Consider the following 439,662-nt stretch of genomic DNA (forward strand, 5'->3'; position numbering starts at 1 on the left):
TTGAACGCTTCAAGCAAGCCCTTAGCAACATCATCGCAACGTGTAATTCCACCAAAGATGTTAATGAGAACAACCTTTACATGCTTGTCGGCTAATAAGAGCTTCATGGCTTCAACAATCTTCTCGGGGTTAGAGCTACCACCAATATCAAGGAAGTTAGCTGGTTCGCCACCATAGAGTTTAATCATATCCATCGTAGCCATTGCAAGACCAGCACCATTCACCATACAACCGATTGAGCCTCCAAGGTTAACGTAACTGAACCCCTTATCCTTAGCCTCACGCTCTTTCTTTTCCTCTGCTGTAGGCTCGAAGAGTTCAGCTATATCAGGATGGCGGAAGAGAGCATTATCATCAAAGGTCATCTTAGCGTCGATGGCTTTTAGTGTACCTTCCTGTGTCATCACGAGAGGATTTATCTCTGCAAGTGAGGCATCCTTTTCGACGAAGAGTTTATAAAGGTTCTTGAAGATAGGCACCGCTTGTTTCACTTGTGCCATATCATCGAATAACTTGAACGCTGCTTCACGTGCGAGGAAGTCAGACATACCAATAGTTGGATCAATGACAATCTTCTCAATCTTCTCTGGTGTCTCTTTTGCCACTTGCTCGATATCCATACCACCGGCACGACTCAACATCAACATAGGGCACTTCGACTTGCGATCAACAAGAATACTCATGTAGTACTCTGATGCAATGTTAACAGCTTCGCTAACTAGGACGCGATCAACAGTGAACCCTTTAATGTCCATGCCTAAGATTGCTTCTGCATGTTGGCGAATCTCTTCTTCATTACTTCCAAGTTTAACACCACCAGCCTTACCACGACCACCCGTGTGTACTTGTGCCTTTACTACCGCTTTTGCTAAACCTAATTGTTTATACGCAGCAACAGCCTCATCCGGTGTTCGACAAACGATGTTGCGATCTACCGGTAGTCCATAAGATGCAAAGATACTCTTTGCTTGGTATTCATGTACCTTCATAAGATTTGTTTTTAATTATAAACTATAGTTTAGGTGTTCTGTAAATCGATTGAATGTGAATCAATAGTCTTTAGCTATTCTTTCTCCACGTAAGACTGCCAAGGCGTTCTCTGTTAATGCGAGCATCTCATCTTGACCAGGATAAACATGCACTGGAGCAAGATATTCTATTCGACGTTTAAGGCGGTCGATGATGTAATCGCTCTTTGCCATTCCACCCGTGAGAAGGATGGCGTCAACTTTACCATATAGAACAGCCCCTTCTGCGACTATGTTCTTTGCAACATGCCATATCATAGCTGACACGATTAACTCTGCATGTTTATCGCCAGCCTTTATCCAGTTCATTACCTCTCTTAGGTCATTTGTACCAAGATGTGCGATTAAACCAGCCTGCCCACTGACTCTGCCTAATAATTGGCTTTCAGTGTACTTACCACTAAAACAAAGGCGTATTAAGTCGGCTGCTGGGAGGCTACCCGCACGTTCGGGTGAGAAAGGACCTTCACCATCAAGGGCGTTATTAGCATCGATTGCTCGACCATGATTGTGGGCGGCAATTGATATTCCACCACCAAGATGACAGATGATAAGGTTGAGCCTCTCGTATTTAGTACCTATATCTTTGGCGTATCGTCTACCAATGGCTTTCTGATTCAAAGCGTGCCAGATACATGCACGAGGCATTAGAGGAGAACCAGAGATACGGGCTTCTGGTTCTAGTTCGTCAACTACACCAGGATCGGCAATAAAGCTTTTGCAACCAGGGATGTCACGCGCAATCTCGTCTGCAATCATACAGCCTAAGTCACAGGCATGCTGGTGAATAGCTTGTTGCTGGTCAAGTATCATTTCTTCCGTAATGGTGAATACACCACTTGATACGGGCTTAGCTAAGCCGCCTCGTCCGATAACAGCATCAAAGTCAAGAGGGATATTGCGTTTCTTTAATTCTTCAATAACAACTTGCTTTCGGAAATGAAATTGATCTGTAATCTTCTTGAAAGTACTTAGTTCTTCTCTTGAATGGGGAATGTCTGCAACAAAGACAGGTTCATCGTCATTCGCTAAGGAGATTTTGGTTGAGGTTGAGCCTGGGTTAATAGATAGGATCTTGTATGCCATAATGTTTTAATTGGTTATATTGGGAAGGGTAATAACCTTATTTTACTATGAGACTTGCAAGTGCAAGACTATATAACTTGGAAGTAATAGTATCGCCTCTGCTAGGGAGAACTACAGGTGCCATTGTTCCTTGAAGTACACCTGCGACCTCTGCATGACAGAAGAGCGTGATAGTTTTATAGAATAGATTGCCCGACTCTATATTGGGGAAGATAAGTGCGTCAGCCTCTCCGTTGATAGGTGAGTTGATTTGTTTAATCTCCATTGCTTCCTTAGAGCATGAAGTCTTTAAATCTAAGGGTCCATCTATCTCACACTTACCGAAAACTCCTGCTTTCGCATCTTCTTTTAATGTTAGATAATTTGCAGTATGAGGGAAGTGTTTGGTGTCGACCTTCTCGGAGCAATGTATTAGAGAGATTTTAGGGTAAGTGATGTTGAAAGCATGGCAAAAGTCAACAAGATATTGGACTTGAGCTTTACGCTGTTCATCAGTAGGATAAGGAATCACAGCAGCATCAGTAAAGAATATTAGTTTGTTATACTCTGCTAATTTAGCAACAGCAATATGGGTTAAGACAGCCCCTTTAGGTAATATTCCTAGTTGCTTATCTAATATAGCGCGTAGCAGAACATCCGTATTGACAAAACCTTTCATTATTATATCGGCTTGCTTCTCTCGGATAAGTGCCACAGCCTTACGTGATGCCTCTTCAGGAGAGTCTACAATAATAGTTTCAAAGCCTTCCTTTTGTGCAAAGGTATTCCGTGTAGTTTCAGAGCATATCAATATGGGCTTTATAAAACCTTCATGGGCAGCTAATGAGACTGCTTCTTGTGTGTGGCTATCTTCTGACCATACAACAACTGCACGCTTACAAATATGTTTCTCTTTGAGTAGACTTATTAGTTGTTTAAAGTCTTTGATACTTCTTTCTTTTTCTGGCATGTTTTATTGATTTTTAAGTAGTAGTATGATAACGCAACAAAGATACTATTTTGTTTTGATATATAGATTCATTTTAAGGAAAAAACTGATTAAAATTCTTTTATTCCCATTAGTTGCAGTATATTTGCAGCCAAATTAGAGTCTATATGAAACGTCTACTTTTCTTTTTCTTAACGTGTATGGTTGTTGTTATTGGTTTCGCACAGACAACTAATCATACGCATATACCAAAGGATGCTATTTTCTATAATGCACGTTGGCAAGGAGTTGCCACGGCAAGTAAGGCGGCGTATTATCGTGTTCTTATTGTAGATAATAGAGGGGCTAAGATGTTCTATGACTATTACATTACGGGGCAGTTGCGTGCGGAGAAGCATTACATAAGCATCAATCGTCAAGATGATAAACTAACGAAGTTAGAGGGAGTGTGCCGTACATTTTATAAGTCAGGTAAGGTAGAGTCTGTAATGCAATATAAGAATGGTGTAGCTAATGGGCGTGCCCTTTCTTTCTTTCCTAGTGGGAAGGTTGGTATGAAACTGAATTATCGTAATGGTGTTTTAGATGGACCTTGTTATGCTTATAATGAACAAGGTCGGGTAGAGTACACGACTATTTGGCGTGACGGCTCTCGTATATCAGATTCAAAGGGAGGCAAAGATTACTATATAAATAAGGTGACGAATGAAGATGAGTTTTGTGAGCGGTATCGTGTAAGGGAGCGTGTAAACATGGCGCAATCTAGACAGGTAAACACATCAAATGCTGATAACAAGGAGCTTGAAAAGAGTGAAGCCCTTGCAAGTAAAGTTACATCTTCTACAATAAAGAAGGACGAGAGCCAACAAGCGGATAGAGCATCAGTTCCTCAACAGAAAATTTCCAAAGAAATGACAGAAGAAGAGAGATTGATAGCAGAGGTGAAATATCCAGATGCACCAGCAGTTGTTACGGAACCATCGAAAGGTAATTCTCCTAAGAAAGGTAGGGTAAGGACGACAAGTATTCCAGATGAATGTTTGTTTCCATTCCCTTACCTATGTCACATCTTACTAGATGATACTGAACGTTTGAAGGATATGCCATCTTTGGTGGCGTTGAGTAAAGTGTTTGCGTTGAAAGATTCACAAACCATCAATGGGTATAGTACTCAGAAAGAGATTATCTTCCATCACAATATGTATTATGATGAGCAAACAGGTCAAGATAAGGTTGTCGGCAAACAACCACGACAGATAGGCTATTTAGGTACTTATGTTGATCATCAGTTAATGTTAGAACGCATCAACCTATATACTTGGTCTTCAGATGAAATGTTATCATTTGCTCGACAAGCTATTGAGGCTGGTTATCATGTTTTAGGTGAAGGAGATTATCAATCCTTAGATGGTAACTTTATCTTAGAACCTAAGAGTTCGAAGGTAAGTGACGACTGCTCTCGATCTGTTCTTATTACCTTTACGTATCAGCCTAATCTCTATGGAGGCCTTTACCATATTCAAATGGATGTAAGATGATAAAATGAGGTGATTTTATAAAGTAGAGATAAATAAGTTGGGAGATGTGTGGTAGATTGCAATTTTTTATCTATATTTGCATTCTAAAATTAAATGGTAAGTTTTGTGTATCTCTTAGTTCTTTCTTTGTGATACACTTTTTGAAATAACGGCAATATATTGAATATGAAAGTAATTGAGAAACTTTGGAATTGGTATTTATCTGCCAATGCTTTGCCTTATTGGGTTATTTTAGCCATTGATATCCTTATCTGTTATTTCTCGGGTATATTCGTCTTTTGGTTGTATTATCATGGTGCGGTTGCTTTTGGCAATATCGCCTTATTATCAAAGACTATCTTTGTTTACATGATTTTCAACCTGATAGGTTTTAAACTGTTCCATACTTATGCCGGAATCGTTAGATACTCTTCCTTCGTAGATTTACAACGCGTTGGTTTAGCGATGTTGTTGTCTTTGGTAATTGCTGAAGGCATGCATTATGTTATTTATTATTGGGATTTAAATTTTATCCGTCTTGAAGGGCGACAGATTGCAGCTATGTATCTTGTTGCGACAATTGGAATGATATCATTCCGAATAGTCGTAAAGTCTGTATATGATGTTGTCTTCAATACAGGTAATGCCATGCGCACGCTTATCTATGGTGTGAATGGTGGTGGTATTGGACTAGCCAAGAGCATTCGTATTATAAAACCTCAAAAGTTTGCTTTGAAAGGTTTTATTGCTCATGATTTCTCTTTCAAGGGGCGTATATTGATGGGGCAGAAGGTATATATGGTTGATGACGATCTTGCTGAGCACATTAAGAGTTTGAAAATAAAGGCTGTATTGGTTTCGCCATTACAGAACGAACGTTTCCGTGATGACCAGAAGCTACAAGATATCTTGTTAAGTCAAGGTGTTCGAATCTTCATGAGCTCAGGTGAAAAGGAATGGAGTCAAGATGATGATTATTCAAATGTACAACTAAAGGAGATTAGTATTGAAGACCTTCTCCCACGTGAGCAGATTCGTGTAGATATGGATTCTATCGGTGCTCTCCTGCGTGGAAAGAAGATTATGATTACAGGTTCTGCCGGTAGTATTGGTTCTGAGATGGTGCGCCAAATTGCCATTTATAATCCTGCCGAATTGATACTGATTGATCAAGCCGAAACGCCACAACATAATATTCGATTGATGATGCACTTTGAGTGGTCTAACATCAAAGCACATACGATAGTTGCAAGTATTGCTAATGCTGATCGTATGGAAAAGATTTTCCAAACTTATAAGCCTGATTATGTGTTCCATGCCGCCGCTTATAAGCATGTGCCAATGATGGAGAACAACCCATCGGAGAGTATTCAGAACAATGTTTGGGGAACGAAAATCATTGCTGATTTAAGTGTTAAGTATGGCGTTAAGAAGTTTGTTATGATATCTACAGACAAAGCTGTAAATCCAACGAATGTGATGGGTTGCTCTAAACGAATCTGTGAGATATATTGCCAGAGCTTAAACAAAATGATTAACGAACAAGCTAATGGTAAACCTGTGACGCAGTTTGTAACAACTCGTTTTGGTAATGTATTAGGCTCTAATGGATCTGTTATTCCTTTGTTTGAAAAGCAGATTAAGGCAGGTGGACCTGTTACGGTTACTGACCCAAAGATTATTCGTTTCTTTATGCTTATTCCAGAGGCTTGTAAACTTGTGTTGGAAGCTGGTACACATGGTAGTGGCGGTGAGATATTCGTCTTTGATATGGGTAAACCTGTAAAGATAGCAGATTTGGCGAAACGAATGATAAAACTCTCTGGAGCAAAGAACGTTAAGATTAAGTACACTGGTTTGCGTGCAGGCGAGAAACTCTATGAAGAGGTTTTGAGCACAACAGAGAATACTCTTCCTAGCTTCCATGAGAAGATTCGTATAGCAAAAGTACGTGAGTATGACTTCAAAGAGGTTGAGGCTCAGATTAACTCGCTTATTTCTTTGAGCCACACATACGATGATATGGCTATCGTTGAAAAGATGAAAGAGATAGTTCCCGAGTATGTAAGTAATAACAGCAAGTATTCTGTTCTTGACAAGATTTAATCTTCAATAGAGGAAAAGGAGGTTGAAACCATTACTGTGATGAACGATAATAGAAAGGATTTTACAAGTATATTCTTTGATTTCCTTAGGTTTTGCTTAAAAGAAGATACAAAAGAACCTCAGAACCTAAGTGAGATGGATTGGGATGCTTTATATGATTTTGGTCGAAAGCAAGCAATATTGGGTGTCTTATTCCATGGAATAAAACGACTATCTAAATCTGAATATCGTCCTGATAGAAGACAGATTCTAAGGTGGTATGCTGATTGTTCGTTTATAGAAAAAGCAAATATACAAACTTATAAGGATGCTTCAGATCTTACAGAAATGATGCTGAAGAAGTTTGGTGTGCATAGTTGTGTTTTGAAGGGACAGACGAATGCGTTGATGTATCCTGATCCTTATATGCGCACTTCTGGTGATATCGACCTTTGGACGGATGCTAAGACTTTAGATATTATCCGTATTTCTCGACAGTTAGACCCTAAAGGTGAAATAGGTTACCATCATATAGAACTTTCTTATTTTAAGACTCCTGTAGAACTCCACTTCTTTCCTTCTTTCATGGGTAATATGTGGCATGAATATAAGTTGAGGCGGTTCTTTAATCAATGTAAAGAAGCGCAATTTGATAGGTTATCAATACTTCCTAGTGGGTTGGGCGAAATTTATACACTTACTGATGATTTTAATCGTGTGTTCCAGATGTCACATCTTATGCACCATTTCTTCTTTGAAGGTATTGGCTTGCGCCAAATGATAGATTATTATTACTTATTATTACGTGGATTTACAGATGAAGAACGTAAGAAAACAATACGTGTGTTTAAGCAGGTAGGGATGTTTAAGTTTGCAGCTGCTGTAATGTATATAATGAAGGATATACTTGGTTTGCCCGATCAGTATTTATTGATGAAACCGAATGAGAGGGTAGGTAAAATACTGGTCTCTGAGATTATACAAAGTGGAAACTTTGGTTTCCATGATAAACGCTATTCGTTTACAGGTAAGTCTGTTTATAGTCAATATTTCTTAGAGATATATCGTAACTTGCATTTTGCTTTTGATTTCCCTTCAGAAACCATTTGGGGACGCCCTGTTTCACGTTGGTGGCATATGTTGTATAAGGCTTATTTGTGCCACCAATTGCGAAAATACGAAAGGTAAACTCCTTTATTAAGAAAATAGGGTAAAGACATAATAGATATAATGAGTTCATTGATTGATTCATAGTCTATTACATCTTTATTGTATGGTTGTGTGAAAACCTCTTCAAAACATAGTTCTATTGACTGATTCTTTTAAGGCTATCTGATATTGCTAGGTAAGCAAAGTCTTAGGCTCTACATGTCCAATAAGAATGAAATATCTAGCTATTTTGAATATTTTCTCATTTTATATAGCTATCTGGTAGACTTATAAGAGGGGAGCTTATAAGTCCTACTAATATAGTAAGAATACGCTTTGTTAAATCGACGGAAAGTCATATTACATCAGTATTCATAATATTCCAGCTTTTTACAGATTACTTGTAATACTTCTCCAAAATACTTGTAATAGTTTTACAAGCCTTTTGTAATACATCTCCAGATTGTTTGTAATATCCTGTAAGAAGTTTATTCGTTTATGTCTTTGCTGTGTTTTTGATCTGTGGACTCATATTAATTAGGCTTAACAGATTGTTAAGATTAGCGGAGTATGCCTTTTTAATGATATAAGTAATGGCTTTTATGAGTCGATTGATTGGATAGATACAAAAAAGAGGATATTCAATAGAAGACCCTCTTTATACCCTTTTATGTTATGATTAGAAATTCCACCAATGCTTCTTCTTAGGCTGTTCTTGTTCTGTAAACGAGGGATTAGAGAAATTTCGGCTTTCCCATGTTTCATGATTTGTTACCATTTGGTAGATTGTTCCCCAATCAGGTAATCCTCCGAAATTGCGGTCGTCAATAAACATGTCTGCCTTAATCTTTCTAGAGAAATGATTGTTCTTTTCTTTCTCTTCCTCTGGGTAATCTTTGTTGACTGCCCAAAAATCGACACCCCGTGCGTGACACCAGTCAACGGCTTCTTGGAGTAGTTCACCTTCCCGCACACTCCATAAGATGAGCTGGTGTCCATCTTTGATTAACATCTTCAAAGTATCGGTGGCGAAAGGAATTTCGTCACCGATTTTAGGATATCTATGTTCTACGATGGTTCCATCGAAATCAATAGCTATTGTCATTCTTTACTTATCGTTTTACAGAGTGATCGTTTTTGTCACCATACTGGCTGTTACTGTAATTTCCGTATGATCCATAATTCCCATAGTTGCCGTACTTGCCGTAAGAATAGCCACTGCCGTAGCCGTAACGTCCATATTTACCGTACTTGCCATAGCCGTAATAGTAACTGTACTTCTTCTTCGACATGTCGACACCATTGAGAACCATCGCCATGTTAGGTAGTTTCTCTTCCATTGCGAGCGCATTAATCATTCCAAAGGAAGCCTTTGGTGTATAATCCGCACGACACATGTAGATGGTAGCGTTTGCAACACGACCAATCTGTAGTGTATCGGTAACCAAACCAACAGGGGCAGTATCAATCATGATGTAATCATACTTATCTTTAAGAATAGCAATGATTGTTTCAAGCGAACTGCGTGCGATAAGCTCGGCAGGGTTAGGAGGAACAGGACCAGCCATGAGAAGATCCAGGTTCTTGTTTACGCCTGAAGGCAGAATCTGTGCCTCTACATCTTCTGCGTTTGGATTATCTTTTACAAGTAGATTGGTGATACCGTGTTTGTGGTCTTTAATACCAAATTGCTCTGCCAAACGTGGGCGGCGGATGTCAAGACCTACTAAGATAACCTTCTTGCCTAGGAGTCCGAGGCTGACAGAAAGGTTGGAGGCTGTAAAGGTTTTACCTTCTCCAGATGTTGATGAAGTGAAGAGAACAACTTTCTCGCCCTCGTGCAACATGAATTGGAGGTTGGTACGTAGAGCACGGAATATTTCTTCCATTTGGTTATTCTGGTTCTCGTGAACAACGATGCCTGCCTTGCTTTTTGCCGAATTACTTGCAATTGCAATATCAGCGATAATTGGTAACTTGGTAAGGCGTGCAACATCATCGTGACCTTCAATCTTGTAACGGAAGAGTTGAATGAGTAAGATAATTGCTACAGGGATTGCCAAACCGATAGCAAGTGCAATCAACATTATATATGTAGAGTTCGGACTAACCTGTCCGTTCAGTTGTGGGTCATCTATCAGTTTACCTTTGTCGGCTGTTGCTGCAAGAGATATACTATTTTCCTCACGCTTTTGAAGTAACATCAAGTAAAGACCTGATTTTACCTCTTGTTGACGACCGATCTGTGTCAACATACGTTCCTGTTGAGGAGTTTCCTCTACTTGATCGGTGTATTTTGTAACCTGCGCTAAAACTGCATCTCTCTGAATCTGTAAATTCTTGCGTGCAGCAGCAATAGCACGACGAATATTAACATTTAAATCACGAATCTGATCCGTGAGAGGTTCAACAACTGGTGAGCTCTCAGATGCACTACGAAGGAGACGATTACGCTCAAGAACTAACTCATTGTATTTATTAATCAATGAAGTAGAACTTTCATCATCCAATCCTACATTAGATGGAATAACTTGTCTTAGATTACGTGAAGAGCTTTCGACCTCACGAGCAATCGTATTAAAGAGCTCAATTTGAGTCTCCATTTCTGCAAGTTTCTGTTCTGATGTATTCTGGTTGGAAACAGAATTACTAGCATTCATCTTCAGTTCTACCATGCCATTTCTTTGCTTGTAGTTCTGAAGTTCACCTTCGGTCTTACCTAATTCCGCATTGATCTTCTCCAAACGTGAATTAATGAACTTCTCTGTTTGGTGTGCAACTACATTCTTGTCCTCATTTGCCTGACGGTTATAAACGATTGCTAATTGCTTTAAGTAATCAAGTGAACGTTGAGGAACCTCATCTGTTAATTGAAGCTGTACAATGGAGTTGGTTTTAGCATTCTGTGTCACCTTCAATTCATTTACATATTTATCAGATGCCATCTTAGGAGAAAGGATATTCACCTTTAGGACTTGGGCATCACGCAAGGTTCTTCCATTATTTGAACTAATGGTGATAGTTCCTGCACGTGTTGGAATCGTTGCTGGAAGAGTTGTGAACTTTACATTGAGCGCGAAAGGTCCTTCGCTATATTCCTCATCTGTTGGTACAGAGTAAGTACCTGTAACAACGTATGAAGAACCTTTCTTTGTTATATTAAGGTTGATAGGTCTATTCAATTTATCCAAGTGAGCAGCATCAATGTCAACAGTTAAAGGTTGGTCACGATATGCTATAACATCCTTAACCTTTCCTTCTGTCGTATAATTCACATACAGCTTTAAATCACGGATAGCATCTTCTGCAATAGAATGTGATGATAGAATCTCCATTTCATTGTCAATGCCAGTAGAATTAGAGATAGTACCTATGTTTGTTATATTTTGTAACGAAGCTCCCCGTTTGCCACTATTGGCATCATCTTTGATTAATAATTTTGCAGTTGATTGATATAAAGGGGTAGTATATCTTAAATAGATTGCTCCAATTCCACCAAAGATAATTAGTGAAAGTACGAACCAATACCAATTAAGGATCACGGTTCGATAAAGAGCTGCAAAGTCAAAGAAAGAAGCTATTCCTTGCTTCTCTTGTTCCTTGTCTAGTTCTAGTTTTGTTGTTTCTTCCATATTTATTTTGTTTTTTGTTTCTTCTGATGAATGAGACTTGAGCCTTATCTTTGTTCTATCAATTCAAGTAGATATTTACCGTAATTGTTTTTTGCCATAGGTTGAGCTTCTTCTTTTAATTGCTCGGCAGTTATCCATCCTTTCTTATATGCGATCTCTTCAAGGCATGCGACTTTGAGTCCCTGTCTTTTCTCAATGCATTCAATGAAAGTACTTGCTTCGGAAAGACTATCATGTGTTCCCGTATCTAGCCATGCAAAACCACGCTGAAGAGTTTGAACCATTAATGTGTCCTGTTCCAAATATTTTTGATTTACACTCGTAATCTCTAGTTCTCCACGTGCAGATGGATTAATATGTTTGGTAACTTCTACAACACTATTTGGATAGAAATAGAGTCCCACAACAGCATAATTACTCTTCGGATGTTCAGGCTTTTCTTCTATACTAAGACACTTTCCATTCTTATCGAACTCGGCAACGCCATATCTTTCTGGATCATTGACATAATAGCCGAAGACGGTTGCTTTATTCTCTTCTTCTGCTCTGCGAACACTATTATGTAATAGACTGCTGAAGCCAGCACCATAAAAGATATTATCTCCTAAAACCAAACATACAGAGTCTTTTCCAATAAACTTCTCGCCGATAAGGAATGCCTGTGCCAATCCGTCAGGTGAAGGTTGCTCTGCATATTCGAACTTTACACCAAAAGAACTACCATCTCCAAGCAATCGCTTGAACGCAGGTAAATCATGCGGAGTAGAAATAATTAAAATTTCCCTGATTCCTGCTAACATCAATACCGATACAGGATAATAAATCATTGGCTTGTCAAATATTGGTATAAGCTGTTTGCTTATTCCTTTCGTTATTGGATAGAGGCGTGTGCCAGAACCGCCTGCCAGAACTATTCCTTTCATAAATCAGTTCGTTTTATATTTTGCTTATCAATTTAGTTGCTATTATGAGCAGGGAAGAATAATGGAATTGAATAGGTCAGCCCTTATGAGTTTGTCATGCAAATAATTCCTCATTCAACGATGCGTATATAACGAATGCAAAGATAAGAAATTAAATCTAATTTAAATACCTCTAAATGATAAAACATACATTAAGCGTGTGCTTTCTTAGTTTTTTTATTAACTTTGCAACCGAATAGAAGATTTTAATACGTTGTAATAACTTAAAAACAAAATATAAGAACATGGGATTCTTTTCAAAGCTTTTTAGTAAAAGTAGTGATGAAACAGCAAAGTCTGGAGGAATGGAAGATTATATGACTCTCATTAGGGTTTATTTCCAAGCTGTACTTGCCTCTCGCCTTGGTATCAATAATTTGGCAATGCTTCCCGACCTGCGTACATATAAGCAAACATTTCATGTCCCGACCTTACGTAATAAGTTGGGCTTAGGAGAAATGGCTAGTGTAAAGAAAACAATGAAAAGCCTATATAAAGTCGATGATAATTTCTTTGATGAGATAGACGCTAGCATTAAGAAGAATTGTAAGAAGATGCAAGATGTACAGCCTTATCTTTATCAATTCCAAGGTTTCACACAAGATTTAATGATGCTAATTGGTAATTTGATGAAGTTTAAGTTGCGTGTTCCAGGCTTCTTCAAGAAAGCAATTTATACCATGACAGAGAAGACGGTAAATGATATTTATGACAAGAATGACTTCTCTGATGCTGGTGTTATCAAAGCTGTAGTAGCTGTTCGACAATATAATCAGCGACTTCATTTTAGTAGAAAATGGACTACAGATTTCGTTTATCAGATTGTTATGTTGGCAAAGAAAGAGCCTAAACCAGCAGAGCAAACGGCATCAAAATAGTTAAGCGTATATTTGCTTAAATAGAAACTTTAATGTAATTTTGTAGCCCAAACGAATAAGGTAGTCATGGAATCAAATGAGAAAACTCTAAATACGTTTGCAACTCGTGTGCGTCAGATGATTCTTCAGTATGCAGAACTGAAGAAAGAGAATGACGAGCTATATGCACTTGTTGACCAGCGTGAGCAGGAGATTAAACAACTGCAAGAAGAGTTGTCCCAAGCAGAAACTGACTATAATTCGTTGAAGATGGCAAAGATGCTCGAAGTAACTGATGGGGATATGGAAGGTGCACAAAAGCGTGTTGCCAAACTTATCCGAGATGTTAACAAGTGCATTACACTTCTAAGTGAGAAATAATCCAGAATATAATGGCAGACGATAAACTACATATAAGGTTGCATGTTTATGATACAGAACTTTCTGTAAACGTCCCGCGTGACGATGAGGAGTATTATCGTTCTGCAGCCAAACTCATTACTGATACCGTCAATACTTACTCTACTCTTTTCAAAGGTAAAAAGGGAGATAAGGATATTATGTACATGGCAATGCTTGATATTGCTTTGAAATATAAGAAAGAAGGAGTACGTAATGACACAGCTCCATTCAATGATATTCTCGGTAAACTCACTTCAGAAATTGAGGAAGTATTAAAGAAATAGCGAGAATATTAACTATAAAATCAAAAAAGAAAAATAAATGAGTCCGATTGTTACAGTTATAATCGCTGTGCTTTGTTTGTCTGCTGGTTGTGCAGGTGGATTTGCTATTTTCCGTTATATCCTTACAGGGAAGTACAAAGACACGATAAAAGAGGCGGAGAAAGCGGCAGAGGTTATTAAAGAAAAGAAATTGCTTGAGGTTAAAGAGAAATTCCTTAATAAGAAGAGTGAACTCGAAAAGGAAGTCCAACAGCGTACCTTGAAGATTCAACAAGGGGAGAATAGATTGAAGCAGCGTGAGGTTGCGCTCAATCAACGTCAGGAAGATCTCAATCGTCGCAAACAGGATGTTGACCATCAACAGCAGCGTGTTGACAATGAGAAGAAGTTGTTGCAGGTTAAACAGCAGGATCTTGAGAAGATGCAGGAGAGGGAGCGCATTAAGTTAGAAGAGCTTTCTGGACTTAGCTCTGAAGACGCGAAGGAGCGTTTGATTGAGAGCTTGAAGGATCAAGCGAAGTTGGATGCAGCTTCTTATATCAACGAAATAGTTGATGAAGCCAAACTTAATGCGAACCAGCAAGCAAAGAAGATTGTTATTCAGACTATACAGCGAGTTGCAACTGAAACAGCTATAGAGAACTCTGTAAGTGTTTTCCATATTGATAGCGATGAGGTAAAAGGTCGCATCATTGGTCGCGAAGGTCGTAATATCCGTGCTTTGGAGGCTGCAACAGGAGTAGAAATCGTTGTAGATGATACGCCAGAAGCAATCGTTATTTCTGCTTTCGACCCAGTTCGCCGTGAGGTTTGCCGCTTGGCACTTCATCAGCTGGTAGCAGACGGACGTATTCACCCTGCACGCATTGAGGAAGTTGTCGCAAAAGTTAAGAAGCAGCTTGATAATGAAATCATCGAAACAGGTAAGCGTACAGCTATCGACCTTGGTATTCATGGCTTGCATCCAGAGTTGATTCGCATTGTAGGTAAGATGAAATATCGTTCTTCATACGGGCAGAATCTTCTTCAACACGCTCGTGAAACCGCAAACCTCTGTGCAGTTATGGCAAGCGAATTAGGCTTGAACCCAAAGAAAGCAAAGCGTGCAGGTTTGTTGCATGATATTGGCAAAGTGCCAGATGAAGAGACTGATCTGCCGCACGCAATCTACGGTGGCAAGATTGCAGAGAAGTATAAGGAGAAACCAGATATCTGTAATGCTATTGCTGCCCACCATGATGAAGTAGAAATGACAACACTTCTTGCACCGATTGTACAGGTTTGTGATGCTATTTCCGGTGCTCGTCCCGGTGCTCGTCGTGAGATAGTTGAAGCTTACATTAAGCGATTAAACGATTTGGAAGCTATTGCAATGAGCTATCCAGGTGTGACAAAGACATACGCAATACAGGCAGGTCGAGAACTTCGCGTCATCGTTGGTGCTGATAAGATGGACGATGTAGAGAGCGAGAAGCTAAGTTCTGAGATTGCAGAGAAGATTCAGAACGAAATGACTTATCCGGGTCAGGTTAAGATTACGGTAATTCGCGAGACACGTTCTGTAGCCTATGCAAAGTAAGAGGGTAAGCCTATAAAACTAATATAATAAATGCGCTTCAAATAGTGGAGCGCATTTTTGTTTCCCTTTATTCAGAAGAAGAATCATTTAGAATAAATAACTTACTTCTTCCTTTTCCTATATTCCGAATCTTTCCCTCCTTTTCCAATTTCTTAGCAATACGATAAGCATTTACTTGCGATAGATTAAGGTATTGCCGTAGTTCTCTTATTGAGAAAAAGGGCTGATTAGATAGTAAGGTAACGATAGCATTGTCAATATCTTCCCTTTTGGGAATAGAAGATATACTCTCCTGATAAGTTGCATTCTCAAACTTTGTGTCAGATAAAGTATTTATCATCTTCATATCAGGACGGAACTTTACCGTTCGCACCATTGGCTTTCGCAATCGGAAATGCTTTGAACGCGGATCTTGATATAGTTCCCCCTTCACTGAAAGTGTGAAGTAACCGATTCCCGGCAGGTGCACTGCATTCCCCATCTTCAGTTGAATCGCCATTTCTCGTCTTATTGCTATTATGGCAGCATTGATATCAGAAGGGGTAAGTGTTGTTGCGTTTTGTATGTCTTCGCCTATTTGCTCAATGTCAACAACTTGATTTTCGATCGTTACTGCCCTATATTCTGATAATTTCGATAGTTCCTTGCTATTTTTAAGAAGTTTGTATTTTACGCTCATACGTTTTTAATTTTAGATTTTCTATTATATTTTTAGTTTATTTCCTCTGTTTAGTTTAATGAATTTGTACGTACTTTCTTTTTAAAAGCTACGTATGAATTAATATTATCATTATCGTGATAAATAATTATCACTTACTGATAAATAGTTATCTCTATAGTGATAAATAATTATCACAGAGTGATAATATTATTTTCTACGTACAAAGATAATAGAAAGTACCGAGAAATACAAAAGAATAAGCAGAGAAAACGAATGCAATACATATACATTTCGTTTCCTCCACTTATTCCTTAGGCGATTTATGTATGTCTCATTTATTGAAATTAATTCCTCAAAGTAGGGACAGACGCCCTCGTCTGTCCGCCAGAATCCAAGCAATAGAAGTCTCCCCAAGCCTCTTTAGGAGGAGATGTTACCCAACGAGTGTTACAAAAGGATGAAGGGGCGGACAGACGAGGGCGTCTGTCCCTACTTATTACGATGTTTTTTGCTTCTATTAATTATACAGGTTTCATTGAAAATAACCGTAATTTTGAATTAAAGGAAGTGCTCACATTGTTTGAAATAAGTACCTCAAAGTAGGGACAGACGCCCTCGTCTGTCCGCCAAAATACAAGCAATAGAAGCCTCTCCAAGCCTCTTTAGGAGGATATGTTGTCCAACGAGTGTTACAAAAGGATGGAGGGGCGGACAGACGAGGGCGTCTGTCCCTACGTGATGCAACTACATTCAACAGAACTAATAACTCGTTTACTTGTCAATCTGTCAACTCGTTTACTTTTCCACACTTAGGCATAGGAGTGCATGCCCCCAAGGATATAATTTACACCGAAGTAGGTCATGAGGATGCTTAGGAAAGCTACGAGCATGAAGAGATGATACTGCCGAGGTTGGCGTAACGCTTGTAAGCTGGCAGTGTGCAAAGGAATGGCATAAATCATAAGGGTGATGAGTGCCCACGTCTCCTTTGGATCCCAGCCCCAATAGGTTCCCCAGCTGATGTTTGCCCATATTGCTCCGATGAATATTCCGAGTCCGAGCGTTGTTATGGCTGGATAGAGGAATATTTGTGAGAGATTGGTCAGTTGTCGGTTTATCTGAATGATGCTTGCTTTCTTGCTTCGGTATGTGCAGAAGTAGGCAATGGCACTGATGAAGGTGAGGGAGAGTAGGGCGTAGGATATCATGATGATACTCACGTGTATGCTTAGCAACGGACTGTTCAGCACGGGCATGCGAGGCGTAATGCTTGGATCCATCTCCCCGAGATGGCTGACGAGGAGCATAAAGCCGCTCATGAGTAGTCCGAAGGTGGTCATCAGTTGCATTTTATGGGTTGTGAGGATTGAGACAATCATAATGAGCCATGCGAGTAGAAGCATTGTCTCATACCCGTTTGCGATAGGGATTGTCCCGTTGATAATCCATCTTAAAGCTAAGGTGAATGTGAGTATGAGCCATGATAAGCCCATGAGATAAGTAAAGAATCGGTATGTTTTCCTCTTGGTTAGGAAGATAACGGATAGCATACCTAAGGTGAGGTTGACAATGAAGAGAATGGTTGCGAACGGGAATGCATTATAGATGTTCTCTGCTTTTATCTCGGTTGGAGAGGGAATCGTATTGCCGCCGTATGTGTATTGATACTTCTGTAACTTCTGTGCAAGTTCGTTTAGCATCCCCGTGTTCCCTTGGTTAGCTAATTGTCCTGCCAAGGAAAGTATGCTGTGGATATATTGTTGTTGTGCCTTGGGCATTGTTTGGGGCATTCGGTCGGTGGGTGCAAACCAATCTATGTCTCCTTTATTCGATGTATAAGGAAATATCTTGAGCGTTTTGCCTTGCATTAGATCCATTAATAACATCATCTTGTCATCAGTGTCAAGGAGCTGTTTGGCAACGGCATCGTCCTGCTGGTTCTGTGCGTCTTGAAGATATGGACCGAGGATATAACCTTGTTGTCCGAAAAGACTTATGGGTGAGATGTATTCATCTAATCCTAACTTCTCATGCAATTCGCTACCTTTCATCTTGAGTATCGGTTCTCTCATCCATTCCTTACCCCAGAACATGAAGCCAGTTAATACTTGGCAGGGAGTGAAGTCCTTGTAATTCTTTTTACCATATAGTTTCTTTGTGAAGTCAATGGCGTAGGTTTGCATTGGACAGATACGACCATTATAAACAATAAGAACCTTTCCGAACTCATCTGCAGTCTCACGTGTTAATGAAGGTTGTGCACTGAGAGGTGATGTTCCTGCTAGAAGTAGTAAGAGTAACGCAATGGCTTTACCACTATTACTACGAAGTAATCGACGGAAGTTTCCTTTAGGTTCGATGAGCATGGCAATGAGTCCAAGGAAGAGTAGGGCATAACCTATATATGTTATGGGGATTCCGTATGGATCAGAATTGACAGCTAAGTATGAACCTTTCATATCTTCATCGAAACTACTTTGATAAAGGCGTGTGCCATAGCCTGAATATATCTTGTTCATAGATATCTGATATTCTTCTTTCCTTTCACCTTCTATTATAGTAATCACAGAAGCATAATCCATTGCAGCCATATTGCCTGCGTGATAGGTAATATTGAATCTATTTAGAACAACCGAGAATGGTAATTGTGCCTTATTACCATCTTTTGTTATATATGTACTTACGGGCTTTCCTTGTCTTAGATGTATCATTCCTTTATGTGCTGTTAGATGAGTGAGTAAAGCGCCAAGGAGGATGATGACGAATGACAAATGTAATAAGACGATGATAGGGCGGCGGACTTTCCGCTTAATAAAATAAATAATTCCTGTAGCTGTACCTATTGTCCATAATAAGATGAACCACCAAGAACCGAAGATATTATCTGAAACATAATCAAGACTTGTGTATTTCCCTATGACTGTTCCTATCGCCATTATGGCGATAATGAGTATATACACAATCTCAAGTAATCTTTTTGTTCGCATTATAGTAAGATAAAAGAAGACGGAACTCTTCTGCGAATCCCATCTTCTTCTTATGAATGTTTTGTTAATTGCTGTTCATTAGATAGAGCGGATGAACTTAACTACAGCGTCTCTATCCTTCTTTGGTAAGTTATAGAACTTGAAGGCTGCCTTATAAGCCTGACTGTTCTTGCTGTATGCGTGCCACATGATTGCCTCAATCTCATTACGAGCACGAGCATCGTGTAGACGATCTTCTGCACCAGAGTTAATCAATGAAAGACCTCTGCCCCAAAGCGGAGTAGTGCGGCACCATGATCCATGGATATCGTTCTTCATATCCAACTTATGTTGGATGAAGTCAGAGTATGGATAGATCTTCTGATTAGCATACTTAGGCAACTGTTTGTTGCCAAGGATTACTGAAGAACCATGGTTGTCTGCACCCGTAGTCCAAGAAGCCTTGTGACAATGAGCACAGCCTAACTCACCAGTAAAGAGTTCCTTACCACGCTGCACATCCTTGTCATTCAAGTTTCTTGCACGTGGAACGGCAATACCTCTGTGCCAAACCATAAACGCATGATAAGCCTCATCACTCACTTCTGGCTTGAAGTTATAATAAGGGTTGTTGTAAAGGTTCACGTTATCGTTTGGAGAGAGCAGATATGCAACGGCTTTCTTGATTCCCTCACGTGTACCATCGTTGTAATAAGGATGAACATAAGAGTTAGGATCGCTACCATGTTGTTGGATGTAACTAATCACGTTCTCGTTCTCTGACATTGCTTTAGCCCATGGCTCTGTAGAACAAATGTGCTTGATATCTGAACGAAGAACATTCAACTCGTCCCAAAGAGCTACGTCGTTCTCAAGACAACCATCGAGCAAATCGTAGTTGAAACGCTTTACGAACTTATTGCCGAAAGCATCTTCTGCCCAAGCATCAGCTTTCAATTGCTTTGTGGCGTTATCGAAGAACTCTGGGTTTAACTCTACGTGCTGTCCTTCTGCCTTGTATTGCTTCTCCAGATCTTCGTTAGAGATTGCATCAATCAAACCGAGACCTTGGAAGTTACATGATGCTATCAAACGTACTTCATAGTTGCTTGGCTTAGGGTCAGTATTGAATGCAGACTGTGGAATAGAAACAGATGGATAGCGCAGATTGAACTTCTCACCATCAGGGAACTGCATTGGTAGTCCACTTGGCATAGAAGTTACATCGTGCCATGTAATCTGTATCTGATTTGGATCAACTGGAGGCAAGAAAGGTTCAACAGCTTGCAACATTGTGAAGGTTGTGAGCTGATTGATAGGAGTTCCATTGTTACTGCCTGGCGCATCAGGTGTATAAACAGAAACGATGTAACCATTGCCCTTAACTGGATCCATGTTGTCGCGACTGTGTCCGTGAGCATAACCACCAGAGTGGCAGTACTCGCATGAACGACGTGAGGCAACTGGTCCCCAACCTTTGTAAGGCTCGGTACTTAATGTGTATTTTGCACTTGCCATCATATCACCTTGGTTGAAGAGATCAGTCAGACCTTGTTCGTCAATAGCAGGTGTATTATCCTCATAACCACCAGCAGCAGTGTTCTCTGTTGTTCCGAGTTTACCACCTGGATACCACTCATCAGCAGAGAAGTTACCTACAGCTTGACCAATGTATTTGGTTTCTGGCTCTTGAGGTTTCTGTGGTCCGTCTGGCGTAACATTGTCGTCAGAGCAAGCGGCAAATGAACATAATAATGCTCCTGCAAGTAAGAATTTGCTATAGCTGTTGTGTCTCATAATGTTTTTAAATCTATTATTTAATGAGACGTAAGGTTGTATGGAAGAACATACAACCTTGTTGTCTCTTTCTTTTCTTATAAGATATTGCTGATTGGACAGGCTTGTCCAACTAATTGGACACGTTTGTCCAATCAGTTGGACTAATTAGTCCAATTTGATAGTCCTTATAGGAAGATGATACTCGGTAAATAATATATTGGGTGCAACTTCACCTTTCCACCGTTTGATCATCTTTAATACCATACGGAAATGCCCGTCTTTACTTGTCTGTCTGTTGGTTAATCCATGTACCAGCTTCATTGAGAGCCTGATTCAAGGCATCAACTTTATCGATACAGTTCTTAACCTGTGCATGACCTGGATTGTCAATGAAAGCAATACCGCTCTTCTTAGCTGTCTCAAGTGCACTGATAGCCTCGTTGAGAGCGTTATTCAGGTCATTGTACTTAGGATAATTGTTGTTCTTCAAGAAGTTCATGATAGAGTTCTGAGCAGGAGTAGAGATTGTCTCTGTGCCACGAACACCATACAATGTATTCTTGATAGAGTAGATATTGTCCTGATAATCCTGGAATGAACGCTTGCTGTAAGGTGACTCAATATAGTTAGCTGCATCGTCTGCTGTACCAGTACCAGTAGCCTTGCGATAAGCCTGACCGAGTTTCTGAGAAGCAACCTCTTCGCAGATGTTTACGCAACCACCAATGAAGATGTTGTTCAGAGTCTCGTGCCATGTTGTGAAGTAGCCCTTATCTGTTGTTGCGAAGTTTGAATAGTCACGATAAGGAATCAACTTTGGTGATAGACCTTGGTGACGTGTTCCGTTGACTACCCACATTGCGTTAGCAAGCTGGTTCAAATGCGATGTTGGAATACTTGTACCTAACCAGCTATATTCCAAAAGATAAGTCATATTGCGGAGGTCACCGGCTACAGCTGCTGCAAAAGCTGCCTCGTTTACAGTACTTACACTTGTAAGACCCTGCTCTGTTTCTTTCTCTGCATTAAAATCAGCTACTGTGCGATTCTTACCATTGCGGAACAGAACAAACTCCAAGCCGTGGAAGCCTAATACAGAGTCGAATTTACCATTGTTGTCATAAACATACTTGGTTGGATTCTCGCCATTAATACCTGCGATAACATCTGCATTATTTAGAGCCTTTGTCAACTGGTCGTGGTCAAGTGGCCATGAGTCAATATGTGGGTCGATCTCATTGTCTGAAGCAGCACCATAAAGGAATGCCTCACTCTGTTCCCAGTCTTTACGCGCACCTTTGAATGCTTCGCATGCAGCATCAATATCGCTCTGTGTCAATTTACCAGCTTTACGCTTCTTATAAAGGTTCTGACATGCATTGTAGAGAGCATCAGACTTCTGCGCTAAATCTAAGTATGTCGGTTTAACAACAGCCTCAAGGTAATTGGCAACAACCTTACCCATCTCGGTCTTGTTAGCATTTGCGCTACTTTCGCTTGCAGCCTTGTTTAATTCGGTCTGACGTTCTGGAGTAAGAATTGTAGTGTTAATACCTTCATCATCACTACTGCTACATGATGTGAAACCTGTTGCTAATGTCCCTGCAAGGAGGAACATTGCGAGTTTTGTTACTTTCTTCATTACAATCTTTATTTAATGATAGTTTATAATATTTGTTTTCTCCTATAGGAAGAAGCCCTCGTAGGCTATACCGATATTAATAGCAGGTTCATCGTTATATCCTTTCTTTAGGTTGCGGTAGTTGTATTCTGCCTTGATAGCAATCTGTGGGATAGGGTAGTAGTTGATACCTGTTGCAAGGATGGTTCTGTTAGTCCATTGCTTGGTTGTGGCATGAATATAAGAGTCATAATGCTCAATGTGACCGAAAATATAGAGCTTCTGATTATCGGCACGCATCTTATTAATTTGAGAGAAGATGTCGTAACCTACTTCAAACATCATTGCCATAGCATGACTACCGAAGTATTTACCATTCCCTGACTCGTATGGCTTGACATATTGAACGTTTGGATAAGAAAGCTGTGTAATCTCTTTTGCGTTGCTAACGTAACCATAATCGATGTTACCTCTTGCAATCCAGTTGTATTTATTATAGGTGAAGTCTAAGCTACCAAGATAGACGTTACCCTTAATCTTCTTCTTTGCACCCTTCTCGCTATCATGTGGTACGTTGTTGTGCATCGCCTGTCCAGCGTATGCGCTGACACCAATGCGCAGACCAGGGATAGTATAGTTGTCTACACGTGCAAGGAAACCATACTTATTTGCGACCTCAAACTCGAAAGGACTTGACGTACCTTTCTGTATCCAGTTAGCACGGCTGAAGTGATAAGCATCCAATCCAGCAATCATCTGTGCTACATAACTGAAGTCACCTTTACGTCCCCAAAATGAAATACCAGTCTGATGCCAAGTACTTGGTAGAATCGTATTCTCACCCTCTGGACGATATACTGTGAAGAAATTCAATGGTTCATGGTGTGCATTTACTAAACCGAAAGGTACAACGATATGTCCAGCACGAATGTTGAAAGCCTTACCAAATGATTTCTGTAACCAGAACTGTTCTAATTCAACCTCTCCACCTTTCTCTGTTTCATGTTCGAACTCAATCGCTTCATCGGCTTCATATTCAATGGCAGAACCAGAGCCTCCATGCTCGAACTCGATTTCGCTACCCATAGACCAACCTTTACCGAAGTCGTAACCAAGATAGATAACAGCATGTGGAATGTCAAATCGTCCGTGGCTAGGGTCTTTCTTGTAAAGGTTAGGAGTTGTATAACGATTGCCGTTATCACTATAGAAGTTGCGTGAGTAAGCAGCTTCACCATAACCACCAAGACTTAGTTTGTTTCCTTTGGCGTGATTCATTACAGAGTCGGCAGCGTTAACTTGTGCTTGTGCAGTAGTCGTTCCTGCTAAAAGTGCGCCGAAGATAATCCTGAAAGCAAAATTATTCATTGAGTTCTTGTCTATTATATAATTATTATTTGTGTGCAAAGTTACTTCCTTTCGTTAAATAAGACAATACCTATATTTATTGAAATTTCATCTATTTTAGTGTTACTTTAGCCCGTATAATTCTTTTGTTGAATCACTATAAATCGGTATTGTTGTATTTGTTTCAGTCTCATCTATTAAAAAGAATGCATTCATAATCTTATAAGTATATGCTTCTTATAATGTGAAGTAACGCCCTTTTCTTTCATAGAAGAGGCTTTTCTCATTGGAAAGAGAGCATCTCTTGTGTTGTCATGTGTGTATATCTGTATTTGAGTAGATGATTTCATCATAGATACAAGACTTTTTATTGCTTATAAATGTAAGGTAATCTGTTATTATTTTTGTTGTGATGAGTGATAAATAACCATCTGTTTTGTGTTAATTTCTGCTTTAGAAGGATTGCTTTTTACTTGTAAATACTAATAAATGAAGATATTATATCAAATACTTAAAGATTATTATTGTGTTATTGAACTTTTTTTTGTTATTTTGCATACGATATTATTACGGAAAGACAAGATGAAGAATCAAAAGATGTATGAGCCCGATGATAAGATGATAAACCTTATCAGAGACAACTACAGTCTATTGCAGAGTCTAGGTTGTTTTGGCATTAGTTTGGGCTTTGGAGATAAGACTGTAAGAGAAGTTTGCAATGACCAAAATGTTGATACTTATACATTCTTGTCAGTTGTTAATTTTTCTATCAATGGATATAAGGGCTTTGATGATATTGATAGGTTATCTATACCGACGCTTATGCAGTATCTTAAGGCAAGCCACACTTATTATCTTGACTATGAGTTACCTTTCATACGAAAAGAGTTGACGGCTGCATTGGATGAGAATGATAATCTTGCTCGCCTCATACTCCGTCTTTATGATGAGTATGCTCATTCTATTCGTAATCACATGCAATACGAAGAAAAGAATGTGTTTCCTTATGTTGACTCCTTATTAAAAGGTGAGACTAATGACACATACGATGTAGAAACCTATTCAAAACATCATAGCCAGACGGATGTTAAGTTGCGCGAATTGAAGAGTATTATTATTAAGTACCTCCCTTCTGATTCCCATCATAACAATCGTCTCACCGCCACCTTATATGATATATATAATTGTGAGGAATGGCTTAATCAACATGCAAGGGTTGAAGAGGAAATATTCATTCCTGTTATCAGACGTTTAGAGCAGAAGAGTAAACAAAATGATGTTAGTGTAAAGATCTCTAACATGATTACACAGAACCCAGAATCGAATGAAGTTCTTAGTGATCGAGAGAAAGATGTAATCGTTTCCGTTGCACAGGGAATGACAAATAAAGAAATCGCCAATCACCTTTGTATATCAACGAATACGGTAATTACACATCGCCGGAATATTGCACGGAAGTTACAGATCCATTCTCCTGCAGGTTTGACTATATATGCTATTGTCAACAACTTGGTTGATATAAGTAGTGTGAAATTGTAATTGTCCGCAAAGGGAGAGTTTAGAGTTTCTTATAGTTAGTCTTTCCTTAAATTAATTTTCATCTTAGTCTGTGCGTATGGAGAATGTAGAAATAAAGAAGATGAGCCGCCCCAAGATGGCTATTGTTGACCCTAATACACTTGCTGTTCTAGGGTTAAAACAGATATTACAGAATGTAATACCAATTATGACTGTGGAGACTTTCTCTTCATTCCATGCGTTTGAGGAGGCTCAACCAGATACTTTCTATCACTATTTCGTAGCGCAAGTAATTGTGTTAGAAAATAGGCAGTTCTTCTCTCAGCGTATACATAAAACCATTGTCTTGACAATTACAAAGAATCCAAACTCTCAGTTGTCAGGCTTCCATAGCTTTTGTATTAATGTTCCCGAAGAGGAACTTGTAAAAGCTATTCTGAAGATAGAACAATACGGTCACTCGGGCGGAAAGAACTTACCAGAGTTGCCACAGATCTTGAAGAATAAGATATTGAGCAATCGTGAGATAGAAGTTCTATCCTTAATCGTTCAAGGAATGATTAATAAGGAAATTGCCGAAAAGCTCAATATAAGCCTGACAACGGTTATTACTCACCGAAAGAATATCATGGATAAGTTAGGTATGAAGAGTGTCTCCGCATTGACCATCTATGCCGTTATGCATGGTTATGTTGACATTAATAAGATATAAATTTATAAGTACCGATTTATTAAAGACAAGACCTCTCCTCAAGATCTTGTCTTTTTAGTGGTCTTACGGAATCGTGTAATATACCTTATTTTATTATAAGAAAGGTGACAGAAGATGTGCGAACCATCCTCTAAAGCGTTGCCATGGAGTTCGCCATTGTTTCCAAAGTTTCTCTGTTAGCTTGAAACTATCTCTCTTCTGATTCTCGAAGAGAGTATCCAATTCATGTGTTGTACATTTATCAACGATCACTGCATTCTCCTCTCTGTCCCACCTTAGGCTTCGTGAGTTGAGGTTTGCAGACCCAACGGTACAGAATTGTCCGTCTACTGTGATAATCTTTGTATGATGAAAACCTGCCTTGTATAACCATATCGTACATCCGTCTTTTATCAGCTGATGAGCATTATAGAATCCGCAATCTGGCGTTAAGGGTATATCGCTCCTTACACTCAACAATATCTCAACTTTCACACCTCGCTTTACCGCCTTACGCAGAGCTTTCTTCAGAGTTGGACTTAACGTGAAGTAGGGATTGATGATTTTTATACTATCCTTTGCGTCATTGATGGCGTTAACATAGAAGTAACGGATAATATCTTTGCTGACTTGTGGCTCTCGATTGATGATACCCACCATCTTCTTACCAGCACTTTTACAAGTATCTGGTTTTAATCCTTTGATATAGTCGGCGTTCGATATACCGCGATAATATTTCGCTCCATGCACCTGTTTCGTAGAGACAAGATACCACATTCTTAGAAAGATGTTCTGTAAAGTGTTTACCTCATCGCCTTCTATTCTACAGTGCATATCGTGCCATGAGCCAACGACCTTTGTTCCTTTTATATAATAGTCTGCCACGTTCATTCCACCTGTATATGCCATCTTACCATCAATGATAACAATCTTTCGGTGGTCTCGATTGAAGATATCATGTATCCAAGGGAACTCTATAGGCTTAAACTCATATATCTCTATTCCTTTCTTGCGGATAGCCCTCAAAGTACTCTTCTTCATGGGGCGGTTATTGCTGGCATTCCCAAATCCATCAAATATAGCCCTCACTTCAACGCCTTGTTTCACTTTCTTCTCTAAATGGCGTATGAGTTCATCGTTGATTGAATCGTTGCGAAAGTTGAAGTATTCTAAGTGAATGCTCGAACGTGCTTGATCTATTGCTTTGAACAAGTCGTCGAACTTCTCCTGACCAGTACAAAGAAGGGTGACCGAGTTATTATGTGAAAAGCTTATTCCTTTGTGACGCAACTGGTATACAAGCATTGAGTCTGCTCTCTCATCCTTATTACCATTATCCCTATACTCAACGGTCTTAGCCGTTAAATGATAAGGGAAGAGTAGGGCAATGAATGTACAAACGCAAGTAATGATGAGCTTTCTATAAGTTTCTTGTTTCCTTTTTGTCATTTTCTTGTAGGAATACTCCTTTCTTGGTATTAACTCAATAAGAATATAAGGTGTTAAATCATACAACTATAGTGATCGACAACTCCCAGAAGATTCTTTTCTTCATTGCATACCAAGACGGTATGTACTTTATGCCGATGCATAATCTGTTGTATTTCTGTAATCTTAATGTTGGGAAGAACCATCTTAGGCTCTGTTGTCATAATATCATTGACGGTATGGTTAAAGAACTCTGCTTGCCATCTTTCCATAGCCCGTCGGATGTCGCCATCCGTAATAAGACCTACAATCTTCTTTCCAGATAAAGCTATCCCCAAGCCCAGTTTTCCCTTGCTAACATGGATAATTGCTTCACCTAAGTGCATCTCCTTAGGGATAACAGGCAAGTTATCAGATATCATTACATCTTGTGCCGTTGTCAATAATCGTTTACCAAGCTCTCCTCCCGGATGGAACTGAGCGAAGTCCTGCGGTCTAAAGTCTCTTACCCGCATCAAAGCCACTGCAAGTGCATCACCCATAACCAAAGCAGCTGTTGTTGAACTTGTTGGTGCTAGGTTTAGCGGGCACGCTTCTTTCTCAACCCAAACCTTGAGATGGGCTGTGGAGTATTTAGCTAAGAGTGAATGGGGATTCGCACTCATTCCTATGATTGGAATATTCATGTGAAGCACCATCGGTATAAATCGAAGTAACTCATCAGTCTGACCAGAGTTAGACAATGCCAGCACGACATCATCTTCTTTCATTACACCTAAGTCACCATGATATACATCCAATGGGTTAACGAAGAAAGCAGGTGTACCGGTAGAAGAAAGTGTTGCAGCTATCTTCGCTCCAATATTTCCGCTCTTACCAACTCCTGTCACAATGACTTTCCCTGTACAATGATACATCAAGTCGACAGCTTTCTCAAAGTTATCATCAAGTTGATTGATAAGATTGATTGTCGCATCGGCCTCTTCCTTGATACATTGTATAGCGTAGTCCTTTACATGAGTTAATCTTTTTTCTGCTCCAATCATATTAACTTGCTAATTAATTCGTCCAACTTATTTAACTCTAGCATATTGGCTGCATCGGATAACCCTTGGTCTGGCGTTGGATGCACTTCAAAGAAATAACCTGTAGCACCAAAAGCCTTAGCTGCTAATGCCATAGAAGGAACAAACTTTCGATCGCCGATTGTCTTTCCGTCTCCTGCGCTAGGACGTTGTACACTATGCGTGCAATCCATGATAACATTCGGAACAATCTCCTTCATATCTGCAATGTTACGGAAGTCTACAACTAGATTGTTGTAACCAAAGCAGTTACCTCGTTCTGTAAGCCAGATCTCTTTTGCACCGCTTTCTAAGCATTTCTGCACGGGATATTTCATGTCTCGTCCACTTAAGAATTGTGCCTTCTTAATATTCACGATTTTGCCCGTCTTTGCCGCAGCTACTAACAAATCGGTTTGTCTACAAAGGAAGGCAGGAATCTGAATAACGTCAACCACTTCGCCTACAGGTTCTGCTTGATAGCTCTCATGAATATCAGTAAGTAATCTCAAGCCATACTTCTGTTTAATATCATAAAGCATATTAAGTCCTTCCTGCATTCCTGGACCGCGAAAAGAGTTGATACTTGTGCGGTTAGCTTTATCAAAGCTAGCCTTGAAAATAATATTAATATCGTACTTCTCATTAAGCCTAACCAACTCTTCTGCAACAGTACAGAGGAGTTCCGGGCTCTCAATTACGCAGGGACCTGCAATGAAAGTGGGTTTATTGATCATAATTCGATAGGACTACTCCTGTTGTGTTATTTAATTGATATATCCTTATCAAGAGCTGTGCAAAGGTATATATAATAAGGTTAACGCACAAGGTTTTAACCTTTGTTTACGTAAATGTATCAAAACTTATTGATAAAGTTTGGTGTTTTCAATTAAAACACTTTACCTTTGCAGCGGTTTTAAATCATTATGTACCCCACATTCGGGTCATAATTACAGGTAGAAAGATTATTAATTTAGTATTAACAATTAAAACTTTTAAGATGAAAAAGATTTTGATGACACTTGCTGTAGCCTTTGTTGCTATAGCTGCTAACGCCCAGGTTTATGTTGGTGGTGGTGTAGGTATTGGCTCTTCAAAGGAAGGTTCTCATGATGCAGTAACTACTTACAAGGTATTGCCTGAAATCGGTTACAATGTTAACAAAGATGTTGCTATCGGTACTGTAATTGGTTGGGGTAAGGGTGCTCCTACAGAGATTGAGCAGGATAACCTACGTAACTACATCACCGTACAGCCTTACGTTCGTTACACATTTGTACACACTAAGTACGTTAACGCTTTCGTTGATGGTAGTTTGGGTTATACACACTATCATGGCAAGATTAACGCATGGTCAGCAGGTTTGAAGCCAGGTATCGCTGTAAACCTCAACAAGAAGGTTAGCTTCGTTGCTCACGTAGGTTTCGCTGGTTGGCAGTCAATTAAGGTAAAGGGCGCATCTAAGGACAGCCACGCATGGGGTGCAAACCTTGATGGTAATCATATTACTTTCGGTGCTTATTACAACTTCTAAGGAATCGTCCTTAGATAGAAGATAAAGAGAGGGATATATCATTTAAAGTGATATATCCTTCTTCTTTTTGGCATTCATTCTGTGTTTTAAAAGACATAAAGAACAGTAACATTTTTCAATGTTCAAAGGTCGAAACTCAAAGCTCAAAGGTCAATGCTGAAATTATATACGGTTAGCCGAAAATTTTTATTTGATATAAATTTATTTCTAACCGCTTCCCCGTAAATTTCTAACCGTATATAAATTTATGGGGAACAGTATATAAATTTTCTTCTAACACGTTCCCCGTAAATTGCAAACACGTTGGAAATTTACGGGGAACAGCATATAATTTTTCTTCCAACAGCATACGAGTTTCTTTCTAACTTTTAAGTCAGAACTGTTAACATCAACGAAATGTACTTTCGTGGGGCACGGGTGTCGGACTCGTGCCCCACGGATCCGACACCCGTAGTCTACGAGTCCGACACCCGTGCTTGATGAATTTGGCACCATAATAAGAGGCATAAAAAAGAGTTTGCGAACAAAACAAGAATAGTTCGCGAACTCTTTCCGAATTGTTCGCGAACAAAATTTAGATTCTTTGCGAACAATTTTCTGCGTTTCTTATCAGTCGTTAAAATGCGTCTTAATTCCCCTTTGATTCCTCCGAATCAGCTTCCGAAAAATCAGAAGCAGATTCCTCTTCTTCGTCAAAGAAGTAATTAGCCTTTGCTTGTCCGCCACCGCCGGGACTAGGAGTAGATCCAATAGGGATGGATAGACAAATAAAGTTCTCAACATTCATTGATTCTTAATTGTAATCTCACGTTGTGGGAATGGGATCTCTATGCCGTTCTTATTGAGCGTATCATAAATACATTCCATGATAATGCTATCATCAAGCCCTTGTGTGAAAACGTTAACCCATACAAGTACCTTTAGCGTAATGCAGCTATCATCAAAACTCTTTAGTAAGACCATTACCTTCTTTTCCTTGTAAGTAATGTCTAGTGCAGTGATGGCATCAATCAGCATTTTCTTAACTTCATTGATATTACTACCGTATGCTACGCCCACTTCTAGGATGTCAAGTTCATATCCATGATTCTTTGTCATGTTCTTATAGTTCTTCGTAAAGAGCTGTGAGTTTTGGAAGGCAATGATAGATCCATCTAGTGCTTCAAGCATTGTTGAGGTATAGCTGATAGAACTTACACGTCCGCGTATACCATCACATACAATATAATCGCCTATCTTAATTCGTCCTGTCATCAATGATATACCATAGTATATGTTCTCGAGAATATCTTTCATGGCGAAACCGATACCGGTTGATAAGCCGCCTGTAACAACAACTAGCCATGTGTTACTAATCTTGAATATACTTAAAGTTGTCAATAACCATGCGCCCCATACAACTACTTGTAAGACGTTGATAAACATTGTACCTCTAGCAGCAGCTGTTGTTGGGTCACTCTTCTTTAAGAATTGTTTTATCGCGTCCCTAATCGTATGATTGAGATAGTTAAAGATGAACCAAAGGATTGTAACCACAGCGATAGAGTAGATGCTGATCTTGAACTTATCTGAATCAATGAAGTTCGCACGGAATAACTTCCATGTCATGTCACTGAGGTTAAAGACATCAGTTGCCCAATAAATTGAGATGATGAAAGATAATACCACTGCTGATGGTATGAATACATTATATATAAATCTGAAGATCCAAGTCTTTACGATTGATAACTTCTTTTCAGGATGTTTCTCCCTATATTGATCAAGATAATCATGGAAGAACGCTATCGTTAATATACATGCTAATTGCATCATCCACCAAATGAAGACTTGCACGCCCAGCATGGTATAGCCTATTATTGAGCTAATCAGGGAGAAGACAAATACTGTGAGTGAGAAGTAAGCAAGGTATAAGTCGTATTTAGGAATTTGCAAGCGGTGCTTGTAAATCATCCTTGCCTGCCACAAAGCATTGAGCAATAAGAGGGGAGGGTAGATGAGTGTTACTATAGAGCTTGGTAACATCACAATACGGAAGGTGATGACGGTAAAGCCAACAAAGATAAGAGGGTAGTATATGCGATAGGTATTGTGTGTTTGCGCACCACTAACACGCAATAACAATGAGGCAAAGATAACAGTAAGTAACCATGTGTATTCGAGCAAAAGGTTGCATGCCATGTGAACAAAGTTGGATGGCGAAAGAATCTTGATGATGACGAGTATAATACTAAAAGTAATGATTGATGTCACCATAATAATACATGTTCGCTTGGCAAGAAAAGCACTGTTCTTCTGCTCAAATCTATTCGTCTTCATTACTTTAGTAACAAGGAAACGAATGCTTAAATAATTGATGAGTATTGCCACTAAACCATAGATGAGTATCATGGAAAAGAGCGTAATGAGCCACCTTACATCCCATTGAGATTGCACGACTCGTTGTGGCGTGTATTTCTCTGAAAGGTTAGGACTCATTTGAGAGATAAGTGTTGGAGCATTGCGTAGGAATTTAAAGTAATTTACTCCACTATTTGTAAAGATGCTCGTCTGAATCTCCTCATATCTCTTTTGCGCATACGTATCGAGTGATTGAAGTTGTTGTTGGTTGTATTGGTAATATTGTATATATTCTTGATAGGAATCATTACGTTCTTGCAACATTCGACGTATGCTAACGGCAAGCGTTAAACAAACGTTGCGGTCAGTCTTCATCTTATCTGTCATGCCAAAGGTGTACATCGTACTGAGCACGTTAATAAGAGAATCATAGCGAGCGATCTCCTCCTTACTCTCGGTGATAAGGTCATGGAAAGGACGTGACTTACTCTGAAAATCCTTCCATAGTTCGGTAGCCTCTTGGCAGGCGTATGTTAAATCAAAGATGTTATCCGTCTTTTGAGAATAAAGCATGAGCGACACCTGGGCAGAGTGCTCTCCAATCTCTTTTAGCTGATTCATCACTTGCTCACTAATAAACTTAGAGTTGTTTAATTGCTTTGTTTGTTCAAGATGTTGTGCAATTAACTCATGACGGAGAACAGAGAGTGAGTTCTTCAATGAATCTTCCTGTAATACGGCACTTGCTGGGAGTGTAATGATAAACAGCAAGATAGTAATGAAGAATATCTTTTTATACATACTTCTGGGTTGTGATGATAATCAGTTTGTTTAAACAATAATTGATGCAAAGATAAGCAAAGTTTATGATTTTGCGATTGCTGTTTATGTAAAATGATACTAAAGATATGTCATGGGACTTATTTCCGTTACCATAATGCTTATAAATCAATAAAAAGCTGTAAGTTTGCATACAAAAAGATACAATGATATTAATAGCTGATAGTGGTGGCTCGAAGACTGATTGGGCATTAGTGAGCACACCTAATGATGGTTTGAATGTTGTCCTTAAAGTTCGTACACAAGGCTTGAATCCTTTTCATCAATCGGAGGATATAATTTTCAACGTATTGGAAACGGAGCTGAAACCTGCGTTAAAAGAGAGCATAAGAAATGCGGAACTCAGCGAGTCTTTTGATATTATTAGAGAGGTTACTTGTGTCGCCTTTTATGGTGCTGGTTGTACGACTGCTTTATCGTCAAAAGTTGATAAAGCTCTTTCAAAATCTTTCCCCTTTGCTAACGTTGAGGTACAGAGTGACTTATTAGGTGCAGCAAGAGCTACTTGTGGTCATCATGCAGGAATAGTTTGTATCTTAGGAACGGGAGCAAATAGCTGTCTATACAATGGTACAGAGATAGTAGAGAATGTTCCACCTTTAGGTTATATCCTCGGTGACGAAGGAAGTGGAGCTGTTCTAGGTAAGTTGTTCTTGAATGGTATTTTTAAAGGTGGATTATCGAAAGAGATACGTGATTCATACTTGGCATGGTCTGGATTGTCTTATTCTGATATAATTGATAAAGTTTATTGTCAACCTTTAGCCAATCGTTATTTAGCTAGTATCTCTAAGTTTATTCATGCTAATTTGGATAAAGCAGAGTTAGAAGAACTTGTTTTATCCAACTTTGCTAACTTCTTTGAAAATAATATTACGAAATATTCTGACGCATCAAAACATTCGTTATCGGCTGTTGGGGGCGTCGCCGCTGTTTATGAAAGTCAATTAAGAAAGTGCGCTAAATCTTATGGTTATAGCGTCATTAAGGTACTTGCATCTCCTATTGATGGGTTGATAGAATATCATCGTTAATTGCTTTAAAGTTCACTTTGAAGAAAATTCATTCCATCTGATATTAACTCTTAATAGTCAATGATAGTAGAGTGTTGTGCTTTTCTTGGGATGAGGAAGCCCTCTTCTTTCATTGAGGAAAGCCCCTCTTTAACAGCAAGGGAGGCTTTTCTGTTTTACTTATCCAGTATTACGTCTGTTCTTACGTCTGCGATAGTTGGATAATGGAAGTGTTGTTGTCAGAATATAATTTGTAAAGTGGAGTTTGCAATAAGAGTATGTTTTTTACTAGAATTGCTTTGCTTTTCAAATATTTTTGTACCTTTGCACTTGTTTTAAAGCATGTCTTATTAGAGCAAGATTGCACATTTAAATTATAGCTATATAAAGTTTATGTATTTCACACTTTTTGTTACCGTTCTGATAACGGCCGCATTCTTGGTAGTGGCAGCGTATGCCATAGCTAAGTTGATTGGTCCGCGTTCATACAATCCGGCGAAGGGTGAGCCTTATGAGTGTGGTATTCCGACTTATGGAACCTCTTGGTTACCAGTGCATATCGGTTACTATCTCTTTGCGATTCTCTTCTTGATGTTTGACGTGGAAACAGTTTTCTTATACCCATGGGCTGTTGTTGTTAAGACATTTGGACCTTTAGCACTAGCTACCATTGGGTTCTTTATGTTGGTATTAGTATTTGGTCTTGCGTATGCTTGGCGGAAAGGAGCACTTGAATGGAAATAAGAAAGCCCAAAATCAAGTCTCTTCCATACGATGAATGGAAAGACAATGACACGCTTAGCAAGATGGCAAGCGAACTGAACGATGGTGGAACTAACCTCGTTCTTGGTAATTTGGATCAACTTATTAACTGGGGTCGTAGTAATTCTCTGTGGTCATTGACTTTCGCTACCTCTTGTTGTGGTATTGAGTTCATGGCTGTTGGTTGTGCCCGTTACGACTTCTCTCGTTTCGGTTTCGAGGTTACTCGTAACTCTCCTCGTCAGGCTGACTTAATCATGTGTGCTGGTACTATTACAAACAAGATGGCTCCAGCTTTGAAGCGTTTGTATGATGAGATGGCCGAACCTAAGTATGTTATAGCTGTTGGTGGATGCGCTATTTCAGGTGGTCCATTCAAAGATAGCTATCACGTTATGCGTGGTATTGATGAGATCATCCCTGTGGATGTATATATTCCTGGTTGCCCTCCACGTCCAGAGGCAATCATCTATGGAATGATGCAACTTCAGCGTAAGGTTAAGGTTGAGAAATTCTTTGGCGGTGTTAACCATAAGCAGAATGCTGAAGAGCGTAAATTAGGTAAGAGTAATGCCGAGTTGATTTTTGAAGAGAAGTTAGGTATTACTCCAGAAGAGATAAAAGAAAAGCGTGAAACAGCTTGGGAAGAGTCACATAAACCAGCTCCTAAACCAGTTCGCCCTACAGCCAAACCTGTAGCAAAGCCAGTTTCTTCAACTCCTGTAGAGACTGCTCCTAAGAAAGAAACGATTGTCGTTAACCAGCCTGTAACAAAAGAAGATGTTGAGAAGTTGGGTAAGGAAATCGATCAGATTGATGCTGCAAAGAAAGCTTCTGACGAAAGTACAACTAACGTATAATATATAAGGTACGCGAGAATGAAACTAGAAAATAAAGAATTCGGCTTTGATAGCTTTGCTGCAGAGATGGCAAAGTTGAAGAATGAGAAACATTTCGATTACCTTGTAACTGTTGTCGGTGAAGACTTTGGAGCAGAGGAAGGACTTGGATGTATCTATATTCTTGAGAATACAAATACACATGAGCGTTGTTCTGTAAAACAGCTTGCAAAGAAGATTGGCGAAGAGTCTGTTATTCCTTCAGTTATCAAGTTGTGGGCTGATGCCGACCTGTTGGAACGTGAGGTTTATGACTTCTATGGTATTAAGTTCCTCGGTCATCCAGATATGCGTCGTCTTTTCTTACGAAATGACTTTAAGGGTTATCCACTTCGCAAGGACTACGATATGGATCCTGCAAAGAATATGTATTCTACAGAAGATGATGTAGAATTGGATACTACGACAGAGTGGAGTTTGAACAAAAATGGTGAACTCGTTGGTACACAACGTCCATTGTTTACCGATGATAACTTTGTTGTAAATATTGGTCCGCAGCACCCATCTACTCATGGTGTGCTTCGTTTGCAGACAGTGTTGGATGGTGAGACTGTAACCAAGATTTATCCTCACTTGGGTTATATTCATCGTGGTATAGAGAAACTTTGTGAACAGTTTACTTATCCTCAGACATTGGCACTGACTGACCGTATGAACTATTTGTCAGCAATGATGCATCGTCATGCGCTTGTGGGTGTGATTGAAGAGGGTATGGGAATAGAATTGTCTGAACGTATTCTCTATATCCGTACTATCATGGATGAGTTACAGCGTATTGATAATCACCTTCTTTATACAGCTTGTTGTGCACAGGACTTAGGTGCGCTCACCGCATTCCTTTATGGTATGCGTGACCGTGAGCATGTCCTCAATGTTATGGAAGAGACAACAGGTGGTCGTTTGATACAGAACTATTATAGAATAGGTGGTTTGCAGGCTGATATTGATCCAAACTTTGTATCAAATGTAAAGCAACTCTGTAAGTATCTTCGTCCAATGATCCAGGAGTATGTTGATGTCTTTGGTGATAATGTTATTACACATCAACGCTTTGAGGGTGTTGGCGTAATGGATGAGAAGGATTGCATTAGCTATGGTGTGACCGGTCCTGCTGGTCGTGCTAGTGGATGGAAAAATGACGTTCGTAAGAATCATCCTTATGCGATGTATGATAAGGTGGACTTTGATGAGATAACACTGACAAATGGTGATTCTATGGATCGTTACTTCTGTCATATTAAGGAAATCTATCAGAGCCTCAATATTATAGAGCAATTGATTGATAATATTCCTGAGGGTGAGTTCTATATTAAGCAGAAGCCAATTATTAAAGTTCCAGAAGGTCAGTGGTACTTCTCTGTTGAGGGTGCAAGTGGTGAGTTTGGTGCTTATTTGGATTCACGTGGTGATAAAACAGCTTATCGTTTGAAGTTCCGTCCAATGGGCTTGACACTTGTTGGTGCTATGGATAAGATGTTACGTGGTCAGAAGATAGCCGACTTAGTTACTACAGGTGCTGCACTTGACTTCGTAATCCCTGATATTGACCGCTAATAAGGTTATTATAAAAGTAATCAATTAAGAATTAAAATCATACTATGTTCGATTTTAGAATAGTAACAACATGGTTCGATGAGTTGCTCCGCGTCACTTGTGGCTTGAGTAACTTTTGGACCGTTCTGATTGAGTGCGTTGTGGTGGGATTAGCAATACTTCTTGCTTATGCTTTACTTGCAATAGTACTTATCTTTATGGAGCGTAAGGTTTGTGCTTACTTCCAGTGCCGTATTGGTCCTGTCAGAGTAGGATGGTGGGGAACTTTACAGGTTTTTGCAGATGTATTGAAGATGTTAATCAAAGAGATTTTTGCAGTTGATAAGGCTGATAAATTGCTTTATTATCTTGCTCCATTTTTGGTTATTATTGCTTCAGTAGGAACTTTCTCTTTCCTTCCATGGAATAATGGAGCTAATATATTAGACTTTAATGTGGGTATATTCCTAGTAACGGCTATTAGTTCAATTGGTGTTCTTGGAATTTTCCTTGCAGGTTGGGGTAGTAATAATAAGTATTCTGTGCTCTCCGCTATGCGTGGTGCAGTACAGATGATTTCTTATGAGTTGTCTTTAGGACTCTGTTTAATTTCTGCAGTTATTCTCACAGGTAAAATGCAGATTTCAGGTATTGTAGAAGCACAAACAGGTCCTTGGCAATGGCTGATTATACAAGGGCATATCCCTGCAATATTGGCTTTCCTCGTATTTTGTATTGCAGGTAATGCTGAAGCAAATCGTGGTCCTTTTGACTTAGCTGAGGCTGAGAGTGAGTTGACCGCTGGTTACCATACAGAGTATAGTGGTATGGGCTTTGGTTTCTATTACCTTGCAGAATACCTTAACCTATTTGTTGTATCTGGAATTGCTACCACAGTTTTCTTGGGTGGCTGGGCTCCATTGAATATTGGTCTTGAAGGCTTTGATGCCGTTATGAACTATATACCAGGTATTGTATGGTTCCTTGGTAAGACATTCGTTGTAGTATTCTTGTTGATGTGGATTAAGTGGACTTTCCCACGTCTTCGCATTGATCAGATTCTAAAATTAGAGTGGAAGTACCTTATGCCATTGTCACTTGTCACCCTTGTATTGATGACTATTTGTGTAGCATTCGGTTGGACATTCACTATTAATGGTTAAAGAGAATGGAAGAGAAAAAACAATCATATTTTGGTGAGGTTGGCTCTGCGCTCAAGACACTTGCTACAGGTATGAAGGTGACAATGAAGGAATACTTCACACCAAAGTCTACCGAGCAGTATCCAGAGAATCGTAAGACAACCCTTCACGTTGCTAAACGTCATCGTGGTCGTTTAGTCTTTAAACGTGACGAAAATGAAAACTACAAGTGCACAGCTTGTACTATGTGTGAGAAGGCTTGTCCTAATGGTACCATCAAGATTGCTTCAGAGATGGTAACCAATCCTGAGACAGGCAGAAAGAAGAAGCAACTTCTCGATTATCAGTATGACTTAGGCGATTGTATGTTTTGTGAGTTATGTGTGAATGCTTGTAACTTCGATGCAATTGAGTTTACAAATGATTTTGAAAATGCAGTGTTTGATCGTTCTAAGCTAGTTCTTCATCTTGATAAGGAAATATATAAAGGTGGTTCGTTACCAAAGCTTATTGAGGGTGGAGCAGATTGGAAAGTTGGAACATTCAATACTAAAAAGAAATAAGGAGTAAGAGATATGGCAAGATTAATTATGTTTGCGATTCTCGCCGTTGTAATATTGGCTTCAGCTATATTCTGCGTGTCGACGAAACGTATCATGCGAGCAGCAACAGCATTGCTGTTTGTACTCTTTGGTGTTGCAGGTCTCTACTTCCTGCTAGATTATACTTTCCTTGGTGCTGCCCAGATAAGTATTTATGCTGGTGGTATCACTATGATGTATATCTTTGCAATCCAATTGGTGAGCAAACGTACATTGCAAGGACTCTCTGAACGATGGTTAGGTAAGCGTACTTTTCTTGCTGCTGCAATAGCATTAGTTGGCTTTGCAACTGTTGTTGTTGTATTGCTAAAGAATGCTTTAATCAATAGTACTATAGTAAATGGTGATATGTTGTCAAAAGAAGTAACAATGGATACCATTGGTCAGAACTTGATGAGTGCAGATAAATATGGATATGTACTTCCTTTTGAATTTATTTCTGTATTCCTTTTGGCATGTATTATTGGTGGCTTAGTTATTCTGAATAATAAAAAGAAGGAGGGAAGCAAATGATACCTGTCGGATATTTCTTTGTCCTTAGTGGACTATTATTCTTTATCGGAGTATTTGGTTTCGTAACCCGTCGCAACCTTGTTGCAATGCTTATCTCCGTAGAGTTAGTTCTTAATAGCGTTGATATCAACTTCGCTGCATTCAATCGTCTGCTTTTCCCCGATGGATATGAGGGTATGTTCTTTACGCTCTTCTCTATCGGAGTAAGCGCTGCTGAATCAGCCGTTGCACTCGCTATTATTATCAATGTTTACCGTCATTTCCACAGCGATCAGGTGAACAGTATTGAAAATATGAAATTATAAAGAGAAAACAAATATGTTTGATTACGCATTTTTGATACTTCTTCTCCCGTTCCTAAGTGCTGTTGTGCTTGGTCTGTTCGGAATGAAGATGCCACGCAAGGTTGCTGGTATTATTGGCACCTGTGTGTTGGGAACGTTATTTGTGCTCAGTCTCTATACTGCTTATCACTATTTCTTTTATACGGGAGAGTATACAGCAATGGGGGAGACTTTCCATGTCACTGACGGTCGTTTAGCTAATGGTACTTATCCAACTATTACCGTCTTTAATCTAACATGGTTAAAGTTTACAGAGCTATTGACCTTTAATATTGGTTTACGTCTTTCTCCAATCAGTGTGATGATGTTAATCGTTATTACTACTGTCAGCTTTATGGTTCACATCTATTCATTCGGTTATATGGCTGAGCGTGATGAGAACTACAAGTTTGAGGAGTACGAACATGGATTCCAGCGTTTCTATGCCTACTTGTCACTCTTTACGATGTCAATGCTTGGTCTTGTTGTAGCAACCAATATCTTCCAGATGTATCTTTTCTGGGAGTTAGTAGGTGTATGTTCATATCTATTGATAGGATTCTATTATCCAAAGCATACTGCAGTACATGCCAGCAAGAAGGCTTTTATCGTTACACGTTTTGCTGATTTGTTCTTCTTGATAGGTATTCTGTTCTTTAGCTTCTATGTAGGAACATTCAACTATGACCTCCATACAAATCCAGAGCTAGTTGGAAAGTTGACGGCATTAGCTTCAAATTCTGCATTGGCGTGGGTACTTCCAACATCACTATTCTTGATGTTCATTGGTGGTGCTGGTAAGTCAGCAATGTTCCCATTACATATATGGTTACCAGATGCTATGGAGGGTCCAACGCCAGTATCTGCTTTGATTCACGCAGCTACGATGGTTGTTGCCGGTGTATTCCAAGTAGCATCGTTGTTACCTATCTATGTTCAGTTTGGGGCACAAGAGCAACTTCACTGGATTGCTTGGATTGCAGCTTTCACTGCTTTCTATGCAGCAGCAGTAGCTTGTGCTCAGCGTGATATTAAGCGTGGTTTGGCATTCTCAACCATCTCACAGATTGCTTACATGCTTGTCGCACTTGGAGTTTGCTTCTATGATAGTAAAGAAGGATCATTCAATAGTCCAGAGTTCCTCCATCATGGTGGTCTCGGCTATATGGCAGCAATGTTTCACCTCTTCACTCACGCAATGTTCAAGGCTCTTCTCTTCCTTTGCTCTGGTGCTATTATTGTTATCATTGGTAGCAACTTTAAGGAGTATATGGGTGGTTTGCACAAGTACATGCCAATTACAAACATCTGCTTCTTGATTGGTTGTTTAGCTATTGCGGGTATTCCTCCATTTGCAGGTTTCTTCTCTAAGGATGAGATTATCTCAGCATGTAATGCATTGCCAGGTGTAGAAGGTCAGGCTTTGAAGTGGATTATGACTATTGTAGCAGGAATGACAGCATTCTATATGTTCCGTCTCTACTATGTTATCTTCTGGGGCGAGTCTTACTATGAGCAGGACCCAGAGAATCGTCGTCGTCCACAGGAGGTTCCATTCGTAATGTGGGGACCATTGGTATTCCTCGCTGCTATTTCTGTATGTGCTGGTTGGATTCCATTTGGTCACTTCGTAAGTGCCAATGGCTTAAACTATGATATTCATATAGATTGGAGCATAGCAACAACAAGTATCATTGCAGCCGTTATCGGTATAGCCCTTGCTACTTGGATGTACATGGGTAAGAAGCAGCCTGTAGCTGATGCCTTACAGCGTACCTTCCCACGTCTGCACAAGGCAGCCCTTAACAGATTCTATATAGATGATGCATGGCAATTCTTCACACATAAGATAGTATTCCGTTGCTTCTCTATTCCAATCGCATGGTTCGATCGTCATGTTATTGATGGTACATTCAACTTCATGGCTTGGGGTACACAAGAGGCAGGCGAGTCAATCCGTTCTTGGCAGAGTGGCGATGTACGTCAATATGCCGTATGGTTTATTACCGGAACTGTAGCATTAACATTAATCTTACTTTGTTTGATATAATAAAATGAGTTGGATATTAACTGTATTTGTAATAATCCCCGTCCTGATGCTCTGTGGCTTATGGGTAGCTAAGAACGATAATCAGGTACGTGGTGTGATGGTAGCCGGCTCAACGGCACTTTTGATTGGTGCTATCTGGTTAACTGTCTATTTTGTTCAGCAGCGTAATGCTGGTAACCATGATGCAATGCTACTGGCAAACTCCGTGATGTGGTTCAAGCCTATGCATATTGCTTTCTCGGTCGGTGTCGATGGTATCTCTGTTGTGATGATCTTGCTTTCAGCGATTATTGTCTTTACGGGAACCTTTGCTAGCTGGCAACTTGAGCCAATGAAGAAAGAGTATTTCCTTTGGTTTGTACTTTTGGCTTCGGGTGTATTTGGCTTCTTTATCTCAACGGATATGTTTACCATGTTCATGTTCTATGAGGTTGCCCTTATACCTATGTACCTCCTCATCGGTGTATGGGGAACAGGTCCAAAGGAATATTCAGCAATGAAGCTTACTTTGATGTTGATGGGTGGTTCAGCTCTTTTGATATTGGGTATTCTTGGTATCTATTACTTCAGTGGTGCTACCACGATGGACGTAATAGAGTTGGCACGTATGCATGCGATGCCTAGGAATATTCAGAACATCTTCTTCCCATTCGTATTCATTGGCTTTGGTGTTCTTGGAGCTTTATTCCCATTCCATACATGGTCTCCTGATGGTCACGCTTCAGCGCCTACAGCCGTATCAATGCTCCATGCTGGTGTATTGATGAAGCTTGGTGGCTATGGTTGCTTGCGTATTGCTATGTTCTTGATGCCTGATGCTTTGCAGACATGGGCTCCTATCTTCCTAGTTCTGACAACTATCTCGGTTGTTTATGGTGCGCTCTCTGCATGTGTACAGACCGACTTGAAGTATATCAACGCATACTCTTCAGTTTCGCACTGTGGTATGGTACTCTTTGCATTGGTTATGACTACACAGACAGCTATCACAGGTGCAATCCTCCAGATGCTTTCACACGGTTTGATGACAGCCTTGTTCTTTGCATGTATTGGTATGATTTATCACCGTGCTGGAACCCGTGACGTACGTTATCTTGGTGGTTTGATGAAGGTTATTCCATTCCTTGCAGTCTCTTATGTAGTAGCAGGTCTTGCTAACCTTGGTCTTCCTGGTTTCTCTGGATTCGTAGCTGAGATGACTATCTTCGTGGGTTCGTTTGAGAATGCAGGCATGTTCCATCGCGTAGCAACAATCATTGCTTGTACAGCGATTGTAATCACGGCAGTTTATATTCTTCGTGTTGTTGGTAAGATACTATTCCAGACCATACCTAACAAGAAGTTCTATGAGTTGCATGATGCTACATGGGACGAGCGATTTGCTATTGGCTGCTTGATCTTCTGCGTTGCAGGCTTAGGTCTCTGCCCACTCTTCTTCGAGAATATGATTATTGATGCTGTTCATCCTATATTTGACCACATCATAACATATGTACCAACATTAGGTAATCTTTAATAAACTAGCGTAATGAATTATAGTGATTTCTTTAAGATGACTCCGGAGGCAAGTCTCGTTGCCATCCTGATTGTTTTGTTCGTTGCCGACTTTGCAACGGCAAAGACTGAAGAGCGCAAGTGGTTCAATCCGCTGGCTTCGGTGCTCCTTCTGATAAATACTTTTGTTTGTTTGCTCCCTATGGAAGCACAGACAGCATTTGGTGGTATGTATGTTACCTCTTCTGCTGTAAACGTGATGAAGGCTATCCTTTCTATGGGTACATTCATTGTTGTCCTTCAGAGTCGTGTATGGGCTGCGAAGAGTGGTAAGGAAGCTGAGTTCTATATGCTGATAGTTTCAACACTCCTCGGTATGTTTGCCATGATGAGTGCAGGTAACTTCTTGATGTTCTTCCTCGGGCTTGAGATGGCATCAGTGCCTTTGGCATGTGCGGTTGCCTTCGATATATATCGTAATGACTCTGCGGAAGCTGCAGCTAAGTTTATCTTGACAGCTACTTTCTCAAGTGGCGTAATGCTCTATGGTATTAGCTTCCTTTATGGTGAGTTCGGCACGCTTTATTTTGCTGATATAGCAACTAAGATGCATGCGACCCCACTAACTATCATGGGACTCGTATTCTTCTTTAGTGGTCTTGGCTTCAAGATATCTCTCGTTCCATTCCACTTCTGGACTGCCGATACTTATCAAGGTGCTCCAACAACCGTTACTGGTTATTTGAGCGTGATATCAAAGGGCGCAGCCGCCTTTACATTGTTGAGTATCCTGTTCCATGTCTTTGGTGCAATCGTTGAGTATTGGCACGTATTGTTGATGATAGTCGTTGTACTTTCTATCACCATTGCTAACCTCTTCGCCGTGCGTCAGAATGAGTTGAAACGCTTCATGGCGTTCAGTTCTATCTCTCAGGCAGGTTATATCATGTTGACAGCTATCGGCAACGACTGGGCTAGCTCGGTGAGTGCATTGAGCTATTACGTTCTGATTTATGTTGTTGCTAATATGGCAGTCTTCACGATTATCTCTGTTGTAGAGCAGAATAATGGCGGTAAGACCAACATTGACGACTATAATGGCTTCTATCAGACTAACCCACGTCTGAGCTTCTTGATGACTTTAGCAATGTTCTCGCTTGGTGGAATTCCTCCATTCGCAGGTATGTTCTCAAAGTTCTTCGTATTTATGTCTGGCGTTAATGGCGCTGATATTAATACCACGATGGGAGCCTGGTCATACGCTGTTGTCTTCATCGCATTGATTAATACAGTTATCTCGCTCTACTACTATTTGAAGATTGTGAAAGCAATGTATATTGTGCGTACAGACAATCCATTGCCAACCTTCAAGAGCGATTGCAACACAAAGTTCGCTTTGGCTGTTTGTATGGCAGGCATTCTTCTCTTCGGAGTTTGCAGCTTCGTATATGAGTGGATTGCTGCAGCTGCATAAAGTATATAGTTAGAATCTTATTATAAGATGCCCAGGACTTTAATAGTCTTGGGCATTTTTGTTTGAATCCCGATATAAAACAAAGTTTTTATTAAGATTATTTGGCTGACTTAAAACTTTGTATTACCTTTGCCGCCGTGAAAGAATTAGCAATGACATATCAAGTGAGTGAAGTACTGCAAAGAATTATTCGGTTCTTTGCATCTTTTTGTACTTTATCTTTGGTCAATCCAAATAATTTGCTAATACACACTATGCGCACCTAGCGTCTAATAATACATTTTTTCTTCTCGCATACGCGCGCGCGAAGCGTGCCGTAACCCCTGTAAACAAAGGACTTCTAAGAGTTTCCTTTGTTCGCTTTTTTATGCCCTTTTTGAAGACCGCTAAAACGCAAAATATAGCATTTTTTTCGAGTATAAAATCAAACTTACCTAGTGCCACAGAGCATCAAGAGGAGGAGATAATTCATTGTTTTAACAACTCTTCTTATACTTTCGTCCCCCTCTTGAACTCTGTGACACGAAGTAAAGCAAGTGAGAATCATTAATAATAACTATTTTAAAAATCAGGTAAATGGAGAAAACAAATGAAAGGAAAGTCTATTGTGCACCTCAATGCACGTGGCTTGAACTAGCAGAAGACGAATTAATGCGAGGCACATCGTTTGAGAGTACTGGCAGTGGCGGTGGTCACGCTTCAGCTGGCGATAGCGGTGGGTTAAGCGCAAAGTCGAATCCTTTCTTTAAGGAAGAGGATGAGAATGAAGAAACAGGATGGGAATAATAAACAAAGATTTCTTTCCAATTAACAACTAAATTAAAACAGAATGATAATGACAAAAAAAAGTATTTATTTCGGCACACTCTTGTTGGCGGCACTTGCCCTTATCAGTTGCGCCAGCGATGATACAGCCACAGATAAGACAGCAGGTAAGGACACACCAAAGACAGGTACTGTGTTCTCATCAGAGGATGAACCTTCAACTCGTACATCAGCCACTTACACAGGTAGCGGACTTGATTTCTATTGGACAGCAAACGATAAGATTTGGGTAAAAGATGACAACAATACTTATCACCAAAGCTCAGAAGATGATATTGCTTCTCGCATTGCTGCAGTTCCTGGCAGCACAACAACAGACAAGGCAAAGTTCTGGGTAAACGGTACTTATACAGGTCCTACACATAAGGTACGTTACACAGGCAATAGCGGAGCAAGTGACAAGGTGATTATCAAGGCTTCGCAAACCCAAAGCACTCCTAACGATGCTGCCCATATTGCAGAAGATGGCGACTTCGGTGTAGCTGATGCAACAGGTAGCGGAAAATATACCTTTACACTAAATCACAAGGCTGCGTATGTAACCTTTATGCCTTATAATACAAATGGAAAAATAGGAGGAGTGATTCAGAAGATTCGTATTTCAACTTCCAATCCATCTGATCAATTAGCAGGAACGTTCGATTTGGCAGATGATGGTACATTGAGTAATCCAACAAGTACTTCAAATAGCGTAGAATTGAACTTAAGCAACTTCTCTATTCCTCAAGTATCTACTTATGCAAAGAATGCAGCAACAATGGTTGTCAAACCAGGTACTTACAACAACGTAACGATAGAGTATACTCTCCATGATGCAGTAACTAATGTTTCAGGAACAATAAAGAGAACATATTCTTCTGTAACCTTTGATGCAGGTAAGAATACACCGGTAAAGTCTGATATGAGAATTAAGGTTTACCATGGTAATGAGTATTATATGTGGGATGCAGTAGATCCTTATTGGAAGGGTTATGAATGGAATAATCCAAATACAGCATTACGTTTCCAGCCGATAGTTAATGGACAAAAAGATCTAGTACATGGACCACAAAGTACTGACATCGCTTCTGCGCATACTTCACGTGACTATAATGATATATTAGGTTACAACGATCCTACGGGTGTTGCGCCAGCTGTTACAGCTACTCATAGTGCAAAGGATTGTCCAAATTTGAATGAATTGTGTTGGTATGCAGAGAAGGGAAAACCCTACTGGGATAATACTAGTCTTTGGGTAACAATGGATCATTTATATGTTGGAGGAATGTGGTTCTTGAAACAGAGTGCTATTGCTTCAAAAAATGGTAAGAATATCTCAGATTTGAAGCTAGCAGCACCAGATGGAGTTGACAAAACGCGAACAGAAAATCCTATGTTAACATCACCTTACAGCATAAGTACGGGTATCCCAAGTAACCTCAATGATTATTTTTATTATCCAGCTTTAGGTATATATATAATAATGGTACCACCAATCGTGGCGAGTTTTTGGCTTCAGGAACAATAGGTTGCATGTGGAGTTCTACACCACAATCACCACAACCAAGTAGCTATGTGCAGGCATATATTTTAAGGATTAGTTCTAGTGATGTGCAAATTTATGCTACTCTTAGAAGTGCCGGATTAACCTTGTTTAATTCCTCTAATGAAGATGAGTATCGTCTGTTCTAAATATTAAGGCATTTGTATTCATTATACGAAAGCGATTATCTTCATTATATCAAGGCGACGGTCTTCATATAAGGAAGAGGGAGGTCTTGATATAAGGAAGAGAAAACGAAAGAAAGTATAGTTAACGGAGCCTTGCTGAAAGGTGGGGTTCCATATTTATTAACGCTTAAATTTATTGTTATATGATTTCATTCAAGGTAGTTGAGACCACTCACAAGATTGGTCCAAAGAAAGGTCAGAAAGCGTATAATGCTGTGCCAAAAGCCCCGATGAAGTTTTCAGCCGATTGGCTTGTTAACCGTATTGTTCGCGAAACCTCGTTGAGTGAGGGAGATGTGAGAAACGTGATCATCACCCTGCGTAATATTGCTATCGAGGTGATTAGCTTAGGTGGTTCGCTAGACCTTGGCGATTTGTTCTCGTTCCGTGTGGCAATACCTTCAAAGTTGATTGACGATGTAAAAGAAGTCTCCGCCGAATCCTTGAAACGCCCCCGCATCCTTGTTCGCTGGAAGTCAGTCGTCACGGGTGCACTGAAGAAGATGAGGTGGATGTGGATAACCCTGCGAGGAGGAAAAAGAGCCTCACCCCCGACCCCTCTCCGAATGGAGAGGGGAGTAAAGAGAACCCAGGACCAGTGGCAGGATAACTAATTGGACACCAATAATGGTTTATTAAAAAAGAGACAGAGTTCTATGTTTGAGCTCTGTCTCTTATCGTATAGTGTATTAATTTATAATCTTAGAAAGGAAGGTCATCCTCTGGGCTTCCAGTACTCTCCTGTGTTGGAGGGAATGGGGCTTGTTGCGTAGCAGGTTGTGCTGGTTGTGGTGTGACAGGAGCAGCGGTTGCTGGCGCACCAGCCATAACAGCAGCAGCATCTACACGCTGAATGTTCCAAGCACGGATGTTATTAAACCAACGACCATTATATTCGTGAGCATCAATATCAAAACTTACGATAATCTCCTCACCAGTCTTAATTGCAAACTGATCTATTCTGTCGGCTCCAAAGACGTTGAAGACCATCTTCTTTGGGTACTGATCATGTGTTTCTATTACGTATTCTTGTGACTTCCATGGTCCACGAGCAGATGTGCCTTCACGGGCAGGAAGAACTGCAATAATTTTTCCTTGTAACTCCATAGTCTACTTTGTTATATGTTTCTTATTTGTTTAAATGTGCTTGCGAAATTAATAAAATAGTTCTAAAAACGGAAACTTTCATACTTAAATTTTGTTTTTCACATCTGTTTTTTGTATTTTTGTGCGTTGAAGAGAAGAGTCTACGATATATATAGTTTAAGACGCTTCATCTCATGTAAGTTTAAGATTGAATATTAACTAAAATAAGATACCAATGAGGTTTAACCTTTCAAGCACTGCATTGAGCAGCCGATTGTTGACACTCTCACGAGTAATTAATAGCAAGAATTCACTTCCGATTCTTGATTGTTTCCTCTTTGAGGTTCATAATGGACAATTAACCATCACTTCATCTGACAGTGAGAATGTGATGTGTGGGACTTTGAATCTTGATAGTTGTGAAGGTGAAGGTGACTTCGCTGTAAACAGTCAGACTATCCTTGATGCTGTGAAAGAACTTCCAGAGCAGCCACTCGCTCTTGATGTTAATTTCAACGAGATGAAGATTTATATTACTTATCAGAATGGCTCTTATAATTTCCCAATCCTTGGGGCTGATGAATATCCAAGAGTACAGCCTATTTCTGATAATGCTTCTTCTATTACCATTGATGCAGCGAAACTTTCGGATAGTATTAATCGTTCTATCTTTGCAACAGCACAAGACGAACTTCGCCCTGTGATGAATGGTATTTATTTTGATTTAACAAGTGATAGCCTGGCTATTGTAGCAAGTGATGGTCATAAGTTGGTAAGGAATAAAAACTTCTCGATCAAGAGTGAAACACCATCAGCATTTATCCTGCCAAAGAAGCCTGCAACCTTGTTGAAGACTGTCCTTGCTAAGGATGGAGGAGATGTTGTGATTCGTTTCGACGAGCGCTTCGCAGATATATCTTTTGCTGATGGTAATCTGTCCTGTCGATTGATAGAAGGTAAGTATCCTAATTACAATAGCGTAATACCACAAGACAATCCTAATAGAATTACGATTGATCGCAAATCACTTATTGGTGCTCTGCGTCGTGTGTTACCATTTGCAAGTGATTCATCACAGCTTATTCGTTTCCACGTTTCTACAGGCTTGTTAGAGTTGAATGCAGAAGATATTGATTTCTCTACGAGTGCAAAGGAGAGTGTTACTTGTGAATACGATGGTAATGCAATGAGTATAGGCTTCAAAGGCTCAAGTATGCTTGAGATATTAAATAACCTTGAGAGTGATGATGTAGTTATTCAGTTGGCTGATCCTTCACGAGCTGGCGTTATTGTTCCTTGCATACAACCAGAGAATGAGGATGTACTCATGTTGATTATGCCAATGCTGTTAAACGAATAATAGGATATTCTACTAATATACATCTTAATGGGGGATGGCTATATCTCTAATAGATAGCCATCTCCTTTCTAATTGTAGTAGGGCTTATAAGCAAGCGTATGAAATTGAATTTGACGAAACCTTTAATAGTATTTGATCTGGAAACGACGGGGCTTGATTTGGTAGCTGATCGTATAATTCAAATCTCGTATATTAAAGTATATACTGATGGGAAAGAGGAGAGAGAGAATATCTTTATTAATCCTGGTAAACCTATTCCCGCACTTGTAACAGAATTGACAGGTATCTCCGATGAGGATGTCGCAGACGCACCAACATTCAAGCAGAAGGCAAAGGAGTTAGCCGATAAGTTCGCAGGTTGTGACTTTGCAGGATTTAATTCTAATCGATTTGACGTGCCAATGCTCGCAGAGGAGTTCTTGCGAGCTGGGATTGATTTCGACTTCTCTAAGTGTAGGTTGATCGATGCACAGAATATCTATCATAAGATGGAACGCCGTAATCTTGCCGCCGCATATAAGTTCTATTGTGGGAGGAAGATGGAAGAAGACTTCGTAGCACATCGTGCAGATCAAGATACAGAAGCTACTTGGCGCGTATTACAAGGTGAAGTTGCCATGTATGCCCCAGGCAATCAAGAGGAAGAACGTGTCCTCCATAATGATATGGACGAGTTAGCAGAGTTTTCGCGTATGAATGACTTTGTTGATTTTGCTGGGCGTATCGTATGGGAAGATATGAAGGATAAAGATGGTAAGACACTTCTTGATGCCACTGGTAAAGCTCGTAAGCATGAAGTATTCAACTTTGGTAAGTACAAAGGCTGGGATGTAGCAGAAGTATTACACAAAGATCCTGGTTATTACAGTTGGATGTTAGCAAGTGATTTTACTTATAACACAAAACAGGTGTTGACACGTATTCGTTTACGTGAATTCAATAACAGATAATGTAATGTTAGAAGGAAAGAAAATAGTTTTAGGCATAACAGGTTCTATAGCCGCATATAAGAGTTGTCTGCTTATACGTGAGCTAATAAAGAAAGGAGCCGAGGTACAGGTCGTCATTACTCCTGCAGGAAGGGAGTTTATAACGCCTATAACCCTCTCCGCACTTACGCATAAACCCGTCATTAGTGAGTTCTTTTCTCAGAAGGATGGTACTTGGAACTCTCATGTGGATTTAGGATTATGGGCTGATGCAATGGTAATAGCTCCATGTACAGCTGCATCATTAGGCAAGATGACAAATGGTGTTGCTGATAATATGCTTATAACGACTTATCTTTCAATGAAGGCACCAGTATTCATAGCCCCTGCAATGGATTTGGATATGTATAAACATCCTTCAACGCAGAAGAATCTTGATACATTACGTGGCTATGGTAATCATATTATTGAGCCTGCTAATGGCTTTCTTGCGAGTGGATTAGAAGGGAAAGGTAGGATGGAGGAGCCAGAGAATATAGTGAAGTCTTTAGAACTATACTTCTCTGAAGGTCTTACTTCTACGAATAAATATACTGTAAGGAAGGATTTACAAGGTAAGACAATCCTTATTACGGCTGGTCCAACTTATGAGAGACTTGATCCAGTTCGCTTCATAGGCAATTATTCTTCGGGTAAGATGGGATTTGCTTTAGCTGAAGATTGTCTTCAGCGTGGTGCAAAGGTTATCCTTATAGCTGGTCCAGTAAGTTTGACCTGTTCTGCTGCTATAGAGCGAATAGATGTTGAAAGCTGTAATGAAATGTATGAAGCTACGGTTAGGGAGTATCCTAAATGTGATGCAGCTATCTTGTGTGCCGCAGTTGCCGATTTCCGTCCACAGCAAATAGCAAATCATAAGATTAAACGGGAAGGGGATAATTTAACGCTCACATTGATACCGACACAAGATATTGCTGCTACTATTGGTAAGATGAAAAGCGAGAAGCAGCGCCTTGTGGTATTTGCCTTAGAAACAAATGAAGAAGAGCATAATGCACGCAAGAAGTTAGAGAGGAAGAAGGCTGATTTTATTGTGTTGAACTCAACAAGGAATCCTGGTACAACATTTCAATCGGATGATAATCAAATCACAATAATTAGTAAAGATAGAAAGAAGGTTTATGACAAGAAACCAAAGGCAGAAGTGGCTCGTGATATTATTAACGAGCTTGTTAGTTTGCTTTAGCAAGGATATTACTGCACAGGAACTACAAGCGAAAGTAACCATCAATCATAATCAAATTGAGGGCACAGATGCGTCTGTCTTCGAGAATCTTCAACAGACACTGGAACAGTTTATCAATACGAGGCAATGGACTCATTATCAGTTTCAAAAGAATGAGCGTATTGCTTGTAACTTCAATATTACAATAAGCAAATATGATGTAAGCAGTAATATGTTTACTTGTACAGCATTGATACAAGCCAATCGTCCTGTTTATAATTCCGCCTATACTTCTACACTTTATAATAATCAAGATGGTGATTTCAATTTTACCTTTGCTCAATATGAACAGCTAGACTTTAATGAGGAGAATATAGATAACCAACTAACAGCTTTAATTGCTTATTATGCTTATCTCATTATAGGATTAGATCTTGATTCTTTCTCACCGATGGGCGGAGAAGATGTATTACTTCGTTGTATGAATTTAACGAATAATGCACAGAATCTGAGCTTCACTGGTTGGAAGGCCTTTGATAGTTCTCGTAACCGGTTTGCTTTCATCAATGATTATTTAGATGGGGCTATGAAGCCTTTTCGTCAACTACAATATGATTACTATAGGACAGGATTAGACGAAATGGCAAATAATGCTGAACGTGGTAGAACGAATATTACGACTGCATTAGAGAACGAATTGAAGAAAGCACATGAGAACCGTCCGATAAGTCTTCTTCCTCAAATATGGACAGACTATAAGAAGGACGAGTTAGCTAATATATATAAAGGTAAAGGTACACAGAAAGAGAAGGAACAAGTTTATGATATTCTCTTCGGAATTAATGCCAGTCAGAATATAACGTGGGATAAGATAAAGCAATAAGTTTATCTCTTTCAATATCTGAACTTAACAATTATCTAAAGTATTAAATATAACTAGCAAGTATATGCTGAAACATCTATATATAAAGAACTTCACTTTAATAGATCAGTTAGATATAGCCTTTCACTCTGGTTTCTCAGTTATAACAGGTGAGACTGGAGCAGGAAAGAGTATTATCCTTGGTGCTATAGGTTTATTGCTGGGCAATAGGGCAGATAGTAAACAGATTAAGCAGGGTGAGAAGAAATGTACAATAGAAGCACATTTTGACTTATCTCATTATGGTTTTGAATCTTTCTTTGAAGACAATGATATTGATTTTGAGCCAGAAGATACTATTATACGTCGTGAACTAACTGCTAGTGGCAAATCACGTGCTTTTATTAATGATACTCCCGTCTCCTTACAAATGATGCGCATACTTGGGGAGCAGTTAATAGATATCCATTCTCAACACCAGAACTTACTTTTACAAAAGGATGATTTTCAATTGAATGTTGTTGATATTATAGCACAGGATAGTACAGCTCTCTCTGCTTATCATTCTTCTTATCAACATTATAAGGAGTCTCTACAGCGTTTGTCTGACCTAAAAGAGCAGATCGCAAAAGCACAGGAGAATGAAGAATTTATGCGTTTTCAGTTTAATGAACTAGAGAGTGCTGGACTTGTAGAAGGTAGACAGCAGGAACTAGAACAGGAGAGTGAGACTCTCTCTCATTCGGAAGATATTAAGACTGCTTATTATGAAGCCGACCACTTATTAAATGATGACGATAATGGAATCATTTATAAGTTAGGCGAAAGTCTAGATAGTCTTAGTGATATAGAGAATGTCTATTCAAAAGCAAAGGATGTGGTACAACGTCTATCGTCTGTTCATATAGAGTTAAAAGATATTGCAAGTGAAGTTGGTAGTGAGGTTGAGAATATAGAATTTGATCCTTCTCGTCTGGATAGTATCAACCAGCAGCTTGATCAGTTAAACACACTTGAGCAGAAATATCATGTTTCCACAGAAGAGGAGTTGATAGAGATTCGTGATAACATTGCAGAGCAATTACAGAGTATTGATAATAGCGATGAAGAACTTGAATCCTTGACAAAGAAAGTAGATGAAGAACTCAAGCTATGCACGGAGAAGGCAGCTAAGTTAACAGAATTGCGCCTTAAAGCTGGTAAGATTGTAGAGAAAGAGATGAGTCAACGATTGATACCTCTTGGTATTCCAAATGTCCGTTTCAAAGTTGATATAACCTCAAAGCCTTTGTCGTTGGATGGTGCTGATAAAGTGCAATTCCTGTTTTCTGCCAACACAAGTACTGCTATGGAACCTGTTGCACAAGTTGCCTCTGGTGGTGAGATCGCTCGTGTTATGTTATCTTTGAAAGCAATGATTAGTGGAGCTGTAAAACTCCCAACGATTATCTTTGATGAAATTGATACTGGTGTGAGTGGTAAGATTGCTCAAAAGATGGCACTTATTATGCAAGAGATGGGTAATAATAATCGTCAGGTTATCTCGATTACGCATTTACCACAGATCGCCGCATTAGGTAGCTCACATTATAAGGTTGAGAAGGAAGAGACGGCAGAAGGGACGCGCAGTCACATGAGAGAATTAAATCAAGAGAAACGTGTCAGTGAGATAGCACAAATGCTCTCGGGTGCAGATATCTCTGATGCTGCTCTTCAGAATGCCCGTGAATTATTGAATCTTAGTCAGAAGTAAATATATAGTCCTTAATTAAACATACACAATGAAAGAAAGAATGAACATGAAAACGAGGAATTTCATACTATCTCTTATCTTATTGTTGGGAGTTTCTCTCAATGTCTTGGCACAATCTTCAGCTGTGAAGAAAGTGGCTGATGCCGCTTTTACATTAACAACTTTCAAGTCCGATGGAAGTATCTTGGCGACCTCTAATGGCGTTTGCATTAGTACAGATGGTGTTGCAGTGAGTCCCTGGAAACCTTTTATTGGGGCTGATAAAGCTGTAATCATTGATGCTAAAGGACAGAAACATGATGTCACTTGTTTACTTGGTGCTAATGAGATCTATGATATTGTGAAGTTCTCCGTTAGTGGGAAAGTGAATGCAGCTACTCTTACCAATACTGTTTCTACTGGTGAAGACGCTTGGATAGTGCCAATGGCAAAGAGTGGAACTCCAGAAAAGGCTAACGTGTCAAGTGTTGAGAAGTTCATAGATAAGTATAATTATACAATCCTTTCATCTTCTGCAACAGATAAGTTGAATGGTGCCCCTGTTGTAAATACAAAAGGGCAGGTCATTGGACTCTTCAATGCTTCCGGCTCAAATAAGAGTGCAGTAGATGTTAACTATGCAAAGGACTTCACGTTGACGGGACTATCTCAAAATGATGCCACAATGAATCAGAGTAATCTTCGAATCGGTTTACCAAGTAAATTAGAGGATGCTCTTGTTGCATTGATGTTATCTTCTGAAAAGTCGGCAAGTATTCATGAAGCAACCATCAACGATTTCATATCAAGATTCCCACAAGTTGCAGATGGTTATAACGCTCAAGCAAACGTTTTAATTGGAAAATCAAACTTCACGGAGGCTGATAAGGTCTTGCAAACAGCTATTGCGAGGGTAAGTATGAAAGATGAAGCTCTTTACAATTATGCAAGAGTAATCTATTATAATACTGTAAATCCAGCAAATAAAGACAGATTGCAGGGGCTTAATTGGACACTTGATAAGGCTTTGGACGAGGTGAAGAAGGCTTATGCAATCAAACCCCTTAATGCTTATCGTCATCTCCAAGCTCAGATTATCTATGCAAAAGGTGACTATGCAAATGCCTATAATGAGTTTGACGCACTGACGAAGACAGATTTTAATAATCCAGAACTCTATCTTGAAATGGCACAGAGCCGTCAACATCTTGGTGCCTCTGATAAAGAACTCCTTGACTTGCTCAATAAGAGTATAGAACTTTGCGATACGCCTTATGTTGCAACCTCTGCACCATATTTCTATATGCGTGGTCAGCAACTTGAAAAGATGGGAGAATATCGTAAGGCAATGCAAGATTATTACACTTATGAATACTTCAATCAAGGACGCCTTTCAGCCGACTTTTATTATATGCGTGAACAATGTGAGGTAAAGGGACGTTTATGGCAACAAGCCTTACAAGACATTCTGATAGCTTCTCGATTAGATCCTAAAGAAGCATTATATCCCACAGAGGCGGGAAGTCTATTGCTACGACTAAACAAAGTAGATGCAGCTATCAGTGCAGCTCAACAAGCCATACAACTCGATCCATCGCAAGCTGATGCATACTTGATTCTTGGCATAGCCCAATGTGAGAATAAGCAGAAAGAAGAGGGACTCAAGAATATACAGAAAGCAAAAGAATTAGGCAACACACAGGCTGATTCTTTCTTGAAGAAATATCAATAAATATATTTGATAATTTGGCTGTACGAAATTAAATCAGTACCTTTGCACCCACTGATGGTTCCGTAGCTCAGTTGGATTAGAGCAACAGCCTTCTAAGCTGTGGGTCTTGGGTTCGAACCCCAACGGAATCACTTCTTGATAAAGTGTCTAAAACGTTATGTTTTAGGCACTTTTGTTTTGAGATATAGTACACATGGTTGGGTACTATGGGAGTAGATGAAGACTGCTTAAATCTAAGTGCGATAGATGTTTAAGTTAAAGAACGATTGACCTCTAACTTGAAGTGCGAAGGTATTTTAAGTTAGAGTACGGTGTTATACACGTTTGTATAATTGGTTATACACGTTTGTATAATTGGTTATACACGTTTGTATAATTGGTTATACACGTTTGTATAATTAGTTATACACGCCTGTATAATAGACTATACAAGCGAGTATAATGTAGTTCATTAAGTATAAGTCCAAAAGATGTTTAAGTTAAAGAACGATAGATGTCTAAGTTAAAGTACAATTGATGTTTAAGTTAAAGTACAATTGCCAATGAATAGAGCATATATTACCAGGTATAGAAATTTGAAGTTAACCTAAGACGAACTTATCTTAAAATATTATTCTTTTTAGTTCTAAGCGTTTGTTGTATAATTATTTTTTTGTACCTTTACGCCTCGAAAATACATGCAAAACGGCTTAGAAAGGAAATAAAGACTATTATAGACAATTCTAGTCCCAAAGACATAAGCTCGTAAAAGCTGCTATCAAGGAATTAATAACAATAATAATATAAATGGACGAAAATCAGACAATTGATCAGGACAGAATTATGAAGATCAACATCGAGGAGGAGATGAAAAGCTCCTACATCGACTACTCAATGTCGGTGATTGTGGCACGTGCCCTCCCTGATGTTCGTGACGGTTTTAAGCCTGTTCACCGCCGTATTCTCTTCGGTATGCGCGGTATTGGTAACTTTAGCAACCAGCCTTACAAGAAGTGCGCCCGCGTTGTTGGTGAGGTACTTGGTAAGTATCACCCACATGGTGACTCTTCTGTCTATGGTGCGCTTGTTCGTATGGGACAGGAATGGAATATGCGCTACAAGTTGGTTGACGGACAGGGTAACTTTGGTTCTGTCGATGGTGACTCTGCTGCTGCGATGCGTTATACTGAGTGCCGCCTCTCAAAGATGGGTGAGCACGTTATGGACGATATCGAGAAAGATACGGTTGATATGGTCAACAACTTCGACGATACGTTGCGCGAGCCAGCTGTGATGCCTACAAAGATTCCTAACCTGCTTGTAAATGGTGGTAATGGTATCGCTGTGGGTATGGCAACGAATATTCCTACGCATAACCTTGGAGAAGTTATTGATGGTTGCTGTGCTTATATTGACAATCCAGAGATTTCTACCGATGGCTTGATGGAGTTTATCCCTGCTCCAGATTTCCCAACAGGTGCTTATATCTATGGTCTTCAAGGCGTTAAAGATGCCTATGAGACTGGTCGTGGTCGCGTCGTAATGCGTGCCAAGGCTGAGATTGAGAGCGATGAAAGTCATGATAAGATTGTTGTTACAGAGATTCCTTACGGAGTGAATAAGCAGCAGCTTATCGAATATATCGCTGACCTCGTGAAGGAAGGCAAGCTTGAGGGTATCTCTAACGTTAATGACGAAACGGGTCGTCAAGGTATGCGTATTGTTGTTGATGTGAAGCGTGATGCCAATGCAAACGTCATTCTGAATAAGCTTTTCAAGATGACAGCATTGCAGAGTTCTTTCTCTGTAAACTGTATCGCATTGGTAGCGGGTCGTCCACGTCTGTTGAGCCTTCGCGAGTGCATTAAGTACTTTGTTGAACATCGTCACGATGTCACTATCCGCCGTGCTCAGTTTGACCTTAAGAAGGCACAAGAACGCGCACATATCTTAGAAGCACTGATTAAGGCTTGTGATAATATTGATGAGGTGGTACGTATTATTCGTGCCAGCAAGACACCTTCTGAGGCTCAGAAGAACCTTGAGAAGCGTTTTGACTTTGATGAGCTTCAGTCAAAGGCTATCGTTGATATGCGTCTGTCACAGCTTACAGGTCTGCGTCTTGACCAGTTGCATCAGGAGTTTGAGGAACTTATGCAAACCATCAAGGACTTGCAGGAGATTCTTAATAACCCTGAGCGTTGTAAGGAAGTGATGAAGGAAGAGTTGCAGGAGGTTAAGGAGAAGTATGGCGATGACCGTCGTACAGAGATTATCCCTGATGAGCATGAGTTTAATGCTGAGGACTTCTATCCTAATGACCCTGTTGTTATTACTATTAGCCACCTTGGTTATATTAAGCGTACTCCGCTTGCAGACTTTAAGGAGCAGGCTCGTGGTGGAGTAGGTTCTAAGGGTGCCCGCACACGTGAGAAGGACTTCACCGAATATATCTATCCAGCAACAATGCACCAGACAATGCTGTTCTTTACTCGTAAGGGACGCTGCTACTGGATGAAGTGTTATGACATCCCAGAGGGAGACAAGAACTCAAAGGGACGTGCTATTCAGAATATGCTCTCACTTGAGCCAGGCGATTCTGTTAATGCATTCTTGCGTATTCAGGGCTTGGATGATGATGAGTTCCTCGATTCTCACTACGTAGTATTTGCGACAAAGCAGGGTATCGTTAAGAAGACTTCTCTCCGAGCTTATTCACGTCCTCGTACCAATGGTGTGATAGCTATCAATATCAATGAGGGTGATGAGGTGGTAGATGTTCGCTTGACAAATGGTCATAACGAACTTATCATTGCTGACCGCAATGGTCGTGCTTGCCGCTTCGATGAATCAAATATCCGTACAATGGGCCGTGTGTCTACCGGTGTTCGTGGTATGCGTCTGGACGAAGATGGACAGGACGAGGTTGTTGGTATGATTGTTGTTAATGACCCTGTTAAAGAGACGGTTATGGTAGTCTCTGAAGAGGGTTACGGAAAGCGCTCACAGGTTGAGGACTATCGATTGACCAATCGTGGCGGTAAGGGTGTTAAGACGCTGAATATTACGGAGAAGACCGGTAAACTTGTTGCTATCAAGAACGTTACCGATGATAACGACTTGATGATTATCAACAAGAGCGGTATTGTTATTCGTATGTCGGTCGCTGAATGCCGTGTAATGGGTCGTGCAACGCAAGGTGTACGTCTGATAAACCTTGCCAAGAAAAATGATGTTATCGCATCTGTATGCAAGGTGATGAGTTCAGAGATAGAGTCACAGGTTGAGGATGATAGTCGTGAACAATGGGCTAAAACCAGTGAAGAAATCAAGAGTGACATAAACTCATCATCAGAAGTTGGTGAGCCAGATGTACCCCCAGTCGATTTCGATTAATCCATTGGCACATTGTATCATCTAAAAAAGTATATAGACTCTTATATTCCACATTCAGAGGAGTCGTTCTTCATGAAGAATCTAACAAATATCTGTCATGATAAATGATTGTCTCTGAATGGAATAAATAGGAATTAAATGTAAAATAAGATTATAAACCTTTTAAAATTATAACCAATATGAAAAAGTTAATGATCGCAGCAATGATGCTTTTTAGTGTATCAGCTGCATTCGCTGGAGACAGTGAACCATTGAAGGCTATCTTGAAGGCGCAGACTTATTCCGAAGCTGCAGAATTATTGAATTCTAATCTTGCTCAGATTACTGATAATGCTGAGAAAGCCAAAGCCTATGATAAGCTATTTGAGCTTGCAATGAAGAAGGTAAGTGCAGAGCAGGGTGTCCAACTTGAGAATGAAACTAACAAGCAAATGGGCAAAGAAGGAAATAAACCTGTCGATGAAAAGGGCTTATATGAGGCTGTTGGTCAGGCTTTTGATGCCGCTTCTGAGGTAATAAAGTATGACAACATGCCTAACGCAAAGGGTAAAGTTAAGCCAAGATATAGTGACTTAGCTGATAAGCTCTATCCTCTTCGTGGTCAGTTGATCAATGGTGGTATTTACTTCCAGGGAGCTAAGGACGATGCAAATGCTTATAAATACCTTGCTCGCTATGTAGATACAGCGGATGATCCAATCTTTTCAAAGTTCGATAAGTCAAAAGATGAGAACTTAAATGAGATTGCTTATTTCGCTACCTATTATGCTTATCAGAATAAGGATTTCAAGAAGGCAGAGAAGTATGTATCTTATGCTTTGAAGAGCAAAGATCGTGCGAAAGATGCTCAACAATTACAGCTAGCTATCTTAGGTTCACAGCTCAAGACACGTCAGGATTCTTTAAACTATGCTGACAAGCTCGCTGGTATTTATGCTCAAGATCCTGAGAATGATGCAGTATTGACCACATTGACTTCTACTTATAGTGCACTTGGTATGCAAAATAAGGCTGAAGAAATCGTAAATTCAGCATTAGCAAAGAATCCTAATAGTTATGGTGCATTAGTAATGATGGGTCAGTTTGCAAGTCAAAAGAAAGACTATGAGACAGCTGCTAATTACCTTTCTAAGGCTTTGGAACAAGCAAAGGATGACAATGCAAGAATTGCTATCAATGCTTCAATTGGTCAGTGCTGGTTCTATAAGGCTCAAGAGCGTGTAGCTGCTGTTAAGGGAGTTCTTTCTCCAGCTGCTCGTGCTCAGTTTAATGAGGTATATAATAAGGCTATCTCTTATCTTGAGACAGCAAAGAAACTTGACACTCTCAAAGAGCAAAAGTCTTCATGGGCTTATCCTCTTTATGGATGCTACTACTTTGTAAAGGGTGCTCAAGCTCCTGAGACACTAGCAGCAGCTGCTGACGCTGGTGTACAATAATCAGCAGTAATAAATCCTCTCTTATGTGTAAGTTATCTTCTTAGGTAATATACATAAGAGGGGAAAATTTTTTTAACTAAAATGTCATAAATGAGAAGGCTACTAACACTATTTATATGTGCGTTATTCTGCATTCAAATTGTAGAAGCACAAGATATGCATAAGCAAGCGGAGTCTTTTAATCGCCTAGCTAGGAACGCTTTTTCCAAAATAGAGAAACAATCGGATAGGGATTCTATTACCATTTTTAAGACAGTTGTTGATGGGGTAGAATATTCACTGAAATGTGATGAGTTTGATAGAATGCCTAATCGAAAAGGAAAAATCTTACCAGAGTATGAGGAGGAGAATAAGAAACGTTTGTCTATATTGCATCCAATGCTGATTGATGCAGGGAAATATTTTTATAAAAAGCCTTATTTAAAGCAAGAGGGAATTGATGCTCTGAAACTCTATTTAGAAACTAGAAAATCGCCATTAGTAAAGGATAATGTAGACGAATCAGGGGTTGCTGCATATTATTTAGCTTATTTTTATTTGAAATCTCGTAATTTAAAGATGGCTAATGAGTATGCTGATATAGCCATGCAATATGATGAGAGTGCCCAAGCCTCAGCAGAGATAAAAGCTCAGTGTATGCACGATCAAATGGTAAATGCTGAAGACTCTCTTCGTTATTTATCAGTTATACAGAGATTGTATCGTTCAGATCCAACAAATGAAACCTATTTTTCATGGATTATGAAATTTTATCAGAATCCAACTCCAAGATTTAATTTAGAAGATTTTGTAGATGATTGTTTAGAAAATAACACAAATTCTATAGTACCTTGGATTTTAAAGGGAGAGATTGCTATGCGTGCCGAACGTTGGGAAGAGGCTATAGATGCGTATAGGCAAGCGGATGAGATAGATCCTAGTAATATTCCTGTAGCTTATAATATAGGGGTATGCCTGAATAGTTTAGGAATGGTTTTACGTGATTCTGTCTTGGCAAAACGAAAGAAGGGAGATAATGTTTCGGATAATGAGTTTATGACAGTCTTTGCACAGGCTCGCACCTATTTAGAACGTGTAAGGGCAAAGGATCCACGTCGAAACAAAGTTGAATGGGTGGCACCGCTCTACCTAACTTATACAATACTGAATGATAAAATAAAGGCTGATGAGTTAGAGCCTTTAGTAACGAAATATCAGAAGAGTGAAAACTATTAAGGTTCTTATATTATATATTTGTTTTGTTTTACCATCTATGTGTTACGCACAAAAGAAACAATTACAAACAGTGCGTGACCAGATAAAGTCTGGTAAGGAACTCTCAAAAGCTGAGGGAACACTTCGTGGACTATTAGTAGATTCAACGTCAAGAAATAATCATAAGATATGGTTGCTATTATGTGATGTACTAACAAAACAATACGAGCAGGGGAATGAAAAGCTCTATCTAAAACAAAAATATGATACAGCTGCTTTCTTCTCAATAACGAAACGATTGTATGAGACGATGTCTATCTTCGATTCTATTGATGCACAAGCTGATAAACGAGGGTTGGTTCGTCCTAAATACAGGGAGAAACATGCTTCGTTTTTAAATTCTATTCGCCCAAATCTATTTAATGGAGGTAGTTATTTCATCCATAAAAATGATTATAAAACAGCATTTGAGTATTATCGTGATTATTTATTATCTGCTGAGTATCCACTTTTTACCGGATATAACTATTTACAAAGTGATGCCTTGATATCTCATGCTGCTTATTGGTCAATGTTCTGTGGTTATAAATTAGGAGATGCTGATAAGATTATGCGTTTTAAAGACTTGGCAGAACGTGATACTTCTATGCTTAATTTTGTTAAACAATATGAAGCCGAGGCTTATTGGATTCAGAAAGATACGACTATGTATGTAAAGTCGCTGCAAGAAGGGTTTAAGCAATACCCTAATTTTGCTTTTTTCTTTCCTAGGCTTGTGGAATATTATACTAAAAAAGGTGAACATGATTCTACACTTGTTATATCAGAACGAGCCTTAAAAGCTGATTCCACTAGTTTATTATTTATGTTTGCTAAGAGTACAGCTCTTCTTAACCTAGGTAGATATAATGATTGTATAAAGATTTGTAACGATATAATTAAGAGAAATGACGCTTATGTAGATGCCTATTATAACATTGGATTAGCTTACTTTAATCAAGCCATAGAAATGAATAAGGATAGGCAGCAATATAGGAGTAAGCGTGTAAAGATTATTGAGTTATATGGATTATCTCGCCCTTATATGGAGAAATTTAGGCAGTTAGCACCTGATGATAAAGGGAAATGGCTAGCACCATTATATACTATTTATTTGAATCTCAATATGGGCAAGGAATTTGATGAAATTGATAAGATAAGAAAAGAGGTTAAATATGAACAATAATAAAGTTATAGATAAGCTAGGTCTCCAACTGAATGAAATGCAAAAGGCGACGGAAGAGGCGATTCTTCATACAGGTAAAGATGTTGTCGTGATGTCACCTACGGGGTCAGGTAAGACTTATGCTTATCTGCTTCCATTGATTCAACGTCTAAATACAAATTCTGATGAATTACAAGCAGTTGTCTTATTGCCTGGACGTGAATTAGCGCTTCAATCTGCTATGGTTTTAAAAGATATGGGAAGTGGATTAAGAGCTATGGCATTATATGGTGGTAGACCTACGATGGATGAGCATCGAGTGCTTAGAGATGTTAAACCCCAGATAGTATTTGTAACTCCAGGCCGATTGAATGATCATTTAGACAAGAAAAATCTTAATGCAGAAACGATTAAATGGTTAGTAATTGATGAGTTTGATAAATGTCTTGAACTTGGCTTCCAGGGAGAGATGATGAGCATTCTCAATAAATTACCGAATATAGAACGACGAATCCTACTCTCTGCCACAGAGTCAGAGTCTATCCCTTCCTTTGTTTCTATGGGTAGAACCATTTATCTAGACTATAGAACGGATGATGATAATATACCAGATAGGGTACATCTTTATACGGTCACAAGTCCAGAGAAAGATAAACTTGATTCGCTTAAACGACTTTTACTTTCGTTGGGGAATGAAAGTACAATTGTATTCTTAAATTATCGTGAATCTGTAGAGCGGGTAGCTATCTTCCTAAAAGAGAATGGCTTTATCGTGAGTTGGTACCATGGAGGGTTGGAACAAGATGAGCGTGAGGCTGCACTTTATCGTTTCTCAAATGGCTCTGTTTCTATACTTATAAGTACAGACTTAGCTTCTCGAGGATTGGATATACCTGATGTTGATAATATCATTCATTATCATATACCAGAAACAGAAGATAATTATATTCATAGAGTAGGGCGCACAGCTCGTTGGGATAAGGAAGGAAGAACTTTCTTTATTCTCGGATCAGGAGAAACTTTACCTGAATATGTTAGTAAAGAGAATGAAGAGTTTCAACTTCCGACGAATCTTCCTAAACCAGCTTTGCCACGCATGGCTACTATATATATAGGTAAGGGGAAAAAGGATAAGATCTCCAAAATAGATATCGTAGGTTTCCTTTGCAAGAAAATAGGTTTACAATCGTCAGAAATTGGAAAGATAGATATTAAAGATAGGTATTGTTATGTAGCTATTGACCGAACAAAAGTAAAAAAGGTTATTTTAGCTTCTAAAGGACAGAAAATTAAAGGAATCAAAACAATAGTGGAAGAAGTAAGGTGATCGTTTTAACAAAACGTCACCTTATCTTTAATTCTGTTTATTTACAAGTTTACTACAGGCGTGTAGTATTTGAAATATTTTGTCTTAGTTTATTTGGAAGTACCAAAATAAAAACGTATCTTCGCACACATAAAGCCATAAGAAGTTAGAGATTTAATACTGAAGTAAGAATAATAACTATACAACTTAAGTCAAACTTAAACTAAACAGATCAGATGAAGAAGTATAACTTTAATGCGGGTCCTTGTATCCTTCCTAGAGAAGTGATTGAGAATACTGCAAAACAGATTTTGGATTTCAATGGTATTGGACTATCTTTGGCAGAAATAAGCCATAGATCAAAGGACTTCCAACCAGTAATTGATGAAGCCTCAGCTTTAGTTAAGGAGCTTTTAGACGTTCCTGAAGGTTACTCCGTGCTCTTCTTGGGTGGTGGTGCCTCACTTGAGTTCCACATGATTCCAATGAATTTCCTTGTAAAGAAAGCTGGTTATCTGAATACAGGTGTTTGGGCAAAGAAAGCCATCAAAGAAGCTAAGATGTTGGGTGATGTTGTAGAAGTGGCATCTTCTGCTGATGATAATTACACTTATATTCCAAAGGGTTATGAGGTTCCAACAGATCTTGATTATCTTCACATCACTACCAATAATACCATTTATGGTACAGAACTTCACAATGATCCTGATGTTCCAGTACGTTTGATAGGTGATATGTCTTCAGACTTTTTGAGTCGTCCTGTTGATGTAGCAAAGTATGACTGTATCTATGGTGGAGCACAAAAGAACCTTTCAATGGCTGGTGTTACATTCGTTATCGTAAAGGATGACGCCTTAGGTAAGGTTGATCGTCAGATTCCTACAATGCTTGATTATCGTACACATGTAGATAAGGGTTCTATGTTTAATACACCTCCTGTTGTACCAATCTATACAGCATTGGAAAATCTTCGTTGGGTGAAGGCTCAAGGTGGAGTAGAAGCAATGGCTAAGATTGCGAAGGAACGTGCTGATCTTCTTTATGGTGAAATCGATAGAAATAAGCTCTTCCGTGGAACTGTTAAGAATGAGGAAGATCGTTCTTACATGAATATCTGTTTCGTTCTTAATGATGAGTACAACGACCTTCAGCAAGAGTTCTTCGACTTCGCAACGGCTCGTGGAATGGTTGGTATTAAGGGACATCGCAGTGTTGGTGGTTTCCGTGCTAGCTGTTATAACGCTCAAACAATAGAAGGTGTTCAAGCTCTTGTTGATACAATGAAAGAGTTTGAAGCTCAACATTAATAATATTGTTGAATCTATAATTCATACATATCAGACTTGGCTATATATGGTCAAGTCTGAATCCAATCTTTACTAAAATTATACCTAAACATTGAAGCTATGAAGATTTTAATTGCAACAGAAAAGCCATTTGCACCTGCTGCTGTAAAGAATATAACATCAGAGTTAGAGGGTGCTGGACATGAAGTACTCCTATTAGAGAAGTATACAGATAAGGCTCAATTATTAGAAGCCGTAAAGGATGTCGATGCGATGATTGTTCGTTCTGACAAAATTACACCAGACGTATTAGATGCTGCTAATCAATTGAAGATTATAGTCCGAGCTGGTGCTGGTTATGATTCTATTGATACTAAATATGCTAAAGAAAAGAATGTTGTTGTAGAGAATACTCCTGGACAGAATTCTAATGCAGTAGCGGAGCTTGTCTTTGGTATGTTGGTATATGCAATCCGAAACTTCTATAATGGTAAGTCTGGTACAGAGTTAAAGGGTAAGAAACTTGGAATACTTGCATTTGGAAACGTTGGTCGTAATGTCGCACGTATTGCAAAGGGCTTTGATATGGATGTTTATGCTTATGATGCATTCTGCCCAGCCGAGGCAATCGAAGCTGCTGGAGTTCATGCTGTAAAGACACAAAACGATCTGTTCAAGGTTTCTGACGTTTTGTCATTACATATTCCTGCTACACCAGATACTATTAAGAGTATTAATTATGAAATGGTTAATCAACTTCCAAAGAAAGCAATCTTATTGAATACCGCACGTAAAGAGGTGATTAACGAGGAAGAACTCTTAAAGTTGATGGCTGAGCGTGAAGATCTTAAGTTCATCACAGATATCAAACCTGATGCTGACGAAGAGTTCTTGAAATTCACTGGGCGTTACTTCTCTACACCAAAGAAGATGGGTGCACAAACAGCTGAAGCTAACTTAAATGCTGGTGTAGCAGCTGCAAAGCAAATCAATGCTTTCTTTGAGACAGGTGACACTACTTTCCAAGTAAATAAGTAAATCTTAAACAAAACAAAGAATGATAGCCTAGAATAGTAATCATAACTTCTAGGCTGTCATACTTTTATTTACCTAAAAACCTAGAATACAATGGCTATTATTAAACCGTTTAGAGGTGTTCGTCCTCCTAAGATGTTAGTTGAATCAATTGCAAGTCGTCCTTATGATGTACTAGATTCTGAAGAAGCACGCATGGAGGCGGGGGATAATGAGAAGAGTTTATATCACATTATCAAACCAGAGATTAATTTTGAATCCACTATAGATGAGTCTGACCCACGAGCTTATGATAGTGCAGTAGAGCACTTCCAGAAATTTCAAGATAAAGGCTGGTTAGTTCAAGACGATAAGGATTGTTATTATATATATGCACAGACCATGAATGGTAAAACACAGTATGGACTTGTGGTTGGTGCCTATGTTGACGATTATCTAAATGGAAATATTAAGAAACATGAGCTAACACGCCGTGATAAAGAAGAAGATCGAATGAAACATGTTCGTGTTTGCAATGCGAATGTAGAGCCCGTATTCTTTGCTTATCCAGATAACAATGTATTGGATACATTGTTAAGTCGCTATGCACAAACAACTCCAGAGTATGATTTCGTTGCACCTGACGATGGATTCCGTCACCAGTTTTGGGTTGTTAGTGATAAAGCTGACATCGATACGATTACCGAAGAATTTAAGAAGATGCCAAGCCTTTATATCGCAGACGGACATCATCGTTCAGCTGCTGCAGCTCTAGTAGGTGCAGAGAAAGCGAAGAATAACTCAGGACATAAAGGAGATGAAGAGTATAATTATTTCATGGCTGTTTGTTTCCAATCTAGCCAATTAACAATTCTAGACTATAATCGTGTAGTTAAGGACTTAAATGGCATGGAAGTTGTAGAGTTCTTACAAGCATTAGAGAAGAACTTTATTGTAGAACTAAAGGGAGAAGAAGAGTATCGCCCTACCAAATTACATGAGTTCTCCTTATATATTGATCACAATTGGTATAGCTTAGAGGCAAAACCAGGTACATACGATGATACCGACCCTATAGGTGTGCTTGATGTTGACATCTCTAGTCGTTTGATTCTAGACGAACTAATGGGTATCAAGGATCTCCGTTCTGATAAACGTATTGATTTTGTTGGTGGTCTACGTGGACTTAAGGAGCTTAAACGTCGTGTTGATAGTGGAGAAATGCGTTGGGCGCTAGCACTTTATCCTGTCTCTATGCAACAGATTATGGATATAGCTGATAGTGGAAAGATCATGCCACCCAAAGCTACTTGGTTTGAGCCAAAGCTACGTTCTGGTCTTGTGATTCACAAACTAGATTAGGCGATGGTTATTATTATTGAATGGACAACGATAAATATAAAACAATAACAGAAAAAGCAATAGGTGAGGGATTTTACTCTGAAAGTCGGAGTAAGTTCCTCGCTTTTGCCCATCATGTAGACTCAGTTGAACAAGCTTTAGAGATAGTAAAAGAGTATAGAAAGAAGTACTATAATGCGCGCCATTGCTGTTATGCTTACAGGATCGGCTTCATGGGAGAAGAATTCCGAATGAATGATGACGGAGAGCCATCATCTACTGCAGGTAAACCCATTCTAGGACAAATAGATAGCAATGGATTGACAAATACTCTTATTATTGTTGTACGTTATTTTGGTGGAGTCAAACTTGGTACAAGTGGACTAATAGTGGCTTATCGGGAAGCATCATCCGATGCCATTGCTCATTGTGACATCGAAGAAAGATTTATAGAAGAGCAGATTAAGTTTACTTTCTCTTATCCAATGATGAATGCAGTCATGAAGATAGTAAAGGATATGAATCCACGAATCATCAATCAAGTGTTTGATAATACTTGTGAGCTAACCCTCTCCATTCGCAAATCTTATGCAGACGAATTGAAAACCCGTCTGAACAAATTATCTTTTGAGTAACAAGTATTTATTAAAGACGATGAAGTCTCTTTTGAAAGTAATCTTATCTTGTATTGGAATACTATATTCTATCTCATTGAGTGCACAGAATAATGCAAGCGGAAGGATTGTTGATGAGCAAAGTAAGGGAATTGATGCCGCTGTAGTTATGCTAATTTCTTTACCAGATAGTATCCTTATAGAAACGACACTTACTGATGATAATGGAGACTTTCAACTTCCAGAGCAAACAGGACATTTCCTTTTATATATAAGGGCATTAGGTTATAAAGAATTTAAGAAAGATATAACAATCACCGCATCGGAGATTCTTCCAACTATTCAGTTAGAAGCAGATAATGTTGTCTTGAAAGATGTTGTCGTTACAGCTCGCAAGTCACGTCCATTAACTAGCTTATCTAATGGTAAATTACAGATAAATGTGGCACAAACTTATCTTACCGATATCGGAAATGCTTTAGATGTTTTAAAGCACTCACCCGGAATATCGGTAAATAGTAAGGGAGATATATCTTTAGCTACTCTTGGAGGAACCGCCATATACATAAATGGAAAGAAACTTATGTTACAAGGAGAAGAGCTTTCTGCTTATCTGCGCTCTCTGCCCTCATCTAAAATTACTCGCATTGAAAGTTCTACTAATCCTAATGCGAGTTTTGGTACTGATGGAGCAGGAGGAGTTATTAATATTATCTTGAAAAGCAATGAAAGAACTGGTACCTTCCTTACAACTTCACATAGTTTGTCTTACTGGAAAAACATAAGACAAAACTCTGATATTTCTTTCTCCTTCAACAAAAGCAAATGGCAATTAGGTTTGAACTATAGCCATAGCTTAGGACATTATGCAATGAAGTATGGCTTTGAGAAAGTTCAAGATGGTAATAAAAGTATATCAGAAACATCTGATACTGATAAGCGAAACACTTACTCTGTAGGTGTTGATTTCTCTTGGCAACCTAATCAAAAGAATAAATTGTATTTTAATAGTACGATGAATCTGCTTGTTGGACCTGGTCTGACAGAGACAACAACACAGGTATATAATGGTACCTCTACGTTAGATGGAATCCTAAAGGCACGCAATGACTATGTAAAGCAGAAGACAATTCAATACAATAACAGTATAAATTATCTATACCAACCATCAGAGAGTCATCAGTTATCTTTTTCTGTTGATTGGACACACTTTGATGGTAAAGCTCGTTGCCAACAACCCAATGATTATTTTTCATCTAATAACATACTTATTCGTTCTGATTTATTCTATTCTCAACCTGACAAAGATATTGATATTTATGCCTTATTAGCTGACTATAAATATAAACCTAATGCACAGAATGAATGGCTAATAGGTGCTAAGACTTCATTGATAAAGAGTGATAATATCTTTCTTTTTAAAAAGAATGGGCTAATAGACTCACAACGTTCAAACAGATTTAAGTACAACGAAGATAATATTGAGACTTATGCGCAATACACACTCTCTTTGAATAAACTAGAGTTAAGTACTGGTCTACGTATGGAGTATATGTATACCAATAATAAGCTGCACTCTTATGCTAACCAGTTGATAGAAGAAAATAATCGAAAGAAGTTGAATCTATTCCCCAATATGTCTGTTTCTTATGCTTTCAATGATAAGAACAAAGTAGCTCTTTTATACAGCAGGCGACAAGATAAACCTCGGTATGAAGATCTAAATCCTTTTGAATATTTATTAGATGAGTTATCTTATTGGAAAGGCAATCCCTTTCTTAAGCCTCAGATAAGCAATAAGATTATACTGAACTATACATGGAGTAGTTTATCTTTAAGCTTATATTATAATAAGCTAGATGATTACTTTACGTCACTTACTGATGTGTTTGAGCATAATAAGACGATAATGACAACTAAAAATATAGGGACACAACAGCAAATAGGACTAGAAGCGGTCTATTCTAAGCGTCTTACTTCATGGTGGGATATCAACTCCAACATTGGATTTTACTATTTTGATAATAAGTTGAATTACGAGAACTATAAGCAAGAATATAAACGTCCATCATGTTTCTTATCCGCAAACAATAATTTTCATTTACCTTTAGGTATCGACCTAGAGCTTTCAGGACGATACTATTCAAAACGTCAAGGAGGAAGTTATGAAGTGAATAAGTCAACTGGTGGTATTGATTTAGACTTAAATAAATCATGGAATAATAATCGTTTCCGCCTTTCACTATTGATGACTGATCTGTTACATACAGAGCGTTGGGATAGCTATGGAATAAAAAATAGCTTGAATCTCTCATCTTGGGGATATGGAGAAAGTCGGAAGATCATGTTGCGTTTCACTTATAGTGTTGGTAAACAAAAGTTTGAAAAAGAAGAAAAGAATCTTGAAGAATTAAAGCGATTGTAACTCCTTAATCCTCTTAGAAATCTTTACTTTCGTAGTAGGTTATACTGATAGAGTTCTTACTGATTCTCAAAGAACATATCATCCAAACCTAATAAAGAAGAAACCAAATGAAGAGATTTATATTCATATTATTTCTATTTTTAGTGACGGGTACGACTATAACTCAAGCATTCAGTAGCTTTCAAAATGATTTCGTAGAAAATGAAAAGAAAGTCTACACAGTTGTTGAAGAGATGCCAAGCTTTAAAGGTAACGTTAATACTTGGTTAATATCTCACCTTCGTTTTTCCAAACGGACAATTAGAGAAGGAGTATATGGAAGAGTGATGGTAAAGTTTATTGTAAAGTCAGATGGCAGATTGTCTGATTTTAGTATTTACAGAAGCACTAACCATGAGCTTGATACGAAAGTACTTCGTGTAATAAAGAAGATGCCTAAATGGAATCCAGGAAAGCATAACGGGATTCCCGTCTCATGCTATTATATCTTACCCATCGTTTTTTGCCCACAATAATAATCCTATATATTGATAGATATGAAAAGGAGGTAAACAATAAGTAACAGTGTTTACCTCCCGTTTGTTTTAAGATAAAATAGTTTTTTAGGATAAATAACTTAGAGTACAGTCTATAAACCAACTTATTTACTCTTCATTTATACTTTAATTTGGACATCAATTGAATTTATACTTAAACATCAATCATACTTTAAGTTAATGTGCGATGTTCTACACGTTTGTATAATCTATTATACACGTTTGTATAATTGATTATACACGTTTGTATAAAAGGCTATACAAACTTGTATAAAGTCGTTTATCAAGTATAAGGGCGAATGTTGTTTAAGTTAAAGTATGGTTGGCTTCTACCTTAAAGTACGATTGTCGTTTAAGTATAGGTACGATCGTTGTTTAAGTTAGAGTAGGATAATCGGCTAAATATACTGTAAAAGGTCGATTCATTTTTGTTACCCTGATAAGATAAAAGGAGTAATCCTTTGATGATTGGTAATTAATTATTATATTTGCAACAACATTAAAATTATCTCTTAGACCATATATAGGATATAAGCTACAATATACTTAGCATTGGCGGGTAATTGTAGAAGGTCTCTTTAAGACAGTTTTACTATGCAGAATGTTTTTCATGGATTAGGTATAGCCTTAATTACTCCATTTAAAGAAGATGGTAGTATAGATTATGACGCACTTGTGAGTCTAGTTGAATATCAATTAGCTAATGGTGCTGATTTCTTTTGTATTTTAGCGACAACAGGCGAGGCTCCTTGTTTGACTCGTGAAGAAAAGGATGAGTTGACACGTGTTGTAAAGAAGGTGGTTAATGGTCGTGTACCTATCTTGAAGTATTGCGGTGGGAATAATACAGTAGCTGTTGTAGATGAGATAAAGACGACAGACTGGCAGGGTATTGATGGTATTCTAAGTATCTGTCCTTATTACAACAAACCAAGTCAGGAGGGACTTTACCAGCACTTCAAGGCTATTGCGCAAGCTAGTCCTTTACCCATCGTCATGTATAACGTGCCTGGTAGAGTAGGTGTGAATATGACGGCAGAGACAACTGTACGTATTGCGTCAGAGTTCGATAATGTGGTCGCTATTAAAGAAGCATCAGGGAATTTAGAGCAGGTTGATGAGATTATCAAGAATAAGCCTAAGCACTTTGAGGTTATTAGTGGCGATGATGCTTTGACATTCCCAATGATTGCCAGTGGTGCAGTTGGTGTTATCTCGGTTATTGGCAATGCACTTCCTAAGGAGTTCTCTCGTATGATTCGTCTTGAGTTTAATGGAGAGTATGAGCCAGCAAGAAAGATACATCATCAGTTCACAGAGTTATATAAACTTCTCTTTGTAGATGGTAATCCTGCTGGTTGTAAGGCGCTGTTGAATGATATGGGAATGATAGAGAATGTGCTCCGTCTTCCTTTGGTTCCAACGCGCATAGAGACAAAGCAGAAGATGAATGAAATTCTGAAGGGATTGAGAATCTAAGTTGATCGACTTAACAATAAAAAGCAAAAAAGAGATGGAACGATAATGTTCTATCTCTTTTTATGGTTCTATTAGCTGGATGATAGTCTAATGTTTGCAACAATCTGTTTTATTGTTCGTTTGTATAAGCCCTCAACTTTTTCTTGGTAAGTTCGTCAGCTTATGTGTTGAATCTTTTGGGGCTTTATGTTGGCTTATTTGATAGCTTCTAACTCAATAGCCATTTCTTGTTGCAATTCCTTCGCCTTCTGAGCTGCCATCTCTGCGAAGTCTTTGTCCTTGCCAGCGTAAATGATACCACGAGAAGAATTGACAAGCAAACCGCAGTCCTTTGTCATTCCATATTTACATACCTCTTGCAAGCTACCACCTTGTGCACCGACGCCTGGTACTAAGAGGAAGTGGTTAGGAGCTATGCGACGAATGTCCTCAAACATTTTGCCTTGTGTTGCACCAACTACATACATGAGGTTCTCTGTGGTTCCCCATTCTTGCGACTTCTTTAATACCTTCTCAAAGAGTTGTTCGCCTTGTTGATCTTCTGTTAATTGGAAGTCGTGACTACCTTTATTGCTAGTGAGTGCGAGAAGGATAACCCACTTACCATCGTACTCAAGGAAGGGCTTCACACTGTCTTCACCCATGTAAGGGGCAACCGTGACGGAGTCAAGGTTATACTCCTCAAAGAAGGTCTGGGCATACATCTTAGAGGTATTGCCAATGTCACCACGCTTTGCATCGGCAATGATAAAGTGATTAGGGTGATTCTCCTTTAAATACTTGATAGTCTTTTCGAAAGCAACCATACCTTTGAGCCCGTAGCACTCATAGAAAGCAAGGTTGGGCTTATAAGCAACGCAATAAGGTGCTGTTGCATCGATGATTGCTTTGTTGAAAGCAAAGATAGGATCCTCCTCCTTTTTCAAGTGTTCAGGGATTTTATTGATGTCAGTGTCCAGTCCGACACACAAAAAAGTCTTCTTAAAGAAGATCTCGTTGATTAGTTGTTGTCTGTTCATATTAGGTGTTTAATTAATTATCCTAAGGAAAGAAAAGACACCCTCGTTAGTCCCACACGGTTTATCGTGTTTCGGACAAACGAGGGTGTCTGTCCCTACCTTTATCTCTTCTTATCTTGTTAGATTCATTATTTATTCTTGTTCTAATGGCTTAGAAGTAGAAGTGGAGACATGCCATACGCCAAACAATATACCAAGTAGAGATGCAACGACTGTAGATATCATCATCGTTTGGTTTATACTATCTGCAAAATGAACCAAAAGGAGTGTTGAACCGCATAAGATGATTGCAGCAATAATTGCACATATAATTGATGCAAGTTTCTTCTTAGTCCTTGCTACTGGTGTTGTTGCAGTCATTGCCACAACAAGCATAGCATACTTTGCAAATAAGAAGAAGCAATTAACGATGATACTAACAGTACTTGCTTCATCGAAGTTTGATAAGATACGGCGAACAATGAACCCATAAGCAAGCTGGATGATGAGCATAGCAATAAGTCCTGCTGGCAATGTGAGTAGCCATCTAAGTGCAGGGTTCCATGTTTTGACCAATCTTAAATCATAGTTTTCATCAATGTCTAACTTACCTGGCTTTTTTTGTTTTGTCTCCATTCTGTAATGTTTTAAAGTGTTTTATAATTCGTTCTCTTTTAACTTCTCTGCGTTCTCTGCAACAGTCAGTGCATCAATCATCTCTTGAATCTCACCATTCATGAATCCTTGTAAGTCATGAGTTGTAAAACCTATACGATGATCGGTGACACGTCCTTGTGGGAAGTTATAAGTACGTATCTTGGCACTACGATCACCAGTAGAAACGAGAGTCTTACGACGTGACGCAATATCATCAATATACTTTTGGTGTTCGTGATCATATATATAGGTATAAAGGCGACTCAAAGCACGCTCTTTATTCTTTGGCTGGTCGCGGGTCTCAGTACATTCAATAAGGATCTCCTCAACCTCACCAGTATTAGGATTCTTCCATGGGTAACGCAAGCGCACACCAGACTCAACCTTATTGACATTCTGACCACCAGCACCACTCGAACGGAAGGTATCCCATTTGATATCTCCTTCGTTAATATTTACTTCAAACTTATCAGCTTCAGGTAACACAGCTACTGTAGCTGCTGATGTGTGCATACGTCCTTGTGTCTCTGTCGCTGGTATACGTTGTACACGGTGCACGCCTGACTCATACTTCAGTGTTCCGTAAACGTTCTCACCTTCTACAGCGAAATCTATCTCTTTAAAGCCGCCTACAGCACCTTCGGATACAGATGTTATTGATAGCTTCCAACCTTTCTTATCGCAATAACGTTTGTACATATTGAAGAGGTCGCCTGCGAAGAGTGCTGCCTCATCACCACCAGCTCCACCACGAATCTCCATCTGGACATTCTTTGCGTCTTCTGGATCCTTTGGTACAAGTAGAATCTTAATTTCTTCTTCAAGTCTTGGCTGTAGTTCCTCATTCTCTGCGAGTTCCTCACGTGCCATCTCTTTCATCTCTGCATCACTCTCGTTAGCGATGATATCCTTTGCCTCCTTAATGGTTGTAAGGCAAGTGATGTAACGCTTGCGAGCATCCATAATGTCGCCAAGATCCTTATATTCCTTTGTCAGCTTAACGTAGCGTGACTGGTCTGCTATAACACTCGGGTCAGTAATGAGTGTTGATACCTCTTCATAACGGGCTTCTAGTCCGTCAAGTTTCTGTAATATGTTGTTGTTATCGATCATAATCTTTATGGGTGGAGTTATTATACATCTTCCGTAAATTCTTCTTCGGTAGTTGGAATATGCTTATCTATACAATGTTCCTGTATCTCTTTATCCGACTTAGGATATTTATCACAAATATTTTCCAATGCAGCTTTAGAAGCCGTAAAATGTTTCTCGTCTGCCGTTAATGTAGCCTCAACAGACTTAATGAAATCTTTAAAGTTAGGATTAATTTCACAAAGCTTACTAACTGTTTTAAAGTCTATTTGTCGGTCTTTAGCTTCTAACCAGATTTGACTCTCGTATGGATTAGATTTCAATAGAATGAAACCAATGCCAAAGGAATGATTAAGACGTGCGAGTTCTTCTTTAAGATCTCTATTGATCTCAAATGCAACGAGATATCCTTTGTTAGCCCAACTAGAGTTAGAAACGGCTTGAAAGAAACATTTCTTTAGCTCATAATCATTATCAATCCTACGTTTTAATTCGTATGAATACAGTTGTAGAGAGTCTTTCTTGCTTATAGCTTTGAACAATGAATTGCTAATTGTATTTGTTTGTTCAACAAACCTTACTCCAATGATGTCTGGATGTATCCATTTCTGATGTTCATCATCTTTCTTAGACTTCTCATGGAAGATAGTCTTTGCCATAATCCCTTGATGATGTAAAAAGCAGCAAAGGAGTGGATGAAGATCTCGTTCATGAAAGGTTATATTGGATGTACCGATTTGTGCTTGTGTGGCAGTTATATTTTCTATATTCTTAGAATATTCACTAAGATAATAACAGTATATATTCTTCTCATTTTTAAAACGTCCAATACGAGTATCTCCCTTTTTTGCCATTGTAACTAAATTGGCGGACACAGTTGCATCCGGTGTCTTAGCTTTTGTGTTAAACTGAAAGATACCTTTATCTATTATATTTTGATAGACCTCTTTCGCTTGTGCTCCTTGGGGAAAGTCCTTCAAACTTACTAGTATGGCTTCTTTTATTGTCATGATATTAATATTCAAATGTTCCGAACTCACTCTTTATCGTTAGGCTACGTTTCCTTTCTTCTATGTGTCCAATGACTTGTGCATCAATATTAAAGGACTTACTAATAGCAATAACCTGTTCAGCAACTTCCGGGCGAACATAGATCTCCATACGATGCCCCATATTGAACACCTGATACATCTCCTTCCAATCAGTACCGCTACAATCTTTAATAGCACGAAAGAGAGGGGGAACTGGGAACATGTTATCTTTAATAACACGACAATTCTCACCAACAAAGTGTAGAACCTTTGTTTGTGCACCACCAGTACAATGTACCATACCATGTACTTCAGGGCGCAACTCATCAAGTAATCTCTTGATAACAGGAGCGTAGGTGCGAGTAGGAGAGAGTACTAACTCACCTGCATTAACAGGACTCCCTTCAACAGAATCAGTTAGTTTGTATTTACCACTATAAACTAATTCTTCTGGTACTGCATGGTCATAACTCTCAGGATAATTCTCTGCTAGATATTTAGCAAAAACATCATGACGTGCAGATGTTAAACCGTTGCTTCCCATACCGCCATTATAACGTTTCTCATAGGTTGCCTGACCTGTAGATGAAAGACCAACAATGACGTCACCTGGACGAATATTCGCATTGTCGATAACATCCTTACGACGCATACGGCAAGTAACTGTTGAATCAACGATAATTGTACGAACAAGGTCGCCTACATCTGCTGTTTCGCCACCAGTAGGGTAGATACCTATTCCCATCTTACGCATATCAGCAAGTAACTCATCGGTTCCGTTAATGATAGCTGAAATTACCTCGCCTGGTACAAGCATCTTATTACGACCAATCGTTGAACTAACAAGGATATTATCTACTGCACCCACACAAAGCAAGTCATCTGTGTTCATGACGATAGCATCTTGTGCTATACCACGCCATACACTTAAATCACCTGTCTCTTTCCAGTACATATAAGCTAGAGAAGACTTTGTGCCAGCTCCATCAGCATGCATAATGTTACAATACTCAGGATCACCACCAAGGATATCTGGAATAATCTTACAAAAAGCTTGTGGGTAGAGTCCTTTATCAATGTTCTTGATGGCATTATGCACATCTTCTTTGGCAGCACTTACGCCGCGCATCATGTATCTGTTGTCCATATCTAAGGAATTGTCGTGTTGAGATTATCTATAACTTATGGTTGTATAAAGTAATATTATTAATTGCGTTAAGCTAGCGCTGTTCCTTCCCATTCCAAAACTCCCAACTAGCAAATGCTTGCAGTAAGAGCATTTCTAAACCATTCTTTACAACTGCACCTTGTTCACGTCCTTTTGTCATGAATAAGGTTTCGTCTGGATTGTAAAGTAGATCATATAATAAGGTGTGACTATCCATTGCTTCGTAGGGAAGTTTAGGACATGAATCAACATTTGGGTACATACCTAGTGGAGTGCAATTCACAATAACATTGTACTCCCGAATAATGTCAGCTGTTATATCTTCGTAACATAAGATGCCATCACGTTTCGTACGAGAGACAAATTTTGTTTCTAGTCCAAGAGATCTTAGTCCAAATTCTATAGCTTTTGAAGCGCCACCAGTTCCTAGAATTAAGGCTTTCTTATGATGCCGCTCTAATAAAGGTTCTATACTACGTGTGAAGCCAATCACATCACTATTAAAACCTTTCAGTTGTGTCTTCTTCCCTTTGTGGGTGACTCGAATAACATTAACGGCTCCAATGGCTGTTGCTTCAGGACTAAGACTATCGAGATAAGGTATAACTTGTTCCTTATATGGGATAGTCACATTCAATCCACGTAGTTCTGGATTGGAGTCTATAACCTCAATAAAGTCTTCTATAGATGGAATTTCAAAGTTAATGTAACGAGCATTGATGTTCTCATTATCAAACTTCTCATTGAAGTAGCCTATAGAAAAGGAATGTCCCAAAGGATAACCAATAAGTCCGTACTTATCCATGTTTTAAACTTGTTCTATGAGTTTGTATTTTGTGGGAGTAGGTCTATACCCTTGTATTATCTGCTTACTTTTCGGCCAGATACATCGTGCATATTCCGAATGTCAGTCGCTTGAAAGAGCTTTTGGCGAATCCTGCTTTGTGAAATATCTCCATCATCCGTTCGCCTTGTGGGAATGCCTCAACCGTCTTGTTGAGATACTCGTAAGCACTCTTATCTTTGGAGATAAACTTTGCATAATTGAGTAAGATGGTGTTGGAGTATATGCGGAAGAGTTGTTTCATTGGGAAGCTAACAGGCGTTGTCAGTTCTACAATACTCAAATGTCCACCTTTCTTTAATACACGACAAATCTCCGTAAGTCCTTTATCGAGATTTTGAAAGTTACGGATACCAAAGGCTGCAGTAACAGCATCAAATGTGTTATCAGGGAAAGATAAGTTGAGGCAATCCTCCTTTTGGAAAGAGATAACCTTGCTAAGTCCAGCCTTTTTGACCTTCTCACGTCCGATAGCCATCATACCTTCTGATATATCAGCTCCGATAAGATGACTTGGAGAAAGTTCCCTTGCTGCAAGGATAGCAAAGTCTCCAGTACCAGTTGCTATGTCTAACATCAGTTGTGGATGATAAGGCTGTAATTGCTTAATAGCTTTCTTGCGCCACCCTTTGTCAATATCCCATGAGAGTCTATGATTCAGTGTGTCATAAGTAGGGGCAATCTTATCGAACATCTCTTCAACAAGTTTGCCTTTATCTCCTTTACCATTATAGGGTATTATCTTTTCCTGTTCGTACATACTTTAATTAGGAAGTTAAGAAACTTAGAAGGAGTTAAGGGAGTAAAGAAGCCAATACCATTCCTTAACTCCTTCCTTTTCTTAATTAGTTACTTTCTAGAAGCCAGATACTCCTTGACGTTCTTCTCGATACGTGCTGCGATATCACCTTCTTCAGCCGCTTTATCAAACTTCTCACCTGTGATGTGTTCGTAAAGTTCAATATAACGTTCGCTGACGCTCTCTGCATACTCGTCAGTTATTTCTGGCATAGTTTGACCTGGTTCATTCATAAAGTTGTGCTCAATAAGCCATTGGCGTACAAACTCCTTTGAGAGCTGTCTCTGAGGTTCTCCCTTTGCTAGTTTCTCCTCATATCCATCAGCGTAGAAGTAGCGACTAGAATCTGGTGTGTGAATCTCATCTATGAGGTAGCACTGACCGTCACGTTTACCGAACTCATACTTTGTATCAACAAGAATCAAGCCTTGCTTAGCAGCAATCTCCTGACCACGTGCAAAGAGCTTACGTGTCCAATCTTCGATGATTGCGTAATCTTCTGCAGAAACGATACCCTGTTTGATAATCTCTTCCTTTGAGATATTCATATCATGCCCCTCATCAGCTTTCGTAGTTGGGGTTACGATAGGTTCTGGGAAACGCTCATTCTCTCGCATACCATCAGGTAGCTTTACACCACAAATCTCACGGCATCCATCTTTATAAGCACGCCATGCAGAACCTGTAAGAATGGAGCGGATAATCATTTCAACACGAAAGCCTTCACACTTCAGACCAACTGTAACCATAGGGTCAGGTGTTGCTAACTTCCAGTTAGGGCAGATATCAGCTGTCAAGTCAAGGAACTTGCTAGCAATCTGGTTCAAAACCTGTCCTTTGAACGGTATTCCTTTAGGCAGTACGACATCGAATGCAGAGATTCGGTCGGTAGCTACCATGACGATGAGGTCGTCGTTGATGTCATACACATCACGTACTTTGCCGTGATACACACTCTTCTGTCCATCAAAATGGAATTCAGTCTTTGTTAATGCTTTCATTGTCTTTATGTTTATAGAGTCCTATCTCTTGTCCGCCTTATCGTGTGCTTCATAAGCGTTGACGATACGCGTAACTAATTTGTGTCTAACAATGTCCTTCTTGTCAAGGTTGATGACTGATATACCTTCTACCTTGCCCAATATAGAAAGAGCTTCTTTCAATCCGCTCATCTCTGCATGTGGGAGGTCTATTTGAGTCAAGTCACCTGTAATAATCATCTTAGTGTTCCATCCCATGCGAGTAAGGAACATACGGATTTGAGCTGGTGTTGTGTTCTGTGCTTCATCAAGGATAACTACAGCATCGCTCAGTGTACGACCTCGCATAAAGGCCAGAGGCGCAATCTGTATGATGTGTTTGTCCATCATATCCTGTAGCTTTACAGCGGGAATCATATCCTCTAAAGCATCGTATAGTGGCTGTAGATACGGGTCAATCTTATCCTTCATATCTCCTGGTAAGAAGCCTAACTTTTCCCCAGCCTCAACAGCAGGACGTGATAGGATAATCTTCTTTGCCGCCTTTTCCTTCAGTGCTTTAACGGCTAGAGCTATACTTAGATACGTTTTACCAGTACCCGCAGGACCTACAGCAAAGATCATATCATACTTATCAAAAGCATCAATCAGCTGTTGTTGATTCTCCGATCTCCCTTTGATAGGTCTACCCGCTACAGAATAAACAAGGACGTCCTTTATCGCATCAGCTTTGGTCTTGCGCCCCTTCACGATATCAAGGATGTCCTCTTCTGTAATGGTGTTATACTTCTCAATATGCTTGCGCATAGTCTCTATGTCCTCCTCTATCTTTGCCATCTCTTCCTCATCACCCAAGATACGGATAACATTATCTCGTGCAACGATTCTCAACTTCGGAAAGAGGGACTTAATCATCTGTAGATGCCCGTTACCAACTCCATAGAATACCACAGGGTCTATATCCTCTAGGACTATATGCTTTTCTATCAATGCCGTCTGTTTTATATTATGGTTACAAAGTTACTATAATTTAGTGATACCTGCAAATTATTCTTAATTCATAATTAGGATGCGTTATATTCTTATTTGCTTTCCTCTTTTCTTATTACCTTTGTGACAATGAAAAAGAAATTAAGGATAAGTAAAAGGCGTATATTATTAGTGTTCATCGTGATAGCACTCTTCTTTGTTACCATTAAGTTGTTGTTCCCATCAGTAGTTCGAGTTGGGCATAACACGGAGAATGTAAAGAGTGGAAAGATGACAGAAGAAGAGCGACGACGTGCTGATTCAATCAAGATCATCTCACAATCCACCCCTGACAGGATGAAGTTGTCTTCATTCTATAGGTTAAGTGGCGCATTGAAGAAGAATAGGATTGTCGGCGTAAGAGATTATGATGAGAGTTTCCCAGATTCACAATCCTTACAACTCAATGCTGCTTCTCGTTATGGTGTACGCCCAGTTGCCAACCGCTTAGATGCAGAGAAGCGCAAGAACGAGTTAGTATATATAGGTAGCAATCCATATTATGATTTAAAGAAACTGAATAGCAGTGTTCCTTATCTTGTCCCACGTGCCGCCGTGTTACTTCAAGATATTGCACGCACGTTCATGGATAGCCTCCAAGCTAAAGGTGTTCCTATCAACAAGATATTAGTCTCTAGTGTGTTAAGAACAAAAGAGGATGTCAGGAAGCTATGTCAGCATAACCATAATGCTACCAGTAACAGTTGTCACTTGTATGGTACAACTTTCGACATAGCCTATAACCGCTACGCCTCTGTCACGCGCCCTGTAAGGAATGATACACTGAAATGGGTTCTGAGTGAGGTGCTCAATGACTTACGTTCGCAAGGTCGCTGTTATATTAAGCATGAGAAACATCAGGGTTGTTTTCACATCACCGTTAAGTAGGTAATATCTATCCTTTACATACGAGAAGACGCCTTCCTGACATCTAGAAAGGCATCTTCTTGCGTCTTATAAAGGCTCTTGTCAAATAGTATTAGCTATTCGCAAGCCCACTACTTAACAATTACTTTCTTAGTTGTACCATCAGAGTATCTCACGATGTTTAGCCCCTTTTGCATGTGTTCTATCTGGCAGCCTTCTATGGTATAATACTTCTCCGCCTGATTATTCTTGATGGTTGCATTCTCTATACCAGCCGTCACAACAGGGGTAGTCATTGGATCACTGGAATACTTCGTGCCATTATCTTCATATACCATCACGACAGACACCTTCTTGATTTTAGCACCATAGAAATGTAAGATACGCTGATTGTCGTTACTCTTGAAGTCATAGCCCCACTTATCCTTAAAGTTAAACGGGATATTTGTCATATCCTCATCCAAGTATTTGTATTCCTCCTTCTTGAACTTGAATGGCTCTGTGCTATCGTCTAAGTAAACATTATAGTACATCTTAGATGTGTCAAGGTAATTACCATCAGTATCAGCGTTGTTTACATAGAAAGCTAATGTTGTGGTAGTTGTACTGTAATCGTAGCTATCGACTGCTGAACAATATTGTAACTTCGGTGTCGCAGGCTTACCAGCTTTCTGCTCATAAGACTTTAGTGTAAGTGCTTCGTAACTCTCAAGCTCATCATTCGGAATATTAGTTGCACGGCTCTTACCCTGTACAACCCTTAGAATACCATCGGTGGTAAGTATGCCCTTTCCCGCATCCAGCTTAAATTCTATCTTGTCTGCAATGGTGTTTGCATTGCTTAGTGCTGCAGCGAAAGTGTGGTATTCTGCCTTGTCAAACGAGTAGGACTTAAAGTCAGTCTTCACGGTCGTACCTAAGTACTGGTTAGTCATCATCACATACTTGTCGCCTTCCTTTGTAAGCTTCAACCACTTATCAGCTATCTTCTGACTCTTGAAGATCCCCTTTACATACAGCTCATCACCGCTCACAGCCGCCTCTACTATGCGTGGGGAAGTCATCTCCTTGGATGTGAGTGTATATTGTTTTCTAATAGCCGTAGCAGGAGGTGTGATAAGGCTGTTATCGAAGGATTGAATGGTAACAGACCAGTCTCCGTAACGTTCTTCCCACTTGTTATTGTAAGTCATTCCCAGAATCACGCCATCCGACTCGGCACCGAGCATCTTAAGCGTTTTACCATCCCATGAATATTCCATGAAGTTCTTATCCTTTGGAACAACCTCATACTTCTTCTTACCAATAGTCCGCAGGCGATTTAAGTAGAGCGTGCGTTCTGTGCTCCCTGATTCATCGTCATCATCATCGCCATTGTCGTCCTTATGAATAGCTTGCGGGAGCATGGCTTTATATTTCCCCTCGCTCACCTTCTCAAGTTTCAACCACGTATTGCTATCGAGTCCCGAAAGCGGATTATAGATGTAAAGGCAGTTATCGTCACCAACGACAATCTTAGATACTAAGCCTTCGTATCTACCACGTGCGGTACCTGTCCAACTCTTTTGTATCCATGATTCACTCGAGCGATACATGTTATCAATCAGCTTACCTGCTGGCGTCTCAGTTATCTGAGCTGATGTGGTTATACTTAGTGCTAATGCACACATGGAGAATAAAGTTTTCCTCATAATCTTATAATTAATTGTTTTACTTATGTTGGTTATTTTGTGAGTCTTATAGGAGTCGGATAGTAACACATAGGTGTTATTACTCTTTACACATAGGTCTCATTAGAGTATCACGTGTATGATACTGGAATATCATTAGGGTGATACTGGAGTATCATCAGGGTGATACTGGAATATCATCAGGGTGATACTGGAGTATCATCAGGGTGATACTGGAATATCATTAGGATGATACTGGAATATCATTAGGATGATACTGGAATATCATTAGGATGATACTGGAATATCATTAGGATGATACTGGAATATCATCAAGGTGATACTTAACGAACTGCTATGTCTTCTCATGAACTCGCAATAGTTAGAAGTCACATCCGACACCGATCGTACAATAACTACTTCCTGCGTCAGCTGTCTTCAAGAGATAAGCTCCGTTGAGTCGTAGCCCTTTATATTTGATGCCGGCACCTATTGTGAAATGGCTTAAATCATGGTCTCCGTATTCGTATCCTGTACGTACAGACACCAAGTGATTATAGGTGTATTCGAGTCCACAACTAGCCGTGAATGTCTTGTAATCCGCTGGTTGGAAGAAGTATCTACTGGATAAGGCAGCAGCGACTTGATGTTTGTCGGCTACATCCACGGATAATATTCCTCCCACGCCGAAATATGTTGGTAGGGATGTCTTATTCCTGTTTCCAAAGTCTAACTGGGGACCTATGGCTCCTGCTTTGGCGTCTATCATCAGACTAGCTTGCCTGTGTGCAAGGGTCATCTCATGGTTTTGATACGATGCCCCTATAGTGACTGCGCCTCCTGTAGCGTTCTTTGAAAGATGGCTGAAGACGATACTCCCCGTGGTATAAGCAGCGAATCCGTTTCCTATCATATAAGTATAACCCAAGTCGATAGTCCAATCGTAAGGTTGGTAATCCTTGGTAGGCTCACCACTCATGTCATAACCTTTGAACTTCAGTCCACCTGCATATCGAAAGCCTGCGAACGCTGCGTGACGCTTGGCAAATCTATATCCTATGGTCGCTGCATATAGTCCGAAAGTCCCGTTTGCTCCCTCTGCTTTCTCGTATAAGGAAGCCGAGGCATCGGCAGTGAATCTCTTGTCTAACGAGAAGATGGTCGTAGGATTATTATAGAGCAACATCCCCTCTGCGGCAACTGATGTGTTACCCATGGCAGCTGCGCGAGCATCCGTGTTAGCTGTTAGTATTGGTAGGTTCTGCCCCTGTGCATTTGCTTGTGCAACACCGAGGAGTGTGGCACAAGCTGTTAGTATAATATATTTTGTCTTCATGTTTGACTATAATTATCGTTTGATGAACATCTGTGTATGGTTGCCCTTATTCGTGCGTACTGTTAGTTTGTAGGTTCCTGGGTTAAGGCGCGACAGATCTAAGGTAGCAACGTTGTTCTTGTCGGGAACAAGGGTTGTCTTCACTAATCGTTCGCCTACGGTAGTGCTAACAATAAACTCTGCCTGTTTTACCTCGGGATTGAGTAAGGTATAGATGTCTTTTCTCACAGGGATAGGGTAGACTGCATATACGGGAGCTGCCTTACGCTCCACGACACGTATTTGGAATGAGCCTTCCGAGGATGTCAGCCTACCATCTGATGCCGTGAGACGAACACTTGTGATACCCTTTGTCAGTGGGTATAATCGCAGATGATTGTTGTCGATCGTGGCGGTGGCAATGTTCCCATTCGAGATATTAGCCTTGTATGTAAGCTGTTTCTTACCATTGTAGGTGAAGTGATCAGCCAACGGAATAGTTACGGCACCCTCATCCAAACCAATAATATAGTTGCCGAATGGCTTAGCCAACTGGGGTGGGATATACTTGACTATCCTAAAGATGAAATGCTTTTCAGACGTTGCGCCTAAGTCATCAGTGAGGATAAACTTACAAGTGTATTCGCCAGCTTCTAACACAGGAACTATGTGGACGGTGACCGTAGATCCGTTGACAGAATAAGATACGCCTCTCGTCTCGCCCACATCCTTTATGTACCAGTTATGCCCATCAGGGTCGGTAACGTTAAAGCTGAATGACTTACGTTCATCTTCTGCTACATCAATGGTTTCTTCAGGGAATCCGCTAGCCTCTGGAGCATGGTTTAGCTTTGTTGTACATTGTTGGATGATAGGCGCAGAAGTATTCCCCCAACGATCGACAGCTACTATTGCGATATAGTAAGTTCTGTTGTCTCTCAATTCGTTGAATGTGTATTTCAGCGTCTCACCCATGCTGTGTCCCATACCATTCACCTCCTTGTAACTCATGTCGTTGAGGCTTTCTGCGGTCAGTTGGTTAGGACTGATATACAATCTATAGAACGTAGCAGTCTTGTCTTTATCCTTTGCTACACTCCATTCGGCAGTGATATCTAGGAAGTCGGGAGTTAAGGATAAGCTTGGCACTTTCTCGGGTGCTGTCTTAGGATTAGACTCGAATGCAGCTTCTGCATCAATATATCCACGCCCTAACTTACCCTTGTATCCTGGGTTCTGCTCATCTATATTGTAAGGTCTGTATGCGGTTGTTAAGCGCGACTTTAATTCCTCATTGGTGAAACCTTGCTTACCAAAGTAAGAGGCAATGAGAGCCGCAATACCCGATACGTGTGGGCAAGCCATGGAGGTGCCCTGCATATAGGCATAACCAGAGCTAGCCTTACTCTTCGGAACGGTACTTAACACACCAGCCTCATTGCCGAAGCGGTCTTGATCGCCACCAGGAGCAGTAATCGTAACCCACTTAGCATAGTTGCTATAGCTAGCCTTGGTGAAGTCCCAAGCCATTGATGCAACAGATACGGCAGGTGGATAGCAGGCGGGATATGCCGAGAACTCCTTATTCTCGTTGCCGGCAGCAAAGATGACTACGCCACCTTTCATTGGTGAGTCAGCGCGCTGTTGTCCGTTAGCATCGCAGCCCGCATTCTTGATGAAATAGTCTACAGCATCCTTTAGTAACTGCGGCATAGACGTAACACCCGTATTCGACGAATACCCCCAAGAGTTCTGACAGATAACAGCTCCATTGTCCGCAGCATACTTGATAGCGGCTGCAGCATCGCCTTGTTCGTTCTTCTTTCTGAATATCTGGCAACTCATCAGACGTACACCGCTATCTGCCGTTCCGTTGCCACCTGCTATACCTGCAACACCTTTCCCGTTGTTGTTACGTGCGGCAACAGTACCAGCGACGTGGGTGCCGTGCCCCTCATCATCGGGTTCTATCTTACCACCAACAACATCCTTTGCTTCCACGAAGTTGTATCCGTAAATATCATCAATAAAGCCGTTGCCGTCATCGTCAATGTTAGGTTGCCCGTTCTTTTCTTTCTCGTTAATGTAGAGATTATCCATAAGATCTTCGTGGGTGATGTCTATACCGCCATCCACTATGGCAACGATGACATTCTTCTTACCAGTCGTGTATCTCTCCCACACAGGCTTAACATTGCAGTCGGCTCCTTTTCTAGCATGGTTATTGATTGAGCCGTCATTGTAGTAATGCCATTGCTTAGGTAAGAGTGGGTCATTAAAGCTACTGGTTGCTATGGGTTGTAAGCTAGTAGTTGCAGTTGTTGTAGGATAGGGCGTTGCCTTTACCTCTGGGCGAGCCATTGGGAGGACACGCTCTGCACATTCTACACCCTTAGTCTTACTAAATTGCTTTACGACTGCTGCCACATCTTTACCCTCATCAAAATAGATGGTGTACCAGCGATCGAGTCCTGCTGCTATCGTGCGTGCCTCATAAATACCTGCGGGCTTAAAGACACGCTCCATCTTGTAAGCACCGGAAGTCTTCATAGCTGTTGCAATAGCTGATGGTACGCTCTGCATCTCTACATTGCCGCTACGTGTGGTGGGGATGGCTGCACTAACAGGTTCTTCTAGCTTCACATTAATACGCCCCTTTACAGCGAAGAGACCTTTATCAATTATTACGGATCGTGTGCCATTGTTAGATGTGTCCGGCTCTACATTATCTTGGCATGATGTCGCGAACATCAGGCTCAATAGCGCACATGCACCTACGTGTATAATGTTGTTCTTCATTATTGTTCTTTTCTTTGTTATTATCTTTTAAGTAGACGTTCAACCTTAGCTAACCTTTGTTGCTTGCTACCATCAAAGACGTTCTTCTTGTATAGTACGCTAATCTGCATAACTGGTTTCCCATTGTTTACATCAGCAAATTCGCCACCTAAGATGGCTAGTGTAAGGAAGTCGGAACGACGTGCATAGACGTGATGCCTGCCATTATATCCCACAGATTCAAAGCCGTTAGCGGTTAGTAATTTATCGAACTCACGTGTTACGAACCATTCGTTACCATACTGCCAAATACCTAGGTTAGGCTGCCCAATACTAAGGCTATACTGTTCTACACTGCCCTCCATACCTTGTGGAATAGGATCTTCTCCGCCACGTGCATAGAAGTAGTAGGTGCGAGCAACTACCGTTGGATCGTTCGTCTTATACACAATCGCAGCGACATCATTGGTGCTAGTCATCTGTTTCTTAATCTCTTCGCTATGCTTGTTAGCCTCATACGCTGCTACGTCATTTACTTTCTTGTCGGTTTTATGTAATAGCTCTATCGGACCGAGGTCAAGATGTTGGAAAGTCTCGTAATCATGGTTCTGTTCGTGCATTTGATGGAAGAACAAAACAACGCTGTTATTACTCTCTCGCATATCAACATCCATAGTAAAGTGCTCTCTTATATTGACGTAATGGTTGGTATCTTGCTCATCTCGTGTATAGCCATTCGCCCGAAGGAAGTCTTGGAAGGCTTGTGACTTCACAGCATCTACTCCCTCCTTTGTTAACGATCGGGTGTAAATACGGGTAGGAACAAAATACTTGGTATCATGCACGTAGACAACATCCTTAAAGAGAGGGGAAGTAGTCTTGAAGAAGTAACTCTCTTCATAGATTCCGTTTCCTATATCGGGAGAGCCATATTCGGTGAATAGACTTCCTCGGCGCATCTCAAAGTCCATCATCTTATGCAAACTAAAGGGATTCCCTGGGTTACATGCTAGGATGAATGTTGATACACCTGGCTGCTTAACCACAATCTCACTAGTCTTCCCATTTAAGGATGCAATAAGTTTGATAGTCCTTTCAGCTACACCATAGTTAGCCTTAGATATGAATTTCAAGCTATGCTTCTTCTTTATAACTTGTAACCAATCAACCTGTTCTGTTTGTAATAGTTCGTATTGACTGATTTCCTTATTGATATCAGCAGTAGTAGTACCACCTCCTTGCGGAAGTATTATCTCATTATTGGCAAAACCCAATGTAAAGTCAGACGAACTCTGCTTTACTATGACTTTCTCAACAGCCAGACCACCATCAACGAGGATATAACTATTCCTCTCCGCACCTGTAGTATTATTATCTACTCGCACAGATAGGCTGTTTCCGTTCTGTGTGATATGAATCCAAGGCTTAGGAGTTGTCGCAATCCATTCCTTACAATTCGTATTCACCGTAATTGTTTTCTCATCTATCTGACTAGAGAATGATAACTCCTTCTCCGAAACGTTCAGATAAGGTTGCTCGAAGTTATCTTTCTCACTACATCCCGCCATCATCACTAATAGCAGAAACAGGACATAGATGTATTGTTGTTTATATAAGTTCATTATACGCATATTGGGATAGTATATATATAATGTAGAATCACATGACTAAAACTTCAATGCCTCCTTAGCTGCCATGAAGTTCTTTACCATTCTCGCTTGAGCCTTAACAGCCTTACTACCTGCGCCAGATACCGAGGGATCGTAACTATAGAGGAGTGCAAGGGTAGGAGTATTATTGTCAGACACGCAAGTAACCGCAATTACAAGATGATCGCGCTCACGAACAAAGAAATGGTTATTCCCCGAAGAGCGTAAGTAAGAGAACCCTTCATCGCCTAGCTTCTTCTTAATCTCCTTTGTCGCAATCCACTTATTACCATATTTCCATACACCGAGGTTCGTATCCTTAAAGAGTAATGCTCCAATCTGCACGCTTCCCAGTTTAGAAGGTGCATAGCCGTCCTTATCCGTAGTATAGAATATGTGAATACGACCGTATGGTGCCTCTGGATTTGTATTCTTCTTTAAGGTATATTGTAGCTGTGATACCTCCGTATTCTTATCTTCATTCATTGTGCGCTCCTCTTCCTTGCTACCAGCTTTCTGCTCATATTGCTCAATCTGTGCTACCTTCACATCGTCTGATTGTAATAATTCAAGTGGATAGTAGGGAAGTTTATCAAAAGTCTTATATTCACCGATCTGCTTCATAACAGGCGTGAACGTAAGATTAACCCCTTCGTTATTCTCTTTCTCTGATATATATACCTTCAATGATAGAAGTTCTTTCTCATTCATGTACTCCCTATCTGATTCAGAATTACTACGAACGTAACCATGCTCAGTAAGGAATCTGTCAAAAGCTCTATCCTTTATTGCAGCAATCGCCTTGGTTCCGTCACCAACCGTAATGATTTGTGAAGGAGTAACACCATCCGAACTACAATATTGTATCAGTGTAAAGATAGGAGAAGGAGTAATAAAGGTGTACATCTCTTCCAATCCGTATGCGGGAACAGCTGTCTGATACTCGCGAAGATAACTACCGCGTCCCAGTTCATATTCCATAATCTTATGTACATCTTGCGGTGCACCAGGGTTGATAGGTACAATATAACGCTGTACACCTGATTGCGAAACAACAATCTCTCGGGTAACATTGCCACTCTTAGCATATAACTTCACGTCGCGCTTCTGGTAAGTATCATTACGCTCTGCTATCAGCTTTATCTCTTCCTCGGCTTTGACGATCTTCAGCCAACTAACGTCCTCACTCATCGTAACGTCATAAACCGTCGAATTAGTAGTAATATCAACAGTCTTCTCACCACCCGCTTGTGGAAGATATATATTGGTTGGCATAACATCGAGCGTCACATCAGCCGCACTCTGCTTAATCTCTACTTTCCCAGTAGCCCCATTCGCATTGACTAAAACGTAGCTTGTACGTTCAGCCCCCATCTTATTCTCTCCAACCTTTACTTTCAACAGGTTTCCATCTTGTACTAATGATAGCCAATCACCCTCTTGAGGCGATGAAGCTACCCAATTACTCTGGTTAGTTGTCACACTGATGTTCCTTTCACTAGCACCTTTGTCAAACGTCACACTGTTCTCCGAAAGAACCAACGTAGGTAATTCAAACTCATCTTCCTTTGCACAAGAGAATAGGCAAAGAAGGAATCCACTAAGAAATAGGGAGTAAAAAGTCTTTCTTAAATTCATACTCTTCACGGTTTTAATCCGATAATATTTAAATTTAGTTGATATATTTAATATGTAACAATTCTTCATTAGGTAAATGAATGGCATGTAAATTCGTTTGCAAAGGTACTTGCTTCCTATTGATATGACAATACTCATTTATTAGTAATTTGCAGATACTAAGTCAATGAATGCTGTTGAGCATTGATCAACGAAGGTATAGATAGTTGCATAACGATCCTATTTTAAGTTAGAGTACGATATTCTACACGTTTGTATAATCAGTTATACACGTTTGTATAATTAGTTATACACGTTTGTATAATTCGCTATACAAACTTGTATAGCATGATAGGTCTTATAGGAATACGATAGGACACTAACTTAAAGTACGATTGTCATCTAAGTTAAAGTACAATTGATATTTAACTTAGAGATCGATAGTTGCTTAACTTACGTTGTAATTGATAAGAAGTAGTTAGTTGAGGTATAAAATATAATGGTAAAAGCATCATGCTTTTACTTGTCTAGCTGAATTGGATAAAGTTTATTAGGGTGGAGCATTATTCTCTCCAGAATGATGCCACAAAGTAGGGACAGACGAGGGCGTCTGTTCCTACTTTAAGTTTTTAGCATAGGGAGAGAAAGCTCTCTTTACTCATAATACATTGACTTGGCAGGATGTATATGACTGATGAGATAACTTGGGGCAATTAGAACAATAATACAAATTAATAATGTGGCAAGGTTGAGGGCTATTATGAGGGGAATGTTAATCTCTACAGGAACAACACTCACATAATAAGTCTGTGGGTCAAGTGTTATTAAGCCTAACCACTTTTGTAATAAGATGCAACCTAAGCCAATGATGTTTCCTAAGAGTAAGCCTTTGCCAATAATGAACGTTGAGAACCAAAGGAATATATGGCGTATCTGACGATTGCGTGAGCCGAGAGCTTTGAGAATACCAATCATTTGTGTATGCTCAAGAATAATAATCAGTAAGCCAGAAATCATTGTTACACCAGCAACGGCGGTCATAAGTGCTAGGATAATCCAAACGTTCATATCCATCAGGTCTAACCAAGAGAATATTTGGGGATTCATCTCTGTAATATTCTCGGCAGAATAAGTTTCACCATAATGATCCACCGTGTTCTTCACCTTATTTAATATCCGCATTGTGGCGAGATTGAGCTGTGAGAAGTCATTGACTTGCAATTCAGCTCCGCTATATTGATCAGGCTCCCATCCATTGAGCTTGTTGATGGTGTATAGATCCGTGAAGCAAATCTGTGAATCGAATTGCTTCATGTTAGTAGCATAAATCCCTGTAATGGTGAACTTACGGGTTCGAACTCCTTGCTTGTTAATAAAGTAAGCGAAGAGGCGTTGCCCCACTTTAAGATTTAGTTTATCTGCGATGGTCTTTGAGATAACAATCTTTTGGTGGCTTTCAGAATCAGAAAACTTTGGAAGAGTCCCTTCTATCATATTTGAATGAATGAAGGTTGAATCGAATTCAGGACCAACACCTTTTAATAATACACCCAGGAAATCATCGTTTGTCTTTAAGATTCCCTGTGTGTAAGCATAACGCTGTACATGCTTTATACCAGGTGTACTCTTTAGAGCTCTGATTAAAGAATCATTGATTTGGATGGGGTATTGCTCGGAACCTTGTAAGGTAAGGAAGTCAGCTACAGTTATATCACTTCCGAAGCCGATAACCTTATCACGGATAGAGTGTTTAAAGCCGAGAACGACACTTACAGAGATGATCATCACAGCTAAACCTATTGCCACTCCAATGGTGGCAATACGGATAGCAGGCTTAGAAACCTTTCTGGTCTTGTCGCCTCCATTATAAATCTTTCGAGCAATAAAAAGCGGATAGTTCATAAGTTCTGTCCATGGTGTTCATGAACTATAATTTTAGAATTATAAACTTGAGTTTTGATTTTATTCTTCCTTTACGCGTCCTGGGTATGCCTCTAGTGCCTTTTGTAGGATAAACAAAGCACGCTGTAAGTCTTCTCGTTTAAGTACGTATGCAATGCGAACTTGATTACGACCGGCACCAGGGGTTGTATAGAAGCCACTAGCAGGAGCCATCATGACAGTTTCGCCTTCATAGCTGAACTCTTCCAAGCACCAACGACAGAATTTATCAGAATCATCAACAGGCAACTTTGCTACAGTATAGAAAGCTCCCATAGGGATAGGGGAGTAAACACCTGGTATACGATTTAAGCCATCAATAAGACATTTACGTCGTTCGACATACTCATCATATACATCACGATAATATGATTGTGGAGCATCAAGACTTGCCTCTGCTACGATCTGACCAATAAGTGGTGGAGACAAACGTGCTTGGCAGAACTTCATGACGGCTTTGCGTATCTCTTCATTCTTGGTTATCAAAGCTCCGATACGTATTCCGCATTCGCTGTAACGCTTAGAAACAGAATCTATAAGTATCGTGTTATTCTCTATCCCCTGCAAGTGCATTGCCGAGATATAGGGTGAGCCTGTATAGATGTATTCACGATAGACCTCATCAGAGAAGAGATATAAATCATATTTCTTAACGAGGTCACGTATTTGATTCATCTCTCTACGTGTGTACAAGTAACCCGTAGGATTATTAGGGTTACAAATCATAATAGCACGTGTGCGCTCATTAATCAACTTCTCGAATTGTTCAACCTTGGGAAGGGCGAAACCTTCTTCAATAGATGTAGCAATAGTCTTTATCTTTGCACCTGCAGAAATGGCAAATGCCATATAATTAGCGTATGCAGGTTCTGGGATAATAATTTCATCTCCGGGGTTAAGGCAGGACATGAACGAGAATAGGACAGCCTCTGAACCTCCTGATGTGATAATAATATCATCAGGCGTAACATTTATGTTAAACTTCTTATAAAAGTCACATAGTTTCTTTCGGTAAGACAGATTACCTTGTGATGGAGAATATTCTAGAATCTTTCGATCTATATTCTTCAATGCATCCAGTCCACATTGAGGTGTGGGTAAATCTGGTTGTCCTATATTTAAATGATAAACTTTAGTGCCACGCTCTTTTGCCGCAGCAGCAAGTGGAGCCAACTTTCTAATAGGCGACTCTGGCATTTCAAGCCCACGAACTGATATTTCTGGCATAATTGTTTTGTTTATCCTCCTTTACTGATTACAAATAGGAGGAAGGGCATCTACCCATAGTTCTTTTACTATGCGTGCAAAGTTATATATTTTTTTTTATTTAATGGCACATTAAGATGATTAACGCAGATTTTTTACTACTTTTGCGCTACATAAAAACAAGCAGTGTCTCATCCTCTCTTAGATGATGGGGAATGTATAATCTAAATAATTAAAGGTATGAGAAGTAGAACTAGTACATGGTTTGAAACAAGAGTGAGATATGATAAAACCATGGAGGATGGTCAGAATAAGAAAGTGATTGAGCAATATGTCGTTGATGCTTTCAGCTTTTCAGAGGCAGAGGAGTTTATTACCGAAGAGATGTCACATTATGTAAGCGGTGAGTTTGATGTAAAAGCAATTGCACCAGCAGCATACGGCGAGATATTCTTTAGTGATATCGATACGGATGATAAGTGGTTTAAAGCTCGTCTAGCTTTTATTACTATTGATGAGAAGACAGAGAAAGAGAAACGTTCTTCTGTTACTTATCTTGTTCAAGCACATTCTGTCAATGGAGCTGTTAAGCATGTAGACGAAGTGATGGGGGGTACTATGATTGATTATGAAATAGCAGCTATCACAGAAACAAAGATTATGGATGTCTTTGAGCATCGTGCAGATAAAAATAATGAAGCAGAGAATAAGCCAGAGTTCGAACAATAATATAATTAAAAGGTAAAGGCTTATAATTATGTTTGATGTCGCAAAGAATTTACATGAAGTACTCGATACGCTTCCTGATGGAGTGAAATTGGTTGCTATCAGTAAGTTTCATCCTAAAGAGTATATCGAGGTCGCTTATCGTGAAGGGCAGCGTATCTTTGGGGAAAGTCACGAACAAGAGTTGGCTGGCAAGGTCCAGAGTCTTCCCAAAGATATCGAATGGCACTTCATTGGACACTTGCAGACAAATAAGGTAAAGTACATTGCTCCTTATATATCAATGATAGAAGCTGTAGATACTGTCAAGCTTTTGAAGGAGATAAACAAGCAAGCTGCAAAGCATAATAGAGTCATCAATGTTCTCTTAGAGTTGCATATTGCGGAGGAGGATAGTAAATATGGTTTTACTCCTGACGCTTGTCGTGAGTTTTTGAAGAATGGCGAGTGGCGAGGACTAAAGAATGTGCATATATCTGGATTGATGATGATGGCTTCTAATGTTGAAGATCAAGAGCAAATACGTAAAGAGATGACATTTGCTTCCAATTTATTTGATGAGCTAAAGGCATCTTATTTCTCTGATGATCCCGAATTTAAAGAGCGTTCATGGGGCATGAGCCATGATTATCCAATAGCCGTTGAATGCCATTCAACCATGGTGCGTGTCGGTACAGCTATTTTTGGTCCTAGAGTTTATTAATGAGGAATAAGATTACTTTCATGAATGTGTAGTTTACATGATGAAAGTAATCTTATCGTTTTATCTTCTTCTAAATTCAGCACAGACTATAGATGTTGCAATTGCAACATTCAATGACTCTGCGGTGTTACCATCTGAGGAATAGCTTGGGATATATAATTTGCGATTAATCTTTGTACGGAGTAAAGGTGAAATACCTTTGCCTTCATTACCCATCACAATCATACCATGGTGTGATAGTTCTTGTTTATAGATATTCTCACCATCCAGTAGAGTAGCATATATAGGATAATCGGCAGGTAAAGATTCAACCATCTTATTTAAATCCACATAGTGTAACTGCACTCTTGCTATACTCCCCATTGTAGCCTGAACTACTTTCGGATTCCAGCAATCGGCTGTGTCTAATGAACAAAAGATATCTTTAATGCCAAACCAATCAGCCACTCGGATGATTGTTCCTAGATTTCCTGGGTCTTGTACACCATCAAGAGCTAGGACGAGTTGATTCATAGATAGTTCTTTGAATCTATTAGTAGGTAAATGAAAGACACCGAGCATAGATTGTGGATGTTGTAGAAAAGATATCTTCTTAATGTCTTCTATATCCTCAAAAACTTCTTTTGCTATGAAGCCCGCCTGCAACAAGTCCTTAACAACCTTTGGTCCTTCTGCAACAAATAGCCCTACTTTCTCTCGTCCTTTCTTCGTTTCAAGAGAACGGATAAGTTTTATTTTATTCTTAGAAATCACGTTGCAAAAATACAAAAAAAACAGCACGCAGTATCTATTACTCTTAACTTTTTAGTATCTTTGCCGCAATTTCTGACACAACTTTCTTATATGTGTTAGGAATAACGGCGAAGCTAAAGGATAAATTCACAATAGCAATGTTATTTTCTAAATTACACACATATACATCTTCACTCATTGTAGCACTCCTTATTGTATTGACGACAGTGGCTTGTTCATCAGATAAGTTTATTCCAGATGATCAATACCTACTAGATAAGGTAAAGCTACATTCAGACAACAAGGATGTGGATCAATCTCTATTGATGCAATACGTGCATCAGAAGGGCAACTCACGTTGGTTCTCATTATTTAAGGTTCCGCTCGGAACTTATGCGATGTCGGGTAAAGATTCTACGAGATGGATCAATAGAACATTGCGCAAGATGGGAGAGAAGCCTGTTGTATATGACACGTTACAGGCACGATTATCCTGTGAAGATTTAACTACAGCCATGCGAAACATGGGTTATATGAATGCTACAGTAGATATAGATAAGAAGGTAAGAGGCAAGAAACTTACGGTTATCTACAACTTGCACTTTGGGGAACCATACATAATTGATGACTTCAAGTATGATATTCAAGATTCAGTTGTAGCGAAAGTGCTAGCCAATCATCTTAAGTTTGACATAAAGCGTCCTAGACAGTTTACAGTTACCTCTCTTGATGATGAGCGTAAACGTCTTACACATATCCTGAATGATTCAGGCTTCTATCGTTTTCATAAGGACTTTATTTATTATTCGGCTGATTCGATAAGAGGAAAGCAGCATGTCAGTGTCACGTTGCACTTGATGAAGTATGTGGAGAATAGTGATACAACACGAACTTTGCACCCTCGATATATCATTAATAATGTTAACTTCATACCTAGTGATTCTACCGGATTCCATCTCCGCAAGAGCGTATTAGAAGACAATACCGCCATAGAAAAAGGTAAGTACTTCTCGGCTACAGACCTACAAAACACGTATAATAACTTCTCTCGGCTAGGGGCTGTACACTACACAAACATAAACTTCCGTGAGGTTCCACGCTATGATAGTCTGGTCATTGGGCACTCGGTTACAAAGTCGTCCACACACTATTTGGATGCTGATATCATGGTATCTAACAATAAGCCCAATACGATATCCTTTCAGCCAGAAGGTACGAATACAGCGGGCGACCTAGGTGCTGCTGTGGTATTATCCTATCAAAACCGAAACCTCTTCCGTGGCAGCGAGCACTTGAGCTTAGAGTTCCGTTCAGCCTTTGAAGCCATCAAGGGACTGGAGGGATATAAGAACAGCAACTATGAAGAGTATAGTGTGCAAGCACGTCTTCAGTTTCCACGTCTCTTGTCGCCTTTCACATCGAAGGAGTTTAGACGACGTAGTAATGCTACCACAGAGGTAGCTGTTAGTTGGAATCTCCAGAACCGACCGGAGTTCCATCGCCGAGTCTTCAATGGTGCATGGAAGTATCATTGGATGAATATCCCACACCATCTCACGTATGACTTCGATCTCTTAAATCTCAGTTACGTATATATGCCGTGGATAAGCGAGACGTTTAAGCACAACTATCTCGATAATGCTACGACCCGCAATGCAATTCTCAGATACAATTATCAAGATTTGTTTATTGTTCGCACAGGCTTTGGTATCAATTATAGCAGCCGTAGTCACGCTTTCCGAGGTAGGATAGAGCTCGCTGGTAACATCCTGAATGGGCTTGGTGGGCTCTTTAAGTTCAAAGAGAACAGTCTGGGTAAACGTACCTTATTTAACATTGCTTATGCACAGTATGCTAAGTTCGACTTTGACTACACGCAGATATTACGTTTCGATGGGCGTAATACATTAGTTCTACATGGGGGATTGGGTATTGCTTATCCGTATGGTAACAGTACGATACTACCTTTTGAGAAGCGGTATTTCTCCGGAGGAGCTAATTCCGTACGAGGCTGGAGCGTCAGAGAGCTAGGCCCAGGTAAGTTTAGAGGCGTTGATGGTAGGATAGACTTTATTAATCAAACGGGAGATATGAAGTTAGATCTTAATGCTGAATATCGCACGCATCTATTCTGGAAGTTCGATGGCGCAGCATTTATCGATGCTGGTAATATATGGACACTGCGTGATTACGCCAATCAGCCGGGAGGTCAATTCCATTTCTGGGACTTCTACAAGCAGATCGCCGTAGCCTACGGACTGGGATTAAGGTTGAACTTCGACTACTTTGTGTTGCGTCTCGATGGTGGTATGAAGGCTATCAACCCAGCATACACAACTACTGCCGAGCATTATACCCTGTGGCACCCCAATCTTAAACGTGACTTCACTTTCCATTTTGCCGTTGGCCTCCCGTTCTAACAATATGTAGAGTAAACAGGATAATTAATTATTCATAAATACTAGGCTAATGGTCGCCAAAGGTGATAATAGGCTTTGTCTATTAAAATACTTTTGTTACATTTGCCTAAAACTAAGGAAATAATGTTGAGATTTCTATCTTTTGGTAGTGGTAGTAGTGGTAATTGCTATTTGCTTTATACGGATACAGATTGTCTTATGATTGATTGTGGCGTTGGTGTTCGCTCTCTTAAAAAGTCATTTCATAACTACGGGCTACAAATGCAAATGGTACATAACATTCTCATTACACATGACCATGCCGACCACGTAAAGTCTGTTGGATCAATAAGCGGTGACCTGCGATTACCCGTATATACAACAAGTGAGGTTCATGCTGGGATTAGTCGGAACTGGTGTGTTCGACGTAAGATTGACCATGAACTTGCACGCGAATTAGTAAAGAATGAGGAGGTACAGATCGGCGAGTTTTATGTTACTCCGTTCACTGTTCCCCATGACAGCAGTGACTGTGTAGGCTATTCTATTAGGCATGATGATATATGCTTCACGTTAGTAACCGATTGCGGACATATAACCGACGACATAGCTCATTACGTTTCTATCTCTAATTATCTGGTAATTGAAGCCAACCACGAACCGGGGAAACTTGCCTCTGGCCCTTACCCTCCCCACCTGAAGGAACGTATCGGTGGACCGAATGGTCACCTCAGTAATGAAGCATGTGCGAATGCTTTGGTAGATAATGCCTCACCTTGCTTACGTCATGTTTGGCTTTGCCACTTGAGTGATGAGAACAATCATCCCGAATTAGCTAAGAAGACGATAAAGTCTGTGTTGCGCGACAAGGGAATTATAGCAGGAAAAGATTTCATGCTTGACGTGTTGAAGCGTAAGACACCTAGCGAAGTATTCAATTTGATATAATCCATCCCTCTCTCTATCTCCTCATAGGATTAAGAAACATAAGAGCCTCTTCTGTATATCAGACGGGGCTCTTCTCGTATTCTATAGGTACTTCTCTAGCTCGCTTATAGCGTATTGTCAGAAATATGACGTCATTTCTAATCAAATATGGGGGTGTGTCAAAATGGACATATCCTCTTTTTTAAAGAAATGGTCAACCCTTTTTCGTGAAAATGGTCAACCCTTTTCGTGAAAATGGTTAATCCTTTTTGTGGAAAAGGTCAACCCTTTTTGTGAAAAAGGTCAACCCTTTTTGTGAAAAAGGTCAACCCTTTTTGTGAAAAAGGTCAACCTTTTCTGTGGAAAAGGTCAACCCTTTCTGAGAAAACAGTCAACTCTTTCTGAAAAAACAGTCGACTATTTTTAAAAATTAGTCGACTATTTTTGAAAATCAGTCGACTGTTTTGATAAGAACTGTTGACCCTTTTTGTGGATAGAGTAAGTTTTAGAAATAAAAAGAGAGGATGTGTCTATTTTGACACACCCTCATCTGTCTGAGAACTAAGAGACTACAGCCGAGTTGTGACTATGCTAACTCTGATAATTCAAGCCATCTCAGCTCGAGTTCATCTAGCTCATCCTTTAGTAATGGTAGGCGTTTACTCTTCTCTGTCAGCTCATCTACGGATAATTTACCCGAGCATAATTCCTCTTCTAGCTGCTTACGCTCCTCTTCTAACACACTAATTTTCTCCGTAAGCTACTCATATTCCCACTTCTCCTTAAAGGTCATCTTGCGCTTTTCGTTGTGGGAGTTATTGCTCTTAGGCTCATTATTCGTCGGTTTCTTTATAGGCTTTTGCAGATTCTCCTCCTTAGACTTCATCTTTTGGTAATCACGATATTGCGTGTAATTGCCTGGGAAGTCTTGTATTTCGCCCTCGCCTTTGAAGACAAGCAGATGGTCTACGACTTTATCCATGAAATATCTGTCATGCGAAACAACGATAACACAACCCGGGAAGTCTTGTAGATACTCCTCAAGTATTTGCAAGGTTTGTATATCAAGGTCGTTAGTTGGCTCATCCAATACGAGGAAGTTCGGGTTCTTCATAAGTACCGTGCAGAGATACAGCTTGCGTTTCTCGCCTCCCGAGAGCTTGTACACATAGTTATGCTGCTCTTCAGGTGAGAAGAGAAAGTAGTTCAGGAATTGAGAAGCAGTCATGTGCTTTCCGCCGCCCATGTCAATGTAATCGGCTATATCGGTGATGATGTCAATAACCTTCTGATCGTCTCGGAACTTTAGTCCATCCTGTGAGAAGTAACCGAAACGCACGGTCTCTCCTATGTCGAATCGTCCGCTATCTGGAGCAACCTTACCAAGAAGCATCTTGACAAACGTGGACTTTCCTGTGCCATTGTTACCCACGATACCCATCTTCTCAAAGCGGGCAAAGTTATAATAGAAGTCGTTGAGGATAACCTTCTCATCAAACTTCTTAGATACATATTGGCATTCGAAGATCTTACTACCTATATAAACGTTAGAAGACTTTAGTCTTACTTGTCGCTCTTCTATGCGTTGCTTTGCCTTAGCTTCTAACTCATAGAAAGCCTCTTCACGATAACGCGCTTTGTGACCACGTGCTTGTGGCATGCGGCGCATCCACTCCAATTCCGTACGATAGAGATTATTGGCACGTGCTATTTCGGCGCGTGTGTTGTCGATACGCTCCTGGCGTTTCTCTAGATAATAGGAATAATTGCCACGATAGGTGTAGATGGTCTTATTGTCTAGTTCGAGTATCGTGTTACACACGTTGTCAAGGAAATAGCGGTCGTGTGTAACCATGAAAATTGTCTTATTACCACGCGACAGATAGCCCTCAAGCCATTCTATCATCTCTAGGTCTAGGTGGTTGGTTGGCTCATCTAGTATGAGGAAGTCGGGCTCTAATATCAAGACATTAGCTAATGCTACACGCTTCTGCTGACCTCCGCTTAATTGCCCCATTGGCTGGTATAGGTCGGTGAGCTTTAGCATTGTGAGAATCTGCTTAGCCTTTAATATTCTCTCTGGGTTCCCTTCATGATTAAAGCAGGCGTCTAACACGCTTTCCTCTGGGTCGAACTTGGGACTTTGCTCTAAGAATCCTACACGTAAGTCATTACGATAGATAATAGAACCTGCGTCATGACTCTCTTTTCCCGTTAGGATAGAAAGTAGGGTAGACTTCCCCGTGCCATTCTGTGCGACCAACCCGACGTGTTGACCTTCTGCTATTGAGAATGAAATATCTTTGAATAGAACTTGTGCTCCAAAGCTCTTGGTCAGGTTTTGGACATCAAGGTAAGGTATCTGTGCCATGTGTTTGGGGGTTATTCCAGTGTTGCGTTTATCTGGTCTATGTAATCGAGTACCTCATCCCGCCCAGTCTTGTCTTCTGACGAGGTGATAAAGTAAGGAGGTAATACTTCCCATCTGTCTTGCAGCTTTTTCATCCATAGCAATGCGTTAGACTTAGCCTTTGCAGGTGATAGCTTATCAGCTTTAGTGAAGATAATAGAGAAGGGGACGTTGCTCTCTCCCAACCAATCAACAAACTCACGGTCTATCTTCTGCTGCTCATGGCGAATATCAATGAGAACAAACACATTGACGAGTTGTTTGCGCTGTAGAATGTATTGCGCTATCATCTGCTCCAGCTTGTTACGCACCGTCTTAGAGTTCTTTGCATAACCATAGCCAGGGAGGTCAACCAAATACCATTCATTATTAATGATGAAGTGGTTGATGAGTAAAGTCTTACCAGGCTTAGCCGATGTCTTTGCCAAGCCTTTATGGTTGCATAACATATTAATAAGACTTGATTTGCCTACGTTAGACCGCCCTATAAACGCATATTCTGCCTTTGTATCATCAGGACATTTGGCTAGACTCGGCGATGATATAGTGAATTCTGATTTCTTAATTATCATTCTGATTTATATGTGATGAGTGTATCTTTCTTGTTGCAAAGATACTAAAAACTTAAGAGCTAGGACTGGTAGTTGATAGTTTTTTAGTAATTTTGCAGTAAAACTAAGAGCAATGAAGCAAATCAATTGGGGATTTATAGGATGTGGTGAAGTCACGGAGAAGAAGTCTGGTCCAGCGTTTAATGAGGTTATGGGCTCACATGTAGTAGCAGTCTTCAGTCGTAGCGAACTGAAGGCACGTTCTTATGCCGAACGCCATAATATTAGAAAATGGTATACAGATGCGCAGGAGTTGGTTGATGATCCAGACGTGAATGCGGTATATATTGCAACGCCACCTTCTGCCCATGCCACATTTGCTATTATGGCAATGCGTGCTGGTAAGCCCTGTTACATAGAGAAGCCACTAGCTGCGTCTTACGAGGATTGTGTTCGCATCAACCGTATTTCTGAACAGACTAACGTCCCTTGTTTCGTTGCTTATTACCGCCGTTATCTCCCGTACTTCCAAAAGGTAAAGGAGATTATAGATAATGGTACAATCGGGAATATCCTAACCGTGCAAGTACGCTTTGCCGTCCCACCGCGTGATCTGGATTATAAGAGCAATGTGCAACATCCGTGGCGATTACAATCGAATATCTCTGGTGGTGGATACTTTTATGACTTAGCTCCTCACCAGTTAGACTTGCTTCAGAACTTCTTTGGTATTATTGTTAAGGCACATGGTTATACAGCTAACCGAGCTGGACTTTATGATGTTGAAGACACAGTAAATGCTGTTTTCCGTTTCGAGAATGGTCTCACTGGCAGCGGTGCTTGGTGCTTTGTTGCCCATGAGAGTGCGCGTGAGGATCATATTGAGGTTTATAGGACAAAGGGACGTCTGTCGTTCTCCGTCTATACATACACGCCCATCCACCTATGTACAAGTGAGGGCGAAAAGGATATAGAAGTAGCCAATCCGCCTTACGTTCAGTTACCAATCATTAAGTCCGTCATAGAAGATATGCAGGGATATGGTTCCTGCGATTGTACAAGTATCAGTGCGACCCCAACAAACTGGGTGATAGATCGTATTCTTGGTAAGATATAGAAGCCTTACTATATTTACATATTATTCAAATCCGTGTTATCAATGAATCTGCTTATTAATCGTTGTGTTATGTTATCATTCCTCTTGTTCTTCATGGGAATAGGGATAGCGAATGCACATACTTCTACAAGGGCAGTTGGTAACCTGGAACACACACTTGACACGATACGCTGGATGCGAGTAGATTCTAGTGCTTATAGGAATAAGACGGAATACCATAAGAAGAGAAAGACTGGCTATAAGTTCAATGACATAGACACAAGCTATATTGAGCCACAGCGATATAACTTCACAACAATGTTGCAGAATACGAACACTTACGAGGTGTATCGTATAGCGAGCGATAAAGGGCAAAGCATTACCTTTGCACCAGAAGCTAACATCCGTATCGGACCTTATTTCGGGTGGCGTTGGATATTTCTTGGCTATACCGTTGATATAACTCACTTATTGCAGAAAAGCAATGATAAACGCAGGCAGGAATATGATTTGAGTCTGTATAGTTCTATGTTAGGCATTGATATCTATTATCGGAGAACTGGCAACGATTATAAGATACGGCAGCTCTATCTGGGTGAAGGTATCAACACTGATCCCATAAGGGGGACTGGTTACGACGGCTTAACGTCGAGTATTAGAGGCTTTAATCTCTATTATATCTTCAATCATAGACGCTTCTCATATCCCGCAGCATTCAGCCAGAGCACCATACAGCGTCGCTCGGCTGGTAGTCCATTGTTGGGCATCGGATACACAAGGCATACATTGGAAGCCAATTGGAAGGAACTAGCCGACCTAGTAAGCTGTAGATTAGGGAATCATGTTAAAGTGGATAGCACCTTGATGTTCGATAAGATCAAGTACACGGATGTCTCCGTCAGTGGAGGTTATGCTTACAACTGGGTCTTTGCTCACAACTGGCTTCTTGCTAGTTCGTTGTCCGTTGCCTTAGCTTATAAGCAGAGCTCGGGTGATTTGCCCCACGAGCGTTTCTCATTCAGCGACTTCAAGTTCAGTAATATCAATATAGACGGTATTGGAAGATTCGGGTTAGTATGGAACAATAGTAAGTGGTACGCTGGTATGAGCATGATATTCCATGCCTATAACTATCGGCGCAGCAACTTCTCAACAAATAACTTCTTTGGTAGTGTCAATCTCTATGTAGGCTTTAACTTTGGAAAGAGGAAGGCGAAAAAGAAGGAAGGTTATCAAGAACAGAAAGAATAAGTGATGAAACAGAAGTATAGCATAATAGGGCTGTTCCTCATGACATTGACTGCGTGTGGAGCTAAGACAATAGAAAATAAGCATAAACAGCAGGGGGGAGTGGCTGAAAAGATAGAAGATAGTTCAGTAAGTGTCGAACATCATGCGGACAAAGACGCCTTACCTGCTTATATTGATTCTTATTCTAAAGCAGACAGTGCGTTGGTATGTGGTATCTTACGGGATATGGTGGCACAAAGGCATAGTCTATCACATGAGGAGCTTATCCTCACGATAGCCCGCAAGTTTATAGGTGTTCCTTATGTTGCGCATACGTTGGATAAGAATGATGAGGAAAGGCTTGTCGTCAATTTACATGGCTTAGATTGCACCACCTATGTTGAGGCTGTGGCGGCTCTAACGCTATGTGCTGAGCGAGGCAAGCATAAGTTCTCTGATTACGTACATCAACTAGAATTGATTCGTTATCGTGGTGGTAAGATGAGCTACGTGAACCGTCTCCACTATTTCCATTGGTGGTTGGAGGACAATGTGCGCATGGGATTTGTCAAAGAGATCAACACGCCTAACCCACCTTTTACAGCGGTACAAACATTGAAAATAAACTATATGAGCCTTAACGCAAAGGCGTATGATATGCTAAAGAATAACCCGAGGCGTGTGGCTGAACTCAAGAAATTAGAAGATGCTAGTAACGGAACAAAGGTGCGCTATATCCCTACAGCCTTACTGAATAATAACAACGAGTTGCGAGAGGTTATCCATGATGGCGACATCATAGCTATCGTGACTAACAAGCGGGAACTCGATACAACTCATCTCGGCTTTGCCGTTTGGCATGATGATGGACTCCATCTCATGAATGCCTCCAGTCTTAAGAAGAACGGCAATAGAGTGGTGGAGCCTACCGAAACTTTCTATCAGTATATGACATCACGACCATCGAATATCGGTATTCGTGTTGCTAGAATCAAATAAACAGAATACACGGGAACTAATCTCCTCATTTTATCTACATCATGATTATAATTGTTACGATTGCAGTCTACTTCTGCATACTCTTACTAATCAGTCTACTTACAGGGCGCAAAGCCGATAACGAGACTTTCTTTCGTGCTAATGGTAAGTCTCCATGGTATTTGGTGGCGTTTGGTATGATAGGCGCTAGTATCTCGGGCGTAACATTTGTAAGTGTACCAGGCATGACGCTCACGAGTGATATGACCTACATGCAAACCTGTTTGGGCTTTATCGTAGGTTACTTCGTCGTGGCTTATCTGCTATTACCCGTTTATTATCGTCTACGCCTGACAACCATCTATACTTATTTGCAAACGCGCCTCGGCAATAGGAGTTACAAGACGGGCGCAGCCTTCTTCCTCTTGTCAAAGATGGCAAGTGCTGCTGTTCGCTTCTATGTAGTCTGCATGATACTCCAGCAATTCGTTCTCAACAAATACGCCATTCCGTTTCCCATAACCGTTGTGGTGTTGGTTGCATTGATATGGCTCTATACACGGAGGGGCGGAATACGCACCCTTGTATTGACCGATACATTTCAAACACTTTGTATGCTTCTTGCTCTGTTGCTCATAATATATAAGGTGATGGATGTACTCGGATTGAATCTCCCTCAAGCCGTGCAAGCCATTGCAGCAGATAGCCATTCGCGCATCTTCGTATTAGATGATTGGGTATCAACACAGAACTTCTGGAAGCAGTTCCTTAGCGGTATCTTCATCGTCATTGTGATGACTGGACTTGATCAGGACATGATGCAAAAGAATCTTACCTGTAAGACTTTGCGGGAGGCACAAAAGGATATGTGCAGTTATGGCTTTGCATTCGCCCCCGTCAATCTCCTGTTCTTAGCCCTGGGAATCTTATTGATGATGTATTACCAACGGGTGGGGCAATCTCTCCCAGCAGTATCGGACGATTTGATGTTACAAGTCATAGCAGGCGGTCAATTAGGTACTTGGGTAGTTATTTTGTTTACGATTGGTATTGTCGCAGCCTGTTTCTCCAGTGCTGATTCTGCCCTTACAGCCCTAACCACAACCTTCTGTGTTGATATCTGTAACCAGCGTAAGGACGAGCGGTTGCGCAAGTGGTCTCACCTCGGTGTATCCGTTGTGTTCGTGTTGTTTATCCTCATCTTCCGTTATGTCAATTCCACAAGTCTGATAGATGCAGTCTATACAATCGTCTCTTACACTTACGGACCTCTCTTAGGTCTTTTCGCCTTTGGTCTTTCAACGAAACGCGAGGTGAATGATCGCTATGTTCCATTTATCGCTATTGCCAGTCCGCTCGTATGTTTTGCCTTAGACATGATTGTTTCTAACGCTACAGGATATAAGTTTGGCTACGAACTACTGATGTTGAATGGACTCCTAACTTATGTAGGCTTATGGCTGAATAAGGCTCATCTTCTTTCTAAGAAATAGAACTTGCGAGTGTGAACTCATAGTAATATCTTCCGAAGACTTATTATATCTGATTCGTTCTAACAGGTTTGCCCAGTTTTTCTCACCTGTTTGCGAATCGTTTTACACCTGTTCCAGCATTCTTTCTTACCTGTTCCCCATTTCTTTCTAACGTGTTGCGCATCATTTACACACGTATATAAAGTTAGTTTCACCATGGTGACACAATAGTTTCACCGTGGTGAGAATATATTATCACCGTGGTGAGGAAATATTATCACCATGGTGATAATAAAAAAGACACGGAACACAAAGACGCAAGACGTATGAGAAAGGATGGTGGAACACGTGAGAAAGAATGCTGGAACGGGTGAGAAAGAAAGCGGAAACCTATTAGACAAAGCGCGCACACAGGGTTTAAGTCTATAGGTTTAGTATATGATTGCAAGTAAGCGAGTAGGTTATTAGGGGAATATTTAAAAGCGTATGAACAGTATATAGCACTAAACGAATAAAGCCCAGACTTATGTGAGTCTGAGCTTTATGAATATGTGATAGAAAACAGATTACTTATTCTTCTTCAATTTCTCCACGTATGCATCAATAGCGGCAACCGCTGTGATGTTTACTATGTCACGAACGGAACTCTCAAAGTCAGTAAAGTGGATTGGCTTGTTCAATCCCATCTGAATCGGACCAATGACTTCCGCCTCTGGGCTTAACGCCTGCAGGAGTTTGTAACCACTATTAGCCGATGACAAGTCAGGGAACACGAGCGTGTTAACATCCTTACCTTTTAGGCGTGTGAATGGGAATTTCTCATCACGTAGCTCCTTGTTCAAAGCGAAGTTCACTTGCATCTCACCATCGATAGCGAGGTCTGGACACTCGGCTTGCAACTTTGCAACAGCCTCACGCACCTGCTCTGGAGAGCCTCCATTATCTGAACCGAAGTTAGAGAATGAGAGCATTGCAATAGCTGGCTCATCGTTGAAGAACTTAACGGAATGGGCTGCCAAACGTGCCACATCTGTTAAGACATCACTATCTGGATGGCGGTTGATCAAGGTATCTGCGATGTAGAATACACCCTTCTTCGTATTCAGAATATGCATTGTTCCGAAGTGTTTATACTCGGGACGGATTCCGATAACTTCCTTGGCAACCTTAATCGTATTGCTGTATTTGGTGTATAGACCCGTAATAAATGCATCGGCATCACCATTCTCAACCATTGACATACCATAGTAATTGCGCTCATACATCTTATCGTATGCCTCCTCGAAGGTATATCCCTCACGGGCACGCTTCTCGGCTAAATGCTTAGCGTAAGTGGCGCGGTGACCTTGCTCCTTATCGGCACGCATATCAATGATTTCTATGTCACTGATGTCCAATTTCAGACGATTTGCCACACGATTCAAGCGGTCTTGGTTGCCTAAAAGGATAGGAATACAGATACCCTCTTGCTTTGCTTGTACGGCTGCCTTCATCATGGTGGGGTGACCACCTTCGGCAAAGACAATGCGCTGTGGGTGCTGAGCGGCTGTTGCGTGGAGTGAGCGGGTGAGCTTTGTCTCTTGCCCTAACATCTGGCGCAGGTGCTGCTTGTAGGCATCGAAGTCCTTGATTGGCGTGCGCGCTACGCCGCTATCCATAGCAGCCTTAGCTACGGCAGCACTTACTTCCGTAATCAGTCGTGGGTCGACTGGCTTCGGGATGAAATACTTAGGACCAAAGGTGAGGTCGTTTACATGATAAACCTCATTCACAACGTCTGGTACCGTTTGCTTAGCTAGGTCGGCAATAGCATGTACAGCCGCCATCTTCATCTCTTCGTTGATAGCCTTCGCATGTACGTCCAATGCTCCACGGAAGATATAAGGGAAGCCTATCACATTGTTAATTTGGTTGGGATAATCTGATCGACCTGTTGACATGATTACGTCTGGGCGAGCAGCAATAGCGTCATCGTATGAAATCTCTGGTACTGGATTGGCAAGAGCAAATACGATAGGTTTCTCGTTCATAGAACGAATCATATCCTGTGAAAGTATGTTACCCTTTGATAGTCCAACGAATACATCAGCGCCTTTGATAGCTTCTTCCAATGTGTGGACATCACGGCGATCAGTAGCAAACAATGCTTTCTGTGGTGTGAGCTTCTCGCGATCTGAAGTAATAACGCCCTTAGAGTCGAGCATTACAACATTTTCTTTCTTTACACCGAGTGCTACATACATCTTCGTACATGAAATAGCTGCAGCACCAGCACCATTCACTACGAGTTTAATCTTGCTAATATCTTTACCAGCTACCTCTAAGGCGTTCTTCAAACCAGCAGCAGAGATGATTGCTGTACCGTGTTGGTCGTCGTGCATTACAGGGATATCTAGTGTACGCTTCAATCGCTCCTCGATAGCAAAGCACTCTGGTGCCTTAATGTCTTCGAGATTAATACCGCCAAAGGTTGGTGCTATCTTCTCTACAGCTTCGCAGAACTTATCTGGGTCTTGCTCGTTAACCTCTATATCGAATACATCAATACCACCATATATCTTGAATAACAAACCTTTACCTTCCATAACAGGTTTGCCACTCATTGCACCTATATTACCTAAACCAAGAACGGCTGTACCATTACTAATAACAGCAACTAAGTTACCTTTTGCGGTGTATTTATATACGTCATCGGGGTTCTGCTGTATTTCCAAACAAGGATATGCAACACCTGGTGAATAAGCCAAACTCAAGTCTGTTTGGGTGCTATAAGGCTTCGTTGGTTTTACTTCAATCTTTCCTGGACGACCGTTATGATGATATTCCAAAGCGGCCTCTTTTGTTACCTTGACCATAATCTAATCTTATGTATTAAGTCGTGAATTGTTTTATACGTAGGCGCAAAGATAATAAAACTACCTAAAAAGCAGATACCATTCCCAAAGTTTTTTGTAATTTTGCAGAAAATTGAAACTATTAATGCAAAATACAAGTAATGAGACTGTCTATCGACAGCAACTGAAAGGTAGAATCCTTCAAATTGCTACAGCCCTGTTTCATCAGCATGGCATAAAGCAAGTAAAGATGGATGATATTGCCAACGATTTGAGAATATCAAAACGTACACTATATGAGGTTTATGAGAATAAGGAAGACTTACTCTTTGAAGTTTTACAGCAGCATGATAGTGTAGAACGCCAGCAATTATTAGAGTTCGATAAGCCTGGAACGAATGTTATCAACATCATTCTGGAGATTTATAGAGTACGTACGGCAGAGTTCATCACGGTTAATCCTCTTTTCTTTGAAGACCTTCAGAAGTATCCTAACTTGTTAACCTATGTGAGGAAATTACATGATGACAAGGAAGCTGAAATAGTTGCGTTTATCGAAAGAGGTAAGAATGAAGGATTGTTCCTTGAGAATGTAAACTACGGGATTGTTCGTGAACTCACATTTGCTTCCGAGCAGTTTGTTATGAATAACTTCCTCTTCAAAAGATATGATATCACAGAACTAAGTCGCATTATGATTATGTTATTCGTAAGAGGTATCTGTACAGAAAAAGGTATTAAGCTATTGGATCAATACTTCGCTGAGAACGCATAATGCTGGAAGTAAGGATAACTCCTAATTAAAAGATAATTAAGATGAAAACTAACACACATAGAACACTACTATTAACGTGCTTAGTAGTAGTTTTTCTCTTGCTGCTTCATTTCTTACCTACATTCAAGATAGGGGATACCGAGTTAAGAGAGATAGATATTCTGGGTGACTTATCACGACAGAAGAAAGAATTGAAAGATGTAATCCCTGCACCAAAGGCTCCTTCTACAACGCTTGCGTTAGAGAAGGATGGCAAGCTCATCAACTTCAAAGAGCAATGGCCAAAGGGAACAGAGCGTATAGTCGACTATTCTGAAGGTAAGCCAGGTGGTATGGATCACTTCTATGAGCAATTAACAGCACTGAAGGAGAAGAAGAACTTAGGTCGCTCTGTCCGCATAGCTTACTTCGGCGACTCTTTCATAGAAGGTGATATCCTCTTAGCCGATTTACGTGAGGAACTCCAGAAGTATTATGGTGGAGAAGGCGTTGGATGGTTAGATGCTGGTAATGATCTTAACCAGTACAAGCATACAACAACGCAGAAGTTCACAGGACTAACAGAACACTTAGTGAAGAAGCCAGATACTTACGACGTACGTCAAGCAGGTATGGCTGAACGTTATTATCCTCTTTCTGGACGTGCAAACATTACGCTTGCTCCTTTTATGGCACACGAATATCCACGAACAGAGAAATGGACTAGTACACAACTCTATCTACGTGCTAAGAATGGTGCTAGTGTAACTTTCCATATTGATGGAGGTAAGTCTGCCACCGAGCAAGTTGCCCCTTCATCTGATGTCCAAGTGGTGAAACTAAATGGAGCGACTTCTCATGCTTCTATTGATATATCTGGTTCTAATGCAACCCTCTTTGCAACAGCACAAGAAGGGAATAGTGGTATCGTACTGGATAACTTTAGTATGCGTGGTTCAAGCGGACAAACACTTGCTAACCTCCCAGAGGCTATGCTTCGTCAGTTTGCTCAAATTCGTCCATACGACCTTATTGTATTTCAATTCGGTGCTAATGCAATTACCCCTGCATCTAAAGCTAACGAACTTCAAACATACGCTACAAACATGAAGCGGGTTATCCAACTCTTCCATAAGTGCTTCCCAACAACCAGTATCTTGGTTGTTGGTGCGCCAGATCGAGGTTCGAAGTCTTCACCTGATGGCACTATGGAAGGAGTTAAGATGCTTGTTGGTTATCAAGACCAGATGGCGGCCGACTGTAAGGTTGGTTTCTATAGTCTCTATAAAGCAATGGGTGGTCCTGGCACGATGATGAGCCTTGTTGATGAGAAGAATATGGGTTCAAAGGACTATGTACATATTAACTATAAAGGTGGTAAATATGTTGCACCACGCATCTTTAAGTCAATAGTAGCAGGACAGAACAACTATGCAAGGAAGATGAAACTTATAAATAAACAGTAATTCAACGTATTATACTATAATGATTCAAGATATATTATCCTATTTCGCATCACTAGATTTCAGTAAGATTGTTAACATCTTACTCTATAATCCTCACGAGCCATTACTCTTCTCTTCAGGGGCTTTCTTGTTTATCTTCCTCTTCTTTATGCTTGTTTATTTCTGCTTGCGTAAGAAAGTCGATGCACGATTATTATTTGTGACGCTCTTCTCTTACTATTTCTTCTATAAGAGTAGTGGCTTCTATTTCTTCCTACTTCTAATTGTAACAGTCAGCGACTTCTATATTGCACGACGTGTAGCGTGTGGGAAGTATCCACGATTATGGTTAATTTTGAGTCTCCTCATTGATTTAGGTTTACTTGCATACTTCAAGTACACAAACTTCTTTGCTGGTCTTATCGCACAGATGATAGGAGGAAACTTCCAACCATGGGATATCTTCTTACCTGTCGGCATTAGCTTCTATACTTTCAAGACGATCTCTTACGTAGTTGATATTTATAGGAAGAAAGCACAACCCATGGAGTCATTGTTAGACTATGCCTTCTATGTTAGTTTCTTCCCAACGTTGTTAGCTGGACCAATTACACGTGCAACCGACTTTGGTCCACAGATTCGTAAGCCTTTACACATCTCTCCAGAGATGTTTGCGCGTGGTGTATTCTTCATCATTATAGGTCTGTTCAAGAAAGCTGTTATTTCAGATTATATCTCACAGAACTTTGTAGATCGAATCTTTGATAATCCAACCTTATTCTCTGGAGGTGAGGTATTGTTGGGGCTTTATGGCTATACGATTCAAATCTATTGTGACTTTTCGGGCTATTCAGATATGGCGATTGGTATTGCCTTATTGATGGGTTATGAAATACCGATGAACTTTAATGCACCGCTCAAAGCTGATTCTATGACCGACTTCTGGCGTCGTTGGCACATATCTCTCTCTACATGGATTCGCGACTATGTTTATATAGCTTTAGGCGGAAACCGAAGAGGAACATTCTTCATGTACATCAATCAAATGATTGCTATGACAGCTTGTGGTCTTTGGCATGGAGCTTCTCTTAACTTCGTTCTATGGGGAGTTATCCATGGTGCCCTCGTATGTATTCATAAGTTCTGGTCACAAACTATCATGCGTCACGACCGCCACTATCATCCAAGCGGCATTCGTCGTTTCTTCTCGGTACTAATAACATTCCACGTAATAACTTTCACGTGGATTCTCTTCCGTTGTCGTGACTTTGATAGTGCGTGGATAATGATTAAACAGATGGTAACGAAGTTTAACCTTTCCGTCCTTCCTGATGTATTCATAGCTTACAAGTACGTCTTTATACTCATGCTTTTTGCCTTATTTACTCACTTCCTTCCTAACTCTTGGCAGAACCGTAGCATTAAGATACTACAGAAAGGAGGGGTAGTTCTATCCGCTGTAGCTATCACCATCGTGATATTCATCATTATGCAGGTGAAAAGCTCGGATGTACAACCATTTATTTACTTCCAATTCTAATAGTTCTTGCACCTATATATAAGCTAAGTAATGCTTTCAAAAATATACATAATCAGGTAAGAGCAAATAATTAAATTAAAGTACCCAAATATTTCAATTGAAGTATTTGGGTACTTTTAATATAGGGGTATTTGACATTTTACTTTAAGTACATTTGACCTCTAGCTTAAACGACGATTGTACTTTAACTTAACGTGAATTCGACGAATTCAGAACAATGCAAGCTGTGTATCCATAGTTCTTTGTACATTGATGCACGGCTTCTTTGGAAACAGACAATAGGCGGCAATGGCTCCTAATAAGTTGACGATGAAATTGTCAAAGCATCTATGTCTAGAGTGTTCCACCTGCACAATGTTCTTAAGTTCATCATTCACCGTCTCTATAATGGCTCTTTTTCTGAGTAAAAGTCTGTCTGAAACACTCATTAAACATCCTTTCATGTTACTTTTCAATTTGGTAATAAGCTGTATTCCATCAACAAAAAGCCTTTGAAAGAGTTTCTTGCTGATATCCCCTTTGTCACCGAATAGCTTACCATGTATGAAATCTATGAATGCTTTGTATTCCAAAGGCTTACGGTCATCAACATCTCCCGGCGTTATCATAAAGTTGAGAAGCTCTCCTTTCTCATTGCAAATCAAATGCAATTTGAAACCGAAGAACCAACCCATAGAGCATTTTCCTCTTTGGGCTATGCCTTTGAAAACTTTGTGTATATGTATTCTTTGGTTTTTGCAGACACGCAATGGTGTGCTATCAACGAAGCTTATACCCGTGCATTTGCCCAATAGAACCTTCTTGATAAACAAGGTTAAGGGTATGACTACATCCCTTTCCAATTCTACTATACGGTTATAAGAAACAACTTTTGGAAACAGATGGCGAAGCTGCTTGCATACTTTTTCAAGATAGAAATGTTTGAAGCAACGATAACCAGAATCGTGGAAAAGAATCATTATCAGCATAACTTCTGCCTTTGACATTGTAGAATTTCGATGATATTTTCTTTTTCCGGTAGGTTTTAGCGTATATTTTGTTGTCATTGCATCAAAAAACTTGCAGAAGTCATCTACCATACAAAATATTTCTGTAACTTTGTCTTCAGTGATCATAGCGATTTTTGTTTGTAACTGTTTGTATTTTAGCTCCTTAAAGTTACAACAAATTTCTCTGTCCTCTTCCGTAAACTCGCTCTTGTATAATCCCGAATAGGCTTTAGCCGTACCTCGCTGGGGCGTCTCCGTGCGATACATCTCCGCTATTCTGTCGTCAGAGAAACCCATCTTTCGGAGCATCAGACGGATATTCAAAAGCTGGTAGAAACCACTGAAGAAGCGTTTTATCCAATTCCGCTCTTCCTCGTAAATCTGCACGGTTTCTTTCAATTCGGCAATGGCTCTGTCCCTTCCCTTGACCGTGTCCTGCAAGAGAACGACTTCCTTTCGGATTTCGTTTTTCTCCTTTTCCGAAAGATGCTGTTATCGTTCGCCCTCTTGCTCCAAGTCTGCAATATGCTTCTCTGCCTTGTCGAGTTCTGGGTTCCCAAAGAGGGAGTACAGCGTGCCTTTCATTCGGAGCTTGCCTGCCTGCTTCTCCAGCTCCTTTATCTTGGCTGTGAGTTCCGCCTTTTGAGCTTCCTTCTCTTTCGTAGATTTGAGAATTTCCTTGTAATACTCCATCGTGGTGCGGTGCTTGGCTTCCGAGCCGTATACGCCCCGTTCCAATCCAAAACGCTGCACTCGCTTGGCATAGTCCGTTTGATACTGCTCCAGCTTCTTGGGCGTAAGCACATCATCGGCACAAAGCCGTACCTTGTTTTTCTTCGTCTTGTACTTCCGCTTCCCATTCTCAGCTTCCTCTTTGGCTTTCCGTCTTTCGCCCGTGACAATCGGGACGAACCGTGGCGTGAATATGGGGCGTTTCCTCGTCTGCGTGGAGTGTGGCAGCGACCACGTTGTTCGCCCCGAAAGTGGAGCGAAGCCAATCCATAGATTCATCACACCACTCGTACAGGCGTCCTTCCTGCTCTATGCGAGCCATATCCTTTGGTGAGCTTGACAGAATAAAGCGTAAGGATTTGACTTGGTTCTTTGCTACCTTTCGGTAGATACCGGCTGTGGCGATGCGATGTTCTATCGCTTCGCTACGGTTGGTGACATTTGCAGGGAATTGTACCAATTCCCTGTTCAGGTGTGTGCGAGAAGGATCGACATTACTCGGGGTATATGTCCGTGCTATATGAGCGGTATTTCCCGAGTCGTTGCTTCTCGCCTTGTCTATATGTAATACGGAGTAGCCCATTGTTTGAAGATTGATTTAGGGGTATCCAAAGGGGCGAAGTCCCTTGGCTCAGGAGGGTATTTTTAGCGATAACGGAGTGCAGCGTGAAGAAAATACCCTAATGAGCTATGGCATTTCTCGAAATGTCCGCTCCACCCTACTCGTGCTTCTTTCTTGTTGCGTTGCATCCTGTGAATGCCTGCACGCTTTGTTTCTAAGTTTTGCTCTGCAAACTTGCTGTTCAGAGGAACTGCCGTAGCTATCGAAACAAAGCCGTTTATTCGCATACATTTTATTTTCTGCATCTTTGAATACCTGATGATAGAATAATTTTGTTTGCTCTCTTTTGCCTTATCGTCTAACTCCTCGTTTGCGAGATGGTATCACCTGCTTTAGTTCTGTTCTTTGGGCAACGTGGTACTCATTGAGGTCTTTGTATCGGGCATAGTATTGGCTCATATCCTCTACCTTGATGCCTGAAGATTGGATACCCTGAAGAGCTTGCCGTCCTGCTTCATCGTTGTCGAAGAATGCACGGACGGAGAGAATGCCATTCTCGCAGAGATAGGCGATGGCTCGTGGTAGATTGCTGACGGATTTCAGAACTATGGAAGGCGAAATGCTTTCTTTCCCTTTCATTGTGAGATAGGAAAGGAAGTCCATAAAGCCCTTGAAGATGCAGAGAGGGGAGTTGTTCGTTTCTCCCGCAACTACGGATATATCCTTTGGGGCGATTGTGCCCTTGAATGTCTTGTCGTCTCGGAGTTCATACCCTCCTGCACGATTTGGAAAGCCGATGGTGGAGTACTCTCTTCCTCCTACCTCATAGCGAACGTGACGGAGATAGGGACTTGCCACAGCAAGGTCTATCTTGCGTATTTCTCGGAGATAGCTTTGCAGAGACAGGGGTAACTCTTCATAGATAGAAAGAATATGCCTTGTATTATTGGGTCGCTGTTCATCTCTTATCTGTTCTATGTGGGCTTCACGATGAAAGGAAGAGGAAGCGAGGGGGGCGCTTTTCCTTCGGCAAGATGTTCCATAGCCTCGTAGGCACTGTATCCTTGCATCCGCATCACAAGGTCGATGATACTTCCACCTTGACTCGTGCCGTAGTCGTACCACAGGTTTTGCCGAAAGTCCACTTTCAGGCTGGCATTGGGGTCTTCTCTGTAGGGAGCGTGATAAAGGGCGTAGCCGTTATAACGCTTGGCTGGCTCGATGCCGCAGTTGTGCAGGTAGTCGATTATTGGTATCGCTTTGATGTATTGTAGATCGTAATATTCGTTGTTCATTGCTGTTATCGTTGGATTTGGATTATTCATTTGTTCGTTATCTCATTATTCGCTCTGTTTTCTCTTTTTGGAATTTTCCCCTTTTTATCTTACTACTCTTCTACAGTCGGATAAGTGATTGACAGTGAAAGAGAAAAGTGTAACACTTCATTCTGTTGTATCCTTCTATATCTCCTGTCTACACCTTTCTTTATTCATTCTGCCGTAGAAGCGTAGAAAGATTGTAGTAAGCCGTGTCGCAAGATAGATACCTCTTACAATCCTTTCTTTTTCACTGTATTATCCTTAGTTGTAGTAACGTAGTAAGGAGAATGGGAAAGAAAAGAGAAAGAAGTATTGCAAATGAGGTGATAACAACAGGGTACTATGGTGGTTGCTCGGGGTAAATCTTACGGACGGCATAGACATATACGGGATTGCCGTTTATCCTGCGACACTCCCTTGCATAGCCAGCCTTTCGCAAGGCTTCCCCATCCGCTTGGCGGAGAGGGATTGTCGGGTATAGCAGGAGAGGTAACCCACTATCTCCGAATTGGTCATATAGAAGCGTTTCGTTGCCGTCTCCGCTTCCGTGGGAAAGGTGAAATAACAGAGCAACAGTTCCATCTCTGTCGTATAGACTTGGAAGGCTTCGCTGTTTCTATGCAATTCTACAATCTCTTCATCATTGAACCAATAGCGAAACCCCTCATTCAACCGTGTCTTGGCTTCGCTGTAAACGGCATCCATCGGAATGCTCTTAGCTCGGTCTATATCTATTGCCAATACCTCAAAAGGCAGAAAGCGTCTGCTCCCTGTCGGGTCGGTGAGGAAGTCGTTGCCATTGACCGAAGCCACGAAACTTGCCAAGTGGGGTCGTTCCTCGATGTGCTTCTCGTAGGGCATACGGTACTTCATCTGCGGACAGGTAATCAGGTTCTTCTGTTCGTTCTCGTCCCTTTTGTTGAGGGCTTTGAGTTGGTCGTCAATGTTGATGATGAGGTTTTGCCCGATAAGGCTCAGCACGTCCTTCTCCTGTGGATATATCTTTCCTGTATAACGGTAGTCGGATAGAGCAGTCGGACAGAGCAAATCAAGGAACGTGGTTTTGAATTTTCCCTGCTCGCCTGTCAGCACAAGGCAGGTATGATTACGACATTGTTTGTCGTCCATCGCATTGGCGACCACTGGCACTAACCACTTGGTAAGGTATTCTTTCCATTTCTCGGGATGGATTACGCCCACGCAGTCGGCAAGGACGGTGATAGCTTCCGCATTCCCTTTCGTCAGCGGTAAGGCTTGAAAATGGGCTTGTACGGGATTGATGCGTGGGGAGAAATCGCTTTCGATAATGCTGTACAGGTTCTCGGGCAAGGTCTGTACATCGGCTTCCTTATCCAGCGCTCGCTTGAGGGTATTGATGCGGTAGCGGTCTATGGCTGTGTAATCGTCCATTCCTCGTGGGCGGTACTCCGCTCGGTGTAATACGGTGTTGTATCGAAACTCATACCGAGCCGAAAGGAACTCTTCTATTTGGGCGTTTTTGGAGGGGCTGTCCTTCTCTTCTTTTTCATTGTTTGTACTTCTTCTATTTGCTTGGTTTTGAACTTTCAACCGAAACTGGATACTGAAACCAAGTTAGAAAACTGAATGCACAATGCCAAGGTTTGTGAGTCTGTTGCTTCGAGATACACAAAAATGCTCCGAGAATGGGCGGGATAAACAGGAGAAATCGGAATTTAAACGTTCAAATGGCAAGATAGGAGACAAAAATGGCTCTGCAATCAACTTTATCGGATTGCCAACGTCTGCATACTTTTTCCTCAAGAGAGAAGGGGCGGGTGTGTTCATTGGTAAGAGAGCCACTTCTATCTATATCAGAGTCACAAGTACGCACTTAGGAAAAGTGGGAGAAATAGGTACTGCTCTCTTGTACATTTGCCTGCGATTTCCTGCTGTTTCCCTTGATTTCATCAAGGCTTGGGACGAGGATTTCGCTTGCGTACATTTGCATCAAACGAAGTAGAAATAACAATTAAAACGATATTGATATGAGATTTACAGCCATCGACACCTCCGCTTGGGAGGAACTGAAAAAGAGCATCGAAGAGTTAGCTCTTTGTATGAGAGAACATTTCGGTACGCAGCCCGAACTTCCCGACTTATTGCACAACGGGGACGTGTGCCGAATACTGAGCATAAGTAAACGAACGCTCCAACACTATCGGGACACTTCCGTACTGCCCTTTATCCAAATCGGGCATAAGTGCTATTACAAACGTGAGGATATAGAAGCACTCCTCAAAAAGTCCAACCGCCAGTAACCACGACTATGGAACACGAAATCGTAAACAGAGAAACACCCGAGATGAAACAACTCATCTCGGGCATCAAGGAAGTAAGCAGACGCATTCGGGAGATTGCTCAAATGCACCGTCCGTTGTTTGGAGGAGAAATCTACCTCACGGGGCGAGAAGTCTGCGAACGGCTCTTCATCAGCCCCCGCACCTTGCAGGACTATCGGGACAAGAGCATTATCCCCTACGCACAAATCGCAGGGAAAATCCTCTATCGTCTCTCCGACATCAACCGACTGCTCCAAGAAAACTATGTGAAGCGTAATACTCCATAGCTTGTTCTACATTACCGTTACATACGTAAAAGTGGACTATGCCATTAGCAAATAGGGCTCACGGACAACAATCAGCCATAAAGTTTGACGATGGATTCCGAATATTGTAACCTTGTAAAGCACAAAAGAGAATCGAACTCACATAGTCTGTTATCTATGGAAAAAGCTTAACACCATTGAAATGACGATTCCCATAATGGAGGTTTCTTGTCAAGAGTTCCATTATGGGGTATTCCTTTCTAAGCTGAAAACGGCTTATACATATCACTGTCTTTTCCATTTAGATGAGGTCAAGATTGGGAACAAGTAATGTGCCCTTCATTTTTTGTACACGTCCTCTAAAGAGATATCCCTATTTCTCGTTACTGCTGCTCATTTTATAAATACTTATCAAGTATCGCCTGTTTCTCACTCGCTGCATTTTCTATTAAAGTGCGAGCTTGGGTAATCTTTAATTCTATTGCCTCTATCTGCGCAATGATGCGTTTTTGTTCCTCAAAAAGAGGTATCGGAATCTTGTATTTCTTTATATCTTCCTTATTGCCTCGTGGCATTTTAACACCTTTCTTTCCTTCCATTACATAGTCAAAAAACACATCTCTACGAAGCATATAGAAAATATACTTAGGAAGGTATTTACTTGCATCAGCAGACCGAAGAACAAGAACATCTTTTGAGCATCCACCCTCCTTGTCAGCAAACCAAATTTTCTTAAGATATGGACGAATATTTGAAATCAATATATCCTCTGCCTTATACTCGGTGATAGATGATATATTTGCAAATCCTTCAAATGGAAGAACCCCCAACTTATTCTGAATCATATTGTCTGTTGTAATATATGTTTCAGACTTTATGTCACTATATTTAATGGACTTAGTAGCAAATGGAGCAATAGTATTTAACGTACTGTCTGCAAAATGTAATGAGGATAGCAAGTTCTCTATATCAGTTTCACACTCATTAATCCGTAGCATAGCATCCGAAACAGATTTATCAACCTTGCCAATCTCTTCCACAATCTGTTTCTGAATATCAATAGGAGGAACTGGAATTTTGATATTGCCTATTATGTCAAGTGATAATTCTATTTGTCCGCTTTGTCCCAATGCCATATTTTCAATATTGTCGAATCCTATTACTCCGAATACGCATAGAGCGTATTCGGGTAAGATTAATTCTTGGTTAGGTCTAAAAATAGTAATATGGCTATCTACGACAAAATCCCCATCTTCCCCAAAGTATGTAACCCTACCAGCAGTTCCAACGCCTGTTGAATTTATCAGCAAATCACCTCTTAGAAGTTTTCTTTCATCAATAATGAAGTTTTCATCTACATAATACTTTTCGGAAAAGTCAAAATCAAACCAACCCCTCGCCTGCCCAGATTTTATTATTTGAATATTTGATTTACCATATTTGGCAGATTTTCCTCGTTTAAGTAAAACCGATAAGTCTACTAATTTGAGTTGGTTATACTTACTATCCATTAGAACTTTTCTTTTTGATGTCAACGATATGCTCTTGTCAAAATTGTCACGATCAAAGGTGAGCATGTCAATCAAAGATACACGACTGATATGAGACCGCATTCCCTCTGATATCGGTGATGTGTAATCTCCCTTGAAAGCCCGATACACATAAGTACTTGCCTTATCGGGATTATCGTAGTCGTTCGAATCAAAAAGCTTAGTACATTCATCAATGTTCTTCCCTCTTTGGATTGCGTGGATACCCTCGTTGCCTCTACGGTTTGAAAACTCATAACCTAAGAATCGCTTTTCAACATCCTTCTCTCCGCTCTTAACAATAACAACCTTTTGTGGATATGCTAATATAAAGTACAAAAGTTTTTCAGCTTCAATACTTAGTATCGCCTCATATAACTGCGCATCAGTCTTTGCAGAGATTTTCTTTTTATACTCTGCATATATTTCGTGTGCCTTTACTTTATCATTAGGTGATTTCTGCAGTAATGTGACATAATCGGCATAATCAAGTTCCTCCCATACGTGAGCCACATATTTTGAGGCTGGAGTTTCTATGCCGTTTATAGTAACATCATTTAAGGTACGGAAATAAGTATCAACTGCAACCTTTGTATTAGTTGCAAAATAATTATCTCTACGACGAAGGAACAGAACAACCGTATTTGTATTGGTAGCCATAAAGGTATTACTACCCAATTCTGCTATTGCGACAATATCAAAGTATTGTAATATAATCTCACGAGCCTTAGTGTAAACACCTGAATTACTCAATATAGAACTTGGCAGAATAACTCCTGCTACACCACCGTCTTTAAGTAGTTGCTTTGTACGTTCAACAAACAGACACTCTATTTCAGAACTGTTGTCTGTTAATGAATTATATAATTCAAAATCTTGATCCGTATAATAGTCACGAGTAGTCTGGCGGAATGAAGAAACAGAATACGGAGGATTACTCAATACAATGTCAAACTGCGGGTTATCCTTTTGTCCGTCATTTGTTTGCTTACGTAGTTTTCCCTTATACTCCTTATTATTGCAGAAATTTGCAAGTCCATCACTTAAGATAACATTCGCCAAACCATCACCGTGCAAATAGCATCCTACCTTACCAACTTTTACAAGTCGGTAATCCTTTTCGATGCCATATACATAGTCAGTCGCCCAATCAAAATGGCAGTTCTGCCAATTGATAAGGTGCTTTCTTGTCTCTTCAATATATTTGGAAGTATCACAGCCATTTATGATGTCCTGTATTTCGTGCATAAACTCTGTGATAAAGTGACCGCTACCAGCTGCATAGTCAATCATATATGGAAGAATCTCCCCATCCTTGCGAGAAAGCTTCTCTGTCATAATAGAATCCAAAGGAAGACTCTTGATAATAAATTGTGCAATTGGAACAGGCGTAAAGTATTGCCCAGCCTCTTGTTTGAGACCAGTAGTAAGTAACAATTCAAAGAAATCGGATAGATATTGTTGTCGTTTATTATAGCGAATTCTATATCCTTGAATCAACTCCACAACCTCTTTTACAACCTTTGCATTTTCTTCAAAAGAGGCATTGTCATATACTTCCTTAATAGCAAACTCATTATTTTTTTCAAGACGGAGTTTGTTCACCTCCTTCAATAGATACTGTTTAGTTTCTTCACTTAGGTTAGTACAACGCTTAGAAAAATCATCATTATTGAAGTCGCTAACTGTTCTGTCTAAGAACTTTCTCATTCCCTTGCTATAGAGGTCTGTCAAGCGAAGTTGGAAATCAACGTGATTATCTCGTCCTTCAAGCCATTGAAACTTTAGCTCTTCTCCCTCATCTGTGGTCGTTTCATCATAGACCTTGCACAAGAATAGTGTAAATATCTTGTTGAATGCATTACCCTTGTCAGATACTACATTATGACGTAGTATTTCAAGGAAACGATTAAAGATAAAGCTTGAATCCTCTGCCTTTATCTCTTTCAATTGTCCCTTTGTTAATGCTTTGCTTTGGAAGTTATATGGTTGTACCCAAGAATCAAAGATTCCATTATCCTTAGTGAGTTTATTCCATTTTTCATAAATGTCCTTTACATCACCATTGCGATAATCATCTTCAATCTTTATTATTTCATTAGCATATACAAATTTACTCCCTTTCAATTCTGATGCATAAAGCATTACCACATCAGCCTTACCACCAGATAATTGAAAATAAGTAAATAATTGACCTCCATCCTTATGGATTTTGGCCAACTCTTTATTGTACTCCTTGCCATAAGTTTTACACTCAATAAGCATATATGGAGTGCCGTCTTCACGATTAATACAAATATCTAATCGCCCAGAAGTACCATGACCAGAAGGCCATGTCTTTTCAAGAATAATATTCTGAGGTTTATATCCTTTAATTAGTAATCTATCAACACATTCAAGCACTACGAAATTTTCAAGCTGTGAAAAATTTTGTGTAGTTTTACTTTCTGCGATAATACTATTACCATAATTAATACTCTGTTTTTCAAAATCTATTTCTATGGCATAGTCAACATATGTTTTATGATAAATGCCATTTGTTCCGTTTTTTGGAACAAATCCCAAAGTTGTAATATGTTTCTTTATATCCATAGTCCTCATAACCTACTTTATAAGATTAAGAAATAAAAATAGCTCTACTATTGTATATTTTATTTTTTGTTAGGAACTAACAAGTCTCTAACATCCACATCCAAAATATCGGCTATCTGATATAGTATGGGAATTGAAGGCTGATGCTTATTGGTAACATAAAGATTCACCGTATTGAAACTCTTGCCCAACCGAGTTGAGAGTTTCGTTTGGCTCATTCCTTTTCATTTCAAAACTTCTCTTATCTTATTCATATTGCACCTATGAAACCATACTTTATGAGTGCAAATATACACAATATTATTGTGTAGCCTGCACGAATTTAGTTTTATTTTTCTCATTCTCGCATTTTTCTATCATCCTCTTCCATATCCAGTGCAATCTTTTGATCAGTAATTTGGGCGTAGATTTGTGTGCTGGCAATAGACGAATGCCCCATCATCTTGGCGATGCTCTCTATCGGAATGCCTGCCTCCAAAGTCAGCGTGCCGAAACTATGTCGTCCAACGTGGTAGCCCAGCGGAGTACGAATACCACACGCCAAGCCCACCGCTTTGAGATGGGTAAGCAGTTTGCCCTTGCTCAACGTATCGGGAAATATCTTGTAATCCCCCTTGCTATTCTCCTTCGTGTAAAGTGAAAGTATCTGCTCTGCTATCGGATGCTGGGGTATCAAACTCTCTACCTCTGTTTTCTGTATTGACTTACGAATATACTGCTTTCCCTCACTGTTCGTTTCGATTTGCGAAACTCTCAAACTCTGCAAGTCGGCAAAAGCCAATCCCGTAAAGACGGAGAAAAGAAACATTCTTCGGCTTAGTTCTGCCCCTTTGTCTCGCAACGGAAATGCCAAGAGCTTTGCCACATCGCCCTTACTCAGGAAACGAGGTTTGTGCTCCACGGCTTCATACTTCGCCCTCTCAAAGGGATTAAATCGAATTGTCCCCTGACTGACGGCTCGATACATCAACCGACTCAACCAACACAAATGCCTGTTTATAGTTGCAGGGGCATAGCCGTCTTTCTTCAAATGGAAACGGTAATCATCAAAGAAGTCTATCGTAAGAGCTGTTAGGGGAATACCCTCCTCTCCACGACTTCGCACAAAGGTGTTGAGCCGTCTGTCGGAATACCGATTGTTGCTATACGTTCCCTCACTCTTGCTTTCTCGTTGGGCTTTAAGTTCTTCCGCACTAAGGGTAAGAAGGGTTGTTAGAGTTCTCCCGATGCCTTGCAGGTGGTTCTTCAGAAGTTCGGCACTCACTGCTCCATATTTGTAGAGCAAGGTATTGTACCCCTGTTCGATTTCTTCCCGAAAGGTTTGCAGGCGTTGGTTGGTATTCTTGTCCGTTGTCTCCCCTCGCTTCACACTCCAATAGTGCGGAACTACACCTTCCCCTGTGGTTATCACTACGTTCGCCCCGTCAATGGTGATACGGCAAAGGATTGCCGTTGTGCCGTCCGCTTTGGTCTTGTTTTTATTGATGTAAAATAGGATTTTGAATGTATTGCGCATAGCTCTTATAGGGGTAAGGTTAGGTTTTCAGTGAAAGAGAGAAATCGCTCGAACTCATCGAAGAGTTTCTTTGGGGTAACGTGGGCGTATCGCTCGGTCGTTTGGATATTACTATGCCCCAACATTCTGCTCACCGTTTTGATGGGGACACCACGTTCCAAGGTAATCAAGGTCGCGAAAGTGTGGCGACCAACGTGTGCCGAAAGGGGAATGGAGATACCTGCCCGAAGTTGTAGGGCTTTGAGTTGGAGAAGGTAAGCCGAATAGGCAATGGGAGCAAAAAGAGTGTTGCGTTCATCGGATTGATACTGCTCTATCAAACGCACTGCTTCGGATAGGAATTTCACACGACAAAGGGTATTGGTCTTTTGTCTGCGGAACTTCAACCACAATGCCCCCTCATCGTCCGTAAAGAGGTGTTCCCGATTCAGAGCGACCATATCGCAATAGGCAACGCCCGTATAACAGGAGAAGAGAAAGAGATTACGAGCGGTTTCCAACTCCACTTCATAGGGTTCAAAAGTCAAGGCTTGCAATTTATCCAAAGATGCTCTGTCCAACGCACGAGGTTGTTTGTTCTCTCCTCGTTCTATCTCTATGTGAGCGAATAGTTCTCGTTCTGTCAAGCCCTCACGATATGCCAAACGGCAGACTTTCTTCACTGCCAAAGCCATCTTACGATAATGACCTTGCAAATTTCCCAACTTTCCAACAGAGTAGTGTCGCAAGCATTCCAAGAAATCTTCTTCCATTTGTCCGAAAGAAATATCTGTCGTGTGGTACTTCTCCTCAATAAAGGCTTGCAGATGCTTTCGAATAGTAAAGTAACTATTCAGAGCTGTTGCCTGTATCTCGATACCCACCTTTTGCCTCATCTCTTCGATCATTCGATCGTACCGCTCCAAAAAGGTGATTTGACTCTGCATACAGCCTTGGAACAGCTCCTTGATGTCCGCTGCCGTAAACGCCACACCACGGTTGCAAAGGATTTGATACGACGACTGTACTGAGAGAAGCAGACGTTCCAACTTGTCATTCGTTGCCACTGCTTCACGGCTCTTACCATTCAGTCTGCTCTCACGGACATTCCACAACTTGGGGTCGCACGAGAGCTTACAACTGAATTGGGCTATGGTTCGACCGTAGGTTATCCGACCCATTATCGGAGCTTGCCCCGGCTTGTCCAATCCGCTCTTTTCCAGATAGAGCAAAACCTTCATTTTGTTTGTTTGCATACGCTTCTTTTTTATGGGCAAAGTTACCCGATTTTGAAGTGTTTTCAGCTACGCAAAACATTGTGGTACAGAGCATAAGAACCGTAATCGCAGAAAAATGAGTTACCGAATACTCTTCTGTCGATTACCTTCTCCTACCTCTTCGTTACCATTCGATGAATGGACTAACGATTTGGTAACGGAACTTCTGCACAAATCCACATCTTCTGCACTTTATCTCTCTGAGCAAACCACCGAGATATGGCGCAAATCACCCTCATTTCCATTTACTTACCTCTTATCCTCTCTCTAATGCCCTTTCTTCGAATAGTTCCAATTATACAGACGTGTATAACCAATTATACAAACGTGTAGAGAAGAGGTTATTAACTTAAAGTACCTTCGTACTTTAAGTATAAGTACAATCGTACTCTAAGTTAGAGGTCACTTGCACTTTAAGTTATACGTCATTCGTACTTTAAGCATGAGAGCAAGTACGCTATGAATTAGAGAGTTATAGTGTTTAAATTCATGCTTACTTAAACTTATAGAGTATCATTGAACCTGAATCTTTCTTGCAGTTAAATCCATGGTTTATGCTATGTTTCTATCGGCTTTAGCAAGCTGCGCTTGCCTTGATCAGTTGGATAGACCTATGTGCGTATCGTCTACAGCTTATGCCTATTTAATATATATGCTTTGGTTTTAGGGCGTAATTCTTCATTATCTATTTAATTTTCTGTACCTTTGCACTCACAAAGTATTAATAATTAAAGCATAAAATAAGATGAAAGCATTTGTATTCCCTGGACAGGGATCTCAGTTTGTTGGGATGGGTAAGGATCTTTACGAGAACAGCCCATTAGCGAAAGAATTATTCGATAAGGCAGATGAGATTCTTGGTTTCAAGATTACCGATATTATGTTTGCAGGCACTGATGACCAACTAAAGGAAACGAAGGTAACTCAACCAGCAGTATTCCTTCATAGTGTAATCTCTGCCCTTTGCTTAGGTGACGAGTTTAAGCCAGATATGGTAGCGGGTCATTCATTGGGTGAGTTCTCTGCTCTTGTTGCTGCGGGTGCATTAAGTTTCGAGGATGGTTTGAAGTTGGTTGCAGCTCGTGCTAACGCAATGCAGAAGGCATGTGAGCAGAACCCTGGTACTATGGCTGCAATTATAGGCTTGCCAGACGAGAAGGTTGAAGAGATTTGCGCTCAAGTGTCAAAGGAAGGTAAGGTTTGTGTAGCAGCCAACTTTAACTGTCCTGGTCAGTTAGTTATTTCAGGTTCTGTTGACGCTATCAACGAGGCATGCGAGTTGTTAAAGGAAGCAGGTGCTAAGCGCGCATTACCATTGAAGGTTGGTGGTGCTTTCCACTCTCCATTGATGCAGCCAGCTAAAGACGAATTGCAGGCAGCTATTGAGGCAACTAAATTCAATGCTCCAAAGTGCCCTGTTTATCAGAATGTAGATGCATTGCCACATACCGATCCAGCCGAGATTCAGAAGAATTTGATTGCTCAGCTCACCTCAAGTGTACGTTGGACGAAGAGTGCCCAGAACATGATTGCTGATGGTGCTGATGAGTTCATCGAATGTGGACCAGGTAAAGCATTGCAGGGTATGCTTGGACGTATTGACAGAAATGTTAATGCTCACGGCATAGCTTAATACTATAGCTAATAGTCCCTCTTCTTAACCTCTCCTTGCTTTAGGAGTGATACGGAAGAGGGACTTTTGTTTATCCATTGTATGAAAACTAAATTAGTTATCTATCAAGTCTTCACTCGTACTTTCGGTAATAAGAACCTTACGAGAAAGGAGAACGGTACATTAGCAGAGAATGGGGTAGGGAAGATGAATGACTTCGACGAGTCGGTACTTCGTCGCATTCATGACTTCGGTGTCACTCATCTTTGGTATACTGGTGTTATCCGTCATGCAACGTGTACTGATTATTCTTCCTTCGGTATTCCTTGTCAGAACCCACGAGTTGTAAAAGGATGCGCTGGTTCCCCATACGCCATTACTGATTATTATGATATTGACCCTGACATTGCGGTTAATGTTGATGAGCGCATGGCAGAGTTCGAGGCTCTTATTAGTAGAACACATGGTGAAGGACTGAAAATGCTCATCGACTTCGTGCCTAATCATGTTGCACGTCAATATAAGAGTATAGCAAAGCCGCAAGGTGTGAGCGATTTAGGAGAAGGCGATGACTTAGGAAAGCATTTTGATCCACAAAACAACTTCTATTACTGTCCGGGTGAAGCACTCGACCTGTCTGGGGTAGCCGAGAATGAATATGCACACGGAGCGGAGTCTTACCATGAATATCCAGCCAAGTGTACGGGTAACGATCGCTTTGATTCGCATCCACAGCAGAATGATTGGTATGAGACGGTGAAGCTCAATTATGGAGTAGACTATTGTGATGCTGGTGGGCGTAGTTATCATTATCATCCCATTCCTTCTACTTGGAAGAAGATGACTGAAATACTCCTTTTTTGGGCAGCTAAAGGCATTGATGGTTTCCGTTGTGATATGGCGGAGATGGTACCACACGAATTCTGGTCATACGCCACACAACAGGTCAAGGAGCGATATCCTGACGTGATATTCATCGGAGAGGTATATGATCCTAACCAGTATCGTATGTATGTTGAGTCAGGCTTTGATTACTTATATGATAAGGTGGGTATGTATGATTGCATACGTGGTGTCATCTGTGACGAGCGTCCGGCTTCTTCTATCACTCACGAGTGGCAGCAAGTTGACGATATACGCGACCACATGCTTTACTTCCTAGAGAATCATGATGAGCAGCGCATTGCCTCCGACTTCTTTGCTGGTAACCCGTGGAAAGGAGTGCCGGGCATGATTGTTTCCGCATTGCTTCAGCAAAATCCAGTTATGGTTTATGCAGGGCAAGAGTTTGGCGAGCGGGGTATGGATAAAGAGGGCTTCTCGGGACGTGATGGTCGTTCGACTATCTTCGACTATTGGACGAGTGAAGCTATTTATAAAGGCTTCTTCAAGCACGAGGAACTTACAACAGATGAGAAGAGGTTATCATTGGTCTATCAAGGTCTACTTCGTTTCTGCAATCGCGAGAAGGCAGTGCGTGAAGGATTGACATTCGACCTCATGTATGTTAATAATCAAAGCTATCAGTTCAACCCTCGCAAACAATTTGCCTTCTTGCGCAAGGCTGACGATGAAGTGTTACTCGTTGTAGCGAACTTCGATCAGAAACGTGTGCAAATCAATGTTACAATTCCTGCGCATGCTTACGACTTCCTTGGATTACCAGAGCGGGAAGTAGAGATGACCGATTTGCTTTCAGGTTTTACAAAGACGGTAGAACTGAAACGAGATGGACAGGTTGCCTTAGATGTCGAGGCAAATTATGGTAGGATATATAAGTTTAACGTAAAGGAGAAGCCCATGGACTATGTATTGAATACGCATAACAAGGAGGAATTCCCACCGGCTCATACAGCAGAACATTTATTGAATCAAGTCATGGTTCGTATGTTTGGGGCGGAGCGTAGTAATAATGCACATATTGAACGAAAGAAGAGTAAGATGACATTCATCCTTGATCATAAACCTAATCGTAAGGAGGAGAAGGCTATTGTTGATGAGATGAATCGCCTTATAGCAGAGGATTTGCCAGTAACGTTCGAAATGGTTGATAGGAATCATATTCCTGAAGGAGTGAGCTTGGATAAGCTACCAGATGATGCTTCCGAGATGTTACGACTTGTGCGAATAGGCGACTTTGATGTGTGCCCTTGCATTGGTAAGCATGTTCGATCAACGAGTCAGATAGGTCGCTTTGAATTGTTAGGTACTAATTGGGACGAATCAAAACATGCCTTCCGTATTCGGTTTAAGGTTGTTGTATAGAAAGCCCTTACCACTACTATGAGGATGTGGCAGGTTAATCAACCCTCGAAAGTTAAACAAAATAACTTTCGAGGGTTTTCTATGAATGGGAAAAATGGATGTCAGAGGTACGCTGATGCTGTTTGATAGATGTTTAGGCAAATGCTAGTAATACGATATTCAAACGTGTAAGGATGTATTTATGAACCTTCAATTACTTGTTTGTTATACTTATATGCGGGCTCCGTATTAAATTTATACGGATCTTGTTATATTTTTATGCGTATTGTGTATTTACGGAATACGTATGTTTTTGTATTATCTAAGCGTGATAATTAATTATCAGACTTAGATAAAGTATTATCAGACTTAGATAATTAATTATCACGCTTAGATAATATAATTTAATACGTACAAAAAGAACGCAGAACACGTAGAAAAACAAAAGAGAACGAGGGAAAAACAATTACAACACACGCATGCAGAGAGTTAGTTCTCTTATACGAAAAAAAGAGATAAGCCTTTAATAGTACTTACCTCTTATTTGTTTTACTTTTCTTTCTTATCTAATGACTTGTGAGCGACTTATGATTTATCGCTCTGTTCCTTCATATCAATAAACTGCTTGTTTGCATCATAAAACTCATATTGCAAATAAGCTAGCTTCTGTGAAGGAATAATATTTACGCCTAATCCGTATCTCATTTGCCACTTACGTTTTAGCGAGATGAAACCCTTGTTAATGTAAGCAGCTACGTATGGGTGGACGTGTAAGTAGAACTTCTTTACTCCTACCTTATTGACAAGGCGATCAATCTTTCGCTCTAGCTGGTCAGTAAAGAGGATACTTGAGTGAATCTTACCTGTTCCAAAGCAAGTGGGGCAGTTCTCATCTACGTCAACATCCATTACAGGACGAACACGTTGGCGAGTAATCTGCATTAAGCCGAACTTACTTAATGGAAGGATGTTGTGACGGGCTCGATCCTTCTGCATGTTCTTACACATACGCTCGTAAAGCATCTGTCTGTCTTCAGCAAGATTCATGTCTATAAAGTCAACGACGATGATTCCTCCCATATCACGTAATCGAAGTTGACGTGCTAATTCGTCGGCAGCTCCAAGGTTTGTGTCAAGTGCGTTCTGCTCTTGTGCTTTCTCCTTGGTCCTGTTACCACTATTTACATCAACAACGTGCATAGCCTCTGTGTGTTCGATGATGAGGTAACAACCATGCCCGTAGTTGATTGTCTTGCCAAAGCTCGACTTGATTTGCTTTGTAACATCGAAATTGTCAAAGATAGGCACTTTCCCATTGTACTTCTTCACTATGCTTGCCTTTTCAGGGGCTATTAGAGAAACATAGTGGCGTACAGCTGTGCAAATGTCATCATCATTGACATAGATGTTCTCGTAGGTTGGGTTGAAGAGATCACGTAACATAGCAACGGCACGTCCAGTCTCCTCAAATACTAATTGAGGACGCTCTTGTGTCTTTTGTACCTTCGTGATTGCTTCATTCCAACGATTCAGAAGGACTTTCATCTCTGCATCAAGTTCCGCAACACGCTTGCCTTCAGCTACTGTTCTAACAATTACGCCAAAGTTCTTTGGAGTGATACTTTGGATGAGTTGCTTTAGGCGTGCTCGTTCTTCGCCGCTCTTAATTTTAGATGAAACACTGACTTTATGCCCAAAAGGTATAAGCACCAAGTAGCGACCAGCGAATGATATTTCGCCTGTAAGACGCGGACCTTTGGTGGAAATGGGTTCTTTGACAATTTGTACCAATACTTCTTGACCTACTTGCAAGGCATTCTGTATCGTGCCGTCTTTTTGTATGTCAGGGAGATGATTGGCTTTCTGAATGGGATAAAGTTTTTTACGATCGCTCTGAACCTGTTTCAGATATTTGGCGTAGGAGTTGAATTGACTCCCTAAGTCTAGATAATGAAGAAAGGCGTCACGCTCATAACCTACATCTACAAAGCAGGCGTTTAGCCCTGGCATCAGCTTCTTTACTTTTGCCACGTAGATGTTTCCAACCGAAAAGCTAGCTTCTCTTGGTTCACGTTGATATTCAACCAAACGCTTATCCTCGAGTAGTGCTATCGAAATCTCTTTCTGTTGGACATCAATAATTACTTCGCTTGTCATCTATCTTCTCTTGTTATAAACACCATGATAGTATCGAATCGTATAAGTTAGCTATAAATGTTTTATACGTTATGATTTGTGGTGAAAAATAATACACCTAATCGTACTACATGATATTTATAGGTAATAAAAAAGGCGGAACCTGCCGTCGCATTCCATGGTTGGAATTAATTGCGATGACACGCCCCGTCATGTTTGAAAGTCGTAATAAGTGCTTTCAGCCTATGGGGCTTACTTACTCTTATGTCTGTTCTTTCTTAATCTCTTTTTACGCTTGTGCGTAGCCATCTTATGTCCCTTTTTCTTTTTTCCGTTTGGCATAGCTTTGATGTTTTAAATTGTTATAATATTTATGTTTACTTATTCTTCATATCTTCAATGAAAGTCTTTGCAGGCTTGAAGCTTGGGAAATCATGTGCAGGGATTGTGATTGTCGTATTCTTAGAGATGTTACGAGCTGTCTTTTCTGCACGATGCTTAATAATAAAGCTACCGAAACCACGTAAATATACGTTCTCTTTCTTCCCTAATAAGCTATCTTTGATTGCATCCATGAATGATTCAACTACAGCTGAAACGTCTTTCTTGGCAATACCAGTTGATGTTGCAATCTCATTGATAATGTCTGCTTTCGTCATTTCCTTTTTATTCTTTTTATGTTTAATTCTTTAGTCTCTCATTATTTCGGATTGCAAAGATACTCATTTTCAGCTTAATAGAGAAATGTTTTGAGTGTTTTTTTGCAAAAACTCTCTCTGATAGTTCCCTACTCTTAAGTTTTTTGTATCTTTGTAACCTAATTATATAAGGTGTATGAAGATTGCCATTGGAATTGATGTGGGGATTTCAACAACGAAGATTGTTGGAATTAGAGAAGGGAAGGTCGTTAAACCTTTACGTATAAAGGCTACTGACCCTGTGACTTCCTTGTATGGTGCATTTGGTAAATACTTGTATGATAATAAGATTGATTTATCAGATGTAGAGCAAGTGATGTTGACTGGAGTTGGCGCTCATTATGTTAATAAGTCTGTTTATGGACTTCCGACAGCAAAGGCTGATGAGTTTTTAGCTGATGGTTTGGGAGCTCAGTTCGAGTCGAAACTTCAACGGATGATAGTTGTCTCTATGGGTACAGGAACCTCTTTAGTGCTTTGTGATGGCAATGAAATCCGTCATATTGGTGGTATTGGTATTGGAGGCGGTACATTAAGTGGGCTTTCTCGGTTGTTATTACAGACAGATGATGTTAAAGAAGTTGTGTCTTTGGCAATGAAAGGAGACATCTCACGCATCAATCTTCAGATAAAAGATATATCAACGAGTCCACTACCAGGTTTGCCTATGGATGCAACAGCGTCTTTGTTTGCAAATGCACAAGTAAATGCTAGTAGGGAGGATATTGCTCTTGGTTTGATAGGTTTAGTGCTGCAATCAATAGGTTCTGCAACAATCTTAAGTTCCTTAAATAGTGATATTCGTGATTTTGTTCTGATAGGTAATCTTACGTTGTTACCGCAATGCGAATTACTCTTTCCTGTTATGGAGAAGATTTATGATGTTCGATTTATTATTCCCAAGTATTCGGAGTATTGTACGGCTATTGGTGCGGCATTGCAAGGATTAAAGCGTAGATAAGTATTGCTTATTATTATCTGATAATGTTTTGACATTCATCATGCTATTAGTTAAGTCTTAATAGTCGGGGATATACGAAAGCCTTTCTTGCGATAGAGAAGATGCTCTTCTACGTGCAAGAAAGGCATTTCTTTAAGTGCTAAAGAGGCTTATCTCTATCTTCAATATTTATTAATTCCTTTATACCTCCTCACACCATATAGTGTGAACCAACATCACCTATATATTAAAAGATTTATAGTGCATCTTTAAAAAAGATTTATTAATTTGTGATTTTCATTGAAAATATTTATCTTTGCAACTATAGGTTATGAGGATCTGTACATTACTTTAAAACTGATTGGCGTGAGAAATAGATATCTTATTATATTACTATTACTTCTAACTTCTCTTTCAGTCTTTGCGCAGAAGATAGAGATAGGGTCGTGTGTTACCAGTGATGGGGGGAATTACCATGGGCAGATGTTTCGAGGGAAGCCTAATGGTAAAGGTAAGACGGTCTACAAGAATAAGGATGTCTATGAAGGGGAGTATATGAAAGGCTTGCGCCATGGAGAAGGGACTTATATCTTTGCTGATGGTGAGAAGTATGTTGGACAATGGTTCCAGAATCAGCAACATGGAATGGGAACCTTTTATTTTTCGAATGGAAACCGATATGAAGGCTTGTGGTATAAAGATTATCAACAAGGTCAAGGCACCATGTTTTATTACAATGGAGACAAGTATATTGGTAATTGGGAACATGATAAACGCAGTGGAGCTGGTAAGTATATCTTCGCAAACGGGGCCTCATACGATGGTATGTGGGCAAATGATATGAAGAATGGATACGGTTGTTTTAAGTGGACGGATCATTCTTCGTTTATGGGTAACTGGGTTAATAACATGAAAGAAGGTAAGGGCGTTTATATCTATTCGGATGGTGATAAATACGATGGTGAATGGAAGAACGACCTTCAGAATGGTAAGGGTATCTACAAGTTCAAGGATGGCGAGGTTTATGAAGGCGAATATGTAGATGGTCAGCGCACAGGGCAAGGTATTTTCCAATATAAGAATGGAGATCAATACACAGGTCATTTCCTAAATGGAATGAAGTCTGGTTTTGGTACGATGTCCTGGCATAATGGGGATATATATACAGGTTATTGGGAAAAGGATTTGCAAAATGGGCAAGGAAAGTTGACTAAGAAGAATAAGGACGTCTATGAAGGGCAGTTCAAGAATGGTGAAGTTGAAGGGCTTGTTATCATTCACTATGTTGACGGAAGCAAGTTCAAGGGAAACTATCATAATGGTAAACGAAATGGTAGTGCTATTGAAGAAACTGCTAATGGCGTACGCTTTGAAGGCAACTATAAGGACAACCAACGTGACGGAAAGTTCATAGAGCGAGACAAGAATGGTAAGATTACTGCCATCGGATATTATGAGAATGGAAAACGTCACGTCAACTAGCTTAACTTAAAGATATAATAACGAACAAAATACATTTACCATGGTTACAAAGAAGAGTATAACTAAGAGTGCACCTAAAGATGTTGTAAAGAAGAAGAGTAAGAGCGCACCGGCTCATATTGGGCTTGTTAAGAATGACTCATATTTGTCTCCGTATGAAGATATTATACGTGGGCGGCATGAGCATGCGCTTTGGAAAATCAAGCAACTGACGCAAGACGGGAAGATGACCCTTTCTGATTTTGCCAATGGATATAACTATTATGGTCTACATCTTACCGATGAAGGCTGGGTCTTTAGGGAGTGGGCACCTAACGCTACAGATATCTATCTTGTCGGCGATTTCAATGGATGGAACGAGTTACCCTCTTACAAATGTAAGCGTATTGAAGGCACAGGTAACTGGGAGTTGCGTCTTCCTGTTCATGCAATGGAGCATGGACAATACTATAAGATGCGAGTTCATTGGAATGGTGGAGAAGGAGAGCGCATTCCAGCTTGGGCACAGCGTGTTGTACAAGATGAGAATACAAAGATATTCTCGGCACAGGTATGGAATGTTGAAGAACCATACGTTTGGAAGAAGAAGAACTTTAAACCTAGCACCGATCCTCTACTGATTTACGAGTGTCATATTGGAATGTCACAAGATGCAGAGAAGGTTGGTTCATATACAGAATTCCGTGAGAATGTTCTGCCACGTATTATAAAGGATGGTTATAATGCTATTCAGATTATGGCAATCCAAGAACATCCTTATTATGGTAGCTTTGGTTATCATGTTAGTTCTTTCTTTGCGGCTAGTTCGCGCTTTGGTACTCCCGAAGAGCTGAAAGCACTTATTGATGAAGCACATCGCAATGGGATAGCTGTTATTATGGATATAGTCCATTCGCATGCTGTAAAGAATGAGGTGGAAGGACTAGGAAACCTTGCTGGTGATCCTAACCAATACTTCTATCCAGGCGATCGACACGAACATCCAGCTTGGGATTCTCTATGCTTTGATTATGGTAAGGATGATGTACTTCATTTCTTATTGTCTAATTGTAAGTATTGGTTAGACGAGTATCACTTTGACGGCTTCCGCTTTGATGGTGTAACTTCCATGCTTTATTATAGTCATGGTTTGGGCGAAGCTTTCTGTGACTATGGTGATTACTTCAATGGACATCAGGATGATAACGCTATTTGTTATCTGACGCTTGCTAATTGTCTTATTCACGAAGTAAACAAGCATGCTATCACGATTGCAGAAGAAGTATCTGGTATGCCTGGATTAGCTGCAAAGTTTAAGGATGGTGGCTATGGTTTTGATTATCGTATGGCAATGAATATCCCTGACTATTGGATCAAGACCATTAAAGAATTGCCAGACGAGGCTTGGAAGCCATCATCTATCTATTGGGAAATAAAGAATCGACGTGCGGATGAGAAAACTATTTCTTATTGCGAGTCTCACGATCAAGCACTTGTTGGAGATAAAACGATTATCTTCCGTTTGATAGATGCTGATATGTATTGGCATTTCCGTAAGGGAGATGAGAATGAAATGGCTCATCGTGGTATAGCACTGCACAAGATGATTCGCTTGGCAACTATTGCCGCTATGAATGGTGGCTATCTCAACTTCATGGGTAATGAGTTCGGCCATCCAGAATGGATCGATTTCCCACGTGAGGGCAATGGTTGGAGTTATAAGTATGCTCGCAGACAGTGGAATCTCGTGGATAATAAAGAACTTTGTTATCATTATCTTGGTGACTTCGATCGTAAGATGTTAGAGGTAATAAAGAGCGAGAAGAAATTTAATGCAACACCTTTGCAAGAGATATGGCATAACGACGGAGATCAAATATTAGCTTTCAGTAGGGGAGAACTATTGTTTGTATTCAACTTCTCACCAACTCGTTCTTATGCTGATTATGGGTTCTTAGTACCAGAAGGTTCTTATGTTGTAGAGTTAAACTCAGATGCGAAAGAGTTTGGAGGCAATGGCTTTGCTGATGACTCAGTAGAGCATTTCACCAACCCTGACCCTCTTTATACCGATCAACATAAGGGATGGCTCAAGTTATATATTCCTGCTCGCAGTGCAGTAGTATTGAAAAAGAAGTAAGTAGATGATGGAAAGTAGGTTTATACGCATAGTATGTGCTGTTTTGTTTTGTTTATTCTCATTCTGCTATCTCTATTTCTTTCAAGCAGATGTGATGACGATTGTACAGCATTTAGCGTCTGGGGGACAAACGTTCTATAATCCTTTGTTGGGTGCAGTACTGATAACGATTACCTTAAAGTTATTGCAAATAGGTATCAGTTCTTGGACGAAACTCTCTAAGCGTGGCTATGCTTTAACCTACTTTCCCTCTTTCCTTCTTTTGACAATAGTATCGGATATTAAACCAACTGCTACAGGGGTTACTTTGGGCAGTTGGTTGTGGATAGCTCCATTATTGCTTATCCTTTATGCTATTATCGTGATAATGACAAAGCGATTTGAGCCTTATGAACCAGAGTTACGTAGTTTTGGCATATTCTCTCAATTAACATGGATGAGTTTAGCTATCTTCCTTTCGTTCTTCTTGTTCACAGGACTCTTCAGCAATACCGATAAGTATTATCATCAGCGCGCAAAGGTAGAGGCTTTGATAGATAAGAGAAATTATGCAGGTGCATTACAAGTTGTGAAGACTATGCCACATACTGATTCCGTCACTTCGATGTTGACTGTTTATGCGGTTGCACGTAGAGGACACTTAGCAGATAGTCTATTTTACTATCCTTTAGTAGGAGAGGGAAGGGTCTTACGTCCTGGCAGAGTCCATTCATGGCTCCAGCCCGATAGCGTTCTACTAAAGGTAACTCGCACCTCTGCCAATTATCAATTAACAGGCTTCCTCCTCGATCGTAACCTTCAAGAGTTTGTGCGTTACCTACCGCAATATTACCCAGTAGATAGTCTCCGTCCTCGATATTATAAGGAGGCATACGAGCTTTACGTGCTTCGTAAGAAAGGACTCACACCAGATAAACCTTATAAGAAAGGTAGTTATACCGCATATTACTTCTCAAAGTAGAAGTCTTTCCTAGCCTTTCTCTACAACCTCCATTCTATTAGGAGGAGCCACCTTTTACCTAATCACACTCATTTAAAACCTTACGTCTATGAAACGGCTAATACTCTTTTGTTTGATATTATGCTCCACCATCCCCATCATTGCACAGCAAAGCATGACATGGGAGGAATGTTTTGAACAGTTTTATGCAGAGAGTGATATCAATGAGTCAGATAAAGAGGAAATCTTTGCTATATTGTCCGAATTGTCGGAACACCCATTAGACCTCAATACTGCTACACGTGAAGACTTAGAGCGTATCCCTTTCTTGAATGCCCAACAAATAGAAGATATCCAAGCGTATGTATATCAATACCATGGGATGCGAACGTTAGGCGAGCTATCCATGATAGAGTCCTTAGACTTCCAGCGAAGACAATTACTCTCTTACTTTGTTTATCTGTCGCCAGTAAATGATAATAAACCATTCCCCAGTCTGAAAGAAATCCTAAACAAAGGGCGTCACACATTACTCTTTACTTTCAAAGTCCCTTTCTATCAGCGAAAGGGCGATATAAATGGCTATCTCGGCTATCCGTATAGTCACTCCTTCAGATATAACTTTCATTATAGTGATTATTTCCAACTGGGTTTGATAGGGGCACAAGACGCAGGCGAACCCTTCTTATCCAATAAGAATAAGTTAGGCTATGATCACTATAGCTTTTATATCCAACTGCGTAAACTGGGCAGAATAAAGAACTTGGTTCTGGGAAGATACAAACTTAGTTTCGGACAGGGACTAGTCATCAATAATACTTTGAGCTTTGGTAAATATGCCACTTTGTCAACGTTGGGCAGACAGAATAACGGGATTCGAGTATATTCTTCTCGCTCTTCGATAAACTATTTGCAGGGAGTGGCTGCAACCATCGAACTTGCTCACAACTTGGATCTAACCACATTCCTTTCATATCGAACGATTGATGCGACATTAACAAGTAACGGAGATATAAAGACGATTCTAAACACTGGATATCACCGCACAGCGAAGGAGATGGAACGGAAGGACAATGCTTCTCAATTAACAACTGGTGGTAATCTTAACTGGCGATGTGGTGGTTTGGCTCTTGGATTGACCGCACTCTTCACTCACTTTGATAAAGCTCTTAATCCTAACACGAACCTGTATTATCGTCGTTATGCGCCATCGGGCAATGACTTTTGGAATGTTGGTATAAACTATAGCTATATGCGTAAGCGTTGGAGTTTGACAGGTGAGACTGCAACCAGCAATGGAGGGACATTGGCTACAATCAATAACATTTCTGTTCAAGTGAAGTCGAACTTATCATTATTAGCCATGCAACGTTACTATCGTTATGATTATACGGGATTGTTCGCCCGTAGTTTTGCCGAAGGAGGGAAGATTCAGAATGAAAGTGGATTGCTTATAGGGGCTAATTGGGCGGTTGGACATGGAATATCAGTCATGGGCTATACTGATTATTCTTATTTCTCTCATCCCCGTTTTGGATCGCATGCTGCTAGTCGTACTTGGGATAATGTTATAAGTATATACTACACACATAAAGTCTGGTCCTTATGTGCAAGATATAAATTTAAATTGAGAGAGAAAGACGATTTTAATAAGACAGCACTTATCAATGAGATTACCCAGCGCGGTAGATTAGCATTGAATTATAAGGCAAAAACGTGGAATAGCAAGACGCAATTCGATATATCAGCATGTCATTATCTCAACAATAGCGTTGGGTACATGGCGAGCGAAAACTTTACGTGGGCACCCAACTCCTGGCTTCAACTCACAACATTACTCGGATACTTTCATACAGATGATTTCTCCTCACGCATCTATATCTATGAGCGCCGACCACTTTATTCGTTTTCCTTTCCTTCATTCTATGGGATAGGTTTACATTACGCTCTATTTGCACGTGCAGATCTATCTCCTAATCTAATGCTTATCCTCCAATCCTCTACAACCAGTTACTTTGATCGTGATAAGATTTCATCAGGTTTGCAACAGATTAATGGCTCTACAAAGTCCGATTTAGAACTACAAATGCGCTGGAAATTCTAGTCATTTTTACGTGCCTAAAGGTGCCAATTTATATGTAAAATTAGGAGCTTTATAATTCGTTGAAAATCAATCATATATAGGATTTACAAAAAACGTACCTCCATTTTGATAAAAACGGAGGTACATTTTATAGAAAACGGAGGTACGTTTTTAGTAAAACGGAGGTACGTTTTTTCAAGCTTACATATTTAAACTCAAAATTATGTATGAACGGATTTGAAATATTCACTTAAAATCTTTGTAGATTCAGGGGTGATATAATCGATGTTTTTGATAATCTCCCCATGTTCCATCAAGACAACCCTGTCACTGATATCTATTGTGTGTTGAAGATTGTGACTAGAGATGATGACAGAGGCATGATACTTATTTTTGTAATCGACTAACAACTTTTTAAGAAGATTCTGACTACTGGGATCAAGGAAGTTGAAAGGTTCGTCAAGAATTACGGCACTTGCCTTAGGAAGTAAAGCCGCAACAATTCCAACCTTTTGTTTGTTACCCGCCGACAGCTCGCGGATATACTTTGTTTGACCGATAATCTCACTGCTTAAAAACTCCTTATAATCCTCAAGTGCTTCTTCCAATCCTATGGTTTGGAGATTGTTCGCCCTAAGAATAAACGAGAAGAACTCCTCTGCTGTGAGGTAGTCTATCAGGAAAGCCTCGTCTAAGTAAGCTGTTATATACCCTTTCCACGCTGTATCAAGATTCGAGATAAGTTGTGTGGGGTGGGTAGGGCTGTTCTTATCAGAGTCTGATTTGTCTTGTAGCTGCTCAAATTGGAAATCTACTGACCCGATGTCGGCTTTCAGAAGATTAAGTATCAACCGGAAAAGTGTAGTCTTTCCCGCACCATTATTCCCTACTAATCCTATGACCTCATTCGTAGGAAAACAAAATTCGGGGATAGACACTGCGGTCTTATCCCCGAAATTCTTTGTGAGTTTATTAATTGAGATTGCGACCATGGCAATTCTTAAACTTCTTTCCACTGCCACATGGACATGGATCGTTAGGACGTGGAGTCTTTTCTGCGTGATAAGGAGTGCGATTTATCTCTTGAGCTCCTTCGCGTGTATCCTGTTGTGCAGCAGCACGCTGGTTAGGATCATCAAGTTCCACCTTCTCCTCATTATAACGCTGGCTGTGTTGTTCTGGTGCTGCTTCCTGAACTTCATCAGTTTGTTGCATCTCTGGAATCTGACCGCGCATGAGAACACTTGCTGTACGATTGTTCATATCGTCAATCATGTTGTCCCACAACTTCACACTCTCAAGCTTGAAGATGAGCAATGGATCTTTCTGTTCGTAAGAAGCATTCTGTACAGAGTGACGTAAGTCGTCCAACTGACGGAGATTCTCCTTCCAATCGTCATCGATGATATGGAGTAGGATAACCTTTTCGAACTGCTTTACAACCGACTTCGCTTCGCTTTCGTATGCTTCCTTCAAGTCGCAAGGAATATTGTAAACGCGTGTTCCGTCTGTGATTGGAACCATAATGCGCTCATACATTGCACCTTGTTTCTCATATACGTCCTTGATAATAGGCCATGCTACGCTCTGGATGCGATCTGTCTTGCGCTTAAAGGCGTCCATAGCAGCTTGGAAGCAACGTTCTGACAGTTCCTTGTGATCATTACTCATAAACTCCTCTTCTGTGAAAGGACATTCCATCGTTAGAATCTTTAAGAACTCTTCTCTGCATCCCTCATAGTCATTCTTCTCAATAATGCTTACGCAACGGTCCCAAATGATATTGGAAATATCCATACCGATACGCTCACCCATGAGAGCATGACGGCGCTTCTCATAAATAACAGTACGCTGCTTGTTCATGACATCATCATATTCCAACAGACGCTTACGGATACCAAAGTTGTTCTCTTCAACCTTCTTCTGGGCGCGCTCAATACTATTTGAAATCATAGAACTCTCAATACGCTCACCATCTTCGAAGCCTAGCTTGTCCATGACCTTTGCTATACGCTCAGAACCGAAGAGACGCATCAACTTATCTTCAAGAGATACATAGAAAACTGATGAACCTGGATCACCTTGACGACCTGCACGACCACGAAGCTGACGGTCTACACGACGACTTTCGTGACGCTCGGTACCAATAATTGCCAGACCGCCTGCATCTTTTACTTCCTTGGTGAGCTTGATATCGGTACCACGACCAGCCATATTAGTTGCGATGGTTACGGCACCGAGTCCATCTACTGAACGTCCAGCCTCAGCAACAATCTGAGCTTCCTTCAAGTGCTGTTTAGCATTCAATACCTGATGTGGTATCTTGCGCATGGTAAGCATCTTACTTAGTAACTCACTAATCTCGACAGATGTAGTACCAACAAGACAAGGACGACCTTGGTTTCTCATTGCCTCTACCTCATCGATCACAGCAGCATACTTCTCACGTGCTGTCTTATATACGCGATCCTCCATATCCTTACGAAGAATAGGGCGGTTTGTCGGAATTTCGACAACATCTAACTTGTAAATGTCCCAGAACTCACCTGCCTCTGTAGAAGCAGTACCCGTCATACCTGCTAACTTGTGATACATACGGAAGTAGTTCTGTAATGTGATGGTTGCGAAGGTTTGTGTAGCGGCCTCCACCTTTACATGCTCCTTTGCCTCAACAGCCTGATGCAAGCCATCGCTCCAACGACGACCTTCCATGATACGCCCAGTCTGCTCATCAACAATCTTAACCTCACCATTCAGAACGACATACTCATCGTCCTTGTTAAACATTGTGTAAGCCTTCAATAGCTGTTGCAATGTATGTACGCGTTCGCTCTGTACACCATAATGTGCCATTAGAGCATCCTTCTGGTCGATGTATGTTTGCTCATCAATTAACTTGTCATCCTTCTGCTTCTCAAGTACAGATAGCTCTGTTGTGATGTCAGGTAATACGAATAGCTGATTATCATTTACCTTATTAGCTAACCAAGCTGTACCCTTATCAGTAAGGTCACAAGAGTTCATCTTCTCATCTGTTACGAAGTAGAGAGGCTCAATAGCTTTAGGCATTTCACGGTTATTATTAGCCATGTAATACTCTTCGGTCTTCAACATACCAGCCTTGATACCATCTTCTGACAAATACTTGATGAGAGCCTTATTCTTTGGTAGAGCCTTGAAGGAACGATACAAAGCAAGGAATCCTTCTTCTTGTAGCTTTTGTGCAGCAGACTTATCGTTCGTTTTCTGTGCTTCTGCTAACTTGTGGCGTGCTTCTGATAAAAGCTCAGTAGCTTGCTTGCGTTGAACCTCATAAAGACTTTGTACTAATGGCTGATACTCCTCGAACATTTGATCATCACCCTTTGGAACTGGACCACTAATGATAAGAGGGGTACGAGCATCATCAATCAACACAGAGTCGACCTCATCGACGATAGCATAGTTATGTTGGCGTTGTACGAGATCGGCCGGAGATACTGCCATATTGTCACGAAGATAGTCGAAACCGAACTCATTATTGGTTCCGAAAGTAATATCTGCCTGATATGCCTTACGACGTGCAGGAGAGTTAGGTTGGTGCTTATCAATACAATCAACAGAGAGTCCGTTGAACATGTAGAGAGGTCCCATCCATTCTGAGTCACGCTTTGCAAGATAATCATTAACGGTTACGACATGTACGCCATTACCAGTCAAAGCATTTAGGAATACAGGTAGGGTTGCAACAAGAGTTTTACCTTCACCAGTTGCCATCTCTGCAATCTTACCTTGATGCAAAACAACACCACCGAAGATCTGTACATCATAGTGAACCATCTCCCACTTGAGATCGTTACCACCGGCAGTCCAATGGTTGTGGTAAATAGCGTTGTCACCATCTATAGTGATGAAATCCTTAGCAGGGTCAGCTGCGAGTTCTCGGTCGAAGTCTGTAGCTGTTACAATAGTCTCTTCATTCTCTGCGAAACGTCGAGCTGTATCTTTCACAATAGAGAAAGCTACTGGCATAACCTCATTAAGCGCCTTCTCGTAATTGTCAAGAGCCTCTTTATCAAGTTTATCAATTTGATTAAAGATTTCTTCACGCTCATCAATCGGAGTCTCTTCAATCTTAGCACGTAGTTCAGCTATCTTATCGCGCTGCTCTTTACCTGCATCTTGAACATACTTCTGTATCTCTTTTGTCTTGGCACGTAACTCATCGTTACTGAGAGCTTTAATCTCTGGATATGCTTCCTTAACCTTATCTACGAAAGGTTGAATAAGCTTCATATCACGACTTGACTTATCTCCAAAAAGTGCTTTTAATATCTTATTGAAATTCATTTCTTATTTTTTAATTCGTCCGCTTATGTGTTGTTGTTTGTTTATGGACGATGGATGTTATTATTCTGAATCTATTTATTCCATACACGTGTTTAACTTATTGTGTATATGGATGTCGCCTTTGAACTTGTTAGGTTCTATTATATAGAGGTAAAGTTAGGTGCACGAATCTTAATCCCCGTCCTTAACGAAGGGTTAGGGAGGAAAGAGGATAATTGTTGTATATGATGTGTATAATGTATAAATACCGGAGTGTATTTATTAGATAAGTCTACAATAAATGCAATTTGACTTTGTGCAGGCTCTATCTCTTCTTCCTCTTTTATCTGTTTTATTGCATCGAGGATAGAGAGAATATCCTGTTCTATACCTTTAAATGCCTGCTTATGACATAGATCCTCTATTGTAGTATCACCCAATGCAATTCTAAGCGCAGACTGATAGGTCTGTGCTTCTACCCCTGTTGAGGCAAGAATTACAAGTAAAGTGGTGATGTACTTATTCACTTCTAATTATATTTTCTAACTGGTCTATCCAGTCTAATATGTAATACGCAGTATAAAAGCAAGAATAATGCCACAATTAAGACTGCAGTAGGAATGCGTTGGAAGAATGCACCAATGAAGCCTAATATAATGAGCGATCCCCATATCTTCCACCATATATTAGTCTCTTGTCGCCTCGTTTTTTTGATAGTCTTATAAAGAAAGAACAGTGGAAGAGGATTGAAGAAACAAATAATAACATTGAAACTTACACATGGATGCTGTGAGAATAGCATCATAAAATAGATGATTCCGATAAGTCCTGCTGCTAGCATAAGTATTGTATCCCATATCCAATACATTTTATGTTTGCGGTTACTTACTATCATCATTATGGTGCATAAGATTACAAATATACATGCTACAGATAGTGGAGATAAAGGAGTTTCTGTATTAATAATGGTGTTTTGTGGTTCTAATAGTTCATGTGTCTCCATTACTATAGGTGCTCCATTGTATATTGCTTTAGCAAAATCACGTCTTAAATTATCTGGTAGGAATTGCTGTTTGGATTGTGAAACCTTTCTATCTGCGTTTATTCCTAATAATAAGTCTTCTCCAAATTGCGACCATTCATAATTATGATTCCACTCATGTATTAATGAACGGAATGTTGGTTCTTGCCCTTTGGACGTAGGATATATGACTTTTCCATGTAGGTGGTTAACTATCATATTTCGTGCCCTCGTAGTGCAATTGTCATAGAAGAAGTTATAACGATAAACCTGATTTTCTGGTTTTAGGTTCTCTTCTAGAGCTTTCCCAATAAGTTCCTTATCTTTAGGAGATATATTTAGAACTTGTTCTATGACGCCACGCCCTTCATAACTATATTGGGCAAGAAACATATCCATTGGTTCTGCACCAACACGATAGTCTGTTAATCCAAAGATGAAACGAAGTATGAAGAAAGGTTGATTAGATGAGAATAGACCATAATTAATGGCAATGTCTTGCCCCGTCACCTTATTATTATATCTGATTGCAGTGTGTCCGTACTGAGCCCATATCTCTTTTCCAGGTGAACATGTCAAGAGGGAAATCTGACAGCTATCGTTATTATGATTCACAGGCTGTGCTTCTACTGCTATCTGAAAGACCGACAGAAGACACATTGTTATAATATATAGCAATCCCTTTTTCATTATCGACCGCAAAGATAACAAAAAAGCTTGAGAGCACAAAGAAAGCTTATTAAAAAACAAAATCCCTTATCGTTTTTCCGCTATATAGATTTTTTTTAATAACTTTGCGCCATTATATTGTTTAGACATTATAGTCAAACCAGAAAAAGAAATCGGATGAGAAAGATTATAGCAGTAGTGCTATTGGCAGGAGTGGTTGTACAGTCTTCTGCTCAAAGTGGTACCAATTCGCCTTACAGCCAATACGGGTTAGGAGCTTTAGCGTCACAAGCAACAGGATTTAATCGTGGTATGAATGGATTGGCGTATGGCTTCCATGAGCGTAATCAGGTTAATTATATGAATCCCGCATCCTATGCTTCTGTTGACTCTCTTTCTTTTATTTTTGATGCAGGAGTAGGACTTCATTTGACTAATTATGAAGAGAATGGTCATAAGGTCAATGCAAAGAATGCTAATCTAGAATATATAGTTGCTTCTTTCCGTGCTTTCAAGCATTTAGGTGTTAGCTTTGGAGTATTACCTTATTCGAATGTTGGTTACAACTTTAGCAATACAAAGAATATCAATGCCTTTAATAATCCATCATCTCCAAATGCCACTTTTTCTAATATATATAGTGGTAATGGAGGGTTGCACCAAGTGTATTTAGGTGCAGGATGGTCACCATTCAAAGGCTTTGCTTTTGGCGCAAATGCTTCTTATCTTTGGGGCTCATTGAACCGTAATGTCATTAACACTTATAGTGATACTTACGTTAACACATTGTCCAAGGAATATGCTTCACAAGTTAAGAGTTATAAAATTGACTTTGGTGTACAATATACTCAGAAACTTGATAGGAAAAATAAATTGACTTTAGGCTTGACTTATTCTTTAGGTCATAAATTGAATTCTGATTCAAAGTGTTCTGTGGTTTCAAAGAATTCACAAACTGGTGTTTCGGATACGACAAGCTATATTCTTGCAGATGCATTTGAACTTCCTAACGCTTATGGTGTAGGTATGATGTGGAATCATGACAATCGTTTGAAGATAGGAGTTGATTATCAATTGCAGAAGTGGGCTAAGATTAAATATCCACAGTTAGATGTAAATGGTACTACCATGAACTATCGACTTGTAGGTGGACAGTTTAAAGATCTCCACAAATTAACATTAGGTGGTGACTATTGCAAGGGCGAACGTTATCGTGGATTCTTCGATCGTATGCATTATCGAGCAGGTATTAGCTATGCGAGTCCATACCTAAAGATAAATGGAAAAGATGGTCCTCGCGAGTTATCCGCAAGCCTCGGTGTTGGTATTCCAATCGTTAATGCCTATAACAATCGTAGCATCTTGAATATTAGTGCTGAATGGGTAAACCGTAGTGCAATAGGTTTTGTAAAAGAGAACATGTTCCGAATCAATGTTGGTTTAACGTTCAATGAGCGTTGGTTTGCTAAGTTTAAGGTTGAATAATATGTGTTCCAACCTTTCTATATTATTTGTAAGTTCCGCATTCATTATAATGGGCTATGCTATGATCTCTTGTTCTGAAGAACATGAGCACATGGCTTCTGCTATACGTGATCGTGACTCTGTTCCAGTCATGACCACGTATGGTGTTAATACTCTTATATCAGATTCAGGTGTTATCAAATATAGAATTGTAACAGAACAATGGGATGTCAATGAGAATAAGAAACCATCTAGGTGGACCTTTAATAAAGGAATCTTACTTACTCAGTTTAATTTAAAGAAGCATGTTGTAGGTTATATTCAGTGTGATACAGCTGTTTATTATGATCAAGATCGCCGTTGGGAATTACATGGGCATGTGAGAATACTTACAGCCCAAGGACTCTCTTTTTATAGCAATGAACTTTATTGGGATGAACGTAATCATCAGATGTGGTCACATACTTATTCACATCTCAAGACTCCTGATAAAGAACTAGAAGGAAATTGGTTTAGAAGTGATGAACAGATGACAGATTATGAGATTCGCCAAACGAAAGGGTGGGGAATATTCTCAAATGACAAAATATTTTCTGGTTCTAACCTTGGTAATATGCCTATTGATACTGGTCATGTTGACAGTCTGAAGGGTTCTGTGATAAAAAGACGATAGAGGAAATTGGATATAAGTTTAATTATAGAAATTGTAATCACAATGGTTTTATCTGCATTCTTTTCTGGAATGGAGATAGCTTTTGTGTCTAGTAATCGTCTCCTTGTTGAGATGGAGAAAGAGAAGAATGGTTTAGCACAAAAGTGTCTAACTGTTTTTTATAATAATCCTAATGGCTTTGTTTCTACTATGCTTGTAGGAAACAATATAGTGTTAGTTGTTTATGGTATACTTTTCGCACAGCTATTCGATGCAACACTCTTTCATCCGTATGAGCCTGCTACTCGTGTTGTACTTGATACGATATTGTCAACACTAATTGTTTTATTTACTGGGGAATTCCTGCCAAAGACTCTATTTAAAAGTAATCCTAACCGATTACTTACTTTCTTTGCTCCTTTAGCATACATCTTCTTTATCGTATTATGGCCTATTAGTCGTTTTACAACTTTTATTGCTCGTGTTCTTTTGCGTCTTTTTGGAGTAAAGATAGATGAGAAAGAAAATGATGGAACGTTTACAAAAGTTGATCTTGATTACTTAGTACAAAGTTCTATTGATAATGCTGAGAACGAAGATGATATTGAGGATGAGGTGAAGATTTTTCAAAATGCTTTAGATTTTCAAGATACCAAAGTGCGTGATTGTATGGTTCCGCGTACTGAGATAAATGCCATAGAAGAGAATTGTTCGCTTGAAGAACTTCAGCAGATGTTTATTGAAAGTGGTAATTCTAAGATTATAGTCTATGAAGGTGACATCGATCATATTAAAGGTTATATACACTCTTCAGAGATGTTTAGAGCACCAAAGAATTGGCGTGATAATATTCGCCGAATGCCTTTCGTTCCAGAGACAATGGCTGCACAGAAACTTATGCAAGTATTTCTTCAACAGAAGAAGAGTCTAGGTGTCGTTGTTGATGAGTTCGGTGGAACTAGTGGTATAGTATCATTGGAAGATATTGTCGAAGAGATATTTGGAGATATTGAGGATGAGCATGATAACTTGAAGTACGTAGCTAAGCAGACTTCAGACAATGAATATGTCCTTTCTGCTCGTCTCGAGATTGACAAAGTTAATGAGATGTTTGATTTGGAACTACCTGAGAGCGATGATTACATGACGATAGGTGGACTCATCTTACATGTCTATCAAAGTTTCCCTAAACTCAATGAGATTATAACCATTGGGCAATATGAATTTAAGATAATCAAGAGTACCATGACTAAAATTGAACTTGTGAAGCTAAAAGTCGATGTAACTGACTAAGTTTGTGCATGAAAAATTGTGATAATTGCCTTTTTCTTCGTATTTTTGTGGGCAATTTGTTGTACAGAAGAAATAATTAAAATCAAATAATAAATCTAAAAATGGCAGCATTAGGAAAAATTAGAAGCAAAGGAGGTATACTGGTAGCCGCTATCGGTTTGGCCTTATTTGCTTTCTTAGCTGAAGAAGCTTTCCGCTCTTGCAATGGAATAAAGAGCGAAACCCGACAGCAGATTGGTGAGATTCTGGGCGAGAAGATTAGCGTTCAGGATTATCAAAAGTTGATTGATGAATATCAGTCTGCAATTAAGTTCACCATGCAACGTGATAATCTTACCGAGGATGAGCTTAATCAAGTAAAGGATCAGGTTTGGCAGCAATTGGTTAATAATCGTGTATTAGAAGCTGATGCAAAGAAGGTTGGATTGACTGTTACAGAACAGGAACTTTCAAATGTATTGAACGATGGTACTAATCCAATGTTAGCACAGACACCATTTGTAAATCAGCAAACTGGTCGTTTTGATATTAATGCACTCCAACAGTTCCTTGATGGTTATAATAAGGCAAAGGCTTCAAACTCTCCACAGCTTGAGCAGATGCAGACGATTTATGACTACTGGCTCTTTGTTGAGAAGAATCTCCGTACGCAACTCCTTGGTCAGAAGTATCAAGCTTTGTTAGCTAGTTGTGTTCTTTCAAATAAGGCTGAAGCTAAGATGGCATTCAAGGATAATAATGAAGAAAGTGAGATTCAACTTGCATCCTTGGCATATAGTACTATAAAAGATGCTGATGTAAAGGTTACAGATGAAGATCTTAAAGCTAAGTATGAGGAATTGAAACCAGCTTTCCGTCAGAATACAGAAACACGCGACATTAAGTTCGTTGATTACCAGATTAAGGCTAGTGCTTCTGATAGAAATGCGATTGTTAAGGATATGAACGCACTTCAAAAGCAACTTGCTACAGCTACTGACCCTTCAATGGTTATTAGCAAAAGTGGCTCTATGATTCCTTATCTTGGCTTACCTGTAAGTAGCAAGGCTTATCAGCAGTATCCTGACATAGCTTCAAAGATTGATTCTCTTGCTGTTGGAACAACTGGTGTAACTGAGAATAAGCAAGACAATACATTGAATATTATTCGTGTGATGTCAAAGGCTCAACTACCCGACTCTGTTCAGTTCCGTCAGATACAAGTTGCTGCTAATACTCCTGAAGAGGCTCATGCAAAGGCTGATTCTATACAGAAGGCATTAGCTGGTGGTGCTGATTTCGTTGCTATTGCAAAGCGTTATGGTCAGACAGGCGAAAAGGTTTGGTTCACTGGTCAGCAGTATGAGGCTGCTCCTAGTATGAGCGAAGATAACCGTACATACATTGAGGCGCTCCTTAATGGTGAAGTAAATGCAATCCAAAATGTTGCACTTACACAGGGCAATATTATCCTACAAGTTGTTGATAAGAAGGCTATGAAGACAAAGACAACAGCTGCTATTATCAAGAAGCTTATTGATTTCTCTAAGGCAACACGTAGCGATGCTTACAATAAGTTCTCTGAATTTGTTGCTAAGAGTGCAACTGTAGCCGACCTTGAGAAGAATGCTAGTAAGTATGGCTATCATGTACAATCTCTTAACGATGTCTCAACTTCAGAACATTATGTAGCAGGTGTACATGGCACGCGCGATGCACTTAAGTGGCTATTCGATGCTAAGCAAGGCGATGTTTCTCCACTTTATGAATGTGGTGACAATGATCACTTGATGGTTATAGTTCTTTCTGCTATCCATCCAAAAGGTTATCGTTCTTGGGATGACCCACAGGTTAAGGAGATTCTTAAACGTGAAGTAATCAAGGATAAGAAGGCTGAAAAGTTGATGGCTAAACTGAAGGGAGTTAATAGTATTGCAGCTGCTCAAGCTAAGGGTGCTAAGGTTAGCACAGTTAGCCAAATTACCTTCGCAGCTCCTGCTTTCGTACAAGCTACAGGTTCTGCAGAGCCTGCTCTCTCAGGTGCAGTCGCAGCAACTGCAGCAGGCAAGTTCTCTAAGAATCCTGTAAAGGGTAATGCTGGTGTATATGTTTTCCAGGTTGTAAAGAAGGCTCTTCGTGCTGGTTCTAAGTACAACGAGGCTATGGCAATGCAGCAAGCAGCACAACAGAACATGCAGTTCTTGAGTAACTTTATGCAAGACCTTATCCTCAAGGCAAATGTAGTTGATAATCGTTATCTCTTCTTCTAATTAGAATAAGAGTTCAAACTAAATATAGGGCATGTCCTTTATGGGCATGCCCTTTTTAGTTCCTTATAACTTAGTGTAATGGAAAAACACACTTTGCATGTCTACTAATTTTATTAATTGTAATTGATGAAGAGTTCTTTTTAGTGGCTGTTCCACATGTTCCATGATATTACAAGCCTTTTGTAGAACTTCTCCAAAGCACTTGTAATACTTCTCCAGATGTTTTGGAGAAATAGAGTAGAGCATTTGTCTTGCCCCCTCTTAGTTAAAACTAAGTACCTTAATACTCTATTAGTTGTACTTATAGCTATCCATTGTTTGAGCCTGTTGAACGATAAACTCAAGTAGTATATATGTACATGAGAAAGTGGTGAACTCTTAGTAAATGCTCTAAAAAACAATAGCTATTATCTTATACTTGTTATCCCTTTGTATAATAAAATCGGGTAAGAATGTTTGGAGTTCCCCTTACATTCTTACCCGATTGATTTGTTTCTTAGCTTTACTTTATCTTATCTATTTAATAAACTTCCGTCTGTTCTGAATGTAGATGCCATGTGGTAAGGCGTCTCTGTCAGTTCCAACATAACGACCATCAAGCGTGTAGATGCGGTTGTCAATTATCTGTTGTCCTGTAGTAATATCGTTGATACCAGCAGTTAAGTCTTTGAGATACTCAAAAGTGATGTCTCCATTAGCAGAATCTTCTGTAATATGAAAGAGAGGTTTGTTAAGTGTACTGTGATTAAGTACAATCTGACCTATATTCTGAACATTTCTACTTCCAGGATAAGGGTCACCTGCATAGCTCGCCATATATGCTTTTCTTTTTTCTTTCGTCTTAGCACTATAGCTTGAAATAAGTTCTCTATCGGCAGGTACAATGGTCATTCCTGGTGTTCCTAGTACATCGTTTACATGATCATTGCTGTTAACATTGTCTAGTTCATAATTTACACGATAAACAAGCATACCATGACCTGGAAGCTTTGATGCCCAACCCTTATTCTGAATATTGTGTAGTATTAAGTACTCCTTTGCATAAGATGTAGGGATCTTCAAAGCCTCATCAGCTTGTAAAGTTACTTTAGATGGAGTCTCTGTGATTGTAGATAAGGTCTTCCAACCCATTTGCTCCTTCTCCCAAGGAGTATAAGGGGTAGGAGTATAACCATTGTCAGTGTATTCACCACCATCCATTAAATCCCAAATCTCCATAGCTTGATTATCTTTCTGGGCTTCCTTATTGTATGGGTAGAAATCAGGTAAACCCATAGTATGGGAAAACTCATGGCAGAATAAACCTATGCCATTAATACGTTTACTCGGCCCGCTTTTTAAAGGATACCCAGGGAAATAATTTAACTCATTACTAACTCCATAACGCATAATCTTTTTGCCACCAATCTCAAGTGGAATTGGAAGTGTCCATGATTTAGGCCAAATAAGGTCATCTTTATATGTTTCAGGGGCTGCATTTTGACCATAACCAGCGAAGAGTACATAAACTAAATCAACGAATCCATCATCGTTGCTATCATAATTAGCGAAGTTGATGCTACCTTGTGCTGCTACTGCATTACAAGCATCAGTAATGAATTCAGCTATTTTTAGATCATGATTATTTTCTTCTGTACCATCTTTACCATAGTACATACTTGTATTAGGGACGGTTATTGGACCAACAATATCAAACTGAGGGGTGAATTGCCCGTTACTCATGTCCTTAAAATATTGCTTTACACTTCCATGGTTTCTTTTTTCATTATTGGCATAGTCTGGCATGAGACTGCTACTTGAATCGAAATTGAAGTAGTCATTGAAACTCTTCTTTGGGTTGGGGAGAGAAAATGATACATCACTAAATTGTGCTAATATCACTAAGACTTTAGGGCTACCAGTATGTGGAAAATAAGCTGGTGTACGTGTACCAATGGCTCTTGTCTTAGCTTCATGTTGTAGTTGTCTTGAAAGTGTGCTAAAAAACAGGTCATGTCTTGCTAGTTGCTTTTTAATTAGTTCTTTCTCTGCAGCTGTTCTCTTGTCTTCGTTATGAGCTAACTGGTTTGATGCTTTTAGCCTTCCATTTGCATCAATATGAGCTATATAAAAATCTTTACCAACAGTTGTTAGTAGAACTCCGTCTGTAGTGGTTGACCAGCTGGCATGTTCATCTCCATGTTGATACACTGTTAGTTGTGTACCATCCGACTGTGTTATTAAGAAAGGAGCTGGATTAGCTTTGCCAGCCCATGTCGCTAAAGCATTTAAAGCTATACAACATGACAGGATAATCTTTTTATTCATTAGTCTTTATAGTGTTATAATGTTTATTGCATGTTAATGTAATCTATTCCTATTATAGAAGTACTGCCCCTTCTTCACTGTACGCTTGCCATATTCTATAGCATGGTGTGGGCAATGATGATAACAGGCGAAGCAGGTGAGGCATTTCTTGTTGTGCAACCATTCAGGTTCGTAACCTAAGCCACCTTTTATATCGGCAACAGGACAAACGCTAGCACAGATGCCACATTTGACACAACGTTGACTATCCACATGAAAGGGTTTGTCTGTGATGATGAACCGCTCAAAGAAACCACCTATAGGGACTGAGAAGAACCAGGGTAGCGGACCAATCGTGAGTTCTTTCCAACCATAAGGCTGATAATCATCCTCTTTCAGTTTCTGAATGATCTTCTTTCCGAAATCTCTTAAATAGACTTCTGCTGCTTGCTTCTTTTCAAGTTCTTTCTCCTTTGTGTCAACATCCATACCTGGTAAGCCCACATACGACTCAGGCATGATGACAGAACCAACAAAGTCAAGTTCTAACATCCTTCCAATAGGGACTTCATACAGGTGCTGTTGGAATCGTTCCATAGCTTTGGCTATTGTGTCTCCTGCGGTCATTAAGCAGAAACAATGATGCTTTAGTGGTTGATCCTCTTCATCTGTAAGTTTAAGTTTCTGTAGGAATACCCTAACGATGCGTGGCACTCTCCATCCATGTACAGGAAAGACAAAACCAACTTGCTCGCCCTTCTTTAATCGAAACGTACAATCGGTTTTAATAATCTTAGCGATAGAATATAACTCATCCTGGGTTTGTAAAGCTAACGTCTTCGCTGCCCATTGACTATTACCTGTACCAGAGAAATAGAAAATCATGTGGCAAAGGTAGTCATTATTTATAAATCTAACAAGATTAATAATAGCTAACTAGCACATTTACTTTGTTTTTTCATAATAATTGCCTATATTTGTGAGCAATACATGAAGTAGCACACTATGAAGGAGAAAGTAGACTTAAAGATGTATCCCTTTGTTAAGTTGCTTATACCATTTGGGTTCGGAATCTTTATGGGGCAATTTGCGGGCAATTTTATCACACTATATTATTGGTGTGGTTTCCTATTGTTTGCAATCACTTTGACAATGTTATCATGGCGTTGGAAATACATTCAAAGTGCATTGCTTCTGCTTTCTATCTTCCTATTGGGGGCTACCGTCTTCACGGCGAAAGAACGAGTTAATTATGTCAGCTTACCACAAAGGGAGATAACCTTTGAGGCTGTTTTACTAACAGAACCTGTTGTAGTGGGGAAGGTTATCCAGGCAGACTTGTTAGTAGTTAGTCAGTCAAAGCCCATGAAGATAAAAGCAAGAATATTACGTGATAGTTTGACAAATAATTATAAGCATTTACATGTAGGTGATGGTATTATTGCGTCTGCCCGTCTTACCGAGCCAACGAATCTTTTAGGTGGGAGTTTTGATTATGCTAGATGGTTAAGACTGCATGATTATATTGCTGAGACATTCATTTACTATAACCAATGGCAAAAGAAACAAATTCGCCTTGATAAACTCAATTTGTCCCAGCGACTTTCTATTGCTTTCCAACGCTATCAGCATAAGGTGTTAAGCCAATTAAAGAAGAATCTTAAAGGTGATAATTTGGCTATAGTTACGGCAATGACTGTTGGAGATAAAACACTATTAAACAAGAACTTAAAAGAAGATTACTCGATAACTGGCGCAAGTCATGTGTTAGCTTTGTCGGGCTTACATCTAACAATTATCTATGGCATGCTTGTGCTTATAATGAGTTGGTGTAGTAGGTTGTTTCCCTTCTTGCGTAGTAAGTTCACAACGGAGCCTATCATCCTTTTTGGCGTTTGGCTCTTCGTTATGTTAGTGGGTGCTTCTCCCTCCGTTGTGCGTTCTGCACTTATGTTATCTATCTATTCGTTTGTTACCCTCTTAAATAGGGAACGTCTGTCAGTGAATGCCCTGTCATTAACAGCCTTTATCATGCTTGTTATTAATCCTTATAATTTGTTTGACATAGGCTTTCAGTTATCTTTTGCTTCAGTTTGGAGTATCATGCTATTCTATCCACTCATAATAGCAACGTTCCGAAAGGGAAAACTTCTGCACTTTACTATCATGCGGTGGCTATGCTCAATGATTGCATTATCCGTGGCAGCCCAGTTAGGAAGCCTACCTTTAATTGCCTATTACTTTGACAGAGTGTCGCTCGTCTCACTTCCTTGTAGTTTGATAGCAGTGCCCTGTACAACTCTAATCATTTACATGACAGGTTTATTGTTCTTATTCGCTCCATTATCCTCTTTATCTTTGTTTATTAGCAAGTGTCTTTCTGCAACTATCGAATGGCTGAATAACACTCTACATTGGTTTGCCTGTCTGCCAGGTGCTAGTATGGAGCAATTTCATATTTCCTCTCTTCATATTATCCTTTACTATGTGGCATTGTTGACAGCTTGGAGATTATGGAGTTTTTATATTGGCAAGATAGAGTTTAGCTAATTTTTGTGTACCTTTGCACGCAATTATGCAACGATATTTTATAACACTATCCTATGATGGGACAGCCTATCATGGTTGGCAAGTTCAGCCTAATGGTATATCTGTACAAGAAGTACTGGAACGTTCCTTATCAACTCTTTTACGTGAAGAGGTTTGTATAACTGGGGCTGGGCGTACAGATGCGGGTGTACATGGACGGATGATGGTTGCTCACTTTGATACAGATAAGACTATAGATTGCCAGCAACTGGTTTATAAACTCAATCGATTGTTACCCCGTGATGTCTCTGTTAGTCAGATTGTACCTGTGAGTGAAGACTTACATGCACGATTCTCCGCCACATCCCGTACCTATCATTATTATGTACATACAACGAAGCAGCCCTTCTCACGTCAATACTCATGTGAGATTCACTATCCGTTGGATTTTGATAAAATGAATGAGGCAGCCGACTATCTGATAGGAGAAAAAGATTTCAAATGTTTTTGCAAGACAGGTGCGGATGTAAAGACAACCATCTGTAATCTGACAGAAGCACGGTGGATTCCATGTAAGGCGGAACAAGCATTAGTAACTTCAGATAAGATCACTAATTGGTGTTTCGTTATATCGGCTAACCGCTTCTTACGCAACATGGTACGTTCCATAGTTGGTACTTTAGTTGATGTTGGAAGAGAACGATTATCCTTAGAGGAGTTTCAAGCTATTGTAAATAATGGGTCGAGAAGTGATGCGGGTGAGAGCATGCCAGGCAATGCCCTTTTCTTGTGGGATATAAAATATTAAGGTAGGCTTCCATGTGGATTATCTTAGCATTTGTCTCTGCAACTTTGCTCGGATTGTACGATACCTCAAAGAAGTATTCTTTGAAAGGTAATGATGTAATTCCCGTCTTATTTCTTAACACATTATTTTGTTCCCTCATCTTCATCCCACTTATATTGCTCTCACAATATACGAACTTATTAGAAGGGAGCGTTCTGCAAGTTGGAGTAGGAGGATGGGGAATGCATAAGTGGATCATACTGAAGAGTGTAATCGTTTTGTTATCTTGGGTATTTGGTTATTTTGCCATAGCCCATCTCCCCCTAACGATAGTAGGTCCTATTAATGCAACGCGTCCAGTTATGACATTAGTGGGAGCTATGGTTGTATTCGGTGAACGTTTAAATGTATGGCAATGGATAGGTGTAATATTCGCCATTATCTCCTTATTCCTTTTGGCTCGAAGTGGTAAGAAAGAAGGTATAGACTTCAAACATAATACGTGGATACTTTTCTTATTATTAGCGGCTTTAATGGGTACTTGTAGTGGCTTGTTAGACAAATACTTAATGGCAAGTCCAGAGAGTGGTGGAGTGGGGATGGATCGTATGTTGGCACAAAGTTGGTACAATATTTACCAATGCTTGATGATGGCAATAGTGCTCCTTACCTACTTATACAAGCGCAAGGGCAGAACTGATACTCAAGTTAAGTTCTCTTGGAAATGGAGCATCTTACTCATCTCTATCTTTTTGTCGATGGCAGACTTTGCTTATTTCTATGCCCTCTCCTTACCAGGCGCAATGATTTCGATTGTATCTATGGTTCGTCGTGGTTCCGTAATAGTATCGTTCTTGTGTGGAGCATTACTCTTTAGAGAGAAGAACTTGAAGGCAAAAGCACTTGACCTTTGCCTTGTCATTCTCGGTATGATCTTCCTCTGGATCGGTTCTTATTAGTATGCTTTTGACGTTTAAGTTAAAGTGCGATTGCCCTCTAAGTTGAAGTGCAATCATCATCTAAGTTACAATACGATTACCCTCTAACTTGAAGTACAAATGTATTTTAAGTTAATGTACGATGTTCTACAAGTTTGTATAATCGATTATACACGTTTGTATAACTCATTATACACGTTTGTATAATTGGTTATACACGTTTGTATAATGCGATAGCTCTTATAGGAATATGATAGGACACTAACTTAAAGTATGATCGATTTCTAACTTAAACGTCAATTGTACTTTAACTTAAACTTATTTGGGACTTAGAATGTTGGTCTTTTTCAAGATAAATTAATATCGGAAACTAAGGATTATTTCGAACACTTTCGTTCTATTTGTTTTGTGAAGAATAGACAACAAAAAACTTCTGAAATACCAGTTAGTTGGTATCTCAGAAGTCTTAGTTGCCGTCTTTTCGTTGTCTTATTGAATGCCTCTTACATTAAGAGCCTTGGCATACTTTGCTGCATTTATTTGATGCTCTTCGTATGTCTTTGCGAAGTTATGTGTTCCGCTAAAGTCCTCTTTTGCGCACATATAGATATAATCATGATGCACATAATTCAATACGGCATCAATCGCCTCAACTGATGGTATACGGATAGGACCGGGGGGTAAACCGCGATACTTATAGGTGTTGTAAGGGCTATCTACAGTCAACCATTTCTGATAGATACGGTGTGCGGTGAAGTTCTTTGTAGCAAACTTAACGGTCGGATCGGCTTGTAGTGGCATATTGATATGCAATCGGTTGATATACATACCTGCAATCTTAGGCATTTCCGCCACGTTTGAAGTCTCTTCATCAACGATACTAGCTAATGTGATTACTTCGTTCTCTGTTAGTCCTGCGGCTTTTGCTTTCTCTTTACGTTCAAATGTCCAGAACCTCTTACTTTCTTCTGACATTTTATCAAGGAACTTCTCTACAGAAGTGTCCCAATAGAAGTCGTATGTATTGGGAATAAACATTGCAGGAATGGTCTCTGGTGTGAATCCATATTTCTTACATGTTGCTGTAGATTTTAGTTGAGAGAGAAGTTCACTACGTGAGAACATCATCTTACTGCTAATCTCCGTGGCAAGGTCATCTATAGTTCTTACGGACTTTATGGTTAACTTTATTGGTGCCTGTAAGCCGTTGTGGATATGACGGAATGTTTGGAGTGAACCTGCTGATCCGACAGAGAATCGACCAGTACGAATATTATCTTTGTATCCTATGAGTTCTGATAATTGTTTGAAGACCCAAAAACCTTGTGGGGTTGATAATGGTTGAAGTTTGTTATAGACTGAATCTATATTATCATCTTGGTCTATAAGGACGTATTGTTCTTTCCCTGTACGAGACATACTAGCAAAGAAAAGAAAGTAACTAATACCAATCAACACTACGCAGACTGTTGCTAATATTAGCTTTTTCTTCGGATTCTTGTTATTCTTCGATTTGTTTGTCATCTTGTTATGCTTAATTTATCAATGTTGCAAAGTTACATAATTCTCCATTAAAAGTGTTGTAGTACGTGATGTAGAGCAATACTTTTTTTGAAATTTAAGATAAAAGTTAGTCTATTCTATGTATTATTGAGTAATTTTGTCCACCGTAAAAAGAAGGATAATGAAAGATTTCGATACTTATATCTTTGATTTAGATGGCACGTTGTTAAGTAGTTTAGATGACTTAGCAGCTAGTACTAATTATGCTTTACGCTGGGCAGGTATGCCAGAGAGAACAACAGAGGAAGTTCGTATGTTTGTTGGTAATGGGGTTAAACTTCTGATGGAGCGTGCAATCCCTGATGGTCAGCAGAATCCTCGTTTTGAAGAAGTATATGCAAAGTTTCGTGAACATTATCTAAAGCACAATTTAGATAGGACGCGTCCATACGAAGGTGTAATCGGAATGCTTCGAGAGTTGAAACGACGTGGAAAGAAACTAGCTATTGTAAGCAATAAGTTTTATGCTGCAACTCAAGAACTTGCTCGCCATTTCTTTGCTGATACAATAGAAGTCGCAATTGGAGAACGAGAAAATATTCGTAAGAAGCCTGCTCCAGATACTGTATTAGAGGCACTTCGTCAGTTGGGCGCACCAAAGGAAGGTGCCGTTTATGTTGGTGATAGTGATGTAGATGTAATGACGGCTAAGAATAGTGGATTGCCTTGTATTAGTGTTCTTTGGGGATTCCGAGATAAAGAGTTCCTAATAAAGCATGGTGCAACCTTATTTGTAGAGAAGCCACAAGAGATACTGGCTAAGCTATAAAACGATTTTTGTCATGTCGTAAATCATGGATCTTATAGTTATAAGATTTTATTTATCGACATGACAAAAACTAATTTTCTATCTACTTTGTAATAAAGTTCCTTTTAATCATCAAGCAGTGTAGATGAACGAACACGGCTTAGTGTTTCTGGCGTCATCTGTAAATAACTGGCTATGTAAACAAGAGGAGCACGAAGTACTACCTGTGGCTTCAGTTTACACATTCTCTTATATCGGGCTTGAGCTGTCTCAAAGCGCACAAGGTCAGCATGTATCTGTGAAATAATCAGACTTTCCTCAAGTATTTTACGATACAGAATCTGTATGTTCACGTTGTGTAAAGCCACTTGCTCTAGTTTCTGTCTAGGAAGAGCATAAATCTGTGTTGGCTCCAATGCTTCTACTTGTAGCTTTGTAGGTTCCTCTTGAAAAAGACTTTCGATGCACATTATTATACCATGATCTTCTCCAAGGTGCTCTGTTATCTCCTTTCCATTCTTAAAGTAGAACTGACGTACAAGTCCTTTTTCAACATAATAAAAGTGCTTGCAGATCTCGCCTTCACGGAGAATCATCTGCCCTTTGCTAAATTTCATTGGAACCAAGATGCTCTCAAGAACATCTAGTTCCTCATGCGTCATAGTACTATACTTGCGTGCTAATTCACGTGCAATATCTCTAGTATCATTTGCTAATTCTTTCATTTTTTCCTATCCTTTCTTTTTCTTGTCCTTTAGTCTAATTTCAATACAGCAAGGAAGGCTTTTTGTGGAACCTGTACATTCCCAATCTGTTTCATACGTTTCTTACCTTTCTTCTGTTTCTCCAAAAGTTTACGTTTACGACTAATATCACCACCATAACATTTAGCGGTAACGTCCTTTCGAACCTGCTTAACAGTCTCTCTTGCGACAATCTTAGCCCCGATAGCAGCTTGAATTGCAATGTCGAACTGCTGGCGAGGAATCAGATCCTTTAGTTTCTCACACATTCTTCTTCCGAATGTGACAGCGTTGCTCTCGTGTGTTAATGTAGAAAGAGCATCTACAGGCTCTCCATTTAACAAGATATCAAGCTTCGCTAGTTTGGAAGGGCGAAAAGAATCTATGTGATAATCGAAAGAGGCATACCCCTTTGATATGCTCTTTAGCTTGTCATAGAAATCTATTACGATCTCACCTAATGGAATCATAAAGATTAACTCCAAACGATTGCCACTTACATAGTTCTGACTAACTAATTCACCTCGCTTATCAAGACATAGAGTCATGATAGGACCAATATAATCACTTGAAGTGATGATAGAAGCCTTTATAAAAGGTTCTTCGATATGATCTATCATTGTTTGATCAGGTAAACCAGAAGGATTATGAACCTCCTTCTCGTTGCCCTGCTTGTCATAAACCATGTAGCTAACATTCGGAACCGTGGTAATGACGTCCATATTAAATTCACGGTCTAAGCGTTCTTGCACAATCTCCATGTGCAGTAATCCGAGGAATCCACAGCGGAATCCAAATCCTAGAGCCTGTGAGCTTTCTGGTTGGAATGTAAGTGAGGCGTCGTTAAGTTGTAATTTCTCTAGAGAGGCACGAAGATTCTCATAATCGTTTGGATCAATAGGGTAGACGCCTGCGAAAACCATTGGCTTTACTTCTTGGAATCCCTCAATAGCATGCTTGCAAGGAGCATCAATGTGAGTAACGGTGTCACCAACTTTTACCTCTGTTGCATTCTTTATGCCAGATATAATATAACCCACTTCACCTGTAGAAAGTTGTTTGGTGGGTATCATATCCATTTTCAGCACACCAACTTCATCGGCAGTATATTCCATTCCTGTTTGAACGAACTTTACTTTATCACCTTTCTTTATGACACCATTGTCGACCTTGCAAAGGGTAATAATACCACGGAATGAGTTAAAGATAGAGTCGAATATAAGTGCTTGTAGAGGGGCTTTCACATCTCCTTTTGGTGCAGGAATGCGCTTAACAATATCCTCAAGTATCTCTGGGATGCCTTCACCAGTCTTTCCGCTTGCCCGAATAATATCTTCTGGATCACAACCAATCAAGTCGACAATCTCATCTTCGACTTCTTCTGGCATTGCATTAGGCATGTCAATCTTGTTGATGACAGGGATAATCTCTAGATTGTGATCAATGGCCATATAAAGATTTGAGATTGTCTGCGCCTGTACACCCTGAGTCGCATCAACAATAAGCAGAGCACCTTCACAAGCAGCAATACTGCGTGATACTTCGTATGAGAAGTCGACGTGTCCCGGAGTATCAATAAGGTTTAATACATATTTCTCCTTATCGAAAGTATATTCCATTTGAATGGCATGGCTCTTAATCGTGATGCCACGCTCGCGCTCCAACTCCATGTCGTCAAGCATCTGCCCTTCAGTAATCTTTATCGTTTGGGTGTATTCAAGAAGACGATCGGCCAACGTTGATTTACCATGGTCAATGTGGGCAATTATGCAGAAATTTCTTATATGATCCATCAGTTCGTTCTATAATTCGAGATGCAAATATAATCATAAATTCTGAGAATGTGGAATGGTAAAATAGGAAATTAGCTATTTTTTGTTATCTTTGCAAAGAATATTTGATAGAGGATTAAGCTCATTTGGAATCTACTTTATGATATATTCCAATGAAATAATAATAAAAGAATTAATTATGAAGCGTTTATTCTATTTTGCTTTAATGGTGGCATTTTGTTCTTCTTGTCATAGGAGCTTGGAAGATAGAGCTGCCCAAGAATGTAAGGAATTTACTGAGAAGAAGTGTCCAACTCCTGTAGTAGATAATGTACGAATGGATAGTATGGTCTTTGAACCAGCTACCCGGGCTATTCATTATTATAATACGCTTGTTAGTATGGCTGATAATAGATTGGTCATTGATAAGCAGAAAGGTAAATTACGGCAAGTCTTGAAAGAGGCTTTAAGATCTGATGCAGGAACGAAGGCTTATAAGGATGCAGGATTCAACTTCCACTATACTTACCATTCTGAAAAAAAGCCATCAGAAGTATTGTTTGATGTAAATTATAATACAAAGGATTATCAATAAATAGATTCTTTATTACATTCAGGATTACTTATAGTGCAGACATCTTGTGATCCACATTCAAAAGCTCATATTGCCATAGATCTTAAATCGTTCTATACCAGTGTAGAGTGTGTTGAGCGTGGCTTGAATCCTTTGACAACTGATCTTGTCGTTGCAGATGTCAGTAGAACGGAAAAGACAATTTGCTTAGCGGTATCACCTTCTCTTAAATCTTATGGTTTACCAGGGCGTGCACGTTTATTTGAGGTTGTTCAACGATTGCGCGAAGTCTTATAATAAACGAAAGGAAGAATTGTTGGAAGGTAGCTTTACAGGTAAGTCTTCCTATGCAATTGATTTAGAGCAACACAAGGCTTGGGAGGTCGATTATATCACAGCAGTCCCAAGGATGGCGCATAGTATTCAACATAGTGTCAAGATATATAGTATCTATTTGCGATACGTAGCACTAGGGGATATACATGTGTATTCGATAGATGAGGAGTTTATAGACGCTACACTTTACCTTTACAGTTCTAAACTATCAACTCATGATTTTGCAATGAAGATAATTCGTGATGTTCTTCGTGAGACTGGGAAACAGCTACAGCAGGTATAGGAACTAACTTATATCTTTGTAAGGTGGCGATGGATATCGTGGCAAAGCATATACCTGCTGATAAGGATGGAATTAGAATTGCTGAATTAGATGAACATAGTTATCGTAAAAATCTATGGGATCATAAACCACTTACAGACTTTTGGCGTGTAGGTCATGGTATTGTCCAACGATTATATGCTTATAGAATTGATACTATGGGCAAGATAGCTCGTTATTCTATTGAGCATGAAGAATTGTTTTATAAGCTCTTTGCGTTAATGCAGAATTATTGATAGATCATGCTTGGGGATGGGAACCATGTACAATGGAAATGGTGAAAGCTTATCGTCCAGAATGTAATTCTATGAGTAGTGGTCAAGTACTACATGAGGGTTATACATTTCAGAAAGCAAAAGTTGTTGTACAGGAGATGGTTGATGCTTTGTCTTTAGATTTAGTTGAGAAATGTTGTGTTGCAGGACAACTTGTTCTTTATGTCGGATATGATAAAGATAGTTTGATATCAAGGGCGTTAAATGACTATACTGGATCGATTTCTAAAGATTGGTTTGGACGTAAAGTTCCTAAACATACTCATGGTTCCGCTACTTTTTCTCATTTTACTTCTTCTTCACATATAATGACTCAAGCAGTCTTAACCCGAACTCGCGTTTTATATGGAAAAAATTTACCGAACAGCAATAATAAGAATTAAAAAGCACCATACTTTTCCCTCAAAAGAGGTTGTAAGTATGGTGATATAGGAAAGTAACTTTGTTTCTGATACGATTAATATCAGGGATGAGTGTTTAGTGCTGATCTAATCAATATTCGCCAGAACGGCTAGCAGGTGATCCCAAACCATTTGGACGGTTGGGATGAGGAGACATTCGTCTGGGGTGTGGACATAACGTAATGTTGGTCCGAAGCTAATCATGTCAAGCTCTGGGTACTTCTCGGAGAATAAACCGCACTCTAACCCTGCGTGGATACCTAGGACACGTGGCTCTTTCCCGAAGAGTTTCTTATACTGTTCAACGGCGACATTTACTAACTCTGAATTAGGATTCATTTTCCATGCAGGGTAACTGTCGTTTACAACAACTTCGGCTCCAGCTAATTCGAAGCATGCACGAACAGTGTTAGTCATGTTCTCAAGGTTACTCATAACGTTAGAGCGTTGTGAACTAACGATGACGAGCTTGTCTTCTGAAGTCTGAATGCTTGCAACATTGCTTGATGTTTCCACCATATAGGCTAAAGCCTCATCTTGGCAATTTGTCAATGGACCGTTATCAAGAGCTTGAAGAGCAAGGATGACATTGTGAGAAACCTGTTTAGGCATAACCAATGCTGCATCAGCACTTTGAAGTGACCATTTCATCGAGGTATCTGTTACGTGAAATTCATCTTCAACGTTCTTGCTAAAGATGTTCCAATCAGCTTTCACTTCATCCTTATGGGTTGCTGGAACAGCAAAGAGTATTTTACCGTCACGAGGAATTGCATTATGCATCTTACCTGAGTTCCACTGACTCAAACGTAGATCCAATTTGTTTTGTTCCATATAAAGGAAGCGTGCAAGGACTTTGATAGCATTCGCACGTTTCTTATTGATGTCATCACCAGAATGACCGCCGACTAACCCTTTCAAACTAGCTTCCATAAAGAAGTAGTCCTCTGGAGCTTGCTCACGATCAAAACTGAATGTAGCTGTTGTGCTATTACCACCGGCACAGCTAACAAAGATCTGACCTTCGTCTTCAGAGTCTAAGTTGATAAGGTACTTCCCGGTCATAAAGTTAGCTTCTAAACCGAAAGCACCTGTTAAGCCAGTCTCTTCATCGCGAGTAAAGAGGCACTCGATAGGTCCATGTTTAATGTCATCCGAGTCAAGAATAGCTAACTCTAGCGCAACACCAATACCATCATCAGCACCTAAAGTTGTACCTTTTGCATGCAACCATTCACCATCAACATAAGTTTGAATTGCATCTTTATGGAAGTCGAACTCAACGTCAACAAGTTTGTCACAAACCATATCCATGTGACTCTGAAGAACAACAGTAGGCACATGCTCCATACCCTTCGTAGCAGCCTTCGAGATAAGCACATTCCCCGTCTTATCTACCTTAACATTGAGGTTACGTTCTTTTGCAAACTCTTGTAAATACTTAATCATCTGCTCTTCGTGCTTTGAAGGACGTGGTATCTGATTAATTTTCGCAAACTGCTCGAATACTCGAGCGGGTTTTAATTCTATATTCGCCATATTTAATAATATTTAATTTTGTTATCTTGCTGTTTTATATTACCTTTGCGCCGATAAACAATGCAAAGATAAAGAAAATGCTCGGAACATTATTATACTCATTGTTAATAATTGCTATTGCCATGTTGCTCTTAGGAGTGCGTGTGATACTAAAGAAGAATGGGAGTTTCCAGTCACAACATATATCAGACAATGCCTACTTAAAGGAGAAAGGTATTAGATGTGTAATAGACCAAGACAAAGAAGCTCGCGCAAAGAACAAAGCTTATTAAAATAATCATTTAAATATACAATAATGAAGAAAACATTTTGTAGTATTGCAATGCTGGCTGTGACAACATTCGCACTTGTTGCATGTAACAACCAGCCACAGAAGAACGATACAACAGAGAATCAGCCTGAAACAACCGCAAGTACATCAACCTCTGGTAGTCAGAAAATTGCTTATGTGGAGATTGATTCTATCATGAGTCAATATACTTATTGGAAGGATGTAACTAAGATTATAAAGGCTAAAGAAGCTAACATCCAACGCACATTAGCTGGAAAGCAGAAAGCTATTCAAGCTGCTGCTGCTAACTTCCAACAGAATGTCCAGGCTAATAAGTACACCCAGGCTCAGGCTCAACAGATTCAAGCAAGTATTCAGAAGCAAGCACAGGATGCTGATGCTCTTCAACAGCGTTTGGGTGCAGAATATCAGAACGAAGTAGCTAAATATAATAAAGCTCTCTCTGATAGTGTGCACAATTACTTGAAGGAATACAATAAGGATAAGAAGTATGCTATTATCCTTGCAAAGAGCGGTGATAATATCTTATATGCTGACCCTGCTTACAATATTACAAATGAAGTTGTAAAGGGTATGAATCAAGCTTATAAGGGGATGAGTAAGTAATATAAAACAAACGATCTATTCATATTATCTGATTGTTTGTAATATAAAGGAAGTCAGTTGAAGTATTTCAACTGACTTCCTTTATTCAATATCTGATTGATTCATACAAGAGAGTAAGAAAAAAGGATATAAAGAGAAAATCCATAGACTCAAAAGAATCTATGGATTTTCTTTTAATTGTGAGTAAGAGAATTAAGCCTCTGCAGGAGCTTCCTCTGTTGTAGTCTCTTCAGCAGTCTTTGCTGCTTCAGCTTGTGCTGCAACGGCAGCAGCCTTCTTGTCTGCAACCTTCTTAGCAATAGCCTCATTAACTTTCTTCTCAGCCTCAAGGTTCTTAGCAACAGCAGCCTTTTTCTCGTCAGTTACTTTCTTTGCTACAGCATCGAATGCTGCAACTTTAGTCTGCTTCCAAGCGTCGAACTTCTGTTGACAAGTTGCCTCGTCGAATGCGCCTTTCTTAACACCGCCACGAAGATGCTTCATCATGTAAACACCTTCACCTTTAAGGATGTTACGTGCTGTGTCAGTTGGTTGAGCACCTGTCTCAACCCAATACAATGCGCGCTCAAAATTCAAATCTACTGCGGCTGGATTGGTGTTAGGGTTATAAGTACCAATCTTCTCAATAAATTTACCATCACGTGGTGCACGAGCGTCAGCGATTACGATACTATAGAAAGCATAGTTCTTACGACCACTGCGCTGCAATCTGATTTTTGTTGCCATAAAAATAAATAATTTATAAGGTTTGAATTCATTGCTGTCATCTCGTGACAGCGGTGCAAAAGTACTTCTTTTTTTGCTAACTACCAAATAATGTGAGTATTTATAATCTGCAAACGTAAGAAAACATATTAGGAAAATGTTGTTCGATATCGGTTGGCTTCACACCAAAGATACCGAAGATGGTGCTACCGCTTCCTGACATTTGCGCATAGAGTGCTCCTTTATCATAGAGTTTTTGCTTGATTGCTGCTAGTTCTGGATGATTAGTAAAGATAGGAGCTTCAAAATCGTTGATAAGTTCGTCACGCCATGTATCTATAGGCTGCTTGACAATATCACGGCAACACTTTGCAGGGGTCTTAGGAGTTATAGAAGCATAAGCCTCGGCAGTAGAAACAGCAACATCAGGTTTGACAAGAACGAGATAATAGCCATTAAGATTCCCATTTTCAGAATCGGCAGGAGAGAGGATATTACCAATACCTGTTGCATAAGCAATCTCTGAAGTAATAAAGAAAGCACAGTCAGCACCTAGCTTAGCGGCATAACGTTCCATCTCTTTAATACCCATATTCAAACGGAAGCGTTCATCCAACAGTCTAATCATATAAGCAGCATCAGACGAACCACCACCTAAACCGGCTTGCATAGGTATGCGCTTATATAGATGAATGTGTACTCGAGGCAACTGATAATCTTTTGCAAGCAGATTATAAGCCTTAACAACCAGATTCTTCGATTCATCACATTCAACCGCACTTCCTGTAACCTTTAAGTCACAATCCGTATCAGATGGGAACTCTTCATCCATCTTTTTAATCTCAAGAACATCGCAAAGCGGTACAGGATAGAAAATAGTTTCAAGATTGTGATAACCATCTTCGCGTTTGCGCACGATATTCAAACCAAGATTGATTTTACAACAGGGGAAACAAATCATAGCGTTTTATTTTATAAACTGCTTACAAAGATAATAAAACGTTGTTATAATGATGTAGGGAACGGAATATTTTTTGTAATTTTGCCGCCGTATGCCAGAAAGAAAAGTTAGCAAAACAAGCAGAAGGGGACAGCAAGCCCCTATTGATACTTCCTTTGGTCATTTACAGCCACAGGCGATTGATATTGAGAAAGTAGTGTTAGGTGCCCTTATGATTGATAAGGATGCTTTCACGGTTGTATCTGAAATAATAAAGCCCGAAACATTCTATGAGGCTCGTCATCAGAAGATTTATGAGGCAGTCCAGTCGTTAAATCTCCAAGAAAAGCCAGTAGACATTATGACTGTGACCGAAGAGTTGCGTCATAAAGGAACGTTAGAAGAGGTAGGTGGACCCTCATATATTGTTGAATTGAGTTCGCAAGTGGCTTCTTCCGCGCATATAGAATACCATGCCCACATTCTTGCGCAAAAGTTTTTAGCTCGACAGCTCATCCAATTTGCCTCAATGATTGAGACAGACGCATTTGATGAGACAGTCGATGTGGATGATTTGATGCAGAAAGCTGAAGGAGCATTATTTGAGATTTCTCAAAAGAACATGCTTCAAGACTATGTACAAATTGATACGATCGTAGATCAAGCTCACCAACTCTTGCTTCAAGCTGCCAATCGTGAAGGCGGATTGACGGGTGTACCCAGTGGATTCCGCAAGCTGGATGATATTACAGCGGGCTGGCAACCTTCCGATCTTATCATTATTGCCGGTCGTCCTGCCATGGGTAAAACGTCTTTCGCATTGAGTATTGCCAAGAATATTGCAGTTGATTATCGTAAGCCGATAGCCTTCTTCTCGCTTGAAATGAATAATGTCCAGTTGGTTAATCGCTTGATATCCAACGTTTGTTCTATACCGGGTAACAAGATTCTCAATGGTCAGTTAACCCCAGACGAATGGGAACGTTTTGATTCTAATATCCGCAAAATGCAAGGCGCACCTATCTATGTTGATGATACTCCGGGTCTATCCATCTTCGAATTGAGAACAAAGGCACGCCGATTGGTTAGAGAGCATAACATAGAAGTCCTAATGATCGACTATTTGCAGCTGATGAATGCGAATGGCATGCGCTTCAATAGTCGACAAGAAGAGGTATCAACCATTAGCCGCTCACTGAAAAGTCTTGCCAAAGAGTTGAATATTCCAGTCTTAGCCCTATCCCAGTTGAGCCGTGCCGTAGAGCAACGTGAGGGAGTTGAAGGCAAGCGACCGCAGCTAAGTGACTTGCGTGAGTCGGGTGCCATCGAGCAAGATGCCGATATGGTACTATTCGTTCATCGTCCCGAGTATTATCATATATTACAAGACGAGAAGGGAAACGACCTCCATGGTATGGCGCAAATCATCATAGCCAAGCACCGTAAGGGTGCAACGGGCGATGTTCTCCTGAACTTCCGTGGCGAATATACTCGTTTTGCCAATCCAGAAGATGCCAAATTTGCAGTACCTTTGCCTGATGATCCTATAGGCGGAGAGATTGTCGGGAGTAAGATGAATGATGGTCCATTACCTCCGCCACCAGCCGATATGATCAAGCCTCCATTCTAATTGTTTACTGAAAAGAGGTATTCGGTTAGAGAAAACACCTTATAAGTTATATCGGAAAAGAAGGATTGATACTAACGTCCTCGCCCGTCCAGCAATAGATTTAATTTATTTCGGACAGGCGAGGACGTTATTTTGTGCTTTATTTTCCTACGATTCAAACCTGAAATTTATCGAATCTAATAGTAGAATAAATTTGAAATATTCTTTACATTTATTTTTTCTATTATAGGTTAAAATAGAACTCAATAATCGTAAATTTTAGAAGGAATATTCGATTTTTAGAAAACGTATATACGTTTTTGATGAAACGTACCTCCGTTTTTGGTAAAACGTACCTCCGTTTTTAGTGAAATGTACCTCCGTTTTGGCAAAAAAGTAGGTACTTTTTACCTAAATTGAATAGATTTTTTACCTGAAAGCAAGCCTTAGTTTTGTAAATACCTATATATCAGATACTTACAAGAAAGTTCAAAATTGCCTCAAAATTCGCGTATTTGAGGGAGAATAAAGGTTTGCTGGATAAAAACGCAAGGAGAAGTGCTGAAATTAGCAATATTCTATTACAAAACGTTATTGCTCGTTTTGCCTTAAATACTCCTTGGCTCTCTCTAAATCTTGTGGCGTATCAATACTGACCGTCTCAATGTTTGTGATACAAACCTTAATACGATAACCATTTTGTAGCCATCGGAGTTGTTCTAATCTTTCTGCAAGTTCTAAGGATGAGGGGGGCAATTTGCTTATTTCGTGTAATGTTTCAACTCGATAGGCATAGAGCCCAATGTGTTTTAGAAAGGGATAGTGACCTATCCAATCCGCTTGTTCTATGCCGCGGATAAATGGAATTGCCGAGCGAGAGAAGTAGAGCGCATTATTATTTTTGTCAAGAACTATCTTAGGGCTATTGACGTTTCTGAGGTCTTGCATAGACTTTAATGGAATACCGAGGGTTGCGATCTGCGTTTGCTCATCATCGAAACAGGACATTATCATTCTGATTTGCTCCGTTTGAATAAAAGGTTCGTCGCCCTGAATATTGATAACAACATCAAACTTACCTTTAATCTTATCCAATGCTTCGCACGCCCGCTCCGTTCCGCTCTGATGATTCGCTTGCGTCATAACCGCTTTTCCACCAAACGCAGTTACAACATTGTATATACGTTCGTCATCAGTAGCCACATAGACGTCGGTTAGCACCTGTTTCGCCCTTTCGTAAACATGCTGTATCACAGGTTTTCCGCCTAATTGAGCTAACGGCTTTCCGGGAAATCGGGACGAAGAATAGCGCGCGGGGATAATTCCAAGGAACTTCATACGATCAATATACCTTTTATTAACGCTGCGAAAATAGCAATTCTTTTTAAAAAGACAATGCCTTAGAGCGACATTTTCATAGAAATGTATTAATTTTGTTGTCATGAAGAGAATAACATTGATTGGAGCTGGTCGGCTCGCAACGCAATTAGGTAGGGCATTATTCGATGCAGGATTTATAATAAATCAGGTTTTTAGTAGGACAGAAGAGTCGGCTCGTGTACTCGCCGAAAGACTAAATGCGGAGGCTTTGACAAATCTTGATGACTTGCGTAATGATGCAGATGCGTATATTATCTCTGTAAAAGATAGTGCTCTTTGCCAATTGATTCCGCAAGTTTGCGCGGGTAGGGGGGATAAACTCTTTCTTCATACGGCAGGTTCCATGTCGATTGATTGCTTTAAAGGATTCGCTAGTCGCTATGGTGTGTTCTATCCGATGCAAACTTTCTCGAAGACATGGGATGTGAGTTTCGAGGATATTCCAATCTTTATAGAAGGAAGTTCAGAGGAAGTTCAAGAGGATATTCGAACTTTAGCAGCGATAATTACAAAGCGTGTTATTCCACTTGATAGTGAAAATCGGAAATATCTGCATTTGGCCGCGGTCTGGGCATGCAACTTTAGTAATTATTGCTATAGTGTTGCTGCGGATATTCTCGGTGAGCATGGGATTCCTTTTGACGTCATGTTGCCGCTAATTGATGAAACTACAAAGAAAATCCATGCGATGAATCCGAAGGAAGCTCAGACGGGTCCAGCTGTTAGATGGGATCAAAACGTGATTGATCAGCAAATGTTGCTAATGAAATCACACTCTAATTGGCAGGCTATCTATGAGGTTCTTTCTAATAATATTCATGCAAACGATAAAAAAGAATGATAAACTACGATTTAAAGAAGATAAAAGCAGTTGTTTTTGACGTGGATGGTGTGCTTTCTGCTGGTACAATTCTCATGGATGAGAAGGGCGATCCTGTTCGAACCATTAATATAAAGGATGGATATGCCATACAATTAGCAGTGAAACATGGTTTGCAATTAGCAATTATGACAGGTGGTCATAACGAAAATGTGCGTTCGCGTTATGAATATCTTGGGGTGAAAGATGTTTATATCAACTGCTCTATGAAGATTAAAACATGGGAAGAGTTCCTAAAGAAATATGACTTAAAGGAGGAAGAGATTATCTACGTTGGTGATGACATTCCCGATTATGAAGTCATGCAACGTGCTGGATGTCCGTGTTGTCCAAAGGATGCTTGTGCAGAGATTAAGCAAATCGCATGTTATATCAGTGATTGTAAAGGTGGTTATGGTGTGGCTCGTGATATCTTAGAGCAAGTTCTGAAGGCGCAAGGGAACTGGGTTATGAACGCAAAAGCATTTGGTTGGTAATGAAGAAACATATAATACTCGCTAGTAATTCGCCTCGTCGTAGGGAACTACTGGCTGGATTAGATCTTGATTTTGAGGTAAAAGTTCTGCCAAATGTAGCAGAAGATTACCCTCATAATCTCCCTGCTGTAGAGGTTGCAGGATATATTGCACAGGAGAAAGCTGATGTTTATAAAACATTGATTACCGAAGATGACTTGGTTATCACAGCTGATACGGTTGTAGTAGTAGATAATACGGTGTTGGGTAAACCGAAGGATGCGGATGATGCGCGTAAGATGTTACATCTTATCAGCGGTCGTAGACATCAAGTTGTTACGGGTGTATGTCTTCTTACTTCTACAGGTTACCGTTCTTTTTCCGTCACGACAGATGTAACATTCAAGCAACTGAGTGATGACGAAATCAATTATTACATAAAACACTTCAAACCTTTTGATAAGGCGGGGGCTTACGGAATACAGGAATGGATAGGCTATGTTGGGGTAACATCTATCAATGGCAGTTACTTTAATGTCATGGGGTTACCAGTACAGCGTATTTGGGAGGAAGTGCATAAACTATAATCATTCGCAAAGAAGTATGAAGACAATATTACTCTTAGTTGGTAAGACACAAAGTAAGATATTCAGAGAAGGGATTGATGATTATACCAATCGGATAAAGCATTACATGCCTTTCTCTATAACGACTATCCCTGAACTAAAGAATACGAAGAATATTACGGAAGAACAACAGAGGCAGAGAGAGGGAGAACTTATATTAAAGGAGATTCAATCTGCTGATACGGTTGTATTATTGGATGAACATGGTTCTGAATTTACCTCTCTTAAGTATGCTGATTGGCTAACACAAAAGCAAAATACAGCTAGAAGACTTGTTTTTGTTATCGGAGGACCATACGGATTCTCGCAAGATGTATATGCACGGGCTAATGAGAAAATATCGCTTTCACGTATGACTTTCTCTCATCAGATGGTACGACTCATCTTTACAGAACAGCTCTATAGAGCCTGTACTATAATAAAAGGTGAGCCTTACCACCATGAATAAGTACTATTTATCCTTTTGTTCCTTGCAAATAGGACACAAATCTTCTTCTTTATTAATCTTCTTATAATGCTCCTTACGCTTTGGATTCATAGGAAACCATCCTTTCGCAACTCGTTTTTCTTGTGCTAGTAACTCACCAATGCCCCAAAGCAGAGAAGCACCAAGAACACCAAGTACAGCTGAAAGAAATATATTCTGAATAAATAGGGCACCAACACAACAAGCGATTCCAGATATAAGCAATAACCACCAAGGCTTAGTACCAAAATAATATTCAGTCTTTATTACCAAAGGATGGCACAGACCGATAATCAAAAACGTGCTTATAGCTAGAAGTATTCCTCTGAAGTTTAAATCCATTTCTAGTTATCTTTTAAGATTAATACTTATCATCCCAAACTGATTAACTGATATTAGCCGTCAGGATTAACGGGTACAAAAATACAAAAAATAATCAACCCTCAAATGTTTTCTCGGAATAAATGCCTATATTTGCAAATAGTAATTAGTAAATACGTAAGACTTAAATTATGGAAAATAACCAAACACTTATCGCAGAATGCGAGAGTAAAGCCAAGCAGTGGTTGTCTCCTGCTTTTGATGAAGAGACACGTTCAGCCGTTGAGTCAATGATTAAGAATGAGGATAAGACTGATCTTATCGAGAGCTTCTACAAAGACTTAGAATTTGGTACAGGTGGACTTCGAGGCATCATGGGAGCTGGTTCTAACCGAATGAACATCTATACAGTGGGTATGGCAACACAAGGCTTTGCTAACTACTTGAAACTTAATTTCAAGAACAAAGAGCAAATCAGTGTTGTTGTTTGTCACGACTGCCGTAACAATTCCCGTCTTTTTGCTGAAACTGTAGCTAACATCTTCTCTGCAAATGGTATTAAGGTTTATCTATTCGATGACTTGAGACCTACTCCAGAATGTTCGTTTGCTATTCGTTACTTGAAAGCACAAGCTGGTGTAAACATCACAGCGAGCCACAATCCACGCGAGTATAATGGTTACAAGGCGTATTGGGAAGATGGAGCGCAAGTTCTTGCTCCTCACGACAAAGGCATTATCAATGAAGTAAACAAAGTACATATTGAGGATGTTAAGTTCGATGGTAACAAGAATTTAATTCAAATCATCGGCGAAGATATTGATAAACCTTACTTGGATCAGGTAAAGACAATTTGCATTGACCCTGAAGTTATCAAGCATCAGCACGACTTAAAGATTGTGTACACTCCATTACATGGTGCAGGTCGTGTCATGATTCCACGTTCATTAGCTCTTTGGGGCTTTGATAACGTTCATTGTGTGAAAGAGCAGATGATCAAAGATGGTAACTTCCCAACTGTTGATCGCCCTAACCCAGAGTTCGCAGAGGCTTTAACCTTAGGCCTTCGCGATGCTAAAGCATTAGATGCTGACATCCTTATGGCTTCCGACCCCGATGCTGATCGCGTAGGTATGGCTTGCAAGGACTCTAATGGTGAGTGGGTTCTCATTAATGGTAATCAAACTTGCCTTATCTTCTTGTGGTATATCATCACTAATCGTCAGGCAGTAGGCAAGATGAAACCAACCGACTTTATCGTTAAGACTATCGTTACAACAGAGGTAATTCGCAAGATTGCCGAGAAGCAACATGTTGAAATGCGTGATTGTTATACAGGTTTCAAGTGGATTGCACATGAGATAGCATTGTCCGAAGGTAAGCAGCAGTATATTGGTGGTGGTGAAGAGAGCTACGGCTTTATGGCTGAAGACTTTGTTCGCGATAAGGATGCAGTCAGTGCATGCTCACTTTTAGCTGAAATTTGCGCTTATGCAAAGGATCATGGTAAGACACTTTACGATATTCTCATGGACATCTATCTCGAATATGGATATAGTAAAGAATTTACCATCAACGTTGAACGTCCGGGCAAGAGCGGTGCTGATGAGATTCAACAGATGATGAAAGACTTCCGTTCTAATCCTCCTAAGGATCTCGGCGGCAGTATTATTGAGTTAACAAAGGATTATCAGAGTCTTGAACTGACAAAGGCAGATGGTTCTAAGGAGAAACTTGATATGCCTGAGACAAGTAATGTTCTTCAATGGTTCTGTACTGATGGAACAAAAGTAAGCGTTCGTCCTTCCGGAACCGAACCTAAGATTAAGTTCTATCTTGAAGTAAAGGATGTAATGAATACAGCAGCCGATTACAAAGCATGTGAAGAGCGCGCAATGAAGAAGATTGAGGCTATTAAGAAGAGTCTTAGACTATAGTTTCCAATATTAAGGAGCTATGGTTCCTTTATCAGATCAGTAAGAAAAGATAGGGTATATCGAAGTGATTTGATATACCCTATTACTTTATGTGTTATAAGAAAAACTAAGAATATCTTTTACATTTTGTTTTCTTATTATAGGATAAAATAGAACTCAATAATCATAGATTTTAAAAGGAATATCCGATTTTTGGAAAACGTATATACGTTTTTAGTAAAATATACCTCCGTTTTTGGTAAAATGTACCTCCGTTTTTAGTAAAACGTACCTCCGTTTTTGGTGAAATGTACCTCAGTTTTTGCAAAAAAGTAGGTACTTTTTACCTGAATTGAATAGATTTTTTATCTGAAAGTAAGCATTATTTTTGTAAACACCTGTATATCAGATACTTATAATTAATCTCAAATTTGCTTCAAAATTCGCGTATTTGAGGGGAAGAATAAGGGTTTGCTGGATAAAAACGCAAGGAGAAGTGTTAAATCTGACAATATTTCATTACAAAAAATGATTTGAATAAATCTGTCTGTTTCCTTATCTAGTAATATCTTTCCTTTGTAGAATTATGCTAGGAATAAGGGTGGATTTATTCAAATCAAATGTTATAAGGTCGATAAAGGGGCGAATTTCCCTGTATAAATTCTATAGGGGTTATTTCATCTTCTTATGAAGTTTTCGCAGAGCTTTATTGCGAATTTGACGAACTCGTTCACGCTTTAGTCCCATATTCTCTGCTATTTCAGCCATAGTATAATGAGTGCCATTCAGTCCATATATAGCGATGATAATGCGTTTCTCCCTTTCATTCAGTTCATTTAATCCTTTCTGAATCTCGAAGTTTAGGAGTTCTTTGTTCAAATGTTCGTCAGCTTGTGGCGCATCCTCATTCTCTAAAACATGCTGCAGAGTAAAGTTATTACTGCTTCCAACGGGGATGGGCTGGTCAATGGATATAGCATGCGTGCGTTTTCGTTCAAATTTACTCTTCTCATCTTTCGGTAATTTATAGAGAGCTGTCTGTTCTTTTATAGCCTCTTCCATAGCCTTTTTGATGTAAGGTGCCGCATAAGATACGAAGCGAATCCCTTTTGTTCCATCGAATTTCTGGGCGGCGTGCATCATTCCGATGTTGCCTTCACTCACTAAATCGTCTTCTCCTAGTCCCTGATTCTTATAATGATGTGCTAATGATACGACGAATTTGAGATTAGCCTTGGTTAATTTCTCTAGAGCTTTGGCATCACCGAGCTTAATCTTAGCCGCAAGCGCTTGCTCTTCTTCGTTAGATAAGAGTTGCTCTTGTACTATCTCTTCTATATATTTCTCATTTACACTCATGATACGCAATATTTAAAGTTAATGATTTGCATGTGCTTTGGAGATGAAACTTATTTCTTAATTTCGGTCTTCTTACGCTTGATATACCATTTTGCAAGGAAGTAAACGCATGCGAGGAGTACCAAAGCGATGAGAGCAATCTTAATGTATTCTCCATATTCGAGAATCTTTTCATCCAATTGTTCTTCTGGAACGAAAGAATGCATGTAATGACCTAGTATTGCGAGAATGCTATGCCATGCACCAGCACCGATTGTTGTATAAAGCATGAAGCGCCAATAGCTCATCTTTGCCAGTCCCGCTGGGATCGAAATAAGGTGACGGATACCGGGAAGTAATCGTCCCGTAATGGTTGCTACCAATCCATGTTTATCAAAATATTTCTCACTCTTTTCAACCTTTTCTTGATTTAAGAGGCAAATGTGCCCCAATTTGCTGTTAGCAAACTTGTAAATAAGCGGACGACCTAAGTACCATCCAGCAAGATAGTTTATTGTAGCACCGCAATCAGCTCCTAAAGTTGCAAAGAGGATAACGAGCCACATATTGAGATTTCCGCCTGCAGCATGATAAGCGGCAGGAGCAACCACTAACTCTGATGGTACGGGGATGACCGTACTTTCTAAGAGCATCAAGAGAAAGATGGTGCCATAGTTAAGGTGTCCGAGTAGGGTTGTGATAAAACTCATGATTGTGTTCGAATTAATTAATAGAATTGTTATTTCAAATGTTGATACTTGGATAGTCTTTTATCGCCATTCCTTGTGGATAAAGATCGGATAATACATCCTGACATTCCACTGGATTTCGCTCTATCGCCAATTGAAGATATTGTTTATATTCTTCAGTTTTGTTAAGTTCGTAGCAGCAGCGTGCAAGATATGCGAAACCTTCTGTCCAATCTTTCCCAACTTTTGGCAAGAGTAAAGTAAAGAGGTTGTAAGCTATCTTGAAATATCCATTATCAAATATCGATATTCCCACATGGATTAATGTGGAATCCTTATTAGATGATTCGGCTATTGCTTGCTGATAGGAGTCTTGAGCTTCTATAGGATAACCTAATATAAGGTATATATGTCCAATGGTTACATCTATAACGCTGATGTCAGCATTGTGACATGTCTGTTTGTAAAGCTGATAATACTTTAGTGATTCCTCAAAGTTATCCAATGAGAATAATCCATTAGCCTTGTTAAGAAGAGCATCTTCGTCATTAGGATTTATGGCAATGGAATACTCGCTGGATGTAATTGCTCCTTGAATATCATTATTTAAGAATTGGATTTGGGCGAGTTGATTCCAATAAGAGTAGGGGTTCTTATCAATGAGTTTGTTGAGGAGAGTCTCGCCCTCTTTATATTTACCTCGCCCTTTTAGAATGCGAACCTTTATCTCCTTATAGTCATCATTGTCTATATCTCTAGTTCGGTTAAGCCATTTCTCTGCATAATCGATCTCTTCGTAATCGGAGAAAAGAGCAGCCGAATCGATTATAAATTCGTCTTTGCTATCGACATCTATTAACTTTTCATATTGTTCTTGTAGATATTGATCAGCAAGACTCACCTGATGATCCACTATCATTATCTCGGCTTTTAGATACGTATAGTCGGAATCGCTCTTGTCAACAATCGTTTCTGCTATCTCGTTCGCTTGCGAAACATCATTGTGAATGAGCAATGCCATTCTAGATTTAAATACTAATGGCTCTGTTGCAGTAGGATAAAGATGGTTCGCATAATTAACAGCTTCCAACGCTTTGTCCTCTTTTCCAATAGTACAATAATATTCAGCAATATCAGTGAGCTCCTCAGAATCTAGGAACTCACTGATATTGTTATCTTGCAATTCCTCATATTTATGAAGAAGTTGCTTAAATTCTTCGCTATAAAAATGTATATCCAAATTACTTTCTAATGATTATTAAACTTTGACCTTCTTTGCCCAAGTATCTTTTAGGCCAACAGTCTTATTGAATATAAGGTGGTCTGCAGTGGAATCTGGGTCAAGCATAAAGTAACCTGTGCGTTGGAACTGGAGATAATCTCCTGGTTTCTTCTCTGCAAGGAACTTCTCTACATAGCATTCTGTGCGTACTGATAGACTTTGAGGATTTAATAATTCATGGAAGTCTCGCTCGTCAGCTGATGGATTCTCTACGTTGAAGAGACGATCGTACTCACGAACCTCAGCCTTTAAGCAATGGTCAGCACTTACCCAGTGGAGAGTTCCCTTTACTTTACGATCAGAACCAGGCATACCGCTCTTGCTGTTCTCATCATATTCTGCCTGAATCTCAATGATATTACCTTCTGCATCCTTTGTACAACCTGTACATTTAATAATATAAGCGTTCTTTAAACGTACTTCCTTACCAGGAGTCATACGGAAGAACTTCTTAGGAGCATCTTCCATGAAGTCTGCACGCTCAATCCAAAGGTTCTTTGAGAATGTGATAGTATGTTTACCATCAGCCTCATTCTCTGGATTGTTGATAGCCTCCATCTCCTCTGTCTTATCTTCTGGATAGTTGGTAATGACAAGTTTAATAGGATCAAGAACTGCACTAACACGTGTTGCTTTTTTATTTAAATCATCACGTACAGCCGCTTCCAATAAAGCAACGTCATTGAGCGCATCAAACTTAGTATAACCAATAGAGTCGATAAAATTGCGGATTGACTCTGGAGAATAGCCACGACGGCGCATACCGCATAGGGTAGGCATACGTGGATCATCCCAACCATTAACGAGATGTTCGTCAACAAGTGTATGAAGTTTGCGTTTAGACATTACTGTATATGTAAGGTTTAAGCGGTTAAACTCAATCTGCCTTGGACGATTGTCATGTAGATTGTCTGCTGTTCCGTCACACTCTTTGAGGAAGTCAACAAACTTATCATAGAGTGGGCGATGTGGTACAAACTCGAGTGTACAGATAGAGTGGGTGACACCTTCGAAGTAATCACTCTGACCATGAGCAAAATCATACATTGGATAACAATGCCATTTTGTACCAGTTCTGTGATGTGGTATCTGAATGATTCGATAGATGATAGGATCACGGAAGTGCATGTTTGGGTTAGCCATATCTAACTTAGCACGTAACACCATACTTCCTTCTACAGCTTCTGGGGTATTCATCTTTTCAAATAGAGCAAGATTTTCCTTGATTGGACGATCCCGATAAGGAGAAGCTGTACCAGGTGTTGTTGGTGTTCCCTTCTGTTCTGCAATCTGCTCAGCTGTTTGTTCATCTACGTATGCCAAACCTTTCTTAATCATCCAGATAGCAAAGTCCCAAAGTTTCTCAAAGTAGTCACTTGCATAATAGATAGTACCCCACTTGAATCCAAGCCAGCTAATATCATGAAGGATATTCTCTACATATTCATTATTCTCTTTACTTGGGTTGGTATCATCAAAACGAAGATTACAAACACCATTATAATGTTCTGCAACACCAAAATCCATGCAAATTGCTTTTGCATGTCCTATGTGGAGATAGCCGTTTGGCTCTGGTGGGAAACGAGTTTGAATGCGTCCTCCGTTCTTACCTTCTGCGAGATCTTCCTCTACCAGTTGTTCTACAAAGCTTAAACTTCGCTTCTCTTCATTAGTGTTATTCTCTATCGTAGTCATATATTCTTGTTTATTATTTGTTGCAAAGTTACTTATTTTTTCTGGTTTATAGCAATATCTACTGTAAATAAATAAAGTAGAGATAATCATCTTTTTATTTTTTTCGATAGAAATACTTGGTTTGTCGTTATGCTATTTGATTATATATAGAAAATTATTTTTAGTTATGTTAATTGTCTGATATGTAAGAAAAAAAATAATATTTTATAATAAAAAAAGTTGTGGAAATGTTTGTGAGAAATAAAAAAATGCCTTATCTTTGCAACTGTTATCCTGAATACAATCTTTTTACCTTAAAGCAACTAATACCTATTGAGATTGAATGCCTGTCGCTGTGAAGCGTTGGGCATTTTACTTTTGCTAATGTTTTGAAGATGATTATTGGTTTTATTAGATTTAGATAATGATTATTCTATCTAATAACCTTGGATTATTACTAAGGAGTTCTTTTACTAAAGGTGATGTTATAGACGATTTATAGCGGAAAAGTTCTTTATTATATGTATGTTACATGTAATTAAAAAAGAAATCTTTTCTTGTGAGTGGTGTTTTCTCGTATAGATAATGTAACTTTGCAGGAAACTTATTAATTATGAAGAATATTTTAAAGGACTTGAGGCGCAAGGATCACCCACATGTATTGGGTGCCTTGGATATTTTTAAATATATTGGACCTGGATTATTAGTTACTGTTGGGTTTATTGATCCAGGAAATTGGGCAAGTAACTTTGCAGCAGGATCGGAATATGGTTATGCCTTATTGTGGGTTGTAACCTTATCAACTATTATGTTGATAGCGTTACAGCATAATGTTGCCCACTTAGGTATAGTTACGGGCTTATGTTTGAGCGAAGCTGCTGTTAAGTATGCCCCCAAATGGGTTGGGCGTCCTATTATTATTAGTGCGATTCTTGCGAGTATCTCTACTTCGCTTGCCGAAATATTAGGTGGAGCGATAGCTCTGCAGATGCTATTTGGAATGAGCATCCCGACAGGTTCCGTGCTTACTACGGCGGCTGTGCTTATTATGCTCTTTACAAATAGCTACAAGAAGATGGAACGTGCCATTATTGGTTTTGTGTCAATGATTGGACTTTCATTTATTTATGAGCTTTTCTTGGTTGACATTCATTGGCCGTCAGCAATAGAAGGAGCTTTTGTACCCACAGTTCCTCAAGGTTCACTCTTGATAATTATGAGTGTATTGGGAGCTGTTGTCATGCCCCATAATCTCTTTCTCCATTCCGAGATAGTCCAAAGCCGCGAGATTCATTTGAAAGGAGACGAACGTATTCAACACATGTTGAAATATGAATTCATTGATACCCTATTTTCAATGATAGTAGGATGGGCAATCAACTCAGCAATGATACTTTTAGCAGCAACAACTTTCTTCTCTCATGGGCAACATGTTGAAGAACTATCCCAAGCGCAGGCAATGTTACAGCCTCTATTAGGAAATAACGCAGCCAATATCTTTGCCATTGCTTTGCTATTAGCCGGCATATCAAGCACCATTACAAGCGGAATGGCAGCAGGTAGTATCTTTTCCGGTTTATTCGGTGAGTCGTATAATGCGAAAGATACTCACTCTATTGTAGGAATTGTTTTATCCTTGGGTATTGCACTTTTGATAATTTTCTTTATAGGAGACCCTTTTAAAGGCTTGATTATCTCACAAATGTTCCTATCTGTTCAGCTTCCCTTCACCGTCTTTTTGCAGGTAGGACTAACATCTTCAAAGCGAGTAATGGGGAAATATGCAAATAGTAAGCTCAATATGATATTCCTTTATTCATTGGCTGGTATCGTAACAATGCTGAATATTTGGCTTTTGATAGAAAGTCTAATGTAACTTTGATAATTTGTAAGATTCTGTTAGATAAGGAAACAGACCAATTTACTCGAATCATTTTTTGTAATGAAATATTGTCATATTTAACACTTCTCCTTGCGTTTTTATCCAGCAAACCCTTATTCTCCCTCAAATACGCGAATTTTGAAGCAATTTTGAGATTCGTTGTAAGTATTTGATATATAGGTGTTTACAAAAATTATGCTTACTCTCAGATAAAAATCTATTCAATTCAGGTAAAAAGTACCTACTTTTTTGCAAAAACGTATATACATTTTCCAAAAATCGGATATTCCTTTTAAAATCTATGATTATTGAGTTCTATTTTATCCTATAATAAGAAAACAAAATGTAAAAGATATTCTTAGTTTTTCTTATAATACATAAAGCTATAAAATAGATTGTTTGCAAATAATTTGTGGAGGGTTCGCGAACAATTCTCTGTATCTTTTGTTATGGTGTTGCGTTCGTTAGTTACGGATCATACACATGTGGGGCACGGGAGTATAGCCCGTGCCCCACGAAAGTATATTTCTTTGATGTTGATATCTTCTGAATTAAATCCTTTTACATTCTTCAAGAAGCTGTTTCTTCATCTGTCTTTGCAGTAGGAGATTTCGCTTCGAACTTTAGCTTTTCGCTATCTTTTTCTTTAGAAATGTGAATAGTATCACCAGATTTCACTTCATTAGAGAGGATTAGCTCGCTTAATCCGTCCTCAATATAGTTTTGTATAGCACGTTTCAATGGTCGGGCACCGAATTGCACATCGTATCCCTTTGTTGCTACGAAAGTCTTTGCGTCATCGGTTATCTCCATGTTATAGCCGAGTGCTTTAACACGTTTGAATAAACCTTGGAGTTCAATGTCTATAATCTTCAGAATGGCATTGAGATCAAGTTGATCAAATGTGATAATCTCGTCTAATCGATTAAGGAATTCTGGCGCAAATTGCTTACTCAAGCTCTTCTGAATAATACTACGTGCACGTTCCTTATCGCTTTCGCTGTGGGAGAGTCCATTTAAGTTTACTGCTCTAAAGCCTACACCTTGCCCAAATTCCTTTAGTTGTCGGGTACCAGCATTGGAAGTCATGATGATAACTGTATTACGGAAGTCGATTAATCTTCCATTACCATCGGTCAATCTTCCTTCATCGAGTACCTGCAAAAGCATATTAAATACATTGCCATGTGCTTTTTCTATCTCATCCAATAAGACGATAGAGTAGGGATGACGGCGAACTTTCTCGGTAAGTTGACCACCTTCTTCATATCCAACATATCCTGGAGGTGCACCGATAAGTCTAGACGTATTGAAGCTTTCTGTGTATTCGCTCATATCAATACGTATTAGTGCATCGGAAGAACCGAACATTAGCTCTGCCAAACGTTTCGCTAAGTAGGTTTTACCAACACCTGTTGGACCTAAGAACATGAAAGCACCTATTGGATGATTTGGATCTTTCAAGCCGACGCGGTTGCGTTGAATGGCTTTTACCATCTTGTCGATAGCTGTATCTTGTGCAATAACCAGCTTCTTTAGGTCTGTATTCATGTTTTTAAGTCGAATACCTTCGGCTTCTTGCATACGCTGTACAGGTACGCCTGTCATCAAAGAAACTACATCGGCAATAGTATCTTCTGTGATTTCTACCTTGTCTGTATCATCTCCTTTCTGCCATTTCTCCTGTTCATCCTTCAGTTTTTGTTCTAATTCCGTCTGTTTATCACGGAAGCCAGCAGCCAGTTCAAAGTTCTGATTCTTCACTGCGTCTTGCTTTTTTTGCTGTGCTTCCTCTATTTGTCCCTGAATGTCAAGGATAACCTGTGGGACTTTCACATGCTGAAGGTGAGTGCGTGAGCCTGCCTCGTCAATAATATCGATAGCCTTATCAGGGAAGAAACGGTCAGAAATATAGCGATCTGCATACTTTACGCATGCTTTCAAGGCTTCTTCTGTGTACTTTACGTGATGGTGTGCCTCATAACGATCCTTTATATTCTCAAGGATTTGTAAGGTCTCTTCTATAGTTGTTGGCTCGACTTGAACTTTCTGAAAACGACGTTCTAAGGCTCCGTCCTTTTCTATAGAGTTGCGATACTCATCCATTGTTGTCGCACCAATACATTGGATCGTTCCTCTAGCTAAGGCTGGCTTTAATATGTTGGCAGCATCCATTGAACCTGGGGAGGAACCTGCTCCGATTAAGGTATGGATCTCATCAATGAAGACAATAATGTCTGGGGTTTGTTCGATCTCTTTTATCAAAGCGCGTATACGTTCCTCAAATTGTCCTCTATACTTAGTACCAGCAACAACAGCAGTTAAGTCAAGTGTCATCACACGCTTATCAAAGAGGACAGGGGAGGTAAGACGCTTTACAATAAGCTGTGCTAATCCTTCAACGATTGCACTCTTACCAACACCCGGTTCACCAATAAGAATTGGATTATTCTTCTTCCTGCGACCAAGTATCTCACTAACACGCATAATCTCTCGCTCTCGTCCGACAACAGGATCAAGCTTACCATCTAAAGCAGCTTGAGTTAGGTCCGTTCCAAAACTATCTAGAACTGGAGTCTTAGACTTTGTGCGAGGTGCTTGCGTTGTTTTTGCATTACTAGAACTAGAAGAAGATGATATATCTTCATCATCTAATTCATCCTCATCGGCCATCCCAATACCATTCCTTGGATGATTGGCATGCGGTTGTAATAATGCTACAACATTATTATAACTAAGACCTTTCTCTTCTAACAAAGCCTTTGCAGCATTGTTTGAAGAGTCATGAAGTATTGCGAGAAAAAGATGTATAATATCCACCGTCTGCGAATGCTGTAAACGTGCTTCGAGAACAGACAACTTCAATATATTATTTGCCTGTTCGTTCAATAATAAGTCCGAAACAGACTCATCTGTTCCGATACTCTGCTCTTGTATCTTATCTTCTATTTCTCTTTTCAGATAGTCTATATTAACCTCCCAACGGTTGAATAAATCCCAAACAGGTCCTGACTTCTCTCTCAGGATAGCTAACATGATATGTTCTGGAGCAACTGACTTACTTGTCAATCGCTTAGCTTCCTCTCTACTGAATGAAAGAATTTCCGAGACTTTCGGGGAAAATTGATTCATCATATCCTAAACCTTTCTTATTATTAACTCACTTATTTAAGGGTGATAAAGCCCTATTATAGTGATGTGATATAAACAAATGCTATGCCAAAACAAACATTAATCGGATATACCTATGCTTGGTATATCCGATACTATTGATATTTAACGTTTATCTTTGGTCATCGTGTATTCTTGAGAATTTACCTTATGTATAGGCTTCAACTTCTTTTTCTTAAGCCAAGCTGCTTTACGACGTTCGTAATCCTCCTGATGACGCTCTAAGAAATTATCTGCCATTGAACTTGCTATATATAACTGAGATCTTTATGTTATTCGTTCCTGCTGTGTTACCTAACAACTTTGTGCTTGATAACCCCATATCATGGGAAACCTTCGTAATCTTAGTTATTGCATTTTCACCTGTACCTTGTTTAACAGTCTGTACTTCAACAGGGATTAGCATAACTTTACCCCAGTTAGCACTACCATTCTGATGGTGTGCAAACAGGCTCACTATACCAGCCATATTATTAAAGGTATAAGCATTTTGCTTTGAATTATAAGTTGCTAAGAACGATGTTTTATCATCTGGAAGACGATTGTTAGTAAAGAACGATTGCACACTATCTGAAGGAATCATCACAATGTTCTTTGGTATACCAAATTGATAATTACTTGTTGATGTATTGTTCTGACGTAACAAAACAATCTTGGCAGAATTAATAGAATCAGAAGAATGTCCCGACAAAATGTCAGACATAGGTAATGATAATTCTGTGAACAATCCTGCTGGCGTTTTTAGATAGGTGTGCCCAGTCTCTACTGCTAACTGATGTAATCGAGTGTTGTCATTAGAGAAGTTAGTCATCTGTAGCACTTCTTCTGTACCAATAAGGTTGGTAGAAATTTCCCTTATCTTTCCTTTCTCTTTATGCTTGAAATAAATATTGAGTTGGGCTGTCAGAATATGTGCCATAGAACCAGAACCACCATCTATCTTAAAGTAGAAGCCTGGACAAATCTCATGCAAGAATCGATATACATTACGGAAAGCTATTGGATTTTGCTCATACTTACGCATCAAGTAGGTTCCATAATTATTATATGTCTGCCCATTCTTGTCGGTATAAGGCTTATTCAATCTGATAATAATGTTGCGTGTATAGCCTTTTTTGTTACGAATGCTATCAGCCTCTGTATAATCTAATAAGGTGTAAGAACGTCGTACTGCAATTCCATTTGTACGTATATAACCCTGTGCCTCAGGGTCAAAGTCAGAGTAGTAAACCTGTCCTTCTTCTATTGGCTTTTGTAGCTCATACGCAGTGAGCTTCATCTGACTAAGAGAATCACCATAGTAAGAAGAATAGTACAAACGTATATCACATGAGTCAGCGATTATTCCATTAGCATCACGACTCATAATAGAGTCAGCCTTTGGCAATTGATAATCACTCAAAACATGGAATTGTGCCATGAAGTTTCCTGTAACCATTGATCTAGTTTCAGGATCTTCCATTCGCCCTAAGTATCCAGTTGATGTACGCCCAATAACTCTATCTGCCAATACCGTTTTCGATGTTACATTGAAAGTATCAGCTTTTACAGAGAGTTTATCAATGTTGTCTATTAATGAACCTCCAATTGTATTAGTCGTATCGTCACATGATACTATGCCGAAACAGGCTACCAGTAAGCATGCTACAATAAAGTTTCTTTTCATTAAATCAAGCTGTTATAAAAATCTGAATACTTACCCTTTAGTTCCGTATCATTAGCTACATGCTCAAGAAGTTGTTTTTCGTTATTCTTTGCATAATCAGTTAGTGCGTCATTAACGCCCTCACTAGTGCTAATAACTCCATCAGAGTAGTCGATCGCCAACTTACCAAGTTCCATAAAGTCAAAGTTATCCCCATACTTCTTTAGACTTTCAGTCTTTGCTTCGCGGAACTCTAAACACTTCTTGAAGTTAGCCCCAAGACTATCCTGTGGTTGTTCAGAGAAAAGGGATGTTACTACTTTTGAGTTAGCAAATTGAGGCTCATCACGGTAAGCCGTCTTAACATAGAATGGTATAACAGATGCCATCCAACCTTGACAATGAATAATATCTGGTGCCCAACGGAGCTTCTTTACAGTCTCAAGGACTCCTCTTGCAAAGAAGATTGCACGTTCACCATTATCTGGATAATCATTGCCTAATTCATCCTTTGTCATAGCAGAACGCTTCTGAAAATAGTCTTCATTATCTATGAAATAGACTTGAATGCGAGTCTGCGGGATACTTGCCACCTTGATAATCAATGGATGGTCAGTATCGTCTATAACCAAGTTCATTCCCGAGAGGCGTATCACTTCATGTAATTGTCCACGACGCTCATTAACACTTCCCCACTTAGGCATGAAAGTACGAATTTCATAACCAGCTTCTTGCATAAGGTGTGGCATCTCAGAACCATAATGAGACATTTCTGTCTCAGGTACGTATGGTATGATTTCTTGATTAACAAATAATACTTTCTTTCCCATTCTTTATGTTAGAAATTTATATTGCTCGCAAAGGTACGAATAAAAACTGAGATAATGCTTGTTTTCAATTAGAAAGGGTGGAAATATGTTACTTATTCTCATTATTTCATGTTATTTCTCGTCTTTTTAATAATTTTGTTGTTACTTTGCAGCCGTTTAATTATCAATTACTGATGAAAGTATTTAAAAAGATTGTTGATATCCAGAATGAGCTTTTCCTTTTGCGAAAGAATAATAAGACCATAGGATTAGTTCCAACAATGGGGGCTTTACATGAAGGACATGCTTCTCTCGTTAAGCGAAGTGTTGAAGAGAATGATGTAACAGTTGTCTCTGTTTTCTTGAATCCAACGCAATTTAATGATAAGGGAGACTTGGATCGTTATCCACGTACATTAGATGCCGATTGCGTACTTCTTGAACAATGCGGTGCCAACTATGTCTTTGCCCCATCTGTTGATGAAATATATCCACAGCCTGATAATAGGCAGTTCAATTTCCCTCCACAATCAACAGTGATGGAAGGTGCTAAGCGTCCCGGTCACTTTAATGGTGTCTGCCAAATCGTCAGTCGATTGTTCTATATCACACGTCCTAACCGTGCTTACTTTGGTGAGAAAGATTGGCAACAGATTGCTGTTATTAAACGTCTCGTAGAATATCTTGGTTTGCAGAAGGATATAGAAATAGTTGAATGTCCTATCATTCGTGACAAAGACGGATTAGCAAAGAGTTCTCGTAACACATTGCTTACGAATGACGAACGTGCTATCGCTCCCAACATTTATAGAGTCTTGAAGGAAAGTATAGAGTTCTCTCAAAGCCATAGTGTAAAGGAAACTCAAGATAAGGTTATATCTGACATCAATGCTATATCTGGACTGGAAGTAGAGTATTTCTCAATCGTAGATGGTAACACACTTCTTGATGTTACTGACTGGAAGGAATCATCAAATATCGTTGGTTGTATAACTGTCTATTGCGGTAAAACCCCAATTCGATTGATTGACCATATTAAATATAGAGGATAGAAAAGAAATGCAAATAGAAGTATTAAAGAGTAAGATACATTGTGCAACAATCACAGAGGCAAACCTTCATTATATGGGAAGTATAACCATTGATGAAGACCTCATGGATGCAGCTAATATGATAGCTGGCGAGAAAGTGCAGATTGTCAACAATAATAATGGTGAGCGTCTTGAGACTTATATTATAAAGGGTGAGCGTGGAAGCGGTTGCGTTTGTCTCAATGGTGCTGCCGCCCGTAAAGCCGTTGTAGGTGATACTGTAATCATCATCTCTTATGCAATGATGGATTTTGAGGAGGCTAAGAAGTTTAAGCCTTCTGTTGTATTCCCAAAGGAGGGGAACACTCTTTAATAGTAAGCAAAAGACTTAAGATTAAAGTCCAATAATTCTTATTAGTAGGGATTGATACACTACTAATAATGAACTTAATTCTTACCCCATTAACTTATTCGAACACATTAACTTAAACTTATTTCTATGTTTAAGTTAATGTCTCGTTAACATCCTACTTAAAGTACGATTGATCTCTACCTTAGAGTACGAAGGCATTTTAAGTTAGAGTACGATGTTATACACGCTTGTATAATTGATTATACACGTTTGTATAATTGGTTATACACGTCTGTATAATTGGTTATACACGTCTGTATAATTGGTTATACACGTCTGTATAATAGACTATACAAACGTGTATAAAGAAGTTTATTAAGTATAAATCCAAAAGATGTTTAAGTTAAAGTACGATTGAACCCTAACTTAAAGTACAAGACATGTTTAACTTAAAGTACGAGACATGTTTAACTTAAAGTACGATTGGACTTTAACTTAAAGTAGAATCAACCGCTAACTTAAAGTACATTTGTTGTTTAACTTAAAGGTTCACCTCATACAAGAGCGTATAGCTGATGGAGTTATTCTTTATGTGGAATCCGTATTTTTCTATACATTAGATGGGGCTAAACATTAAAGTACCACCTTATTATATAGTAATCCCCGAAAGTGATGTAAATCGACTTTCGGGGCTTACCTTTTTATATACACTAATTACATGTATATAAAGAACAATATTGTCTTACTCAATAACAACCAATGGGTCATCCTCAAGTACAGCTTGACCAACTTTAACAGCAATAGCGGTTACCTTACCATCCTTTTCAGCCTCAATGCTATTTTGCATCTTCATAGCTTCAAGAACAACTACGGTGTCGCCAGCCTTTACTTCCTGTCCGACAGTTACTTCAACAGAAGTGATCGTGCCAGGTAGTGGAGCCTTGATAGCAGCAGATGCGTTGATTGCAGCTGCTGGTGCAGCGTCTTCGTTGGCTTCAGTTGCAGCAGGTTTGCCGAGCTCAACCTTCTTCTTCTCTGGCTCAGTTGGCTTATCCATCTGAACACTGTATTTGTCACCATTTACAGTAACTTCAGCAACATTCTCTGCGCTAATCTCACCAATCTCGACTTTATACTCTTTGCCGTCGATTGTATATTTAAATTCTTTCATTTGACTTTCTATTATGGTTTCTTTGTCATTATCTCGAACTTAGCATCCCACATTGTTTGCTTTGGCTTAATGGTTATAATGCTTGGTTCGATGTCGTGAACATTGTTTCCGGCAAACTCGTAGAGTGCCATCGCTATTACAGCATATACGTTCTTATCCATAGTCTTGCCTCCTGCAATTACATTGGCATACAACCATGCTTCTTAGCTGGGAGATCCTGCTTCTTGTGAGCAAGTTGTGCTAAGCCACGGCAGATGCGGAAACGAGTGTTGCGTGGTTCGATAACATCATCGATATAACCAAATTGAGCTGCTTGATATGGATTAGCAAACTTCTCTGAATATTCCTCTTCTTTCTCTGCGAGGAACTGCTTTACATCACCACCCTGCTCCTTAACTTGCTTAGCCTCTCTACCACAGAGTACTGCAACTGCACCAGAAGCACCCATTACAGCAATCTCTGAGCTTGGCCATGCGAAGTTAAGATCTGAACGAAGCTGCTTGCAACCCATTACGATGTGAGAACCACCATAGCTCTTACGCAATGTGATTGTAATCTTTGGTACTGTAGCTTCGCCGTAAGCGTAGAGCAACTGAGCACCATGAAGAATAACGGCATTGTACTCCTGACCTGTACCTGGGAGGAAGCCCGGTACATCAACAAGTGATACGATTGGAATATTGAATGCGTCACAGAAACGAACGAAACGAGCACCCTTACGGCTAGCGTTCGTATCCAATACACCTGCGTATGCTGAAGGCTGATTAGCAACGATACCAACACTCTGACCATTGAAACGAGCGAAACCAGTAATGATATTCTTAGCAAACTTAGGTTGTACCTCGAAGAACTCTCCGTTATCAGTTACAGCCTGGATTACCTTATACATATCGTATGCTTGGTTTGGATCGTCTGGGATAATCTCATTCAAGAGGTCTTCCTTACGATCAATAGGGTCGGTACACTCTACACGTGGAGCTTCCTCACGATTGTTAGAAGGAATATAAGAAAGCAACTTCTTAATCAAGTCCATTGCCTCTTCTTCTGTCTTAGCCGTGAAACTAGTTACACCACTCTTAGACGCATGAACGCTGGCACCTCCAAGATGTTCTGCATCAATATCCTCACCTGTAACAGTCTTAACAACCTTAGGACCAGTAAGGAACATATAACTTGTTTGTTCCTTCATGATGATGAAGTCGGTTAAAGCTGGAGAGTAAACAGCACCACCTGCACAAGGACCAAGAATGCCAGAGATCTGTGGAATCACACCTGAAGCAAGAATGTTGCGCTCAAATATCTCGCCATAACCTGCCAATGCAGAGATACCCTCTTGGATACGTGCACCACCAGAGTCGTTCATACAGATAACAGGTGCGCCGTTGGTCATAGCCATATCCATTACCTTACAGATCTTCTGCGCCATGGTTTCTGAAAGAGAACCACCATTTACAGTAAAATCTTGAGCATAGAGATAAACGAGGCGACCATCAATTGTTGCTGAACCAGCAACAACACCATCACCTAAATATTGTTTCTTCTCCATACCAAAGTTGTGGCAACGATGGAGTTTGAACATATCATACTCCTCAAAACTACCTTTATCAACCAGCATTTCAATGCGCTCACGTGCAGTGTACTTGCCGCGCTCATGCTGCTTATCAATGGCTTTCTGACCACCGCCTAAGCGAGCCAACTCACGCTTCTCTACGAGAGCCTTGATCTTTTCTGTTTGCTTACTCATAATTTGTTTTTATTTTCTTATAACCGTATTCTTATCTTCAATCTGATTATCCCTTTCAGGAAGGCTCTAAAACACCCTCTGAAAGAATCAGATGCAAAAGTAATAAAAAAGGTGGAGATTAGTATCTCCACCTTTTTAAATATTGTTAAGGTATATCTTTATCCTGCCACCGGTCCACCCTCTTCTTTATTCTCCTTTTCTTTCGGAGAAGGGTCGGGGCTTTCCTGTTTCTTTCCTTTCTTCCTCGCAGGATTATCCACATCCACCTGCAACTCCTTCAATGCCTTGCGCACTGGACTCTTCCATGTCAATGTTAGCCTCGGAGCTTTAAGACTCTTGGCGCATACATCCTTCTCGTTCTCCTCCATCTTCGAGGGCACATTGACACGTAAAGAGAAGATGTCGCCGAGGTCTAAACCTGTACCCATGCGTGCACATTCAAGGATAAGATTACGCAGCGTGATAATCACGTTCCGAGCATCACCCTCAGTCAATGACGTCTCACGAACAATGCGCTCCAACACCATTTCGGGCGAGATCTTCTGCTGACCTTTCGGTACGGCAATATACACCGTCTTACCCTTCATTTTTCCCATTGTCGCCTTACGAGGCGCAACTTTGAATTCAATCATTTTGATTTAGTTTTTAATTAAACATTAGATTAATATATCAACATCATTTTGATGTCTTTTTTCATGTGTTTTATACCCAGCGGTTGGGTCGTCTTGTACCCAGCTGCTGGGTAGCATCGTACCCTGCCCGTTGGGTAGCCCCTTACCCATTCGCTGGGTACGATCGCACTTCTTCGCTGGGTACAACTCTACCCATTCGCTGGGTACAAAACAGTCTACGAACAATCGCACGGACTACTCGAACCCGCCGACCCTGAACCCGCGGTAGCGGTAGTAGTTGTGCACGGTGACGTTACCACTGCCGAAGTGCAGGCTGTACGCGCCGAGGTTGCTGTCCCATGGGTTAGCACTTGACGACCAATAGTAGCCGTAGCGGCCAACGCTGACCAGCTGACCAAAGGGGTAGTAACCCAAGGCGGGCAGGTAGAAGTATTTGTTTGCATCGGCTGCGGAAGGAAGGGTACTAGATACGGACCAGCTGCTGCTATTGCCCTTTGTTCGCCAATCGGTGCCGTCAACAGCGGTGTTGCTGTTGTAATTACCTTCAGCTTGTAATACTGACTTCTTCTTAAACCACATGCCGCCTTTATATAAATGCCCCATGGTAGTCCATAATTCGTCCCCGTCCCAACGAGGATCGCCCTTGCCAGCGTACCACGTCATCTCGTTCCCGTTTGGAAGGTCTTTGCATGAGTGGATGGCGGGGTTGCTTATGCCGTTACCTGGGTAACTTTCGTTGTACCAACGATTGTAAAGGTCACTACTACTCTGGGCGTAGTTTGAGGAACTGTTACCATTAAGCGTTGGCTGACCTGTGTTTCCTAACAAGTGCTTTGTCCATTCGTAACCATACCAGTATTGATTCTGAGCGTCCCACATGTAATAATGGTCGCCATCGTAGTCGCGTACGTTGAGGTTAGCAGTCATATCGTAGTAGGTGTTGGAAGCATAAGCAGTAGCAGGAAGAGTCTTCGTAATAGTACCCTCTACGTTGGTAGCTACGTCTTTTACCCAATAACGTACCCTTAAGGTATGAGTTCCTGGCTTTATTACCATGTAAGCTCCGTTAGTGGTTACGTTAGCTGCGCTGTTAGTCAGTGGGAAGCCGTTTGGATTGCTGCTACTGCCACTTGTAGTCAAGACGATTTGTTTGCTTCCTGCTGAGCCTGTAAGGGCACCCGTGCTTGTGTTGACTGTATAAGTCTCTGCAATATCATTATCAGAGCTTACCTCCACCTTAGTTAAGTAACAGCTTTGCAGAATAGTGTTACTTGTGTAAGGCTGGAAGACAAGGTAAGCTGGCTGATGCTCTAACTGGAAGCTAAAGATACTACCACCGACTGCTCCTGTTGCCGTAGCTGTACCATAGTCGCCAGCTGTGCCGAAATGCTCGGTATTGTCTGGAGCTGTCTGCGTTTGGTTAGCAGAGATAGTTACTTGGCTGCCGTTACTGTTCTTACCCAAGTAATAAACTTTATAACTTGCACTTGCGCCAAACTTGCCAGGAACTCTATAACGGAAGGAAGCTACCTTCTGAGTTGGAGCGTTGCTACTCTTTCGCAATACACCGTCGTCGTCCTTTACGTAGATATAGTCGCCAGCTTCCCAATAGAAGTTTCCACTGTTGTAATCCATTGATGTGCGGGTCTTTGTTTCGTCACCTGCTACAAAGGTAGTGAGGTTCTTGTCGTTATTATCATTGGGGTTGGTGGGGGTCTGTGCAACGTCCTCGTTAGCGCAGGATGCAAATACCATCGCTATGCCGAACACGACTGCCAAAGACTTTAGTCGTGCGGTAAATGAATGTTGTTTCATTGTTTTCTTCATTGTTACTTTGTTCTCTTTGTTAATAACTCTCTGTTAGTCTTCCCATGATGGGTTCTCTTCGTCCTCGTCTTCCGCTTCTTCCTCCCATGACATTGAAGACTTAGCACTTGAAATGGTGCCGCCATGATGTCCTGGTCTGTGTTGACTTGGGAAAGACGTGTCCATCAAATTAGCGGTCTCGCTTACTTGGATTATCATGCAACTAGGTGCAGAATAATCCTTCTTAGTTTGTTCTTTTCTCATAACTTTCTGGATTAAAATAGTTGTTATATCGTTCTTATTTTGCTCTAAACGGGGTTCAAAAAAGGGCATAAAAAAGCGAACAAAGGAAACTCTTAGAAGTCCTTTGTTTACAGGGGTTACGGCACGCTTCGCGCGCGCGTATGCGAGAAGAAAAAATGTGTTATTAGACGCTAGGTGCGAATGTGTGTGTGTGTGTGTGTGTTAGCAAATTATTTGGATTGACCAAAGATAAAGTGCAAAAAGATGCAAAGAACTTGATAATTCTTTGCAGTACTTCGTTCACTTGATATGTCATTGCTAATCGTCTCACGGCGGCAAAGGTAAGAAGAATAAATTAAAGGAGCAAGGAAAAGAAGAAAAAATCGTAACCTTGCCCCTCAAGTCTTAACTAATTTCTGGTCTAAACAGGAAGTACGATATTAAGATTACCGTTGTTTATGGCGGCGTCCTCTCATAAAGTTGGGGTTATAACTCTTAGGGTTCTTTTCTCCATTACTTGTTGTGCTTTTGTGGCGAGTATTAGGCTTATCAACCTTGCCAGCACTGCGCCTTCGCGGTATGTCTGGAGAACTACCAACTGCCTTTGGATCATATACAGCATGAGGATGACGCTTAGGCACATTATCATATAGTTTGCCAATCAGGTCACTGCGCCCTATACGTTGTAATTCTCGTTCTATATCCCGACGTGCCTCTGGCTTGTACCAAAAGAAGAACTGTCGTTGAGCTAGTTTCTCTTTGGGGGTCTTTGCTGAGAAGATAGGCTCTAAAGTATATGGATCATAACCTGTGTACCATGCCTCTGTTGATACAGTCATTGGAGTTGGAGTGAAGTCCTGTATTTGCTCCAAATGGAAGTCTAAGTCCTTTGTCAGTACTGCCAATTCCGCCATATCTTCTTCCTGACATCCAGGATGTGAAGAGATGAAATAAGGAATGATCTGTTGTCGTAAGCCTTCTTCACGATTAATTCTATCAAATATTCTCTTAAAGATATAGAATTGTTGGAAGGAAGGCTTTCGCATTAACTTTAGAACACGATCTGAAGTGTGTTCCGGAGCAACCTTTAGTCGTCCACTGACATGACGTGTAATCAGTTCATGTGTGTATTGTCTTGCTGCTTCATTACTCTTCTCATCTTTACTCTTATGCAATAGTAAATCGTATCGAACACCAGAACCAATGAAACTCTTTTTAATTCCAGAGAGTTCATCAACAGAATGATAAATATCGAGCAGTCTTGAATGATCAGTATTGAGGTTAGGGCAAATCTCTGGGTTTACACAGCTTGGACGTTTACAATGTTCACATGCCTTCTGATTCTTACCAGCCATACCATACATATTAGCTGAAGGCCCACCAAGATCGGAGAGGTAGCCTTTGAAATCAGGCATCTCTATAACTTGTTTTACCTCTTTCAGAATACTTTCCTTTGAACGACAGCTAACAAACTTACCTTGGTGAGCGGAGATTGTACAGAAAGCACAACCACCGAAGCACCCGCGATGAATGTTAACACTATGTTTAATCATTTCATAGGCAGGAATTGTTTTACCACGATACTTGGGATGAGGTTCTCGAGTGTATGGCAAATCGTATGCAGCATCTACCTCGGCAGTTGTCATAGTGGGGTAGGGAGGATTTACAACAGCATAAAGATTGTCTACTGCTTGTAGAATACGTTGAGCATGTTTCTTGTTGGACTCCTCTTCTATATACTTGAAGTTTTCTGCTTGGAACTTTTTATTATGAAGACACGATTCATGTGAATGGAGAACTATATCATTCTCATTAATTCCACCAGGTATTTCTTCTTCTTTACATAGATAGACTGTTTGAGGGACATTCTTAAGATCTTTTATCTTAATCCCTGTTTCTAGTTCCTTTGCAATCTCAACTACTTGCTTTTCCCCCATACCATAGATAATCATGTCAGCATGTGCATCACAAAGAATACACTTGCGCAGGCAATCTTTCCAATAGTCATAATGGGTCAAGCGACGTAAAGAGGCTTCGATACCTCCCAACACTACAGGAACATCAGGATAAAGTTGTTTTAGAATATTAGCATAAACAATACTAGGATACTCTGGACGTAAGTCGTGACGACCATCAGGGGAATAAGCATCTTCCGACCGTAAGCGACGATTGGCAGTGTACTTATTTACCATTGAGTCCATGGCTCCGGGTGCAATACCAAAGTAGAGACGAGGACGACCTAACTTTTTGAAGTCTCGGAAGTCGCCATGCCAGTCAGGTTGTGGAACGATTGCAACTTTATAACCTGCAGCTTCTAATGTACGACCAATAACGGCAACACCGAAAGCAGGATGATCAATATAGGCGTCACCTGAAAATAGGATGATATCCAACTGATCCCATCCTCTTAATTCAACTTCTTTCTTTGTTGTCGGCAAAAAGTCGGTTAATTGAAACCGACTATAACTTTTTGTTTGCTCTTTGGAAGCAGTTACTTTTTGCTCTCTTCTTTGTGGAGTAGAAGTTGTGTCCTTTCTATTCTGCTTAGCAGATTCTTGTTTCTTCTTTTGTGAACTCAAACGATTACTTCTTTAGTTTATTCTTCTATTGTCTCTTCTCCAAGATTCACCTCAACCTGATGTTCTGCTACCCAGGTCTTGTAAAGCTTAATAAGATTGTTAAGTCCAATAGCTTTCATATTTTGATTGTAAATAACATCTAAACATAAATCCAAAAGTTCTTTATCCTTTCCAGGTTCAGACTCTAATAGACCACGAATATTAAACTTTAACTTATCAAGAATGTTTTCATCAACAATACCATTAGAATCTACAAGACCAGAGAGAAGGGCATACTTCTGAATAGTCTTTAGATGTTTATCACTAATTTCGATACTTCGCGTGCCTGTGGCATTTGCTTGAATTTTGTACATAGCTTTAACTTTTAAGATTATTATTTACTCATCAAGTAAGTGATGATTCCTTTCATTATATTATTACGCATAGATGGACTCTTTATACATTCAAGAGGGAAAGATGTCGTAAACACGCTATAATCATTACCTTTATATGCTACAGCTGCACCATGTCCATCAGCATAAGTAAGAGCACAGAAAGCATTATCGGTTGGTAATATATTATCAGGTGTATAGGCACCATAATGCTGCTCATTTATTGTGCGATAGATATCAAATGACGTTCCCATTCCACTGATTATAGAATTGTAATTATTAGCATTAGAACCTTCATAAGAAACTTTAAGATAGCTCTTCAACCAAAGTTGTTCATCTGTGCCTTGCATATCTGAAGCAAGATAGGAACCACTAACAAGGAGCTTACCATGCTTCTGGAGATACGCCGAAAGTTTTTGACGAAGAGATGGTTTAAAACTCTTATAATAAATGAGACTGTGCCCATCATCTTTCTCATTCCCAAGTACTAAATCAACAAGAGTATATTTGGAAAGATCAATATCGCCATTTTCTACGGCTTTACTACTACAACTAACAATATTATAATTACCAGCATGTGATAAAGCTTCCGCGTGTTCACGTGTATAACTGAAGTTATTGCCTGCTATAACTTTACCAACAAGTTCTTCACCACCATAACCAAGAGCATCTACACCTTCTTTTCCCATCATAGAAACATCGAAGTTGCTCTGCCTACCACTCCAACCTGCATTATTAATGTAGCTCAAACCAGGGTCAGCTTCTATATCGAATCCTTGCTCTAAGTTGTTATTGATAACAGTTGGAGAAGAAAGACGATGAAAACCATTGATAATTAAAATGGTCTGTTTAGCACCATTATGTTGGAAAGCAGATAATGTCTCTGTTGGGAAGCTTTCTCCACCACGATTACAAGCAGTAATCTTAAAATTATAGACCATCCCTGGTTCTAATTCAATGTCGTAATAAGAATCACGCACATTCACACCATTATCAAAGCCACTGTTTCCAATAGATGTATAAACATTATATGAAGTAGGTATAGCTGTTGGCTCACTTACATCTGATGTCGCTTTCCACTGTAAACGTATTTTCTTGGCAGAAATATATTCTATTTTAAAGCTATTAGGAGCAAGTGGTTGAACCACGTATCTTGTATGATGCATATCTGCTTCATACTTCAGAATAGTCTTATATATAGAACGTGCAAGTGTAAACTTAAAATTAGGATCTTGTCCCAACTTGATATCAGGGAAGTTTTGATGTGATAAAGTCTCTAATATTGCAGAAGGAATTGCTGGTAATCTTGTTTCACTATAATTACGATCCCATACAGAACGTGTTTGCCAAGAGATATTAAGGCTCTTTTCGATATCTTTCTTTGCATTTGCAACAAGCTGTTGAGCCAATGTCTTAGATACTTGACGAGAAAGACCATCGCCCAATGTACTATTACCTTGTTGTGTAGTACAAATTCCTAATGTTCCAACAAGACTACCATCAGACTTTACCCCCGCATCACTATGTACTGCTAAAGAAAGTTCTATAGGAACCATTTTCCCATCTTTCACATGAGGAAGATAAGAAGATCCACCAGCTAGCCAATTTGTCATTAGTGAACGAGAATTGATGTCATCATTATAATCATTAGAACCATTACTTGTGCTTACAGCATTTCTTGGAGCACCAGCCCATTGAGTATAATATCTAGCACCTTCTAGGAAACGTGGTAATCCACTAACAGAAGTTCCACGAACAATATTGCCCATACCACCACCAAAGCGAACTGCATCAGCAGTGACAATTCCCTTGTGAGCACTATGATTGATGAGTACTACAGAGTTATTGATACTATTTCCTTTATCAAAATCGAAAGTACCAAGATATACCCATGTTCCTCCACCCATTCTTTGATTAACATGGAAATGTGTTTCCTGCCCTTTATGAAATACAATATATTCTGCATCATCGACACTCTTCTTCTGTGTTTGATAGCTTACATATACAGCATAACGCCCAGACTCTGGAATTGTCGGTTGATAAACAACTGAACTTAATTTACTTTTACGCTTACGAGACTTTACTTGGCGAGCAGTACCTGCAATGAAAGGATTCTCGCCATCGCTATAACTACCATAATGCTGTGCAAAGCCTGGTACAGATGTATTCTCCCACTTCTTTTTCAGACTTTCTTCTTTATAGCCATTATACTTACTATCGTTATCAACGATTACTTCATTCTTTTGCCAATCTCTTTCACGAGGAGTAAAGACTATTGCACCAGCATTCTCTAGCATTGGAATGAGGTAGGGGAGTACTATTGTTTGAGTATATAGATCTTCCGTTGTTCCAAACAGAATTGGACGTTGCCACTTCCATGTACCTTTCTTTGAATCGTAATATCTCCCGTGAGATGCCCATATAGAAAGGTGTCTATTTTGCAATCCTTCAGAAATCTCATTTGGACGAGACACGTTCTTTACCCACGGCTTCCCCTGATAATCGGTCTTATCCCATGTTATTTTTCCCGTTTGTGCATGTAAATTTAGAGTAGATACAGCAACAAGTGCAGTACACAACCATTTAATCTTCATTCTTTATCTCTCCAATTGTGAATAGCTCTGGATGTCTACCTTTAAAGTCTTTGAAATATAATTTTATCTCTCTTAGTTCTTTCTCTATATCTCCTGTCGGAGTTATCACTTTAGAGCATACTATCGATTTCTTTTCAAAATCGACACCATAGAGGAAGATTGGCAATTTTGCTTTCATTGCTATATAATAAAAGCCTTTCTTCCATTCAGCATTTAAACTTCTAGTTCCCTCTGGAGTAACACAAAGTTGGAAAGAGTCAGCCTTCATAGCATATTCAGCTAATCGATCTGTCATACTCGTGTGCTTATCACGCCAAACAGGTATCCCTCCAAGTTTACGAAACATCCAACCTAAAGGCCAAACAAACCATTCCTTTTTCATCAAGAAATTGCTATGAAGACCTTCTGCTCGTGCATATAACTGACCTATAATGAAATCCCAATTACTTGTATGAGGTGCAAGACAGATAATAGCTTTATTAGGTAAAGTGAAACGAACATCTTTCTTCCACCCCATACGTTTATATAAAAGCCACTTTGAAAGAGATTGCAACATTACTATGCAAGGTTATTAAGTTGGTCAATAACTTCATTGACTTCCTTACTGAATCTATCTTTGAGGTCTTTAAAATATACCTTAGCAGGCATACCAGGTTCAACATGTGAGACGCGTCTAATATAATTATTGTGCATAGACAAAATAGAAGTGAGGAGAGCCTCTATATTGTCTGACTCACGACTCTCACCATAGAGAGAAGCTGCAATACCCTCTACAAACAAGTCACCACAAATATAATTAATGGTGCGCTTAAGATCTCTTTTGTTGCTCATATTAATCCTAAATAATCTATTATTTAACTTTTAAATGCTCAAAGATAGATAAAATAATTAGAAATACAAATATATCTCCTAATAAAATAGAGTTAAAAGAATAAATTAATACCATTTCTTTTTATTTATCAGATAAAAAAAGTAATTTTGCATCATAGATAAATTATTAATAATTCATACATTTAAATCATTTTATTTACACAATGGAAATTAGCGCATTGCAGAAGGAAAGAGCAGGTTACCAACCAAAGTTACCAAAAGCTCTTCAGGGTGCAGTAAAGGTAAAAGAAGGTGCTCCTACACAGAGTGTTGATAATCAGGAGGACATCAAGAAGTTGTTTCCTAATACATACGGAATGCCTCTCGTAGAGTTCGAACCAGCTGACTCTGCTAATAATGCAAAGATGAATGTTGGTGTCATCTTATCAGGTGGTCAGGCTCCTGGTGGTCACAACGTTATCTCTGGCTTATTTGATGAAGTTAAGAAGTTGAATCCAGACAATCGCCTCTATGGTTTCCTTATGGGACCTGGTGGTCTTGTTGATCACAATTATATTGAGATTACAGCTGAGAACCTTCAGGCTTATCGCAACACTGGCGGTTTCGATATGATTGGTTCAGGAAGAACTAAACTTGAGAAAGAAGATCAGTTTGAGAAGGGACTTGAGATCATTAAGAAACTAGACATCAAGGCTGTTGTTATCATCGGTGGTGACGATTCTAACACAAACGCTTGTGTATTGGCTGAATATTATGCAGCAAAGCAATATGGCGTACAGGTTATCGGTTGCCCAAAGACAATTGACGGCGATTTAAAGAATGATCAGATTGAAACCTCTTTCGGTTTCGATACAGCCACTAAAACTTACTCTGAGCTTATCGGTAACATCGAGCGTGATTGCAACTCTGCTCGTAAATACTGGCACTTTGTTAAGTTGATGGGGCGTTCTGCTTCTCACATTGCACTTGAGTGCGCATTACAGACACAGCCAAATATTTGTCTTATCTCTGAGGAAATCCAGGCAAAGGATCAAACTTTGAATGACATCGTTGAGTACATTGCCGGCGTTGTTGCTTATCGTGCAGCACAAGGCAATAATTTCGGTGTTATTTTAATCCCAGAAGGTCTCATCGAGTTTATCCCAGCTATCGGTCGTCTTATTCAGGAATTGAACGATTTGTTGGCTGCTCACGGTGCTGATTACATGAACCTTGACAAAGATGCGCAGCGTAAGTATATCCTCGAACACCTATCTGCTGAGAACAAAGCTACATTCGAAACTCTTCCAGAAGGCGTTGCTCGTCAGCTTTCTCTCGATCGTGACCCACACGGAAACGTACAAGTTTCTCTCATCGAGACCGAGAAACTTATCTCAGAGATGGTTGCTGCTAAGCTCGATCAATGGAAGAAAGAAGGCAAATATGAAGGTAAATTTGCTGCACAGCACCACTTCTTCGGTTACGAAGGTCGTTGCGCTGCTCCATCTAACTTCGACGCTGACTACTGTTACGCACTAGGTTCTTCAGCTGCTCAACTGATTGCTAATGGCAAAACTGGCTACATGGCTATCGTAAAGAATACAACAGCTGGTACAGACCAATGGAAGGCTGGAGGTGTGCCTATCACGATGATGATGAACATGGAGAAGCGTAATGGTGAAATGAAACCAGTTATCCGCAAAGCTCTTGTAGAACTTGATGGAACTCCATTCAAGACTTTCGCAGCACAGCGTGATAAGTGGGCTAAGGAAACATGCTACGTTTACCCAGGTCCTATCCAGTATTGGGGACCTTCTTCAGTTTGCGATCAAACAACTAAGACTCTTGTCCTAGAGCAAACTAAGTAAGCAAACCCATAATAAGAAAGGTGTGTCAAATAAAAACTAATGAGGTTAAATATTTGGCACACCTACTTTTATAATCTAGCGAAAACTCATTTTACCTTTAGGCATAATGCAATTCTCAAAGCTACCTCAACATTTATTTCATCTTTGGATCATCATTCCACGTTGGGCGAAAGTATTGGGAGCACTATGTTTAGCTTGTATTTATAGTATTTCATTCTATCTCTTATTCGTAGCCCCTACTGGTTTCAGATGGCGCGGTATATATGGCGACCCGAATTATCCAACAGGTTACACAATCCATGGTATTGATGTAAGCCGATATCAAGGTACAATCAATTGGAATCGACTAAGAAATGCGATGATTGAGCGGTCACCAATTCGATTTGTTTTCATTAAGTCTACAGAAGGAGATAGCCACTTAGACGCAAGTTTCAGGGATAATTTCTATAATGCGAAAGAATCGGGATTCATCCGAGGTGTGTACCATTTTTGGAGCAATAACTCATCGCCCAACCGACAGGCTTATTTCTTCCTAGCAATGGTAAAGTTAGAATCAGGCGATCTCCCCCCTGTTTTAGATGTAGAATCAAAACCGAACAATATCAGCACTAAGGAGTTTCAACAAAATATCCTTACATGGTTGCGTATTGTAGAACAGAAATATCATGTAAAACCAATTATCTATACCTATTATAAGTTTAAAGATCAATACCTATCCGATTCTCGCTTCGACAAATATCCTTATTGGATTGCACATTATTACGTAGATCAAATGGGCTATCAAGGAGCATGGAAATTCTGGCAACATACTGATGCGGGCAAGTTGCCGGGCATTAAAGGCTATGTAGACTTAGATATATATAATGGAAGTTTCTATAGTCTGCAACGTATGTTAATACCATAAGCAACCCAAATCGAGTGTATTATTTTACAGGAAAGATATTTACATTTATTTTCTTCAATATAGACTCTTTGCGTAAATATTATTCGTAAAAACGACTTTTAATCTTGCTTTTTTCCAAATCATATATACGTTTTTAGTAAGATGTACCTCCGTTTTCTTCAAAACCTACCTCCGTTTTGATGAAAACCAACCTCCATTTTAGCAAAAATCTACCTCCATTTTACCCAAAACGATAGTACTTTTTGTCCAAAACGATAGTACTTTTCACCTAAAACGATAGTTCTTTTTAATTAAAACCTCCGATCAATTCGACTTGAACTTCCATAGGAATTTATAATTGCCTATAATTCAAATACTTAAAACGAAACTAAAATTTCACTTTCATAAATACGATATTTGAGAAAAATAAGCCCGCATTTCAGAATAACGTAATTATAAGCCACTAAAATGGCAATATTTTATTACAAAATAAAATACGGATGCACTTTGAAAAAGCTAATAGTATTTAATCAGTAAACTATTAAGTACCGATAAAAAACAATTAGAGAATATCAAGAAAAATAATAGACTAACTTGCTGTGATTGATTAAAAATTCCATCAAGTTAGTCTACTTTCTTATATAACGCAATCAATAAGATTGTAATTTAATATTTAAATCTTCTCAAGCAATAGGCAGCACCAGTTATGATTCATAACTCGTTTGCACTCTTCTAAACCTAAGTTTTCCGCTTCCTTTAAAATAATTTCAGCGTCTTGCTCGTAGAATCCACTTAAAATAATCCTAGAATTAGTTGTCATCACACTCACAAAAGCTGATAAATCCTCAAGAATTATATTTCGATTGATATTAGCCAAAACGTAATCGAATACTCCGTTCACATGAGAAAGTACACGCTTATCGCCTTCCAGAACATCTAATTCAACTTCATTTAATTCTGCATTATGTTGCGCATTATTAACGCTCCATTCATCAATATCATAGGCGACAACCTCTTTTGCTCCATATTTTGCAGCCACAATACCTAGGATTCCTGTTCCGCAGCCACAATCTAAAACTCTTTTTCCCGTTAGATTTTGGCTTAAAAGAAGCGAAACAATCATCTGAGTTGTCTCATGTGTTCCCGTTCCAAAGGCTTGTTTTGCATCAATAACAATCTTCGTTGGTATCGAATCAATATCTTGCTGATGATTTGCGTCCTCTAGCTTATTACCACAAACAATAGCACATTGATTGTCAATAATTATCGGATCGAAGCCAGCTTTCTCCCATTCTTCATTCCAGTTCCTATCTTCAACATTACTAGCAGTAAACGTTATTTCGACATCTGGTATCGGAAAGTTCTGAAGTGTGTTTTCCAAACTCTCTGCATGAAAGAGTTCTTCTTGACAATAACCAATCAATTTGCCTTTATCTTCTGAGAAAGATTCAAATCCATTATCGCCAGCAAGTGCTGCAATAATGTCTCTTATATCCTGATTATCAGGCTTTGCAGTAAATTCTACTTGTATATATCTCATAATGGTGTTAAATTTCTATTGCAAATTTATAAAAATTAGGGAAAAACCTACCATGGATTAGGGAAATTCTGTATATTTGCAGAGAAAGTTATTCTATTTTTGCACTATCGAAAGTGTATATTAAGTGCATTGGAGAATAAATTGGTGTTAAACAAGTTACAAATTAAAAAATAAAAGGCATATGAAACGAGTAGTATTACTTTCGGTTTTATTTGGAGCCATGCCATTATTATCAATGGCGCAGGATGACCTTTATTTCACACCTTCAAAGGCGGAACAAGCAAAATATCTAAAGGATAGGGTAGAGGAGGAACGCCCAGTTTACTATAGTGGTATTGGTAAATCAAATGATGAGTATAATCGTCGGGGACAATATAGCTATAAGAAAGTGGGAGTAGACTCTTTGGGTAATGATATTTTTATGTCACGCATCTCAACTTTGCATGGCGATTCAGTTGTCTTGGATACTATTTACGGTGGATTAACACGTAGATATGATAGTAATAATGATGACTTTGCTTATAGTCGTCGCATGAGTCGCTTCGATGGTTATTGGGGCGGATATTATGATCCATGGTTTGCTGGTCGTTCTTCAATATATGTAGGTTGGGGCTTTGGTTCTCCTTTCTATGGTGGCTGGTATGACACTTGGAACGATCCATGGTATTACGGCTATTATGGTGGTTATCCTTATTACAGTTATTATGGCGGATATCCATACTATAGCTATTACGGCGATTATCCTTATTATGGTTATGCTGGTTATGGATGGTATAATCCTTGGAGAGGATATTATGGTTATGGTTGGGGCTATCCATATTATGGCTATAGAGGAGCTTACGTAACTTATCGCAATGGGCATACTGGTACGGCTAACCATTGGGGAACTACTGCAGGAGATTATAACTATAATCGAAATCGCACATATTCAAACTATCCTCGTACCTATTCTGGTCAGAACAGAAATACAACGAATACTCAGCCTAACGATCTGAGAAGTTATCAGGATAGATTTGGAGGTCAACGTCAAAGTGAGTTCCAGAACCAGACTCGCCAGGTTTATTCAATGCCAGAGAATAATTCCTTCGGTGGAGCTAGTAGAGGTTCCTTTGGTGGTGGCTTCGGTGGTTCACAAGGCGGAGGTGCAAGCTTTGGTGGAGCACGTGGCGGTAGTGGTTCTGTATTTGGTGCACACAGATAATTTAAAGTAGTTAGAAGTTAAAGGAAATAATGTTTATCATTATGAAGAATAGATATTTTTTATTTGCGACAGCATTAATGATTGCAATGTCAGCAAATGCTCAGGAAACTTATGAGAATGCAAAGTTAGTAGGGGAGGATCTCAATGGTACAGCTCGCTATGTAGGTATGGGTGGGGCTATGGAAGCATTGGGGGCTGATGTTTCAACAATCGGTACTAACCCTGCTGGTCTTGGATTGTTCAGACATAGCAATCTTAGTGTAAGTGGTGGTCTACTCATGCAATCAAATGGTAAGGAGTTTGCTAATGGTAATAAGACTAATGCTAGCTTTGACCAAATAGGTGGAGTATATTCTACTCGCACTGGAGCAAAGTCTTTCCTTAACTTTGGTTTCAACTATCATAAAGGTAAGAACTTTGATTATATCCTGAATGCAGCAAATTCGTTGAATGGTAGTTCTCAGAATAAGCAATCATTTATTAAAGGTTTGTTAGGCGATGAAGGCAAAGGAGGATTCTTTATTGATAGAGATCCTAAAACAAAAGCGAATGTTGGATATTCTGACCTAAATAAGAAAAGTAATGCTTATACATTTAGTCAGATAGATTATCTCTATTATAACACTTTAATTCCAACTAATAATCCTGTGAAACCTTATAACTATGATGGAGGAAATGATTATACTTTTAATCGTGCTCATAATGGTTATATAGGTAACTACGATTTCAGTGTTAGTGGGGACCTAAATGATAGGGTATATCTCGGTGTTACTTTTGGTATAAAGGATGTACACTATAACGCATATAGCGAATACTCTGAGAATTTAGTTAGTGGTGCGCGTGCTTCGGTAGCAGATAATAGAAGTATAACTGGTAGTGGTTTTGATGTTACAGCAGGTGTAATCGTACGTCCAATTGAGTCTTCACCATTTAGAATTGGTGCGTATGTAAAGACTCCTACATGGTATGATTTGACTACATCTAACACAACTAGTCTTATAGATTATAGAAACTATGGTGCTGCAAATAATAGCAAGTACGTAAACAACTCTTATGACTTTAAGATATGGACTCCTTGGAAGTTTGGTTTCTCATTAGGTCATACTATCGGTAGTTCTCTTGCTTTAGGTGCAACTTATGAATATGAAGATTATAGTCGCATCAATACGAGAATCAATGATGGTGGTTACATTGATTATTGGACTGGTAGTTACTATGATTCATCTATCGCTGATACGCAAATGAACAATCACACACGGGAAGTGCTAAAAGCTGTTAGCACTTTAAAGTTAGGTGTTGAGTATAAGCCAACAACAAACCTCGCATTACGTGCTGGTTATAATTATGTAAGTTCAATGTATGTAAGCGATGGACAGAAAGATCCAGGTCTATCTTCATTAGGTACATCTTATGCTTCAGCAACTGATTATACCAATTGGAAGGCAACTAATCGTTTTACCTTAGGTGTTGGTTATCAGATTGATAAGTTTAATATAGACTTAGCTTATCAATATAGTAGTCAGTCTGGTGATTTCTATCCATTCTCAAATGTAAAGAATATAAATATCAACTCAACTACATATAATAATATAGCAACAGGAACTAAAGTTAAGAACGATAAGAGTCAATTATTATTGACCTTAGGTTACCGCTTTTAACCTGACACATATTCTTAAACAGTAGACAATAGATAGAATAATATTCTTACTTTAAATATTAGGATATTCAAGTTTGGATCAATAATCTTATCAAAAAAGATCAAGAATAATCTTTTAAAAAGTAAGAATATAACTATAAAGAGGATAATCCCGAAAGTTCTTTCATTAGGCTTTCAGGATTTCTATTTTCATATAACAACTATTCTTTTACCTAGAACACCTTTCTCATCAACAATGACAACCTTAAAGCATTAAAGGAGAGTCTTTCTTTAATTTATTTATCATAATTTCGTTTACTATTGATATTATACTTATATTTCAATGGTACTTATAGTCTAAAAAACATTAAAAGGTAAATTGAATGAAATATAATCATTAAATTTGTAGGATAAGAGAAAACAACTTAAAGCAATAAGAGTACCTAATTAAAGGCAATAAGAAAACAACTTAAAGCAATAAGAGTACCTAATTAAAGGCAATAAGAGTAAACAACTAAAAGCAAAAAGAGTTCTCATTATATACTCAAGAATTTAGTTATACAAACATGGAAAAAGCACTAACAATTTATAAGGCATCAGCAGGTTCTGGCAAAACATTCACATTAGCTTCAGAATACATTACACTTGTAGTTAAGAATCCCCAGGACTATAGTCGTATACTAGCTGTTACCTTTACCAATAAAGCTACACAAGAAATGAAGATGCGTATTCTTACACAGCTTTATGGTATTGCCCATTCTCTAAAGGAATCACAGCCTTACTTTGAACAAGTTCAAACAAAGACCAATTTACCAGAGATTACTATTCGTGAAAATGCAGCCGAAGCATTATCATTACTTACGCATCATTATAATTACTTCCGTGTATTAACAATTGATGCTTTTTTTCAAGCGATTTTACGTAATCTTGCACGTGAACTTAATCTTACAGCTAACCTGCGCATTGATCTCAATGATACTCAAGTAGAAGCTCAAGCTGTTGATAATCTTGTGAATGACCTAGAGGAAGGAAAAGATTTACTTATATGGATTAGCGACTATATAGATAGAAACATTGAAGATAATCAAGGATGGAACGTTATTGATCAAATTAAAGACTTTGGTAAGAATATATTTCAAGACTTCTATAAGGAAAATAAGGATGCCCTTGACAAATGCTTTAATAATGAAGGGTTCTTTGATAACTTCATAAAAGATCTTAGAATAAGGCGTAAAACCATTGCTAATAAACTAACTAGCATGGCAAAAGAGTTGATGTCAGTAATTAGTAAAGCTAATCTAGATAATCCAGCTTTATTTAATCGTGGCACAAAAGGTATCTATAACTATATCAATAAATTAACTCAGAATAAACCAACAGGAGATTTAGCCCCGCAGTATGTCCAAACTTGTATTGAAAATGCCGACAAATGGCCTGCTGGTAAATGTCCTAAGGAAATTAAAACAATTATTATAGATCTAGCTTCAAAGTCCTTATGCAATGACCTTAAATTATTGGAAGAGTTTCGTCTGAATAATTGGAAAGAATATCAATCATGTAACCTTACACTAAGACATCTTTCACAATTACGTTTACTTCATTCCATTTCAGAAGCTGTAGACGAACTAAACAAAGACATGAATAGATTTATGCTAAGTAATACACAATCCTTACTTAGTAATTTAATGAAAGATAGTGATACCCCTTTTGTCTTTGAAAAGATTGGAGCTTATTTAAAACATATCATGATAGATGAGTTTCAAGATACTAGTACAATACAATGGAACAACTTTAAGAAACTTCTTATTAACTGTATGTCTCAAGGCGATTCTCATAACCTAATTGTAGGTGATGTCAAACAAAGTATTTATCGTTGGAGGCAAGGAGATTGGAGACTCTTAAACAATATAGAAAAAGAGTTCTCTACAGAACAATTAGCGATTAAACCTTTAAATATCAATTATCGTTCCGAAGAAAATATTATCCTATTCAATAATGCTTTCTTTTCTCTAGCAATCGAGCAATCTATCAAGGAATTACAACAAGATAATATTGGTAATGTTGAACAACTTACAGAGGCATATAAAGAGATTATTCAGCAACCCAAAAAGAGTAATCATAAAGGTTATGTTAGTGTAAAGCTATTCCCCTCTGACAATTACGAAGAAGATGTCTTAAACGAACTAACAAAGAACGTACAACAACTACTTGATTTAGGATATAGACAAAAGAGCATTACAATTCTTGTGCGTACTAAAGGGGTGATTCAAGATATAATTGATACTTTTCAACATCATTTTGGTAGTACTATCAGTATTGTTTCAGACGAAGCATTCCGCTTAGATGCGTCTCTCGCTGTAAATGTAATTATTCTTGCCCTCCGCCTACTAGTACATCCCGATGATAAACTTACAGCAAGTAAGTTGTTAAAGTTGTACCACCAGCAGGTTCTAAAAGATAGTACCAATAGTAATGAGATATTAGTTCATCCAGGGGACAACATATTTGAGAACTTGCCAAGCAGTTATATTGAACAATTCAAGCAATTACCCAATTTATCATTGATAGATTTAGTAGACCAACTCTATGAAATGTTCGGTTTAAAAGAGCTTGAAGGACAAAGTGCGTATGTATGTGCTTTCTATGATACGTTGAATGAATATCTACATGACAATCCTGCAGATATTGACGATTTCATCGAAGAATGGGAAAAGTCTTTGTCACAGAATACTATACAAAGTGATGAAGTTGATGGTATACGTATAATTACCATACACAAAAGTAAGGGCTTGGAATATGATAATGTTCTAATCCCCTTCTGTGATTGGGAATTAGAGAAGACCACTGGTAATACTATTTGGTGTAATGGTAAGGATAAAGAAGAACCGTTCAATCAATTACCTTTAATCCCTATTGACTTCTCTAAGAAAAGTATGATGGGAACTGTCTTTGAGGATGACTATAAAGAGGAGCATTTGCAAAATACAGTTGATAACATGAATCTTTTATATGTTGCTTTCACTCGAGCGAGTAAGAATCTCTTTATCTCAGGCAAAAGAATGAAGGATAAAAAACTGAAAGAACTTGAAAGCGACCCCACTAATAGTAATCGCTCACAAATAATACAACTAATAACAGAGTCGCTTAGCTCTAAGTTGGATGGTGCAACACTTTGCGATAGTAAGGAGTCGGAGCCATTAGAATTTGAGTTTGGCACTTTAAGTAAAGAAGCTAACAATAGTACAAAACCAGTTGATAATCAATTATTAAATAAAAATCCTTTCAGTGAAACTATAGAGTCGAAGCTAATTAAAATAGAGACCTTCCCCCACCCTGCCGATTTCAGACAAAGTAATAAGAGTGAAGACTTTATTAAAGGTGAAGATGTTGACCCTTCTGACGCTAATCGATATATCAAGGTTGGTAACATCCTCCATCAACTATTTTCTACCATTTTAACGGAGGAAGATATAGAGCCACGTTTAAAGGATTTAGAACAGCAAGGTGTTGTTTACAATGATGAAGTAACCTCGACAGAACTTAGGAATAAAATAGCTAATGCTTTAAGAAATGAGAAAGTTAAATCGTGGTTCTCTAATCGATGGGAGTTATTCAATGAATGTACGATAATTGAATATGACAAACAGGAAGGCGTTGTTCGTGAACATAGACCTGACCGTGTTATGACCGATGGAAACGAAATAATTATCGTTGATTTCAAATTTGGTAAACCACGCACAGAATATCATGAGCAAGTAAAACAATATATTGAATTACTTCAACGAATGGGAAATAAGAACATATCTGCTTATTTGTGGTATGTCATGCGTAATGAAGTTGAAGAAGTCAATCTTACTCAATAGTGGTATTATTCAGCATTAAAAGTATCGTAACAAAATCGCATTTACATCATTCAATCCTTCAAAACAAATGAAATCATTTCTCGAACATATAGCAAAAGATTTACTCGATAAATACGGAACTGATTTGGCACATATTGCCATTGTCTTTCCTAACAAACGTGCATCTTTATTTCTCAATCAAGAACTCGCCCGTCTGGCTGGTAAGCCAATATGGAGTCCCGCTTATATTACAATATCAGATTTCTTCCGTCAACATTCGGAACTAACTGTAGCCGATCCTATCAAAAGTGTTTGCGATTTATATAAGAGCTACATAGAGGTAACAGGTCATGTTGAAGAAACTTTAGATCAATTCTATGGATGGGGACAACTACTATTAGCCGACTTCGATGACATCGATAAAAACATGGCTGATACAAAGATGGTCTTTGCAAATATCAGAGACTTGCATGAGTTAGATGATGCCAGTTATCTTACAAATGAGCAGAAGACTGAATTACGCCGTTTCTTCGCTAATTTCGATGATAACCCAGAGGGTATTCGTGAAAAGTTTATCACACTTTGGGCTAGACTAAAGGACATATATGACAACTTTAAGCAAAGACTTCGTTCACAAGGGCTTGCTTATGAAGGTATGCTATATAGAGATGTAGCCGAGCAAAATTCTATTGAAACAAAGTATGAACATTATATTTTCATCGGTTTCAACGTTCTACAGAAAGTTGAACAGCACTTATTCAAGCATTTAAAGAAAGATAATAAAGCTAGTTTCTATTGGGATTATGATCAATATTACATGAACTCAAATAACGAGGCTGGCACATATATCCATCAATGGCTGGATAAATTTCCGAACAGTTTGCCTAATGATAACGATGAGATATACGATAACCTTGGGAATGATAAACAGATAAATTTTATATCAGCTCCTACTGATAACCTGCAAGCACGATACATTACAGAATGGTTAAAAGAGGACAATCGTTATAAGGCTGGCAAGCGAACAGTTATTGTTTTATGTGATGAACACTTATTGCAGACTGTTATCCATTGTATTCCTGACGAAGTAAAGACATTGAATATAACAACTGGTTTTCCTTTAAAGCAAACACCTATTGCTTCCATGGTAATGCAACTCTTAGCATTACAATTAGAAGGTTATTCTCAATCGGAGCAGGGTTATAGGCTACGTTATCTTAGTAGGGTGTTACGACATCCGTATGGTAAATATCTAATTTCAGAAGCAGAGAGATTGATAGAAAAGATAAAGGAGGAAAAAGAGTTTTATGTTAACGTGAATGAAATTTCACAACTAACTTATCATCAAAGTGATAAGCAACATTTACCAGAACTTGTCCATTGGCTATCTGATACTATCCGTAGCATTGGAATGAATGGTGCAGCAGTAAATAAAGATCCTCTTTTCCAGGAGTCAGTGTTTAGAATGTACACCTTACTCACACGCCTATACGACTTAATGTCAAGTGGGGATCTTGAGGCTGATAAGATAATTTTCCGAAGATTATTAAATCAACTCATTACCACAACAAGCATTCCTTTTCATGGGGAACCAGCTCAAGGCGTACAAGTCATGGGCGTTCTAGAAACTCGTAATCTCGACTTTGACCATGTCCTTGTTCTCTCATGCAATGAAGGTAATATGCCTAAGGGAGTTGATGATGCCTCGTTTATTCCTCACTTGATTCGCAAGGCTTATGGACTAACGACCATTGATAACAAGGTGTCTATCTATAGTTATTATTTCCATGGTTTGATTCAAAGAGCAAAAGATGTAACCTTCTTGTATAATAATTCCACACAAGGTAGTCAAACTGGAGAGATGAGTCGCTTTATGTTACAACTAATGGTGGAGTGGAATCATCCAATTCATCGACTTGCATTAAAGGCTGGTCAAGAACCGATGAGGATTGATACAGAGATTGTATATAAGGATGATGCTGTTATGAATAAGTTGGATGGGATAGGTCGTTTCTCCCCTACTGCCATTAACACTTATATTCGTTGTTCTTTAAAGTTCTACTTTAAATATATTGTAGGAATAAGTGAATTAGAAGATGTTGAAGAGGATGACATTGATGGACGTTTATTTGGTAACATCTTCCATTGTGCAGCTCAGTTGATGTATGAAAAGTTACTACCAAGAGACATCATTACAGCTAAGAACATTGATGTTCTATTAAAGACAGGTAAGAGTTCACAACCAATTACATCAGGTAACTCACAATTAACTTTGGAAGACATTGTTGATGAAGCCTTTGCCACGACACTCTTTAATAAAGAAGCGGGAACAAGAACCTATCCCAAGCTAAATGGTTTACAGCTCATAAACCGCGAAGTCATCGTGAAATATTTACGTCAGTTATTACGAATCGACCAACGCTCTGCACCTTTAAGAGTACTTGCACATGAGTTTGATGTGAATAGAAGTATAACTATCAAGGTGGGTGATACAGAAAAGGAGTTAAGAGTTGGCGGGCGTGTTGATCGACTAGATGAGGTCTTTTCAGATAGTGACAAGGCTCAATTACGTGTCGTAGATTATAAAACTGGTGGTAGAGTTGCAGCTCCACTGAAATCTATTGACGAGATATTTGATCCAAAGAATGTAGCATTTAAGAAGAGTGACTATACAATGCAAGCTATGTTTTATAGCTTAATTGAAGCAGAGCATGATGATAAGTTTAATCCTTTGCATCATGCGGTTAGCCCTGCATTACTCTTTATTCAACACGCTGGTGGTGATAATTATTCACCAATATTGTCAATGGAAGGGAAAGAAATAACAGATGTTACGGAATATAAGGAACCTTTCTTTGAACATCTCATTCAACAATTGGAGGATCTCTTTAATCGCAATATTACTTTTAGCCCTACTGATGATCTTAATGCTTGCTCGTATTGTCCATATAAACAAATGTGTGGCAGATAATAGTTTAATCTCTTTTTATATCTTTAGTTCCCGGCAAGTTTAAATCAAAGTACTATTGGCGTTTAAGTTAAAGTATGATTGACGTTTAAGTTAGAAGTCAATCATACTTTAAGTTAGTGTCCTATCATATTCCTATAAGAGCTATCGCATTATACAAACGTGTAGAATAGATTATACAACCGTGTAGAACATCGCACATTAACTTAAAGTATGATTGATGTTTAAGTATAAATTCAATTGATGTCCAAATTAAAGTATAAATGAAGAGTAAATAACGTGAGTTCGACGAATTCAGAACAATGCAAGCTGTGTGTTAATGTTCCTTTGTACATTGATGCATGGCTTCTTTGGAAACAGACAATAGGTGGCAATGGCTCCTAATAAGTTGACGATGAAATTGTCAAAGCATTTATGTCTGGAGTGCTCTACTTGGGCAATGTTCTTAAGTTCATCCCTTTGAAAACTTTGTGAATATGTATTCTTCGGTTTTTGCAGACACGCAATGGTGTGCTATCAACGAAGCTTATACCCGTGCATTTACCCAACAGGACCTTCTTGATAAACAAGGTTAAGGGTATGACTACATCCCTTTCCAATTCTACTATACGGTTATAAGAAACAACTTTTGGAAACAGATGGCGAAGCTGCTTGCATACTTTTTCAAGATAGAAATGTTTGAAGCAACGATAACCAGAATCGTGGAAAAGGATTATTATCAGCATAACTTCTGCCTTTGACATCGTAGAATTTCGATGATATTTTCTTTTTCCGGTAGGTTTTAGCGTGTATTTTGCTGTCATTGCATCAAAAAACTTGCAGAAGTCGTCTGCCTTTTATCTCCTTGTAAATCTAATATTGTTATAACCTACGAGCTTATCGGTTCTTCCACCTTGTGGGCGGAAATAAATAAGAGCTTGATAGCTGTTCTCTGTTTGGTAATGGCTATTATCAATAGTAAAGGGTACTAACTTCCCTTGATTATTTACTGCTATGAATTGATAATTGTAATAACCCAACTTTAAAGATAAGGCGGCTTCATAGCATTTCTTTGTAGGGTTATAGATCATTTCATATTGCGGTAATAAGCGACTGTAAGTCCAATCACCGTTTAAATAGATATGATAAGGAGCAGGTTCTGGCACGTTTAGTTGGAAATGCGTGATGACATAGTCACTTGTTGTATTGCTTTCTATATTATTTGAATTACGGATAAGGAAAGCACCGTCAGCATCTTCTTCATAGATATAATTTAATAATGGTGTTGTGATAAAAGGATAAGCATGGAAATTACTTCCATCCCAAGCTACATGATCTATTCCCATAGAAGCAACATCGGTCGAAAGAAGCTCAAATTTACGATATTCGTTGCCTCCCCAAAAGATATAGTCCTTATCATGTATCCATTGTAAACCATTATTCATTACATATTGTGGTTTGCTATTCCATCTAGCATCTAACCAGTTACGGTTTTGTAATACAACAGTTTTAATTTGTTGTTGTGGATTAGAAACAATATAATTCCCATAATTTACAGCCATTTCAACCTGCTGATTTGCATCATTAATCGTGGCATCCGTTTGAGTTGTCACTCTCAGTTTAACGCCCATTGCGTTTTCGGCAGGCTCAATAAGCATAAAGCATGCTGTAAGCAAAGGCTTTTTGTTGTCATCAAAGACCGTTAATCTGTAATTACCAGAAATCTTTGGTTGACAATCCTTGTTTGGAATTTCTAGATGATAATGTGTGTATAAGGTGTTAGTTAAGGTAGACTCTTTAACATCGTCTATTAAATTATCATTGAGAAAGCCGTCGGCAATATCACTATCAAAGAGATTTTCTGATGTTTTCCAGTCAGCTTCACAATGTTCTATGCTATAAGTCATTCGTCGATAAGTATGCGTAAGATCATCAAAATCAATACTAATCTTTCCGCCGTTTAGATACATTATAGGTAATGTTAGCCAATTCTGATTAGCAACGACCTGCAATGAGCGAATATTATTATCGATAATCTCGTGTCTCTGTGCGGAGATACTTATAGGAAAGAATGATAATAAGAGGCAATAGGATGTAAGGAGCAGCTGTCTCATGCGTCTTCTTCCAAAATATTTTGAAGGAAACTATCTAAATCCTTGTCTAGTCCTTGCATAAGATCACCGCCAATGATTCCTAAATCATCATCAACAAGATACAATTCCGTTATACAGTTCTTATCATCATCTTCCAGGACAAAGCTATAGGGCTTCATAATAGAAAGGTTCTCTATTATATCTTTAACACGATTCAGCTCAGAACGTAGTATTGACGCTATCTCTGGATAAAATTTATCGCTCTTGTTATCGATCCATTCTTCGATAACGCAGCGAGTAATTTCGTTATCGTTATCATCGAATGCCATCAGGTCGCCACTATCTTGAGAAGCGCGTAAATGGAGATCTGTCATAGACATATTGCAATCACAAGCTGTGAATTTCTGTGCGATTTTCTTTAAGAAACGTTCAATTTGTTGCAGAGTCTGTTCGGCTACTTTCATCGTTGATATAATATTTATTTATTATGGAGGCAAATATACGAAAAGTTTTCTGTTTTATAATACCTAGTCGTTTTTTTTACGTTCTTTTTTTGTTGATAATGAAAAAAGCGTTATCTTTGCAACCAGCCTTGGTTAAGGCTAGCCAAGGCTGAAAGTAATCCTAAAAAGCAAATGAAACAAACAATTCTTGTTACAGGTGGTACTGGTTTTATTGGTTCTCATACAAGTGTTGAACTGATAGAAGCTGGTTATGATGTCGTTATAGTAGATGATTTATCTAATTCTAAGATTGAGGTATTAGATGGTATTGAAAAGATAACAGGTGTGCGTCCTGCTTTTGAACAGGTAGACCTTCGTGATCGCGAAGCAACAGAGAATGTATTCCGTAAATATCCTAAGATTGAAGGTATTATTCACTTTGCTGCATCAAAGGCAGTAGGGGAGAGCGTACAGAAACCATTAATGTACTACAGAAATAATATTGTTTCACTGGTTAATTTACTTGAATTGATGCCTGAATATGGCGTTGAAGGAATTATTTTCTCTAGTTCTTGCACTGTTTATGGTCAGCCAAATCCAGAGAATTTACCAGTAACTGAAGATGCTCCACACCAAAAGGCAACCTCTCCTTATGGTAACACTAAGGAGATTAACGAGCAGATAATCCTAGACTATATTCATAGCGGAGCAAACATCAAGAGTATTGTTTTGCGTTATTTTAATCCAATTGGAGCACACCCTTCAGCATTGATTGGTGAATTACCTAACGGCGTTCCTAACAACTTGATTCCATTCGTTACGCAAACAGCGATGGGAATCAGAAAAGAATTAACCATCTTCGGTAACGATTATAATACACCTGATGGCACATGTATCCGCGATTACATCTATGTTGTTGATTTAGCCAAGGCACACGTAGCAGCAATGAAACGTATCTTGGATAAGAAGTCTGATAACATAGAATATTTCAACATCGGTACGGGGCATGGTAATACAACCCGTGAGATTGTTGAAACCTTCGAGAAAGCCACAGGCGTGAAAGTTAATTGGAAGTTTGGTTCACGTCGTGAAGGAGATATAGAGAAGATTTGGGGCGACTGTACCAAGGCCAATACAGTATTAGGTTGGAAGGCCGACACTCCACTATCTGATGTTCTCGCCTCTGCATGGAAATGGCAAGAGAAGCTAAGGGCAGATGGAGTTATGTAATAGAATCAACTAAATAGAATTTTTCATAGACAGTAATGCAGGGAATCCTGCTTTATTTTGTGTTTGTGTTGTTGTTATCCCCCGATGTGAATCGGGGGATAATTTTGTTCAGTCTCCTTTGTGAAACTATGGGGTTAGAAGTCAGCATAGAGATAACGTTCGTTGACAATACGATGATTCCTATTTGTCACAATGTAAGACGTATGAACAAGTAACACCAAGGGAGAAGAAAGAAAAGAAGGGAAAGAAAGAGAAAAAGAAGGCAGAAGGAACCGAGTCTTCAGACCCGGTAGCAGAAGGATAATAAGGGTCTTTCCAGATTCTGCTAAGACAATCAAAAAAGAGTTCGCGAACAATTTTGATTTTGTTCGCGAACTCTTTTTTACGTCTCTTAGAGAATGTGTGTGACAGGGAGGGCAAGTCTTTAACTTTGCGCCCCATACGTGGAGAATAATGGTTAGTATTTTCTTGAAGTAATCGTATTGGTGTCAGATATAAAAGAAGCTCACGACATACATGTCTACCCATACAGTTACGTCTACTCTAATGGAACAGTCCTTACGGAGGAAACGAAGGATATTCTGAGATGGTTTCTTGGGATGTAGATAGAAGCCATTAGAGCGCAAGTCTTTTGCGAAATATAGATAGTACGCTTTATCCCAAAAGATAATTTGCAGTGTCCCAGCTTTATCATCAATAACAGCAATGCTACTATTGTCTACTTTTGAAAAGATACGATAAAGTGGTTGGCGAGATTGATCGAAATCAGTATTTGGCGTTACATGCCATCCCCATAATTGGCGTGGATCACCGGTATTGACTACAAGCTCTGCCCGAATCTGTCGAAGTCCGTATTTACTAAAGGAATAAGGCATTGCATTGTGCTTACTCTTCTGGACTTGGTACTGGAGTAATTCAGTAATTGGGATATGGACTAAAGGATTCCCCTGTGCCAACACGCATAGGGGAATCAAATGTAATACTATCAACAAAAATAGCTTCCTTATCATACTAGTTCTTCCAACTCATTGAGCCAATCCGTTGACATGGCATCCGTAGGCATCCGCCAATCGCCACGTGGGGAGAGGCTTACACTGCCCACCTTTGGACCGTCTGGCAAGCAGGAACGCTTGAATTGCTGTGAGAAGAATCGACGGAAGAAAATGCGTAACCAATGTAAAATTACACCATCGGCATAGACATCATGGAAAGCATTTTGGGCTAACCAGTAGATTTTAGAGGGGCGGAAGCCACAGCGAAGAACATAGTAAAGGAAGAAATCATGCAATTCGTAAGGCCCCACAATATCCTCCGTCTTTTGGGCAATATCTCCCTTTTCATCGGCAGGCTTCAGCTCTGGAGAGATGGGGGTGTCAACAATATCAATCAATGTGTGACGGGTACTCTCGCCTACCCCACTCTCTGCCACATAACGAACGAGGAATTGGGTAAGCGTCTTAGGCACACTCACATTGACAGCATACATACTCATGTGATCACCATTATAAGTGCACCAGCCTAAAGCTAACTCGCTGAGATCGCCTGTTCCCAAGACCAAGCCTCCTAGTTGATTACTGAGGTCCATCAAGATTTGCGTGCGCTCACGAGCTTGCGAATTTTCATAAGTCACATCATGAATACTGGCATCATGTTCAATATCCTTGAAGTGTTGTAATACGGATGAGGCTATGTTGATCTCACGAATCGTAACGCCAAGATCTTTCATGAGCATAATGGCGTTTTGATAGGTGCGATCAGTGGTACCGAAGCCGGGCATCGTTACTCCTATTATGTCTTTGCGATCGAAGCCCAACTTGTCGAAAGTCTTCACAGCAACCAGTAAGGCTAAAGTAGAATCTAGTCCTCCACTGATACCAACTATAATCCTCTTACAGTTCGTGTGAACCAAACGTTTCGCCAAACCGCTAACCTGAATGTTGAGAATCTCGTCACAAGCATCCTTCATGTTTTCCGTGCTAGGAACGAAAGGGTGTTGTTCGAACTGGCGGGTTAAGGAGAACTCACGCTCTGGACATATCTGTAACTGACAATCAACGGTTAATGCTAATTCGCCATAATGCCCACTAATGCCCGATAGGCCTGTGGCGGTTGGACGTTGAGCATTAACAAAGGTGCTATTCGTTCGACGCTCACCTCTTAACCTTTCGACATCAATCTCGGAGATAACTAATTGTGGTTCTATCTGAAAACGCTTTGATTGCTCTAACAATAAGCCATTCTCATAGATAAAGGCATTCCCTCCATAGACAACATCTTGCGTGCTTTCTCCAAATCCACATCCACTATAAACATAGCCACAGATGGTTCGAGCACTCTGTTGAGACAAGAGAGATTTTAAATAACGATGCTTGCCTAGCAGCTCATCACTGGCAGAAAGATTAAAGATAATTTCAGCTCCAGCCAAAGTAAGATGATTACTAGGTGGGGTTGGAGCCCATACATCCTCACATATTTCTATGCCAAACTTCGCCCCTTGAGGAGTGCGGAAAATTTGCATATCTGGTGTCACAAGTATGTGATGACCAGCAAAGTGGATTCGCTTAGGGCGAAGGTCTTGAGAAGACGCAAACCAACGCTTCTCATAAAATTCGCTATAATTGGGAAGGTAAGTCTTAGCCACTATACCTAATAATTTACCTTGCTGAATAACCAAAGCACAATTTAAAAGCAATGAACCTACAGCCACTGGTGCCCCTACAATGGTGATAATATCTAACTTTCGAGTGAAATCAAGTAAAGATAAAATGGCTTGCTCAACATTATCTAAAAGCAATTGCTGATGGAATAGATCCTGGCAAGAATATCCTGTTAAAGACAGTTCTGGAAAGGCTATAATCTCAACGCCTTTCCCATCCGCTATAGCGATTTGCTTTTCAATCTCAGCAAGATTAAATTGAGTATCTGCCACTCTAACAGAAGGAATAGCAGCAGCCACCTTTATAAGACCATATTTCATAAATGCGCTTGTTTGATTATTTTATTGTTACCTGGGTAGCTCCATAACCATATTCTCGGAAGGAAGCATCCTGATAAGAAAAATGCTTATACTTATAATTAAGTTCATGAATAAGTGCATGACGCAAGACTCCTTCACCCTTTCCATGGATAAATATTATTTTCTTTCCTTTCTGACTCTTATATTGTTCTATAATACGACGAAAGGTATCAAGCTGATACTCAAGAATATCACTTGATGACATTCCAATAGTAGTTTCGAGTAATTTATCCGCATGAAGATCTATCACTATCTTATCATCATTAAGCATTTGTTTTGCTAAACGAGGGCTCTTCGACTTGTAAAGATTAGCGAGCTTTTTTGCCTTCTCCTCTATCTTTACATCTTCCAAATGATTTGAAAGACTGGCTAATGAGGCTTTAGATATGGCTTCTTCCTTCACTCTTAAAGCCTCGACCATCTGATTTTCTTTTAACTTATCATTCTCTACCAATGTATAAATTAAAGCGGGCTCATCAAAAAAGAGATTGTCACGGAATGTGTTTAACTTGTAAAACTTTACAGCGTCAATATTAACTTGAATATCACAGGTTGGCTTTAATTCAAACACCTTATCACGCTTATATGCATGGAGCTGAATACAACCATGAAGCATATCGTTAAGGTCGGCTAAAGTGAAGTTTTCTATCAATAACTTCATATTAGGTTCCAACTCTCCAACCGCTTTAAGATTCCATTTATCTTCCGTCTTTATCAAATAAGAAAAATGAACATAATAATTAGAATCATTAATAAGATAAGATTTAAAATTTGAAGTTGATAAAGCCTTCGTGTCTTGCGGAACAAACGCAAGATAGAGGGATAACTCATCTCCACCTACACGTTCTTTCACTGGAGCTTCAAAATTGAGAGAAGGGTCATCATCCAACGTAATATCTGTATCAACATTACGCCAATCGTCATTGCCTTCATCATCAACACTAGAAGTACTTAATCTTTGCTTAATACTCCGATTATCCTTACCATCTTCTATCCCTTGCTGGTGCTGATCAATACGCATCTTTGCACGATCAGTAGCACTATCTTCCACGATAACAATCTCATTTATAGGGGTTGGTATCTGAAATCCATCTTCGTCTTCTACCAGCACTATCTTTCCTTTAATACCAGCAATAAATCCACCACCTGTATCACTAAGAAATCGAACTTTGTCTCCTATTTTCATTGCTTATCTTTCTTTTTTGAATAAATATTAGGTTATGGTATCAGTAATGAAGAATCACCATAACTCAAGAATCGAAAATCATGACTAAGTGCATAATCATAAATCTTACGCCAATCGCCCTTGACAAACGCACTAACCAATAATAATAAAGTTGATTGTGGTTGGTGGAAGTTTGTTATCAATGCCTTTACGATCTTATAAGTATAACCTGGAGCAATAATAATTTGAGTACTGGAATGGAGGGCATTTAAGCCATCTCTATCAAGATAATCCAACAGATTTTGGATTGATTCTTCCACAGAAATAACCTTCCCATTGACTTCTACTAATCCCTCAGAATTATGAGGTGAATCATAAGGTTCCCATTGATTTACATGTAAATCATCCTCTGTCGCATTATTGTTAGATGCGAGTTTTACACCCATATAATATAGACTCTCCAGAGTTCTAACACTAGTAGTGCCAACAGCTATAGCTCGGCATTTATGTTTTAAGAGCTTTCTAAGCGTCTGACGACGTACAATAATAAACTCTGTGTGCATATTATGACCTTCTATTTCATGACTCTTTACTGGCTTGAAAGTTCCTGCCCCCACATGAAGGGTAAGTTCCTCACGATCAACACCATGCTCATCCAAAGCCTTCAGCACCTTATCAGTAAAGTGAAGGCCAGCCGTAGGTGCTGCCACTGAGCCTTTAATCTTTGAATAGACTGTCTGATAAGTTTCCTTGTCACTTTCCTCTGTCGCCCGATTAAGATATGGAGGAATAGGCAATTCGCCTACGACTTCAAGAATTTCAGCAAATGATATGTTTGCATTATCCCACTCAAATTGAATCCAATGATTCGTTCCACCAGCTTGCTCCTGCACCTTACTACGATCCATTGTTGCTGTGAGAGTAAGCTTATGTCCTTTAATTTCAAATTCACGCCTTAATGAGCCTTCCTTCCATTTCTTTAAGTTTCCAACCATACAAAACCAAGAACAATCTTTATTCGTTTGAAACATTAGCTCATAGTCGGATGGTGAGGCGGGCTCCATAAGAAAAACCTCTATCAGTGCTCCTGTATCTTTACGAAAGTGCATTCTTGCTTGAATAACTCTCGTATTATTAAATACTATTAAACTATCTTTTGGTAAATATTTAGGGAGGTTATAAAATATATCCTCCGACACATTACCATGGTTGTAAAAGAGTAGTTTACTATGATCACGCTTTGCTAATGGAAATTTGGCTATACGCTCATCAGTAAGTGGATAATTATAATCGGAAATGCAAATATGTTTGGTATCTTCTGACATAATATGGTTTTTATATTAATAATAAAGCACGAAATACCGTATATATAAATGTTAAGACAAGTACAGTTAAGACAAGATCTATATCTGCAAAGCTATAACCTGTACGGGTGTACCGTGTGGAAATATAATGAAGTTTATCACTGAATCGAATGTAAATGCGAAGATATAAAAAATAAATGAGAATGGCAATTGTAGTCCCCAAAATTGCACCAACAAATATATCTGAAGGATAATGTACGCCCAAATATGGACGAGTTAATGATACGATTATAGCCCACAAGAACATGAAACAAGAAAAAATCTTATCACGCACTAACAAACTAAAGAATACAGCTATCAGAAAGGCATTTGCCGTATGGGAAGAGAAAAAACTATAACCGCTTGCACAATAACCATTTACTGGTTGAACGATTCCCTGTAATTCAGGACTATTTAAGGGGCGTGGACGTGCAATAAGGGGTTTTACAATGCCAAGATTCATACCATCAACTATCAATAATCCTACTCCTACGGCACCGACAATAAGCATTATCTTCCACCAATTTTCATTATTTTTTATAACTAAATAAAGTAAAGCTCCATACAACAGTATCCACGTATAAGCAGATGTCAAAGTCACGACTACGTTGTCTAGAAACAAATTATTGCTTCCATTCAGAGTAAGTAGTACGCACTTATCAAGTGTATGTAAAGCTTCAAAACTCATACAAAATTAATGACTAATAAAACTTATTAAATCGCTTCAATACAAGAGGTCTGTACCCAACCTTGTCGACCATCATTAAGTTGAACACCTGTCCATTTACTCAAACCTTGATCAGTAATCTTTACTTTAGATCCTTCATGAAGAATAAATATCTCTTTAGACTTTTGATCAGGTGTTTCTCTTACTACTGCCGATGGTAACATTATGATACCATGATTACTTGCATCTAACAAACATACTTGTTGGATAGCAAAGAATGTGGTAAGAATAAATAGGACAAAAAATAAAGGGAGTGTTCCTCTTGACAATTTCTGTATAAGTTCTTTCTCTACAAAAATATATACCACTAAAGATACTAAAACCAGAAATAGAGAAATAAGACTCAAATAAGCCCAACTATCTACTCTTAATAGATTTACAAGAGCCTTATACCAAGTAACGAAAAACATTTCTGATTCTGGCGTTAACTTATCAATTGTTTTTGATTGAGCCAATTGAAGATTAAAACGAATGTCATCATCACTAGGAGCCAAACGTTGAGCACGTTCATAAGCTAGTACTGCATGAGGTATATTATCGAGACGATAATAACAATTCCCTAAATTATAGTATAAAGCCGCAGACTCGCCTTGTTCCAATAACTTTTCATATCCCTTTACAGCTTGTGCATAGTTTCCCTTTTGATATAATTTGTCAACATCTGACTTAGTTTGAGAGAAGGCATGGATAGGGAGAGCTAATAAAACTATCATCAAGAAGGAAAGAATATTATTATTCTTAGACTTCTGAACCTTTACTTTTTTAATCGTTTCTTCCATATCTGAAATGACTTCCATTGCTACATCAAATGTCTTTTGCATATTCCCTTTCTCATTTCCAGGTGCATAACGCTCATACTCACATTCATCTATAGCCGTAATGAACTTGTCTATAACCTCCATAGGAACATTAATAGCCGTTAATTGCTCACTAATATTATCACGTGACAATTGTTCGACTGGGAGATTTAATTTATCACTAACATAGCCCCAAAGTGCTTGTAAGATTTCATCATAGAACTCTATATTTCTCCCTTTCATCTTTAATAGATTAGCTGAATGCAAACGAGAAGTAGCTATCCTACTTGCATTTTTTCCTCGCTTGAGAACCATATCAACACGATGAGCGAAACGGTCCTTATATCTATAAGCTAAAATAGATCCACTAACAAGTAGTAACAAAAGAATAATATAATATGGAATAGAACCAAAGAAGAAATGACCTACCTTATCCAATGCACTATCCCCAACCTTCAAAGGTAAAATATCTTCATTAGGTAAATCTACTGATAAAATATCTTTAGAACTACCATCACCTCGCATAACCTTCAATTCCATCGGAGAAGTCTGAAGGGTAACATACTTATGCTGAACCAAGTCATAATAAACAAATTTAACTGGAGGAATGGAAACTACTCCTTCTTGTTGAGGAACAATAACTTGGTCATAAATTATATTCCCTTCAACTCCATTCTCTGTTAATTGTGTCTTGTCGGTAATCTTCACATCATATTTTTCAAACCCCTTAGGTATCTGAATAATAGGTTGTTTTATTAACTTCAGATTTCCTGTTCCACTAACTACAACACGAATAGAAACAGGATCACCTGCTTTTACTTCTTTCTTATTTAATTGCCCTGAAAGGTTAAAATGACCAACACCTCCAGAGAAATCAGAAGGGGGAGTTGGTAATGGTAAAACTTTTATCGACAAGCCAGATGCAAGAATATCTTTCTTTATATTCGTGATACCATCATCAATACCAAAGGCTTCAAATGGATTAAAATTATTACTCTCTTGAACTAAACCATGGAAAGTCAAAGCAGGTACTTTTAAAGTTCCTGTCATCTGTGGATACATGACATACTTACTCCATGTAACACAATTATAAACTCGATTATCTACACGCTCTTTATGGAAAGTCTTTTGTTGTGGCAAATTAACTTCTTGGACGTGGAAACCCGTTAAATCAGGCATTTTACCAATTAACTGACGCAGATTCTTTGTTGTATAAACTTTATAAGTTAAAAGGACTGGTTCTTGTTCGTAAACTGTTGTTTTATTTGCAGAAACCTTAATGAATAAATCTTTAGAACTAATGTGTGAAGAGGAAGAACGTGGGTCATCTTGAACGTCATTGTAACTTCCTTTTGAAGAAGCATAAGCTCCCTTTGCATTACCAGATGCATTCATTCTTACAGGCGTAGATGCAATCTCTTGACCATTAACTACAATCTTCGCTGGTCCTATCCCGAGGTTACCCTTTTTTGTAGCCACAAAGACATACGCAAACGTGACTGTAGAGGAACTACTAGCATGACCATTAATAAACTGATAATTAGACTGAGAGGATGTTGCAGGTCCATATACTTTCTCAAGTCCATTAGACAATCTACCTAACTGAAATCTACGAACATCCTGAGTATATACTGTATATTCAACTTGGAACTCCTCTCCCACTGATACATGCTTAGGAGCTACGACACGAACATATTGTGCCTTCATTCCAAGCGTACATAAAAGTATGAAAAGTAAAAATATATATCGCTTCATATTTCTAATAGTTACCAATTTTTATCAAGTTTTTTATCTGAAGGTTGTTGCATTACCTTTGCCAGCCTCTTTTGGGTTTCCTTTTCCTGCTGCATAGCCGCATTCAATAATTGTTCAGCATTACTCTTGCTCATATCATTATTATTGTTTTGAGGCTTTTGCTGAGAATTATCCTTCTTCTTCTGTTTATTATCTTTGTTCGATTGATTCTTATTTTGTTTGTTTTTATTCTGATTATTTTTAGAGCCACCAGAGTTCTTCTTATTATTCTGTTTCTTCTGCTGACGTTGACATAACTCGAAGTTATAACGTGCATTATTATGAGAAGGGTTATCACGCATAGCCTTCTTATAATAATCAATAGCCTTACTATAGTTTTTCTCTCCTTGATAAATAGTACCAAGATTATTATAGCTACTAGCCTGGCGAATAGGATCTGTTTCTAATTTAGCCGCTTTCTCGTAAATCTTTTTTGCCTCTGCATTCTTATGTTGCGCCTGTAAACATCTAGCTAAATTATAATTGCCAATAGCATTATTAGGTTCCTTTTCGATAGCCTTACGATAAAAGACCTCAGCTTGTGCATAGTTCTTTGAGGAAAAGTTCTTATTCCCTTTTCTAATTAACTGATTACTCGTTTGAGCATTAAGCATAACAAACGATATCATCAAAAGACATACTATAAAATAAAGCCGCTTAAACATATACTTATTTAATACTTTCTCTTTCTTTCTAGAATAAAGACATCAATGATGAGTGATAAGACAGCAAGTAGTGCAAACGCTTGGAATTGCTCATCATAATCACTATATACAACATTATTTATCTCTCCCTTTTGAAGTTTTCCAAGTTCTTTCTCCAGAAGGGCATCAGCAACACTACTATTATCTACGTGTATATATACTCCGTGCCCTGCATCAGCTATTTTCTTACACATTTCTTCATTAAGTTGTGTCTTAACAATATTACCATTGGCATCTCTCAAGTCCTCACCATTAGGCATTGGAATAGTAGTTCCTTGTGTAGAACCTATACCAAGTATAAACACCTTAATACCCTTTTCTTGCGCTTGTTTTGCCATAGCTTCTGCACCTCCCTCATTATCTTCACCATCTGTAATGACGACAATCGCTTTACCTGTTTGAGTATTAGGTGTAAAACTGTGCATAGCTAAGTTAATCGCTTTACCTATGTCTGTTCCTTGTGTTCCGATTAATGAAGGATTTATATTATCCAAGAACATCTTTGCTGAAACATAATCACTCGTTATTGGTAGTTGAACAAAAGCGTCACCCGCAAAGACGATTAAACCTAGTTTGTTCTTCGTAAACTTATTCATGAGCCCCTCAACCATAAGTTTACTCTTATCTAAACGTGAAGGTACAACATCTGTAGCCAACATAGAGTTACTGATATCAAGCGCCATAATAACTTCGATGCCCTCTCTACTTGTATTATTTGCAATCTTATTACCAATCTGTGGACGAGCTACTATCAATATAAGCAATGTCAATATTAGTTCTGCTAAAACAAACTTTACCAACTTCCTTCTTGGACTTGCCATAGGAGATAATTGATGCATTAACTTTAGCGAACCAAATCGTTTAAGTCTACGTTTACTTTGGCGAAGAGAATATAGATAAATCATTGCTAATAGAGGTATCAGCAATAACAACCATAAATATGTAGGATTATCAAATCTAAACATTCTTCATTTATCACATTAAATAAGTTATTCACCTTATTATATATAAGCAAATCACTTATGGTAATCTTCTAAAAACCGTCAGACGTAATAGTAAATCTAAACAGAAGATGAATAATGCAAGCCATGCAAAGGGCATATAAGCCTCATGCAAATGACTATAAGCTTTTACTCTCAATTTCGTCTTCTCTAATTTATCAATATCTTGATAAATCTTGGAAAGTTCAGCTTGGCTTTGAGCTCTATAAAACTCTCCATTTGTTGATACAGCTATATTTTGTAATGTCTTATAGTCTATTGCTCCTAAATCTCCTTCCGACTCCTTGCCCAAACCTATAGTATAGATTCTTATACCATATTTCTTAGCTATAGACGCAGCTGTCATTGGAGAGATAGAACCCACATTATTACTACCATCAGTCAACAGAATTATAACCTTACTCTTTGCTTTCGAGTCTTTTAGCCGACTAACCGAATTAGCAAGTCCCATACCAATAGCTGTTCCATCCTGTATTAATCCTTTCACTACTAAATCTGTGCGTACATTATGAAGAAGATTTAATAAAGCGGCATGGTCGACTGTCATTGGACATTGTGTGAAAGCCTCTCCTGCAAATATTGTCAGACCGATGTTATCATTAGGACGTCCACTAATAAAATCTGAAGCCACTTCTTTTGCTACTTCTATACGATTAGGGAACACATCTTCTGTCAACATACTTGCTGAAATATCCATCGTCAACATGATATCAATTCCTTCGGCATCCTTATTATCCCAGGAGTTATACGTTTGTGGGCGTGCTAACACAATGACCACCAAAGTATAAACTAGACAACGCAGAAACATTGGAAGATGGATCATCCGAATCCTCCAACTCTTTGAGATATGTTGATAAGCGAATGTATCGCTCATCTTTATGGTTGGTTCCTTACCTTTACCACAAAGGAAATACCATAATAAATAAGGTATTAACAAGATAAGTAAAAGAAGGTATCCACTATTGGCAAATTCCATTTCTACTTCAATTTACATTACACTAGAAGTCCTACAATCTCTGACACGAAATATATAAACAGAGCCACAGAACAAACTAATAATAATATGATAGCCAACTTGATAATTTTACGAGTACGCTGCCTCCTTGTCTCCTCAGTCTTGTCAACTGTTGGAACAATGTCATCTTTCTTTGTTGTTTCTATGAAACGTACTACATTATCGAAATAGTAGTTCTTATCATTTTCACCCGTTTGGTATTTTGCGAACTTTACGAGATCTACTGTATTGAAAATTTCTTCTAACTCTTTAATATCTATCTCCTTACATTCATCATGTAGTTTATCCAATATTTCAGAAGAGGTCATCTCTAAGGCATTAAACTTATAACGCTTAGAAATATATCTTCTCAAGACATCAGTTACATGAGTATAATAGGTCTTTTGATCTGAATAAGACTTTATTTGTGAGCGAATCTTCTCCAATTCATTAAGTGCTTGTTCATAAGAAGACAATACTCGCTCTTTCTGACTAACCTTACGTCTACTTAATGACTTATAGAGATAATAAGCAAGCCCTAAAAGTATGAGAATCAACAATCCAATTAGAATGACGGGAAGCCACTCGGCGAAAGTAAGGCTGACCTGCTGAATATCATCAGGTGGCATTGGGTTATTCTTGACCGTATCAACAGGAATTGAACGAACATCAAAGCTAATGGCTTTCGTTAAATTCGTCTTACCATTAATAACAACCTTCTGTGCAGGAATGGTATAACGCTTTGCATTCCATGCCGTCAATACATAGGTACGTTTATTCAACTGATGATTAGAAGAATCTGTAACACTACGATTCACCTTTAACACTTCCAAGTCTTGTGCATGCTCTTTCGGCACAATCTGTTTAGGAAAGGAAACTTTTGTACCACGGGGGACATCTACGACAATACTATAACTAGTTCTTCCACCTATCAATATCTGTGTAGAATCAATACTAGCTTTAACATTTATCTGTGCATAGCTGACACCAACTATAGACAATAACGCTATTATCACCAAAAACCTTTTCATCGTCTTCTCTTTAAAAATAACGTTATCAACATCTTGACATAATCGTCATTAGTAGCTATAGCCACACTATCAACGTGACTTTGCGTTAAAGTATCATGCAACCGCTGTTCACGCTCTTCCCAATAGGTATTGTGAGCCTTTCGAACACGAATATCATGTGTATCAACATACATCTCATGTCCTGTCTCTGCATCAATAACTTTCAGCAAACCGACATCAGGCATTACCTTTGCACGTGGGTCATATACTTGAATGGCAACAACGTCATGTTTTCTATTTGTAATACGTAATTCCTGACTAAAATCCTTCCTTGTATAGAAATCGCTAATAACAAAAGCAGTACAACGACGTTTGACAACCTTATTAAGATATTCCAGTCCAACTCCTATATCAGTCTTCTTACTATTTGGTGTGAATGTCAACATCTCTCTAATTAAATAAAGAATATGTTTCCTACCCTTCTTTGGTGGGATATACTTCTCAACGTGATCAGAAAAGAATATAACACCTATCTTATCATTGTTTTGAATAGCCGAGAATGCTAATGTAGCTGCTATCTCCGTCACACATTCACGTTTAAGTTGTCCAGCGGTACCGAAATCTAAAGAGCCACTCACATCTATCACCAACATTACAGTAAGTTCGCGTTCTTCTTCAAAGACTTTTACGTAAGGACGATGAAAGCGACCCGTAACATTCCAATCAATATCACGAACATCATCGCCATACTGATACTCGCGTACTTCGGAAAATGCCATACCTCTACCCTTAAAGACAGAATGATATTGACCAGCAAATATATTCTGGCTTAAGCCTAGAGCTTTAATTTCTATTTTACGTACTTTCTTTAGTAACTCAGTTGTATCCATATACAATGATGAAAACTATCTTTTCTTACAATACACTTAACAATGAAACGAGAATCATTAAGGTACTTGCACCTTGTTAATAATCTCACTAACTATTGTCTCTGTAGTTAAGTTAGCCGCTTCTGCCTCGTATGATAAACCAATCCTGTGACGAAGAACATCATGTGCGACAGCACGTACATCTTCTGGTACTACATAGCCACGGTGCTTGATAAAGGCGTATGCACGGCTAGCTCTGGCAAGATTGATACTTGCACGTGGACTACCACCAAAGGTTATCATCTCTTTCAAGTCTGCTAATTGATAGCGTTCAGGGTATCTTGTAGCAAAGACGATATCAGTAATATACTGCATAATCTTGTCATCCAAGTAAACATCCTCAACAACCTTTCTTGCTTCAAGGATTTCTTTAGTACCAATAACAGGGCGAATTACAGGAGCATTGCCTTGTAGATTCATTCGAACAACAAGTTTCTCTTCATCTAATGTTGGATAATCAAGAACAACCTTCAACATGAATCGATCCACTTGTGCTTCTGGCAACATATAAGTACCCTCTTGCTCTATTGGATTCTGTGTTGCCATAACAAGGAAAGGATCAGGCAAGGTGAATGTAGACTCACCAATGGTTACTTGATGTTCTTGCATTGCTTCCAATAATGCACTTTGAACCTTTGCAGGCGCACGGTTAATCTCATCTGCAAGTATAAAGTTAGAGAAGATAGGTCCTTTCTTTACGTGGAATGTTTCGTCCTTTTGTGAATAGATTTGTGTACCAATAACATCAGCAGGCAACAAATCTGGAGTAAACTGAATACGACTATAGCGCACATCAATGAGCTGTGATAGCGTCTTGATAGCAAGTGTCTTTGCTAGACCAGGGACACCCTCTAATAGGATATGACCATCACTAAGTAAAGATATCAGTAACGAATCAATTAGATGCTTTTGTCCAACTATTATTTGATTCATTCCTGTCGTAAGGTCTGTAACAAAAGAACTCTGCCGTTCGATTCTCTCATTTAACTCTCTAATATCAATAGATTCCGCCATTATCTCACAATTTATATTGTATTTTATGTATCATTCAACGAGTCACAAAAGTACTACATAAAAGCGGATAGGGCGAAGATTTGTGTCTAAATTATATTAAATAAAAACTTAGTATTGTTTTTTAAAGACTTTTTTAATAGAAATAGGTTAACAGCTATGTTTCCATCCTTAAATGAAAGCAATTATAGAAGTGGTTATATGTAAATTTTAATAAGTAATAAATACATATAAAGACAAATATCCTCGTCTATTCGATAAATCAATGATTCTACAAATAGGCAAGGATGTTTGCCTTTATTTATATTATTGACACACTCCAACTTTAGGCTTATGTCATTAGCACCTTAGGTGCTATAAGAGTTTAAACTTACTTTATTCTGTATAGAGATAACGTTTAATAGACTTCTTCGGAGTTTTCTCAAACTCTTCTTCTTGAACACGAATCTCTGACACCTTACAATAAGCTGGTACGATGGTATTCAACTGTGTGCGGTTTTCTTCCATTATATTCTTGATATCCTCCGCATTGAGTCCAAGACTCTGAGCTTCGTCATAATCCGGATGAACCAAAGCTATGAGTTTCTCGCCCTTCTGAATAACCAAACATTCACTTACTAGTGCCAAGGAGTTCAACTTATCCTCTATCTCTTCAGGATAGATATTCTGTCCGTTACTACCGAGCAGTAAGTTCTTGGAACGTCCCTTTATAAATACATTGCCATCCTCGTCCATTAATCCGAGGTCTCCTGTGTGGAACCAACCTTCCTTATCAATGGTACGTGCAGTATCTTCCTCATTCTTATAATAACCCAACAGAACATTAGGTCCCTTTGTAAGAATCTCACCAGCTACATTAGCAGGATCAGGACTATCTATGCGCACCTCTTGATGAAGTGCAGCCTGCCCGCACGATCCTTTTGCAAAGGTATGCCAATCACGATAGCAAATGATTGGTCCACATTCTGTAGCTCCATAGCCAACAGTATAAGGGAACTCTATCATGCGTAAGAAGTTCTCAATCTCTCCATTAAGTGCAGCTCCACCGATGATGATTTCATACAAATTGCCACCAAATGCTTGATAAACCTGCTCACGTATCTTTGCACGAACCTTCTTGTTTATAACAGGCATGTTCAGTAGCAAACGCATCTTGTTGTTCTGAATCTTAGGGAAGACTTTCTTGCGGATAATCTTTTCAATCACAAGTGGCACTGCTATCATAATAATAGGCTTTACTTCTTGCAATGCTTGAGAGATTATAGCAGGAGAAGGAATACGTGTAAGGTAATAAATGTGGACACCTGAAAGGAACTCATAAATAAACTCAAAGGACATGCCATACATGTGTGCCATTGGGAGTATGCTAATAACATTACTTCCAGGTTTGACGACATCTCCAAGTACATGTTTAGCAAAGTCAGTATTACTCCACAATGAACGATAAGGAAGCATTACTCCTTTCGAGTGACCAGTAGTACCACTTGTGTAGTTAATTAACGCCAATTCATCGGGACTTTGCTCACGATAGTAATGTACATGCTCTGGTCGGAAATACTTGGGGTAACGACGTCCAAACTCTTCATTAAGATGCTCGCGAGCATAGGTTAGTTTCTCTGTACGGCTCACTACCAAGGAGTAATCTGGAATATAAATAATACCTTCCAGCTTCGGCATCTTTGTAGCATCAATCTGGGTTACAACAACGTCGCCAACAAATAAAAGTTTTGCATCCGAATGGTTTACAATATTATGTATTTGTTCGGGCATAAACTCATGCAAGATGGGTACAGCTACTGCACCATAGGTCAACACGGCTAAGAAAGAAGCCGCCCAAGCCGAGGAGTTGCGTCCACATAAAGCTATCTTATCACCTTTCTGTACACCACTCGCTTCAAACATGATATGTAGCTTTTCAATCTTTCTGGCAACATCATGATACTGAAGGGTCTTACCCTTATAATCTGTAAGAGCATCCAAGTCCCAATACTTAATGATACTCTTCTCTACTAGTTCATTAAAACTCGAAATCTGTTCCATTGCACATTACTTCAATATGTGCGCAAAGGTACATACTTCTTCGCACATTACAAAATAAAATGTGCATAAATAAAGGTGAACAATGGTTGATATCACGGTGGAACGGTTATTAATCGTCTATTAGAACGAATATAGATGTAAAGATAATTGCCGAATGCTAAAGAGAGTTTTTCAGCTTATAACAACTAAATTTAAGTCAATTCATACTCTAAATAGAACAACAATCGTACTTTAAATTAAACATGTTCTGTACTTTAACTTAAACATATCTTGTACTTTAACTTAAACATGTCTCGTACTTTAAGTTAAACATGTCTTGTACTTTAAGTTAAACATATATTGCACCTTAACTTAAAGGTCTGATCGGCTCTTAGTTATAGGGCAATCAATGATAAAGTTTAAGTGCAGTAGATGTTATTATTACATTGATATACAGGTATATATACCAATTAGAATATACTTTTACTATAACTTATTGCCCATTAGTTACTTTAAGCATATAGAAACAAAAAACAAAGGAGCTCTAAAGAGTCCTTTGTTCTTGATTGATAGAATAAGTTTCTGGTGATAGATCATTATTAGCGTCTGCCATGATAACTCATACCATGCTTCTCATCATGATGAAAGTTTGTCGTGAAATTTGGTTTATCCATCTCTATCGGATTAGCATTAAGTTCTGGCTCGCCCATCCATTCTACTATCTTGTCTACCCAGTGTGCTGCACCTTGGCGGGTAGGATGAATACCATCTATACGAGCGGCAACTATAGAACTGCTATCAAAGAAACGCTCAGCACCAGTACGCTCACGAATTACATTTACAATGTTTCTATTCTTTATCTTACGCCATGATAATGGTCCAACCCATACGTAAGGGATATTACCAACATGATCTAAGATGGTTTGTATAGCCTCTGAACGTCTAGTAAAGTCATAATAGCCCAAGTCATTTGTTCCAAGACTTATGATTACATAGGTTGGACGGAACTTCTCAAGTTGGTATTGAAGATCCTGTGTATTTGCCCAATTACGCGTGGTACTACCATACCATACTACAGAGTGAAATTCAAAGCCATTCTTTACTGCGTAATCATTAAAACGGGCACCTAACCCATCGACCATAGAATCACCAATTAGTAAAACAACTTGATTGCGAGAATTAGCAACACGCGTTGTTGACTGAACAGAAGAAACGGGCTTTGCTTCTAAAGACATTTCGCTTACGTCTTCTATTGGCTTCTGGCTTATAGACTGATCGGGCATTTCATCAGGTTGAATATCCATCTTGGTTCGCATTGCCTGATCAATGTTTGTGTTGTCTACGATGCCTTTCTGTGCTTTCATAACTTGCACGGAAAGTAAACAAATAAATGCTATTAAATACTTAATACTTTTCACAACAAAATATATTTTAATTAGTGCGTTTATTTGACTTTGAGTAATGCCAAATTTCAACGCTGTTAATAATATTCTGCCAAAGGATATAACATCCTGGTCCTACCGTGGAGAGCGGGTTAAGATAGGTGTTGGCTATCCAAATGGCAAAGGTTGTATTCTTCTGACCTAAAGCTTGTCCAGAATTGACTGCATTATGGAAGAAGGCTCCTATTGATTTCCCTGCCGTAAATTGTAACAAACAGAGTACCAAACTCGAAATAGCTATGAGTAAGAGGAAAGAAACACTTACATTAGCATGGACAATATTCTTAACGGTTGTTCCAGAAACAATCAGTAAGGAGGCACACCAAAGATAATAACTTAGATCATTCACATTAATAATCCATCTATAAAGGGGGCGTAATAAGTGCCAGTGCTTTGTAATATATGCCAATAGCATCGGTACGATTAGCACTAAACTCACTTTATTAAGAATGAGCAAGAAAGCTTCAGTAAAGGTAAAGCCCATGTTCGTTTCTATCAGAGGAAAACAAATTGGAATAAGAATAGCGCAAATGAAATTAGAAATGAAAGTGTAAGTAACCATCTCTGTCAAGTCACCTCCAATTTTCTGTGTAACGACGGCAGCAGCTGAGGCGCAAGGTCCTATAATACAGGTGAGTATAGCTTCTAAAAGAATTAAAACTTTACCCGTAGCGTGGAAATACATGATCCATCCAACTATGACAATTACGCTAACTATTTGGAAGAGTCCTACCCACAAGTGCCACTTCACGGGAAGTAGTTTATGGTAATCAACCTTACAGAAGGTGACATAGAGGACAAGGAACATAAATAAGGGAAGGATAGCATCGAAGACTGGAGCAAGGATGCTCGATGCGTTGTCCAATGCAGGGATAAACGCAAAGAGAAGGTATAATACTGCACCAGTGGCTATCGATACAGGTAAGGTCCAATCCTTTAAAAATTGAATACTTTTCTTCATTTCACTTCCAATCACACGTATGATTCCATTCCAACAATGAAGTCAAACGGCTGCAAAGGTACAAAAAAATTGTCATAAAAGAAAGTGTATCAAATAATTATAACAATCTATTGAAGCAAAGAATCCCTCTAACTTCTCAGTCAGAGGGATTCTAATTAATATATATGAAGCTATAAAAAAGCGATTCTACTGCTATTATCTCTCGTGTAGACGATCAACTGCATCTGCCTTGAACTTCGCAAAATCATTCTGAGTTGCCTTACCGAACGAAGTGTGTTGACTTGCAACTCTTGTAGAGAGTGTGCTAGCCTTAGCAGAAGCCGGTCTCTGACGTGCAAGATCGAGTTTGAGGACGTCAGTGGTATTTGTACTATAACCTGTACCGAAGAAGGTGTCATAACCTTTACCCTGTTCATAACCTAAGTGGAAGCCGTCCTTTCCTTTATTCTTATCCAATACGAATATAGTACCTGACTTGGTATATTTGATATAAATGTTACCATCATTGTTCACATACCATGAGAAGTTAAGCGTTTGTGTTTCACCCTTTGAGTTAGTATCAACTTCAACACCATTACCACTTAAAGAATTTGTAGAAGAGTCATACTGGAAGAACTTCATGTTAGCTTTAAATTGATCGCGCACACGCTGGTGAGTTTGATCATTAGTGTACTCATAAATCATGTCGCCTTCCCATTCACCTGTTAGTGTTTGAGCCACTGCAACTAGTTGGTTATTTGAGGAATTGTACTGGTTATTGTAATTGTTATTCCAGTTATAATTGCCGTTATTATAGCTGTTCCAATAAGCATTACGGCTACTGCCTATAGCATCCATGAAAGCATAGAACTCATTGGTATAGGCTTCTGGATAATTAGCATAGAACCAGTTATAAGCTGTGTAATAGTCGGAACCATTAGGATAATCATAACGATAATTGCGTACTGCACGACTAACTAAATCGTTGTGATAGTAATAACCATCATCATCATAGTCATCACAACTTGTAAAAAGCATAGGACTTGCAACTACTGCAAGGGCTAAGAATAATTTCGCAACTCGTTTCATAAGCTTATCTTTTAATATTATAGTTTCTGTTACTTGTTTGATGCAAAAGTACAGTAATTAGCTAATAATCTTAATGTAAATACACTATTTAGTAATAGGGAAATCCCTATCATCCTTTCTGGACATATATCGATACGTTTTACAGAATTAGGCATAAAAACCTTTAAACAATGCAGGGAGAAACAAATAAAATTAGTACATTTGCAACACATAATAATTTAGTTTCTTATTAAAAGCAGAAGATAAAACAAACAAGAAATGAGAACAGTTTATGAATTCTCTGTCAAGGACAGAAAAGGTAAGGAAGTATCGTTGAAAGAGTATGCCAACGAGGTACTGCTAATTGTTAATACAGCTACCAAATGCGGCTTCACACCAACCTATGACCAACTGGAAGCACTTTATGAGAAATACCATGCAAAGGGCTTTGAGGTTCTTGACTTCCCATGTAACCAATTCGGACAGCAAGCTCCAGGTACTGATGAAAGTATTCATGAGTTCTGCAAACTAAATTATGGGACGGAATTCCCTAGGTTCAAGAAGGTGAAAGTAAATGGTGATGACGCTGATCCACTTTTCAAATTCTTGAAGGAACAAAAGGGCTTCGCTGGTTGGGATGAATCACATGAACTCTACCCTATCCTTGACAAAATGCTTTCAGAAACTGATCCTGATTATAAGGAGAAAGCGGATATTAAATGGAATTTCACTAAGTTCCTTGTTAATAAGAAAGGACAAGTCGTTGCACGCTTTGAACCAACAGAGAAGATTGAGAATATTGCTAAGCAGATAGAAGAACTATTATAAGTCTGTTTAAACAGATAGAAAGAAAAAGAGATATAAGTAAGTAAATGCTTTCTTATATCTCTTTTTTATGATTATCTATAGATGATATTACTCGTAATCATCAACAACAGTATTGATAAAGTCCATCATTGGTTTACCTGTCTTGCAGATGTATTCTAGATCTTTATGCCAACTGTCACCATTAAAGAAGTCATCAGGAACGGATACCCAACAACAATAATCTTTCATACGTAGATAGTGTAAATACTCATAATCTTTAGGGAAGCCTTTAGGAGCAGTCTTTAAAGCTGCTAGTCCAAAGCCTTTCTCACTTACTTTATCATCGCTCCACTCCCCCTGGTTAGGATGTCCAAATAGACTAATAAATTCGTCATTCTCAACATCCTTTCGCCATTCATCTATATTTGCCATAATCTCATTACGACATGATGTTAGGATGTTCGTTGGCAACCAATAACAACCTACTGCAATTAAACAGTTACCAGGCTGGAGATGGATATAATATCCACCACGCAATGCCTTTCTACCATGCCCACAGATGTAAGCCCCTAAGTGACGTTTGTATGGACTCTTATCGGGTGAGAAACGTATATCACGATAGAAACGATAAGTACAATCTTTCGCTGTAAGATGAGCAACTTCATCATCAAAGGCGGATAGTTGGGCTATAATCTGCTCTACACCTTTCTCGAAATCATCCTTTACGGTATCATATTCTGCCTTATGTTCTTGAAACCATTCTCGATTGTTATTTGCGGCAATTCCCTTCAGGAAGTGCATTATCTTCTTTGTGTTCATATTCTTTCACTTCTATTTATAACTTACTATCCTTCATTAGCTTTGGGCATATCGTATCAAACGGGCAATGTTCACAGTCTGCCTTAGCACTCTTACAAACATAACGCCCATGAAGTAATATCCAATGATGTGCATCAGAAACCTCCTCCGTTGGAATATTCTTCATCAGATAATCTTCAACCTTACGAGGAGTATTAGCAGTTGATGGTACTAAGCCCAAACGATGACTAACACGATAAACATGCGTATCTACAGCTAAGGTAGGTTTTCCAAACCAAACTGCTTGTATCACATTGGCAGTTTTACGTCCAACACCTGGTAACTGTGTAAGCGCTTCTGGAGTAGAAGGAACTTCCCCATTAAACTTCTCTACCAACATCCTTGACATCTCTACCAAATGCGTTGCCTTTGAATTAGGATAAGAAACACTCTTAACATATTCAAAGACATCTTCAACACTTGCCTTAGCCATCGTCTTAGCATCTGGATAATGTCGGAATAACTCTGGTGTAATCGCATTAATCCTTTTATCTGTACATTGAGCAGAAAGCAATGTAGCACAAAGCAACTGAAACGCAGAGCCAAAGTTAAGTTCAGTTGTCACATGACCAGTATGCTTTCGAAAGTAACTTAGTACATAATAATATCTTTCTTTTCTTGTCATCGTTTTATAATATAGTACAGCATGACTATACTTCATGCCAGTTCAACTTATTTCCTCTCTTTTATCACAATACTATTTCCTACAACAACAATAGCTTGCTGATTCGTAATGATCTCCAATGGAAGATGACTATTCTTATGAACAACTTTCTGTGCAGCTTCTTCAAAGGGGAAACTATTAAAATGTACAACAGGATAGAACTCAACAATACCAAGACCTTTGAAGTCTGTAAAATCTGGTGTCTGTGTAAGATGGTCATCCATATCCTTAGCATATTCTATGTTAGGAGCAAGAATCATCGCTCCAGCAGATTCCCCAATATATAGTTTCCCTTTCTCCACCTGTTCTATGATATACTTGTCGGCACCCGTTTTCCTCAATTCCTGCAAAAGGAAAAACGTATTGCCACCCGATACATAGATACAGTCACAGTTTGTCAGGACCTCTTCCATTTCATTCTTACTGCATTGAGTAATTTCCAATTCCTTGACGATAAGTCCAAGAGAATCAAGTGCCACCTTGGCATCTTCCACATATTGCGTATACTCTTCATGAATGCTTGCTGTAGGGATAAATGCTACAGTTTTGCCTCTCAACGGAACAGAAACGGACTCGGATAAAATTGAAGCAACATCAGCAAAAGATGAACATAAAAAGATTTTCTTCATTGATATATTATGTTTTAGAACTTCCCTATCATTAGCACTATAAACAGCTTGAACAGGAATAAAAATAAGTATTATAATTAAGAATATTATAAATCTATACCTCATACATTTCACGTTTAATACTGCAAAGTTACTAAAAACTAACAGATAATTTGGCGCTTTCCGAAACTTAATGTAATTTTGCACTAGAAATAAAAAACAAATCAATTATGATAACTCCAATGATAGGACTGGTTGCACTACTTGTTATTGCATTAATAGCTTGGGCAATCGCAGAACTTAAAAACAAAAGTATTACATTCACCCACTCTGAAGAAGAGGCTGAGGGCGAAGAGGAAATGAGAGAGGCCTACGAAGCCAACGGCAATAAGGAACTTAATCTTAAAGATCTGCTTGCTCGCAATAGTACGAAAGGTTACAAGTCAATTTAAAACGACAACCAATTATAAAAAGTGAGGACTACATTTATTTATGTAGTCCTCACTTTTTCATTCATTAATGAAGTAAATAAGGTTAAACAAAAAAAGGTTGTAGAATACAATCTACAACCTTCTTTATTTATATCTTTATAAGAATTAATTCTTAAAGAATTCTTTGACGTCCTCATTAGGAACCATCTGCTCATCAAAAATATAAGCACCCGTCTTTGGGCTCTTAACCATCTTGATTACCTTTGAATATGCGCGACCATCCGAAGAACCTTCATGGAGGGTAGCGACCGCTTTCTTTGCCATAGTTTATTCGTTTTAACTATTAACTTTACTATTCAGTGCGTGCTTACTTAATCTCCTTGTGAAGAGTCATCTTCTTCAAAACAGGATTATACTTCATAAGCTCAAGACGCTCTGGAGTATTCTTACGATTCTTTGTAGTCACGTAACGGCTTGTACCAGCCATACCGCTATTCTTCATCTCGGTACATTCCAAGATAACTTGGACTCTGTTTCCTTTAGCTTTCTTTGCCATGATATTTAGTCTCCTATTACCTTAATGTCCTTCCAGTCAACATAACCCTTTGATACAGCCTGTTTAAGGGCAGCATCAAGACCTACCTTGTTAATAAGACGAAGACCAGCAGCACTAATCTTCAGCTCAATCCAGCAACTTTCTTCTACATAGTAGAACTTCTTGCTGAAGAGGTTAACGTCAAAGCTTCTCTTTGTACGATGCTTTGAGTGAGACACATTACAACCTAGCTGTGCCTTCTTTCCTGTAATTTGACAAATCTTAGACATTTCTATCTTTGTTTTGTGATTCGTTAATTGATACCTATTCCAAACAGGATGCAAAATTACAAAAAGATTTTAAATGAGCAAAACTTTAGCAAAGTTAATTACTGATTTTAATCTTTTTTGCAGTATTATTCGGACTTTATGTCCATATCATTCAGGAAATCAAGCATTAAGCGGATAGCTTTATTGGTTGCTATGGCAAGATTAATATCACGTCCAAAGTCTTCTGTGAGCTTAAAGGTTCTTACCTCATCCTTACTTCCATAAGCAAGCCAGATTGTACCAACTGGAGCTTCTGCCGTGCCACCACCAGGACCAGCATATCCCGTAGAGGCAATTGCGAAATCAACGCCAATAGCCTCAATCGTTCCTAACACCATTTCACGAGCAACTTCTTCTGATACTGCTGTATATTGCTCTAATGTTTCGTGAGAGACATGCAATAACCTCTCTTTAACATCATCAGTATAGGCAACAATGCCACCTTTATAATAGTCAGAAGAACCAGGAATTGCCATGATTGCTTCGCTAATACGACCACCAGTGCAGCTCTCTGCTGTACCAATAGTTAAACCGGACGCATAAAGTATATCGCCGATTTGGCGAGAGATAATCTTACTTTCAAAATCCATAATCTTATTGTATAGGGTATTCTATTTGTTATTACTTAAAGGTTACTTTACTGAATGCTGGTACATCAATCTGAGTAAAATCCTTATCTATGTATTTAAATGTACCAACACTTGCTATCATTGCGGCATTATCTGTTGTATAGCTGAACTTCGGAATATAGATTGTCCATCCATAACGCTCGGCATGATCACGGAAAGCATTACGCAAGCCATTATTCGCCGACACACCACCAGCAACAGCTACATGTTTAATACCCGTTTGTTTAACAGCCAAACGAAGTTTCTTCATTAGGATATCTACAATGGCATGTTCGAGACTTGCTGCAATATCTTCTTTATGATTCTCTATAAAGTTAGGTTCTTCTTCCACCCACTTCCTCATATTATATAAGAAAGAGGTCTTCAAACCAGAGAAAGAGTAATCAAAGCCTGGCACATTTGGTTCTGCAAACTTATATGCTAAGGGGTTACCTTGACGAGCGAGCTTATCTATAATAGGACCACCAGGGTATCCTAATCCCATAACCTTAGAACACTTATCAATAGCTTCACCAGCTGCATCGTCAATAGTCTGCCCCAAAACTTCCATATCGTTGTAAGCATTCACCTTAACAATCTGGGAGTTTCCACCAGAAACCAATAAGCAGATAAAGGGAAAAGGAGGCATGTGGTTGTCATCTTCACTTTCTTTTATGAAGTGCGCCATAACATGTCCTTGCAGATGGTTTACATCGATCAATGGAATCCCCAATGAGCGGGCGAAACCTTTAGCGAAACTAACACCAACTAAGAGGCTTCCCATAAGACCAGGACCACGTGTAAAAGCAACAGCAGATAGCTGTTCTTTCGTTATTCCTGCGCGAGCCAAAGCCTGATCAACCACAGGAACCACATTTTGTTGATGTGCTCTTGAGGCTAATTCTGGTACAACTCCGCCGTATGCCTTATGCACTTCCTGTGAAGCGGTCACATTACTGAGAATGATTCCATTCTTCAATACGGCAGCACTTGTATCGTCACAGCTACTCTCAATGCCTAATATATAAATATCTTCCATTGTTTCGCAAACTTCTTTAATGAGTTAATATCTCCACTCCATGTTCAGTCATAACAAATGTATGCTCCCATTGAGCTGAAGGCTTCTCATCACCTGTGATAACCTCCCAACCGTATGGGTCGTCAGCATCAATAAATACCTTCCATGTACCCATATTTATCATTGGTTCTATGGTAAACACCATACCAGGAACTAGCAACATTCCTGTTCCTTTATGCCCATAATGCAAGACATCTGGTTGCTCGTGGAACTCAATTCCAACGCCATGACCACACAAATCACGTACAACGCCATAACCATTCTTCTCTGCGTGCTTTTGAATTGCATGACCAATATCACCAACAAAAGAATAGGGTTTTGCGGCTTCAGCACCTAGTTCAAGGCATTCTTTAGCTACTCGAACCAAGCGTTCCTTCTCCGGAGTTGTCTTACCGCCTACAATAAACATACGACTTGCATCGGCAAAATATCCATCAACAATCGTCGTCATATCAACGTTGACTATATCACCTTCTTGAAGAACATCCTCCTCCTTTGGAATACCATGGCAAACAACCTCATTTATACTCGTACAAACGCTCTTAGGATAGCCTTCATAATTCAAACAAGCAGGAATGGCGTTATGATCTTTGCAATACTGCATACAAATATCGTCTATCTCCTGCGTATTCATTCCCACATGGATAGCCTCACCTACAGCATCTAAACAACCAGTATTCACTACCCCACTCTTGCGGATACCTTCTATCTGCTCAGGCGTTTTTATCATATTGCGAGTAGGAACCAGCTTGCCTTGTTTCTCAAACGCCATTATCTTTAAATCCATTTCGGTTGGCTCTTGTCCCGGAAGGCAATGCCACCTCTTCTTCTTTAATTGCATATCCGTCTAATTAATTTGGTGCAAAAGTACTATAATTCAAAGATAATACAAAATAAATCAGTTCCTTTTTAGGTATAGAGAAAGCTTTAGACCATGGGATTTATCTGTAGTACCATGATATTGGCAGTATCATCATATTTGCCCATGGAATTGGGTAGACCTGCATTCAGGTAGACACTAATATAATAAGGTGTGTAACTGCTCAGAGTACGCCCTAACAGGTCTAATAATGTTTCCTTGCCCGATCCATCTCGCGTCGGTCTTCCTTCTCCTTTAGTGTCTGCCGTTTGTCATATTCCTTCTTACCTTTTGCCAATGCAATATCAACTTTTGCACGTCCATTCTCATCAATGAATATCAATGTTGGGATAATCGTGAAGCCCGGTGTCTTAGATTCAGCTTCGAGGTTACGTATCTCCTTCTTCGTCAATAAGAGCTTGCGGGGACGTTTGGCTTCATGGTTAGCGTATGAACCATAGAAGTAAGAAGAAATGTTCATCCCTTGTACCCACATCTCACCTTTATTTATATAACAGAACGAATCAACCAGTGAAGCCTTGCCAGCACGGATGGATTTGATCTCCGTACCCGTGAGTACGATACCTGCAGTGAATGTGTCAACAAAGAAGTATTCAAATGATGCCTTCTTGTTTCTTATCTGTACAGGTGATTTCTTTCTTCTATCTTGCTGTTCTCTATTCATTGTTCTATCTTTACAAAATTATCTATATGATCATCAATATAAGCCGCTATCATCTCGCACCAGTACTCCTCATTAACAATAAATTCATCATCGAACTCATCGAACTCTGGCATCTGCTCATACAATGCCATAAAATCATCATCAGAGACTTCCTTCTCTATCTCTTCGTGATACTTATCATAGTACTTCTTTGCATGCTTAATATGCGTATAAAGCTCTCGGAGTCCCCAGTTACGCATAGCAACGGCAAATGGATTCTTAAAGATAAAGGCACCATAACCATTATAGATTAATTGGATATATCCGCCCTCCATTACTTCTTGATGTAGATAACTCCAACCTAACAACGTAATTTGGTCGGCATTTAATTGCGACATAGTCTCTTGTGTCAACTGTCCACCAATAGCCGTATTAATTGCATTAATGAATACCTGAACAAAACTATCCATGCCTTCTTCAACTGCTTTGCGTATATCGCTATCTTTTACTTTGACGTCAATCATTAATCATTTAATTTTTAAACAATGAATAAACTATATGAGCAAGGCAGAAGAAGCATACAGCTTATTTGCCAAGTATTGATTTTTATACTTTGCAAACTTACATAAAATTATTTGATTTCATGCTTGTAGAATAAAAAAGTTGAGATTACAACACAAACCAATTATCTAAAACAACAAGTATCTCGCTCTAATCCCTCCTCTCGAAGGGATTAGAGAACAATTATCTTCTATTTTTTTGCATAATATGCAATAAGTTGTTGCAGTCCTTCTTTCGTACGAGTGTCATACTTAGCGGCATCCATACTTGGGGTATCCAGATATTCAGCCGTCAGTTTTATTCTTGTCTTCTCACTTCGTGTACCTAATAAGGCTTTATCGCCAAGATAGATAGCTCCATTTTTGTCCTTCAACTTCAAATAAAGTTCGTCTTTATCTAATGGATGTTGCAGAATATAATTGCCTTTTCCATCGGTAAAGAGAACCTCGAAGAACTGCGGATGACGTGTTCCGATATTGATAGAACTGCTACCACCAGCATTTCTTAACGCACTGTCTTTTAAGCCCTTTGTACCGATATAGGTCTTACCACCAGCATAGACGGTTACATTGTCAGCAGCCTTGAACCTCTGTTCAGTATTGCCGTTTGCATCATTGTGTGTTAGTGTTACAGAAGAACCCATTGCCGGAGCATCAAGATCGAGAATTCCATTAGTGCCTTTACCCATCTTCTTTTCAATAGATTCATAGATGATGGTGATGTTTCCCTCGTGTGTCGTGCCATCAGCAAGTACCACCTTACCAGGCACATTATAGATGTTCACGGAAGCTTTTTGGGCATCGTTCACTAACTGTTGTTCTTCCTCAACAGCCTGTTGTTCCTCTGCCTTAGCCTTGTTAGCCAGTCGCTGCTTAATGTCCTCCGTCATATCTCCCAATGTATAGCCGTTTGCAAGCAGTTTAGACACCATACGATGTGCCATCTCGTTCTCAGAGAGTTTAAATGCCGTCTTGTATTCTAAGAAAGGAAGTTTCCTATCATCACAGGTTGTTATATTGCTGAAATTCTCGCTGTTAGTCCACGATTCCAGTTTAATCTCGGCAACTTGGTTGCCCACGCGGTCCTTAATATAATAGGTTCTTTTGCCCAATGATGGTTCATTGACAAGAACCTTACCCACCATCACCTTGTTGATGATAATGTCGCCATCGTCATTGATGAAGAAAGGATGCTGTGCTGTAAATTCTTCATCGGCTTTCTCCATCTTTTTAACAACGGTATAGATGCTGTCCCATTTTGCAGAGAAAGGGCATGAACCCTGTGCAAAGAGGTTATCAATGATAGATTTCTTGATGCCGTTCACTGCGAGGAGACTGGGTTTGCTATCTAACAGTTTGTAGGCAAAAAACTTCGTATTGGACAGAACTATCCTATCTTGCGGATCAGGTAATTCAAAGACTGCGCCCTCAGGCGATATAAACTTAAGCCACTCTTCTGGCGCACTAATGCCTTGTTTCGTCTTATTGGTAATGAAAAACGTAAGAACTTGCTTCCCATCAAGTGTAGATAATTCGCACGTTCTTTTCTCTTCTTTTAGAAGCGCTACTGATGTTCCATTAAGTAATACCGCTCCCTTCTTTATTTTCATATCCTGAGCATGTGCGGAAAGCACCATGAAGCTGGCGATGAAGCCTAATACTGTTTTCTTCATATTGTTTATTAAAATTTAATATTAAGATGATTTGCTTGCAAAGATAACCTTTTTTCTTGATTAATTAACAAATACTATCCCTTTTTCTCCTTTTATTTATCTCCAAAAAATGCACTTCCTGAGTGACCTTAACATAATATGACAACAGCAAAACGAGATACAGCAGAAGACAGTAAACGACCTTATGTGTAAATATTTTTCACAACTCAAATTTCTATTGATGCTCATTAGGACTTGGATTAAGGCTTAATTAGCTTTGAAAAGACGCCCTTTTGACGTCAAAGTAACGCCCTTTTGAAGCCCAACAAAGCACCTTTTTTGCAGAGGTTTTCAATATTCTGATTATCAGGAGGTTATAAACACGCAAAAAAGGGACTTTTCTTATGATCTTTAGCTGCGAAGCGTAAGAATTTATGCCAATATTTTTCAAATCGTATATATGGTTAAAAAGTAGATTATTCTTTGAATAAAAGAGTATTTTCGATAGATGAAAAGACCTATTCCTACTAATCTTTTCTGGCATATCTGCTTGGTATGATAAGTATAGAATGGAATAATACAACAAATAGGAAACTTTGGTAAGCTAACTACTTGCAGCATACCAACAAAAAAGCCCGCTCTTAAAATGAGCAGGGCTTTAATACTATAGTTGTAAATTGATTACTCTTCAACTGGACTGAAATCATCTTTACCTACGCCACAAAGTGGACATACCCAATCATCTGGAATATCCTCGAAAGCTGTTCCTGGTGCGATACCGCTATCTGGATCACCTACCTCTGGGTCATAGATATAACCACATGTATTACATTCGTACTTTTTCATAATGCTTTTAATATTAATATTATTCGTTTATAATTTATCAAGCGCAAAGATATAAGTTTTCTTGCAATTATTACAAGAATAGATAGTTAAATTGTGTATCAGTGCGCATTATTTAGATCTGTACTCTGGTCTTAATTCCACACGAGGTATCTTCAATGTATCGCCTGCTTCCATGGAATTACGTCCATTAAGCACTTGGAAATAGCCAATCATATCTGCACCTAAAGTCTTGCGACTAATACTTGCCATCGTTTGTCCTTTCCGCAATACAATGACACGCTCTACCCCAACAATATTATAAGCCCCATAGCGAATACGTGCGTCATTATTCATTTCAGCATACGAATCGTCTCTTTTCTCCACCTTCTTTATTATAGTGGTATCGCTCTTATTATCTTTCTGAATGACTTTTACGGCATTATCAACTTTCTTCTTAGGAGATTCCACTTGCTGTGTGGTAACTTTACCAGTAGGTTTAGAAAGATTGATACCACCAAACTTTATCCATAAGACGACACCTAAGCAAGCGATAACAATAATGGCGATAACAGCGACTAACTTTAAGATGCTATTCTCTTTGTTATCGACATAACTCTCGATATTTGAATCGCTACTTTCTAAATCTTCTTTTGTATTGTCCTTATCTTGCTTTGGCTCTGACTTAGGTTGTTCTATTTCTACCTTTTCTATATTAGGCTTATTATCTACCAACTTCTCTACCTTAGCTTTAGAGGTATCAGGTATTTGTTCTATGACAAGCTCATCCTTACTATCTTCTACCTCCGAGACCTTCTCTTCCTCTTCTATCTCGGGTTGCCCTTTTTCTTCAACAACATTAGGAACATCCTCTGATGAGTTAGATTCAGCATTTGCATTCTCCTCTTCTGTAGGAATCTTTTCCAATTCCTTTGTGTCGACACCATCATTGATAACCACCGTCTCAAATTGAGAGAAAGGCTTATTTACTAATTCCTTCATCGCAGCATCGGGGGTAAAAGAAACCTTATCATGTCCTTCGATCAAGACACGTTCTCCCGTATTTACGTTAACGCTCTCACGTGGTTTAACGCGTTGAACCTTGAAAGTCCCTAAGCCTTTAATCTTAACTTGATTACCTTTCTTAAGCTCATCACTGATAATTGCAAAGAAAGTATCAACAAACGTAGCACCATCTGCAGCAGAAAGCTTATATTGCTTAGCCAATGCACTAGCAATAATTTGTATAACGGTCTTAGCCATTCTCCGTTCCTCCTTTTCTTACTTGACCTTTGATAGTTGCTGCCGGCTTAAAATTTAGAACCAATTTAGGTGGAACTAACATTCGTAAGCCTGTTGAAGGATTCACCATTACACGCTCTAAACGTTTCTTTACCTCGAACGTTCCAAAGCCAGAAACAGGTACAGCATCGCCCGTTTCAAATGACTTTGCCATCTGATCAATAACAGCCTTAACCATTTTCTGACTCTCGTCTTGTGTATGACCTGTTCTTGAGGCTAGCTCTGCTATGAACTCTTTATTATTCATTCAATATATCTTTTTAGAACTCGAAGAAGATAACTTAGATTATAAGTCTTTTATTCAGCAATTTCACCAAACAAATCAAACTCGTCGGAACCTGTGATACGCACATTATAGAAGTTTCCAATACGTAATTGCTTCTTAGATACTGGGATTAATACTTCTGGATCTACCTCGGGAGAGCAATACTCCGTTCGTCCTATATAATACTCCCCTTCTTTACGATCAATGATAACCTTGAATACCTTACCTACCTTCTCAGCTTCTAACTCTTCTGATATTCCTTGTTGGATAGCCATAAGTTCATCCAATCGGCTTTGCTTTACCTCTTCAGGTACATCATCCCTATAATGTGTAGCACTGTAAGTGCCCTCTTCCTCTGAATAAGCAAATGCTCCCATTCTTTCAAAGCGTGCTTCTGTTACAAACTCTTTTAGCTCTTCAAAATCTTCTTCTGTCTCACCAGGGAAACCAACAAGCAAAGTTGTACGCAAATGAATACCTGGCACTCGACAGCGTATCTCACGAATAAGATCTAACGTTTCCTGTTTGGTAACATGACGGTGCATTCTCGTTAACATGTTATCAGAAATATGCTGGAATGCAATATCAAGATACTTACAAACATTATCCTTTTTCGCAATAACATCCAATAAATCAAGTGGAAACTGATTAGGATAGGCATAATGAAGACGGATCCATTTCACACCTTCTATATCTGCCATACGAGATATAAGCTCTGTAATATGGTGCTTTCCATCAAGATCCACTCCATAATAGGTAAGTTCCTGCTCGATAATCTGGAACTCTTTTACTCCTTGTACTACAAGATCCTTTACTTCATTTAATATTTCGTCAATCGGACGAGAATGATGTCTACCAGTAATCAAAGGAATTGCACAATAAGCGCAATGACGATCGCAGCCTTCAGCTATCTTTATATAAGCATAATGCCGTGGAGTTGTTAGATGGCGAGTACCATTGCAAGAGGGAATACTTGCCTTTCCTAAATCTGTCAATAACTGCTTATAATTAAACTTCCCATAGAACTTATCAACCTCTGGCAATTCTACTTCTAACTCATCTTTGTAACGCTGTGAAAGACATCCCATAACGTACAAACGGTTAAGCTGTCCATTCTTTTTGCGATTGATAAATTCGAGAATCGTATTAATACTTTCCTCTTTTGCTGCTTCGATAAATCCACAAGTATTAATGACCGCAATTTCTCCCTGCGGACGTTTTGCATCATGAGTACAATGATAACCATTTTCTTCAAACTGCTTCATGATAATCTCGGAATCGACAAGATTCTTCGAGCAGCCCATGGTTACAATATCTATTTGATTTTTCTTCATTCCGAATATAACAAAGCTTATTTCTATTTGAATAAGCTATCAACAAACTGAGCCTTGTCAAAGATTTGAAGATCTTCCATTCCTTCGCCCAGTCCAATGTATTTTACAGGAACTTTCAATTGATCACTGATTCCGATTACTACTCCTCCCTTAGCCGTTCCGTCCAATTTGGTAATTGCGAGGGATGTTATCTGTGTAACAGCAGCGAATTGTCGAGCCTGTTCAAAGGCATTTTGTCCCGTACTTCCATCAAGAACTAACAAAACTTCATGTGGTGCTTCGGGAACAACCTTCTTCATTACGTCCTTAATCTTCTTCAATTCATTCATTAAGCCTACTTTGTTATGCAATCGCCCTGCTGTATCAATGATAACAACATCGGCACCATTTGCCTTTGCGCTCTGCAAAGTATCAAAAGCGACACTAGCGGGATCGGCTCCCATCTGCTGCTTTATGACAGGAACGCCCACACGATCCCCCCAAATCTGTATTTGTTCTACGGCTGCAGCACGGAACGTATCAGCTGCACCAAGATAGACTTTCTTTCCAGCCTGTTTGAACTGATAAGCAAGTTTACCTATGGTTGTTGTCTTTCCAACCCCATTCACACCAACAACTAATATTACATACGGGTGGGAATCTTCAGGCAAAGTCCATTCAACGGAATCACCATTATTATTTTCAGTCAGTAATTCTGTAATCTCACCTTTCAGAATTTCATTCAGTTCGCTTGTAGAAACATATTTATCTCTGGCTACTCGTTCTTCAATTCGATGGATGATTTTAATCGTTGTGTCCACACCAACATCCGAAGAGACTAGTATCTCTTCCAGATTATCAAGCACCTCATCATCAACTTTCGACTTACCGGCTACGGCACGAGTTAGTTTAGTGAAAACATTTTGCTTTGTCTTCTCTAATCCTTTATCAAGTGTTTCTTTTTTCTTCTTGCTGAATAAACCAAATAATCCCATACGTAATTAGCTAATTTGATGTTGCAAAGATAATAAAAAAATGAGGAACAAGCAAATTAATTCAATGGATGGAAGATTATAACCCATTATGTTACAGGATCGACACAAGGCTGTATGGGCACGACTTTTACTAATATAACGAGTAAAGGGAATAACAGAAACTGACGGAATCATCCGCTCAAAGAGAGAATATATTACAATAAATAAATAGATATCTAACCAGAAGCGAGCGAAAAAGAACAAAGAAAACCGACGAAAGGTGCTACCTAATTTTGTAATAGAATATTGTCATTTTTGACACTTATAATTGCGATATTTTCACCAAGGCTTAGTTCGCCCTCAAATATGCGATTTTTGAGCACGTTTTGATAACACTTATAAATCACTGATAACCAATCATTTACAAAATTAGTACTAACTTTATGAACAAAAAGTACCATCATTTTAGGCAAAAATAGCCTACTTTTCGCATAAAACGTAGCTACTTTTCAAGAAAAAAGTACTATCGTGTTGATGAAAAAGTACTATCGTGTTGGGTAAAAAGTACTATCATTTTCAGAAAATCACTAATTCTTTTCGATTTCCTTGATAGAACTCGTACTAAAACACGCTATAATAAAAAAAAATAATGTAAATACTTTTCTGGATAAATCCAATAGCGCAAAACCCAAAAGATAAGGCGAATTGCCCTATCTGTTCTTATGTTTTACGTACCAATTATGCACAAACATCGTATAGAATATGAGACTTATGGCAAGCGCAATGAGGCAAGTCCATAAAACCAATGTCCTTTCACAAGAAAGCATAGCATAAGATGCCACAAGTCCTAAACCAATTCCTGTCTCCCATGATAAGAGGAAAGTGCTTTGACTAGTTCCGCGTTGGCAATGCCCAGCTAGTTTGATAAAAAATAATAGGAATCTACTACCTATAATTCCTACTCCGAATCCCGTAAGCACAGGAACAATATAAGAAACACTCGACTGGTTTCTTGTAAGCATTAATAGGACTGCTCCGCCCATAAATAACATTCCTGTCACCGCCTCACTACGTAAGTCGGCATTACTGAATGCAAATCGTTCGGCTATCAAGGCAAAAATAAAACCGAGCATGACGAATCCATAAAATCTTGGACTCTGCTCAATAGTCAGTAATAAGCCAACAACGAATGTGATAAGCATCGTATTGATGAACAACCAATGACTTCCCTTCAATAGGAATCTGTCGAAAGAAAATTTGCATAAGTCTTCACTTGGTAGTCTAAAGGGAAAACCAATAAAGCTAACAAGAAGAAAAGATAACAAAATGCAGCCGCATGACAAAAGCAATACCGAACCGAAATTCATGTATTGATAAACCAATAATCCCGACAAAGGTCCTAAGGCTAAAGCAAATCTTCCGAACCATGTAACAGTATAATTCGCTTCTGTTCGGTGTACAGCTTCTACGTCGTCAATTACGAGTGTGCTCAACAAAACTAATTGCGATAATCCGTAAAATGCCCCTTGTATGAATCGCAAGCCAACAAGAATAGTATAATCGATATTAAGATTTTGCTTTGTCGCTAGGTAATATGAGAAGCCAGTAACAGCCAAAAGCAATAACGTGGATATCAAGAACACCATCTTCCTACGATAGCGTTGCACGAGATAAGCGGAGATATTACCAAAAAGATATATTCCGACAAAGAAAACACCCAATACTATTGCCATTTGCGACATAGTGTACCCGTCGTTTTTTAATTGCATTGGAATGATAGGGATTAACATATATGTCGACATTACTAGCAAAAGATTTGAAATTGCTAATGTCCAGAAATGCTTATCCCATAAGCGTACATGAATCGGGGTATTCTGAGTGTCCATAATATCTATCTTTTATATAAATCAAGCTTTGTCGAATCTTGTGAATCGCTTAATAAGATTCTTCAACTGAAGGGAAAGATTTCTCTTTCACACACTTAATATATTCTTGTACGCCTTCTGTCATACACTGATTCACATTGGCAAAATGACGTAAGAACTTAGGTTTAAAGCCTTGCGTCATACCGAGAGCATCAGCATATACAAGCACTTGACCATCCGTCTCATTACCTGCACCAATACCGATAGTAGCAGCTTTCACCATTGATGTTACCTTCGAAGCCAAAGCTGATGGGACTTTCTCAAGCGTAATACCACTAACGCCTGCAGCGTCTAGTGCTAAAGCATCGTCGATTAGCTTCTTAGCTTCAGAATCCTCCTTAGCGCGAAGTCCATAACCACCGAACTTATGGATACTTTGTGGTGTTAATCCCAAATGCCCTATAACAGGGATTCCTGCATCAATAATACCTTTGACGGTATGGACTATCTCTCTTCCGCCTTCCATCTTAACCGCTCCAGCCCCGGTTTCCTTAATTATTCGAATAGCGTTACGTATGCCCTCCTCACGGCTTACTTGGTAAGAGCCAAACGGCATATCACATACAACAAGGCAACGTTGGCAGGCTCGAACAACGGCACGTGCGTGATAGATCATTTGTTCTACTGTAATTGGAGTTGTATCCATGTTCCCAGCTATAACATTAGAAGCCGAATCGCCAACGAGAATACTGTCTATACCAGCAGCATCAATGATTCCTGCTGTTGTGAAATCATAGGCTGTCATTTGTGTAATCTTTTCTCCGGCAGCCTTCATTTCTAATAATGTTTTCGCTGTTACCTTTTTCTTATCGGTTGTTAAATATCCCATGTCCCCTTCTTACCTTATTTTGGATTTGTGGGTGCAAAGGTACTCGTTTTTAGTTATTTGACAAAGTAAAACCTATATAATTGCTAATAACTTCATCTGTGTATTTTTTGATTTCAGCTATTGAATTTGTCGTAGCTAAGCCTATAACACGAGCGCCAGAGGCTAGTCCGGAACGCAAGCCATTGAAGCTATCTTCAAAAACGACACACTCATTAGCCAGAACCTCAAAGCGTGCTGCTGCTTTAAGATAACAATCTGGTGAAGGCTTACTTTCTGCAAAGTCTTCTGCTGTTAAGATAGCGTCAAAATATGATTGGAATTCTGGATGTTTACGATAAACATTCTGCATCTTCTCTAGGTTTGAACTCGTAACGACGGCAGTCTTTATACTTTTGTTCTTCAAGTCTTTAACGAAAGACTCAAAGCCATCAACATAATTAAAAGGCATGTTCTGTTCAAATTCATTCAACTTTTGTGTTATTTCCTCTTGCTTTTTCTCTTCTCCTGCAAAATACTTATCATATATTTGAACCAAGGTTTGACCTTTAATGATATATTCAAAATTGGGAATCTCTGGACAATACTCCTCTTTCATACCACACCAAAACGAGGTATATAATGACTCTGTCTCAAACACTACACCATCTAAATCAAACAAACATGCTTTTATCATTCTTTCTCCTTATTATATATTATAACAATGCAAAGTTACGAAAAGTTTTTGTAACTTTGCTTTCGCTAATTGATAATTAGGATGTGTACAATCGCTGATTATCAGTATTTTTCACAGCATACAATAATAAAGGAAATGATAGATATTATTAAGAAATACTTCCCTAATCTCACAGCAGAACAGGAAGAACAATTTAATGCGCTTAATGCCTTATATCACGAATGGAATGCGAAGATTAACGTTATCTCCCGTAAGGATATTGATAATCTTTATGAACATCATGTTCTTCATTCGCTCGCTATCGCAAAGTTTATAAAGTTTTATGAAGGAACTAATGTCTTAGACTTTGGAACAGGAGGTGGTTTTCCCGGTATTCCTCTTGCGATTCTCTTTCCAGAAGCTAACTTTAAGCTCATTGATGGTACCGGAAAGAAGGTACGGGTAGCACAAGAAGTGGCAACAGCAATTGGACTTACGAATATTCTCCCTGCGCATTTGCGAGGAGAAGAAGAGAAAGGTAAATTCGACTTTATCGTTTCGCGTGCTGTCATGCCACTTCCTGACTTGATGAAGATTGTAAAAAAGAATATTGCATGTGATCAGCATAATGTTCTACCTAATGGAGTGATTGTTCTTAAAGGTGGTAATCTTGATGAAGAGCTGAAGCCTTATAAGAATATAGCTGAGAAGACAGAGATCTCACAATGGTTTGATGAAGAATGGTTTAAGGGGAAATACCTTATCTATGTACCTGGATAAGTAGAATAGTAAGCTTATCCAAACGAATTTATCAAACAAATAACATCAAAAGTAATGCTAAAGATCCAGACATTTGAGGTGAATCCTCTACACGAGAATTGTTATGTTGTCAGTGACGACACTAAGGAATGTGTAATCATTGATTGCGGTGCATTCACAGAAAGTGAACAAGAAGCGATAATCACATATATAAATAAGAATGGCTTAAAGCCTGTTCATAATCTTGGTACGCACGGACACTTAGACCATCATTTCGGTGATGCTGCAATTCTATCTGCGTTTAACTTATTGCCAGAAGTTTCCGATGGTGATGAAGTACTCATGCAGCATTCGAAAGAAGCCGCTTTGCAAATGCTTGGTATGGATTTGAACATCGACTTACCAGCTGGCAAATTAAGGCTCACAGAAAATAACACAATTTCCTTTGGCTCGCACACACTTAGAATTATCCGTACACCAGGTCACTCACGTGGTTCTGTTTCATTCTATTGTGCTGAAGAGAATGTCCTCTTCACTGGTGACACTCTCTTCAAAGGAAGTATCGGAAGGACTGACTTCCCGGGAGGAAGTATGTTCCAGATAATCAGCAGTCTGAGAGAACTCGCACAATTACCCGATACTACGATTGTATATCCTGGACATGGACCGCAAACATCTATTGGCTTTGAACTTGCCCATAATCCATATATGGACAGATAACCCGTATCCCATTAAATGCAAAAGAAAAGCCTTACACCCGAAAAGATACTATTAGGTATAGACCCCGGCACCAATGTTATGGGCTATGGAGTATTGCGTGTCCGTGGAAATAAGGTAGAACTCATTGTGATGGGAGTTATCGATATGCGCAGAGAGAAGGATGTTTATCTTCGATTAGGTAAGATCTTCGATCGTGTCTCTGGTATCATAGAGGAATATCTACCTGACGAATTAGCTATTGAGGCACCTTTCTTTGGCAAGAATGTGCAATCAATGTTAAAGCTCGGACGTGCTCAAGGCGTTGCTATTGCAGCAGCTATCCATCATGATGTCCCAATACAAGAGTATGCCCCTCTAAAAATTAAAATGGCAATCACAGGTAACGGCTCTGCTTCTAAAGAGCAAGTTGCTGGTATGTTACAAAAGCTCCTCCACTTACGTGATAATCAAATGCCCCATTTCATGGATGCTACCGATGCTGTTGCGGCTGCTTATTGCCATTTCTTGCAAATGAGTCGTCCCACAACTGATGCCAAACACTACAGCTCTTGGAAAGATTTTGCGCGTAAGAATATTGATAGAATCAAATAGGATATTAATATAAAGAAGATGGTTGCAATGATATAAGGAAGGCTATTGCCTTTATATAAGGAAGGCAACTGTCTTTATATAAGGAAGACAATAGAGCATATTAATAAAATAAAATGCCAGTTAGAATGAAATACCTTTTCTATTCTAACTGGCATAGTCTTTATAGTTTTTGCTTATTTTTTATTCGTTCATAGAAAGGAGGAATTCTTCATTATTCTTTGTTCGAACCATACGATCATGTATAGAGTTCATGGCCTCTATAGGATTCATATCTGCAATATACTTACGGAGAATCCACATTCTGTCAAGTGTTGTGCGGTCTTGTAAGAGATCATCACGGCGTGTACTAGAAGCAACGAGATTGACAGCTGGGAAGATGCGCTTGTTACTCAGACTACGGTCGAGTTGTAACTCCATATTACCTGTTCCCTTGAATTCCTCAAAGATTACCTCATCCATCTTGGAACCTGTATCTATCAATGCCGTTGCAATAATGGTCAATGACCCACCACCTTCTATATTACGAGCTGCACCAAAGAAACGTTTTGGTTTCTGTAATGCGTTAGCATCCACACCACCCGTAAGTACCTTACCCGATGCTGGTGCAACAGTATTGTAAGCGCGTGCCAATCGTGTGATAGAATCAAGGAAGATTACCACATCATGTCCACATTCAACCATACGTTTCGCTTTCTCTAAAACAATACCAGCAATCTTTACATGACGCTCTGCCGGTTCATCGAAAGTAGATGCAATAACTTCCGCATTGACAGTTCGTGCCATATCAGTAACTTCCTCTGGGCGTTCGTCAATGAGTAGCATCATCAGGTAAGCCTCGGGATGATTGGCTGCAATTGCATTCGCAATATCCTTCATCAAGATAGTCTTACCTGTCTTTGGCTGTGCAACAATCAATGCACGCTGCCCTTTACCTATAGGTGAGAAGAGGTCAACAATACGTGTTGAGAGATTCGTTGTCTTTAGATCATTACAAAGTGTAAACTTCTCTTCAGGGAAGAGTGGTGTAAGATGCTCAAACGGTATGCGATCACGTACTTCGGCTGGTTTCCTTCCATTAATCATATCAATGCTTGTTAATGGGAAGTACTTCTCTCCGGCATGTGGAGGACGAACAAAGCATTCTACAACATCACCCGTCTTTAAACCATATTGCTTGATTTGAGTATTCGAAACATATACATCATCCGGTGATGAGAGATAATTGTAATCGCTTGAACGCAAGAAACCATAACCATCAGGCATTACTTCCAACACTCCATTAGCCTTTATGATGTTCGAGAAGTCATAAGCCTCTCCATTATTGACCGCTGGGTTATCATATACCGCAGGAATCGAAGAGCCTTGCATTGGCATTGTTGGCTGGTCAAACATATCATAGTTAGGCACAGCTCCTTGATCTTCAACAGGAATATCGACTATAGGGATGAAGTCTGTACCATCGCCAGGGTCTCCAGCCCATACACCATCAGGACTTATCTCCGTATTATTGTGTGCATTCACCTTTTCTTGTAGACGAGCCAATAGCTCCCCCTTACTCTCTGCATCTTCCTGTGCAGGACTATCAGAGAAATGGTCTTCTGGAATAAAATCTTCATCCATTGTATTAGTCGTTGTATCCTCAACTAGAGATTTATCTATCTCCTGATCATTAGACTCCTGTGCCTTAGCCTCTTGTTCTTGCTTAGCTTTAAGTGCAGCTTCAGCAGCCGCAATAGCCTCAAGCTCTGCCTTTGACTTTCTTCCGCGATGTTTAGGAATAGATGCAAGTATCTCTTCAGGTGTTCTCTTAGTTTTACTTACGTCTACAGGCGTTTCATCGTCTTTAAAGAGAGAAGTCTGTACATCCCCCGTAGGTTTATTCTTCTGTACATCGAAATTCTCCCCCTCATCACCATGCACGGAATAGACCCTATCTGTATCTTTTCGTGCAATCCTTGTACGTTTACGTTTTGATTCCATGGGATGAGCAGAACTAATCTCTTCTGCCTGTCGATCAAGAATAGCATAAACTAGCTTATCCTTGTCATCGCCTTTTGAATAGACGGCACCAGATTCCTGAGCAATAGTCTCAAGCTCAGAAACATCTTTCTCTAATAGTTCTTCTTTGCTTAACATATATGATATATGTAGGAAATTATATCTTATGAATTGTTATGTTTCATAAAGAGAAACATCTATAATGTGTCTTTTGTGCTTGCAAAGGTATAATAATAATTTGACTCTCACAAGAAAAGCTATCTTTTTTTGCCTTAGTTTTCCTTTTCCTAAGGAGACCATTCATGGTTGTTCTAATATTTATGACAGGTTCACCCAGTTTTTCTCACCTGTTTGCGAATCGTTTTCCACCTGTTCCAGCATTCTTTATCACCTGTTCCCCATTCCTTTCTAACGTGTTGCGCATCATTTATACACGCATATAAAGTTAGTTTCATCGTGATGAGACACTGGTTTCATCACGATGAGACACAAGTTTCATCATGGTGAGACTAATAAAAGATACGGATAAAAAAGACGCAAGACGCATGAGAAAGGAATGGGGAACGGGTGATAAAGAATTCGGAAACCTATTAGACAAAGAGCGCAAACAGGGTTCTAAACACATAGTTTCAAGGTTCTATTATGAGATACCCTCAGTCCTATACCGAGGTGTTTAACCTCAATAAGTTATCACGATTAGATAACCTTAAACTTAGCAAATTTAAGAAGTAGTTGCTTTCTACCAGCATTACGAAAGTCAACTGTGGCTTTGGCATTCTCGCCTGTCCCTTCAAGACTAACTATCTCCCCTACTCCAAAACGCTGATGCTCTATTGTTGCTCCAACGCTTAGAGATGTGGCATTACTATTTCCGGTAGAAGGCATTGTACGACCACCATTTGTCATAGCAGAAGATAACCTTTTAAAATTACTGCCCTCAACAAGTAACCTCTGCCTAGTACGTGCGGACAATGGGTCAACAGTTTCTTCAGGACGTTTGCGCTCTGTTATCTTCGGTTTAGGATCTGCTCTAAATTGACTGGCTACTGGGTTAGAGTTTTGATATCGAGAACCTAACTGATGATACTCTTGTCCCCAAGGTCGACTACCCGTATAGGCTTTATTAGGCTCATATTCACGGAAGTTATCATTCGTGCGAGTTCTCCAATTACTACTAAAGCCCTCGTTAGCATCCTCATCCCAAGGTAATCTGCGACGATTCTCTCCCAATAACCCAGAAGCACTATCCTCCACATGAAGTAACGAAGCATCAATGTCTCTCAAGAAGCGACTAGGAGAATCAATTTGCATCGTACCAAAGCGAAATCTATTCTTTGCATTTGTCAAAATACAATGACGCTCTGCACGTGTAATTGCAACATAAAGAAGGCGACGTTCTTCCTCAAGTCCTCGTTTTGAGTCAGATGACATTGGACTAGGAAATATGTTTTCTTCCAATCCAACAACAAAGACCGTTGGAAACTCTAATCCCTTTGCTGCATGAATTGTCATTAATGTTACTTTCGGCGCATTATCATCCTCTTTGTCTGCATCAGTATAGAGTGCCACCTCCTGTAAGTAATCCGTCAAATAAACATTCTCTTCTCTCCCCTCTTCACGATTAGTATCAACAAAACCTTGCAAAGCAGACATGAACTCTGCTAAGTTCTCTCTACGTGCCAAGTCTTCTGGCTCACTCCCTAACATCAAGTCTGCCTTTATACCGCTTTCTTCTATAATCTTACAACCGAGCGTATAAGCATCTGTTTGTGCAACATCCTTAATAAATTCGCTGATCAATGCTCTAAAGGTAAAGAGTTTGGTCATCGTACCTTTATTCACATTCAGCCCATGAGTAACGGGGTCCATGATGGTTTCCCATAATGAAACTCCATTCATTTGTGCACAATCAATAATCTTCTTTACTGTCGCATCTCCAATACCACGTGTTGGATAATTAATGATACGCCTGAATGCTTCTTCGTCATTAGGATTAGTCACTAATCGGAAATAAGCAATGATGTCTTTAATCTCTTTGCGTTGATAGAAAGAGAGTCCACCTATAATCTTATAAGGAATACCTTGATTACGAAACTCATCCTCAAAGGCGCGGCTCTGTGCATTTGTACGATAAAGGATGGCAAAGTTGCTGTAATCACAATCATCCATGTGCTTAATACGCTTCAGTTCTTTTGCTACTACCATTGCCTCTTCACGATCACTGTAACAAGGTTTGTACAAAACCTTATCTCCTTCATCTTCTTTTGAATAGACATTCTTGGGGATTTGGCGTTCGTTGTGCTTCATCAGCGAATTAGCAGCTTGTACGATAAGTTGAGTTGAACGATAATTACGCTCTAACTTAAAGAGCTTAGCCTCATCAAACTTATTCTTAAAGTCGAGGATATTATCAATATTTGCACCACGAAAGGAATAAATACTCTGATAATCATCTCCAACCACACAGACACGTCTATGTATCTCTGCCAACTGACTAATAATACTCACCTGGGCATAGTTTGTGTCTTGGTACTCATCAACTAAAATGTATTCAAACTGCTTTCCATACTTATTCCTAACTTCTTGATGATCTCGGAAGAGGATATAAGTATAAAGTAGAATATCATCAAAGTCCATTGCATTAGCCTGTCTACACCTCGCTTCATACGCCTTGTAAATCATACTAATAGCTGGCATCTTTGCACTTCTATCTCGTTCTATCGCAGCACGGTCTTCAGCATATTCAGAGGCAGTTATCAGATGATTCTTTGCATTGGATATCACATTATGTACCGTCGCTGGTTTATAAATCTTATCATTGAGATCCAATGCTTTGATAATATTCTTTAGCAATGAACGGGAGTCTGCTTCATCATAAATGGTAAAGTTACCATTGAAACCAATCACCTCCCCTTCTCTTCGAAGGATTCGAGCAAAGATAGAGTGAAACGTACCCATATATAGCTGTCGAGCATCCCTTAAAGATGTGACTTGTGCTATACGTTCTTTCATTTCTCTTGCTGCCTTATTGGTAAAAGTTAGCGCAAGAATATTCCAAGGCTTCAGCCCTTTACTCAGTAGGTAAGCAATCTTATAAGTTAGAACTCTTGTCTTCCCCGACCCAGCACCTGCAATGACTAAAGAAGGACCAGTGCAATATTCTACGGCTTCACGCTGACTAGTATTTAATGTAGCAAGGATTTGTTCCTCTCTCTCTTGATCTGTCATTTATAACTATATGATGTGATATAAATTAACTCTAAGTGAATAAACAATTACAACCTTCACCCTTAAAAGCCTAATGTTCTTCAGGGAAAGCAGGAATGAAAGTCATTTGATGCTCTATCTGCTTAACTCGCTTCAGCATATAAGGTCCAGGATTCTTTGAAGAGAACCGACGAGGATTAGGCAACGTTGCTGCTATCAACGCACAATCACGACGATTTAATTGCATTGCCTCCATACCGAAGTTCTGTTCTGCGCAAGCCTGTACTCCATATATACCATCACCCATCTCAATAGAATTTAAGTAAACTTCCATTATACGTTGTTTACCCCAAAGTGTCTCTATCAAGAAAGTGAAATAAACCTCAAGTCCCTTTCTTAACCACGAACGTCCTTGCCATAAGAACACATTCTTAGCTGTTTGTTGTGAGATTGTTGAGCCACCCCGTAACTTCTTTCCCTTTTTAAGGTGCTCTTCTGCCGCCTGCTCAATAGCTTGATAATCGAAACCATGGTGTATCAAGAAACGCTGATCTTCGCTTGCCATCACTGCAACAGGCATTGACTTTGGCATTTCGTCTAAAGATATCCAATGGTGATAGAGTTTTATAGATTCTCCCTTGCCCATTTGTTCAAAGCAACGTCCAATCATCAGAGGTGTGAAATAAACGGGAATGAATCGATAAGCAACAACCATCAATATGGAGGATATGAAAGCCAATGCAAATACCCAACGTATTATTTTAAAAATCTTCTTAACCATAAACTTGCGTTTTAATGTCTGCAAAGTTACTAAATCTTCTTTGATTGAGAGAATGAAAGAAGAAAAGAAGATTCTTCCCCTTGAGTGCTTTATACTTTTTGAAGAAGGGTTACTAGTATTTATTAAAAAACTCTTAAGCTTTTTCCGAAAAGCTTAGGAGTTTTTCGCAAATAGCTTAGGAGTTTTTCCTAGATTGCTTTGCACATACAAGTTCATCAACGAAAAAGCCGCAAGGTAACTAACAAGAGTAGTTATCTTACGGCTAATATTCTTCTATTGATTCACCTTATTTAATAAGACTAACAGAACGCTTCAAGAACTTGTCTAATGCAGCTCCCTGAAGCATACCATTCTGAAGCAATGCTAAATCAATGAGTTGATGAACAACCTCATTATCTTTTGCGCAAGCCTCGATAACGGTCTTCTTCTTGTCTTGCAATTCAGAGATTGACTTTTGCGTATTCTGTACATCGTCCTTCTCCTCCTGTGTCAATTCTTCAGCCTTCTTCTTGCTCTGAGCCTGTTGTAAAGCTGCAAGTCGTGCCTTCTGTCCCTTCAACTCACTAGCGATAGGCTCTAACTCCTTGGTTGTCCCTTCTGTTACCTCATTCAATACCCTCTTAATAAGTGGATGATCGGCATTCAATACAAAGTTATAAGCATCTGGCATTTGTGCATAGAAGCCCATTCCTTGCTGGAATTGACTCATCTCCTTCATACGACGCATATACTCGTTCTGTGTAATGAGCACCGGTTGGAAACTCTCACCCAGAGCCTGCACCTCTATATTGAACTCTGCCTTTTGTATCTTAGGCATCTGCGAACGGAAAGTCTCTGACAGATTGTCAGTCTCTTCTTCTGACAAATTATTCTTAGGTGCGTCTTCCTTCTGAATAATTCTATCAATAATATCTGAGTCAACACGAACGTAGCGTGTCTTCTCTAGTTTCTGTTCGAGCATTGACAACATTGGTACATCTAGCTGTCCACTTGCGTCAATAATGCTATATCCCTTTTGTTTTGCAGCCTCGATATAGGTGTACTGCTCTTCTTTATTAGTTGTATAAAGATTGACAAGCACTCCTTCTTTGTCTGTCTGATTATCTTTTACGAGAGTCTTGTACTCGTCTAACGTAAAGTATTTGCCTTCTGTATCTTTGATAAGCGCAAAGTCTTTTGCACGATCATAGAAATCAGCTTCTGACAACATACCATAGTTTATAAAGAGCTTCAAGTCGTCCCATTTCTTTTCATATTCCTTACGGTCTTCCTTGAAAATGCTTTGCAATCTGTCTGCTACCTTCTTGGTAATGTAAGATGCAATCTTCTTAACGTTTGAATCGCTCTGTAAGTAACTGCGACTGACGTTCAAAGGAATGTCTGGTGAATCAATCACACCATGTAACAATGTCAAGAACTCTGGTACTATTCCTTCCACCTGATCAGTAACGAAGACTTGATTGCAATAAAGTTGAATCTTGTTACGCTGTAACTCAATGTTATTTTTAATGCGTGGGAAGTAAAGAATACCCGTGAGATTGAATGGATAATCAACGTTTAAGTGAATCCAGAACAATGGTTCATCGTTCATTGGGAAGAGCGTCTGATAGAACTTCTTATAGTCCTCATCCTTTAGGCTTGATGGAGCTTTAACCCACAATGGTTCCACATCGTTAATAATGTTATCCTCATCAGTCTCAACACTCTTACCATCCTTCCACTCTGTTTTCTTACCAAAGGCAACAGGAACAGCCATGAACTTGCAATACTTATTCAGCAACTCCTCAATCTTAGACTTCTGCAAGAACTCTTTGCAATCATCATCGATGTAGAGAACAATATCACTTCCTCTGTCCGCCTTATCTGCGTCCTCAAGTGTATATTCTGGACTGCCATCGCAACTCCACTTTACAGCCTTACTACCCTCACGATAGCTCTTAGTAATGATTTCTACTTTCTTAGCTACCATGAATGAAGAATAGAAACCAAGTCCGAAGTGACCAATGATGGCTTCTGCCTTATCTTGATACTTCTCCAAGAAGTCGTTTACACCAGAGAAGGCTATCTGGTTAATATATTTCTCAATCTCTTCTGCAGTCATACCAATACCACGGTCACTAATGGTTAGTGTTCCTGCTTTCTCGTCCAAGGTGATACGAACGGTCAAATCGCCCAACTCGCCCTTAAAGTCGCCTGTTGCTGCAAGTGTCTTCAACTTCTGCGTTGCATCTACAGCATTAGAGACCATCTCACGTAAGAAGATGTCATGATCTGAGTATAAGAACTTTTTGATAACGGGGAAGATGTTCTCTGTCGTAACCCCAATATTTCCTTTTTGCATAGTTATATTTATTATAATTTTATATTCACACCGACTAAATTACAAATACCATGCCATAACAGGAAATAAAACTGATTGATAGTTCTTCGATATACTAAACGAAGAAGAGGCTTCCCTCGCAGGGAGGAAAGTCTCTTCTGTATCTAAAGGAAGCCTTACCTTATTTATATTCTAACGACTTCCTTCACTCCTTTTATCGTACGTAACTTCTTCATCAGAACGTTCAACTTAGAGTTATCGTCTAGCATAACAATTAGGTTACCAGAGAACAATCCATCATGTGAATCAATATTGATTGAACGCATGACGACTTTCTCATCTTTCGAAATAACATTCGTAATGTTACTTACAATACCAATGTCATCATTACCTATGATTCGTAAGGTGATAGCATATTGTGACGTTCCCTTCCCACTCCATCGAGCTTTCACAACACGATAGCCGAAGCGCTTACGCATTTCCGGAGCGTTGGGGCAATCGCAACGATGAATCTTAATACCGCCATTAACTGTCACGAATCCAAAGACTGAGTCACCATAGATGGGATGGCAACACTTAGCAAGAGAGAAGTCTAACCCTTTGAGGTTTTTATCAATAACTAAAACGTCATCGTTCTTCTTCAGAATGTCTGGCGTTGGGTTCTCATACTCAAAGTTCTTTGCACTTTCTGCCTCACGTGGTTGGTTAAGGTTATGAAGATGGTTATATATCTTCTGATATTCATCAATGACATAGTTAGGATCTAACTTACCATCAGCTATTTGTTGGTAAAATTCTGAACCTTCTTTAAACCCGAGCTTACGAATAAGGTGCCCCATTGAGGCTTCATCCACATCTATCTTCTTGTTCTTGAATCGACGTTCCAGCAACTCCTTTGCATAGAGTTTATCATTAGCTTGTGTTTCTTTCAACGCAAGACGAATCTTGGATTTAGCACGTGATGACTTGCAGACCTTCAACCACTCTTGTCGTGGTTTTTGTGTAGACGAAGTAAGAATCTCTACCATGTCACCACTATGTAGTTCCGTGCGGAAGGACACGTTCTTACCGTTAATCTTACCTCCTACGCACTGGTTACCCACACGTGAATGAATGTGATAAGCGAAGTCGAGCACCGTTGCACCCTTAGGAAACTTCAATAAGTCACCTTTCGGTGTAAAGACATATATCTCTTTGTCATAAAGATCAGATTTAAACTGATCCATGACTTCTAAATTATCTCCTGCTTCAAGGGCTGAACGTATGGAGGCTAGCCAGTCATCCATACCGCCCTCCGTCTTTACACCTTTATAACGCCAGTGAGCTGCTAAACCATGTTCGGCAATCTCATCCATACGCTCGGTACGTATTTGTACTTCAACCCACTTCTTCTCTGGACCTAGCACTGTGATGTGTAAACACTCATAGCCATTTGACTTTGGTACCGAAAGCCAATCTCTTAATCGCTTTGGATTAGGCTGATACATGTCGGTGACTATTGAATAAGCCTGCCAACATTGCATCTTCTCTTTGTCTTCTGGTGAGTCGAGGATAATGCGAATAGCAAAGAGATCATAGATACCCTCAAAGCCACATTTCTGTTTCTTCATCTTTTGCCAGATGGAGTGAATTGACTTTGTACGACCCTTTATATGGAACTTCAATCCTGCTGCTTTCAGATGTTCGCTAACAGGCGTAATGAACCGACTAATGTAAGCATCACGAGCCGTCTTAGTAGCATTAAGTTTATCTTTAATCAGATAGTAAGCATCATGCTCTAAGTACTTTAAGGATAAGTCCTCTAACTCGCTCTTTAGCTGATAGAGTCCTAGCTTATGTGCTAATGGGGCATATAGATAACTTGCCTCTTCTGACACCTTCTGCCTTGCCTCTGTATTCTCAACGTCTCGTATCTGACGCATGAGGTTAACTCGGTCGGCAATCATGATTAGAATTACACGCATATCCTCGGCAAAGGATAGCAACAGATTGCGGAAATTCTCACTCTCTATGATTGGTGTTCTTTGATAAAGAGTCTGTATATGAATTAAACCATGAATGATTCTAGAAACCCCTTCACCAAAAAGTTTATTTACATCTTCTAATGACAGATTATCATCCTGCACACTTTGATAAAGTAGAATGGCAATGACAGAGTCACGTTTAAGTCCAATATCCCTTACGGCAATAATGGCTGTTTGTATAGAGCAAAGTATCGGGTTCAAACCAAATACATTGCGTTGAATCTTATTATTAATAACAGATTCATCAAGATGTTTACGCAACTTTGGAAGGTCACTTTCTGCAAATAATGGCTCAAGAAGTCCCTTCAATTCTTCTAGTAATTGGTCGGATAAGAGTCTCTCTTCTTCCGTGTAAATGAATTTATCCTCCATAAGCATACCCATTATAGTTCGCAGACAAAGGTACAAGAAAAATGACACTTAAAGGAATAAAACTAGTAATTACTTGCTTGTTTACAAATTAATTCGTTATTTTTGCAATTACAAAACAATCTTTTTAAAACTTTATCGAATATGATGAACCCAACTGACCTAAGACAGATTACTAGTAAAGGAATAAGTGAAGAACAAATCAATAGACAGCTTGAAGAGTTTAAATTAGGATTTCCCTATTTAAAATTAGAAGCTGCTGCAACACCAACCAAAGGTATCATTTTGATAAATCGTGAAGAGCAAGAGAAGGTATGTAATATCTGGAAGACTTATCAAAGTGGAAATCATAGAGTTGTGAAGTTTGTACCTGCTTCGGGAGCTGCTAGTCGTATGTTTAAAGATCTGTTTGCTTTCCTTAATGGTGTAAACCAGGAGCCTGCAAATGACTTCGAAAGGGAGTTCTTTGACAATATACATGATTTTGCTTTCTTCAATGAGTTGAATCAGAAGTGTGAGCAGAATGAAAGGAAGAGCGTAGATGAATTGATGAAAGATGAGGACTATAAGCTGATCGTTGACACTTTATTAAATATAAGAGGTTTAAACTATGGGCAACTCCCCAAAGGTCTGCTTTCTTTCCACAAGTATGACGATGGCGTGCGCACACCGATTGAAGAACACTTAGTGGAGGCTGCACTTTATGCTGCTAGTAACAAGCAAGCATACGTACACTTCACTATCTCGCATGAACATCTAGAACTCTTTAAACAAAAGGTAACGGAGAAGATCGCACAATATGAAGCTAAATACGACGTTAAACTGAATGTCTCTTATTCTGAACAGAAACCTAGTACAGACACGATAGCTGTAAACCCAGACAACAGTCCTTTCCGCAACAATGATGGTTCTTTGCTCTTCCGTCCAGGCGGGCATGGCGCATTAATAGAGAACTTAAACGATCTCGAGGCTGATATTGTTTTCATCAAGAACATTGACAATGTAGTTCCTGATCGATTGAAGAAAGAGACTATCGACTGGAAGATGGTAATTGCAGGAAAACTCGTAGAACTACAGAAACAAACATTCGATTACTTACACCTGTTGGATAAGGGCTGTTATACACGTGCTGAGCTAGAGGAAATACTAAGTTTCTTACAGTATGACTTATTCTGCGAGAGTCGTGAAGCAAAGACATTAGACGACGCAGCACTTGCACAATATCTCTATGATAAGTTGAACCGACCAATGCGTGTATGTGGAATGGTTAAGAATGTGGGTGAACCAGGTGGTGGACCTTTCTTAGCTTATAACCATGATGGAACAATTAGTTTGCAGATTCTTGAAAGCTCACAGATTGATAAGAGCAATAAGGATTATGTGAAGATGTTTACTGATGGAACGCACTTCAATCCTGTGGATATTGTTTGCGCCATCAAGAACTATAAGGGCGAGCCCTTTGATTTAACAAAGCATGTTGATAAGTCAACTGGATTTATTAGTTCCAAGTCTAAGAACGGACGCGAACTGAAAGCTTTAGAATTACCTGGTCTCTGGAATGGAGCCATGAGCGACTGGAATACAATCTTCGTTGAAGTTCCACTTATCACTTTCAACCCCGTTAAAACAGTAAACGATTTACTGCGTGAACAGCATCAATAAGAATTTGTTGGGTCATGTACGCTAATCAACCCAATTAAACATTGATCCATCACTTGATTAATCAATCATAGAATAATTAATTAGGCTATAATCAATATGTGATTATGGCCTTTTTCATTTCCTTATTAGAAGGCTTTTATTCTCTAAGTTAAACAACGATTGTACTTATACTTAAAGTACGAAGGTACTTTAAGTTAATAATCTCTTCTATACAAGTTTGTATAATGAATTATACACGTTTGTATAATTGGTTATACACGTTTGTATAATTAGTTATACACGTTTGTATAATTGGTTATACACGTCTGTATAATTAGTTATACACGTCTGTATAATAGACTATACCAACGTGTATAAAGAGATACTTCCAATATAAAGACGATTCACTTCATTATATATAAAGGTAGTGAGCGTAACTATAAGTCCGATGCTTCTTATCTCATATTGCGGGGCGAGCATACAACTTATTTACGAAATTAAACTGCAAAGTATTTTCATGTCTTATTAATATTCAGTATCTTTGCCATGCAATTATAATTAAAAACCAATAATCAATAAATTAAAACCCGAACTATGAGAATTAAAAAGACATTTGCTGCAATACTCATTGCAGGCAGTTTCTTATTACCAACGAATGCTTTAGCACAATTCAATTGGCCTTACAAGATTGTTAACGGAAAGGCTGTCACAGAGATTCCAACCCGTCCTGCTGGTGAGCAAAGTGTTTTGAACCTTGTAACACCAAAGATGAAGGTTGTACGTGTAGCCTTCGTTGGACTTGGTATGCGTGGTCCAGGTGCCGTTGAACGATGGACGCATATCCCTGGAATACAAGTTATGGCGTTGTGTGACTTTGAGAAGGATCGTGCAGAAAGGTGTCAGCAATATTTACGTAAGGCTAGCATGCCTGCTGCGGATATCTATTCGGGCGAAGATGGTTACAAAGAATTGTGTAAGCGCAAAGATATAGACCTTGTTTATATTGCACCTGATTGGAAACATCATTTCCTGGTTGCAAAAGAAGCAATGACACATGGTAAGCACGTTGCAATAGAAGTTCCTGCAGCAATGAATATGTCAGAGATATGGCAACTCATCGAATTATCTGAGAAGAATCGACTACATTGTATGATGCTCGAGAACTGCTGCTATGACTTCTTTGAGTTGAACTCTTTAAACATGGCTCAGAAAGGTATCTTCGGTGAGATTCTTTATGTACAAGGAGCTTATCGCCACGACCTTACTCCGTTCTGGAATGCTTATTGGAAGAAGGATAAAGAGGATAAGTTAGGCTGGAGATTGGATTACAACCAGAAGTTCCGTGGTGATGTATATGCTACTCACGGCTTAGGTCCTATTGCACAAGTGTTAGACATTCACCGTGGCGATCGTATGAAGACGCTTATCGCAATGGATACAAAGTCAGTTAATGGTAAGATGCACGTTGAACAAATGAGCGGTGAGCCTTGTAAGGAGTTCCGCAATGGTGATCAAACCACAACGCTGATTAGCACAGAGAATGGAAAGGTAATCGAGATTATTCATAACGTAATGACTCCACAGCCTTACAATCGTATGTATCAGTTAACCGGAACAAAGGGTTTCGCTAATAAATATCCAGTTGAAGGCTATGCTCTATCATCTCAAGAACTTGCAAAAGCAGGTGTAACCCCTTCAGCAGATGACTTATCTGGGCACAGCTACTTATCAAGCAAGGATAGAGAAGCTTTGGAGAAGGCAAACGAAAGCCCTATCATCACAAAGTATGAGAAACAAGCGAAGGAAGTTGGTGGTCATGGCGGAATGGACTTCATCATGGATTCACGTCTAGTTTATTGCTTACAGAACGGCTTGCCATTGGATATTGATGTGTACGACTTAGCAGAATGGTGCTGTCTAGCCGAGTTAGGTTCTATCTCTATGGATAATGGTAATATCCCTGTGGAAGTACCTGACTTTACACGTGGTGAATGGAATAAGATTAAGGGTTTCCGTCATGCTTACGCATCTCCTGCTGACGAGGCACAGGCTAATGCTGATGCCGTTGCCTTTACCAACCAACTAAAAGAAAAGGGTAAGAAGTATTGGGAGAAGGTTGATAAAGCTGCAAAGAAGAAATAGAGTTTAGACCTTTGATATACTGAAAAGGTGCCACAACTGATCATACAGTTACGACACCTTTTAAGTTATGCTCAACTTAACCTCTTACTTTCTCAAGGCTAAGTTATAATTGTAATATTCTGTCTTACCCGTAATATCTTCTACAACCTCGATAAAGGGAGGGAAGTTGACATCTTCATGGTCAACAATGCCCTTCGTTTCAAGTATCTGAAGATTGCGCATTGGAGATAAATAAGTATCAAGCTCAAAGAATTGACCACGCCATATAAACGTTTTACGAATCTTATGGATTGATTGACGATAAGGGTCGGCTTGACGCATTAATGATTCATAGAGGTTATTATCAATCTGTCGCTCGGTAACTACCTGTGCATTGTTTGCTAAGGTCTTTTTCGTTGTACGAACATTAACAGAAACGCCGTTCAATGTACGACGACGAAGACGCACCTCACTACGTGGGTCGGATGTTAGATAAGTTTGAATGATCTCACTTTCTATAGCATCAGGAATATCACCTGTTAAGCGAACAATATATTTACGTTCTTCTACTATCTGCTGCGGGATCTCAAGTACATTCGATATCTCTTGAATAACACGATTGATCTTTGTATCAAAGTTCTCGTGGTTGTTGATTACACGTAGATGAGGATGCTCTGACCAGGCTTGAATGACTTTCTTATCAAGTTCACGTGCAAGCTCCAATCCTTCGGTACGCTCCGCATTGTTAGCCGTAGTATAGAATTGTTCTGCACCATCAGCAGCACTGACAAGGTGAAGTACCGCATCATATCTAGCACGTAACTTCTCCGAACAGGTTCCAACACCAGCCGTAATCTCATCCCACATTTCTGGTTTCATATAAGCAGAAATATCCATCGTTCCACGATCACAAACGATGATGGTTGGAGTAGTAATTGTTTCGGCTATCCGTGTAAACTTATCCTCCAAAGCAAGCTGCATTTCTAGTGTCGCCTTCTCTCCTTCATAAAAGAATGCGTGATTATCCGTAAGGTAATCCATACCTGCTTGGCTAAAGAGTGTTGGCACTTCTGGAATAATAAACACCTTGTAACCGAGACTGGAGAAATGCTCGATAATCTTGACAAGTGCTGTCGTTTTTCCGGCACAAGGTCCGCCGGTAAGTACTATTCGTTTCATAATAAACTAATAAATCCCTTCCACCCGGAAGTGAAAGGGACTATTATCTAACATTACTGCTTTACAGTGCAAAATGTCATTTGTTGAATTACTCAGCTGCTGGAGCTCCCTCCTCTGCAACAGGTGCCTCTGCAGGCTGCTCTACTGGAGCCTCCTCAACAGCAGGTGCTGGCTGGTTCTCTGCAACTACAGTTACAGGAATCTTAACCTCAACCTCCTTGTGGAAGTGAACAGTAGCTTCAGAAGTACCAACCTTCTTCATATCGTGCATTGTGACAATCTTGCGATCAACCTCAATACCACGCTTTGCAAGCTCTTCAACTACAGTTGCTGCATTAACAGAACCATAAGTTACACCAGTAGCTGATACCTTTGTTTCAATAACAAGTTCTACACCATCCAACTGTGATGCCTTCTTCTCTGCCTCAGCCTTAAGAGCTGCAAGTTTAGAAGCCTGCTGCTTTAAGTTCTCTGCCAACTGCTTCTTAGCTGAAGGAGATGCGATAACACCTTTACCTGTTGGAATGAGATAGTTACGACCGTAGCCGTTCTTTACATTAACGATATCGTTCTTGTATCCAAGACCGATAATATCTTCTTTTAATATAATCTCCATCTATTGACCTCCTTTTTACTTCATCAAATCGGTTACGTATGGAAGTAATGCAATCTGACGAGCACGCTTAACAGCCTGTGCCACACGACGCTGATACTTCAATGAAGTACCTGTGATACGACGAGGAAGGATCTTACCCTGCTCGTTAAGGAACTTCTTCAAGAACTCACCATCTTTGTAATCGATGTACTTAATACCGCTCTTCTTGAAACGGCAATACTTCTTCTTCTTTGTGTCGATAGAAGGAGCTGTCAAATAACGGATCTCTGATTTCTGCTCTGCCATAATTATGCCTCCTTTTTAGCTGCCCATTTAGCACGACGCTTCTCAGCATAAGCTGCAGAATACTTGTCCTGCTTAACGGTAATGTAACGAATAACCTTCTCGTCACGACGGAAGCCGGTTTCGAGAGTGTTAATAACTGATGGTTCTGCATTGAATTCTAACAATGCATAGAAGCCTGATGACTTCTTCTGAATGTTGTAAGCCAACTTCTTCAGACCCCAGATCTCTTCGTTCAAGATCTCAGCACCATTATCAGTGAGCAGTGTCTTGAATTTAGCGACCGCTTCCTTCATCTGTTCGTCAGATAAAACGGGAGTCAAAATGAAAACGGTTTCGTATTGATTCATACTACTTAATTATATAAAATGAATTAAAAATGCACCTTGCATACGCAAATGCAGCGCAAAAGTACTACTTTCCATGCAATTGACCAAATAATTTTAGTACTTTTGCTCATCGTATAGCATAATTACAGGTTCGTTATGAGAAGATATATCAAATATTTAGGTCTTATTGCCATCATCATTGGCATTCTCTTATTTACAATACATGCCATTATTTCCTTTCAAAGGAATACTCTATTATTCTCAGGTTTGATATTGATCATTGGTGGAACTATTGTATTTATAAAAGGTAACAAACTTGATTTACCTTGAATTCAAGCAACCATTAGATAACAAAAAGCAAAGCCCAATAGGATTGCATATTATGAAGATTCCTATTGGACTTTTACTTACTCCTATTAAATAGTTAATGTGTCATCAACTAGCAGTTCTCAATCTTCGTCTGGTACAATAAGCTTGTAGCCTTTACCATGGATATTTATAATCTCTATTTGATTATCTGGCTTCAAATGCTTACGGAGCTTTGTGATATACACATCCATTGAACGAGCATTGAAGTAATTATCATCAATCCAAATGGTCTTTAAGGCATAATCACGTTGGAGTATCTCATTAGAATGAGCACACAACAAAGCTAGTAATTCATTTTCCTTCGTAGTAAGCTTAGTTACTTTCTCTGGATTATTATCTAATGTCAACAATTGCTTCTGTGTATCGAAAGTAAACCGACCAATATTATACATAGTAGATTCTTTCGTCTTCTTTCCCTTTACACGACGAAGAATAGCCTCAATACGGAAAACCAGTTCTTCCATTGAGAAAGGTTTGGTGATATAGTCATCTGCACCAATCTTGAAGCCCTCAAGTATATCTTCTTTCAGTTGTTTTGCTGTAAGGAAGATAATTGGTATTTCTGCATTTGCTTGACGAATCTCTTGTGCTAGTGTGAATCCATCTTTCTTTGGCATCATCACATCAAGTACACAAATATCATACTTATTCTTCAAGAAAGCCTTATAGCCTACTTCACCATCTGGGCAAAGGTCAGCTTGAAAGCCTTTTGCCTGTAAATATTCACTCAATAGTGTTCCGAGGTTCTCGTCATCTTCACACAATAAAATCTTTAACTTATCATCCATAATCTATAACTTTTAATGTTTATACTTCATCTTCTATTTCTTCATCACGAATCACGGGAAGTTTTATAATAAACTTAGTTCCCTTACCAAACTCGCTTAATACTTTAATCTCACCACCATGTAAATCAACCATTCTCTTTACATAGGCTAAACCTAAACCGAATCCTTTTACATCATGCCTATTACCTGTATGTACACGATAGAACTTATCAAAAATCTTCTTTAAGTTTTCTTTCTTTATTCCCATACCTGTATCACGCACAGAAAGATAAAGGTGTTCATTCGTATTCCATGTCTTCAAATAGACATTTAATGGTTCATCTGGCTTTGCATACTTGACAGCATTATCCAAGAGATTAAATATCACATTCTGGAAATGCATCTCATCAACATACACGGTCGAATCAACAGCTTCAATCTCCGTATAGACTTTACCACCTGTATGTTCTACTCGCAGTGCGAAAGAGTGTGCAATAGTTTCAACCATTTCGTTTAAGTCTGTATATTTTTTCTTCAAAACAGCCTTCTTCCTATCGTACATACTCATCTGCAATACTTTCTCAACTAAGAAACGAAGGCGCTTAGCCTCATCGTTGATAACACCACCCAAGTGTTCCACCATCTTCGGAGACTTTTCCAAACTCTTGTCGTTCATCATCTGTGCCGCCAAAGAGATACTTGCAATAGGTGTCTTCAACTCATGTGTCATATTATTGATAAAATCGTTCTTTATCTCACTATAACGTTTCTGACGGAAGATTGTCACAATAGTGAAGATAAAAGTTACCAACAATACAAACGTGAAGATGATTGAAGGTATCATAAAACGAATACTAGAGAAGATGTAATTATTCATCTCAGGGAAGTGTACCTTCACAACTCCCATTCTACTCACTGGGTCATTACGGAATAACACCTGTGAATAAGTATTCTCTTCCCCATCCGATACATAATCTGGACAACGATAGACTTCACGACCATCTTGTGTTGTAACCGTAAAATGATAGGGGATGTTAATACCATTATTCATCATCTCCGCCTTTAAATCTTGATCCAACAATTTAAAGTTAATACGTTGTTTAAGAGGCTTATCTGATGCTGAATAAAGTATATTATAAACAACCTCCTCAAGCATAGCTTTCTGATAGACATAACGATTACGAACAATCTCTTGCATGTTACGTTTTGTAGCAGAAAGCGAATTACTATCATTACGGAGAATCATTGCCTTAGGGGTCAATGATGGCTTCGATTGCAATAACTTCGCTTCAAAAGAAGTATATGCATCGCCTTGACTATCTACTGCTGGAGTTTGATGTGTTGCAACGGAATTATCCTTTGAAGTTGAATGTTGTTCCGCCTGCTTACGCTCTTTCTTATTTACATCATCTTCTAAATAACGAAGGGTCTCATTCAATTCCATATTTCGAGAAGCCTGATAAAGAGCACGATTGACTGACTCGTCAAACTGTTCTTTCTTCATCTCAGCCATTTCTTCAATGTAATTGAGTTGGAGTAGGAGTAAGCCTAGGAATGATAATCCCATGATTACTGCAATAATCCAAATTGTCTTCTTCTTCATTATTACTACTTCTATTCGTATATGCTGCGGCTCCAGAATTATACTCGAATTACAGCTCTACTACGATGTTCACGATTGCAAAGATAATATTTTATTAATCCATTAACACATAAACGTTAATTAATAGAATGCAATTTTAATTAATTAACAATTTTGAGGATATATGATCAATGATTGTCAAGCATATCAAAATTATTGTATAAAGAGGAGGACTAAGAAAATGACAATAAGATTAAATGTTAAGTAAATACTATAAGTAAGTAATAAAGAACGACACTTCCTCTATCCACAGAGAAAGGATTAAGAGACATATTAACGTATAAGCAAGCCAAGATAAAGACATAAGAATACTTCAAATTAAACATCTATCATACTTTAACTTAAATGTCAAAAGGACTTTAAGTTAAACCTCAAAAGAACCTTAAGTTAAAGTAAAACTAAGCAATAATAGGGTACGCAAAAGAGGGCACATTACACTCTCATCATTACAAAATAAGAGTGAACGCACCCTTTGGATTACCCTATTAACCTTAAAATGATTATGCTATTCTTCTTCGTCTTTTACTTCAGCCTCATGCTCTGCAATTAGCTTCTGCTGTAGATCATTAGGAACAAGCTCATAACTAGCAAACTTAGTTGTAAAACTAGCTCTACCACCAGTGAGAGAGCTGAGAGAAATACTATAGTTAGCAAGCTCTTTTAGAGGAATCTTTGCTTGTAACTTCTGATAGCCTGCTTCTGAATCCATACCCATGATCATGGCACGACGTCCTTGTAAATCGCTCATCACATCGCCCATATAGTCACCTGGAACGTAGACTTCCAAGTCATAAATAGGTTCTAGAATCTTTGGACCAGCAGCTTTGAAGGCATCAGAGAAAGCATGGCGAGCTGCCAAAGTGAAAGAAAGTTCATTGGAGTCAACTGGGTGCATCTTACCATCGTAGACAATCACACGAACATCACGTGCATAACTACCAGTTAATGGTCCACGTTCCATACAGTCCATGACACCTTTTAATATAGCAGGCATAAAACGAGCATCAATAGCACCACCGACAACAGAATTGATAAACACGAGCTTTCCACTCCAAGGGAGATCACGCTCTTCACGTCCCTTGATATTCATCTTAAACTCTTGTCCGTTGAACTTATAGGTTGTTGGATCAGGCATTCCCTCTGCGTATGGCTCTACTATCAAATGAACCTCACCGAACTGACCAGCACCACCACTCTGCTTCTTATGACGATACTCTGCCTTTGCTTGCTTAGTTATCGTTTCACGATATGGAATCTTAGGTTCTTTAAAGGTTACCTGTAGCTTCTCATTATTCTCTAAACGCCATTTCAAAGTACGAAGATGGAACTCACCCTGTCCATGAACAATCGTTTGTTTCAACTCCTTACTTTGCTCAATAACCCACGTCGGATCCTCTTGATGCATCTTTAATAATGCTGCCATGAGTTTCTCCGTCTCTTGTGAACTCTTAGCCTCAATAGCTCTAGAGTATTTTGAATTAGGATATTTAATAAAGTCGAAACGCTGATCTGTCCCCTTACCATTGAGAGTGTTACCAGTCTTAACATCCTTCAACTTCACCATACAACCCAAATCACCAGCATTCAGCACATCAACAGGAATACGGTTAGCACCTGCACAAGCATAAAGCTGTCCAACGCGCTCTTTTGAACCGCGATCAGAGTTAGTGAGATCATCACCAGTCTTCACACAACCACTCATCACCTTAAAGTAACTTACTTCACCAATATGTGGTTCCATACCCGTCTTGAAGAAATAGAGTGATTCTGCACCTTTAGAATCAGGAGCGACCTCTTCACCACGTGTGTTATGCAGTTTAGGCATTTCGTCAACAAACGGAACGACGTTACCTAAGAACTCCATCAATCTACGAACACCCATGCTCTTACCAGCACATACACAGAAGACTGGGAATATAGAACGTGTAATGAGTCCTTTACGAATACCCTCACGCAACTCGTCTTCAGTGAGTGTTTCTTCTTCAAAGAACTTTTCCATCAATCCTTCATCATTCTCTGCTGCTGCCTCAACAAGTGCTTTATGAAGTTCCATAGCCTTATCCATCTGATCGGCTGGAATATCCTCAATGATTGGTTCTCCACCTTCTGGCTTCCAACTGTACTTCTTCATCAACAGAACATCAATCAGACTATTAAACCCTGATCCTGTCTCTAATGGATATTGTACTGGAACACATTTCGAGCCATAAATCTCTTGCATACTTGCTATAAGATTATCGAAGTCGCATTTGTCCGAGTCAAGTTGATTTATCAAGAAGATAACAGGCTTCTTTAGTTTCTCTGTATAGCGGAAGTTATTCTGTGTGCCAACCTCTGGTCCATATTGACCATTAATAAGAATGACAGCCTCATCGGTAACATTAAGAGCAGTGATAACACCACCAATAAAGTCATCGCTACCCGGACAATCAATAATGTTTAGCTTCTTGTTGTTCCATTCAACATGGACGACAGTTGGGAACACCGAGTAACCATACTCTTGTTCTACAGGGAAATAGTCACTAACCGTGTTCTTAGCTTCAACCGTACCACGCCGCTTGATAACACCAGCTTCGAATAACATACTTTCGGCAAGAGTTGTCTTGCCACTACCCGCACTGCCAACTAAGGCAATGTTCTTAATTTCGTTTGTCTGATATACCCTCATATCCGATAGATTTAAGCTATTAGTAATAAACTTATAATTTGCTTTTAGGTTATGAGCCTTAGCTCTTATTTTCAGTCGCCTAAGGTAGCCATTTCCTATGAAAGCACCAAAAGTTTTTACTCAAAAGGCGTTATTTTTTAAAACTTATTAGTACATTTGCAATGTTTCCCACAGCATTACATTATATATAACACAACATCAGAATCATGGCAGGCTTATATGTTCACGTTCCCTTCTGCGCAAGTCGCTGTATATATTGTGGCTTTTATTCTACTATTCCAACAAGACAAAAGGATAACGGACTTACAATAGAAGAACAATATGTAAATGCTCTTTGTAATGAGATGCAGCTTCGGGCGAACGAACTATATGAACCTATAAGGAGTATATATTTAGGAGGAGGTACTCCTTCGCAATTGGCATATAAGAGTCTACAACAGATATTTTCTACTATCAAGAAGGTGTTTCACATGACATGGAATAAGAATAATAGTCCTTTAGAAATAACCATGGAGTGTAACCCAGACGATGTAACAGAAACATTTGTACGTAACTTACAAAAGTTACCTATCAATAGAATATCTATGGGTGTTCAGACATTCTCGGATGAACGTCTACGTTTCTTACATAGAAGGCATACGGCAGATGAAGTTGAACTTGCAATAAAAAGATTACGTAAAATTGGAATTCATAATATATCTATTGATCTCATGTTTGGATTCCCAAACGAGACAATGAATGAATGGAAGTCGGACATTGATAGAGCTATCCAACTAGACGTTGAACACCTTTCTGCTTATAGTCTTATGTACGAAGAAGGTACTCCACTCTATCAGCTATTAAAGAATGGGAAGGTAAAAGAAATGGATGATGAACTTTATCGCCAAATGTATGATCTACTCATCAATAGTCTTACACAGGCAGGATATGAGCATTATGAGATTAGCAACTTTGCCAAACTCAAACATCAAAGATCAAACATCAAAGATCAACCTTCAAAGGTCAAAGACCAAAGTCCTTTCCGCTCTTTACACAATAGTTCTTATTGGCATAATGTGCCCTATATTGGACTTGGTGCTGCAGCCCACTCTTATAACAACAGTAAAAGAAGTTGGAATGTAGCAGATATCAAAGCCTATATTTCTGCATTAAAGGACAACAAACGTCCTTATGAAGAAGAATTTATAGATGAGGATACACATTATAATGATATGATAATGACGACTCTCCGCACTCAGGAAGGATTGCAATTATCTACACTTTCAGAGCCTTATCAAGACTATCTCATGCGGCTTACGAGACCTTTAATACAACAGAATTTACTAAAAGAAGATGATGGATGGCTTCATCTTACGCATAATGGAATATATGTTAGTGATACCATCATGAGTGATTTAATGAAGGTTTAATCCTTACATATCCATATCACCAATAGCATTTAACACATAATATTAGAAAGATGACTAACGAAGAATTTGAAACGAAATGGGCGGAGAACCGAAATGATGTTCTCGCTAACAATGAAGAATATCAACGCATTGCCAAAAGCTATAATAGCTGGGGAATGATAGACTATATCATCTTCATAATAGGATTCGTTATTTGTGAGAACTTTACAAAAGGGCTGGTGAACAATATAATCCTCCAATATCTTCTAGCACTTGTAGGCATGGTCATTATATGGCTTGGCTATCGCCTTATCAAAAGCATGCTTACTAGTAAAAAGACATTGGAGGACTTAGAGCGCAAGATTAAACAACAATATCGCGAATCCTTACGCAATTATTAGTCTTGCACTTTCTTTTCCTTTGCTGGAGGTAACAATAGGTTCAGAATAACACCAACGACTGCCGATAGTCCTATACCGCTAATAGAGAAACTACCCCATTGTAGTACGGCTCCTCCAATACCCATTGTCAACGTAATGGATATTATTATGATGTTGCGAGTACGGTTGAAGTCAACCTTATGCTGAATGAGGTTCTGAATACCTACAGAAGCGATGGTACCAAAGAGCAATAACATAATACCTCCTAACACGGCTGCAGGAATACTCTGTAAGAGAGCACTCAACTTACCAATAACCGAGAATACAATAGCTGTTGCAGCAGCAATACGAATTACTTGTGGGTGTGTTACCTTTGTAATACTCATCGCTCCCGTTACCTCACTATAGGTTGTAACTGGAGGTCCACCAAAGAAAGAAGCAGCCAAACAAGCCAAACCATCACCTAACATTGTGCGATGTAATCCTGGAGAGGCAGTGAAGTCCTTACCTGCAACAGCACTCACCACATAAATATCGCCTACATGCTCTATCACTGGTGCTATAGCCACAGGAATCATATAAAGGAATGGTTCCCAAGCGAATTGTAGTAGATGAAAGTCTGACAAGGCAGGAGGCAAAGCCAACCATGGCGCTGCCTCAACATGTGAGAAGTCAACAACTCCCATACAAATAGCAACGAGATAACCACAAATGATACCGCAGATAACAGGTACAAGTTTCATTAAACCATGCCCCAAAGACAATACACTCACAGCTACAGCTAATGAAACAAATGCCAATAACCAATTCGTCTTTGCCATATCAACAGCCGATGTCGATAATGACAAACCAATTAAAATAATTACTGGTCCTATAACGACTGGAGGAAATAACTTATCTAATAGTTTCTTTCCCTGCCACTTGATTAGTGCCGACATAACAAAGTAAACCAATGAAACTCCAGCTATTCCCGCAAGCGTACCGGGCATTCCCCATTGCTTTGAAGCAGCAATGATTGGTGCGATAAAGGCAAATGATGAACCTAAAAAAATAGGAACCTTACCTTTCGTAACCAAATGAAAGATAAAAGTTCCTATACCTGCTGTGAATAACGCTGTTGCTGGATCAAGCCCAACAAGCAAAGGGACGAGAACAGTAGCACCGAAAGCTACAAAGAGAAATTGCACTCCCACTATAGTTTTCCGTACTGGTGATAGTTTTAAATTATCCATGTATTGATTGATTAATATGAATATATACTAATAGTCAGTAGACTAAGAATGGTTTTCAACTGCAAATTTATAAAAAATTGTGCAGTACAGGGCTACAATACTAGAAAAGTTTAAGTATCACTTAAAAACATGCAATTAGAGAGTGACAAAAGAATATATTTTGTACCTTTGAAGCCTTAATCATTAATTTAAAACAACATTGCCTTATGAAAACAAGATTATTCTACCTCCCATTTCTATTGATATTTGCAAGCTGTATCAATACCAATCAGACTGCTAAAACACTCGAAGAAGCTGCTACTGAGGAAGAAGTCCCAGACTACACTCTTTCAACGGAAGAGAGCAAGCTCATATCTTCTTCTAACGCATTCGGACTAAAACTCTTTCAGCAACTATCCAATAAAGAGAACGAGAAGAGCATTGTATTCTCACCGACTGCCGTTATTTATTCCCTAAACATGCTAAACAATGGTGCTGCTGGGAAGACAAAGCAGGCATTATCCCATGTTCTTGGATATTCAAAAAAGCAACTTGAATATGTCAACAAACTTAATAAGAAGATACTTATAGGTCAAAGACGAGAGACCTTCTCCAATATAGGCGCAGGTAATTCAAAGGATAAGAAATCATCTAATGGGTATATGGTCACCGCTAACTTCATAGCTCTCAATGAGGCAACGGAACTATTACCCGAATATCAGAAAGCACTTCAAGATTATTACTTCACGAATATCATTGCCTCAGCTAACCAACAAGAAGAGAAGATAAAGGCTGATACCCTTTGTGCAAAGATAACGAAAGGTGACATCACAACACTACCAATAGATGTCTCAACTCCTTACTCTGCACAGATCATCAACGCTGTAGCTCTACGAATCCCATGGAGTTATGAGTTTATGGAAGAGAGTACAGATCTTCAAACTTTCTATAAGCAAGATGGTAAACAGACCAAGGTTCACATGATGCACACCGTTGATCAAGACAAGAACTTCCGAGGTTATGAAGGAAAGGAATACAAGGTTTTGACCTTAGGCATGCAGAATGGCTTCAATATGTATGTCGTTCTTCCTAACAAAGGCAATAAATTGGGAGACATCATCAACGACTTTAAGGACAGTACTCTCTATAACTTAACGAAACTACATAAGCAATATGACGAGGTGGAGATTGCTCTTCCTAAATTCTCAACATCTATCAAACTACCTTTGAAAGAGCTATACACCAAATCAGGATTAGGCGTTCTTTTCTCTCAACAAACAGCAGATTTCAGTCAGATGAGCCCGTCACCCTTATATATAGATAAGGTGTATCAACAGATCAGACTGGATGTTAATGAGAAAGGAGTAGCCGCAAAAGCTGTTCAATCAACCTCGATGATGACTCTTGGTATGACAACACACCCAACAAGATTCACATTTACAGCGGATCACCCATTCTTCTATTACATTACAGACCAATTCGGTAATGTATGCTTCATGGGTAAATTTATGGGCGAATGATTCCTTCCCAAATGTAAGTCAGTCATTTTACATCCCATATAGGACACCGCTATTATTGATATAACTATTTCTATATTCTATAAAAGCAAACATGGATAAATCAGCATTCAACTTCGATTCCGTCCCATCAATATGGGAACTTTGTTTCAACAAAGATTGCCCACACAAGGATACTTGTATGCGTTATTTCGTTGGACAACATCTACCGGAAGACAAAAACATAGGCTTAGCCGTCTTCCCCAATGCGCTACAAAACGGCAGATGCGAGTTTTATGTAGAGAAGAAAGTGATACGTGCAGCATGGGGATTCCATAATCTATTCCTCAATGTCAAGCATGTAGACGACACGCCGATACGCAGAGAAATACAGCAATATCTCGGAAGTCGCCCTACTTACTATCGTTATATGAACGGACAACTTACGCTCACTCCTGAACAACAAGCGGATATTATCGATATATTCCGCTCGTATGGTTACACCGAAAAGTTAAGTTTTGACAATTACATTGATCGTTACTCTTTCGAATAGAATAGTGTCTCATAGTCGTTTCAAAGCCTGAGACACACTGTTTCAGCCCATGAAACACATAGTCTCAGGCTTTGAAACTCACAGTCTCAGCCCATGAAACACACAGTTTCAGGCTTTGAGACACACAGTCTCATCCCATGAAACTCTACGGGTATCTATATTATCAATCGTTCAGTTATTGTGCAGGCAGGGGCAAATACCTATCGTTTCACTATGACATATATAATAATAGGTGCACCAAGAAGTGGTGTAACAGCATTAAGAGGAATAATCCCTCCATCTCCCGGTAAATAACAAATAAGATTGCACAACAACGCAATCATGGCACCACAAAGAATTGTGCAGGGTAAAAGAATCTGATGGTTCTCCGTATGCAATAATAATCGGGTCATGTGAGGTATAGCCAAACCAAGGAAAGAGACAGGTCCACAGAAGGCTGTTGTTACGGCTGTCAATAAACCGACTGTCACGAGTAATAGGTTACGTATCTGGCGGATATTGATACCAAGACTTTCAGCATATTGAGTGCCTAAGAGCATAATGTTGAGGGGCTTTATTAAGAATATGGAGGCTATGATACCAACCAAACAGAGTAAAGCGAAGAGCAACATGTGATTCATTGATACACCTCCAAAGTTGCCCATACCCCATACCATATAACTCTTTACACCTTCTTCTGAAGCAAAGAAATTCAATAATGCCACAGCTGACGAGGAGACATAGCCCACCATCAGACCAACGATAAGCAATAGTACACTGTTCCTTACCATGGTCGAAAGAAACAGAATAATCATCGTAACGACTATTGCGCCGATGAATGCAGACGTAAGAATAGCAAGGAAACCTGATACGGTAAACATGGTTGTTGACACACTCCCACCTAAGAATAACATCACGATTGCCACTCCTAATCCTGCTCCCGAGCTGATTCCGAATACATCTGGACCAGCCAAAGGATTACGGAATGCCGTTTGAAGCATTAGACCACAGACTGCCAGCGACGCCCCACATAGCATTGCTGTTAAGGCTTGAGGAAGTCGATTCTCCATTATGATATACTTCCAACTCTCCTTACCATCGAACTTATCAAAGAGTATATCGCAGACATCGGCTAATGGGATTCTCACCGAACCCACTATAAGACTCATGGCAAATAGTACGATAATGCCAGCCACTAACAATAGGATGATACAGACGTTCCTCTTCATCATTTAAGTTTCTTGTAATAACGCATCGCACCTAAATGTAAGTCGGGATGGAAGAGTTGGATCAAGTCTGAAAGTAGCCAATCAGGTCGCCAACTGACTTCCTCAAAGTAGGGCGTACTATCCACCTTACAGCCATAAACCTCTCCTGTTTTATAAGGCTTCAACGCTCTATAGCCTTGATACTCCGCCAATAAGGTATTCAGACTGAAGTTCCCATTATAACAGAGAATCCAGAAGTCACTGTCTCCAAACTTATCTAATATCGTCTCAAAGGGCATTGAAAGACTACCGCTATGTTTGTCCTGCGCATAAGCATAAGAACCATTGGCATCCTTATACAACAAGCCCACACTACTCTCTCCACCAGGCAAATACCAAACAGCACCAACTTTCCTATCTGGCAAGACACTTCGCTTCACCTTGCTCTTTTTCGCCTTTGCACTCAAAGCCTTATAGTTCTGCTCTACAACCGCAAACAAGGAGTCTGCTTCATGCTCACGACCATATAACATTCCATAGAACTTCATCCATTCGGCACGCCCTAAGGCTGAACGTTCCATATAGTCGGCACACTCAATAATGGGTACACCAATCTCTTCCAATCGTCCATAACCACCACTATTCTCAAAAGGAGAAAGCAGGATAGCATCAGACTTTAAGTCTATAATATGTTCTACATCAGGCTTCATCGATTCACCACAATTAGCAATCTCTCCCTTCCGTGCTCGCTGTTGAACATCGGGGATAAGCATATACTTCAAATCGGCAACACCCACAATAGCTTTCTGGGCATGCAACATCTCAAGAAGATTCGCATGAGCCGTCGTAAACACAATGCTTCGCTGGATAGGAACATCCACACGTACTCCATCCGAGATATTCTCTGACTCAACATTACGTGGCATGAGATAATATGTTTGTAGGATTGTTCCCTTCTTCCAAGGGTTCAGCAACTTTACAATAACATAACCATCCTTATGCTCCATTGTGATATTCCGAGCATATTTAAACCCTGTCTCCCCTATTTCTTCGTTTGCTTTTTGCTGTCGAAGACTACAAGAAACCAACAATGAGAAACAAAGGACAAGTACTGATAATTGGCGCATAACTTAGAAAATTGATATGCAAAAATACAAAAAAAGAGGTATTATCTTGTTCTTTAAGGATATTTTTTATACTTTAGCGACCACAAATAACTAAACAATCTAAAGTATTAATCTAAACAACCAACACCATGGCTGAAGAAAAGTCTAATGCACTTAGTAGCCACGTCGAAACAAAACATGTTTGGCAACTACTGGCTATTATCGCTGTAACAACTATCGTTTGGAATCTTCCAACAAGTGCTTTCGGTATTGATGGATTAACCATTGTACAACAACGTATCATTGCAATCTTTGTGTTTGCTACCCTGTCGTGGCTGACGGAATGCATCCCTGCGTGGGCAACCTCGCTAAGCATCATGTCTATCATGTGTGTCACCGTATCTAAGAACGCTTTTGGAGTCTTCAAAGGTGAGGGAGTCGGGGATTTACTTGATTCGAAGGAAATCATGGCATCCTTTGCAGATCCAATTATTATGCTCTTCCTTGCGGGATTTATCTTAGCGATTGCTGCTTCGAAGTCGGGACTTGACACGCTCTTGGCACGTAACCTTATCAAGCCTTTCGGAAACAAGAGTGAGAATGTTCTTTTGGGATTCCTGCTTATCACAGGACTTTTCTCAATGTTCATTTCAAACACTGCGACTGCTGCATTGATGCTTACTTTCCTTACTCCTGTCTTTGCAGCCCTACCTGCTAATGGCAAAGGACGTATCGCTTTGACGATGTCTATACCCATTGCTGCCAACCTTGGCGGTATGGGAACACCGATTGGAACACCTCCCAACCTCATCGCACTTAAATATCTCAATGACCCAGCAGGTCTTAACATGAATATCGACTTCATGCACTGGATGGCATTCATGGCACCGCTTGTAATCGTCTTAATGCTGTTATCATGGAGAATTATTCTGTATTTCTTCCCATTCACACAGAAGACTATCCACCTGAAGATTGATGGAGAAGTACACCGTGGATGGCGTATGTGGGTAGTTATCATTACCTTCATTATCACAATTCTCTTATGGGTAATTCCAAAGGACATCACAGGCATTGACACCAACACAGTCTCAATGATTCCAATGGCAATCTTCGCTGTCACGGGCGTTATTACCGCAAAAGATATGCAGGAGATTAACTGGAGCGTCATCTGGATGGTTGCTGGAGGTTTCGCCATTGGATTGGGTATGAACGGATCTGGCTTGGCAGATGCAGCTATAGAGAGTATTCCATTTGGAAATTGGAGCCCTATCGTTATCCTTGCTATCTCTGGCTTGATTTGTTTCTTCCTCTCTAATTTCATTTCAAACACTGCAACAGCAGCCCTATTAGTACCTATCCTCGCTGTTGTATGCCGTGGTATGGGCGATAAGCTCGGTGGTATTGGTGGTACAAGTACAGTCCTCATTGGTATTGCCATTGCAGCATCAACAGCAATGTGTTTACCAATTTCAACACCTCCCAACGCTATTGCTTACTCAACAGGCTTAATCGAACAAAAGGATATGCTAAAGACGGGACTAACCTGTGGTCTGGTTTCTATCATCTTAGGCTATATCCTACTCTATTTCATCGGAGAAATCCACTTTCTTGGTTAAAAGCATAAGCTCTATTTAGAGCGATTAAAACCAATATTTATAAATGTCTCTCTCACGGCATTATCAAACAATCGTTTGGTAGTGCCGTAACTTGTTTTATCTCACAAATAAATAATCTATATCTCGTTATATGCTAAGCCCTCAAAAGTTCTTAAACTTTTAATAAAAAGCTCCTAGCTTTCTCGAAATAGTTCCAGACCTTTCTATTCTGACCTATTCAACATCTCCACATACAAGTATACCTTCTCTTTAAAACTAACAAACGCCCTTTTGGAATCCAGAAGGGCGTTTGTTCGATAGTAAGGAGAACTCTCTTGTCTCTTTTCGTATTAGTTCATAGAAATTAACTGAAATGATAGTTAGAGATTACTTTAAAGCCATTAAGAAAAGAGGCAGCATCCATGCGTTTCTTTCCAGATAACTGAATATCCAAAAGCTCAAGCAAGTTATCTGTCGTATTCACATATAGGCGATTCTTCTCAACAACAATGCTGCCAACTGCGCCTGTGGCTGCACGATTCGTCTTTGAAGTTTTATAGACTTTCATAACCAATGACTTGCTCTCCGAACCATCATTCAAGACTAACGAACTCCATGCACCAGGATAAGGACTAAGTCCACGAATAAAGTCATAAATGGTCTTTGCTGGTTGACTCCAATTTATCACGCAGGTTTCTTTAAATATCTTCGGTGCGCTCTTTAGTTCTATATTCTCTTGCTCTTGGGGTACGCTAATCTCGTCTAAGACATGAGAGAAATCAACATCTAAGTTATCTTCTGACAACTTAGAGGCAATAAGATTGATTGTGTCTATTGCTATTGTTGCACCTAAGTGCATTAAACCATCATAAACATATTCAACATCAGCCGTATCAGGGATGTCGAATGGCTTTTGCATAATAATCCTACCCGTGTCAATGTCTTTATCAAGGAAGAAAGTCGTAACACCCGTTTGCGTCTCTCCATTGATTACTGCCCAATTAATAGGAGCAGCCCCTCGATATTGAGGCAATAGAGCAGCATGAACATTGAAAGTTCCCAAACGAGGCATTGCCCAAACGATTTCTGGTAACATACGGAAGGCAACAACAACTTGTAAGTCCGCATGATAAGAACGAAGTTCCTCGATAAACTCAGAATCCTTCATCTTCACTGGTTGAAGCACTGGTAAGCCTTTTTCTAAAGCATACTGCTTAACAGCAGAAGGTTGCAACTTCTCTTGATGCCGCCCAACAGGTTTATCAGGTTGCGTCACAACAGCTACTACATTATAATCGTTTTCCACTAAGGCTTTTAAGGACTCCACCGCAAACTCGGGGGTCCCCATAAAGATGATACGTATATCTTTACTATTCATTCTTTGAGATTTTACAATTAAGGATGCGGAATAAAATGAGAGTAAGAGCAGGACTTACTCGGCACTAAAGTCTGCAACGAACTGACGATACATACTATACAATCGAATTCGTGAGATATATCCTACCAAATGACCATCTAAACCAACCACTGGTAAATACTGCGCTCCTGTACTATCGAACGTTTGCATCACATCTTCCATAGGGTCATTAACACCTAATGTAGCTGCTGGAGCTGTCATAAGTTGACTCACATGAAATCGATGATAAAGCTCTGTACGGAAAATAATATGGCGAAGTTTGGTAATATCTATCTCGCCCATAAGGCAGCCACTTTCATTGAGAACTGGGATATAATCATTGCGGCTCGAACTAAGGGCATGAACGAGTTGTCCCATTTCCATATCAGGAGCAACAGAGGTAAAATCACGGTCAATAATCTTATCCATTGTCATCAATGTAAGGATAGATTTGTCTGTGTGATGCGTGAGCAATTTACCTTGTTTGGCTAATCGGACAGCATAGATACTATGGTGCTCGAAAATATTAATCGTCAGATAAGAGCAGATGGTTACTATAATTAAAGGTATAAAAAGCTGATACCCACCTGTCAATTCTGCAATCAAGAATATTCCTGTCAAGGGCGCATGCATGACAGCTGCCATAACAGCTGCCATTCCATAGAGCGTAAAGTTCTTCTCTGGAACATAAACACCTAACTGTTGGATATTCCAAAGACGAGCAAAAAAGAATCCGCCGAAACCTCCAATGAATAGTGCTGGAGCAAAAGTTCCACCACATCCACCTGCACCATTTGTAGCACTAGTAGCAAAAACCTTAGTAAGCATAACGAAACCAACATAGAGTACAAGTAAGTTCGTTTGACCAGCAAACATAGAACCACTCATAACTTGCATCCAGTCAGCCTCAGTCTTCCCCTCAATGAATAATCCTAAACTATTATAACCTTCACCATAGAGAGAAGGGAAAAGGAAGATGAGAGAGGATAGTACTAAGCCACCAACAAGTAGCTTTAGATAAGGATACTTAGAAAGTTTGCCGTAACCATTTTCGCACCACGACATAAGGCGCATGAAATAAAGCGAAATAAAGCCACAAGCAATACCAAGGAGTATCGTAGGCGGTACACGTTCAAGACTCCAAAGATAATCCATTTGGAAGTGGTACATCGGAGATCCACCTGTGAAGAAGTAAGAAAAGCATGTTGCTGTTACTGAGGAAATAAGTATTGGTAACAAAGAAGCCATGGTAAGATCTACCATCAATACTTCTAGCGTAAAGACTAACCCTGCAATAGGAGCCTTAAAGATACCAGATACTGCAGCTGTTGCTCCACAGCCCACAAGGAGCATGAGTGTACGATTGTCTAGATGAAAAATGCGTCCTAAGTTACTTCCAATAGCGGAACCCGTCAATACGATAGGAGCCTCAGCTCCAACAGAACCACCAAACCCGATTGTAATGGCAGATGCAACGATAGAAGACCATGTATTATGCGCTTTCAATCGAGATTGCTTCGTGGAAATAGCATACAGAACACGCGTAATACCATGGGAGATATTATCACGAACCATGTATTTGACAAATAAACTCGTAAGCCAAATACCGATAACAGGATAAAGCAGATAGAGCCAATTGATTGTCATCACATGGAAGCCTGAAGTAACAAGTTCCTCTATCTGACCAATAATAATATGGAGTATATAAGCAGCTAAAGAAGCAAGAAAACCAATAGCAAATGCTAGTACTAAAACTAACTCACGATTAGATATATGCTTCTGACGCCAAACATCAAATCGAGAGAGAAAGCCTAATTTAGCCGATACTTCCATCTATACGTTTACTTATTTTCTAATAATTTCCACCTCACCATCAACACTCAACTTTATAATACTAGAAGGTGTATGGGGCTTATGTTCTTGACGACGAGACTGACAAACATAGTCTACACCATCAAGTATCTCTTGAGAAATATCGCAATAGTTCTGAGCAGCAGGCTCACCGCTTATATTAGCGGATGTGCTCACAATAGCCTTTTGGAATCGATAACATAATTCATGCGAGAAGGGTTCCTTTGTGATTCGAATACCAATAGAACCATCTTCTGCTATCAAGTTAGGTGCAAGGTTCACTGCACCATCTAAAATTAATGTTGTTGGTTTCTCTACAGCATCAATTAGTTGCCAAGCAACATCAGGGACATTATGAACATAACGTTGTAGACGATTATCAGAATCAACCAAACAGATTAGTGCTTTAGAATCGTCTCTACGTTTCAATGAATAGACTTTTGCAACAGCTTCTGCATTGGTAGCATCACAACCAATTCCCCATACAGTATCTGTCGGATAAAGTATGATTCCGCCTTGTTTCATCACCTCAATAGCTTTTTTGATATCGTCTTCCTGATTCATTTGTTGCTTTAATTAATTATAGATTAACTTTATTCCGAGTCGCAAAGATATAGTAAAAAAGTGAGAAAACAAAATAAAACAACAAAAAAGGCTAACGCTATTAAGATAGGGACTCAAGAGTATGATATTATCTCAAGAATCGCATCTAATATTAACGTTAACCTTTTCTTTTAGATTGAGAGAACTTAATTTAAAAAGGATTCAACTATAGTTCTATGTAAATATAGATATACGAACTTAGGCTTTACCTTTTATGTAATAAGTCGAATATCTTTAAATTACAACTCCCATCCAATAGCAGATGCACCAAGAACAGCTGCTGCTGCATCATCAAGTGAACTTACTAAGAACTTTGGCTTATCACGGAAGATTTCCAAAGCATTCTCTCTATAAGCACGAATTAATGGTTCCATCAACAAGTCACCCGCTTTTGTTAAACCTCCAAAGAAGATAAATGCTTCAGGAGAAGAGAATGTTGCAAAATCAGCACACGCTTCACCTAACATCTTTCCCGTAAATTCATATACACGCTTTGCAAGTGCATCACCACGACCTGCTGCAATAGAAACATCAAGAGATGTAATATCTTCTATTTTCAACTCACGCAATAAAGAATCTTCATCGCACTCTTTTAGGAATTCACGAGCAGTACGTGCAACGCCAGTTGCAGAGCAATAAGCCTCTAGACAGCCTGTACGACCACAGCCACAGCTACGTCCTTTCTCACCACGAACCATGATCACGTGACCAAGCTCACCGGCGAAACCATCTGAGCCATAAACCATCTGACCATTAATCACAATACCAGAACCTACGCCAGTACCAAGGGTAATCATGATGAAATCCTTCATTCCACGTGCAACTCCATACTGCATTTCACCGATAGCAGCAGCGTTAGCATCATTGGTAAGACCAACAGGAATACCTAACTTCTCTGAAAACATATCACCCAATGGCACAACACCATCATGTCCCCATGACAAATTTGGTGCAAATTCTATCGTACCACGATAGAAATTACCATTAGGAGCACCAATACCCATAGCACGGAACTGTCCTATTCCACCATACTTTGCAATAAGAGGCTTCAATGCTTCAACACCAGCCCCTACAAAGTCATCCACTGTTTTATAGGCCTGCGTCTTAATTGAATTTGTCGCAAGTACCTGACCACGCTGATCTACGACACCGAAGACAGCATTTGTTCCTCCCAAATCCAAGCCAATAACAAATGGCTTTTCTAAACCAGTTACAACTGGTTTCTGTTCTGTTACGTCCATATGACCTACTAAGTTTTTAGTTTAATTATACTTGGAGCAAAGTTATGAAAAAACTAGAATACCACAAAGTTTTGTTAGGTAAATTTGTTTTTCTCACATAATTTTTGCAATTTTGCACCCAAAATAACAAGCATGCAATTTCCTATCCAATTAGATATACTGGATTTTATATTTAAAGGTTTGTTGATTGGTATTATCGCATCAGCACCTATGGGTCCAGTCGGAATATTATGTATTCAGCGTACTTTAAACAAAGGACGTTGGTATGGTTTTATAACAGGTATTGGCGCAGCCGTTAGTGATACTATTTATGCTCTTATAGTTGGTTTAGGTATGAGCTTTATCATGGGTCCTTTACAAAACCCTACTTATAAACTTATACTCCAAATATCAGGAAGTGTCTTACTCTTATTATTTGGACTTTATTGTTTTAAGTCAAATCCAATGAAGAAAGTACACCAAAGCGGAAAGACTAAAGGTAGTATTTTCCACAATGGATTGACTGCATTTCTCGTAACATTCTCAAATCCTCTTATCATCTTCCTATTTATGGCCTGCTTTGCACAATTTGCTTTTGTACAACCTGGACAACCTTTTGAGATGATAATAGGCTTCGCTTGCATCCCAGCAGGAGCCTTACTATGGTGGTATGGACTAACATGGCTTATCGACAGGATTCGAGGAAAGTTCGATGTCAATGGTATTCTTATAATAAATAAGGTGATTGGTTCTATTGTTATTTTATTTTCGATTATCATGCTCTTAGGAACGGTTTTCAATCTTTATCACCTTCCTACGGTCGATGGTCTGATGAAATAAATACAAATAATAGGTATTTTATATGTTTGTTGCAAAAGAATTAAGAAAGAAGAGTGTGGCAGAATATCTGCTTTATATGTGGCAAATTGAAGATATCATTCGAGCTTATGGATGTTCACTCACAAGAATACGTACCGAATATATTGATCAATTTCAATATACAGACGAACAAAAGGAAGAAGAAGAGGATTGGTTTGGTGACCTTGTAAGAATGATGAATCAAGAAGGTTGCCGTGAGGGAGGACACTTACAGATTAATAAGGTCTTGATGCAAGGACTTACAGAACTTCATAAAGAGTTACTCCAATCTTCTAAGTTCCCTTTTTATTCAGCAGAATATTATCGTGTCTTACCTTTCATTGTTGAACTAAGAGGTAAGACTAAACGTACTGCTGATAAAATGGCAAAGACAAATGACAATCGATTAAAGGATGTAGCTTCTCAACTTTCAAAAAGTGAAATAGAGACATGCTTTGACTTGCTCTATGGAGTCATGATGCTTCGCCTACAAAAGAAAGAGATTACACCAGAAACAGAGCGTGCCTTAAAAGAAGTAACAACTTTTATTGGTATGTTATCCGACTATTACATAAAGGACAAGACAGAGGGGTTAGACTTCGGTGAAGAATAAAAACTATAAGGGTATGAATATTTTAGTTACAGGTGCAAATGGACAACTCGGTAATGAGATGCAGATTGTATCTCAAAAGAGTAAAGACAAGTATATCTTCACAGACGTATGTGATGGTTATACTAAGTTAGACATCACTAATTTGGAAGCTATACGCAAAATGGTGAAAGACAACGACATTAAATGTATCATCAATTGCGCAGCTTGGACAAATGTTGACAAAGCCGAAACTGCTGGCGAGATTGTTGAGACGCTCAATGCTATTGCTCCTGAGAATCTTGCGATTGCAATGAAAGAAGTAAATGGTTTACTTGTTCATATCAGCACTGATTATGTCTTTGGAGGCGACCCCTATAATACTCCTTGTAAAGAAGACATGAAAGGTACTCCGACTGGCGTATATGGTTTAACAAAATTACATGGCGAACAAAAGATTCAAGCAACAGGAGTGAAACATATCATCCTACGTACTGCCTGGTTGTATAGTGAATTTGGGCATAACTTTGTTAAGACAATGATTAATCTTACAGCAACAAAGCCACAATTGAAAGTTGTTTTTGACCAATGTGGCACTCCAACTTATGCTGGCGATTTAGCTGATACGATCTACGATATTGTCGAGCAACGTAAATATGAAGGAAACAATGGTATCTACCATTTCTCTAACGAAGGTGTTTGCAGCTGGTATGACTTTACTATTAAGATTGCAGAACTTGTTGACAATCGTAATTGTGACATTCAACCTTGCCATAGTGATGAATTTCCATCACCTGTTACACGCCCAGCCTATTCTGTACTTGACAAGACAAAGATTAAAGAAACCTTTGGCATTAAGATTCCTTATTGGGAAGACTCATTAAAGAAATGTATCAAAGGATTACAAGAACAAGACAAATAACATAAAGAATTTAAATGAACGAAATAGAACGCAGACGAACTTTTGCCATTATCTCACACCCTGATGCTGGTAAAACTACATTGACAGAGAAATTCCTGCTCTTCGGTGGACAGATTCAAGTAGCTGGTGCTGTTAAGAATAATAAGATTCGTAAGACAGCAACATCTGACTGGATGGATATTGAGAAGCAACGTGGTATATCGGTGTCAACCTCTGTGATGGAGTTCGATTACGAGGGGTATAAGGTAAACATTCTAGATACTCCTGGTCACCAAGACTTCGCAGAAGATACTTATCGTACTCTAACAGCTGTGGATTCTGCCATCATCGTTGTCGACTCTGCAAAAGGTGTTGAGGCACAAACACGAAAATTAATGGAAGTTTGCCGTATGCGTAACACGCCTGTTATCATTTTCATTAATAAGATGGATCGTGAAGGTCGTGATCCTTTCGATGTATTGGATGAATTGGAGGAAGAACTTCAAATCAGTGTGCGTCCATTATCATGGCCAATCGGACAAGGTCAACGCTTTAAGGGAGTATATAACATCTACGAGCAACAATTAAACCTTTTCACACCCAACAAGCAACGAGTTACAGAGAAGGTGGAAGTAGATATCAACTCTAAAGAACTTGAAGAGCATGTGGGTGCCGATTTCTCTCAACAACTCCGCAATGATCTCGAATTGGTTAATGGGGTCTATCCAGAATTTGATGTTGATGCCTATCGACGTGCAGAAGTTGCACCAGTATTCTTCGGTTCTGCCTTGAATAACTTCGGTGTACAGGAACTCTTAAATTGTTTTGTAGAGATAGCTCCAAGCCCACGACCAACGAAGGCTGAAGAGCGAATCGTAGAACCCACAGAGCCAAAGTTCACGGGCTTTATCTTTAAGATTACCGCCAATATCGACCCTAACCATCGTAGTTGTATTGCTTTTTGCAAGGTATGCTCTGGTAAATTCCAACGTAACCAGCCTTATTTGCATGTACGCAACGACAAGACGATGCGCTTCTCCTCCCCTACCCAATTCATGGCACAGCGCAAGAGTACCGTAGAAGAGGCTTATCCCGGCGATATAGTTGGTCTTCCAGATAATAGTGGCGTATTCAAGATTGGAGATACATTGACCGAAGGCGAAATCATCCATTTCCGTGGCTTACCAAGTTTCTCGCCAGAGCTCTTCAAGTATATTGAGAATGATGATCCTATGAAATCTAAGCAATTCCTTAAAGGTATTGAGCAATTAATGAATGAAGGAGTAGCGCAATCATTCGTTAATCAATTCAATAATCGCCGTATTGTTGGAACAGTTGGACAATTACAGTTTGAGGTTATCCAATATCGTTTGGAGCACGAGTATAATGCGAAATGTCGTTGGGAGCCAGTTCATCTCTACAAAGCATGTTGGATTGAGGCCGATGATGAGGTCGAATTAGAGAATTTCAAGAAGCGTAAGTATCAATATATGGCAAAAGATAACGAAGGACGCGATGTCTTCCTCGCTGATTCCAGTTATGTTTTGAGTATGGCACAGCAAGATTTTGAGCATATCCGCTTCCACTTTACAAGCGAATTCTAAATAAAAGAACCAAAATGCAACAAAGTGTAGGGACAGACACCCTCTCATTTAAATTCAAAATTCATAATTCAAAATGCAAAATTATGATTAGTTTTGTTTGAAATGGTGCTGTAAAGTAGGGACGATGTCTTCATCGTCCCTACTTTTTGATTATTAATTAATTATCAAAGAATATTACATTTATTTTTTCTGTTATAGGATATTCTAGAGAAAAATACACCCTTTAAATAGGAGAAATAGGGCTATTTGGTAAAAGATATATACGTTTTACTAAAAACGAATATACGTTTTACCAAAAACGGATATACATTTTACTGAAAACGGATATACGTTTTACCAAAAACGGAGGTACATTTTACCTAAAACGGAGGTACGTTTTACCAAAAACGGAGGTACGTTTCATCAAAAACGGAGGTACATTTTTACAAGAAAGGATAGATGTTTTTATAACGATCTATGTATCAGATAGTTATAAAAAACACGGTTTTCTCCTCCAAAATTTGGATATTTCAAACGAAAGGATTATTTTAGAATAACGCAAATATAAGCGTTAAAAATAACAATATTACTTTACATTTATTTCTTCATAGGAACACAACACCATTTAGTGACCTTTAGCATCACGCCGATACCTGGAATCTCCTTCAATAAGTAATACTTCTTATTAGAACGAACTAATCGACCTGTCATCCCCTTCATTGGTCCGAACTTAACCAGAACTTCGTCACCTGCTTTTAGATGTGCCTCTTCGGACGAAACGAACTTGCGCATGGTCACTTCTGGGTTACACATTAATCGGAATTCGTACATCTGATTGTGAGGAATGAGGCTATATTCCTGTGAATCTCTCGATTTACGTATAACACTTATCTTATAGTTTGCCTCTTGAACTATCTTACGAAACTGCTTATCGCCAATTGATTGTTTAACGAAAATAAGGTTATGAACGACTGGGCGCAATATCTCGCGTGGCTTACCATCACGACCTTCTATCGTAACATATTGCTCGGGAATGAAACATTCTAAGCCCTTTTCCTCAAAATAGGTTCTAACTTCTCCTTGACGAACTGTAAAGAGTTTTATTGCATACCATGGCAATCCGTCGTCAACAATAGTATCTATATATTTAGTTGTCTCTTCCATAATTGATTCTGATGTAATAAAAATTACTCAAAGTGATAGCCAGTTGGAAATAATCTTATTACCATCGGGCGTTAAAACACTCTCTGGATGGAATTGTATACCATATATATTATAATTACGATGCCTCAATGCCATGATTTTCCCATCAGTACTTTCGGCTATTATCTCAAGGCAATCGGGAAAATCAACCTTTGAAACAACCCAACTGTGATAGCGTCCCACGACGATTGGATTCTTAATACCTGAAAAAAGTGGGGTATTTACAGACTGAACTATCTCGGTGGATACCCCATGAAACACATCGGATAAGTGTTCTAGTCGTGCTCCGAAGACCTCCGCGATAGCTTGATGTCCTAGGCAAACACCTAGGATTGGCTTGTGACCAGCATAATAACGGATGACATTCAATAATTCGCCTGCTTGGGAAGGTAGACCGGGACCGGGACTAAGAACGATCTTATCAAAGCATTCTAACTCACAGAGTTGGAATGCATCATTATGAAAAATGGTTACTTCTCCGCCCACTTCTTTGATAAGGTGCGATAGATTATAAGTGAATGAATCATAGTTATCAATGATAACACATTTCATCTTCATCGGTTTCATCTATGCTCTCCCCGCTTATCTTTTTATACTTTCTAAGAAAGTCTTGAGCAGATTAATATTTTTCATAGCTGGTTCTTCCTCAAACTTGTGATCTATATTTATGCCATAGAACTGGGGATGAGAAAAATTGTTTATACTCGCTATATCATCTATGCCGATATTGCCTGACAATAGGAAAGGAATGTTCCCGTTATATGCTTCTAATATCGTCCAATCCTTAGAACCATCGTTAGAACTTTGGATATTAAACAGGAAATAATCGGCACTTTCTGCATACGGCTTATATTGATTGATATCTTCGCAAGTGCTAATATTAATCGTTTTCATTATCTTTATGCCAGCATGAATATCTGGATCTAACGTGCGACGAAGGTTATCCATCATAACAGGACTTTCGTCTCCGTCAAGCTGGACTATATCAAGATTGAAATTATAGACACGCGTAACGATGTTTTGGGGCATATCATCTTTAAAGATACCACATAACTTAGGACGATTGCTTTCGGATGTATTAATTTTCAATGTACCATAATCAGGAATAATACCGGCACATGAAGATATCTGACTGACATAACGCTCATCCGAAGAGCAGAAATTAAGTCCTATCCAATCAACGCCTAATTGCGATACATTATGAATATTCACGGCATCACGCATGCCACATACTTTAATTATCATAGTTATAATGTTTTGTGCAAAGATAACCAAAAAAAAGATTGTACTCGTAGTATTGTCTCAAAAACATTGCTTACGTGTGGGATAAAACAAAAATAATATTTCCTTCAGTTATAATAATCTCCTGATCACGAACGTTTAAAAGACATAGTAACTCTCTAATTAATATTATAATTTAAGCCTATGGTGAATATATTTACTCCAGAGGAATTAAAGCCTTCTGAGAAGACTTTAGCTCTCATTCGGCAGATAGCTTATACTTATCGCGCCTTAAAGATAAATGGAAAAATGAAGTCTTACTGCTTGAATTAAAGAAAATGGTATGGAAATAATTGTATCTCCTTCTCTACTCTCCGCAGATTTCCTCCGTTTGGACAAAGAAATCGAAATGATTAATGAAAGCGACGCCGATTGGCTTCACATGGATATTATGGATGGTGTATTTGTTCCTAATATATCTTTTGGATTCCCAATACTAGAGGCAGTTGGAAAAGCTTGTAAGAAACCAATGGATGTACACTTTATGATTGTTCATCCAGAGAATTATATCCAGCAAACGGCAGATACTGGAGCAGCTATTATGAATGTACAATATGAGGCGTGCGTGCATCTTCACCGAACAATCCAAGCTATTCATAATGCAGGAATGAAGGCAGGGGTAACACTGAATCCTTCTACTCCTGTGAATGTTTTAGAGGATATTATCTGTGACGTTGATATTGTTCAGCTCATGAGTGTTAATCCTGGTTTCGGTGGTCAGAGGTTTATTGAGCATACTATTAAAAAAGTTCAGCGACTTCGCCAACTAATAGAAAAGGAAAATAGTAAAGTATTGATAGAAGTTGATGGTGGTGTACAACAAGAGACAGCACCACGACTTGTACAAGCTGGAACAGATATTCTCGTTAGTGGCAGTTATGTTTTCAAGGCTTCTGATCCAAGAGCAGCAATTCATTCATTGAAAACTTTGAAACGATAAAAGTAAAAGGTGTTGAATATTAGATGTCTTCAGAAAATAATAATCATTATCGTTGGACCTCTCCTATTCAACACCTTTTCTTATTAAGCAAACTGTAGGTTTAAATGATGTTCACGCACCATCCGTCTCAAATTAAGAATGGCATAACGCATACGCCCTAGACTGGTGTTTATGCTTACACCAGTAGTTTCAGCTATCTCCTTAAATGACATCTCTTGGTAAAAGCGCATGTAAACAACCTCACGTTGTGGTGCTGGCAATAAATTCATCAAACGCTTTACGTCTGAAAGAGTTTGAGAGTTTATAAACTGACTTTCTATATTACTGATGGTAGTCTCACTACCACCAATATTGGACAAATCATTTTCCTTTGGCGCATCAACAACTTTATCTGCACGTTGGGCACGATACCAGTCCATGATAGCATTATGAGCAATGCGCATAATCCAAGCATAGAACTTTCCAGTTGGAGAATACTTACCCTGCTGTAGCCTAGTGATAACCTTCACAAACGTCTCCTGAAATAAGTCATCAGCAGCGTCATGATCACGTACCACGAAAAGAATATACGAAAAGAGTCTTGATTGATTGCGCTCAAGCAATAAATCAAAAGCCTCGTTACTTCCTTCAATATATGACAATGCCAACTCTTCGTCGGTCATATCACTTAGATTCTTCATTTATAATTCTATTGGTTTATGAAGTATAATTGTTCCGATAGGCTTTCTTTTCCTTAATCTTAATTGAAAATAATCTTTCTTCTATTACTGCAAAACATTAAATAGATCGGGTTAAAATCATCTTCATCTATCTTAGATGTGCAGTTTAAGTTGTGCAAATATAGTAACTTTTATCCTTTGTAGCAAACTTTTCACACAAAAACTCATTCATCTAACCATCGTCCACCCACGACATTCTTCTTCATACCAGGCACTCCAAGGTATCTTTGCTTTGTACCATAGAATGCAACTGTCCGCCCGTAGTTATTAGGATTAGTAGCTAAACCAAACTCATTCTTCATTGCTTTGGTTCTCAATTGAATGGCAATAACTTTCTTTTCCGTATTATCTCCCAACTCATCTGACAACAGGACGGCATTATCGAATGTGAAAGGATCCATCCATTCCGCATTCTTAATACTCTTACTGCAAGCACCAACAATGATTCCCTTAACCCAGACATATCTATCACCTAAGTCTGCATTGCGGAACTCCTCAACAGTGAAGACCTTTTGATCCTCATCAGAGCTGTCATCATCTTCCTCTAATCTTGGTAAACTGTCATTATCATCTGCGGGAGTGATCTTCTGACATCCTGTATAAATAACGCAGGCTAAGAGCATGATTATTAATCTATTCATCTTCATAGAATCAAGTTTATATTAACTTCGCAAAGATAAGAAAAGAATCAGATAATGTCAAGTGAAACAATAAAAAAGAGGTTGGTGCAGGAAGCTACCAACCTCGAACAAGATTTAGCAAAACATCTAAATCTGTGAAAAACACGGTACAAATATAGCGTATATAAAAGAATAAAACAAATATTATCAGTATAAAAAGAAGATTTTAACATTATAAGCGTACACACGAAAGGGCATAAAGAAGAAACAAGCAAAGAATTAGATGGTCTTTTAATTATAGTAATGTACTTAATTGCATATCTCGTTTCAAATAGCTATATTTGCATTGTTATAAATTCTTTTAATCATTAAACAGTTTTATTATGAACAAATCTTTACGCTTAATTCTCACTATTGCATTCGTTGCAATCAGTTCTTTATCTTTTGCACAAAAGAAAGTAGTTATCAGTTCAGCAGAACTGCAAGGTCCAACAAAAGGCAGTAATATTAGCATCAATAAGGATGGAATAACTATTACAATGTCAGAGGGAGCTATGAATTATAAGTATTCATATCGTCTTTATCAGAAAGCTACTATGACCATTACATCAAAAGATTACAATATGACAGAGATAGTAATGGAATGCGATACCTACAAAGAAAAGAAGAATGGAAAGCAATATCTCGCTGACGGTTTTGCTGATAACATGGAGGGCGTCACTATTTCATCTGATAATATTACAGCTACATGGAAAGGTGATGCAAAGACAGCTTCTTTCACTGCTGCTAAAAAGCAAGTACGTATTAAGAAGTTCACAATTACTTTGAAGGAGACTTCTGCTGGTATCACAGATATCAATGCCAATTCTAACGATGACACACAGCCAATGTATAACCTTTCTGGGCAGCGTGTAGACAAGACTTACAAGGGAGTTGTTATCCAGAACGGTAAGAAGTTCATCAATAGATAATACTACTTACCTTTTTATCGGATACCAATATTTTATTTTACAACTACAAAGGAATAAGAAGGGCTGAATACACGAAGCAATCAGCCCTTCTTTTAGTGCATTTCATTTCCCTGTTTTTTGAAAGGTTCACCCAATCTCTCTCACCCGTTTGCGAATCGTTTTCCACCTGTTCCAGCATTCTTTATCACCCGTTCTCCATTCCTTTCTCACGTGTTGCGCATCATTTACACACGCAGATAAAGTTAGTTTCATCATGGTGAGACACAAGTTTCATCACGATGAGACAAGTAAAAGGTACGAATGAGAAAGACGCAAGAGGCGTGAGAAAGGAATGGAGAACGGAGAATAAAGAATGCGGAAGCCTATTAGACAAAGATGCGAACAGGGTTAATTTAAATTGGAATAGATGAAAAATGTAATTGTAATAGGTATAAATGATGCGGAGATAGGGCAAATATTACGCGAAGCATATAAAACTAAAACGGGAACTATATAGAATTAAAACACGGATCATATAAAATAGGAAACCACCCAAGACTACGACATTTGCTCACGTCATAATTAATCTGTACTTTTGCACGAACAAAAGTTGGATATGGAAGAAAAGACTAACACACAAGAAGAGCAAATACTCATCAGAGTAACAGGGCAAGATAGACCGGGACTAACAGCATCTATCATGGAGATACTTGCACAATATGATACACACATCTTAGATATTGGTCAAGCTGATATTCACTCTACCCTATCATTGGGTATCTTAATAAGGATTGACGGGCAAAGTTCTGGACAAGTGATGAAAGACTTGCTTTTCAAAGCTACAGAACTTGGCGTGAACATCGGCTTCGTACCTATCAGTGATGACGAGTACGAAGATTGGGTGAACCAACAAGGTAAGAACAGATATATCCTTACCATCATTGGGCGGTCATTGTCGGCGAAGAACATAGAGGCAACGGCACAAATCATCTCGGCTCATGGCTTTAACATTGATGCTGTACGACGCCTTACAGGACGGCAAAGTATTAAGAAACATTACTTGCACGTCAGAGCCTGCATTGAGTTTTCACTTAGAGGAACCCCTACCGATTATCAACGTTTACAAGCAGAGTTGATGCAAATGAGCCATGAACAAGGTATTGATTGTTCTCTACAGAAGGATGATATGTATCGTCGTATGCGCAGACTCATCTGCTTTGATATGGATTCGACGCTCATTCAGACCGAGTGTATTGATGAACTTGCAAAGCGAGCTGGTGTTGGCGAACAAGTGGCAGAGATCACAGAACGTGCGATGCGTGGTGAGATTGATTTCAAAGAGAGTTTCGCTGAACGTGTAGCACTATTGAAGGGATTAGATGCTGGCGTAATGAAAGATATTGCAGAATCAATGCCTATTACGGAAGGCGTAGATAGATTGATGAATGTGCTGAAACAATGTGGTTATAAGATAGCGATTCTCAGCGGTGGATTTACTTATTTTGGAGAGTTCTTACAGCGCAAATATGGTATTGATTACGTCTATGCCAACGAATTAGAAATAGATGAGCATAATAAGTTAACTGGGCGTTACCTCGGAGATATAGTTGACGGAAAACGCAAGGCAGAACTATTGAAGCTACTGGCTCAAGTTGAGAAAGTCAATCTCGCACAAACAATAGCTGTAGGAGACGGAGCTAATGACTTGCCCATGATTTCTGAAGCAGGATTGGGCATTGCTTACCATGCAAAGCCACGTGTGCAAGCTACTGCCGAACAAAATATAACAACTATCGGGCTCGATGGTGTGCTGTATTTTCTTGGATTCAAGGATAGTTATCTGGGGGAAGCCGGCAGATTCTAACCACAAATCATTGCCTAATTTTAATACAATCTTAAAATGTAGGGACAGACGCCCTCGTCTGTCCACCCTAATAAAAGTGTTGCGGACAGACGAGGACGTCTGTCCCTACTTTATGCTTAGAGTACCTATACTAACTCCGTATAAGCTTGAGTCATTTCATCCATTAAACTGTCGAAGTTATCCGAGTTTAATGAGACTTTACAGAACATCAACTCTAAGTTCTCTTCCTCGAAAGAAATAGGCGAGTCATGCAACAAAGATTCCATGCCCGAGAGCATTAAACGATAGATTGTTGCCTGTCGCAAGTTCTTCGTGGATGATTGTGCACTTGTAATGCCAGTTGCATACGCTTGCATCTGTACACGGACAATAGAGCGAATGGCTAAAGAAACAGGAACGGTATCGTCCGCCTGCAAGGTGGGGCAAGAAGAAAAGAACTCCTCCTTTGTCAACAAATGACCTTCCAATAAAGCATAAACGTTTTTCTGATATTCCGCAGTAACTAAGTCATATAATGCCTTTGCCCCACAAGCATAACGCAAGAGTAACTTTGAAGAAGTAGAAGAGGAGAAATGTCTACGCTTCATATCAGTGGTTACCTGATCTAAGTCATCATAATTCAAACGGATAAGAACGGGGAATAGTACCGATACAAAATGTGAAGACAGGTTATCGAAGTTATTAACTAACAACTGCTTATACTCTCGTGGTTCTAATTTCTTCTTGTCGGGTGATAAAGCATCTATCTGTCCAGAGAAGAAAGAATGAAAGTAGCCCCTGACCATTGCAGTGACTACTCTCGATCGGTTAATATCCGTTATTCTCATATATTCTTTAATTTATCAATGACCTCCAAACACTCCCAGTTGATGAATTAGAAGAACGTGTGCTCGAAAGAGATTGGCTTCCAAATGAAGGTTGAATTCATCCTACGTGCATTACCAAATGATGATCTATTCTCGTTGCTTTGCTGTTGAGGGAAGAATGTTCCTATACTATGAGCCGCATTACTCTACTTCCTCAACGATTGTATTAGGAATTTCTTTAGATCTTAATAATTCATCTAAACTCTTAAAGGTGTAGGCAGCCTTATCTTGAACAACAGTCTTAGAGAAGCGATCGCGCAAGCTCATTAGTTTCTGAACAGCCTCTTGATAGTTATCGGCAGTTATACGATCTGCCATCTGTTGGGCGTTCGCTGGAGTAAAATTAAAATACTGCACAAGGTACTGCTGGAACTGACGACGTTGTGCTTGTATCATGTTCTCTAACTGCGCATTCATCTTATCCTTAGTACGATGGATGATAAAGATTAAACGGTCTGGTTCGCCACCACGTTGCCCATGATCATACTTCTTGTCATACTCAAAGAAGCAATCACAAGAACCTTTCTCGGATAATTCCTTCAACTCTTGCATGGCAGGATCGAGCACTCGACGGCAGAAGTCAGAGAACTTTTTATAATTATTCTCAAGACGTAACATCTTGCGGAAATCTAATGTTGCAATGACGGCACGCCCCTTATCAGCCCATGACTCGATAAACATATAGATGCGCTGTGTGTATCTATTCTTACAAGCAAAGACAATCTGCTTACCAAACTTATGATAACCTAAATCTAAAGAAACCAGACGTTCTGCTACTGTATGATCCAACTTTAAAATTGCATACTTATTATAGGAACGATCTTCGGGAATATATACATCACAAAGGTTAGTTGCCTTCGTGTACTTACGCCCTTCAGTCGTCTTATAAGGAATCTCAACAGGGATGGAAGCTAACATCTTCAATGAATTGCGAAGTTGAGGATAATGGTTAGGGTCAACACCTAATTCTTTGAAAGGCAACTTAATCGGCATTCTTCCATCTTCATCAAGCTCATCTGTCTGAAACAAATCTAACTGAAAGCCTCGTTTGCTCTTTAAGATTCCATGCAAAATATCTTGTAAACTCTCAACAATAGAAACGAGGATGCGGACTTGAATTAGCGAGTAATCATGACGCATCATTGTCACAGCAATTGGCTGTAATAACCATGTCTCTTCTTCAATAGGGATGAGGTCGTTCGATATGGTACGACTCTTTAGTGGCGCCTTTTGGGCTTTCGCTCCACGCTTACGAGTTATCTTCTTGCTGGATGTCTTATCAGTCATATCTGTTTAATTTGCCTTAGCTCTATATCTTTTATTGACTTGAAGTTACAAAGATACTGTTTTTTTTTTGAACAATCAACTAATAATACCGAAAATGATAAGTTATCATTAGTTGATTGATTAAGGCTAAACGCAAATAGCTTTAAAGGTTAAACGATTGCTTTGATGCAGCTTATTTCCACGCATAAGTTAACACATAATCATGTGTAACTTCGCTTACAAACTTTATGTCAATATTACTTCTAAGGTTGGTAACGTGGTCTAAGGCAACGTTTACCTTCATCTCTTGAAGGGCTAAGTGCTCTTCTGAAAACAATTTATAGAGGGTTTCCTTTGCACACCAAGCTATAAGCTGGGAACGTAAATCGGTGAAGGGTTCGTCAGAACGGAGGTAACGAGAGGTGATACGACTCACACGATTGGACACATACTCAATGTCAATCCCTACTTCAAAGTCCGTGGAAAGGATGATAGCAACATAACCAATGGTGTGAGATATACTAATGTGATAACCCTCGATAGTTGGTTTACCATCCTCATTATGATTGATAACAGGAACATAACCCAACATAGCAAAAAGAAGACGTTGCTCGCCTTCTTTCTCTGCCTTTCGTCCTTTGTCTATCGGCAAAAGACCTATAGTGATTTTATCAAAAACGTCACGCGTTATCCTCACAACCTATGATCACCTTGACTTTACTAATACGACGTTCATCTATCTCTAATACTTCAAAGGTATATCGCTTATACTTCAAAATCTCATGCACTGCAGGGAAATCGCCTTTGATCTCCAACAATAAACCAGCAAGTGAATCAGCATCACCTTCTACGTCATCAAACTCATCATCTGGAAGATTGAGTATTTTGGTAAAGTCATTCAATAAGGTTTTACCTTCAAAGATATAACTATTAGCGTCTAATTTTGTGTAGTTATGCTCTTCCTCGTCGTACTCATCATTGATCTCCCCGACTATCTCTTCTAAGATGTCTTCGAGCGTAACTATACCACTGGTTCCGCCAAACTCATCCACAACGATTGCAATATGAACTTTGTTCTCTTGGAACTCACGTAGAAGGTCGTCAATCTTCTTCGTTTCAGGAACAAAGTAAGAAGGGCGTATCAAGCTTTGCCATCTAAAGTTAGCTGGCTTTGATAGATGAGGAAGCAAATCTTTGATGTAAAGTACACCACGGATATTATCTTTATTGTCTTGATAAACAGGGATACGAGAGTAGTTGTTATCAACAATACACTTTAGTACATTATCATAAGAACAGCGAATGTCAAGGTCTATAATATCTTGTCGGGAGGTCATTACTTCTTTAGCAGTTTCATCTCCAAAACGTATAATACCTTGCAACATACTTTGTTCGTCTTTGATATCACTCTTATCTGTCAACTCAAGTGCTTGTTCCAAGTCGTCAATAGATAACTGCCTGTTTTCCTTCTGCAAAACCTTTTCAGCAAAGGCTCCACTCTTTAGGAGAATTGTCTCCACTGGCCAGAACAACTTACGAAAAAAAATTACCCCTTTCACTGCCTTTCGGCAAAATGCAAGTGGATTCTTTCTACTATAAACCTTAGGGATAATTTCGCCAAAGAGTAGCAGTAAGAAGGTTAATAAAATCGTAACGCAAAGAAACTGCAACCATTCTTCGCCGAACGTAAACAAACTATTGAAGATATAGTTACACAACATGATGATGGTCACGTTAACAAGGTTATTCGTTATAAGAATAGTTGCCAGTGTGCGCTCACTATCATCGCGAAGTTTCTGAACCTGCATATCCAATGGGCTTTTATCTGGATCCATAGCCTCTAAATCTGCCGGAGACAAACTAAAAAAAGCTATCTCTGACGCACTAGCAAAGCCAGATAAAAGTATAAGAAATAATGCCAAGAGGATAGAAACAAGTATACTTGGACTTATTGGATTAACGGTGATATAAGAAGATATATCTAATAGAAAACTATCCATTAAAAAGGTAATTTGTTATTATCAGAGATGGAGTTATCAGCGTCTTTATTCTTCTCTTCCAATGCACTCTCCATCTTTCGAGATGCACTTAACCATTCAAGATTATCCACGTAGATTTCTGTAACCTGTCGGCGCACCCCTTTTTTATCATCATAAGAACGATTCCTTATACGTCCTTCAACATATAGTTTGTCACCCTTATGAATGTATTGTTCGGCATACTTTGCCAAACTCTTAAATAGTACTATATTATGCCAATCGGTACGGTCTGGAACTTTCGTTCCACCAGGAAGCTCATATCCTCGCTCTGTTGTAGCTAACGTAAAGGTCGCAACACATTGATCCGCATCATAATAGCGTACTTCTGGTTCACGACCAACATTACCAATTAACATTACTTTGTTCATATAGCACAGATATAAAAGAAAGAGAAATACTTTACTTCCACATACCCAAATACTTAAATCTAAAATTCTTACCTTTAGCAGATGGAAACTGACTTCTATTGTCAACTCTCTCCTTCAAATATTCAACCATACGAGCATAACAATCCCAGCCAGAAACAGCTTTGCATCGAACTACAAAGTGCGTGTCTCTATATTCGTGCTTACCTGTAGATGGAATCAAGACAACACGCTTGAAGTCAAGTTCACCCTCATACCATCCTTCACGCTCCTCATTGAGGTGCATAATTGCTGGGTTATTTTTACGTTGCATACTATCAATGCTAGGACGTAATGCTTTCTTCTGCTTAAAATCCATCATACTAGCGGCCTCAGTCTTTATAACAATAAAGTAGACACGAGGGCGTACCTTGTAACGTTTAGGATAGAATACATCATTTGCTGCATAATTCCTAATATCATCTTCCAAGTCTGGAGTGAGTTGAATATCAGGAATAGAACTCAAAAAATCTAACGCCTCTTCAACATTATGCACTAATACTTCATTATCGAAATACCGTAAATATAAATTCATAAAGATAATGTTATGTATGTTTCTCTTTCTAAAATAAGAGCGGCAAACGAGACTCGAACTCGCGACCCCGACCTTGGCAAGGTCGTGCTCTACCAACTGAGCTATTGCCGCATACAATGTAAGTAATTACTTACTAAAATCTGCATGTGAAGAGGAGGAGACTCGAACTCCCACGAAGCAATTTTCACTACCCCCTCAAAGTAGCGCGTCTACCAATTCCGCCACCTCTCCAATATGCCTATAATATTCAAAGAACTTCCGTGCCCAGAACAGGACTCGAACCTGCACGTCGTGAAACACACGCACCTGAAACGTGCGCGTCTACCAATTCCGCCACCTGGGCATTAGTTTTGAGATAACTAAAAAGCCTTCCAGAATATCAAAGAGCGGCAAACGAGACTCGAACTCGCGACCCCGACCTTGGCAAGGTCGTGCTCTACCAACTGAGCTATTGCCGCAATAAAACATCTACTTACTCTAAAGATTGATGATTGTCGGGGCGACAGGATTCGAACCTGCGACCGCCTGGTCCCAAACCAGGAGCGCTACCGGGCTGCGCTACACCCCGTTGCATATCCAGCAATTATTAGCGTTATTTCTGAATTGCGAGTGCAAAGGTAGTACTTATTTTTGAAACTACCAAATATTTCTATGCTTTTTCTATCAAAAAGTACATTAATTTCTAAAGCAAAGAATTTATGATATACCAAGAATATATGTAATAGTCTGAAAAACAACATCATATATTTATCTATGCCTACATAGGACGAAATACTACAGAAAAATACATTTCCTGATTGTTTGCTTTATTTCAATCCAAATTTACTTTTTAAATGGTATTGCAACAAAGAGTTTAGCAAATAAGAAATTGCAAAATGAAGACAAATACCAATCACAAAATCACAATCACACAATCACAAAATCAACTTTTGGTGTATCGTATTTTTCTTACATAGATAATGTATCATTATATATTATTATTTATTAATAATGTATTCTATTATATGGGAATCTCTTTTACATGTTGAAAATCCTTTTTGTGATTTTGTGATTGTGATTTGTGTGATTGGTAGGACTTTTTCTTTGACCATTGACCTTGGAACTTTTTCCCGTTAGACAAAGGCTAAGGGCTAGACATCAATGATATTGCCATCACTTCGGTGATAGAACTCATTTTTGACACAGAATGCACGGATGGCACAAAAGCCGAGGCACACAGAGTTCCTTGCGGAACATGGGAATCCACAGAAGCAGACACCCCAAGCCCTTCCTTAATTCAAAAATTATGATTACTTTCAATTGCTGGAGTAACTATAGTAATAAACACATTAACTTGCACGCTAATTACCCGTTATTGTGATGTTGCACGCCTCTTGTGTGGGAAAGGACATCCCCTCCCTTCGGAGGGGCTTGGGGGGAGGCTCTCCCTCTGTTATTTTGTCTTATTAGCTCCTAATCACATATTTACTTATATCTCTGTAATACAGATAGTTACAATGGTGTTTGCGGAACTTGTTACTCCAGTATCCCGAAAAACGATTGTTTTCCGAATAAAGTTGCTTACCTTTGCAAACAGAAAGAAAAAGCCCCCCTCTACAGCCACACGACCTACAGCCTCACCCCCAACCCCTCTCCGAATGGAGAGGGGAGTGAATAGCAAGATAAGCCCCAAGAAGTTTAAAAGTTAGTGCTCTTATGCTTAGAGATTAGCGTTCTTAGATTCAAAGATTAGCGTTAGCAAACTCAAAGATTAACCTTAGCAAGGTCAGAAATTAGCGTTAGCAGGGTCAGAGTCAAAGGTAAATGCACTACAAAAGATTCTGATTAATTTGATTAGGGAAACTTGGATTTCAAAAAAGTGAACATAGAAAAGAAAATAAAAAAGAAGATTGCGTAATAACACACAACCTTCTCCTCTATTTCAGTGACGAAAATATCAATTAGAAGAAACTTCTACTTAATGATACCTTCTTCTTTAAAAATCTTCTTCAACGCCTGTACGCCACGCTCAACCTGCTCCTCTGTATGAGTAGCCATCAAAGCAAAACGAACAAGTGTATCTTGAGGTGCACAAGCAGGAGGAATAACAGGGTTGATAAACACACCTGCTTCATACGCCAACTTCGTTACAATAAAAGTCTTCTGTATATCACGAACATAAAGTGGGATGATCGGACTCTCAGTCTCTCCTATCTCAAAACCTTCTTCCTTGAAACGCTTCAAAGCATAGTTTGTAACCTTCCATAAATGTTCTATACGTTCTGGTTCACTTTCCAAGATGTGAAGAGCCTCTAAAGCCGCAGCTGTTGCAGAAGGTGTATTACTTGCAGAGAAGATGTATGTACGACATGTATGACGAAGATAATTGATTGTATCCTTATCTCCTGCAATAAAACCACCTATTGATGCAAGACTCTTTGAGAACGTTCCCATTATCAAATCGACTTCATCCGTTACATGGAAATGATCACAAACGCCCCTACCCTGACGACCAAACACACCTAAGCCATGTGCCTCATCAACCATAATAGAGCAGTTGTACTTATGCTTCAGTTTCACAATCTCTGGTAGATTAGCTAAATCACCTTCCATCGAGAAGACACCATCAACAACGATTAGTTTCACTGCTTCATGTGGAAGTTTCTGGAGGACACGCTCCAGATCCACCATATCATTATGCTTATAATGAAGTTGAGTTGCAAAACTCAAACGACGACCATCAACAATACTAGCATGATCACGATCGTCACAAATAATATAATCACCACGCCCAACAACCATTGCCAGAACGCCAGCATTTACAGAGAAACCTGTAGAGAAAACAAGAGCTTCATCCTTTCCTTCAAAAGCTGCAAGTTCTTTCTCTAATTGAACATGAAGATCCAATGTTCCATTCAAGAAACGACTACCTGCACATCCAGTACCATATTTGTCTAAAGCACGATGTGCCGCATCTATAACACGTTGATCATTTGGTAGACCTGTATAGGCATTAGAACCAAACATCAAGATCCTGTTTCCATCAATATCTGTAACTTCTGTTCCTTGCTTGCTCGTAATCTCGCGGAAATAAGGATAAACTCCTGCTTCCATAAACTTCTGCGGATCACGGTAACTTTTGTACTTGTCTTGTAACTGTCCCATTATATTTAATATGGTGTAGCCAATGACTACATAAAATTATTTTAGGTTGCAAAGATAATAACTTTGAATGACAAAAAGGACATTTTGATTAGAAAAGTGCTTTTTAAAGTATTTTTCATACTACACTACCAAGAAGATATAAGATTAATATGTACCTTTGTCAAACAAACTATATTCTGACCATTGACACAATGAACAAAAAAAGAATCGTTTTCATTCTTAATCCTATATCAGGTACTATCAGTAAGGCAGGTATTCCTGATCTTATTGAAGAAAGGCTTGATAAAAATAAGTTTGATTACAATATAGTTGAGACTCAATATGCTGGGCATGCCACAGAATTAGCAAAACAAGCTGTAGAAGAGGGAATTGACATTGTAGTTGCTATCGGTGGAGATGGAACTGTCAATGAAGTTGGCAGATCCCTAATCAACACACAGACAGCTATGGCAATCCTACCTTGTGGATCAGGAAATGGATTAGCAAGGCATCTAAATCTTCCTATGAACCTCAAGAAATGTGTAGATGTTATCAACGAATGCGATATTAGAGCTTTAGATTACGGCATTATCAATGACCACCCATTTTTCTGTACTTGTGGTATGGGATTCGATGCATTCATCTCTATGCAATTTGCTCAAGCTGGGAAAAGAGGTCCAATTACCTACATGCAAAAGGTTCTTGAAGAAGGACTTAAATATCAACCAGAAACATACGAAATAGAAGATGAGGATGGGGTCAAACGATATAAAGCTTTCCTCGTCTCTGCCGCTAATGCTTCTCAATATGGTAATAATGCATATATTGCACCTCAGGCATCCATGAGTGATGGTTTATTAGATATTATCATTATGGAACCTTTCGACATATTAGAAGCACCACAAGTAGCTATTGAACTCTTCAATAAGACACTGGATAAAAACCTAAAGATAAAGACGTTTAAATCAAAGAGAATACATATACATCGTAAGAAAGAGGGGGTAATTCACTATGATGGAGACCCTGTTTTATCTAGTGCTGACATAGATATCTCTATTGTTTCAAAAGGCATTAACATCGTAACTAAACACAATGCTGATAAGGCTCATCGACAACCTAACATGTTACAAACAGCTTTCTCAGAGATTTTCTATAACATCGATCTCATGAGGCAGGATATCACCAAACAAAGTAGAAAAGTTCAGGCCATCAATAAAACCATATTACGTAAGCTGAATATATAACTATACCAAACCAATAAGAAGAATGGGCTTTACATTCAAAAACTTTCATATCACTCAAGATAAGGCAGCTATGAAAGTTGGTACTGATGGGGTTCTACTTGGTGCTTGGGCACAGGGTGGAATGAGGATATTAGATATTGGTACTGGTACTGGGCTCATTGCGTTAATGATGGCACAACGATTTCCACAAGCTCATATTGATGCTATAGAAGTAGATCCCCAAGCATTAGAAGACGCACATGTAAATATTGAGTCATCCCCATTTCATGATAGAATAAAACTCATTCATTCCTCACTTCAATACTATAAACCTAGTCTATTTCCCCCGAACGTTGATAATGTTTATGACGCTATTATAAGCAACCCACCTTACTTTATCAATTCTTTAAAGAATCCTTTACAAGAAAGGACAGTTGCAAGACATACCGTAACCTTAACACCAAAGGAGTTGTTACAGCATGCCTCACGTCTATTAAAAGATGAAGGAATACTTTCACTCATTATACCATCAGATAATAAAGTTATCATAGAGTCAGAGGCTATACTTTGCGGATTATCAACTACAAAGATTATAAATATAAAGACAAAACCATCAAAGTCTCCTAAACGGTGTATGATAGAATTTAAGAAGATATTATCATCACTTATAAAAGAAGAACATGTAACATTGACACAGGACAATGGGGAACGTTCAGAATGGTATCATCAACTTACCAAAGAATTTTACATCAAGTAAAATAGAGACCAATTACAATAAGGTAGTGTATAGGTTACAAAACATTAAAGCACACTAAACTTTCCATCTTTCGCTTTTATTTTGTAACTTTGCAAGCTAATATAGGTATAACAAAACTTTATGAAACAAAATAGCTCAATACAGATGTTTGCAGATTACGAAGGTGATTTGCCTAACTTAAATGTGAAAGTTAATGGCGAGATTCCCATATTCGTAACCCGCAATCTTGTAATGTTCCCAGGAATTCTCACCCCAATTCTTGTTGGTAGAAAAACGACATTGGCATTGGTAAAATATTTGGAGGAGAATCCAGAAACCATCATTGCTCTTGTTAGTCAAAAGGATAGCAATGTCAATGAACCTAAAGAGGACGACATTTACAAAATCGGTATTTATGCACGCTTCGTTCGTGCTTTTGATATGCCAGGCAATTATGAAGGTGATAATAAGACTATCATATTACAAGGATTTGGCAAGTGTCGGATTAAAGAGATAACCTCCAAATCTCCTTACATGAAAGGCGTTACGGAAGCTATAGGAGAGGAAATGGAGTCTAAAACAGATAAGGAGTTCATTACAGCTGTAGAAGACATGAAGTTAGTAGCAAAAGAGTATATCCATGGAAGCGATGAGATTCCTGATGATACTCAACTTGCACTTGACAACATGGGTAACCCTATCATTGCTGTCAACTACACCTGCTCTACAATGCCTTTCCCCATTGCTGACAAGATTCAGATGTTGGAAGAGAACTCCATAAAGGATCGTCTCTTCAAACTGATGAAGATACTGAACAGAGAAATTCAGTTCCAACATTTACGCCAAGACATTCGATCAAAAACACGTGAGGATCTTGATGAGCAACAGCGTGAATACTTTCTCCATCAACAAATTAAGAATATAAAGGAAGAACTTGGTGATGGTGATTCTGCACCAGATAAGAAGGAATTACTAGAAAAGGCAAAGGATAAGAAATGGTCACAAGATATTGCTAAAATCTTCCAAAAGGAAATTGATAAGCTCGACACACTAAACCCTCAAAGTCCTGATTATAGCATACAAGTAAACTATCTTCAAACGATGGTGGCTTTACCATGGAATGAATATACAACTGATAATCTCGACTTAAAGCGTGCAAAGCGTATATTAGACAAAGACCATTATGGAATGGAGAAAGTCAAGGAGCGCATCCTTGAATATATAGCTGTATTACAATTACGTGGCAGTCTAAAGTCTCCAATCCTCTGTCTTTATGGTCCTCCAGGTGTAGGAAAGACTAGCTTAGGGGTAAGTATTGCCGAAGCTATGAAACGCAAGTATGTTCGTGTATCGTTAGGTGGTTTACATGACGAGTCTGAAATCAGAGGTCATCGCAAGACTTACATAGGTGCTATGCCTGGTCGTATCATCAAGAACATACAAAAGGCAGGCTCTTCCAACCCTGTCTTCATCCTTGATGAGATTGATAAGATAACGCAAAACACCATTAATGGAGATCCCTCTTCTGCGTTATTGGAAGTACTTGACCCTGAACAGAACAGTGCTTTCCATGACAACTACCTTGATATGGATTATGACCTCTCAAAGGTACTTTTCATAGCAACAGCCAATGATCTCAACACAATCCCGAGACCTTTATTAGATCGTATGGAGCTGATCAATGTTTCTGGTTATATCACAGAAGAGAAGATCGAGATTGCTAAACGGCATTTGATTCCAAAGGAACTTAAGAATACAGGTTTAGATCAATTAACAAATAAACCAAAGTTCACAAAGGCAGCCCTTGAGAAGATTATCGAGAGTTACACACGAGAGAGCGGTGTTCGTCAACTTGAGAAGCAGATCAATAAGGTGATGCGTAAATTGGCATTCGAACAGGCTATGAATGCAAAACTACCTTATACAAAGATTACTCCTGATTCGTTGGAAGACTTAATTGGTAAGCCTCCTTTCACACGTGATATTTATCAAGGAAATAAATATGCTGGAGTAGTAACAGGACTTGCTTGGACAAGTGTGGGTGGTGAGATATTGTTTATTGAAACTTCTCTATCAAAGGGAAAGGCTGGAAAGTTAACACTAACTGGTAATCTTGGAGATGTGATGAAAGAATCAGCGGTTATTGCACTCGAATATGTCAAAGCACACATTGATACTTTAGGGGTTGATTATCGTATCTTTGAGCAATGGAATATACACATCCATGTACCAGAAGGAGCAACACCAAAGGATGGTCCTTCCGCTGGTATAACTATTGCTACAAGTATAGCCTCAGCCCTTACACAACGCAAGGTGCGCAAAAACACTGCTATGACAGGTGAGATAACGCTTCGTGGTAAAGTTCTTCCAGTTGGTGGCATTAAAGAGAAAATCCTAGCTGCTAAACGTGCAGGTATTACAGATATCGTAATGTGTTCGGAGAACAAGAAAGATATTGAAGAAATACCTGAGATTTACAGAAAGGGTATTGAGTTCCACTTCGTTGAGAATATCAAACAAGTATGGGATTTCGCTCTTACCGATGAGCTGGTAGAACATCCAGTAGACTTCACTATATCTGAAGACAATAAAGCTACAAAGAAATGACATTTGAACTGCAACACACAGATAACGCAAGCGATGCACGTACAGGATTAATCACGACAGCCCATGGACAGATAAAGACTCCTATCTTCATGCCAGTGGGTACTGTTGGTTCTGTGAAAGGTGTACACTTTGAAGAACTACGAAGACAGGTAAAGGCGCAAATTATCTTAGGTAATACTTATCACCTTTATCTACGTCCAGGTTTAGATGTATTAAAAGCTGCAGGTGGCTTGCATGGCTTTAATGGTTGGGAGCGCCCTATCCTTACTGATTCAGGTGGTTTCCAAGTATTCTCATTAACTGGTATTCGTAAATTATCAGAGGAAGGATGTGAGTTTAGGAGCCATATTGATGGTTCTAAGCATTTCTTCACACCAGAGAATGTTATGGATACCGAACGCATTATAGGTGCAGACATCATGATGGCTCTAGATGAATGTCCTCCCGGTCAAAGCAATTATGAATATGCAAAGAAGAGTTTAGGCATGACCCAACGTTGGTTAACTCGTTGTATCAAACGATTCAATGAAACCGAACCTCTCTATGGTTACGAGCAAAGCCTCTTCCCAATTGTTCAAGGATGTACCTATAAAGATCTACGTCAAGAGGCTGCCAAGTTTGTGACGGATCAAGGAGCTGATGGTAATGCCATTGGTGGACTAGCTGTCGGTGAGCCTACTGATGTTATGTATGAAATGATCGAGGTAGTTAATGAGATTCTACCTAAAGATAAACCACGTTACTTGATGGGTGTAGGTACACCACAAAACATCCTTGAGGCTATCGAGCGTGGTGTTGATATGTTCGATTGCGTTATGCCTACACGTAATGGTCGTAATGCAATGCTCTTTACTTACAATGGAACGATGAATATGCGTAACAAGAAATGGGAGAAAGACTTCTCTCCCGTTGATCCTGACGGATGTGACATTGATCAAATTACAAGTAAAGCCTATCTACACCATCTATTCAAGGCAGGCGAACTATTAGCAATGCAGATTGCTAGTATACACAACTTAGCTTTCTATCTTCGTTTGGTAACAGACGCACGAACACATATTGAGCAAGGCGACTTCGTTCAGTGGAAGGCATCTGTAATTGAGCAATTAGGAAGAAGAATTTAAGGAGACGCACAATGCATAAGGTCAAAGAGATTGTAAGCATAATTAAAGGATTACTAGGTAAGCTTAGTCAAAAGATTAAGCCTTGCCTACCTTATATATATAAGGTGGGAAACTTACTCAAGAAGATCTCCCCAACTAGATATCTTAGCATTCTTGATTGGTACATCATTAAGAAGTTCATTGGAACTTATATCTATGCCATCCTTTTGATTATCTCCATCGCTATTGTATTCGACTTTAATGAGAATCTCTCAAAGTTCACGCAATACCACGCACCATGGCGAGCCATCATCTTTGATTACTATGCCAACTTCATACCTTATTATTCCAACCTCTTCTCACCACTATTTGTATTCATTGCTGTTATATTCTTCACATCTAAGTTAGCTGGAAACTCGGAGATTATAGCAATGTTAGCAGCAGGCGTGTCTATAAAGAGGTTAATGCGTCCGTACATGCTCTCGTGCGTAGTCATTGCAGGCTTAACATTCTATCTCAATAGCTTTGTCATCCCCCATGGCACTGTTATCAGACAAAACTTTGAAACGTTATATCGTAATTCGAAGAAGAATACATCTGCGGAGAACGTCCAACTGTTTGTAGCTAAGAACACCACTGCTTATATCCAGAATTACGACGACCAATACAAACGTGGTTATGGCTTTTCGCTTGTTAAAATCAAAAACAAGAAGATTGTAAGTCACTTAACCGCAATGGAGATTCAATATGATACGATTGCTGACTCAAAGTATCATTGGAAGTTAAGTAACTGGAAAATCAGAACGCTCAAAGGACTAAAGGAACACATTCAGAGTGGAGCAACAAAGGACACAGTTCTACTCATGGAGCCTACTGACCTTGTATATTCAAAAGGACAACAAGAAACGTTCACATCACCAGAGCTTCTTGATTATATTTCTAAGCAGATAAGCCGTGGCTCTGGGAATGTAGTGCAATATGAGGTGGAGTTCCATAAACGTATAGCCATGTCGTTCTCCTCTTTCATATTGACGATTATTGGCTTGGCTCTTTCTTCCCGCAAGCGAAAAGGTGGAATGGGACTCTCATTAGGTATAGGTCTTGCATTGAGCTTCAGCTATATCATGTTGCAAACGGTCTCTGCTACTTTCGCCATCCAAGACAATACACCACCAATACTCGCGGCATGGATACCGAACATTATCTTTGCTATTATAGCATACTTCTGTTATAGACATGCACCAAGTTAATAAGGAGAGTTAGAAGAAAAAGTAAGAACTACCCTCTGTTACAAAGAGGATAAATTGTAAATTATGTATTTTGAAGATTTAGATTTAAACGATAATGTACTCGACGCACTCTATGACATGCGTTTTGATAAATGTACGCCCGTACAAGAGAAGTGCATTCCAGAGATATTAAAAGGTCACGACGTATTAGGCGTTGCACAAACAGGAACTGGTAAGACTGCGGCTTATCTTTTACCTGTATTATCAAAATTAGCCGATGGAGGCTACCCAGAGTCTGCCATAAATTGTGTGATCATGTCACCAACACGCGAACTTGCACAGCAGATTGACCAAGCAATGCAAGGTTTTGCTTATTATCTGAATGGCGTTTCCTGCGTTGCCGTCTATGGTGGCAATGATGGCAATCGCTATGACCAGGAACTTAAGAGCTTATCGCTCGGAGCCGATGTTGTCATAGCTACTCCTGGTCGTTTCATCTCTCACCTTTCATTAGGCAATGTTGATTTGTCAAAGGTTAGCTTCTTCATTCTTGACGAGGCTGACCGCATGCTTGATATGGGTTTCTCTGATGACATTATGACCATTGCCAAGAAGCTCCCTAGAACTTGTCAAACGATTATGTTCTCGGCTACAATGCCTAAGAAGATTGAGGAACTCGCAAAGACTCTGCTAAAGAATCCAGTAGAAATCAAGTTAGCTGTCAGCAAACCTGCTGAAAAGATACATCAGATGGCATACGTGTGTTACGAAACACAGAAGATGGGGATACTCAAGGATGTCTTCAAAGGTGGAAACATGAAGCGTGTCATTATTTTCTCTGGATCGAAACAAAAGGTTAAGCGGATTGCAGGTGCGCTTAGCCGTAAGCATATCAACTGCGGTGAGATGCACTCCGACCTTGATCAAGAGCAGCGTAACGACATAATGTTCAAGTTCAAGAGCGGACAAGTTGACGTTTTAGTGGCAACTGATATTGTCTCACGTGGTATTGATATTGATGACATCACAATGGTTATTAATTATGATGTGCCACACGATGTAGAAGACTATGTACACCGCATTGGTCGTACAGCACGTGCTGATCATGATGGAACTGCTATCACACTTGTGAATGCAGATGACATCTACTTCTTTCAGCAGATTGAGTCATTCTTAGGTAAGGAGATTGAGAAGGTTCAACTACCTGACGGATTGGGCGAAGCACCAGAGTATAAGAACAACGGGAAGCCTAAGAGGGGAGCTAACGCAAAGAGCATTCGCAGGAAGAATAGGGACTATCAAAGTCACAAGGATAAGAAACAGGGCAATAACAAGCAACGTTCAAGACGCCCCGAGCCTCAAAATCAGCAGAACAATAAGAGCGTAGACGCAAAGGACAATAACAAACGTCAGAACAAGAACAAACAAACTGACAAGCAGACGAAACCTAACAATAACAGACGGAACGACAAGGCAGCTACCAACAATAAGGATGCTAGTCAGAAGGCGAACGCTCAACAAAATAGAAAGCCTAACAACAAAAAGAAGAAGAATAACAATCGTCAGCGTAACACGAACGAGAAGGGTGCTAGAAGAAGTACAAAGTACGATATTCGTGAAGAGCTACCAACAAATTCTAAGAGTGACTCTGGATTGAAAGCTTTGATAAAGAAGCCACTCAAGTGGCTCCGTAATCTTGGTAAGAGATAACATCCGAGGCGGAATCATGTGTATGTTTTAAATACTCAAAGGCGGGCAAACAAGGATGTTTGCCCGCCTTTCCTCTCCTCATATAAACGAGACTTCTACCCTATTCGGAGATACCATAGATCTAATCTAAAAAATAAAACATCCGCAACCTTTCATAAAGAATAAGCAGAAAAGAAGAAATACATACGTATTGCGTATTATTTTTCCTGCTTATTCTTTTATTTCTTCCAGTACTCCGTATTATTTTTGCACGTATTAAATTGTATTATCTAAGTTTGATAATTAATTATCTAAGTCTGATAATTATTTATCTAAGCGTGATAATTAATTATCAGACTTAGATAATACAAAAAGATACGTATTCCGTAAATGCGCGATGCGTATCAAAACAATACGCGACTAGTAGGAAAATAATGCAGAAACAGTATAAACGAGTGTAGAAGTATATACGCAAAAGTTGCTGATCAATATAATTTTGCTTATTGAGAGCTGTTATCCTTGTTCCACCTCTCTAAGAATCGGCGTATTGCAGCCTTACTTTTCAACGTGTTTGTATGTGCAGAATAAAGATCACCATAATACACCTCACGATAAAAGGGTCCCCAATGTTCTTCTATTCTCACATTATCAGAATTAGTTGTAAAGAAGCCATATAGTTCTGTGACTCGATACTTATCGTCTTCATAAGTTACATGAGTAGTTTCGCTATCTGACATCAGAAGCCATGAGAAGAAGATTTGTATAACAAATAGAACAGGCACCATTACCCATAACAAACTATGCAAACAACCTATAAGTACATCATGATTCTGCTCCCACCGACACCTAACAAAACGAATAAGAAAAAAAAGTACTAACCAGGGAAACGTAAACTGAGCAAACTTTGTAATAACAGGATAGAATGACCATGGCGATAACCAAACAACAATCAACCATAGAAGTTCGATACACAATAGGTAGCACAACCATTTAATTATCTTCTTTCTATACATACGCCTGTACTCATAATAAACTAAAATAATACACTAATACAAACGTACTTCTCCTTATTATATTATTCTTAAAGCCGTAAAACATCACATTTAGCAGAAGTATATAATAGTAAAATCAAGATAGAGCAAGGTTGCTTATTCTCGTTTAATTTATTACTTTTGCAAGTGAATATAAAACAAAGAGTATGAAACTAACAACAATCGCACTTACCATTATGTTAGGACTCAGTTCTACCGCTATGGCACAAAAAGGAGACATTACAATTAAACTCGTTGAAACATCTGATGTACACGGTTCGTTCTTTCCTTACGACTTTATCACACGTAAGCCAAAGAGCGGTTCCATGGCAAGAGTAAATACTTTCGTTGAAGACTTACGTAAGAAGAATGGTAAAGAAAATGTTTATCTATTGGATAACGGAGATATCTTGCAAGGGCAACCTATCTCTTATTATTACAACTACGTAGCTCCTGAGAAAACGAATATTGCAGCGAGTGTGCTCAACTATATGGGATATGATGCCGCCACTGTAGGTAACCATGATATTGAGACAGGGCATAGTGTCTATGACAAGTGGTTTAAAGAACTGCGCTTCCCTATTCTTGGTGCAAATATCATCAATACTAGAACTAACAAACCTTACATTCTTCCTTACACGGTCATCAAAAAGAAGAACGGGCTGAAAGTATGTGTTATCGGTATGCTGACACCTGCAATACCCAACTGGTTAAAGGAAACAATATGGAGTGGACTTCGTTTCGATGAGATGGTTTCATGTGCTAAACGTACCATGGAGGAGGTGAAAAAGAAAGAGAATCCTGATGTTATAGTTGGTTTGTTCCATTCTGGTTGGAATGGAGGTATCAAGACGCCCCAATATGATGAGGATGCATCTCAAAAGGTGGCACAGGAGGTTCCTGGCTTTGATGTTGTCTTCTTCGGACACGATCACACGCCTCATAATTCAACCGAACGAAACATCATAGGCAAGGAGGTCATCTGCCTTGACCCTGCTAACAATGCGCAACGCGTAGCAATGGCGACATTAACATTGACTCCTAAGAACGTCAAAGGTAAGAAACAATACACATTGACGAAGGCGAAAGGTGAACTCGTGGATGTGAGGGACTTGAAAGCCGATGATGCTTTCATTAAGCATTTCCAACCAGAGATAGATGCTGTAAAACAATGGAGTGAACAAGTGATTGGTAATTTTGAAAATACAATCTACACGAAGGACTGCTTCTTCGGTAATTCTGCTTTCAACGATCTGATTCTCGATTTGGAACTAAAGATTACAAAGGCTGATATTGCCTTTAACGCTCCTCTACAATTTAACTCTGTTATCAAGGCTGGTTCTGTAACAGTGGGCGATATGTTCAATCTTTATAAATACGAAAACCAGCTCTGTGTGATAAAGATGACTGGCGAAGAGATTCGTAAGCACCTTGAGATGAGTTACGACTTATGGGTAAACACGATGAAGAGTCCTGATGATCACCTGTTGTTACTCTCTAACACGCAGAATGATGCACAACGTTTAGGCTTCAAGAACTTCTCATTTAACTTCGATTCAGCCGCTGGTATCGATTATACGGTTGATGTTACTAAGCCTAACGGCGAGAAAGTACATATCTTACGTATGAGCAACGGGCAACCCTTCGATGAGCATAAATGGTACACCGTGGCTGTTAATAGTTATCGTGCAAATGGCGGTGGGGAACTACTCACAAAGGGAGCAGGAATACCACATGATTCACTTCAAAGTAGGATTATCTGGGAGAGTCCGAAAGATCAACGCCATTACCTCATGGAGGAGATTAAAAAGGCTGGTACTATGAATCCGCAAGCACATCATAATTGGAAGTTCATACCAGAAGAGTGGACTGTCCCAGCAGCTGCACGTGACCGTAAGCTCTTGTTTGGAGAATAAGTTAGAAGGAAGCACAAACTTCATAAACATCTGATTATAACTATCATAAAGATGAAATATTACTGGTTTATCTTTTGTAAGATCGACCTTCTGTTAGAGAAGGTCGGTAATAACTATACGATTCCACTTTCAGAAGAACCACCTATCACTTTACGTCCTTGGACCCATGTGATGAATATTGGTCCAACGGAGGATGGTACAGAGGTGAAGGCTTTCATGATTGATAGTCCTGTAACTGATAATCCCAATTACGAGATGTGCGGACTTAGACCTTCCTTTTATCTCCTTTCAACTGAATTGTACTTGAAGGCTGGCAAATGTCATGAATTGCTTTACTGGGATCAGAACACAAAATTCTGCGGTGTGTGTGGAGCACCCATGAAAATGCACACAGACATATCGAAACGTTGCACGAATTGTGCGAAAGAAGTATGGCCACAATTAGCGACAGCTATTATCGTCCTTGTTCATAAAGATGATGAAGTGTTGTTAGTTCATGCACGCAATTTCAAATCCGACTTCTTTGGATTAGTAGCAGGTTTCGTTGAAACAGGAGAAACACTAGAAGAAGCAGTGCACCGTGAAGTAGCTGAGGAAACAGGTATCAAGATAAAGAACCTACGATACTTCGGTTCCCAACCCTGGCCTTATCCTTGTGGGCTAATGGTGGGCTTCAATGCAGATTATGATGGAGGCGATTTACAGTTACAGCAAAGCGAAATATCAAAAGGAGCATGGTTCACAAAAGAGAATCTGCCCAATATTCCAGAACGTTTGTCAATCGCACGCATGATTCTTGATGATTGGATAAATCAAACTTCAATATAAACTAAAGAGTATTTAAACCTTAAAACAATGATGACTTTCTTAGAAAAAGCCCTTGGCTTTAACCCCAAGTCAATGAAGCTCCGTACTGAACTTATTGCTGGAGCTACAACCTTCTTAACGATGAGCTATATCTTGGCCGTCAATCCAGCTATCCTTACATCCACAGGAATGGATAAAGGAGCATTATTCACTGGTACAGCCTTAGCAGCTGCTATTGCCACCTTATTATTGGCTTTCATGGCTAAACTACCATTTGCACAAGCCCCTTCCATGGGTCTTAATGCTTTCTTTGCTTACACGCTTTGCCAAACTATGGGTTATTCTTGGCAACACTCTTTAGCTATTATGCTTATTGAGGGAATTGTCTTCATCCTCATTACTTTCTTTAATGTACGTGAGATGATTCTCGATTCTATACCGAACAATTTACGATACGCCATATCAGCGGGTATCGGTATGTTCATTGCCTTTATAGGACTCAAGAATGCAGAGATTATCGTTGCGAAAGACGCTACCTTTGTTGGTCTCGGTGCCTTCACTCCTAGTTGTATTCTTGGTATAATTGCCATCTTATTGAGTGGCGTGTTAATGGCTAAGAATGTCAAAGGTTCGCTCTTCTGGAGTATTATTATTACAACCGTCATCGGTATTCCTTTAGGAGTAACGGTTATTCCTAGTAGTTGGATGCCTTTCTCTGCACCACAAGATATTAGCCCGATATTCTGTAAGTTCGACTTTAGTGGTCTTTTGAACCTCAAGACAGTATTGGTTGTCTTTTCATTGTTATTGGTAAATATCTTTGATACGATTGGAACTCTTATGGGCTTAGCAGATAAGACGGGTATTGTGGAACCAAATGGTAATATTCCACGCGTAAAAGAAGCGATGATGAGTGACGCCATTGGAACAACCTGCGGTGCAATGTTAGGTAGCTCAACGCTTACAACTTACGTTGAGAGTGCAAGCGGCATTGCCGAAGGCGGTCGTTCTGGTGTAACTGCATTCTTTGTAGGTATTCTGTTCCTTGTATCACTCTTCCTCTCCCCTATCTTCATGCTTATTCCAAGTGCTGCAACAAGTGGAGCCTTGGTTATGGTAGGTGTATTGATGATTGATTCTGTAAAGAAGATTAACTTGAATGATATTACAGAGTCATTCCCAGCCTTCATCACAATGATAACCATGGTGCTCTGCTACTCTATCGCTGATGGTATCTGTCTAGGTATTTTGTCATTTGTGTTTATGAAGGCATGTACAGCGAAATGGAAAGATCTTAACTTGACCCTCTGTATATTGGCTGTTCTCTTTGTCTTGAACTTTATCATCAGTTAAAGATATTCATAACATTGCTTCGCCCTGTAAGTATCGGTTCTCACGGACTACTTACAGGGCGAACTTTATACAAACAATTAGCCCTGAATAGTCCTCACACTAAATTTATACCCAACACAACAACTATAATCCCGTTTTTCAGAACTAATTAGTAAAAAAGGATGAAGAAAGTTTGCAGAGTTCAAATTAAATCATTACTTTTGCAACCGCTTACAAGAAGTAAGGGCGTTTAGCTCAGTTGGTTTAGAGCATCTGCCTTACAAGCAGAGGGTCGGCGGTTCGAATCCGTCAACGCCCACTATCAAAGGGTAGTTTCCAGAGTGGCCAAATGGGGCAGACTGTAAATCTGCTGCTTCTAGCTTCGGTGGTTCGAATCCATCACTACCCACAGAAGACTTGCAATCCAATCGATTGCAAGTCTTTTGTTTTATATACCATTTAACGCATAACTAACTTTCATTATCCTAATTAAAAGAATCCTTCTTCTTCGTTATGAATATTTTTAGTAACTTTGTAAGTGTAGAACATCATAAAACATATATTTTATAATATGAAGATAAAAGAAACACCAGTTCTATTGCTTACCGGTTACCTAGGAAGCGGTAAAACGACATTGGTAAACAGAATCCTTGCCAATGAGAAAGGTATTAAATTTGCAGTTATTGTTAATGATATAGGTGAGGTGAATATCGATGCGAACCTTATCGAAGCAGGCGGTGTAGTAGATCAAAACGACGATTCACTCGTAGCTCTTCAGAATGGTTGTATCTGCTGTACACTGAAAATGGATCTGGTAAAGCAGTTAAACGATATTGTATCACAAAATAAGTTTGACTACATTGTCATTGAAGCTAGCGGTATTTGTGAACCAGCTCCTATTGCGCAAACCATTTGTGCATATCCACAAATGTATCCCGACTTAGCAAAGAACGGAAAGGCTGTACTCGATTCTATCGTAACCGTAGTTGATGCGCGTCGTATGTGTGATGAGTTTTCAGCAGGCAATGACTTGTTAAAGAAAGACCTCAAAGAAGATGACATTGAAAACCTACTGATTCAACAGATTGAATTCTGTAGCATTATCTTACTTAATAAGGTAGATGATGTTAATGCAGAAGAGTTAGGATTGGTAAAAAGTATTATTCGCTCGCTCCAACCAAAGGCAGAGATTATTGAATGTAACTATGGAGATGTTGATCTTAATAAGATCATTAATACAAAAGCATTCAACTTTGATGAAGTAGCAACATCAGCCGCTTGGATTGCTGAGATTGAGGGACATCATGACGAGCATGAGGAAGAAGAAGATCATCATGGTCATCACCACCATCACCACCATCATGGACTAGAAAACGAAGAGAGTGGAGAGGCATTAGAATATAATATTCAGACATTTGTGTACTATGCGCGCAAGCCTTTTGATATTAACTTCTTCGATGATTTCGTAGCACGTAAGTGGCCCGCACAAATCATTCGTTGTAAAGGATTATGCTATTTCAAGAATGAAAAAGATATATGTTACGTTTTCGAACAGGCAGGAAAACAAGTTAGCTTACGTAATGCTGGACAATGGTATGCTACAATGCCCGCATTCGAATTAAGGAGTTTCCTTGAAAAGAACCCTAAAATAAACAAAGATTGGGAAGAACCTTATGGAGATCGTATGCAGAAACTTGTATTTATTGGTCAGGATTTAGACAAAGATGCAATTACAAAAGCACTTGATCAATGCCTAACTGATTTCTAAAACAAGCACACAGATATCTAAAACAAGAGGATATGTCAATCGAGGCATATCCTCTTTTTGTATGCTTTCTCATACTGTTTTAATCGAATAATCTTTTACAAAATAAAATCTAATTCTAGCGTTAAAAATGGAAATAAATTACGAAAAATAAGAAGTAAATAGTGGTTTTGGATAAAACGATAGTACTTTTTCACTGAAATGATAGTACTTTTTGAGTGGAAAGATAGGTGTTTTTTACTGAAAAGATAGCCATTTTCACGAAAAAAGTATCATAAATTCAATTGATAAAACACCATATAATTTTCAAATCACTATATATCAAATAGTTATGAACCTTAACTAATATACTCCATAGTTTTGAGTATTTGAACCAAAGGTACAGTCTCTTCAAAAAAACGCAAAAACATCCCCCTAAAATAACAATATTCTATTACAAAACAACTTATATCAATTACAAGTATTCATCCCAAAAGTTCAATAACAAAACAGGGATGAATGTGCCTGTTTATAATGCACTAAAAAAAGGGAAGATACCATAAAGGCATCTTCCCTTCCCTGATAATATTTCTAAAAATTACATCATTCCACCCATGCCTGGAGCTGCTGGCATTGCAGGAGTTTCCTCTGCCTTGTCAACAATGAGGCATTCGGTTGTCAAGAACATTCCAGCGATTGAAGCTGCATTCTCCAACGCTACACGAGAAACCTTAGCAGGATCGATAACACCTGCAGCACGCAAATCCTCGTAAACATCCTTGCGAGCATTGTAACCATAGTCACCCTTGCCCTGACGAACATTGTCAACTACAACGGCACCTTCGCCACCTGCATTCGCAATGATCTGACGCAAAGGCTCCTCAATAGCACGGCAAACAATGTTAATACCAGTCTGCTCGTCCTGATTCTCGCCCTTGAGATCCTTCAATGCCTCTTGAGCTCGGATGTAAGTGGTACCGCCACCAACAACAACGCCCTCTTCCATTGCGGCACGAGTAGCACAAAGAGCATCGTCAACGCGATCCTTCTTCTCCTTCATCTCTACCTCAGAGTTAGCACCAACATAGAGAACAGCTACGCCACCAGCCATCTTTGCCAGACGTTCCTGCAACTTTTCCTTGTCATAAGAACTTGTTGAAGCAGCAATCTCATTCTTGATTTGTGCCACACGCTCCTTGATTGCGTCCTTATCGCCAGCACCATCAACGATGGTTGTATTGTCCTTTGATACATTAACCTTCTTAGCTGTACCCAACATCTCGAGTGTAGCCTTATCCAATGATAGACCCTTCTCCTCGCTAATAACAACGCCACCAGTCAATGTAGCTATATCTTCTAGCATTGCCTTACGACGATCGCCGAAGCCAGGAGCCTTCACTGCACAAATCTTCAAGCCTGCACGTAGGCGGTTTACAACCAATGTTGTCAATGCTTCAGAATCAACATCCTCTGCAATAACCAACAATGGACGACCACTCTCAGCAGCTGGCTGGAGAATTGGCAAGAAATCCTTCACATTTGAAATCTTCTTGTCATAGAGAAGGATGTATGGATTCTCCATTACACACTCCATCTTATCAGTGTCGGTAACGAAGTAACCTGATAAATAACCACGATCAAATTGCATACCCTCTACTACGCCAATGCTTGTCTCACGGGTCTTACTCTCCTCAATCGTGATAACTCCATCCTTAGAAACCTTACGCATTGCATCAGCCAACAGCTTACCAATCTCAGGATCATTATTAGCACTAACAGTTGCAACCTGCTCAATCTTGTCATAGTTATCGCCGACAACCTCAGCTGATTCCTTGATATGCTCAACAACCTTTGCTACAGCCTTGTCAATACCACGCTTGAGATCCATAGGATTAGCACCAGCTGCAACATTCTTCAAGCCTTCTGTTACGATAGCCTGTGTTAGGATTGTGGCTGTTGTGGTACCATCACCAGCATCATCACCAGTCTTACTAGCTACACTCTTTACTAATTGTGCACCAGCATTCTCGAAGTTGTCTTCAAGTTCTACCTCCTTAGCAACGGTTACACCATCCTTTGTTATCTGTGGAGCACCGAACTTCTTACCGATAACAACATTACGACCTTTAGGACCTAGCGTTACCTTTACTGCATTTGCTAACTGATCAACACCACTCTTCAAGAGTTCACGTGCATCTGTATTGAATTTTATCTCTTTTGCCATTTTACTTTTACTTTGATTTTATATCTTTTTATATCCTTCTCTCCCCTCCTTTCGGAGGGGCAGGGGGAGGCTTTTTATTCTACTACAGCGAGAACATCGCTCTGACGCATCATCAGATACTTCTCACCTTCATTCTCTAATTCCGTACCAGCGTACTTCCCATAGAGAACCTCATCACCAACTTTGAGAATCATCTCCTCATCCTTTTTGCCATTACCAACTGCTACAACCTTACCACGCTGTGGTTTCTCTTTAGCTGTATCAGGGATAATAATACCACCAACTTTCTCCTCTGCCTGTGCAGGAAGAATCAATACTCTGTCTGATAAAGGTTTAATTGTCATAATCACTTTATATTTTTAGATTTCAATCTTTTGTTTATCTACTAAACTAGTAGTTCCGCTTTGCTTTATACGAAAACCATGCCAAAGAAACATACATATAAACATCCAAAACAATATCTGACATCCTGTCAGCATACACATACGACATTAAGGATTTATAAAAGAACCCTCATCAATTTCTATTGAGCCATAACATAAATGTAGTATCTTTGCAACAAAAACAAATTTATACAAATATGACAGAAAGCATAAGCCCAACAGTGAAAATGATTATTGACAAACTCCAAGCGTTATCAAATGCTGAAAAGAGAGAAGTATTCCCACGCTTCTTCAAAGCAGGGAAAGGGGAATACGGTGAGGGCGATCTCTTTTTAGGCGTCACAGTTCCCAACATCCGCACTGTTGCCAAACAACACAAAGATATATCCTTGGACGTAATACGAGAACTAATGCTGTCAAAATGGCATGAGGTAAGACTCTGCGCACTGCTAGTCATGGTAGAGAAAAGTAAGAAAAAGGACGAAACACTTCGCAAACAGCTCTTTGACCTCTACCTCGCCATGACCGAAAGAATTAATAATTGGGACTTAGTTGACCTCTCCTGCCGTTTTATCGTTGGCGAATACCTACTTGACAAATCGCACGAACGCCTCTATCAATTAGCACAAAGCCAACTTCTATGGGACAACCGAATCGCCATCGTTTCCACCTATGCCTTTATCCGCAAGGGGCAACTGGAGGACACATACGCACTAAGCGACCTAATGATGCACCATCCACACGACCTCATGCACAAGGCGATTGGCTGGATGCTTCGTGAAGCTGGCAAACGGAATCCCGAGCGACTCTATGCGTATATCATGGAACGTCGCGCGGATATGCCACGCACCATGTTACGTTATGCCATCGAGAAATTTAGTCCGAAAGAACGTGCTATACTTATGAAGCGAGTGTAAGTTCCCATAGACGGAAATGTTTCAAAAACTTTTCTGAATCCTCTATAAGAAATAAGGTTTACTTCTTCCTGAAGCAAACCTTATACAAATTTGTTATATACTGGTTAGGACTTATTCCACCACAAAGTTATGCAAATCAACAAACTTACCACGCTGGCGGCGTTCCTCTATCATACGAGCTAACTTTGCTTTGCGATGTGGGGTTATCCATTTACGTGCAAAGATATTTGGAATAGCAACACCTAAAGCAATACAGAATAGAACTAACGAACCATTGATTGCATTAAACACTGCAAAGGTTACCTCGCCTACTACACCTTGCATCTCCAAGAAACCATACAGGGCACGATACATCAATACACCTGGTACGATTGGGATTACAGCTGGAATCGTAATACATTGATGTGGTGTATGCAATATGTGTACAGCCTTTATATTGATAATAGAAATAAGCGCAGAACCACAAAGCGAACCAACGATTAAACCCATACCTAATCCTATATTACCCGTTGCAGGGCCAAGATTGATAAAGTTACGAGAGCATACACAAATAATACCGCCAATGGCTATCCAAGGCATTAAGCGATAAGGAATATTGTAGATAGTGGCAAACCCCATAGCAGAAATAGCCGCAGCTATAGCATACTCTACGAAACTATGATGTGGTGTCATAGATAAGTCTTTCACAAAGTTGTCTATACTTCCACATTTGATTGCCATTGCAATACCAAATGCCATAGCAACTACTATGAGAAGTGTATTCATTGCTCGCACCAAACCTGTGTTGATATGGTTGTCCAATAAATCATTCACAGCATTGATCAGCGGTACTCCTGGTACGATATACAATGCACAAGCCAAGAGTGGATGCCAAGGAGTGGACGAATAGAGTATTGGACGGAGAAATTCTGGTAAAGCAGATTGTACACCAGGAGTAGATAAATAAGATGATAGCCAAGCGATAAGTGTACTAACAAAAGCTGCTAAAGCGAAGTTCGCATAAAGGTTAGAACCAGAATGATTGAGGAACATTCGTAATCTATTACCCAATATAGCGGCAATAGAAGCATAGAAGAATGCCGTCCAATCACAACCGAACTGAATACAGAACCCACCACAAGCAAAACCTGCTCCGATAGCAATCATCCAATCAGTATAATAATGTCTACCATTGGCTATCTTGTCTAATTCCTCCTGATATTTATCAAGTGTGTAATCCTCCTGGATTGCTCGCCATGAGAGTTTTGAGACTTCCTGAATGGCAAGCATATTAATGACGTGTTTGTCACAACGTTGCATTTTTGAGAAACTATGGGTTTCATCGCTAACATTCACCTGAAGAATGTAATAACCGATGTCCATGTGTAGATTCTCCTTAGGAAGCCCCAAATAAGCCGCCGTACGCTCCATATTGCGCTTTACACGACTTGTATCTGCAGAACTCTCCATTAATATTTGCCCTGTCCTTAGGAGTAGATCCAACTTTCTACGAAGGATCGTTTTGGATGATACCATCTGATTTTCGTCCATAAAAAACAATCTTTTAGCTTTTAAAAACGGCTACAAAGTTACTATTTATAATCCATATAGGGAAATTACCATGCTATAAATCGGACATCAACCTAACTTTTCTTACCCTTGTTTTATCGTACGATAAGACTCTTCTCCCAAAAGGTTGACCTTTTTCCCAGAAAAGGTTGACGTTTTCTGCCAAAAAGGTTAACCTTTTCCACCAAAAAGGTCTACCCTTTTCGACTGAAAGGTTAACCCTCTTCAGAAAGAAGGTAAAGGGTTAGGACTATGAAAGAACTTAAACTAAGAAAATAACACGTTTCTTCTTGACTACAATGTTATTAAGAAATCTTGAATTATTTGGCTGTTACATCTATTATATATATCTTTGCAAATGGTAAACCACAATTAGATACCTTTATGAAACAATTTTTCAAGTACGTATTTGCTTCGTTTGTAGGAACACTCCTTTTCAGTATTATTATGGGGTGTTTTGCTTTTATCACGATTATTGGTATGATAGCCTCAACGCAAACGACAAACGAAATAAAAGATAACTCTGTTCTTGTTTTAAATCTGTCAGGTCAACTCACTGAGAGAAGTGAAGATAATAACATAATCAGTCAGCTGCAAGGAAAGATAGGAACTATCGGATTAGACAATCTCCTATCAGCGATTGATAAGGCAAAGAATAATAAGAACATTAAGGGAATTTACATAGAGGCCGGTGCTTTCACAGCAGACTCCTATGCTTCTTTACAAGCTGTACGTAATGCATTGGTAGACTTCAAAAAGTCTGGCAAATGGATTATCACTTATGCTGATATCTACACACAAGGAACATATTACCTGTCTTCTTCTGCTAACAAAGTATATTTGAATCCACAAGGTCAGATTGATTGGCACGGTTTATCGTCTCAGCCTGTCTTCGTAAAGGATTTATTAAAGAAATTCGGAGTAAAGATGCAAGTGATGAAGGTTGGAACTTATAAGAGTGCGACTGAAATGTTTACGGGCGATAAGATGAGTGATGCCAATCGTGAGCAAACTTCTGCTTACTTGAATAGTATATGGGGGAATATAACAAAGGATGTGAGTGCTACTCGTAATATATCCGTATCTTCTCTTAATGCTTATGCTGATAGTATGATTACATTTGCAGCACCTACAGATTATCTCAAATATAAACTTGTTGATGGTTTGCTTTATACTGACCAAGTAAAGGCTGTTGTAAAGAAACAGCTAGGTCTTGATAAGGACGATGACATTAACCAAGTCTCAATTGACGATATGCAAGGTGTAGAGGATGAGGGAAATGATAATAGTGATAATCAAATAGCCGTTTATTACGCATACGGAGACATTGTTGATGGTGCTGCAGGAGGTCTATTTGCACAAGGTCATACGATTGATGCACAAGTTGTATGTAAGGATTTAGAAAAACTTACTAACGATAAAGATGTAAAGGCTGTAGTCCTTCGTATCAACTCTGGTGGTGGATCTGCTTATGCATCAGAACAGATTTGGCATCAGATAATGGAATTAAAGAAACAAAAGCCTGTCGTTATAAGTATGGGAGGAATGGCTGCATCAGGTGCATACTATATCTCAGCTCCATCCAATTGGATTGTGGCAGAACCAACAACACTTACAGGTTCTATAGGAATCTTCGGAATGTTCCCCGACTTTAGTGGTTTATTAACAGAGAAACTTGGTATTAAGTTTGATGAAGTAAAAACCAATAAGTTCTCAGGCTTCGGTACTCAGTCTCGTCCTTTCTCTGAAGAAGAAATGGCATACTTAAACCAGTATATCAACCGTGGTTATAAGCTCTTCCGCCATCGTGTAGCAGAAGGTCGTAAGAAGACTGATAATCAAATAGAAAAGATTGCGCAAGGTCATGTTTATTCTGGGCAAGATGCAATGAAGATTGGTCTTGTTGACCAACTAGGAGGATTAGATGTAGCCATTACGAAGGCGGCTCAATTAGCTAAGTTATCGAACCATAGCATAGCCTCTTATCCTGTACCAAAGAGTATGTTTGAACAGATAATACAGGAATCAATACCTAACAATTATCTTGATGAACAATTACGTACAAACTTAGGAGATCTTTATGAGCCATTCACACTATTGAAGACGCTCAATCACCAGAGTGCTATTCAAGCTCGTTTACCTTATTATCCTAACATCCACTAATAGTCTATGGAAGGTGACCATATTAAAATAAACAAATGGCTATTGCCTTTCAGTTGGCTGTATGGGCTTATTGTGGGCATACGTAACGAGTTATTTGATTTAAATATACTCAAAACAAGGAGCTTCGATATACCTGTTATATCTGTTGGTAATATTACAGTTGGAGGATCTGGCAAGACGCCTCATGTCGAGTATCTTATCCGACTCCTTCAAGATAAAGTAAAAGTAGCAGTTCTTTCACGTGGATATAAACGTAAAAGCCATGGATACGTGTTAGCCAATGCTGACACACCAATGAGAGAGATTGGGGATGAACCATATCAAATGAAAACAAAGTTCTCTAATATCCATGTAGCTGTAGATAAGAAAAGATGTGAAGGAATTGATAACATAACTTCCGATCCTAAAACCAATGATACAGATGTTATTCTACTGGATGATGCTTTCCAACACCGATATGTAAAACCAGGTATCAACATTCTTTTAGTGGATTATCATCGTCTCATTATCTATGACAAATTACTACCAGCAGGTAGACTCCGTGAGCCATTATCTGGGAAACATCGGGCAGACATCGTTATCATTACAAAATGCCCCAAGAGTCTTAATCCAATAGACTATCGAGTGCTCAGCAAAGCTATGGAGCTCTACCCTTTCCAGCAACTCTATTTCACAACTCTTGATTATTGTGATTTAGAGCCTATATTTAAGGAAGAAGAAAATATACCTTTAACAGAGATCAGAGGTAAGAATATTCTATTGCTCGCTGGTATTGCGACTCCTAAGCATTTGGAATTAGATTTAAATACATATACAGGAAATAATGCTCTAACTATCTTATCTTATCCTGACCATCATTCTTTCACAACGAAGGACATCAATAAAATTAATGAGACCTTTGCACAAATGGAAGAACCCAAATTAATAATAACAACAGAGAAAGATAAAGCAAGACTTATTGATATAGAAGGACTATCCGAGGAAGTAAAAGACAATATATATACACTCCCTATCAAGGTTAGATTCATGCTTGATAAAGAAGAGACATTTAATGAAAAAATAATTTCTTATGTACGAAAAAATTCAAGAAACAGCATCCTGGCTAAGAGAGAGGATGACAACAAATCCAAAAACAGCCATCATTCTGGGCACCGGCCTAGGACAATTAGCTTCAGAGGTAACTGATAGCTATGAATTCTCTTACAAAGAGATACCAAACTTCCCCATATCTACAGTAGAGGGGCATGCTGGTAAACTGATTTTTGGTAAGCTTGGTGACAAGGACATCATGGCTATGGAAGGACGTTTCCATTTCTATGAGGGATACGATATGAAACAAGTAACATTCCCTATTCGTGTTATGTACGAGTTAGGAATCGAGCGTTTATTTGTATCTAATGCTTCAGGCGGTATGAATCCAGAGTTTAAGATTGGTGACTTAATGATTATCACTGATCACATTAACTTCTTCCCAGAGCACCCTTTACGCGGAAAGAACTTCCCAACTGGACCTCGTTTTCCTGATATGCATGAAGCATACGATCACAAGCTCATACAAATGGCTGACGAGATAGCTAAAGAGAAGAACATCCGTATAGTACATGGTGTTTACATGGGTGTACAAGGTCCAACCTTTGAAACACCTGCAGAGTATCGCATGTATCATAAGATGGGAGCTGATGCTGTTGGTATGAGTACTGTTCCTGAGGTTATTGTTGCACGTCACAGCGGTATTAAGGTCTTTGGTATTAGTGTAATTACAGACTTAGGTGGCTTTGATGTTCCCGTTGAAGTTAGTCATGAGGAAGTACAAGAAGCAGCTAACATGGCACAACCACACATGACAGAGATTATGCGCGAGATGATTAAGCGTTCATAATAATAGATACATAAAATTGCCTGGACGTTCTTTATCATATATATAATAAGGTGTAGATAAAGAACGTCCAACATTTATCACTAAGTTTTTTGATAATAAATGGAAATTAAAGATCTCGGTAAGTTCGGTCTTATAGAAAGACTGACAAAGAACATTGTCCCACAAAACGCCTCCACTCAACAGGGCATAGGAGATGATGCTGCCGTACTGAACTACTCCAATAAAGAGGTTCTTGTAACATCAAAGATGTTTATGGAGGGTGTTCAGTTCGACCTTACATATATCGATATGGAGCATTTGGCTTACAAGGTAGCTATGGCAACGATGAGCAATATATTTGCGATGAATGGTCAGCCACGTCAACTCATCGTTTCATTAGGCTTAGGTAAACGATTCAAGGTTGAGGATGTCGAATTGTTCTATGCTGGTTTAAATAAGGCATGTGCTAAATGGAATGTCGATATTATTGGTGGGGATACCAAATCATCTTATACCGGTTTTGCCATCAATCTTACCTGCATTGGAGAAGCCTCCAAAGAAGATATTATCTATCGTTCCGGTGCAAATGAGACAGACCTCATCTGTGTAACAGGCGATCTGGGTTCCGCCTATATGGGCTTACAAATCCTTGAAAGGGAAAAGTCTGTCTACTATCAACAAGTTGAAGAATATAATAATAAGGTAAGGGAGGCACAACGGAACAATGACCAGGCTCGATTGAAAGCCTTACAGAAAGAACGTGCTGCAATTGATGATTTCCAACCCGACTTTGCAGGAAAAGAATACCTCATCGACCGACAGTTGAAACCAGAAGCACGTGGGGATGTCTTGCAACAACTACGTCAAGCAGGAATCCACCCCACTTCAATGATTGATGTTTCTGATGGTTTAGCTAGCGAACTCAAGCATATTTGTCAACAAAGCCACTGTGGGTGTAGGATCTATGAGAAGAATATTCCTATTGACTATCAAACAGCAGTAACCTGTGAAGAGTTCAATATGAATCTCACAACTGCGGCCTTAAATGGAGGAGAGGATTACGAACTACTTTTCACTGTTCCAATCGGCGACCATGAGAAGATTGATAAGTTAGAGAATATCAAACAGATAGGTTATATTACAAAGGAAAGTTTAGGAAACTATATCATCACACGTGATGGTAATGAGTTCGAATTACAGGCGCAAGGCTGGTCAGTAAAGGAAAATTAAGTTATCTGTTAAAGGATTCAAATTGTAAGGAATTCCTTTAGAAAGGTTTGGAGGAATAAAATAAAAGCACTACCTTTGCATCGCAATTCAGAAATAGCAACAATAAGAGCTAAAGTATGAGAAACAAAGACATGATGGTGCCATAGCTCAGTTGGTAGAGCAAAGGACTGAAAATCCTTGTGTCCCCGGTTCGATTCCTGGTGGTACCACTCCTCCTTTCATCAGGGCGGTTCTCGTAAGAGGCCGCTCTTTTTGTTATACGATCCTCCCAAACAGGAGAACATCAAAGATTTACAAAATACTTGAAGACAACACGAGGTTCTTAGAAGAGGATTTCTCTTCTTATTGCTTCTATAAGTTTAGTCAAGTTTGATTGATTCCTATCGTAGCCCTAATGTAAATTTCACTTTATTTGCTGTTATAACTATCACTTATTAAAGCACTCGCATAGACAAATAATTACAAGTACGATAAGAATATAACTTAGTCGTCATTTATACTCTAATTTAATCATCAGTTGAACTTATACTTAAACGTCAATCATACTTATACTTAGACTACAATCATACTTTAAGTTAGAGTACGATGTTATACACGCTTGTATAATTGATTATACACGTTTGTATAATTGGTTATACACGCCTGTATAATTAGTTATACACGTCTGTATAATAGACTATACAAACGTGTATAAAGTTATTCATTAAGTATGACAGTGTTCGTTCATTAAGTATATGACCGATGCTCTTCTACTTGTTCATGGTTCGAGTTCTATACTATTATCTCTATATTCCTCAAACATAAGTTTGTCACATCGCAGTACAATTAAAGGGAAGAGACCGAGATTGTAAGGAATAGCAAAACAAAATTAAATATGTTTCGATACAAAAAATGATAGGTACAGATGAATGTTTTCGTACCTATCATTAAATTTAAGTAAGCCTTTGATTTCTACTTAGATGCTGTCTTTGCTTTCTTTGTAACAGTCTTTTTAGTTGAAGCCTTCTTAGCAGGAGCTTTCTTTGCAAGCTCTGCCCTCAACTCTTCTTCCTGTGCTTCTAGCTTCTCAACCTTAGCTTGAAGATGAGAGATTTCCTTCGTCTTAATCTCAATCTCCTCACCTTGATTGCGTATAGTAGTGAGCAAACCATTCAGTTCCTCATTATCAATCTCGGCTGGATAAAGGCTATTGACACGACTGATGAAGTCGCCAAGAATATTCATATAATTGGTAAAGGCATCAAAAGGACTCGTATATATTCCTCGATTCATACCAACACGCGAAGGTTTGGTTGACATAAATCGGAAGTTATCACTAGCCTGCAGATAGTCCCAGTCCTGATTGATACGTGGGTCGTTGGCAATTCGTACACGATCGGCAATACCATAAAGTTTGTTGAAAGCTTCACGCTGCATTGCATTACCTAACCACGTGCTAACATCACGCTCCTCATCCATCCAACTTAACGTATCTGGTACAGAGAGACTATCCACGCTCTTTAGTTTTATGCAAATCTCTGTCGGGGTAGAGAATGTTATGCCACGTTGTTTCGCACACGCAGGCAATGCCTTGAGGAATTCTAAGATATTACTTGATAATGGTTGTTCTATTCCCAAAGCAGAAAGATTCATAAAGATACCAATAACCTGTTCCTCTTTGGGTAGTGCCGCAATCTCATCCATATAAGTATCAGCAAACAAAGGATAGCCTTCCCAGTCTGAATTGTTGAAGCGAAGGGATATATCATCGCTCAACTTTATGTCACGTAATAACAGTTTAAGGTTAGGATCCAATGCACAATTATATACATAATGTGGACTCTTCCAGCCTAATACGTGCTTTGCGCCTTCGGTCAACATAGCTTTAAAGCCCATTTGCGAAGCAAGTAAACCGATCTCATCACTATAGATAAGGGATGAGTTGCGGAGAACCTTTGGCGTCTGACCGAAATACTCTTTGATCTTCTTTGCCTGACGCTTTACCTCCGCCTTAAAACTATCCTCATTAGCCAGAGAAGCAAGACCATGTGAATAAGGTTCTGCCAAGAACTCTACACAACCCGTATTATTTAGCTCCTGCAACTTCTCAAGAACTTGTGGGGCGTGCATTTCAACTTCCTCTATTCCTACACCCGATAATGAGAAAGCCACTTTAAAAGCTTTTCCATGTTCATGAATCATCTGTAACATTGCCTCCAATGCAGGCATATAACTCTTTTCAGCTATCTCTGTTACCGAACGTTCATTCTCAAAACTATCATAATAATAATGGTCAGTTCCAATATCAAAGAAGCGATAACGCTTTAAGTGAATGACCTGATGTATCTCGAAATATAAACAAATTGTCTTCATTGCTAATTATTTTGGTTTTTAAAAGATTATGGTTTTTAACGTTACATTTATTGCCAACCTAATGTGCGGAGATAGAGCTCACGAATCCATGCACCAACTTTCTCCCACGTAATCTGGTCGACTTCTCGTTTGCCCTCTTCTGATAAATAATCGAAGAGACTCTCGTTATGGCAAATAGAATATATGGCATCTGACAGTGCATTAATATCCCAATAATCTACCTTTATACAATTATCAAGAATCTCCGCGCATCCACTTTGCTTTGATATAATCGTTGGTGTTCCGCACTGCATAGCCTCTAAGGGAGAGATTCCAAAGGGTTCGCTGACTGATGGCATAACGTAAACATCCGAAGCCTTTAAGCACTCATAGACTTGTTTACCACGCATAAAGCCAGGGAAATGAAACCGATCCGCAATACCACGTTCAGCTGCTAGAGTTATCATTTGTTCCATCATATCTCCCGAGCCTGCCATACAGAAACGGACATTGCGCGTGCGATGGAGAACCATATTAGCAGCTTCAACAAAATATTCTGGTCCTTTCTGCATCGTTATTCGACCGAGGAAAGTAACAACCTTCTCCTTACCTTTATGGTCTGGGCGTGGTATGTCTGCAATCTCCTTATCCAATGGATAAACAGCATTGTGTACTGTAAATACCTTTCGGGAATCTTGATGATACTGATGTATAACTGTCTGGCGTGTCAATTCAGATACACACATGATACAATCCGCATTATCCATACCATCTTTCTCTATACCATACACGATAGGATTTACTTTACCACGCGAACGGTCGAAGTCAGTTGCGTGTACGTGAATACACAAGGGCTTACCACTAACACGTTTCGCATGTATACCAGCAGGATAAGTCAACCAATCATGTGCATGAATAATATCGAAATCGTATGTACGTGCAACAACACCTGCTATAATCGAATAATTATTAATCTCCTCGTGCAAATTTGAAGGATAACCACCAGCAAAGTCCATTGCGCCAAGCTCGTTAACATGCATATAATTGAAGTCGGCATAGATATGCTCACGCAACTTGAAATAAAGTTCTGGGGACATTACATTGCCTAAGCGATTCTTCACATAATCATAACTAAGCTCACGATAAGCAATAGGCACGTGATTCATTGCTACAATATCAGCATAATTCCGGTCTTCATCACCGAAAGGATGAGGCAAACAAAGGATTGTCTCAATATCACCTTGTGCATGGAGTCCCTCAGAAATACCGAAGTTCGCAGTTGCAAGACCACCATATACGTGGGGAGGATACTCCCATCCAAACATTAAAACTTTCATACTTGTTCTGCCTTTTAATATTTATACTTCTCTAGCAACTCTAATGTACGCAGGACTTCGGCCACATTCATAGCAAAAGAGATTGCCCCACGACCACTGAATGGAGGATTGCCATCGAATAGCTCTGGTAATGTGCTAAGACAATGATTAAACATTTCATCCTCATAGCCAACCAACTGGCGTTCCACAAAACTTAATCGGGTTTGCTTATAGAGTTTTAAACAAGCCTCCAAATAGAAGCCTTCCAACCAAGGCCAAGCTGTTCCCTGATGATATGCCTGATCACGTTGTGCTTGTGGTCCAGTATACATTGGATTATAACCTCCGCTTTTGGGAGAAAGTGAGCGAAGTCCCTTAGGCGTTAGTAACTCACGTGTACAAACATCCAATACTCCTCGTTTTTGCTTTTGATCAAGTGGCGAATAATCAAGGGCTACGGCGAAAACCATATTAGGGCGAACGCTCCAATCAATCATCTTACCATCAACAAAGTCGTAAAGATAACCATATTCATTTAAGAAGGTATCAATGAAGGAGGCTTTACACTTATCTGCTAATACTTCCAGCTTATCGGCATATTCTTCATTACCTGATTCCCGCTCTATTGTTGCTACAAAGCGTAACGCATTATACCAAAGGGCATTGAACTCAACAATATATCCAGAACGGGGAACAACAGGCTGACCATTATTCATAGAGTTCATCCATGTAATAGCCTCTCCTTTAGCGTCTGCATAGAGCAAACCGTTCTCATCTAGAATAAGATTAGGATGTTTGTCTGTGGCAAGATAGTCTATAATGTCATGCAAGAAAGTTCCATAAAGTTCTTTACAACGGGCTTTACCAGCCTTCTTTGCATATTGTTGTATTGCCCAAACACACCAAAGAGGGACATCTGGTTTATCCATCTCATAGATATCTACACTAACAGGTTTGTCATTCATAAACTCGCGTAAACCTTTCTCTGCAGTCTGCATAACAAGTTCAAAGTAGTCCTGTTCTTCTATACTCAATGTTAATCCTGGCAATGAAATAAATTGATCACGAGCACGGCACTTAAACCAAGGATAACCTGCAAGGATATAGCGTTCATCATTCTTTGTACGATTATGGAATTGATGAGCTGCATTGACAAGACAATGGAAGAAATTGTCTCGCGGACTTCTTGACTCAACTTCTTTATCAAATAAATCTTGTAAAGTTGACGTGTCACATTCTGCTGTTGACGCCGCAAAAACGATACTTTCCCCTTTACTAATGTTCATCTCAAAGTAGCCTGGAACATATAAATCTTCATTAGAATCATAACCCCGTTCCTGCTCTTTTGGATATTCTAAACCACGATACCAATAAGGTTCAAAATGGAACTCATTATGCTTCGAGAATTGCATAAAAAGTATTGGATAACCAGTGTACATGCAAGTACTAATACCATTGTCTACTGGTTGATAAGAACGATTTACAGCCGAATTCTCATGTGTAAACTGTCTAACACTACGAAAAGCAAGAAATGGACGAAATTGTAAAGTAGTTTGAGAATGAGCTTCTAATAATGTATAACGAATTAAGATGCGATCCTCATAGTGCTGGAAAACAACTTCTTTCTTTAATAATACACCGCCCACTCGATAAATAGTGGTAGGCACTATGTCACAGTCGAACTCACGGATATACTTATGTCCTTGTGGACTAAAGCTCCCACCTTGATACTTATGTAATCCTAGGTTAAATGCTGCACCATGCTGAATGACCGTTGGATCAAGCGAACTCAGTAATACATGGTTCTCATCATCCAGCTCTGGAACTGGTACAACAAGTAAGCCATGATACTTACGTGTATTACAGTCAACGATTGTCGAACAAGAATAAGCCCCAGATCGATTGGTGCGTAATAACTCTCTAGGAAGCGAATCTTGCAGGTTACTCATTAGCCCCTTTTCTAATTTTAAGTAGCTCATGTCTTTTAAGGTTTTATGTATATTGTTTGGTTTCTTCTAATTAAATAGTAGTCTTCAACGACTACCCTATACGGAGTCCAAAGATACACTTTTTTTTTGAAATGGCACTAGATAGAGCTTATTATTTTCCACATGAGGGTGTAAAAGTAAGATTCTGCATCGTAAAAAGAATTTCAAGAGTTCCAGACCTAATCCACCTATTATTTATAATAGGTCAGGTATTAAAAAATTGAGAACCTCTTTCTTTACGCTTAATTTGCATACTCCTACAGGCGTACCATTAAGTAATCTTCCATCAACACTAACTGGTGTATGTTCGTCAACTTGCAATTCTAGTTCCTTTGTGCGATAAGCTCGTACACCCTTATGGTTTAGTATTCTACCTCGTAACAAAAGATATAATCCTTCTATTGTCTGTAAGGTTTTAGGTTGAGAAACAACAGAGACATCTAACAAACCATTATACGGAACTGCACTAGGAGTCTGTCCATAACCTAAAGCGTTACCGATGCAAACCGTCATTAATCGGCGTTTAATATCTTCTGTATCGATATGAAGGTGCATTAAGAAATCAACTCTCTGGAAGAGTAAAAGAAGACTAGAAAAGATGAATGACAATGTGCGAGAAACAAAAAGATGGCGTGTACGACGGCGAAGTCCCATGATAGTTGCGACCAAGCCAGCATTCACACAATTCAAAAAATAGCGATGACAACTTTCTTCTTTTCTATTGCGATAGCGTATACAACCAAGGTCTACCTTTCTGACTCTCCGCTTGCTAAGCCATTCAATGGTCTGCTCAAGTTTATATTCATCAAATCCCCAAAAATGAGCAAAATCATTAATTACACCATTCGGGATTACTCCTAATGAAATACTCTCACGAATTGCTGGCTCCAAAGACATTAAGCAATTAACTGCATCATTCAGTGCAGAATCACCGCCAAAGATGATAATTGTTTTATACCCATTATTAATCATCATCATTGTAAGGCGTTCAACACTACGAGGGTGTTCGCTCTGCACCATATCATATTGTATATGGTGAGCCTCTAAACAATGTTCAGCTTGTTCCCACTTCTTTACAGGATTACTTAGCAATCCATTCTTAGGGCAATAGATAATACCCCATCTATTCTCGTCTACCATAAGCTTAATATTTTCTCCACTTTATCTTTCATCGGTTGCATTGCATCAATCCAATGTATTGTAAATCCACGTCGCTCCATACCGCGGAACCATGTCATTTGTCGTTTAGCAAACTGATGAATGGCAATCTCTAACTGTCGGAACATTTCATCATAAGACAATTTTCCTATAAGATATTCCGTTACAAACTTGTATTCGAGACCATAATAAATAAGATCATCAGCTGGTATACCACATTTTAATAAACCATCAACTTCATCAATCATACCAGCCTTTAAACGTTCTTTTAAACGCTTCGTTATCTTTCTCCGTCGTTCTTCACGATCTATATTTACACCTATTATTAATGAATCGATCGATGGGCACAGGCGTTCTTCTGTCGACTTTGTGAGGTTATAGGTTTCTATCTCTATCGCACGAATAGCACGCTGACAGGAATCAACATCAGTCTTATTGTGCATAACAGAATGATTCTTTTCCTTCAAATCAGCTAATAGGTGAGTTAGTTCTTCAAGGCTCTTTTCTTCTAACTTTGCTCGTAGTTCTGGATTCTGAGGTACTGGCGAGAGGCTATAACCTTTTAACACAGCCTCTATATAGAGCCCCGTACCACCACAGAGAATAGGCAATGCTCCTCTACTTCGTATATCCTCATAACAATCAAGGAAATCTTGTTGATAGCGGAAGAGATTATATTTCGTACCAGGCTCACAAATATCTATCAAATGATAAGGTACAACATGACCATCAACCATGTAATCAGCCAAGTCCTTACCCGTACCAATATCCATGCCGCGATACACCTGGCGACTATCAGCACTGATAATTTCAGCGTTGAGGCGAGCTGCTAAATGCGTTGCAAGATCAGTCTTACCCGAAGCCGTAGGACCTAATATTGTTATCATACGCCTTGCTGGACTATCTTTCGAAAACATTAATTCACTTGCTTGTTCATGATTCATGTCACAAAGATAACAAAAAAATCCCTGCCAGCAAGCTGACAGGGACTAATATTTTATCCGTCAATAACTCTCTACGCAAGAGAGAATTGCAGATGACCTTTCGGTTGGTATTACTTCAACTCTGCGAAGTACTTGATTGTACGAACCATCTGAGAAGTATAAGAGTTCTCATTGTCGTACCAAGAAACAACCTGTACCTGATAGCAATCATCGCTGATCTTGCTTACCATAGTCTGAGTTGCATCGAACAAAGAACCGAAACGCATACCGATGATATCAGAAGATACGATCTGATCCTCGTTGTAACCGAAGCTCTCTGTTGCAGCAGCCTTCATTGCAGCGTTGATACCTTCAACAGTTACGTCCTTACCCTTAACAACAGCAACAAGGATAGTTGTTGAACCTGTTGGAGTTGGAACGCGCTGTGCAGAACCAATCAACTTACCATTCAACTCTGGGATAACAAGACCGATAGCCTTAGCTGCACCAGTTGAGTTAGGAACGATGTTGCAAGCACCTGCACGTGAACGACGGAGGTCGCCCTTACGCTGTGGACCATCAAGAATCATCTGATCACCAGTGTAAGCGTGGATTGTTGACATGATACCTGACTGGATTGGAGCGTATGCATTCAAAGCAGCTGCCATTGGAGCCAAACAGTTTGTTGTACAAGAAGCTGCAGAAATAACAGTATCAGCTGCAGTCAAAGTCTTGTGGTTTGTATTGAAAACGATAGTAGGAAGATCGTTACCTGCAGGAGCAGAGATAACTACCTTCTTTGCACCAGCCTTCAAGTGAGCAGAAGCCTTCTCCTTTGATGTATAGAAACCTGTACACTCGAGTACAACGTCTACCTTATTAGCAGCCCATGGGCAGTTTGCAGCGTCCTTCTCAGCAGAAATCTTAATCTCCTTACCGTCAACGATAATTGAGTCCTCGGTAGCCTCTACAGTGTGCTTACCCTCGCCGAACTTGCCAGCGAAACCACCCTGAGCGGTATCATACTTCAACAGATGAGCAAGCATCTTAGGACTTGTCAAGTCGTTGATTGCAACAACCTCATAACCTTCAGCCTCAAACATCTGACGGAATGCGAGACGACCAATACGGCCAAAGCCGTTAATAGCTACATTTACCATTTTTACTTTAATTTATTTATAAAAGTTTATAAAACCAATTGTCTTTTTACCTCCTAATTAAACATTCTTCTATGTTACGATTGCAAAGATACAATATTTTTTTTATTTTTGCAGTCGCTTTGCGTTTAAATATTATAAAAAATGGCTCGTTTCAATTGCACAAGAGAATCAACGATAACGCGATAAACCGTGTTTGTAATATCTATGTAGCAAAGCGCATAGAAAGAATATATAATCAATAAAAGAACAAATTAATAACATTTAGAATCATGGGTAAATTCATTCAAGAGTTTAAAGACTTTGCGGTAAAGGGTAACGCAGTTGACATGGCTGTCGGTGTAATCATTGGTGGCGCATTCGGCAAGATTGTTTCGTCTATCGTTGATGACATTATCATGCCACCTATTGGCTGGTTGATTGGTGGTGCAAAGTTCACAGATCTTAAGTACACCCTCCCTGCTGTTCAAATTCCAGGAGTAGAAAAGGTGGAAGCTGCTACCATTAACTATGGTAACTTCTTACAAACTACATTAGACTTCATCATCATTGCTTTCTGTGTCTTCCTTTTAGTAAAGGGTATCAACAAACTTTCAAAGAAGAAGACTGAAGAACCAGCTGCACCAGCTCCTGCTCCAGAGCCGACAGCAGAAGAAAAACTCCTTTCAGAGATACGTGATTTACTAAAGGACAAGTAATAACTCACAACAAAAAAGAAGTCCGAGGCTATAATAGTCTCGGACTTTTTATCTTTACAGATTTATTTAACTTTATCTTCCATAACAGGAAAGCACTTTCTTATTCCCAAGAGAGCCTTTCCTTCTTTTGAAGTAAGTCTTCGCTAAAACATTAATAATGCTTCCTTTAAATATTGATTATAACTCACTGATAACCAGCTATAATATAATTTCATCATCCAAAAGCAATTATACGTATCTAACATGAGGATTTACTCCCACTCAATGGTCGAAGGTGGTTTTGAGGAGATATCGTAACATACACGATTAACTCCCTTCACCTTGCGAATAATCTCATTAGAGACATCTGCCATAAAGTCGTATGGAAGATGTGCCCAGTCAGCTGTCATTGCGTCCATTGATGTAACAGCACGCAGAGCAACTGGATGCTCATAGGTGCGCTCATCGCCCATCACTCCTACCGAACGGATCGTAGAAAGCAACACCGTTCCAGCCTGCCAAACATGATCATAAAGGCTCGAACCATCTGGCAATGTATAATCGTGCATCTTCTCGATATAGATATCATCCGCATCTTGAAGAATACGGACTTTCTCACGAGTAATATCACCTAAAATACGAACAGCTAGTCCAGGACCAGGGAACGGATGACGCTTAATAAGACGTTCTGGCATTCCCATCTCATGCCCTACACGACGCACTTCATCTTTAAACAACCAACGGAGTGGCTCGCAGAGCTGCAAGTGCATCTCTTTTGGCAATCCGCCAACATTATGGTGACTCTTAATAACCATACCCGTTATGCTCAAGCTCTCAATGCGATCAGGATAGATTGTTCCTTGTGCGAGCCACTTGGCATCAGTAATCTTCTTCGCCTCTGCATTGAATACCTCAACAAAGTTACGACCTATTATCTTGCGTTTCTCCTCTGGGTCACTTACTCCCTCAAGATCTTTAAAGAACTTTTCGGAAGCATCAACACCAATAACATTCAATCCAAGTCCCTTATAAGCATCCATCACCTTTTGGAACTCATTCTTACGCAACATACCATGATCAACGAAGATACAAGTAAGATTCTTGCCAATAGCTTTATTCAATAAGGTAGCACAAACGGATGAATCTACACCACCAGAAAGCCCAAGGATAACACGATCATTACCAACTTGATCTCGAATCTCTTGCACTGCGCTCTCTACGAATGAGGCTGCACTCCACTCCTGTTTACTACCGCAGATATCTACAACAAAGTTCTTCAGAAGCTGTTTACCTTGTAATGAGTGATAAACTTCAGGATGGAACTGAACAGCCCATACAGGTTGTGTCTTTGAAGCAAAGGCTGCATACTTAACATCGCCTGTAGAAGCGATGATCTCATAATCTGAAGGAATAGCCGTAATGGTATCACCATGGCTCATCCATACTTGAGAGCCCTTTTCAAAATCTGCGAAGAGGCGGTTATCAAGATTGATTGTCTCTAGATTCGCACGACCATACTCACGCGTACCTGTCTGTTCTACCTTACCTCCATTAGAATAAGAGATGAATTGTGCGCCATAACAGATACCCAGTACAGGTACCTTTCCGATGAATTGACTAAGATCAACCTTAAAGGCTTCTGCATCATGTACCGAATAAGGCGAACCAGAAAGGATTACACCTATCACGGACGGATCATCTTTTGGGAACTTGTTGTAAGGTAGGATTTCGCAGAAGGTATCCAACTCGCGTACACGTCGACCTATCAACTGTGTTGTCTGCGAACCGAAATCCAAAATGATTATCTTCTGTTGCATATTAGTGATGATATGTTTTAAAAAGTATCATTGCTCCGCTTTGGGGCTTTGATAACCTAAATTTACAATAAAGTCTTCTGCTGCTTGCAGTGTATCGAGCTTACCTACATCAAGAAGTTGCAAGTCGCTCTTCAATTCCCCATAGATATTCAACTTATCACAATTACTAAGATAGAAGTTCATTATGGGGAACTTATCCTCATCAACAGCCTCAACCGCCTGTATAGCAGTGGGAGCTAAGACATGAATACCCGAGAAAGCATCGAGATAATGACCATTCTGATGATAAGAAGTAGTATCATCGGTTGGCTGTACAAAATGTAATTGTCGCACATCCTCATACGGCGATTTCACCTCTCCTGTAGCAACATTCGTCCAACCAACAAGTCGCATATCTGAATTAAAGACAAGATAACGTTGCGTGATACGACGGCTTACCAACAGAAGTGCATCCGTTTTACTATCCATGGCATGCTGATAGAACGCCTTCAAATCAACATTACTAAGAATGTCTACATTATGAATGAGTACAGGCAGGCTATCATCAAAAAGCGAAGCAGCTCGCTTGATACCACCACCGGTATCAAGGAGCTGCTTCGTTTCGTCAGACACTTGAATATCCACCCCATAATCATACATATTCAGATAGTCAATAATCTGATTGGCGAAGTGATGGACATTAACAACCATACGCTTACATCCTGCGTCTATCAATCTATTTATTACATGTTCAAGCAGCGGCGCACCCCCTACCCTTACTAACGCCTTTGGCATTGTGTCAGTAATCGGTTTCAAACGAGTGCCGAGACCGGCTGCAAAAATCATTGATTGCATTAGCTTTCCTTTTATGCCTGCAAAATTACGGCTTTTATTTCAGTTGACAAAGGGAACACAAGCCTAATGTCCTCCCACGTACCTTATTAGTTCTTTCATATCTCTATAATAATATAAGGTGGATCCTCAACTTCTGAAATATGCTAAAATAGCCAACATCACTGGTAATCACTCCCCCTCTCTGGCAGAGAGGAGAAGATTAGACTTTTACTTAGCCGCCAACACCTGCTCAATACCCTGTTCTTTATGCGTTATCCACACCTCAATTCCATATTTCTTATTGAGATGTTCGGCAAGATGTTGCGCACTATAGACGGAACGATGCTGCCCACCTGTACAGCCAAAACTGAACATTAAATCCGTAAAACCACGTTGCATATAACGTTCTACATGATGATCAGCCAACTGATAAACGGGTTTCAAGAACTCAAGTATCTCACCATCATCCTCTAAGAAACGAATAACGGGTTCATCCAAACCTGTGATCTTCTTATAAGGTTCATACCGACCCGGATTATGCGTGCTCCGACAATCGAACACATAACCGCCCCCATTACCAGTTGTATCCTCAGGAATACCTTTCTTAAAGGAGAAACTAAACACGCGAACTACCAATGGTCCTTTCCCATCATATTTAGAGAATGTAGCGGGACCATCCAACGGATTCGCCTTATAGACATCCTTCTCTGCCGTTTTAAATCCATCAGTTCTATTAGCCGCCGACTTCTCAATGTGCGCAAATTGTGGTAATTGCGTGAGTCGTTTCAGCATATCAAGCATATAAGGATAAGGGAAAACCTCTTCGCCTAATGCCAATATGTCACGCAGATTCTGTATTGCTGGAGGAATAGAATCAATAAAATGCTTCTTACGTTCAAAGTAACCACGGAATCCATAAGCTCCAAGCACCTGCAACGTTCGAAACAATACGAAGAGAGAAAGGCGATTGACAAAGTGACGTTTTGAGGGTACTTCGGTATAATTCTTCAAACTTTGATAGTATTCAAACACAAGTTCACGACGCAACTTAAAGGAATACTTCGCACTTGCTTGCCACAAGAATGAAGCTAAATCGTAATAAAATGGACCCTTACGCCCACCTTGGAAGTCTATAAAATAAGGATTACCATCAGTATCTAACATGACATTCCGAGCCTGAAAGTCACGATAAAGGAACGAATCCATCTTCTCAAATGTTAGATCTTTAGCAAACATTCGGAAGTTCGCCTCAAGTTTCAACTCATGAAAATCAAGTTCTGTCGCTTTGAGAAAGCAGTATTTAAAGTAATTCAAATCGAAAAGAACGCTCTCTTGATCAAACTCCGCTTGCGGATAACACTGACAGAAATCTAATCCGCGCGCACCACGAAGCTGTATATTAGGCAACTCCCGAATAGTCCTTCGAAGCAATTCCTGTTCTGCAAGATTATATCGTCCACCCGCTTCACGACCACCTCGTATAGCATCAAAGAGAGAGATTGAACCCAAATCAGACTGGAGATAGCAGGTTTCATCAGTCGCAACTGCCAATACATGTGGCACGGGCAACTGGCGTTTCTCAAAATGTTTCGCCAGATAAACGAAAGCATGGTTCTCGTCACGACTCGTACCAATCACACCGATAACGGTCGTCCCCTCTTCATCCATCAATCGATAGTACTCACGATTACTACCAGCACCAGTAAGTTTCTCAACATTCGCTGGTTCTGCACCTCTCCAAGTCTTGTATAGTTCTAATAATTCTTTCATGCCCTTCAATTCGTTAGCGGAAACTATTCTTCCAGCTTCTTTCTTATCTCCTCCGCCTGCTTCTCCCCTTTCTTTTTATTGTCATATTGCCGCAAGAGACCATCAATTAATAACAAAATAACAAGTATGCCGCTCGTTATCCACAGTGACTTTGTTATATAATACAAGCCTCCGATCACAATGAAGAGCACTATAAATTCTTTCCAATTGACTAACCTTTTCATGCCACAAAGTTAATCAAAAGATTAGAGATAGTACCGGAATATCTGAAGTTTTTAGTCTTTATCACCTCCCTTTTCCCTATCGCCCTCTCGAAAATTCCTATTTATTCACAATCAATCCCATTACATTTTACGTTGAATAAAGGATGAAATAAGAAGGAATAATACCCGTTTTATATCATCATTATATCCCGTTAAACACAAAATATTATTTACATTTATTTTTTTAATTATAGCATAAAATAGAATCAAAAATAGCTTCTTTTAGGAATGTATATAGGTTTTAGGCAAAAGGTATATACCTTTTTGAAAAAAAGTACTATCGTTTTGGATAAAAAGTACTATCATTTTAGGTGAAAAAAACTATCATTTTGAGCGAAAAGTACCATTATTAGGGGCAGAAAGTATATACTTTATCGCACTAAAGTTGCATGATTAATCGCAACTATCTATTAATCAAGATATTACAAATCAGAACAAAATAGCCGTAAAACTCGCGTATTTGGACACGAACCTAAGCTCGGATGAAAATAACGCAAATATAAGTATCGAAATTAGCAATATTCTATTACAAAAGTGAGATGATAATTCTGATGATTCGATAGATAAAAACAAATGCCCTCGCCTATCCTTTTGATAATTTCTTAAGGACGGGCGAGGGTATTTCGCTCTACGAAATTTGTGTATTAGTATAACTGAACTTCATCTCCGATACGGAGTCCACGCTCAGCAATCGCTTTGTTTTTCTTAATAAGACTCTTCAAACGGATACCATACTTCTGTGCAATATCATACATGCTCTCTGACTTTCGCACATAATAAGGGCGATTCTTAAAATTCTTTGGTGCCTTTTTACGCTTCTTCTTTAACCAAATATACTCACCAGGAATGAGTTTATCCTTCTTATTACGCTCATTATATCTAGCTAGCTTATGTGCGCTGATGTCTAACTCCTTACTTAACGACTTAAAGGTATCTCCCTGTCTTACAATGATATAGTAGTTTTCATTATATTTATGTATCGGGTGTGGTCCCGCTATAGGAGTGTAAGCAGGAAGTCCATTATCTGGTGTGAGGACTGGTGGTTCTTCTCCGCTGTGTTTCACCATGAATCGATCGTAATGCTTTGCCTTATCGAACTCATATAGCTTATAAAGTTCAATAATGTTAATGAGCATTTGCGCATAAGAAGGGTTCGTCGCATAGCCAGCACGCTTCAAACCATACGCCCAACTACGATAATCTGTCCGATCTAAATCGAACAAACTACGATAACGAGGGCGCTCGCGAAGGAATTTGCAATGGTCTTCATAGCTTTCCAAAGCATTCTTATAGGCACGGAAACATTCTCCGCGTGCATCATCGTCATGATAAATTGTGCGACCAGTCCAACCGTGACACTTAATTCCAAAGTGGTTATTGCCCTGAATGACAAGGTCGCTACGCCCAGCACTGCTCTCTAACAAGCCTTGGGCAAGTGTGATACTGGCAGGAATACCATACTTCAACATCCCCTCAATAGCCACATCTTTGTATTGATTAATATAGTTTTGATAGACTTGATTCCACTTAATAGGGGCACCTACCATCGTGGATAAAAAGCTAAAAAGGGTGATTAAAAGAAGGATATATCGTTTCATAAGAAGTTCTTTTGGATTATATGAATGCAAAAATACACGAATTTTGATACAATCCAAAATGAATTATCTTAAATTCTCTCAAACATTACAAAACTAATCATTAACTTTGCGTTCTATGAAAGTTATTATTACATTGGGATCAAACCAGAATCAAGAAGAGAATATTAGTAAAGCTCAAAAACGACTAAGGGAAATCTTCGGAAATATCCTATTCTCTGAACCGAAATGGACTGATGCTATCGGAATTGTTTCTGATAAATTCTTAAATTGTATCGGTACTTTTGAGACATTTTATCCCCAAAATGTAATAGAACATTATCTCAAACAAATTGAAACAGAATTTGGAGATTCACACGAGAATCATAAAAAGGGGCTGGTGCTAATAGACCTTGACTTAATTAAATACGGCAATAAAACTATAAGGGAGGTTATTTGGCTATGAGATTTATGGACAAAATCATAATAACTTGTGGCATGCTTTGTATGTCTGTCCTATCCTTATCGGCACAAAAAAGTAAAGATTCAGAGGATTTAGGTAAGGCTTTAGATTATTTCACTTCACAAAAATATCATGAAGCATTGCTCATTTTTCAGAGATTAGATAAGACTTATCAGCTAAATCCTCGGTTTAAAGCATATATTGGATTGTGCTATTTTAGTGAATGGGATTATGAAATGGCTGCAAAATACCTAGATAATGCCATTCCAAAGCTTGACACCTTTGCTCCTCATGAACGTTCGGTGTATTATTATACAGCAGGAGAAAGCCATTTTAATATGAAACAATACGAAAAGGCAATACCATATTATGAGAAGACTGTCACGCTTTGTTATAAAAGAGAGAAACCGGACGCATATTATCGCATAGCGATGTGCCACATGTTCTTACAACAATGGAAATTGGCTTATGACAATTATATGAAAGCGGAAGAAGCATATAATCCTTATAAAGAAGAAGAAATCGTAAAAGTAAGGATTGCTCAAACAAAAAGAATGGCAAAAGCATGCTGGAACAATTATGTACAGAGTTTACCCAAGGATTCCCTGACAAACAATAACAATTAGGTAAAACTTTTGTAATTCTATCTACATTTACCGTCAATATATCGACAACAAACAGAAACGTGATACTTATTAAGAATCAAGTATTTACAATATATAAATGTTTGATTAAACCATAAAAAAATGTACCGAAAAAACACCAAAACAATTATTACTTTTTCTATAATTTCTTCGTCTATTAATTTTTTTTTCGTACTTTTGTTGCGTTCGATATTTAAACGTATCAATAAAGAAATAAGAATCTACTCTAAGCAACCTACAAACAAACTTGCACATAATAGGAATTATAAAGTATTACAATTCAATTATTCACAGGGTTATTTGGGTTTAACTTAGTTAGGACTAATAGATATTGATATAATCTGGTATTTATGATTAAAAACACAACAAGGGCTGGCAACGAAGACTATGATCTACGGTGTCAGCCCTTAAATTACTTTGAAGAGAAGCATCTAGTTATTCTATTGCACTCTTTATAGTTTCTACAATATAGTTTACATCATCATCTGTCACTAATGGACCACTAGGCAAACACATTCCTATCTTGAAAAGACTCTCACTCACCCCAGTTATATAAGCCGGACAGTTTTGATAACAAGGTTGCTTATGCATTGGCTTCCACAAAGGGCGACTCTCTATATTTGCCTTATCAAGATAAATGCGCATAGCTTCAATATTTGCATTCGGCTCACAATCGGTATGTGCTTCTGCAACAGAGTGAATGACACCAGCAGCACCGCCTACAGCACCTTTGACTGTCGATTGATAAGCATTCTCCTGACCCTTCACTTTCACAGAAGGATCAATTGTCATTGTATTCAACCAATAATTAGAATCGAACATAGGAGAAGGATTGGCATGGAAGGCTATACCGTCAATCTTGCTAAAGGCTTCTTCATATAAATGGGCTATATGACGATGGTGGGCTATGTGCTCATCAAGTACTGTCATCTGACCACGACCAATACCAGCACAGACATTGCTCAAACGATAGTTATAACCAATCTTCTCATGCTGATAATAAGGATATCCTTCACGAGCTTGCGTAGCATAGAACATTACTTCTGTGCAAGCTGCCTCATTTGGACAAATAAGAGCACCGCCACCAGAGGTTGTTATCATCTTATTACCATTAAAAGACAACACACCATACTCGCCAAACGTTCCACAAACTTGTCCGTTATAGCGTGAACCTAAACCTTCGGCTGCATCTTCAACGACAGGAATATTATACTTATCAGCAACAGCAAGTATCTCTTTAATTTTAGCAGGCATTCCATAAAGGTAAACAACAATGATTGCCTTTGGTTTTTTACCATTCTTCGAGATTCTATCTTTAATAGCTTCTTCCAATAATAATGGATCCATATTCCATGTTTCCTTCTCTGAATCAACAAAAACAGGAGTTGCACCCAGATAAGTAACAGGATGTGAACTTGCACAGAAAGTAAATGATTGGCAAATGACCTCATCGCCAGCCTTAACACCTAATGCTATCAAAGAAAGATGAACAGCTGCAGTTCCGGAACACAATGCAACAACACGCTTATCTTCTAAGTTTGGTAATGAATCTTTCCATAAGTTATCGGGATTATCCTCATGTGGAAGAATTGATTGTGGATAACCTTCATCTATAAAAGACGATTCTTTCTCTTTAGAATTAACCACAGAGGTAACAAATCTCTTCAGATCATCTTCAAAACCATTGACATTTGGTCCCAATGGCACCACCCAATTTGTATCAAACGCCTCTTGGATGTATTTCATCTCGTTACCACTCATGTGAGCGAGACAAAGTAAAACACGATTTCTTTCCATTTTACTAACTATATTTTTTCACCTGCATAGTCCATCTTCTTACCAAGAACCGTACAGACAATCATTTGAATATCTTTTATAAATGAATAGTGCTTTAGATAATAGAGATTTAACTTAACCTTGTCTGGAAAGATAACCTCATCATTATACTGAGCAGGGTTCTCAACAGAAGCTAAGAGTTCTTCCTCATTTCTATACTTCAAACTGGCTGGTCCTGTTATTCCAGGCTTTAACTTCAAAATATCTCTTTCTTCACCTTGCAATTGATCCGCATAACCAGGAACATCTGGGCGTGGGCCAACAAAGCTCATGTCACCTTTAAGGACATTCCAAAGTTCAGGCAACTCATCTAACTTATAACGCCTGAGTTTCTCACCAAGTGGTGTAATACGGCACTGTTCGGTTGAAGCAATAGAAGTTGCTTCTGAATCCCTACTTGCCACAGAAGCCTCTGCCTTAACAGTCATTGATCTGAACTTATATACAGTAAACAGTTTACCATATTGCCCTACTCGCTTCTGACAAAACAAAATAGAACCAGGCATCTTCACCTTGATTAGAATCGCTACAACCAACAATACAGGACTAAGGAATAGCAATCCAAACAAAGATGCAAGTTTATCAAACAACCATTTAAAAAACATAATTATACAACAATATTTAAGAATGATTTTTCCTTATCTCAAAAAAACAATCTTATTGTTCAACCCTTTTAGGTCTATACTCTACATAGTAATCTCCATTAGATAGAGTTTTTACAATCTGAATATCATTAGCAGTCTGAGCAGATTTCATAGAAGCAATATTATCAGGTGCGATTGTTCCAAACACCCGAAAACCTAACAGAGAAGAAATATCGGTTGCACATAGATTCATCATCTTATTGACTCCACGACGTTGCCAACGATAATCTGTCATATATCCTCGAAAGGATTTACCCCAAAAGAAGCTACGTTGGAAGAAATATCCAACACATATTTTTTGCAGATTAGTTTCTTCTGCAACAACTATATAAGCCAGAAAGCTTTTATCCTTTACCAACTTTTTCAATGACTGTTCGTCAAAACCATGAGGCTTAAAGAAGTGGAATACTGATGCAGGCTGTTCTACAAACATCTTTGCCAACAAAGAAAGATTACCCTTATCAAGAACCTCTATCTTATAGGAAAGCACATTACCCTCTTCTTCTGTTACCTTAGTAAAATGAGAAAGAATATTCTGAATATTCTTCATTTTACCACCATACCTTAGTCCAAAAAGGAAAGAATTGATGATACCTATGATATCCCAAATCCAAGGTAGCTTGTCACGTAAGATATGTGCTATTTTATAAAGCATCGTAAAACTCTTTTAAAGCCTTCCAAATATCCTTCTGTTCATACCTTTCCTGTATCATTGGACGAGCATTACGTCCCATACGCTTAGCCTCTTCTGGATGCTCAATAAACCATTTCATGGTATTGAGCAAAGCCTGCTGCATAACCTCAGACCCCTCTTTGAGAGGAGCTACAATAATTTTGCCATTCAGCCCATCTTTAATGATTTCATTACAACCATTGATATTTGTAACAATACAAGGCAATCCCATAGCACCTGCCTGCATTGGCACATTAGGAAATCCTTCACGATAACTTGGGAAGACAAGTGCATCAGCCTGAGCCAAGAAAGGACGTACATCACTTTGCCAGCCAACAAACTTTACCTTCTCAGAAGTTGTCAAAAACTTTTTATCAGAAGTAGAGACGGTATCCTCCTCCTCAAATGTACCAACCAATATTAACCGACAGTTCAACTGTCTCATACATTCCGTGAGTTCATGCATACCCTTATCTTTTACTATTCTTCCTATGAAGACGAAAGTAAAAGTATCTGACTTCTCAACAGTATCCTCTACAGGCTGAAAGAACTTAGTATCGATGCCATTAATATTTCCATTCCAAATCACTCGTAACGGTTTCTTTGTAATACTATCCTCTTGCAAGACATGTAAAACCCCTTGTCCTTCAGGAATAACATTCGTAGCAAAAAGGCATGAAAGACGCTCCATCGTCTTAAGAATCGTTCTCAAAAAACCATGAGCTCCTTGATAACGCAGACCAGTAACTGTATAAACTCTATGTGGCACACATGCAAACCACGCGGCTATCATTGCCAACAGACTTCCCTTAGGGGTATTAGCATGTACACACCATGGTTTCTCTTTACAGAACAGACGATACAAGAACCACAAACCCTTTATATCTTTTACTAAACTAATAGGACGTTCTAACGGAGCATCCACAACACGGATTCTCTCTCTCTCCTTAACCTCCTTCAGTACACCTGTATCTTTTGCGACACCAACAACCTCAAAATATTGGTTCAAAAACTGCAATTGCCCTTTCAGCAAACTATTTAAGGATATATCTGCAGTTGTAACGCGAATTAACTTCTTCATGCTTTAGAACTCAACACGTTCAAAATTCACATTTCCAATTCTTGCAGCATACTCAGGAAATGCACTCTTCCACATTCCTTCATGCCATAAGCTATAGACATTTTGTGCACCACTGATTAAATAATAATTTCTGCCATCTACCATAAAATATATGGATAGCTTTCACCTGTCATATATAAAGAGAACACTTTCTTCTTCATTATCCTAAACTTCATCAGAGGTTCACAATAACAGCAATCTATAAGCTTAAATAATTTATTCTCCCTTATCATAGATTAACATTCAAATCTCAAATTACCCTTCTAAAATATAACTATAGCATATTCAGGAAACCAAGAAGATATTGAAACAACGGCTCTATAAATCGATAACTTTCTCATCCATATATTATAAGATTTAGCCCCCCAAAATAAGAACTTATACTTCGTTATTTCTGACCCCCATAAAAAAGAATATTTATTATTTTAATTGGTTGTGTTAAACGAACAACATAATAGCAAACAAGGCATAAGGCACTACCAATCAATGGGATAAAAATAAAATCTGTAAAAGCTGGTGAAATGACAACCTCATTAAACTTTACAAGTGCAGTTATTGACCGCTCTATTATAAAAGTTTGTATAATATATATTCCCAAAGTATATCTTCCAATAGTACAAAAATATGAAAGCACCATCTCTGCCCTCTTTTGCTTTTCGAACAACTTATATATAAACTCACAGATGCCTATAATAACTATTGAACCAGAAAATCCTAAAAAAACTTGTACAAGAAACTTGAAAGGACTAAACATAAGTAAATTTATATCAACTTTTTCTGAAGGATTTGTCCAGTTCTGACAAACTGCAACGATGAAAAAAACAAGCGAAATACCAAATAGGGGAACTCTATAAGTTTGAATATAATCTTGATATTTATGGATTAAATAGCCAACACAAAAAAAGAAATAGAGAAAATTAATCATCAATGTTCCACCAAAAGGAATAATTAAAAGTATCACCCACGAAAGTGGAAACATTATCTCTATTGGTATTTTAATATATTTAGCAAGCCTTGCAATAAAATAGCATACAAAGAGAGTTTTTAAAAACCAGACACAACCAATTATCTCCTCACGAAATACTCCTCCAAATAAGATAATAGTTATAATCGTACAGCATACAACAGGAATTAATAACTGTTTTCCCTTTTTCATAATGAGCGTTTTCATAGGAATATCTAAACTGCGACTAGAAAAATAACCACACACCAACATAAACAAAGGCATGTGAAAAGAATAGATAATTGGTCGAACAATGCTATCTAAGTTTGGTGTCATTACATAACAATGCCCAACACATACAAGAAGTATTGCTACGAACTTTACAAAATCTAAATATGCTATTCTATCTTTACCCATTAGAAATTACATCATTATAAACCTTATTATATCCATTGACCGTTTTTGAAATATCAAACTCTAAGGCTCTATTATAACAGCGTTCTGCAATCTCGTTATAATAAGCTTCATCACTTGCCAATCGGTTGATTTCTTCAGCCAATGCTTTTGCATCCTCATGTGGGGAAAGTATACCATATCCCTTAGTAACCTCTTTCAAACCATTTACATCAGATGCAATAAAAGGCTTATGTGCACTCATTCCCTCTACATTGCTAAGGCTCAATCCTTCCCAATGAGAAGACATCACAATAACATCTGCTGCTCTCAGCACATTCGGAATATCAGTACGTAAGCCTAAGAATCTCACCCTTTCACTAACGCCAAGTGAGTCAGCTAACTGCCTAACAATATCTTGCCGTACACCAACACCTGCAAACCAAACCTCAAAATCATTACTGTTTAGTAACGCTAAAGCTTTTACAACAGTATCCTGATCTTTCGCATCTCGGAATCCAGCAACCATTAAAACGGTCTTCCTTCGTCCTTTCAATGCCAACAAGTCATTATTAGGAGTAGCATCACTGATAGCCTTAACATCTACACCATTATTAATCGTTGAGATTTGCTTATATTTTGGAGTAACCTTATCTAACCAAGCACCTCCCATATACTCTCGCAACTTCTCCTCTGCAATCTGACTGATACAAATCACATGATTATACTGCCCATACATCCAGCTTTCAATTGGCGCATACCATTTCCATTCACGTTTACGATTAGAAGTCGTATGTTCTGTAGAAACAAGCTTTTGAGAACAAAATAAGTTAGCAATTGAGACAAATAGCTGTGGTGATGAATTATGAGTATGAACAATATCATAATTCTTCATTATTTTTGCCAGCTTTAATATATAGAGTGGATTATAAACTCCATGCCCTAATGCATATATTTTTGTCTGTGGACTTTCTCTCTTCAGTTTCTGACTTAATGGTGTTTCTGTACCATTAAAGATACATAAATCCACCGTATTCCCCAAAGCTTGTAACCTTGGTATCAAATTAACTACCAACGTTTCAGCCCCACCCATATCCAAAGATGTTATGACTTGTAATATTCTCATTATTCTGTTTCTTTTAATCTACAATGTACAAATCTGTTTAACTCGTATTCTAAATAAGAATAAAACAAGAAACTTAAAAATCATTTGCTGTCACTTTTAACATTTAATCATAAACAAATGATATTTAACAGATTATACTCTCTTTTCGAATGACAAGAATGACAGCAATATTGAAATAGCGATTCTATTTCAAGCCTGCTCACCAACTTTTTCTAATAACCTTTGAATAACAACCTCTGGAGCAATCCACTGATCATAATATTTTCTTGCTCCTTCTTCTAACTGCTTACGGTAATCTTCATCAGAATTAATCTTTACCACAGCATCATATATCTCATCTACTGAATTTACAAAATGTACATGCTTACCATGTTCCAAAGGGGCAGGCATCTCTCGTGTTAAAGGTGTGGAGATAATTGCTTTCCCCATGCAAAGATATTCTGCAAGTTTCCATCCATGACATTCGCATACACTTGGTGTGTTGAAAACAACAACACTCTCTTTTGTCTTTCTAATATAATCATCCATGGAGAGTCGACTTTCATAAATAAAGTCTTTATATTCCTCCTTATATTTTGGATAATCAGGCATTTCTTGTAGCACAGAGTCACTATTTACATAAAATAATCCGCCTTCTATATTAATTCCAGCTTTCTTACAAGCTTTCAAAAACTCGCCGCGATACATATTGGTATCCATTGCTGCAAACTTATTATACCATAATGTAGAGGCATGGAAGATATAATTGTGAAGAACTTCCGTTTCACGCTCATAAGCCTCTATAGGGCGACGACGAATATTCGTATAAAGATAATCACGGAGATAGCCTTTGAAGGAAATACTTGAGTTCTTACGCCCGTTGAGAAATAGTCTTAGACAACGAATAATAGTTGCGAAACGGCTACCGAGTGTTACACCAAACTCTGGTCCAATCGCTATCAACTTATCATACTCCGTAATCTGTTCCGTAGTTGGGTTTACCATTCCATAGAGATTACACCACTCATATCTGTCTTTAAAAATCTTGGCTACATCTTCGGTATCAACAAAAACCTTCTTTTCTTGACCTTTACTTCTAATAATAAAAGCAAATCCACTATTATAATCAGCAGTATTCTCATACTTAATACCTTTGAAGGGACTTACATCATAAACTATCTTCCATCCCTTTAAAAGCCTTTTAACTCCTAACAAGTACCAAGAGGCGTAATTATACTTCAACCGTGGATCTATGATAATCTGTTTCATACCTACCATTTATTATCTTTCAGATGCATCAATAAGCCGATTATCTGGAACACCTTCCAATACCATTTTACTTTAGGTACGTTTAAGGATTTATTCGTAATACAATATTTAAATCGCCAATAGTTGATAGCTGATCGAATCTTCCACTTCAAAGAAATATCATAATCTAACATCTCTGCATAAGTCATTGTAGAAGCAATAGGGCTTTTCATCCTTATTCTTACAATTTTACTTGTAAGTCCACCTTCCAAATAATCTCTGTAATAAATTACTTTATTAAAACAAAACAGCTTATACTTTTTAGCTATCCTATTCCACACCAAAGATTCTGGGCAGAACTTTTCATTAGCAATCTCTGGGAAAGGAAACTCTCTCATAACAGAGGTTTTATAAACCTCTAATAAATCACCAGTAACATTACCATTCTCTGCATAGCGAAACTGCAATGCACTTTCATACATAGGTTCTTTAGGAAAACCTGAACCGATTAATTGCCCATCATGGTGCGCCATCAATCCACATACTCCAGCACAATCCTTATAACCTTTACACTGCTCATAATACTGAGCAATTGTTGCCAAGGAGTCTGATGGTAAAGTATCATCACTATCGAGTATTAAAATTAACTTGCCACTTGCTTCTCGTACACCTCTATTGATTGCTGTATGCTTTCCTCCATTACATTTTTTTATATAACGAATAGAGAAATCTGCATTCTCAGTGTTATGTGCTATCCATGATAATGCATATTGCTCCGTATCATCTTCAGAACCATCATCAACTATTAACCATTCGAAATCTTTAAACGTGAGATTTTTCAAGCTGTCATAAAGAGGTAAAAGTAGTTTTCCTCTATTATATGTTGGAGTTAGAATAGATATAAATGGCATATACGTATTATTTATGATAGTAAAGAGTATATTTTTTCTATTTCATTACTATTATCAATTATATGTTGTTTGAGATAATCTATATACGATTGTCGTAAGTTCGTATTATGTATCAACTCAGTAACCTTGTCAGTTGCATCCTCAACCGTCATTTCACATATACTTGCGTTAACCCTATCCTTGAATTGATCATGAACGGTAGAAAAGTTCGTAACCACAACAGGTTTACAGAGAACTTTGACTTCATCGAGTGCAATAGACTTACCCTCAAACTTTGATAAATGAACATAAAGGTCTGCACGTTTTAAATATGGGTAAGGATTAGCTTTCACTCCTAAGAATTTTACATTATCTTCCAATCCATTTTTCTTTATGAACCCTTGATAATCCCAGTCATTCGTAACACCGCCTATAAACCACCATTCAAAACTAATTCCTGATTCTTTTAGCTCCTTTGCCACCTGTACTGCGAGTTCACTTCCTTTCCCAACACTTACATATCCCAAAGAAGCTATTATAAAATCATGATGTTGCTTCATTGAAGTAGGTTCTATATGTTTATCTGCTAACTTATTAATAAGGGAAGGACTTGTTATATTCTCCATAAGATGAAACTTATCAGTATACTCAGGAAAGACCTCTTTCAATGCAGACACACATTCTTCTGATATAGTATATATTCCATCAACCTTTCCAAAGTACTTTCTGTCAGCTTTCTCATAGTATCTCCATTTACGGTAATCACTATGGAAGAATGTTATTTTCTGTTTCCCTTTTAATTTATCAACCATATAATATAAATCCTGTTGACCATTATAATCAACTATTAGATCAAAGCTTTCTTCAGTAATCTTTGGAGATATGCGAGCAAGAAAAATTCCTGCTAAGGATTTATCAATAAACGATAAAACAAATCTAATTAACGATAAAATTGCTAACAAGGGATGAAAACCAATTCCGTTTCGAAAACTAATTAAATCTTTAACCCCACTAAAGCCAGATGTTAATGCTGTAAGTCTGCTATCAGAGAGATTCCTTACTCCTGTAGGAATTTGATCACTAAAAGTTCCTGATGTGTTCATCATAAAGAGCGATACCTCATACTTCTTCTTATCAATAACATTCAATATGCTTAACATGCTCTTTGAGACCCCCCCCGTATCTAATATTCCAATTATGAATAAAATTTTCTTACGCATAGAATTATCTATTTTGTAAATGTGAATGCAGGTCTATATAATTTATTGATAGTATAATTATCATCGTATTCAAACTTATTATATAGAATACCATTACCTGCAGGAACTCCGTTTGTCAAAAATGTTTTATAAGGAACTTGCATTGGAACCCATGCATTGTTAATACGTACAAACAATGCAAAGAACACTATAATAACAAGACCTCTATTCACAGAAGAGATTCTTCTCTGACATAGTAACTTTGACATCACATAGAAAATACCCAAGAAGAATGACCATGCAAAACGTCCACCTTGTCCGAAACGCATGAAGACAAAAAGAATTGCACATAAAGCATAGCACATATTTAGGAAAGTCAATGTCTTTTTATCCTCATTGATATACCTATAATTTTTAAAGATAATAAAGATAAAGAATATTACCTCTAAAACATACTCAATTCTAAATCCTTGATCTTGATCTGTATAGCCAGCTGTTTTTCCTGTTGTATCTTCAGCACCAGCAAGTAGCATATTAGGAATTGGAGTAAGACCTATTAGAAGACAAGTAATCAATACCCGCATAATACTTTTTTTTGAATACTTTCTCAATGGTATAAAATAGATTATTCCAAATATAAGAACAGCTGTATGGAATGTTGATGCAAGAGCAACATAGAGGAAAAACCTTATAGCATTACGTTTCCAAATATGTTCTATTCCCTGCCAGACAATACCAATAGATATCATTTGCCTCAGATATGTCATCGTAAAGAAAAACATCAGTCCTAAGAATATGATACAGGCAAAGGGATAGTTATCTATATACTTGACAAATGATCTATAAAATAGAGCATAAATCAAGATTGTTGTAAATAGTATAAAAATATACCGATTAGTCGTTATAAAACTCAACAATATCTGCCAAATAAAATATCCAAATTCATTTCCATTTACAAGATAAATCGCATTGGCATAATTTCTATCTCCCCACGTAATATCTGCAATAAAATCAAAAGATTCACTATAAATATATCGATCATAGCCTCCAATCATATCGCCCAATCCTACAAACAAAGCTAAATAGATAAAGTAAATAGCCAAGAGACGTCCATCTTTAGCCAAATTTTTATTTCCTCCTACAAAAAGGAAATATAACAAACCAATTATAAATACTAAAAGATAAATACCCATGAATAAAAACTTTTATGCATTTCTGATATTAAATTCACGCCTCCAAATACGCAGTCGATTCTTTACACGCTTAAAAAAAGGAACAGGCTTGGAAATACCTCTCTGTTGAAAATCTACATCTATACCATATTTCTTAAACAGACAATCCATCTTGTAAATGTTTCTACGATCCCATTTTCCCCCTTCTATACCTGTATAGATATAAGGGATAACCTCATAGCAATCCTCAATTATCCAAGTTGGATCAACTGCTAAGTATATATGCCCTAATATTGATGAACGACGAGAAGCGAACTTTTCAGTATCCCAACCACTTTCATTATCAGCAAGAATCTCTAAAAGTTCTTCTCTTCTCCATAATGCAGCCTGACAACTCATACGATAGGGATGTCCAACAGGAATTTGTTTGAATCCTTTATAGGGTGACTCCTCTGTACCATATCCCTGCCAATTCAATATATGAAGGCATTTTACTTCTGGGTGCTCCTCCATAAATTGTACAAACTCTTCAACCAATTGATTCTGTACTGGAGCCTTTAAGAAGTAATCCTCTTGCATATACAACACAATATCGGTATCAGTCTGCATAATAGCATCTTTCAGACATAAGGACCAAGGCATTCTCTTATCCTTTGGAAAATTACGCTTCTCACAGACCTTTGTTGGTGTTATATCTAAACCAGGGAAAAAATAATCCTTATACTCTGTATTCAAAAATATTTCTCCTTTACAGTCTTTCCAGAACTCTGAAAACAACTTAAAGAAAGGTTCCCAACAATCTGAATACGAATCACATGTATTTACTACTATTGAATATTCCATTTTAATATTTATTTACATTTCACCTCCAACTAAACTTGTGTCAGCTAATTAATGCTTTCTGAATTATTAAGTTTAGTTTATCTATAACAATAGCACACATCCAGCTTATAGTCATAAGTACTATAAAAATAATAATCGGATATTTAAAACTATATATAAAATTTTGAAAGAGATAATAACAGAAATAGGTATGGATAAGCCATATACTTGTTGAACGCTTTCCCAACTCCATAAGGATTTTATCTACCCAAGAGAACCTGTGAAGCAAAGAAAAAAACATAATAAATAAAACTGTATAGAAAGGGTAAAATATTGACTGATACTTATATCTTACCAAGATAATACCAACAAATAATATTATCAAAACAAATATTAAAATATAGTTCTTATTAAATTTAAATGATAATCTCTTCTTGAAATCAGAATAATTCCAACACTTAGACAATAACATACCAAGAATGAAAGGAAACTGCAAGGTAAGGTAAGAGTCAACCCACTTAAACACCTTATAGGACTCTGTCAAACCTGAACTATACCGAGAAGATAGTCTAACTAAGATATAAGTACAAAATGAAAAAAGAAAAACCTTTATTGGATTAAACTTGTCGCAAACTGCAAATATCTTTGTACTTGACAATGTTAATAAAACATAGGGTAATAAAAACCATGTCTCATGATTATAACTATTCTTCCACCCTATATAATTATAAATTATATCTAAAAAGGAGCCTGGATATTTATCTCTACCTAAAACAAAGAAACCTATACTTACAAAGATTATCAATGTTATCCAATAATGAATATAAAGCTTGAGAATCCTTTTTAAATTATTTCTTCTACCGTGGCTAAAAGTATAATAAAGTCCATAACCACTCAATACCATAAAAAAGTCAACAGGATTCATTGCAAAAATCATATAATGAACCAACGGCTCACCTTGAATATATAAAAGTGGATTACTAAGATCGCAAAACTCTATCCTATTAAATAGATGGGCAAATACCATGAAAAGAATTGCCACACCCTTTAATGCAGAAGTATTATCTTTTGAGAAAAAACGTTCGTTCATATTATAATTCAAATAAAGACTTACGTGGAAATTTCTTCTCAAACAGACTTATAACTAACGGTTTTGCCCGCATATAATCTTCATAATCACAAAATGAAGAGTCATTTACACAGAGCGACTTTATATTAGTGTCATTTAATTTACTCTCTAAGAGAGATAAGGAAAATGTTGCTAGCTGCACAACCTGCTTCTGCATGATATTATTCTCTGGATAGAACTTATTTGATGCAAGCTGCCAATAACGGAAGAAATAATTATTCAAACTAACCTCCTCACGAAATTTAGTACAACTTTTAGCCAACATATCCCCTTCTTTGCTCCATGCCTCCTCATATACTGATTTTAAAAATGCTTTTTCATTGTGAGGGGTATAGAAATGCTGAAATTCTGTTCGTCTAAAAAGACGTATCAGATAGGCTTGTAAACGATATTTCCATCCCAAATAGCTTCCATACCACCCTTTAGGATTGGTTTTAGTTACTTCTTTTCTATTAAAATGTGCATTAACAACCTGCGTATCACAAAACTCCATAATATTTATTCCCCAACCATCAATCTCTGGAAAATAACACCGCGGAGTGAACACATGTTCAAACGGAGCATCACATGGTAAACCATTCTTAAAATAATATTCAGGAGCAATAGGCGTATTAATAAACATATCATCGTTGAATACCACAAAATGCTCACTTAACCTCGGAATACGATAAAGATTATTCTCTATAGTATTGGCCTGAAAAGTTGGAAGAAACTCATGAGGAATAAAATCTTTATGATCAACATAAGTCAACTTTGGATTATCCCAATTTAACCATTTAGGCTTTTGATTATCTGCCACAAAATAAATATGATGTACCCATGGGGTAAACTCTTCTATAGCTCTAAACCAATATTTCAGGATATTCCAATCTCTATATCTTGCATCAGCATTCTGGAAAGGAGTACCTTTATAAAGTGCTTTCTTCTTCTGCCATTCAACATCAGAACCATCAACCCAATAAATTACAAAATCAATGTTCATTTATATTTAACCAAATATATATTTTGAATATTTTAATTTACTAATATATTCTGAGCATAATAAACTTAATGGTAATACGATTAAAAATAACCACCAAGGACCAAATACAGGATTATTAATCATAAACTCTCTGATAGGTGTTGTATAATATATCGCAAGCCAAATAAATGTATGATGAAGAATATATACGCCCATAGAATTACGATCCATAAATAAAATCCAACGTGGAGGGTCTTGTTTTAGATGTGCAGATATCTTTTGGAGAAACATATATTTCCCCAAGAAAATTCCTAAAAAGAAAAGATAAAGCCAAGGTATACTTTTATTAATAGCTAAAGGCCACAAATGATTTAAGAAAGCATTTTTTTGTAAAAAAGTTATAAGATATAAAAAGATAATCAAGCACACTGAGCAAAGCCTCCCAAGATTTTTCCAAAGGTTTCTTGTCATTGTTGCTATAAAAAAACAATTAAATAGCATTAATAGAAACCAAAGGTGAGCTATTCCCCCAAATAATTGTTTCCAATAAACAGATGTGGGAAAAGAGACATACGTTATTAGTGCCCAAAATATATAAGGAACTATTAATCGTGAAAATTTCTTCTTAAGGAATTCTGAATTATTTTTGTATTTAAGTAAGTGAAAGAATCCAAATCCATATAAATAACCTGAAATAACCACAAAAATAGACAGACCTAAAGTACTAAATATAAGGGGAGAAAAAGAATAACCATAAGGAGGAGGAGAATCTATAAGAAATGGCCATACTCCTAAATTATAACAATAACAATGAAATATGACTATCATAAGCATTGCTATAACTCTAAAATAGATCACTACAGAATTTTTTTTCATGTTACAAAGGGATCTTATCTATAAATTAATTCTACTCATTTAATTACACAAAGAATAGACTTCTTGAAGTCGTCATCCAAAATCAAATCATCAACTTCACTTCCACCTTCCACCTCGTTTACATACTTTCCTGGTATCTTCATTTTGCCAGTAGCTTTGTAACGATAATATTCATATTCAATATCAAGATGACCTAAGTCCATAGCTTTATAACCTAAAGCTGCTAAATCATAAGCTAAAACCGTTGCTGTAGCTCCCAATGCCATGAATATTATAGAGCCTTTAGGTATTAGTTTCTTAGCTGCGTCTAAAATATCATCATATTTATCCCATGCATTCTCAGCTGGTGCCTCAATACGCTTTACATATAAAGCGTTATCGAATAAATTATTTCCTACACCTACTCTACATTTTTCACCTTCAATTACATAGAGTGGTTTGCCATGCCAAATAGTTTTAAACTTCTCAATATAAGCAGCAACATCAACATCTGTATAAGAAGAATAAGGACGTGAAACATATGTATTAACATAGTGTCCTCCTTGTCCTAAAAGTTTAATAATGCGATTGGCATTTCTTCTTGTCCAAGTATATGCAAAAGTTTGCTCATGTGGTTGCAAGTTAGGTATATGATGATAAAAATCAGTAATACCAATCAACAAGTTATCACTTTGAGAATGTAGTATTTCTTTTAAACGAGTACCTAAACTCTCACTCGGTTTTTGAAAGCCTTCAGAAAGTCCCCATATAATATCAAACTCTCCATTACCAAACCGAGCTAAAGACTTATCAGTCTGTATTAACTTCTCTAATGATACGTATATATCATCTATTTCTGGTTTTTTCCATTGATTAAGCCTATAAGTACCAAAAGGACGGTAATATAAACGCCAATATAAGCTTTTAAAAAGTCTTTTAATCATAAAATAAAATTTTAATTATATAATAGGATATCTATTTTTACATTAGAAAAGATAATATAGCACATTATGTACTACTTTTTAAAGTAAAAAAGCTATTTTAAAATTGTTCTACATTAGCTTGAAAATAGAACGTATTTTATTTAAACATATTTGCTTATAAGACGTACGCAATAAAAAAAAATAAGACATAAAGATTATAGAAAACGTTGATAATAAGCAAACAATTATGAATCTTAACCATCCACTTTGTTTAAACAACAGACTACACACTAATACTAAAGATACACAAAAAATTGCTATAAAAGAACATGGAAGAACACTTCTACGATAAAAAACTGTTATCTTGTAGTTAGGAATATTCTTTTTTAATATATATACGTATAGGTTAGACTTAATCAACTCTATAACAATTAAAACAATAAAAGGCACTAACGGACTATATCCAGCTTTAAGGAAAAAAAAAGTTATAGGTAATGATAATAACATTAAGAAACTATCCTGTAACGCATAGAGTTTATTTTTACCTGTAGCAACAATGCCGTAATATACAGGAGAAAATAAAACAGAAATGATACAAGTAGCCAATTGTAACTGACAAAAAATAACGGTCCAATTAGGCGGGTTTTTAAGCCATAACGTTACTATAAAATCGCCTTCAAGGAAGAAAGGCATTGATAACAAAAGCATTAAGGAAAAAGAGAACTTTGAACTATCTATAATTAGTTCTTGCATTCTTCCATAATCCTTGATAGAATAACACTTTGTCATAACTGGCCTTACTGAAATCATGAAGTTATTTGCAAATCCTCTTATTGCAGCATAAATTGTATTTGAGAATCCACAAGCAGCATTTATAGCGACAGAGAAAAACGTATTAAGCAAGATGTTTAATCCTTGTTGTTTTGCACCAAAACAAAAATTATTAAACAAGTCCCACCCTGAAAATGTAAGTAATGGTTTCATTACTTCTTTATCAACCTTCCATGAGAAAACACACTCTTCAAAATGACGTTTACAATATATCCAATATATAAGCTGTATAGTAGCTCCTGTTAATGCTATTAAAACTGCATAAGCAATCAACTTATCCATAGGAAGTACTAAAACAAAATAACAAATCAACAATTTTAAAATTGTATCAAGAATTCCTATATATGCAAAAACTGAGATTTTCTCATGTGCTATAAGCGTTGCATTATATGGTGTTTGCAAAAAAGTAAAAACTGTTGAAAGAATGGAAAATTGATAGACTATCATTGCTGCATTCTCCCGACCAGGCGGAATCGACAAGACATTAATAACTAACCATATTCCAATAGTTTCTGCTACAAGAACTAATAGAATTGCAGAAATTATACTAACATTTAAAGAAGCCGAAAATGTCTTTTTTAAACGTTCTATATTGCCTAATGGTATTTCGTATGCAAGAAAACGAGAAGTAGCACCAGCCATTGCCACCCCAATAAAAGTAAATATAGAAACAATGCCACCAACAACCTGATATGTTCCAAGGTCATCAACACCCAATACCTGAAGTATTACACGCGAAGTATAAAGAGATACTATAAGATTAAACAGCAATCTTATATACGTAAGCAATGTGTTTTTTGCTATTGTTTTATTTGAAGATATTGTTTCTGACATATAGTAAGAAATACTTAAGTATAAGAAAGGCTTCTTAAACCTGTCATTCAATTATAAAAACACTTTTAAATCTCTCTTTTTATGTAAATATAACTTCCCACGTATCTTTTAAGAATAAAACTTTATACAAGTTATAAAGGCTATATTTATACTTCCCTAAAGCACTCTTTATATACTTTCCTAAGTAAACGGACACATTGTCCGAAACCTTCGGAAAGAGTGTATGGAACTGTCGGACAGAGATAAATGATGATTTATTATGAATGAATTAAAAGACTTTTATAGTTTAACCGAGTCTATTTTTATTCGTGAAAAGATAAAGACGCAAATGTCCTTTCGTATCGGGGTGCTTCGTAACCATATTTTTTGAATATACCTTTAACGTCTTCTGCCATCCGACATGTAAAGAGATAACCAATCTCAGCATTGCCATAACGATAGAAATTACTGCGTTCACGAAAATAGGAATATATCTCATTGCGAAGATCGGGTAAATCTTTACGGCGCACCTCGCCAAAGAAATGGGTGAAGCCTGCATAACAAGTAACTAACCTTTTATCTTGAAATTTCTTACAACAACCATTCACAAGGTTCTCTGGTAAGAGAGCGGAAGGATAAATAGCTCCACCCCATGTATTGGTAGATGGCTGTAGTTTGAAATATAAATGATGCAAGCAGTTCTCTTTAACAGAACAAGATTCCAAAAAGCAGGCTTCATAACTCTTAGGGAAAGTTTCTAAGAACAATGATTCGTTTGTTACCATTGGTTAATCATAATATTAAATATACTTAGATGAATAAAGGAAGGGGAACAAAACAAAGAAGATGTAGATAACCTATTAAGGTTAAAAAGAGGAGATATCATATCCTCCCTACAAACGATGATTCGTTTGCAGGCTGACAACTATCATGATTTCTCCGCATAAGAACGAAAATGCAAAAACATATAGACAGGATACAGTAACAATCGTTAACTCAAACAATTAAAACTGTGCTGGTCAATTCAGTAGATGGATTTCATTCGCAGAATCTCTTTTGTTAATAGTTCTAATTCCTTTTATTTTCACTGCAAAATTATATAAAATCTTCGAAAAGAGAAAAAATACCAATAGAATAATCTTATTTGCAAGTGAAAATTATGGGGAGTACAAATGATATTCCCTGTTTGAGATAGAATAAAGTGCATACAAATCAGCTATTTAGAGAAAAATAACTAACTTTGCATACAAATCAGTTACACTAAGGAATGAAAAGGATTCTATTGATTACAGCCATATTGTTTATGGCATTAACAAACGGGCAGGCACAAGTGCTGAACAAAGATAACACGAAGCAGATTGGGCAGGCAGTTAAGGGGGGCATCAAGGAAGTAAAAGATGCTATCGTACAAGATACTAAGCCTACAGGCGAGCACGAGCAGTGGGATATCTATGCTGTACCTAAGATTGGACTAAATTTATCTAATCTCCCAGGTATTGATGGGAAGGTCAAGATAGGTCTTATTGGTGGAGTCTATATGGAAATGTTCTTAACTAAGAATATTGCCATAGATGTAGAGACGCAATACAGCCATCAAGGTTCATCAGGCGTCCACCGCACCCTTACTACTACCGATGTATCGGGCATAACAACAACACGCGAATATGGTTCATACGACTTTAAGTTAGATTATCTCAACACCAATTATATTGTGCGTTGGTATCCTTGGATAGACCTCCCATGGAGTTTCACAACAGGTTTGCACACTAGCTATATAATCAGTGCTAAAGCGAAACTGGATGATGGCACGAAGCATAACCTAAAAGACCATATATATAAAGGTGATGTAGCGATTTCATTGGGTGTTAGCTACGAATGGAGCCAATGGCAGATTGAAGCACGCTATAATCTCTACTTTAGGAAGCTAGCGCGCGATGCTGAAGCTCAAGAGCTCATGAGGAATGCCCGCAATAATATGTTTGAGGTAACATTGGGCTACAGGATTAAAGTGCTATAATATAATAAGGTGAGAACTGCTATCCTCATACTTCTCTCTACCCTTTCGATCAATATGTCAGCAGAGGAGAATGACTCGCTCTCCATTGCGAAGATGGGGATAGAGTTCCGTTATATCCCTGCACAAACGCTCACTCTAGATAAGGAACCACGCATTTGGACTAAGACGAAAGACACGCATTCTTGGGCCGCACAAATAAACATTACGCCTACCAAGAATGCGTATGCACACGACTATAACTATCCCACTTTCTCATTCGGTCTCCGCTATCATCTCAACCATGGAACAACCATGCACAGGGATGATCCATGGGGCGAAGCACAGCCTGTAAACTATACCAGTAAGCTGGGGAACTTCCTCACCTTATACGGCACCTTCAACCGACCACTCTATCGAAGCAAGCACTGGCAATGGGGCTATTATCTAGGAACAGGTATTGCCTACACAAGCCTTAAATATAATCAGAAGAACGATATAGATAATGAATATATCGGCTCACACCTGAATATTTATTTCAACGCTGGCTTGTACGGACAAGTTAAGATAGCGAAAGAATGGAGTGTAAAGGGCGGATTAGACTTCGCACATCACAGCAATGGAGCTATGGCGCGACCCAACAAAGGCGCAAATTACTTAGGTCCGTTCTTAGGGCTTGTTTACGAGCCTCAACAAGCCACAAACCACATTGCGAAACGTAATACTAATGAAACTAAACCCTTTCAGAAATATTGGTTCACCGAGTTTACCCTCGGGCTAGGTGGAAAGACATTACTTGAGGAATGGCTACAAACTCAGTTCAATACTCCTCAAGGACAGCCTGATTATCGTAAAGAACATTTTACTTATTACGGAGCTTACTCCTTTCACACACATATCCTCTATCGCTACGCTCGTCGTTGGGCGTCGGGGATAGGCGTCGGACTATTCTACGGCGAATATGCGCATCGGATAGCAAGAATGGATAAAGAAAACGGACATACTGACGAGAAACATAGTCCGTGGTCGGCAAGCATCGAGGCTCGTCACGAGGTTTACTATGGGAATGTTTCCGTTCGCGTCACACTCGGTTATTATCTTTACCGACACATGGGATATAGTGCCAATCACGGACTTGAATATCCTTATCACGAGCAAGTGGGTGTCTTCTATAGTTTCCCCAAACTGAAAAGATTAACGCTCGGATTCAGTGTAAATGCTCATGCTACAAAAGCCGATTTTACGGAGTTACAAATCTCAATGCCAGTTAGATTATAGAGAGATAAAAGGTCTCATCCTCTCCTCTATTTCAGAAAGGAAGCACTTAACAGAGTGTTATTTTGCAATATTAAGGGAGAGGCTTATGCATAGATGACACGCAAATACATCTACTTAGAGTCTGAAGAAACACCTTTCTTGGTATGAAATAATGCTCTTCTTAAATACCATGTTTTATTTCTTCGGATGTGTAGTTATCAGAAATTAATATTACCTTTGCAAAGGTAAAGATTAGAATAAGTATTAAGAAATGATATCAATAGACGGACTGACGGTGGAATTCGGCGTGAAGCCATTGTTTAAGGATGTTTCATTCGTCGTCAATGAACGAGATAGGATAGCCTTAGTGGGTAAGAATGGAGCTGGAAAATCAACGATGTTGAAAATCTTGTGTGGTCTTCAGAAACCAACAAGTGGTACTGTCTCAGTACCCAATGATTTGACGATTGGATACCTGCCACAGGTGATGAAACTTTCTGACGATACGACCGTGAAGGAGGAGACGCGTAAGGCTTTCGCTGACAAGACAAAGATGGAGGAGAAGCTCAAGAGGATGGAGCAGGAGATGGCCGAGCGTACTGATTATGAGAGTGATAGCTATTCCGAACTCGTTGAGCGTTTTACGACCGAGCACGAACGTTATATCATGATGGGAGGCGAGAATTATGAGGCCGAGATTGAACGAACTTTGACAGGTTTAGGTTTTACGCGTGATGATTTTGATCGTCCTACACGTGAGTTCTCTGGTGGATGGCGTATGCGTATTGAATTGGCGAAGATTCTTCTCCGTCGTCCAGACGTACTCCTATTGGATGAGCCAACGAACCACCTTGATATTGAGTCCATCCAATGGCTGGAACAATTTCTTGCACAGAGTGCCAAGGCCGTTGTGCTTGTGAGCCATGACCGAGCATTTGTCAATAATGTCACGAATCGTACACTGGAGATAACCTGTGGGCATGTGGAAGACTATCGTGTGAAGTATGACGAGTATCTCGTTCTTCGAAAAGAGCGTCGTGAACAACAGCTTCGTGCGTATGAGAACCAACAGAAGGAGATTGCCGATACAAAGGCGTTTATTGAGCGTTTCCGTTATCAAGCCACCAAAGCCGTACAGGTTCAACAACGCATTCGTCAGTTGGAGAAGATTGTGCCAATAGAAGTGGACGAGGTGGATAATTCAGCTATGCGTCTGAAGTTTCCTCCATGTCTGAGAAGTGGAGATTATCCGATCATTGCTGAAGGCTTAGGGAAGACCTATCCCAATAGATTGCATAGTGATGGACCGGGTCAGACGGTGTTTGAGGGGGTGGACCTGATTATCAAACGAGGCGAGAAAGTGGCGTTCGTCGGTAAGAATGGTGAAGGAAAGTCTACTTTCGTGAAGTGTATCATGGGCGAGATTCCTTTTGATGGTACGCTGAAGATAGGTCATAACGTACAGATAGGTTATTTCGCACAGAATCAGGCACAATTGTTAGATGAGAACCTTACGATCTATGAGACGATTGATAGGGTCGCCACAGGTGATATGCGATTGAAAATCAATGATTTGCTAGGTGCGTTCATGTTCGGTGGAGAGACGTCGGAGAAATACGTCAAGGTACTTTCAGGAGGCGAGCGTTCACGCTTAGCGATGATCAAACTCTTGCTTGAGCCCGTGAATCTTCTTATCCTTGATGAGCCTACCAATCACCTCGATATCGCCTCAAAGGAAGTGTTGAAGGAAGCCATCAAAGCCTTTGATGGTACGGCAATTATCGTGAGTCACGATCGTGAGTTCCTCGATGGATTGGTAAGTAAGGTCTATGAGTTTGGTGGTGGTAAGGTGAGAGAGCATTTAGGTGGAATCTATGATTGGTTGAAAAGTCTCACCCAGCTAAACCCCTCTCCTACAGAGAGAGGGAGTGCAGCCTCCCCCAACCCCTCCGAAAGGAGGGGAGTGCCTATGCGCACACGAGAGGATAAGGGTGCTTTAAAACTTCCTCCACATCTCAACAAAGAACTTGCAAACTTGTCTCTCCCCCTGTCGGGGGAGTCGGAGGGGGCCTTATCCTACGCTGAACGCAAAGAGATACAGAAGAAGATTCGTAAGGCTCAACGTGCCGTGGAGGAATCCGAAAGCAAGATAGCCAAGTTGGAGACACGTAAGAAAGAATTGGATGATCTATTGATGACACCCGAGAATGCCTCGAATATGGAGCTCGTGACGGAATATACCAACCTCCAGCGTGAACTTGATGAGGAAAACGATAGATGGCTCATACTGTCGGAAGAGTTGGAAACTCTGAAACTTTGAAAAAGCCTGAAACTTTGAAACTTTGAACTTTGATGTTTAACATTACCCACATCGGTAATCATAATTATGAATTATGAATTTTGAATTAAACCAAACTTTTTTACTATGCGTATCAAAAAACTTTTACCAATGATGTTCCTTGCATCTCTCCCCTTTATTGCTATGGCACAGGGTCAGGCAGGAATCAAGGCAGAGAATCTCGACAAGTCGGTACGTCCGGCTGACGATTTCTTTACGTTTGCCACAGGTGGATGGCAGAAGCTCAATCCCCTTCCTGGCGCTTTCTCACGTTTTGGCTCGTTCGACCAGTTACAGGAGAACAATAACAAGCGGATTAACACCATCCTTACAGACTTGCTTAAAAAGCAGGGCAAGGAGGGTTCTGTAGAGAAGAAGTTGGGCGACTTCTATAAGCTCGCTATGGACTCGGTTCGTCGTAATAAGGAAGGCGTAAGTCCTGTTAAACCCTTGTTGGACGAGATGGAGAATGCAAAAACCTTGACCGATCTTCGTAATCTTCAGATTAAGTATGCCACTTTTGGATATGGTGTACCTTTTGGATATGGTTTTGATGCCGACCAGAAGAATGCTAAACAGAACATATTAAATCTTGGTCAAGGTGGGTTAACACTTGGTCAGAAGGAATATTATCTGGATAATGATAAAGCCACGAGCGAGATTCGTAATGCTTATCGCCAGTTTATTGTCAATATGTTCCGACTCTTTGGATTCTCTGACACACAGGCTCAGGCACGTCGTGATGCTATTATGCGTTATGAAACAATGTTAGCTTTGATTTCAAAAAGTAATACAGAATTACGTGATGTTGAGGCCAATTATAATAAGATGACGCTTGATGAGTTCAAGGAGAAATATCCTAATCTTCCACTGGAATCATTGGCGAATGCTGAAGGTATACAGAGTAAGGATATTCAAACAATGGTGGTTGGTCAACCCTCATTCTTCGCAGGCGTTGACAAACTGGCATCTACTGGTAATTCAGATGAACTTCGTGCTCGAATGGAATGGGATGCAATCTTGTCGTCAGCTAATTGTTTGAGTGATAATGTACGTGCTGAATATTTCAACTTCTTTAGTAAGACCATGCGTGGAACTAAGGAGGATTATCCTCGTTGGAAACGTGCCACACGACAAGTGGAAGAACAAATGGGCGAGCCACTCGGACGTATTTATTGTGAGCGTTATTTCCCAGCGTCAAGTAAGAAACGTATGGAGGAATTAGTTAAAAACTTGCAGGTGAGCCTTGCCGAGCGTATTAAAGCACAAGATTGGATGAGTGAACCAACCAAGAAAGCTGCTCTTGAAAAACTCTCTACCTTCTATGTGAAGGTGGGTTATCCTAACAAGTGGAAAGATTTGAGTAAACTTACAATAGATCCCTCAAAGTCTTTTTATGATAATGTTCAGGCATGTCGTAAGTTCTGGGCTAACGTAACTATTCAAGAGAAAGCTGGTAAGCCTGTTGATAAGGATGAATGGTTGATGACCCCACAAACGGTGAATGCTTATTATAATCCTACGACAAATGAGATTTGCTTCCCAGCAGGTATTCTTCAGTATCCATTCTTCGATCCTAAGGCCGATGATGCCTTCAATTATGGAGCTATTGGTGTGGTGATTGGACATGAGATGACGCACGGATTTGATGATCAAGGACGCCATTATGATAAGGATGGTAATATGACAGACTGGTGGACAAAAGAAGATGGAAAGAACTTTGAGGCTCGTACAGGTAAGTATGCTGACTTCTTCAGTGCTATCAAGGTTTTGCCTGATCTTAATGCGAACGGTAAGCTCACATTAGGTGAGAATCTTGCTGACCATGGTGGTCTTGAGGTGGCTTTCAATGCTTTCGAGAAGACGCCAGAAGCCAAGAAAGGCAAGGTTATCATGGGCTTTACTCCAGAACAGCGTTTCTTCATCGCTTATGCTGGTGTATGGGCAAACAATATTACAGAGGCCGAGATTCGTAGTCGTGTGAAGAGTGATCCTCACTCTCTTGGCGAGTGGCGTGTGAATGGTGCTCTGCCTCATATTAATGCTTGGTATAAGGCGTTCGGCGTGAAGAAGGGCGATAAGCTCTTCATCCCAGAGAACGAACGTCTGAAACTTTGGTAAACGAAACTTATGATATAAGTTTACGTAATGTTGCTCACATTAAACGTAATAGATTTAGTCCCCTCCAATCAGAGGGGACTTTTTTACTTAATGAAGGCTTTTGTGATATATGAATAAATAAGGACGTTTGCTTCCTATTTTATTCGTGGTTTTATATTATTTAATCTCTCGTGTTTCCCTTATTTGTCTGAAGTATTTGTTCTATCAGTATTTAATCACTATCTTTGTATCTGATTAGTATAGAAGAGATTGATAAATGAGAACGATTGAACTCCTTGCCCCAGCCAAGAACCTCGAATGTGGAATAGCCGCTATTGACCATGGAGCAGATGCCATATATATTGGCGCTTCCCGATTTGGGGCACGCCAATCGGCTGGTAATAGTGTTGAGGATATTGGCAAGTTATGCGAATATGCTCATCGTTATGGTGTCACGGTTCACGTGACCATCAATACGATTATCTATAATGAAGAGTTTGAAGAGACACTTGCCTTAGTACGTGAGTTGGTGAATGTTGGCGTTGATGCCTTTCTTTTACAGGATATGGGGTTGATGAGTAAGGTGAGGGAAATCGTGCCAGATACAGTGGCTCTCCACGCCAGTACACAATGTGACACGCGTACATGGGAGAAAGCCCAATGGTTGAGCGAGCAGGGGTTCGATCGTGTCGTTTTGGCTCGAGAATTATCAGTTGAAGAAATCAGTGAGATACATAAACGTTTGCCTAATCTGGAGTTAGAGGCCTTTGTGCATGGCGCATTGTGCGTGAGTTATAGTGGAATCTGTTATGCCTCACAATATTGTTTTGGGCGTTCAGCCAATCGTGGAGCATGTTCTCAGTTCTGTCGTTTAGCGTTTGACTTGAAGGATTCAGACGGGAAAACCATAGAACACCAGCGTCATCTTCTCTCACTAAAGGATATGAGTCAGATAGATAATCTTGAGGCACTAATGCGTTCTGGGGCTTGTGCTTTTAAGATAGAGGGAAGACTGAAAGATATTAATTACGTAAAGAATGTGGTCTCGGCTTATAGCCAACGCCTTGATGAGATCATCCGTCAATATCCTAGTGAGTTCCATCGTGCCTCTTTAGGGCGTGTGGCTTATTCGTTTACGCCTAACCTAAAGAAAACTTTTAATCGTGGATATACGAGCTATTTCTTAAATGGTAGACAGGCTGATATTTTCTCCCCTGATACGCCAAAAGCCTTAGGCGAGTTTGTAGGTACGGTGAAAGAGATAAGACGTGATAGTTTCAATGTGGCTGGTACGTCAAGTTTCGCTAATGGTGATGGGTTGTGTTTCTTGGGGGGTGGTTTTCGTGTGAATCGAGCCGTGGGTAATCGCCTTTATCCCTATAAGATGCCACATGGCTTAAAGCCTGGTATGGCATTGTATCGTAATCAAGATCAAGCCTTTGATAAGGAATTGAGTGGTACTACGGCTATCCGTAAAATCCCTATTGTAATGACTTTCGGGCTTACGGATAATGGCTTTATATTAAGGGGGAAGCTCGTATCTGGTGATGTGATGGAAGATACATTAAGTGCCGAAACACTTATTAGTTTCGATCATCAACAAGCCCAGAAACCTCAACATGATAATATCGTCCGTCAGTTGACAAAACTCGGAAATACGGCTTATGAATGCTCGGATGTTAGACTTGAAGATGGGGTGGAGCAATGCTTTATTCCTAGTAGTGTACTTGCTGATTTACGTCGTGCATTGATAACAGAATTAGACAAGAAGATACAGGAAAGAAAGCGTATCACCATTCACAGGACTACAAGATTGGATAGCGATAAGGCGCAATCCTATAAGTTTGTGAGAGAGGCTAACCCTAGTCAATATCAGGCATTCCCTTATCTTTATAATATCTCTAACGATGTCGCCCGTAAGTTTTACGAACAACAAGGAATAATGAAACCCGATGAGGCTTTCGAGAATCAACACCCACAAGGCGTACAAGTGAAACGTGGACAAGTGGAGGATGCCTTACTCATGCAATGCCGTCATTGTATTCGTTATTCATTAGGCTATTGTGTGAAACGTGGAGGAAAGAAACCCACATGGCGTGAACCTCTATATTTAGAATTACCCGATAAGCGTAGATTCCGTTTAGAGTTTGATTGCAAGGATTGCCAAATGAATATTCATCCTGACGTAGAGTAAGTGTGTTTCATCTAACCTTTAACCCCAAACATTCTCACAATATGCAAAGATATTATCCGATATTGATCGTCTTTCTGTTTAGTGTGACACTCATGATAACAGGCTGTTATCATAAGAAGACACCCTCTTCCTTCCGATTACCAGATAGTATTCAAGAGGCACAGATTACGCGTAAGCTAGAAGCAGGAGGCGACTCTCTTTCAAAGCAGAAAGATAGTACGCAGGATGATTGGCAAGGCTCTATAAGTGGGGCTGACTCGCTTTCTTTCCGTGTAAAGCACCACTATTCACAAGGCTTTAACTTTGTGGTTAGCTCTGATTCACTTATGCTTATACGCCAACAACCAGAAGAAGCCGTGAGCCATCGTTTGAAGACTGATTCGTTTTCCGTGCATGAGGGAAAGGGTATTGTCGTGGTAGATATTCGTATTCTTCCTGATGATAAAAATGATTCTGTATGGGTACAGATAGCGACTGAAGATTATGCCTTTGGTTGGATTCACGAAGGACGTTTGTTGAAGCAGGTGATACCTGATGATCCTATTTCCCAGTTCATCTCCACCTTCTCCAACATCCACTTACTCATCTTTATGATTATTATTTCTATCATAGGCGTGGGCTATTTGGCACGTAAGATATTAAAGCGTAATGCGCATATTGTTCACTTCAATGACATCAATTCATTCTATCCAACATTGTTAGCAGTAGTAGTGGCATTATCAGCGGCATTCTATGCAAGCATACAACTTTTCACGCCAGAAACGTGGAAGGAGTTCTATTTCCATCCTTCTCTCAATCCCTTCTCTCAACCCCTATTGCTCAATATCTTCTTATGTTTAGTATGGGCAATGTTGATCATCGCCATAGCTACTATAGATGATGTGCGCCGTTTATTGAAGTCGAGCGATACCATACTCTATCTTAGTGGATTAGCCGCCGTATGTGCCGTTAATTATATCATCTTCTCCGTTCTCACCTTATATTATATAGGCTATTTCCTATTTGTCGTTTATATCTATTATGCCTTTTGGACGTATTTACGAAAGAGTAGTGAGACTTATTATTGTGGGAATTGCGGGACGCGCTTACACCGTAAGGGGCGTTGTCCGCATTGTGGTGCGATGAATGAATAGGTTATCCTAATAAATTAGGATTGCGTGGTATGTATATTCTATCTACCTTTGCAGAGTGAAATAATACTTAAACATAAGAAAACGAAAAGATATGTTTAAATGCCAGTTTAGCTTAGCTTTGTTGATGGCAACAGGCTTGTCAGTAGGAGTCCATGCTGATAATATCATAGCAATAGGTGATACCTCTCGGGTTTATGATATTGATGAGGTATTGGTAATCAATCAGCCCAAAGAGATTTATCGACTCCGCCAACAGCCTTTGAGTAGTACGTCTTTCGATGGAAGCCAACTCCAGCAATTAAATGTGCAGGACACCCGCCATCTATCTACCTTTGTTCCGTCATTCATTATGCCAGAATATGGAAGTCGTTACACTTCCTCTATTTATATGCGTGGTATCGGCTCACGGGTGAACTCGCCAGCTGTGGGTATTTATGTTGATGGAATGCCAATATTGAATAAGAGTGCTTTTAACTTCCACACTTATGATATTGATCGTGTCGACGTATTGCATGGTTCTCAAGGAACGCTTTACGGAATGAATACCGAAGGCGGACTCATTCGTATGTACAGTCGTAACCCATTCCAGTATCAGGGCACAGATGTTAAGCTCTCGCTTGGCACAAGGCTATTGCGCAAGGTGGAACTGAGCCATTATCAGAAGCTCGATGACAAGCGTGCCTTCTCTTTATCAGCTTTCTATGGTGGACAGAATGGGCTTTTCCGAAACCAATTTGACGGAAGTCGTGCCGACCTTATCAATGAGTTCGGAGGCAAGGGGCACTTCATGTGGAAAGCATCAGACAGATGGATGTTTGATTGGATAGCCGACTATCAATACACGCACCAGAATGGGTTCCCTTACGGACAACTCGTGACTAAGGAGGAAATTGCATCTGCACCCCTTACCTCGCCCTTATATGCTCTGAAAGCTGGCACACAAATGCCCAATCAGAACAGACAGAGTTATTATCGACGTAACATATTGAATACAGGAATGGGAATCAAGTATGCTGGCAATGGATTTGACGTGAATAGCATGACTTCCTGGCAATTCCTCCATGACAATATGCTAATGGATATTGATTATCTCCCACAAGATTTCCTCCATCTTACCCAGCGTCAGCATGGTAACACACTCACGGAGGAACTATCAGTTAAGAGTAACAGATCAGGCAGATGGCAATGGACTTTCGGTGTCTTTGGGTCATATCAGTGGCTGAAGACAATGGCGCCTATCTACTTCGATAAGGATATGAATACAGCCCTGTCAAAGAAGATAACGGACTATGCTTATAACGGGATGTTGAATGCTATGGCGCGTGGTATGGTTCCGAGCTTCGTGGCACGTGGTATGTCTGAGGAAGCGGCTCTAAAAGCGGCTCGCACACTCGTAGCTGCGAATATTGCACGTGCAGGAGGTGTTTCCATTAATATGACAATGGAACCTGTCCCAGGACTTTTCCGTACACCAACATTTAACTTTGGTGTCTATCATGAGAGTAATATCGACCTCACCAATCGCCTAAGAGCGACACTCGGCTTGCGCTATGACTATTCGCATGTGGCGATAGACTATGCGACTTCAGCTCGTGTCGTATTGCAAGAGCACGTGTTAGGCGTGAATATTAATCCTGTAATCACATCAACGTTGAAGCACCATGAAGGCAATCACTTCAAACAATTACTACCAAAGGTTGGTCTTACTTATCGTTTCGATGACGGGAGTAACCTATATGCCACATGGTCTAAGGGCTATCGTGCTGGCGGATATAATTTCCAAATGTTCTCTGATATATTACAGGCTGAGACATCACAAGCCGCACAAAAGGCACGTGCCAATGTGGATATTCAACATGATGAGGCTTATTATAAGCGAATCGCTAAGACGATAGAATATAAGCCTGAGACTAGCTGGAACTATGAGATAGGTGCTCACCTCAACCTCTTGGGTCATCAAATTCATCTTGACCTAGCTGCTTATTATATGCAAATCCGTAATCAACAACTCTCTGTAATGGCTGGTAATTATGGTTTCGGACGTGTAATGACAAACGCAGGTCGTAGTCATTCGTGCGGCTTAGAGGCGACACTTCGAGGTGGAGCACTTGATAATCGTTTGTCTTATGCCCTTAGTTATGGCTTTACAAGTGCCCAGTTCGACGAGTATTCCGATTCTATCGCTGGTACCAATAAGGTGAATTACAAAGATAAGAAAGTGCCTTTCGTCCCACAACATACATTGGGCGCAAGTGCTGACTATCGTATTGACGTTGACCCAGCCGCCTTGCTAGATCCTTCTAACAACTTCCATTTGCGTAGTGTGACTCTTGGTTTGAACCTTTCTGCACAAGGTAAGACCTACTGGGATGAGCAGAATACTATTAGTCAGAACTTCTATGCCGTCTTGGGCGCACATGCTGATGCCGACTTCGGGCAATTACATATCAATTTATGGGTACGCAATCTAACGGATACGAAGTATAACACGTTTGCTGTACAAAGTGCTGCTACGGGTAATAAACTCACCTTTGCTCAGCGCGGAACGCCATTCCAGTTAGGTGTTGACCTTAGTTATCGGTTCTAAGGAAGGGGGCAAGTTGATGGAGCGAAGGCTTGTCCGATACTAAACAGCTCGTGAATATCAATAAATACGGAGGTACGTTTTAGCAAAAACGTACCTCCGTTTCGGTTAAAACAGAGGTACGTTCTTAGTGAAAGCACTTATCCCAATATGAGAAGCCATGATTTGATAAAGGGAAGGGGATGCCTTGGAGGGGAATATATCTCCTCTGCCTCTTATCGTATCAAGCAGTATCATCAGGGTGATACTGGAATATCATTAGGGTGATACTGGAATATCATTGGGGTGATACTGGAGTATCATTAGGATGATACTAGAGTTCCATTAGGGTAAAACTAGAATAGAACGTATAGGTCACGGAAATACATGCGTGTTAGGGAGTGTTGACACATAGGTGTTATTCGCTTATATCATACGACTACAAAAGACACCCTTTATTTCCTCCTATCATCTATCCCATCAGATACAATGCCTCAATGTAGGGACAGACGCCCTCGTCTGTCCGCCTCACAATTCGGATGTAATACGAAACTCCATTCTTCTATATAGAAAGTTGAACATAAAAGGTAGGACAGACGGAGGCGTCTGTCCTACTTTTCGAACGCACTTCCAATTGGTGAATGCGTTTCTCTGATACTAAGTAACCGATTATCTCAGAAACAAGATAGAATATAATGGCAATTACCCAACCAGCTCCTTTCTAATATTATCGCACTTTACTCCCATTTAAGCGAACGCTGAACGATGTCCCTTTCTCCGTACTGATAAACTCTGGGGCGTATGCACATTGAGCCGTGACAGTGCCCGTGGTATAAGTTCCTGAACGATCAAGATAATACTCCTGTTCTATCACATGCACGCCCTTTGGTAACATTCCGATAAACAAGTTAGTGCGATTATCTTTGACATCCAAATAATAAGAACAATCTCTACCATAACGATACCCACTCGTCTTATCAACAGGTTCCATACAAGCGGCACGCTTATCAATAATTTGTACAAAATCGAGATCACGCGTACTAGTAAGCGTTATGCGCACTTTCACATGACTCCCCACCTGTAAAGCCCCAGCTTGTAAGGGGATGATTTCTCGCTTGACCTGCAATTCGCCCTTCTGGGCTTTTAGATCCTTGACGGATTGAATGGATTGAAAATAAAGGGCTCCAAAGCTGATATGAGTAGGTGAAAAAGATTGAGAATCAGACGTTAATTTTGTTTCATTATATTTATCATTCAACCACAATCGTCCCTCACCTGACAAAGACACATCTCTTATTCCTTTCAATTTATCAGCACTGAAAATATGAGTTTCTGTATCTCTAAATGTATGAGCATCTGTAAGATATTTTCCATTCAAGAAAGCGTAGATTGCATTCGCACTATTTATGGTCGTCAACCAGTATTGTGTTCGCTTCTCCTGCAAGAGCCATTGTTTCATTTGGGCAATCGTAAGACGATCTTCTGGCGTTATCATTTGTAGGGCTTCAAGAGCCGACACGTGGGATGGAATCTTGTAATCAAGCCATGAATACCCAGCACGCTGACTATCATAATAACGCCCTTTGAGTTGGTCATAAACCGTGTATTGCTTCAACGTCTCTACGAGCTGGCGGGCTTCTTTTTGTTCACCATAGTGATAAAGAAGGATGGCTGATTGTGCCAACGAATAGATATCATACGTGGAGGCGTTTTTCTTTAAACTTCGTATAAGTTCTTTACCATGTTTTGTGAGCGTCTCCTTTGCGCCTCGCCCATCTAATGCGCGTAGGTAAAGTTCCTCTAAGTCGGTCTTTCCCTGTGCTAAATAATGAAAACCTTTCTCCATCATCTCATCAATAGCTCGCTGGTGCCCAATCATAGCGTTAAGGCGAATAAGGAGTTCCATGACGGTCTCAGTGACCCACCGATTGCCCGACATTCCCTTAAACCAAGCCCATGAGCCATCTGCTTGTTGGAGTTCACGCAATCGTTCTGTCAAGTCTTTCTCATATTCCGACATCTTTGCTTCGTTTAGGAAATCAACTAAAGCCAACTTCTGTTCGGTTTCTTTTTTTGCCGTCAAAGTCCATGGTGTTTCTTGTAAAGACAGGGATTTTAATTCTTCATTTTTTTCAAGATTTGATGTAAGATGTTTTCTTTCCATACTATCTCTCACCTCAAACAAACTTGGATGAGCCTTTGCCAATTCATGCCCCAGCCTTGTGGTATAATACGCCATAGCCTGACAGATCGCACATCCATCCACAGGATGAGTATAAGCGTGTAAGGCATCAATAATCATTGTCTCGGGGTGTTTCGTATATTCCACCCGCAGGCAAGGATAGATACCCCTATGCTCACCATTTGTCGGGAAAAGCTGATGGGGATGGAATGTCAGTTTTTCATTACCGACAAGTGTAAAAGGAATTGCTTGTGTAATGAGTTCTTTATTATCTAACACAGGGAGATAATGCTGTTCGCCATCACTCACTTTTCCATCTGTCACTATGACTTTGCATACGAGCAAGGAGGGCGTATTATTCATTGCTGGGGTATAAGAAAATTTTACCACCTGCGTACTATCACTCTTCAGTTGGAAGGCTTGTGTCTCTGTATGGATGATTTTCTCATTCTCTGCATCGAGGAGGATAAGTGTGGCCTTTCCATCTATATTTTTATCCGTCACGTTAAATATTTTCGCACTCATACTCGCCTTATCTCCTAATCGAATGAATCGAGGGAGGTTCGTTTGAACCATCAGGTGTTTACGAGCCAATATCGATGAGCGAATCAATCCAAATTTCATGTCTTGGGTATGCGCCAAACCCATGAATTGCCAAGAGGTTACGCTCTCTGGTAAGGTGAAATTGAGCGTAACATTCCCCTCTGTATCACTCAGCAGATTAGGATAGAAGAAGGCTAGTTCCGTAAAATTCTTTCTTATCGGAAGGTTGGTCAAATGTTGTAATTCTTCAGGGGAAAGTGTCAAAGAGGAACTTGTCTTTTCTTCTGGGATATACATAGGAGAAGTAGGGGCACGTGAGCCATAAAGGGAAGAAACATTCTTTACAACGATCACACTTCCTGTCAAAGATTCTTTCTTCACAGAGCCATAACCTGTAACGACTACCTCCTGGAGTTGATCACTGTTTTCTTTCATGGTCATATCCAATCGTGAACCATAGACCTTACGCACAACACTCTGCATGCCAATGTATGAGAACTGGAGCGTCTCGCCATAGTGCACCTTCAATCGGTAATGCCCGTCAATGTCGGTCACTGTTCCTAATCCACTTCTCTCGCATGACATGACATTCGCCCCTATGATGGGTTCTCCATCTTCACCAACAACCTTACCTTCAACGATAAGTTTTGCGCCTCCAGCTAGCCCCATATCTAAGGAAGGATAATCGTAAGTGATTGAGGGTGAGTGAGAATAAATGCTCATGTAATGGTGTAATAGCTTGTCCATCCCTAACCATTCGGCACGAACCTCGGTCAGTCGATCGCCCAATGAAAACTTCCATTGATTCTCGGCAATCCCATCTAAAGCCCTGTCATAGAGTGTCGCCATTAACTGGGCACGCACAGGATGACCATCGGGGGTAGAAACCTTCAACCTCCATGTTTCTTTATCTCCTGGCACGAGTCTATCACGGAAAGTGGTCCATGAGAGATTCAAATTTTTATCATCGAGCCGACGATTAATCGTTTGATAAAAACTAAGGAATTGCCCATCTACATAGTAAGCATAACAAATGGTAATACCATCCCCATATTCTGGACGATAAGTAAATGTGCGATTGACGATGGTATCGCTCAATTCTAACGTTCCATTTTCTAATGTTTTTTCAGAGGTAAAAATGGAATAAAGCACGTGGATATTTCTCTTGCTCGTGCCGAAATAAACTTTTACAGAGGAGTTATCACCTTCTCCAAAATCAGAGCCTGTGGCATAGAACCACCCATTCATCTCTTCACACGGATGCTTATCATTTTCATCGAAGAGAATGAACGAATAACGAGCCGTATCACCCTCACAAGTCGCTATGAGCTCATTCCAACCTTTCTTTACATTTGTAGGCAAAGGTAGGGTGATAACACCGACAGAATGGTTTTCTGGTTTGTCTGAAGTTTTCTCACTGGTCTCACAAGATTGAACCTCACTTTCATAGCCTTTCAACCAATACTTAACTCGACCTTTCTGTAATACTCCACACCTGTTTGTAAGCAAGAAACAGAGTTGGGGCAAGTGATGAAGTTCTACTCGATAATCGCCATCTGATTGAATCGTTAGATGAGCCCGTTTGTCATCGGCATAGACAGTATAATTAAACGTCTGTTGTTCACCAGTACCATCAGTAAGCGTACCATTGATTGAGAAGAAATTACGTGACACACCTGTCCTTACCGAACTATCGAGTTTCATTGGAATCAAGAATTGCCCTCTGTTATCAGTAAAGAGTGTATCTGGCTTTGTATCAGACAGATAGGTTCTATTTATGACCACCCTCGCACGTCTTACAGGTTCGCCCATCAGATTTTGAGCCTTACCTTCTAGCGTGATACTATCGCCTAAAGCATAGCGCATTGTTGGTTTGGAAATCTCAATGGTGAATGTGGGGCGTTTGTATTCTTCCACACGGAAGTAAGCCACATTCCACCCTACTCCTATCGTATAAGCGCCATTGAGCGTTTTATTAGGTAAGGTAAAGGAGGTGTGTGCCGTGCCATAATCATCCGTAAAAATACTGACAGAATCGAGAATTTCTCCTTGTGGATTACGCAAGTATAGTTTTGTAAGTGCATTACTCCAAGCCTTTGTTTTTGTATGATTTATTTGATGACGAATAACCCCCACGTGGACAATCTGACCAGGACGATAGACTCCTCTGTCAAGAAAAATATTCATGCGTGTGGTATCTGCTTTGTCAAGATTATAATCACTCAACTGGTTCACATCAATGGGAGGAAGATGAGCGCCCTCTGGCGTAATAACATATAAGGAGGTGGAATCTTCATAATCATAGAGACGTAATTCGCCCTGATCATTCACAGCTATCGGTTTACCCTTATCCAACTGGATAGAAGCATTGCGAATGGGTTGACTGTCTTTTGCTCGCACGATTGCCAAACGAAGTGTATCACCAGCTTGTGGAAGGCTCATTAATCGAATGTCACTAACGAAAAACATTGTTCGCTCACCTATCGTCTTAGGATAAGTCTTCAATTCAAGAAGATACATACCAGCCTTGAATTTTGGTAATTTAATTTCATCTCGATACTGGCGTAAACGATTGGTATTTGTTAAATTATATGTCTGTGAAAAGCATTTCCTACTATGTATCGTTTCGTGCTCCACCATATCGTCTATATCATTGTCTTCCCAATTAAGATTTTTCTCTTTAATTTTTCGTACAATTACTTTTACATTGTTTACATTCTTATACGCCAACGTAAGACTAATCTCTTCATCAGTTGACCAAAGTGAGCGTTCTTGGGAAAGAGATAGAGAGGAACGTGTCATATCAGACACCATTTGTCGAAGAATATTGACACGAGGATAAGAAGTCCACTGACAAATGGCTCGCTCGGCATTAGCCAGTAAAACACTATCATTCACAAGCGCGTATTCTCGCTGGAGCTGACAAAAAAGGATTGACGCCTCAGCCCCCTCCTTAATGTCATGAAAAGCCTGTGCAAGAGAATCTAACTGATGAAGATAATTTGACTTTAAAAGACTGGCTTTATCCGTTGGTGCATTTTGTTTTAATCTCTCTAGGGCTGTAAAAAAGGTGGCTGGTCGATTACCCACACGCGAATAATAAGAATTGAGCGTGGAGAAATCACCCAAAGTATAGCCTATTATATGCAAGAGATCATAATGAAAATACTTGTCAATCGTGTTCCCCTTTGTTTTCACACGTGTGTGCGCCAAGAGTTCAGGGTGAGCCAAAGCAAGTTGAGCATACGCTTGCCCATCAGGACTATCACTTTGCCCCAATGCACAAAGTAATGTACTATAAATGGAGGAGAGTACGGGCTCATTCTTACGCACAAATGCTTCACGTTTTTTCAATCGTTCAGCATAAGGCAAGAGACTATCTGGAGCCCAATTCATCGTCACCATACGGCGTTCAACGCCAGCATTCAGAAGGATGTCATATCGTTTTTCTTGTTCAGCTTTTAGCATTAGATCGTCATACGCTCGTATTGCATCCTGTGGTTTACTTTGTGCAATACTTTGCGCATTATCCCACATTTGTTCAATCTTCTGTGCTCTTAGACCGAGAGAAAAGAACATCAAAAGGGGAATCAATAAACTTATAATCTTTCTCATCTTATGGTTATTTGAGTAAATAAAATTTCAATGTTGGAATACGAAGAAAGAATGACGTTTTTAGACAGAATGACAAAAGAACATATTGTTTATTGACAGATTATAATTTTAGACAGAATGACAAAAGAACATATTTTATAACAGATTTTGAAACACAAAACTTGAAGCATTGAACTTTAAAGGTCAATGATACAAATGCAAAGGTAATTGATATAATGCTTTAAAAGCAATGTTCCAAGTTCAATGATTAAAAGGTCAAAAAGCTCAATGGTCTATTGCTCGTATTTCAATAGATATGCGATGTTAGCCTTCTCAAACTTATTCAATTCTCGTGGACTAACCTCATTCTTCGTTGGGCGATACCATGATTGAGAAAGGAAATATCTACGAAGACGAGCGTCTTGGAATCGACGACCATGACGCGCATAAATAGAGTTCTTCAATACTCTTATCTGACCACAATCAAGATACGCAATGTCATTATAAGTAACATAACGCAAAGACAAATAATCGTATTGCGTTCCCCACACAACACCTGGTTGATAATTACGATAGGTTGTTGTGCGTCTCGGAATAGATGGTATCTGAGCCATTGCGCTTAATGATAACAAACAGAAGGATACCATGAAGAATACTTTTCTAAATAATTTTGCGTTCATAATTACGTTTATTTTGATGACTGCACAAATATAAATATTTTATTTGAAAATAACAAGTAAACGGGTGAATAAGTAAACGAGTGGACAAGTGAATGGGTTAACAAGTAAATGAGTTAACAAGTGAACGGGTGGACAAGTAAACGCATCAGTGGGCAAATCATAGTAATAACTCGTAAACCCGTCAACTTGTCAACTTATCAACTTATCAACTTGTCAACTCGAATACTTGCTTACTTACATTATTAATCGTATCTTTGCGGATATAAACACCTAACACCTATGTAAAATGAAACAGAACTTAAAGAATGTAATGATTGCCGCAGGGCTTGTTTGTACGACTCTTACAGGGCAAGCACAAACGTCGAAGGGGCATAGTGCACAGATTGTTAGTAATTCACTTATGAAACAGAGTACATTACCTTTCAATGCCCCTGATTTCAGTAAAATCAAGGGGAATGATTATCTTCCAGCCATTCGCATGGCGATTGATGAACAGAGGGAAGAGATAAAAAAAATTACAGATAATAAGCAAAAGCCAACCTTCACTAACACCATATTGGCTTATGAACGAAGTGGAAAGAACCTAGAGCGTATATCAAATATTTTCTATGCGTTGGTATCAGCTGATAAGACACCAGAAATTGAGAAGGCGCAAGGAACCATCGTTCCACTGATGACCGACTTTGAGAATGAGATTAAATTTAATCAGAAGTTCTTTCAACGTGTGAAATATGTTTACGACCATGAGTACACAAAGCTCACGGGAGAAGATAAGAAACTACTGGAAGTGGTTTATAAAAGTTTTACTCATGCGGGGGCTTTACTTCCAAAAGAGAAGATGGCTCGTATGCAGGAGATTAATAAGGAGTTAGCCACACTCCAACAAGAGTTTGGTGATATGTTACCCAAAGCTGGAAACGAAGCCACTGTATGGGTCAACGATATCAAAGAACTATCAGGATTGAGCGAGGCTGATATAGCCCAATGCAAGAAGGATGCAGAGAGTCGTGGAGGAAAAGCGCCTTATTGTATTGTAATTACAAATACCACCCAACAACCAATCCTTGCTAGTCTTGATAATCGTAATCTGCGTGAGCGTGTTTATAATGCGTCTATCCATCGCACGGATGGCACAGGGGCTTACAACACATTCCCTATCATTGTAAAGATTGCTCGCTTGCGTGCAGAGAAGGCTCAACTGATGGGTTATAAGAATTATGCGTCTTATTCGTTGGAGAATACGATGGCGAAAAATACAGACAATGTATATGCTTTTCTTCGTCAGATGATTGAGGCTTATCAACCAAAGTCAGAGGCGCAAACAAAGGCGATTGAAGAGTATATGAATAGACAAGTGAACAAGTTGACAGGTGAACAAGTAGACAAGTTGACAAGTGAGCAAGTAAACAAGTCAACAAGTGGACAAGTTAATGCAAGTAACTCGTCAACTATTAAACCTATCAACTCGTCAATTTCTCTCCAACCTTATGATCGCTTCTATTATTCGGCAAAGATGAAGAAGGACCAGTATAGCTTTTCAGATGATGACGTGAAGCCTTACTTCAACCTTGATTCAGTCCTTGTGAATGGTATCTTCTATGCCGCTCATCGTGTCTATGGTCTTAGCTTCCGTGAACGCAAGGATATCCCTACTTATAACAAGGATATGAAAGTGTTTGACGTGCTTGATGCTGATGGCAAGCAATTAGCTTTATTCTATTGCGATTACTTCCGTCGTCCAACAAAACGAGGTGGTGCATGGATGAGTGCTTTCCTCAAACAAAGTTCAGATAGAAATCAAATACCATTAATATATAATGTATGTAACTTTGCCAAAGCACCTGAGGGTCAACCAACGCTTTTAACGTGGGATGAGACTCAAACAATGTTCCACGAATTTGGACACGCTTTGCATGGTATGCTTTCTAATTGTAAATATAATACATTGAGTGGCACGGCCGTGTCACGTGATTTCGTTGAAATGCCATCACAATTCAATGAGTCGTTCGCCAGCATTCCAGAAGTATTCAATCACTATGCACGCCATTACAAAACCAACGAACCAATGCCTGATGCTTTGCGTGAGAAGATGCTCGGTTCGCTCAATTTCCTTTCAGCTTATTCATTGGGTGAAAATCTTGCAGCTACTTGCTTAGACATGGCGTGGCATTGCCTCTCACCTTCTGATGTTCCAACGGCTCAAGAAGCACCAGAATTTGAAAAGAAGGTATTGTCAGAAATTGGTCTACTGAACAATCAAATCCCACCACGCTATTCCACTTCTTACTTCAACCATATCTGGGGTGGAGGCTATGCGGCTGGTTATTATAGCTATCTATGGAGTGAGGTCTTAGCAGTAAATATTGCTGACTATTTTGCTGAACATGGAGCATTGACACGCAAGGTGGGTGATGACTTCCGACAGAAGATTCTCTCACGTGGAAACACTCGAGATCTAATGACAATCTTCTCCGATTTCACAGGTCTGAAAGCACCTAACACAAAGGCTTTATTGAAGGCAAGGGGGATGTAAAAGTCTCCCTCAACCACCTCCATCAGTAATTCTGTGTCATCGAACTCGATAAGCGTCGCAAATGCGTGGGATTGAGCATGAAGAATATTAAACAAATAGAATATGAATCAGACAAAGAAAATCCTTGCCTACTTAGGTTGTATCGCGTTTACCATCTTGGGCGTATGGCTTCTTACCATAGAAAACCCCACCACAACTTATCCACTATGGACAATAAGAGTTGCTGGCATCCTCTCCATCATCTTCTTTGGTGGCGGCGGTTTGTTTATGGCTTATAAAAAGGTAAAACTTCTCATAAACCATAAGAAAGAAATAGAATTTACCGATAGAGGTATCTCTATCTGCGGAGCTGAGGAAATATTATGGAACGAGATTGCCGACTTCTCCCTAATACGTTTTAAAGGTAACAGGTTGATAACCATCCAGATGAAAGACTCTGAAAAGGTTATCGCAAACGAATCTTCATGGATAAAACGTAAGACTATGGAGTATAACCTCAAGACTATCAACGCCCTCTACTCCTTCCCTGCCTATATGCTGGATGGACAAGCTGAAGAAGCACTTGCATTATGCAAACAGAAGTTAAAAAACATAAATAATATAACAAATAACACTATTTCAAGCCCTCCTCCCTTTGGGAGGAGCTGGAGGTGGGTATCAGCTATGCATGACATTATAAGAAGTTTTATAGGCTTAACATTGGTTCATATAGGTGCTGCACTTCGCTTCATCTATCATCGCTTTATTATCAGAGACAAATATAGTTATCATTCTCTGATAACAGAATCGCCAGTGTTTGATTGCTCCAAAAAATCATACAAAGAACAATTTGAGAAATGGAAACAGAGACAAATTCAACGTAATCAAGCATACGATATAGACCTGAATGAGGAACAACAACAAACACTCGAAATGTTACTCAAAGAAGGTAGAAGTAAGAAAGAGATAATACAAGGTATGATTGAAACTGGCGAATTAAAGCTAATAGATATTGACATTTACCCTCGTAATCCCGAGTACTTCTCCAATCGTGTCCTTGATGGTATCATTGGCTTATGCTTCCTTATCATATTAATCCTCATCATTCACTACATCTAACTCAAAAGAATATGAGCGACAATCTCTTACTTTATATCAGCTCTATTATCTGTGTACTCCTCACGATCTATCAGATATTCAATCGCCAGAAAAGAGCAGGTATCTTATCAGCTATTGTATTATTAGGTTACTCTCTCCCACTCTATTATCTCTTCTTCTTTCGTTCAGAATATGGGGCAGGTCTCACATGGTGGTTTTATCTTCTTGTGCTTAACCTCATATACATGCTGTCAACAGCAATACACCTCATTTTTAAGTATATCAAGGGAAGATATATCTCCTCCCTTTAAAATAATCAATGAAATCTATGGGAATGTTTTTTGTTCTTATTTGCTGGGCAATCGTTCTTATAATCCTATCCCTCATATTAGGACTGATAACGTTACCTTTCTCTTACTTCCTTTGCAAAAGACAAAGGAAGAGGAAGATGGTTCTATCATTCCTCACACCAGGAGTATTTATTGGGATATACGCTGTAAGTAGTTTTGTGTGTATGATTATCATTGCTATCATTCTTGGTTCTGACATTGGTATCGGTGATAGCTGATCTATCCCACTAAAGAATGGTTATGAACTTACCTCCGTTGATACACCCGAGTATGCTAACATCAATAGTAGAAACGATCCGTTGAAAGAAAATCTCATTGATGAGATTACACATATACAAGTGGTTGGAGACTCTGTCATAGGAAAAGAGGCTGATGGAAACTACTTCATTTTCAACCTACAAAATGGTGACAAGGAAGATAACCTAAGCTATCAAAATCTCACAATAAAAATGAAATCAAGACCCATTACACTCGTTAATAATAATACCTACTATTGGGAACAACGCAAAGTACCCTATATAATTGCGGGCATCTTTTGCCTTCTTATAACCATTTTAGCAATAAAAGCTCTTTGGCGAATAGGTCTAATTTACTAAGCTTTTATTTCATATATGTAACTTACCATTATTCCAACCCAAACCCTAAGACACATCAAAGAACTACACAAAATGTATCTATCTAGCCCTCCTCCCTTCGGGAGGAGCTGGAGGTGGGTATCCAAAAAGAGGATTCCTCCGCAGAAGAATCCTCATAATCGTTAGAAGTCACCAACCTCCCTACCCAGTCCCTGCCTTAGCAAAGACTTAGAGGCGGACTCTATTCTTTCCCTCCTTGAAAAAGCCAGACAAATAAATAGGAGTAAGCAATAACTCTCCCACTTCAGTATCTAGCCCTCCTCCCTTCGGGAGGAGCTGGAGGTGGGTCTTACTTTACCTTGTCAACAATAGCCTTGAAAGCTTCCTGATTGTTAACAGCGAGGTCAGCGAGCACCTTACGGTTGATCTCGATACCAGCCTTGTGCAATGCACCCATCAACTGGCTGTAGCTCATATCATAAAGACGAGCAGCAGCATTGATACGCTGAATCCACAATGCGCGGAAGTTACGCTTCTTGTTACGACGGTCACGATAAGCATAAGTCAAACCCTTCTCATAGGTATTCTTTGCTACCGTCCAAACATTTTTACGGGCACCATAGTAACCCTTAGTCTGCTTCAGAATTCTTGTTCTCTTTGCTTTTGAAGCAACATGATTGACTGATCTTGGCATAGTTTTTCTTTCCTTTTAATTTGTTTGACTAATGAATTAACGGAGATTGAGCAAGTCGCGTACCTGCTTCAAGTTTGTACCATCCACGAGCGTCTGGTGAACAAGATTTCTCTTCTGTTTCTTTGTCTTCTTAGTCAGAATGTGACTGTGGTAAGCGTGATGACGTTTAATCTTACCAGTACCGGTGAACGTGAATCTCTTCTTCGCGCCGGAATTTGTCTTCTGTTTTGGCATTTTTTTAAATTTTAAAATTGTTATTTATATTCATCTGTGGCAACGTATATACCAGGACGTTACGCACAGGGTGCCCATTTCGCCCCCCTCTTACCGAGGAGACAGCCCAACGGGCGTTAGTCAATATTCAATTTCTTCAATGCATCAGCACCATTCTTAGCGTTGGCAAACAAGCCGCCATCCGTCTTTGGCTCCTCGCTGACAGCTTCAGCACTTGCCTTCGCACCAGCCTCTGCCTCCTCACGGTCGCGCTTCTGCTGACTCTTCTTGGCAACACCTGCCTTCTTAGGTGCAAGATAGAGGAACATCTTCTTGCCCTCCAGCTTCGGAAGCTGCTCTACCTTTGCAAGCTCCTCAAGATCGTTAGCGAAACGAAGCAACAACACCTCGCCCTGCTCCTTAAACAAAATCGAACGACCACGGAAGAACACGTATGCGCGTACCTTATTACCTGCATTGAGGAACTCCTGCGCATGCTTGAGCTTAAACTTATAGTCATGCTCATCCGTCTGAGGACCAAAACGAATCTCCTTCACCTCCTGCTTCACCTGCTTCTGCTTCATCTCCTTCTGATGCTTCTTCTGCTGGTAGAGGAACTTAGAATAGTCGATGATACGACAAACCGGTGGCTGTGCGTTAGGAGAAATCTCCACAAGGTCAACTCCCTCTCTCTGAGCCAGTTCCAACGCTTTTCGCGTAGGCATAACCTCAGCTCCATTATCACTTACCACACGTACTTCCCGAACGCGAATCTGCTCATTCACGCGGTACTTCATTTTCATTTTGTCATTCTTCATTCAACTATTTTAAAGTGTTTAAATTCGCTAAACGCGTGCAAAGTTACTATTTTCCAACCGATTATCCAAGCGTTTTTACTTATATTTTGAAAAATAGAAGAACAAACAAGAACCAGCCTCACCCCCAACCCCTCTCCCAGTGGAGAGGGGAGTGAACAGCGTGTTATCCCTATATGTCAGATAATGCTTCGCAGTAATAAACACACAGAACAAGCAAAAAAGCAGGGGTATCTCGGCGCTTACTCCACTCGGAGAGGGGCTGGGGGTGAGGCTGGTGAGGCTTCTCTTCTACATACAGCTCGACATACCCAGCGTTGTAGCAATGGCAGTGAGCACAGAGATAATCACATTAAGGATTGTTTTCCACTTTTCGTTTTTCATACTTTTTGATTTTTTGAATTTATTAATTTTTTAACTTTTAACTTTGAATTATGAACTTTGAATTATGAACTTTGAATTATGAACTTTGAATTTTGAACTTTAGGGGTATCCCGCTAATCACTCCCCTCTCCACTCGGAGAGGGGTTGGGGGTGAGGCTGGTTGGGGCTGTGCTGGTTGTGAGGCTTTTTCTACCCTCCAACCACAGGTTCCTCGGAATGACCACCACCCTCTGGCTGCGTTTTCTCCTTCTCCCCCTTCTTACTCTCCTTGATAGACTTATCGTACTTATCGTACTCACGCAGGTGAACAGATTGCTTCAAACGAGCCGTCGTCAACGAACCAGACGCCCTTGCACGCAAGTGAGGTTTGTAAATATGCTTCGCAGGATTGAAGTCCGCCAACTTCTCTGCACCCTGACTGCGGATGCCTGCCGAGAAGATAGCCAAGTCGGGGATTTTCACTGCCACACCCTCCAGTACCAACTCACGGATGCAAGCCACCATATCGGTCAGCACACCAGCAATAGCACCCTTAGAATAAGGCGTGTTATGGGCAGACATATACTCCGCCAACTTCTCCAAATCGTAGGTCTGAGTGACCACCGCACGCGCATACCAATATCCCTTATGCTTACTGGTCTTGCGCTTGTCTTGATAAACTTTGTAATGAATCATAATATTGAGTTTTGGTTTAAAGTTTTGAATTGAACTATTAACAACTACGAATTTCTCTAATTACACGAACGCTTTATCTTTTGAGCTTTAAACTTTATGATTTGAACTATTAACTTTGAACTTTGAGGTTTGAATTTTAGACTTAGAATTATGTTTGACCTTACTAACGCTAATCTTTAACTCTAAGAACACTAATCTCTAAGCATAAGAGCACTAACATCTAAACTTCTTGGGGCTTATCTTTTTATTCACTCCCCTCTCCTTTTGGAGAGGGGTTGGGGGTGAGGTTGTAGGTCGGGTGGCTGTAGAGGGAGATGGGCTTTTCTTTTTCTGTTTGCAAAGGTAAGCAACAAAAAGAGGAAAAGCAAATAAATGTACTGTTAAAATATGCAAAACGCATTATAACCAACTAATATACAATGTGTTACAAAAAGCTAACCAGCTTATATAACAGGAATTAAAAGTTCAAAATTATGATTACTTCGAGTGGTAGAGTGGACGAGCTGTCAGCAAAGATGGTTCTGTGTGTTCTCTTGTACCTTTAGGTAACTCTGTGTAATCTCCTGGCAGTAAACGTCTGTGCACTCTGTGTTTAAGATTTCTGCACCGAAGTACTGGAACCCATTTTTGACACGAATTACAAAATTACAAATTACAAATTACATTAAGGTCCACGCAGGGTGCGGAGAGAGGATGAGTTCTGATAGTTTATTATAATATATAATATAATTATATTATAATAAAAATTTATAGATAATAATTTATAATTATTTTTATTATTATACTATCAATTTATTACTCACTATTCTCTCCTCCCCTTCCCCAACATTCCCCCACGACCTTAATGTGATTTGTAATTTGTAATTTTGTAATCAAGGATGAAACTGAAAATAGTGATTATCTTAATCTCATCATATAGAATCCTCTCAATCATCAGCAGTTAGAATTTACTCTACAACTATGCCCATCAAGGATGCAAAAGAAATATAAAAAAAGACAAGCAAAACTCTTGGAAATACGCAAAAAATTTTATACCTTTGTAAGGTCTTATCATAAAAACGAGACATAAATAGAAGACGAAACTTTAATCACTACCTCTAAGCAACTTTGTTAACCGCATGGGAGCATATAGAGAGGCAGGAGCTCATAAAGGGCTGTCGTTTCTATCAAAAAGAAGGACACGGAGCAAAGGATAATCTTCATACCAATATAAAAGATTATTGATTAATGAAAACTTATAGTTTCAAAAAAATTCTGGACTCAAGAGAAGCACAGCCAACTCTGAATGCTTTCTCAGGTAATTTAGGAATACTGGTTGACAATAGCAACCAGAAGGATGACGTAGACGTTCTCATCAGCCGCCTTAACCACGGCGATGCCAGCTACGTACATGAAAGTTGGCAAAAACTGACAGGAGGCTTCGACCTTGATACGATTGAACGAATTATCAACGGGATAGAGGATGACGCAATGCTTGATGCTATCGTAAGGATAATAAAATCAGAATACTTACGATTGGTAAAGCAAGGCAAGATAGAAGCAATCTCAAGGAAAAAAGATTATGTTAGTGGTCGGGGGATATGCGTATACGATGCATGTTTTGAGGAACTCATCAATGACTTCATAACACATCGGAAAGAAATAAAAGAAGCCTTGCAGAATGAAAAAGAGGAACGCGAAAAAGCTGCATCTTTCTTTAGTATATTCTACAATGAGGAAGACCGAAAAAAATCTGTTGCTCCTTTATCGCCAAACTTTCTGCCATCAGACAAGAAACTTGACGGACAAACGGGGAGGTTATGGGCTGAAAACATCGCAGAGAAGGCTATCAGCGAGGAACGACATGCCACCATCGTACAGCTGAGAGAAGAAGCGGGGAAACTCAAGCAATCTAATGCCCTACTTAAAAAGCAAATAAAAAAACTAAAGAAAAAGGACGCTCAAATGCTGAAGGAGAATAAGAAACACCTGCAGGAAATTGAGAACCTAAAGAAAATCAACAGCACACAAGAGGAGACGATAACGCAGCTGCGGCAAGATATTACTGACGCAATCTACAACTCCACAGATAGAATATGAAATGACAGAAGAGGAAAAGGAAGCCTTTGTAGCCCATTTCGATGACGCTGTCTACGAAGAAGTATTCTATGACGACAATATCAAAAAAATTGATGAGTTGGAGAATAAAAACAAAGAGTTGGAGGCTAAGATACAAAGGATAATAGAGGAGCAGGGGCAAAAATACATTAACATTGATGTCCTTATAAAGGGGTTGGGCAATCTTCCTGACACAAAAGAAAAACTGTCCTTCATAGAGAAGCTTGGCATTTATGTATTAGGAGATACGCCTTGTGTAAAGAGAATCCTCTCCCTTGCAAGAGAAATCAACAGGAACTTAAAGGAAATTCAAGCACGACAAGGACAAACCAATATATCAGCCGCCCAGCTTGTAATAGGCAACGGAACACAGAATATTACTAACGCCAACATGGCAACAAGAGCGGAATAATATATGAACAACGAGCATAAAGAGGCTTTGCAGCAGCTATTGCAGGGGGCTAACGTGAATATTCACCAGCTGGTCGTTGGCGACAGCACACAGACGATTGAGAACCTTATTATGGGCGATTGCACGCAGAACTACTATGGCAGCAGCCACGATGAGCCACGTCTTGCTCCTGACGATGAGGAGATAAAGCAGGCACTGACGGAACTTCTCGAAGCTAAGACTGACGAGGGGGAGAAGCTGATGAAGACGCAAAAACAGTGGTATGCCGTCTTCAGAGTGCTGAGCGAATACTGCAACTATCCCTGCAAAATGACCGACTTTGCAAAGGATATCAACAACAAAATGGGCTTCAAGGGAGCAGAACCTGCCTGCAGTTACGACTCTATCAAGAAAGTACCTAACGATTTGACCAACTTGCGTGCTAAGGTGAGCAAGTGGGAGACTTATAAGAGTAAGACTCCCGCCTACGCACAGCAGTGTATGGTTGCCGAATTCCTACTGAAAAGGCTAAATCTGCAATAGGTTTATTCCCCTTTTAATTCCCTTTTTCCCAATACTATTCCCCTTGTACGTTTTTTCGTGCAAGGGGCTTTTTTATGCGCTATCTTTGCATCAGCTAACGAAAGGAAGCCCCGTAGCAATGTCGCTGCGCACTATCCTCGGTAAGCAAAGAATTTATGGAAGATTTAGAAAACGTAGTTTTCAAGGTGAAGGCTTTACAGCCAGTAGTAAAAGGAATCAGCCAGCGTGATGGACAAGCTTGGCAACGTCGTGACGTGGTGCTGGAGGCAGAAGAGAATGTTGTCTACCCTGACGCATTAGTAGCCACGCTACACGGCAGTATGATTGAGAAGTTTACCCTTCAAGAGGGCGACCGCCTGAAGGTGAGCCTGCATTATGGCGTCCGTCAGTGGCAAGACCGCTGGTTCAACGACATCCGTATCATTAAGTTTGAGAGGGTATAGCCATCGGGAGGAATAAGAAAAGAACTATTCATCTGAGTGAAGTGAGCTGAAGAAAAGTCTCCGGAGAGTAAACGTGGCCACGTTTTTTCAGACGCTTCTTCCTCACTTAACGAAGAAAAAAAATGGAGAAAAAGATTAACAACGAGACTGCTTCTATTAAGAACATTAATGAAGTATTTTATGACAATATCTGTATAGACACACAGACTCTCTTTTATACAGATGGGCGTATCAAGTCCAAGCCCTGTCCTTGGGAAGACTCTGCAGTCGTGGCAGGCAGTGAGAAGAAACTCCAGGCATCGGTCTGTGTGCGCAAAGATGGTGAGACGTTTATCCGTCCTTACCGCAAGGGTACGGGTAGCCGCTATGAGAAACTCTTTGAGATTCCTTACGCTTGTGTCAAACAGACTTCTCATGACCTTATCGTCAATATCCGATTGCCCCGAAAACTCGGCATACGCCGCATCGTCACGATGATGAGCGAGATATTTGTAGCCGTGACAGCATTTGTAGGGGGATGTAAAAACGGCCTCACCCCCGCCCCCTCTCCGAATGGAGAGGGGAGTGATTAGCGAGATTTCCCTACACTTAGGATATCTTTTTTACCATATCTTTTCTCATTACTTATCTAATATATCGGGGTATCTCGGTTTTCACTCCCCTCTCCATTCGGAGAGGGGTTGGGGATGAGGCTGTTCGGGGGAGGTTTTGATGGGGCTCCTATTAAACTTTTATACAAAAAACTATGACACAAAACATTGCACTCAACACTTCACGCAACGGCAATAAGGGAGTAGTCAGAACGATGACTATCGAAGACTACGACAGACTCATTAGAGAGCCGTGGCTGAAGGAACTGATAAACGACATTCGTGCGCTATCAGCTGGCGACAAACAGGCTGACAAACTGAAGGCACAACTGCCGTGGCGATGCCCGCATTACACCGCCTTCAAGGATAATCACCGTAGGCAAGCAAATCTACTGCCTGAAGCGTTCACCTTTCAGACAACTTTCGATGTAGATGACGCATCGGTCGTAGAGAAAGCTATCACTGCAGCACGCGAACTTGATAGTAAGCCCGGACGTTGGAGCGGTAATCTGTTGCACATGGAATATTCTGCACGCAAGAAACTGCATATTGACTTCCGTCTTCCACTCGGTATAACTATAGAGGAGGCGCAAAAAGCTTATGGCGAGGCTATCGGTGTGCCGTATGACAAATCCTGCATCACACCCGAACGCTTTATTTATGTCACATCCATTGACGACGAAATCTATCGCTCGAAAGAATGGTATCAACCCCTCGATGATGACGACCATGAGATGTATGTAGCTGCTTTCCGAGGGCGTGGACTTACGGACGATGGGCGTACGCTTGCCTATCAAATGTCAACGGCAGAAGCTACACACACACCGAAAGAGGAACGCACGCACACGCAGCCTACGACCTGCACCGAAAAGCAGTTGCGCATCTTCGACCTCAGTCGTGAAGCTGCAGGCTTAAAGGATGTAGATATCAACCGCATAGGCTCACGCCACACCTCTCTGCAGGCTATCCTCTCCATTGCAGCCAGCCGACTGATGAGCGAGGAAGAACTCTTGGCAGTGGTGCAGCAGCGCATGCCTGAATATGCTAAAGAGCAGGATTGCCGTCAGCTTATCCACGATTTCTATGCGAAATATCACGACGACTCAAAGATTTTCAACGCAACCGTTCAACGTATCAATGCCCTTGCTGAACAGGAGGCAGGTGAAGGTGTCTCTAATCTTGAAACAGCCGTAACGAGTGGCTTAATGGGCAACCAGACCTTCTCCATACCCACACCGAAGGCAAAGCCCCAATATGTTGCAGACATCGAGAACGCCATCTTACGTCTGCCTGCACTAAAAGCAACCTTGGCAGGCGTTCCAGAAGGGATGAAGATACCCGTTCTCTGTGCTGTCATGCCTCTGGCAGCCGCATACGCCGACAGCGTAACGGTGGAATACTGCGACGGAAAGCGAATGCAGCTGGGACTTATGTCGGTCATCGTCGGTCCGCAAGTATCGGGCAAAAGTGAGTGTAAGGAAGCCCTCGACACATGGCTCGAAAAATGAACGAGGGCGACGAAAAGGCACGAAAGCAGGAAGACGAATGGAAGGAGAAACGCCGTAACCGAAAGGCTAACGAGAAGGCTCCCGAAGACCCAAGAGTGATGATACGCAACGTGCCAGTTACCATCTCGTGTTCTACCCTACTGAAACGTATGAAATATGCACAGGGTCACACGCTCTTCTCCTTTGGTGAGGAACTCGACACGCTACGAAAGACAAACGGTGCAGGCTCGTGGTCGCAGAAGTATGACATCTATCGCCTCGCCTTCGATAACGGACGGTGGGGACAAGATTATAACTCTGATCAGGCAGAGAGCGGAGTTGTTGACGTTGCCTATAATTGGACCATACTCGGCACATACGGTGCGCTGGCAAAATGCTTCCAAGGCGACAACGTGGAGAACGGACTTTCCTCACGCATCATCTTCTCCGAAATGCCCGACAACGCTTTTGCTCCTATGCCCCGCTTCCGAGGAATGATTGACAGGGATTCTGCTGCCATTCGTGAAGCCGTAGAAAAGCTGTGTGCTGCCAACGGATTCCTTGACACCCCCGATTGCGCAAACGAATTGCTAATTGGGTGGAAGAAAAACGTCTTGAGGCATCACGCACCTGGGACATTGTCAAAGACACCTATCGCAAACGTGCTGCCGTCATAGGCTTTCGCTGTGGCGTTGTCTATAGACTGATCGTCGAGAAAGAGTCGAACGCCTGCCTTGACTTTGCAGCAGCTATGGCTGAATATGTCTTACAAGCACAAATGCAAATCTTCGGAAATCCACTGCTTGCACAAATGGGTAAGACAATGGAGGGAAACGAGAGAAGAAGCAGAAACAAGAATATCCTTGAAGAATTGCCACAGACATTCACGCTCGACGACCTTAACCGACTGAAACCTGAGAATACGAACATCGGAACGCTGCGCGTTATGATTCATCGATGGAAGACGGACGGATGGATTGAGAAGGTGAAGGAAGGCGAATGGAAGAAGACTGTGACTGTATAACCCGAAGAAATTACATTATTACAATTACATATTACATTAAGGTCTAACCATATAATCACTACTGCAATGGAAATAATCATCAGACGTACCGCCTTTAAAGAAGGGTACACAATAGGAAACCTCTATATTCTGCCCGAACAGGCTGGAAATGAAAAGAAAAGTATGCCTACACCAGCTAACGATAAAGAAATAGATGTGCCTAAAAAAATAGTTAATGAAGAAAAGGCTATGCCCGAATGGTTCTGCAATACGATGGAGCCAACAGCGAGAAAGCTGACTTCTCAGATGCCGCTGACACTCATCCGCAGGCATAAAATAATTGGGAAAACAGCTATCCCCACGGGGCGTTACCGCATCCTCATCACACGCAGCCGACGGTTCGGACGATGGCTGCCGCTGCTGATGAACGTGAAGGGATTTGAGGGGATAAGAATTCATCCGGGGAATAAGCCAGAAGATACGAAAGGCTGTATCCTCCTCGGTTTCAACCGCCGCAAAGGCTATGTGCTCGACTCTACCCGCTGCGTGCTGACACTCGTTAAGATGATGACGGAGGCAATAGCGAAAGGAGAAAGGGTGTTTGTGACGGTGAAGTAGCCTCACCCCCAACCCCTACAGCCTCACCCCCAACCCCTCTCCGAGTGGAGAGGGGAGTGATTAGTGAGATACCCCCACCAACGACACTGTCATTCTATCGTTTATTTCCGCCATTCTGTCACTTTGTTTTCATAGGCATATCATTTGAGATAATGGGTTACAGAATTAGTAAAAAAAGTAAGAATAATCGGGAGGCTGATTATAAATAATTAGGTGATTGAAAACGCCTGATTAGGAATGATTAGAGGAACGATAAGAAAATAAGAAAGGAGATTTGAAGAATGACATTTGATAAATTTACAATTAAAGCGCAAGAGGCTGTTCAGAGTGCGATAAATATTGCACAGCGAAATGGGCAGCAAACCATTGAGCCAGTGCATATTTTGGCTGGTGTGATGGAAAAGGGAAAGGACGTGATTAATTACGTCTTCCAGAAATTAGGTGTGAACGCACAAGCTGTTCAGAGTGCCATTCAGAATGAGATGAGCCACTTACCGAAAGTGTCTGGTGGTGAACCTTACCTCTCTTCTGAAACCAATCAGGTAATGCAGCGCACGATGGATATTTCGCAGAAGATGGGCGATGAGTTTGTAAGCATTGAACCGATGTTGCTCGCTCTGTTGGCTGTAAATTCCACAGCAAGTCGGATATTGAAAGATGCAGGTTGCACAGAGAAAGAAATGACAGCTGCAATTAATGATCTTAGACAAGGTCAGAAGGTGCAGTCGCAAAGTGGTGATGAGAATTATCAGTCGCTGCAGAAATATGCACGCAACCTTATAGAAGATGCTCGTGCAGGAAAACTCGACCCTGTGATTGGTCGTGATGAGGAGATTCGAAGAGTATTGCAGATTCTATCTCGTCGTACAAAGAATAACCCTATTCTCATTGGTGAGCCAGGTACTGGTAAGACGGCTATTGTTGAGGGCTTAGCAGAGAGAATCGTTCGTGGTGATGTACCAGAAAACTTAAAGGACAAGCAACTCTACTCATTGGATATGGGTGCGATGTTGGCTGGTGCTAAATATAAAGGTGAGTTCGAGGAGCGATTGAAGAGTGTTGTTAAGGAAGTGATGCAGGCTGATGGTAATATCATTCTCTTCATTGATGAGATTCACACACTTGTTGGTGCTGGTGGTGGCGAAGGTGCCATGGATGCTGCAAACATTTTGAAACCAGCTTTGGCACGTGGCGAGTTGAGAGCTATTGGTGCAACGACATTGAATGAATACCAGAAATATTTTGAGAAAGATAAGGCTCTTGAGCGTCGTTTCCAAACAGTTATGGTAGATGAACCAGACGAATTGGACGCTATCTCCATTCTTCGTGGATTGAAGGAACGATACGAGAACCATCACAAGGTACGTATTCAGGACGATGCTTGTATCGCAGCTGTAAAGCTTTCTGAACGGTATATATCAGACCGTTTCTTACCTGATAAGGCTATCGACTTGATGGATGAGGCTGCTGCAAAACTGCGTATGGAGCGTGATTCTGTTCCAGAGGAATTAGATGAGATTACTCGTCGCTTGAAACAACTTGAGATTGAGCGTGAGGCTATCAAGCGCGAGAACGATACAGAAAAGATTGCACAACTCGACAAGGAAATCGCTGAACTCAAAGAGCAGGAACATAGTTTCCGTGCTAAGTGGGAAGGAGAACGTGGGCTGGTGAATAAAATTCAGCAGGACAAGCAAGAGATTGAGCAGCTCAAGTATGAGGCTGATCGTGCCGAGCGTGAGGGTAATTACGAACGTGTTGCAGAGATTCGTTACTCTCGTTTGAAACAACTGGAGGATGATATCAAGAATATTCAACAGCAGTTGCAAGCTACACAAGATGGGCAAGCAATGGTGCGCGAGGAGGTTACAGCGGATGATATTGCCGAGGTGGTAAGTCGCTGGACGGGGATTCCTGTCACACGAATGTTACAGAGTGAGAAAGATAAACTGCTCCACTTGGAGGATGAACTACACAAGCGTGTCATTGGTCAAGATGAGGCTATCACAGCCGTGGCAGATGCTGTTCGTCGTTCACGTGCTGGCTTACAAGACCCGAAAAAGCCAATTGCTTCGTTTATCTTCTTGGGTACAACAGGTACCGGTAAGACGGAGTTGGCAAAGGCGTTGGCAGATTATCTCTTCAATGACGAGTCTATGATGACACGAATTGATATGAGTGAGTATCAAGAGAAGTTCAGTGTAACTCGACTCATCGGTGCGCCTCCAGGATATGTAGGCTATGATGAGGGTGGTCAGTTGACCGAGGCTGTACGTCGCAAACCTTACTCTGTTGTACTCTTTGATGAGATAGAGAAGGCACATCCAGACGTATTCAATATTCTTTTACAGGTATTGGACGATGGTCGATTGACAGATAATAAGGGTCGCACGGTGAACTTCAAGAATACAATCATCATCATGACGTCTAACCTTGGTTCGCAATATATCCAGCAACAGTTTGAACATCTTAACGATACGAATCGTGAGGAAGTAATCGACAAGGCAAAGGTTGCAGTAATGGATATGCTGAAGAAGACTATTCGTCCTGAGTTCCTCAACCGTATCGACGAGACTATCATGTTCTTGCCATTGACAAAAGAGCAGATTGGTGGTGTTGTTCGTCTGCAACTCGAAAGAGTTAAGGAGATGTTGGAACCACAGGGTATCAATCTCGAATGGACCGACCCAGCCATCAACTATCTTTCAGATGTTGGCTACAATCCAGAGTTTGGTGCACGACCTGTTAAACGTGCTATCCAACGTTACGTATTGAACGACCTCAGTAAGTCATTGCTTGCAGGTACTGTCAATCGTGACAAGCCAGTCATCATCGATTGCTTTGGCGAGGGCTTAGTATTTAGAAACTAATATCAGAGGAAGTGTGTCTTATTGATACGCTCCCTTTTTTATAAAAAATAGGCGGGATACCTACGTAAATACGTGGTATACCGCCTAACATATTGAATTTTAGCAAATTACTACATTTCTTCCACCGCTGCTTGTGCCGCTGCGAGTCTTGCAATTGGCACACGGAATGGAGAGCAGCTAACGTAATTGAGTCCTACATGATGGCAGAACTTGACAGAACTTGGCTCACCGCCATGCTCACCGCAGATGCCACACTTGAGGTTCTTGCGTGTCTTACGCCCCTTCTCAACAGCCATCTGGATAAGTTGACCAACACCCTTCTGATCAAGAACCTGGAATGGGTCAACATCAAGAATCTTCTTTTCCAAGTAGCTTGGCAAGAAGCTAGCAATGTCGTCACGGCTATAACCGAAGGTCATCTGAGTCAAGTCGTTTGTTCCAAAGCTGAAGTATTCTGCTTTCTGCGCGATGAGGTCGGCAGTTAGAGCAGCACGAGGAATCTCAATCATCGTACCCACCTTGAATGGAACCTCTACACCTTCTTTCTTGAAGAGCTTATCAGCTGTCTTACGAATGATGTGCTCCTGTATATCAAGCTCATTTACGATACCAACCAATGGAACCATAATCTCTGGCATTGGGTTAAAGCCTTCCTTCTTCAACTGGATAGCAGCACCGAGGATAGCCTTTGTCTGCATGGCTGTAATCTCAGGGAATGTATTGCCCAAACGACAACCACGAAGTCCTAACATTGGATTATGCTCTGACAGAGAACTTACACGGCTCTGGATGAACTGAACGCTTACACCCATCTCTTGAGCCATAATCTCTTGACCCTTTAGATCATGAGGAACGAACTCGTGCAATGGTGGGTCAAGCAAACGAATGTTCACTGGCATACCATCCATACACTTCAAGATACCATAGAAGTCTTGTTTCTGATAAGGCAATAGTTTATCGAGAGCCTTCTCACGATCCTCTGTGCTATCTGCGAGAATCATCTCACGCATAGCCTTTATCTTCTCATTCTCGAAGAACATGTGCTCTGTACGACAAAGACCGATACCAACAGCACCAAAGTTGCTTGCAACCTCTGCATCGTGTGGAGTATCAGCATTGGTGCGTACAACCAATTTACTATACTTCTTACAGAGATCCATTAACTCGGCAAAGTCGCCAGTTACCTCTGCTGGGCGTGTCTTCACTTCACCTGCATAAACCTCACCAGTAGAACCATTTAATGAGATGTAATCACCTTCACGAATGATTGTTCCATCAATCTCAACAGTACGAGCCTTGTAATCAACCATAATTGCACCTGCACCACTGACACAGCACTTACCCATACCACGGGCAACAACTGCTGCGTGTGAAGTCATACCGCCACGAGCTGTTAAGATTCCTTCAGCTGCTGACATACCTGCGAGATCCTCTGGAGATGTCTCAATACGCACCATAATTACTTGGTGACCATCCTCATGCCACTTTGTTGCATCATCAGCAAAGAATACAACCTGACCGCAAGCAGCACCTGGTGAAGCTGGCAAGCCACGTGTCAATACATGTGCTTGAGCGCGTGCTTCCTTATCGAATACTGGGTGGAGAAGTTCATCAAGTTTATTTGGTTCACAACGCAAAAGAGCTGTCTTTTCGTCAATCTCACCTTCGTGAAGCAAGTCCATGGCTATCTTCACCATTGCAGTACCTGTGCGCTTACCATTACGAGTCTGTAGGAACCAGAGTTTACCCTCTTGTACGGTGAACTCCATATCCTGCATATCGTGGTAATGTTTCTCCAACTTATCTTGAAGAGCATACAACTGAGCATATAACTCTGGCATAGCTTCTTCCATTGAAGGGAACTTCTTACGACGAGTTTCTTCATCAACATTCTGTTGCTTTGCCCAACGCAATGAACCTTCCTTTGTAATCTGTTGTGGTGTACGGATACCAGCTACAACATCTTCGCCCTGTGCATTGATAAGATACTCACCATTGAAACAATTTTCACCAGTAGCTGCATCACGAGAGAAGCAAACACCTGTAGCTGATGTTTCACCCATGTTTCCAAAGACCATTGCCATAACCGTAACGGCTGTACCCCATTCTTGTGGAATGCCCTCCATCTTACGATAAAGAATAGCACGCTCATTCATCCAAGAATCAAACACGGCACATACTGCACCCCAAAGCTGCTCCATTGGATCGTCAGGGAAGTTCTGCCCTGTCTGTTCTTTAATAGCATTCTTAAATAAAGTCACCAGTTGCTTCAACTCTTCAACTGTCATTTCGTTATCAAGTTTGATACCACGCTGTGCCTTTACTTGCTGAATAATAGCCTCAAATGGGTCAATGTCTTCCTTATTTACTGGTTTCATGCCTAATACGACATCACCATACATCTGTACGAAGCGACGATAGCTATCGTAAGCGAAACGCTCATTGCCCGTCTTCTTTGCCAATCCCTCTACAACAACATCGTTCAGACCAAGATTAAGGATTGTATCCATCATACCAGGCATTGATGCACGTGCACCAGAACGTACACTGACTAAAAGAGGATTAGAAGGATCGCCGAACTTAGAGTTCATAAGAGCTTCGATATGCTTAACGCTACTCTCAACTTCTGCTTTCAATAAGCCTACTACAGTCTCTTTACCTTTCTCAAAATACTCGTTACATACATCGGTAGTAATGGTGAAACCTGGAGGAACAGGAACACCGATAAGATTCATTTCTGCAAGATTAGCTCCTTTACCACCGAGGAGATTTCTCATGTCAGCCTTACCTTCTGCCTTACCATTACCGAAGGTATAAACTCTTTTTTCGCTCATAATTATAATTGATAATGTATTTTAGTTATTTATCTCTACGTGCAAATATACCAATAATTAGGTAAAGTGACAAACTTTTCTATGAATAATGTAATCTCTACCTTACATTTTCATCTTGTTAGCGGACACACATACCACAATAAAGATAGGCACAACGACGCATACTAGATTTTTTTAGTAACTTTGCAGCCAAATACAAAACAATTTATGAGTAGAAAGAGAAAGCCATTTCCTATATTTGAGAATGTCACAATAGAGGCAGTTGCTGCCGAAGGAAAGTGTGTTGCACACGTTGAAGACAAGGTTGTCTTTGTTCCATTTGTTGTTCCTGGTGACGTTGTCGACTTACAAGTTCGGAAGAAGAAACGTAGTTATTGTGAGGCTACGGTCATTCAATTTATCAGCAAGAGCAATGTGCGCGAAGAACCTATGTGCGAACACTTTGGTATCTGTGGCGGATGTAAATGGCAGAACTTACCTTATAGCGAACAATTAAAGGCAAAGCAGCAGCAGGTTTATGATCAACTGAGCCGCATTGGAAAGGTTGAACTTCCCGAGTTCCGCCCTATCATGGGTTCTGTCCACACAAAGGAATATCGCAATAAACTAGAGTTTGGTTGTGCTAATAAACGTTGGTACACCGCCGAAGAATTAGCTGCATTACCTGAAGGTGTCGGGCTTTCAGGTGGTGCCATTGGATTCCATATAACGGGCAGCTTCGATAAGATTTACCCTATCGAGAAGTGCTGGCTCATGGATAATCTTTGTAATGAGATACGCAATGATATTCGCGACTATGCTTTAGAAACGGGGATGACATTCTATGACATTCGCGCTCAACATGGTTTATTACGCGACCTCATGCTTCGTAACTCTAATACTGGTGAGTGGATGTTGCTCGTACAATTCCATTACGATGAAGAGGGAGATGACGAGCGAGCAAAAGCTCTCATGCAGCATATTGCTGAGAAATTCCCACAAATAACCTCTCTTTTCTATGTCGATAATCAGAAGGGGAACGATACCTTCAACGACTTAAAACTAACGCTTTATAAGGGTAATGACCATATCTTTGAAACGATGGAAGACCTGAAGTTCAAGGTGGGTCCAAAGAGTTTCTATCAAACGAACACCGAACAGGCTTATCATCTCTATTCTGTTGCTAGAGAATTTGCCAATCTTACGGGAGATGAGCTTGTTTACGATCTCTACACAGGGACGGGAACAATAGCCAACTTCATTGCTAAGAAAGCTCGTAAGGTGATTGGTATCGAGTATGTACCCGAAGCGATTGAAGATGCAAAGGTCAATTCCAACGTCAATAACATTGATAATACGCTCTTCTATGCTGGCGATATGAAAGATATTCTCACCGAAGAGTTTATCCAGAAGCATGGTCGCCCTGATGTTATCATCACTGACCCACCACGTGCTGGTATGCACCCTGACGTTGTTAACGTCATCCTCGGAGCAAGTCCTAAACGCATTGTTTACGTCAGTTGTAATCCTGCAACACAAGCACGAGATTTAGCTTTGCTTGATGCAGATTATAAGGTAGCCGCCGTTCAACCCGTTGATATGTTCCCACACACGCCACACGTTGAAAATGTTGTGCTATTAGAAAAGCGATAATTATACTCGAATATAGAAGAGCCTCCTTTCTTTCCGAATGGAGGCTCTTCTCGTATGTTAAGAGGTATCTTATCTTGTTAAATAAAAACAAAACATCAATTAGTTTAAATAAAAAAACTATATTTGCAAAACACATAAACTATTATTATTAACTAAGCTGTTATTCATTATGAAAATCATTAACTATCTGATGGCAACACTTTCCTTAGCAACAATGCTAGCATGTAGCAATCATTCAGAGATTCAAAGTCCTATTCCTACTTTAACCAACTCTACGAATACAGGATGTAAAACAAGCCCCACTTTAGCTAGAGCAAACAATCTATCAGGTGGAGAAGGGAAAGAGTATCTTGCTTTAAAAGCATTAGGTGAAGGAAAGATGACTCTCGAACACCATAATGCAACACTGGCATGCGATGCCCTAATCAAAACCCAAATGAATACTGACGGGAGTAGCACTATAATATTGATAGAACAATCTACAGAAGACACAAATTGTACTTGCAAATACGACATACAATACACGATCTCCAACTTAGTACCCAATAAGTATCACATTATCTTAAAGAAGCAGGAAATCAATCGCAATGGTAATCCCCTATCGGATGCCACCGTCTACAAAGACTTCTACTTTAAATATTCCACAGCATTATCATCCGTTATTAATTTAAAGTAAATAGCATACCAACAACAACTACGAATTAATTTATCAATATAAGAGAGTGTATCGCAGGACTTAACCTGTGCGATACACTCTCTTTCTCTTTGCCTAATCTAACGTCGTGATTAATGAGCTTATCACGTTGTCACAAGCTCGGCATATCCAATAAAGATTCAGTGTATATCTTTCCAGCACAGAATCTCCATTTGCGTTTAATTATCCAGTAGACTTACACAAAGAGTGTCTATGGATTCTGCTAATATAATAAGGAGGAATCTCGCCAAACTAGGAAGCATCATCAACTGATAATACAAGTCCTGTCGCATAGATAGTATATATCCTGTCATACTCTAAGTTAGAGTACGATATTATACACGTTTGTATAATTAGTTATACACGTCTGTATAATTGATTATACACGCTTGTATAAAAGACTATTGATTAGTTATCATTGATAGGATATATACTTATGATGGGGTCTGATAGATAATATAACATCAGATTATACCAATCTTGTTGTACAAAGCTTATCAGCTTTGCAGTATATAGAATAAGGTAGGGAATGATTAGACAATGACATAGAGAGAAAACCAGGATATTATTTTGCACTTACCCGATAAAGCACTATCTTTGCAGCATTAATACTCTAAGTATCATTACATCAGCTCTTATCTCACCTAAAATATACAATTTATGAGAAAAACAATTATCTTAGCAGCATTGATGTTTAGTAGCATCATAAGTTATGCGCAAGGGCAGAAGTGGATAAACAATGTAAAGTTATCTGGCTTCGGAATCGTTCAATATCAATACAATGGTATGCACAACGGTAAGACGAGCAAGTCGAACAGCTTTAATCTTCGATTAGGTCGTGTGTCTTTAGACGGTCGCATATTAGACGATTGGTATTGGAAAGCACAATTACAAGTAAACGGCAATACTTCTACCTTGGGTGCTTCACCTCGTGTAGTTGATCTCTTTGCCGAGTGGCAGAAGTACGATTATTTCCGAGTAAAGTTGGGACAATTCAAGAATCCATTTACATTCGATAACCCTATTCACCCTATCGATCAGGGCTTCATGAGTGTTGCACAAAGTGTATTGAAGTTAGCTAGTTTCTCTGACAGAGCAGGTGCGCACCCTTCAAATGGGCGTGATATTGGTATTCAAGTGCAAGGTGACTTCCTAAAGAATAACGCGGGGCGCAACCTTGTTCACTATCAGGTAGGCGTATTCAATGGTCAAGGTATTAATACTAAGGATGTTGACCAACAGAAGAATATCATCGGTGGTGTATGGGTTATGCCCGTTAATGGTTTACGCTTAGGATGGTTCGGTTGGACGGGCTCATACGCAAGAAAAGGCACATGGACTGATAATGCGGGTATCGCACAAAGCGGTGTACGTAAATTGCAGCAACGTCGTTATGCTTTCTCAGCTGAATATAAAGCGAATGATTGGACATTGCGTTCTGAGTATATCCATTCTACGGGTTATGCCTTTGCTAAGTCTTTAAGTAACACGGATGATGCAGCTGCAAAGGATTGCAGCCTCAGTGCAGATGGTAATAAGGCACAAGGTGTATATGCACTGGTTATCGCTCCTATCATCCCTAACAAGTTGCATGCAAAGGCAAGATATGATATGTATCAGCCTTCGGATGGCGCACAAAAGCAGCGTACTCAATATGATATTGGTCTTGATTATGAATTTACAAAGAACTTAGCTTTGAGTGGCATCTATTCTTATGTACATGATAGATCACAACACGCACTACAGGCTAATCCTAATTATTCTATGTTTGATGTGGAATTAAGTTTCCGCTTCTGATAGACAATAAAATACGGATATGTTCGTACATGTCCGTATTTTATCATACCTTTGCAATCTATCCATAATGACTAAAGTGGATACTATAAGGAATACACATTAAAAAGAGAACCAGAAAAGATGACAACTGAACACCATCACCAACATTCTAATCATAGAGCAGGCTTTCACAATAATGGATCTTCGAAAGCTGCACGCCGTAGACACAAGTTCAACCAGATAATGAAGTTCATAGGAACAATCGCCGCTATTGGGATATTATACCTTGTGTGGTGGATATACAACAATTAGAAACCTTAGATCACATTACCTTTCTTTATGTACGATATGAAGATGATAGTGCGAGCCGTCATTATCAATGCGCATCATCTTATGTTGGAAGCTCTTTTTATTCGAAAGAGATAAGGCTACATGCCCCATTGTGCGACGCAAATTAATCTCAACTAAAGGATGTAACTTAAAACCAACGTCTTCCCTACTCCCATTAGCTACAATCATCATATCAACACCTAATGCTCCATAATAAATGCCTGTTAGCTGTTTCGACAGTAGAGTTTCTAACGCCTGTGCTATATTATTTAGCACTGGTATTGGAATATAGGCAGAGAGGAGTTCTTGTTTAACTTCTTCTTTCTCAAGACTATTGCCTATATATGCCCCATTCATTGTATGGAACACTGATAAGCCTACATAATGAACACCATCTTTATCCGCAATAAACTCCATCCCAAAGTCTTTCACCTTGTTATAATAAGGCTCAACCATAATACTTCCTTGCTGCTTGATAACGTTGTTTGCCCAATTAAGTATTGCAGGTTCGATCATTGTATCAATATAACGAACACCCCTCCCACTACTACTCCATGGAGCTTTTATAACAGCCTTATCAATTTTCTCTAAGAGAGAAGTAAGTTCTGCTACATTCCTTGCACAAAACGATTCACCTATTAATATATCCTCATCTAACAACTCTCGCAATTCACGCAAAACGTGTGAAGCATACTCCCGATTACTAAGTTCTCTAATTGCTGATAGTTTCTCATCCGTGGGTAATACGTTAGCTTTAATCCCTAATTGCTCCAACTGGAACTTGATTGCAGAATCCCAACCCCATGGCATTACTTCTTTCACTTCATCAATAATCTGTTCTATATTATCACTATCTATAAAATGAACTTGCTGACCATAACTCATAAAGCGTCGAGCATGGATTCGGGCAGAATTGACATTCTCTACTAAAATATAATCTCCATCTTTAGCCCATAGAACTGGCAAATAATCCAAATCATGCCTCATTTGCCTACCTGCATGGGGGGCTGTAAAGTACTTATTATCATAAGCTAATGCAATATCGTGTTCTGGATTGAATATATGTAGTGTCATCGTACTTTATTTTTACGTCATGCAAAGTTACATTAAACCAAATGTAATACAAAATAAATGCCTTTAAATAACATTTTTTGCTATATAGAGTTTGCAAATCAAAGAAATAATTGTAACTTTGCATGTACATTATAATAGATACACAACAGGAACAAGATGGACGCATTCTTTCGTACTCACTCATACCTAGTGGAGCATACAAATGCCCCTGTTCGTCGTTGCCTCATGGATGAGATAGATTGGAACGACAAACTAATAGGTATCAAAGGAACAAGAGGCGTGGGAAAGACAACATTCTTGCTACAATATGCAAAGGAGCGTTATAGTTCTACAGACAGGCAATGTCTCTATGTTAATATGAATAACTTCTATTTTCAAAGTAGAGGAATTGCGGACTTCGCTGGAGAGTTTTATCGTAATGGAGGAAAGGTTCTGTTGATTGATCAAGTATTTAAGCAGCCTGATTGGAGTCGTGAACTACGGCGATGTTATGATAATTACCCCAATTTACAGATTGTCTTTACAGGGTCAAGCGTAATGAGACTAAAAGAAGAGAATCCAGAACTAAATAGTATCGTTAAAAGCTATAATCTACGTGGCTTCTCCTTTCGAGAGTTTTTAAATTTACAAACAGGATTACAACTTAAGCCTTACTCATTAGAAGAGATTCTAAATAACCACGAGGAGATTACCAATCAAATCTTATCTAAAGTTAGTCCGACAAAGTATTTTCTTGACTATCTTCATCATGGTTTTTACCCTTTCTTTTTAGAACATCGCAACTTTTCAGAGAACCTGCTGAAGACGATGAATATGATGACTGAGGTTGATATCTTACTCATCAAGCAAATAGAGTTAAAGTATCTGACTAAGATAAAGAAGCTCTTTTACCTCTTGGCACTTGAAGGAACAAAAGCTCCCAACATCAGTAACCTTGCAAAAGAAATAAACACAAGTCGTGCAACTGTGATGAATTACATCAAAAATCTTACTGATGCTAGACTTATTAATTTGGTTTATCCTGTTGGGCAGGAGTTCCCCAAGAAACCATCGAAGGTGATGCTACAGAATCCAAATCTGATGTATGCAATCTATCCTATCCAGGTGGAACAGCAACAACTTATGGAGACTTTCTTTGTTAATACAATGCAAGAAACTTGTGTTATCAATGAAGGAGGCAAGCAAGGAACTTACATTGTCAATCAAAAGCATAAATTTAAAGTGTGTGATGCTGAGAATAACAAGATTCGATTCAGCAATGACACTATCTACGCAAAATATAATACTGAAGTTGGGAAAGGTAACCAAGTACCACTTTGGTTAATGGGATTTCTTTATTAGAAAAAGACCAAAAACATTATAAAACAATTTTCATTTAATAAATTTCAAAATGGCTAAAGAAAAGAAGTTTATCACTTGTGATGGTAACGAGGCCGCTGCTCACGTGAGCTACATGTTCTCAGAGGTAGCTGCTATCTATCCTATCACTCCATCATCTCCTATGGCTGAACACGTTGATGAGTGGTCAGCACGTGGTCGTAAGAACCTTTGGGGTCAGACTGTTAGTGTACAGGAGATGCAGTCAGAGGGTGGCGCAGCTGGTGCCGTACACGGTTCGCTGCAGTCTGGTGCTCTCACGACAACCTTCACCGCATCACAGGGTCTTCTCTTGATGATTCCTAACATGTACAAGATTGCCGGTGAACTTTTGCCATGTGTATTCAATGTTTCAGCACGTACACTCGCAAGTCACGCTCTTTGTATCTTCGGTGACCACCAGGATGTAATGGCTTGCCGTCAGACAGGCTTCGCTATGTTCTGTTCTGGTTCTGTACAGGAAGTAATGGATCTCTCTGCTGTTCCTCACCTTGCTTCATTGAAGACATCAGTACCTTTCATCAATTTCTTCGACGGTTTCCGAACATCACACGAGTATCATAAGATTGAGTGCCTTGATCAGGAGGATATCCGCCCATTGGTTGACGAGGAAGACGTTAAGCGTTTCCGCGACCGTGCAATGACTCCAGAGCGCCCAGTTGTACGTGGTACAGCTGAGAACCCAGAGACTTTCTTCACACATCGTGAGGCATCTAACAGCGCATACGAGAACGTTCCAGAGGTTGTTGAGCACTATCTCAACGAATTGACCAAGATTACTGGTCGTGAGCATCACCTCTTCGATTACTATGGTGCTAAGGATGCAGAGAACATTATCATCTTGATGGGTTCAGCTACAGAGGCAGCTCGTGAGGCTATCGACTACTTGATGTCTCAGGGTAAGAAGGTTGGTATGATTGCTGTACACCTCTATCGTCCATTCTCTGTTAAGCACTTGCTCGCTGCAGTTCCAAAGTCTGTTAAGCGTATTGCAGTACTTGATCGTACAAAGGAACCTGGTGCAGAGGGTGAGCCATTGTACCTCGATGTTAAGAGTGCATTCTATGATGTTGAGAACAAGCCACTGATCGTTGGTGGTCGTTATGGTCTTGGTTCTGCTGATACAACACCGGCTAAGATTATCGCTGTTTACAACAACTTAGAGTTGCCAGAGCCAAAGGATCATTTCACAGTAGGTATCGTTGATGACGTAACCTTCACTTCTCTTCCAGAGGTTGAAGAGATTCCATTGGGTGGTGAAGGCATGTTCGAGGCTAAGTTCTATGGTTTGGGTGCTGACGGTACAGTTGGTGCTAACAAGAACTCAGTAAAGATTATCGGTGACAACACAGATAAGCACTGCCAGGCTTATTTCTCTTACGACTCTAAGAAGTCAGGTGGTTTCACCTGTTCTCACCTCCGTTTCGGTGATAGCCCAATCCGTTCTACCTATCAGGTAAATACTCCTAACTTCGTTGCTTGCCACGTTCAAGCTTACTTGAACATGTATGACGTAACACGTGGTTTACGTAAGAACGGTACATTCTTGCTGAATACTATCTTTGAGGGTGAGGAACTCGTACACTTTATTCCTAATAAGGTAAAGCGTTACTTCGCTAAGAACAATATTACCGTTTACTATATCAACGCAACAAAGATTGCTCAGGAGATTGGACTTGGTAATCGTACAAACACCATCCTACAGTCTGCATTCTTCCGCATCACAGAGGTTATCCCTCTCGACCTTGCTGTAGACCAGATGAAGAAGTTCATCGTTAAGAGTTATAGCAAGAAGGGTCAGGATGTTGTAGACAAGAACTTCGCTGCTGTTGACCGTGGTAACGAGTACAAACAATTGACCGTTGACCCAGCATGGGCTAACCTTCCAGACGATGAAGCTAAGGTTGACGACGCTCCAGCATTCGTTAAGGAACTCGTTCGTCCAATGAATGCACAGGCAGGTGACCTCTTGAAGGTTTCTGACTTCGTTAATCATGGCACCGTAGATGGTACATGGTCAGTTGGTACTGCAGCCTACGACAAGCGCGGTGTAGCTGCTTTCGTTCCTGCATGGGATGCTGAGAATTGTATTCAGTGTAACAAGTGTGCATTCGTTTGTCCTCACGCTTGTATCCGTCCATTCGTTTTGGATGAGGCAGAGAAGGCTGGCTTCAATGAGCCAACACTTGACATCCTTGCTCCAAAGCAGCTCAAAGGTATGCAATTCCGCATCGAGGTATCAGTTCTCGACTGTACAGGTTGTGGCAACTGTGCTGATGTTTGCCCAGGTAAGAAGGGTAACAAGGCATTGTCAATGACACAGTTTGTTGCAGGTGAAGAGGAAGCAACACGTCGTGCAGCTGACTGGAATTATCTTGTTAAGAACGTTAAGAGCAAGCAGAACTTGGTAGACATCAAGTCAAACGCTAAGAACTCTCAGTTCGCTCAACCTTTGTTCGAGTTCTCTGGTGCATGTGCTGGTTGTGGTGAGACACCATACGTTAAGCTCGTTTCACAGCTCTTCGGTGATCGTGAGATGATTGCTAACGCAACAGGTTGTTCTTCTATCTACTCTGCGTCAGTACCTTCTACTCCTTACACAACTAATGAGGAAGGTCATGGTCCTGCATTCAACAACTCATTGTTCGAGGACTTCTGCGAGTTCGGTATGGGTATGGCAATGGGTAACAAGAAGATGCGTGAGCGCATCGTAGTGCTCCTTAATGGTGCTATGGCAGACGATCATGTATCTGCAGAGTTCAAGGAAGCAGCTCAAGAATGGCTTAACAACATGAACGACGCTGATGCTTCTAAGGTTGCAGCAGCTAAGTTGAAGCCATTAATCGAGGCTGGTGCAGCAAAGGGTTGCCCTGTATGTGCAGAGTTGAAGACTCTCGACCACTATCTCGTTAAGCGCAGCCAGTGGATTATTGGTGGTGACGGTGCTTCTTACGATATCGGTTATGGTGGTCTCGACCACGTTATCGCTTCTGGTGAAGACGTTAATATCTTAGTACTCGATACTGAGGTTTACTCAAACACTGGTGGTCAGAGTTCTAAGTCTACCCCACTCGGTGCTATCGCTCAGTTCGCAGCTAAGGGTAAGCGTGTCCGCAAGAAGGATCTCGGTCTGATGGCAACTACATACGGTTATGTTTACGTAGCTCAGGTTGCTATGGGTGCTGACAACGCACAGACCTTAAAGGCTATTCGTGAGGCAGAGGCTTATCCGGGTCCATCCCTCATCATCGCTTATTCTCCATGTATCAACCATGGTTTGAAGATTAAGGGTGGTATGGGTCGCAGCCAGGCTCAGGAGGCTAACGCTGTTGCTTGTGGTTACTGGCATCTCTGGCGTTATAACCCACAGTTGGCAGAAGAAGGCAAGAACCCATTCTCTCTCGACTCTAAGGCTCCAGATTGGGACAAGTTCCAAGAGTTCCTTCACAGTGAGGTTCGCTTCCTCTCTGTCCTCAAAGCTTATCCAAACGAGGGTCAAGAACTCTTCAAGGCTTGTGAGGATATGGCTAAGCTCCGTTACAAGAGCTATGTTCGCAAGACCAAGGAAGACTGGAGCGAGGAGGCATAAAACCTTCTTTGAAAAATGAAGATATAGAGTTAATTACACTATATAACACTTTAAAAGAGGAGTTTCTCTATGATAGAGAAAACTCCTCTTTTTCATTCAACATAACTTGTTGCTTATCACGACCATTCAACCGATTCACAAAGGACTTTTTACAAAGTTCGCGAACTCTTTTTTGCGTTTCTTATTGCACCTTTCTTACTATTCGTTTTCAATAATCTTTCAAGCCTTCATTCTTCAACTAAATACGCATTGCGTGTCCGTGACAATATATACTTTTGTGCCCCACGAAATGTACTATTGTGCCTCACAATATATACTTTCGTCAAAGCGTATTAACTCGAACTCGGGATAAGAGAAGTCTGTAAAAAGTTGGTAACCTCGTTGTATTTTTGTATCTTTACAGCTGGAAATCAAATATTTGGCTTATATAATGTTGTACAAACTAAAACGGAAGAACTATATAATACTAAGGTAATAGTTTTATCCCTTTCGCAAATGGTTCTATGGGTAGCCATTGACACTGTTCTAACCGTACTAAGTTTGTTTTCCACATTCTTCTTTATGGATAGATTTCAACGTCGAGGAAAAGGTAATAAATAACAAATCAATAGGAAATAAATGATAGAAGATTATTATAAGATAAACAAAGGAGCGTGGAATGCAAGAACAAAAATTCATTTGCATTCTTCATTTTACAACTTGGACAAGTTTAAAAGAGAGGTAAAGTCCATTCCTGACTTGGATTTATCTTTACTGGGCGATATTCGGGGTAAGTCCATTCTGCATCTACAATGCCATTTCGGCATGGATACACTTTCCTTATCGAAGTTGGGAGCCAATGTTGTGGGAATAGATTTCTCGGAAGAGGCTATACAAACGGCAAAGTCGTTGAACGAGGAATTAGGTCTGAATGCGCAATTCCACTGCTGCAACATCTACGATGCTCCTGCCGTGCTGCAAGGGCAACAGTTTGATGTTGTATATACATCTTACGGTGTTATTAATTGGTTGCCCGACTTAACCCAATGGGGGCAGGTGATTTCACAAATGCTGAAAGACTGTGGAAGGTTCATTATCGTGGAATTTCACCCCGTATTATGGATGTTCAATGAAGATTTTTCTCAAGTCCGATATGCTTATTCGCGCAAAGAACCTTACGTTGTGGAAGAAGAGACCTACACAGATTCGGAAAATGACAATCGGCAAAAGACCGTTACGTGGAATCACGGGCTGGCTGTAGTGCTGAATGGTTTGCTCAGTAATGGTTTGCAGATAAAGTCCTTCGGAGAGTATGATTACTCGCCTTTCAACTTATTCGGTAATATGATTGCTGAAAAGAACGGAACGTTCAAAATTGCAGAAAAGAGTGGCGAGATACCAATACTGTTTTCTGTTGTTGCCATAAAACCTCCAAGATGAAGGAACATTTAACAAGAAAGAAAAGGCATGACTATTGAGAAAAAGTCGTGAGGTATAAAGAACTTGCTCCATTAAATACAGAGCAAGTTCTTTCTGTTTAGTCTGTTTCAAGTGCCGTTGTTTATCGGATAAATTGATTGATTCTTTCTTAAACTACTTTGTTGTATGGCGTTAGATAAACTCGGAATTACCTGTATTTCTTCATAATGTATTTCAGCCTTGGAGTCTCAATTACTTCATTGATTTCAAACCCGAGTTTCTCATAAATCCTCTTTGCTGTTTGGTTGAAATCAAAGACTGTAAGGGAAATACTTTTAATATTATCATCCTCAAAAAGGAAATCTATAAATCTTTTTAGTGCCGCTGTGCCCAAACCCAATCCTGTTTTCCGGGGGGCTATTATAAATCTACCTATGTGTATGTTCTCCTTATCAATTCGTACTTCTTGTATCATTCCGATAAATTCCCCTTTGTTGAATATCGAAAATACATTCTCCAACCCCTGTATTTTGCCATAGTTCAACGGGTAAGAGATTTTGGAACCCATCCATTGCTCCTGGAACTCTTTTCCTTGTTTATTGGACCATTCACATAAAAGCAAGGCATTGTCTTTATTTATTCCCTTTTCGATACTAATATCCTTCATCTCGTTAAAAGTTTCGGTTATATTGCAAAGATATACAAATTGCTTGAAACACAAGTATCGCTTTGCTTTTAATACTATCACTGCAATGTAGGTATATCTGTTCCACATAGGTATAGGCGTTGTATCCCTGACAGAGTTATTAGCTTCTTAGACTTGCTTGCAAAGAATCAAATAAAAAATATGGTATCAAAAGCTACTTAAAGTATGCCTTTGATACCATATTATATTATGATAAAATGCTATTATCTTATTCTATCAGCTGCTCTTACCAAAGCCTCATCAGCAAGAATAGCATGACGAGCCAACCATAAAAGTATAAATGCAATCAGTGGTAAACATGCTGCAAATTCTATATGGAAAGTAAACCCAGTCATTAACACCTGGCTGAATACGCCATATACAACATACCACCCAATAATCATCAACATAGAAAACAAGCAGAAACGAGCTTGACGCTTACGATTGTGATAGTCGAAAATTGCAAACAAATCTATTGGGCAAGTAACTAAAAGTATAGCGAACAATGCCCAAACATTAAAGTTCCTTCCTCCGTTTGCATCAGTAAGCCAAAGATTCATCAACTGATTATCAGCCCCCATTCCTTGCGGTTCAAAACTACCAATCGGTAGGCAAAGACAGGCAAGCGTTACTATCAATGCCAGAAACAAGAAGATTGTTTGTTTCCTTTGTATCATGATTACAATTCTTCCTCTTCTTGTGCCTCCTTAGAAGGATCACGCCAATAAACATTACCATCTAAGAACTCTTGCGTAGCCAACAATGTTGGTTTAGGCAACTTCTCATAATAGCGGCTAATTTCTATCTGCTCACGATTCTCAAAAACCTCTTCGAGAGAGTCGTTATAAGAAGCAAACTCTGCAAGTTTCTTACTCAAGTCTTGCTTTATCTCAGCAGAAATCTGATTCGCTCTTTTAGAAATAATTGCAACACTCTCATAAATATTACCTGTACCCTTCCAAAGTTCTTGAACATCACGGGTTACCGTATTTGACGGTGCTTTTGACTTCTTGTAATCCATTCTAATTATTATATTTTTAAGTCTTTATTTCTAGTCTTTTGTTATCTGCTTACATTTCTTTATGTAATCCTCGGCAGTTTTGCGCTCTTTCGAATTAGGGTATTCATTGATGAAACCATAACATTCATCTTCCGCATCTTGATAACGCTGTAACTTCTTTGACTCAACACTCATCTGTGCTAACTCATATTTACTCTTCATGATTAGGATAGAAAAGTCTTCACGAAGATTACTATAAGGATAATCATTCAAAGCGTTTTGAGCTGTAATGATACATGCCTCATAATTATTGCCACCACTGGTACAATTACCAAAATATGAACCGAGGTTATAATAAAGCTTTGCATTCAGATACTCCTTACGAATAAGTTTATCCTGCAAATCGAAGAGGCGTTGTTGAGCTGTACTCTTCATCTTCCCTTCTGGAAAAATATCTAAATAATCTTGGAAAGCAGCAATTGCAGCAATTGTAGGAGTTTGATCAAGACGTGATTCTGGTGTACCCTCAAAAAGGCTCTGACCAATATAAAAGGATGCCATTTCGGCATACCTTCCACGTGGATAAGTTTGGTAATACTTCTTGAAAGTCTCTGAAGCTGCTTCATAGTCCTTCAATCCATATTCACCCATTGCCAACATATAAAGGCATTCCTCTGCATTATCAGTACCCTTTTCTATTGTTACAAGATCCTGTAACAAGGGTACAGCAAAGCCGTATTTACCCTTTGCGAAACACTCTTTAGCGAACTCATACTTATAATTGCTATCAGTTGTCTTGTAGACCTGATTATATTCATGAGCACAACTTGTTAAGAGCAAAGCAACACAAATGCCTATTAAAAAACTCTTCTTCATATATTAATTTTGAAATGCAAAGTTACATATTATTCTATAAATACACAAAGGCACTTTGCTTTTTTAGCAAAAAATCACTATTAACGAGATACTATCACTTGATTTTCGTACCTTTGCATCCAAAGATTGTTCTCCTTTTTACAGATATAATGAACTTCAAATTAACATCAAAATATAACCCTACGGGTGATCAGCCTGAGGCCATTAAGGAATTGACCGAGGGTTTAGAACGTGGAGATAAAAGCCAAGTTTTATTAGGAGTAACGGGATCAGGTAAGACGTTTACTGTAGCCAATGTGATTGCAAACGTGAATAAGCCAACGCTTATCTTATCACATAACAAGACTCTAGCAGCCCAACTTTACGAGGAAATGAAAGCGTTTTTCCCAGAGAATGCTGTGGAATATTATGTCTCGTATTATGATTATTACCAGCCTGAAGCTTACTTACCAACAACCGATGTTTACATTGAGAAAGATCTTGCTATAAATGACGAAATAGACAAGCTAAGACTTTCTGCTGTTTCTTCTCTATTATCAGGTCGCAAGGATGTAATTGTTGTCTCATCTGTTTCATGTATATATGGTATGGGTGCTCCAATCGCAATGAAGGAGAATGTCATCCATATCAAGAAAGGGCAAATCATCGATCGAAATGAGTTTTTACGACGCCTCGTTGATTCCTTATACACGCGAAATGATATTGATTTACAACGCGGAAACTTCCGAGTAAAAGGAGACACTGTCGATATTGCAATGGCTTATAATGACAATATCTTGCGCATTACTTGGTGGGACGATGAGATTGACACTATCGAAGAAGTTGACCCAATAGCATTCCATAGAATTGCCACCTTTGATGATTATGAGTTATATCCTGCAAATCTCTTTGTTACATCAAAAGAACAGACAGAAGGTGCCATTCGTCAGATACAGGATGATATGGTAAAGCAAGTTGACTTCTTTACTCAACTGGGGGACAATATCAAGGCACAACGCATAAAGGAGCGGGTTGAATATGACATTGAAATGATTAAGGAACTTGGTCATTGTTCCGGTATTGAGAACTATTCGCGTTACTTCGATGGTAGAAAGGCTGGACAGCGACCTTATTGCCTACTTGATTTCTTCCCTAAAGATTACCTGATGGTCATTGATGAGAGCCATGTAAGTGTACCTCAGATTTCGGCAATGTACGGTGGTGACCGAGCGCGTAAGACAAACCTTGTAGAATATGGATTCCGTTTACCTGCGGCTTTTGACAACCGACCATTAAAGTTTGAAGAGTTCCATAACCTGATTCATCAAATTATCTATGTGTCTGCAACACCTGCTGACTATGAGTTGAAAGAATCAGAAGGAGTTGTTGTTGAACAAGTGATTCGACCGACAGGATTACTTGATCCAGAGATTGAGGTTCGTCCTTCAGAGAATCAGATTGATGATTTAATGAACGAGATTGTTATTCGTGCAGAAAAGGAGGAACGAGTATTGGTAACAACCTTAACAAAGCGAATGGCGGAGGAATTGACGGAATACTTACTCAATCATGATATCCGAACAGCCTATATCCATAGTGACATTGCCAGTCTTGATCGCGTCAAAATCATCAATGATTTGCGAGCAGGACTATATGATGTCCTTGTTGGTGTGAACCTACTGCGTGAAGGACTTGATCTCCCGGAAGTATCGCTTGTCGCCATACTTGATGCGGATAAAGAAGGATTCCTCCGTAGTCATAGAAGTCTAACGCAGACAGCCGGACGTGCAGCCCGCAACGTAAACGGAAAGGTTATCATGTATGCGGATAACATAACCGAAAGTATGCAGCGAACCATTGATGAGACAATGCGGAGACGCATAAAACAGCTCAAATACAACGAGGAACATCACATCACACCAAAGCAAATTGTCAAGGCGATTAAGGATACTTTGCCAACAACTGGACGCTCTACAACGGCACAAACAATACCCTTTGCTAAAGGAGCGAAAGGCATATATACCGAACCTACACAATCAATGGCATTTGCAGCCGATCCTATCGTTATGCGGATGACGAAAGAGCAATTAGAGAAGAGTATTGCCAATACAACATCCCTTATGAAACAAGCTGCGAAAGACCTCGACTTCTTACAAGCTGCACAATATCGTGATGAGATTATCCGACTGCAAAAGCAGCTCGAAACAAAATAAACACAATATCCTTAGACAGAATATCATACTTTAAAGACAGAGTAACACACGAACATATTGCCTTAATATGTTACTCTGTCTCCAAAACTTATGTCATTGAAAAATATGTCTCTTTGTCATTATGTCTCTAAATCCCATGTTCTTCTGTCTCACACAAAAGCCCCACCCCGTTAGACGCCCCCTCTCTGTAGAGGGGCTGGGGGTGAGGCCGTGCCACGGAAGCGAGAGAACCAAATTAATACACTAGTTTTGAAAGACATTAATTTCACAATTAATATAATCGATTGTCTTATTACAGAACGATTGATACCCTGAATCAATCTAAAATGCTCCCGTGGTAAAAAAGAAAGCCGACCCTAAAGAAGCCTCCCCAAGCCCCTCCGAAGGAGGGGATGTCCTTAATCCGCTCACATATCTCTAGTTGTTTCAAACTATATCCAATAAGAACATCCCCTAAGAGGGGCTTGGGGAGGCTTTCTTTCCTAACCTGCTACTGGTCCATTCTCTTCTTTATTCTCCTTTTCTTTCGGAGAAGGGTCGGGGTTTTCCGGTTTCTTTCCTTTCTTCCGCGCAGGATTATCCACATCCACCTGCAGCTCCTTTAATGCCTTGCGCACCGAACTCTTCCAGGTCAATGTTAGCCTCGGAGCCTTGAGGCTCTTGGCGCATACATCCTTCTCGTTTTCTTCCATCTTCGAGGGAACGTTCACACGCAAAGAGAAGATGTCACCGAGGTCTAATCCTGTTCCCATGCGTGCACATTCAAGGATTAGGTTACGCAATGTGATAATCACATTACGAGCATCACCCTCTGTCAATGACGTTTCACGAACAATGCGTTCCAACACCATTTCGGGAGAAATCTTCTGTTGACCTTTCGGTACAGCGATATACACCGTCTTGCCCTTCATTTTTCCCATTGTCGCCTTACGAGGCGCAACTTTGAATTCAATCATTTTGATTTGGTTTTTAATTAAACATTAGATTAATATATCAACATCATTTTGATGTCTTTTTTCATGTGTTTTATACCCAGCGGTTGGGTCGTCTTGTACCCAGCTGCTGGGTAGCATCGTACCCTGCCCGTTGGGTAGCCCCCCTACCCATTCGCTGGGTACGATTGTAGTTGTTCGCTGGGTACAAAAAGTAATCAATAAGTATCCGCAAGCCTACCACTTTTGTATGGACAGATACTCTCTTCTGTCCACACAGCATGGATAGCTTAATACCATAAGATTTACTTACTTTTATCATCCAACTAGCTTTCATTTAATCAACCCATTTCTATTCCTTAGACCAAGACCTCACACTTCATTATATAAAGACCGTTGCCTTGATATAAGAAAGACAACCACCTTAATATTTAGAATGGGCGATACTCATCCTCATTAGAACTTCTGAAAAGGGATGAACCACTATACCTGTTATGCGATGATAATAATATTAAATTAGGCATGACTTCCAAGTCATACATTCCCAGAGAATTATCCAAAGTGGGGGAACAAGTTAGAAAAGCACCAACATCCATAGTAAACTTACCTTTAGTATAAATCCCTAAAAATGGAAGATAAAAATAGTCCGTCAAATTATTAGGAATCCCAGAAGGAGTAGATATCCAATCAGGACTAACATATATTCCTGTAGTTCGTGTATAATCGATTCCATCTGGAGCTTTATCTTTCAGATCTTGTGGAAGTTTTCCATTATCAGCAGCAATCACTGTTTGCTTTTTAAACCACATACCACCAACATATAAGTGCCCCATTAGTCCCCAAAGAGTTTTATTGTCATAATGTGGATCACCATGCTTTGCATACCAGACAATTTCATTAACGTTAACTAATCCTACGGCTGAATTACTTGGCTGTCTAATCACACCTGAGTAAGAATCCCAACCCCAAATATCATTAAAGTCGCGTGGGGTATGACCTGAATCATTTGCAGTACTTTGTGGTGCATCTGTTGTATTCTGCTGTCCGGCTAATGTTGGTTGGGTTCTTTTAGCAGGATTAGGATTATCCCATTCAAAGCCTGCCCAATAATGCTGTTGTGCATCCCACATATAATATTGATCAGCAGGATATATCTTAACTTTTAAGTCAGCTTTCACAGGCGTATTCTTACCAGCATCAAAAGTTACAGAAGGATAGTTTTTTGTAATAACTCCCGTAACATTGGTTACAGCATCATGCAAGGTGTATTCTATCGTTAGGTTTGTATATGTGCCAGGCTTTACAACCATTGTAGCACCATTGGTGGCATAGGTTGAAACATTAGGAATTGAGAAGTTGTTTACGTTCAGTTCTACGCTGTTTGAGGTAGTTGTACCATTGCTTAACGTTCCATTATCAGCTAAGTCGAATTTACCTGCAAGCTGATCAGATGTATTATTGGTATAAATGCGAATCTTTTGTAGCTTTGCTCCTGCAATTACTCCTTGTGCTGTATAAGGCATAAAGGTTACATACGCTGCCTTATGATTCAAGGTGAAGCTGTACTTTCCGCTACCTGTTGCATCAGCTACGCCAAAGTCGCCATCGTCTGCAATATGGGCAGCATCATTAGGAGTGCTTTGGGTTTGCGAAGCCTTGATAATCACCTTGTCACTGGCTCCGCTATTACCTGTGTAACGTACCTTATGTGTAGAACCAGTATAAGTACCGTTTACCCAGAACTTTGCCTTGGCTGTTGTTGTGCTGCCAGGAACTGCTGCAATGCGGGCAGCAATATCATCTTCTGAGCTTTGGTGATAAGTATTGTTGTCATCTTTTACCCAAATCTTATCGTTTGCTGTCCAATAGAAATCGAGACCGCTACCAGTGTAAGTGGCTGATGTTCGGGTTGAAGGTTCATCCTCTGATGAGAACACAGTACCTGTCTTTGGTGTGTCTTTGCCTGCTGTCTTATCAGTGGCAGTGTCATCGCTGGCGCAACTGCCAAAGGCAAGTGCAGTCAACAAGAGTGTGCCGAAATAAATACTTTTCTTAGTCATTATCATTCTGTTTTAATTTAGTTGTAAATTGGAAAGAAATCTTTGTTTATTATTCCCATCCTGTTTCTTCATTCTCATCCTCTTCCTCAAAGAAAGGGTTTGACTTTGCGCTTAAGCCACCGCTATCGCCTGCTGAAGCGTGACCACTACCACCACCACTTCCAGTACTCTCAAACGATGTGCCTCGCATTAATTCGTCTTCTGTTAGTTCAAGCCACGTGCATTGAGGCGCACAATAGGCTTTCCTTTCATTTGTTTTCTCCATTTACCTGATTTTAAAAATAGTTATTATTAATGATTCTCACTTGCTTTACTTCGTGTCACAGAGTTCAAGAGAGAGACGAAAGCATAAGAAGAGTTGTTAAAACAATGAATTATCTCCTCCTCTTGATGCTCTGTGACACTATGTAAGTTTGATTTTATACGTGAATTAAATTCTATATTTTGCGTTTTAACGGTCTTCAAAAAGGGCATAAAAAAGCGAACAAAGGAAACTCTTAGAAGTCCTTTGTTTACAGGGGTTACGGCACGCTTCGCGCGCGCGTATGCGAGAAGAAAAAATGTGTTATTAGACGCTAGGTGCG

The 439,662-nt window shown here is 39.4% G+C and carries 353 protein-coding genes, 9 tRNA genes and 8 pseudogenes (1 of these 370 running past the window's edge); 164 read left to right on the forward strand and 206 right to left on the reverse strand.

The features are described from left to right. The 3 genes in view from sucC to D464_RS0100570 are tightly spaced (at most 60 nt apart) and all read right to left on the reverse strand, a layout consistent with a single transcriptional unit that may run on beyond the window. Positions 1 to 989: the 5' portion of an ADP-forming succinate--CoA ligase subunit beta gene (sucC, locus tag D464_RS0100560; RefSeq protein ID WP_018909679.1), read on the reverse strand. Its footprint begins 151 nt before the window's first position; the window shows 989 of its 1,140 coding nt (coding positions 1-989); it begins with the start codon at positions 987 to 989; the stop codon falls past the left edge of the window. A gap of 60 nt (positions 990 to 1,049) precedes the next feature. Continuing rightward, the gene (gene buk, locus D464_RS0100565; RefSeq protein WP_018909680.1) at positions 1,050 to 2,114 is read right to left on the reverse strand and encodes a butyrate kinase; all 1,065 of its coding nucleotides are present in this window, start codon (positions 2,112 to 2,114) and stop codon (positions 1,050 to 1,052) included. A 37-nt stretch (positions 2,115 to 2,151) separates the two neighbouring features. Beyond that, positions 2,152 to 3,063 (reverse strand): phosphate acyltransferase, encoded by a 912-nt coding sequence (locus D464_RS0100570; RefSeq protein WP_018909681.1) that lies wholly within the window; start codon positions 3,061 to 3,063, stop codon positions 2,152 to 2,154. A gap of 179 nt (positions 3,064 to 3,242) precedes the next feature. Between D464_RS0100570 and D464_RS0100575 the strand changes: the two genes are divergently transcribed. The 3 genes from D464_RS0100575 (at position 3,243) to D464_RS0100585 (ending at position 7,832) form a co-directional block, all read left to right on the forward strand. Further along, a complete protein-coding gene (locus tag D464_RS0100575) occupies positions 3,243 to 4,580 on the forward strand; it encodes a hypothetical protein (RefSeq protein WP_018909682.1) in 1,338 nt (445 codons plus the stop codon). Positions 4,581 to 4,745: 165 nt separating this feature from the next. Next, complete coding sequence (locus tag D464_RS0100580; protein ID WP_018909683.1) at positions 4,746 to 6,665, forward strand: polysaccharide biosynthesis protein; 1,920 nt, start codon at positions 4,746 to 4,748, stop codon at positions 6,663 to 6,665. A gap of 39 nt (positions 6,666 to 6,704) precedes the next feature. Continuing rightward, positions 6,705 to 7,832 carry a nucleotidyltransferase family protein gene (locus D464_RS0100585; protein WP_018909684.1) on the forward strand — a complete coding sequence of 376 codons (1,128 nt, stop codon included), beginning with the start codon at positions 6,705 to 6,707 and terminating at the stop codon, positions 7,830 to 7,832. A 640-nt stretch (positions 7,833 to 8,472) separates the two neighbouring features. Here D464_RS0100585 and D464_RS0100590 read toward each other — a convergent pair. The 3 genes from D464_RS0100590 to rfbA are packed head-to-tail and all read right to left on the reverse strand — an operon-like array spanning position 8,473 to position 12,348. Next, entirely contained in the window at positions 8,473 to 8,898 is a 426-nt protein-coding gene (locus D464_RS0100590; protein WP_018909685.1) for a BT0820 family HAD-type phosphatase, read from the reverse strand. Positions 8,899 to 8,905: 7 nt separating this feature from the next. Beyond that, positions 8,906 to 11,425, reverse strand: a complete 2,520-nt coding sequence (locus tag D464_RS0100595) for a GumC family protein (protein WP_018909686.1) — start codon at positions 11,423 to 11,425, stop codon at positions 8,906 to 8,908. 44 nt (positions 11,426 to 11,469) lie between these two features. Continuing rightward, entirely contained in the window at positions 11,470 to 12,348 is an 879-nt protein-coding gene (gene rfbA / locus D464_RS0100600; protein ID WP_018909687.1) for a glucose-1-phosphate thymidylyltransferase RfbA, read from the reverse strand. Positions 12,349 to 12,632: 284 nt separating this feature from the next. On the opposite strand from rfbA, the gene D464_RS0100605 reads away from it, so the two are divergent. From D464_RS0100605 to rny, 4 genes are all read left to right on the forward strand, one after another. Then, positions 12,633 to 13,265, forward strand: a complete 633-nt coding sequence (locus D464_RS0100605) for a hypothetical protein (protein ID WP_018909688.1) — start codon at positions 12,633 to 12,635, stop codon at positions 13,263 to 13,265. A 66-nt stretch (positions 13,266 to 13,331) separates the two neighbouring features. After that, positions 13,332 to 13,625: a hypothetical protein gene (locus D464_RS0100610; RefSeq protein WP_018909689.1), complete on the forward strand. Its 294-nt coding sequence runs from the start codon at positions 13,332 to 13,334 to the stop codon at positions 13,623 to 13,625. Positions 13,626 to 13,636: 11 nt separating this feature from the next. Continuing rightward, positions 13,637 to 13,930 carry a cell division protein ZapA gene (locus D464_RS0100615; protein WP_004382740.1) on the forward strand — a complete coding sequence of 98 codons (294 nt, stop codon included), beginning with the start codon at positions 13,637 to 13,639 and terminating at the stop codon, positions 13,928 to 13,930. Between the two features lie 37 nt (positions 13,931 to 13,967). Beyond that, positions 13,968 to 15,509 (forward strand): ribonuclease Y, encoded by a 1,542-nt coding sequence (gene rny / locus D464_RS0100620; RefSeq protein ID WP_004382741.1) that lies wholly within the window; start codon positions 13,968 to 13,970, stop codon positions 15,507 to 15,509. Positions 15,510 to 15,576: 67 nt separating this feature from the next. Here rny and D464_RS0100625 read toward each other — a convergent pair whose 3' ends face one another. From D464_RS0100625 to D464_RS0100645, 5 genes are all read right to left on the reverse strand, one after another. Then, complete coding sequence (locus D464_RS0100625; RefSeq protein ID WP_018909690.1) at positions 15,577 to 16,188, reverse strand: HU family DNA-binding protein; 612 nt, start codon at positions 16,186 to 16,188, stop codon at positions 15,577 to 15,579. A gap of 791 nt (positions 16,189 to 16,979) precedes the next feature. After that, the gene (gene ccsA / locus D464_RS0100630; RefSeq protein ID WP_018909691.1) at positions 16,980 to 19,157 is read right to left on the reverse strand and encodes a cytochrome c biogenesis protein CcsA; all 2,178 of its coding nucleotides are present in this window, start codon (positions 19,155 to 19,157) and stop codon (positions 16,980 to 16,982) included. Positions 19,158 to 19,235: 78 nt separating this feature from the next. Beyond that, entirely contained in the window at positions 19,236 to 20,933 is a 1,698-nt protein-coding gene (locus D464_RS0100635) for a di-heme oxidoredictase family protein (protein ID WP_018909692.1), read from the reverse strand. A 262-nt stretch (positions 20,934 to 21,195) separates the two neighbouring features. Then, a complete protein-coding gene (locus D464_RS0100640; protein WP_018909693.1) occupies positions 21,196 to 22,557 on the reverse strand; it encodes an imelysin family protein in 1,362 nt (453 codons plus the stop codon). 42 nt (positions 22,558 to 22,599) lie between these two features. Beyond that, on the reverse strand, positions 22,600 to 23,904 hold the full coding sequence (locus tag D464_RS0100645) for a hypothetical protein (RefSeq protein WP_018909694.1): 1,305 nt from the start codon (positions 23,902 to 23,904) through the stop codon (positions 22,600 to 22,602). Between the two features lie 561 nt (positions 23,905 to 24,465). Here D464_RS0100645 and D464_RS0100650 point away from each other — a divergent pair. Both D464_RS0100650 and D464_RS0100655 read left to right on the forward strand, forming a co-directional pair. Continuing rightward, entirely contained in the window at positions 24,466 to 25,422 is a 957-nt protein-coding gene (locus D464_RS0100650) for a LuxR C-terminal-related transcriptional regulator (RefSeq protein ID WP_024985742.1), read from the forward strand. 76 nt (positions 25,423 to 25,498) lie between these two features. After that, the gene (locus D464_RS0100655; RefSeq protein ID WP_018909696.1) at positions 25,499 to 26,113 is read left to right on the forward strand and encodes a response regulator transcription factor; all 615 of its coding nucleotides are present in this window, start codon (positions 25,499 to 25,501) and stop codon (positions 26,111 to 26,113) included. 93 nt (positions 26,114 to 26,206) lie between these two features. Here D464_RS0100655 and D464_RS0100660 read toward each other — a convergent pair whose 3' ends face one another. Genes D464_RS0100660 through kdsA form a run of 3 tightly spaced genes read right to left on the reverse strand, consistent with a single transcriptional unit; the run spans position 26,207 to position 29,321 of the window. Continuing rightward, on the reverse strand, positions 26,207 to 27,541 hold the full coding sequence (locus D464_RS0100660; protein WP_024985743.1) for a phospholipase D-like domain-containing protein: 1,335 nt from the start codon (positions 27,539 to 27,541) through the stop codon (positions 26,207 to 26,209). 53 nt (positions 27,542 to 27,594) lie between these two features. Continuing rightward, a complete protein-coding gene (locus D464_RS0100665) occupies positions 27,595 to 28,566 on the reverse strand; it encodes a KpsF/GutQ family sugar-phosphate isomerase (protein ID WP_018909698.1) in 972 nt (323 codons plus the stop codon). Beyond that, positions 28,563 to 29,321: a 3-deoxy-8-phosphooctulonate synthase gene (kdsA, locus tag D464_RS0100670; protein WP_018909699.1), complete on the reverse strand. Its 759-nt coding sequence runs from the start codon at positions 29,319 to 29,321 to the stop codon at positions 28,563 to 28,565. The genes D464_RS0100665 and kdsA overlap by 4 nt, the downstream gene beginning before the upstream one ends. A gap of 263 nt (positions 29,322 to 29,584) precedes the next feature. Here kdsA and D464_RS0100675 point away from each other — a divergent pair, with 263 nt between their 5' ends. Further along, positions 29,585 to 30,118 (forward strand): outer membrane beta-barrel protein, encoded by a 534-nt coding sequence (locus tag D464_RS0100675; RefSeq protein WP_018909700.1) that lies wholly within the window; start codon positions 29,585 to 29,587, stop codon positions 30,116 to 30,118. Between the two features lie 628 nt (positions 30,119 to 30,746). Here D464_RS0100675 and D464_RS13705 read toward each other — a convergent pair. Further along, positions 30,747 to 30,905: a hypothetical protein gene (locus D464_RS13705; RefSeq protein WP_018909701.1), complete on the reverse strand. Its 159-nt coding sequence runs from the start codon at positions 30,903 to 30,905 to the stop codon at positions 30,747 to 30,749. Then, entirely contained in the window at positions 30,902 to 33,256 is a 2,355-nt protein-coding gene (locus D464_RS0100685) for a mechanosensitive ion channel family protein (protein ID WP_018909702.1), read from the reverse strand. Before D464_RS0100685 ends, D464_RS13705 begins: the two co-directional genes overlap by 4 nt. Positions 33,257 to 33,441: 185 nt before the next feature. Here D464_RS0100685 and D464_RS0100690 point away from each other — a divergent pair, with 185 nt between their 5' ends. From D464_RS0100690 to D464_RS12375, 14 genes and pseudogenes are all read left to right on the forward strand, one after another. Beyond that, positions 33,442 to 34,329, forward strand: a complete 888-nt coding sequence (locus D464_RS0100690) for an ATPase (RefSeq protein WP_018909703.1) — start codon at positions 33,442 to 33,444, stop codon at positions 34,327 to 34,329. Between the two features lie 372 nt (positions 34,330 to 34,701). Further along, positions 34,702 to 35,052 (forward strand): NADH-quinone oxidoreductase subunit A, encoded by a 351-nt coding sequence (locus D464_RS0100695; RefSeq protein ID WP_004383444.1) that lies wholly within the window; start codon positions 34,702 to 34,704, stop codon positions 35,050 to 35,052. Next, positions 35,043 to 35,930 (forward strand): NADH-quinone oxidoreductase subunit B, encoded by an 888-nt coding sequence (locus D464_RS0100700; protein WP_018909704.1) that lies wholly within the window; start codon positions 35,043 to 35,045, stop codon positions 35,928 to 35,930. The genes D464_RS0100695 and D464_RS0100700 overlap by 10 nt, the downstream gene beginning before the upstream one ends. An 18-nt stretch (positions 35,931 to 35,948) precedes the next feature. Next, positions 35,949 to 37,523 (forward strand): NADH-quinone oxidoreductase subunit D-related protein, encoded by a 1,575-nt coding sequence (locus D464_RS0100705; protein ID WP_018909705.1) that lies wholly within the window; start codon positions 35,949 to 35,951, stop codon positions 37,521 to 37,523. Positions 37,524 to 37,567: 44 nt separating this feature from the next. After that, positions 37,568 to 38,665 carry an NADH-quinone oxidoreductase subunit NuoH gene (gene nuoH, locus D464_RS0100710; protein WP_018909706.1) on the forward strand — a complete coding sequence of 366 codons (1,098 nt, stop codon included), beginning with the start codon at positions 37,568 to 37,570 and terminating at the stop codon, positions 38,663 to 38,665. A gap of 5 nt (positions 38,666 to 38,670) precedes the next feature. Next, the gene (locus D464_RS0100715) at positions 38,671 to 39,207 is read left to right on the forward strand and encodes a NuoI/complex I 23 kDa subunit family protein (protein ID WP_004383448.1); all 537 of its coding nucleotides are present in this window, start codon (positions 38,671 to 38,673) and stop codon (positions 39,205 to 39,207) included. 12 nt (positions 39,208 to 39,219) lie between these two features. Continuing rightward, positions 39,220 to 39,759, forward strand: coding sequence for an NADH-quinone oxidoreductase subunit J family protein (locus tag D464_RS0100720; protein ID WP_004383449.1), 540 nt, complete (start codon positions 39,220 to 39,222; stop codon positions 39,757 to 39,759). Continuing rightward, positions 39,756 to 40,064 carry an NADH-quinone oxidoreductase subunit NuoK gene (nuoK, locus tag D464_RS0100725; RefSeq protein ID WP_004360908.1) on the forward strand — a complete coding sequence of 103 codons (309 nt, stop codon included), beginning with the start codon at positions 39,756 to 39,758 and terminating at the stop codon, positions 40,062 to 40,064. The genes D464_RS0100720 and nuoK overlap by 4 nt, the downstream gene beginning before the upstream one ends. Before the next feature lie 13 nt (positions 40,065 to 40,077). Then, positions 40,078 to 42,132 carry an NADH-quinone oxidoreductase subunit 5 family protein gene (locus tag D464_RS0100730; RefSeq protein ID WP_018909707.1) on the forward strand — a complete coding sequence of 685 codons (2,055 nt, stop codon included), beginning with the start codon at positions 40,078 to 40,080 and terminating at the stop codon, positions 42,130 to 42,132. Between the two features lie 4 nt (positions 42,133 to 42,136). Continuing rightward, positions 42,137 to 43,648 carry a complex I subunit 4 family protein gene (locus tag D464_RS0100735; RefSeq protein ID WP_018909708.1) on the forward strand — a complete coding sequence of 504 codons (1,512 nt, stop codon included), beginning with the start codon at positions 42,137 to 42,139 and terminating at the stop codon, positions 43,646 to 43,648. 12 nt (positions 43,649 to 43,660) lie between these two features. Then, on the forward strand, positions 43,661 to 45,100 hold the full coding sequence (locus D464_RS0100740) for an NADH-quinone oxidoreductase subunit N (RefSeq protein ID WP_018909709.1): 1,440 nt from the start codon (positions 43,661 to 43,663) through the stop codon (positions 45,098 to 45,100). Positions 45,101 to 45,676: 576 nt separating this feature from the next. Beyond that, entirely contained in the window at positions 45,677 to 45,886 is a 210-nt protein-coding gene (locus D464_RS0100750) for a hypothetical protein (RefSeq protein WP_018909710.1), read from the forward strand. Between the two features lie 49 nt (positions 45,887 to 45,935). Continuing rightward, positions 45,936 to 47,432, forward strand: coding sequence for a hypothetical protein (locus D464_RS12370; protein WP_018909711.1), 1,497 nt, complete (start codon positions 45,936 to 45,938; stop codon positions 47,430 to 47,432). 346 nt (positions 47,433 to 47,778) lie between these two features. Next, positions 47,779 to 48,245: pseudogene (locus D464_RS12375) on the forward strand (HU family DNA-binding protein). A 92-nt stretch (positions 48,246 to 48,337) separates the two neighbouring features. Here D464_RS12375 and D464_RS0100765 read toward each other — a convergent pair. Continuing rightward, positions 48,338 to 48,742, reverse strand: a complete 405-nt coding sequence (locus tag D464_RS0100765; protein ID WP_018909712.1) for a DUF3127 domain-containing protein — start codon at positions 48,740 to 48,742, stop codon at positions 48,338 to 48,340. 214 nt (positions 48,743 to 48,956) lie between these two features. Here D464_RS0100765 and dnaN point away from each other — a divergent pair, with 214 nt between their 5' ends. From dnaN to dapA, 19 genes are all read left to right on the forward strand, one after another. Continuing rightward, on the forward strand, positions 48,957 to 50,081 hold the full coding sequence (dnaN, locus tag D464_RS0100770) for a DNA polymerase III subunit beta (protein WP_018909713.1): 1,125 nt from the start codon (positions 48,957 to 48,959) through the stop codon (positions 50,079 to 50,081). A gap of 98 nt (positions 50,082 to 50,179) precedes the next feature. Further along, a complete protein-coding gene (locus tag D464_RS0100775; RefSeq protein ID WP_018909714.1) occupies positions 50,180 to 51,031 on the forward strand; it encodes a 3'-5' exonuclease in 852 nt (283 codons plus the stop codon). Positions 51,032 to 51,035: 4 nt separating this feature from the next. Beyond that, entirely contained in the window at positions 51,036 to 52,256 is a 1,221-nt protein-coding gene (coaBC, locus tag D464_RS0100780; protein WP_018909715.1) for a bifunctional phosphopantothenoylcysteine decarboxylase/phosphopantothenate--cysteine ligase CoaBC, read from the forward strand. Then, entirely contained in the window at positions 52,192 to 53,118 is a 927-nt protein-coding gene (porD, locus tag D464_RS0100785) for a type IX secretion system protein PorD (RefSeq protein WP_394357750.1), read from the forward strand. Before coaBC ends, porD begins: the two co-directional genes overlap by 65 nt. Before the next feature lie 64 nt (positions 53,119 to 53,182). Then, on the forward strand, positions 53,183 to 54,850 hold the full coding sequence (gene recN, locus D464_RS0100790; protein WP_018909717.1) for a DNA repair protein RecN: 1,668 nt from the start codon (positions 53,183 to 53,185) through the stop codon (positions 54,848 to 54,850). A 28-nt stretch (positions 54,851 to 54,878) separates the two neighbouring features. Continuing rightward, on the forward strand, positions 54,879 to 56,561 hold the full coding sequence (locus tag D464_RS0100795) for a tetratricopeptide repeat protein (protein ID WP_026284594.1): 1,683 nt from the start codon (positions 54,879 to 54,881) through the stop codon (positions 56,559 to 56,561). Between the two features lie 56 nt (positions 56,562 to 56,617). After that, positions 56,618 to 56,692 (forward strand) — tRNA-Arg (locus D464_RS0100800). Between the two features lie 655 nt (positions 56,693 to 57,347). Next, positions 57,348 to 59,936, forward strand: a complete 2,589-nt coding sequence (gene gyrA, locus D464_RS0100805; RefSeq protein WP_018909719.1) for a DNA gyrase subunit A — start codon at positions 57,348 to 57,350, stop codon at positions 59,934 to 59,936. Between the two features lie 179 nt (positions 59,937 to 60,115). Next, entirely contained in the window at positions 60,116 to 61,375 is a 1,260-nt protein-coding gene (locus D464_RS0100810; RefSeq protein WP_018909720.1) for a tetratricopeptide repeat protein, read from the forward strand. A gap of 90 nt (positions 61,376 to 61,465) precedes the next feature. Continuing rightward, the gene (locus D464_RS0100815; RefSeq protein WP_018909721.1) at positions 61,466 to 62,590 is read left to right on the forward strand and encodes a tetratricopeptide repeat protein; all 1,125 of its coding nucleotides are present in this window, start codon (positions 61,466 to 61,468) and stop codon (positions 62,588 to 62,590) included. 37 nt (positions 62,591 to 62,627) lie between these two features. Then, complete coding sequence (locus D464_RS0100820) at positions 62,628 to 63,794, forward strand: tetratricopeptide repeat protein (protein WP_018909722.1); 1,167 nt, start codon at positions 62,628 to 62,630, stop codon at positions 63,792 to 63,794. Next, positions 63,784 to 65,100, forward strand: a complete 1,317-nt coding sequence (locus D464_RS0100825) for a DEAD/DEAH box helicase (protein ID WP_018909723.1) — start codon at positions 63,784 to 63,786, stop codon at positions 65,098 to 65,100. The genes D464_RS0100820 and D464_RS0100825 overlap by 11 nt, the downstream gene beginning before the upstream one ends. Positions 65,101 to 65,315: 215 nt before the next feature. Then, the gene (gene serC / locus D464_RS0100830) at positions 65,316 to 66,386 is read left to right on the forward strand and encodes a 3-phosphoserine/phosphohydroxythreonine transaminase (protein WP_018909724.1); all 1,071 of its coding nucleotides are present in this window, start codon (positions 65,316 to 65,318) and stop codon (positions 66,384 to 66,386) included. A 99-nt stretch (positions 66,387 to 66,485) separates the two neighbouring features. After that, positions 66,486 to 67,403 (forward strand): 3-phosphoglycerate dehydrogenase, encoded by a 918-nt coding sequence (locus tag D464_RS0100835; protein WP_004383499.1) that lies wholly within the window; start codon positions 66,486 to 66,488, stop codon positions 67,401 to 67,403. A 90-nt stretch (positions 67,404 to 67,493) separates the two neighbouring features. Beyond that, positions 67,494 to 68,741 (forward strand): DUF1015 domain-containing protein, encoded by a 1,248-nt coding sequence (locus tag D464_RS0100840; protein WP_018909725.1) that lies wholly within the window; start codon positions 67,494 to 67,496, stop codon positions 68,739 to 68,741. A gap of 20 nt (positions 68,742 to 68,761) precedes the next feature. Further along, entirely contained in the window at positions 68,762 to 69,355 is a 594-nt protein-coding gene (locus D464_RS0100845; RefSeq protein ID WP_018909726.1) for an IMPACT family protein, read from the forward strand. Positions 69,356 to 69,374: 19 nt separating this feature from the next. Further along, positions 69,375 to 71,759 carry a TonB-dependent receptor domain-containing protein gene (locus D464_RS0100850; protein WP_018909727.1) on the forward strand — a complete coding sequence of 795 codons (2,385 nt, stop codon included), beginning with the start codon at positions 69,375 to 69,377 and terminating at the stop codon, positions 71,757 to 71,759. 107 nt (positions 71,760 to 71,866) lie between these two features. After that, a complete protein-coding gene (locus tag D464_RS0100855; protein ID WP_018909728.1) occupies positions 71,867 to 72,274 on the forward strand; it encodes an energy transducer TonB in 408 nt (135 codons plus the stop codon). Between the two features lie 615 nt (positions 72,275 to 72,889). Further along, positions 72,890 to 73,774 (forward strand): 4-hydroxy-tetrahydrodipicolinate synthase, encoded by an 885-nt coding sequence (gene dapA / locus D464_RS0100860; protein WP_018909729.1) that lies wholly within the window; start codon positions 72,890 to 72,892, stop codon positions 73,772 to 73,774. A 194-nt stretch (positions 73,775 to 73,968) separates the two neighbouring features. Here dapA and pyrF read toward each other — a convergent pair whose 3' ends face one another. The 9 genes from pyrF to D464_RS0100905 form a co-directional block, all read right to left on the reverse strand. Continuing rightward, on the reverse strand, positions 73,969 to 74,793 hold the full coding sequence (gene pyrF, locus D464_RS0100865; RefSeq protein WP_018909730.1) for an orotidine-5'-phosphate decarboxylase: 825 nt from the start codon (positions 74,791 to 74,793) through the stop codon (positions 73,969 to 73,971). Between the two features lie 132 nt (positions 74,794 to 74,925). Beyond that, positions 74,926 to 75,408 (reverse strand): flagellar biosynthesis protein FliQ, encoded by a 483-nt coding sequence (locus tag D464_RS0100870; protein ID WP_018909731.1) that lies wholly within the window; start codon positions 75,406 to 75,408, stop codon positions 74,926 to 74,928. A 21-nt stretch (positions 75,409 to 75,429) separates the two neighbouring features. After that, positions 75,430 to 76,542 carry a peptide chain release factor 1 gene (gene prfA / locus D464_RS0100875; RefSeq protein ID WP_018909732.1) on the reverse strand — a complete coding sequence of 371 codons (1,113 nt, stop codon included), beginning with the start codon at positions 76,540 to 76,542 and terminating at the stop codon, positions 75,430 to 75,432. A 20-nt stretch (positions 76,543 to 76,562) separates the two neighbouring features. Then, the gene (locus D464_RS0100880; RefSeq protein ID WP_018909733.1) at positions 76,563 to 77,531 is read right to left on the reverse strand and encodes a membrane protein; all 969 of its coding nucleotides are present in this window, start codon (positions 77,529 to 77,531) and stop codon (positions 76,563 to 76,565) included. 4 nt (positions 77,532 to 77,535) lie between these two features. After that, positions 77,536 to 78,699 (reverse strand): AIR synthase-related protein, encoded by a 1,164-nt coding sequence (locus D464_RS0100885; RefSeq protein ID WP_018909734.1) that lies wholly within the window; start codon positions 78,697 to 78,699, stop codon positions 77,536 to 77,538. A 73-nt stretch (positions 78,700 to 78,772) separates the two neighbouring features. Then, positions 78,773 to 79,525, reverse strand: a complete 753-nt coding sequence (locus D464_RS0100890; protein WP_018909735.1) for a shikimate dehydrogenase family protein — start codon at positions 79,523 to 79,525, stop codon at positions 78,773 to 78,775. Positions 79,526 to 79,589: 64 nt separating this feature from the next. Then, positions 79,590 to 80,324 (reverse strand): bifunctional demethylmenaquinone methyltransferase/2-methoxy-6-polyprenyl-1,4-benzoquinol methylase UbiE, encoded by a 735-nt coding sequence (gene ubiE / locus D464_RS0100895; protein WP_018909736.1) that lies wholly within the window; start codon positions 80,322 to 80,324, stop codon positions 79,590 to 79,592. A gap of 89 nt (positions 80,325 to 80,413) precedes the next feature. Next, positions 80,414 to 81,364 carry a phosphoribosylaminoimidazolesuccinocarboxamide synthase gene (locus tag D464_RS0100900; protein WP_018909737.1) on the reverse strand — a complete coding sequence of 317 codons (951 nt, stop codon included), beginning with the start codon at positions 81,362 to 81,364 and terminating at the stop codon, positions 80,414 to 80,416. 21 nt (positions 81,365 to 81,385) lie between these two features. Continuing rightward, the gene (locus D464_RS0100905; protein ID WP_018909738.1) at positions 81,386 to 82,333 is read right to left on the reverse strand and encodes a PhoH family protein; all 948 of its coding nucleotides are present in this window, start codon (positions 82,331 to 82,333) and stop codon (positions 81,386 to 81,388) included. 129 nt (positions 82,334 to 82,462) lie between these two features. Here D464_RS0100905 and D464_RS0100910 point away from each other — a divergent pair, with 129 nt between their 5' ends. Continuing rightward, positions 82,463 to 83,260, forward strand: a complete 798-nt coding sequence (locus D464_RS0100910) for a DUF5715 family protein (RefSeq protein WP_018909739.1) — start codon at positions 82,463 to 82,465, stop codon at positions 83,258 to 83,260. A 110-nt stretch (positions 83,261 to 83,370) separates the two neighbouring features. Here D464_RS0100910 and D464_RS0100915 read toward each other — a convergent pair whose 3' ends face one another. The 7 genes from D464_RS0100915 to D464_RS0100945 all read right to left on the reverse strand — a co-directional run bounded on the left by D464_RS0100915 (position 83,371) and on the right by D464_RS0100945 (position 95,436). Continuing rightward, positions 83,371 to 84,930: a hypothetical protein gene (locus D464_RS0100915; RefSeq protein ID WP_018909740.1), complete on the reverse strand. Its 1,560-nt coding sequence runs from the start codon at positions 84,928 to 84,930 to the stop codon at positions 83,371 to 83,373. Positions 84,931 to 85,291: 361 nt separating this feature from the next. Continuing rightward, positions 85,292 to 86,245, reverse strand: a complete 954-nt coding sequence (locus D464_RS0100920; protein ID WP_018909741.1) for a PorV/PorQ family protein — start codon at positions 86,243 to 86,245, stop codon at positions 85,292 to 85,294. 12 nt (positions 86,246 to 86,257) lie between these two features. Further along, the gene (locus D464_RS0100925; protein WP_018909742.1) at positions 86,258 to 89,023 is read right to left on the reverse strand and encodes a S8 family serine peptidase; all 2,766 of its coding nucleotides are present in this window, start codon (positions 89,021 to 89,023) and stop codon (positions 86,258 to 86,260) included. A 20-nt stretch (positions 89,024 to 89,043) separates the two neighbouring features. Next, complete coding sequence (locus D464_RS0100930; protein WP_018909743.1) at positions 89,044 to 90,633, reverse strand: BACON domain-containing protein; 1,590 nt, start codon at positions 90,631 to 90,633, stop codon at positions 89,044 to 89,046. Positions 90,634 to 90,669: 36 nt separating this feature from the next. Next, on the reverse strand, positions 90,670 to 92,289 hold the full coding sequence (locus D464_RS0100935) for a BACON domain-containing protein (protein ID WP_024985947.1): 1,620 nt from the start codon (positions 92,287 to 92,289) through the stop codon (positions 90,670 to 90,672). A gap of 633 nt (positions 92,290 to 92,922) precedes the next feature. Then, complete coding sequence (locus D464_RS0100940) at positions 92,923 to 94,170, reverse strand: ABC transporter permease (RefSeq protein WP_018909745.1); 1,248 nt, start codon at positions 94,168 to 94,170, stop codon at positions 92,923 to 92,925. A gap of 60 nt (positions 94,171 to 94,230) precedes the next feature. Beyond that, a complete protein-coding gene (locus tag D464_RS0100945; RefSeq protein WP_018909746.1) occupies positions 94,231 to 95,436 on the reverse strand; it encodes a pyridoxal phosphate-dependent aminotransferase in 1,206 nt (401 codons plus the stop codon). A gap of 219 nt (positions 95,437 to 95,655) precedes the next feature. Here D464_RS0100945 and D464_RS0100950 point away from each other — a divergent pair, with 219 nt between their 5' ends. Next, entirely contained in the window at positions 95,656 to 96,144 is a 489-nt protein-coding gene (locus D464_RS0100950; protein ID WP_018909747.1) for a DUF4494 domain-containing protein, read from the forward strand. A 28-nt stretch (positions 96,145 to 96,172) separates the two neighbouring features. Continuing rightward, positions 96,173 to 96,844, forward strand: a complete 672-nt coding sequence (locus D464_RS0100955) for a YggS family pyridoxal phosphate-dependent enzyme (RefSeq protein WP_018909748.1) — start codon at positions 96,173 to 96,175, stop codon at positions 96,842 to 96,844. 60 nt (positions 96,845 to 96,904) lie between these two features. Here the strand turns inward: D464_RS0100955 and D464_RS0100960 are convergent, their stop codons facing one another. Continuing rightward, positions 96,905 to 97,597 (reverse strand): RNA methyltransferase, encoded by a 693-nt coding sequence (locus D464_RS0100960; protein WP_018909749.1) that lies wholly within the window; start codon positions 97,595 to 97,597, stop codon positions 96,905 to 96,907. Positions 97,598 to 97,734: 137 nt separating this feature from the next. Between D464_RS0100960 and tamL the strand changes: the two genes are divergently transcribed. Both tamL and D464_RS0100970 read left to right on the forward strand, forming a co-directional pair. Beyond that, on the forward strand, positions 97,735 to 99,996 hold the full coding sequence (tamL, locus tag D464_RS0100965) for a translocation and assembly module lipoprotein TamL (protein WP_026284596.1): 2,262 nt from the start codon (positions 97,735 to 97,737) through the stop codon (positions 99,994 to 99,996). Positions 99,997 to 100,119: 123 nt separating this feature from the next. After that, complete coding sequence (locus D464_RS0100970) at positions 100,120 to 100,923, forward strand: MBL fold metallo-hydrolase (protein ID WP_018909751.1); 804 nt, start codon at positions 100,120 to 100,122, stop codon at positions 100,921 to 100,923. Positions 100,924 to 101,488: 565 nt separating this feature from the next. Here D464_RS0100970 and abc-f read toward each other — a convergent pair. Both abc-f and yihA read right to left on the reverse strand, forming a co-directional pair. Further along, a pseudogene (gene abc-f / locus D464_RS12380) lies at positions 101,489 to 103,273 on the reverse strand (ribosomal protection-like ABC-F family protein). Positions 103,274 to 103,284: 11 nt separating this feature from the next. Continuing rightward, positions 103,285 to 103,884 carry a ribosome biogenesis GTP-binding protein YihA/YsxC gene (gene yihA / locus D464_RS0100980; protein WP_018909752.1) on the reverse strand — a complete coding sequence of 200 codons (600 nt, stop codon included), beginning with the start codon at positions 103,882 to 103,884 and terminating at the stop codon, positions 103,285 to 103,287. A gap of 112 nt (positions 103,885 to 103,996) precedes the next feature. On the opposite strand from yihA, the gene D464_RS0100985 reads away from it, so the two are divergent. From D464_RS0100985 to D464_RS0101000, 4 genes are read left to right on the forward strand one after another with little or no spacing between them, the layout of a single operon-like run. Beyond that, the gene (locus D464_RS0100985; RefSeq protein WP_018909753.1) at positions 103,997 to 104,980 is read left to right on the forward strand and encodes a Gfo/Idh/MocA family protein; all 984 of its coding nucleotides are present in this window, start codon (positions 103,997 to 103,999) and stop codon (positions 104,978 to 104,980) included. 42 nt (positions 104,981 to 105,022) lie between these two features. Then, positions 105,023 to 106,210 carry a DUF4421 domain-containing protein gene (locus D464_RS0100990; protein WP_018909754.1) on the forward strand — a complete coding sequence of 396 codons (1,188 nt, stop codon included), beginning with the start codon at positions 105,023 to 105,025 and terminating at the stop codon, positions 106,208 to 106,210. Between the two features lie 3 nt (positions 106,211 to 106,213). Then, entirely contained in the window at positions 106,214 to 107,188 is a 975-nt protein-coding gene (locus D464_RS0100995; RefSeq protein WP_018909755.1) for an N-acetylmuramoyl-L-alanine amidase-like domain-containing protein, read from the forward strand. A gap of 41 nt (positions 107,189 to 107,229) precedes the next feature. Beyond that, the gene (locus D464_RS0101000) at positions 107,230 to 108,660 is read left to right on the forward strand and encodes a sodium:solute symporter (RefSeq protein WP_018909756.1); all 1,431 of its coding nucleotides are present in this window, start codon (positions 107,230 to 107,232) and stop codon (positions 108,658 to 108,660) included. A 545-nt stretch (positions 108,661 to 109,205) separates the two neighbouring features. On the opposite strand, the gene D464_RS0101005 is transcribed toward D464_RS0101000, so the two are convergent. Next, positions 109,206 to 111,494 (reverse strand): NADP-dependent malic enzyme, encoded by a 2,289-nt coding sequence (locus tag D464_RS0101005; RefSeq protein WP_018909757.1) that lies wholly within the window; start codon positions 111,492 to 111,494, stop codon positions 109,206 to 109,208. 124 nt (positions 111,495 to 111,618) lie between these two features. Here D464_RS0101005 and D464_RS0101010 point away from each other — a divergent pair, with 124 nt between their 5' ends. From D464_RS0101010 to D464_RS0101020, 3 genes are read left to right on the forward strand one after another with little or no spacing between them, the layout of a single operon-like run. Further along, on the forward strand, positions 111,619 to 112,248 hold the full coding sequence (locus D464_RS0101010) for a TetR/AcrR family transcriptional regulator (protein WP_018909758.1): 630 nt from the start codon (positions 111,619 to 111,621) through the stop codon (positions 112,246 to 112,248). 41 nt (positions 112,249 to 112,289) lie between these two features. Continuing rightward, positions 112,290 to 113,693 carry an SGNH/GDSL hydrolase family protein gene (locus tag D464_RS0101015; protein WP_018909759.1) on the forward strand — a complete coding sequence of 468 codons (1,404 nt, stop codon included), beginning with the start codon at positions 112,290 to 112,292 and terminating at the stop codon, positions 113,691 to 113,693. A 19-nt stretch (positions 113,694 to 113,712) separates the two neighbouring features. Beyond that, positions 113,713 to 115,212, forward strand: coding sequence for an MBOAT family O-acyltransferase (locus tag D464_RS0101020; protein ID WP_018909760.1), 1,500 nt, complete (start codon positions 113,713 to 113,715; stop codon positions 115,210 to 115,212). A gap of 209 nt (positions 115,213 to 115,421) precedes the next feature. On the opposite strand, the gene D464_RS0101025 is transcribed toward D464_RS0101020, so the two are convergent. The 5 genes and pseudogenes from D464_RS0101025 to D464_RS12395 all read right to left on the reverse strand — a co-directional run bounded on the left by D464_RS0101025 (position 115,422) and on the right by D464_RS12395 (position 120,383). Next, complete coding sequence (locus D464_RS0101025) at positions 115,422 to 116,327, reverse strand: IS982 family transposase (protein ID WP_081618072.1); 906 nt, start codon at positions 116,325 to 116,327, stop codon at positions 115,422 to 115,424. Positions 116,328 to 116,378: 51 nt separating this feature from the next. Continuing rightward, a pseudogene (gene mobV / locus D464_RS14120) lies at positions 116,379 to 117,516 on the reverse strand (MobV family relaxase); the annotation flags it as partial. A gap of 62 nt (positions 117,517 to 117,578) precedes the next feature. Continuing rightward, positions 117,579 to 117,800, reverse strand: a complete 222-nt coding sequence (locus D464_RS12880; protein WP_238309100.1) for a hypothetical protein — start codon at positions 117,798 to 117,800, stop codon at positions 117,579 to 117,581. Positions 117,801 to 117,846: 46 nt separating this feature from the next. After that, a pseudogene (locus D464_RS12390) lies at positions 117,847 to 118,790 on the reverse strand (toprim domain-containing protein). 364 nt (positions 118,791 to 119,154) lie between these two features. Next, positions 119,155 to 120,383: pseudogene (locus D464_RS12395) on the reverse strand (VapE domain-containing protein). A gap of 43 nt (positions 120,384 to 120,426) precedes the next feature. On the opposite strand from D464_RS12395, the gene D464_RS12400 reads away from it, so the two are divergent. Genes D464_RS12400 through D464_RS0101060 form a run of 3 tightly spaced genes read left to right on the forward strand, consistent with a single transcriptional unit; the run spans position 120,427 to position 121,401 of the window. Next, positions 120,427 to 120,795: a hypothetical protein gene (locus D464_RS12400; RefSeq protein ID WP_018909762.1), complete on the forward strand. Its 369-nt coding sequence runs from the start codon at positions 120,427 to 120,429 to the stop codon at positions 120,793 to 120,795. 25 nt (positions 120,796 to 120,820) lie between these two features. After that, a complete protein-coding gene (locus D464_RS12885) occupies positions 120,821 to 121,093 on the forward strand; it encodes a helix-turn-helix domain-containing protein (protein ID WP_024985849.1) in 273 nt (90 codons plus the stop codon). Between the two features lie 8 nt (positions 121,094 to 121,101). Next, positions 121,102 to 121,401, forward strand: coding sequence for a helix-turn-helix domain-containing protein (locus D464_RS0101060; protein WP_026284598.1), 300 nt, complete (start codon positions 121,102 to 121,104; stop codon positions 121,399 to 121,401). Positions 121,402 to 121,778: 377 nt separating this feature from the next. Here D464_RS0101060 and D464_RS0101065 read toward each other — a convergent pair whose 3' ends face one another. From D464_RS0101065 to D464_RS0101080, 4 genes are all read right to left on the reverse strand, one after another. Next, positions 121,779 to 125,501 carry an N-6 DNA methylase gene (locus tag D464_RS0101065; protein WP_018909764.1) on the reverse strand — a complete coding sequence of 1,241 codons (3,723 nt, stop codon included), beginning with the start codon at positions 125,499 to 125,501 and terminating at the stop codon, positions 121,779 to 121,781. Between the two features lie 59 nt (positions 125,502 to 125,560). After that, entirely contained in the window at positions 125,561 to 125,719 is a 159-nt protein-coding gene (locus tag D464_RS12890) for a helix-turn-helix transcriptional regulator (RefSeq protein ID WP_238309103.1), read from the reverse strand. A gap of 119 nt (positions 125,720 to 125,838) precedes the next feature. Continuing rightward, a complete protein-coding gene (locus D464_RS0101075; protein WP_018909765.1) occupies positions 125,839 to 127,017 on the reverse strand; it encodes a site-specific integrase in 1,179 nt (392 codons plus the stop codon). Between the two features lie 5 nt (positions 127,018 to 127,022). Then, positions 127,023 to 128,252 (reverse strand): site-specific integrase, encoded by a 1,230-nt coding sequence (locus D464_RS0101080; RefSeq protein WP_018909766.1) that lies wholly within the window; start codon positions 128,250 to 128,252, stop codon positions 127,023 to 127,025. Positions 128,253 to 128,349: 97 nt separating this feature from the next. On the opposite strand from D464_RS0101080, the gene D464_RS13575 reads away from it, so the two are divergent. The 3 genes from D464_RS13575 (at position 128,350) to D464_RS12405 (ending at position 132,150) form a co-directional block, all read left to right on the forward strand. Then, a complete protein-coding gene (locus tag D464_RS13575) occupies positions 128,350 to 128,544 on the forward strand; it encodes a hypothetical protein (protein ID WP_154649571.1) in 195 nt (64 codons plus the stop codon). A gap of 474 nt (positions 128,545 to 129,018) precedes the next feature. Next, on the forward strand, positions 129,019 to 129,906 hold the full coding sequence (gene fabD / locus D464_RS0101085) for an ACP S-malonyltransferase (RefSeq protein ID WP_004383256.1): 888 nt from the start codon (positions 129,019 to 129,021) through the stop codon (positions 129,904 to 129,906). Between the two features lie 81 nt (positions 129,907 to 129,987). Then, the gene (locus tag D464_RS12405) at positions 129,988 to 132,150 is read left to right on the forward strand and encodes an alpha-amylase family glycosyl hydrolase (protein ID WP_018909767.1); all 2,163 of its coding nucleotides are present in this window, start codon (positions 129,988 to 129,990) and stop codon (positions 132,148 to 132,150) included. Between the two features lie 564 nt (positions 132,151 to 132,714). Here the strand turns inward: D464_RS12405 and D464_RS0101095 are convergent. Together D464_RS0101095 and D464_RS0101105 are read right to left on the reverse strand one after the other, a co-directional pair. Then, positions 132,715 to 134,286, reverse strand: a complete 1,572-nt coding sequence (locus tag D464_RS0101095) for an Rne/Rng family ribonuclease (RefSeq protein WP_004383254.1) — start codon at positions 134,284 to 134,286, stop codon at positions 132,715 to 132,717. Positions 134,287 to 134,642: 356 nt separating this feature from the next. Then, positions 134,643 to 134,924 (reverse strand): HU family DNA-binding protein, encoded by a 282-nt coding sequence (locus D464_RS0101105; protein WP_009435111.1) that lies wholly within the window; start codon positions 134,922 to 134,924, stop codon positions 134,643 to 134,645. Between the two features lie 175 nt (positions 134,925 to 135,099). Between D464_RS0101105 and coaW the strand changes: the two genes are divergently transcribed. The 5 genes from coaW to D464_RS0101130 all read left to right on the forward strand — a co-directional run bounded on the left by coaW (position 135,100) and on the right by D464_RS0101130 (position 142,548). Further along, complete coding sequence (gene coaW / locus D464_RS0101110; RefSeq protein ID WP_018909768.1) at positions 135,100 to 135,924, forward strand: type II pantothenate kinase; 825 nt, start codon at positions 135,100 to 135,102, stop codon at positions 135,922 to 135,924. Positions 135,925 to 136,269: 345 nt separating this feature from the next. Next, a complete protein-coding gene (locus D464_RS0101115; protein WP_026284599.1) occupies positions 136,270 to 137,385 on the forward strand; it encodes an MORN repeat-containing protein in 1,116 nt (371 codons plus the stop codon). A gap of 40 nt (positions 137,386 to 137,425) precedes the next feature. After that, complete coding sequence (locus D464_RS0101120; protein ID WP_018909770.1) at positions 137,426 to 139,504, forward strand: alpha amylase C-terminal domain-containing protein; 2,079 nt, start codon at positions 137,426 to 137,428, stop codon at positions 139,502 to 139,504. A gap of 4 nt (positions 139,505 to 139,508) precedes the next feature. Then, positions 139,509 to 140,465 carry a hypothetical protein gene (locus tag D464_RS0101125; protein ID WP_018909771.1) on the forward strand — a complete coding sequence of 319 codons (957 nt, stop codon included), beginning with the start codon at positions 139,509 to 139,511 and terminating at the stop codon, positions 140,463 to 140,465. An 88-nt stretch (positions 140,466 to 140,553) separates the two neighbouring features. Continuing rightward, positions 140,554 to 142,548 carry a helix-hairpin-helix domain-containing protein gene (locus D464_RS0101130; protein WP_018909772.1) on the forward strand — a complete coding sequence of 665 codons (1,995 nt, stop codon included), beginning with the start codon at positions 140,554 to 140,556 and terminating at the stop codon, positions 142,546 to 142,548. 200 nt (positions 142,549 to 142,748) lie between these two features. Here D464_RS0101130 and D464_RS0101135 read toward each other — a convergent pair whose 3' ends face one another. The 4 genes from D464_RS0101135 to D464_RS0101150 all read right to left on the reverse strand — a co-directional run bounded on the left by D464_RS0101135 (position 142,749) and on the right by D464_RS0101150 (position 148,546). Beyond that, positions 142,749 to 143,519, reverse strand: a complete 771-nt coding sequence (locus D464_RS0101135; protein WP_024985850.1) for an ATP-binding cassette domain-containing protein — start codon at positions 143,517 to 143,519, stop codon at positions 142,749 to 142,751. Further along, entirely contained in the window at positions 143,500 to 146,856 is a 3,357-nt protein-coding gene (gene secA, locus D464_RS0101140) for a preprotein translocase subunit SecA (RefSeq protein ID WP_018909774.1), read from the reverse strand. The genes D464_RS0101135 and secA overlap by 20 nt, the downstream gene beginning before the upstream one ends. A 140-nt stretch (positions 146,857 to 146,996) precedes the next feature. Continuing rightward, a complete protein-coding gene (locus D464_RS0101145; protein WP_018909775.1) occupies positions 146,997 to 147,362 on the reverse strand; it encodes a hypothetical protein in 366 nt (121 codons plus the stop codon). Between the two features lie 2 nt (positions 147,363 to 147,364). Continuing rightward, on the reverse strand, positions 147,365 to 148,546 hold the full coding sequence (locus D464_RS0101150) for an Lnb N-terminal periplasmic domain-containing protein (RefSeq protein ID WP_024985851.1): 1,182 nt from the start codon (positions 148,544 to 148,546) through the stop codon (positions 147,365 to 147,367). A 156-nt stretch (positions 148,547 to 148,702) separates the two neighbouring features. On the opposite strand from D464_RS0101150, the gene D464_RS0101155 reads away from it, so the two are divergent. The 4 genes from D464_RS0101155 (at position 148,703) to D464_RS0101170 (ending at position 154,183) form a co-directional block, all read left to right on the forward strand. Beyond that, complete coding sequence (locus tag D464_RS0101155; protein ID WP_018909777.1) at positions 148,703 to 150,010, forward strand: hypothetical protein; 1,308 nt, start codon at positions 148,703 to 148,705, stop codon at positions 150,008 to 150,010. A gap of 49 nt (positions 150,011 to 150,059) precedes the next feature. After that, positions 150,060 to 150,662: an LptA/OstA family protein gene (locus D464_RS0101160; protein WP_018909778.1), complete on the forward strand. Its 603-nt coding sequence runs from the start codon at positions 150,060 to 150,062 to the stop codon at positions 150,660 to 150,662. A gap of 6 nt (positions 150,663 to 150,668) precedes the next feature. Beyond that, positions 150,669 to 151,934 carry a hemolysin family protein gene (locus D464_RS0101165; RefSeq protein ID WP_018909779.1) on the forward strand — a complete coding sequence of 422 codons (1,266 nt, stop codon included), beginning with the start codon at positions 150,669 to 150,671 and terminating at the stop codon, positions 151,932 to 151,934. Positions 151,935 to 152,035: 101 nt separating this feature from the next. Next, on the forward strand, positions 152,036 to 154,183 hold the full coding sequence (locus tag D464_RS0101170) for a peptidylprolyl isomerase (RefSeq protein WP_018909780.1): 2,148 nt from the start codon (positions 152,036 to 152,038) through the stop codon (positions 154,181 to 154,183). A gap of 516 nt (positions 154,184 to 154,699) precedes the next feature. Here the strand turns inward: D464_RS0101170 and D464_RS0101180 are convergent. Together D464_RS0101180 and D464_RS0101185 are read right to left on the reverse strand one after the other, a co-directional pair. Continuing rightward, entirely contained in the window at positions 154,700 to 156,490 is a 1,791-nt protein-coding gene (locus tag D464_RS0101180) for a M6 family metalloprotease domain-containing protein (RefSeq protein WP_018909782.1), read from the reverse strand. 33 nt (positions 156,491 to 156,523) lie between these two features. Next, positions 156,524 to 157,354 carry an EFR1 family ferrodoxin gene (locus D464_RS0101185; RefSeq protein ID WP_018909783.1) on the reverse strand — a complete coding sequence of 277 codons (831 nt, stop codon included), beginning with the start codon at positions 157,352 to 157,354 and terminating at the stop codon, positions 156,524 to 156,526. A 120-nt stretch (positions 157,355 to 157,474) separates the two neighbouring features. On the opposite strand from D464_RS0101185, the gene D464_RS0101190 reads away from it, so the two are divergent. From D464_RS0101190 to D464_RS0101200, 3 genes are read left to right on the forward strand one after another with little or no spacing between them, the layout of a single operon-like run. Then, positions 157,475 to 159,019, forward strand: a complete 1,545-nt coding sequence (locus tag D464_RS0101190; RefSeq protein ID WP_018909784.1) for a ComEC/Rec2 family competence protein — start codon at positions 157,475 to 157,477, stop codon at positions 159,017 to 159,019. Between the two features lie 25 nt (positions 159,020 to 159,044). Continuing rightward, a complete protein-coding gene (gene truA / locus D464_RS0101195; protein ID WP_018909785.1) occupies positions 159,045 to 159,806 on the forward strand; it encodes a tRNA pseudouridine(38-40) synthase TruA in 762 nt (253 codons plus the stop codon). An 11-nt stretch (positions 159,807 to 159,817) separates the two neighbouring features. Continuing rightward, on the forward strand, positions 159,818 to 160,744 hold the full coding sequence (locus tag D464_RS0101200) for an EamA family transporter (RefSeq protein ID WP_018909786.1): 927 nt from the start codon (positions 159,818 to 159,820) through the stop codon (positions 160,742 to 160,744). Positions 160,745 to 161,212: 468 nt separating this feature from the next. Here D464_RS0101200 and mltG read toward each other — a convergent pair whose 3' ends face one another. Further along, entirely contained in the window at positions 161,213 to 162,247 is a 1,035-nt protein-coding gene (gene mltG, locus D464_RS0101205; RefSeq protein ID WP_018909787.1) for an endolytic transglycosylase MltG, read from the reverse strand. A gap of 160 nt (positions 162,248 to 162,407) precedes the next feature. On the opposite strand from mltG, the gene D464_RS0101210 reads away from it, so the two are divergent. After that, entirely contained in the window at positions 162,408 to 163,055 is a 648-nt protein-coding gene (locus D464_RS0101210) for an HAD family hydrolase (protein ID WP_018909788.1), read from the forward strand. 104 nt (positions 163,056 to 163,159) lie between these two features. On the opposite strand, the gene D464_RS0101215 is transcribed toward D464_RS0101210, so the two are convergent. Both D464_RS0101215 and lepA read right to left on the reverse strand, forming a co-directional pair. Beyond that, positions 163,160 to 163,759, reverse strand: a complete 600-nt coding sequence (locus D464_RS0101215; protein WP_004383700.1) for a Crp/Fnr family transcriptional regulator — start codon at positions 163,757 to 163,759, stop codon at positions 163,160 to 163,162. 29 nt (positions 163,760 to 163,788) lie between these two features. After that, positions 163,789 to 165,570 carry a translation elongation factor 4 gene (lepA, locus tag D464_RS0101220; RefSeq protein WP_018909789.1) on the reverse strand — a complete coding sequence of 594 codons (1,782 nt, stop codon included), beginning with the start codon at positions 165,568 to 165,570 and terminating at the stop codon, positions 163,789 to 163,791. Between the two features lie 178 nt (positions 165,571 to 165,748). Here lepA and D464_RS0101225 point away from each other — a divergent pair, with 178 nt between their 5' ends. Next, positions 165,749 to 166,144, forward strand: a complete 396-nt coding sequence (locus tag D464_RS0101225; protein ID WP_024985853.1) for a hypothetical protein — start codon at positions 165,749 to 165,751, stop codon at positions 166,142 to 166,144. Positions 166,145 to 166,177: 33 nt separating this feature from the next. Then, a pseudogene (locus tag D464_RS12410) lies at positions 166,178 to 167,382 on the forward strand (Y-family DNA polymerase); the annotation flags it as partial. A gap of 162 nt (positions 167,383 to 167,544) precedes the next feature. On the opposite strand, the gene D464_RS0101235 reads toward D464_RS12410, so the two are convergent. After that, positions 167,545 to 168,996, reverse strand: a complete 1,452-nt coding sequence (locus D464_RS0101235; protein ID WP_018909791.1) for an aminoacyl-histidine dipeptidase — start codon at positions 168,994 to 168,996, stop codon at positions 167,545 to 167,547. Positions 168,997 to 169,073: 77 nt separating this feature from the next. Here D464_RS0101235 and D464_RS0101240 point away from each other — a divergent pair, with 77 nt between their 5' ends. Together D464_RS0101240 and D464_RS0101245 are read left to right on the forward strand one after the other, a co-directional pair. Next, positions 169,074 to 169,268 carry a hypothetical protein gene (locus D464_RS0101240; RefSeq protein WP_018909792.1) on the forward strand — a complete coding sequence of 65 codons (195 nt, stop codon included), beginning with the start codon at positions 169,074 to 169,076 and terminating at the stop codon, positions 169,266 to 169,268. 23 nt (positions 169,269 to 169,291) lie between these two features. Further along, positions 169,292 to 169,894, forward strand: a complete 603-nt coding sequence (locus D464_RS0101245) for an OmpH/Skp family outer membrane protein (protein WP_018909793.1) — start codon at positions 169,292 to 169,294, stop codon at positions 169,892 to 169,894. Positions 169,895 to 170,086: 192 nt separating this feature from the next. On the opposite strand, the gene D464_RS0101250 is transcribed toward D464_RS0101245, so the two are convergent. Then, the gene (locus D464_RS0101250) at positions 170,087 to 170,620 is read right to left on the reverse strand and encodes a 30S ribosomal protein S16 (protein ID WP_018909794.1); all 534 of its coding nucleotides are present in this window, start codon (positions 170,618 to 170,620) and stop codon (positions 170,087 to 170,089) included. A gap of 100 nt (positions 170,621 to 170,720) precedes the next feature. After that, positions 170,721 to 171,560, reverse strand: a complete 840-nt coding sequence (gene ispE, locus D464_RS0101255) for a 4-(cytidine 5'-diphospho)-2-C-methyl-D-erythritol kinase (RefSeq protein WP_018909795.1) — start codon at positions 171,558 to 171,560, stop codon at positions 170,721 to 170,723. A gap of 91 nt (positions 171,561 to 171,651) precedes the next feature. Between ispE and dnaB the strand changes: the two genes are divergently transcribed. Then, positions 171,652 to 173,169 (forward strand): replicative DNA helicase, encoded by a 1,518-nt coding sequence (gene dnaB, locus D464_RS0101260; RefSeq protein WP_004383599.1) that lies wholly within the window; start codon positions 171,652 to 171,654, stop codon positions 173,167 to 173,169. A gap of 570 nt (positions 173,170 to 173,739) precedes the next feature. Here dnaB and kdsB read toward each other — a convergent pair. Next, positions 173,740 to 174,486 carry a 3-deoxy-manno-octulosonate cytidylyltransferase gene (gene kdsB, locus D464_RS0101265; protein WP_024985854.1) on the reverse strand — a complete coding sequence of 249 codons (747 nt, stop codon included), beginning with the start codon at positions 174,484 to 174,486 and terminating at the stop codon, positions 173,740 to 173,742. Positions 174,487 to 174,589: 103 nt separating this feature from the next. On the opposite strand from kdsB, the gene D464_RS0101270 reads away from it, so the two are divergent. Genes D464_RS0101270 through rlmH form a run of 4 tightly spaced genes read left to right on the forward strand, consistent with a single transcriptional unit; the run spans position 174,590 to position 176,937 of the window. Next, the gene (locus D464_RS0101270) at positions 174,590 to 175,369 is read left to right on the forward strand and encodes a Rossmann-like and DUF2520 domain-containing protein (protein WP_018909797.1); all 780 of its coding nucleotides are present in this window, start codon (positions 174,590 to 174,592) and stop codon (positions 175,367 to 175,369) included. Beyond that, the gene (locus D464_RS0101275; protein WP_004383602.1) at positions 175,366 to 175,884 is read left to right on the forward strand and encodes a KdsC family phosphatase; all 519 of its coding nucleotides are present in this window, start codon (positions 175,366 to 175,368) and stop codon (positions 175,882 to 175,884) included. The genes D464_RS0101270 and D464_RS0101275 overlap by 4 nt, the downstream gene beginning before the upstream one ends. After that, a complete protein-coding gene (locus D464_RS0101280) occupies positions 175,884 to 176,450 on the forward strand; it encodes a Maf-like protein (RefSeq protein WP_018909798.1) in 567 nt (188 codons plus the stop codon). Before D464_RS0101275 ends, D464_RS0101280 begins: the two co-directional genes overlap by 1 nt. A gap of 16 nt (positions 176,451 to 176,466) precedes the next feature. After that, entirely contained in the window at positions 176,467 to 176,937 is a 471-nt protein-coding gene (gene rlmH, locus D464_RS0101285; protein WP_018909799.1) for a 23S rRNA (pseudouridine(1915)-N(3))-methyltransferase RlmH, read from the forward strand. A 3-nt stretch (positions 176,938 to 176,940) separates the two neighbouring features. On the opposite strand, the gene D464_RS0101290 is transcribed toward rlmH, so the two are convergent. Next, on the reverse strand, positions 176,941 to 177,297 hold the full coding sequence (locus D464_RS0101290) for a DUF4491 family protein (protein WP_004383605.1): 357 nt from the start codon (positions 177,295 to 177,297) through the stop codon (positions 176,941 to 176,943). Between the two features lie 170 nt (positions 177,298 to 177,467). Here D464_RS0101290 and D464_RS0101295 point away from each other — a divergent pair, with 170 nt between their 5' ends. After that, positions 177,468 to 179,213: a phospho-sugar mutase gene (locus D464_RS0101295; RefSeq protein ID WP_018909800.1), complete on the forward strand. Its 1,746-nt coding sequence runs from the start codon at positions 177,468 to 177,470 to the stop codon at positions 179,211 to 179,213. Positions 179,214 to 179,864: 651 nt separating this feature from the next. Here the strand turns inward: D464_RS0101295 and D464_RS0101300 are convergent. From D464_RS0101300 to D464_RS0101315, 4 genes are read right to left on the reverse strand one after another with little or no spacing between them, the layout of a single operon-like run. Continuing rightward, positions 179,865 to 180,551, reverse strand: coding sequence for a sigma-70 family RNA polymerase sigma factor (locus D464_RS0101300; protein ID WP_018909801.1), 687 nt, complete (start codon positions 180,549 to 180,551; stop codon positions 179,865 to 179,867). Positions 180,552 to 180,601: 50 nt separating this feature from the next. Next, on the reverse strand, positions 180,602 to 181,240 hold the full coding sequence (locus D464_RS0101305) for a DedA family protein (RefSeq protein ID WP_018909802.1): 639 nt from the start codon (positions 181,238 to 181,240) through the stop codon (positions 180,602 to 180,604). Between the two features lie 34 nt (positions 181,241 to 181,274). Next, positions 181,275 to 182,459 carry a tetratricopeptide repeat protein gene (locus D464_RS0101310; RefSeq protein ID WP_018909803.1) on the reverse strand — a complete coding sequence of 395 codons (1,185 nt, stop codon included), beginning with the start codon at positions 182,457 to 182,459 and terminating at the stop codon, positions 181,275 to 181,277. An 18-nt stretch (positions 182,460 to 182,477) separates the two neighbouring features. Continuing rightward, positions 182,478 to 184,196: a glutamine--tRNA ligase/YqeY domain fusion protein gene (locus D464_RS0101315; RefSeq protein WP_018909804.1), complete on the reverse strand. Its 1,719-nt coding sequence runs from the start codon at positions 184,194 to 184,196 to the stop codon at positions 182,478 to 182,480. Positions 184,197 to 184,788: 592 nt separating this feature from the next. Here D464_RS0101315 and D464_RS0101320 point away from each other — a divergent pair. Further along, on the forward strand, positions 184,789 to 186,051 hold the full coding sequence (locus D464_RS0101320) for an Nramp family divalent metal transporter (protein ID WP_018909805.1): 1,263 nt from the start codon (positions 184,789 to 184,791) through the stop codon (positions 186,049 to 186,051). A gap of 576 nt (positions 186,052 to 186,627) precedes the next feature. Here the strand turns inward: D464_RS0101320 and D464_RS0101325 are convergent. From D464_RS0101325 to D464_RS0101340, 4 genes are all read right to left on the reverse strand, one after another. Continuing rightward, entirely contained in the window at positions 186,628 to 189,192 is a 2,565-nt protein-coding gene (locus D464_RS0101325) for an ATP-dependent Clp protease ATP-binding subunit (RefSeq protein WP_018909806.1), read from the reverse strand. A gap of 141 nt (positions 189,193 to 189,333) precedes the next feature. Next, complete coding sequence (locus tag D464_RS0101330; RefSeq protein ID WP_018909807.1) at positions 189,334 to 189,468, reverse strand: hypothetical protein; 135 nt, start codon at positions 189,466 to 189,468, stop codon at positions 189,334 to 189,336. Next, entirely contained in the window at positions 189,458 to 190,894 is a 1,437-nt protein-coding gene (locus D464_RS0101335) for a DUF4270 domain-containing protein (RefSeq protein WP_018909808.1), read from the reverse strand. Before D464_RS0101335 ends, D464_RS0101330 begins: the two co-directional genes overlap by 11 nt. Next, positions 190,894 to 191,703, reverse strand: a complete 810-nt coding sequence (locus D464_RS0101340) for a glycogen/starch synthase (protein ID WP_004383621.1) — start codon at positions 191,701 to 191,703, stop codon at positions 190,894 to 190,896. Before D464_RS0101340 ends, D464_RS0101335 begins: the two co-directional genes overlap by 1 nt. A gap of 173 nt (positions 191,704 to 191,876) precedes the next feature. Here D464_RS0101340 and panC point away from each other — a divergent pair, with 173 nt between their 5' ends. Then, the gene (panC, locus tag D464_RS0101345) at positions 191,877 to 192,734 is read left to right on the forward strand and encodes a pantoate--beta-alanine ligase (RefSeq protein ID WP_018909809.1); all 858 of its coding nucleotides are present in this window, start codon (positions 191,877 to 191,879) and stop codon (positions 192,732 to 192,734) included. A 7-nt stretch (positions 192,735 to 192,741) separates the two neighbouring features. Continuing rightward, positions 192,742 to 193,086 carry an aspartate 1-decarboxylase gene (gene panD, locus D464_RS0101350; protein ID WP_009434044.1) on the forward strand — a complete coding sequence of 115 codons (345 nt, stop codon included), beginning with the start codon at positions 192,742 to 192,744 and terminating at the stop codon, positions 193,084 to 193,086. A 721-nt stretch (positions 193,087 to 193,807) separates the two neighbouring features. On the opposite strand, the gene D464_RS0101355 is transcribed toward panD, so the two are convergent. The 11 genes from D464_RS0101355 to D464_RS0101405 all read right to left on the reverse strand — a co-directional run bounded on the left by D464_RS0101355 (position 193,808) and on the right by D464_RS0101405 (position 205,036). Further along, positions 193,808 to 194,236 (reverse strand): biotin/lipoyl-containing protein, encoded by a 429-nt coding sequence (locus tag D464_RS0101355; RefSeq protein WP_004383626.1) that lies wholly within the window; start codon positions 194,234 to 194,236, stop codon positions 193,808 to 193,810. Between the two features lie 11 nt (positions 194,237 to 194,247). Continuing rightward, positions 194,248 to 194,397: a hypothetical protein gene (locus tag D464_RS13710; RefSeq protein ID WP_009434108.1), complete on the reverse strand. Its 150-nt coding sequence runs from the start codon at positions 194,395 to 194,397 to the stop codon at positions 194,248 to 194,250. Positions 194,398 to 194,414: 17 nt separating this feature from the next. Then, on the reverse strand, positions 194,415 to 195,980 hold the full coding sequence (locus D464_RS0101365) for an acyl-CoA carboxylase subunit beta (protein WP_009434033.1): 1,566 nt from the start codon (positions 195,978 to 195,980) through the stop codon (positions 194,415 to 194,417). 158 nt (positions 195,981 to 196,138) lie between these two features. Further along, entirely contained in the window at positions 196,139 to 196,612 is a 474-nt protein-coding gene (locus D464_RS0101370; protein WP_018909810.1) for an HU family DNA-binding protein, read from the reverse strand. A gap of 234 nt (positions 196,613 to 196,846) precedes the next feature. Further along, complete coding sequence (locus D464_RS0101375) at positions 196,847 to 198,439, reverse strand: hypothetical protein (protein ID WP_018909811.1); 1,593 nt, start codon at positions 198,437 to 198,439, stop codon at positions 196,847 to 196,849. A 33-nt stretch (positions 198,440 to 198,472) separates the two neighbouring features. Next, a complete protein-coding gene (locus D464_RS12415; RefSeq protein WP_036908424.1) occupies positions 198,473 to 198,682 on the reverse strand; it encodes a hypothetical protein in 210 nt (69 codons plus the stop codon). 425 nt (positions 198,683 to 199,107) lie between these two features. Beyond that, positions 199,108 to 201,240, reverse strand: a complete 2,133-nt coding sequence (locus D464_RS0101385) for a YgiQ family radical SAM protein (protein WP_018909813.1) — start codon at positions 201,238 to 201,240, stop codon at positions 199,108 to 199,110. 17 nt (positions 201,241 to 201,257) lie between these two features. After that, a complete protein-coding gene (locus D464_RS0101390; protein ID WP_018909814.1) occupies positions 201,258 to 201,593 on the reverse strand; it encodes a hypothetical protein in 336 nt (111 codons plus the stop codon). Between the two features lie 20 nt (positions 201,594 to 201,613). After that, on the reverse strand, positions 201,614 to 204,205 hold the full coding sequence (locus tag D464_RS0101395; RefSeq protein ID WP_018909815.1) for a golvesin C-terminal-like domain-containing protein: 2,592 nt from the start codon (positions 204,203 to 204,205) through the stop codon (positions 201,614 to 201,616). Beyond that, a complete protein-coding gene (locus D464_RS0101400) occupies positions 204,195 to 204,761 on the reverse strand; it encodes a 1-acyl-sn-glycerol-3-phosphate acyltransferase (RefSeq protein ID WP_018909816.1) in 567 nt (188 codons plus the stop codon). The genes D464_RS0101395 and D464_RS0101400 overlap by 11 nt, the downstream gene beginning before the upstream one ends. Positions 204,762 to 204,763: 2 nt before the next feature. Further along, positions 204,764 to 205,036 (reverse strand): hypothetical protein, encoded by a 273-nt coding sequence (locus tag D464_RS0101405; protein ID WP_018909817.1) that lies wholly within the window; start codon positions 205,034 to 205,036, stop codon positions 204,764 to 204,766. A 203-nt stretch (positions 205,037 to 205,239) separates the two neighbouring features. On the opposite strand from D464_RS0101405, the gene D464_RS0101410 reads away from it, so the two are divergent. Then, complete coding sequence (locus D464_RS0101410; protein ID WP_018909818.1) at positions 205,240 to 206,883, forward strand: diphosphate--fructose-6-phosphate 1-phosphotransferase; 1,644 nt, start codon at positions 205,240 to 205,242, stop codon at positions 206,881 to 206,883. A gap of 106 nt (positions 206,884 to 206,989) precedes the next feature. After that, positions 206,990 to 207,787: a glycoside hydrolase family 25 protein gene (locus tag D464_RS0101415; protein WP_018909819.1), complete on the forward strand. Its 798-nt coding sequence runs from the start codon at positions 206,990 to 206,992 to the stop codon at positions 207,785 to 207,787. Positions 207,788 to 208,439: 652 nt separating this feature from the next. Here the strand turns inward: D464_RS0101415 and prmA are convergent. Further along, positions 208,440 to 209,306 (reverse strand): 50S ribosomal protein L11 methyltransferase, encoded by an 867-nt coding sequence (prmA, locus tag D464_RS0101420; RefSeq protein WP_018909820.1) that lies wholly within the window; start codon positions 209,304 to 209,306, stop codon positions 208,440 to 208,442. Between the two features lie 181 nt (positions 209,307 to 209,487). Here prmA and D464_RS0101425 point away from each other — a divergent pair, with 181 nt between their 5' ends. The 4 genes from D464_RS0101425 (at position 209,488) to D464_RS0101440 (ending at position 218,956) form a co-directional block, all read left to right on the forward strand. Continuing rightward, positions 209,488 to 210,507 (forward strand): hypothetical protein, encoded by a 1,020-nt coding sequence (locus D464_RS0101425; protein WP_018909821.1) that lies wholly within the window; start codon positions 209,488 to 209,490, stop codon positions 210,505 to 210,507. Positions 210,508 to 210,548: 41 nt separating this feature from the next. Continuing rightward, positions 210,549 to 212,165, forward strand: coding sequence for an OmpP1/FadL family transporter (locus D464_RS0101430; RefSeq protein WP_026284600.1), 1,617 nt, complete (start codon positions 210,549 to 210,551; stop codon positions 212,163 to 212,165). Between the two features lie 544 nt (positions 212,166 to 212,709). Then, complete coding sequence (locus D464_RS0101435; RefSeq protein WP_018909823.1) at positions 212,710 to 216,006, forward strand: UvrD-helicase domain-containing protein; 3,297 nt, start codon at positions 212,710 to 212,712, stop codon at positions 216,004 to 216,006. A gap of 67 nt (positions 216,007 to 216,073) precedes the next feature. Continuing rightward, positions 216,074 to 218,956, forward strand: coding sequence for a PD-(D/E)XK nuclease family protein (locus D464_RS0101440; protein ID WP_018909824.1), 2,883 nt, complete (start codon positions 216,074 to 216,076; stop codon positions 218,954 to 218,956). Between the two features lie 291 nt (positions 218,957 to 219,247). On the opposite strand, the pseudogene D464_RS12895 reads toward D464_RS0101440, so the two are convergent. The 3 genes and pseudogenes from D464_RS12895 to D464_RS0101455 form a co-directional block, all read right to left on the reverse strand. Then, a pseudogene (locus tag D464_RS12895) lies at positions 219,248 to 219,786 on the reverse strand (transposase); the annotation flags it as partial. Positions 219,787 to 219,789: 3 nt separating this feature from the next. Continuing rightward, positions 219,790 to 221,046 carry a type IX secretion system plug protein gene (locus tag D464_RS0101450; RefSeq protein WP_018909826.1) on the reverse strand — a complete coding sequence of 419 codons (1,257 nt, stop codon included), beginning with the start codon at positions 221,044 to 221,046 and terminating at the stop codon, positions 219,790 to 219,792. Continuing rightward, positions 221,043 to 221,489: a hypothetical protein gene (locus D464_RS0101455; protein ID WP_018909827.1), complete on the reverse strand. Its 447-nt coding sequence runs from the start codon at positions 221,487 to 221,489 to the stop codon at positions 221,043 to 221,045. The genes D464_RS0101450 and D464_RS0101455 overlap by 4 nt, the downstream gene beginning before the upstream one ends. Before the next feature lie 171 nt (positions 221,490 to 221,660). Between D464_RS0101455 and galE the strand changes: the two genes are divergently transcribed. Continuing rightward, positions 221,661 to 222,698, forward strand: coding sequence for a UDP-glucose 4-epimerase GalE (galE, locus tag D464_RS0101460; protein WP_018909828.1), 1,038 nt, complete (start codon positions 221,661 to 221,663; stop codon positions 222,696 to 222,698). 488 nt (positions 222,699 to 223,186) lie between these two features. Here galE and D464_RS0101470 read toward each other — a convergent pair whose 3' ends face one another. The 16 genes from D464_RS0101470 to D464_RS0101545 all read right to left on the reverse strand — a co-directional run bounded on the left by D464_RS0101470 (position 223,187) and on the right by D464_RS0101545 (position 242,679). Next, positions 223,187 to 223,708 carry a hypothetical protein gene (locus tag D464_RS0101470; protein ID WP_018909830.1) on the reverse strand — a complete coding sequence of 174 codons (522 nt, stop codon included), beginning with the start codon at positions 223,706 to 223,708 and terminating at the stop codon, positions 223,187 to 223,189. Then, positions 223,705 to 225,675, reverse strand: coding sequence for an NAD(+) synthase (locus D464_RS0101475; RefSeq protein ID WP_018909831.1), 1,971 nt, complete (start codon positions 225,673 to 225,675; stop codon positions 223,705 to 223,707). The genes D464_RS0101470 and D464_RS0101475 overlap by 4 nt, the downstream gene beginning before the upstream one ends. Positions 225,676 to 225,691: 16 nt before the next feature. Then, positions 225,692 to 226,900 carry a DUF2027 domain-containing protein gene (locus D464_RS0101480; RefSeq protein ID WP_018909832.1) on the reverse strand — a complete coding sequence of 403 codons (1,209 nt, stop codon included), beginning with the start codon at positions 226,898 to 226,900 and terminating at the stop codon, positions 225,692 to 225,694. Positions 226,901 to 226,932: 32 nt separating this feature from the next. Next, the gene (locus D464_RS0101485) at positions 226,933 to 228,204 is read right to left on the reverse strand and encodes an S-adenosylmethionine:tRNA ribosyltransferase-isomerase (RefSeq protein WP_018909833.1); all 1,272 of its coding nucleotides are present in this window, start codon (positions 228,202 to 228,204) and stop codon (positions 226,933 to 226,935) included. 10 nt (positions 228,205 to 228,214) lie between these two features. Next, positions 228,215 to 228,910, reverse strand: coding sequence for a phosphatase PAP2 family protein (locus D464_RS0101490; protein ID WP_018909834.1), 696 nt, complete (start codon positions 228,908 to 228,910; stop codon positions 228,215 to 228,217). A 26-nt stretch (positions 228,911 to 228,936) separates the two neighbouring features. Next, a complete protein-coding gene (locus D464_RS0101495; RefSeq protein WP_024985713.1) occupies positions 228,937 to 231,501 on the reverse strand; it encodes a BatD family protein in 2,565 nt (854 codons plus the stop codon). A gap of 11 nt (positions 231,502 to 231,512) precedes the next feature. Then, the gene (locus tag D464_RS0101500) at positions 231,513 to 232,205 is read right to left on the reverse strand and encodes a tetratricopeptide repeat protein (RefSeq protein ID WP_018909836.1); all 693 of its coding nucleotides are present in this window, start codon (positions 232,203 to 232,205) and stop codon (positions 231,513 to 231,515) included. A gap of 8 nt (positions 232,206 to 232,213) precedes the next feature. Then, positions 232,214 to 233,209: a VWA domain-containing protein gene (locus tag D464_RS0101505; RefSeq protein WP_018909837.1), complete on the reverse strand. Its 996-nt coding sequence runs from the start codon at positions 233,207 to 233,209 to the stop codon at positions 232,214 to 232,216. Between the two features lie 55 nt (positions 233,210 to 233,264). Continuing rightward, on the reverse strand, positions 233,265 to 234,221 hold the full coding sequence (locus D464_RS0101510) for a vWA domain-containing protein (protein WP_004383659.1): 957 nt from the start codon (positions 234,219 to 234,221) through the stop codon (positions 233,265 to 233,267). Positions 234,222 to 234,238: 17 nt separating this feature from the next. Next, on the reverse strand, positions 234,239 to 235,270 hold the full coding sequence (locus D464_RS0101515) for a DUF4381 family protein (RefSeq protein WP_018909838.1): 1,032 nt from the start codon (positions 235,268 to 235,270) through the stop codon (positions 234,239 to 234,241). Beyond that, positions 235,267 to 236,139 carry a DUF58 domain-containing protein gene (locus D464_RS0101520; protein ID WP_018909839.1) on the reverse strand — a complete coding sequence of 291 codons (873 nt, stop codon included), beginning with the start codon at positions 236,137 to 236,139 and terminating at the stop codon, positions 235,267 to 235,269. The genes D464_RS0101515 and D464_RS0101520 overlap by 4 nt, the downstream gene beginning before the upstream one ends. A gap of 57 nt (positions 236,140 to 236,196) precedes the next feature. Then, the gene (locus tag D464_RS0101525; RefSeq protein ID WP_009434102.1) at positions 236,197 to 237,192 is read right to left on the reverse strand and encodes an AAA family ATPase; all 996 of its coding nucleotides are present in this window, start codon (positions 237,190 to 237,192) and stop codon (positions 236,197 to 236,199) included. 372 nt (positions 237,193 to 237,564) lie between these two features. Beyond that, positions 237,565 to 239,229, reverse strand: a complete 1,665-nt coding sequence (locus tag D464_RS0101530) for an AMP-binding protein (RefSeq protein WP_018909840.1) — start codon at positions 239,227 to 239,229, stop codon at positions 237,565 to 237,567. Between the two features lie 578 nt (positions 239,230 to 239,807). Continuing rightward, on the reverse strand, positions 239,808 to 240,572 hold the full coding sequence (locus D464_RS0101535; protein ID WP_018909841.1) for an SGNH/GDSL hydrolase family protein: 765 nt from the start codon (positions 240,570 to 240,572) through the stop codon (positions 239,808 to 239,810). A gap of 67 nt (positions 240,573 to 240,639) precedes the next feature. Continuing rightward, positions 240,640 to 241,611: a bile acid:sodium symporter family protein gene (locus D464_RS0101540; protein ID WP_018909842.1), complete on the reverse strand. Its 972-nt coding sequence runs from the start codon at positions 241,609 to 241,611 to the stop codon at positions 240,640 to 240,642. Between the two features lie 195 nt (positions 241,612 to 241,806). Then, entirely contained in the window at positions 241,807 to 242,679 is an 873-nt protein-coding gene (locus D464_RS0101545; protein WP_018909843.1) for a hypothetical protein, read from the reverse strand. A 258-nt stretch (positions 242,680 to 242,937) separates the two neighbouring features. On the opposite strand from D464_RS0101545, the gene D464_RS0101550 reads away from it, so the two are divergent. Continuing rightward, positions 242,938 to 243,486, forward strand: coding sequence for a glutathione peroxidase (locus D464_RS0101550; RefSeq protein ID WP_018909844.1), 549 nt, complete (start codon positions 242,938 to 242,940; stop codon positions 243,484 to 243,486). Positions 243,487 to 243,573: 87 nt separating this feature from the next. Here the strand turns inward: D464_RS0101550 and D464_RS0101555 are convergent, their stop codons facing one another. From D464_RS0101555 to D464_RS0101565, 3 genes are read right to left on the reverse strand one after another with little or no spacing between them, the layout of a single operon-like run. Next, positions 243,574 to 244,284, reverse strand: coding sequence for a DUF2461 domain-containing protein (locus D464_RS0101555; protein WP_018909845.1), 711 nt, complete (start codon positions 244,282 to 244,284; stop codon positions 243,574 to 243,576). Positions 244,285 to 244,300: 16 nt separating this feature from the next. After that, positions 244,301 to 244,948 carry an endonuclease III gene (nth, locus tag D464_RS0101560; protein ID WP_024985712.1) on the reverse strand — a complete coding sequence of 216 codons (648 nt, stop codon included), beginning with the start codon at positions 244,946 to 244,948 and terminating at the stop codon, positions 244,301 to 244,303. Between the two features lie 47 nt (positions 244,949 to 244,995). Next, positions 244,996 to 245,616 carry a Type 1 glutamine amidotransferase-like domain-containing protein gene (locus D464_RS0101565; RefSeq protein WP_026284602.1) on the reverse strand — a complete coding sequence of 207 codons (621 nt, stop codon included), beginning with the start codon at positions 245,614 to 245,616 and terminating at the stop codon, positions 244,996 to 244,998. A 209-nt stretch (positions 245,617 to 245,825) separates the two neighbouring features. On the opposite strand from D464_RS0101565, the gene D464_RS0101570 reads away from it, so the two are divergent. Continuing rightward, positions 245,826 to 246,047, forward strand: coding sequence for a hypothetical protein (locus D464_RS0101570; protein ID WP_018909848.1), 222 nt, complete (start codon positions 245,826 to 245,828; stop codon positions 246,045 to 246,047). Positions 246,048 to 246,191: 144 nt separating this feature from the next. Here D464_RS0101570 and D464_RS12905 read toward each other — a convergent pair whose 3' ends face one another. From D464_RS12905 to D464_RS0101660, 17 genes are all read right to left on the reverse strand, one after another. After that, entirely contained in the window at positions 246,192 to 246,350 is a 159-nt protein-coding gene (locus D464_RS12905; RefSeq protein WP_004383675.1) for a DUF4295 domain-containing protein, read from the reverse strand. 43 nt (positions 246,351 to 246,393) lie between these two features. Then, positions 246,394 to 246,582, reverse strand: a complete 189-nt coding sequence (gene rpmG, locus D464_RS0101580; protein ID WP_004383676.1) for a 50S ribosomal protein L33 — start codon at positions 246,580 to 246,582, stop codon at positions 246,394 to 246,396. A gap of 5 nt (positions 246,583 to 246,587) precedes the next feature. After that, positions 246,588 to 246,851 (reverse strand): 50S ribosomal protein L28, encoded by a 264-nt coding sequence (gene rpmB, locus D464_RS0101585; RefSeq protein WP_009434212.1) that lies wholly within the window; start codon positions 246,849 to 246,851, stop codon positions 246,588 to 246,590. A gap of 125 nt (positions 246,852 to 246,976) precedes the next feature. After that, complete coding sequence (locus D464_RS0101590; RefSeq protein ID WP_018909850.1) at positions 246,977 to 247,480, reverse strand: CinA family protein; 504 nt, start codon at positions 247,478 to 247,480, stop codon at positions 246,977 to 246,979. A gap of 31 nt (positions 247,481 to 247,511) precedes the next feature. Continuing rightward, the gene (tsaD, locus tag D464_RS0101595; RefSeq protein ID WP_004383679.1) at positions 247,512 to 248,537 is read right to left on the reverse strand and encodes a tRNA (adenosine(37)-N6)-threonylcarbamoyltransferase complex transferase subunit TsaD; all 1,026 of its coding nucleotides are present in this window, start codon (positions 248,535 to 248,537) and stop codon (positions 247,512 to 247,514) included. Between the two features lie 16 nt (positions 248,538 to 248,553). Then, on the reverse strand, positions 248,554 to 249,417 hold the full coding sequence (gene map, locus D464_RS0101600; protein WP_018909851.1) for a type I methionyl aminopeptidase: 864 nt from the start codon (positions 249,415 to 249,417) through the stop codon (positions 248,554 to 248,556). 223 nt (positions 249,418 to 249,640) lie between these two features. Continuing rightward, positions 249,641 to 250,120, reverse strand: coding sequence for an SsrA-binding protein SmpB (smpB, locus tag D464_RS0101605; RefSeq protein WP_018909852.1), 480 nt, complete (start codon positions 250,118 to 250,120; stop codon positions 249,641 to 249,643). Continuing rightward, positions 250,117 to 250,623, reverse strand: a complete 507-nt coding sequence (locus D464_RS0101610) for a DMP19 family protein (protein ID WP_018909853.1) — start codon at positions 250,621 to 250,623, stop codon at positions 250,117 to 250,119. The genes smpB and D464_RS0101610 overlap by 4 nt, the downstream gene beginning before the upstream one ends. Before the next feature lie 227 nt (positions 250,624 to 250,850). Beyond that, positions 250,851 to 252,332, reverse strand: a complete 1,482-nt coding sequence (locus D464_RS0101615; RefSeq protein ID WP_018909854.1) for a hypothetical protein — start codon at positions 252,330 to 252,332, stop codon at positions 250,851 to 250,853. A 660-nt stretch (positions 252,333 to 252,992) separates the two neighbouring features. Next, positions 252,993 to 253,157, reverse strand: coding sequence for a rubredoxin (rd, locus tag D464_RS12420; protein WP_004383586.1), 165 nt, complete (start codon positions 253,155 to 253,157; stop codon positions 252,993 to 252,995). A gap of 108 nt (positions 253,158 to 253,265) precedes the next feature. Next, complete coding sequence (locus tag D464_RS0101625) at positions 253,266 to 254,396, reverse strand: HU family DNA-binding protein (RefSeq protein WP_018909855.1); 1,131 nt, start codon at positions 254,394 to 254,396, stop codon at positions 253,266 to 253,268. Continuing rightward, complete coding sequence (locus D464_RS0101630; protein ID WP_004383583.1) at positions 254,389 to 254,682, reverse strand: HU family DNA-binding protein; 294 nt, start codon at positions 254,680 to 254,682, stop codon at positions 254,389 to 254,391. Before D464_RS0101630 ends, D464_RS0101625 begins: the two co-directional genes overlap by 8 nt. A 50-nt stretch (positions 254,683 to 254,732) precedes the next feature. Beyond that, entirely contained in the window at positions 254,733 to 256,034 is a 1,302-nt protein-coding gene (gene rimO, locus D464_RS0101635) for a 30S ribosomal protein S12 methylthiotransferase RimO (RefSeq protein WP_018909856.1), read from the reverse strand. Between the two features lie 23 nt (positions 256,035 to 256,057). Continuing rightward, positions 256,058 to 257,008, reverse strand: a complete 951-nt coding sequence (gene ftsY, locus D464_RS0101640) for a signal recognition particle-docking protein FtsY (protein ID WP_018909857.1) — start codon at positions 257,006 to 257,008, stop codon at positions 256,058 to 256,060. 689 nt (positions 257,009 to 257,697) lie between these two features. Beyond that, the gene (locus tag D464_RS0101650; RefSeq protein WP_018909859.1) at positions 257,698 to 258,873 is read right to left on the reverse strand and encodes an MFS transporter; all 1,176 of its coding nucleotides are present in this window, start codon (positions 258,871 to 258,873) and stop codon (positions 257,698 to 257,700) included. Positions 258,874 to 258,922: 49 nt separating this feature from the next. After that, positions 258,923 to 259,741: a 3-methyl-2-oxobutanoate hydroxymethyltransferase gene (gene panB / locus D464_RS0101655; RefSeq protein WP_018909860.1), complete on the reverse strand. Its 819-nt coding sequence runs from the start codon at positions 259,739 to 259,741 to the stop codon at positions 258,923 to 258,925. A 49-nt stretch (positions 259,742 to 259,790) separates the two neighbouring features. Further along, positions 259,791 to 260,414 (reverse strand): HAD family hydrolase, encoded by a 624-nt coding sequence (locus D464_RS0101660; protein WP_018909861.1) that lies wholly within the window; start codon positions 260,412 to 260,414, stop codon positions 259,791 to 259,793. Between the two features lie 135 nt (positions 260,415 to 260,549). Between D464_RS0101660 and rsmG the strand changes: the two genes are divergently transcribed. Genes rsmG through ruvC form a run of 3 tightly spaced genes read left to right on the forward strand, consistent with a single transcriptional unit; the run spans position 260,550 to position 262,463 of the window. Beyond that, complete coding sequence (rsmG, locus tag D464_RS0101665) at positions 260,550 to 261,173, forward strand: 16S rRNA (guanine(527)-N(7))-methyltransferase RsmG (protein ID WP_024985711.1); 624 nt, start codon at positions 260,550 to 260,552, stop codon at positions 261,171 to 261,173. Between the two features lie 54 nt (positions 261,174 to 261,227). Beyond that, entirely contained in the window at positions 261,228 to 261,872 is a 645-nt protein-coding gene (locus D464_RS0101670; protein ID WP_018909863.1) for an MBL fold metallo-hydrolase, read from the forward strand. 15 nt (positions 261,873 to 261,887) lie between these two features. Then, the gene (ruvC, locus tag D464_RS0101675; RefSeq protein ID WP_004383572.1) at positions 261,888 to 262,463 is read left to right on the forward strand and encodes a crossover junction endodeoxyribonuclease RuvC; all 576 of its coding nucleotides are present in this window, start codon (positions 261,888 to 261,890) and stop codon (positions 262,461 to 262,463) included. A gap of 180 nt (positions 262,464 to 262,643) precedes the next feature. On the opposite strand, the gene rho is transcribed toward ruvC, so the two are convergent. The 5 genes from rho to D464_RS0101705 all read right to left on the reverse strand — a co-directional run bounded on the left by rho (position 262,644) and on the right by D464_RS0101705 (position 273,165). Continuing rightward, positions 262,644 to 264,599 (reverse strand): transcription termination factor Rho, encoded by a 1,956-nt coding sequence (gene rho, locus D464_RS0101680; RefSeq protein ID WP_018909864.1) that lies wholly within the window; start codon positions 264,597 to 264,599, stop codon positions 262,644 to 262,646. Positions 264,600 to 265,157: 558 nt separating this feature from the next. Further along, the gene (locus D464_RS0101690; RefSeq protein WP_018909865.1) at positions 265,158 to 267,689 is read right to left on the reverse strand and encodes an ATP-dependent helicase; all 2,532 of its coding nucleotides are present in this window, start codon (positions 267,687 to 267,689) and stop codon (positions 265,158 to 265,160) included. 70 nt (positions 267,690 to 267,759) lie between these two features. Then, on the reverse strand, positions 267,760 to 268,449 hold the full coding sequence (gene mtgA / locus D464_RS0101695) for a monofunctional biosynthetic peptidoglycan transglycosylase (RefSeq protein WP_018909866.1): 690 nt from the start codon (positions 268,447 to 268,449) through the stop codon (positions 267,760 to 267,762). Positions 268,450 to 268,735: 286 nt separating this feature from the next. Next, the gene (htpG, locus tag D464_RS0101700; RefSeq protein ID WP_009434200.1) at positions 268,736 to 270,790 is read right to left on the reverse strand and encodes a molecular chaperone HtpG; all 2,055 of its coding nucleotides are present in this window, start codon (positions 270,788 to 270,790) and stop codon (positions 268,736 to 268,738) included. A gap of 164 nt (positions 270,791 to 270,954) precedes the next feature. Next, the gene (locus D464_RS0101705; protein WP_026284603.1) at positions 270,955 to 273,165 is read right to left on the reverse strand and encodes a RelA/SpoT family protein; all 2,211 of its coding nucleotides are present in this window, start codon (positions 273,163 to 273,165) and stop codon (positions 270,955 to 270,957) included. 141 nt (positions 273,166 to 273,306) lie between these two features. On the opposite strand from D464_RS0101705, the gene D464_RS0101710 reads away from it, so the two are divergent. Then, positions 273,307 to 274,824 carry a DUF4301 family protein gene (locus D464_RS0101710; RefSeq protein ID WP_018909869.1) on the forward strand — a complete coding sequence of 506 codons (1,518 nt, stop codon included), beginning with the start codon at positions 273,307 to 273,309 and terminating at the stop codon, positions 274,822 to 274,824. Positions 274,825 to 275,397: 573 nt separating this feature from the next. Further along, positions 275,398 to 276,945, forward strand: coding sequence for a Gfo/Idh/MocA family protein (locus D464_RS0101715; RefSeq protein ID WP_018909870.1), 1,548 nt, complete (start codon positions 275,398 to 275,400; stop codon positions 276,943 to 276,945). Positions 276,946 to 277,029: 84 nt separating this feature from the next. Here D464_RS0101715 and D464_RS0101720 read toward each other — a convergent pair whose 3' ends face one another. The 7 genes from D464_RS0101720 to D464_RS0101755 form a co-directional block, all read right to left on the reverse strand. After that, complete coding sequence (locus D464_RS0101720; protein WP_018909871.1) at positions 277,030 to 278,103, reverse strand: AAA family ATPase; 1,074 nt, start codon at positions 278,101 to 278,103, stop codon at positions 277,030 to 277,032. 88 nt (positions 278,104 to 278,191) lie between these two features. Next, a complete protein-coding gene (gene rplI / locus D464_RS0101725; RefSeq protein ID WP_018909872.1) occupies positions 278,192 to 278,719 on the reverse strand; it encodes a 50S ribosomal protein L9 in 528 nt (175 codons plus the stop codon). A 15-nt stretch (positions 278,720 to 278,734) separates the two neighbouring features. Continuing rightward, on the reverse strand, positions 278,735 to 279,004 hold the full coding sequence (gene rpsR / locus D464_RS0101730) for a 30S ribosomal protein S18 (RefSeq protein WP_004353605.1): 270 nt from the start codon (positions 279,002 to 279,004) through the stop codon (positions 278,735 to 278,737). Positions 279,005 to 279,006: 2 nt separating this feature from the next. After that, positions 279,007 to 279,351 carry a 30S ribosomal protein S6 gene (gene rpsF, locus D464_RS0101735; RefSeq protein ID WP_004383260.1) on the reverse strand — a complete coding sequence of 115 codons (345 nt, stop codon included), beginning with the start codon at positions 279,349 to 279,351 and terminating at the stop codon, positions 279,007 to 279,009. A 428-nt stretch (positions 279,352 to 279,779) separates the two neighbouring features. Beyond that, positions 279,780 to 280,487 carry a response regulator transcription factor RprY gene (gene rprY, locus D464_RS0101745; protein ID WP_004383261.1) on the reverse strand — a complete coding sequence of 236 codons (708 nt, stop codon included), beginning with the start codon at positions 280,485 to 280,487 and terminating at the stop codon, positions 279,780 to 279,782. A 19-nt stretch (positions 280,488 to 280,506) separates the two neighbouring features. Beyond that, positions 280,507 to 282,069, reverse strand: coding sequence for a sensor histidine kinase (locus D464_RS0101750; protein ID WP_018909874.1), 1,563 nt, complete (start codon positions 282,067 to 282,069; stop codon positions 280,507 to 280,509). A gap of 544 nt (positions 282,070 to 282,613) precedes the next feature. Further along, positions 282,614 to 284,776 (reverse strand): elongation factor G, encoded by a 2,163-nt coding sequence (locus D464_RS0101755; RefSeq protein WP_018909875.1) that lies wholly within the window; start codon positions 284,774 to 284,776, stop codon positions 282,614 to 282,616. Between the two features lie 206 nt (positions 284,777 to 284,982). On the opposite strand from D464_RS0101755, the gene hemW reads away from it, so the two are divergent. Both hemW and D464_RS0101765 read left to right on the forward strand, forming a co-directional pair. Next, positions 284,983 to 286,185 carry a radical SAM family heme chaperone HemW gene (hemW, locus tag D464_RS0101760; protein WP_018909876.1) on the forward strand — a complete coding sequence of 401 codons (1,203 nt, stop codon included), beginning with the start codon at positions 284,983 to 284,985 and terminating at the stop codon, positions 286,183 to 286,185. A 50-nt stretch (positions 286,186 to 286,235) separates the two neighbouring features. After that, the gene (locus D464_RS0101765) at positions 286,236 to 286,565 is read left to right on the forward strand and encodes a hypothetical protein (protein WP_018909877.1); all 330 of its coding nucleotides are present in this window, start codon (positions 286,236 to 286,238) and stop codon (positions 286,563 to 286,565) included. Here the strand turns inward: D464_RS0101765 and D464_RS0101770 are convergent. Next, entirely contained in the window at positions 286,562 to 287,776 is a 1,215-nt protein-coding gene (locus D464_RS0101770) for a uracil-xanthine permease family protein (RefSeq protein ID WP_024985710.1), read from the reverse strand. The two genes, D464_RS0101765 and D464_RS0101770, sit on opposite strands and share 4 nt — an antisense overlap. A gap of 206 nt (positions 287,777 to 287,982) precedes the next feature. On the opposite strand from D464_RS0101770, the gene D464_RS0101775 reads away from it, so the two are divergent. Further along, positions 287,983 to 289,275: a serpin family protein gene (locus tag D464_RS0101775; RefSeq protein ID WP_018909879.1), complete on the forward strand. Its 1,293-nt coding sequence runs from the start codon at positions 287,983 to 287,985 to the stop codon at positions 289,273 to 289,275. A 91-nt stretch (positions 289,276 to 289,366) separates the two neighbouring features. Beyond that, on the forward strand, positions 289,367 to 289,804 hold the full coding sequence (locus D464_RS0101780; RefSeq protein WP_024985709.1) for a DUF6078 family protein: 438 nt from the start codon (positions 289,367 to 289,369) through the stop codon (positions 289,802 to 289,804). A 200-nt stretch (positions 289,805 to 290,004) separates the two neighbouring features. Here the strand turns inward: D464_RS0101780 and D464_RS0101785 are convergent, their stop codons facing one another. Both D464_RS0101785 and D464_RS0101790 read right to left on the reverse strand, forming a co-directional pair. Next, positions 290,005 to 291,012, reverse strand: a complete 1,008-nt coding sequence (locus tag D464_RS0101785; protein WP_026284604.1) for an iron ABC transporter permease — start codon at positions 291,010 to 291,012, stop codon at positions 290,005 to 290,007. Beyond that, positions 291,012 to 292,118, reverse strand: a complete 1,107-nt coding sequence (locus D464_RS0101790; protein WP_018909882.1) for an ABC transporter substrate-binding protein — start codon at positions 292,116 to 292,118, stop codon at positions 291,012 to 291,014. The genes D464_RS0101785 and D464_RS0101790 overlap by 1 nt, the downstream gene beginning before the upstream one ends. A 128-nt stretch (positions 292,119 to 292,246) precedes the next feature. Here D464_RS0101790 and D464_RS0101795 point away from each other — a divergent pair, with 128 nt between their 5' ends. Beyond that, positions 292,247 to 293,713, forward strand: a complete 1,467-nt coding sequence (locus tag D464_RS0101795) for an SLC13 family permease (protein WP_018909883.1) — start codon at positions 292,247 to 292,249, stop codon at positions 293,711 to 293,713. A gap of 343 nt (positions 293,714 to 294,056) precedes the next feature. Here D464_RS0101795 and fmt read toward each other — a convergent pair whose 3' ends face one another. The 4 genes from fmt to D464_RS0101815 form a co-directional block, all read right to left on the reverse strand. Further along, positions 294,057 to 295,070: a methionyl-tRNA formyltransferase gene (gene fmt / locus D464_RS0101800; protein WP_018909884.1), complete on the reverse strand. Its 1,014-nt coding sequence runs from the start codon at positions 295,068 to 295,070 to the stop codon at positions 294,057 to 294,059. Positions 295,071 to 295,124: 54 nt separating this feature from the next. Further along, positions 295,125 to 296,921, reverse strand: a complete 1,797-nt coding sequence (locus D464_RS0101805) for a chloride channel protein (protein WP_018909885.1) — start codon at positions 296,919 to 296,921, stop codon at positions 295,125 to 295,127. Positions 296,922 to 296,933: 12 nt separating this feature from the next. Continuing rightward, positions 296,934 to 297,503, reverse strand: coding sequence for an L-threonylcarbamoyladenylate synthase (locus D464_RS0101810; protein WP_018909886.1), 570 nt, complete (start codon positions 297,501 to 297,503; stop codon positions 296,934 to 296,936). A gap of 278 nt (positions 297,504 to 297,781) precedes the next feature. Further along, entirely contained in the window at positions 297,782 to 298,783 is a 1,002-nt protein-coding gene (locus D464_RS0101815) for an ROK family protein (protein WP_018909887.1), read from the reverse strand. Between the two features lie 132 nt (positions 298,784 to 298,915). Between D464_RS0101815 and D464_RS0101820 the strand changes: the two genes are divergently transcribed. The 4 genes from D464_RS0101820 to D464_RS0101835 are packed head-to-tail and all read left to right on the forward strand — an operon-like array spanning position 298,916 to position 302,714. Then, positions 298,916 to 299,602 (forward strand): LysE family translocator, encoded by a 687-nt coding sequence (locus tag D464_RS0101820; protein WP_004383289.1) that lies wholly within the window; start codon positions 298,916 to 298,918, stop codon positions 299,600 to 299,602. Positions 299,603 to 299,624: 22 nt separating this feature from the next. Further along, entirely contained in the window at positions 299,625 to 300,233 is a 609-nt protein-coding gene (locus D464_RS0101825) for a DUF4924 family protein (protein ID WP_018909888.1), read from the forward strand. 13 nt (positions 300,234 to 300,246) lie between these two features. Then, positions 300,247 to 301,131: a dTDP-4-dehydrorhamnose reductase gene (gene rfbD / locus D464_RS0101830; protein WP_024985708.1), complete on the forward strand. Its 885-nt coding sequence runs from the start codon at positions 300,247 to 300,249 to the stop codon at positions 301,129 to 301,131. Positions 301,132 to 301,145: 14 nt separating this feature from the next. Further along, positions 301,146 to 302,714, forward strand: coding sequence for a peptide chain release factor 3 (locus tag D464_RS0101835; protein ID WP_018909890.1), 1,569 nt, complete (start codon positions 301,146 to 301,148; stop codon positions 302,712 to 302,714). 576 nt (positions 302,715 to 303,290) lie between these two features. On the opposite strand, the gene D464_RS0101840 is transcribed toward D464_RS0101835, so the two are convergent. Genes D464_RS0101840 through D464_RS0101850 form a run of 3 tightly spaced genes read right to left on the reverse strand, consistent with a single transcriptional unit; the run spans position 303,291 to position 305,141 of the window. Then, on the reverse strand, positions 303,291 to 303,857 hold the full coding sequence (locus tag D464_RS0101840) for a UpxY family transcription antiterminator (RefSeq protein WP_018909891.1): 567 nt from the start codon (positions 303,855 to 303,857) through the stop codon (positions 303,291 to 303,293). Between the two features lie 27 nt (positions 303,858 to 303,884). After that, positions 303,885 to 304,463 carry an anthranilate synthase component II gene (locus D464_RS0101845; RefSeq protein WP_018909892.1) on the reverse strand — a complete coding sequence of 193 codons (579 nt, stop codon included), beginning with the start codon at positions 304,461 to 304,463 and terminating at the stop codon, positions 303,885 to 303,887. Positions 304,464 to 304,478: 15 nt separating this feature from the next. Then, positions 304,479 to 305,141, reverse strand: coding sequence for a phosphoribosylanthranilate isomerase (locus D464_RS0101850; protein ID WP_018909893.1), 663 nt, complete (start codon positions 305,139 to 305,141; stop codon positions 304,479 to 304,481). Between the two features lie 180 nt (positions 305,142 to 305,321). On the opposite strand from D464_RS0101850, the gene D464_RS14055 reads away from it, so the two are divergent. Both D464_RS14055 and rpe read left to right on the forward strand, forming a co-directional pair. Then, positions 305,322 to 305,450 carry a hypothetical protein gene (locus D464_RS14055; protein WP_018909894.1) on the forward strand — a complete coding sequence of 43 codons (129 nt, stop codon included), beginning with the start codon at positions 305,322 to 305,324 and terminating at the stop codon, positions 305,448 to 305,450. A gap of 10 nt (positions 305,451 to 305,460) precedes the next feature. Then, positions 305,461 to 306,117 (forward strand): ribulose-phosphate 3-epimerase, encoded by a 657-nt coding sequence (gene rpe / locus D464_RS0101860; protein ID WP_018909895.1) that lies wholly within the window; start codon positions 305,461 to 305,463, stop codon positions 306,115 to 306,117. A gap of 83 nt (positions 306,118 to 306,200) precedes the next feature. On the opposite strand, the gene D464_RS0101865 is transcribed toward rpe, so the two are convergent. Together D464_RS0101865 and D464_RS0101870 are read right to left on the reverse strand one after the other, a co-directional pair. Continuing rightward, positions 306,201 to 306,797 carry an RNA polymerase sigma factor gene (locus D464_RS0101865; RefSeq protein WP_018909896.1) on the reverse strand — a complete coding sequence of 199 codons (597 nt, stop codon included), beginning with the start codon at positions 306,795 to 306,797 and terminating at the stop codon, positions 306,201 to 306,203. 203 nt (positions 306,798 to 307,000) lie between these two features. After that, positions 307,001 to 307,477, reverse strand: a complete 477-nt coding sequence (locus D464_RS0101870) for a DUF6359 domain-containing protein (RefSeq protein WP_409371850.1) — start codon at positions 307,475 to 307,477, stop codon at positions 307,001 to 307,003. Positions 307,478 to 307,839: 362 nt separating this feature from the next. On the opposite strand from D464_RS0101870, the gene D464_RS0101880 reads away from it, so the two are divergent. Together D464_RS0101880 and serB are read left to right on the forward strand one after the other, a co-directional pair. Further along, on the forward strand, positions 307,840 to 308,427 hold the full coding sequence (locus D464_RS0101880) for a hypothetical protein (RefSeq protein ID WP_018909898.1): 588 nt from the start codon (positions 307,840 to 307,842) through the stop codon (positions 308,425 to 308,427). A gap of 595 nt (positions 308,428 to 309,022) precedes the next feature. Further along, positions 309,023 to 310,270 carry a phosphoserine phosphatase SerB gene (gene serB, locus D464_RS0101895; RefSeq protein ID WP_018909899.1) on the forward strand — a complete coding sequence of 416 codons (1,248 nt, stop codon included), beginning with the start codon at positions 309,023 to 309,025 and terminating at the stop codon, positions 310,268 to 310,270. A gap of 125 nt (positions 310,271 to 310,395) precedes the next feature. Here the strand turns inward: serB and D464_RS0101900 are convergent, their stop codons facing one another. The 12 genes from D464_RS0101900 to spt form a co-directional block, all read right to left on the reverse strand. Then, positions 310,396 to 311,097: a hypothetical protein gene (locus D464_RS0101900; RefSeq protein WP_018909900.1), complete on the reverse strand. Its 702-nt coding sequence runs from the start codon at positions 311,095 to 311,097 to the stop codon at positions 310,396 to 310,398. 180 nt (positions 311,098 to 311,277) lie between these two features. Further along, the gene (locus D464_RS0101905) at positions 311,278 to 312,423 is read right to left on the reverse strand and encodes a replication initiation protein (RefSeq protein ID WP_018909901.1); all 1,146 of its coding nucleotides are present in this window, start codon (positions 312,421 to 312,423) and stop codon (positions 311,278 to 311,280) included. A gap of 172 nt (positions 312,424 to 312,595) precedes the next feature. Beyond that, a complete protein-coding gene (locus tag D464_RS0101910; protein ID WP_018909902.1) occupies positions 312,596 to 313,099 on the reverse strand; it encodes a 4'-phosphopantetheinyl transferase family protein in 504 nt (167 codons plus the stop codon). Beyond that, positions 313,083 to 314,402, reverse strand: coding sequence for a gliding motility-associated protein GldE (gene gldE / locus D464_RS0101915; protein WP_018909903.1), 1,320 nt, complete (start codon positions 314,400 to 314,402; stop codon positions 313,083 to 313,085). Before gldE ends, D464_RS0101910 begins: the two co-directional genes overlap by 17 nt. After that, a complete protein-coding gene (locus tag D464_RS0101920) occupies positions 314,402 to 314,809 on the reverse strand; it encodes a single-stranded DNA-binding protein (RefSeq protein ID WP_018909904.1) in 408 nt (135 codons plus the stop codon). The genes gldE and D464_RS0101920 overlap by 1 nt, the downstream gene beginning before the upstream one ends. A gap of 31 nt (positions 314,810 to 314,840) precedes the next feature. Continuing rightward, complete coding sequence (locus tag D464_RS0101925; RefSeq protein WP_024985707.1) at positions 314,841 to 315,380, reverse strand: hypothetical protein; 540 nt, start codon at positions 315,378 to 315,380, stop codon at positions 314,841 to 314,843. Between the two features lie 38 nt (positions 315,381 to 315,418). Continuing rightward, positions 315,419 to 315,491: transfer RNA gene (locus D464_RS0101930), tRNA-Gly, on the reverse strand. Between the two features lie 36 nt (positions 315,492 to 315,527). Next, positions 315,528 to 315,611, reverse strand: a tRNA-Leu gene (locus D464_RS0101935). A gap of 30 nt (positions 315,612 to 315,641) precedes the next feature. Then, a tRNA-Leu gene (locus D464_RS0101940) sits at positions 315,642 to 315,723 on the reverse strand. Between the two features lie 42 nt (positions 315,724 to 315,765). Further along, positions 315,766 to 315,838: transfer RNA gene (locus D464_RS0101945), tRNA-Gly, on the reverse strand. A gap of 36 nt (positions 315,839 to 315,874) precedes the next feature. Continuing rightward, positions 315,875 to 315,948 (reverse strand) — tRNA-Pro (locus D464_RS0101950). Positions 315,949 to 317,333: 1,385 nt separating this feature from the next. Next, a complete protein-coding gene (gene spt / locus D464_RS0101955) occupies positions 317,334 to 318,524 on the reverse strand; it encodes a serine palmitoyltransferase (protein ID WP_018909905.1) in 1,191 nt (396 codons plus the stop codon). Positions 318,525 to 318,715: 191 nt separating this feature from the next. Between spt and D464_RS0101960 the strand changes: the two genes are divergently transcribed. The 6 genes from D464_RS0101960 to D464_RS0101985 all read left to right on the forward strand — a co-directional run bounded on the left by D464_RS0101960 (position 318,716) and on the right by D464_RS0101985 (position 327,111). Further along, positions 318,716 to 319,747, forward strand: coding sequence for a diacylglycerol/lipid kinase family protein (locus D464_RS0101960; protein ID WP_018909906.1), 1,032 nt, complete (start codon positions 318,716 to 318,718; stop codon positions 319,745 to 319,747). A gap of 22 nt (positions 319,748 to 319,769) precedes the next feature. After that, positions 319,770 to 320,483 carry a tRNA1(Val) (adenine(37)-N6)-methyltransferase gene (locus tag D464_RS0101965; protein ID WP_018909907.1) on the forward strand — a complete coding sequence of 238 codons (714 nt, stop codon included), beginning with the start codon at positions 319,770 to 319,772 and terminating at the stop codon, positions 320,481 to 320,483. 120 nt (positions 320,484 to 320,603) lie between these two features. Next, the gene (gene lon / locus D464_RS0101970; protein ID WP_018909908.1) at positions 320,604 to 323,069 is read left to right on the forward strand and encodes an endopeptidase La; all 2,466 of its coding nucleotides are present in this window, start codon (positions 320,604 to 320,606) and stop codon (positions 323,067 to 323,069) included. Next, complete coding sequence (tgt, locus tag D464_RS0101975) at positions 323,066 to 324,193, forward strand: tRNA guanosine(34) transglycosylase Tgt (RefSeq protein ID WP_018909909.1); 1,128 nt, start codon at positions 323,066 to 323,068, stop codon at positions 324,191 to 324,193. Before lon ends, tgt begins: the two co-directional genes overlap by 4 nt. A gap of 11 nt (positions 324,194 to 324,204) precedes the next feature. Then, positions 324,205 to 325,422: an LptF/LptG family permease gene (locus D464_RS0101980; protein ID WP_018909910.1), complete on the forward strand. Its 1,218-nt coding sequence runs from the start codon at positions 324,205 to 324,207 to the stop codon at positions 325,420 to 325,422. Positions 325,423 to 325,485: 63 nt separating this feature from the next. Beyond that, positions 325,486 to 327,111 (forward strand): DEAD/DEAH box helicase, encoded by a 1,626-nt coding sequence (locus D464_RS0101985; protein WP_018909911.1) that lies wholly within the window; start codon positions 325,486 to 325,488, stop codon positions 327,109 to 327,111. Positions 327,112 to 327,590: 479 nt separating this feature from the next. Here the strand turns inward: D464_RS0101985 and D464_RS0101990 are convergent, their stop codons facing one another. Beyond that, entirely contained in the window at positions 327,591 to 328,103 is a 513-nt protein-coding gene (locus D464_RS0101990; RefSeq protein WP_024985706.1) for a hypothetical protein, read from the reverse strand. Between the two features lie 185 nt (positions 328,104 to 328,288). Here D464_RS0101990 and D464_RS0101995 point away from each other — a divergent pair, with 185 nt between their 5' ends. The 6 genes from D464_RS0101995 (at position 328,289) to D464_RS0102020 (ending at position 333,944) form a co-directional block, all read left to right on the forward strand. After that, positions 328,289 to 330,037, forward strand: a complete 1,749-nt coding sequence (locus D464_RS0101995; protein ID WP_018909913.1) for a bifunctional metallophosphatase/5'-nucleotidase — start codon at positions 328,289 to 328,291, stop codon at positions 330,035 to 330,037. 51 nt (positions 330,038 to 330,088) lie between these two features. After that, complete coding sequence (nudC, locus tag D464_RS0102000) at positions 330,089 to 330,865, forward strand: NAD(+) diphosphatase (RefSeq protein ID WP_018909914.1); 777 nt, start codon at positions 330,089 to 330,091, stop codon at positions 330,863 to 330,865. A gap of 30 nt (positions 330,866 to 330,895) precedes the next feature. After that, positions 330,896 to 332,197, forward strand: a complete 1,302-nt coding sequence (locus D464_RS0102005) for an NCS2 family permease (RefSeq protein ID WP_024985705.1) — start codon at positions 330,896 to 330,898, stop codon at positions 332,195 to 332,197. Positions 332,198 to 332,420: 223 nt separating this feature from the next. After that, positions 332,421 to 332,495, forward strand: a tRNA-Val gene (locus tag D464_RS0102010). Positions 332,496 to 332,503: 8 nt separating this feature from the next. Then, a tRNA-Tyr gene (locus tag D464_RS0102015) sits at positions 332,504 to 332,585 on the forward strand. A 162-nt stretch (positions 332,586 to 332,747) separates the two neighbouring features. Further along, a complete protein-coding gene (locus tag D464_RS0102020; protein WP_018909916.1) occupies positions 332,748 to 333,944 on the forward strand; it encodes a CobW family GTP-binding protein in 1,197 nt (398 codons plus the stop codon). 574 nt (positions 333,945 to 334,518) lie between these two features. Here the strand turns inward: D464_RS0102020 and groL are convergent. Together groL and D464_RS0102030 are read right to left on the reverse strand one after the other, a co-directional pair. Further along, on the reverse strand, positions 334,519 to 336,144 hold the full coding sequence (gene groL, locus D464_RS0102025) for a chaperonin GroEL (protein ID WP_004383327.1): 1,626 nt from the start codon (positions 336,142 to 336,144) through the stop codon (positions 334,519 to 334,521). Positions 336,145 to 336,218: 74 nt separating this feature from the next. Beyond that, positions 336,219 to 336,488 carry a co-chaperone GroES gene (locus tag D464_RS0102030; RefSeq protein ID WP_018909917.1) on the reverse strand — a complete coding sequence of 90 codons (270 nt, stop codon included), beginning with the start codon at positions 336,486 to 336,488 and terminating at the stop codon, positions 336,219 to 336,221. Between the two features lie 236 nt (positions 336,489 to 336,724). On the opposite strand from D464_RS0102030, the gene D464_RS0102035 reads away from it, so the two are divergent. Next, the gene (locus tag D464_RS0102035) at positions 336,725 to 337,444 is read left to right on the forward strand and encodes a DNA alkylation repair protein (protein ID WP_018909918.1); all 720 of its coding nucleotides are present in this window, start codon (positions 336,725 to 336,727) and stop codon (positions 337,442 to 337,444) included. 111 nt (positions 337,445 to 337,555) lie between these two features. On the opposite strand, the gene D464_RS0102040 is transcribed toward D464_RS0102035, so the two are convergent. Continuing rightward, positions 337,556 to 338,974 (reverse strand): threonine/serine exporter family protein, encoded by a 1,419-nt coding sequence (locus tag D464_RS0102040; RefSeq protein ID WP_018909919.1) that lies wholly within the window; start codon positions 338,972 to 338,974, stop codon positions 337,556 to 337,558. A 402-nt stretch (positions 338,975 to 339,376) separates the two neighbouring features. Here D464_RS0102040 and sppA point away from each other — a divergent pair, with 402 nt between their 5' ends. The 5 genes from sppA to D464_RS0102065 all read left to right on the forward strand — a co-directional run bounded on the left by sppA (position 339,377) and on the right by D464_RS0102065 (position 344,452). Beyond that, entirely contained in the window at positions 339,377 to 341,155 is a 1,779-nt protein-coding gene (gene sppA / locus D464_RS0102045) for a signal peptide peptidase SppA (protein WP_018909920.1), read from the forward strand. 6 nt (positions 341,156 to 341,161) lie between these two features. Then, positions 341,162 to 342,340 (forward strand): tetraacyldisaccharide 4'-kinase, encoded by a 1,179-nt coding sequence (gene lpxK, locus D464_RS0102050; protein WP_018909921.1) that lies wholly within the window; start codon positions 341,162 to 341,164, stop codon positions 342,338 to 342,340. Next, complete coding sequence (locus D464_RS0102055; protein WP_081618070.1) at positions 342,225 to 343,034, forward strand: purine-nucleoside phosphorylase; 810 nt, start codon at positions 342,225 to 342,227, stop codon at positions 343,032 to 343,034. Before lpxK ends, D464_RS0102055 begins: the two co-directional genes overlap by 116 nt. 99 nt (positions 343,035 to 343,133) lie before the next feature. After that, positions 343,134 to 344,243 (forward strand): thiamine-phosphate kinase, encoded by a 1,110-nt coding sequence (locus D464_RS0102060; protein WP_018909923.1) that lies wholly within the window; start codon positions 343,134 to 343,136, stop codon positions 344,241 to 344,243. Between the two features lie 136 nt (positions 344,244 to 344,379). Beyond that, positions 344,380 to 344,452 (forward strand) — tRNA-Phe (locus D464_RS0102065). A 742-nt stretch (positions 344,453 to 345,194) separates the two neighbouring features. Here the strand turns inward: D464_RS0102065 and D464_RS0102070 are convergent. The 6 genes from D464_RS0102070 to gap form a co-directional block, all read right to left on the reverse strand. Beyond that, the gene (locus D464_RS0102070; RefSeq protein ID WP_018909924.1) at positions 345,195 to 346,595 is read right to left on the reverse strand and encodes a glycoside hydrolase family 57 protein; all 1,401 of its coding nucleotides are present in this window, start codon (positions 346,593 to 346,595) and stop codon (positions 345,195 to 345,197) included. A 47-nt stretch (positions 346,596 to 346,642) separates the two neighbouring features. Then, positions 346,643 to 347,911, reverse strand: a complete 1,269-nt coding sequence (locus D464_RS0102075; RefSeq protein ID WP_018909925.1) for a glycosyltransferase family 4 protein — start codon at positions 347,909 to 347,911, stop codon at positions 346,643 to 346,645. Positions 347,912 to 347,925: 14 nt separating this feature from the next. Then, positions 347,926 to 349,869: a glycogen debranching enzyme N-terminal domain-containing protein gene (locus D464_RS0102080; protein ID WP_018909926.1), complete on the reverse strand. Its 1,944-nt coding sequence runs from the start codon at positions 349,867 to 349,869 to the stop codon at positions 347,926 to 347,928. A 204-nt stretch (positions 349,870 to 350,073) separates the two neighbouring features. Then, entirely contained in the window at positions 350,074 to 351,018 is a 945-nt protein-coding gene (locus D464_RS0102085) for a diacylglycerol/lipid kinase family protein (protein WP_018909927.1), read from the reverse strand. Further along, a complete protein-coding gene (gene miaA, locus D464_RS0102090; protein WP_018909928.1) occupies positions 351,012 to 351,980 on the reverse strand; it encodes a tRNA (adenosine(37)-N6)-dimethylallyltransferase MiaA in 969 nt (322 codons plus the stop codon). Before miaA ends, D464_RS0102085 begins: the two co-directional genes overlap by 7 nt. 110 nt (positions 351,981 to 352,090) lie before the next feature. Continuing rightward, positions 352,091 to 353,119, reverse strand: coding sequence for a type I glyceraldehyde-3-phosphate dehydrogenase (gene gap / locus D464_RS0102095; RefSeq protein WP_004383346.1), 1,029 nt, complete (start codon positions 353,117 to 353,119; stop codon positions 352,091 to 352,093). A 269-nt stretch (positions 353,120 to 353,388) separates the two neighbouring features. Here gap and mscL point away from each other — a divergent pair, with 269 nt between their 5' ends. Continuing rightward, positions 353,389 to 353,814, forward strand: a complete 426-nt coding sequence (gene mscL, locus D464_RS0102100) for a large-conductance mechanosensitive channel protein MscL (protein ID WP_018909929.1) — start codon at positions 353,389 to 353,391, stop codon at positions 353,812 to 353,814. Positions 353,815 to 354,065: 251 nt separating this feature from the next. Here the strand turns inward: mscL and guaA are convergent, their stop codons facing one another. The 5 genes from guaA to D464_RS0102125 all read right to left on the reverse strand — a co-directional run bounded on the left by guaA (position 354,066) and on the right by D464_RS0102125 (position 360,054). Next, the gene (gene guaA / locus D464_RS0102105; protein ID WP_018909930.1) at positions 354,066 to 355,610 is read right to left on the reverse strand and encodes a glutamine-hydrolyzing GMP synthase; all 1,545 of its coding nucleotides are present in this window, start codon (positions 355,608 to 355,610) and stop codon (positions 354,066 to 354,068) included. Positions 355,611 to 355,637: 27 nt separating this feature from the next. Beyond that, a complete protein-coding gene (locus D464_RS0102110) occupies positions 355,638 to 356,444 on the reverse strand; it encodes a sugar phosphate nucleotidyltransferase (RefSeq protein WP_018909931.1) in 807 nt (268 codons plus the stop codon). A gap of 207 nt (positions 356,445 to 356,651) precedes the next feature. Next, entirely contained in the window at positions 356,652 to 358,193 is a 1,542-nt protein-coding gene (locus tag D464_RS0102115; RefSeq protein ID WP_018909932.1) for a RapZ C-terminal domain-containing protein, read from the reverse strand. A 23-nt stretch (positions 358,194 to 358,216) separates the two neighbouring features. Then, entirely contained in the window at positions 358,217 to 358,417 is a 201-nt protein-coding gene (locus tag D464_RS0102120) for a hypothetical protein (protein WP_004383351.1), read from the reverse strand. A gap of 683 nt (positions 358,418 to 359,100) precedes the next feature. Then, positions 359,101 to 360,054: a glucosaminidase domain-containing protein gene (locus tag D464_RS0102125; RefSeq protein ID WP_024985703.1), complete on the reverse strand. Its 954-nt coding sequence runs from the start codon at positions 360,052 to 360,054 to the stop codon at positions 359,101 to 359,103. Positions 360,055 to 360,169: 115 nt separating this feature from the next. Here D464_RS0102125 and D464_RS0102130 point away from each other — a divergent pair, with 115 nt between their 5' ends. Together D464_RS0102130 and D464_RS0102135 are read left to right on the forward strand one after the other, a co-directional pair. Beyond that, on the forward strand, positions 360,170 to 360,496 hold the full coding sequence (locus D464_RS0102130; RefSeq protein WP_018909934.1) for a 2-amino-4-hydroxy-6-hydroxymethyldihydropteridine diphosphokinase: 327 nt from the start codon (positions 360,170 to 360,172) through the stop codon (positions 360,494 to 360,496). A gap of 5 nt (positions 360,497 to 360,501) precedes the next feature. Then, entirely contained in the window at positions 360,502 to 361,119 is a 618-nt protein-coding gene (locus tag D464_RS0102135) for a tetratricopeptide repeat protein (protein WP_238309038.1), read from the forward strand. A gap of 453 nt (positions 361,120 to 361,572) precedes the next feature. Here the strand turns inward: D464_RS0102135 and D464_RS0102140 are convergent, their stop codons facing one another. From D464_RS0102140 to D464_RS0102225, 17 genes are all read right to left on the reverse strand, one after another. Further along, positions 361,573 to 362,934 (reverse strand): aminotransferase class I/II-fold pyridoxal phosphate-dependent enzyme, encoded by a 1,362-nt coding sequence (locus D464_RS0102140; protein WP_018909936.1) that lies wholly within the window; start codon positions 362,932 to 362,934, stop codon positions 361,573 to 361,575. A gap of 8 nt (positions 362,935 to 362,942) precedes the next feature. Continuing rightward, complete coding sequence (locus D464_RS0102145) at positions 362,943 to 363,578, reverse strand: sugar transferase (RefSeq protein WP_018909937.1); 636 nt, start codon at positions 363,576 to 363,578, stop codon at positions 362,943 to 362,945. 52 nt (positions 363,579 to 363,630) lie between these two features. Continuing rightward, positions 363,631 to 364,272 (reverse strand): GNAT family N-acetyltransferase, encoded by a 642-nt coding sequence (locus tag D464_RS0102150; protein ID WP_018909938.1) that lies wholly within the window; start codon positions 364,270 to 364,272, stop codon positions 363,631 to 363,633. Then, positions 364,262 to 365,371 carry a glycosyltransferase family 4 protein gene (locus tag D464_RS0102155; RefSeq protein ID WP_018909939.1) on the reverse strand — a complete coding sequence of 370 codons (1,110 nt, stop codon included), beginning with the start codon at positions 365,369 to 365,371 and terminating at the stop codon, positions 364,262 to 364,264. The genes D464_RS0102150 and D464_RS0102155 overlap by 11 nt, the downstream gene beginning before the upstream one ends. Positions 365,372 to 365,798: 427 nt before the next feature. Next, the gene (locus tag D464_RS0102165) at positions 365,799 to 366,770 is read right to left on the reverse strand and encodes an acyltransferase family protein (protein WP_018909941.1); all 972 of its coding nucleotides are present in this window, start codon (positions 366,768 to 366,770) and stop codon (positions 365,799 to 365,801) included. After that, on the reverse strand, positions 366,763 to 367,872 hold the full coding sequence (locus tag D464_RS0102170; RefSeq protein ID WP_018909942.1) for a glycosyltransferase: 1,110 nt from the start codon (positions 367,870 to 367,872) through the stop codon (positions 366,763 to 366,765). The genes D464_RS0102165 and D464_RS0102170 overlap by 8 nt, the downstream gene beginning before the upstream one ends. A 189-nt stretch (positions 367,873 to 368,061) precedes the next feature. Continuing rightward, positions 368,062 to 369,120: a glycosyltransferase gene (locus D464_RS0102175; RefSeq protein ID WP_024985702.1), complete on the reverse strand. Its 1,059-nt coding sequence runs from the start codon at positions 369,118 to 369,120 to the stop codon at positions 368,062 to 368,064. 2 nt (positions 369,121 to 369,122) lie between these two features. Further along, a complete protein-coding gene (locus tag D464_RS0102180; RefSeq protein WP_018909944.1) occupies positions 369,123 to 370,010 on the reverse strand; it encodes a glycosyltransferase family 2 protein in 888 nt (295 codons plus the stop codon). A gap of 11 nt (positions 370,011 to 370,021) precedes the next feature. Continuing rightward, positions 370,022 to 371,209, reverse strand: a complete 1,188-nt coding sequence (locus D464_RS0102185; RefSeq protein WP_018909945.1) for a glycosyltransferase — start codon at positions 371,207 to 371,209, stop codon at positions 370,022 to 370,024. A gap of 8 nt (positions 371,210 to 371,217) precedes the next feature. Continuing rightward, positions 371,218 to 372,381, reverse strand: a complete 1,164-nt coding sequence (locus tag D464_RS0102190) for an EpsG family protein (protein WP_018909946.1) — start codon at positions 372,379 to 372,381, stop codon at positions 371,218 to 371,220. 12 nt (positions 372,382 to 372,393) lie between these two features. After that, entirely contained in the window at positions 372,394 to 373,095 is a 702-nt protein-coding gene (locus D464_RS0102195) for a hypothetical protein (RefSeq protein ID WP_238309034.1), read from the reverse strand. Positions 373,096 to 373,243: 148 nt separating this feature from the next. Next, complete coding sequence (locus tag D464_RS0102200; protein WP_018909948.1) at positions 373,244 to 374,272, reverse strand: acyltransferase family protein; 1,029 nt, start codon at positions 374,270 to 374,272, stop codon at positions 373,244 to 373,246. A gap of 1 nt (position 374,273) precedes the next feature. Beyond that, the gene (locus D464_RS0102205) at positions 374,274 to 375,293 is read right to left on the reverse strand and encodes a stealth family protein (protein WP_018909949.1); all 1,020 of its coding nucleotides are present in this window, start codon (positions 375,291 to 375,293) and stop codon (positions 374,274 to 374,276) included. A 6-nt stretch (positions 375,294 to 375,299) separates the two neighbouring features. After that, the gene (locus D464_RS0102210; RefSeq protein ID WP_018909950.1) at positions 375,300 to 376,148 is read right to left on the reverse strand and encodes an acyltransferase family protein; all 849 of its coding nucleotides are present in this window, start codon (positions 376,146 to 376,148) and stop codon (positions 375,300 to 375,302) included. A gap of 35 nt (positions 376,149 to 376,183) precedes the next feature. Beyond that, complete coding sequence (locus tag D464_RS0102215) at positions 376,184 to 377,071, reverse strand: GT-D fold domain-containing glycosyltransferase (RefSeq protein ID WP_018909951.1); 888 nt, start codon at positions 377,069 to 377,071, stop codon at positions 376,184 to 376,186. Positions 377,072 to 377,179: 108 nt separating this feature from the next. Continuing rightward, complete coding sequence (locus D464_RS0102220; protein WP_018909952.1) at positions 377,180 to 378,715, reverse strand: MATE family efflux transporter; 1,536 nt, start codon at positions 378,713 to 378,715, stop codon at positions 377,180 to 377,182. Positions 378,716 to 379,017: 302 nt separating this feature from the next. Then, positions 379,018 to 379,479, reverse strand: a complete 462-nt coding sequence (locus D464_RS0102225; protein ID WP_018909953.1) for a DUF6078 family protein — start codon at positions 379,477 to 379,479, stop codon at positions 379,018 to 379,020. 482 nt (positions 379,480 to 379,961) lie between these two features. Between D464_RS0102225 and D464_RS0102230 the strand changes: the two genes are divergently transcribed. The 7 genes from D464_RS0102230 (at position 379,962) to D464_RS0102260 (ending at position 392,296) form a co-directional block, all read left to right on the forward strand. Further along, positions 379,962 to 380,711: an outer membrane beta-barrel protein gene (locus D464_RS0102230; protein WP_018909954.1), complete on the forward strand. Its 750-nt coding sequence runs from the start codon at positions 379,962 to 379,964 to the stop codon at positions 380,709 to 380,711. A 54-nt stretch (positions 380,712 to 380,765) separates the two neighbouring features. Next, entirely contained in the window at positions 380,766 to 381,965 is a 1,200-nt protein-coding gene (locus D464_RS0102235; protein ID WP_018909955.1) for an acyloxyacyl hydrolase, read from the forward strand. A gap of 250 nt (positions 381,966 to 382,215) precedes the next feature. After that, positions 382,216 to 384,264 (forward strand): ATP-binding cassette domain-containing protein, encoded by a 2,049-nt coding sequence (locus D464_RS0102240; RefSeq protein WP_018909956.1) that lies wholly within the window; start codon positions 382,216 to 382,218, stop codon positions 384,262 to 384,264. Positions 384,265 to 384,369: 105 nt separating this feature from the next. After that, a complete protein-coding gene (locus D464_RS0102245; RefSeq protein WP_018909957.1) occupies positions 384,370 to 386,403 on the forward strand; it encodes a M13 family metallopeptidase in 2,034 nt (677 codons plus the stop codon). A gap of 256 nt (positions 386,404 to 386,659) precedes the next feature. Continuing rightward, complete coding sequence (locus tag D464_RS0102250; protein ID WP_018909958.1) at positions 386,660 to 388,576, forward strand: peptidase U32 family protein; 1,917 nt, start codon at positions 386,660 to 386,662, stop codon at positions 388,574 to 388,576. 41 nt (positions 388,577 to 388,617) lie between these two features. After that, complete coding sequence (locus D464_RS0102255; RefSeq protein ID WP_018909959.1) at positions 388,618 to 389,709, forward strand: zinc ribbon domain-containing protein; 1,092 nt, start codon at positions 388,618 to 388,620, stop codon at positions 389,707 to 389,709. A gap of 91 nt (positions 389,710 to 389,800) precedes the next feature. Further along, positions 389,801 to 392,296, forward strand: a complete 2,496-nt coding sequence (locus D464_RS0102260; protein ID WP_018909960.1) for a TonB-dependent receptor — start codon at positions 389,801 to 389,803, stop codon at positions 392,294 to 392,296. Between the two features lie 703 nt (positions 392,297 to 392,999). Here D464_RS0102260 and D464_RS0102265 read toward each other — a convergent pair. Together D464_RS0102265 and D464_RS0102270 are read right to left on the reverse strand one after the other, a co-directional pair. Continuing rightward, the gene (locus tag D464_RS0102265; protein ID WP_244264083.1) at positions 393,000 to 398,612 is read right to left on the reverse strand and encodes an alpha-2-macroglobulin family protein; all 5,613 of its coding nucleotides are present in this window, start codon (positions 398,610 to 398,612) and stop codon (positions 393,000 to 393,002) included. Between the two features lie 272 nt (positions 398,613 to 398,884). Continuing rightward, positions 398,885 to 399,271 (reverse strand): YARHG domain-containing protein, encoded by a 387-nt coding sequence (locus D464_RS0102270; protein WP_238309029.1) that lies wholly within the window; start codon positions 399,269 to 399,271, stop codon positions 398,885 to 398,887. Positions 399,272 to 399,557: 286 nt separating this feature from the next. Between D464_RS0102270 and D464_RS0102275 the strand changes: the two genes are divergently transcribed. The 4 genes and pseudogenes from D464_RS0102275 (at position 399,558) to D464_RS13870 (ending at position 403,827) form a co-directional block, all read left to right on the forward strand. Next, positions 399,558 to 401,804: a M3 family metallopeptidase gene (locus D464_RS0102275; RefSeq protein WP_018909963.1), complete on the forward strand. Its 2,247-nt coding sequence runs from the start codon at positions 399,558 to 399,560 to the stop codon at positions 401,802 to 401,804. Between the two features lie 102 nt (positions 401,805 to 401,906). Next, positions 401,907 to 402,389: pseudogene (locus tag D464_RS14125) on the forward strand (STM3941 family protein); the annotation flags it as partial. 524 nt (positions 402,390 to 402,913) lie between these two features. Then, positions 402,914 to 403,192: a hypothetical protein gene (locus D464_RS0102290; protein WP_018909965.1), complete on the forward strand. Its 279-nt coding sequence runs from the start codon at positions 402,914 to 402,916 to the stop codon at positions 403,190 to 403,192. A gap of 338 nt (positions 403,193 to 403,530) precedes the next feature. Further along, positions 403,531 to 403,827 carry a hypothetical protein gene (locus tag D464_RS13870; RefSeq protein ID WP_018909967.1) on the forward strand — a complete coding sequence of 99 codons (297 nt, stop codon included), beginning with the start codon at positions 403,531 to 403,533 and terminating at the stop codon, positions 403,825 to 403,827. Between the two features lie 328 nt (positions 403,828 to 404,155). On the opposite strand, the gene rplT is transcribed toward D464_RS13870, so the two are convergent. From rplT to D464_RS0102315, 5 genes are all read right to left on the reverse strand, one after another. Continuing rightward, positions 404,156 to 404,500, reverse strand: a complete 345-nt coding sequence (gene rplT, locus D464_RS0102300; RefSeq protein WP_004383393.1) for a 50S ribosomal protein L20 — start codon at positions 404,498 to 404,500, stop codon at positions 404,156 to 404,158. Between the two features lie 36 nt (positions 404,501 to 404,536). Then, complete coding sequence (gene rpmI / locus D464_RS0102305) at positions 404,537 to 404,734, reverse strand: 50S ribosomal protein L35 (protein WP_004360280.1); 198 nt, start codon at positions 404,732 to 404,734, stop codon at positions 404,537 to 404,539. Positions 404,735 to 404,850: 116 nt separating this feature from the next. Further along, positions 404,851 to 405,531: a translation initiation factor IF-3 gene (gene infC / locus D464_RS0102310; protein WP_018909968.1), complete on the reverse strand. Its 681-nt coding sequence runs from the start codon at positions 405,529 to 405,531 to the stop codon at positions 404,851 to 404,853. A gap of 288 nt (positions 405,532 to 405,819) precedes the next feature. Beyond that, positions 405,820 to 405,912: a smalltalk protein gene (locus D464_RS13580; RefSeq protein WP_154649573.1), complete on the reverse strand. Its 93-nt coding sequence runs from the start codon at positions 405,910 to 405,912 to the stop codon at positions 405,820 to 405,822. A 189-nt stretch (positions 405,913 to 406,101) separates the two neighbouring features. Further along, positions 406,102 to 406,587 (reverse strand): HU family DNA-binding protein, encoded by a 486-nt coding sequence (locus tag D464_RS0102315; RefSeq protein WP_018909969.1) that lies wholly within the window; start codon positions 406,585 to 406,587, stop codon positions 406,102 to 406,104. A 1,227-nt stretch (positions 406,588 to 407,814) separates the two neighbouring features. Between D464_RS0102315 and D464_RS0102320 the strand changes: the two genes are divergently transcribed. The 10 genes from D464_RS0102320 (at position 407,815) to clpB (ending at position 416,629) form a co-directional block, all read left to right on the forward strand. Next, a complete protein-coding gene (locus tag D464_RS0102320; RefSeq protein WP_018909970.1) occupies positions 407,815 to 408,666 on the forward strand; it encodes a hypothetical protein in 852 nt (283 codons plus the stop codon). Position 408,667: 1 nt separating this feature from the next. After that, entirely contained in the window at positions 408,668 to 409,096 is a 429-nt protein-coding gene (locus D464_RS0102325; protein WP_018909971.1) for a hypothetical protein, read from the forward strand. 3 nt (positions 409,097 to 409,099) lie between these two features. Beyond that, on the forward strand, positions 409,100 to 409,618 hold the full coding sequence (locus D464_RS0102330) for a hypothetical protein (protein ID WP_018909972.1): 519 nt from the start codon (positions 409,100 to 409,102) through the stop codon (positions 409,616 to 409,618). Positions 409,619 to 409,773: 155 nt separating this feature from the next. Continuing rightward, entirely contained in the window at positions 409,774 to 410,061 is a 288-nt protein-coding gene (locus D464_RS0102335) for a DUF3127 domain-containing protein (RefSeq protein ID WP_004383405.1), read from the forward strand. A 122-nt stretch (positions 410,062 to 410,183) separates the two neighbouring features. Beyond that, positions 410,184 to 410,633, forward strand: coding sequence for a hypothetical protein (locus tag D464_RS0102340; RefSeq protein ID WP_018909973.1), 450 nt, complete (start codon positions 410,184 to 410,186; stop codon positions 410,631 to 410,633). Positions 410,634 to 410,806: 173 nt separating this feature from the next. Continuing rightward, positions 410,807 to 412,159, forward strand: a complete 1,353-nt coding sequence (locus D464_RS13875; RefSeq protein WP_026284608.1) for a hypothetical protein — start codon at positions 410,807 to 410,809, stop codon at positions 412,157 to 412,159. Continuing rightward, positions 412,144 to 412,815 carry a DUF3987 domain-containing protein gene (locus D464_RS13880; protein WP_024985939.1) on the forward strand — a complete coding sequence of 224 codons (672 nt, stop codon included), beginning with the start codon at positions 412,144 to 412,146 and terminating at the stop codon, positions 412,813 to 412,815. The genes D464_RS13875 and D464_RS13880 overlap by 16 nt, the downstream gene beginning before the upstream one ends. Beyond that, a complete protein-coding gene (locus D464_RS13885; RefSeq protein WP_238309145.1) occupies positions 412,737 to 413,162 on the forward strand; it encodes a hypothetical protein in 426 nt (141 codons plus the stop codon). The genes D464_RS13880 and D464_RS13885 overlap by 79 nt, the downstream gene beginning before the upstream one ends. A gap of 66 nt (positions 413,163 to 413,228) precedes the next feature. Further along, positions 413,229 to 413,759 (forward strand): DUF5675 family protein, encoded by a 531-nt coding sequence (locus D464_RS0102360; protein ID WP_018909974.1) that lies wholly within the window; start codon positions 413,229 to 413,231, stop codon positions 413,757 to 413,759. A gap of 281 nt (positions 413,760 to 414,040) precedes the next feature. After that, positions 414,041 to 416,629, forward strand: a complete 2,589-nt coding sequence (clpB, locus tag D464_RS0102365) for an ATP-dependent chaperone ClpB (protein ID WP_018909975.1) — start codon at positions 414,041 to 414,043, stop codon at positions 416,627 to 416,629. Between the two features lie 110 nt (positions 416,630 to 416,739). Here clpB and ppdK read toward each other — a convergent pair whose 3' ends face one another. Further along, entirely contained in the window at positions 416,740 to 419,463 is a 2,724-nt protein-coding gene (ppdK, locus tag D464_RS0102370) for a pyruvate, phosphate dikinase (RefSeq protein WP_018909976.1), read from the reverse strand. A 207-nt stretch (positions 419,464 to 419,670) separates the two neighbouring features. Here ppdK and rlmD point away from each other — a divergent pair, with 207 nt between their 5' ends. From rlmD to D464_RS13590, 4 genes are all read left to right on the forward strand, one after another. Further along, entirely contained in the window at positions 419,671 to 421,095 is a 1,425-nt protein-coding gene (rlmD, locus tag D464_RS0102375) for a 23S rRNA (uracil(1939)-C(5))-methyltransferase RlmD (RefSeq protein WP_018909977.1), read from the forward strand. A 169-nt stretch (positions 421,096 to 421,264) separates the two neighbouring features. Then, positions 421,265 to 421,771 carry a hypothetical protein gene (locus D464_RS0102380; RefSeq protein ID WP_024985941.1) on the forward strand — a complete coding sequence of 169 codons (507 nt, stop codon included), beginning with the start codon at positions 421,265 to 421,267 and terminating at the stop codon, positions 421,769 to 421,771. Between the two features lie 678 nt (positions 421,772 to 422,449). Beyond that, positions 422,450 to 423,586: a porin gene (locus D464_RS0102385; protein ID WP_018909979.1), complete on the forward strand. Its 1,137-nt coding sequence runs from the start codon at positions 422,450 to 422,452 to the stop codon at positions 423,584 to 423,586. A 120-nt stretch (positions 423,587 to 423,706) separates the two neighbouring features. Then, positions 423,707 to 423,877, forward strand: a complete 171-nt coding sequence (locus D464_RS13590) for a hypothetical protein (protein ID WP_154649574.1) — start codon at positions 423,707 to 423,709, stop codon at positions 423,875 to 423,877. A gap of 15 nt (positions 423,878 to 423,892) precedes the next feature. On the opposite strand, the gene D464_RS0102390 is transcribed toward D464_RS13590, so the two are convergent. After that, on the reverse strand, positions 423,893 to 424,969 hold the full coding sequence (locus D464_RS0102390; RefSeq protein ID WP_018909980.1) for an ATP-grasp domain-containing protein: 1,077 nt from the start codon (positions 424,967 to 424,969) through the stop codon (positions 423,893 to 423,895). A 156-nt stretch (positions 424,970 to 425,125) separates the two neighbouring features. Here D464_RS0102390 and D464_RS0102395 point away from each other — a divergent pair, with 156 nt between their 5' ends. From D464_RS0102395 to D464_RS0102405, 3 genes are all read left to right on the forward strand, one after another. After that, positions 425,126 to 426,310 carry an ATP-binding protein gene (locus D464_RS0102395; RefSeq protein ID WP_018909981.1) on the forward strand — a complete coding sequence of 395 codons (1,185 nt, stop codon included), beginning with the start codon at positions 425,126 to 425,128 and terminating at the stop codon, positions 426,308 to 426,310. 49 nt (positions 426,311 to 426,359) lie between these two features. Next, positions 426,360 to 429,935: a pyruvate:ferredoxin (flavodoxin) oxidoreductase gene (nifJ, locus tag D464_RS0102400; RefSeq protein WP_018909982.1), complete on the forward strand. Its 3,576-nt coding sequence runs from the start codon at positions 426,360 to 426,362 to the stop codon at positions 429,933 to 429,935. 618 nt (positions 429,936 to 430,553) lie between these two features. Next, entirely contained in the window at positions 430,554 to 431,354 is an 801-nt protein-coding gene (locus D464_RS0102405) for a class I SAM-dependent methyltransferase (RefSeq protein WP_026284609.1), read from the forward strand. 187 nt (positions 431,355 to 431,541) lie between these two features. Here D464_RS0102405 and D464_RS0102410 read toward each other — a convergent pair whose 3' ends face one another. The 4 genes from D464_RS0102410 to D464_RS0102425 all read right to left on the reverse strand — a co-directional run bounded on the left by D464_RS0102410 (position 431,542) and on the right by D464_RS0102425 (position 433,894). Further along, positions 431,542 to 432,000, reverse strand: coding sequence for a GNAT family N-acetyltransferase (locus D464_RS0102410; RefSeq protein WP_018909984.1), 459 nt, complete (start codon positions 431,998 to 432,000; stop codon positions 431,542 to 431,544). A 242-nt stretch (positions 432,001 to 432,242) separates the two neighbouring features. Further along, positions 432,243 to 432,695: a DUF4293 domain-containing protein gene (locus D464_RS0102415; protein WP_009436011.1), complete on the reverse strand. Its 453-nt coding sequence runs from the start codon at positions 432,693 to 432,695 to the stop codon at positions 432,243 to 432,245. A 2-nt stretch (positions 432,696 to 432,697) separates the two neighbouring features. Beyond that, entirely contained in the window at positions 432,698 to 433,039 is a 342-nt protein-coding gene (locus tag D464_RS0102420; protein ID WP_018909985.1) for a DNA-directed RNA polymerase subunit omega, read from the reverse strand. 30 nt (positions 433,040 to 433,069) lie between these two features. Continuing rightward, positions 433,070 to 433,894 (reverse strand): outer membrane protein assembly factor BamD, encoded by an 825-nt coding sequence (locus tag D464_RS0102425; RefSeq protein WP_018909986.1) that lies wholly within the window; start codon positions 433,892 to 433,894, stop codon positions 433,070 to 433,072. Between the two features lie 149 nt (positions 433,895 to 434,043). Here D464_RS0102425 and uvrB point away from each other — a divergent pair, with 149 nt between their 5' ends. Next, positions 434,044 to 436,086 (forward strand): excinuclease ABC subunit UvrB, encoded by a 2,043-nt coding sequence (gene uvrB / locus D464_RS0102430; RefSeq protein ID WP_018909987.1) that lies wholly within the window; start codon positions 434,044 to 434,046, stop codon positions 436,084 to 436,086. A gap of 482 nt (positions 436,087 to 436,568) precedes the next feature. Here uvrB and D464_RS0102435 read toward each other — a convergent pair whose 3' ends face one another. The 4 genes from D464_RS0102435 to D464_RS0102445 form a co-directional block, all read right to left on the reverse strand. After that, entirely contained in the window at positions 436,569 to 437,042 is a 474-nt protein-coding gene (locus tag D464_RS0102435; protein ID WP_018909988.1) for an HU family DNA-binding protein, read from the reverse strand. Between the two features lie 70 nt (positions 437,043 to 437,112). Continuing rightward, a complete protein-coding gene (locus D464_RS13595; RefSeq protein WP_154649575.1) occupies positions 437,113 to 437,340 on the reverse strand; it encodes a hypothetical protein in 228 nt (75 codons plus the stop codon). A gap of 109 nt (positions 437,341 to 437,449) precedes the next feature. Then, positions 437,450 to 439,078 (reverse strand): hypothetical protein, encoded by a 1,629-nt coding sequence (locus tag D464_RS0102440; RefSeq protein WP_018909989.1) that lies wholly within the window; start codon positions 439,076 to 439,078, stop codon positions 437,450 to 437,452. Between the two features lie 49 nt (positions 439,079 to 439,127). Continuing rightward, positions 439,128 to 439,343: a hypothetical protein gene (locus D464_RS0102445; RefSeq protein WP_018909990.1), complete on the reverse strand. Its 216-nt coding sequence runs from the start codon at positions 439,341 to 439,343 to the stop codon at positions 439,128 to 439,130. Positions 439,344 to 439,662 lie beyond the last annotated feature (319 nt).

The sequence above is a fragment of the Prevotella veroralis DSM 19559 = JCM 6290 genome, assembly GCF_000377625.1.
In the GTDB taxonomy this organism is placed as follows: Bacteria; Bacteroidota; Bacteroidia; order Bacteroidales; family Bacteroidaceae; genus Prevotella; species Prevotella veroralis.

Coding starts and splice junctions, on each gene's coding strand:
- D464_RS0100625 (WP_018909690.1), bottom strand. CDS start 16,188: ATGAGCGTAAAATACAAACTTCTTAAAAATAGCAAGGAACTATCGAAA.
- nifJ (WP_018909982.1), top strand. CDS start 426,360: ATGGCTAAAGAAAAGAAGTTTATCACTTGTGATGGTAACGAGGCCGCT.
- fabD (WP_004383256.1), top strand. CDS start 129,019: ATGAAAGCATTTGTATTCCCTGGACAGGGATCTCAGTTTGTTGGGATG.
- D464_RS0102205 (WP_018909949.1), bottom strand. CDS start 375,293: ATGAACATTGATTTTGTAATTTATTGGGTTGATGGTTCTGATGTTGAA.
- D464_RS0101990 (WP_024985706.1), bottom strand. CDS start 328,103: ATGTATAGAAAGAAGATAATTAAATGGTTGTGCTACCTATTGTGTATC.
- D464_RS0101520 (WP_018909839.1), bottom strand. CDS start 236,139: ATGGATACAACTGAGTTACTAAAGAAAGTACGTAAAATAGAAATTAAA.
- D464_RS0100675 (WP_018909700.1), top strand. CDS start 29,585: ATGAAAAAGATTTTGATGACACTTGCTGTAGCCTTTGTTGCTATAGCT.
- D464_RS0101150 (WP_024985851.1), bottom strand. CDS start 148,546: ATGAAAAAGGGATTGCTATATATTATAACAATGTGTCTTCTGTCGGTC.
- D464_RS0102060 (WP_018909923.1), top strand. CDS start 343,134: ATGGAAATTAAAGATCTCGGTAAGTTCGGTCTTATAGAAAGACTGACA.
- D464_RS0100920 (WP_018909741.1), bottom strand. CDS start 86,245: ATGAAGACAAAATATATTATACTAACAGCTTGTGCCACACTCCTCGGT.
- miaA (WP_018909928.1), bottom strand. CDS start 351,980: ATGAATCATGAACAAGCAAGTGAATTAATGTTTTCGAAAGATAGTCCA.
- D464_RS0100765 (WP_018909712.1), bottom strand. CDS start 48,742: ATGGAGTTACAAGGAAAAATTATTGCAGTTCTTCCTGCCCGTGAAGGC.
- D464_RS0100885 (WP_018909734.1), bottom strand. CDS start 78,699: ATGGACAACAGATACATGATGCGCGGCGTAAGTGCTGCCAAAGAAGAT.
- kdsA (WP_018909699.1), bottom strand. CDS start 29,321: ATGATCAATAAACCCACTTTCATTGCAGGTCCCTGCGTAATTGAGAGC.
- nuoH (WP_018909706.1), top strand. CDS start 37,568: ATGTTCGATTTTAGAATAGTAACAACATGGTTCGATGAGTTGCTCCGC.
- D464_RS0101530 (WP_018909840.1), bottom strand. CDS start 239,229: ATGGAACAGATTTCGAGTTTTAATGAACTAGTAGAGAAGAGTATCATT.
- D464_RS0101775 (WP_018909879.1), top strand. CDS start 287,983: ATGAAAACAAGATTATTCTACCTCCCATTTCTATTGATATTTGCAAGC.
- nth (WP_024985712.1), bottom strand. CDS start 244,948: ATGACAAGAAAAGAAAGATATTATTATGTACTAAGTTACTTTCGAAAG.
- D464_RS0101785 (WP_026284604.1), bottom strand. CDS start 291,012: ATGAAGAGGAACGTCTGTATCATCCTATTGTTAGTGGCTGGCATTATC.
- D464_RS0102360 (WP_018909974.1), top strand. CDS start 413,229: ATGGAAATAATCATCAGACGTACCGCCTTTAAAGAAGGGTACACAATA.
- D464_RS0101400 (WP_018909816.1), bottom strand. CDS start 204,761: ATGTTGCAATCTCTTTCAAAGTGGCTTTTATATAAACGTATGGGGTGG.
- D464_RS0101325 (WP_018909806.1), bottom strand. CDS start 189,192: ATGATGAATCAATTTTCCCCGAAAGTCTCGGAAATTCTTTCATTCAGT.
- D464_RS0101615 (WP_018909854.1), bottom strand. CDS start 252,332: ATGAAGAAAACAGTATTAGGCTTCATCGCCAGCTTCATGGTGCTTTCC.
- ftsY (WP_018909857.1), bottom strand. CDS start 257,008: ATGGGATTATTTGGTTTATTCAGCAAGAAGAAAAAAGAAACACTTGAT.
- D464_RS0101160 (WP_018909778.1), top strand. CDS start 150,060: ATGGGCTATGCTATGATCTCTTGTTCTGAAGAACATGAGCACATGGCT.
- D464_RS0101715 (WP_018909870.1), top strand. CDS start 275,398: ATGAGAATTAAAAAGACATTTGCTGCAATACTCATTGCAGGCAGTTTC.
- D464_RS0102325 (WP_018909971.1), top strand. CDS start 408,668: ATGACAGAAGAGGAAAAGGAAGCCTTTGTAGCCCATTTCGATGACGCT.
- D464_RS0102210 (WP_018909950.1), bottom strand. CDS start 376,148: ATGAAAAAAAATTCTGTAGTGATCTATTTTAGAGTTATAGCAATGCTT.
- D464_RS12890 (WP_238309103.1), bottom strand. CDS start 125,719: ATGAGCCAAACGAAACTCTCAACTCGGTTGGGCAAGAGTTTCAATACG.
- D464_RS0101550 (WP_018909844.1), top strand. CDS start 242,938: ATGAGAACAGTTTATGAATTCTCTGTCAAGGACAGAAAAGGTAAGGAA.
- D464_RS0100590 (WP_018909685.1), bottom strand. CDS start 8,898: ATGACAATAGCTATTGATTTCGATGGAACCATCGTAGAACATAGATAT.
- D464_RS0101500 (WP_018909836.1), bottom strand. CDS start 232,205: ATGTTTAAGCGGCTTTATTTTATAGTATGTCTTTTGATGATATCGTTT.
- D464_RS0101180 (WP_018909782.1), bottom strand. CDS start 156,490: ATGAATAAAAAGATTATCCTGTCATGTTGTATAGCTTTAAATGCTTTA.
- D464_RS0100720 (WP_004383449.1), top strand. CDS start 39,220: ATGGCAAGATTAATTATGTTTGCGATTCTCGCCGTTGTAATATTGGCT.
- D464_RS0101450 (WP_018909826.1), bottom strand. CDS start 221,046: ATGAGACAGCTGCTCCTTACATCCTATTGCCTCTTATTATCATTCTTT.
- fmt (WP_018909884.1), bottom strand. CDS start 295,070: ATGAATAGTAAAGATATACGTATCATCTTTATGGGGACCCCCGAGTTT.
- D464_RS0101430 (WP_026284600.1), top strand. CDS start 210,549: ATGAAGAATAGATATTTTTTATTTGCGACAGCATTAATGATTGCAATG.
- D464_RS0101235 (WP_018909791.1), bottom strand. CDS start 168,996: ATGGCGAATATAGAATTAAAACCCGCTCGAGTATTCGAGCAGTTTGCG.
- D464_RS0100985 (WP_018909753.1), top strand. CDS start 103,997: ATGAAGCAAATCAATTGGGGATTTATAGGATGTGGTGAAGTCACGGAG.
- prmA (WP_018909820.1), bottom strand. CDS start 209,306: ATGAGATATATACAAGTAGAATTTACTGCAAAGCCTGATAATCAGGAT.
- D464_RS0101755 (WP_018909875.1), bottom strand. CDS start 284,776: ATGAGGGTATATCAGACAAACGAAATTAAGAACATTGCCTTAGTTGGC.
- D464_RS0102270 (WP_238309029.1), bottom strand. CDS start 399,271: ATGAACGCAAAATTATTTAGAAAAGTATTCTTCATGGTATCCTTCTGT.
- D464_RS0100575 (WP_018909682.1), top strand. CDS start 3,243: ATGGTTGTTGTTATTGGTTTCGCACAGACAACTAATCATACGCATATA.
- rpsF (WP_004383260.1), bottom strand. CDS start 279,351: ATGAATCAATACGAAACCGTTTTCATTTTGACTCCCGTTTTATCTGAC.
- D464_RS0101610 (WP_018909853.1), bottom strand. CDS start 250,623: ATGATTGACGTCAAAGTAAAAGATAGCGATATACGCAAAGCAGTTGAA.
- D464_RS0101750 (WP_018909874.1), bottom strand. CDS start 282,069: ATGAAGAAGAAGACAATTTGGATTATTGCAGTAATCATGGGATTATCA.
- D464_RS0100635 (WP_018909692.1), bottom strand. CDS start 20,933: ATGAGACACAACAGCTATAGCAAATTCTTACTTGCAGGAGCATTATTA.
- D464_RS0102040 (WP_018909919.1), bottom strand. CDS start 338,974: ATGGACGAAAATCAGATGGTATCATCCAAAACGATCCTTCGTAGAAAG.
- D464_RS0100795 (WP_026284594.1), top strand. CDS start 54,879: ATGAAAGAAAGAATGAACATGAAAACGAGGAATTTCATACTATCTCTT.
- D464_RS0101995 (WP_018909913.1), top strand. CDS start 328,289: ATGAAACTAACAACAATCGCACTTACCATTATGTTAGGACTCAGTTCT.
- D464_RS13875 (WP_026284608.1), top strand. CDS start 410,807: ATGACACAAAACATTGCACTCAACACTTCACGCAACGGCAATAAGGGA.
- D464_RS0100730 (WP_018909707.1), top strand. CDS start 40,078: ATGTTTGATTACGCATTTTTGATACTTCTTCTCCCGTTCCTAAGTGCT.
- D464_RS0100855 (WP_018909728.1), top strand. CDS start 71,867: ATGAAGAGATTTATATTCATATTATTTCTATTTTTAGTGACGGGTACG.
- D464_RS0102290 (WP_018909965.1), top strand. CDS start 402,914: ATGAGCGACAATCTCTTACTTTATATCAGCTCTATTATCTGTGTACTC.
- D464_RS0101305 (WP_018909802.1), bottom strand. CDS start 181,240: ATGAGTTTTATCACAACCCTACTCGGACACCTTAACTATGGCACCATC.
- D464_RS0102275 (WP_018909963.1), top strand. CDS start 399,558: ATGAAACAGAACTTAAAGAATGTAATGATTGCCGCAGGGCTTGTTTGT.
- D464_RS0101370 (WP_018909810.1), bottom strand. CDS start 196,612: ATGATTGAATTCAAAGTTGCGCCTCGTAAGGCGACAATGGGAAAAATG.
- D464_RS0101980 (WP_018909910.1), top strand. CDS start 324,205: ATGCATAAGGTCAAAGAGATTGTAAGCATAATTAAAGGATTACTAGGT.
- tsaD (WP_004383679.1), bottom strand. CDS start 248,537: ATGGAAGATATTTATATATTAGGCATTGAGAGTAGCTGTGACGATACA.
- D464_RS0101125 (WP_018909771.1), top strand. CDS start 139,509: ATGATGGAAAGTAGGTTTATACGCATAGTATGTGCTGTTTTGTTTTGT.
- D464_RS0100880 (WP_018909733.1), bottom strand. CDS start 77,531: ATGACAATAAAAGAAGCCATACTAGTAAGTTTGAAGGACTTTCCCCAA.
- D464_RS0100820 (WP_018909722.1), top strand. CDS start 62,628: ATGTGTTACGCACAAAAGAAACAATTACAAACAGTGCGTGACCAGATA.
- D464_RS0102150 (WP_018909938.1), bottom strand. CDS start 364,272: ATGCTTTATAAAATAGCACATATCTTACGTGACAAGCTACCTTGGATT.
- D464_RS0101925 (WP_024985707.1), bottom strand. CDS start 315,380: ATGAATTTATATTTACGGTATTTCGATAATGAAGTATTAGTGCATAAT.
- rfbA (WP_018909687.1), bottom strand. CDS start 12,348: ATGAAAGGAATAGTTCTGGCAGGCGGTTCTGGCACACGCCTCTATCCA.
- sppA (WP_018909920.1), top strand. CDS start 339,377: ATGAAACAATTTTTCAAGTACGTATTTGCTTCGTTTGTAGGAACACTC.
- D464_RS13710 (WP_009434108.1), bottom strand. CDS start 194,397: ATGGATAAGAACGTATATGCTGTAATAGCGATGGCACTCTACGAGTTT.
- D464_RS0101770 (WP_024985710.1), bottom strand. CDS start 287,776: ATGGATAATTTAAAACTATCACCAGTACGGAAAACTATAGTGGGAGTG.
- D464_RS0100610 (WP_018909689.1), top strand. CDS start 13,332: ATGGAATCAAATGAGAAAACTCTAAATACGTTTGCAACTCGTGTGCGT.
- D464_RS0101510 (WP_004383659.1), bottom strand. CDS start 234,221: ATGGAATTTGCCAATAGTGGATACCTTCTTTTACTTATCTTGTTAATA.
- rimO (WP_018909856.1), bottom strand. CDS start 256,034: ATGAAGAAAAATCAAATAGATATTGTAACCATGGGCTGCTCGAAGAAT.
- D464_RS0102395 (WP_018909981.1), top strand. CDS start 425,126: ATGGACGCATTCTTTCGTACTCACTCATACCTAGTGGAGCATACAAAT.
- D464_RS0102085 (WP_018909927.1), bottom strand. CDS start 351,018: ATGGTAGACGAGAATAGATGGGGTATTATCTATTGCCCTAAGAATGGA.
- D464_RS12370 (WP_018909711.1), top strand. CDS start 45,936: ATGACAAAAAAAAGTATTTATTTCGGCACACTCTTGTTGGCGGCACTT.
- dnaB (WP_004383599.1), top strand. CDS start 171,652: ATGCCAGAAAGAAAAGTTAGCAAAACAAGCAGAAGGGGACAGCAAGCC.
- D464_RS0102315 (WP_018909969.1), bottom strand. CDS start 406,587: ATGATTCATTACAAAGTTTATCAAGACAAGCGCAAGACCAGTAAGCAT.
- D464_RS0101120 (WP_018909770.1), top strand. CDS start 137,426: ATGGTTACAAAGAAGAGTATAACTAAGAGTGCACCTAAAGATGTTGTA.
- D464_RS0101060 (WP_026284598.1), top strand. CDS start 121,102: ATGGAACACGAAATCGTAAACAGAGAAACACCCGAGATGAAACAACTC.
- D464_RS0101480 (WP_018909832.1), bottom strand. CDS start 226,900: ATGAAAATAGGAGACAAAGTTCGATTTCTTAGTGATACAGGTGGTGGA.
- D464_RS0101075 (WP_018909765.1), bottom strand. CDS start 127,017: ATGCGCAATACATTCAAAATCCTATTTTACATCAATAAAAACAAGACC.
- recN (WP_018909717.1), top strand. CDS start 53,183: ATGCTGAAACATCTATATATAAAGAACTTCACTTTAATAGATCAGTTA.
- D464_RS0100700 (WP_018909704.1), top strand. CDS start 35,043: ATGGAAATAAGAAAGCCCAAAATCAAGTCTCTTCCATACGATGAATGG.
- D464_RS0102390 (WP_018909980.1), bottom strand. CDS start 424,969: ATGACACTACATATATTCAATCCAGAACACGATATTGCATTAGCTTAT.
- rd (WP_004383586.1), bottom strand. CDS start 253,157: ATGAAAAAGTACGAATGTAATACATGTGGTTATATCTATGACCCAGAG.
- rlmD (WP_018909977.1), top strand. CDS start 419,671: ATGAGTAGAAAGAGAAAGCCATTTCCTATATTTGAGAATGTCACAATA.
- D464_RS0101375 (WP_018909811.1), bottom strand. CDS start 198,439: ATGAAGAAAACAATGAAACAACATTCATTTACCGCACGACTAAAGTCT.
- hemW (WP_018909876.1), top strand. CDS start 284,983: ATGGCAGGCTTATATGTTCACGTTCCCTTCTGCGCAAGTCGCTGTATA.
- D464_RS0101005 (WP_018909757.1), bottom strand. CDS start 111,494: ATGGTCAAGGTAACAAAAGAGGCCGCTTTGGAATATCATCATAACGGT.
- D464_RS0101845 (WP_018909892.1), bottom strand. CDS start 304,463: ATGAAACCGATGAAGATGAAATGTGTTATCATTGATAACTATGATTCA.
- D464_RS0102340 (WP_018909973.1), top strand. CDS start 410,184: ATGGAGAAAAAGATTAACAACGAGACTGCTTCTATTAAGAACATTAAT.
- D464_RS0101525 (WP_009434102.1), bottom strand. CDS start 237,192: ATGGCGGAATCTATTGATATTAGAGAGTTAAATGAGAGAATCGAACGG.
- D464_RS0101650 (WP_018909859.1), bottom strand. CDS start 258,873: ATGGACACTCAGAATACCCCGATTCATGTACGCTTATGGGATAAGCAT.
- D464_RS0100810 (WP_018909720.1), top strand. CDS start 60,116: ATGAAAAAGTTAATGATCGCAGCAATGATGCTTTTTAGTGTATCAGCT.
- D464_RS0100695 (WP_004383444.1), top strand. CDS start 34,702: ATGTATTTCACACTTTTTGTTACCGTTCTGATAACGGCCGCATTCTTG.
- D464_RS0102245 (WP_018909957.1), top strand. CDS start 384,370: ATGCGTATCAAAAAACTTTTACCAATGATGTTCCTTGCATCTCTCCCC.
- D464_RS0101960 (WP_018909906.1), top strand. CDS start 318,716: ATGAACAAAAAAAGAATCGTTTTCATTCTTAATCCTATATCAGGTACT.
- kdsB (WP_024985854.1), bottom strand. CDS start 174,486: ATGAAGTTCCTTGGAATTATCCCCGCGCGCTATTCTTCGTCCCGATTT.
- D464_RS0102145 (WP_018909937.1), bottom strand. CDS start 363,578: ATGTTTTTTAAATGGTTGTTTGATAAACTTGCATCTTTGTTTGGATTG.
- D464_RS0101410 (WP_018909818.1), top strand. CDS start 205,240: ATGGAAATTAGCGCATTGCAGAAGGAAAGAGCAGGTTACCAACCAAAG.
- ppdK (WP_018909976.1), bottom strand. CDS start 419,463: ATGAGCGAAAAAAGAGTTTATACCTTCGGTAATGGTAAGGCAGAAGGT.
- D464_RS0102230 (WP_018909954.1), top strand. CDS start 379,962: ATGAAAAGGATTCTATTGATTACAGCCATATTGTTTATGGCATTAACA.
- D464_RS0101470 (WP_018909830.1), bottom strand. CDS start 223,708: ATGATAAGGAAGCTATTTTTGTTGATAGTATTACATTTGATTCCCCTA.
- D464_RS0101365 (WP_009434033.1), bottom strand. CDS start 195,980: ATGAGTAAGCAAACAGAAAAGATCAAGGCTCTCGTAGAGAAGCGTGAG.
- D464_RS0101565 (WP_026284602.1), bottom strand. CDS start 245,616: ATGAAGAAAATCTTTTTATGTTCATCTTTTGCTGATGTTGCTTCAATT.
- D464_RS0101490 (WP_018909834.1), bottom strand. CDS start 228,910: ATGAGTTTTGAAGCTTTACATACACTTGATAAGTGCGTACTACTTACT.
- D464_RS12415 (WP_036908424.1), bottom strand. CDS start 198,682: ATGAGAAAAGAACAAACTAAGAAGGATTATTCTGCACCTAGTTGCATG.
- guaA (WP_018909930.1), bottom strand. CDS start 355,610: ATGCAACAGAAGATAATCATTTTGGATTTCGGTTCGCAGACAACACAG.
- D464_RS0101475 (WP_018909831.1), bottom strand. CDS start 225,675: ATGAAATATGGTCTTATAAAGGTGGCTGCTGCTATTCCTTCTGTTAGA.
- D464_RS0101245 (WP_018909793.1), top strand. CDS start 169,292: ATGAAGAAAACATTTTGTAGTATTGCAATGCTGGCTGTGACAACATTC.
- D464_RS0102125 (WP_024985703.1), bottom strand. CDS start 360,054: ATGAAACGATATATCCTTCTTTTAATCACCCTTTTTAGCTTTTTATCC.
- D464_RS0101395 (WP_018909815.1), bottom strand. CDS start 204,205: ATGAAGATTAAATGGTTGTGTACTGCACTTGTTGCTGTATCTACTCTA.
- rplT (WP_004383393.1), bottom strand. CDS start 404,500: ATGCCAAGATCAGTCAATCATGTTGCTTCAAAAGCAAAGAGAACAAGA.
- D464_RS0100740 (WP_018909709.1), top strand. CDS start 43,661: ATGAATTATAGTGATTTCTTTAAGATGACTCCGGAGGCAAGTCTCGTT.
- panB (WP_018909860.1), bottom strand. CDS start 259,741: ATGGGATATTTAACAACCGATAAGAAAAAGGTAACAGCGAAAACATTA.
- D464_RS0101290 (WP_004383605.1), bottom strand. CDS start 177,297: ATGGATTTAAACTTCAGAGGAATACTTCTAGCTATAAGCACGTTTTTG.
- D464_RS12885 (WP_024985849.1), top strand. CDS start 120,821: ATGAGATTTACAGCCATCGACACCTCCGCTTGGGAGGAACTGAAAAAG.
- rpe (WP_018909895.1), top strand. CDS start 305,461: ATGGAAATAATTGTATCTCCTTCTCTACTCTCCGCAGATTTCCTCCGT.
- D464_RS0101155 (WP_018909777.1), top strand. CDS start 148,703: ATGAGAAAGATTATAGCAGTAGTGCTATTGGCAGGAGTGGTTGTACAG.
- D464_RS0102170 (WP_018909942.1), bottom strand. CDS start 367,872: ATGAGAATATTACAAGTCATAACATCTTTGGATATGGGTGGGGCTGAA.
- D464_RS0100955 (WP_018909748.1), top strand. CDS start 96,173: ATGTTTGATGTCGCAAAGAATTTACATGAAGTACTCGATACGCTTCCT.
- D464_RS0100655 (WP_018909696.1), top strand. CDS start 25,499: ATGGAGAATGTAGAAATAAAGAAGATGAGCCGCCCCAAGATGGCTATT.
- D464_RS0101200 (WP_018909786.1), top strand. CDS start 159,818: ATGTGGATTATCTTAGCATTTGTCTCTGCAACTTTGCTCGGATTGTAC.
- D464_RS0102175 (WP_024985702.1), bottom strand. CDS start 369,120: ATGAAACAGATTATCATAGATCCACGGTTGAAGTATAATTACGCCTCT.
- D464_RS0102425 (WP_018909986.1), bottom strand. CDS start 433,894: ATGAAGAAGAGTTTTTTAATAGGCATTTGTGTTGCTTTGCTCTTAACA.
- D464_RS0102190 (WP_018909946.1), bottom strand. CDS start 372,381: ATGGGTATTTATCTTTTAGTATTTATAATTGGTTTGTTATATTTCCTT.
- D464_RS0101020 (WP_018909760.1), top strand. CDS start 113,713: ATGATTCAAGATATATTATCCTATTTCGCATCACTAGATTTCAGTAAG.
- pyrF (WP_018909730.1), bottom strand. CDS start 74,793: ATGAACAGACAACAACTAATCAACGAGATCTTCTTTAAGAAGACTTTT.
- galE (WP_018909828.1), top strand. CDS start 221,661: ATGAAACAAACAATTCTTGTTACAGGTGGTACTGGTTTTATTGGTTCT.
- D464_RS0102070 (WP_018909924.1), bottom strand. CDS start 346,595: ATGAAGACAATTTGTTTATATTTCGAGATACATCAGGTCATTCACTTA.
- D464_RS0102420 (WP_018909985.1), bottom strand. CDS start 433,039: ATGGATTACAAGAAGTCAAAAGCACCGTCAAATACGGTAACCCGTGAT.
- D464_RS0101790 (WP_018909882.1), bottom strand. CDS start 292,118: ATGCGCCAATTATCAGTACTTGTCCTTTGTTTCTCATTGTTGGTTTCT.
- D464_RS0101170 (WP_018909780.1), top strand. CDS start 152,036: ATGGCAGCATTAGGAAAAATTAGAAGCAAAGGAGGTATACTGGTAGCC.
- D464_RS0101495 (WP_024985713.1), bottom strand. CDS start 231,501: ATGAAGCGATATATATTTTTACTTTTCATACTTTTATGTACGCTTGGA.
- D464_RS0101880 (WP_018909898.1), top strand. CDS start 307,840: ATGAACAAATCTTTACGCTTAATTCTCACTATTGCATTCGTTGCAATC.
- groL (WP_004383327.1), bottom strand. CDS start 336,144: ATGGCAAAAGAGATAAAATTCAATACAGATGCACGTGAACTCTTGAAG.
- D464_RS0101705 (WP_026284603.1), bottom strand. CDS start 273,165: ATGGAGGATAAATTCATTTACACGGAAGAAGAGAGACTCTTATCCGAC.
- D464_RS0100685 (WP_018909702.1), bottom strand. CDS start 33,256: ATGTATAAAAAGATATTCTTCATTACTATCTTGCTGTTTATCATTACA.
- D464_RS0101320 (WP_018909805.1), top strand. CDS start 184,789: ATGAAGAATATTTTAAAGGACTTGAGGCGCAAGGATCACCCACATGTA.
- D464_RS0101805 (WP_018909885.1), bottom strand. CDS start 296,921: ATGGAAGTATCGGCTAAATTAGGCTTTCTCTCTCGATTTGATGTTTGG.
- D464_RS0100930 (WP_018909743.1), bottom strand. CDS start 90,633: ATGCGTATAATGAACTTATATAAACAACAATACATCTATGTCCTGTTT.
- D464_RS0101010 (WP_018909758.1), top strand. CDS start 111,619: ATGCAAAATACAAGTAATGAGACTGTCTATCGACAGCAACTGAAAGGT.
- D464_RS0100595 (WP_018909686.1), bottom strand. CDS start 11,425: ATGGAAGAAACAACAAAACTAGAACTAGACAAGGAACAAGAGAAGCAA.
- truA (WP_018909785.1), top strand. CDS start 159,045: ATGCAACGATATTTTATAACACTATCCTATGATGGGACAGCCTATCAT.
- ubiE (WP_018909736.1), bottom strand. CDS start 80,324: ATGTACGAACAGGAAAAGATAATACCCTATAATGGTAAAGGAGATAAA.
- D464_RS0102110 (WP_018909931.1), bottom strand. CDS start 356,444: ATGCAATCAATGATTTTTGCAGCCGGTCTCGGCACTCGTTTGAAACCG.
- D464_RS0101250 (WP_018909794.1), bottom strand. CDS start 170,620: ATGGCAACAAAAATCAGATTGCAGCGCAGTGGTCGTAAGAACTATGCT.
- D464_RS0102445 (WP_018909990.1), bottom strand. CDS start 439,343: ATGGAGAAAACAAATGAAAGGAAAGCCTATTGTGCGCCTCAATGCACG.
- D464_RS0100715 (WP_004383448.1), top strand. CDS start 38,671: ATGGAAGAGAAAAAACAATCATATTTTGGTGAGGTTGGCTCTGCGCTC.
- D464_RS0102240 (WP_018909956.1), top strand. CDS start 382,216: ATGATATCAATAGACGGACTGACGGTGGAATTCGGCGTGAAGCCATTG.
- D464_RS0101535 (WP_018909841.1), bottom strand. CDS start 240,572: ATGAAAGCACAGAAAGGCATCGTAGACAACACAAACATTGATCAGGCA.
- D464_RS0100650 (WP_024985742.1), top strand. CDS start 24,466: ATGAAGAATCAAAAGATGTATGAGCCCGATGATAAGATGATAAACCTT.
- D464_RS0100840 (WP_018909725.1), top strand. CDS start 67,494: ATGGCTATTATTAAACCGTTTAGAGGTGTTCGTCCTCCTAAGATGTTA.
- D464_RS0100890 (WP_018909735.1), bottom strand. CDS start 79,525: ATGGATAAGTACGGACTTATTGGTTATCCTTTGGGACATTCCTTTTCT.
- D464_RS0100925 (WP_018909742.1), bottom strand. CDS start 89,023: ATGAAGAACAACATTATACACGTAGGTGCATGTGCGCTATTGAGCCTG.
- D464_RS0100660 (WP_024985743.1), bottom strand. CDS start 27,541: ATGACAAAAAGGAAACAAGAAACTTATAGAAAGCTCATCATTACTTGC.
- D464_RS0102440 (WP_018909989.1), bottom strand. CDS start 439,078: ATGACTAAGAAAAGTATTTATTTCGGCACACTCTTGTTGACTGCACTT.
- coaW (WP_018909768.1), top strand. CDS start 135,100: ATGAAGATTGCCATTGGAATTGATGTGGGGATTTCAACAACGAAGATT.
- D464_RS0100940 (WP_018909745.1), bottom strand. CDS start 94,170: ATGAACTATCCGCTTTTTATTGCTCGAAAGATTTATAATGGAGGCGAC.
- D464_RS0102435 (WP_018909988.1), bottom strand. CDS start 437,042: ATGATTGAATTCAAAGTTGCGCCTCGTAAGGCGACAATGGGAAAAATG.
- smpB (WP_018909852.1), bottom strand. CDS start 250,120: ATGAATAGAGAACAGCAAGATAGAAGAAAGAAATCACCTGTACAGATA.
- D464_RS0100950 (WP_018909747.1), top strand. CDS start 95,656: ATGAGAAGTAGAACTAGTACATGGTTTGAAACAAGAGTGAGATATGAT.
- dnaN (WP_018909713.1), top strand. CDS start 48,957: ATGAGGTTTAACCTTTCAAGCACTGCATTGAGCAGCCGATTGTTGACA.
- dapA (WP_018909729.1), top strand. CDS start 72,890: ATGCAGAATGTTTTTCATGGATTAGGTATAGCCTTAATTACTCCATTT.
- D464_RS0101455 (WP_018909827.1), bottom strand. CDS start 221,489: ATGAAAGTAGCCGAACAGACTCTGCAACAAATTGAACGTTTCTTAAAG.
- rfbD (WP_024985708.1), top strand. CDS start 300,247: ATGAATATTTTAGTTACAGGTGCAAATGGACAACTCGGTAATGAGATG.
- D464_RS0101130 (WP_018909772.1), top strand. CDS start 140,554: ATGAAACGGCTAATACTCTTTTGTTTGATATTATGCTCCACCATCCCC.
- D464_RS0102055 (WP_081618070.1), top strand. CDS start 342,225: ATGTACGAAAAAATTCAAGAAACAGCATCCTGGCTAAGAGAGAGGATG.
- D464_RS0101900 (WP_018909900.1), bottom strand. CDS start 311,097: ATGAGAATAACGGATATTAACCGATCGAGAGTAGTCACTGCAATGGTC.
- nudC (WP_018909914.1), top strand. CDS start 330,089: ATGAAATATTACTGGTTTATCTTTTGTAAGATCGACCTTCTGTTAGAG.
- D464_RS0100580 (WP_018909683.1), top strand. CDS start 4,746: ATGAAAGTAATTGAGAAACTTTGGAATTGGTATTTATCTGCCAATGCT.
- D464_RS0101225 (WP_024985853.1), top strand. CDS start 165,749: ATGAAGCGTTTATTCTATTTTGCTTTAATGGTGGCATTTTGTTCTTCT.
- D464_RS0101905 (WP_018909901.1), bottom strand. CDS start 312,423: ATGACTGATAAGACATCCAGCAAGAAGATAACTCGTAAGCGTGGAGCG.
- D464_RS0101985 (WP_018909911.1), top strand. CDS start 325,486: ATGTATTTTGAAGATTTAGATTTAAACGATAATGTACTCGACGCACTC.
- D464_RS0102220 (WP_018909952.1), bottom strand. CDS start 378,715: ATGTCAGAAACAATATCTTCAAATAAAACAATAGCAAAAAACACATTG.
- rlmH (WP_018909799.1), top strand. CDS start 176,467: ATGAAGACAATATTACTCTTAGTTGGTAAGACACAAAGTAAGATATTC.
- D464_RS0102215 (WP_018909951.1), bottom strand. CDS start 377,071: ATGATTAAAAGACTTTTTAAAAGCTTATATTGGCGTTTATATTACCGT.
- tgt (WP_018909909.1), top strand. CDS start 323,066: ATGACATTTGAACTGCAACACACAGATAACGCAAGCGATGCACGTACA.
- D464_RS0101295 (WP_018909800.1), top strand. CDS start 177,468: ATGGAAAATAACCAAACACTTATCGCAGAATGCGAGAGTAAAGCCAAG.
- D464_RS0102135 (WP_238309038.1), top strand. CDS start 360,502: ATGGACAAAATCATAATAACTTGTGGCATGCTTTGTATGTCTGTCCTA.
- D464_RS0100995 (WP_018909755.1), top strand. CDS start 106,214: ATGAAACAGAAGTATAGCATAATAGGGCTGTTCCTCATGACATTGACT.
- D464_RS0101540 (WP_018909842.1), bottom strand. CDS start 241,611: ATGAAGAAAAGTATTCAATTTTTAAAGGATTGGACCTTACCTGTATCG.
- D464_RS0102130 (WP_018909934.1), top strand. CDS start 360,170: ATGAAAGTTATTATTACATTGGGATCAAACCAGAATCAAGAAGAGAAT.
- D464_RS0102415 (WP_009436011.1), bottom strand. CDS start 432,695: ATGATACAAAGGAAACAAACAATCTTCTTGTTTCTGGCATTGATAGTA.
- D464_RS0102410 (WP_018909984.1), bottom strand. CDS start 432,000: ATGAAGGATATTAGTATCGAAAAGGGAATAAATAAAGACAATGCCTTG.
- D464_RS0102200 (WP_018909948.1), bottom strand. CDS start 374,272: ATGAACGAACGTTTTTTCTCAAAAGATAATACTTCTGCATTAAAGGGT.
- mtgA (WP_018909866.1), bottom strand. CDS start 268,449: ATGGTTAAGAAGATTTTTAAAATAATACGTTGGGTATTTGCATTGGCT.
- D464_RS0102030 (WP_018909917.1), bottom strand. CDS start 336,488: ATGACAATTAAACCTTTATCAGACAGAGTATTGATTCTTCCTGCACAG.
- D464_RS0101065 (WP_018909764.1), bottom strand. CDS start 125,501: ATGGATATAAAGAAACATATTACAACTTTGGGATTTGTTCCAAAAAAC.
- D464_RS0101390 (WP_018909814.1), bottom strand. CDS start 201,593: ATGTACAAAATTCAAGCAAATGCCACAGGCACGCGAAGTATCGAAATT.
- D464_RS0102180 (WP_018909944.1), bottom strand. CDS start 370,010: ATGCCATTTATATCTATTCTAACTCCAACATATAATAGAGGAAAACTA.
- D464_RS0102255 (WP_018909959.1), top strand. CDS start 388,618: ATGCAAAGATATTATCCGATATTGATCGTCTTTCTGTTTAGTGTGACA.
- D464_RS0101710 (WP_018909869.1), top strand. CDS start 273,307: ATGATGAACCCAACTGACCTAAGACAGATTACTAGTAAAGGAATAAGT.
- D464_RS0101815 (WP_018909887.1), bottom strand. CDS start 298,783: ATGGACGTAACAGAACAGAAACCAGTTGTAACTGGTTTAGAAAAGCCA.
- D464_RS0101405 (WP_018909817.1), bottom strand. CDS start 205,036: ATGAGCAACAAAAGAGATCTTAAGCGCACCATTAATTATATTTGTGGT.
- D464_RS0101280 (WP_018909798.1), top strand. CDS start 175,884: ATGAAGAAACATATAATACTCGCTAGTAATTCGCCTCGTCGTAGGGAA.
- D464_RS0100915 (WP_018909740.1), bottom strand. CDS start 84,930: ATGAGGAAAACTTTATTCTCCATGTGTGCATTAGCACTAAGTATAACC.
- D464_RS0101625 (WP_018909855.1), bottom strand. CDS start 254,396: ATGGCTAAGACCGTTATACAAATTATTGCTAGTGCATTGGCTAAGCAA.
- D464_RS0101720 (WP_018909871.1), bottom strand. CDS start 278,103: ATGAAACGAATAGTACTTACCGGCGGACCTTGTGCCGGAAAAACGACA.
- porD (WP_394357750.1), top strand. CDS start 52,192: ATGACAAGAAACCAAAGGCAGAAGTGGCTCGTGATATTATTAACGAGC.
- ruvC (WP_004383572.1), top strand. CDS start 261,888: ATGCAAAAGAAAAGCCTTACACCCGAAAAGATACTATTAGGTATAGAC.
- D464_RS0102260 (WP_018909960.1), top strand. CDS start 389,801: ATGTTTAAATGCCAGTTTAGCTTAGCTTTGTTGATGGCAACAGGCTTG.
- D464_RS0101440 (WP_018909824.1), top strand. CDS start 216,074: ATGAAATCATTTCTCGAACATATAGCAAAAGATTTACTCGATAAATAC.
- gyrA (WP_018909719.1), top strand. CDS start 57,348: ATGGACGAAAATCAGACAATTGATCAGGACAGAATTATGAAGATCAAC.
- D464_RS0102385 (WP_018909979.1), top strand. CDS start 422,450: ATGAGAAAAACAATTATCTTAGCAGCATTGATGTTTAGTAGCATCATA.
- D464_RS0101835 (WP_018909890.1), top strand. CDS start 301,146: ATGAACGAAATAGAACGCAGACGAACTTTTGCCATTATCTCACACCCT.
- panD (WP_009434044.1), top strand. CDS start 192,742: ATGCAAATAGAAGTATTAAAGAGTAAGATACATTGTGCAACAATCACA.
- D464_RS0101590 (WP_018909850.1), bottom strand. CDS start 247,480: ATGGATTTTGAAAGTAAGATTATCTCTCGCCAAATCGGCGATATACTT.
- D464_RS0100970 (WP_018909751.1), top strand. CDS start 100,120: ATGTTGAGATTTCTATCTTTTGGTAGTGGTAGTAGTGGTAATTGCTAT.
- D464_RS0101965 (WP_018909907.1), top strand. CDS start 319,770: ATGGGCTTTACATTCAAAAACTTTCATATCACTCAAGATAAGGCAGCT.
- rny (WP_004382741.1), top strand. CDS start 13,968: ATGAGTCCGATTGTTACAGTTATAATCGCTGTGCTTTGTTTGTCTGCT.
- D464_RS0102380 (WP_024985941.1), top strand. CDS start 421,265: ATGAAAATCATTAACTATCTGATGGCAACACTTTCCTTAGCAACAATG.
- tamL (WP_026284596.1), top strand. CDS start 97,735: ATGTTATTTTCTAAATTACACACATATACATCTTCACTCATTGTAGCA.
- D464_RS0101210 (WP_018909788.1), top strand. CDS start 162,408: ATGAAAGATTTCGATACTTATATCTTTGATTTAGATGGCACGTTGTTA.
- D464_RS0101415 (WP_018909819.1), top strand. CDS start 206,990: ATGCAATTCTCAAAGCTACCTCAACATTTATTTCATCTTTGGATCATC.
- infC (WP_018909968.1), bottom strand. CDS start 405,531: ATGAAGAATGACAAAATGAAAATGAAGTACCGCGTGAATGAGCAGATT.
- lpxK (WP_018909921.1), top strand. CDS start 341,162: ATGGAAGGTGACCATATTAAAATAAACAAATGGCTATTGCCTTTCAGT.
- D464_RS13580 (WP_154649573.1), bottom strand. CDS start 405,912: ATGAAAAACGAAAAGTGGAAAACAATCCTTAATGTGATTATCTCTGTG.
- buk (WP_018909680.1), bottom strand. CDS start 2,114: ATGGCATACAAGATCCTATCTATTAACCCAGGCTCAACCTCAACCAAA.
- D464_RS13705 (WP_018909701.1), bottom strand. CDS start 30,905: ATGAATGTTGAGAACTTTATTTGTCTATCCATCCCTATTGGATCTACT.
- rpmG (WP_004383676.1), bottom strand. CDS start 246,582: ATGGCAAAGAAAGCTAAAGGAAACAGAGTCCAAGTTATCTTGGAATGT.
- D464_RS0101840 (WP_018909891.1), bottom strand. CDS start 303,857: ATGGAAGAGACAACTAAATATATAGATACTATTGTTGACGACGGATTG.
- D464_RS0102075 (WP_018909925.1), bottom strand. CDS start 347,911: ATGAAAGTTTTAATGTTTGGATGGGAGTATCCTCCCCACGTATATGGT.
- serC (WP_018909724.1), top strand. CDS start 65,316: ATGAAGAAGTATAACTTTAATGCGGGTCCTTGTATCCTTCCTAGAGAA.
- coaBC (WP_018909715.1), top strand. CDS start 51,036: ATGTTAGAAGGAAAGAAAATAGTTTTAGGCATAACAGGTTCTATAGCC.
- spt (WP_018909905.1), bottom strand. CDS start 318,524: ATGGGACAGTTACAAGACAAGTACAAAAGTTACCGTGATCCGCAGAAG.
- D464_RS0101505 (WP_018909837.1), bottom strand. CDS start 233,209: ATGTTTAGATTTGATAATCCTACATATTTATGGTTGTTATTGCTGATA.
- D464_RS12880 (WP_238309100.1), bottom strand. CDS start 117,800: ATGCAGAAAATAAAATGTATGCGAATAAACGGCTTTGTTTCGATAGCT.
- D464_RS0100910 (WP_018909739.1), top strand. CDS start 82,463: ATGAAAAAGAAATTAAGGATAAGTAAAAGGCGTATATTATTAGTGTTC.
- D464_RS0101920 (WP_018909904.1), bottom strand. CDS start 314,809: ATGAACAAAGTAATGTTAATTGGTAATGTTGGTCGTGAACCAGAAGTA.
- D464_RS0101515 (WP_018909838.1), bottom strand. CDS start 235,270: ATGAAAAGGTTTTTGGTGATAATAGCGTTATTGTCTATAGTTGGTGTC.
- D464_RS0100900 (WP_018909737.1), bottom strand. CDS start 81,364: ATGAAAGCATTAACAAAGACTGAATTCCATTTTGATGGACAGAAGAGT.
- D464_RS13590 (WP_154649574.1), top strand. CDS start 423,707: ATGACAACTGAACACCATCACCAACATTCTAATCATAGAGCAGGCTTT.
- D464_RS0100570 (WP_018909681.1), bottom strand. CDS start 3,063: ATGCCAGAAAAAGAAAGAAGTATCAAAGACTTTAAACAACTAATAAGT.
- D464_RS0101795 (WP_018909883.1), top strand. CDS start 292,247: ATGGCTGAAGAAAAGTCTAATGCACTTAGTAGCCACGTCGAAACAAAA.
- D464_RS0101485 (WP_018909833.1), bottom strand. CDS start 228,204: ATGTCAGAAGATACCAAACATATTTGCATTTCCGATTATAATTATCCA.
- secA (WP_018909774.1), bottom strand. CDS start 146,856: ATGAATTTCAATAAGATATTAAAAGCACTTTTTGGAGATAAGTCAAGT.
- D464_RS0101660 (WP_018909861.1), bottom strand. CDS start 260,414: ATGATAAAAGCATGTTTGTTTGATTTAGATGGTGTAGTGTTTGAGACA.
- clpB (WP_018909975.1), top strand. CDS start 414,041: ATGACATTTGATAAATTTACAATTAAAGCGCAAGAGGCTGTTCAGAGT.
- D464_RS0101240 (WP_018909792.1), top strand. CDS start 169,074: ATGCTCGGAACATTATTATACTCATTGTTAATAATTGCTATTGCCATG.
- D464_RS0100775 (WP_018909714.1), top strand. CDS start 50,180: ATGAAATTGAATTTGACGAAACCTTTAATAGTATTTGATCTGGAAACG.
- D464_RS0101630 (WP_004383583.1), bottom strand. CDS start 254,682: ATGAATAATAAAGAGTTCATAGCAGAGCTAGCCTCAAGAACAGGTCAT.
- prfA (WP_018909732.1), bottom strand. CDS start 76,542: ATGATCGATAACAACAACATATTACAGAAACTTGACGGACTAGAAGCC.
- D464_RS0102335 (WP_004383405.1), top strand. CDS start 409,774: ATGGAAGATTTAGAAAACGTAGTTTTCAAGGTGAAGGCTTTACAGCCA.
- rpmI (WP_004360280.1), bottom strand. CDS start 404,734: ATGCCAAAACAGAAGACAAATTCCGGCGCGAAGAAGAGATTCACGTTC.
- rho (WP_018909864.1), bottom strand. CDS start 264,599: ATGTTAAGCAAAGAAGAACTATTAGAGAAAGATGTTTCTGAGCTTGAG.
- D464_RS0101000 (WP_018909756.1), top strand. CDS start 107,230: ATGATTATAATTGTTACGATTGCAGTCTACTTCTGCATACTCTTACTA.
- D464_RS0101810 (WP_018909886.1), bottom strand. CDS start 297,503: ATGAATCAGGAAGACGATATCAAAAAAGCTATTGAGGTGATGAAACAA.
- D464_RS13575 (WP_154649571.1), top strand. CDS start 128,350: ATGAGTTACCGAATACTCTTCTGTCGATTACCTTCTCCTACCTCTTCG.
- ccsA (WP_018909691.1), bottom strand. CDS start 19,157: ATGCGAACAAAAAGATTACTTGAGATTGTGTATATACTCATTATCGCC.
- D464_RS12400 (WP_018909762.1), top strand. CDS start 120,427: ATGCCAAGGTTTGTGAGTCTGTTGCTTCGAGATACACAAAAATGCTCC.
- nuoK (WP_004360908.1), top strand. CDS start 39,756: ATGATACCTGTCGGATATTTCTTTGTCCTTAGTGGACTATTATTCTTT.
- panC (WP_018909809.1), top strand. CDS start 191,877: ATGAAAGTATTTAAAAAGATTGTTGATATCCAGAATGAGCTTTTCCTT.
- D464_RS0102165 (WP_018909941.1), bottom strand. CDS start 366,770: ATGGGTAAAGATAGAATAGCATATTTAGATTTTGTAAAGTTCGTAGCA.
- D464_RS0101850 (WP_018909893.1), bottom strand. CDS start 305,141: ATGATAATTAAAGTATGTGGCATGCGTGATGCCGTGAATATTCATAAT.
- D464_RS0102155 (WP_018909939.1), bottom strand. CDS start 365,371: ATGAAGAAGTTAATTCGCGTTACAACTGCAGATATATCCTTAAATAGT.
- D464_RS0100665 (WP_018909698.1), bottom strand. CDS start 28,566: ATGATTGGAGCAGAAAAAAGATTAACTCATGTAAAGGACTACGCTATA.
- D464_RS12905 (WP_004383675.1), bottom strand. CDS start 246,350: ATGGCAAAGAAAGCGGTCGCTACCCTCCATGAAGGTTCTTCGGATGGT.
- gldE (WP_018909903.1), bottom strand. CDS start 314,402: ATGGATAGTTTTCTATTAGATATATCTTCTTATATCACCGTTAATCCA.
- D464_RS0102265 (WP_244264083.1), bottom strand. CDS start 398,612: ATGAGAAAGATTATAAGTTTATTGATTCCCCTTTTGATGTTCTTTTCT.
- D464_RS0101555 (WP_018909845.1), bottom strand. CDS start 244,284: ATGAACACAAAGAAGATAATGCACTTCCTGAAGGGAATTGCCGCAAAT.
- D464_RS0100945 (WP_018909746.1), bottom strand. CDS start 95,436: ATGCCAGAAATATCAGTTCGTGGGCTTGAAATGCCAGAGTCGCCTATT.
- D464_RS0102020 (WP_018909916.1), top strand. CDS start 332,748: ATGAAGATAAAAGAAACACCAGTTCTATTGCTTACCGGTTACCTAGGA.
- D464_RS0101335 (WP_018909808.1), bottom strand. CDS start 190,894: ATGAAAAGAAACTTTATTGTAGCATGCTTACTGGTAGCCTGTTTCGGC.
- D464_RS0101435 (WP_018909823.1), top strand. CDS start 212,710: ATGGAAAAAGCACTAACAATTTATAAGGCATCAGCAGGTTCTGGCAAA.
- D464_RS0100835 (WP_004383499.1), top strand. CDS start 66,486: ATGAAGATTTTAATTGCAACAGAAAAGCCATTTGCACCTGCTGCTGTA.
- D464_RS0101190 (WP_018909784.1), top strand. CDS start 157,475: ATGAAGGAGAAAGTAGACTTAAAGATGTATCCCTTTGTTAAGTTGCTT.
- D464_RS0101330 (WP_018909807.1), bottom strand. CDS start 189,468: ATGGCAGATAATTTCTTAGAGCGTCATCAGGAGGATTACGAACGTCGT.
- uvrB (WP_018909987.1), top strand. CDS start 434,044: ATGAACTTCAAATTAACATCAAAATATAACCCTACGGGTGATCAGCCT.
- mltG (WP_018909787.1), bottom strand. CDS start 162,247: ATGACAAACAAATCGAAGAATAACAAGAATCCGAAGAAAAAGCTAATA.
- D464_RS0100615 (WP_004382740.1), top strand. CDS start 13,637: ATGGCAGACGATAAACTACATATAAGGTTGCATGTTTATGATACAGAA.
- D464_RS0100935 (WP_024985947.1), bottom strand. CDS start 92,289: ATGAATTTAAGAAAGACTTTTTACTCCCTATTTCTTAGTGGATTCCTT.
- gap (WP_004383346.1), bottom strand. CDS start 353,119: ATGGTAAATGTAGCTATTAACGGCTTTGGCCGTATTGGTCGTCTCGCA.
- D464_RS0101870 (WP_409371850.1), bottom strand. CDS start 307,477: ATGAATAGATTAATAATCATGCTCTTAGCCTGCGTTATTTATACAGGA.
- D464_RS0100640 (WP_018909693.1), bottom strand. CDS start 22,557: ATGAAGAAAGTAACAAAACTCGCAATGTTCCTCCTTGCAGGGACATTA.
- D464_RS0101095 (WP_004383254.1), bottom strand. CDS start 134,286: ATGACAAGCGAAGTAATTATTGATGTCCAACAGAAAGAGATTTCGATA.
- D464_RS0102330 (WP_018909972.1), top strand. CDS start 409,100: ATGAACAACGAGCATAAAGAGGCTTTGCAGCAGCTATTGCAGGGGGCT.
- D464_RS0101080 (WP_018909766.1), bottom strand. CDS start 128,252: ATGCAAACAAACAAAATGAAGGTTTTGCTCTATCTGGAAAAGAGCGGA.
- D464_RS0102080 (WP_018909926.1), bottom strand. CDS start 349,869: ATGAGCTACTTAAAATTAGAAAAGGGGCTAATGAGTAACCTGCAAGAT.
- D464_RS0101765 (WP_018909877.1), top strand. CDS start 286,236: ATGACTAACGAAGAATTTGAAACGAAATGGGCGGAGAACCGAAATGAT.
- D464_RS0100990 (WP_018909754.1), top strand. CDS start 105,023: ATGAATCTGCTTATTAATCGTTGTGTTATGTTATCATTCCTCTTGTTC.
- rplI (WP_018909872.1), bottom strand. CDS start 278,719: ATGGAGATTATATTAAAAGAAGATATTATCGGTCTTGGATACAAGAAC.
- D464_RS0102035 (WP_018909918.1), top strand. CDS start 336,725: ATGACAGAAAGCATAAGCCCAACAGTGAAAATGATTATTGACAAACTC.
- D464_RS0102235 (WP_018909955.1), top strand. CDS start 380,766: ATGTCAGCAGAGGAGAATGACTCGCTCTCCATTGCGAAGATGGGGATA.
- yihA (WP_018909752.1), bottom strand. CDS start 103,884: ATGATAATTAAGAAATCAGAATTCACTATATCATCGCCGAGTCTAGCC.
- D464_RS0100825 (WP_018909723.1), top strand. CDS start 63,784: ATGAACAATAATAAAGTTATAGATAAGCTAGGTCTCCAACTGAATGAA.
- ispE (WP_018909795.1), bottom strand. CDS start 171,560: ATGATTTGTTTCCCCTGTTGTAAAATCAATCTTGGTTTGAATATCGTG.
- D464_RS0101275 (WP_004383602.1), top strand. CDS start 175,366: ATGATAAACTACGATTTAAAGAAGATAAAAGCAGTTGTTTTTGACGTG.
- rpsR (WP_004353605.1), bottom strand. CDS start 279,004: ATGGCAGAGCAGAAATCAGAGATCCGTTATTTGACAGCTCCTTCTATC.
- D464_RS0100850 (WP_018909727.1), top strand. CDS start 69,375: ATGAAGTCTCTTTTGAAAGTAATCTTATCTTGTATTGGAATACTATAT.
- D464_RS0100605 (WP_018909688.1), top strand. CDS start 12,633: ATGGGATTCTTTTCAAAGCTTTTTAGTAAAAGTAGTGATGAAACAGCA.
- D464_RS0101570 (WP_018909848.1), top strand. CDS start 245,826: ATGATAACTCCAATGATAGGACTGGTTGCACTACTTGTTATTGCATTA.
- D464_RS0101355 (WP_004383626.1), bottom strand. CDS start 194,236: ATGAAAGAATTTAAATATACAATCGACGGCAAAGAGTATAAAGTCGAG.
- D464_RS13595 (WP_154649575.1), bottom strand. CDS start 437,340: ATGATAAAAGTAAGTAAATCTTATGGTATTAAGCTATCCATGCTGTGT.
- D464_RS12405 (WP_018909767.1), top strand. CDS start 129,988: ATGAAAACTAAATTAGTTATCTATCAAGTCTTCACTCGTACTTTCGGT.
- lepA (WP_018909789.1), bottom strand. CDS start 165,570: ATGGATCATATAAGAAATTTCTGCATAATTGCCCACATTGACCATGGT.
- D464_RS0101270 (WP_018909797.1), top strand. CDS start 174,590: ATGAAGAGAATAACATTGATTGGAGCTGGTCGGCTCGCAACGCAATTA.
- rsmG (WP_024985711.1), top strand. CDS start 260,550: ATGATAGATATTATTAAGAAATACTTCCCTAATCTCACAGCAGAACAG.
- D464_RS0100735 (WP_018909708.1), top strand. CDS start 42,137: ATGAGTTGGATATTAACTGTATTTGTAATAATCCCCGTCCTGATGCTC.
- D464_RS0102120 (WP_004383351.1), bottom strand. CDS start 358,417: ATGAAAAGGTTAGTCAATTGGAAAGAATTTATAGTGCTCTTCATTGTG.
- map (WP_018909851.1), bottom strand. CDS start 249,417: ATGCAATTAAAGAAGAAGAGGTGGCATTGCCTTCCGGGACAAGAGCCA.
- D464_RS0101820 (WP_004383289.1), top strand. CDS start 298,916: ATGCAATTTCCTATCCAATTAGATATACTGGATTTTATATTTAAAGGT.
- D464_RS0100690 (WP_018909703.1), top strand. CDS start 33,442: ATGATATTAATAGCTGATAGTGGTGGCTCGAAGACTGATTGGGCATTA.
- D464_RS0101670 (WP_018909863.1), top strand. CDS start 261,228: ATGCTAAAGATCCAGACATTTGAGGTGAATCCTCTACACGAGAATTGT.
- D464_RS0101025 (WP_081618072.1), bottom strand. CDS start 116,327: ATGATCACTGAAGACAAAGTTACAGAAATATTTTGTATGGTAGATGAC.
- D464_RS0101545 (WP_018909843.1), bottom strand. CDS start 242,679: ATGAAACGAGTTGCGAAATTATTCTTAGCCCTTGCAGTAGTTGCAAGT.
- htpG (WP_009434200.1), bottom strand. CDS start 270,790: ATGCAAAAAGGAAATATTGGGGTTACGACAGAGAACATCTTCCCCGTT.
- serB (WP_018909899.1), top strand. CDS start 309,023: ATGGAAGAAAAGACTAACACACAAGAAGAGCAAATACTCATCAGAGTA.
- D464_RS0101135 (WP_024985850.1), bottom strand. CDS start 143,519: ATGGTCGCAATCTCAATTAATAAACTCACAAAGAATTTCGGGGATAAG.
- D464_RS0101780 (WP_024985709.1), top strand. CDS start 289,367: ATGGATAAATCAGCATTCAACTTCGATTCCGTCCCATCAATATGGGAA.
- rprY (WP_004383261.1), bottom strand. CDS start 280,487: ATGGATGATAAGTTAAAGATTTTATTGTGTGAAGATGACGAGAACCTC.
- D464_RS0101825 (WP_018909888.1), top strand. CDS start 299,625: ATGTTTGTTGCAAAAGAATTAAGAAAGAAGAGTGTGGCAGAATATCTG.
- D464_RS0100750 (WP_018909710.1), top strand. CDS start 45,677: ATGGAGAAAACAAATGAAAGGAAAGTCTATTGTGCACCTCAATGCACG.
- D464_RS0100705 (WP_018909705.1), top strand. CDS start 35,949: ATGAAACTAGAAAATAAAGAATTCGGCTTTGATAGCTTTGCTGCAGAG.
- D464_RS0100645 (WP_018909694.1), bottom strand. CDS start 23,904: ATGAATAATTTTGCTTTCAGGATTATCTTCGGCGCACTTTTAGCAGGA.
- D464_RS0100845 (WP_018909726.1), top strand. CDS start 68,762: ATGGACAACGATAAATATAAAACAATAACAGAAAAAGCAATAGGTGAG.
- D464_RS13880 (WP_024985939.1), top strand. CDS start 412,144: ATGGCTCGAAAAATGAACGAGGGCGACGAAAAGGCACGAAAGCAGGAA.
- D464_RS0102005 (WP_024985705.1), top strand. CDS start 330,896: ATGACTTTCTTAGAAAAAGCCCTTGGCTTTAACCCCAAGTCAATGAAG.
- D464_RS0102185 (WP_018909945.1), bottom strand. CDS start 371,209: ATGCGTAAGAAAATTTTATTCATAATTGGAATATTAGATACGGGGGGG.
- D464_RS14055 (WP_018909894.1), top strand. CDS start 305,322: ATGGTGAATATATTTACTCCAGAGGAATTAAAGCCTTCTGAGAAGACT.
- D464_RS0102320 (WP_018909970.1), top strand. CDS start 407,815: ATGAAAACTTATAGTTTCAAAAAAATTCTGGACTCAAGAGAAGCACAG.
- D464_RS0102250 (WP_018909958.1), top strand. CDS start 386,660: ATGAGAACGATTGAACTCCTTGCCCCAGCCAAGAACCTCGAATGTGGA.
- D464_RS0101425 (WP_018909821.1), top strand. CDS start 209,488: ATGAAACGAGTAGTATTACTTTCGGTTTTATTTGGAGCCATGCCATTA.
- D464_RS0101865 (WP_018909896.1), bottom strand. CDS start 306,797: ATGAAGAATCTAAGTGATATGACCGACGAAGAGTTGGCATTGTCATAT.
- D464_RS0102115 (WP_018909932.1), bottom strand. CDS start 358,193: ATGAAAGAATTATTAGAACTATACAAGACTTGGAGAGGTGCAGAACCA.
- D464_RS0101690 (WP_018909865.1), bottom strand. CDS start 267,689: ATGACAGATCAAGAGAGAGAGGAACAAATCCTTGCTACATTAAATACT.
- D464_RS0101315 (WP_018909804.1), bottom strand. CDS start 184,196: ATGACTACGATAGAGAATAACACTAATGAAGAGAAGCGAAGTTTAAGC.
- D464_RS0102225 (WP_018909953.1), bottom strand. CDS start 379,479: ATGGTAACAAACGAATCATTGTTCTTAGAAACTTTCCCTAAGAGTTAT.
- D464_RS0102405 (WP_026284609.1), top strand. CDS start 430,554: ATGATAGAAGATTATTATAAGATAAACAAAGGAGCGTGGAATGCAAGA.
- D464_RS0102140 (WP_018909936.1), bottom strand. CDS start 362,934: ATGGAAAGAAATCGTGTTTTACTTTGTCTCGCTCACATGAGTGGTAAC.
- D464_RS0100585 (WP_018909684.1), top strand. CDS start 6,705: ATGAACGATAATAGAAAGGATTTTACAAGTATATTCTTTGATTTCCTT.
- lon (WP_018909908.1), top strand. CDS start 320,604: ATGAAACAAAATAGCTCAATACAGATGTTTGCAGATTACGAAGGTGAT.
- rpmB (WP_009434212.1), bottom strand. CDS start 246,851: ATGTCTAAGATTTGTCAAATTACAGGAAAGAAGGCACAGCTAGGTTGT.
- D464_RS0101015 (WP_018909759.1), top strand. CDS start 112,290: ATGAAAACTAACACACATAGAACACTACTATTAACGTGCTTAGTAGTA.
- D464_RS0100815 (WP_018909721.1), top strand. CDS start 61,466: ATGAGAAGGCTACTAACACTATTTATATGTGCGTTATTCTGCATTCAA.
- D464_RS0100870 (WP_018909731.1), bottom strand. CDS start 75,408: ATGGAGACAAAACAAAAAAAGCCAGGTAAGTTAGACATTGATGAAAAC.
- D464_RS0101105 (WP_009435111.1), bottom strand. CDS start 134,924: ATGACGAAAGCAGACATTATCAATGAGATTGCAACATCAACTGGTATT.
- D464_RS0101185 (WP_018909783.1), bottom strand. CDS start 157,354: ATGATTTTCTATTTCTCTGGTACAGGTAATAGTCAATGGGCAGCGAAG.
- D464_RS0101340 (WP_004383621.1), bottom strand. CDS start 191,703: ATGGGAAAGAAAGTATTATTTGTTAATCAAGAAATCATACCATACGTA.
- D464_RS0101300 (WP_018909801.1), bottom strand. CDS start 180,551: ATGAGTGTAAATGAGAAATATATAGAAGAGATAGTACAAGAGCAACTC.
- D464_RS0101215 (WP_004383700.1), bottom strand. CDS start 163,759: ATGAAAGAATTAGCAAATGATACTAGAGATATTGCACGTGAATTAGCA.
- mscL (WP_018909929.1), top strand. CDS start 353,389: ATGGGTAAATTCATTCAAGAGTTTAAAGACTTTGCGGTAAAGGGTAAC.